Origin of the sequence: Mangrovimonas sp. YM274 (genome assembly GCF_030908385.1) — a bacterium.
In the GTDB taxonomy this organism is placed as follows: domain Bacteria; phylum Bacteroidota; class Bacteroidia; order Flavobacteriales; family Flavobacteriaceae; genus Mangrovimonas_A.
Window position 1 is genome coordinate 3,056,544 of record NZ_CP133091.1, and the last position, 461,373, is coordinate 3,517,916.

435 protein-coding genes, 4 tRNA genes and 1 pseudogene (2 of these 440 running past the window's edge) are annotated in these 461,373 nt (G+C 36.9%); 235 read left to right on the top strand and 205 right to left on the bottom strand.

All coding sequences use genetic code 11. From position 1 onward, the window contains the following. The 4 genes from RBH95_RS13270 to pflB all read right to left on the bottom strand — a co-directional run. Positions 1–432 carry the start of an alkaline phosphatase gene (locus RBH95_RS13270; protein WP_307900057.1) on the bottom strand. Its footprint begins 669 nt before the window's first position, so 432 of the gene's 1,101 nt are visible here — the first part of the coding sequence; the start codon lies at positions 430–432; its stop codon lies beyond the left edge, outside the window. Between the two features lie 274 nt (positions 433–706). Beyond that, the gene (locus RBH95_RS13275) at positions 707–1,489 is read right to left on the bottom strand and encodes a formate/nitrite transporter family protein (protein ID WP_307900058.1); all 783 of its coding nucleotides are present in this window, start codon (positions 1,487–1,489) and stop codon (positions 707–709) included. 43 nt (positions 1,490–1,532) lie between these two features. Continuing rightward, entirely contained in the window at positions 1,533–2,285 is a 753-nt protein-coding gene (pflA, locus tag RBH95_RS13280; protein WP_307900059.1) for a pyruvate formate-lyase-activating protein, read from the bottom strand. Between the two features lie 109 nt (positions 2,286–2,394). Next, on the bottom strand, positions 2,395–4,650 hold the full coding sequence (pflB, locus tag RBH95_RS13285) for a formate C-acetyltransferase (RefSeq protein WP_307900060.1): 2,256 nt from the start codon (positions 4,648–4,650) through the stop codon (positions 2,395–2,397). Between the two features lie 541 nt (positions 4,651–5,191). On the opposite strand from pflB, the gene RBH95_RS13290 reads away from it, so the two are divergent. The 3 genes from RBH95_RS13290 to RBH95_RS13300 all read left to right on the top strand — a co-directional run bounded on the left by RBH95_RS13290 (position 5,192) and on the right by RBH95_RS13300 (position 9,663). Beyond that, a complete protein-coding gene (locus RBH95_RS13290) occupies positions 5,192–6,706 on the top strand; it encodes a family 43 glycosylhydrolase (RefSeq protein ID WP_307900061.1) in 1,515 nt (504 codons plus the stop codon). Between the two features lie 131 nt (positions 6,707–6,837). Continuing rightward, positions 6,838–8,646: a glycoside hydrolase family 2 protein gene (locus tag RBH95_RS13295; protein WP_307900062.1), complete on the top strand. Its 1,809-nt coding sequence runs from the start codon at positions 6,838–6,840 to the stop codon at positions 8,644–8,646. 150 nt (positions 8,647–8,796) lie between these two features. Then, entirely contained in the window at positions 8,797–9,663 is an 867-nt protein-coding gene (locus RBH95_RS13300; protein ID WP_307900063.1) for a hypothetical protein, read from the top strand. 120 nt (positions 9,664–9,783) lie between these two features. On the opposite strand, the gene RBH95_RS13305 is transcribed toward RBH95_RS13300, so the two are convergent. From RBH95_RS13305 to RBH95_RS13380, 16 genes are all read right to left on the bottom strand, one after another. Next, positions 9,784–12,882, bottom strand: a complete 3,099-nt coding sequence (locus RBH95_RS13305; protein WP_307900064.1) for a glycoside hydrolase family 2 TIM barrel-domain containing protein — start codon at positions 12,880–12,882, stop codon at positions 9,784–9,786. A 68-nt stretch (positions 12,883–12,950) separates the two neighbouring features. After that, positions 12,951–13,940, bottom strand: coding sequence for a glycoside hydrolase family 43 protein (locus tag RBH95_RS13310; RefSeq protein WP_307900065.1), 990 nt, complete (start codon positions 13,938–13,940; stop codon positions 12,951–12,953). Between the two features lie 131 nt (positions 13,941–14,071). Then, a complete protein-coding gene (locus tag RBH95_RS13315; protein WP_307900066.1) occupies positions 14,072–14,989 on the bottom strand; it encodes a DMT family transporter in 918 nt (305 codons plus the stop codon). An 8-nt stretch (positions 14,990–14,997) separates the two neighbouring features. Further along, positions 14,998–15,375 carry a DUF2255 family protein gene (locus RBH95_RS13320; RefSeq protein ID WP_307900067.1) on the bottom strand — a complete coding sequence of 126 codons (378 nt, stop codon included), beginning with the start codon at positions 15,373–15,375 and terminating at the stop codon, positions 14,998–15,000. 11 nt (positions 15,376–15,386) lie between these two features. After that, positions 15,387–15,614, bottom strand: coding sequence for a tautomerase family protein (locus RBH95_RS13325; RefSeq protein WP_307900068.1), 228 nt, complete (start codon positions 15,612–15,614; stop codon positions 15,387–15,389). A gap of 4 nt (positions 15,615–15,618) precedes the next feature. Then, positions 15,619–16,017, bottom strand: a complete 399-nt coding sequence (locus RBH95_RS13330; protein WP_307900069.1) for a cupin domain-containing protein — start codon at positions 16,015–16,017, stop codon at positions 15,619–15,621. 22 nt (positions 16,018–16,039) lie between these two features. Next, entirely contained in the window at positions 16,040–17,254 is a 1,215-nt protein-coding gene (locus RBH95_RS13335) for an alcohol dehydrogenase catalytic domain-containing protein (protein ID WP_307900070.1), read from the bottom strand. Between the two features lie 11 nt (positions 17,255–17,265). Next, positions 17,266–17,784 carry a cupin domain-containing protein gene (locus RBH95_RS13340; protein WP_307900071.1) on the bottom strand — a complete coding sequence of 173 codons (519 nt, stop codon included), beginning with the start codon at positions 17,782–17,784 and terminating at the stop codon, positions 17,266–17,268. 171 nt (positions 17,785–17,955) lie between these two features. After that, entirely contained in the window at positions 17,956–18,417 is a 462-nt protein-coding gene (locus RBH95_RS13345; protein WP_307900072.1) for a cyclophilin-like fold protein, read from the bottom strand. 76 nt (positions 18,418–18,493) lie between these two features. Next, entirely contained in the window at positions 18,494–19,537 is a 1,044-nt protein-coding gene (locus tag RBH95_RS13350) for an alpha/beta hydrolase (RefSeq protein WP_307900073.1), read from the bottom strand. Positions 19,538–19,548: 11 nt separating this feature from the next. After that, positions 19,549–20,130 carry a sugar O-acetyltransferase gene (locus RBH95_RS13355; protein ID WP_307900074.1) on the bottom strand — a complete coding sequence of 194 codons (582 nt, stop codon included), beginning with the start codon at positions 20,128–20,130 and terminating at the stop codon, positions 19,549–19,551. An 84-nt stretch (positions 20,131–20,214) separates the two neighbouring features. Then, positions 20,215–21,093 carry an AraC family transcriptional regulator gene (locus RBH95_RS13360; protein WP_307900075.1) on the bottom strand — a complete coding sequence of 293 codons (879 nt, stop codon included), beginning with the start codon at positions 21,091–21,093 and terminating at the stop codon, positions 20,215–20,217. A gap of 41 nt (positions 21,094–21,134) precedes the next feature. Then, positions 21,135–22,238 (bottom strand): MBL fold metallo-hydrolase, encoded by a 1,104-nt coding sequence (locus RBH95_RS13365; protein ID WP_307900076.1) that lies wholly within the window; start codon positions 22,236–22,238, stop codon positions 21,135–21,137. A gap of 104 nt (positions 22,239–22,342) precedes the next feature. Further along, positions 22,343–22,891 carry an NADPH-dependent FMN reductase gene (locus RBH95_RS13370; RefSeq protein WP_307900077.1) on the bottom strand — a complete coding sequence of 183 codons (549 nt, stop codon included), beginning with the start codon at positions 22,889–22,891 and terminating at the stop codon, positions 22,343–22,345. An 8-nt stretch (positions 22,892–22,899) separates the two neighbouring features. Continuing rightward, positions 22,900–23,400, bottom strand: coding sequence for a DUF2480 family protein (locus RBH95_RS13375; protein ID WP_307900078.1), 501 nt, complete (start codon positions 23,398–23,400; stop codon positions 22,900–22,902). A gap of 58 nt (positions 23,401–23,458) precedes the next feature. Then, a complete protein-coding gene (locus RBH95_RS13380; RefSeq protein WP_307900079.1) occupies positions 23,459–24,082 on the bottom strand; it encodes a superoxide dismutase in 624 nt (207 codons plus the stop codon). A 160-nt stretch (positions 24,083–24,242) separates the two neighbouring features. On the opposite strand from RBH95_RS13380, the gene RBH95_RS13385 reads away from it, so the two are divergent. The 8 genes from RBH95_RS13385 to RBH95_RS13420 all read left to right on the top strand — a co-directional run bounded on the left by RBH95_RS13385 (position 24,243) and on the right by RBH95_RS13420 (position 32,727). Beyond that, entirely contained in the window at positions 24,243–24,869 is a 627-nt protein-coding gene (locus RBH95_RS13385; RefSeq protein ID WP_307900080.1) for a metalloregulator ArsR/SmtB family transcription factor, read from the top strand. 175 nt (positions 24,870–25,044) lie between these two features. Continuing rightward, entirely contained in the window at positions 25,045–26,649 is a 1,605-nt protein-coding gene (locus RBH95_RS13390) for a glycoside hydrolase family 43 protein (protein WP_307900081.1), read from the top strand. A gap of 108 nt (positions 26,650–26,757) precedes the next feature. Then, the gene (locus tag RBH95_RS13395; protein WP_307900082.1) at positions 26,758–27,384 is read left to right on the top strand and encodes a bifunctional 2-polyprenyl-6-hydroxyphenol methylase/3-demethylubiquinol 3-O-methyltransferase UbiG; all 627 of its coding nucleotides are present in this window, start codon (positions 26,758–26,760) and stop codon (positions 27,382–27,384) included. Between the two features lie 479 nt (positions 27,385–27,863). Continuing rightward, positions 27,864–29,027 carry a S9 family peptidase gene (locus RBH95_RS13400; protein ID WP_307900083.1) on the top strand — a complete coding sequence of 388 codons (1,164 nt, stop codon included), beginning with the start codon at positions 27,864–27,866 and terminating at the stop codon, positions 29,025–29,027. A 135-nt stretch (positions 29,028–29,162) separates the two neighbouring features. Beyond that, the gene (locus tag RBH95_RS13405) at positions 29,163–29,582 is read left to right on the top strand and encodes a hypothetical protein (RefSeq protein WP_307900084.1); all 420 of its coding nucleotides are present in this window, start codon (positions 29,163–29,165) and stop codon (positions 29,580–29,582) included. 254 nt (positions 29,583–29,836) lie between these two features. Beyond that, positions 29,837–30,607: an NAD(P)-binding domain-containing protein gene (locus tag RBH95_RS13410; protein WP_307900085.1), complete on the top strand. Its 771-nt coding sequence runs from the start codon at positions 29,837–29,839 to the stop codon at positions 30,605–30,607. Between the two features lie 194 nt (positions 30,608–30,801). Next, complete coding sequence (locus RBH95_RS13415; RefSeq protein ID WP_307900086.1) at positions 30,802–32,331, top strand: carbon-nitrogen hydrolase family protein; 1,530 nt, start codon at positions 30,802–30,804, stop codon at positions 32,329–32,331. Positions 32,332–32,355: 24 nt separating this feature from the next. Continuing rightward, positions 32,356–32,727, top strand: coding sequence for a DUF2200 domain-containing protein (locus RBH95_RS13420; protein ID WP_307900087.1), 372 nt, complete (start codon positions 32,356–32,358; stop codon positions 32,725–32,727). An 18-nt stretch (positions 32,728–32,745) separates the two neighbouring features. On the opposite strand, the gene RBH95_RS13425 is transcribed toward RBH95_RS13420, so the two are convergent. Further along, a complete protein-coding gene (locus RBH95_RS13425; protein ID WP_307900088.1) occupies positions 32,746–35,103 on the bottom strand; it encodes a TonB-dependent receptor domain-containing protein in 2,358 nt (785 codons plus the stop codon). Between the two features lie 254 nt (positions 35,104–35,357). Beyond that, complete coding sequence (locus tag RBH95_RS13430; RefSeq protein WP_307900089.1) at positions 35,358–35,801, bottom strand: hypothetical protein; 444 nt, start codon at positions 35,799–35,801, stop codon at positions 35,358–35,360. 251 nt (positions 35,802–36,052) lie between these two features. Between RBH95_RS13430 and RBH95_RS13435 the strand changes: the two genes are divergently transcribed. Next, a complete protein-coding gene (locus RBH95_RS13435) occupies positions 36,053–36,541 on the top strand; it encodes a thioredoxin fold domain-containing protein (protein ID WP_307900090.1) in 489 nt (162 codons plus the stop codon). Between the two features lie 446 nt (positions 36,542–36,987). On the opposite strand, the gene RBH95_RS13440 is transcribed toward RBH95_RS13435, so the two are convergent. Then, positions 36,988–37,164, bottom strand: a complete 177-nt coding sequence (locus tag RBH95_RS13440; protein ID WP_307900091.1) for a histone H1 — start codon at positions 37,162–37,164, stop codon at positions 36,988–36,990. A gap of 1,052 nt (positions 37,165–38,216) precedes the next feature. Beyond that, the gene (locus RBH95_RS13445) at positions 38,217–38,393 is read right to left on the bottom strand and encodes a histone H1 (protein ID WP_307902257.1); all 177 of its coding nucleotides are present in this window, start codon (positions 38,391–38,393) and stop codon (positions 38,217–38,219) included. Positions 38,394–38,525: 132 nt separating this feature from the next. Here RBH95_RS13445 and RBH95_RS13450 point away from each other — a divergent pair, with 132 nt between their 5' ends. Further along, a complete protein-coding gene (locus RBH95_RS13450) occupies positions 38,526–38,780 on the top strand; it encodes a hypothetical protein (RefSeq protein ID WP_307900092.1) in 255 nt (84 codons plus the stop codon). Positions 38,781–39,155: 375 nt separating this feature from the next. Here the strand turns inward: RBH95_RS13450 and RBH95_RS13455 are convergent, their stop codons facing one another. The 3 genes from RBH95_RS13455 to RBH95_RS13465 all read right to left on the bottom strand — a co-directional run bounded on the left by RBH95_RS13455 (position 39,156) and on the right by RBH95_RS13465 (position 44,164). Continuing rightward, complete coding sequence (locus RBH95_RS13455; RefSeq protein WP_307900093.1) at positions 39,156–40,247, bottom strand: tyrosine-protein phosphatase; 1,092 nt, start codon at positions 40,245–40,247, stop codon at positions 39,156–39,158. Between the two features lie 11 nt (positions 40,248–40,258). Next, on the bottom strand, positions 40,259–43,216 hold the full coding sequence (locus tag RBH95_RS13460) for a TonB-dependent receptor (RefSeq protein WP_307900094.1): 2,958 nt from the start codon (positions 43,214–43,216) through the stop codon (positions 40,259–40,261). 180 nt (positions 43,217–43,396) lie between these two features. Next, on the bottom strand, positions 43,397–44,164 hold the full coding sequence (locus tag RBH95_RS13465) for an AraC family transcriptional regulator (protein ID WP_307900095.1): 768 nt from the start codon (positions 44,162–44,164) through the stop codon (positions 43,397–43,399). Between RBH95_RS13465 and RBH95_RS13470 the strand changes: the two genes are divergently transcribed. Next, entirely contained in the window at positions 44,157–44,330 is a 174-nt protein-coding gene (locus tag RBH95_RS13470) for a hypothetical protein (RefSeq protein WP_307900096.1), read from the top strand. The genes RBH95_RS13465 and RBH95_RS13470 overlap by 8 nt on opposite strands. A 421-nt stretch (positions 44,331–44,751) precedes the next feature. On the opposite strand, the pseudogene RBH95_RS13475 reads toward RBH95_RS13470, so the two are convergent. The 16 genes and pseudogenes from RBH95_RS13475 to RBH95_RS13550 form a co-directional block, all read right to left on the bottom strand. Continuing rightward, a pseudogene (locus tag RBH95_RS13475) lies at positions 44,752–45,408 on the bottom strand (IS6 family transposase). A gap of 124 nt (positions 45,409–45,532) precedes the next feature. Continuing rightward, on the bottom strand, positions 45,533–47,128 hold the full coding sequence (locus tag RBH95_RS13480) for a calcineurin-like phosphoesterase C-terminal domain-containing protein (protein ID WP_307900097.1): 1,596 nt from the start codon (positions 47,126–47,128) through the stop codon (positions 45,533–45,535). Next, the gene (locus RBH95_RS13485; protein WP_307900098.1) at positions 47,125–48,315 is read right to left on the bottom strand and encodes a phosphatidylserine/phosphatidylglycerophosphate/cardiolipin synthase family protein; all 1,191 of its coding nucleotides are present in this window, start codon (positions 48,313–48,315) and stop codon (positions 47,125–47,127) included. The genes RBH95_RS13480 and RBH95_RS13485 overlap by 4 nt, the downstream gene beginning before the upstream one ends. Continuing rightward, positions 48,315–49,193, bottom strand: a complete 879-nt coding sequence (locus tag RBH95_RS13490; RefSeq protein ID WP_307900099.1) for an endonuclease/exonuclease/phosphatase family protein — start codon at positions 49,191–49,193, stop codon at positions 48,315–48,317. Before RBH95_RS13490 ends, RBH95_RS13485 begins: the two co-directional genes overlap by 1 nt. An 18-nt stretch (positions 49,194–49,211) precedes the next feature. Next, entirely contained in the window at positions 49,212–50,777 is a 1,566-nt protein-coding gene (locus RBH95_RS13495) for a RagB/SusD family nutrient uptake outer membrane protein (RefSeq protein WP_307900100.1), read from the bottom strand. An 11-nt stretch (positions 50,778–50,788) separates the two neighbouring features. Continuing rightward, on the bottom strand, positions 50,789–53,893 hold the full coding sequence (locus RBH95_RS13500; protein ID WP_307900101.1) for a TonB-dependent receptor: 3,105 nt from the start codon (positions 53,891–53,893) through the stop codon (positions 50,789–50,791). A 163-nt stretch (positions 53,894–54,056) separates the two neighbouring features. Next, positions 54,057–54,977 (bottom strand): FecR family protein, encoded by a 921-nt coding sequence (locus tag RBH95_RS13505; RefSeq protein WP_307900102.1) that lies wholly within the window; start codon positions 54,975–54,977, stop codon positions 54,057–54,059. Positions 54,978–55,180: 203 nt separating this feature from the next. After that, positions 55,181–55,759: a sigma-70 family RNA polymerase sigma factor gene (locus RBH95_RS13510; protein WP_307900103.1), complete on the bottom strand. Its 579-nt coding sequence runs from the start codon at positions 55,757–55,759 to the stop codon at positions 55,181–55,183. Between the two features lie 175 nt (positions 55,760–55,934). After that, positions 55,935–57,620 (bottom strand): right-handed parallel beta-helix repeat-containing protein, encoded by a 1,686-nt coding sequence (locus tag RBH95_RS13515; protein WP_307900104.1) that lies wholly within the window; start codon positions 57,618–57,620, stop codon positions 55,935–55,937. Between the two features lie 472 nt (positions 57,621–58,092). Then, positions 58,093–58,749 carry an IS6 family transposase gene (locus RBH95_RS13520; RefSeq protein WP_307900105.1) on the bottom strand — a complete coding sequence of 219 codons (657 nt, stop codon included), beginning with the start codon at positions 58,747–58,749 and terminating at the stop codon, positions 58,093–58,095. Positions 58,750–59,488: 739 nt separating this feature from the next. Next, on the bottom strand, positions 59,489–60,298 hold the full coding sequence (locus RBH95_RS13525; protein WP_307900106.1) for a hypothetical protein: 810 nt from the start codon (positions 60,296–60,298) through the stop codon (positions 59,489–59,491). Further along, positions 60,291–61,457 carry a hypothetical protein gene (locus RBH95_RS13530; protein ID WP_307900107.1) on the bottom strand — a complete coding sequence of 389 codons (1,167 nt, stop codon included), beginning with the start codon at positions 61,455–61,457 and terminating at the stop codon, positions 60,291–60,293. The genes RBH95_RS13525 and RBH95_RS13530 overlap by 8 nt, the downstream gene beginning before the upstream one ends. Before the next feature lie 247 nt (positions 61,458–61,704). After that, the gene (locus RBH95_RS13535; protein ID WP_307900108.1) at positions 61,705–62,379 is read right to left on the bottom strand and encodes a response regulator; all 675 of its coding nucleotides are present in this window, start codon (positions 62,377–62,379) and stop codon (positions 61,705–61,707) included. 10 nt (positions 62,380–62,389) lie between these two features. After that, the gene (locus RBH95_RS13540; protein ID WP_307900109.1) at positions 62,390–64,414 is read right to left on the bottom strand and encodes a tetratricopeptide repeat protein; all 2,025 of its coding nucleotides are present in this window, start codon (positions 64,412–64,414) and stop codon (positions 62,390–62,392) included. A gap of 90 nt (positions 64,415–64,504) precedes the next feature. Further along, complete coding sequence (locus RBH95_RS13545; protein ID WP_307900110.1) at positions 64,505–64,681, bottom strand: hypothetical protein; 177 nt, start codon at positions 64,679–64,681, stop codon at positions 64,505–64,507. Positions 64,682–64,910: 229 nt separating this feature from the next. After that, positions 64,911–65,624: a LytTR family DNA-binding domain-containing protein gene (locus RBH95_RS13550; protein ID WP_307900111.1), complete on the bottom strand. Its 714-nt coding sequence runs from the start codon at positions 65,622–65,624 to the stop codon at positions 64,911–64,913. Between the two features lie 310 nt (positions 65,625–65,934). Here RBH95_RS13550 and RBH95_RS13555 point away from each other — a divergent pair, with 310 nt between their 5' ends. From RBH95_RS13555 to RBH95_RS13570, 4 genes are read left to right on the top strand one after another with little or no spacing between them, the layout of a single operon-like run. After that, positions 65,935–66,489, top strand: a complete 555-nt coding sequence (locus RBH95_RS13555) for a hypothetical protein (protein WP_307900112.1) — start codon at positions 65,935–65,937, stop codon at positions 66,487–66,489. Between the two features lie 53 nt (positions 66,490–66,542). Next, positions 66,543–67,397: a hypothetical protein gene (locus RBH95_RS13560; RefSeq protein WP_307900113.1), complete on the top strand. Its 855-nt coding sequence runs from the start codon at positions 66,543–66,545 to the stop codon at positions 67,395–67,397. A gap of 15 nt (positions 67,398–67,412) precedes the next feature. Continuing rightward, the gene (locus RBH95_RS13565) at positions 67,413–67,931 is read left to right on the top strand and encodes a hypothetical protein (RefSeq protein ID WP_307900114.1); all 519 of its coding nucleotides are present in this window, start codon (positions 67,413–67,415) and stop codon (positions 67,929–67,931) included. Positions 67,932–67,953: 22 nt separating this feature from the next. Continuing rightward, positions 67,954–68,853, top strand: a complete 900-nt coding sequence (locus tag RBH95_RS13570; protein WP_307900115.1) for a hypothetical protein — start codon at positions 67,954–67,956, stop codon at positions 68,851–68,853. A 256-nt stretch (positions 68,854–69,109) separates the two neighbouring features. Here RBH95_RS13570 and RBH95_RS13575 read toward each other — a convergent pair whose 3' ends face one another. From RBH95_RS13575 to RBH95_RS13585, 3 genes are all read right to left on the bottom strand, one after another. Continuing rightward, on the bottom strand, positions 69,110–69,847 hold the full coding sequence (locus tag RBH95_RS13575) for a hypothetical protein (protein WP_307900116.1): 738 nt from the start codon (positions 69,845–69,847) through the stop codon (positions 69,110–69,112). Between the two features lie 3 nt (positions 69,848–69,850). After that, positions 69,851–71,185 carry a tyrosine-type recombinase/integrase gene (locus RBH95_RS13580; protein ID WP_307900117.1) on the bottom strand — a complete coding sequence of 445 codons (1,335 nt, stop codon included), beginning with the start codon at positions 71,183–71,185 and terminating at the stop codon, positions 69,851–69,853. A 259-nt stretch (positions 71,186–71,444) separates the two neighbouring features. Beyond that, positions 71,445–71,834, bottom strand: coding sequence for a hypothetical protein (locus RBH95_RS13585; RefSeq protein ID WP_307900118.1), 390 nt, complete (start codon positions 71,832–71,834; stop codon positions 71,445–71,447). 100 nt (positions 71,835–71,934) lie between these two features. Here RBH95_RS13585 and xerA point away from each other — a divergent pair, with 100 nt between their 5' ends. The 60 genes from xerA (at position 71,935) to RBH95_RS13880 (ending at position 115,527) form a co-directional block, all read left to right on the top strand. Beyond that, positions 71,935–73,065, top strand: a complete 1,131-nt coding sequence (xerA, locus tag RBH95_RS13590) for a site-specific tyrosine recombinase/integron integrase (RefSeq protein WP_307900119.1) — start codon at positions 71,935–71,937, stop codon at positions 73,063–73,065. Between the two features lie 59 nt (positions 73,066–73,124). Continuing rightward, on the top strand, positions 73,125–73,604 hold the full coding sequence (locus RBH95_RS13595) for a hypothetical protein (RefSeq protein ID WP_307900120.1): 480 nt from the start codon (positions 73,125–73,127) through the stop codon (positions 73,602–73,604). A gap of 145 nt (positions 73,605–73,749) precedes the next feature. Next, the gene (locus RBH95_RS13600) at positions 73,750–74,439 is read left to right on the top strand and encodes a hypothetical protein (protein WP_307900121.1); all 690 of its coding nucleotides are present in this window, start codon (positions 73,750–73,752) and stop codon (positions 74,437–74,439) included. Positions 74,440–74,586: 147 nt separating this feature from the next. Further along, positions 74,587–75,360 carry a hypothetical protein gene (locus RBH95_RS13605; protein ID WP_307900122.1) on the top strand — a complete coding sequence of 258 codons (774 nt, stop codon included), beginning with the start codon at positions 74,587–74,589 and terminating at the stop codon, positions 75,358–75,360. A gap of 307 nt (positions 75,361–75,667) precedes the next feature. Beyond that, entirely contained in the window at positions 75,668–76,096 is a 429-nt protein-coding gene (locus RBH95_RS13610) for a hypothetical protein (protein ID WP_307900123.1), read from the top strand. A gap of 387 nt (positions 76,097–76,483) precedes the next feature. Next, positions 76,484–76,765 (top strand): hypothetical protein, encoded by a 282-nt coding sequence (locus RBH95_RS13615; RefSeq protein ID WP_307900124.1) that lies wholly within the window; start codon positions 76,484–76,486, stop codon positions 76,763–76,765. Between the two features lie 152 nt (positions 76,766–76,917). After that, positions 76,918–77,469, top strand: a complete 552-nt coding sequence (locus RBH95_RS13620; protein WP_307900125.1) for a hypothetical protein — start codon at positions 76,918–76,920, stop codon at positions 77,467–77,469. A 145-nt stretch (positions 77,470–77,614) separates the two neighbouring features. Then, positions 77,615–77,971, top strand: a complete 357-nt coding sequence (locus tag RBH95_RS13625; protein WP_307900126.1) for a hypothetical protein — start codon at positions 77,615–77,617, stop codon at positions 77,969–77,971. Between the two features lie 165 nt (positions 77,972–78,136). Then, complete coding sequence (locus tag RBH95_RS13630) at positions 78,137–78,628, top strand: hypothetical protein (RefSeq protein ID WP_307900127.1); 492 nt, start codon at positions 78,137–78,139, stop codon at positions 78,626–78,628. 125 nt (positions 78,629–78,753) lie between these two features. Beyond that, positions 78,754–79,233, top strand: a complete 480-nt coding sequence (locus RBH95_RS13635) for a hypothetical protein (RefSeq protein ID WP_307900128.1) — start codon at positions 78,754–78,756, stop codon at positions 79,231–79,233. Positions 79,234–79,404: 171 nt separating this feature from the next. After that, the gene (locus RBH95_RS13640; protein ID WP_307900129.1) at positions 79,405–80,046 is read left to right on the top strand and encodes a DUF4253 domain-containing protein; all 642 of its coding nucleotides are present in this window, start codon (positions 79,405–79,407) and stop codon (positions 80,044–80,046) included. 238 nt (positions 80,047–80,284) lie between these two features. Next, entirely contained in the window at positions 80,285–80,785 is a 501-nt protein-coding gene (locus RBH95_RS13645; protein ID WP_307900130.1) for a hypothetical protein, read from the top strand. Between the two features lie 1,728 nt (positions 80,786–82,513). Further along, positions 82,514–82,918, top strand: a complete 405-nt coding sequence (locus RBH95_RS13650; protein WP_307900131.1) for a hypothetical protein — start codon at positions 82,514–82,516, stop codon at positions 82,916–82,918. 145 nt (positions 82,919–83,063) lie between these two features. Next, entirely contained in the window at positions 83,064–83,381 is a 318-nt protein-coding gene (locus tag RBH95_RS13655) for a hypothetical protein (protein WP_307900132.1), read from the top strand. Continuing rightward, complete coding sequence (locus RBH95_RS13660) at positions 83,378–83,656, top strand: hypothetical protein (protein WP_307900133.1); 279 nt, start codon at positions 83,378–83,380, stop codon at positions 83,654–83,656. The genes RBH95_RS13655 and RBH95_RS13660 overlap by 4 nt, the downstream gene beginning before the upstream one ends. 167 nt (positions 83,657–83,823) lie before the next feature. Further along, a complete protein-coding gene (locus RBH95_RS13665) occupies positions 83,824–84,381 on the top strand; it encodes a hypothetical protein (RefSeq protein ID WP_307900134.1) in 558 nt (185 codons plus the stop codon). A gap of 159 nt (positions 84,382–84,540) precedes the next feature. Then, a complete protein-coding gene (locus RBH95_RS13670) occupies positions 84,541–85,191 on the top strand; it encodes a hypothetical protein (RefSeq protein WP_307900135.1) in 651 nt (216 codons plus the stop codon). A gap of 176 nt (positions 85,192–85,367) precedes the next feature. Next, positions 85,368–85,838 carry an STM3941 family protein gene (locus tag RBH95_RS13675; RefSeq protein ID WP_307900136.1) on the top strand — a complete coding sequence of 157 codons (471 nt, stop codon included), beginning with the start codon at positions 85,368–85,370 and terminating at the stop codon, positions 85,836–85,838. Positions 85,839–85,987: 149 nt separating this feature from the next. Next, positions 85,988–86,692 carry a hypothetical protein gene (locus tag RBH95_RS13680; RefSeq protein ID WP_307900137.1) on the top strand — a complete coding sequence of 235 codons (705 nt, stop codon included), beginning with the start codon at positions 85,988–85,990 and terminating at the stop codon, positions 86,690–86,692. A 153-nt stretch (positions 86,693–86,845) separates the two neighbouring features. Then, positions 86,846–87,412: a hypothetical protein gene (locus RBH95_RS13685; RefSeq protein WP_307900138.1), complete on the top strand. Its 567-nt coding sequence runs from the start codon at positions 86,846–86,848 to the stop codon at positions 87,410–87,412. Between the two features lie 152 nt (positions 87,413–87,564). Continuing rightward, complete coding sequence (locus RBH95_RS13690; protein WP_307900139.1) at positions 87,565–87,939, top strand: hypothetical protein; 375 nt, start codon at positions 87,565–87,567, stop codon at positions 87,937–87,939. 124 nt (positions 87,940–88,063) lie between these two features. Then, the gene (locus RBH95_RS13695) at positions 88,064–88,474 is read left to right on the top strand and encodes a hypothetical protein (protein WP_307900140.1); all 411 of its coding nucleotides are present in this window, start codon (positions 88,064–88,066) and stop codon (positions 88,472–88,474) included. Between the two features lie 167 nt (positions 88,475–88,641). Next, on the top strand, positions 88,642–89,133 hold the full coding sequence (locus RBH95_RS13700) for a hypothetical protein (RefSeq protein ID WP_307900141.1): 492 nt from the start codon (positions 88,642–88,644) through the stop codon (positions 89,131–89,133). Between the two features lie 126 nt (positions 89,134–89,259). Next, positions 89,260–89,658 carry a hypothetical protein gene (locus tag RBH95_RS13705; protein WP_307900142.1) on the top strand — a complete coding sequence of 133 codons (399 nt, stop codon included), beginning with the start codon at positions 89,260–89,262 and terminating at the stop codon, positions 89,656–89,658. Positions 89,659–90,329: 671 nt separating this feature from the next. Continuing rightward, entirely contained in the window at positions 90,330–90,956 is a 627-nt protein-coding gene (locus tag RBH95_RS13710; RefSeq protein WP_307900143.1) for a hypothetical protein, read from the top strand. A gap of 131 nt (positions 90,957–91,087) precedes the next feature. Further along, positions 91,088–91,576, top strand: a complete 489-nt coding sequence (locus tag RBH95_RS13715) for an HAD domain-containing protein (protein WP_307900144.1) — start codon at positions 91,088–91,090, stop codon at positions 91,574–91,576. Between the two features lie 181 nt (positions 91,577–91,757). Further along, positions 91,758–92,216, top strand: coding sequence for a helix-turn-helix domain-containing protein (locus tag RBH95_RS13720; RefSeq protein ID WP_307900145.1), 459 nt, complete (start codon positions 91,758–91,760; stop codon positions 92,214–92,216). Further along, positions 92,162–93,010: an IS3 family transposase gene (locus tag RBH95_RS13725; protein WP_307902258.1), complete on the top strand. Its 849-nt coding sequence runs from the start codon at positions 92,162–92,164 to the stop codon at positions 93,008–93,010. The genes RBH95_RS13720 and RBH95_RS13725 overlap by 55 nt, the downstream gene beginning before the upstream one ends. Positions 93,011–93,159: 149 nt before the next feature. After that, complete coding sequence (locus RBH95_RS13730) at positions 93,160–93,672, top strand: hypothetical protein (RefSeq protein ID WP_307900146.1); 513 nt, start codon at positions 93,160–93,162, stop codon at positions 93,670–93,672. Between the two features lie 145 nt (positions 93,673–93,817). Next, positions 93,818–94,273, top strand: a complete 456-nt coding sequence (locus RBH95_RS13735) for a DUF4348 domain-containing protein (protein ID WP_307900147.1) — start codon at positions 93,818–93,820, stop codon at positions 94,271–94,273. Positions 94,274–94,451: 178 nt separating this feature from the next. Further along, positions 94,452–94,925, top strand: coding sequence for a hypothetical protein (locus tag RBH95_RS13740; protein WP_307900148.1), 474 nt, complete (start codon positions 94,452–94,454; stop codon positions 94,923–94,925). Positions 94,926–95,095: 170 nt separating this feature from the next. Next, positions 95,096–95,557, top strand: coding sequence for an RDD family protein (locus tag RBH95_RS16700; protein WP_374047790.1), 462 nt, complete (start codon positions 95,096–95,098; stop codon positions 95,555–95,557). A gap of 161 nt (positions 95,558–95,718) precedes the next feature. Further along, the gene (locus RBH95_RS13745) at positions 95,719–96,318 is read left to right on the top strand and encodes a hypothetical protein (protein WP_307900149.1); all 600 of its coding nucleotides are present in this window, start codon (positions 95,719–95,721) and stop codon (positions 96,316–96,318) included. Positions 96,319–96,456: 138 nt separating this feature from the next. Next, complete coding sequence (locus tag RBH95_RS13750; protein WP_307900150.1) at positions 96,457–96,810, top strand: hypothetical protein; 354 nt, start codon at positions 96,457–96,459, stop codon at positions 96,808–96,810. A gap of 415 nt (positions 96,811–97,225) precedes the next feature. Next, entirely contained in the window at positions 97,226–97,897 is a 672-nt protein-coding gene (locus tag RBH95_RS13755) for a hypothetical protein (protein WP_307900151.1), read from the top strand. Between the two features lie 157 nt (positions 97,898–98,054). Then, complete coding sequence (locus tag RBH95_RS13760) at positions 98,055–98,591, top strand: hypothetical protein (protein WP_307900152.1); 537 nt, start codon at positions 98,055–98,057, stop codon at positions 98,589–98,591. 120 nt (positions 98,592–98,711) lie between these two features. Then, positions 98,712–99,347, top strand: a complete 636-nt coding sequence (locus RBH95_RS13765) for a hypothetical protein (protein ID WP_307900153.1) — start codon at positions 98,712–98,714, stop codon at positions 99,345–99,347. 598 nt (positions 99,348–99,945) lie between these two features. After that, on the top strand, positions 99,946–100,404 hold the full coding sequence (locus RBH95_RS13770) for a helix-turn-helix domain-containing protein (RefSeq protein ID WP_307900154.1): 459 nt from the start codon (positions 99,946–99,948) through the stop codon (positions 100,402–100,404). Beyond that, on the top strand, positions 100,350–101,198 hold the full coding sequence (locus RBH95_RS13775; protein WP_307902259.1) for an IS3 family transposase: 849 nt from the start codon (positions 100,350–100,352) through the stop codon (positions 101,196–101,198). Before RBH95_RS13770 ends, RBH95_RS13775 begins: the two co-directional genes overlap by 55 nt. A gap of 65 nt (positions 101,199–101,263) precedes the next feature. Next, positions 101,264–101,686 (top strand): hypothetical protein, encoded by a 423-nt coding sequence (locus RBH95_RS13780; protein ID WP_307900155.1) that lies wholly within the window; start codon positions 101,264–101,266, stop codon positions 101,684–101,686. A gap of 153 nt (positions 101,687–101,839) precedes the next feature. Beyond that, on the top strand, positions 101,840–102,328 hold the full coding sequence (locus RBH95_RS13785) for a hypothetical protein (RefSeq protein WP_307900156.1): 489 nt from the start codon (positions 101,840–101,842) through the stop codon (positions 102,326–102,328). Between the two features lie 161 nt (positions 102,329–102,489). Next, positions 102,490–103,320, top strand: a complete 831-nt coding sequence (locus RBH95_RS13790; protein ID WP_307900157.1) for a DUF1963 domain-containing protein — start codon at positions 102,490–102,492, stop codon at positions 103,318–103,320. A gap of 195 nt (positions 103,321–103,515) precedes the next feature. Continuing rightward, the gene (locus RBH95_RS13795) at positions 103,516–103,887 is read left to right on the top strand and encodes a transposase (RefSeq protein WP_307900158.1); all 372 of its coding nucleotides are present in this window, start codon (positions 103,516–103,518) and stop codon (positions 103,885–103,887) included. After that, positions 103,887–104,738: an IS3 family transposase gene (locus tag RBH95_RS13800; protein WP_307902260.1), complete on the top strand. Its 852-nt coding sequence runs from the start codon at positions 103,887–103,889 to the stop codon at positions 104,736–104,738. Before RBH95_RS13795 ends, RBH95_RS13800 begins: the two co-directional genes overlap by 1 nt. A 56-nt stretch (positions 104,739–104,794) precedes the next feature. Beyond that, entirely contained in the window at positions 104,795–105,019 is a 225-nt protein-coding gene (locus tag RBH95_RS13805) for a hypothetical protein (RefSeq protein ID WP_307900159.1), read from the top strand. A 13-nt stretch (positions 105,020–105,032) separates the two neighbouring features. Then, positions 105,033–105,452 (top strand): hypothetical protein, encoded by a 420-nt coding sequence (locus tag RBH95_RS13810; protein ID WP_307900160.1) that lies wholly within the window; start codon positions 105,033–105,035, stop codon positions 105,450–105,452. A gap of 215 nt (positions 105,453–105,667) precedes the next feature. Beyond that, positions 105,668–106,090 (top strand): hypothetical protein, encoded by a 423-nt coding sequence (locus RBH95_RS13815; protein WP_307900161.1) that lies wholly within the window; start codon positions 105,668–105,670, stop codon positions 106,088–106,090. 155 nt (positions 106,091–106,245) lie between these two features. Continuing rightward, positions 106,246–106,773: a hypothetical protein gene (locus RBH95_RS13820; protein WP_307900162.1), complete on the top strand. Its 528-nt coding sequence runs from the start codon at positions 106,246–106,248 to the stop codon at positions 106,771–106,773. A 250-nt stretch (positions 106,774–107,023) separates the two neighbouring features. Beyond that, positions 107,024–107,527: a hypothetical protein gene (locus RBH95_RS13825; protein ID WP_307900163.1), complete on the top strand. Its 504-nt coding sequence runs from the start codon at positions 107,024–107,026 to the stop codon at positions 107,525–107,527. Between the two features lie 120 nt (positions 107,528–107,647). Then, on the top strand, positions 107,648–108,163 hold the full coding sequence (locus tag RBH95_RS13830) for a hypothetical protein (protein ID WP_307900164.1): 516 nt from the start codon (positions 107,648–107,650) through the stop codon (positions 108,161–108,163). 233 nt (positions 108,164–108,396) lie between these two features. Then, the gene (locus tag RBH95_RS13835; RefSeq protein WP_307900165.1) at positions 108,397–109,092 is read left to right on the top strand and encodes a hypothetical protein; all 696 of its coding nucleotides are present in this window, start codon (positions 108,397–108,399) and stop codon (positions 109,090–109,092) included. A 208-nt stretch (positions 109,093–109,300) separates the two neighbouring features. Next, positions 109,301–109,759, top strand: coding sequence for a helix-turn-helix domain-containing protein (locus RBH95_RS13840; RefSeq protein ID WP_307900145.1), 459 nt, complete (start codon positions 109,301–109,303; stop codon positions 109,757–109,759). Further along, positions 109,705–110,553 (top strand): IS3 family transposase, encoded by an 849-nt coding sequence (locus tag RBH95_RS13845; protein WP_307902258.1) that lies wholly within the window; start codon positions 109,705–109,707, stop codon positions 110,551–110,553. Before RBH95_RS13840 ends, RBH95_RS13845 begins: the two co-directional genes overlap by 55 nt. Positions 110,554–110,652: 99 nt before the next feature. Further along, positions 110,653–111,024, top strand: a complete 372-nt coding sequence (locus RBH95_RS13850; RefSeq protein WP_307900158.1) for a transposase — start codon at positions 110,653–110,655, stop codon at positions 111,022–111,024. Further along, entirely contained in the window at positions 111,024–111,875 is an 852-nt protein-coding gene (locus RBH95_RS13855; protein WP_307902260.1) for an IS3 family transposase, read from the top strand. Before RBH95_RS13850 ends, RBH95_RS13855 begins: the two co-directional genes overlap by 1 nt. A 51-nt stretch (positions 111,876–111,926) precedes the next feature. Then, positions 111,927–112,721, top strand: coding sequence for a hypothetical protein (locus RBH95_RS13860; RefSeq protein WP_307900166.1), 795 nt, complete (start codon positions 111,927–111,929; stop codon positions 112,719–112,721). A gap of 148 nt (positions 112,722–112,869) precedes the next feature. Then, a complete protein-coding gene (locus RBH95_RS13865; RefSeq protein WP_307900167.1) occupies positions 112,870–113,334 on the top strand; it encodes a hypothetical protein in 465 nt (154 codons plus the stop codon). Between the two features lie 170 nt (positions 113,335–113,504). Beyond that, on the top strand, positions 113,505–113,996 hold the full coding sequence (locus tag RBH95_RS13870; protein ID WP_307900127.1) for a hypothetical protein: 492 nt from the start codon (positions 113,505–113,507) through the stop codon (positions 113,994–113,996). 151 nt (positions 113,997–114,147) lie between these two features. After that, a complete protein-coding gene (locus RBH95_RS13875) occupies positions 114,148–114,978 on the top strand; it encodes a DUF1963 domain-containing protein (RefSeq protein ID WP_307900168.1) in 831 nt (276 codons plus the stop codon). Between the two features lie 171 nt (positions 114,979–115,149). Continuing rightward, a complete protein-coding gene (locus tag RBH95_RS13880) occupies positions 115,150–115,527 on the top strand; it encodes a hypothetical protein (RefSeq protein WP_307900169.1) in 378 nt (125 codons plus the stop codon). Between the two features lie 269 nt (positions 115,528–115,796). Here the strand turns inward: RBH95_RS13880 and RBH95_RS13885 are convergent, their stop codons facing one another. Continuing rightward, positions 115,797–116,606, bottom strand: a complete 810-nt coding sequence (locus tag RBH95_RS13885) for a hypothetical protein (protein WP_307900170.1) — start codon at positions 116,604–116,606, stop codon at positions 115,797–115,799. A gap of 283 nt (positions 116,607–116,889) precedes the next feature. On the opposite strand from RBH95_RS13885, the gene RBH95_RS13890 reads away from it, so the two are divergent. The 25 genes from RBH95_RS13890 to RBH95_RS14010 all read left to right on the top strand — a co-directional run bounded on the left by RBH95_RS13890 (position 116,890) and on the right by RBH95_RS14010 (position 134,990). Further along, positions 116,890–117,378: a hypothetical protein gene (locus tag RBH95_RS13890; protein WP_307900171.1), complete on the top strand. Its 489-nt coding sequence runs from the start codon at positions 116,890–116,892 to the stop codon at positions 117,376–117,378. Positions 117,379–117,519: 141 nt separating this feature from the next. Continuing rightward, entirely contained in the window at positions 117,520–117,942 is a 423-nt protein-coding gene (locus RBH95_RS13895; protein WP_307900172.1) for a toxin-antitoxin system YwqK family antitoxin, read from the top strand. A 26-nt stretch (positions 117,943–117,968) separates the two neighbouring features. Next, a complete protein-coding gene (locus RBH95_RS13900; RefSeq protein ID WP_307900173.1) occupies positions 117,969–118,481 on the top strand; it encodes a hypothetical protein in 513 nt (170 codons plus the stop codon). 191 nt (positions 118,482–118,672) lie between these two features. Next, positions 118,673–119,044: a transposase gene (locus RBH95_RS13905; protein ID WP_307900158.1), complete on the top strand. Its 372-nt coding sequence runs from the start codon at positions 118,673–118,675 to the stop codon at positions 119,042–119,044. Continuing rightward, positions 119,044–119,895, top strand: coding sequence for an IS3 family transposase (locus RBH95_RS13910; protein WP_307902260.1), 852 nt, complete (start codon positions 119,044–119,046; stop codon positions 119,893–119,895). Before RBH95_RS13905 ends, RBH95_RS13910 begins: the two co-directional genes overlap by 1 nt. A 69-nt stretch (positions 119,896–119,964) precedes the next feature. Further along, positions 119,965–120,795 (top strand): DUF1963 domain-containing protein, encoded by an 831-nt coding sequence (locus tag RBH95_RS13915; protein WP_307900174.1) that lies wholly within the window; start codon positions 119,965–119,967, stop codon positions 120,793–120,795. Between the two features lie 158 nt (positions 120,796–120,953). Next, positions 120,954–121,430, top strand: a complete 477-nt coding sequence (locus tag RBH95_RS13920; protein WP_307900175.1) for a hypothetical protein — start codon at positions 120,954–120,956, stop codon at positions 121,428–121,430. A 357-nt stretch (positions 121,431–121,787) separates the two neighbouring features. Next, the gene (locus tag RBH95_RS13925) at positions 121,788–122,198 is read left to right on the top strand and encodes a hypothetical protein (protein ID WP_307900176.1); all 411 of its coding nucleotides are present in this window, start codon (positions 121,788–121,790) and stop codon (positions 122,196–122,198) included. Positions 122,199–122,368: 170 nt separating this feature from the next. Further along, positions 122,369–122,980 (top strand): hypothetical protein, encoded by a 612-nt coding sequence (locus tag RBH95_RS13930; protein WP_307900177.1) that lies wholly within the window; start codon positions 122,369–122,371, stop codon positions 122,978–122,980. 155 nt (positions 122,981–123,135) lie between these two features. Beyond that, complete coding sequence (locus tag RBH95_RS13935; RefSeq protein WP_307900178.1) at positions 123,136–123,720, top strand: hypothetical protein; 585 nt, start codon at positions 123,136–123,138, stop codon at positions 123,718–123,720. Positions 123,721–123,883: 163 nt separating this feature from the next. Next, positions 123,884–124,459, top strand: coding sequence for a hypothetical protein (locus RBH95_RS13940; protein WP_307900179.1), 576 nt, complete (start codon positions 123,884–123,886; stop codon positions 124,457–124,459). Positions 124,460–124,596: 137 nt separating this feature from the next. Beyond that, positions 124,597–125,319 carry a DUF6348 family protein gene (locus tag RBH95_RS13945; RefSeq protein WP_307900180.1) on the top strand — a complete coding sequence of 241 codons (723 nt, stop codon included), beginning with the start codon at positions 124,597–124,599 and terminating at the stop codon, positions 125,317–125,319. A gap of 188 nt (positions 125,320–125,507) precedes the next feature. Then, a complete protein-coding gene (locus RBH95_RS13950) occupies positions 125,508–126,437 on the top strand; it encodes a hypothetical protein (protein WP_307900181.1) in 930 nt (309 codons plus the stop codon). A 218-nt stretch (positions 126,438–126,655) separates the two neighbouring features. Then, on the top strand, positions 126,656–127,027 hold the full coding sequence (locus RBH95_RS13955) for a hypothetical protein (protein ID WP_307900182.1): 372 nt from the start codon (positions 126,656–126,658) through the stop codon (positions 127,025–127,027). Positions 127,028–127,627: 600 nt separating this feature from the next. Continuing rightward, positions 127,628–128,200: a hypothetical protein gene (locus RBH95_RS13960; RefSeq protein ID WP_307900183.1), complete on the top strand. Its 573-nt coding sequence runs from the start codon at positions 127,628–127,630 to the stop codon at positions 128,198–128,200. Between the two features lie 135 nt (positions 128,201–128,335). Next, the gene (locus RBH95_RS13965; protein ID WP_307900184.1) at positions 128,336–128,953 is read left to right on the top strand and encodes a hypothetical protein; all 618 of its coding nucleotides are present in this window, start codon (positions 128,336–128,338) and stop codon (positions 128,951–128,953) included. 138 nt (positions 128,954–129,091) lie between these two features. Continuing rightward, on the top strand, positions 129,092–129,580 hold the full coding sequence (locus tag RBH95_RS13970; protein WP_307900185.1) for a hypothetical protein: 489 nt from the start codon (positions 129,092–129,094) through the stop codon (positions 129,578–129,580). A gap of 138 nt (positions 129,581–129,718) precedes the next feature. Then, the gene (locus tag RBH95_RS13975; protein ID WP_307900186.1) at positions 129,719–130,234 is read left to right on the top strand and encodes a hypothetical protein; all 516 of its coding nucleotides are present in this window, start codon (positions 129,719–129,721) and stop codon (positions 130,232–130,234) included. Between the two features lie 12 nt (positions 130,235–130,246). Further along, the gene (locus RBH95_RS13980) at positions 130,247–130,594 is read left to right on the top strand and encodes a hypothetical protein (protein ID WP_307900187.1); all 348 of its coding nucleotides are present in this window, start codon (positions 130,247–130,249) and stop codon (positions 130,592–130,594) included. Between the two features lie 143 nt (positions 130,595–130,737). Continuing rightward, entirely contained in the window at positions 130,738–131,445 is a 708-nt protein-coding gene (locus RBH95_RS13985; protein WP_307900188.1) for a hypothetical protein, read from the top strand. Between the two features lie 185 nt (positions 131,446–131,630). Beyond that, entirely contained in the window at positions 131,631–132,056 is a 426-nt protein-coding gene (locus RBH95_RS13990) for a hypothetical protein (protein WP_307900189.1), read from the top strand. Between the two features lie 248 nt (positions 132,057–132,304). Continuing rightward, positions 132,305–132,760 (top strand): hypothetical protein, encoded by a 456-nt coding sequence (locus RBH95_RS13995; RefSeq protein WP_307900190.1) that lies wholly within the window; start codon positions 132,305–132,307, stop codon positions 132,758–132,760. A 144-nt stretch (positions 132,761–132,904) separates the two neighbouring features. Then, entirely contained in the window at positions 132,905–133,369 is a 465-nt protein-coding gene (locus tag RBH95_RS14000) for a hypothetical protein (RefSeq protein WP_307900191.1), read from the top strand. 119 nt (positions 133,370–133,488) lie between these two features. Further along, the gene (locus RBH95_RS14005; protein WP_307900192.1) at positions 133,489–134,133 is read left to right on the top strand and encodes a hypothetical protein; all 645 of its coding nucleotides are present in this window, start codon (positions 133,489–133,491) and stop codon (positions 134,131–134,133) included. A gap of 143 nt (positions 134,134–134,276) precedes the next feature. Further along, positions 134,277–134,990 (top strand): hypothetical protein, encoded by a 714-nt coding sequence (locus tag RBH95_RS14010; RefSeq protein ID WP_307900193.1) that lies wholly within the window; start codon positions 134,277–134,279, stop codon positions 134,988–134,990. Between the two features lie 189 nt (positions 134,991–135,179). On the opposite strand, the gene RBH95_RS14015 is transcribed toward RBH95_RS14010, so the two are convergent. After that, positions 135,180–135,323: a hypothetical protein gene (locus RBH95_RS14015; protein ID WP_307900194.1), complete on the bottom strand. Its 144-nt coding sequence runs from the start codon at positions 135,321–135,323 to the stop codon at positions 135,180–135,182. A gap of 587 nt (positions 135,324–135,910) precedes the next feature. Between RBH95_RS14015 and RBH95_RS14020 the strand changes: the two genes are divergently transcribed. The 11 genes from RBH95_RS14020 to RBH95_RS14070 all read left to right on the top strand — a co-directional run bounded on the left by RBH95_RS14020 (position 135,911) and on the right by RBH95_RS14070 (position 142,596). Then, the gene (locus RBH95_RS14020; RefSeq protein ID WP_307900195.1) at positions 135,911–136,246 is read left to right on the top strand and encodes a hypothetical protein; all 336 of its coding nucleotides are present in this window, start codon (positions 135,911–135,913) and stop codon (positions 136,244–136,246) included. 159 nt (positions 136,247–136,405) lie between these two features. Next, the gene (locus RBH95_RS14025; protein WP_307900196.1) at positions 136,406–136,891 is read left to right on the top strand and encodes a CDP-archaeol synthase; all 486 of its coding nucleotides are present in this window, start codon (positions 136,406–136,408) and stop codon (positions 136,889–136,891) included. A 184-nt stretch (positions 136,892–137,075) separates the two neighbouring features. Beyond that, the gene (locus RBH95_RS14030; RefSeq protein WP_307900134.1) at positions 137,076–137,633 is read left to right on the top strand and encodes a hypothetical protein; all 558 of its coding nucleotides are present in this window, start codon (positions 137,076–137,078) and stop codon (positions 137,631–137,633) included. Positions 137,634–137,793: 160 nt separating this feature from the next. Further along, entirely contained in the window at positions 137,794–138,378 is a 585-nt protein-coding gene (locus tag RBH95_RS14035) for a hypothetical protein (protein ID WP_307900197.1), read from the top strand. Positions 138,379–138,504: 126 nt separating this feature from the next. Further along, a complete protein-coding gene (locus tag RBH95_RS14040) occupies positions 138,505–139,023 on the top strand; it encodes a hypothetical protein (RefSeq protein WP_307900198.1) in 519 nt (172 codons plus the stop codon). 160 nt (positions 139,024–139,183) lie between these two features. Then, entirely contained in the window at positions 139,184–139,897 is a 714-nt protein-coding gene (locus tag RBH95_RS14045; RefSeq protein WP_307900199.1) for a hypothetical protein, read from the top strand. A gap of 283 nt (positions 139,898–140,180) precedes the next feature. Then, entirely contained in the window at positions 140,181–140,756 is a 576-nt protein-coding gene (locus RBH95_RS14050; protein WP_307900200.1) for an RDD family protein, read from the top strand. 131 nt (positions 140,757–140,887) lie between these two features. Beyond that, positions 140,888–141,316 (top strand): hypothetical protein, encoded by a 429-nt coding sequence (locus tag RBH95_RS14055; protein WP_307900201.1) that lies wholly within the window; start codon positions 140,888–140,890, stop codon positions 141,314–141,316. Between the two features lie 154 nt (positions 141,317–141,470). Continuing rightward, positions 141,471–141,926: a hypothetical protein gene (locus RBH95_RS14060; RefSeq protein ID WP_307900202.1), complete on the top strand. Its 456-nt coding sequence runs from the start codon at positions 141,471–141,473 to the stop codon at positions 141,924–141,926. 136 nt (positions 141,927–142,062) lie between these two features. Then, the gene (locus RBH95_RS14065) at positions 142,063–142,245 is read left to right on the top strand and encodes a hypothetical protein (RefSeq protein WP_307900203.1); all 183 of its coding nucleotides are present in this window, start codon (positions 142,063–142,065) and stop codon (positions 142,243–142,245) included. 18 nt (positions 142,246–142,263) lie between these two features. Further along, entirely contained in the window at positions 142,264–142,596 is a 333-nt protein-coding gene (locus RBH95_RS14070) for a hypothetical protein (protein WP_307900204.1), read from the top strand. Between the two features lie 278 nt (positions 142,597–142,874). Here RBH95_RS14070 and RBH95_RS14075 read toward each other — a convergent pair whose 3' ends face one another. The 7 genes from RBH95_RS14075 to RBH95_RS14105 all read right to left on the bottom strand — a co-directional run bounded on the left by RBH95_RS14075 (position 142,875) and on the right by RBH95_RS14105 (position 148,957). Beyond that, on the bottom strand, positions 142,875–143,402 hold the full coding sequence (locus RBH95_RS14075) for a hypothetical protein (RefSeq protein WP_307900205.1): 528 nt from the start codon (positions 143,400–143,402) through the stop codon (positions 142,875–142,877). 31 nt (positions 143,403–143,433) lie between these two features. Then, positions 143,434–144,153 (bottom strand): hypothetical protein, encoded by a 720-nt coding sequence (locus tag RBH95_RS14080; protein WP_307900206.1) that lies wholly within the window; start codon positions 144,151–144,153, stop codon positions 143,434–143,436. An 18-nt stretch (positions 144,154–144,171) separates the two neighbouring features. Next, a complete protein-coding gene (locus RBH95_RS14085) occupies positions 144,172–145,521 on the bottom strand; it encodes a site-specific integrase (RefSeq protein ID WP_307900207.1) in 1,350 nt (449 codons plus the stop codon). Positions 145,522–145,575: 54 nt separating this feature from the next. Beyond that, a tRNA-Met gene (locus tag RBH95_RS14090) sits at positions 145,576–145,648 on the bottom strand. A gap of 106 nt (positions 145,649–145,754) precedes the next feature. Beyond that, positions 145,755–146,660: a Two component regulator three Y domain protein gene (locus RBH95_RS14095; protein WP_307900208.1), complete on the bottom strand. Its 906-nt coding sequence runs from the start codon at positions 146,658–146,660 to the stop codon at positions 145,755–145,757. Positions 146,661–146,812: 152 nt separating this feature from the next. Beyond that, the gene (locus RBH95_RS14100; protein ID WP_307900209.1) at positions 146,813–146,989 is read right to left on the bottom strand and encodes a CPXCG motif-containing cysteine-rich protein; all 177 of its coding nucleotides are present in this window, start codon (positions 146,987–146,989) and stop codon (positions 146,813–146,815) included. Between the two features lie 60 nt (positions 146,990–147,049). Continuing rightward, positions 147,050–148,957 carry an ABC-F family ATP-binding cassette domain-containing protein gene (locus tag RBH95_RS14105; RefSeq protein WP_307900210.1) on the bottom strand — a complete coding sequence of 636 codons (1,908 nt, stop codon included), beginning with the start codon at positions 148,955–148,957 and terminating at the stop codon, positions 147,050–147,052. 83 nt (positions 148,958–149,040) lie between these two features. Between RBH95_RS14105 and RBH95_RS14110 the strand changes: the two genes are divergently transcribed. Further along, a complete protein-coding gene (locus tag RBH95_RS14110) occupies positions 149,041–149,433 on the top strand; it encodes a DUF983 domain-containing protein (RefSeq protein WP_307900211.1) in 393 nt (130 codons plus the stop codon). Here RBH95_RS14110 and RBH95_RS14115 read toward each other — a convergent pair. The 9 genes from RBH95_RS14115 to RBH95_RS14155 all read right to left on the bottom strand — a co-directional run bounded on the left by RBH95_RS14115 (position 149,414) and on the right by RBH95_RS14155 (position 159,975). Next, positions 149,414–150,535, bottom strand: a complete 1,122-nt coding sequence (locus RBH95_RS14115) for an FAD-binding oxidoreductase (RefSeq protein WP_307900212.1) — start codon at positions 150,533–150,535, stop codon at positions 149,414–149,416. The two genes, RBH95_RS14110 and RBH95_RS14115, sit on opposite strands and share 20 nt — an antisense overlap. A 20-nt stretch (positions 150,536–150,555) precedes the next feature. Continuing rightward, entirely contained in the window at positions 150,556–151,446 is an 891-nt protein-coding gene (gldN, locus tag RBH95_RS14120; RefSeq protein ID WP_307900213.1) for a gliding motility protein GldN, read from the bottom strand. 69 nt (positions 151,447–151,515) lie between these two features. Continuing rightward, on the bottom strand, positions 151,516–153,066 hold the full coding sequence (gene gldM, locus RBH95_RS14125) for a gliding motility protein GldM (RefSeq protein WP_307900214.1): 1,551 nt from the start codon (positions 153,064–153,066) through the stop codon (positions 151,516–151,518). A gap of 55 nt (positions 153,067–153,121) precedes the next feature. Further along, entirely contained in the window at positions 153,122–153,769 is a 648-nt protein-coding gene (gene gldL / locus RBH95_RS14130) for a gliding motility protein GldL (protein WP_307900215.1), read from the bottom strand. Between the two features lie 74 nt (positions 153,770–153,843). Continuing rightward, positions 153,844–155,208, bottom strand: coding sequence for a gliding motility lipoprotein GldK (gene gldK / locus RBH95_RS14135; RefSeq protein ID WP_307900216.1), 1,365 nt, complete (start codon positions 155,206–155,208; stop codon positions 153,844–153,846). Between the two features lie 195 nt (positions 155,209–155,403). Further along, positions 155,404–156,570, bottom strand: a complete 1,167-nt coding sequence (locus RBH95_RS14140) for a formimidoylglutamase (RefSeq protein WP_307900217.1) — start codon at positions 156,568–156,570, stop codon at positions 155,404–155,406. A 14-nt stretch (positions 156,571–156,584) separates the two neighbouring features. Continuing rightward, positions 156,585–159,074, bottom strand: a complete 2,490-nt coding sequence (topA, locus tag RBH95_RS14145; RefSeq protein WP_307900218.1) for a type I DNA topoisomerase — start codon at positions 159,072–159,074, stop codon at positions 156,585–156,587. Positions 159,075–159,233: 159 nt separating this feature from the next. Then, a complete protein-coding gene (locus RBH95_RS14150; RefSeq protein WP_307900219.1) occupies positions 159,234–159,578 on the bottom strand; it encodes a hypothetical protein in 345 nt (114 codons plus the stop codon). Between the two features lie 40 nt (positions 159,579–159,618). After that, complete coding sequence (locus RBH95_RS14155; protein ID WP_307900220.1) at positions 159,619–159,975, bottom strand: hypothetical protein; 357 nt, start codon at positions 159,973–159,975, stop codon at positions 159,619–159,621. 142 nt (positions 159,976–160,117) lie between these two features. Between RBH95_RS14155 and miaB the strand changes: the two genes are divergently transcribed. From miaB to groL, 7 genes are all read left to right on the top strand, one after another. After that, positions 160,118–161,563: a tRNA (N6-isopentenyl adenosine(37)-C2)-methylthiotransferase MiaB gene (gene miaB, locus RBH95_RS14160; protein WP_307900221.1), complete on the top strand. Its 1,446-nt coding sequence runs from the start codon at positions 160,118–160,120 to the stop codon at positions 161,561–161,563. A 69-nt stretch (positions 161,564–161,632) separates the two neighbouring features. Then, the gene (locus RBH95_RS14165; protein WP_307900222.1) at positions 161,633–162,901 is read left to right on the top strand and encodes a sigma-54-dependent Fis family transcriptional regulator; all 1,269 of its coding nucleotides are present in this window, start codon (positions 161,633–161,635) and stop codon (positions 162,899–162,901) included. Further along, on the top strand, positions 162,901–163,410 hold the full coding sequence (locus tag RBH95_RS14170) for an LptE family protein (protein ID WP_307900223.1): 510 nt from the start codon (positions 162,901–162,903) through the stop codon (positions 163,408–163,410). Before RBH95_RS14165 ends, RBH95_RS14170 begins: the two co-directional genes overlap by 1 nt. Positions 163,411–163,423: 13 nt before the next feature. Then, positions 163,424–164,407, top strand: coding sequence for a hypothetical protein (locus RBH95_RS14175; protein ID WP_307900224.1), 984 nt, complete (start codon positions 163,424–163,426; stop codon positions 164,405–164,407). 5 nt (positions 164,408–164,412) lie between these two features. Continuing rightward, entirely contained in the window at positions 164,413–164,775 is a 363-nt protein-coding gene (gene secG / locus RBH95_RS14180; protein ID WP_307900225.1) for a preprotein translocase subunit SecG, read from the top strand. 145 nt (positions 164,776–164,920) lie between these two features. Beyond that, positions 164,921–165,196: a co-chaperone GroES gene (groES, locus tag RBH95_RS14185; RefSeq protein ID WP_053977040.1), complete on the top strand. Its 276-nt coding sequence runs from the start codon at positions 164,921–164,923 to the stop codon at positions 165,194–165,196. An 83-nt stretch (positions 165,197–165,279) separates the two neighbouring features. Further along, positions 165,280–166,911: a chaperonin GroEL gene (gene groL, locus RBH95_RS14190; RefSeq protein WP_307900226.1), complete on the top strand. Its 1,632-nt coding sequence runs from the start codon at positions 165,280–165,282 to the stop codon at positions 166,909–166,911. Between the two features lie 61 nt (positions 166,912–166,972). Here groL and RBH95_RS14195 read toward each other — a convergent pair whose 3' ends face one another. From RBH95_RS14195 to RBH95_RS14265, 15 genes are all read right to left on the bottom strand, one after another. Then, positions 166,973–168,004 (bottom strand): sugar-transfer associated ATP-grasp domain-containing protein, encoded by a 1,032-nt coding sequence (locus RBH95_RS14195; protein WP_307900227.1) that lies wholly within the window; start codon positions 168,002–168,004, stop codon positions 166,973–166,975. Positions 168,005–168,026: 22 nt separating this feature from the next. Continuing rightward, positions 168,027–169,364 (bottom strand): CoF synthetase, encoded by a 1,338-nt coding sequence (locus RBH95_RS14200; protein WP_307900228.1) that lies wholly within the window; start codon positions 169,362–169,364, stop codon positions 168,027–168,029. A 49-nt stretch (positions 169,365–169,413) separates the two neighbouring features. After that, on the bottom strand, positions 169,414–170,715 hold the full coding sequence (locus tag RBH95_RS14205; protein ID WP_307900229.1) for a tyrosinase family protein: 1,302 nt from the start codon (positions 170,713–170,715) through the stop codon (positions 169,414–169,416). Between the two features lie 98 nt (positions 170,716–170,813). Beyond that, positions 170,814–175,106 carry a fibronectin type III domain-containing protein gene (locus RBH95_RS14210; RefSeq protein WP_307900230.1) on the bottom strand — a complete coding sequence of 1,431 codons (4,293 nt, stop codon included), beginning with the start codon at positions 175,104–175,106 and terminating at the stop codon, positions 170,814–170,816. A gap of 429 nt (positions 175,107–175,535) precedes the next feature. Beyond that, the gene (locus RBH95_RS14215; RefSeq protein WP_307900231.1) at positions 175,536–177,488 is read right to left on the bottom strand and encodes a sialate O-acetylesterase; all 1,953 of its coding nucleotides are present in this window, start codon (positions 177,486–177,488) and stop codon (positions 175,536–175,538) included. Between the two features lie 9 nt (positions 177,489–177,497). Next, a complete protein-coding gene (locus RBH95_RS14220; RefSeq protein WP_307900232.1) occupies positions 177,498–179,027 on the bottom strand; it encodes an alpha-L-fucosidase in 1,530 nt (509 codons plus the stop codon). Between the two features lie 9 nt (positions 179,028–179,036). Beyond that, entirely contained in the window at positions 179,037–180,452 is a 1,416-nt protein-coding gene (locus RBH95_RS14225; RefSeq protein WP_307900233.1) for a cellulase family glycosylhydrolase, read from the bottom strand. A gap of 17 nt (positions 180,453–180,469) precedes the next feature. Next, a complete protein-coding gene (locus RBH95_RS14230) occupies positions 180,470–182,716 on the bottom strand; it encodes a glycoside hydrolase family 3 C-terminal domain-containing protein (protein WP_307900234.1) in 2,247 nt (748 codons plus the stop codon). A 54-nt stretch (positions 182,717–182,770) separates the two neighbouring features. After that, positions 182,771–185,644: a TIM-barrel domain-containing protein gene (locus RBH95_RS14235; protein WP_307900235.1), complete on the bottom strand. Its 2,874-nt coding sequence runs from the start codon at positions 185,642–185,644 to the stop codon at positions 182,771–182,773. Between the two features lie 50 nt (positions 185,645–185,694). After that, positions 185,695–188,169: a beta-galactosidase GalB gene (gene galB / locus RBH95_RS14240; protein WP_307900236.1), complete on the bottom strand. Its 2,475-nt coding sequence runs from the start codon at positions 188,167–188,169 to the stop codon at positions 185,695–185,697. A gap of 147 nt (positions 188,170–188,316) precedes the next feature. Then, on the bottom strand, positions 188,317–190,221 hold the full coding sequence (locus tag RBH95_RS14245) for a hypothetical protein (RefSeq protein ID WP_307900237.1): 1,905 nt from the start codon (positions 190,219–190,221) through the stop codon (positions 188,317–188,319). A gap of 21 nt (positions 190,222–190,242) precedes the next feature. After that, positions 190,243–191,850 (bottom strand): RagB/SusD family nutrient uptake outer membrane protein, encoded by a 1,608-nt coding sequence (locus tag RBH95_RS14250; RefSeq protein WP_307900238.1) that lies wholly within the window; start codon positions 191,848–191,850, stop codon positions 190,243–190,245. 10 nt (positions 191,851–191,860) lie between these two features. Next, a complete protein-coding gene (locus tag RBH95_RS14255; RefSeq protein ID WP_307900239.1) occupies positions 191,861–194,992 on the bottom strand; it encodes a TonB-dependent receptor in 3,132 nt (1,043 codons plus the stop codon). Between the two features lie 40 nt (positions 194,993–195,032). Next, positions 195,033–196,358, bottom strand: a complete 1,326-nt coding sequence (gene xylA, locus RBH95_RS14260; protein WP_307900240.1) for a xylose isomerase — start codon at positions 196,356–196,358, stop codon at positions 195,033–195,035. Between the two features lie 2 nt (positions 196,359–196,360). Beyond that, positions 196,361–197,857 (bottom strand): FGGY-family carbohydrate kinase, encoded by a 1,497-nt coding sequence (locus RBH95_RS14265; RefSeq protein ID WP_307900241.1) that lies wholly within the window; start codon positions 197,855–197,857, stop codon positions 196,361–196,363. Between the two features lie 373 nt (positions 197,858–198,230). On the opposite strand from RBH95_RS14265, the gene RBH95_RS14270 reads away from it, so the two are divergent. Further along, the gene (locus RBH95_RS14270; protein ID WP_307900242.1) at positions 198,231–198,950 is read left to right on the top strand and encodes an NUDIX domain-containing protein; all 720 of its coding nucleotides are present in this window, start codon (positions 198,231–198,233) and stop codon (positions 198,948–198,950) included. Between the two features lie 72 nt (positions 198,951–199,022). On the opposite strand, the gene RBH95_RS14275 is transcribed toward RBH95_RS14270, so the two are convergent. The 12 genes from RBH95_RS14275 to xrtF form a co-directional block, all read right to left on the bottom strand. Further along, positions 199,023–199,793: a 3-hydroxybutyrate dehydrogenase gene (locus tag RBH95_RS14275; protein WP_307900243.1), complete on the bottom strand. Its 771-nt coding sequence runs from the start codon at positions 199,791–199,793 to the stop codon at positions 199,023–199,025. After that, positions 199,786–200,568 (bottom strand): alpha/beta fold hydrolase, encoded by a 783-nt coding sequence (locus tag RBH95_RS14280; protein ID WP_307900244.1) that lies wholly within the window; start codon positions 200,566–200,568, stop codon positions 199,786–199,788. The genes RBH95_RS14275 and RBH95_RS14280 overlap by 8 nt, the downstream gene beginning before the upstream one ends. Positions 200,569–200,578: 10 nt before the next feature. Continuing rightward, entirely contained in the window at positions 200,579–203,065 is a 2,487-nt protein-coding gene (locus RBH95_RS14285) for a TonB-dependent receptor (protein WP_307900245.1), read from the bottom strand. A gap of 147 nt (positions 203,066–203,212) precedes the next feature. After that, on the bottom strand, positions 203,213–204,637 hold the full coding sequence (locus tag RBH95_RS14290) for a hypothetical protein (RefSeq protein WP_307900246.1): 1,425 nt from the start codon (positions 204,635–204,637) through the stop codon (positions 203,213–203,215). Positions 204,638–204,640: 3 nt separating this feature from the next. Further along, positions 204,641–205,585 carry an alpha/beta fold hydrolase gene (locus RBH95_RS14295; RefSeq protein WP_307900247.1) on the bottom strand — a complete coding sequence of 315 codons (945 nt, stop codon included), beginning with the start codon at positions 205,583–205,585 and terminating at the stop codon, positions 204,641–204,643. Positions 205,586–205,587: 2 nt separating this feature from the next. Continuing rightward, complete coding sequence (locus RBH95_RS14300; RefSeq protein WP_307900248.1) at positions 205,588–207,087, bottom strand: class I adenylate-forming enzyme family protein; 1,500 nt, start codon at positions 207,085–207,087, stop codon at positions 205,588–205,590. Next, the gene (locus RBH95_RS14305; RefSeq protein WP_307900249.1) at positions 207,084–208,574 is read right to left on the bottom strand and encodes a sodium:solute symporter; all 1,491 of its coding nucleotides are present in this window, start codon (positions 208,572–208,574) and stop codon (positions 207,084–207,086) included. The genes RBH95_RS14300 and RBH95_RS14305 overlap by 4 nt, the downstream gene beginning before the upstream one ends. 203 nt (positions 208,575–208,777) lie before the next feature. After that, entirely contained in the window at positions 208,778–209,131 is a 354-nt protein-coding gene (locus tag RBH95_RS14310) for a heavy-metal-associated domain-containing protein (protein WP_307900250.1), read from the bottom strand. 24 nt (positions 209,132–209,155) lie between these two features. Further along, the gene (locus tag RBH95_RS14315) at positions 209,156–211,390 is read right to left on the bottom strand and encodes a TonB-dependent receptor (protein WP_307900251.1); all 2,235 of its coding nucleotides are present in this window, start codon (positions 211,388–211,390) and stop codon (positions 209,156–209,158) included. A gap of 81 nt (positions 211,391–211,471) precedes the next feature. Further along, on the bottom strand, positions 211,472–211,852 hold the full coding sequence (locus RBH95_RS14320; RefSeq protein WP_307900252.1) for a hypothetical protein: 381 nt from the start codon (positions 211,850–211,852) through the stop codon (positions 211,472–211,474). 90 nt (positions 211,853–211,942) lie between these two features. Further along, positions 211,943–212,371, bottom strand: a complete 429-nt coding sequence (locus tag RBH95_RS14325) for an exosortase F system-associated protein (protein WP_307900253.1) — start codon at positions 212,369–212,371, stop codon at positions 211,943–211,945. Further along, a complete protein-coding gene (gene xrtF / locus RBH95_RS14330) occupies positions 212,368–212,916 on the bottom strand; it encodes an exosortase family protein XrtF (RefSeq protein ID WP_307900254.1) in 549 nt (182 codons plus the stop codon). Before xrtF ends, RBH95_RS14325 begins: the two co-directional genes overlap by 4 nt. Before the next feature lie 90 nt (positions 212,917–213,006). Here xrtF and RBH95_RS14335 point away from each other — a divergent pair, with 90 nt between their 5' ends. Then, on the top strand, positions 213,007–213,462 hold the full coding sequence (locus RBH95_RS14335; protein ID WP_307900255.1) for a GAF domain-containing protein: 456 nt from the start codon (positions 213,007–213,009) through the stop codon (positions 213,460–213,462). A gap of 8 nt (positions 213,463–213,470) precedes the next feature. On the opposite strand, the gene RBH95_RS14340 is transcribed toward RBH95_RS14335, so the two are convergent. Further along, positions 213,471–214,721 carry an ABC transporter permease gene (locus RBH95_RS14340; RefSeq protein WP_307900256.1) on the bottom strand — a complete coding sequence of 417 codons (1,251 nt, stop codon included), beginning with the start codon at positions 214,719–214,721 and terminating at the stop codon, positions 213,471–213,473. A gap of 212 nt (positions 214,722–214,933) precedes the next feature. On the opposite strand from RBH95_RS14340, the gene purH reads away from it, so the two are divergent. From purH to RBH95_RS14395, 11 genes are all read left to right on the top strand, one after another. Further along, positions 214,934–216,466: a bifunctional phosphoribosylaminoimidazolecarboxamide formyltransferase/IMP cyclohydrolase gene (purH, locus tag RBH95_RS14345; RefSeq protein WP_307900257.1), complete on the top strand. Its 1,533-nt coding sequence runs from the start codon at positions 214,934–214,936 to the stop codon at positions 216,464–216,466. Positions 216,467–216,658: 192 nt separating this feature from the next. Continuing rightward, positions 216,659–217,687 (top strand): rod shape-determining protein, encoded by a 1,029-nt coding sequence (locus RBH95_RS14350; RefSeq protein ID WP_053990142.1) that lies wholly within the window; start codon positions 216,659–216,661, stop codon positions 217,685–217,687. A 49-nt stretch (positions 217,688–217,736) separates the two neighbouring features. Further along, positions 217,737–218,525 (top strand): rod shape-determining protein MreC, encoded by a 789-nt coding sequence (gene mreC / locus RBH95_RS14355; protein WP_307902261.1) that lies wholly within the window; start codon positions 217,737–217,739, stop codon positions 218,523–218,525. Beyond that, positions 218,518–219,024: a rod shape-determining protein MreD gene (locus tag RBH95_RS14360; protein ID WP_307900258.1), complete on the top strand. Its 507-nt coding sequence runs from the start codon at positions 218,518–218,520 to the stop codon at positions 219,022–219,024. Before mreC ends, RBH95_RS14360 begins: the two co-directional genes overlap by 8 nt. Next, positions 219,021–220,961 (top strand): penicillin-binding protein 2, encoded by a 1,941-nt coding sequence (mrdA, locus tag RBH95_RS14365; RefSeq protein WP_307900259.1) that lies wholly within the window; start codon positions 219,021–219,023, stop codon positions 220,959–220,961. Before RBH95_RS14360 ends, mrdA begins: the two co-directional genes overlap by 4 nt. A 3-nt stretch (positions 220,962–220,964) precedes the next feature. Next, positions 220,965–222,242, top strand: a complete 1,278-nt coding sequence (gene rodA / locus RBH95_RS14370) for a rod shape-determining protein RodA (protein ID WP_307900260.1) — start codon at positions 220,965–220,967, stop codon at positions 222,240–222,242. 150 nt (positions 222,243–222,392) lie between these two features. Further along, positions 222,393–222,989, top strand: coding sequence for a hypothetical protein (locus RBH95_RS14375; RefSeq protein ID WP_307900261.1), 597 nt, complete (start codon positions 222,393–222,395; stop codon positions 222,987–222,989). A gap of 42 nt (positions 222,990–223,031) precedes the next feature. After that, positions 223,032–224,192 carry a hypothetical protein gene (locus tag RBH95_RS14380; RefSeq protein WP_307900262.1) on the top strand — a complete coding sequence of 387 codons (1,161 nt, stop codon included), beginning with the start codon at positions 223,032–223,034 and terminating at the stop codon, positions 224,190–224,192. 40 nt (positions 224,193–224,232) lie between these two features. Further along, the gene (locus RBH95_RS14385) at positions 224,233–225,384 is read left to right on the top strand and encodes a BamA/TamA family outer membrane protein (protein ID WP_307900263.1); all 1,152 of its coding nucleotides are present in this window, start codon (positions 224,233–224,235) and stop codon (positions 225,382–225,384) included. 198 nt (positions 225,385–225,582) lie between these two features. Beyond that, complete coding sequence (locus RBH95_RS14390; protein WP_307900264.1) at positions 225,583–226,314, top strand: DUF2092 domain-containing protein; 732 nt, start codon at positions 225,583–225,585, stop codon at positions 226,312–226,314. A gap of 18 nt (positions 226,315–226,332) precedes the next feature. Then, the gene (locus RBH95_RS14395; protein ID WP_307900265.1) at positions 226,333–227,415 is read left to right on the top strand and encodes a DUF6515 family protein; all 1,083 of its coding nucleotides are present in this window, start codon (positions 226,333–226,335) and stop codon (positions 227,413–227,415) included. An 84-nt stretch (positions 227,416–227,499) separates the two neighbouring features. Here the strand turns inward: RBH95_RS14395 and RBH95_RS14400 are convergent, their stop codons facing one another. Then, positions 227,500–228,516 (bottom strand): zinc-binding dehydrogenase, encoded by a 1,017-nt coding sequence (locus RBH95_RS14400; RefSeq protein WP_307900266.1) that lies wholly within the window; start codon positions 228,514–228,516, stop codon positions 227,500–227,502. Positions 228,517–228,920: 404 nt separating this feature from the next. Here RBH95_RS14400 and RBH95_RS14405 point away from each other — a divergent pair, with 404 nt between their 5' ends. The 14 genes from RBH95_RS14405 (at position 228,921) to RBH95_RS14470 (ending at position 244,419) form a co-directional block, all read left to right on the top strand. Continuing rightward, positions 228,921–229,436, top strand: a complete 516-nt coding sequence (locus tag RBH95_RS14405) for a DUF3124 domain-containing protein (protein ID WP_307900267.1) — start codon at positions 228,921–228,923, stop codon at positions 229,434–229,436. 103 nt (positions 229,437–229,539) lie between these two features. Further along, the gene (locus RBH95_RS14410; protein ID WP_307900268.1) at positions 229,540–230,631 is read left to right on the top strand and encodes an FUSC family protein; all 1,092 of its coding nucleotides are present in this window, start codon (positions 229,540–229,542) and stop codon (positions 230,629–230,631) included. A 224-nt stretch (positions 230,632–230,855) separates the two neighbouring features. Beyond that, complete coding sequence (locus RBH95_RS14415) at positions 230,856–231,251, top strand: DUF1801 domain-containing protein (RefSeq protein ID WP_307900269.1); 396 nt, start codon at positions 230,856–230,858, stop codon at positions 231,249–231,251. 193 nt (positions 231,252–231,444) lie between these two features. Further along, complete coding sequence (locus RBH95_RS14420) at positions 231,445–233,022, top strand: sulfatase-like hydrolase/transferase (protein WP_307900270.1); 1,578 nt, start codon at positions 231,445–231,447, stop codon at positions 233,020–233,022. Positions 233,023–233,267: 245 nt separating this feature from the next. Then, positions 233,268–233,498, top strand: a complete 231-nt coding sequence (locus RBH95_RS14425) for a hypothetical protein (protein ID WP_307900271.1) — start codon at positions 233,268–233,270, stop codon at positions 233,496–233,498. 4 nt (positions 233,499–233,502) lie between these two features. Beyond that, complete coding sequence (locus RBH95_RS14430; RefSeq protein ID WP_307900272.1) at positions 233,503–234,528, top strand: HAD family phosphatase; 1,026 nt, start codon at positions 233,503–233,505, stop codon at positions 234,526–234,528. A 60-nt stretch (positions 234,529–234,588) separates the two neighbouring features. Further along, positions 234,589–236,169 (top strand): arylsulfatase, encoded by a 1,581-nt coding sequence (locus RBH95_RS14435; RefSeq protein ID WP_307900273.1) that lies wholly within the window; start codon positions 234,589–234,591, stop codon positions 236,167–236,169. A 99-nt stretch (positions 236,170–236,268) separates the two neighbouring features. Next, positions 236,269–237,819, top strand: coding sequence for an arylsulfatase (locus tag RBH95_RS14440; RefSeq protein ID WP_307900274.1), 1,551 nt, complete (start codon positions 236,269–236,271; stop codon positions 237,817–237,819). 61 nt (positions 237,820–237,880) lie between these two features. After that, positions 237,881–238,699, top strand: a complete 819-nt coding sequence (locus tag RBH95_RS14445; RefSeq protein ID WP_307900275.1) for a hypothetical protein — start codon at positions 237,881–237,883, stop codon at positions 238,697–238,699. A 13-nt stretch (positions 238,700–238,712) separates the two neighbouring features. Next, complete coding sequence (locus RBH95_RS14450; RefSeq protein ID WP_307900276.1) at positions 238,713–238,904, top strand: hypothetical protein; 192 nt, start codon at positions 238,713–238,715, stop codon at positions 238,902–238,904. A 140-nt stretch (positions 238,905–239,044) separates the two neighbouring features. After that, positions 239,045–240,268 carry a BamA/TamA family outer membrane protein gene (locus RBH95_RS14455; protein ID WP_307900277.1) on the top strand — a complete coding sequence of 408 codons (1,224 nt, stop codon included), beginning with the start codon at positions 239,045–239,047 and terminating at the stop codon, positions 240,266–240,268. A 33-nt stretch (positions 240,269–240,301) separates the two neighbouring features. Beyond that, the gene (locus tag RBH95_RS14460) at positions 240,302–242,044 is read left to right on the top strand and encodes an amidohydrolase (protein ID WP_307900278.1); all 1,743 of its coding nucleotides are present in this window, start codon (positions 240,302–240,304) and stop codon (positions 242,042–242,044) included. 196 nt (positions 242,045–242,240) lie between these two features. Next, positions 242,241–243,128 carry a hypothetical protein gene (locus tag RBH95_RS14465; protein ID WP_307900279.1) on the top strand — a complete coding sequence of 296 codons (888 nt, stop codon included), beginning with the start codon at positions 242,241–242,243 and terminating at the stop codon, positions 243,126–243,128. Between the two features lie 37 nt (positions 243,129–243,165). Then, positions 243,166–244,419 (top strand): OprO/OprP family phosphate-selective porin, encoded by a 1,254-nt coding sequence (locus tag RBH95_RS14470; RefSeq protein ID WP_307900280.1) that lies wholly within the window; start codon positions 243,166–243,168, stop codon positions 244,417–244,419. A gap of 20 nt (positions 244,420–244,439) precedes the next feature. Here the strand turns inward: RBH95_RS14470 and RBH95_RS14475 are convergent, their stop codons facing one another. Both RBH95_RS14475 and RBH95_RS14480 read right to left on the bottom strand, forming a co-directional pair. Next, positions 244,440–245,030: a hypothetical protein gene (locus RBH95_RS14475; RefSeq protein WP_307900281.1), complete on the bottom strand. Its 591-nt coding sequence runs from the start codon at positions 245,028–245,030 to the stop codon at positions 244,440–244,442. A 172-nt stretch (positions 245,031–245,202) separates the two neighbouring features. Continuing rightward, positions 245,203–247,839 carry a valine--tRNA ligase gene (locus tag RBH95_RS14480; RefSeq protein ID WP_307900282.1) on the bottom strand — a complete coding sequence of 879 codons (2,637 nt, stop codon included), beginning with the start codon at positions 247,837–247,839 and terminating at the stop codon, positions 245,203–245,205. 274 nt (positions 247,840–248,113) lie between these two features. On the opposite strand from RBH95_RS14480, the gene RBH95_RS14485 reads away from it, so the two are divergent. Then, positions 248,114–248,539 (top strand): DUF1573 domain-containing protein, encoded by a 426-nt coding sequence (locus RBH95_RS14485; RefSeq protein WP_307900283.1) that lies wholly within the window; start codon positions 248,114–248,116, stop codon positions 248,537–248,539. Positions 248,540–248,586: 47 nt separating this feature from the next. On the opposite strand, the gene RBH95_RS14490 is transcribed toward RBH95_RS14485, so the two are convergent. Next, positions 248,587–249,882: an aspartyl protease family protein gene (locus RBH95_RS14490; protein ID WP_307900284.1), complete on the bottom strand. Its 1,296-nt coding sequence runs from the start codon at positions 249,880–249,882 to the stop codon at positions 248,587–248,589. Positions 249,883–250,038: 156 nt separating this feature from the next. Here RBH95_RS14490 and RBH95_RS14495 point away from each other — a divergent pair, with 156 nt between their 5' ends. From RBH95_RS14495 to RBH95_RS14510, 4 genes are all read left to right on the top strand, one after another. Further along, positions 250,039–251,229, top strand: coding sequence for a pyridoxal phosphate-dependent aminotransferase (locus RBH95_RS14495; RefSeq protein ID WP_307900285.1), 1,191 nt, complete (start codon positions 250,039–250,041; stop codon positions 251,227–251,229). Beyond that, positions 251,230–252,243, top strand: a complete 1,014-nt coding sequence (gene murB / locus RBH95_RS14500; RefSeq protein WP_307900286.1) for a UDP-N-acetylmuramate dehydrogenase — start codon at positions 251,230–251,232, stop codon at positions 252,241–252,243. 229 nt (positions 252,244–252,472) lie between these two features. Beyond that, the gene (locus RBH95_RS14505) at positions 252,473–253,003 is read left to right on the top strand and encodes an RNA polymerase sigma factor (RefSeq protein WP_307900287.1); all 531 of its coding nucleotides are present in this window, start codon (positions 252,473–252,475) and stop codon (positions 253,001–253,003) included. Positions 253,004–253,013: 10 nt separating this feature from the next. Beyond that, the gene (locus RBH95_RS14510) at positions 253,014–253,835 is read left to right on the top strand and encodes an anti-sigma factor (RefSeq protein WP_307900288.1); all 822 of its coding nucleotides are present in this window, start codon (positions 253,014–253,016) and stop codon (positions 253,833–253,835) included. Positions 253,836–253,883: 48 nt separating this feature from the next. Here the strand turns inward: RBH95_RS14510 and aqpZ are convergent, their stop codons facing one another. After that, positions 253,884–254,579 carry an aquaporin Z gene (aqpZ, locus tag RBH95_RS14515; protein ID WP_307900289.1) on the bottom strand — a complete coding sequence of 232 codons (696 nt, stop codon included), beginning with the start codon at positions 254,577–254,579 and terminating at the stop codon, positions 253,884–253,886. 165 nt (positions 254,580–254,744) lie between these two features. Here aqpZ and RBH95_RS14520 point away from each other — a divergent pair, with 165 nt between their 5' ends. Genes RBH95_RS14520 through RBH95_RS14550 form a run of 7 tightly spaced genes read left to right on the top strand, consistent with a single transcriptional unit; the run spans position 254,745 to position 262,028 of the window. After that, positions 254,745–254,948: a membrane or secreted protein gene (locus RBH95_RS14520; RefSeq protein WP_053975984.1), complete on the top strand. Its 204-nt coding sequence runs from the start codon at positions 254,745–254,747 to the stop codon at positions 254,946–254,948. Positions 254,949–254,954: 6 nt separating this feature from the next. After that, a complete protein-coding gene (locus RBH95_RS14525; RefSeq protein WP_307900290.1) occupies positions 254,955–256,067 on the top strand; it encodes a glycosyltransferase in 1,113 nt (370 codons plus the stop codon). Next, positions 256,058–256,606 carry an RNA polymerase sigma factor gene (locus tag RBH95_RS14530; RefSeq protein WP_307900291.1) on the top strand — a complete coding sequence of 183 codons (549 nt, stop codon included), beginning with the start codon at positions 256,058–256,060 and terminating at the stop codon, positions 256,604–256,606. The genes RBH95_RS14525 and RBH95_RS14530 overlap by 10 nt, the downstream gene beginning before the upstream one ends. Beyond that, positions 256,606–257,820: an Nramp family divalent metal transporter gene (locus tag RBH95_RS14535; RefSeq protein ID WP_307900292.1), complete on the top strand. Its 1,215-nt coding sequence runs from the start codon at positions 256,606–256,608 to the stop codon at positions 257,818–257,820. Before RBH95_RS14530 ends, RBH95_RS14535 begins: the two co-directional genes overlap by 1 nt. Before the next feature lie 53 nt (positions 257,821–257,873). Then, entirely contained in the window at positions 257,874–258,752 is an 879-nt protein-coding gene (gene lipA, locus RBH95_RS14540) for a lipoyl synthase (protein ID WP_307900293.1), read from the top strand. A gap of 2 nt (positions 258,753–258,754) precedes the next feature. After that, complete coding sequence (gene gap, locus RBH95_RS14545; protein ID WP_307900294.1) at positions 258,755–259,753, top strand: type I glyceraldehyde-3-phosphate dehydrogenase; 999 nt, start codon at positions 258,755–258,757, stop codon at positions 259,751–259,753. Positions 259,754–259,802: 49 nt separating this feature from the next. Then, complete coding sequence (locus RBH95_RS14550; protein ID WP_307900295.1) at positions 259,803–262,028, top strand: ATP-binding protein; 2,226 nt, start codon at positions 259,803–259,805, stop codon at positions 262,026–262,028. Positions 262,029–262,030: 2 nt separating this feature from the next. Here RBH95_RS14550 and lpxK read toward each other — a convergent pair whose 3' ends face one another. After that, positions 262,031–263,041 (bottom strand): tetraacyldisaccharide 4'-kinase, encoded by a 1,011-nt coding sequence (lpxK, locus tag RBH95_RS14555; RefSeq protein WP_307900296.1) that lies wholly within the window; start codon positions 263,039–263,041, stop codon positions 262,031–262,033. 138 nt (positions 263,042–263,179) lie between these two features. On the opposite strand from lpxK, the gene RBH95_RS14560 reads away from it, so the two are divergent. The 3 genes from RBH95_RS14560 to msrA all read left to right on the top strand — a co-directional run bounded on the left by RBH95_RS14560 (position 263,180) and on the right by msrA (position 265,836). Continuing rightward, positions 263,180–264,274 (top strand): Nif3-like dinuclear metal center hexameric protein, encoded by a 1,095-nt coding sequence (locus RBH95_RS14560; protein WP_307900297.1) that lies wholly within the window; start codon positions 263,180–263,182, stop codon positions 264,272–264,274. A gap of 2 nt (positions 264,275–264,276) precedes the next feature. Further along, positions 264,277–265,056, top strand: a complete 780-nt coding sequence (locus RBH95_RS14565; protein ID WP_307900298.1) for a zinc ribbon domain-containing protein — start codon at positions 264,277–264,279, stop codon at positions 265,054–265,056. A 120-nt stretch (positions 265,057–265,176) separates the two neighbouring features. Beyond that, positions 265,177–265,836: a peptide-methionine (S)-S-oxide reductase MsrA gene (gene msrA / locus RBH95_RS14570; protein ID WP_307900299.1), complete on the top strand. Its 660-nt coding sequence runs from the start codon at positions 265,177–265,179 to the stop codon at positions 265,834–265,836. A gap of 77 nt (positions 265,837–265,913) precedes the next feature. On the opposite strand, the gene RBH95_RS14575 is transcribed toward msrA, so the two are convergent. After that, on the bottom strand, positions 265,914–269,054 hold the full coding sequence (locus RBH95_RS14575; RefSeq protein WP_307900300.1) for a T9SS type A sorting domain-containing protein: 3,141 nt from the start codon (positions 269,052–269,054) through the stop codon (positions 265,914–265,916). Between the two features lie 620 nt (positions 269,055–269,674). Then, positions 269,675–270,094: a (4Fe-4S)-binding protein gene (locus RBH95_RS14580; protein ID WP_307900301.1), complete on the bottom strand. Its 420-nt coding sequence runs from the start codon at positions 270,092–270,094 to the stop codon at positions 269,675–269,677. A gap of 113 nt (positions 270,095–270,207) precedes the next feature. Here RBH95_RS14580 and kynU point away from each other — a divergent pair, with 113 nt between their 5' ends. The 8 genes from kynU (at position 270,208) to RBH95_RS14620 (ending at position 278,279) form a co-directional block, all read left to right on the top strand. Next, entirely contained in the window at positions 270,208–271,476 is a 1,269-nt protein-coding gene (gene kynU, locus RBH95_RS14585) for a kynureninase (RefSeq protein ID WP_307900302.1), read from the top strand. Positions 271,477–271,505: 29 nt separating this feature from the next. Then, positions 271,506–272,921 carry an NAD(P)/FAD-dependent oxidoreductase gene (locus RBH95_RS14590; RefSeq protein WP_307900303.1) on the top strand — a complete coding sequence of 472 codons (1,416 nt, stop codon included), beginning with the start codon at positions 271,506–271,508 and terminating at the stop codon, positions 272,919–272,921. Positions 272,922–272,923: 2 nt separating this feature from the next. After that, positions 272,924–273,331 (top strand): RidA family protein, encoded by a 408-nt coding sequence (locus RBH95_RS14595; protein ID WP_307900304.1) that lies wholly within the window; start codon positions 272,924–272,926, stop codon positions 273,329–273,331. Positions 273,332–273,397: 66 nt separating this feature from the next. After that, positions 273,398–274,837 carry an aldehyde dehydrogenase gene (locus RBH95_RS14600; RefSeq protein ID WP_307900305.1) on the top strand — a complete coding sequence of 480 codons (1,440 nt, stop codon included), beginning with the start codon at positions 273,398–273,400 and terminating at the stop codon, positions 274,835–274,837. Between the two features lie 272 nt (positions 274,838–275,109). Further along, positions 275,110–275,892, top strand: coding sequence for an SDR family oxidoreductase (locus tag RBH95_RS14605; RefSeq protein ID WP_307900306.1), 783 nt, complete (start codon positions 275,110–275,112; stop codon positions 275,890–275,892). Positions 275,893–275,982: 90 nt separating this feature from the next. Continuing rightward, positions 275,983–276,519 carry a 3-hydroxyanthranilate 3,4-dioxygenase gene (locus tag RBH95_RS14610; RefSeq protein ID WP_307900307.1) on the top strand — a complete coding sequence of 179 codons (537 nt, stop codon included), beginning with the start codon at positions 275,983–275,985 and terminating at the stop codon, positions 276,517–276,519. 33 nt (positions 276,520–276,552) lie between these two features. Beyond that, complete coding sequence (locus RBH95_RS14615; RefSeq protein ID WP_307900308.1) at positions 276,553–277,638, top strand: amidohydrolase family protein; 1,086 nt, start codon at positions 276,553–276,555, stop codon at positions 277,636–277,638. Further along, positions 277,638–278,279, top strand: coding sequence for an O-methyltransferase (locus tag RBH95_RS14620; RefSeq protein ID WP_307900309.1), 642 nt, complete (start codon positions 277,638–277,640; stop codon positions 278,277–278,279). The genes RBH95_RS14615 and RBH95_RS14620 overlap by 1 nt, the downstream gene beginning before the upstream one ends. A gap of 9 nt (positions 278,280–278,288) precedes the next feature. Here the strand turns inward: RBH95_RS14620 and RBH95_RS14625 are convergent, their stop codons facing one another. The 4 genes from RBH95_RS14625 to RBH95_RS14640 form a co-directional block, all read right to left on the bottom strand. After that, complete coding sequence (locus tag RBH95_RS14625; RefSeq protein WP_082331919.1) at positions 278,289–278,576, bottom strand: twin-arginine translocase TatA/TatE family subunit; 288 nt, start codon at positions 278,574–278,576, stop codon at positions 278,289–278,291. Positions 278,577–278,634: 58 nt separating this feature from the next. Further along, positions 278,635–279,438: a carboxypeptidase-like regulatory domain-containing protein gene (locus RBH95_RS14630; protein ID WP_307900310.1), complete on the bottom strand. Its 804-nt coding sequence runs from the start codon at positions 279,436–279,438 to the stop codon at positions 278,635–278,637. Then, positions 279,428–280,150: a hypothetical protein gene (locus RBH95_RS14635; protein WP_307900311.1), complete on the bottom strand. Its 723-nt coding sequence runs from the start codon at positions 280,148–280,150 to the stop codon at positions 279,428–279,430. The genes RBH95_RS14630 and RBH95_RS14635 overlap by 11 nt, the downstream gene beginning before the upstream one ends. A gap of 61 nt (positions 280,151–280,211) precedes the next feature. Beyond that, positions 280,212–281,027 carry a carboxypeptidase-like regulatory domain-containing protein gene (locus tag RBH95_RS14640; protein ID WP_307900312.1) on the bottom strand — a complete coding sequence of 272 codons (816 nt, stop codon included), beginning with the start codon at positions 281,025–281,027 and terminating at the stop codon, positions 280,212–280,214. 115 nt (positions 281,028–281,142) lie between these two features. Between RBH95_RS14640 and pepE the strand changes: the two genes are divergently transcribed. Beyond that, positions 281,143–281,850 (top strand): dipeptidase PepE, encoded by a 708-nt coding sequence (pepE, locus tag RBH95_RS14645; RefSeq protein ID WP_307902262.1) that lies wholly within the window; start codon positions 281,143–281,145, stop codon positions 281,848–281,850. A 104-nt stretch (positions 281,851–281,954) separates the two neighbouring features. Here the strand turns inward: pepE and RBH95_RS14650 are convergent. Beyond that, positions 281,955–282,027, bottom strand: a tRNA-Gly gene (locus RBH95_RS14650). A gap of 118 nt (positions 282,028–282,145) precedes the next feature. Here RBH95_RS14650 and RBH95_RS14655 point away from each other — a divergent pair. Genes RBH95_RS14655 through RBH95_RS14665 form a run of 3 tightly spaced genes read left to right on the top strand, consistent with a single transcriptional unit; the run spans position 282,146 to position 284,145 of the window. Then, the gene (locus RBH95_RS14655; RefSeq protein ID WP_307900313.1) at positions 282,146–282,604 is read left to right on the top strand and encodes a GNAT family N-acetyltransferase; all 459 of its coding nucleotides are present in this window, start codon (positions 282,146–282,148) and stop codon (positions 282,602–282,604) included. Beyond that, on the top strand, positions 282,601–283,335 hold the full coding sequence (locus RBH95_RS14660) for a M15 family metallopeptidase (protein WP_307900314.1): 735 nt from the start codon (positions 282,601–282,603) through the stop codon (positions 283,333–283,335). Before RBH95_RS14655 ends, RBH95_RS14660 begins: the two co-directional genes overlap by 4 nt. 36 nt (positions 283,336–283,371) lie before the next feature. After that, positions 283,372–284,145 carry a M48 family metalloprotease gene (locus RBH95_RS14665; protein WP_307900315.1) on the top strand — a complete coding sequence of 258 codons (774 nt, stop codon included), beginning with the start codon at positions 283,372–283,374 and terminating at the stop codon, positions 284,143–284,145. A gap of 77 nt (positions 284,146–284,222) precedes the next feature. Here the strand turns inward: RBH95_RS14665 and RBH95_RS14670 are convergent, their stop codons facing one another. Beyond that, entirely contained in the window at positions 284,223–284,612 is a 390-nt protein-coding gene (locus RBH95_RS14670; protein ID WP_307900316.1) for an ankyrin repeat domain-containing protein, read from the bottom strand. A gap of 253 nt (positions 284,613–284,865) precedes the next feature. Here RBH95_RS14670 and gpmI point away from each other — a divergent pair, with 253 nt between their 5' ends. Together gpmI and RBH95_RS14680 are read left to right on the top strand one after the other, a co-directional pair. Then, positions 284,866–286,386, top strand: a complete 1,521-nt coding sequence (gene gpmI / locus RBH95_RS14675; RefSeq protein WP_307900317.1) for a 2,3-bisphosphoglycerate-independent phosphoglycerate mutase — start codon at positions 284,866–284,868, stop codon at positions 286,384–286,386. A gap of 48 nt (positions 286,387–286,434) precedes the next feature. Next, positions 286,435–286,848, top strand: coding sequence for a BT0820 family HAD-type phosphatase (locus RBH95_RS14680; protein WP_307900318.1), 414 nt, complete (start codon positions 286,435–286,437; stop codon positions 286,846–286,848). On the opposite strand, the gene RBH95_RS14685 is transcribed toward RBH95_RS14680, so the two are convergent. Next, on the bottom strand, positions 286,845–288,119 hold the full coding sequence (locus RBH95_RS14685; RefSeq protein WP_307900319.1) for an acetyl-CoA hydrolase/transferase family protein: 1,275 nt from the start codon (positions 288,117–288,119) through the stop codon (positions 286,845–286,847). The two genes, RBH95_RS14680 and RBH95_RS14685, sit on opposite strands and share 4 nt — an antisense overlap. Before the next feature lie 131 nt (positions 288,120–288,250). Here RBH95_RS14685 and map point away from each other — a divergent pair, with 131 nt between their 5' ends. The 3 genes from map to RBH95_RS14700 are packed head-to-tail and all read left to right on the top strand — an operon-like array spanning position 288,251 to position 290,631. After that, positions 288,251–289,069: a type I methionyl aminopeptidase gene (gene map / locus RBH95_RS14690; protein WP_307900320.1), complete on the top strand. Its 819-nt coding sequence runs from the start codon at positions 288,251–288,253 to the stop codon at positions 289,067–289,069. An 8-nt stretch (positions 289,070–289,077) separates the two neighbouring features. After that, positions 289,078–289,860, top strand: coding sequence for a DUF3050 domain-containing protein (locus RBH95_RS14695; protein ID WP_307900321.1), 783 nt, complete (start codon positions 289,078–289,080; stop codon positions 289,858–289,860). Between the two features lie 6 nt (positions 289,861–289,866). Further along, complete coding sequence (locus RBH95_RS14700) at positions 289,867–290,631, top strand: class I SAM-dependent methyltransferase (protein WP_307900322.1); 765 nt, start codon at positions 289,867–289,869, stop codon at positions 290,629–290,631. Positions 290,632–290,643: 12 nt separating this feature from the next. Here the strand turns inward: RBH95_RS14700 and RBH95_RS14705 are convergent, their stop codons facing one another. The 3 genes from RBH95_RS14705 to RBH95_RS14715 all read right to left on the bottom strand — a co-directional run bounded on the left by RBH95_RS14705 (position 290,644) and on the right by RBH95_RS14715 (position 293,224). Then, entirely contained in the window at positions 290,644–291,624 is a 981-nt protein-coding gene (locus RBH95_RS14705; protein ID WP_307900323.1) for an FAD:protein FMN transferase, read from the bottom strand. A gap of 39 nt (positions 291,625–291,663) precedes the next feature. Continuing rightward, positions 291,664–292,041 (bottom strand): Na(+)-translocating NADH-quinone reductase subunit F, encoded by a 378-nt coding sequence (locus tag RBH95_RS14710; protein ID WP_307900324.1) that lies wholly within the window; start codon positions 292,039–292,041, stop codon positions 291,664–291,666. A gap of 79 nt (positions 292,042–292,120) precedes the next feature. Next, positions 292,121–293,224 carry a transporter substrate-binding domain-containing protein gene (locus RBH95_RS14715; protein WP_307900325.1) on the bottom strand — a complete coding sequence of 368 codons (1,104 nt, stop codon included), beginning with the start codon at positions 293,222–293,224 and terminating at the stop codon, positions 292,121–292,123. A gap of 152 nt (positions 293,225–293,376) precedes the next feature. Here RBH95_RS14715 and RBH95_RS14720 point away from each other — a divergent pair, with 152 nt between their 5' ends. Then, positions 293,377–293,823 carry a Na(+)-translocating NADH-quinone reductase subunit F gene (locus RBH95_RS14720; RefSeq protein ID WP_307900326.1) on the top strand — a complete coding sequence of 149 codons (447 nt, stop codon included), beginning with the start codon at positions 293,377–293,379 and terminating at the stop codon, positions 293,821–293,823. Between the two features lie 59 nt (positions 293,824–293,882). Here the strand turns inward: RBH95_RS14720 and nqrF are convergent, their stop codons facing one another. The 6 genes from nqrF to RBH95_RS14750 are packed head-to-tail and all read right to left on the bottom strand — an operon-like array spanning position 293,883 to position 299,907. Continuing rightward, positions 293,883–295,193, bottom strand: a complete 1,311-nt coding sequence (gene nqrF / locus RBH95_RS14725; protein ID WP_307900327.1) for an NADH:ubiquinone reductase (Na(+)-transporting) subunit F — start codon at positions 295,191–295,193, stop codon at positions 293,883–293,885. Position 295,194: 1 nt separating this feature from the next. After that, positions 295,195–295,914, bottom strand: coding sequence for an NADH:ubiquinone reductase (Na(+)-transporting) subunit E (gene nqrE / locus RBH95_RS14730; protein ID WP_307900328.1), 720 nt, complete (start codon positions 295,912–295,914; stop codon positions 295,195–295,197). A 30-nt stretch (positions 295,915–295,944) separates the two neighbouring features. Further along, positions 295,945–296,589 (bottom strand): NADH:ubiquinone reductase (Na(+)-transporting) subunit D, encoded by a 645-nt coding sequence (locus tag RBH95_RS14735; RefSeq protein ID WP_307900329.1) that lies wholly within the window; start codon positions 296,587–296,589, stop codon positions 295,945–295,947. Between the two features lie 6 nt (positions 296,590–296,595). Beyond that, positions 296,596–297,348, bottom strand: coding sequence for a Na(+)-translocating NADH-quinone reductase subunit C (locus RBH95_RS14740; RefSeq protein WP_307900330.1), 753 nt, complete (start codon positions 297,346–297,348; stop codon positions 296,596–296,598). A gap of 1 nt (position 297,349) precedes the next feature. After that, the gene (locus RBH95_RS14745; protein WP_307900331.1) at positions 297,350–298,549 is read right to left on the bottom strand and encodes an NADH:ubiquinone reductase (Na(+)-transporting) subunit B; all 1,200 of its coding nucleotides are present in this window, start codon (positions 298,547–298,549) and stop codon (positions 297,350–297,352) included. Between the two features lie 2 nt (positions 298,550–298,551). Next, a complete protein-coding gene (locus tag RBH95_RS14750) occupies positions 298,552–299,907 on the bottom strand; it encodes a Na(+)-translocating NADH-quinone reductase subunit A (RefSeq protein ID WP_307900332.1) in 1,356 nt (451 codons plus the stop codon). A gap of 163 nt (positions 299,908–300,070) precedes the next feature. On the opposite strand from RBH95_RS14750, the gene RBH95_RS14755 reads away from it, so the two are divergent. The 5 genes from RBH95_RS14755 (at position 300,071) to RBH95_RS14775 (ending at position 306,975) form a co-directional block, all read left to right on the top strand. Beyond that, positions 300,071–301,321 carry a type IX secretion system plug protein domain-containing protein gene (locus RBH95_RS14755; protein WP_307900333.1) on the top strand — a complete coding sequence of 417 codons (1,251 nt, stop codon included), beginning with the start codon at positions 300,071–300,073 and terminating at the stop codon, positions 301,319–301,321. Between the two features lie 132 nt (positions 301,322–301,453). Continuing rightward, the gene (locus RBH95_RS14760) at positions 301,454–302,824 is read left to right on the top strand and encodes a pyridoxal-dependent decarboxylase (RefSeq protein WP_307900334.1); all 1,371 of its coding nucleotides are present in this window, start codon (positions 301,454–301,456) and stop codon (positions 302,822–302,824) included. A 100-nt stretch (positions 302,825–302,924) separates the two neighbouring features. Beyond that, on the top strand, positions 302,925–303,311 hold the full coding sequence (gene apaG / locus RBH95_RS14765; RefSeq protein WP_307900335.1) for a Co2+/Mg2+ efflux protein ApaG: 387 nt from the start codon (positions 302,925–302,927) through the stop codon (positions 303,309–303,311). A 244-nt stretch (positions 303,312–303,555) separates the two neighbouring features. Then, positions 303,556–305,181: an L-glutamate gamma-semialdehyde dehydrogenase gene (gene pruA, locus RBH95_RS14770; RefSeq protein WP_307900336.1), complete on the top strand. Its 1,626-nt coding sequence runs from the start codon at positions 303,556–303,558 to the stop codon at positions 305,179–305,181. 144 nt (positions 305,182–305,325) lie between these two features. Next, positions 305,326–306,975, top strand: coding sequence for a T9SS type A sorting domain-containing protein (locus tag RBH95_RS14775; RefSeq protein WP_307900337.1), 1,650 nt, complete (start codon positions 305,326–305,328; stop codon positions 306,973–306,975). Between the two features lie 60 nt (positions 306,976–307,035). On the opposite strand, the gene tnpA is transcribed toward RBH95_RS14775, so the two are convergent. The 3 genes from tnpA to RBH95_RS14790 form a co-directional block, all read right to left on the bottom strand. After that, positions 307,036–307,470 (bottom strand): IS200/IS605 family transposase, encoded by a 435-nt coding sequence (gene tnpA, locus RBH95_RS14780; RefSeq protein WP_307900338.1) that lies wholly within the window; start codon positions 307,468–307,470, stop codon positions 307,036–307,038. 148 nt (positions 307,471–307,618) lie between these two features. Then, on the bottom strand, positions 307,619–309,289 hold the full coding sequence (locus RBH95_RS14785; RefSeq protein WP_307900339.1) for a DUF6029 family protein: 1,671 nt from the start codon (positions 309,287–309,289) through the stop codon (positions 307,619–307,621). A gap of 21 nt (positions 309,290–309,310) precedes the next feature. After that, positions 309,311–309,799 carry a TlpA disulfide reductase family protein gene (locus tag RBH95_RS14790; RefSeq protein ID WP_307900340.1) on the bottom strand — a complete coding sequence of 163 codons (489 nt, stop codon included), beginning with the start codon at positions 309,797–309,799 and terminating at the stop codon, positions 309,311–309,313. A 154-nt stretch (positions 309,800–309,953) separates the two neighbouring features. On the opposite strand from RBH95_RS14790, the gene RBH95_RS14795 reads away from it, so the two are divergent. Further along, complete coding sequence (locus RBH95_RS14795; RefSeq protein ID WP_307900341.1) at positions 309,954–311,204, top strand: Omp28-related outer membrane protein; 1,251 nt, start codon at positions 309,954–309,956, stop codon at positions 311,202–311,204. Between the two features lie 70 nt (positions 311,205–311,274). On the opposite strand, the gene rsmG is transcribed toward RBH95_RS14795, so the two are convergent. After that, positions 311,275–311,904 carry a 16S rRNA (guanine(527)-N(7))-methyltransferase RsmG gene (rsmG, locus tag RBH95_RS14800; RefSeq protein WP_307900342.1) on the bottom strand — a complete coding sequence of 210 codons (630 nt, stop codon included), beginning with the start codon at positions 311,902–311,904 and terminating at the stop codon, positions 311,275–311,277. Positions 311,905–312,047: 143 nt separating this feature from the next. On the opposite strand from rsmG, the gene RBH95_RS14805 reads away from it, so the two are divergent. Next, complete coding sequence (locus tag RBH95_RS14805) at positions 312,048–313,142, top strand: acyl-CoA desaturase (protein ID WP_307900343.1); 1,095 nt, start codon at positions 312,048–312,050, stop codon at positions 313,140–313,142. A gap of 18 nt (positions 313,143–313,160) precedes the next feature. Continuing rightward, a complete protein-coding gene (locus RBH95_RS14810) occupies positions 313,161–314,348 on the top strand; it encodes a pyridoxal phosphate-dependent aminotransferase (protein WP_307900344.1) in 1,188 nt (395 codons plus the stop codon). A gap of 61 nt (positions 314,349–314,409) precedes the next feature. Here RBH95_RS14810 and RBH95_RS14815 read toward each other — a convergent pair whose 3' ends face one another. The 3 genes from RBH95_RS14815 to trkA form a co-directional block, all read right to left on the bottom strand. Next, complete coding sequence (locus RBH95_RS14815; RefSeq protein ID WP_307900345.1) at positions 314,410–314,679, bottom strand: hypothetical protein; 270 nt, start codon at positions 314,677–314,679, stop codon at positions 314,410–314,412. A 473-nt stretch (positions 314,680–315,152) separates the two neighbouring features. Next, positions 315,153–316,649 carry a TrkH family potassium uptake protein gene (locus RBH95_RS14820; RefSeq protein WP_307900346.1) on the bottom strand — a complete coding sequence of 499 codons (1,497 nt, stop codon included), beginning with the start codon at positions 316,647–316,649 and terminating at the stop codon, positions 315,153–315,155. 15 nt (positions 316,650–316,664) lie between these two features. After that, positions 316,665–318,014: a Trk system potassium transporter TrkA gene (gene trkA / locus RBH95_RS14825; protein ID WP_307900347.1), complete on the bottom strand. Its 1,350-nt coding sequence runs from the start codon at positions 318,012–318,014 to the stop codon at positions 316,665–316,667. Positions 318,015–318,313: 299 nt separating this feature from the next. On the opposite strand from trkA, the gene ubiE reads away from it, so the two are divergent. Together ubiE and RBH95_RS14835 are read left to right on the top strand one after the other, a co-directional pair. Next, complete coding sequence (gene ubiE / locus RBH95_RS14830) at positions 318,314–319,045, top strand: bifunctional demethylmenaquinone methyltransferase/2-methoxy-6-polyprenyl-1,4-benzoquinol methylase UbiE (RefSeq protein WP_307900348.1); 732 nt, start codon at positions 318,314–318,316, stop codon at positions 319,043–319,045. A 41-nt stretch (positions 319,046–319,086) separates the two neighbouring features. After that, on the top strand, positions 319,087–319,800 hold the full coding sequence (locus RBH95_RS14835; protein WP_307900349.1) for a porin family protein: 714 nt from the start codon (positions 319,087–319,089) through the stop codon (positions 319,798–319,800). 16 nt (positions 319,801–319,816) lie between these two features. Here the strand turns inward: RBH95_RS14835 and RBH95_RS14840 are convergent, their stop codons facing one another. Beyond that, positions 319,817–320,542, bottom strand: coding sequence for an RNA methyltransferase (locus RBH95_RS14840; RefSeq protein ID WP_307900350.1), 726 nt, complete (start codon positions 320,540–320,542; stop codon positions 319,817–319,819). A gap of 118 nt (positions 320,543–320,660) precedes the next feature. Between RBH95_RS14840 and RBH95_RS14845 the strand changes: the two genes are divergently transcribed. The 10 genes from RBH95_RS14845 to RBH95_RS14890 all read left to right on the top strand — a co-directional run bounded on the left by RBH95_RS14845 (position 320,661) and on the right by RBH95_RS14890 (position 335,480). After that, entirely contained in the window at positions 320,661–323,186 is a 2,526-nt protein-coding gene (locus RBH95_RS14845) for a BamA/TamA family outer membrane protein (RefSeq protein ID WP_307900351.1), read from the top strand. Positions 323,187–323,316: 130 nt separating this feature from the next. After that, the gene (gene fbaA, locus RBH95_RS14850; protein ID WP_307900352.1) at positions 323,317–324,384 is read left to right on the top strand and encodes a class II fructose-bisphosphate aldolase; all 1,068 of its coding nucleotides are present in this window, start codon (positions 323,317–323,319) and stop codon (positions 324,382–324,384) included. A 36-nt stretch (positions 324,385–324,420) separates the two neighbouring features. After that, positions 324,421–325,278 carry an acetyl-CoA carboxylase, carboxyltransferase subunit beta gene (gene accD, locus RBH95_RS14855; protein ID WP_076662240.1) on the top strand — a complete coding sequence of 286 codons (858 nt, stop codon included), beginning with the start codon at positions 324,421–324,423 and terminating at the stop codon, positions 325,276–325,278. A gap of 165 nt (positions 325,279–325,443) precedes the next feature. After that, positions 325,444–327,960 (top strand): LamG-like jellyroll fold domain-containing protein, encoded by a 2,517-nt coding sequence (locus RBH95_RS14860; protein ID WP_307900353.1) that lies wholly within the window; start codon positions 325,444–325,446, stop codon positions 327,958–327,960. Between the two features lie 160 nt (positions 327,961–328,120). After that, positions 328,121–328,390 (top strand): 30S ribosomal protein S15, encoded by a 270-nt coding sequence (rpsO, locus tag RBH95_RS14865; RefSeq protein ID WP_053990235.1) that lies wholly within the window; start codon positions 328,121–328,123, stop codon positions 328,388–328,390. Positions 328,391–328,546: 156 nt separating this feature from the next. Beyond that, the gene (locus RBH95_RS14870) at positions 328,547–330,802 is read left to right on the top strand and encodes a polyribonucleotide nucleotidyltransferase (RefSeq protein ID WP_307900354.1); all 2,256 of its coding nucleotides are present in this window, start codon (positions 328,547–328,549) and stop codon (positions 330,800–330,802) included. Positions 330,803–330,994: 192 nt separating this feature from the next. Then, positions 330,995–332,368, top strand: a complete 1,374-nt coding sequence (locus RBH95_RS14875; RefSeq protein ID WP_307900355.1) for a glycosyltransferase family 2 protein — start codon at positions 330,995–330,997, stop codon at positions 332,366–332,368. A 319-nt stretch (positions 332,369–332,687) separates the two neighbouring features. After that, complete coding sequence (gene proC / locus RBH95_RS14880; protein ID WP_307900356.1) at positions 332,688–333,494, top strand: pyrroline-5-carboxylate reductase; 807 nt, start codon at positions 332,688–332,690, stop codon at positions 333,492–333,494. A 1-nt stretch (position 333,495) separates the two neighbouring features. Next, positions 333,496–334,269 (top strand): glutamate 5-kinase, encoded by a 774-nt coding sequence (gene proB, locus RBH95_RS14885; protein ID WP_307900357.1) that lies wholly within the window; start codon positions 333,496–333,498, stop codon positions 334,267–334,269. A gap of 11 nt (positions 334,270–334,280) precedes the next feature. After that, the gene (locus tag RBH95_RS14890; protein WP_307900358.1) at positions 334,281–335,480 is read left to right on the top strand and encodes a glutamate-5-semialdehyde dehydrogenase; all 1,200 of its coding nucleotides are present in this window, start codon (positions 334,281–334,283) and stop codon (positions 335,478–335,480) included. Positions 335,481–335,697: 217 nt separating this feature from the next. Here the strand turns inward: RBH95_RS14890 and RBH95_RS14895 are convergent, their stop codons facing one another. From RBH95_RS14895 to RBH95_RS14915, 5 genes are all read right to left on the bottom strand, one after another. Then, positions 335,698–336,501, bottom strand: coding sequence for an SDR family oxidoreductase (locus tag RBH95_RS14895; protein ID WP_307900359.1), 804 nt, complete (start codon positions 336,499–336,501; stop codon positions 335,698–335,700). 4 nt (positions 336,502–336,505) lie between these two features. Further along, the gene (locus RBH95_RS14900) at positions 336,506–337,486 is read right to left on the bottom strand and encodes an NAD-dependent epimerase/dehydratase family protein (RefSeq protein ID WP_307900360.1); all 981 of its coding nucleotides are present in this window, start codon (positions 337,484–337,486) and stop codon (positions 336,506–336,508) included. Beyond that, complete coding sequence (locus RBH95_RS14905; RefSeq protein ID WP_307900361.1) at positions 337,483–337,845, bottom strand: CPBP family intramembrane glutamic endopeptidase; 363 nt, start codon at positions 337,843–337,845, stop codon at positions 337,483–337,485. Before RBH95_RS14905 ends, RBH95_RS14900 begins: the two co-directional genes overlap by 4 nt. A gap of 305 nt (positions 337,846–338,150) precedes the next feature. Beyond that, positions 338,151–338,753 carry a DUF6134 family protein gene (locus tag RBH95_RS14910; protein WP_307900362.1) on the bottom strand — a complete coding sequence of 201 codons (603 nt, stop codon included), beginning with the start codon at positions 338,751–338,753 and terminating at the stop codon, positions 338,151–338,153. Positions 338,754–338,968: 215 nt separating this feature from the next. Next, positions 338,969–340,114, bottom strand: a complete 1,146-nt coding sequence (locus RBH95_RS14915; protein ID WP_307900363.1) for a helix-turn-helix domain-containing protein — start codon at positions 340,112–340,114, stop codon at positions 338,969–338,971. A gap of 143 nt (positions 340,115–340,257) precedes the next feature. Between RBH95_RS14915 and RBH95_RS14920 the strand changes: the two genes are divergently transcribed. The 4 genes from RBH95_RS14920 to RBH95_RS14935 all read left to right on the top strand — a co-directional run bounded on the left by RBH95_RS14920 (position 340,258) and on the right by RBH95_RS14935 (position 343,159). Further along, positions 340,258–340,632 (top strand): hypothetical protein, encoded by a 375-nt coding sequence (locus RBH95_RS14920; protein WP_307900364.1) that lies wholly within the window; start codon positions 340,258–340,260, stop codon positions 340,630–340,632. 79 nt (positions 340,633–340,711) lie between these two features. Next, positions 340,712–341,575, top strand: coding sequence for an RNA polymerase sigma factor RpoD/SigA (locus RBH95_RS14925; RefSeq protein ID WP_053976055.1), 864 nt, complete (start codon positions 340,712–340,714; stop codon positions 341,573–341,575). A 146-nt stretch (positions 341,576–341,721) separates the two neighbouring features. Beyond that, positions 341,722–342,384, top strand: a complete 663-nt coding sequence (gene rpe / locus RBH95_RS14930) for a ribulose-phosphate 3-epimerase (RefSeq protein ID WP_307900365.1) — start codon at positions 341,722–341,724, stop codon at positions 342,382–342,384. 193 nt (positions 342,385–342,577) lie between these two features. Further along, positions 342,578–343,159: a hypothetical protein gene (locus tag RBH95_RS14935; protein ID WP_307900366.1), complete on the top strand. Its 582-nt coding sequence runs from the start codon at positions 342,578–342,580 to the stop codon at positions 343,157–343,159. Positions 343,160–343,397: 238 nt separating this feature from the next. Here RBH95_RS14935 and RBH95_RS14940 read toward each other — a convergent pair whose 3' ends face one another. From RBH95_RS14940 to gmd, 33 genes are all read right to left on the bottom strand, one after another. Beyond that, positions 343,398–345,755: a GumC family protein gene (locus tag RBH95_RS14940; protein ID WP_307900367.1), complete on the bottom strand. Its 2,358-nt coding sequence runs from the start codon at positions 345,753–345,755 to the stop codon at positions 343,398–343,400. A 7-nt stretch (positions 345,756–345,762) separates the two neighbouring features. Continuing rightward, entirely contained in the window at positions 345,763–346,527 is a 765-nt protein-coding gene (locus RBH95_RS14945; protein WP_307900368.1) for a polysaccharide biosynthesis/export family protein, read from the bottom strand. Positions 346,528–346,660: 133 nt separating this feature from the next. Further along, complete coding sequence (locus tag RBH95_RS14950; RefSeq protein WP_307900369.1) at positions 346,661–347,836, bottom strand: glycosyltransferase family 4 protein; 1,176 nt, start codon at positions 347,834–347,836, stop codon at positions 346,661–346,663. 227 nt (positions 347,837–348,063) lie between these two features. After that, the gene (locus tag RBH95_RS14955) at positions 348,064–348,822 is read right to left on the bottom strand and encodes a glycosyltransferase family 2 protein (RefSeq protein ID WP_307900370.1); all 759 of its coding nucleotides are present in this window, start codon (positions 348,820–348,822) and stop codon (positions 348,064–348,066) included. After that, positions 348,823–349,371: a WcaF family extracellular polysaccharide biosynthesis acetyltransferase gene (locus tag RBH95_RS14960; RefSeq protein ID WP_307900371.1), complete on the bottom strand. Its 549-nt coding sequence runs from the start codon at positions 349,369–349,371 to the stop codon at positions 348,823–348,825. It abuts the gene before it with no gap. Beyond that, positions 349,372–350,316 carry a UDP-glucuronic acid decarboxylase family protein gene (locus RBH95_RS14965; protein ID WP_307900372.1) on the bottom strand — a complete coding sequence of 315 codons (945 nt, stop codon included), beginning with the start codon at positions 350,314–350,316 and terminating at the stop codon, positions 349,372–349,374. A gap of 8 nt (positions 350,317–350,324) precedes the next feature. Beyond that, the gene (locus RBH95_RS14970) at positions 350,325–351,473 is read right to left on the bottom strand and encodes a glycosyltransferase (RefSeq protein WP_307900373.1); all 1,149 of its coding nucleotides are present in this window, start codon (positions 351,471–351,473) and stop codon (positions 350,325–350,327) included. 10 nt (positions 351,474–351,483) lie between these two features. After that, entirely contained in the window at positions 351,484–352,461 is a 978-nt protein-coding gene (locus RBH95_RS14975) for a glycosyltransferase family 1 protein (protein WP_307900374.1), read from the bottom strand. A 77-nt stretch (positions 352,462–352,538) separates the two neighbouring features. After that, positions 352,539–353,933, bottom strand: coding sequence for a hypothetical protein (locus tag RBH95_RS14980; RefSeq protein WP_307900375.1), 1,395 nt, complete (start codon positions 353,931–353,933; stop codon positions 352,539–352,541). Between the two features lie 23 nt (positions 353,934–353,956). Further along, positions 353,957–354,676 (bottom strand): sulfotransferase family 2 domain-containing protein, encoded by a 720-nt coding sequence (locus RBH95_RS14985; protein WP_307900376.1) that lies wholly within the window; start codon positions 354,674–354,676, stop codon positions 353,957–353,959. Between the two features lie 65 nt (positions 354,677–354,741). Continuing rightward, on the bottom strand, positions 354,742–355,752 hold the full coding sequence (locus RBH95_RS14990) for an acyltransferase family protein (RefSeq protein WP_307900377.1): 1,011 nt from the start codon (positions 355,750–355,752) through the stop codon (positions 354,742–354,744). 54 nt (positions 355,753–355,806) lie between these two features. Continuing rightward, the gene (locus tag RBH95_RS14995) at positions 355,807–356,787 is read right to left on the bottom strand and encodes a glycosyltransferase (protein ID WP_307900378.1); all 981 of its coding nucleotides are present in this window, start codon (positions 356,785–356,787) and stop codon (positions 355,807–355,809) included. A gap of 10 nt (positions 356,788–356,797) precedes the next feature. Beyond that, positions 356,798–357,970: a glycosyltransferase family 4 protein gene (locus RBH95_RS15000; RefSeq protein WP_307900379.1), complete on the bottom strand. Its 1,173-nt coding sequence runs from the start codon at positions 357,968–357,970 to the stop codon at positions 356,798–356,800. 238 nt (positions 357,971–358,208) lie between these two features. Continuing rightward, positions 358,209–359,255, bottom strand: coding sequence for an acyltransferase (locus RBH95_RS15005; protein ID WP_307900380.1), 1,047 nt, complete (start codon positions 359,253–359,255; stop codon positions 358,209–358,211). 106 nt (positions 359,256–359,361) lie between these two features. After that, on the bottom strand, positions 359,362–360,633 hold the full coding sequence (locus RBH95_RS15010) for a hypothetical protein (protein WP_307900381.1): 1,272 nt from the start codon (positions 360,631–360,633) through the stop codon (positions 359,362–359,364). Beyond that, positions 360,615–361,862, bottom strand: a complete 1,248-nt coding sequence (locus tag RBH95_RS15015; RefSeq protein WP_307900382.1) for a glycosyltransferase — start codon at positions 361,860–361,862, stop codon at positions 360,615–360,617. The genes RBH95_RS15010 and RBH95_RS15015 overlap by 19 nt, the downstream gene beginning before the upstream one ends. Position 361,863: 1 nt before the next feature. Beyond that, positions 361,864–362,886: a glycosyltransferase gene (locus tag RBH95_RS15020; protein ID WP_307900383.1), complete on the bottom strand. Its 1,023-nt coding sequence runs from the start codon at positions 362,884–362,886 to the stop codon at positions 361,864–361,866. Between the two features lie 38 nt (positions 362,887–362,924). Then, positions 362,925–363,893: a glycosyltransferase gene (locus tag RBH95_RS15025; protein ID WP_307900384.1), complete on the bottom strand. Its 969-nt coding sequence runs from the start codon at positions 363,891–363,893 to the stop codon at positions 362,925–362,927. 18 nt (positions 363,894–363,911) lie between these two features. Next, a complete protein-coding gene (locus tag RBH95_RS15030) occupies positions 363,912–364,775 on the bottom strand; it encodes a hypothetical protein (protein ID WP_307900385.1) in 864 nt (287 codons plus the stop codon). 197 nt (positions 364,776–364,972) lie between these two features. Continuing rightward, positions 364,973–365,863 carry a polysaccharide pyruvyl transferase family protein gene (locus RBH95_RS15035; protein ID WP_307900386.1) on the bottom strand — a complete coding sequence of 297 codons (891 nt, stop codon included), beginning with the start codon at positions 365,861–365,863 and terminating at the stop codon, positions 364,973–364,975. A gap of 58 nt (positions 365,864–365,921) precedes the next feature. Continuing rightward, positions 365,922–366,764, bottom strand: coding sequence for a glycosyltransferase family 2 protein (locus RBH95_RS15040; protein ID WP_307900387.1), 843 nt, complete (start codon positions 366,762–366,764; stop codon positions 365,922–365,924). Continuing rightward, positions 366,761–367,546 (bottom strand): hypothetical protein, encoded by a 786-nt coding sequence (locus RBH95_RS15045; protein WP_307900388.1) that lies wholly within the window; start codon positions 367,544–367,546, stop codon positions 366,761–366,763. Before RBH95_RS15045 ends, RBH95_RS15040 begins: the two co-directional genes overlap by 4 nt. A 35-nt stretch (positions 367,547–367,581) precedes the next feature. Continuing rightward, complete coding sequence (locus tag RBH95_RS15050; protein ID WP_307900389.1) at positions 367,582–368,592, bottom strand: glycosyltransferase family A protein; 1,011 nt, start codon at positions 368,590–368,592, stop codon at positions 367,582–367,584. Then, positions 368,579–369,718 carry a glycosyltransferase family 4 protein gene (locus tag RBH95_RS15055; protein WP_307900390.1) on the bottom strand — a complete coding sequence of 380 codons (1,140 nt, stop codon included), beginning with the start codon at positions 369,716–369,718 and terminating at the stop codon, positions 368,579–368,581. Before RBH95_RS15055 ends, RBH95_RS15050 begins: the two co-directional genes overlap by 14 nt. 4 nt (positions 369,719–369,722) lie before the next feature. Next, the gene (locus tag RBH95_RS15060; protein ID WP_307900391.1) at positions 369,723–370,523 is read right to left on the bottom strand and encodes a glycosyltransferase family 2 protein; all 801 of its coding nucleotides are present in this window, start codon (positions 370,521–370,523) and stop codon (positions 369,723–369,725) included. A gap of 114 nt (positions 370,524–370,637) precedes the next feature. After that, a complete protein-coding gene (locus tag RBH95_RS15065; protein ID WP_307900392.1) occupies positions 370,638–371,693 on the bottom strand; it encodes a glycosyltransferase family 2 protein in 1,056 nt (351 codons plus the stop codon). Positions 371,694–371,854: 161 nt separating this feature from the next. Then, the gene (locus tag RBH95_RS15070) at positions 371,855–372,751 is read right to left on the bottom strand and encodes a glycosyltransferase family 2 protein (protein ID WP_307900393.1); all 897 of its coding nucleotides are present in this window, start codon (positions 372,749–372,751) and stop codon (positions 371,855–371,857) included. Beyond that, positions 372,748–373,440 (bottom strand): sulfotransferase family 2 domain-containing protein, encoded by a 693-nt coding sequence (locus tag RBH95_RS15075; protein ID WP_307900394.1) that lies wholly within the window; start codon positions 373,438–373,440, stop codon positions 372,748–372,750. Before RBH95_RS15075 ends, RBH95_RS15070 begins: the two co-directional genes overlap by 4 nt. Before the next feature lie 10 nt (positions 373,441–373,450). Beyond that, positions 373,451–374,713 carry an ABC transporter ATP-binding protein gene (locus RBH95_RS15080; RefSeq protein WP_307900395.1) on the bottom strand — a complete coding sequence of 421 codons (1,263 nt, stop codon included), beginning with the start codon at positions 374,711–374,713 and terminating at the stop codon, positions 373,451–373,453. Between the two features lie 20 nt (positions 374,714–374,733). After that, positions 374,734–375,585 carry an ABC transporter permease gene (locus RBH95_RS15085; protein ID WP_307900396.1) on the bottom strand — a complete coding sequence of 284 codons (852 nt, stop codon included), beginning with the start codon at positions 375,583–375,585 and terminating at the stop codon, positions 374,734–374,736. Between the two features lie 26 nt (positions 375,586–375,611). Further along, positions 375,612–377,003 carry a UDP-glucose 6-dehydrogenase gene (locus tag RBH95_RS15090; RefSeq protein WP_307900397.1) on the bottom strand — a complete coding sequence of 464 codons (1,392 nt, stop codon included), beginning with the start codon at positions 377,001–377,003 and terminating at the stop codon, positions 375,612–375,614. Positions 377,004–377,007: 4 nt separating this feature from the next. After that, positions 377,008–377,964 (bottom strand): GDP-L-fucose synthase, encoded by a 957-nt coding sequence (locus tag RBH95_RS15095; protein WP_307900398.1) that lies wholly within the window; start codon positions 377,962–377,964, stop codon positions 377,008–377,010. A gap of 9 nt (positions 377,965–377,973) precedes the next feature. Next, positions 377,974–379,092: a GDP-mannose 4,6-dehydratase gene (gene gmd / locus RBH95_RS15100; RefSeq protein WP_307900399.1), complete on the bottom strand. Its 1,119-nt coding sequence runs from the start codon at positions 379,090–379,092 to the stop codon at positions 377,974–377,976. Between the two features lie 813 nt (positions 379,093–379,905). Between gmd and RBH95_RS15105 the strand changes: the two genes are divergently transcribed. From RBH95_RS15105 to RBH95_RS15120, 4 genes are all read left to right on the top strand, one after another. Further along, positions 379,906–383,436, top strand: coding sequence for a T9SS type A sorting domain-containing protein (locus tag RBH95_RS15105; protein ID WP_307900400.1), 3,531 nt, complete (start codon positions 379,906–379,908; stop codon positions 383,434–383,436). Between the two features lie 67 nt (positions 383,437–383,503). Beyond that, positions 383,504–383,668, top strand: coding sequence for a hypothetical protein (locus RBH95_RS15110; protein WP_307900401.1), 165 nt, complete (start codon positions 383,504–383,506; stop codon positions 383,666–383,668). 20 nt (positions 383,669–383,688) lie between these two features. Continuing rightward, positions 383,689–384,585, top strand: a complete 897-nt coding sequence (locus RBH95_RS15115) for a hypothetical protein (protein ID WP_307900402.1) — start codon at positions 383,689–383,691, stop codon at positions 384,583–384,585. Positions 384,586–384,855: 270 nt separating this feature from the next. Then, positions 384,856–385,896 (top strand): nucleotidyltransferase family protein, encoded by a 1,041-nt coding sequence (locus RBH95_RS15120; RefSeq protein ID WP_307900403.1) that lies wholly within the window; start codon positions 384,856–384,858, stop codon positions 385,894–385,896. On the opposite strand, the gene RBH95_RS15125 is transcribed toward RBH95_RS15120, so the two are convergent. From RBH95_RS15125 to mraZ, 16 genes are all read right to left on the bottom strand, one after another. After that, entirely contained in the window at positions 385,893–386,747 is an 855-nt protein-coding gene (locus RBH95_RS15125; RefSeq protein ID WP_307900404.1) for a zinc-dependent peptidase, read from the bottom strand. The two genes, RBH95_RS15120 and RBH95_RS15125, sit on opposite strands and share 4 nt — an antisense overlap. A gap of 108 nt (positions 386,748–386,855) precedes the next feature. Then, positions 386,856–386,929 (bottom strand) — tRNA-Arg (locus tag RBH95_RS15130). A 17-nt stretch (positions 386,930–386,946) separates the two neighbouring features. Continuing rightward, on the bottom strand, positions 386,947–387,396 hold the full coding sequence (locus RBH95_RS15135) for a GatB/YqeY domain-containing protein (protein ID WP_307900405.1): 450 nt from the start codon (positions 387,394–387,396) through the stop codon (positions 386,947–386,949). A gap of 162 nt (positions 387,397–387,558) precedes the next feature. Beyond that, positions 387,559–389,523: a cell division protein FtsZ gene (gene ftsZ / locus RBH95_RS15140; RefSeq protein ID WP_307900406.1), complete on the bottom strand. Its 1,965-nt coding sequence runs from the start codon at positions 389,521–389,523 to the stop codon at positions 387,559–387,561. 30 nt (positions 389,524–389,553) lie between these two features. Further along, the gene (gene ftsA, locus RBH95_RS15145) at positions 389,554–390,900 is read right to left on the bottom strand and encodes a cell division protein FtsA (protein ID WP_307900407.1); all 1,347 of its coding nucleotides are present in this window, start codon (positions 390,898–390,900) and stop codon (positions 389,554–389,556) included. Between the two features lie 3 nt (positions 390,901–390,903). Next, positions 390,904–391,626 carry a cell division protein FtsQ/DivIB gene (locus RBH95_RS15150; RefSeq protein ID WP_307900408.1) on the bottom strand — a complete coding sequence of 241 codons (723 nt, stop codon included), beginning with the start codon at positions 391,624–391,626 and terminating at the stop codon, positions 390,904–390,906. Then, on the bottom strand, positions 391,613–392,968 hold the full coding sequence (gene murC / locus RBH95_RS15155) for a UDP-N-acetylmuramate--L-alanine ligase (protein WP_307900409.1): 1,356 nt from the start codon (positions 392,966–392,968) through the stop codon (positions 391,613–391,615). The genes RBH95_RS15150 and murC overlap by 14 nt, the downstream gene beginning before the upstream one ends. Continuing rightward, on the bottom strand, positions 392,969–394,063 hold the full coding sequence (gene murG / locus RBH95_RS15160; RefSeq protein WP_307900410.1) for an undecaprenyldiphospho-muramoylpentapeptide beta-N-acetylglucosaminyltransferase: 1,095 nt from the start codon (positions 394,061–394,063) through the stop codon (positions 392,969–392,971). After that, the gene (locus RBH95_RS15165; protein ID WP_307900411.1) at positions 394,063–395,262 is read right to left on the bottom strand and encodes an FtsW/RodA/SpoVE family cell cycle protein; all 1,200 of its coding nucleotides are present in this window, start codon (positions 395,260–395,262) and stop codon (positions 394,063–394,065) included. Before RBH95_RS15165 ends, murG begins: the two co-directional genes overlap by 1 nt. 20 nt (positions 395,263–395,282) lie before the next feature. Continuing rightward, a complete protein-coding gene (gene murD / locus RBH95_RS15170; protein ID WP_307900412.1) occupies positions 395,283–396,614 on the bottom strand; it encodes a UDP-N-acetylmuramoyl-L-alanine--D-glutamate ligase in 1,332 nt (443 codons plus the stop codon). Next, positions 396,615–397,856 carry a phospho-N-acetylmuramoyl-pentapeptide-transferase gene (gene mraY, locus RBH95_RS15175; protein WP_307900413.1) on the bottom strand — a complete coding sequence of 414 codons (1,242 nt, stop codon included), beginning with the start codon at positions 397,854–397,856 and terminating at the stop codon, positions 396,615–396,617. A gap of 10 nt (positions 397,857–397,866) precedes the next feature. Then, the gene (locus RBH95_RS15180; RefSeq protein ID WP_307900414.1) at positions 397,867–399,330 is read right to left on the bottom strand and encodes a UDP-N-acetylmuramoyl-L-alanyl-D-glutamate--2,6-diaminopimelate ligase; all 1,464 of its coding nucleotides are present in this window, start codon (positions 399,328–399,330) and stop codon (positions 397,867–397,869) included. Further along, entirely contained in the window at positions 399,330–401,273 is a 1,944-nt protein-coding gene (locus RBH95_RS15185; RefSeq protein ID WP_307902263.1) for a penicillin-binding protein, read from the bottom strand. Before RBH95_RS15185 ends, RBH95_RS15180 begins: the two co-directional genes overlap by 1 nt. Before the next feature lie 58 nt (positions 401,274–401,331). Then, positions 401,332–401,649: an FtsL-like putative cell division protein gene (locus RBH95_RS15190; protein WP_307900415.1), complete on the bottom strand. Its 318-nt coding sequence runs from the start codon at positions 401,647–401,649 to the stop codon at positions 401,332–401,334. Further along, entirely contained in the window at positions 401,646–402,542 is an 897-nt protein-coding gene (gene rsmH / locus RBH95_RS15195) for a 16S rRNA (cytosine(1402)-N(4))-methyltransferase RsmH (protein ID WP_307900416.1), read from the bottom strand. The genes RBH95_RS15190 and rsmH overlap by 4 nt, the downstream gene beginning before the upstream one ends. After that, positions 402,529–402,999, bottom strand: a complete 471-nt coding sequence (mraZ, locus tag RBH95_RS15200; RefSeq protein ID WP_307900417.1) for a division/cell wall cluster transcriptional repressor MraZ — start codon at positions 402,997–402,999, stop codon at positions 402,529–402,531. The genes rsmH and mraZ overlap by 14 nt, the downstream gene beginning before the upstream one ends. Positions 403,000–403,378: 379 nt before the next feature. On the opposite strand from mraZ, the gene RBH95_RS15205 reads away from it, so the two are divergent. Both RBH95_RS15205 and yihA read left to right on the top strand, forming a co-directional pair. Further along, entirely contained in the window at positions 403,379–404,143 is a 765-nt protein-coding gene (locus RBH95_RS15205; RefSeq protein WP_307900418.1) for an alpha/beta fold hydrolase, read from the top strand. A 9-nt stretch (positions 404,144–404,152) separates the two neighbouring features. Continuing rightward, positions 404,153–404,767, top strand: coding sequence for a ribosome biogenesis GTP-binding protein YihA/YsxC (yihA, locus tag RBH95_RS15210; protein ID WP_307900419.1), 615 nt, complete (start codon positions 404,153–404,155; stop codon positions 404,765–404,767). 3 nt (positions 404,768–404,770) lie between these two features. On the opposite strand, the gene RBH95_RS15215 is transcribed toward yihA, so the two are convergent. Both RBH95_RS15215 and RBH95_RS15220 read right to left on the bottom strand, forming a co-directional pair. Further along, on the bottom strand, positions 404,771–405,865 hold the full coding sequence (locus tag RBH95_RS15215; protein ID WP_307900420.1) for an ABC transporter permease: 1,095 nt from the start codon (positions 405,863–405,865) through the stop codon (positions 404,771–404,773). A gap of 5 nt (positions 405,866–405,870) precedes the next feature. Next, positions 405,871–408,027, bottom strand: a complete 2,157-nt coding sequence (locus tag RBH95_RS15220; RefSeq protein WP_307902264.1) for a carboxy terminal-processing peptidase — start codon at positions 408,025–408,027, stop codon at positions 405,871–405,873. Positions 408,028–408,181: 154 nt separating this feature from the next. On the opposite strand from RBH95_RS15220, the gene surE reads away from it, so the two are divergent. From surE to RBH95_RS15245, 5 genes are all read left to right on the top strand, one after another. Next, positions 408,182–408,958, top strand: a complete 777-nt coding sequence (surE, locus tag RBH95_RS15225; RefSeq protein WP_307900421.1) for a 5'/3'-nucleotidase SurE — start codon at positions 408,182–408,184, stop codon at positions 408,956–408,958. Further along, positions 408,951–409,235, top strand: coding sequence for a hypothetical protein (locus tag RBH95_RS15230; RefSeq protein WP_307900422.1), 285 nt, complete (start codon positions 408,951–408,953; stop codon positions 409,233–409,235). The genes surE and RBH95_RS15230 overlap by 8 nt, the downstream gene beginning before the upstream one ends. Positions 409,236–409,242: 7 nt before the next feature. Beyond that, the gene (gene lpxB, locus RBH95_RS15235) at positions 409,243–410,364 is read left to right on the top strand and encodes a lipid-A-disaccharide synthase (RefSeq protein WP_307900423.1); all 1,122 of its coding nucleotides are present in this window, start codon (positions 409,243–409,245) and stop codon (positions 410,362–410,364) included. A gap of 123 nt (positions 410,365–410,487) precedes the next feature. Continuing rightward, entirely contained in the window at positions 410,488–410,988 is a 501-nt protein-coding gene (locus RBH95_RS15240; protein ID WP_307900424.1) for a C40 family peptidase, read from the top strand. A gap of 26 nt (positions 410,989–411,014) precedes the next feature. After that, the gene (locus tag RBH95_RS15245) at positions 411,015–413,054 is read left to right on the top strand and encodes a ComEC/Rec2 family competence protein (RefSeq protein WP_307900425.1); all 2,040 of its coding nucleotides are present in this window, start codon (positions 411,015–411,017) and stop codon (positions 413,052–413,054) included. 5 nt (positions 413,055–413,059) lie between these two features. On the opposite strand, the gene RBH95_RS15250 is transcribed toward RBH95_RS15245, so the two are convergent. The 3 genes from RBH95_RS15250 to RBH95_RS15260 form a co-directional block, all read right to left on the bottom strand. Then, positions 413,060–413,608: a thioredoxin fold domain-containing protein gene (locus RBH95_RS15250; RefSeq protein ID WP_307900426.1), complete on the bottom strand. Its 549-nt coding sequence runs from the start codon at positions 413,606–413,608 to the stop codon at positions 413,060–413,062. An 87-nt stretch (positions 413,609–413,695) separates the two neighbouring features. Further along, the gene (locus RBH95_RS15255) at positions 413,696–415,804 is read right to left on the bottom strand and encodes a peptide MFS transporter (RefSeq protein WP_307900427.1); all 2,109 of its coding nucleotides are present in this window, start codon (positions 415,802–415,804) and stop codon (positions 413,696–413,698) included. Positions 415,805–415,845: 41 nt separating this feature from the next. Further along, the gene (locus tag RBH95_RS15260) at positions 415,846–417,378 is read right to left on the bottom strand and encodes a peptide MFS transporter (protein WP_307900428.1); all 1,533 of its coding nucleotides are present in this window, start codon (positions 417,376–417,378) and stop codon (positions 415,846–415,848) included. A gap of 228 nt (positions 417,379–417,606) precedes the next feature. Here RBH95_RS15260 and RBH95_RS15265 point away from each other — a divergent pair, with 228 nt between their 5' ends. Then, positions 417,607–418,923 (top strand): hydroxymethylglutaryl-CoA reductase, degradative, encoded by a 1,317-nt coding sequence (locus RBH95_RS15265; protein WP_307900429.1) that lies wholly within the window; start codon positions 417,607–417,609, stop codon positions 418,921–418,923. Between the two features lie 2 nt (positions 418,924–418,925). After that, positions 418,926–419,849 (top strand): GYDIA family GHMP kinase, encoded by a 924-nt coding sequence (locus tag RBH95_RS15270; RefSeq protein WP_307900430.1) that lies wholly within the window; start codon positions 418,926–418,928, stop codon positions 419,847–419,849. 72 nt (positions 419,850–419,921) lie between these two features. Here RBH95_RS15270 and RBH95_RS15275 read toward each other — a convergent pair whose 3' ends face one another. The 7 genes from RBH95_RS15275 to RBH95_RS15305 form a co-directional block, all read right to left on the bottom strand. Then, a complete protein-coding gene (locus RBH95_RS15275) occupies positions 419,922–422,075 on the bottom strand; it encodes a SurA N-terminal domain-containing protein (protein ID WP_307900431.1) in 2,154 nt (717 codons plus the stop codon). A gap of 193 nt (positions 422,076–422,268) precedes the next feature. Continuing rightward, a complete protein-coding gene (locus RBH95_RS15280; RefSeq protein WP_307900432.1) occupies positions 422,269–423,558 on the bottom strand; it encodes a hemolysin family protein in 1,290 nt (429 codons plus the stop codon). 6 nt (positions 423,559–423,564) lie between these two features. Continuing rightward, a complete protein-coding gene (locus tag RBH95_RS15285; RefSeq protein ID WP_053990992.1) occupies positions 423,565–423,753 on the bottom strand; it encodes a hypothetical protein in 189 nt (62 codons plus the stop codon). Positions 423,754–423,806: 53 nt separating this feature from the next. Next, positions 423,807–424,394 (bottom strand): LPS export ABC transporter periplasmic protein LptC, encoded by a 588-nt coding sequence (lptC, locus tag RBH95_RS15290; RefSeq protein ID WP_307900433.1) that lies wholly within the window; start codon positions 424,392–424,394, stop codon positions 423,807–423,809. Beyond that, entirely contained in the window at positions 424,395–425,777 is a 1,383-nt protein-coding gene (locus tag RBH95_RS15295) for a M48 family metallopeptidase (RefSeq protein WP_307900434.1), read from the bottom strand. A gap of 22 nt (positions 425,778–425,799) precedes the next feature. After that, a complete protein-coding gene (locus tag RBH95_RS15300) occupies positions 425,800–427,077 on the bottom strand; it encodes a hypothetical protein (protein WP_307900435.1) in 1,278 nt (425 codons plus the stop codon). Continuing rightward, positions 427,078–427,806, bottom strand: a complete 729-nt coding sequence (locus RBH95_RS15305) for a type III pantothenate kinase (protein WP_307900436.1) — start codon at positions 427,804–427,806, stop codon at positions 427,078–427,080. Positions 427,807–427,992: 186 nt separating this feature from the next. Between RBH95_RS15305 and RBH95_RS15310 the strand changes: the two genes are divergently transcribed. Then, positions 427,993–428,068 (top strand) — tRNA-Phe (locus RBH95_RS15310). A gap of 112 nt (positions 428,069–428,180) precedes the next feature. Here RBH95_RS15310 and RBH95_RS15315 read toward each other — a convergent pair. From RBH95_RS15315 to RBH95_RS15325, 3 genes are read right to left on the bottom strand one after another with little or no spacing between them, the layout of a single operon-like run. Next, on the bottom strand, positions 428,181–429,164 hold the full coding sequence (locus RBH95_RS15315; RefSeq protein WP_307900437.1) for an MlaD family protein: 984 nt from the start codon (positions 429,162–429,164) through the stop codon (positions 428,181–428,183). An 11-nt stretch (positions 429,165–429,175) separates the two neighbouring features. Then, entirely contained in the window at positions 429,176–429,937 is a 762-nt protein-coding gene (locus RBH95_RS15320) for an ABC transporter ATP-binding protein (RefSeq protein ID WP_307900438.1), read from the bottom strand. Then, complete coding sequence (locus RBH95_RS15325) at positions 429,934–430,686, bottom strand: MlaE family ABC transporter permease (protein WP_374047794.1); 753 nt, start codon at positions 430,684–430,686, stop codon at positions 429,934–429,936. Before RBH95_RS15325 ends, RBH95_RS15320 begins: the two co-directional genes overlap by 4 nt. Before the next feature lie 174 nt (positions 430,687–430,860). On the opposite strand from RBH95_RS15325, the gene RBH95_RS15330 reads away from it, so the two are divergent. Both RBH95_RS15330 and RBH95_RS15335 read left to right on the top strand, forming a co-directional pair. Beyond that, positions 430,861–431,661, top strand: a complete 801-nt coding sequence (locus tag RBH95_RS15330) for a patatin-like phospholipase family protein (protein WP_307900440.1) — start codon at positions 430,861–430,863, stop codon at positions 431,659–431,661. A 12-nt stretch (positions 431,662–431,673) separates the two neighbouring features. Beyond that, positions 431,674–432,597 (top strand): L,D-transpeptidase, encoded by a 924-nt coding sequence (locus RBH95_RS15335; protein ID WP_307900441.1) that lies wholly within the window; start codon positions 431,674–431,676, stop codon positions 432,595–432,597. A 71-nt stretch (positions 432,598–432,668) separates the two neighbouring features. On the opposite strand, the gene RBH95_RS15340 is transcribed toward RBH95_RS15335, so the two are convergent. From RBH95_RS15340 to RBH95_RS15350, 3 genes are all read right to left on the bottom strand, one after another. After that, a complete protein-coding gene (locus RBH95_RS15340) occupies positions 432,669–433,562 on the bottom strand; it encodes a hypothetical protein (RefSeq protein WP_307900442.1) in 894 nt (297 codons plus the stop codon). Positions 433,563–433,717: 155 nt separating this feature from the next. Further along, positions 433,718–435,151 carry a TlpA disulfide reductase family protein gene (locus tag RBH95_RS15345; RefSeq protein ID WP_307900443.1) on the bottom strand — a complete coding sequence of 478 codons (1,434 nt, stop codon included), beginning with the start codon at positions 435,149–435,151 and terminating at the stop codon, positions 433,718–433,720. 119 nt (positions 435,152–435,270) lie between these two features. Continuing rightward, entirely contained in the window at positions 435,271–435,882 is a 612-nt protein-coding gene (locus tag RBH95_RS15350) for a fumarylacetoacetate hydrolase family protein (RefSeq protein ID WP_307900444.1), read from the bottom strand. Between the two features lie 176 nt (positions 435,883–436,058). On the opposite strand from RBH95_RS15350, the gene RBH95_RS15355 reads away from it, so the two are divergent. Further along, positions 436,059–441,095: a translocation/assembly module TamB domain-containing protein gene (locus tag RBH95_RS15355; protein WP_307900445.1), complete on the top strand. Its 5,037-nt coding sequence runs from the start codon at positions 436,059–436,061 to the stop codon at positions 441,093–441,095. A gap of 75 nt (positions 441,096–441,170) precedes the next feature. Next, positions 441,171–443,396 carry a BamA/TamA family outer membrane protein gene (locus RBH95_RS15360; RefSeq protein ID WP_307902265.1) on the top strand — a complete coding sequence of 742 codons (2,226 nt, stop codon included), beginning with the start codon at positions 441,171–441,173 and terminating at the stop codon, positions 443,394–443,396. Positions 443,397–443,401: 5 nt separating this feature from the next. On the opposite strand, the gene RBH95_RS15365 is transcribed toward RBH95_RS15360, so the two are convergent. Continuing rightward, the gene (locus tag RBH95_RS15365) at positions 443,402–443,956 is read right to left on the bottom strand and encodes a YceI family protein (protein WP_307900446.1); all 555 of its coding nucleotides are present in this window, start codon (positions 443,954–443,956) and stop codon (positions 443,402–443,404) included. Positions 443,957–444,363: 407 nt separating this feature from the next. Between RBH95_RS15365 and RBH95_RS15370 the strand changes: the two genes are divergently transcribed. From RBH95_RS15370 to RBH95_RS15405, 8 genes are all read left to right on the top strand, one after another. Continuing rightward, on the top strand, positions 444,364–445,374 hold the full coding sequence (locus RBH95_RS15370) for a YncE family protein (protein WP_307900447.1): 1,011 nt from the start codon (positions 444,364–444,366) through the stop codon (positions 445,372–445,374). A 126-nt stretch (positions 445,375–445,500) separates the two neighbouring features. Next, positions 445,501–445,953, top strand: coding sequence for a hypothetical protein (locus RBH95_RS15375; RefSeq protein WP_307900448.1), 453 nt, complete (start codon positions 445,501–445,503; stop codon positions 445,951–445,953). Between the two features lie 118 nt (positions 445,954–446,071). Beyond that, the gene (locus RBH95_RS15380; RefSeq protein WP_307900449.1) at positions 446,072–446,719 is read left to right on the top strand and encodes a hypothetical protein; all 648 of its coding nucleotides are present in this window, start codon (positions 446,072–446,074) and stop codon (positions 446,717–446,719) included. Positions 446,720–446,816: 97 nt separating this feature from the next. Further along, positions 446,817–447,371 carry a hypothetical protein gene (locus RBH95_RS15385; protein ID WP_307900450.1) on the top strand — a complete coding sequence of 185 codons (555 nt, stop codon included), beginning with the start codon at positions 446,817–446,819 and terminating at the stop codon, positions 447,369–447,371. 124 nt (positions 447,372–447,495) lie between these two features. Further along, complete coding sequence (locus tag RBH95_RS15390; protein WP_307900451.1) at positions 447,496–447,876, top strand: hypothetical protein; 381 nt, start codon at positions 447,496–447,498, stop codon at positions 447,874–447,876. Between the two features lie 133 nt (positions 447,877–448,009). Then, positions 448,010–448,423, top strand: coding sequence for a hypothetical protein (locus RBH95_RS15395; protein ID WP_307900452.1), 414 nt, complete (start codon positions 448,010–448,012; stop codon positions 448,421–448,423). A 133-nt stretch (positions 448,424–448,556) separates the two neighbouring features. After that, the gene (locus tag RBH95_RS15400) at positions 448,557–449,348 is read left to right on the top strand and encodes a DUF2490 domain-containing protein (protein ID WP_307900453.1); all 792 of its coding nucleotides are present in this window, start codon (positions 448,557–448,559) and stop codon (positions 449,346–449,348) included. 47 nt (positions 449,349–449,395) lie between these two features. Beyond that, the gene (locus RBH95_RS15405) at positions 449,396–449,908 is read left to right on the top strand and encodes a TrmH family RNA methyltransferase (RefSeq protein WP_307900454.1); all 513 of its coding nucleotides are present in this window, start codon (positions 449,396–449,398) and stop codon (positions 449,906–449,908) included. Between the two features lie 271 nt (positions 449,909–450,179). On the opposite strand, the gene katG is transcribed toward RBH95_RS15405, so the two are convergent. Continuing rightward, the gene (gene katG / locus RBH95_RS15410) at positions 450,180–452,453 is read right to left on the bottom strand and encodes a catalase/peroxidase HPI (protein WP_307900455.1); all 2,274 of its coding nucleotides are present in this window, start codon (positions 452,451–452,453) and stop codon (positions 450,180–450,182) included. Positions 452,454–452,706: 253 nt separating this feature from the next. Between katG and RBH95_RS15415 the strand changes: the two genes are divergently transcribed. Next, positions 452,707–454,536 carry a DUF885 family protein gene (locus RBH95_RS15415; protein ID WP_307900456.1) on the top strand — a complete coding sequence of 610 codons (1,830 nt, stop codon included), beginning with the start codon at positions 452,707–452,709 and terminating at the stop codon, positions 454,534–454,536. 60 nt (positions 454,537–454,596) lie between these two features. On the opposite strand, the gene RBH95_RS15420 is transcribed toward RBH95_RS15415, so the two are convergent. Beyond that, positions 454,597–455,193 (bottom strand): peroxiredoxin-like family protein, encoded by a 597-nt coding sequence (locus RBH95_RS15420; RefSeq protein WP_307900457.1) that lies wholly within the window; start codon positions 455,191–455,193, stop codon positions 454,597–454,599. Between the two features lie 155 nt (positions 455,194–455,348). Here RBH95_RS15420 and RBH95_RS15425 point away from each other — a divergent pair, with 155 nt between their 5' ends. Together RBH95_RS15425 and RBH95_RS15430 are read left to right on the top strand one after the other, a co-directional pair. Beyond that, positions 455,349–456,161, top strand: a complete 813-nt coding sequence (locus tag RBH95_RS15425) for a purine-nucleoside phosphorylase (protein ID WP_307900458.1) — start codon at positions 455,349–455,351, stop codon at positions 456,159–456,161. A 10-nt stretch (positions 456,162–456,171) separates the two neighbouring features. Continuing rightward, positions 456,172–456,999: an alpha/beta hydrolase gene (locus RBH95_RS15430; RefSeq protein WP_307900459.1), complete on the top strand. Its 828-nt coding sequence runs from the start codon at positions 456,172–456,174 to the stop codon at positions 456,997–456,999. Here the strand turns inward: RBH95_RS15430 and RBH95_RS15435 are convergent. From RBH95_RS15435 to RBH95_RS15460, 6 genes are all read right to left on the bottom strand, one after another. Beyond that, positions 456,988–457,767: an RMD1 family protein gene (locus RBH95_RS15435; RefSeq protein WP_307900460.1), complete on the bottom strand. Its 780-nt coding sequence runs from the start codon at positions 457,765–457,767 to the stop codon at positions 456,988–456,990. The two genes, RBH95_RS15430 and RBH95_RS15435, sit on opposite strands and share 12 nt — an antisense overlap. A 2-nt stretch (positions 457,768–457,769) precedes the next feature. Beyond that, positions 457,770–458,180: a VOC family protein gene (locus tag RBH95_RS15440; RefSeq protein WP_307900461.1), complete on the bottom strand. Its 411-nt coding sequence runs from the start codon at positions 458,178–458,180 to the stop codon at positions 457,770–457,772. A gap of 171 nt (positions 458,181–458,351) precedes the next feature. Beyond that, on the bottom strand, positions 458,352–458,675 hold the full coding sequence (locus RBH95_RS15445) for a hypothetical protein (protein WP_307900462.1): 324 nt from the start codon (positions 458,673–458,675) through the stop codon (positions 458,352–458,354). 2 nt (positions 458,676–458,677) lie between these two features. Beyond that, positions 458,678–459,658, bottom strand: a complete 981-nt coding sequence (locus RBH95_RS15450; protein WP_307902266.1) for a deoxyhypusine synthase family protein — start codon at positions 459,656–459,658, stop codon at positions 458,678–458,680. Continuing rightward, positions 459,642–460,586 (bottom strand): agmatinase, encoded by a 945-nt coding sequence (gene speB / locus RBH95_RS15455; protein WP_307900463.1) that lies wholly within the window; start codon positions 460,584–460,586, stop codon positions 459,642–459,644. The genes RBH95_RS15450 and speB overlap by 17 nt, the downstream gene beginning before the upstream one ends. Beyond that, positions 460,576–461,373: the 3' portion of an arginine decarboxylase gene (locus RBH95_RS15460; RefSeq protein WP_307900464.1), read on the bottom strand. Its footprint extends 603 nt past the window's final position; only the last 798 of its 1,401 coding nucleotides appear in the window; the start codon falls outside the window, past its right edge — the gene reads right to left on this strand; the stop codon is at positions 460,576–460,578. Before RBH95_RS15460 ends, speB begins: the two co-directional genes overlap by 11 nt.

Below are 461,373 nucleotides of genomic sequence, written 5' to 3' on the forward strand. Positions count from 1 at the left end.
TGGCACGTGGGCAAAAAACGAAGCTGGCGTGGCATGGGTTATAGAAGACGTCGCTACCAAACCGTTTTTGTAGCCCATTTTAGAAAGCGCCTCGGTCATATTCTCTACTGCCGTAGTGTCCTGCAGCACCCCAATGGCGCCATTATAGGTTTTCACCCCACAGGCGTAAGCTGTCGCTCCTGCAGCGGAATCTGTTATTAAATGTGATCCAGAAGAGGTTTTAAGCAATCCAACATGCTCAAAATTTGGAAGGTTAATACTATCCTTTTTATAATAAAACACTGAAGACATTTGGGACAGCCCCATACCATCGCCTATCAGTAAGATGACATTTAAAGGCTTGTTGGTTTCCTTCACTGCTTTTTTCCCTGACTCTTGGCTATATCCAAAACCAATTGTCAAGAAAGCCATAACACTTAAAATTAATTTCATTCTATGTTTTTGTATTTAGGTTGAATTTTTATGATTTGTAATTCAATATCAAAAGAGCCTATTTAAGATTTTGTCTTTCTATGCCTTTTTACTTTTGCTTACTTACAAGATGCAAAAGTAGGAAAAAGCTAAAGCTTTCTATTTTAAGGAAATGTTAAGCATACTTAAAGAAATCCATAGTCAAACATCTTGACAAACAATTAAGCAAAAGCTCCTTAAATCTTAAGATTCAAGGAGCTTTTTATTGTCCTCGTTTATACTATTATTAAACCTTTTAATCTTCTGTTTTTCCAAAAAGGTAACCGTAAGGTGTGCCCACAAATAACGCACCGCCAACAATATTACCTAATGTGGCCGGAATTAAATTGGACGTAAAAAAAGTACTCCAAGTAATATCAGCGCCTTCAAAAATAGCCAATGGAATGAAATACATATTGGCAATACTGTGCTCAAACCCCATAGTGACAAAGGCCATGACAGGAATCCAAATAGCGACAATTTTTCCAATGGTATGTTTTGCCGCAATCCCTTGCCAAATGGCCAGACACACCAACCAATTGGCTCCAATACCTTTAATAAAGGTGACCAAAAATGAGTGACTGGTTTTACCCTCCGCAATTTTACGAACCATATCGATATACGGCGTATCACTTACCAAGTGCGTTAAATGCGTGATGACATACGCTAGAAAAAGAGCGCCTACAAAATTTCCAATGTAAACTAATCCCCAATTCTTCAACATGGCATACACCCGTTGGCGTTTGGTTAAAATATTCGGAATAAAATAGGCATTGTTACCCGTAAAAAGTTCGGCACCAACAATTACCACAAGGATGAGCCCTATTGGAAATGCTGCCCCAAACAGGAACCTCGCCAATCCAGGATTGCTAGCGGCTATTCCCGGAGAACCTCCAGATACAATAATTGACAATAGACCTCCAAAAGCCACATAGGCTCCCGCCAAAAATGCCAAAATCAATGTTTTGCTTACCGTATAACCCTCTTTGTTCAAGGCTATTTCATTTATGATTTTTATCCCTTCTTTAGGTGAATTCATAATAACATATTCAAAAATGGTTAGTTAATCAGTTAGTTTTGGTTTAATTCACTTTAACTTCTTTAAAGTAGTCCTTCAAAATAGCTACAGCTGCGTCAATCTCTTCTTGGGTATTCTCTCTGGCATCTTTAAGCTCATACACCCAACCTAAAGCTTCCCATTTGTGGATTCCCAATTTATGGTAAGGCTGCAGTTCTATTTTTTCAATGGTTTTATACGCTTTAAAATAGTCTCCCAAAGCGTGAAGTAATTCAGGAGTATTGGTAATTCCAGGAATCAATACATAGCGCAACCACATAGCTTTGCCTGATTGCTCCCGGTGTTTCGCAAAGTTAAAAGTGGTTTCCTTGTTTTTGGCACCCGCCAAGGTTCGAAAGCCTTCTTCGGTCATGTGCTTGATATCCAGCATCACCAAATCGGCATAATCATCTAGAAGTTCCATAGTAGGATGATTCAGTAATCTCCCATTGGTATCCACGTTGGTATGGATCCCCTCTTCTTTTAAGCGTTTAAAGAACGGAATTAAGGCTTTGGCCTGCAGAAGCGGTTCCCCTCCCGAAACGGTCACACCACCCAAATCCCCAAAATAGGGTTTCATACGAATGGCCCGTTGTACTAAATCTTCAATTGGATATTCTGTACCGCCTTGGGTATCTATGGTATCTGGATTGTGGCAGTATTGACATTTCAGTTTACAACCCTGCAGGAAGATTACCAATCGTATTCCCGGTCCATCATGAGTTCCAAAAGACTCTATAGAATGTACACTTAAGGTAGTATCTGGAGTTTTCATCATTGATAGGGTTTAAGAATTAAAAAAAGAGGCATCCAAAAAATGTATCACACCTTTTAGAATGTTCGTATCATTTTTTGAACACCTCAGAACTTAATCAGCAGAGTTATTGTTACATAGATTGGTGGAACGAACGGGAAATGACTTCCATCTGTTGTTCTCTTGTCAATCTAATAAAGTTTACCGCGTATCCAGAAACACGAATTGTTAATTGAGGATGATTTTCTGGATGTTCCATTGCGTCTAGCAATGTGTCTTTATCTAAAACATTCACATTTAAGTGCTGTGCACCGTTGGAGAAATATCCGGTTAAGGTTGCCACCAAGTTGTTGATGCGCTCTTCTTCAGTAGCCCCTAAAGATTTAGGTACAATGGAGAAGGTATTGGACACACCATCCTGTGAATCTTTATAATCTATTTTTGCTACGGAATTCAACGATGCAATCGCTCCATTGGTATCGCGACCGTGCATTGGGTTGGCTCCTGGTGCAAATGCTACACCTGCCGCTCTACCGTCTGGTGTTGCCCCAGTTTTCTTACCGTACACGACGTTAGAAGTAATGGTCAATACGGACATTGTAGATTCTGCATTTTTGTATACTTCCAATTGTTTCAACTCATCGTTAAAGTCTTGTACCGCATCGTGCGCAAACACATCAACTCTATCATCGTCGTTTCCATATTTAGGGAACTCTCCTTCAATTTCGAAATCAACGGTCAAGCCTTCTTCGTTTCTAATTGGTTTTACTTTGGCATATTTAATAGCCGACAATGAATCCGCTACAATTGATAGCCCTGCAATACCATAAGCGATATTGATATCTGGGTTGGTATCAATTAAGGCCATTTGCGCTTTTTCATAGTAGTATTTGTCGTGCATGTAATGGATAATGTTCATGGAATCATTGTACACACGTGCTACTTCTTTCATGGCTACTTTAAAGTTGGCCATTACTTTATCGATGTTCAAATACTCATCTGTATCTTGCTCGATGCCATCCACCATTAAGGTTCCGGTTTCCTCACAACGACCACCATTTAAGGCCAATAACAAGGTTTTTGCCAAGTTGGTACGTGCTCCAAAGAATTGGATTTGTTTTCCTAATTCTTGGTAAGACACACAACAAGCGATACCGTAATCGTCAGACCCGCGTAAATCACGCATTAAATCGTCATTTTCAAATTGAATTGAAGAAGTATCGATAGCCACCTTAGCACAGAATTTTCTAAAGTTCTCTGGCAATTCTGGCGACCATAACACAGTAATGTTCGGTTCAGGTGATGGGCCTAAGTTATATAAGGTATGTAAGAAACGGAAAGCTGTTTTAGTTACCTTAGTACGTCCGTCCTGTAACATTCCACCAATAGCTTCGGTTACCCAAGTAGGATCTCCTGCGAAAATTTCGTCATACGCCGACATTCTTAAGTGACGTACCATACGCAATTTCATCACGAATTGGTCGATATACTCCTGCGCTTCGGTTTCTGTAATAAGCCCTGCATTCAAATCTCTTTCAATATATATGTCCAAGAAGGTAGATACATTTCCCAAAGACATGGCAGCTCCATCCTGCTCTTTTACAGCAGCTAGGTAAGCCATATAGGTCCACTGCACAGCTTCACGGGCAGTTTCAGCAGGACGACTCAAATCCAAATCGTACGCCTGTCCCATGGCAATCATATCCTTTAAAGCTCTGATTTGCTCGGAAACTTCTTCTCTCAAACGAATTACCGCATCGGTCATTGGCCCTCCAATCTTGGCCAAATCCTCTTTTTTAGCCGCTATTAAGGCATCAATTCCATATAAAGCTACTCTACGGTAATCCCCAATAATTCTACCACGGGCATAATTATCTGGCAATCCAGTTAATAGCCCCAGAGATCTATATTTTCTTATTTCATCGTTATAAGCATCAAAAACACCATCGTTATGGGTTTTTACATACTTAGAGAACAATTCGTCAATTTGATTTGCTGGTTGTAAACCATGCTCTTCCAACGCTTTTTGCACCACTTTATAGCCACCAAAAGGCTTCATTGCGCGTTTCAATAGGGCGTCCGTTTGCAAACCAACGATTACCTCATTGTCCTTATCTATATATCCAGCTCCAAAGTTTGCAATACCCGAAATGGTATCTACATCTACAGAGTGCAATCCATTTTTTTCTCTTTCAATTTTAGTAGCGTCCTTACAAATTTCCCAAAGCTTCTGGGTACGCTCACTCGGGCCTACCAAAAATTCATTGGTTCCATAATAAGGAGTAAGATTTTTAATTACGAAATCACGTACGTTAATCGCCTTAGTCCAAGCTCCGTTTTGGAATTCTTTAATTCCTAGGTCTTCTTTTTTTAACTCTGCTACATTCATATGATATCTGTTTAAACTGTTTTTGTCTTAACTGATTTGTTATGAAGCAAATTTCGGGACAAATAAAAGCTCAAAACATGATAAAAAACAGTTTTTGACGAATTCACAAGAATGTAATTTTAAGATGCAAAATCTAACTTTTCTGCAGTAAAACCCTTCGGTTACCTCAGCTTCATCAACTCCAATACATTTGTTTTAATTTTTATCAATATGACCTAAATTTTATTTACTTTTTTTTAAGAAAAGTCAGGAAACATTCTCTTCAAAACAATACTCCAACACGCTCACAAGCACCTAACAACAAGACAATTGCCTCCCTAAAGCCCCTTTACTATAATGGTGCATAAAATAATCTTAGTACATAAAACATAAAATAAACAGCAACACACCAATTCTGGCTATAAACAAACTCCAATTACAACATCAATATCTTTCCTGCAGCCTCCAAAACTGAAATACAAATCGTATCTTTACAGTCAATATGACTATAAGCCATATGTAAAACGACACATCATACATTATCAATTTATTAGCTAATTTCATGAAACAATTATTTTTAGCATTTTTGCTTTGCACACTAGCTTTTACGGCACCTGCGCAAAACCAAAATTACAGACAGGCACCACAAGAGGGATATTACACCAATCCTATATTTCCTGGTGACTATCCAGACCCTAGTATTTTAAGGGATGGAGATGATTTTTACATGGTACATTCTTCTTTTGAATATTACCCTGGCCTTTTGATTTGGCACTCTACAGACCTCATCAATTGGGAGCCAGTTACCAATGCCTTGAACACTTATGTCGGTTCCGTTTGGGCTCCAGATTTGGTTAAATACGAAGACAAGTATTACATCTATTTCCCGGCAAGCGACACCAACTATGTAATTGTAGCGGACGATATTAAAGGGCCTTGGAGCGCACCAAAAGAATTAAAAATTACCATGATCGATCCGGGTCATATCACCGATGACCAAGGCAACCGCTACCTCTATTTCAGCAGCGGCAGCTATGTACCACTTTCCAAAGACGGTCTTACGGTGACAGGTGAACCTAAACATGTGTATGACGGTTGGGAAATCCCACGCGAATGGAGTATTGAATGTTTCTGTATGGAAGGCCCTAAACTCTTTAAACGTGGCGACTATTACTACCTTACCGTTGCCGAAGGTGGTACTGCCGGACCTGCCACTGGGCACATGGTGATTTCTGCGCGTTCCAAATCCCCTTTAGGACCATGGGAGAATGCTCCGCACAATCCTATCCTTAGAACGCAATCTGTAGACGAACAATGGTGGTCTATGGGGCACGCCACTATTTTTGAAGACGGGCATGACCAATGGTATATGCTATTCCACGGCTACGAAAAAGGCTTTTACAACATGGGGCGCCAAACCATGCTAGTCCCTATTGAATGGACCAAAGACGGCTGGTACAAAATCCCTGACCATATCGACATTAACAAGGCTATCAAACTACCGAACCTTAAAAACAAGCTAAAGAAAAGCTTCACACTAAGCGATACCTTCAAAGGTCCTGAACTAGCACCGCAATGGAGTTTCTTTAAAGGATCCGAAACCAACAGGTATCAGTTCATAGACAACAGTATAGAAGTTAAAGGTAAAGGCAATGGTGTTGCCAATTGCTCCCCATTACTCGCCATGCCTGCCAACCATTCATATACTGCAGATGTGGAATTGGAAATTGAAGGAGATGCTACCGGAGGCTTGGTATTGTTTTACAACGAAAGTGCGTTTTCCGGAATTCTTGCCGATAAAGAAAATGTCTTGGCCAATTTAAGAGGCTGGCAGTTTCCTACAGAACGTAACGTCATTAAAAGACATGTATATCTGCGCCTGAAAAACATCAACAACTTGGTAGACATGTACTACAGTTTGGATGGCAAGGAATGGCTTAAAATTGAAAACTCATTCGACGCCACTGCCTACCACCACAATGTCCTTAGTGGATTCATGGGACTTAGAATTGGCTTATGTTCCATGGGAGATGGTAATGTACGCTTCAAGAATTTTGTTTATACCCCTCTTCATTAACAACCAAAAAGCGCAGGGTACTATCCTGCGCTTTTTTTTAAGAAGCTTACGGTTTAAATTGTAAATACCCTGTATTTTTTCAATATTGTACCCCATCTTAAAGCAATTAGTACCAATTACAATAAATTTCAATGTCACAAAAAAAATTACAACTTGCCCTGACCTGTTTCCTTTGTTTATGGACACTTTCACAACAGGCTCAAAACACCTTTATTTCGAATACAGAAAACCGAACCTATACAGACCTCAACGGAAAATGGAACTACATCCTAGACCCCTACGAAACTGGCGGCATGGGAGGCCGAGCCATTTCCGACAACTACGAACCTACCGACAAAACAGGCCGTGTAGAGTATGGCTTTACTGAAGGTAGAACATTATATGTACCCGGAGGCTGGAACACCCAAAAACCCGAATTGGAGTATTTTGAAGCGGCCATTTGGTACAGAAAAACCTTTGACAAACCTGACCTTACTTCCAACAAACGCTATTTTGTATATATAGGAGCGGCCAACCAAACGGCCACCGTAACCTTCAATGGCAAAACATTAGGAAAACATGAAGGTGGTTACACCCCATTCAATTTTGAAGTTACCGATTTGATGAAAGAAAAGGACAACTTCCTAATCATTGGCGTGAACAACAAACGAGATGCTGACGACATTCCTGCCAAAGTACACGATTGGTTCAACCACGGAGGAATTACTAGAGGTGTTAAACTTATTGAAGTACCCAATACGTTTATCAACAACTATTTTCTATCGTTGGATCGAAGCTCCCTTAATCAAAAAACGAAGCACATCAATGGAAAACTGGAACTTGCCGGAACCGCTTTACCAAAAAAGGCCCGCATTCTTATTCCTGAATTAAAAATAGACCAAGAAATTGATGTGAACCCGGAAGGCGCAACCAACTTTCAAGTGAATGTTAAAAACTTGGAACTATGGTCGCCAGAGACTCCTAAATTATACAACATCACCATTAAAGCTGGTGAAGACAGCATCAATGACGAGATAGGTTTTAGAACCATTGAAACCAGAGGCAAAGAAATCCTGCTTAACGGAAAACCTGTGTTTTTAAAAGGCATTTGTTTACACGATGAAAACCCACTTAGAAAGGATCGTGCCAACTCCATTGAAGATGCCGAATTAGTTTTGGGATGGGCACAGGAACTTGGTTGTAATTTCATACGATTGGCACATTACCCACATCAAGAGAAATTAGTGAGACTGGCCGATAAATTAGGTATTTTACTTTGGGAAGAATTGCCTTTATACTGGGGTATTCAATGGGAAAACCCCGAAGTGCTCAAAAAAGCCAAGGCTCAATATACCGAAATGATTAACCGTGATTACAACCGCGCGAGTTCTATCATTTGGTCCATTGCCAACGAAACAGCTCCGATCCCTTCAAGAAATGAATTCCTATCTGAAATGGCCGATTACATTAGAGGCATTGACCAAACCAGATTGATTTCGGCAGCCATTAAAAAGGACCAAGAATTGGATGGTCACCCTGATAGCGTTTACACATACAACGATCCCCTTATTGAAAAGTTAGACATCCTAAGCATCAACGAATATTTGGGATGGTACGGGGGATTGCCAGAGGCTTGCAGAACCAAATCCTTTACCTCTGGATTTGAAAAACCCATCATTATTAGTGAATTTGGCGGCGGCGCACTACAGGGACTGCATGGTGATAAACGTACCCGCTGGAGTGAAGAATTCCAAGAAGACCTGTACAAAGAAAGCATTGCCATGTTTGACAAAATTGATGGTATGGTTGGAATGACGCCATGGATTTTAGTGGACTACATGTCGCCTTTACGTCAGTTACCGGGCATTCAGGATGGTTGGAACCGCAAAGGTTTAATTTCTGAAAAGGGGATCAAAAAGAAAGCATTTTTTGTCCTTAAGGACTATTATTCAAAAAAATAAAACATCTTGAAAAAGTCATTTCCAATAAGATTTATTGACCATTGGAAATGACTGAAATTAAATGAATTTTAACGACTATATGACTTGTCAATCCGATTAATTGTTTGAAGTTTGCAAAAATTAAAAACCTATAAAATAACGTATTAAGACATGCTTAGAACCATACTATTCATTTCCATATACAGTTTATCATTTGTTTCATTTGCAAACAACACTGACTCATTAAAAAGCACGATTGAGACTCCTTTATACAAGCCATTAATTGAGCGCTATATTCTCGATGAAATAAAAAGTTTAAGACAAGACAATCAGCGATTAAAAGGAGAGTTAGCAAAACAAATCTCTGAAGCGAAATTAGACTCTTCAGACAGAGCCATTCAGTACACAACAAGCACCGTTAACAACATTTTTTATATCATCACGGCAGCAGCTTCCCTGCTTGTTCTTTTAGGGTGGCGTTCCTTAAACGATATCAAAAAGAGTATCAAAATTGATACTGCCAAAAAGATACAAACGCTAACAGGCGATTACGAAAAGAGGCTTCAACAGATTGAAAACAAAATGGTAGAACGCTCTAAAATTATCATTAATACACAACAAGAAATCACGAATACAAACTCCATACATTCTTTATGGATGCGTGCAGGTCTTGAAAAAAGTGAAGAGGACAAGATTTCAATTTATGATGAAATTTTGGAAATCAAACCGAATGACATAGAAGCCATGACCTACAAAGCGGACGCCTTGTTGGAAATTGGCGAAGTACGCTGGGCCTTGAACCTTTCGAATATTGCGATTGAACATGACGATGAATATTCTCTTGCATATTGGCAGCGAGCTTGTGCATATGCTCAATTAGATAGACAGTCTGAAGCTATTAAAGACATACAAAAAGCGATTTCATTATCTGACACCCTCAACGAAGAAATTCTTAATGAAAAACATTTTGACCAACTTCGAAACAACAAGCAATTTCAGTCATTCATCAATACACAAGTAAAAGAAGCTGTCGCTTAAAAAATCTATTTAAAACAAAAAGAGCTCTTATTACAGAGCTCTTTTTGTTTATATGCAGCTAATTTCTACAAAGAAGTAAAACCCCCCCCCTATATTAATTACTACAAGACTAAACTACAACTAAAGTAGGGACATGATGTAGCTATAAGTATACGATTGATCCAGCAATCTATAGGCATCATGTGGCAAAGCTCCCCAACTATTATCCCCACCAACACCTCGTTGCTTATAGTCTACATGCAAATACACCTTATCCTCAAAATGCACATCGGTGGTATGGCGTTGGTCCTTTGTTTTCCCGGGATCTAAAGATTCCGTCGACACGGGAAGAGCACTAAACCCAAGTGTTTGCAAACCTGTAATTTTCAAGCCTTGCCCAGAGGCATTGGAAAGCTTTAACCAACGAACCTCTGTTTTATATCCATTTTCTTGTGGACGTATGTATTCCCAAACAAATTGATCCTGTACTTTACTCTGGTATTTTCCCAAAAAAGCTGCAGTATTTCTATCGGAATAATTTTCCCAAGGCCCTCGCCCATAATATTCCAAGTTTGAAAACTCCCCTGCCAATTGCAAACGCATTCCAAACCTAGGCAGTTCAGCCAATTCTTTTCCTTGCATATTCATAGCCGCCGTTACCTTAATGTCTCCATTGTTCAAAATAAGATAGGTAACCTCATATGGAATCTCCACTTCCTTCAACTTAAAGGCGACTACAATAGGTAACCCTTCATCTGTCAAATTGCCAACCTTTACAGCAGTTACTTGAGGGTCTTGCTGTGCGGTTTTCCAAACCTTGGAATGCTCGTGCATCCAGTTTCCAAAATCATTATCGGTTGGTGCTCTCCAAAAATAAGGCTCGGGGAATACCTCCATTACCTCTTCATTTCCGTTAATATGATAAGACAGCAATTGTCCCTTTTTAAGATCAAAACTTCCCTGCACCTGCCCAGATTCAAAGGTCAATACTTCGTCTGTCTTTTTAAAAGTTAGCAATTGCCCCTTTGGCTCTTCATCCAGAACATGGGTATAGAAGTCACTTGTTCCCACCTTAAACTGCTCTCTTGCCAATTCGTGATTTGCTGACACCAACGGAGAAGCTTTTGCCGTTAAAGCGAAAACATTCAAAAAATACTCAGCTCCCGCCTCCATAACAGGAAGTTTAAGAACCTTGGAGCTTGTACTTTGCGGTGCGCCATCAACCTGAAAAGTGTCACTAGCCACTTTTTCTCCATTCTTCAATAGTTCCCACTGAAAAGTAAACGCTTTTAAATTGGTATAGAAAAAATCGTTATGGATTTTCAAAGTCCCATCCTCAAACCTGAAGTTAATGGGCTGGTATATCTTTTTCACCTCATAAATGCCGGGATGCACTTTTCTATCGGCCGTAACCAAACCATTGGCACAAAAGTTTTCGTCATGCTGAAGGTTTTCTCCTCCCAAATCTCCTCCGTAAGCCCAATAAGATTCGCCATGTTCTTCTGCCAGCAAACCTTGATCTACCCAATCCCAAATAAAACCTCCCTGCATATGCGGACTGCTATTGATAACATCAAAATACTCTTTAAAATTACCATTGCTATTACCCATAGCATGACTGTACTCGCACATGATAAAAGGACGGGTCTTGGTTTTGGATTCCGCATAGGATTTCATATACTCCAAACTAGGGTACATTGGGCACACAATATCGGTATCCCCTTCTTCTCCAGCCTGCTCAAACTGCACCAATCGTGAAGTATCAAATCCCTTTAGCCACTCATATCCTTCAAAAAACACAGGACCGTTTCCGCATTCATTCCCCATGGACCAAACAATGATACTGGTGTAGTTTTTATCGCGTTCGGCCATACGTTTTATACGGTCCAAATGTGCTGGCGCCCATTCTTTTCTATAAGCAGGATGCGCAATGGTATCAAACCCTCCCTGCCAAGTTGCTCCCATTCCATGGGTTTCAATATTTGCTTCGTCCACCACATACATACCATACTCATCACACAATTCATAAATTTTGGTAGCGTGTGGATAATGACTCATTCTAATAGCGTTAATGTTATGCTGCTTCATCAATTCCAAATCCTTCCTCATAGTGGCTTCATCTGGAACGTGCCCCTTAGTACCGTGATGCTCATGAAGATTAACACCTCTTACCATAATGGCATTACCGTTAACCAATAACTGCGCATTTTTAAGTTCAACGCTTCGAAACCCTGTATTGCCAGAAATACTATACTCCTGATCCTTTCCGTAATTCCAAGTTATTTCATATTTATACAGGTTAGGAGTTTCATCACTCCAAACCAAGACGTCCTTTACAGAAGCACTAAAAACAGCCTTAGGATCCTTAGCCGACACCTTTTTACTATTTTGAAAAACAGTATGGCCTTCCGCATCAAAAAGTGAAAAAGCCACCTCAGCTTTTTTATGTTTTATCCCCTTAAAAGCTTTAAAATCGATTGAAGCCTCCAGTTGACCATTTGTATAAGTAGCATCCAAACCACCTTTTACCTCATAATCCCAAACACTCAATTTAGGCAGGGCCTGCAAATAAACATCCTGCTCTATACCACTTAAACGCCAAAAATCCTGATCTTCCAAGTAACTTCCATCATGCCAACGGAACACTTGAACCGCCAAAATATTCTCACCTTTTATCAAATAGTCGGTTACATTAAACTCGGCTGGTGTTTTAGAAGCTTTGGTCATCCCCACTTCCTGTCCGTTTACAAAAACTCTTGCATAACCGGAAATGGAAGCAAAATGCAAAATGACTTCTTTGTCCTGCCAGGCTTCTGGCACTTGAAATGTTCTGCGATAACTTCCAACGGGATTATAGCTGTCATCTATATAAGGTGGATTTTTAGGAAAGGGGTAGGTAACATTGGTATAAATAGGAATATCGAATCCTTGCAATTCCCAGTTTGATGGCACTTCAATATCATCCCAACTGGAATCATTGAGATTGACATCATAAAAATCCTGAGGCCTCTGATTAGGAGTTTTAACAATATGGAATTTCCAAGTACCATTTAAATCCTTAATCAAAGTATTGGATTCCTGCGAATCTGAAACTACAAAATACGCTCTTCCCTCCTCTTTGTTTCTATCTAAAACAGTGGGATTCTCCCATTCATTCACCCCTTTAGCAACCTGTGCTACAATGCTATTGCCCATTAAAACAACAGCCACTACCAAAGTGATTCGTTTAAAAATACTCATGCCTTTATTTTAGTTATATCAAAAAAATGCAACCTCTTCCTTTTTGTTGAGATTGCCCGATGTTTTCATTATTTTGTTGATCTCCCCCATTCATTGATCAAGCGATCGTATTCCTTTTTGGTAATGGGCATCACCGTACCATGCCTAGGGTGAAAATCCATTTCGATAGCCGCATCAATCACCTCAAAATGCTCCAAATCATTGCTCTTAGTAAATTGATAGCGTCCAGAATTATAGACATCATACATCAATATCCATTCTTCGGCATCATTCAATTTAAATACTCCCGAACCTTCTACTCGATCAGTTTCGCGATCTACGCGCTCCATATGTGGATAGGCATACCCTTCTGTCAACTTATTAGATACAGCCAATTTAATACCAGGCTCTCCACTTTCGGATTTATGGAACAAATAAAACTTACCATCCTTCTCTACAATATCCCCATCGATGCAGGCATTTCCATCTGGATTAAACAACAATTGTTTTGGAGCGGCTTCTAGAGCTGAGAAGTCATTGTTGGCATAGGCATAATAAATTATATCAGGATGGTCCCCTGCCGCTTTCATCGAAAAGTACACCATATATTTTCCTTTGGAAGCATCGTAGATTGTCTGCGGAGCCCATACACGATCCACAGTACCATATTCATGTGGATAGGCCTTAGGAATATTGACAACCGAAGATTCCCAATGAATCAAATCGGTGGACTTCATCAATATTAAAGCATAATTATTCCATCCCATTGCCGGCACATACAAATCGGTTAAAACCATGTAAAAAGTCTCTCCGTCCACTCCTCTTAATATGTGCGGATCCCTAACACCTCCCGAAGAACTGATTTTTTTTGAATCCAAAATAGGGAGATGGCCATTTAAAGCTTTGTATTTATACCCATCCAAACTTACCGCATAATGCACCGCTTCTTCTCCAGGGCCATTACCTGTAAAATAAGCAAACAAATAAGCTTCCATTGACTCTTGCTGTTTGGCACATGAAAACACACATAAAAGCAATAAGACAACCTTGAAAGATGATATCTTTACATACTTCAACATAGGATATTTTTAAGATCTTTAAGAACCGAATAGGTTGGTTGGATTATCCAATAAATGGAGACGTAAAGATACCACATTCATAACAAGACCCCGAACAAGTTCGAGGTCTTTTTTTTCAATCAACGCGCTTTTCAACACTCTTGAAAACGCTCTTTGGGTTTGTGTCTTTTTTGCACTACCATACTCACCCCTATAACAACCAAAATAACAGCTATAGGCTTATCCCAAGTAAAATGATCTTGCCCCACCAGCATAGCTACTATAGAAGCAATAATAGGCTGAAGATTCATAAAAATACTCACCGTACTTGCCTCAAGTCGCTTTAAAGCATAGGGCATTAAAAAGAAAGCTAAGGTCGTTGAAAACAAAAGCGCAAATACCAAAAAAGCATAAGCCGTAACGGTAGCGTTACCAGAATAGATATACTGGTTACCCAATTCTGAAAAGCTAAAAGGAAATGCCACTAAAGCAGATACCAAAAACATCCACTTGGCAATAGTTACTGGTCGATACTTCATGGACACCTTTCTCGTCAAGACCAAATAACCTGCATAACACAGCACACAGAGCAATGAGAAAAGAATGCCCAAAAACTGATTCCCGGACATCTCACTCCCCGAATCACTTAACACAATAATGAGAATAGCCCCAGAAATACTGACAAGGATGCCTACGATCTTTTTTAAGGACACCGCCTCCTTTAAAAATACAGTAGACAGTATTAAAACCACTACAGGTGTCAAGGCCATTAATAAGGAAAATATTACTGGCGAAGTATACTGCAATGCTTGAGAAAACAAAAACTGAGTCCCAATAAACCCCATAAGACCTCCTATAAAAATAACAGAAAAGTCTCTTTTTTCAACCTGCTCCTTTTTTAAGAACAACGAAATGAGCCAAAATATCAAGACCCCAAAAAACATTCTGGTAACCGTGTAGCCCATAGGTGTCATCCAAGTTTCCATTAAGGCTTTGGTTACGGGAATGTTTAGTCCAAAAATAGTATTGGCCGTTAAAACGGCCAATACTCCTTGTTGCTTATCTTTCATTTAAAATTTTAGTAGACTTTAACTGTGGCCTCCTTAGCGCGTTCACTAATCATAGCCCCCAAATACGGGCTCCCTGAGTATTTTAATTTATAAGCCTCATCAATTTGCGCATTTAATGCTCCGGAAACAGGTTCAAAATGCACTGCTCTTTCACGGCCTGCAGCTTCAATTTTTCCTGCTTTTTGTTTTAACGCGGCGCCATACCATTTAGATCGCTTACCATTATAGGCGCGCACATACAACTCCCCATTCACCTCAACTACCCAAATCCAGGTCAAGGTACCATAGGTTTTACCATCTTCTCGAAATGGCGCAATATAAAAATCATCTCGTCTGGCTATTTCTTTAATATCTTCTTTTGTTAATAGCTCTATAACTTCATTCATATGTCTTGCTTTTACATGCTATATCCAGGCGTTTTATAAAGAATGCTTTCATCTCCCATAATATCCTGCGGATACACTTTATCTTCCCACGATTGCAGTGAAAAATCCTCAATGCTAACAGAATATGATTCTTCACCAAAACCAATAACCTTCTGAGCGGCTTCTATAAGCGCTTTTGTCAATTCCTGTTTTTGCGCTTCGGTTTTTCCCTCCAACAACTTCACCTGAATATGTGGCATACTATTATTTTGAATATTGTTCGTCTGATACTTTTTCCATCCAGGTTACCACTTCTCCATTCACTTCTTCCTGAATCGCAATATGGCTCATGGCTTTGGTTGCCGATGCGCCATGCCAGTGCTTTTCATTAGGCTCAAAATACACGATGTCTCCTGGACGAATTTCTTCTATTGGTCCACCTTCTTTTTGAATCCAACCTAAACCTGATTGTACAATCAAGGTTTGCCCGGCAGGATGTGTATGCCAAGCCGTTCTTGCGCCAGGCGCAAAGGTTACAAGCGCTGCAGCACCTTTAGTGACGTTTTCAATATTTTGATATAATGGATCTACAATCACATCGCCCGTAAACCATTCTTCTGGTCCTTTCATTGAAGGAATTGTTCCGTTTTTATATATTTTCATTTGATTTTTATTTTATTTTCTATTAAAATGTAGCCGCATCAATCACATAACGGTAGCGTGCTTTTTTGTTATACACATCGTCCCATGCTTGATTGATTTGATTTGCCTTTATAATTTTTATTTCTGGTTTTATACCGTTATCGGCACAGAAATGAACGACTTCCTGAGTTTCTGGAATTCCTCCAATTAGTGAGCTATTGTAGTTCACTCTATTAAACATCATATTGAAGTTATTGACCGTGTATTGCCCTCCTATTGGAACCCCTACCTGAGTAAAAAATCCGTTAGGCTTCACACAATCCATATAAGACGACATTTCGTAAGCATAAGGAATGGTAGATATCATATAATCCATCTTTCCTCTCCAAGATTGTAACTTGTCTAAGGAGTCTACCACAATCGCTTCTTTGGCTCCCCAAGATTTTATATCCGAAACTTTATCTGCCGACGTGGTAAAAGCATACACTTCGGCACCTTTAGCCACAGCAAGTTTTACAGCCATGTGCCCTAAACCACCAATACCGGCAACGCCTACTTTATCTCCTATTTTGAAATTCGCTTTCATTAAAGGGGAATACGTTGTAATACCAGCACACAATAATGGGGCAGCTTCTTCAAAACTGATGTGTTCTGGAATATGAACTGCAAAATGGTCTCTTACCACGATTTTATCGGAGTAGCCTCCCTGGGAGATTCCCGTAGGTTCGGCATCCGTAGGATATCCGTAAGTGAATAAGGTTTGTCCGTTTTCGCAATAATGTTCTTCACCGTGCGTACAGTTGTCACATTCCATACAGCTGTCCACCATACAACCCACACCAGCACGATCTCCAACTTTAAACTTGGTAACATTTTTACCAACAGCAGCAACAATACCAACAATTTCGTGACCAGGCACCTGCGGATATTTTTGTGGCCCCCAATGCCCTTTCATCTGGTGAATATCAGAATGGCAAATACTCGCGAATTTAATATCAATTAAAACGTCATCGTCTCCAACCGGTCGACGCTCAAATTCCCATGGGCTTAGCTTTCCCGATTCATCCAAGGCCGCATAACTCTTTGTTTTCAAATTTTTACTCATGTCTATAGTATTATTAGTTTGTTCTTCTGTATCGGCATTAGCCAAGAAAGGCATAGATCCCATCAATACAGCACCAGCCCCCATAGCCGTAGACTGCTTAAGAAAGTTTCTTCTGGAATGTAATCCGCCTTGTGGTTTATTGTGTTTTTCCATAGTTCATGAATTTACAGGTTAGTGTATTGTTCATCTGTTACGGCTTCCATCCAATTTACAATACCTTTTTCGGTATTAGGTACGATATACATTTGCTGCAACCCTTGGTTAGGACTTGCTCCGTGCCAATGCCTTTTGTTTGGAGGACACTTAACCACATCTCCTTTTTTCATAATTTGAATAGGTTCTCCCTCCAGTTGATGATAGCCCTCACCATCCGTAATAATCAATATTTGTCCTCCTGGGTGGGTATGCCAATTACTACGGGCCCCGGGCTCGAAATAGACATTCCCAACCAAGGTTGTATAGGTGGAATCCATAGCCACCAAACCTGTGTTATAAGCATTTCCCGTAAAAAACTTGTCAGAGCCCTTTTCCCCTTTTGGGAAAATAAAATTGGTAGCGCTCTCTTGCTGAACAGCTTCTTTCTGTTCTTCAACTACAGCTGTCTCTGTTTTCTGCTTGCAACTTTGAAATAATCCTAATGTGGAAATTATTAATACTAAAATGGTACGACTTAAATATTTCATTTATACTAACTATTTAAATATTTCCTGTTTCGCCTTTCTTACACTTCATTTTAATAACTAAAAATCAACATGTTAACCCTAAAAAAAAGTCTCACTAATTTACAATTTTAATCCCTTATTTTTTTAAACTATTCAATCTAATCCTTATAAAATTCAAACAATTACTCTTCTCTAATCTTGAACTAATTCAAAAGTTACAGGGACTTCACCAACCTCTTTAAGTTTCTCGATACCATTGTTATCAATCTTCCCCAAACTTATTAATCCATTTGCATGGCCAAAATCCTTATAGAATATCGCCACATCTCCCCAAGGGGCATAATATGTAATATCTCCTTTTGATGGTTTGTAACCGCTATGAGCACCTTCTGACTTCAACTTTCTTTCCGGATAGAAGATCTTCTCATTACTTGCATAATCCTCTAATTCTGTCGTTATAGGCAACAAAGAAATAAAGTCTCTTGTTGTTGCATTATCATAAAGAACTGCTGAAAGCTCTGTATCTTCAAAAGTGATTTTTAGTTTCATATTTTCCATAATGTTTTGTTGTTTAACTTCCGTATTATTTACTTCCCAATTTACAGAGAAGAAACCTATAAATCCGCATAATGAAAGTAGTAACAAGGTTTTCATTTTTATCAGAAAATTAAATTAGAAAAACTTCTAAAGAAAAAATATGACCCTGTAAAAGGGCCATATTTTAAATTCATTATTTAAGATTCTCAGTAAAGAATGTTTCTAATTTATCGAATGGAATCACATCCAATTGATCGTATAAATCGGTATGCACTTTACCAGGAATAATTATTAATTCTTTAGGCTCGTTTGCTTCTTTGTAAGCGTCTTCACTAAAATAGCGTGAGTGTGCATTTTCGCCTGCTATAATTAAGATTGGTCTTGGAGAAATCTCTTTAATGTATGTTAAAATTGGCATATTCATTAGAGATAATGGCGTTGTTACTGTCCAAGAGCTGTTTGAATTGATTGATCTTGGGTGGAACCCTCGTTCTGTTTTATAGTAGTTAAAATATCCTTGCACGAACTCAGGTTCCCCTCCTTCTAATTTTTCTGGTAATCCTAATCCTGATAATGCCGATGTTCCGTTTTCAGCATCTACCCAACGCTGTGCACTTAGTTGCTCTAACATTTCTGTACGTTGTTCTGGTGTCATAGAATCGAAATACCCTTGTGCGGTTACTCTCGACATATCGTACATACTAGTTGTAGCTACGGCTTTTACACGTTTATCTACTGCTGTAGCATTAAGCGCAAATCCTCCGAATCCACAAATTCCAATAATCCCTACTTTTTCTCTATCTACGTTATCTTGCAATCCAAGAAAATCGATCGCTGCGCTAAAATCCTCTGTATTGATATCTGGTGAAGATACATGACGTGGCTCTCCTCCACTTTCTCCTGTGTAAGACGGATCAAAAGCTAACACCACAAATCCACGTTCTGCCATTTGATTCGCATATAAACCTGAAGCTTGTTCTTTTACTGCTCCATAAGGTCCGCTAATAGCTAGTGCCGCCAATTTTCCTTCTTTATTTTTAGGTGTATATAAATCACCTGCTAATGTAATTCCGTAACGATTTTTAAATGATACTTTTTCTCTATTTACGTTATCGCTTAGTTTAAACGTATAATGTTCTGCTGTTGTACTCATGTTTTTTAAATTTTTATTTGACTTTGCTTGACCAAATACCACTGTACCAAATAATAGTACAGCGAGTAATACTTTATGTTTCATTTAGTTTAGTATTAAATTGATTTCATAATTTTTGCTGGAACTCCAGCTACTACAGTACGATCGGGAACATCTTTAGAAACAACAGCTCCTGCTGCAACCACCGAATGCTTTCCTATAGTTACTCCTGGAAGAATAGTTGCGCCAGCTCCTATCCAAGCATGTTGTTTAATATGTATTGGTTTACCAATAAGCGCTTCTCTTAGCTCTGGTTCTATAGGATGGGTTTCTGATAATAAATTTACGCGAGGCCCAATCATCACATCATCTTCAATGGTTATACCACCCAAGTCTAACATTTGACAATTTTGATTTATAAAAACGTTCTTACCTAATTTTAGGTTTTTGCCATAATTAATACTGAATGGTGTGTAAATTGTAGTAGAAGCATCTACTTCTTGTTCTGTGATACGACTTAAATGTGTTCTGATATCCTCAAGTGATTTTGACGCATTCAAGTCTACCAACAAACCAATAGCACGTTCGGACTGCTCTGCAAGTTGATAAAAGTCGGGGGCGTTAAAAGGCACGACTTCTCCAGACAATATTCTATCAAAAATATTTGAGGTTTTTGTATGTTCCCTTTCTGCACTCATAATCTTTGCTTAAAAATTATAGTACAAAATTACACCCAAAGTCGGCCTAGGTGTTAACGAAAATCAAACCAAAAATTAAGAAATTCAAACAGCCTCCATTCTAAAGGTCTTTGGGTTGGTTCCTGTCTGCTTTTTAAAGAAGTTATTAAAGTATGTAGGATAATCGAATCCTAAGGCATAAGCAATCTCACTAATATTCCAATTGGTGTGATGCAATAAAGCTTTAGCCTCTTGGGCAATTCTTTCGGAAATATGTGCTGATGTAGGCTTACCCGTCACCTCTTTTACTGCTCTGTTTAAGGAATTAGAATGCACAGAAAGATTATCAGCAAAATGCTTGGCTGTTTTTAAACCTAAAGGTTTATCAGCACTTTCAACAGGAAACTGTCGTTCCAGCAATTCTAAAAACACGGTAGTTAAACGCTCGGAAGCATTCATGTGTTGTTCAAAATTCTCTGAAGGTTCCAACTTCAACGCTTCATGTATAATAAGGTGAATATAATTGCGAATTAAATCATCTTTGTGTGCATAGTCAGATGACTGTTCTTCAATCATTTTCTCGAAAATACGATTCAGAAATTCCCGTTGTTCTTTTGAAATCTTTAGGATGGGTGTTCCTCCAAATTTAAATAATGGGGATTGTAAAATACTTTCAGAACGATCGGATAATTTTAAAAATTCTTCTGAAAACAAACAGGTATACCCAACATAAGTTGTTGATAATGTTTCCCATGAATATGGCACATGTGGATTTCCGAAGAATAAAATGGTATCGTCGGCTTCGTAACTTTTATCGGAATAGTGAATAATGCTTTTCCCTGTTGTTAAACAGATTTTATAGAAATCTTTACGACTATACACCTTAGTAGCGTTGCCGTCTTTTTCAATTTGAAAAATGTTGAATCCTTTTAATTTAAGTTCATTATTGAACTCTGAAACCGATCTTTCTTTTAATTCTGCCATAATGCAAAGTTAAGAAATTCAAACTTCACTTTTACATTTCTCTATTTTAAGTTTTTCCACCAAGTTGAAAAGGTTTGTGTAGTATCCTTAAAATTTACAACTTCTCCTATTATTGGTGTAATCAAAGAAATTTCAGAAGCTCTATTATCTAAAGCTTCATCTAAAGGCTCATACCAAGGATGACTTGACAAAGCAAACTTGGAATTATGCACAGGAAAAACTTTTGAAGTGTTTAACTCTTCTGCAACTTGAAATAACTGTTTAGGTAATAAATGAATCTGGTTCCAATCTTCGCTATACTGCCCTTGTTCTATAATAGCTAAATCAAACGGACCATATACCTCTCCAATTTCTTTATAAAACGCATCGTAACCACTATCACCACCTATGTAGAAATTGTAATTTTCGGTTTTCAAAACATACGACGCCCACAGCGTTTTATTTCGACGTAGCCCTCGCCCTGAAAAGTGACGCGCAGGAGTTGCCGTAAGACTAGCATTGTTAAAAGTAGCTTCTTCAAACCAATCTAATTCTTTAATCTTAGCGATATCATACCCCCAATACTCCAAATGTTGTCCTACACCTAAAGCACAAACCACCTGATTAACTTTAGGCTTTAATTTAACCACAGTTTCATGATCTAGATGATCCCAATGGTCATGCGAAATAATTAAATAATCGATTTCAGGCAGGTCATCTACGTCATAACTATTTGCTCCTTGATAGGCTTTGTTCATAAAAGAGAATGGTCCTGCATAACCACAAAATACCGGATCGACTAAAAACGTTATGCCGTCCAATCTCATAAAATATGACGAATGACCAAACCATATCAATACATCTTCGTTTTCATTTAATGCCTTGATATTAGTTTCAACAGAAGGCAATATATCTTGAGGGTTTACATCTACTTTTTTAGAAAACATAAAATCCCACATCACCCGAAACGAACCTTTATCCGACGTCATCACATTGGTTTCACTTAAATTTTTAAAAGCTCCGTCTTGGTAGTTAGGTGATTTTTTAATGCGCTCTAAACGCTCTCCCTTTGGTGATTGACCAAATTTAGATTGATTAAGTATGATCATAGTTGCTAGAAAAAGTAATACAATTAAGCCCAATAAGACTTTAAAGATGCGCTTCATGCGGTATAAAATTAGAAATATATGCTCGAGTAAAAAACTTACTATTTCTATGACGATAGAGACAAGGAAAGATTACATAAATCTAAAATTAATTTATCTGCCACCTATATCTTATTAGACATTGGCTGCAACAACAAATTGATTAGCATATCCATACGCTTTTTGTATTGATCAGTTATGTTTCCTTCAACACCAAACAGCTCACTTCGCTGCATTGGAATACTCAATGGCGCAGTCCAAGCCCTTAAAGCTTTTGCCACCGAATCCATGGCATTTATTCCTTGCATGGCCTGTACCCCATCGGCCCAACACATTAGGCCAATCAGCTTCCCTGTAAGATAAGGCTTTGGCATATTGGCACTGTACTGCAACCAATCCAAGCAGTTCTTCATTACGCCTGTCATGCTGCCATGGTATAATGGTGTTAACCATATATGCACATCGGCGTCGCGAAAAATATGATTCATCAATTCTACCGACTTTGGGGGGTTTTGTAAGGAAACATCAAAAAGCGGAATCCCTGAATCCGCTATTTTAAACACGTTGGCCTCTACACCCTTTTCTTGAAGACACTCTTGTAAAAACCGTGTTAAGCGCTCGGATGTAGCATTCTCACTGCGTTCCAAAGCCCCATTAAATATCAATACTTTCATTTCAATTCTTATTTTTTAAAAATTACTTTAGGCAATCCAGCCTCACCATACATTAAGGTTTTTACCAGGGGCTTTAATTTACTGGTTATGGCAATGTACAGTTCCGATGGTACCTGCTGACTTTGCCTTACTACCACCTTTTGATTACTAAGATGTGTAAAATCTGTAGATAATATATTGCGCTTCCAAAGGTTAACATCCAATTGCTCTGAAGTCATAAAATCAATATCTGAAGCAACTTCATTCAACTTTTCAGCTACCATCATATAAGCCCACATGGGCACAATGGCCTCACTAGTGCAACCAATAGCTACCGGCTCACCTCTATAGATGTCCCAATTCACTTCAGATAAAAATGCTTTGAACTCCTTTTCTTTTAAAAGCAGTTCCATATACAAGCCCTCCTTAATATCGAAAAACAAACTGTTCTCTAGAGGTCTATAAGCCTCTAAGTCTACAGTAACAATACCATTGTCCTGGACTTTATTAATAAATACTTCTTCTAACATAATAAAAAAGGGCAAGGCAACTAATAAGCACCTTGCCCGCAGCAATAGATTTCAGACATTACAAAGTTGCTGTAAGTACTTCTTCATATTTTTTCTCAACAGCAGCCCAATCCAATACAGACCAAAATGCCTCTAAGTAATCAGCTCTCTTATTTTGGTATTTTAAATAGTAGGCATGCTCCCAAACATCAACTCCCAAAATTGGAAACCCTTGATCCGTTGCATTAGTATCCATTAATGGATTATCTTGATTAGCGGTACCCGAAACAGCAAGTTTACCATTATGCTTCACGTACAACCAAGCCCATCCTGAACCAAATTGTTTCAATCCAGCTTGACTTAATTGTGCTTTCAATCCGTCCAAACTTCCAAAAGTTGTAATGATTTCTTCAGCCAATTTACCCTCAGGCGCCGTTTTTGGAGATGGTGAAAGGATACTCCAAAATAATGAGTGGTTATAGTGCCCACCTCCATTATTTCTAACTGCCGTACTGTACTTGCTCACATTACGCAAAAGGCCCTCTAAAGTTTCACCTTCCAAACCACCATCGGCTACAGCCTGATTAAGATTGTTAACATAACCTTGGTGGTGACGTTGGTGGTGAATAGTCATTGTTTCTTTATCAAAATAGCTATCCAATGCATCATAAGCATAAGGTAACTCTGGCAATACAAAACTCATAGTTCTAATTTTTAAGATTAATAATGGTACAAAAGTAAATAAGACATAATAATAAAACAAGTTACCACTTGTTTTATTATTGTTAAATATATCTAAACGACCTATTTAATTATTATTTAATATCTTTGCAAGACAAATAAAACAATGATTTTATTGTAAAATGAAGAAAGCAGCAGACAAAATACTGATGATCCTAAAAATGCAAGGTGAAGTATCTTTACATTCCCTTGCCTCAGAATTAGGCATAACCAAGGAAGGTGCTCGTTTACATTTGTTAAAACTAATTGAAAAAAAATTGGTTATAACTACCTCTAAAAAAGAAGGGGTTGGTAGGCCTGTCACCTACTATTCATTAAGCAAACAAAGTGCTTCTGAATTTCCGGATTCCCACGCTCAGGTTACCGTAGAACTGTTACAGTCTGTAAAAAACTTACTTGGTGCTAACGCACTGGATTTACTTATCAACGATAGAGAATCCAAAATATACCAAATTTACAAGGATGCTTTGGCAAACAGCACAACCATAGAAAACCGTTTAGAGAAATTAAGTGCAATACGTTCCAAAGAAGGTTATTTAGCCGAATGGAAAAAAGAAGGCGGCGACTACTTTTTAATTGAGAACCATTGTCCTATTTGTGCCGCAGCAACCGAGTGCCAGGGGTTCTGCAGGAGTGAATTAAACAATTTTAGACAAATTTTAGGCGATGAATTTATTGTGGAACGCATGGAACATATTGTTTCCGGAGGACAACGATGCACCTACAGAATAAGCTCAAAAAATCAATAATTCAAACCCTTACAATAATAAAGGCAACAGCAAAATTCCCTCCTAAAAACCTCATAAAACCTTCTTATTCCTTTCTTAATTTCTTAAATTTATCTTTCAAATCCAGGTGCTGATACCATTGTGTTTCCAAGGTCATTATTGCATCAAAAAATATCAAGAAAACCAGATAATTTATATGTTTAAATTACACCAAATCAAACTAACCATTATTGGTATAATGATTAGTTGCTCCCTCTTCGGACAAACCGCTCCAAGTACATTTGAAAACCCTATTCTTCCCGGGTACCATCCGGATCCGTCCATTTGTCGAGTTGGCGATGATTATTACTTAGTAAACTCAACCTTTGTATGGTTTCCCGGCTTGCCTATTTATCACAGCAAGGACCTTGTTAACTGGGAACTTATTGGACATGCCATTGACCGCCCGGACCAAATGAAATTTGACGATTTACCGGATATGCTAGGACTATTTGCCCCAACTATTCGCTATCACGACGGGACATTTTACATCATTAACACTTGTGTTGGCTGCGGTATGAACTTCTATGTAACCGCCTCCAATCCTGCGGGTCCTTGGTCCGATCCTAATTGGCTTCCTGAAGCTGATGGCATTGACCCTTCAATAATGTGGGACGATGATGGCACGTGTTACTATACAGGCGTTGTTGGAACAGAACAACCCGAATGGAAGGACCAAGGCGTCATTTACAATCAGGTTTTGGATTTGGAACAAAAGAAGTTGGTAGGCGAACGCCATAACGCCACCTATGGACACGCTAACAACGCTTCCTATTCCGAAGGACCTCATCTTTACAAAATAAACGGCAAATACCTCCTAATGATCTCTGAAGGAGGTACAGGAATTTACCATGCGCTCACCGTCCACCACAGCGACTCTCCTTTTGGCCCTTATACCACAGATTATATCAACCCTGTGTTGAGCCATCGCCACTTGGGACAGGATTACCCTGTGCATGCTATTGGTCATGGCGATTTGGTGCAGACCCAAAACGGCGAATGGTGGTGTGTGATGCTAGGCAAACGCCGTCTTGAACGTTTAACCACACTGGCCAGAGAAACCTTTTTGGCCAAAGTGGAGTTTGATGAGCAAACTCCAGTATTTAATCCAGGTGAAGGCAAAGTACTCATGACACAAACCCGCCCTAATTTACCATGGACGCCTTTTGAAAAGAAACCAGCAAAGGACGAGTTCGAAGGCGATAAATTGGATTTAAAATGGTGCACTATCCGCACGCCCAAGAAGCCCTTTTACACTGTAGAGAAAGGCGCGGTCAACTTAAATTTACGCAAGGAAGTTATGGACAGCCTTGTAAATTCTTCCATTTTGGTACAGCGCATTGAACACTATAAGTTTGAAGCCTCAACCAAGATGACGTTTAAAACCTCCAAAGACAATGAGCAGGCCGGTCTAACAGTTTACAGAACAAACGAAAATCATTTCAACCTTCTAAAAGACAAAAATTCTTTGGTACTAATTAAGTCTTTTAAAGGAGAACAAACAGAAATAGCCCGCATCCCTTACAAAAATAAAGAGGTATACTTTCACGTAGAAGGCAACGATTTGAACATTCAATTTAGTTACGGAGAGAGTATGGAATCCCTCAAACCTATTGGAGAAACCCAAAACTTGATTGTAATTGCAGACCTTCAAGGGAACGCCATGTTCAATGGCCCAGGTATTGGTATGTATGCCACAAGCAATGGCAAAGCCTCCAAAAATAAAGCCATTTACGAGTGGTTTTATTATGAAGGACAATAAATCATACCCATCAACAAGCCAATAAATAAACATTTAAAAAAGAGGTTCCTTATAGTGAACCTCTTTTTTTATTACATTTAGCATCCATTAAAATTAGGCATATAAACTATGGAAGAGACCTGGCTCAAACAATGGAACGACAGATACAAAGCACCTGCATATGCCTATGGCACCTCACCGAATGAATTTTTAAAAGACCAGATAGAAAAATTACAAACAGGAAAGATTCTTTTTGGCGCGGAAGGCGAAGGCCGAAATGCCGTTTACGCCGCTACGCAAGGTTGGACCGTAGACGCCTTTGATATTAGCATTGAAGGCCAAAAGAAGGCCACACAGCTTGCCCTAAAAAACCATGTTTCCATACAATACCAAGTAGGCCTACTACCTCACTTGGAATATGAAGACGAGCATTTTGATGCCATCGCACTTATTTACGCTCATTTCCCTCCAAATATCCGATCGGAATACCATAAACTACTTGACAGAAAATTAAAAAAGGGCGGCCTCATAATTCTAGAAGCATTCAGCAAAAACCATCTTGCATACAGAACCAAAAACCCAAAAGTTGGCGGACCACCTAACCTAAATGCGCTATTCTCAATTGAAGAACTCCAGTCCGATTTTGACAACTATGAAATTTTGGAACTTACAGAAAAAGAAATTGAACTAAGTGAAGGCCTATACCACAACGGGACAGGTTCTGTAATAAGGTTTATTGGTAGAAAAACATCTTGAATACCTTAAATAATCTCACTTCACAAGTCCAAACTACCCTTATAACTTCTCTATCTAAAATAACCTTCTGTTGAGGCCCTAAAGAAATTATCGCCTGCTCCTTTCAATAAAAACAAGCAAACCCAGCTATACCCCCACAACAAACAGAAAATATCCATAAAAAATAATTGGATGTAGTGCCTCTAAAACTAAACCAATACCAATCACCTGTTGCCATACCATTAGAAACACCCCAAACAAAGCCTCCATTCCTCTCAAATTTAAAAAGTTAGCCTTTTAAGCTATTTAAATTGCATAATATTCACTAATTTAGAAGTAAACATCTACATATCAATAAGATACCGAAAATCAATCGGTGTTCTCTAACCAATATAGATGCGCCTCAAATCAAATGGGTTAAAGCTTTTTGAATCCTTTAATCAACACAACCTACCACCTTATTTCCAAGTCTTAAAGAAACACCTATTCAAAACAACATTATGAAACCACTTATATACCTGACTCTTGTTGTTTTAAGCAACATTTCAGTTTGGGGACAAGAAACCCTATTATGTACTGGCAACTATTGGTCAGAAGATGAAGCCGCAATAATTATGAAAAAATTTGCTTCGGAATGGCACGATTTACCTTCTTGGGAAGCCCGGGCAAACAGAATTAAAGAGGGTATTATTGAAGGGCTACAACTTGAAAAAATGCCAAAGATTACAGGAGATTTCAACCCGATTATAAATGACAGAAAAGAAATGGATGGCTATATTGTGGAAAACATTGCCATTGAAAGCTTTCCCGGATTTTATATCACAGGTAACCTTTACAGACCATTGGAAACTAAAGAAAAGTATGCTGCCATATTAAGTCCTCATGGTCATTTAAAAAACAAACGTTTTACAGTTTATGTTCAAAAACGATGTGCCGTTTTGGCGCGCATGGGAGCTATTGTATTTGCGTACGATATGGTTGGATACGGCGAATGTAAGCAAGTAAAACACAATATTCCTATTGCATTGCTATTGCAAACTTGGAACAGTAAAAGAGTCCTTGACTATTTATTGTCTAGGCCCGATGTAGACCCAGAACGCATTGGAATGACCGGCGGTTCTGGAGGAGGCACACAAACGTTTATTTTAACGGCTATCGATAACCGGATAAAGGTTTCTGCCCCCGTGGTTCAAGTATCAGCTCATTTTTTTGGAGGCTGTATATGCGAAAGCGGCTTGCCAATTCATAAAAGTAGCAACCACCAAACCAACAATGTTGAGATTACAGCACTTTGCGCCCCTAGGCCTCTCCTCTTGGTTTCAGACGGTGATGATTGGACGCGAAATACCCCTAGAGTGGAATATCCATACCTTCAAAAAGTCTACAGTTTATATGGGCAAGATTCTAAAGTGGAGAATACACATTTACCAATGGAAAAACACGATTTTGGCATTTCTAAGCGCGCCGCTGTCTACGATTTTTTCACCCGTCACCTTCAACTGAACAACAATATTGTACCTAATAAAGAAGGACATCAAGAAGATTTCGTCACTGTACTTTCGGAAGATGCCCTTAAAGTATTCGACAAACAACAACCCAAACCCAAAAATATGTTACATGGCAACAAAGCTGTCATAAAATACCTTGGCATCAACCTTAAATAGCAATACATTCTTAAGCATTGCAAACAATATATACCCACCAGATTACCAAACAATGACAACAACCACTCCCCAAAAAACCAAGACTCCTTATAATTTAGTACCTTTAATAGCTACAACCATAAAAGCAAACTTGATTTGGATAAACCACGAAAACCCTCAAAATTATTTTTACGTTTTATAAAGCATGTCAATATTATTAGAGATCATTCTAGACACGACAATGTTTTAATAAACACCTCCCTCTACAAACACTTTGCAGACCCGAATATTGATATTGATTTGGATGCTTTGACAGAGGAATTGGATTTTGCCATTGAATACGGCTATCTATTTCCTGATTTAAGACCGAATTTTGGAGACCATGAAGACAGCTTCCCAGAAGACCCCATTAATATGAAAATACTTGGCAAATCCCTCAAAAAGATTATGGATTTTATGGAGATAGGCGCTCCTGTAGGGTTTATGAAATACTATCAAGATTATTTTAAGGCACCATTCGAAAAAACGAATAAACAGTTTTGGGAGGAGGTTTTTAAAATGAGAATCCTGGATTAATTATTTCCAAGAGCAGTAAACACTAGTCTTCATTCCAACTGAATTCCTAAATCTTAGGCCACATTGCAGGGAATATTATCGGATTTGATCAACAATTAATAGTACCACATAGACCTCACCCCCTACTTTAACAGCAACACATCACGAATAAAACTTAGGAAACGACCAATGCTTTTCTAGACAAGCATACTGCAAAAAATCCCTGTACCTTTACTATCTTGGTTTCCTTATGTGCCAATAAAAAACATACTTAAATGAATCGAAAAATTAGCATATTAGGGTGCGGTTGGCTTGGATTAGCTTTGGCAATCGATCTAATTGACAAAGGATACGAAGTTTATGGTTCTACTACTTCAAATACTAAAATTAAAGAACTTGCAAAAAATGGCATTAAACCATTTCTAATTAACATTAGTGACTCCAACTTAAATATACAGGAGTTTCTAGCGTCCGATGTTTTAATCATCTCTATTACATCAAAGAGCATTGCGGATATTAAAACATTAATAATGAATATTGAAAAATCTAAGATTCAAAAAATCATATTCATCAGTTCAACTTCTGTTTATCCTTTCACAAATAGTATTGTCACAGAAGAGACCGATACATCCAACACCCCTCTTGCCGAAATTGAAAAATTATTTCTTGCCAACTCCTCATTTAAATCTACTATAATCAGGTTTGGTGGGCTCTTCGGCTACAATAGGAAGCCCGGAAACTTCATTAAACCCAACAAGCCGGTTGAAAATCCAGAAGGGTATGTAAACCTAATTCACAGAGATGATTGCATTCAAATAATTGAGCAAATCATTTTAAACGATGTTTGGAATGAAATTTTCAATGCCTGCGCTGATAGCCACCCCAAAAGGCGAGATTTCTACCTCAAAGAAACCAAAAAGGTTGGCAATACTTCAATTGTGTTCAATGAAAACTCAAAGAACGAATACAAAATCGTTAGTAGCCAAAAACTAAAAAACTTATTAAATCATAAATTCAAATATGCCGATTTAATGCATTATGAGTAAACCAGTATACTCCACAACTGAACGATGGACATTACAGACGTACTAAACAGCTCATACTAAATGAACCAAACAGAGGGCATGTAGTCCTTATCAAACATTCCCATCCAAGATGTTTTCAGTATTATTAAACTAACACCAAGAGTAATACGGCAATTTTACACTACATTTGAAGGAAGCCACAATTAATAATAGAAATGGAACTAAGCGACATAGAGAAAATTGAACTTTTATACCTCCAAATGGAGGATTATTTAGAGATCAAAGACGTCATGCAATCTGCATACACCTCCATGCCAGACATTTACTGGAGAGAAAATCATATTGACACATTACTTAAAAAGTTTCCCGAGGGACAGGTGGTCATTAAGGTAAATGGCCAAATTGCAGGATGTGCATTATCCATAATAGTAGATTATGACAGCCATGACGACAACCATTCTTACAAACAAATAACCGCAAATTACACCTTCGATTCTCACACTTATGATGGTGATATCTTATATGGTATAGACGTGTTTATAAAACCTGAATACAGAGGCTTAAGACTAGGAAGAAGACTCTACGATTACAGGAAGGAATTATGCGAAAAATTAAATCTTAAAGGAATTGCCTTTGGAGGAAGAATTCCAAACTACCACAAGTACTCCAACGAACTGACTCCAAAGGAATACATAGAAAAAGTAAGAAGAAAAGAAATTCACGACCCTGTACTGAATTTTCAAATTTCCAACGACTTCCACCCTGCCCGAATTCTAAAAGGGTATTTGGAAGGAGACCAAGCTTCTATGGAGTTTGCCGTGCTCCTTGAATGGGACAATATCTACTATGAAAAGCCTACAAAAAAAGCAGAAGTCAAGAAAACCGTTGTCCGGTTAGGATTAATACAATGGCAAATGAGACCATACAAGGATATTGATTCTTTGCTCCAACAAGTAGAATATTTCGTTGATGCTGTATCTGGCTACAGATCGGATTTTGCTTTATTCCCTGAATTTTTCAATGCCCCTTTAATGGCGCAATACAATCACTTAAGTGAGCCTGAGGCCATCCGGGAATTGGCGAAATACACCGATGAGATTGTGCAAAAATTCTCAAATTTATCCATAACCTATAATATCAATATCATTGCCGGAAGTATGCCAGAAATGAGAAACGGCAAACTCTTCAATGTTGGATATCTGTGCAAAAGAGATGGTACCATAGAACCCTACGAAAAAATCCATGTCACCCCAGACGAAGCTAAAGTATGGGGAATGCAAGGAGGGCATGAAGTAAAAGTTTTTGATACCGATTGTGGTAAAATTGGAATTTTGATATGTTATGATTCTGAGTTCCCCGAACTAAGCAGGCTTCTTGCCGATGATGGCATGGACATATTGTTTGTTCCATTTTTAACCGATACCCAAAACGGGTATTCCAGAGTAAGACACTGTGCACAAGCAAGGGCAATAGAAAATGAATGTTATGTGGCCATTGCGGGAAGCGTTGGCAATTTGCCAAATGTGCACAATATGGATATTCAGTTTGCCCAGTCAATGGTATTTACACCTTGTGATTTTTCATTTCCTACCAATGGCATAAAAGCCGAAGCAACCCCCAACACCGAAATGATTTTAATTGCTGACGTGGATATTGATTTGCTTAGGGAGTTAAATGAATTTGGAAGTGTACGAAACCTTAAGGACCGAAGAAGGGATGTGTTTGAATTAAAAAGAAAACGCTGAGAATCATTAAAAACTAAATATACAATGAAGGTTACAGCCGAAAAAAATGAAAAAGTTGCCAAAATGATTTTTGCCTCTGTCTACCCCCATTATGTAAACAAAGTGGAGAAAAAAGGCAGAACAAAAGAGGACCTTCACAAAGTAATCGAATGGCTAACCGGATTCAACGAAGACAAATTGCAAGAGCTTATCGATGAAAAGGTAACATTTGAAACGTTTTTTCAAAAAGCAAAATTACATCCAAATGCTCATCTCATTAAAGGCGTGATTTGTGGTTACCGTATAGAAGAAATCGACTTTGATCTGTATAGACAGGCACGGTACCTAGATAAATTAGTTGATGAATTGGCAAAAGGCCGTAAAATGGAAAAGATTTTACGAGAGGAAAAGCAATAGGCAAGTACCTTTATACCGTCACCTTCTTCTCCCCGAGTAGGTCATAGCTTCACCTTTACCAAAGCCATAGCTGACACCAAAAGTAACAAAACGACCACGCAAACTATAATTGTAAGATTCAAATGAAGTTTGATAGACATAACGCTCCTGTATTCTTGAAGCAAACACATCCCGAACCCCTAAATTTGCGACAATTTTTCCCTTGAATATTTTTTTCCGAAGCCCTAAATCCATAAAAGCAAAACCACTTTGTTCTCCTTGAACGGTTTGATACCCTGATTGATAGTTTCCAGTTAATTCCAAATCAAAATCAGCTGGCAAGCCAATTTTTGTCCCTAACCGAGAGGACCACTGATTCCCCGTAAAATCAAAAACTTGGTCTTCGAAAGCTCCTTTGCGTTCAAAATAGTTGAAATTAAAATCACCTGTTATGGTTAGCCATTTAGCAGGACTGTATTTGCCATTGGTTTCAAAACCAACAGTTGCGTTGGTGCCTATATTTTGAGGAGTAGTAAAGGTTACATTATCCTCAAAAGTAGAAACGCGCTCCACCACATCAGTTGTATAGCGGTAGTAAAGGCTAGAGCTTAACGAGGCTTTTCCTATTTTATAAATACTCGTCAGTTCATAAGAATCTGTGAATTCCGGCTGCAGGTCAGGATTTCCTGCGTAGATATTAAAATTGTTTCTGATGTTGAAAAAAGGATTTAAGTCCCATAAACGAGGTCTAAAAATTCGTTTTGAATACCCACCTTGCAGCGAAAAGTTTTCACTGAATTTGTATGAGCTATGGAATGTTGGAAACAAATTGGTGAAATTTTTCGAATTGCTTTCATTTGTGTTGGTCAATAAGGTATTAAGGTCTGTATTCTCAACCCTCAAACCAACCTTCACTCCCCATGTATCATTTTCATAGGCTCCAGTAGCATACACCCCCAACACATTTTGGTTCCATTCAAAATTATTGGTCAAGTCCTCGTTAGTTACATAGCCATCGTTTACAAAATCAAACACTTCAAAATCATTACCCACATCATTAATAACGTATTGAGCACCGGTTTCTATGGTTAACACTTTTGAAATAGGATTTACATAATCTGCCTTAAACGTATAATCTGCCTGTTGAAAATTGGTTGTAGTGCGTTGGTTACTATCTACATTATCGCCTTCAAGCGTTGTATCTGTAAATTTTGAGGATTGATCTTTTCCAAAGAAACTCCCCAAAGCACTCAACTGAAAGGTATGGTCTTCATTATTTTCGAAGGTTTTTTTCCAATTAAACTCGTACTGCCATTTTGGATTTGTTGCATCGGTAGTTTCATTTCTTACCCATCTTGAAATTAAATTATCTCCATTAAAATGTCTATAATTTGTTTTGGAGGGCTGGTCTTCAATTTCATAGGCAAAATTCCCTGAAAGAGTAAGCACATTGTATTCATTTATATGATAGTCTGTACCCAAAGTAATATTGAAAAACGTTTCATTTCTATAATCCTCTCCATAGCTGTAAATAGTTTCATTACTGGCTAAGTTTCTATTGTCAGCTTCGGTATCTCTTGGTAGCGACCGGTAACCTGCCCCAAACTGAGAGAACAAGTTAAATTTCTCTGTCCTACGATTTATACTTCCACCAACGCTATGGTTATCGGGCACTCCCGTATTGGCCGAAATAGACCCATTCCATCCCTTTTTCTCCTCCTTTTTCAGAATAATATTCAATATTCCTGTTGTTCCTGATGCTTCGTATTTTGCTGATGGATTGGTAATAACCTCTATGCTTTCTATCATGTCTGCAGTTATGGTCCCCAATGCATTTCCTGACTGGTCTGCAAGCACAGACGGTTTTCCATTGATTAATATTTGCACCCCACTGCTGCCACGCAGGGTTACTTCGCCTTCAATATTTACATTTACAGAAGGGACATTGTTCAATACTTCCAAAGCACTTACACCTGTACTACTTATATCCGAACCTACATTAAAAATTCGTTTGTCCAATTTAAAAACAGTCTTGGACACTTCGCCTTTCACCACTACTTCATCCAATTGTTCAGCGTCTTCCTGTAAGAAGATAATTCCTAAATCTATTTGATTGTTTAAAACCTTAAATTCAGAGATGGAAACGGGAAAGTACCCCATAAACGACACTTCAAATACTACGTTTGGCGAATCTATTACCATTTCAAACAGACCATTTTCATCACTTGTTGTTCCCGAGATTAAAGTTTGTGATTCCAGAGACTTTACGGCGACTGTTGCATAGGGAACAGGTTGTTGTGTGTTGGATTCAAGAATACTGCCCTTAACCTTTAATTGTTGGGCTTGAATTCCTGAAACAACAAATATGAACAAGCTTAAAAGCTGAATAAATTTCATGTTGTATTTAATCAAAATTACAATAACGCAAAATTCCAAAATATAAAATTAGTATTCCCTTTTTTCTTTAAACAATTGAACTATCCCTGGAAATAAATAAAATAGATAAAATTTGCCAATTGGATATTTTCATACTTTTGAGCATGTTTAATCACGCCGTAACAAACTATTTGGCATAGTTTAAGATGAAGTGAATGGATAAATAATCTTACACAAATAAAGGACAACAACTTTAAAAACAGGGCAATCTAAGACTAAAGTTCTTTTTTCAAAAAGGTAGACCTAATCAAACCTAATGCAGCACCACCAAAGCCGTAAGTAGTGATAACAAAACTCATTCTTATGCTATAGTGCGCAATTAAGTTCCCCGTGGATTCTGGCAAAAACACTTCAGAACGAGGATCCAAAGTCGGTATCATGGCAAAGGCTAAAAAAATACTTGAATTGGTAAAGGCACCTATTACCATGGCCCATTGTACATGCCAAGCAAGAGATAGTCTTGCTGCTGACACCCCTAATATCAAGGCTGTCATTAATAAAAAATCTATATGTCCCTGTAATACCCGCTGTGGATCGCCAGGAAATATGGATCGTACTAAAGGTACGTCTGTATAAACTCCTATCAGGGACCAAGCCAAAAGTAATCCAATAAGAAGGTAGATACCTGAGGCTCGTAATAATAACTTGTTATGTTTCATATTTCATTTGGTTGATTTCACTTGTCTTTTATATCATCGTTGAAAGAGACAATTAAAATATTTAATCACTCCATCTGAATCAACAAGTACATATCGATTAAAGTTAATCAAATTTAAACGGACACAAAAAAGACCTCCATGGTAGGAACTGTTTTTATTTTGTTTCCCCGCCTGTATTCCTACTCTCTCGGAAAATCATTCACAAGTAAAAGTCACTTTTAATAGCTATCTTTAAACAATTAATATGCACCATGTCTAAAACAAATGCGCAACTCGTAAATTCATTGACCAATTCCCCAAAGACTACAAAAACTAAGTCACATCCATTTTGGAGGTTGTTTTGGCTCACGTTCCTTGTAGTTTCACTTGCTTATGCATGGTATTCATTTTACGTCCCTTCCAATGACGTGGCCTGGGCGGACAATATGGTCTCGGCAAAGGAACTTGTCAACGATTCGGATAAAAACATGATGCTATTTTTTACTGGGGATTGGTGCGTGCCTTGCCGAATTATGAAGCGTGAAGTTTTTGCTGACAAGGAAGTCTCAAAGGCCATCAATTCGCAAGTTGTCCCAGTAATAATTAATGTGGATGATCCTAATGTGGAAGAGCTCATAAAGCACTATAAAGTTGGCACAACACCAATAACAATTTTTACCAATCCTCAAGGAGAAGTACTGGATTATGCGGTTGGAAAGATTGGAAAGACAGAATTTTTGGAAATGCTTAAAAATTTATAGAAAGTTACCTACTAATTATGTTTAGCTCTGTCTAAAGATAAATTACCTCATTTGAACGTATAGACCTTTGGGTTGGAAAAAGTCTTTTGGTGGTAATGCGGTTGTTTGAAATAGGGCCGCAAGTTCTCATCAGCTAATTTCACATTAAACTCCTTTTCCCAATATTCAGGCTCATGCCAAATGCTTGTATGGAAACACACGAACTAAATTTTGATACTGAATGTACCAATTAATTTTTACATATGAAGACGTTCGCTCTCCCTCTCCCCTTACTAGACTTTCACCCTAGCTAGGTTTGAGGGCATCTAGAAAATTGTTTTGTACTTTCAATTCTGATGAGCTTTACGAATAATCCAATAGGTGTATCTAAAAAAAAGGCGACTCCCATTGGTGTCGCCTTTTTTATTTTGGTTTACTTAAAGGAAACCTATAACTCAAAAGGATCCTTATTGCTTAGAAGCTTCTAAAGACACTTTACGGAATTCCTTCATTAGTTTGGTCATTTCCAAAGTTGCTTTACGCGCTCTTGTTCCTGCTGCTTTGTTTCCATTTTCCAATTGCGCTGTTGCATCAGATGAAAACGCTTCGAATTGTGCATTGATTTGTTCTAAAAGTTCTTTCATAGATTCAAGGTTTAAAATTAATTCTGGCGAAAATAGCATATTAAAGGCTATATACAAGAGATAAATTACCCAATTTCAACGTATAGACCTTTGGGTTGTAAAAAGCGTTTGGTTGGCAAATTATACGCATTGTTGACAAGGTCCGAAAAATTAGACATAAAAAAAACGGATTGGTTACGCCAATCCGTTTGTTTATCTAGCCTTAGGCTTAGTAGCGAGAACTGGACTCGAACCAGTGAGCTTCGGGTTATGAGTTCGAAACCAAAAATTCAAAACCCCATTTTACAAGGGATTCAAGCCTCCTAATTTATAAAATCGTATTCGTTTTCGTATTCGAAACGTATTCAGTTTGATGTCTGATTAGACTTAATTTTTCTTACTCAAATATAAAAGATTTTTTATACCTACTCCCCACTGAAACAAATAAAAATTTCAGCACAAAAATTCATGGTTTACAACTTCAAATCCACCTATGAAATACATCAATCAAATCTTGTTTGTTGCACTTTGCATTTTTAATTTTCATGCCACTACTCTCCAACTTTTTACAGTAATTGCAATAAAACGAATTAGCCTATCGATTCTAGCTTGTTTATGACCTTTTTTGTTGTCGTCATAACAACATTCTATTTAAAACAACTCAATTACACGTAAAACAAACGTTTATTTGATGCATAATTGCAAACCAAATGTTATTCCTAACATAAACCAGGAACCTCTAATCAATTTACCATCCTAGAAAGCCATTTACTCTAATATTAAATATATTCACTAATTCCAATATTTCTCATTAAAAGACCTTTATAACAAAATGAAGGAATGTTTTAAACACAACTCCAACTGCCCTTACGGTACATTCACCCTAGTCATGATTGGAAATGTTTAGCTGTATTATTGACGGGATTGTTTTGTACTTTTTATTGTGACGAAATCACAGGTAATTCAAAAGGTATATCGCACAAAAAATCGGCTCCTATTGAGCCGATTTTTAATATTTGTTCTTACTTAACTTTATTGTAATTACAGTAAAATTTTAAATTGAAAAGGATGTCTTATTGCTTAGAAGCTTCCAAAGACACTTTACGAAATTCCTTCATTAATTTGGTCATTTCCAAAGTCGCTTTACGGGCTCTTGTGCCAGCGGCTTTGTTTCCGTTTTCCAATTGTGCTGTGGCATCTGTTGAAAATGCTTCGAATTGTGCGCTGATTTGTTCTAAAAGTTCCTTTATGGATTCAAGACTTAAAATTAACTCTGGAAAAATAGGACATTAAACTCACTAAACAAGAGATAAATTTGTCCAGTATAAAAGGTTTCAATGTTAATTTAACGTATCTTACAAGTTAATTACAACTTAACAGACTTGAGCATTGTGGATATGGATGAGCACTACCTATTTGAAAAACTCATTCCGGAGCTCTCTTACTATAGGGAAACCGATAAACTGGAATACATAGCCGATAAAAGTTCGGAAGATTATAAATGCTATCGCTTTACCTATTGGACACAAGATAAAGAACTGGTCTCTTTATTGGTTGAATTCGACCTAAAACGTCAAAAGGTATCCTTTGGCCCGTGGGGAAGTAGTACTATGGAAACCCATAAACTGGATCTGTGAAGATATTCAATTATGACCCATCATCTATAGAATGAAAACCTTCCCAAGCAATAATAATCTCATCTCTAAGCTTACTCTATTTTTAGCCCGTTAATTACTCAACTAGATGTAGATTCTTATTAAAAAAAAGGGTTGGATGTAAATCCAATCCTTTTCAAACTGAAAAACATTCTACAAGTTAGCTTAGTGGCCGATTGTATTAACACTCAAAAAAGCGCTCTAAAACCAACGCAAACATAGCTCTAATTTAAATATACCAATGTTATTATATTGTTTTGCTTTGGTAAATTTCAGATTGAATATAACATTATTCATTGTAAAAAAAGAGTCATGGCACAATGCCATGACCCTTCAAAAACTAATTCAAATTACAAACTACTCCAAAAACTTGCCCCTTAATTGTGCCTGTACCGAAGAATCCACACCTATCTCCCTTAAATAGTTATCAAAAGAGCCATATTTCTTCTGGATCTCATCAAACCCCTTTTGCAGCCATTGGGCCTTTACCCCCATCATTGGTCGTAATACCCTTTGGTCTATACCATAGTATTTGGCGGCTTTTTCTACCATCTCCTCATTGTATTCATATCTAAAATAATTGGACAACACATACTCGTCAATTACGGTTTGCTCATCTACGCCCAAAGCCCTTAAAATAAAAGCCGAAGAAAACCCAGTTCTATCCTTTCCTGCTGTACAATGATATAACAAAGGGGTACGCTCTGCGTTTTCATCCAACAATTCTTCAAATAGAATTTTAAAATTATTGGTGCTATTTACAAATTGAACAGACGCTGCCTCCATTAATTCGTCGGCGTTAAAGGTTTCTGGATCTGCCTCTTGAATGATCTTCATCATTTCCTTCATTTTACCTTGCTTGCCCATATCGCCAATTGGCAAATGTTTCCACACTACATTGGCAGGGTACATATCTGGCTTTTCCGCTATTTCTTCATCCGATCGTAAGTCCAAAATAGTTTTCAATCCCAATTCCTGCAAATAGGCCAAATCTTCTTTCGATAATTCAGCAATTTCTCCAGATCTATAAATCAAGCCCCATTTGGTATGTTTGCCGTCTAAGGTTGGAATGCCTCCCAAATCCCTAAAGTTATAGGCCTTTTTCAGGTTGATTTCACGCTCCGAAAAGTATAAGGTATCCGCACCGGTAACTGCAGCAAAAAATAAGCGTTTGTTAGGGGTTTCATTTTTTACGACCACAGAGGGCTTGCCTTCAGACAGCGAGGCTATTTCATCCCAATTGATGGCATTGGCACTAGTTCCTTTATAAATCGTCCAATTGCCGGTACTGTTCAGTTTTAATTCATAATCATTGTTGTCTAAACGTTGTACATAAATCGTCTCGTTTAGCGTGTAAGGTGGCTGTTCAGATTTTTGGTAATCGGCACAAGAACTGGCCACTACCATGGCCGCTAGTGCCATTGTGTTTTTATATATTCTGAATGTCATTTTAATTTCTTTTAAAAGATGTTATAATTAATACCAAACATACCTCTTAATGAATAGTACTCTGTTTGTTCTGGTCTGTCTGCTGTTCCTTGGTAATATCTTAACGGCTCGTTGGTCAAGTTGTTCAGCTCTAAATAGAATCGAAGCTTTGAGTTCAACCTGTAAGAAGTAGACAAATCCACGGTAAAGTTTTTGTCGTACCATCTGTAATTCTCAGTATTCCCTTGAACAACGGCCAAAGATTCGCCCTTATAATTTCCAGCAAGCCTCACAGTCAACCCTCCTTTTTCATAAAATAAGGCTGTGTTGAAGATATGCTTGGACTGGTTTGGGATCTTTTCTGTTGTTGTAGACACCATAATCTCTCCCGTAGACTGATCTACATCATATTGAGGCACATCCATTTCAGAATCTGCAAAGGTATAATTGGCCTCTACACCAAACCCGCTCAAGAACCCTGGCAAGAAGGTTAAACGTTTTGAAATCCCCAGCTCAAAACCTGCCAACCAGCCCTGTTCTGAGTTATTGGGCTGTGTTACTTGATACAGTTCCCCATCGATAGTTTCATAACTTCTCGCGGAATAAATCAAGTTTTCCAAAGATTTGTAAAATACACCTCCAGATACCAAACCTACGTCCTTAAAGAAGTATTCTCCCATAAAATCAAAGTTGTTGGAATAGGTAGGTTCCAGCTTAATGTTTCCTCTACTAATTGTATTTGGTATAGATAACAAACTAACGGTTTCGGTTGGATTTAAATCTGAAAAGTTGGCTCTTGCAAAAGTTCTGGTATAGGCCAATTTTAAATTTAAATTATCTTTTGGCATATACTTTAAATGCACCATAGGCAACAAGGAACCAAAATCGTTAGAATTTTCAATTTCACTAATAATAGGACCATCCTCGGTGGTGGTTACCGCATGCCCTTTGTATTTTAAGTAGGTATGCTCATAACGCGCCCCTGCCATTAATTTCAGCTTATCGCTCAAACTAATGTCCCCCATAACATAAGCCGCTGCCACATCTTCATTACCTGTATAGAAGGCGCCTGCAGACGAAGGATTTTCTTTATTGAAGTTAATATGGTAATACATCGGGTTAGCCAAGGTTTCTGTGTTGAATAAGGTTGGTAATTCCTCTTTTTTGATTGGGTCCAACAACACATTGTCATAAGGATTTCCTATTTCTGACAAATAACCGCCATTGTATGGAAATCCAGTTGTAGCATAGTCCGTCATATAAATAGGTGCTCCATAATTACCTCCCAAATATAAATAGTAGCTATAAGGAGCCCCGCGCTCTAATTTCATGGTCTTGTATTTTCCTCCAGCTTTCAGCTTTACCTTTTCTGAAGGCTGGTAAGTAAAATCCAATTGCCCCGTATAATCGGTTTCCTTACTATAAGATTTATATGCCAATTGATTATCCAACTGAAGCTGTCCACCTTCTACGGTACTTGATAAATAAGGCTGGATATTATCATAATGGTCCCCATTGTATCCTGCTGGAGCATCGATATCTAAAAACTTATAGCCGTCACTAGTTAAATTGTTATACGTAACTGGTGTAGAAAACGTTGCCATTAAATAGGCTGGCTCTCCTGTGTTTCCGGAGTTAGGCAACTTTCTATTTCCCATTTCGGCATCATAGGTAGAGGCTTTCCAATCTATATTGAATTTCCCGTTGGCAAACTTATGGTTACCTCCCATTTCAGTCCCAAATAAGGTAATTCCTGTAATTCCATGTCTTACCCTTAAGGACATCTCTCCTTCGGTGTTTAGGGTCTCCCCATCCTGGGTTGGAAAAGCAAACGTGTGTTCTACGGCAGACTCTTCGTCTTTGAAATCGGTATACAAGCCTCTTACAAATATTTTGGTATTGTCGTTAGGTTTGTATTCCATACCGGCATTAAAGCCTGCAGTAGTTCTTTTTCCCAAATAATCGCGCAACTGTAAATTGTTGATGGAAAAGTTTTCATTGTACACCACCTCGTAGTTATCGGTCCCCCAATTACGGTTCCAATAAGTTCCAGAAACCATAAAGCCAATTTTCCCATCGGCTACACGGTCACCATATACGATAGAGGCATTTTGAACTGGCTTTTCTGCCTGAAAGTTTTGCCCATAACCTAAATTGACGCTCAAAGTCTTTTTATTAGGAGCGGTTCTGGTAATAAAGTTTACAGACCCACCAATGGCATCTCCTTCCATATCTGGGGTGATGGCCTTGGAAAGCTCCACAAATTCAATCATTTCAGATGGAAACACATCCAAAGGGGCTGTTCTTGTACCTCCCGTATTATCAGAAGTTCCTTCGGTGCTAGGCATTCTGCTGCCATTCATTAAAGTAGAGTTCCAAGCAATTGGTGTTCCCCTTACAATAACATAACGTCCTTCTCCGTGGTCTCTTTCAATGGAAACTCCTTGCATTCTTTGCACTGCTTCTGCTGCATTTCGATCTGGTAACTTTCCAATCACATCAGAGGCCATTACCTCCATAATAGCAATGGATTGCTTTTTGATGTTCAACGCCTTTTGTTGAGATGATTTATAACCACCCTTAATGACGACTTCCTCCAAAGCTTCAGACCCTGCAGATAAAGTAATGGTCCCTAAATTCAACTGTTCTCTTTTAGTAACTTCTACCGCTACTTCCTTGGTATCATAGCCTATATAGGAAATGACCAATACATGACTGCCCGGCTGTACATTTACCAGACTAAAATGTCCGTCGAAATTTGAAGTGGTTCCATTATTGGTTCCTTTAATAACAATATTTGCTCCTGGCAATGGTCCTAGTTCATCGGTTACCGTACCAATAATTTCTGCGGTTTCCCCAAGTTCATCGGGACTGGAGAAAGCACTTGAAATGCCTATGGTCATTTCTGAAGTTTGCGCTATGGTATCTGTACCCATAAATAATACCGATAGCAGCCATACATAGTTTAATAATCGTAAAGTTGTTTTCATTTTTTGTGATTAATTTTTGGCAAATATCACGAGCTAATGTTTCTGAAAGGATTGAACCGTGCGAGGCGGACGTTGTAAAGGTTCAACTCGTGTGACGCGGACAAAAAACACAACAAATACCACTAAAAAACAGATGATTACAAAAGTTTAACAAATAGCCACCTAATGATTAAGGAAATGTTAAGCTGTAAATTCATGCTGTTTTTTAAACTCACTAGGGGTTAAACCTGTGATTTTTTTAAAGTAACTATTAAAGGTTGATTTGGAATTAAAACCGCATTGATAAGCAATATCTACCAAAGCGTCATGACGTTTTAAAGGCATATTTTTAATGACCTCATTTACCCTAAATTCATTAACATATTGATAGAAGTTTTTGTGAAATCTGGTATTTAAAACTTGGGTTAAATGATGCTTTGGAATATCACTTTTTAAAGCTAGGTGCTGTAAGGTCAATTCGGGGTTTAAATAGGGTTTCTTTTGTTCAAAATAGGTTTCCAACTTCGATTGATAGGTATCCAAATCGACATCACTTAGAGTCGAGCTGTTATACTTTTGTGTTTTATCCTGCTGTTTCGTCTGGGTTACCAACTCTAGTTTTACCCCTTTAGCTTTCACCTTATATATGGCAATACCAACCACAATAGCCAATGTAAAAATATAGACCAACCTGTTATCTATATGCATACCAAACACCTCTAGCATCAAAAAAATTAAGGGCATAAAAATCATCCCTAAAAAGGTTAAGCTAATAAATTTCAGCAGATTAAATTTTAAGGAATCAATTTCAGTTTTGTTGTTGTACAATATATACAGGTTAATCAGGCTATAGGAGCTTATCGAAATAAAATCCAGAATCACCATTTTATTGTAAAAAGGTAAAAGAAGACCGCTTTTCAGTGGAAATGAATTCAATTGTAGGAGTGCAAAAACGTAGGCGATGCTCATACCTATAAATGGTAAAAAGTGTAGGATGATGGTACGTTTTTTAGGCCTTTTTATCAATGACATTATTAATAAATACACCACAGGGCCATACACCAAAGAAAAACTGGACGGTAAGGTGAAATACGACGGTTTCGTAAATAAGAAAATTAATTTTATTGAAAAATGAACCGACATTAGAAGCAAGAGCATGGTAAGCAGCTTTTCAAAGACCTCGTTATGCTTATCCTTTGTTACCAAAATAAGCATTAAGGTAAACAATGTTTGAAAAATTATGATGCTCAATAAATATCCCATAGACCTCTATTTTCTTCTTTTCACAAAAGTATTGGCGTGGATATAAGCGGACTTTAAATATGCGTTAAATAAAAATTAAGTAAAGGTAATATCAAAGTGCTCATTAGATAACATGACTTAACAATATTGAGTTACTAAGTACTGAAAAAAAGAGGCTCACCTTAAAGGCTGCCTCTTCAACAACAAAATTTCAAAAAAAAAAAAAAAACATGTTAACTATCCGTACTAGGTAAAAAAAGCGGTTCTGTCGCGTTTGTAGAATTATGATCTAAAACCTCATAGATCGACTAACCTTATGCTGCCAGACTACAAAACGACTTATAAACAGATGAACACTTACTGTCCATCTGTCCCTTCTTAATCATATGTACTACCTCTATTCCCGCTATGCTTCGCCTGGCACTCTCAAAGTCACGGTACCCTTGCCTTACCCGTTTCTTTACAAACCTATGATCCTGTTCAACTATGTTGTTCAGGTATTTGCATTGGCGTATTTGGATATTGGTATAGGCACGCTTTTTGTAAACCTTTATCGCTCCTTTGTTGGATCCACTTTTGTCTATGTTAATCAAGAAAGGCCTACCATTGTTCTCTATCGCTCTTATCAAAAATGATTGTGCTGACATCCTTTGACGTCTCCTGGTAAGCAGAAAATCTACGGTGTTTCCTTCTTTGTCTACTGCTCTGTATAAATACCGCTATTGCCCCTTCACTTTTATATATGTCTCATCCATCCTCCATCTTTTTCCAACAGAGCGCTTTCGCTTTCGGAAATTATCTTCTAACAAAGGACTAAACTTAAACACCCATCTCTGGATGGTTGCATGGTCAACACGAACACCTCTAATGGCCAATAATTCCTCAATCTCCCGATAGCTCAAACCAAATCTGAACTTAAAATAGATAGCTTGCATAATCACTGACTTGGGAAATGAATGGCCTTGGAACATGTCTTTTTTATTTTAAAAATACAACTTTGTTTATTTTTCTAACTTAGATGCGACAGAACCAATATTTGAGAAATTTAAATACCGCTGAAACTCCTGTAATGTTTAGTAATAAGAAACCTAGTAGTTACTTTACCGGTTCTTCCAAAAAGTAACTAGTTCGACCTGTATGCGTCTTCCCAAACATATCTGTCGCTTTTATTTCAATTATATGTTCACCTATCTCAAGCTTTCTTGTTGGAATTTTCCCTTTCCACAAATGTTCACATTTTATGGGGTTAGCACCTCTTCTTCCTGGCATTAATTCTTCTGTAGTATCCCATTCTAATATTGATTTCACATAAGACGGATCGAATTCTTCCACATACTCCATTGGCTTCCATTTTCCGCCATCGATTCGGTATAAAACAGTATCCCCTTCGGTTCCCATAAAAAAATTTACAAAAACTCCTGCTTGCGTATTACGATTATTAGCGACCACTTTGGGTGCAAAAATTTCCATTTGATACGCTAAAGGTTTTCCTGCCACTTTATAATCGATATTATAGGTGTTACCGTTAAAATTAATAAGAGCATACCCTTTTGGAGTTCCGTCTCGCATGGTTGAAACAGGTACATTATTTGCATCTAATTTACCAGAATACCAATCTCCGCAAGTTGTTCCTACATTATAATGGTGATGTGGTTTCTCTTGTTTCCAACCTTCAGCCTTGGTAAAAAAATCCTGGCGTTGAATATGGGTATGCGCTGATAATGATAGCGTATTTGGGAAATCTTTTAGCAATTCGAAAAGTCTTTCTCGATCTTCATCTCTAAAGGTATCTTTATCTTCAGGTTCACTTAATGGAATGTGCATAGACAGCACAATTAAATGATCTTTGGGTACCATTTTTAAATCGTTTGCTATAAACTGAAACTGATCTTCTCTAAATCCTCCCCAATAACTTTTAGCATCTCTTGGATCTGGATACAAGATATCATCTAATACTATAAAATGAACTTTCCCATAATTAAAAGCATAATTAGCGGGACCAAAATGAGCCTCATAGCTTTCATCTGAATATTCATCTTTTGTTGCATCAAAGTTCATATCGTGATTTCCCAAAAGGTTATACCAGGGGATACCTGTTTCTTTTACAGCTTGTATATAGGGGGCAAAAAGATCTGGATTATTCCCAACTAAATCACCTAGACTAAGGCCAAAAGGCACGTTTTTAATTTTAGACACCTCTTCTATAATTCCTTTTGAGAAATAACCAACTTCTTCTAATGTATACACTTGAGGATCTCCAAATATAAGTGCTGTAAACGTTTCTTCCTCTTCCGAAGGAATTAATGGAAAGTTTACCAATTTTGGCAATTTACCAGTAGCACTTACCCCTTTGAATTTTAATTCAGGTGAACCTTTTGGTTTGTAATTATAAAAAAACTGAGGTAACTTATTCTCGTCCGTTAGTATTTTATAATTGCTTGGCTTTATCACAGAAATAATTGCCTCTTCACCTAGAGGCATTTCATACCTACCTTTTTTATCTGTGAGCACTACATCAATGCCATTAGTTACTGCTACATTGGCTATTCCTTTTTCTCTAGACTCTTTTTTTCCGTTTTGGTTGTTATCTTGAAATACATAACCTGTTACTTTATCTTGTGCAATGGCACTAAAACTAACGGAACCAAATAGAGCTATACTCCATACATATTTTGCAATTCTTGTATTCATTCGTTTTCTAATTCTTTTAACTGATTAAAATTAGTATCGTATTCACTAAAAATAAGGTCGTCTTTAATTAACAATAGTGTTTCATTATTATACCTCAGTGCATTTTGAGAATAGTTATGTGACCCAGTTACTACAATCTTTCTATGGGTTCCTTGCCAATCAGCATCTATAATCATGTATTTTGAATGAATATTGGTGTTTGAAAATGCCTTTATAAAGGCCCCTTTTGCTTCTAACTCTAACAACGCATTAAATACATTATCTCCCACACTGGGTTTCACAATAACCTCAACGGTTGCACCTTCATCTATAAGTTCAGAAAGCTTAGCTACAATTGCTATTCGAGAATCGGTCCATATAGACATTCCTATCTTAATAGTAGCATTTTCAGGGTTTTGAATATCATCTAAAATTTCAATAATGGTATCTTCTCCATAAAATTCACCTTCACGGCGTTTTGGAAAAAAGTAAGCATTTATATCCTCACTAATAAATTCTCGATAGTAGTAGTTAACCATTCCTGAAACAGCTAACGATTTCATATCGTCCCAATAATTCAAAAAACTACTATACAAATCTTCATTACTAAAAATGACAGCATCCTGAGCTTTTTTAGTACTGGCTTCTGCAAAGTTATGTGATGTTTGAAAAACCACATTTTCTTTCTCTCCGTCAACAGTATTAACTTTTGAAAACAATGCAAACTTATTATGATTTATGGCAATAGCACCACTATCGTTTGTAAGTAGGGTTACTTTAGAATTACTTGAAAACCCATCTCTTAATAAGTTTATAGCGTTTAAGTTATTAGTTTGTCCTGTTTCTAAACTATAATCAATAATTATAGAAACCGCTACCCCTTTGTTATCTGCTCTAAGTAAAGCATTTATTAAAGGTGTATATTGAAAGGCCGATATACTAATATGAATAGTACTGTTTTGGGGTGCCGCATCGACCAATTGAATTAATCGGTTTAAAATAACTTTAGAAGAATTTCTTTGAGCAATTTGGGCTACATCTGTAAAAAGGACTTCAGGAAAAGTAATATCTAGATTTACTTCTGTTTCTACTTCAAAATGATTAACCTCTTGCTCATCTTTTGAGCAAGAAGTTAACACAAACACCACTAATGCAATACAACACTTTAAAAAGAGTACTGTATTGCGTTGTTTTAAAAAACTATTCATTATTCAACTATTGTTAATTTAATTTCGCTAATGACTGGCTTACGCTCATTTATAACTTCATTTCCAACCTCATAACTAAGGACCTCCATCTCATAACCCGGCATAGTTCTATATATAATGTGATCTGCCACATATTGTGGGCTACTTCCCGGATATGTTAACTCACAATTACTACATCCCGGAGTAAACTCTTGGTACAACATTTGTAAATGCGGATCGGTATCGGTTTGAGAATAAAAATTACCCCCGATAATTAAAGGGTATTCATATCCCGTAAAAAGATCTAATATTTTTTGCGCCTGCAATGGTTGATTCTCGGCATTACGATTGGCATTACTACCATCATCTAATGTTGCAGATGCAAATCCAATCGTCACGTTATCGGCTATCTCAATTTCGGCCCAAGCAAATGGTTTTTCTACACCTCCATAAATTGGCCCCACAGGCAAAACTGTAGATTGCGGGTTTACAATTGGGAATTTCGATAACATTGAAGGACCATATTCACCCTGTTGGTAGCTTCTCCCCGAAGCAAAATAATAATTCATCCCTAAAGCATTGGCAACTGTCAATCCTTGTTCAATTTCAATACCTGTACGTGCATTATAGTGATCTATTTCTCTTAGAACAACTAAATCCGGATCATAATTACTTATAAGTGCTGCAACCTGATTTAAATCTGCATGTTGATTATAAATACCGAAAGACATTACTTTTAGTGTCACCTCATCAATCTCTTCATCCTCTATATCTTCATCGTCTATTATAACTTCTGTTGGAGGTGTATAGTCTTTCCAATCACCTTCAGAGCAAGACATACCAAAAATTGAAATCAAGACTACAGTTATTATATATATATGCTTCATAGTTGTTTTCATGCTATTTATTTTTAATAATTAATAGTTTGGGTTTTGTTCCATATTTGGATTAGCAAGAATTTCAGCTTGCGGAATTGGCCATAAATAATCCCTATTATTTCTTGCTAAACGATCTTCCACATAAAAGGGTTCTCCCGTAGCTGGGTCTACAGCTCCATAAACTGGACCATTCATAACATCTTCAAGTATGTTCCATCTTCTAATATCCCAAAAACGTACCGCCTCAAATGCCAACTCTACACGTCTTTCACGTCTCACTAATTCTCGTAGTTTTTCTTGAGTATTATAAATCTGAGTATCTACATCCGGCATACCTGCTCTATTTCTAATAGCATTTATGTAGGTTATAACATCTGGGTTTTGCCAATCTCCAGTTTCTATTAAAGCTTCAACATAAGTAAGCAAAACTTCGGCATATCGTAATATCATATAATCTAGAGTTCTTGCCCCTGTTCTATCTTCTTCAGTCACATATTTATAACACCAATAACCAGTGGACGTGGAATTTTGAATTGAAATTCTATCATTATTATTTGGATTAGGATTAAAGGGTTCCAATACATTTGAAGAGAACTCTCTTCCGTTCCATAAAACTGAAGCCTGTAATCTTGGATCCCGATTATTGTTATAATTTGGTGAAGCCATATAGATTTGTAGTGAATCTTGGCCTAACTCCTGTATTGTTTTTCCTTGTTTAGTTTCAAAAGTATTTACTAAGGATGCTGTTGGAGACAAAACGGTTTTACCTCCCACACCTTGTGGTGCAAAAGCTACCCATGCATATGCTGATCCTCCTTCTTTAAAAAAAATACTTTCATTATTCATTTCACCTGTGTAAGTAAACAAATCTCTATAATTGGGGTATAAATTATAATTGCCACTGTTGATTAGCTCCAAGGAGGCTTGCTTAGCTAAGTCGTAATCCCCCTTATACAAAGACAATCGACTAATAAGTGCCCAACAAATTCCAGAAGTCATACGCCATCTTTCTGAATAGTTATATTCAGAAGGAAGATTTACGGCGCATTGCATCAATTCCTCTATTACAAAATCATAAACTTCCTGCTCTGTATTTCTCGCAACTTGGCTTTCATTTGGAGTGAGTGCAGTGGTTACTATTGGCACACCACCGTAAAGCATCATTAATTCCATGTGATAATAGGCGCGTAAAGCCTTTGCCTCCCACTTATATCTAGATTTTAATTCCTCGTCCATATATACGTTATCGACATTTTCCAAAAATCGAGCAGCTCGACGTATACATTTATAATCGGCAGTCCAAATTTGTAGAGCGACATCCCAACTTGCACTTTGCAATCCTTTGGTATAGGCTTCAAATTCCCCTCTAGAACTTTGTCTCGGTACCATATCATCTGATAAACCTGAAAGAAATTGTAACTGTCTACCATTAGCTCCATCCGGAATTCCTACATAAACACGATACAATGCTGCTGCGGCATCAGACTCTGTGTTCCACCATTCATCATCTGAAACAGCCGTAGGATGATCATGGGTTAAATAGTCTTCACAACTAACCAGCCCCAATGCACTCATTATTAATAAAAGGAAGATGTATTTTTTCATTACTATAATTTTTAAAATTTAACATTTAATCCTACCGTATAGGTTTCCACTACACCGTAAGTCCATTGATTTCCCCTAGTTTCTGGATCAACTAGTTTGGTTGATGTAAAGGTGAAAGGGTTCTGAGCATTCAGATAAACTCGAAACGACTTAAGTTTTAAAAAGTCTAATACATCTCCTTTTAAATTGTAACCTAACTGTACATACTTTAATCTTAAATAAGCTCCATTTTGGAACCAAAAATCTGAAGATTCTCTATTATTGGTTGGTGTGGTTGAAATTCTAGGGAAAATAGCATCGGTACGCTCAGGTGTCCAATAATTATTAGCATAATAAGTGGTTGGAACACCGCCATCCTTTCCTAAATCTAGAGGTAATGCAAACATTCCCGTGAGAGGTACATCACTTTTCCCTGTTCCTTGTAATAAAAATTCGAAATCGAAATTTTTATATTTCATTTGAAAGTTTGCGAAGTAATTTAAATTTGGAGTTGGATTCCCAATGCGTTCCTGATCATTTGCATCTATAATACCGTTTTCATCTAGATCTAAATATTTAATATCCCCAGGGGCTGCGTTTTCTCTTATAGGTATAAGTGCATTCCCATCCGAATCAAAATCTGATGCCTGGAGCAAGCCGTCAGTACGATAACCATAAATACTGTTTATGCTCCCTCCAACTTCATTTATAGTGGTCTCTGTAATGTAAGGCCCTCCTACTAAAGCTTCAATTTTATTTTTATTATAACTAACCCCTGGTCTTATACTAAATCTAAAATCTTCATTTATCCTATCATTGTAATTCACTGAAAATTCCACACCACGGTTTCTAACTTCACCTGCGTTAACCGGCACATCCCCTTGAAACCCTCCTACAAATGGCAATTGTGGTGTTAATATGATATCTTTAGTTAACTTGTCATACACATCAAAGGTTATTTCCAATTTGTTATTTGCAAAAAGACCAACATCCAAACCAAGGTTTAACATATTAACAGTTTCCCAAGTAATATCTGGATTACCGTTTGCTGTTTCTAGACCATGACTGGAACTTATTAAAGTTTGATATCTGTACAAACCAATGTTATCGTTACCTAACTGCCCGTAAGATGCTCTTAATTTTAAATTGTTTATAACATTAGATTCTCTTAAAAATGATTCGTTATGCAAATTCCAACCTGCAGCTATCGAAGGAAAAACCCCATATTTATTTCCTGGTCCAAATCGAGACGAGCCATCGGTCCGAATTGTAGCCTCGAGAAGATACTTATCTCTATATGAATAATTCAATTTTGCATAAGCCGACAATAGTGACGTTACATCCCATTCCCCACTATTCGTTTCTTCTTGTGAATATCCTGCCATAGCAAACAAATAGTGATCATCCATGTCTAATGTATAATCGGCATTTGCTGCAAGGTAATAATAGGTACCCCTGTCCATGGATGTGGTTCTTTGGGTATCCCAGGTCATATATAATTGGCCTGTGTAATAATCAAAAAAATTGGTATTATCCCTAACTGCCTTGTTGACATCACTATTTAGCCTAAAACTAAATTGACTGTTTACATTAAAATTATCGGCTACCTTCCATTTCGGATGTACATTTATACTTACACTACCATCCTCAAAACTTTTAATCCCCCCTCGCTCAGCATATGCCAAAGGATTCACAATCCCCGCATAATGCCCATAATGACTAACACCATTCTGTTCTGGGTATCTTGGCAGAATAATTGGAGGCACTCTATAAATGTCTTCCAAAATTCTATTTCCTCCAGAACCACTAGTTCTATTAGGTTGTGTTCTATCTAGTTTTATAGCTAATAAATCTAAGTTTAAGAGGAATTTATTATTTAACGAAATAGAGGTATTGGCCCTAATATTGAACCGCTCCATTTCATTATTAGGTATCATTCCCTGTTGGTTCATATAGTTTCCCGTAACAGCAAACCTAGCCAAATCGTTACCTCCACTGATAGAAACCGAATGACTATGAATTGGAGAAGCACGATTAATCATTAAGTCAACCCAATCTGTATCTGGATAAGCAACTGGATTTTCCCCACTAGCAGTGGCTAAAATATCACCTTCTGCAAAGTTAGGAGACAACCCCGCATTAATTTGGGCTTCGTTATACATACGCATATAAGTTGCTCCATCAACCGTTTGAGGCAAATTTGCCGGCGACTGGAATCCCGCATAACCATCATAGGTAACTAAAACCTCGCCTGCCACCCCACGCTTAGTCTCTACCAATATTACTCCATTGGCAGCCCTAGAACCATATATAGCAGCAGCGGCAGCATCCTTTAAAATGGTAACACTCTTTACTGTAACTGGATCGATATGGTTCATATCCATAGGAACACCATCCACCAATACCAATGGATTTGAATACCCTAAAGTACTCACCCCTCTAATTCTAAGTGTTGCCGAATCACCTCCTGGCATGCCTGACCCTTGAGAAGCCTGTATACCTGTTACTCCTCCCTGTAAGGACTGCGACAAACTTGTAATGGGCTTATTATCTATATTCGCCTCAACATCTAAAGCACCTACAGCACTGGCCATATGTCTTTTTTGCTGTTGAGTAAGCCCCATTACTACAACTTCTTCCAACGCAGATGTTTCTTCCTGCAAACTAATCGTTAATTTACTTTTACTCTCTTTGGCTAAGTATTCGAATGTTTTAAAACCCATCATGGAAAACACTATAGTATCTCCTATTTGGGCATTTAATTCAAAATCACCATCAAAATTTGAAACGGTTCCTTTTGCCTGGTTTTTAACAAAAATATTCACCCCCATTAGTGGCTGTGGCAACTCTTGGGTATCGTAAACAAATCCTTTTATATTAACTTGCTTTTGGGTACTACTCGTTTTTGGAGGTTGTAATTTTATATTAATATTGTTATTTTCAACCCAATATGAAAAACTTGCTTTTACTGATAAGTCTTTTAGCAGATCATTTAATGTAACCTTCTCATATTTTGCATTATAACGTTGTGTATTTTCAATTACAGATTTACCGTAGGTAAATGTAAACCCTGTTTCTTCTTGTAATTTAGAAAACACCTCTACTAGCAATGCGTTTTCTAGATTTATATCTACCAACACGTTTGTATTTGGCTGCGCATGTAAATAAATTATATTACAGAAAAATATTGCCGATATTAAAATTTTTCGGATATTCATGGTACTTTTAAGTATTATTATGGTACTAAATGCTTAATGAAATTTCAGGTCTGTTGCAGCAGACCTGTTTTTTTTTGAAGTTTTATGGAGCTACGGTCAATGCAATTTCATCTTGTTCGGTTTTAATAAGTTGTACATTACTAATAAAATTAAATCGCTTTAAAAGAACGTCTATAGGCTCCTTGTTATTTACGACGATAGAAATATGTTCTTCCCCAAATCGACTATCAAACTCTAGAATTTTGACCCCGTATTCTGAAGAAATGAAATTTAAAAATTGATGTATTGTTATCTGATCCAGATACACTTGATTTTGATACCAAGACGTGAACAACTTGGCATTAGTTTTTAGTTTTGTTAAATATCCAGAGGCATTTGAAATGGTTTGCTCGTTTGGATGTAAAACAACTGTTTCGTTTGTTTTGCCATTTAAAACTCCCACTTTACCACTAACAACTGTTACTACTGTATTGTTTCCGCTATAGTCTATATTAAAAGAGGTCCCTAGTACTTTTGTTGCAACATCTCCACTGTTAACAATAAATGGTTTGCTTTCATTTCTAGTCACATCAAAAAAAGCTTCGCCTTTTAGCTCGATTTCCCTTATTGTTTCATTGAATTCATCTTCATTATAACTAATCTCACTTCCTATATTCAACATTACTTTAGACCCATCAACTAGGACAACCTGTTCGACTTTATCTGAATAATTGGCTATCGTATGTACCTGATCATTGGACGGCCAAAACAAAAAGCCACTTAACCCTAACATAATTACCAAAGTTGCAGCAATCTTTAACCAAAGACGTTTTTCTCCAAACAAACTACCTTTGATATTAGCATAAATTCTACGCTCTACTTTGACACTATTTTCTAGCCGTGGTAAACGTCTTTCAGGTTTGTTCATTTCATCCTCAAAATGTTTAAGAATTTCAATCTCTTTTTGAGACGCTTTACCTTTGAGGTATTTAGTAACTATATGTTTGAATTCTTTCTCGTTCATTAACGTGTTGTTGTTATTTAATAATTCCTTTTATTCCCTTAAACACTCAATAATTTTTCACAAAAAACATTTTCTTAACATTAAAGCAGAATTGGATAACGTTTAGCTAACAACTCAACAGCCCTATGTAAGACGATTAAAAGATGAAACAGTACTATGTAACTAATAAAAGAGCCTACCTGCTCACTATTTAAATGGAAGTTTTATTTTAAAAAGAAAATAAGTACAAAGAAGTAAACCAAGTTCTCTTTTATAGCTTTTAGCGCCCGTGATATATAACTCTCCACGGAACGCTTGCTAATATCAAGCTCCTGAGAAATGTCGGCATTTTTCATGCCATGGTATCTGCTCAACACAAAAACTTCCTTGCATCGCTCGGGTAGGGCATCTAAAACAGTATCAATTCTATTTTTGGTAGCTTCTAGATAATGGATCTGGTTGTCCTCTATCTCTTGAGCAGGAATTTGCTCTAACACCTCTAATTGAGAGGTTGTGAATTTTGTATCTCTTAACTCTTTATACGATTTGTAAGTTACTGCTTGAAACAGATAGGCCTCTAAATTTTCATTTTTTATAGTCTTGCGCCGATTCCAAAAATCCACCCAAATTTCTTGAACTACATCTTCAGCTATACTCTCTGATTGCAATAAATTAAATGCCTTAACATAAAGAGGCTGCCAAAGCATTTTAAACAATTTCGAAAACGCCAACTCATCATCTTTGTCCACTACAAGGGATAATAACTCGCTTATAGTTGCGCTTCTTTTTAACTTACTAACCATGTCGCAAATAAATTAAAAAAATCAATTTTGAATATTACTGAAAAGTAAACAAAACTTAAAAATAGCCCCATAATATTGTAACACTTCAAACCTATAAACAAAAAAGTAAAGAGCGCAATACACTACTGCGCTCTTAAAAAACTAATTTGAAAAATCATTTTCAACAGTTATAATTTTACTTAACAATAAGCTTCTTCGTTTCGACAGAATTACCTTGGGAGATTTGCATTAAATACATCCCCGAACTTACCCTTGAAATGTCCAATACATTATCTGCTAATTTATTTTCTCTTAAAACAAGATTACCAATAACATCGTATAACGAAACAGCTATAGTTTCATTACTACTATTTCTTATTACAACATAACCTTGCGTTGCTGGATTAGGATACAATTCAAAATGATTTACTGAATAATTCCCCTCAATAGTTAGAGTAGCAGAATAATCTAACGCTCCCATATTATTAGAGACTCTGTCATTAGCCAACTGATCTTTAGCCAAAAGATCGTTTGATAGTACAGGTGAATAAGTTGCACCTAGAGTTTGCAGCTCTGCAACAGTCATACCGCTATCAATGGCAGGATTATTATCTTCCAAAAGAAGTTTGCAAGTTGCTGTATCACCTCCATTATCAGACAATTCATCCAACATGGTACTAGCATCAAAAGTTCCTGATGTTATTGTTCCTGAAGCATCGAAAACCTCTTCTCCTACAATACTACTTATGGTTGTTATGGTACCTCCAATTTCAAGAGAAGTCATCCCATCACCATTAAAATTACCGGATACAATTGAATTATAAAGATTTATAGAACAACCATTACTATCGGTATTGTGAACTCCCCCTCCATTTGGAGCATTGTTATTAGTAATTGTACTACTTATAACATCAATCACAGAACTTCCATAAGTATGAATCCCTCCCCCATAGTTTGTAGCAGAATTCCCTGAAATGGTACAATTTATTAACACCGCATCTGATGTTCCTCTAGCATAAATTGCTCCACCTCTTGCTCCTGCAATATTGTTAGCAATTGTACAGTTATTCATATTCAGTTTTGCTGTAGTGTAAATATATACTCCAGAACCTACTCCGGACGTTTCATTTCCTGCTACGGTACAGTTATTAAAAGTTCCCGTTGAATTTCTTAACCACATTCCAACACCATTGGAGCTTACTGCTACATCTCCATTATCGATTATTTTTGAATTATTAACCACTATCTCTGCTTCTTGATGAATAAGCATTGCCACACCATGAGCTACTGCTGTATTATTTGATATGATACATTCATCAATTTCAAGCCTTGATCCTGCTGCTATAATACCCGCCCCATAATTTCTAGGGTAAAACAAATCGTTTATAATGAGTTCTCCACTTGTGCCCGCACCACTTTCGTCACTAGCATGGCCTTCTTTTATGGTTAAACCGTACAACTTTACACTTTCTCCATCTATCTTTGGAGCCGTAACAGCAATTACATGGTTTACTTGGGAATCATTTTCTAAAAGCCCGCTAAGAATAGTTTCGTTAACACTAGGGTTGGGTGCCTCTCCTGTTGTTGGATTTTGGGAATACCCTCCAATAAGTTCAACGTTTTGCTTTATTTCAAAGGTCAAATCATTGTCCGCTCCAACGGCAGTATCTCCATTGGTAATGGTAACAGAAGGCCTATATGTTCCCGCGGCAATGTGTATTTTGTCTCCTGACGAAAGTGATGATGCTAAGGCCGACCCCAAAGACGTAGCATTTGCCCAGCTAGACCCATCACCTGTACCTAAAGGCTTTACATAAATGTGCTGAGCCTGTAGACCAAAACACATACAAATTGTAAATAAAGTAAGTAATTTCAATTTCATGTTTAAAATATTTAAAAGGATTAATATGGTATTCAATTGATACATCATTTACATATACCTACAAATGTTTGAAACACTCACAAAAAACAACTCCTTAACGGTTATATAACATAGCTTCATTTTGATTAACATTGTGTTAAAACAATGGTCTTTAAGTTATTTTTGTAGCGGTTGGTTAAAGTGACGAAATCCGTAGGAAACTCCAAGGATGTAACTCACTGAAAAGCGGCTCCAACTGGAGCCGCTTTTCATTTTCCTATTATCAGAAAACCCAAAAATGGAAGCCATATAAGAATTAGCAAAACCCGACATTTCAAAACCGTCCTGTATCACAAGAAATCGAACTATTGCAATAGTTCGATTTTGAACATTGATAGCCAATTATAGCTATATTACAACAGATTAGAGAGTAAATCAACGGTTCTGTCGCGTTTGTAGAATTATGATCTAAAACCTCATAGATCGACTAACCTTATGCTGCCAGACTACAAAACGACTTATAAACAGATGAACACTTACTGTCCATCTGTCCCTTCTTAATCATATGTACTACCTCTATTCCCGCTATGCTTCGCCTGGCACTCTCAAAGTCACGGTACCCTTGCCTTACCCGTTTCTTTACAAACCTATGATCCTGTTCAACTATGTTGTTCAGGTATTTGCATTGGCGTATTTGGATATTGGTATAGGCACGCTTTTTGTAAACCTTTATCGCTCCTTTGTTGGATCCACTTTTGTCTATGTTAATCAAGAAAGGCCTACCATTGTTCTCTATCGCTCTTATCAAAAATGATTGTGCTGACATCCTTTGACGTCTCCTGGTAAGCAGAAAATCTACGGTGTTTCCTTCTTTGTCTACTGCTCTGTATAAATACCGCCATTGCCCCTTCACTTTTATATATGTCTCATCCATCCTCCATCTTTTTCCAACAGAGCGCTTTCGCTTTCGGAAATTATCTTCTAACAAAGGACTAAACTTAAACACCCATCTCTGGATGGTTGCATGGTCAACACGAACACCTCTAATGGCCAATAATTCCTCAATCTCCCGATAGCTCAAACCAAATCTGAACTTAAAATAGATAGCTTGCATAATCACTGACTTGGGAAATGAATGGCCTTGGAACATGTCTTTTTTATTTTAAAAATACAACTTTGTTTATTTTTCTAACTTAGATGCGACAGAACCCATAGTAAAAACAGATACAAAAAACAATTGACTTCAGGGAGAATCAATAACAACAAACTAGCCATAAGTAATTCAATTATTATTGACATTTAGCAGAAGTGACTACATCTGGTGTCAACATTGAACTATTGATTTTCCATTTGGACTATTGATTGAACCATTGATTTTCGATTTGAACTATTGATCGAACTATTGATTTTGCGAGTTGGACTATTGATTTGACATCAAGTGAAGTCAATAATCATTGGAAAAATCTAAAATTGAGGTAATAATCTTGTTGCCTTCCCTAAAAATGTATTACAAAACAATTACCAAAGCCATCGCCTTGGGGGATACAGTCCAACAGGAATTACACTTTGGCAAAGTTTTGCTCTTTAAATTTAGAGAAAATCTAACCCAATAATATATAGTCAGGAACATGTTTATACTGCAACGATTGTTGTTCGACCGTTGCAACGACCCCAAATTTGGGTACGTTTGTAACCATTTTTAGCCAAAAAGCTATTTTTTGACCACAACTGTCATCTCCAATCGAACAGTTGATTTTCCATTTGAACAGTTGACTGAACTGTTGACTGAACTATTGATTTTCCAACCAAACCATTGATTGAACAGTTGATTTTGGGTTTGAACCATTGAATTGACTACAGATGTTGTCAAAGGCAAACTACAAAACAGCTTAATTATCGTTCTTTCTTTTAAACCAACTTTTTTTAGGAGTTAACAAAAAGGACACTCCATAATAATCCCCTTGAACATCAAAAAAACCTTCTTTATTTTCTATTCCTTGTAAATTCTCAATGACATACCATCCTTCCGCTGTCCTAAAAAGATTATCATTATAAAAAAGAGCGACTTGAACCAATGCAAAATCAAAGTCATAATTAATCCCAATGGACAATTCACCAGAAAGGGTTATACTTGTTGTTTCTATTACCGAATTAAAAATTCGATTAGACTCAGTTCCTCCTTCACTTGGCAAATTAAATGACATATAGATATCATCTTCTCCCAATGTTAGATTCAAATTAACTCCAAGGCCAAATACGGCATTCAACTTTTCATTGACCCTTAAAAAATACTCAGGCTTGAATGGAATAGAAAACATATAAGTATTTAATGGATCTAAGCCTTTAAGAACCGATGAATAATCCATTTGCTCAGACACACCTAGATCTTCATTTTTAATATTAATATCAAAATACGACTTAAAAGGCTTTGCAATTACTCCTGTTTTAAAATTGAAATTGCCTGCTTGTGCAAAATTAAAGTAAAACCCAAATTGAAACGAAAACGAATCCTTAAAACCCAATGAAGGATAAGTGCTATGATCATAGTTTTGAGACAAATTACCTGTTTGGAATGCTGGCTGAAATACTATACTTACTTTAGAAAAGTCCCTTTGGTAAAGAAGCTCCGCCTCCTGTGAATAACTAAAAACACAAAAAAAAGTTGCAAGCAATATGCTTGCAACTTTAGCCTTAATCAATTGGCATATCATAAAAATCCTTGTTTATTATTAAAATTTGCCCCTGTTTATGAAGGCTATACAACTTATTATCCTTAACACTCAGATACTGTAAGTCAGGAAGAGTTCCATCAAAGGGTTCAATAGTCATTTTCGCTTTCACTCTCCTCCTTCTCTTTTCCTTAATCTTTTTTATTGGGTCTATAATAGCCTGACAGGCATTATATCCAATACCATCTGATCCTACAGTCGCTCCATCAATTCCTGCCGTAATCCACGTTCTTCTATTTTTCCACTCTCCATTCTTCCTCTTATACCCTTTAGTTTTAACCTTTATTCTACTTTTGGAAATTACGGATGTTCCATATACATTGCCAAATTCTCTTCTAATTTTGCTAATTTGTTTAAGTCTTTTTCCATTTGCATCATCATAATGATAGTCAACTTCCTTCACTTTGTATTTACATCCACTTGGGGGATCTATTCTTTGCTCTTCAACAACTACTACATTTGGATTCCCTGAAGGAACGTTACCACTACTCACCTGGGCCATAGCCTGTTGATCATTATTATGAACTTCTATATAATTACCATTGTCATCCAAAAATTTGTAATAAACAAAATTAGACTTATCACCAATCAAAACTTCTGCATTAACACTCAATAAGGCTCTTTCAGTTTCATCATCAATAAAATGGTTATCTGGATCAGTAGTAGGATCCCACAAACCATCACCTTGTTGACTTAACCATATCTCCTCCAAGGCGGCAATATTAGCACGGAGCGAGCAAAATTCCAAATCTGATTCAAATTGTACAAGCTTATCGTCTTCATCAAAACCTGCTGCATCAGCCAATGCATCATACTGATCATCTGAGATACCGCTTGGAACAGTTGCATCAAATGCATCACAATACGTATCTATCATATCATCAAGCTGATCTACCGTTTGCCAATATACATCCCAACTAGGAAACATTAGAATATTATTGGTACAATTTGTACCATTATTAATTGACAATGACTCAATACTGCCAAAATAACTACTTACTTTCTGCATAGTTTCAGCAGAAGTATCTACTTTACCTTCCCCTTCTTTTGAAAAATTATCTTCCTCACAAGAAGTAAAAAACAAAGCTCCAAGAAAGAGCATTGTGAAAAAATTAAAATTTGCTTTCATTATAAAATTTTATTGGTTTACAACTCCAATTATAATCAAAAACAAAAGCTTCCCATTAAGCAACTTCCTTTAAAATTTAAAGCAAATCACCCAACGAAAAAATATTTAGTTGTAATACATTCGCAATGTTAGTTACAAAGCAATTATTATATTTTCCCACCCCCAAGTTTGCTTAGGGCGACATTATAAGTCAGTTAATTGCATTAAAAAAAAGCCATCGTGATAACATTCATCATGATGGCTTTCTTCAAATAAAGCCTTTATCCCTTGCTTCTTTAATCAATACCCTATCGTCCCTATCTTCTACATTAAATACTTCCTTAAGTCTACGCTTTCTATATTCAATAGCACTTGTACTCAAGGGAATTAGTTTTGGCAACTCTACCATTTTAGTACCTTTGGAAAGCTCATATAATATCTGCCTATCCAAAGAATCAACAAATACATCACTGGAAATTTGCGACCTAAAAAGCTTAAGAACTGTTTTGTCATAATAGGGAGAACCAGACAAAACTGTTTCAATAGCGACAACAAGTGTTTTGGGATCTACATCCGACTTTATCAAAAAACCTTCAGGATTAATACTTTTAATAATATTCTGAATCCTAAAATTATTATTATACATAGTGGATACAATAATCTTCGTAGTTGGGTCCAGGTCTTTAATTTCGATCCCCAAATCTTCCCCCGAAATCAATTTCCTATCCAAAGATGATGGCAAGTTAATATCCAAAAGCACCAAGTCAAACTTAATTGACTTCAGGCTATCGGAAATTTTTTGATAGGCTGTATCTATATCTTTAGCGTAATCTATATTAAATGTATAGTTCGAGGATCGTTTTTCCACTTTTTCAAAAGCCATTTTATAAGCATTTGCAATTAATGGATGATCATCTACAATTAGAATATTTAGTTGGTTCATGTTAAATCATCTATTTTGGCAGTTTAAATTCTATTTTAGTTCCTTGATTAAATTTTGATTCGATTTTAAATTCCCCTCTCTGTTGGCTTACCCTTTGCGAAATATTTTGCAGCCCAATTCCTTTAGAATTCATTCCAACATCAAAACCTACACCATCATCTTCAACCATAACACTTACAGCCTTGACAGAAGGAAAATTAAACAAAACATTAACATGATTTGCATTTGCATGCTTATTTATATTCAATAACATTTCCTGCAAAATTCTATAACAATTAAATTTTGTAGTATAACTCAATTCATCCAAGTTAATGTTTTCGCTGTATCGCAATTTATAACTGTATTTTCCAATCGTACTTTGCTTCTTTATAAGCGATTCTATTGACTCCATAAAACTGTTTTCTGATCTAAATAGATCATTTTTCAATTCATGAGAAACAACCCTTATCTCCTTCTCTATTTGATGTAATTCCCCAATCAAATTATTATATTTCTTAAGGGTATCTTCTTGTCCTCCTATCTCAAGAAATCCTAAGCCAAGACGAGTACCATACAGTTTTCCCAATATACCATCATGTAATTCCCTTGAAATTCTTTCACGTTCATTTAAACGCCCTTCTTCCAATTTGTTTTGTTGATCCATCACTAGCTTATATATTTCCTCTTCAGCCTCTAGGTTTTTGGATTTAAGTTGCAAGTTTTTATGCTTTGAATTTTGGAGTTGAATGTAATACAACGCCGAAAGCAACAACAATAAAAGTGTACTAACAACTATTATGAAAGTTCGTTGAGAAGATAAAGTGTTTGCTTCTGCAATATGTTCATCGGTTTCATATTGGATACGGCTAATTTTATTTTGCAACCTCCTACCATTAAGCTCAATTTCATTATCTAATTTCACATATTTCGACATATATACATTGGCACTTGCAGGGTTATATTGCGACAGCTGCTTAAGTGCGTCAAGTAAATCTCTGTTATTTTTAATTTCGTCTGCCAATAGATAAGCTTCTTCTGTCAATCGAAAAGCTGTTAAAGTATCTTTTTTTAATGCATAATACTCCCCTAAATGTAACTTGCTTAAAATAATGCCAGACCTAATTTTCAAACTATCTCTTATTGACAAAGCTCTTGTCAAATCATCAAAAACATTTACGGTATCTTTTGTCAAAAGTCTTGTATAGGCAACATTGTCAATCGATCTTGCATATGACCGTAGGTCATGATGATCTAAATATTCTAATGATTTATTAAAATACTGCAGAGCTTTTTGGTAATCTTTCGACTTTAAATAAGTACTTCCAAAATTATTGAATACTCCTTTTTTGAGATTTATTACTTCATCTGGTGAGAAACTATCTAATACTTTAAGAGCTTTGTTTAAATATTCTTCTGCCAGTTCATATTCACCAATATTCTCATAAATTATTCCCAGAAGGTTGTAGCATCTAAATTCTGGTAATGGATCAGAATTTTTTTTAACTAAATCTAAAGATTGAAACAAATTGTTTTCCGCTCCAGCATAATCCTTTAATCGTCCTTGGATATAGGCCATATTATACAACATAGATCCAGCGTTAAAATCATCCTTTAATTGCTTATACGTTTTTTTTGCCTGATAATAATGGTAGTAAGCAGAATCATAAATTTCCCGCTCATCAAAATACAAACCTTTTGATAGGTGAACCCAAGTAAGACTTCCCGTATCTTTCAACTTCTCTGCTAAATTTACAGCTTCCTTATTTACTGAGTAAAACAATAAAGAGTCATTTTCTTTACGTGAAAAGTATGAGAGTTTTCTAAAGTAATACTCCTTGGTAGGATCATCCTCCAATTGTTTAGTTTTTTCAAAGGCGGAAATAAGCAACTCAAGCTTTTGCTTCTTATCTTTCTTGGAAATTTTATAAGTACTAAAAAGACTCAAAATATCATTATGAATAATTTGATCTTCATTTCCTTCTATACCCTTTTCTTTAGTGCAAGCAAGTAAGACTATTGAACAAATTACTAAAATGACTCTAATGTTTGTTTTCAATTTAAAAGCAATTATCGCGTTGAAATTAAAAAAAGCCATTAATATATTCTACTAATGGCTTTTTTTTATTGTGAACAAAAATTCTATCTTTTACGGAATGGTAGGTACTGGTTCCGAATCTCCATTTTTACCAGTGCCATCCTCCTCCTCTCCAGTTGCATAGTGCTCAAGGGTGGTTTGATCATCATCATAAATCGATTGTTCAGTACAAGAAAAAGTTATAATCGCCAATAAAATGGCTATAAAAAAATATTTAGCATTCTTCATTTTTTGAAATTTTAAGGTTATTGTCAAATAATTGGGCTGTCCAATTTTGGCCTAAATTGGACGCTGAACAATGGGGTTTGCTGCCCATTAATCCTTATGAAGAAGCTTCTTTCGGAGACAAAAGTAATAGCACCTTTGTCTTTTAACTATTAATTTGAGACCAGCTTAGTGAACATAGTAATTCTGATAGTGAACTGGTAAGTTTTGATGGTGAAACACCTAGTTTCCATTATATAGTTCTTTGCTCAAATTGATGGTTGAGGAGTTTCAAGTCTTCAGCATAACTCTTTGAAAAAGGAATGCCTTCAATACAATGTTTTAAATAACATCTTTGCTTGCCAAAGTTGATTCGTGAAATAAAATCTTGATTTATAATATAACTTTTATGAATCCTTAAAAAGTTTTTGGGTAAGGATTTTTGAAATGTTTTTAACGTTTTAAAAGCAGTGATCTCTTCCCCATTCTTCATATAGAAATCTGTAGAATTGTTATCGGCCTTTAGAAAAAGAATATCCCTTGTATTTAAAAACTGATAGTCATTATATGATTTCAAACAAATTGTGTGACCTTTATCGATGGAAAACTGTTTAAGATATTTTAGTACAGCCTTCCTAACGTCCAACTCCTTCAAGGGCAAGGTCAAATAATCAACAAAACCATGCTTAATGGCCTCATAAGCCAAATCCTTTCCTTTTGAAAGCCCAATTACCTTTGGAATTTCGCTTAAATACTGGTGAAGTTCATTAACGAGTAGAAAGGGATTATCTGAGAAATTATCAAGATTTATAAAAACCAGATCTGGTTTTTTACTTAGTGTTAAATTAAAGCCACTATCTAGGTCAGACCTAGCCCCCAATGCACAAAGACCTGGAATCGTATTAATAATACCTTCCAAATCTTTTGCAACAACACCATCCTTCTCTAAAATACAATACAACTTCATAAAAAATATCCGTGCCGAAATATATTCTATGTCAACTTTAGAGGTTTAAGGATTCCTCTCGAAAATTTCAATGTAATCCCTTAATTTATAATTAGAGTTAAGTGATAGTTTAGCCATCCTTATTCAAATAACGGTCACCGAAGGGCTTACCACCCAAAGTCAAAACGTATGTGAAATTCCATTGAAAAGACATAAAAAATAAAATGGGCGAGGTAGACGAAAATCGAAAGAGTAGCACTAAACTTTTAATTAATTATATATGAAAACTATCAATAAATTATTCGCTACAATTTGCATATTAAGTATCTTCATGAGTTGCAGTAACGAATCTGAAAGCATAGATGTCCTTAACGCCCAAGAAACCAATTCAAGTCAACAAAGAAGTAGTCTGTCTACTGATATTGACAATTTTGTTTCATCCTTTTATAATAGTTCTTTTGAATATGGATCATCCATCGAAACAACTGATGATATTGGAACATACACGGTAACAGAAGTTCTTGTAAATTCGGAGTCAAGAGCAAGAGGCTATGTTGTAACTGAAAAATCTTCCGGTAAATTTCTATATTTTGTAGACGTAAATAGAATTGATTATGAGATGACCTCCATAGACATAACTATTAACGAGACAAAAATCACTAATAATATCGACTCACACAATGATTACTTTCTTACGAATGAATTCGATTTTATTGGAATAATACAAACGGAAAACTCAAGTTCTGGACGAAAAAGAAAATTTTGGGGTTGGAGTGATTGGGAACAAAATAGCCCTTGTGACGAAACTGGACATATGCTTATCATAAGAGAGCACTTTGTACTTTTCATGCATAATGTTTATGAATTTAATTTAGTACCTTGTTAAAATTAACATTACTCAATCGCCTGATTATTTAGGCGATTGATTAAAAGAATATTATGAAAAAATTAATCACAAATTTTTACTTTATATTATTCATTGGCTTTCCTTGCTTTTCTCAGGAATTTCATATAAAAACGAATCTCGAAGAAAATGTACCATATGCTAGTGTAATATTCTTTAGGAACGACACCATAGTTGGAGGAACATATTCAAATGAATTAGGCATTGTAAGAATAAATTCAAATGAAGATATTGACAAAATAACAATATCTCACTTAGGATTTAAATCAAAACAATTAAAAAGAGAAGAACTAAGGCCCGAAATTTTATTGGAAGAAAATTCTTTTGAACTTCCTGAAATTATAGTTTCGAAACGAAATATCGAACCAATTTTATTAGGTCATAAAGTCAAACGAAAAAAAACATTTATTTCCTCTCGTAAAGGATTAGAGCTGGCCACTTTGATTTACAAAAATGATATCCCTGATGGTTATTATCTTAAAAATTTTCAATTTAGAATAAAACGTAAAAGTGAAGATAGAACAGTAGTCCTAAAATTAAACTTATATGCAAATGTTAATAATTTCCCAGGAGAAATTATTAACGCAAATCAAGATATCACAATTGCAGTTAGACCACATGAGAAAGGAGATATTTTAGTTAATCTAGAAAAATATAATTTACTGTTTCCTTCAGAAGGTGCTTTTTTAAGTTTAGAGTGGCTGGGACTGATTGATGAAAAGGGTAATTTCGTAGAAACCAATTCATATTATGATAGTCCCATTGCATTTAACAGGGAAGAAAATAAATCCTACACTTTTATACGTAACAAGTTAAAAAAGACGAATTGGGGAAATTTTGATTTGAATGGACAATTAGTAGTCCCTGCTTTTTCCATAGAAATCAATTAACAAACTATACCCAAATTGAAAAACATTTTAAAAGCTTTAATAATTCTCCCATTGCTTCTAAGCGCTACTTGCGAAGACGATTGCACCACAAATAATCAATTTGTAGAAGACCTGATAGAAGTGTATCCTCAAGGAAACATTTATGAACAAGGTGACATCATAACATTACAATTGGTTATCCCTTCTCTTAACGACTATTTTGGAGAAGGGACAAACCTTCTTGAATCAACCAATGACATAGAAGCCGAGGTCATACTGCGGTTTGATGATCTATTTTCAGGAAATGAGTTGACATTTATTAGAGGCGAACAAGGAACGCATCAAAACAAATTTATAATACCATATTATGAAGATAGTGACAGCTATGAGTTGATTTTCCAGGTGACACTAAATAAACTTGGCTATTATTCCATCCATTCGTCAAGCAATGACATTTCTTTTTCTCATTTGAACAGTTGTAACGACTTCCACCTCGAAACTACAATATCAGGGCTTGTTCCACCATATGATCTAACCTTTTCTGTTATAGAATAATATTACCTCCCTAAATTTAAACATGAAAAAATTATTTTTCCTTCCGGTCCTACTTTGTACTCAGTTAATATTTTCTCAGAAGATAGTAATAGCTGACACCATAAATAAATCTCCAATTGCGTTTGCAACCATCAAGTATAACAAAACAAATGGCGATTACAGTAACCCTAAAGGGATCATAGATTTAAGCCAAGTATCATTTGATACTTTAGAAATTTCCCATATGGGTTATAATACGGTCAAAATACCAAAACTTCAAGTTACAGACACTATCTACTTGACTCCTCATGCAACACAATTGGAGAGTGTAACGGTAAAAGCAAAAACGGATGAACAAATTACATTTAAACCTTTAAAAAAGTCATCACTTTGGAAAAGCTGCATTTTAACCCCTAAATTAGAGCTGTGTGCTTTGGTATATCCTAAACCAGAATATCAGGATTATTATTTAGATATTGTCTCCTTTTCCTTTTACAATGACATCGGTAAAAACGACATTAAAAAAAATCATGGAGAAATTGACGCCTTAATAAGAATAAATATTTATCACAACAACAAGGGCAAACTTGGCGAACAAATATATAGCAGTACACCAATAAAGATTAATAGCATAGAAAAAGACGAAATTGAACATGATATTTCATCTTTAATGCTGAAAGCTACTCTTGACGGTTATTGGTTTACACTAGAAATGCTTGGATACTACAGCAACAATAACGAAGTAACTATTGATGGAATTCCTTCTGTAAGACCCCGCCTAACACAAAAAGAGTCTAAATTTTGTAAAGTTGAAACATATCATAAATATGTGTTCAACGAAAATGATAACTATAAACACATAGATGAAGTATTAAAAATAGGAGGGTTTTATGGAGAGAATGAACACAGGTATTTATCTATTGGTTTTACAATATCCAAGTAAGCACACCCTCCTTTTTGCCATGGACAATTACACCAAAACAAAATCCATTTATAAAGCCTAAACAATTCATTTTGTATCACAAAAAAATCGAACTGTTGCAACAGTTAGACATTGAACATTGACAGCCACTTTTACCAATTTTACAAGGGTTTAAACAGCAAATCAACAGTTCAAAAAACAAAAAATAAATTTGTGATATTTTTTTATCACAAATTTATCACAGGAATTATCACAATCATATTATATACAAAATTGCCTATCCAAGAGCTTCAATAGGTTTCAATTTAAGATTAAAAACCTGTGTCAGTAGAACATGTTCAGCTTCTTGTTTTGCTCTGTCCTTTAAATTCTGAAGATGTTGCTTCCTTTCATCCAATTTTGGTTCTGGAGGCTCTTGTTCACCCAGTTCCAAAACGGGCAATGAAATATCTACATTTGGGGCTATCATCTTCTTTAGTTGGGCTATTGTTTTGTTCAAGACCTCTTTTTGGTCCTGTTCCGTTTTATCCTTTTTCTCAATCTGCGCAGGTTTATCAAAGAAGCGTTGCTCCACCTCCACTTTATGTCTGGCCAAAGTATCCCGTTGGGATATGAAAGCACGCTTTTGGTCTTTTGAGATTCCCTGCACTTCTACTTCCATATTTTCCGCAAACCAATTGTAAAGCATCGAAACACCCTCTACATAGGTTTTATAGCGTTCCAACAAGAAATCTACGTCCCTTCTTTTCTGGTCATCGCAAAGCCCCAATAGTTTCAACAGATTTTTGTCAAGCAACCTTTGCTTATGCATCACCTTCAAATGGATCTCACCTGGCTCCACAAAATAATTGCTCCCATTTTCCTCAATGAGCAATACCCTATTGCCAAACATGGAGAAATCCTTTTGCGCCTCTGCTTCGCTCATTTCCAACAAAAGTCTTGGAAAGTAGTACACACCTGCTACAAACAGGTTGCCCATAATCTCCATCTGTAAATCGTCTAAATTCATTTCCATTCCCTAGGCTTTTAACAACTCTGAATAATCTTCTGGCAATTCTGCATCAATGTCCCTCAAGTATTTTTCCAAGGCTTCCATGGAAGTATGCCCCGTAATGAGCATCAATTTGCTTTTCACAGCGTGAGGGGACGAATCTTTAATCATTTCCCTGTAAAGCTTCGTTATAAAGGTATGCCTGAAGCTATAGAGACCGTAATCCTCATCAAGTCCGAATTCATCCTTCACAACCTTTTTAAAGCGCTTTGAAAAGTAGTTTCGCTTGTTGTCATCGCTCAGTTCCCACTTTCCGCCCAAGCCTTCAGGAGTAAACAAAAAATCCCCTTTTTCCATTTTGCTCATATCGGGAAGTTCCTCCAAAAGTATCTCTGGAATCAGTTTGGTTTTCAATGGGCTGTTCTTTGCCCTGAATGTTACGGTTTTGTGCTCCACATCTATATCCCCCACTTTTAGGCGACATACCTCAATGGGACGGATGAAATTATAGGATACAAACTTGATGAACAGCAACAGCATTGGATCGTTCTTTTCCAAATACTCAAAAATTTCCTGTTGCTCCCCTTTGGTATAGGTCTTGTTCCGCTTGGGACTGCTCTTTAAAACAACTATCTTCTTTATAAAGTTGGAGCTAACAATATCATTGTCCTCTAAAGTTTGGAACATACTGCTCAAACTTGCCCTGTAATTGTTTCTGTTCCTTGGGGAACTGCTATCCATAATATGGTTCAAAAACTCCATGACCACTGGCCTATCCACCTGTTGGATATGGGTAATTTCCTTATGAGATTTTTCAAGCCATTCCCTAAACACTTTTATATGGCTTTTATAGGAACGCATACTGCTCTCACGCAATGATCGTTGTTTGATGGACATATCAAACTCGAAAGCCTCTGCCAAAGTCTTCCCTTTATCCTCTTCCTTTATACCGGGATGCCCCAAATCCAATTTCAATGGTTGCTCTGATACTTCCCCTTCTTTAGAAGCTGTATTTTGTTTGGCTTTTTTGTTCTGCTCCTTTTTGAACAGATCCACATTATCTGCATACGGATCGTAGCCCCGTTTGAGAAGTTTGTGCAAGGTCTGGCTATAAACCGTGAGGATTGCCATTCGCTCTTCCTTGGTCTTGTAACGGTTGGCACTGGCGTAAATTGGAGACTGCCTAGTGAGTTTATTGTTCTTGGGATCTCTAAAGGAAAAGTAAACATACCAGCGCTTGCTCAGATCGCCATTTGCTGTGTATATTTTGGGCTTGGAAAATTGTTTTTGGTTTGACAAATCGTATGCGTTAGCGTATTCACTTTCGTATTCGCCTCGCAAGATATCTGAAATTTTGAACATAAAAAAACGGTTTGGGGACACCAAACCGTTGATTATACTTGACTTTTTATTAGTAGCGGGAACTGGACTCGAACCAGTGACCTTCGGGTTATGAGTCCGAAGTTTTTTTAATTTCCAACCCATTTACTGGGCTTTCCCGTTGATAATTTAGATAATCATGTTCCAAAACGTGTTCAGTTTTGTGTTCACTTGATTAATAAAAATTTCTACTGCAATATAGTCAAAAATCGGTACCATTTCCAACCTCGAAAAAAGGACTTCAACGCTCCATATATTCCTGCCATTTTACAAGCACATATTTATCATTTCCATGTTCGCTCCTTTTCAAAAAACCGAACTCGAAAACGAACAGGTACACATCCCCTTTGCCATTCTTCCAGTAATGGGTGAAAAAATTTGGATTGAAGCCTTCTTTCAACAAAACCTCACATCTTACAGTGGACTTCCCTGCCCTATTGTAGAGCTTCAATATTTTTCTGTTGTTGCGCAATACACGTAATACATCATTGTAAAACTTAAGTTCCCCCTCAATACTCCTTCGGTAATGATAGGAACTTTTACAATGGTCATTGCAGAATTTTTTATCGGAACGCCCCTTTAGCTTCTTCCTGCAATTCAAACATTTAACGGTTGGTTTCAATTTATCCATGTACAAACGTTTACAAACGAATACAAATGTATCATATACGTTTAAAATACGACTAAGTTATTCATTTACAACTATATTGCACTAACCAAACCATAAAAAGATGCTTTTTAAACAACATATCACATTAAAACATCTCCTGATTGACCAAGAAAAGCATATTGGTCTCCAATATTATTCCAATAGAGCCTTGGATGCGATAGTGAGAGAATTAAACGATGTACAATGGAGCGAGGAATTTTCTATGTACCACATCCCTAATACAAAAGGTAACCTTGACCAAATCTTCAGATTCTTCAAAGGAGTTGCCTGGATCAATTGCAAGTTTTTCTTTGATAAATCCAGAGCCAAGGAAGGAAACGAGCCCTTAAACCTTGATTGGCATGAAAAACGTACACAGAAAAGAATCCTCCGATCCTGTCCTGATGAATACCTTAAAAAATTGGAACTGAAGAAGTATTCCAACAATACATCAAAAACCTATATATGCTGTTTTGAGCATTTTATGAATTTCTACCCTAACAAGGAACTAAAGGAAATCAATGAAATGGACATTAGGGCCTATATTTCCAAATTGATACAGGAGGACAAATCGGATTCCTATATTAACCAATGTATAAACAGTATTAAATTTTATTACGAGGTTGTACTGGGAATGCCCAACAGGTTCTACGCTATTGAACGCCCAAGAAAGTCCCAAAAATTGCCCACGGTTCTTGCCAAGGAAGAAGTACTGAGGGTTATTGAGTGTACCAACAATATAAAGCACAAATGTATTGTAAGCCTTTTGTACTCTGGGGGATTGAGGAGAAACGAACTTTTGAATCTTGTCATAGGAGACATAGACAGCAAGCGAATGCTCGTTAAAATTGTCGGGGCAAAGGGCAACAAAGATAGATTTACCTTGCTCTCGCAAAAAGTTTTGGATGACCTACGCGCCTACTTTAAGGAATATAGGCCTAAAAAATATTTGTTCGAAGGTCAGGACGGAGGAAAATATAGTGGAAGTACCGTTGGCAAGGTTGTTTCAAGGGCATCCATAAAGGCAGGGATTAGAAAAAAAGTCACTCCCCATACCCTAAGGCACAGTTTTGCCACACACTTGTTGGAAAACGGCACCGACTTGAGGTATATACAATTACTTTTAGGCCACAACTCCACAAAAACTACTGAAATTTACACACATGTTGCTACAAGTAGTTTTGATATGATCAAAAATCCTTTAGATTTGTAAGTATAATCATAATGGAAATAAACGCACCGGTGCGTTTATCCATATGTTGTAAACAATTTATGAGAAACATAGTGCTTTTAACATTTCTCCTAATTCTAACCAATGTTTTTGGACAATCTAAAAATGATTATAAGTCTATAATTGAAATAACTATAACCGAATATAAAACGGATAATATTCTGATTTACGAACGATTTGACAATAAATCTTTATTGATAAAAATAAAAGAGTCGGATTCGAAAAATGTTGAACTCAGAAATATTCTATTTGATAAAAAGAAAACGGAAACAGCACTAAAGAAATTAAAAAATAACCAAATATCTGATTTTACAACTCTGGAACTGAACGAAACTGAAGAAAAACCAATTGCCTATATATCATCACCAATATTTTCAAAAAATAATACTAAAGCAATTATTTACGGAAAACAATTCATTGGAGGCTTTACTGGAAACTCATCTTATTTTATTTTTGAGAAACTAGATGAAAAATGGAAATTGATAAAAATTGAATTAGAAAGAAGTGTGCTTGGATTTTAAAAACTGTTTACAACACAGTGTATAATTCATTGCTTCTGATTTTCCTCACGGAAAATCCTCGCAACTTTATTATCTTAGTTTCTTAACCCGAAAATCCTGCGGATTTTCACGCAACGAAACTATACACAAACCGTTATAAACAAGTTTGAAAAAAACACTGCAAATATTATTATTAGTCTTTGGATTAACATATTGCCAAGCTCAAGAAGTTAAAGGAATATGGATGTCGTATCAGAATTATATAATTGATATTAATTCAATGGTCGCTTCTGGAAACGAAGGATTTTTAATTGACTTTGACAATCAAACTATCGGAACTATACATTCGGACAGTGTTATTCCTTTAAAAATTGATTTCAAAAAGTCAAAATTATTTATGACAAACGACACGCTAAATGTTGACTTTAAGATCTTCCAAAAAGACTCAATTGAAATTGACTTTGGACAAAATATGATGCACGTATTTCGTCCTTTGAACTTGAATCACAAATTAAATACTGACAAAAAAACAATTCAGGATTTTTTGACTAAAAATCGTTTTGAGAAAATCAATGGAGAATTAGAAATAGAATTCAGTGATAAATTTTTCTTTCGTGACCTTATGTTTGAGAAACCGAATAAGAAAAATGCTCTTATAAATAAAAGTTGGGATGACGAAGGATATTGGTTCATCAAGGAAATTAACCAGAATTTTTTCTTAATATTTACCTTAAGTCAGATTGACAAGCAAAATATTTATCAATTAATTTCAATTAATAAATGTAAAATAGAACTTAAACAACTTCAGAAAGCTGACTTCGGTAATGGGCTGACTGAATTAAAAACCTGTTTATAACACAGTGTATAATTCATTGCTTCTGATTTTCCTCACGGAAAATCCTCGCAACTTTGCTATCTTAGTTTCTTAACTCGAAAATCCTGCGGATTTTCACGCAACGAAACTATACACAAACCGTTGTAATGCATAAAATAAAAAAGACTTATGGGAGCTTGGGGTCCAGCCATATATTCAGATGATTTAGCTTGTGATATCAGAGATGACTTTAAAGAGCTGATTGGTGATGGTCTCGATTCAGAACAAGCTACATCTGAACTTATAAAGGAATATCAAGATTCAATAAATGATAGCGATGAAAACTCCGTGTTTTGGTTTGCACTTGCTGACACACAATGGAAAACTGGACGACTAATTAATCGAGTTCTTGATAAAACTCTTGAAATTATTGAAAGTGGATCTGATTTAGAAAGATGGAAAGAAGATCCTAAGGTTCTGAAAAAAAGAGAATATGTAATTACAAAACTCAAACAGCAACTTTTAACTGAACAACCTAAACAAAAAAGAATTCCAAAAGTTTATAAAGAGGAATCAACATTCAATATTGGCGATATATTTAGCTATCAAAATAAATTAGAGAACAAAGCCCTATTCAGAGTTATTGGTATACATCAAGACAGTGGTGGGAGATTTTCGGTTTGTGAGCTACTTGATTGGTTTGAGAAAGAATTACCTATTAAAAATGGACTTTTCTCAAAAGGTAAAATAGACTCCGCCAAACTGTCCAAACTAAGAATTAGGTCTATTGATAATGATAAAACGCAATTCATGCTGGGGGAAACAGTTGCTAAATATAAGCCAAAGGATGACTGGTTTGAGTTAATAAAAACTAAAAGTAAACCACATCAAAAATGTGCTGGTTACTCTATCATCTTTTGGAGGAACTTAGATGAGTTGTTGACCAATGAATTTGAAAAATAAACGCATTACAACACCGTGTATAATTCATTGCTTCTGATTTTCCTAACGGAAAATCCTCGCAACTTTACTATCTTAGTTTCTTAACCCGAAAATCCTAGCGGATTTTCACGCAACGAAACTATACACAAACCGTTGTACACCATTTGCCAAAAAATTGAAATTAGGAGATATATACAAAACAGAATTTAACGAAAGACCGTCTCGGATAATCGGATTTGACGATTATGAAGTGTTCTATGACTGCCTCTGGTCTGAAAACAATTGGACATTTTCAAACAATTTTGGTGTCAAAACAATATTCTACCGAATGTCAACCGAGATTTTCAAAACTAAATCGGAATTGATTGAAAATTTGCCGTTAACAGAAAAAGAATCTCAATATTTTCGTCCTGACTTGCCAATGCGTTTTGGAAGAACTAAAAATGTAAGTTGGAATTCTTTCAACTCTGATGGAATTAAAGACTTAAAATCTGACTTTGGGAACCGCAAATTCAATGCAACAAAAATTATTCTTGTTCCCTATTGCCCAAAAGGTGGATTTAAAAAAGGAGAAATTCTTGAATGCAAATCGGAGTTCACTGAATTTGAGATAATATTAAAGGCAAAAGAAATCCAAGAATCAAGTAATAACCAAAAAAGCAACGGAATTGGATTTTATCGATTGGGTTATCAGAAAGGACTTCCGACGTATGCCATTGGAGAATATTTTGACCGAGCAGGAATAATGAAAAATTAAAAAAACGGTGTACAACATCGTGTATAATTCATTGCTTCCGATTTTCCTCGCGGAAAATCCTCGCAACTTTGCTATCTTAGTTTCTTAACTCTGAAAATCCTGCGGATTTTCACGCAACGAAACTATACACAAACCGTTGCCATTCATTATAATGCTCCCTCAATGCTAAAAATTGATTAATGAGATATTTAAAAATTACATTTATTAGGATTATAATAAGTTTCTTTTTAGCCAACATGATGATTTCACTTGTAATTATTAACACTAGTCTTGAATCATCTCATGTTATCTTTAAAATAATCTTAATGGGACTTATTTACTACGGACTAACACTTTATGTAAATAATCGAAAATAAACCAAACTGATTTTCTCTGTAATTAAAAAAAATGAAAAAATTAGAACAATACTTTAATGATGAAGAATCTTGGAAAAGATATTCAAGTCATTTTTCGCTTTATTGGAACAATTCTGACTTTGAAACAAAATTATTGGGGTATTTGGAAAACCGACTTGACTTTGCTCAGGTAATCCATTATCATTTAGGACAAAATAGTATTGGTTGGATTTATTCAAAAGTTCCTGACCTTGATGAATTGACTCCAATAGAATGCTTGCAAGATGAAGTACTAATCAAAAGACTAAAAGTTTTATTAATGAGGTTTCCTTGATAAAAAAAACGAAATGGCAACACAGTGTATAATTCATTGCTTCCGATTTTCCTCACGGAAAATCCTCGCAATTTTGCTAACTTAGTTTCTTAACACGAAAATCCTGCGGATTTTCACGCAACGAAACTATACACAAACCGTTGTGGCTAATTATGACAAAAATACTTACCATATTAATCGTCCTATTTTTGTGCAGCCCATGTATTGCCCAAATAAACGATTCCATAGTCGCAGAAATTAAAAAAAGTTATTCAGAGATAAGAAATAATATTAATTCCTACGATTCAAAATTAATTAATGAATCGGAGGAGACAATAGAAAGTGGACAAGTAACTGGATACTACAAAAATGGTGAATTAAAATACATACAAGTAATTGGCCTTGGGGAAACTGGAAAAATTCAGACGGAGTACTATTTTAAAAATGAAAAATTGATATTTGTATTTGACCAAAACTTTAGTTACAACCGACCTATTTATTGGGATAAAAAAACAGCAGAGGAAAATGGAGATGATGAAGTTTTTGATTCCAAAAAAACTACTGTCATAAAAGACTGGTATTATTTCAATGATGAAAAATTATTTCTATGGATTGATAACGAGAAAAATAAAGTTGATTTAACGCTTGGGACTAATACAATTGTCGGACGAGGTTTAATTGCTCATTGTTACAAACTTATAAATGATTTAAAAAATAAAAACTAGCCACAACACCGTGTATAATTCATTGCTTCTGATTTTCCTCTCGGAAAATCCTCGCAAGTTTGCTACCTTAGTTTCTTAAACCCGAAAATCCTGCGGATTTTCACGCAACGAAACTATACACAAACCGTTGTAGCCAATTTAAGAAATGACAAAATTCCGACTGACTTTAGTAACTGAAAACCAAAAATCTCTTGAAAAAGGGAAAAAGTTTGCGGAACTGATTTGCGGAACTCTGCATTGTAAAAACGTATATGAAATTTCAAAATATGAGAAGTTTAAAAACTCATACCGAATAGAAATCATTGGACAAGTAGCGGACAAAAAAAACTTGGTTGCGGAATCAATCGAATTGACTGACCGAATTTGCTCGCCTTGGATTGTGACTTATGAGCGACAAAAAAATTGCGTGGAATTGATATTTAATAAATCGGACTTATGTAATTTTCGGAAAGCCGAATTTAATGTGCTGACCTGGGCAAATTTCCGACTAGAAAATGAATAAAAACTGGCTACAACACCGTGTATAATTCATTGCTTCTGATTTTCCTCGCGGAAAATCCTCGCAACTTTGCTATCTTAGTTTCTTAACTCGAAAATCCTGCGGATTTTCACGCAACGAAACTATACACAAACCGTTGTGCCCAATTAAATATTACGACTGATCTCAATGACAATCTTTCCGACTCAAAAATATCTCATTGAACTGCACGATGATTATTCGACATCACTAAATGAATTACAAAAGAAAACTTTACCGAAGGAACAATTTGTTTCAAATTGGGATAAACAAACATTTATTGGAGAAATTAATGAATCAGATTTTGAGCTAAAACTTTCGAAAAAACTATATGGTTCCTTTTGTGTTTTTAGGGGAAAACTAAAAAAAGAAAATGGAATTTTAGAAATCAAAATTAATAAAACAATAAAGATAGTTTTATTGGCTTTATTTCTTTTTCCAATTATTGGGCTGACAACTTCTTTAATAAAAAATGGATTAAAAGACTCATTGGACCTCATAATTCCAACACTATTGTTCATCCTCATTCTTCGTTTTGTATTTATTGAGTTGAGTTTTCGAATTATAGCTAAAAAAGGACTAAAAAAATTGACAGAAATAATCGGAATTGAAAAGATAAAAACTGGGCACAACACCATGTAACACGCATTGCTTCGGATTTTCCTTCGGAAAATACTCGCAAACGTGCAATGTCAGTTTCCTTTTCCTATCTTTAAACCATACTACGCCGCAACGACGGCGTTACACAAACCGTTAGCAATAATTAGATGAACGAAATTTTAAATTTTAAAACAAGTTATTTTTTTCCGCCAATGACTAGGTATCTGGGCTATGTCATTTCTATAATTGGAATAATTGGACTCTTTAACATAGGAATACAATCTCTTTTAATATGTATAGTCGGACTTGGATTAAGTTTTACCAGATATGGTGTTTTAATAGACACAAAGCAAAAAAAACTGAAAGAATACAATAGTATTTATTGGATAAAATTTGGGAAATGGGAATTATTGGAATACTACCCATATCTGACAGTACTTGAAATAACGGAAACAACAACAATGTTAAGTCGAGCAAACGTAGAACATTCGGACAAAAATTTAGTTTTTAGAGTTACGCTTCTGAATGAAAACCACCGAATAAAAATATTGTTAAAACAAATAAAAAGTAGAGATATAGCCCATAAAGAAGCTGAGGATATTGCTAACAAAATAGATGTCGAAAAAGTCATTTATAGCCCAAAATAATTAAAAAAACTATTGCTAACAGAGTGTAATAATAATTGCTTGGCCCTTGCCTACTCGGAAAATCCTGCGGATTTTCCTCTGGTTCGTTCCATTTTTGCTAAGTTAGTTACTTAACCACGCAACTATCCTTACACGAACCGTTGTAGCCAATACGAGAAAAAACCGAACTGAATGAAAAAAATATTAATATTTATGGGAATTTTATCCTTCTTTAGTTATGGAGCAAAAGACTTATCACCGAAAGAAACTGAATTAGTCAATAAGTTAGAATTTGATATCGAACTTATGAAAGAACTAAAAAAAGAAACCAAAAATGGATTAATTCAGCTACCTGCAATAGACCAAGAAACTGGTGACGTTTTAGATGAATTTCATAAGGGAATTCTTTCTAAAAGCTCCGAGGAAAAAGCTAATTCAATTGTCAAAAAATTAAAAGAAAAATTTAGAGAAAAAGGATATTTGATTTTCGTCTTTTCAACAGAAGAAGAATCAAATATTATTGGAATTCTTAAAGGAACTGATGACCTTGATATTTTACGTTATAGAAGAACAGACGGAATTAATTATGATTATGAAAATGACGATATAGTTGCTAAAGTATCTAAATGGAATAAAAAATTTGGATTGACAGTAATTGGTTGTGGACGAGATTGGCTTGAATTAGAATTCAAAAAATTGCCAACTGATTTGGACGCTTTTTCAGAAGAGGTTTATGAATTCTGTCCAGATTCAGTTGACCAAGGAGTTGGAGAAGTAGAAAATTTAAAAGAATTAATAAAAGAAATGAACGGAATATGGTTGTGGTGGGACTAAAAAAGTACTGGCTACAACAAAGGCTATAATCCATTACTTGCCCCCTACTCTATCCTAAAAACAGTATCTTTAACCAGCTACAATTCCTACTCTGAAAAATCTCCGATTTTTCCTCGCAACGGAATTATAGCCTAACCGTTGTGCGTAATTACCCCCTACTAATCTAGAATACAATATGAATAAAATCCTCACTATAATTCTTCTGATGTTATTAATGTCTTGTAAAAAAGATAAAAACATGTACGAAAAAAATGAAAGAAAAATTGTAGAAAACAAATATTCAGTATTAATACCAGAGTATCTTACTAAAACAACAGGACTTAATCAATATACAGATTTCGAATATGAGAATATCAAAAAGGATTTTTACATAATTATAATGGATGAATCAAAAGATGGATTTTATAAATCTGTTGAGAGAAAAAAATACGATGTAACTCCAAATATTAATGGATATTATGAGGTGATAAAAAATCATTTTAAAAATGAAACAAATCTTAAAGAATTTAAAGTTTCTGACGAAATATTTGAATTAGATAAAGCCGAAAAGAAAATTACGTTTACAATGACAGGAATAGACGTAACGGACAACTATCCCATATATTATAGATATTCCATAATCGAAAGCAAGACTCGTTATTATCAAATTATGTCTTGGACAAATCAAACAAATGCAAGCAAAATGATTGTAGATATGAACAAGATTATAAATTCATTCAGAATAGAAGAAAAAAAATAAAACTACGCACAACACCGTGTATAATTCATTGCTTCCGATTTTCCTCACGGAAAATCCTCGCAACTTTACTATCTTAGTTTCTTAACACGAAAATCCTAGCGGATTTTCACGCAACGAAACTATACACAAACCGTTGTGCTTAATGTAAAAACAACTCCCAACTATAGAAATATAAGTTGTCAATGGATGTAATTTAAGAAAATCAAAATGTTAAACTCAAATTGAATTAAATGATTTTACTCTTTATTTTAGGAATTTCAATTATTCAATTTGCATTGTATTTTATAAACAATAATAAAATTCCAAATTTTATAATCCTATTAATTTTACTAGTCTGCTATTTTTTTGTTTTCCCCAGATTATTTTATCCTGAACCGAGAACTAATGGAATCAATTGCGGAATGCCTATGCTCGCAATATCAATGCTTTTTTGGTTCTTTGGTACAATCGCCGGAATTACGACACATCTAATTTGGAAACTTATAATTTGGAAAGCTAAAACTAGAAAAACAAAAAACACATAAGCACAACACAGTGTATAATTCATTGCTTCCGATTTTCCTCACGGAAAATCCTCGCAACTTTATTATCTTAGTTTCTTAACCCGAAAATCCTAGCGGATTTTCACGCAACGAAACTATACACAAACCGTTGTAAAACATTTAAAATGACTCTTGTTTCTAAGATTTCAATATTGTTAAGTTCAGTAGGAATTATTATTGGAATTTCAATGCAATATCATTTGTTTATCGGATTTCAAAACGCTACCGGAAAGACGCAAACTCTTTATGGACTTCAGCAATTAGCATATATAAAATATGCGTTGATTGGACTAACCTCTATGATGTTGACAATAATTTCGATTTTTAAAAAGGAAAATAAAAAAAATATTTTCCTGACATTAAGCCTGTCTATTTTTACAATACTAATTTTTCTTTTGGATATATGGAGACTATTTATTTGAAAAAAAAACGTTTTACAACACCGTGTATAATTCATTGCTTCTGATTTTCCTCACGGAAAATCCTCGCAATTTTGCTACCTTAGTTTCTTAACCCGAAAATCCTAGCGGATTTTCACGCAACGAAACTATACACAAACCGTTGTGTGCAATAAGAGAATCTACAATTTTAAAATGATAAATTGGAAACCAGAAATATTATTTAAACTATTGTGGATTGGACTAACTCTGTTATCTATCTATATGTTTTGTTGGCTAACCTTTATCTATTTGACATTAGGCAACATTGTAACGGAAAAATACAATACTTGGAATCTACTCTTACCAAACATCCTCACAATTGGCCTAATGATAATCTACACAAAAGAAATTTTAATTGGATATAAACCAAAATCAATAAATCAGAATCTAAAATCATTACTGATATTCGTAACTATGATAATAATTCTGACCATAGTTCAAATCCCTCAGTTTGAATCATTATTTGACAATCCAAAAACTGAATCTTGGCAAATAATTTTACCTCTCATTATGGTTTTAACCTCTTATATCGGAATTATTTCCAATAGGATTTTGAGAATTAAAAATTATAAAAACTAAAAAAATAACTGCACACAACACAGTGTATAATTCATTGCTTCCGATTTTCCTCACGGAAAATCCTCGCAACTTTGCTATCTTAGTTTCTTAAACCTGAAAATCCTGCGGATTTTCACGCAACGAAACTATACACAAACCGTTGTGCATAAGTTTCCATAAAAATTACGATGCTTTTAAATATTGATGTCAAGACATATTTAAAATATCCACTTAAAAATGGATTTGAATTAAATAGCTATACTGACCATGGTATGGCAGAAAACTGTCGATTAACATATCCAATATTAAGCTTAGACATTTGGAGAGATCGAACTGACTATAGCGCGACTATCATTTATGACGAAAATTATTTCAACGTCATTCATCTTGCGAACTTCATTAATGGAAATTTAAAATATCTTTCAATGAAGCCAACAGGAACTGAACATGTGGATGCTAGACAATATTTAACTTTAATAAATGAAATATTTGAAAAAGAATTCGACAAAATATTGGACTTTCTATTCCAACTAACTGATAGCAAAAAAGAGGAATTCAACGCGTATTTTAATGGAAAAAATAAAAAATGGTAAAACCTATGCACAACACAGTGTATAATTCATTGTTTCTGATTTTCCTTGCGGAAAATCCTCGCAAGTTTGCTACCTTAGTTTCTTAACCCGAAAATCCTGCGGATTTTCACGCAACGAAACTATACACAAACCGTTACCTGTAATTATGACAAAAATTTCTCTGAAAATATTACTTCTGAGTTTAATATTAATTTCAACATCTTGTAAAAAAGAGATTGATTCGATTATAGAACTAGAAGCCGATTACAAAGTAATTGAATTAGATTACGGATTTGATAACTACATGAAAAATACTAGAGATAAATCCGAACAAATTATTATCAAGCAAAGAAATATAGTCTTAATTGATGTTGATAAAAATGGAGGAACAACAATTGAGGATAATTTTATTCCAGACAGTCTTATAATATCGGAATTCAAAAAATATATAATCCCTAATCAGCGGATGAAAAAATGCCAATGACAACTGAAAAGGATTTTCAATATTCTGGAAAAGTCTACACTCATAAAAATATTACAATAATTGCGAGATATGACAAGGAACTGAATTACGAAAAATATCGTGAAATTAGAAATAAATTTTATCTGGCATATAATGAAGTTCGGAATGAATTTGCAATCTCGAAATTCAATAAAAACCAAACAGAATTATTAAACTCGGACGAGCAGGAAGACATTATAAAATGGAGAGAAATAAGAGAAATATTTCCAATCCGATATACGGAAACAGTAGATTAAAAATAACTACAGGTAACACCGTGTATAATTCATTGCTTCCGATTTTCCTCACGGAAAATCCTCGCAACTTTACTATCTTAGTTTCTTAAACATGAAAATCCTGCGGATTTTCACGCAACGAAACTATACACAAACCGTTGTGTGTCATTAAAAAAAATAACTCTGAATTGAAAAAACTACTGATAATAATACTTTCTACAACTTTAGTTTCTTGCGGAGTTAAAAAAAACAAATCAGAATTTGACAAAATGACTTTTGACAAAGAATTGAATAGTAATCTATTCAATTCAACTGAATCCATACTTAATCCTTTGACTTTGAAAATAGAATCTGGATATGACAATCTACCTGACTCAACCCAATATTCAATAAAATCTAATGCAATTGTAAATAACGACAGTTTGCGATTAATGAGGTTTGCGGAATTAAAACGAATTGACTCTGACACTCTAGAATTACAAATATTTGAGACTAATCCAGCTTACAGCCAAAATTTAACAATAAAAATAATAGACAATCAATTCAAATCAGATTTTAAGTATTGGATGTCAGGACCACCAATCGACCCAAAAATCAAAAAGATTAAACAGGAACTAATCGTAAAATCAATTCCAAAACAAAAAGGAGAAATGATTTTTGGTAAGTTCTATTTCAAAGGAATTTGCGAATCAGATTGTAGCGGAGAAATTGAAATAAAAGGAGATTTTAAAGCAATGTTGGAATAAAAAAACGCCACACAACACAGTGTATAATTCATTGCTTCTGATTTTCCTCGCGGAAAATCCTCGCAACTTTACTATCTTAGTTTCTTAACACGAAAATCCTGCGGATTTTCACGCAACGAAACTATACACAAACCGTTGTGCAACATTTGAGAAAAAACTATGGGCTGGAACATAACAGCAACATTTATTAAAGATATCGGAGATTTAGAAATCAATCTTGAACTATTGAATTCTTTGGGTTTCAAAGATTTTGAATTAATAGGAGAATCTGACTTCAATATTGGACCTGAATTTGGAGAAACTCATATCACAAATTATAAGGGAAGTTTAATTATCGCTAATTCAAGTCTAGGCTGGCAGTTTGCAAAACCGACTCAAACTCAAGCTGAAAAAAAGTTTCTAGAAAAATTCCCAAACTCTGAAATTATTCAAGTTTCTATTGGACACGGACTTTCCTACTGTGTTTTCCAAAACGGACAAAAAATAAGATTAAGAGAAGCTGGAGACGAGATTTATCAAGATTTCGGAAATCCATTACCAGAAGAAATCGAATCCAGAAAGCTTGAACCAATTTCAAAAGAGGACTTGGAAGAAATGCGCGCGGAATTGACAGAAGAGGAAATTCAAAATGAAATGGAATTGGAAGTAACTTATGACACGGCATTTGAACTGACAAAAAGAATTTTTGGGAAAAGGTATGATGAATTGGAAATTTCAGAATATAATATGAAAGGATTTAAATTTGTAAATAAAGCTGTTGCAACTGAAAAAGATTATGGAAAGAAATCTGAAATGCAATTTGAACAATAAAAACGTTGCACAACAATGTATAACCGCAATTACGGCGGATTCGACTACGTTCGAATCCACTCGGAATTGCTGAAGTCAGTGCTAAACCGAAAATTAACGCCTATTAACCCGTAACTGACGGTTATACGAGACCGTTGTAGGCAATACTCCATAATCCCATACTTTTAGTAAAACCGATGGAATCTGTAAAATATTATCGAAATTCAAAAAGCAAAACAAAAGATATTTCACTATCAATCTTTCTTTTTTTAATTGGAGTAACTCTCACTTATTTAGACAATTTCGTAGTAGGAATTTTAATTTCTATCATAGCACTCATTATCATTGTCCGAGCTTTGTTAAAGCTGCCAAGTGTAACAGTAAATGAATTAGGTATTGTGACTAAAGTAAATGGTATTGGATTAACCAAATGGGATTATATTCAAGGATTTGAGATTAAAAAATTATTTAATACTACTTGTATTGCTTTAATTATAAAGGACCAAGACAAATACATTAATTCAAAGAATAAAATAATTCAAAAATTAATAAAAAGTAACCTATCTAAAGTTGGTAGTCCAGTCATTATTCCTTCACAAGAATTTAATAAGGATTTAAACATAGTAATAAAGGAATTTGAAAACTTTCTTAAAAATCATAAAAAATAAAAACTGCCTACAACACAGTGTATAATTCATTGCTTCTGATTTTCCTCACGGAAAATCCTCGCAATTTTGCTACCTTAGTTTCTTAAACCTGAAAATCCTGCGGATTTTCACGCAACGAAACTATACACAAACCGTTGGCTGTAATTGAAATGAAACAAACTCTATACTACATAATACTAATTGGATTTTTAAACTGTCAGAACTCTGTAAAGAAAGTAGAATTGAAAAGTAAAGACTGTAATAATACAAAACTTGTAAGCTACATTTATCCGATTAGCAATTTTACTAATGGAAAAACTTTTCTATACTCTTTAAAATCCAATAGAGAACCTAAACCTGAATTATTTAAAAAACGATATTCATTAAAAGTTGACAGAGATTCTTTACTTTTTAGTGTTACAGAAAACTCACAAGGAATAGTAACTGACTCAACTATATTTGGTCTGATTAATGGAATTCCGAAAGTTATAGAATCTTTCACAAGAGTAGATGCTTACCATGAACTGATACCAACCAAGGATTCTATTGTTGGAAATAGATACTGTGAATTCGGAACTTTTGGAAATTCATTTGAGTATGAAATACCTTTTAATGGTAAAATGGTTTCAAGAAAATTTCAAGGACACACAACTCATAAAGAATATGTAAAAAAAGTGTTCAATGGAATAGAATATAACTGTGCAATAATGGAATCACAGAAAACACTGACAGCAGAATTTAACGGACGAACGGAAAAAATAAATGGAACTTGGACAGGATGTACTTGCGAAAATTTGGGTGAACTTTATTCGACAACTAAAACCGAAAACGGAATGGTGATTGAACACAAACTTGAAGAAATAATTGAACAATAAAAACAACTACAGCCAACACAGTGTATAATTCATTGCTTCTGATTTTCCTCGCGGAAAATCCTCGCAAGTTTGCTATCTTAGTTTCTTAACCTGAAAATCCTGCGGATTTTCACGCAACGAAACTATACACAAACCGTTGTGTACAATGTAAAAATGAAAATTTTAGTAACCCTTTTAACCGTATTAATTCTAACAGGATTCAAACCTTCTATAATTGAACCTACATCAGATTTCATAAACATTGTCAAAGCAATGAAAAATGATAATTGGATTGATGACCACATTAGACTTACTAAGGTTTCTATATATCCAGAAATTGATCGAGATTCTAAAAGGGAATTTAACGGACTTACATTCTATCCGATTGATTATAAAAATTCAGCCATCTACAGTGCGGACTTAAACAGTACTCCAAATAAAACTAAAAAAACAAAAGCTCTTTCTAGTGTAAACTCTATTTGGGCATATTTCTACAGAAAAGAACCACAAAATAAAATAAATGTAGATGGTCTGATTGAACAGTGGGAATTTGAAAACGACACTGTCGCAAAAAAAGCTTTACTTGAGCTTAAAGAAATTGCTCCTTTAGCTTATTTCAACACTAAGCCCTATTATTTTACTAATGATAATTTCATATATATTTTTCATACCAGAGCCATGGCATTTAGTTACGAGCAAAAACCAATATATGAAATGTTTAAATTAAAAATGGAAAAATAAAACACTGTACACAACACAGTGTATAATTCATTGCTTCTGATTTTCCTCGCGGAAAATCCTCGCAACTTTATTATCTTAGTTTCTTAACATGAAAATCCTACGGATTTTCACGCAACGAAACTATACACAGACCGTTGTAAAACATTTATAATATGACGTTAAAAGACGAATTAAATGCTGAAGATGGTTCTTTTTTACTTGAATTGAGAACTGATCTGAACTGGAATCACGATTCGTTTATAAACCTGCTGACTGAATTAAATACTGAATGTAAACGGACAAAAGAAAATCTGAATTTATCGAGAGATATTGCTTCTGGAATTTGGCACATATCTGACTTTATTAAAAACTGGACTGAACATAATAATTTTCCTAAAAAATACTCTGACGAATATTATAATAAGGCTTACGAATTAATAAATGATTTAACTTATTCTTACTTTATGGCTGAATCACCTTATGATTCGGAATTAGAAATTGAAAATAAAATAGCAGAATTAAAAAACGTTTTACAACACCGTGTATAATTCATTGCTTCCGATTTTCCTCACGGAAAATCCTCGCAATTTTGCTACCTTAGTTTCTTAACTCTGAAAATCCTGCGGATTTTCACGCAACGAAACTATACACAAACCGTTGGCAAACATTAATATGAAATCTAAACTGAAATCCTTTTTGATTATTTCCTTATTTACCTCATGTTACGGAATTAATGAAAAGTCAAGTGAAATTGGCTCACTTAATTATGACTTTGGAACTTATGAATGGAACCAGATATTCTCAGACTTTTCAACTTCATATTTTTCAAGTAATGTCACAAAACAAGTTGTCGAAGACTTTAAAAAAAAGCCTTTCAAAGTAGACTTAATCTACCTAAAAGAACCTCGAGAAATCATTGGAATTTCAGAAGACCATTATTCTATTCGTTACATATTTAACCCTATTATAAGTGACCAGATTTTAGATGGTTTATCAAGTCAACTAACTGAATCAGAAAAACAACGCATAAAAAACCGAATAGCGAGAATAGTTGAAGTACACGGCTGCAAGACGAACAAATAAAAAACGTTTGCCAACACCGTGTATAATTCATTGCTTCTGATTTTCCTTGCGGAAAATCCTCGCAACTTTATTATCTTAGTTTCTTAACTCTGAAAATCCTGCGGATTTTCACGCAACGAAACTATACACAAACCGTTGTGCCCAATTAAATATTACGACTGATCTCAATGACAATCTTTCCGACTCAAAAATATCTCATTGAACTACACGATGATTATTCGACATCACTAAATGAATTACAAAAGAAAACTTTACCGAACGAACAATTTGTTTCAAATTGGGATAAACAAACATTCATTGGAGAAATTAATGAATCAGATTTTGAGCTAAAACTTTCGAAAAAACTATATGGTTCCTTTTGTGTTTTTAGGGGAAAACTAAAAAAAGAAAATGGAATTTTAGAAATCAAAATTAATAAAACAATAAAGATAGTTTTATTGGCTTTATTTCTTTTTCCAATTATTGGGCTGACAACTTCTTTAATAAAAAATGAATTAAAAGACTCATTGGACCTCATAATTCCAACACTATTGTTCATCCTGATTCTTCGTTTTGTATTTATTGAGTTGAGTTTTCGAATTATAGCTAAAAAAGGACTAAAAAAATTGACAGAAATAATCGGAATTGAAAAGATAAAAACTGGGCACAACACCGTGTAACACGCATTGCTTCGGATTTTCCTTCGGAAAATACTCGCAAACGTGTAATGTCAGTTTCCTTTTCCTATCTTTAAACCATACTACGCCGCAACGACGGCGTTACACAAACCGTTACCTGCAATTAGAATGAAAAAAATAATCGTAATACTGACCTTGGTATTTTTTTCAACATTAGCATTTGGTCAAACTGACTCAATTCGAGGTAATCAATATAATCTTAATGGGAAAATTATAAATCAAATTTCTTTGCCTCCTCATTGCGGATATTTTGCATTTGGAACAATCGTTGAATTTAAAATAATTGACTATTCGAATCCTAATTATAAACAAGATTCGATTGGTGTAATTTTTACCTGTCCTGAATTCTATGGGGATGGATTTTTTGAAGTTGGAAAGACCTATACCCTTACCGTTGCAGATGAAAATCAAGCAGATTTCGGTTGGACTATTCCAAATGATTTTTTATTATCTAAGTACACATTGGACAAAAACTTGTGGGTAATTAAAGCTGATAAAATAGAATAAAAACAGCAGGTAACACCGTGTATAATTCATTGCTTCTGATTTTCCTCTCGGAAAATCCTCGCAACTTTGCTATCTTAGTTTCTTAACTCGAAAATCCTGCGGATTTTCACGCAACGAAACTATACACAAACCGTTGTGCTTAATGTAAAAAACAACTCATAACTATGGGAATATAAGTTATCAATCGATATAATTTAAGAAAATCAAAATGTTAAACTCAAATTGAATTAAATGATTTTACTCTTTATTTTAGGAATTTCAATTATTCAAATTGTATTGTATTTTATAAACAATAAATACAAGAATAAACTTCCAAATTTTATAATACTATTAATTTTACTAGTCTGCTATTTTTTTATTTTCCCTAGATTATTTTATCCTGAACCGAGAACTGATGGAATCAATTGCGGAATGCCTATACTCGCAATATCAATGGTTTTTTGGTTCTTTGGTACAATCGCTGGAATTACGACACATCTAATTTGGAAACTTATAATTTGGAAACCTAAAACTAGAAAAACAAAAAACACATAAGCACAACACAGTGTATAATTCATTGCTTCTGATTTTCCTCGCGGAAAATCCTCGCAATTATACTATCTTAGTTTCTTAACTCGAAAATCCTGCGGATTTTCACGCAACGAAACTATACACAAACCGTTACCCACAATTTGAAAAAAAACATAGTTTACATATTATTCATCTTTCTATCATTTAGTTTCGATAGCGTTTTTGCCCAAAACATTACGGATTTTGAAACGGAACTGATAAAATATCATGGAACAAAGGACTCTTTAGTTGGTGATGATTTGTGGATTTATGACAAAAGTTTTAACCAAATAAAAAAAGTTGACCTAGCAATTTTTAAAGAGAAAAAATATGAGACTTATTTGGTTGATTTGACTTGGTATCTAGGCTATCATATAGACTTGGTGAATTGTCTATTCTTATACAATAAAGAATCTAAAGAAATAGTGTTTACAGGCGAATTATGGTGCAACGGATTTAAAAAAGATTTCTATAAAAGTTTAATTGGTAACACTATTTCGGACAAAAGTACGGCAAGAAAATTTGTAAGTGATTTCGAGAAACTAGTTCAAATTAATAATCCAAAAGTGAAATTTGAAAATGTATATTTTGAGAACGGAACAACATATTTTTTTCAAACAAATTATAGCATACCTAAAAAGACAAGATTACTCGAAAGAATCATAATTTTAAATCATCCTAAAGGTAAACTTACTGGCATAAATATTATAAATCCGAAAAGACAAACTGATTTAGAAATTATAAAATAAAAACTGTGGGTAACAATGGCTATAATTCATTGCTTCGGATTTTCTACCGAAAATCCTCGCACTTTTGCTATGTGTGTCCTACAGCGGAAAATCCTCGCGGATTTTCACGCAACGAAACCATAGCCAAACCGTTGGCTACAATTAAAAAAGACATGTATTTAGTTCTAGATTTAGATGGTGTTTTAATAACAACTCCACCTTGGAAACCAGACCAAATTGCTTCGGACGGATATTCTGAATTTAACAAATCTTGCACAGAAAACTTAAATCGCCTTCTAACTCTTGTAGAATTTAAGATTTGGCTAAGTTCTACTCGACGAACTACAAAAACTTTGACTGAATTTAATACGCTTTTTAAAAATCGAGGAATTAAAACCCAAATTACTGGATTTCTTCCTCAATACGCTGAATGCAAAAACCGTAAAGAAGAAATACTAAAATTTTTAACGGAATTTAAAATATCTGATTTTCTTATAATTGATGATGATAAAACTTTAAATGGATTAGAAAACACAATAAAAAACAAACTTATATTGACCGAACTAACAAAAGGATTTAATTCGGAAAAACTGAAAGAAGCTACTGAAAAAATAAAAAACTGTAGCCAACACCGTGTATAATTCATTGCTTCCGATTTTCCTCGCGGAAAATCCTCGCAACTTTACTATCTTAGTTTCTTAACTCGAAAATCCTGCGGATTTTCACGCAACGAAACTATACACAAACCGTTGTACCCAATTGGAGAAATGAATTTTCCTGAAATAGGTTGACTAAAAATCGAACAAACAATTGCAGTCACTTATGAAACACGAAAAACAACACTGGCGAAAAAAAAGCTACCAAAAAGTCAATCTAGAGACCAAACTTCTGGTCGTTGACCAAATCCTTAACGGACAATTGTCCAACAACCAAGCTTCCAAAAAATATGAGGTTCCCAGAACCACCATAACCTATTGGTTAAGAAAATATAGTACCTTAGTGCAACGAAACACTGGTATGAGCAAAAACGACGAAATTAAAAAGCTGAAAGAGCGTATTGAAGAACTGGAGTTCCAAAAGGACTTCCAACAGGACATTATCGCTGATATGGAACTTATTACAGGCGTCGATATGTCAAAAAAGTCATTGCCCAAAACATTAGCAAAAGAGATAGAGCAAAAGAAAAAAGACCGTTTAAAAGAAAATGGCTCTATGGATGTTTTGGGATATCTAAGCAAGCCTTCTACAAAAGACTCAAAACACAACAAAAACAAGAAATAGACCAACAAAAACTAATTTCTTTAGTTAAGGGTTACCGTAAAAAAGTAGGCTCTAAAACTGGTGGAATCAAGCTCTACAGTGAACTGAAACAAGATTTTATAAATGCCAATATTAAGATTGGCAGAGATAAATTCTATAGGTTTCTAAGGCTTAACAGACTACTAATACCTAAAGCCAAAAATTACACCACTACAACAAACTCCAACCACATGTTCAAAAAATATAAAAACCTTGTTAAGGACCACGTCCCCACCCGACCAGAACAGCTTTGGGTAAGCGACATAACATACATTAAAACCGAAAACGGACACAACTACCTAGCATTGGTAACCGATGCCTATTCCAAGCAAATTATGGGGTATAAACTAGACAGCCATATGAGAACATCTCTTTGCAAAGATGCACTCGCCATGGCCATTAAAAACAGAAAATATCGCAACCAAAAGCTCATCCATCATTCTGACAGAGGGTTCCAGTACTGCAATCCCAAATACTCGCAGTTTGCTGAACAAAACGGCATTACCATGAGTATGACAGAACAATACGATCCTTATGAAAACGCCGTTGCAGAACGTATTAACAGAACCCTAAAACATGAATATGGGCTGAAACAAACCATTAAAAACACGGAACTAGCCAAAAAAATGACACAGCAAGCGGTCTATATTTACAACAACCTAAGAGCTCATTTCAGCCTGGATCTGAGAAAACCTGCCGAAGTACATCTCAATCCAAACATCAACTACAAATCGTATCGAAAAAATAATGTAATTTTAAATCCACTAACGATTTGAAAACATCGTTTTGAACAACCGAAAATCAACCGAAAAAAGGTCAACCTATTTCAGTACAATACAAAAACATCCCGTCTGTCGATAAAAGTAAAATATGATTCGAGAACGGTTAAATAATTAACGGTTTAGATTAGAAAGGATAATAAACTATGAATAAAGTGAGACACTTTTTTAAATATATCTTTTTCACATTTAGTGTGTTATTGACAGGTTGCTATCATTGTACGGAGCAAAAAGCACTTGACTCGCTGATTATGAGTTATAATAATAATCGTTCCGCATTTGACTCAATCCCAAATTTTTTAGAGAACAATCAAGATTCGATTGACCATATTTCTTACTACAATTATGAGTATCAAATAGGTTTTCGAACTGACCATAAAAATATTGTTAACATAAAACATGATTCTGTAGAACAAGGTTTGATTAAAAATGAATTCATTGACATTGAATCAACTAAAAGAATTATTGATTTGATGAAAAATGAGAACTTGGAGTATTTGGGAATTAGTAATAAAAAGATAACTATCACAAACTTTTGTGGAGGACATTATTTTAAAGATGGTCAAATCTATTTAAGATATGGAATTGATTTTGAGGAAAGCGAAAAAAAGAATATCATAAAAAAGATAAATATTGATTGGACTATAATGAAAAGATAACAACTGTGTACAACACGCAATAAAAAACATAGGGCAGAAAGTGCTAAATTTAAACGACATTACGTTTAATAAACGGCTCGGTAGCTTGATAGGTAGGTGCTTCGAAATGCCCTACGTTTCTTATTGCCAAACGTTGCCTACAATTATGAAACATTACATTCTCGCCATATTCACATTTGTTATAATAAGCTGTAAACAATACAGTAATGAAAACAAAGTTGTGGGTTTAACTCAAGTAGAAACAAATATTCCAGCCAATGTTGATTCTGACTTTAGATTATTCCTCGATTTTTTTAATAAAGATTCTATTTTTCAATTAAACAGAATTGACTTTCCCATAAAAGTAAAGGATTTTCAAAAAGTAGAATTTGAACTAAATGAAAGAGTAATTAATAAAATAGACTATAGCTTAAAAACTTTTCAAATAAACAAGACTTCTGACTTAGAAGACTTTGGAGAATATGAGCAAATCATAAAAATTGAAAATGAAAAAGCAATAATTGAGATCAGCGGAATAGGAAACGGAATAGCAATCGACTATGAATTTGCAAAAGTTAATGGAAAATGGAAGTTAATTACTTGGACAGACCAATCAACGTAAAACAAAAAAAACTGTAGGCAACACAGTGTATAATTCATTGCTTCCGATTTTCCTCACGGAAAATCCTCGCAACTTTGCTATCTTAGTTTCTTAAACCTGAAAATCCTGCGGATTTTCACGCAACGAAACTATACACAAACCGTTGTAATGCATTAATTCCAAAAATAAAATAACTCAAATGAAAGATTTTGTGATATCGGGTTTTACTGATTCTATTAATTTAATTGAGAAATTAGAAAGAGATATTGCAACGCTCAATAATGCAATTATCAGTCAAGATAGTACCAAAATAAATGATGCATTCATTAATTTCTATATACTTGCGTATCACATTAAAGATTGGTTAAAAGATGAAGGTTTTAGTTCAGTGGAAAATTATATAAATGAAAATTTAGAACTAAGTGTTTGTGCTGACCTTTGTAATATAACTAAACATAGAAAATTAAATAAACCTTCAAGATCCAACGATCCTCTTTATCAAATTTATAAAGACGGTATTCTAATAGATAGTACTGCATATACATTTGACTCATCTGTTCCAATAAAGGCAACGACCTATTACATTAGGTTGAGTTCTGGAAAGAGTTTCGAAATTTTATTTTTCGTAAAAAGAGTTATGGAACTTTGGAAAAGTTTCATTAATAATAAATAACGCATTACAACACAGTGTATAATTCATTGCTTCTGATTTTCCTCTCGGAAAATCCTCGCAACTTTGCTATCTTAGTTTCTTAACACGAAAATCCTGCGGATTTTCACGCAACGAAACTATACACAAACCGTTGTGAGCAAGCTTGACCAAACCAACATCTGACTTCAAAATTGGAAAATAGAATTAAAGCATTTGCAATAGACTATTTGATTATGTGTATAATCGGATATTTAACATTTAAAATTACGGATAATATATTTTTAGGAATAATGATAATCTATCCAATAACAATGAACAAAGATTTTCTCAATGGAAAAAGCATTGGAAAAAGACTATTCAATATACAAGTTCAAAATCTGACGGACCAAAAAGCATCTGAATGGAAATGCTCATTACGGAATTTTCTTTTCATCATTCCATTCGACCTAATATTTACAATTTTCAGTCCAACTCGAAGAATTGGCGACCGAATTGCAGGAACCAAAATTGGAATTAATAAAGATTGTACTTTAAAAACTATAAGGAATGAATTAAAAAATTATCGTATTAATAAAAAACTGATTTTTGGTTTGTTATTCGCTTTAGCAAACACATACGCATTGATATGGCTCTATGAAATAATATTGAGCTAAATAATAAAAAGCCAGCTCACAACACCGTATAAAAATAATGCGTAAGTTTATTCCTTATTCAAAAGTTAGTGCGCCTTTGGTCACTCTGATTTTCCTACGGAAAATCCTCGGACACAAAACCGCACTATTCTTATACAAACCGTTACCACACATTTGCGAAAATGACCTCCATTCTTATATTTTTCGGAATTCTCATCGGACTGAATTTAATTCCAGAGCTGATTAAGAAAGAATATCCTAAAACCGAAAAAATGATTTCTCGAATAGTGTTGATTTCGTCCTTATCTTTCTTGATTTTAGTTTTACTGTCGTTTATCGAAATTAAATTAAAAGGACTTTACACAAACTCAATCATCGGTTTAACTTTCTTAATATCAAGTCTTATCTATATTGCGACTAAAAAGAATACAAAGAATAAAATGGTTTCAATTGTTTTTTTATTCCCCCTGATTTTAGTTAGCCTTTACTTTCAATTCTTCAATAAAAATTTGGGAACATATAAAATAAATGACGAACTGAATATTAAGATTAGTCAAGAAGGATTTTTGGCTTGTGGAGAAATAATCCGACTGACCAAATCAAGCCTATTAATTTTTGAGAAGGAATTAATTTATGACAGTAGTCAATGCTTGAGAGGAATCAACAGAATTGAAACAATTGAATTTAATGATAAACGTGCTGAATTTTTAATTTATCACAACGGAGAAATGGACTCTGAAAACCCTTATCATTATGAAATTGAAAATAAAAACGTGTGGTAACACCGTGTATAATTCATTGCTTCCGATTTTCCTCTCGGAAAATCCTCGCAATTTTGCTAACTTAGTTTCTTAACCCGAAAATCCTACGGATTTTCACGCAACGAAACTATACACAAACCGTTGTAGCCAATTTAAGAAATGACAAAATTCCGACTGACTTTAGTAACTGAAAACCAAAAATCTCTTGAAAAAGGAAAAAAGTTTGCGGAACTGATTTGCGGAACTCTGAATTGTAAAAACGGATTCGAAATTTCAAAATATGAGAAGTTTGAAAACTCATATCGAATAGAAATTATTGGACAAATAACGGACAAAAACTCGGTTGCCGAATCAATCGAATTGACTGACCGAATTTGCTCGCCTTGGATTGTGACTTATGACCGAGCCAAAAATAGCATGGAATTGATATTTAATAAATCGGACTTGACCAATTTTCGGAGAGCCGAATTTAATGTGCTGAATTGGGCAAATTTTGGAATAGAAAATGAATAAAAAGAATTTAAAAATCATAAGATTATATATAATTAGTTTATTCTGTATTGTCTGTTATTTCCTATTAGAGAATTCTAACATCATTTCCGAACTCGTTCAATTATCTGAAAAAGGTCGTTATGGCGGATTCCCAACATTTTTTCTAACAGGATTATTCAAATACGGATTATTACTAATCGGAATAAGTATTATTATAATTATGAGTTTTTTATTAATCAGAGAAAGAACAAAAAATCACTCGAATAAATAAAAACTGGCTACAACAACGTATATAAAAAATTGCTATTTTAGTGCTAAACCGATGGAGGTTGCTTGTTTTGCTACTTCTGATTTTCCTGCGGAAAATCCTCGCATACAAAACTGCAACTTTCCATATACAAACCGTTAGGCACAATTTGACTAAAAACGAAAATTCGTGATAAAAAAAATACTTGAAGAATTAAAAGCTGATAATACAAAATTTTTGATATCAGGCTCAACTTCATTAAAAACTGAATTTGACATATCTCCACAAGAGTTTATAAAGTTTGCGGAAATTGACTTGTCAAGTGAATATGAGCATAATATTGTAAATGCACTTTCAAATGCAAAAAGAGCATTAGACTGCCAACTTGATAGTTTATTATTATGCTTTGGTTATTATACTTTATCACAAAAAAAGTTTTGGAGTTTCCCTAAAAAAATAGACTTAATTAACGAACTTGGAATTATTGCACCGAGAGTTTTAAAAAAAATTAATAAACAACGAAATCTACTTGAACATCAATTCATAAAACCGAATCAAGAAAGCGTTGAAGATTTTTTGGATATAACTCTTCTTTTTATTGCGAGTACAGATAGATTTACCCTAAAATTTACACATTTAATTCATTTGAGAAATATTGGACTCGGAAAAGTATATGTTATTTTAAACAACTATTTTCAAGAAGAACTTAATATTTACGTTTATAAAACTGATGGTGACATGGACTTATTACCAACCGAAATAGATAAAATAGAAAATGAATTAATTGAAAAAATGTCATTTAAAAATAGTGATTCTGAATATAAAGATTTACTGAAATTTTATTTAGAATTTTCAAAATAAAAAACTGTGCCTAACACCGGCTATAGTTCATTGCTTCTGACTTTCCTTTCGGAAAGTCCTCGCAAATTTGCTATCTTCGGTTTTCGGCGGAAAATCCCTTCGGATTTTCACGCAACGAAACCATAGCCAAACCGTTGGGCACAAGCTAAAAATCAAAATGGCGAAAAAAATTGGAATTTTAATTTTAGTGATTTTTTTATCGATAATTCTTGCTTCGATTTACGGATTTTTACACAACCAAGTTTCTTACTCAATATCAACTGAATACTTTACTAAATTTAAATTTGACCAGTTTTGGTCGGTAAAATATACACTTGACTTTCCTCGAATGAGCGCAGGATTAATCGGAATTGCTTCAACTTGGTGGTTCGGACTTATACTCGGACTAATTATTGGAATCGTAGGAATGTTTCAGTGGAATCCAAAAGTTATGTGGAAAAGCTCAATAGGAGCTATAATTCGGACTTTAGTAATCGCTATCGGAATTGGAATCGTGGGAATTTTGATTGGCAAATTTATAATTTCAAACTTAAATACTAATTGGAATCTTCCAGTAGATTTAATGGACCAAAAGAGCTTTTTAATTGCTGGAACAATGCATAATTTCAGCTATCTAGGTGGTTTAGTCGGACTGATTTATGGAATTAAATATCAATTAAAAATAAAAAAAGCCTGTGCCCAACACCGTGTATAATTCATTGCTTCCGATTTTCCTCACGGAAAATCCTCGCAAGTTTGCTATCTTAGTTTCTTAACTCGAAAATCCTGCGGATTTTCACGCAACGAAACTATACACAAACCGTTGTAAAACATTATGAAAAAAATCTTGCTCACACTTATTCTAGGTATTTTAATTTACTCTTGCTCAGTTACCAAAACAGGGACTAATAAAACAAGATATTTCAATGAAAATAATTTAGAAATTAGTAAATCTAAATTCAACCGAATTCGTTCAACGAATAAAATGTTGGACATTCCTGGAGATTCAGTTAATCATAAAAAATTGACTGTAAGGGAAAAACGTGGAAAAATTAGCAATAGAAATAATTTGGAAGTATTACTCGAAAATCAAATTAATAAGGAGTTAGAATCTAATAAACCAATAGTAATAGTTTATTACCCAGGAGAAGATTCTTGTAATAAAGGTGGACCTGCTGATCCCGTAATGCATAAAAATTATCTCAAAGAAATTATTAAAGGAATATATAATATTACAAATACTAACCCTTTATTTATTTATAAGGATTATAAAGGACTCGAAAATAAATCATATAAGGAAATATTTACTTGGCATAAAGATCCTAATCAAATAGTAGAAAAATTGTTTTTTAAATATCATTATCCTTGCTATAGTTATGTTATTGTTGGTGCAAACGGAGAATATATTTCTTATTTTGGAGAATTTACAAAAGAAAGTATATGGAATTCTGCTTATGAAATAGTAAATTAAAAAAGCAAAATGGATATACAGAACAACTAAAATTTAGATTCGGATTTGAATATATTCAAGTCGTTGATGATTTTGAAATAGAGCTAATAAAATTTCAACGCAATACTGCCTTTTGCGGAAATGATGGACTTCCCTATGCTCTTCTCATTGGAAAAACTAAATCGGAATCGATACCCGAAAAAATTACTGTTCTTTCATATTGCGATAATAGAACTTTTAATATTGGAGATAAACTTAAAATTAAACCAACTAAAAATCCCACTGATAGTACTTCATTGAATCCAATATATTTTGTGAAGGACACTTTGATAAATGGAAATAAAACCAAATGGGTAATTGGTTCGGAAAACAAAGCCATCTGGGGTCGACCTGATAAATTAAATGAATAAAAAACGTTTTACAACACAGTGTATAATTCATTGCTTCTGATTTTCCTCGCGGAAAATCCTCGCAATTTTGCTACCTTAGTTTCTTAAACCTGAAAATCCTGCGGATTTTCACGCAACGAAACCATACACAAACCGTTGTGTGTCATTTTGAGAAATGTATTTTCCTGAAATAGGTTGACTAAAAATTGAACAAACAATTACAGTCACTTATGAAACACGAAAAACAACACTGGCGAAAAAAAAGCTACCAAAAAGTCAATCTAGAGACCAAACTTCTGGTCGTTGACCAAATCCTTAACGGACAATTGTCCAACAACCAAGCTTCCAAAAAATATGAGGTTCCCAGAACTACCATAGCCTATTGGTTAAGAAAATACAGTACCTTAGTGCAACGAAACACTGGTATGAGCAAAAACGACGAAATTAAAAAGCTGAAAGAGCGTATTGAAGAACTGGAGTTCCAAAAGGACTTTCAACAGGACATTATCGCTGATATGGAACTTATTACAGGCGTCGATATGTCAAAAAAGTCATTGCCCAAAACATTGGCAAAAGAGATAGAGCAAAAGAAAAAAGACCGTTTAAAAGAAAATGGCTCTATGGATGTTTTGGGATATCTAAGCAAGCCTTCTACAAAAGACTCAAAACACAACAAAAACAAGAAATAGACCAACTAAAACTAATTTCTTTAGTTAAGGGTTACCGTAAAAAAGTAGGCTCTAAAACTGGTGGAATCAAGCTCTACAGTGAGCTGAAACAAGATTTTATAGATGCCAATATTAAGATTGGAAGAGATAAATTCTACAGGTTTCTAAGGCTTAACAGATTACTAATACCTAAAGCCAAAAATTACATCACTACAACAAACTCCAACCACATGTTCAAAAAATATAAAAACCTTGTTAAGGACCACGTCCCCACCCGACCAGAACAGCTTTGGGTAAGCGACATAACATACATTAAAACCGAAAACGGACACAACTACCTAGCATTGGTAACCGATGCCTATTCCAAGCAAATTATGGGGTATAAACTAGACAGCCATATGAGAACATCTCTTTGCAAAGATGCACTCGCCATGGCCATTAAAAACAGAAAATATCGCAACCAAAAGCTCATCCATCATTCTGACAGAGGGTTCCAGTACTGCAATCCCAAATACTCGCAGTTTGCTGAACAAAACGGCATTACCATGAGTATGACAGAACAATACGATCCTTATGAAAACGCCGTTGCAGAACGTATTAACAGAACCCTAAAACATGAATATGGGCTGAAACAAACCATTAAAAACACGGAACTAGCCCAGAAAATGACACAGCAAGCGGTCTATATTTACAACAACCTAAGAGCTCATTTTAGCCTGGATCTAAGAAAACCTGCCGAAGTACATCTCAATCCAAACATCAACTACAAATCGTATCGAAAAAATAATGTAATTTTAAATCCAATAACGATTTGAAAACATCGTTTTGAACAACCGAAAATCAACCAAAAAAAGGTCAACCTATTTCAGTACAATACACAATGAAACATTTTTACTTCATATTTGGACTTTTAATTTTACTCCAAAGTTGCTATTTTGGAGCTGGCTTAGTTGAAAAACAATTATCGGACAACATTCATTTAATCGCAATAAATGATTTGGATGACGCAGAAATAATATATGCTTCTGATGGAAGCAGTGTTTATTACACCTTAATTCCCCAAACTGTATATTCAGTTGGATACAATAACGATTTTATAATCGCCAAAATTCACCCCAAAGACCCGGCCAAAGGTGTTTTAGATAATTTGACCTATTATCATATAATCGAAGTTGATAAAGTCGACGATTACAATCACGATCTAACACCTTCATTAACTTTTGAACAATACAATTCAGAACGTAGACGTCTCAAAATACCCAGTAAACTTGAATTTACAATCGATTTGAAAAGAGATAAATAACTACACACAACACCGTGTATAATTCATTGCTTCCGATTTTCCTCTCGGAAAATCCTCGCAACTTTGCTATCTTAGTTTCTTAACACGAAAATCCTGCGGATTTTCACGCAACGAAACTATACACAAACCGTTACCTGCAAGCAAAACAAAAATATGAAATCATGTATTTTAATCTTAGCTTTTGCAATTATCCTAGTTAGTTGTTCAGATAAGTCTCAGAAAGAAATTGTAAAGGAAGAAACAGAGATTGTTGACACCAAAACACACTTAAAAAACAAAAAGATTTCTGACCAAAATAATAAAGATGTTTACGAAGACAATCCTTTAATTGGTAAATGGGAATTAAAAAATATTACCAACTTAACTTCTAACGAAAAATTAGAAATAAATATTTTCGAAAAAATGGAGTTCACTAAAGAACTAAAATTCTATTTTTCATCGGACTCATCAAAAATGTCAGGAGATTATAAATATTTGGATTTACAAGCTGTACTTAACAATGTTTACGTAAATGAAAAAAAAGACAAAAATGACCAAATTATAAACTTTTCACATTTGGACAGTTTGACTCTCATAATTGAATGTAGACAAGAAAGCGGTGTGGAATATGCTGAGTACAAATCAAAAAAAGCCAGCAGGTAACACGGTGTATAATTCATTGCTTCCGATTTTCCTCACGGCAAATCCTCGCAACTTTACTATCTTAGTTTCTTAACACGAAAATCCTAGCGGATTTTCACGCAACGAAACTATACACAAACCGTTGTGTACCATATGAGATAACAATACCGCAAATAAAAAACATGTGGAATATATTTAAAAAGCTATTTAGCGGAGAAGAAACTAAAGAAGAGAAATCTCATTTTGATAAGTATCGTGATGATTTAAAGGCTGAAGGTTTATCAACATATGAAGATTTAATTGGACAAGTAAAACCACTGTTAAAGAAAGCCACAAAACTGATCGTTGAGAAACCATCTAGACCACCTGAAAATTCACAATTAAAATCTCATTTTGGTGGGCAACCTTACTTCGAGGAAAATGAAGAATGGCCTAAGACTAAATCAGGTAAAAACTTTGATTTTATTTTCCAAATCTTTAATAACACTGATAATGGATTACCAGATGATATTCAGTTATTTCAATTTTATTATGACTTTGATGAGTTTCCATGGGATTCTGACTCTGAAGGATGGTTAGTAAAAACCTATGACAAAATTAATGAAGATGAAATAAAAATGATTTCTCGCCCAACAGAACTCGAAAAATCCAAATATTGTGAATTGACTTTTGAACCAATTGTGTCTCTCCCAGATTGGCAAGGCCTTTATTCTATTTGCCCCAATGCAAATAAGCTATCTGGCATATTAAATGAGGATTCACCCTGGGAAAACTATGAGAAAGTTTGCAAAAACTTAATTGGAGAGCAAAACTATCAAAGTCAAATTGGAGGTTACCCCAAATGGATACAAGGAGAAAGTACACCAAGGAACCCTAACAATAGCTTAATGGATTTGTTGATTCAAATTGATTCTGAAGAAAATTCTGGGATAATGTGGGGTGACCAAGGAATGATTTATTTCTTTTATAATATTGAAACAAGAAGAATTGAATTCATGCTTCAATGTTATTAAAATGAAACAAATACGGCACACAACACAGTGTATAATTCATTGCTTCCGATTTTCCTCGCGGAAAATCCTCGCAACTTTACTATCTTAGTTTCTTAACACGAAAATCCTACGGATTTTCACGCAACGAAACTATACACAAACCGTTGTGCACTATTTTGACCCGTCCGGAAATAAGGCTACATAATTTTAATAATTATGTACAAAAATGACAAAGTAATTAGACGCTACAGCGAATCGTTTAAATTGAAAATTTTAGACGAACTTACCACCGGAAAACTCAACAAGAACCAATTAGGAAAACTTTACGGAATAAACCCTACAACCATTAACGAATGGATCAGGAAATATGAGCGTAAAGACCTAATGAACACACGTGTTAAAGTGGAAACAAAAGACGAAATAACTAGAATCAAAGAGCTACAAAAGGAAATTGAACAGCTAAAAAAACTACTGCTCAAAAAGGATCTTGATGCAATGGTATTGGACTCTTATCTAGAAGTGGCTGCTGAGAAACTGGGCTACAAAAACGTGATAGAACTCAAAAAAAAACTAAATACCAAGCCTTAATCAGAGCTAAAACAAAGAGTGAAGGATTTGCTTCGTTAACTACTGTTTGTGCCTGTTTCGGACTCAAAAGGGATGCGTATTATAAATACCATACCAGAGAAACAGAACGTCTGAAACTAGAAAAACGGATCATAGAAATTGTAAAAAAACGTCGCAAATCCTTACCTAGAGAAGGTGTTCGAAAAATGATTAAATCATTGGATGTAGAGTTTACCAAAGCCAATATCAAAGTGGGAAGAGATACGCTTTTAAATGTACTTAGAGCCAATAATATGCTCACCTTAAGGAAAAAATACAGTGCAAAAACCACCAATTCCTTGCACAGGTTCCGTAAGTACAAGAACATTGCTAAAGATGTAATTGTAACAAGATCTAACCAGGTTTGGGTAAGTGATATCACCTACATTAGAACCTTGAAAGGATTTTGTTATCTAGCTTTGATTACTGATGCCTATTCAAGGAAGATAGTCGGTTATGATCTTAGTGATAGCTTGGAACTAAGCGGTTGTGTTAGGGCATTAAATAAGGCGTTATATCAAGCTAAGGACATTGATGGACTCATACATCACTCTGATAGAGGGATACAATATTGCAGCAATGTATACACTCAGATACTTAAGAGAAAAAACATCGGTATAAGTATGACAGAAGAAAACCATTGCTACGAAAACGCTATGGCTGAGCGTGTAAACGGCATCCTAAAAGATGAGTTCTATCTCGATCAAACCTTTATGGATACAGCCCACGCAAAGAGAGCTACAAAAAATGCCATTAAATTATATAACGAAGTAAGATTACACTTATCTTTAGATTTTAAAACACCTAATATGGTATACAAATTAACCGCTTAAAACTATGTTTAACCTGTAGCCATATTTCAGGACGAGACATTTTGAGAAAAAAACAAATGAAGCTTAAAAAAGATAGAATAATAATTGCAAGTGACGTAAAACGTGATGGAATTGGAATTGAGGTTTATCGAGATGACGAATTGGTGATTGAAATATTTCGCAGTGATAGTGACAAAACGAGAACTATAAACATCTTTAAAAAAGATTTACCTCTAAAATTAATGGAAGAAAGCATTGCAACTTTCAAAAAAGAAATTCCTTGGGATTTTATCGATGATTAACCTTAACTAAGAAATGACCTTAACAAACGACCAATTCACAGAAGCTGCATTTATTTTCGAAAAAGCCAAAGGAAGTTCTCACTCGGAGTTTGAGAGAAAAATTATTGAGGAATCCGAATTGACAAAATTCCACCCAACCGAATTGGAACAAATCATTGTTGACGGACTGAATTCTGGAATTTATAAAACAGAGACTGAACGAACAAGTGGATATTGGAGTTTATCAAAAATTGGAAATCGGAAATTAATTGCGGAATATAAAAAATGGTTGCTAGAAGAATTAGAAAACGAAAATGGAATAGCAGTGTTTCAAATATTAGTTGGACTCGACCGACTTGATGAGCCCGCATTCAATGAAAATCGAAATGGACGAGGTGCGGACGAAACGGAATTGAATTTACGAGATGCAAAAGAATATCTAAAAGAAAAATAAAAACAGTGCACAACAAAGTGTATAATTCATTGCTTCTGATTTTCCTCACGGAAAATCCTCGCAACTTTACTATCTTAGTTTCTTAAACCCGAAAATCCTGCGGATTTTCACGCAACGAAACTATACACAAACCGTTGGCGTGCATTACCAAAATGAAGTATCAAAACCAAATACTATTTCTTGTAACCCTATTGGCTGGACTTGTCTCTATCAGCATGATAGATAAAGACAAAAGTTTAAATCCAACGGGAACCTACGAACTAAACATTAAACAAGATTTGGATGATCAAGAGATTTATGAAAATTTTGGTAGAATACAAATTGAAAAATTACCTCAAAATAAAATAGTCATGACTTTTATGGTTAATAAAGGTGCTCCAAGCTATAATTCAGGCTCTTTTATAGACACCCTGGATTATTCAAACAATAGAGCAATCTATAAAACTGACCTTGACCTAAGTTGCGAAATAACGTTTGACTTTTCCAATAAAGGTGTAAAAGTCTTTGAAAAAACTGATGACTACAATTATGGTTGTGGGTTTGGACATGGAGTTTTCGTCAATGATTTTTTTGAAAAAATCTCATCAGAAATACCCGAATTAAGAGATCCATTAACAAACGAAAAAATTAAAAAATAAAACGCACGCCAACACCGTGTATAATTTATTGCTTCCGATTTTCCTCACGGAAAATCCTCGCAACTTTACTATCTTAGTTTCTTAACTCGAAAATCCTGCGGATTTTCACGCAACGAAACTATACACAAACCGTTGTGTACAATTTGAAAATCTGAATGGGACAATATTTTAAAATAGTAAATGTATCTAAAAAGCAATTCATTGATATTGACAGTTTAGGAGAAAACAACAAACTTGGTTTCATAGGACAAGGACTGAATGGAATCGCACTCGGACGTTTACTGACTTCAAGCGGAAAAGATTGGGACGAGGACTTTTTCAAAGCTTTCGGAAACCCAAATTCTGACAAAATATATATGGGAATTTGGGCAGGAGATAAAATTGTCGTTGCAGGCGACTATGACGAACCTGATACAAATGGAATTAAAACATCTGATGCTGAAAATGGCAATCGGAATTTATATGACAAAACGGAATCGGATTACGAAAACATTACTGATGAAATAATTAAATGGTTGGCAAATGACGAGCAAACTGCTGAAATGTTAGTGAATAGAGCGGAAAAAGATTCTGAATTATTACAAAAACTTTCTGACCTTGTATTTATCGAACAGAATAAACAAATGAAAAAAAGTTTGGAAAAAATACTTGGCTCTGATTGGACTAAACGACTGAAAAAATAAAAACTGTACACAACAACGGCTATAGTTCATTGCTTCTGACTTTCCTCGCGGAAAGTCCTCGCAAATTTGCTATCTTCGGTTTACGGCGGAAAATCCTCGCGGATTTTCACGCAACGAAACCATAGCCAAACCGTTGTACAACATTAGATAAAAAAATTCACTTTTGACTGAAATCTTAAATTTCATTACTGACTTCATAAGAATTGACATTTTTGTTGGATTCGGATTTTACTCAATAATCTACTTCATTTTGAGAGCTTTATTAAAAGACAAAACAGTTCTTTCAGATTTTGACAAAAGTGCTGTTCAATTAATAATTTATCTAGGCTTTGTCTGGATTATTTTGTGGCTTTTCGGAATTATGGTTTTCTATTTAGGATTAGAAAATGAGAACGAAAAAGTGGAATATATCAATCGATTGACGGGAAAATATGCTTACGCAATATGGATTCAACCAATATTTTGGTTTTTGTTGACCCAGACATATCGAATACGATTCATAAAAAAATATTTAATTAATAGAATTATAATCAGTCTACTCTTTGTTATAACATTTGAACGATTTGTAATTCTAGTAGTAACATTACACCGCGATTATTTACCAAGTAGTTGGACCTTAAATAAGGAATACGGAATTGATACAGGAGTTATGGTTGCTGGACTATTGGGAAAAATTTTAGTTTCTTTAGTAGTTTTCTGTTTGTACCATTTCGGAATGAAAAAATTAAAAAACGTTGTACAACACCGTGTATAATTCATTGCTTCCGATTTTCCTCGCGGAAAATCCTCGCAACTTTATTATCTTAGTTTCTTATCACGAAAATCCTGCGGATTTTCACGCAACGAAACTATACACAAACCGTTGTACATAATTATGAAAAACCTAAAAAGAAAACATATTTATGGAATTATTCTTCTGATTTGGGGATTATATTGGACGTACGACTATTTTGAGAATAAAAAAAATATTAAGAATCTAAACTACGGAATTAAAGCTAACGATTTGAGAAAATCTTTAAATGTCCCCATTATTGATGGATACATGAGTGCTCAATATAAATACGACGATGGATTTATTGGAAATAGATGGGAATCTCGACGCGATAAGCCTAAAGAAAATGAAATACTTCATGTATGGAAAAATGCAAATCCGTCTGATAACAAAAGCTTTAATTTAGATGATGAAGATGACGGTTTTAGGAAACTGGACAACAACGGAAAAATTATGCAATTCAATATTTACAGTACTATAATTGGAGATTCGATTTCTGAAAGAAAAGGAAGATTCTTTTATTATGATTCTAAACCAAGAATGGAAAAAGAATTGAACGAAATGGAAATTGATAGTGTTGCGAAAAGTTGGAATTTAAATTACCTGATTAAAAAATAACTATGTACAACACCGTGTATAATTCATTGCTTCTGATTTTCCTCGCGGAAAATCCTCGCAAGTTTGCTATCTTAGTTTCTTAACTCGAAAATCCTGCGGATTTTCACGCAACGAAACTATACACAAACCGTTGTAGCACATTTCCAATACACAAAAACGAGATTAATTTCTTTGTCTAACGAATAAATTTTAAGGAATTTTACAAATTAAAAATTTGACCTTTGTCAAAATATATGAAACCTATGAATCAATTTTTGAGCCTACTTTTATTATTAGTATTGACTCTCTCTTGTAAAAAAGACAATGAAGCAACCGAAAAAGAAGTTAATGCAGTACAGCAAGTATTAAACTTTTACAGCGGAGAATGTTTAAGACATAAAGGGTTTAAATCTAAAAATGGAGAAACTAAAACTTATTTCATACTTGAAATGAGTAAAAGCCTTTTACTTGAAAGCAAAGCCAACAAATTAAAACCGCATGCGGGCAATATTGCTTATCTATTCTACTCGCACTTGGACAACGAAAAATCAAATTATAACGAGATTAGAGTAAAAATAAATCTTCAAAATGGAACAAGTTCGGAATTTTCATATTCAGACAAGGAAATAGAAGAAATTGAAAATTTAATACCAAAAATCAATAAAGTATCTGACCTAATAGAAAAGAAAGACTACCAAACTCTAACAAATCTATTTGACAAGTCTATTGGTGTGGAAACAAGCCAAATTGCCGAATTCTTTAATAACTTTGAAAAAGAATACGGAACTATAAAACAATCTCAATTTCAAGGATTTGAATTTAAGGAAACAAATAATTTCGGTAAAGTAATAAAAGTAAATATTGCTCAAGTAAGGGAAAATGTTGCCTTATCTATGGTATTGGTTTTAAAAAGAGAAAATCATGATTTAATCTCTATAGATTTTGAATAAAAAAACGTGCTACAACACAGTGTATAATTCATTGCTTCCGATTTTCCTCACGGAAAATCCTCGCAATTTTGCTACCTTAGTTTCTTAACACGAAAATCCTGCGGATTTTCACGCAACGAAACTATACACAAACCGTTGTATGCAATTTTGACCCTGAATTTTCCTGAAATAGGTTGACTAAAAATCGAACAAACAATTGCAGTCACTTATGAAACACGAAAAACAACACTGGCGAAAAAAAAGCTACCAAAAAGTCAATCTAGAGACCAAACTTCTGGTCGTTGACCAAATCCTTAACGGACAATTGTCCAACAACCAAGCTTCCAAAAAATATGAGGTTCCCAGAACCACCATAACCTATTGGTTAAGAAAATATAGTACCTTAGTGCAACGAAACACTGGTATGAGCAAAAACGACGAAATTAAAAAGCTGAAAGAGCGTATTGAAGAACTGGAGTTCCAAAAGGACTTCCAACAGGACATTATCGCTGATATGGAACTTATTACAGGCGTCGATATGTCAAAAAAGTCATTGCCCAAAACATTAGCAAAAGAGATAGAGCAAAAGAAAAAAGACCGTTTAAAAGAAAATGGCTCTATGGATGTTTTGGGATATCTAAGCAAGCCTTCTACAAAAGACTCAAAACACAACAAAAACAAGAAATAGACCAACAAAAACTAATTTCTTTAGTTAAGGGTTACCGTAAAAAAGTAGGCTCTAAAACTGGTGGAATCAAGCTCTACAGTGAACTGAAACAAGATTTTATAAATGCCAATATTAAGATTGGCAGAGATAAATTCTATAGGTTTCTAAGGCTTAACAGACTACTAATACCTAAAGCCAAAAATTACACCACTACAACAAACTCCAACCACATGTTCAAAAAATATAAAAACCTTGTTAAGGACCACGTCCCCACCCGACCAGAACAGCTTTGGGTAAGCGACATAACATACATTAAAACCGAAAACGGACACAACTACCTAGCATTGGTAACCGATGCCTATTCCAAGCAAATTATGGGGTATAAACTAGACAGCCATATGAGAACATCTCTTTGCAAAGATGCACTCGCCATGGCCATTAAAAACAGAAAATATCGCAACCAAAAGCTCATCCATCATTCTGACAGAGGGTTCCAGTACTGCAATCCCAAATACTCGCAGTTTGCTGAACAAAACGGCATTACCATGAGTATGACAGAACAATACGATCCTTATGAAAACGCCGTTGCAGAACGTATTAACAGAACCCTAAAACATGAATATGGGCTGAAACAAACCATTAAAAACACGGAACTAGCCAAAAAAATGACACAGCAAGCGGTCTATATTTACAACAACCTAAGAGCTCATTTCAGCCTGGATCTGAGAAAACCTGCCGAAGTACATCTCAATCCAAACATCAACTACAAATCGTATCGAAAAAATAATGTAATTTTAAATCCACTAACGATTTGAAAACATCGTTTTGAACAACCGAAAATCAACCGAAAAAAGGTCAACCTATTTCAGTACAATACACCCGTCCGGAAATAAGGCTACATAATTTTAATAATTATGTACAAAAATGACAAAGTAATTAGACGCTACAGCGAATCGTTTAAATTGAAAATTTTAGACGAACTTACCACCGGAAAACTCAACAAGAACCAATTAGGAAAACTTTACGGAATAAACCCTACAACCATTAACGAATGGATCAGGAAATATGAGCGTAAAGACCTAATGAACACACGTGTTAAAGTGGAAACAAAAGACGAAATAACTAGAATCAAAGAGCTACAAAAGGAAATTGAACAGCTAAAAAAACTACTGCTCAAAAAGGATCTTGATGCAATGGTATTGGACTCTTATCTAGAAGTGGCTGCTGAGAAACTGGGCTACAAAAACGTGATAGAACTCAAAAAAAAACTAAATACCAAGCCTTAATCAGAGCTAAAACAAAGAGTGAAGGATTTGCTTCGTTAACTACTGTTTGTGCCTGTTTCGGACTCAAAAGGGATGCGTATTATAAATACCATACCAGAGAAACAGAACGTCTGAAACTAGAAAAACGGATCATAGAAATTGTAAAAAAACGTCGCAAATCCTTACCTAGAGAAGGTGTTCGAAAAATGATTAAATCATTGGATGTAGAGTTTACCAAAGCCAATATCAAAGTGGGAAGAGATACGCTTTTAAATGTACTTAGAGCCAATAATATGCTCACCTTAAGGAAAAAATACAGTGCAAAAACCACCAATTCCTTGCACAGGTTCCGTAAGTACAAGAACATTGCTAAAGATGTAATTGTAACAAGATCTAACCAGGTTTGGGTAAGTGATATCACCTACATTAGAACCTTGAAAGGATTTTGTTATCTAGCTTTGATTACTGATGCCTATTCAAGGAAGATAGTCGGTTATGATCTTAGTGATAGCTTGGAACTAAGCGGTTGTGTTAGGGCATTAAATAAGGCGTTATATCAAGCTAAGGACATTGATGGACTCATACATCACTCTGATAGAGGGATACAATATTGCAGCAATGTATACACTCAGATACTTAAGAGAAAAAACATCGGTATAAGTATGACAGAAGAAAACCATTGCTACGAAAACGCTATGGCTGAGCGTGTAAACGGCATCCTAAAAGATGAGTTCTATCTCGATCAAACCTTTATGGATACAGCCCACGCAAAGAGAGCTACAAAAAATGCCATTAAATTATATAACGAAGTAAGATTACACTTATCTTTAGATTTTAAAACACCTAATATGGTATACAAATTAACCGCTTAAAACTATGTTTAACCTGTAGCCATATTTCAGGACGAGACATTTGAATAAGCAATGCCACAGCAAAAATCTTCAATAAGAACAAGCATTAAACTAGAAGCTGATTCTATAATCCTTGATTACATTAAGATAGCACAGAACTCATGCAATATGCTGGCTTTTATAACTTCTAATCTAAATGACATTCCTTTCGAAGAAGTGCCTTCTCCTCCAATTTTGAGTAATATTAATTTAGGAGAAATAGATTATGTTGGTGATAAGAAAATTTATCTAGATATGTGGTTGTTCAATCATGGACTAAATGATATAGTTAAAGCAATAAATATTAGTTTAGGACGTGCTAATTTTTTGTCAGAAATGACTTCTTTACATAAGACGACAATTAAATATGGAGAATTTCAAGAGTTTGAAAAACGTCTAAACAAGAAATACCTGAGAAAAGATTTACCGACTCTCATTAAATTAACTACCGAACTTGTTAATAAACCTTTAATTCTTGTCGAGGAAATATTGTCAATAAATGATGTTAGAAAATGTCAGGAACATAGAGCTGGTGTTGTTACGGAAATTGATACTAATTCAACTGATAGCGATGTTCCACAATTAAAATTAAAATGGATTGGAAATAAATTAAGTTATACTAGAAATGGCGAAGAGGTCATAACTGATAAGCCTGGAGTTTCTTTAGAAAAAAATGATTTGTTTAAACTAAGTAACATCAACAAATCAAAATCTTATGATATTGGAGAAAGAATAAGAATTGATATAAACACGTTTTACGAGCTGGCCTTTACGGGATATTTATTTATTAAACATATTGCTGATAATTTCAACTTTGGGAACAAATAAAACTGCATACAACACCGTGTATAATTCATTGCTTCCGATTTTCCTCTCGGAAAATCCTCGCAACTTTGCTATCTTAGTTTCTTAACCCGAAAATCCTGCGGATTTTCACGCAACGAAACTATACACAAACCGTTAGCACCAATGTAAAATGACAAACGCAGATTCATATTTTGAGATTAAAGGAATAAACGAAAATGACTTTATACGAATTGATGTTAACGGACTGAAATTTCCATTTGCCGAACTAGATTGGGACAAAAATGTGCTGAATTTAGTCGTTAAATTAAATGTCGGTGCTTTTTCTTCAAATTTATCAACTGATATAATGACGACGGATTTTGAAGTTTTTAAACGAGAGCTTAAATATTTGTATGATAATTTAAAAGCGACAGCAACTCTAGAGGGAATTGAGGCAGATTTGTCAATACACATTTATGGAGACGGAATTGGACATTTAAATGCAAAATGTTACTTGACGGATTTCTATCCAGATGGAAACGAATTGAAATGCGAAATCGGATTTGACCAAACTCAAATTCCTGAACTGATTAAACAACTGGAAAAAATAACAACAGAATTTCCAACGACTGGAAAATTAAAAATACCAAATTAAAAAAAACACTGGTGCTAACACAGTGTATAATTCATTGCTTCCGATTTTCCTCACGGAAAATCCTCGCAACTTTACTATCTTAGTTTCTTAACCCGAAAATCCTGCGGATTTTCACGCAACGAAACTATACACAAACCGTTGTGCCCAATTAAATATTACGACTGATCTCAATGACAATCTTTCCGACTCAAAAATATCTCATTGAACTGCACGATGATTATTCGACATCACTAAATGAATTACAAAAGAAAACTTTACCGAAGGAACAATTTGTTTCAAATTGGGATAAACAAACATTTATTGGAGAAATTAATGAATCAGATTTTGAGCTAAAACTTTCGAAAAAACTATATGGTTCCTTTTGTGTTTTTAGGGGAAAACTAAAAAAAGAAAATGGAATTTTAGAAATCAAAATTAATAAAACAATAAAGATAGTTTTATTGGCTTTATTTCTTTTTCCAATTATTGGGCTGACAACTTCTTTAATAAAAAATGGATTAAAAGACTCATTGGACCTCATAATTCCAACACTATTGTTCATCCTCATTCTTCGTTTTGTATTTATTGAGTTGAGTTTTCGAATTATAGCTAAAAAAGGACTAAAAAAATTGACAGAAATAATCGGAATTGAAAAGATAAAAACTGGGCACAACACCATGTAACACGCATTGCTTCGGATTTTCCTTCGGAAAATACTCGCAAACGTGCAATGTCAGTTTCCTTTTCCTATCTTTAAACCATACTACGCCGCAACGACGGCGTTACACAAACCGTTGTGTACCATATGAGATAACAATACCGCAAATAAAAAACATGTGGAATATATTTAAAAAGCTATTTAGCGGAGAAGAAACTAAAGAAGAGAAATCTCATTTTGATAAGTATCGTGATGATTTAAAGGCTGAAGGTTTATCAACATATGAAAATTTAATTGGACAAGTAAAACCACTGTTAAAGAAAGCCACAAAACTGATCGTTGAGAAACCATCTAGACCACCTGAAAATTCACAATTAAAATCTCATTTTGGTGGGCAACCTTACTTCGAGGAAAATGAAGAATGGCCTAAGACTAAATCAGGTAAAAACTTTGATTTTATTTTCCAAATCTTTAATAACACTAACAATGGATTACCAGATGATATTCAGTTATTTCAATTTTATTATGACTTTGATGAGTTTCCATGGGATTCTGATTCTGAAGGATGGTTAGTAAAAACCTATGACAAAATTAATGAAGATGAAATAAAAATGATTTCTCGCCCAACAGAACTCGAAAAATCCAAATATTGTGAATTGACTTTTGAACCAATTGTGTCTCTCCCAGATTGGCAAGGCCTTTATTCTATTTGCCCCAATGCAAGTAAGCTATCTGGCATATTAAATGAGGATTCACCCTGGGAAAACTATGAGAAAGTTTGCAAAAACTTAATTGGAGAGCAAGACTATCAAAGTCAAATTGGAGGTTACCCCAAATGGATACAAGGAGAAAGTACACCAAGGAACCCTAACAATAGCTTAATGGATTTGTTGATTCAAATTGATTCTGAAGAAAATTCTGGGATAATGTGGGGTGACCAAGGAATGATTTATTTCTTTTATAATATTGAAACAAGAAGAATTGAATTCATGCTTCAATGTTATTAAAATGAAACAAATACGGCACACAACACCGTGTATAATTCATTGCTTCCGATTTTCCTCACGGAAAATCCTCGCAACTTTATTATCTTAGTTTCTTAACCCGAAAATCCTGCGGATTTTCACGCAACGAAACTATACACAAACCGTTGTAGCTAATTAACAAACAAAATCTGTGTGACCGATTTAAACTTAAAAGGACAGATAATTATAGGACTTTTTAGAAGTTATTTAAATGATGATTGGAACTTACTTGAAACCAATAAATCGACCTTTGAAATTAGACTTGGTGGACTCAATTCAACAACAGAAAAAAGGTCAAAAGATTTATCCATTGATTTACCTGTGATTGGTAAAAAAATAAAAACTGTAAAAACTGACGACCACTCTATTTATTTTGAATTAGAAAACGGAGAATGCCTAATCCATTCAGACACGTTTATTGATGCCGATGGCAACATTGATTTTGAATTTAGATTAGTTGATAAAACCGACTTTGACATTGAAAGACAAGAATGGTACGACTCTAACAATGACTTAAAAGAAATAAAATAAAAACTAGCTACAACACCGTGTATAATTCATTGCTTCCGATTTTCCTCACGGAAAATCCTCGCAAGTTTGCTATCTTAGTTTCTTAAACACGAAAATCCTGCGGATTTTCACGCAACGAAACTATACACAAACCGTTAACGGTAAATTTAGAGACGCTTTGTACTTAAGTATTGAATAGCCTAGGAGGATGAACTGCATAGAAATAAATGAACGTAGTTCGAAATTACGAATTGAAATTGTACACTTTCGCCTGAATAATTGAATGAAATTTAATCTTTAGTATTCGAATAAGTAAGTATTGTAAAGATCAAAACTGTTCCAGTTAAGATGAATTGGGTATAATGCCATACTGGATTGATATCCTTACATTCTAATTCCTTTTCCTGTTTGATTTCTTTTTCTTCCACTTTTTGATTTTGTATAACCTTTTGAAAGTGATCATCAGGAAGGGTTAAAGGCCATTCCACAGTTACATGTATTCCATGAGATGCAATTTTTTCAATTTGGAATTTTTTCTGAGTGGCTGCTAAATCAGATTCCATATTTCTAATTCCACGAAGTAATCTCGTAGAATCAACACTTTCATAACTCTCAAGTAAAAATTTATCTCTTTTTATTATTGAGTCTAAACTTTGTATACGTGCTTCGGTTGTTCTAATAAATGATTGAGAAATGTTTTCATTGTGTTTTGTAAAATCCAGATTTAGTTTTTCTTCCATGCACCCCAAGAATGAATTTATTTGACTTTTGCTTATATATATGCCAATGATCTTTTTGGTAGCTTGTATCTCTCGCAAATAATCCTTAAAATTCATCTGTTCAGATTCATCATTTGATAAACATTGATTTATCTGACTCGCTACTTTTCTTTGCATGGAACGATAGGTTGAGTCATGTTTTTCTCGCTTTAATTTTTGCTTTTGAAATTTTGCATGATACGATGTTGTTAAGTTGTTGATTGTATCAATGGAAGTATAATTTTCGCGTAAATCCTTTGATAAAAAACTACGAAAATGAATAAAGTCTGATGAATGACCGGCTGCTGCAATAACCAGTATAAAAAGTATCACTTTTAACATACGAACCCTACCTTAAGCTCTTTCCTGATGATTTAAGTTGCATTGAAAGTTATCAATTGAAGTCAAATTAGTATAGCATTCTGTAAAAAAATGAAATTTTGCTCATTAAACTTACTTAGAGTTCAATTGAGTAGTAAGGATCATAGTTGCCAGATTTTTAGATATCGAGTGAAAACTATGAAAGTTTACTGTACCAAATCTACCGTTAACACCACCTAAAATTAAGCTCGCAGCCAAGGCTGCGGCCTAATTTTAGCCGACAACGTTGTGTACCATGCCAAAAATGAAAGAGAAATTTAAACCAAAGCTGATTTTATTAGAATGTTTTGCTCTATTTTTTGTTATAAATGGAATTAATCGATTCTATGTGGCCTATCACGGAGAAAAATTTGATGCTCTTATAGTTAATGACTCAAAGAAATTTGAATCATTAACCGACATGAGTGTAGGCGAACTTTACGCTTACTACATTTACTGGACTCTAGCTACCCTATTAATAGGCACTTTAACTATTGGACTAATAAATTGGAAAAACAAAATTGGTAAAACTAACTCTATACCTGTTATCATTATGACTTTTGGCCTTTCAGCAACTGGCATTTATACAACAAGTATAATAAATAGATATCTGAATTATTTTTGTGAAATATTTGGTAAAGGATACGGAAAGTCCTTTTTAATTGGCGGTTTCATTATATTATTAATTGGTATTTATATCCTGTGGAAAACCCTTGATAAATACAAAAAACACGGTACACAACACAGTGTATAATTCATTGCTTCCGATTTTCCTCTCGGAAAATCCTCGCAACTTTGCTATCTTAGTTTCTTAACACGAAAATCCTGCGGATTTTCACGCAACGAAACTATACACAAACCGTTGCCAACAATTGAAACCAACACAAATAACAACATGAAAAAACTGATTTTAGGATTAATAATCACATTTACGATTAACATTTCATTCGGACAAACTGAAAAATTTGATTATTGCAATTGCCAAGACCAAATCGACCAAATTACGCCTGTTTTAAATGGAAATTTTGAACGAAAGTGTAATGGTATACTGATTGAAAAAGGAAAATTTGTAAACGGATTAAAAAATGGAGAGTGGAAAACTTATAACAGAAAAGGAACACTGATTCGTAAACTAAATTATGAAAATGGAATTCTTAGTGGAAAAGTTGAGTTATTTTATGTTAATGGAAAACAAAAATTAGCTGGACAGTTTGAAAAAGGAAATAAAGAAGGAAAAGGAGCTATTACACCAAGAAAGGAAAGGTTCTTTCCGAAGGTACCTTTAATAATAATAAACCTATTGATATATGGACAATAAATGATAAAAAAGGTAAAAAGCCTGTTGTGCAATATGATTTTAATACTAAAAAATACCTAGTTGACAATCCTGCCCCATTTCATGAAGATGGTGATATCATTCAAAATGAAAACACAGAAGAATGGTACATTTTAAAATCACCTGATTTAAAATACTCATCAAAATCAGAACCATTAGGTGGATATGAATTTGCGAATTTTATGTTCATTGAACTTGTTGAAGTTCCAGAGAACTTTTGGGACACTTACCTATATCAAAATTACAAAGTGTCTTATAAAATCACTCCTGAAAGTGAATTAACATTTGACAGTCAATTATGCCAAGGTGGCTCTCCTAATGACAATTTAGAATTAACTTTTTTAATTATAACAAATCCAACACCAAAAATTAAAAAGATTAACCACTCTAATCTACAAATTAAACTTCTAGATTATAAAATCAAAGAAGCTTTGAGTTTAATGCCTCCTTGGGTTTACAATGGGCAATCTGATGTAAATCTATATATTCATTATGTAATTAATGAAAATATGCACAAGTAAAAGAAACAACTGTTGGCAACACCGTGTATAATTCATTGCTTCCGATTTTCCTCACGGAAAATCCTCGCAACTTTACTATCTTAGTTTCTTAACCCGAAAATCCTGCGGATTTTCACGCAACGAAACTATACACAAACCGTTGTGTACCATATTGACCCGTCCGGAAATAAGGCTACATAATTTTAATAATTATGTACAAAAATGACAAAGTAATTAGACGCTACAGCGAATCGTTTAAATTGAAAATTTTAGACGAACTTACCACCGGAAAACTCAACAAGAACCAATTAGGAAAACTTTACGGAATAAACCCTACAACCATTAACGAATGGATCAGGAAATATGAGCGTAAAGACCTAATGAACACACGTGTTAAAGTGGAAACAAAAGACGAAATAACTAGAATCAAAGAGCTACAAAAGGAAATTGAACAGCTAAAAAAACTACTGCTCAAAAAGGATCTTGATGCAATGGTATTGGACTCTTATCTAGAAGTGGCTGCTGAGAAACTGGGCTACAAAAACGTGATAGAACTCAAAAAAAAACTAAATACCAAGCCTTAATCAGAGCTAAAACAAAGAGTGAAGGATTTGCTTCGTTAACTACTGTTTGTGCCTGTTTCGGACTCAAAAGGGATGCGTATTATAAATACCATACCAGAGAAACAGAACGTCTGAAACTAGAAAAACGGATCATAGAAATTGTAAAAAAACGTCGCAAATCCTTACCTAGAGAAGGTGTTCGAAAAATGATTAAATCATTGGATGTAGAGTTTACCAAAGCCAATATCAAAGTGGGAAGAGATACGCTTTTAAATGTACTTAGAGCCAATAATATGCTCACCTTAAGGAAAAAATACAGTGCAAAAACCACCAATTCCTTGCACAGGTTCCGTAAGTACAAGAACATTGCTAAAGATGTAATTGTAACAAGATCTAACCAGGTTTGGGTAAGTGATATCACCTACATTAGAACCTTGAAAGGATTTTGTTATCTAGCTTTGATTACTGATGCCTATTCAAGGAAGATAGTCGGTTATGATCTTAGTGATAGCTTGGAACTAAGCGGTTGTGTTAGGGCATTAAATAAGGCGTTATATCAAGCTAAGGACATTGATGGACTCATACATCACTCTGATAGAGGGATACAATATTGCAGCAATGTATACACTCAGATACTTAAGAGAAAAAACATCGGTATAAGTATGACAGAAGAAAACCATTGCTACGAAAACGCTATGGCTGAGCGTGTAAACGGCATCCTAAAAGATGAGTTCTATCTCGATCAAACCTTTATGGATACAGCCCACGCAAAGAGAGCTACAAAAAATGCCATTAAATTATATAACGAAGTAAGATTACACTTATCTTTAGATTTTAAAACACCTAATATGGTATACAAATTAACCGCTTAAAACTATGTTTAACCTGTAGCCATATTTCAGGACGAGACATATGAGATAACAATACCGCAAATAAAAAACATGTGGAATATATTTAAAAAGCTATTTAGCGGAGAAGAAACTAAAGAAGAGAAATCTCATTTTGATAAGTATCGTGATGATTTAAAGGCTGAAGGTTTATCAACATATGAAGATTTAATTGGACAAGTAAAACCACTGTTAAAGAAAGCCACAAAACTGATCGTTGAGAAACCATCTAGACCACCTGAAAATTCACAATTAAAATCTCATTTTGGTGGGCAACCTTACTTCGAGGAAAATGAAGAATGGCCTAAGACTAAATCAGGTAAAAACTTTGATTTTATTTTCCAAATCTTTAATAACACTGATAATGGATTACCAGATGATATTCAGTTATTTCAATTTTATTATGACTTTGATGAGTTTCCATGGGATTCTGACTCTGAAGGATGGTTAGTAAAAACCTATGACAAAATTAATGAAGATGAAATAAAAATGATTTCTCGCCCAACAGAACTCGAAAAATCCAAATATTGTGAATTGACTTTTGAACCAATTGTGTCTCTCCCAGATTGGCAAGGCCTTTATTCTATTTGCCCCAATGCAAATAAGCTATCTGGCATATTAAATGAGGATTCACCCTGGGAAAACTATGAGAAAGTTTGCAAAAACTTAATTGGAGAGCAAGACTATCAAAGTCAAATTGGAGGTTACCCCAAATGGATACAAGGAGAAAGTACACCAAGGAACCCTAACAATAGCTTAATGGATTTGTTGATTCAAATTGATTCTGAAGAAAATTCTGGGATAATGTGGGGTGACCAAGGAATGATTTATTTCTTTTATAATATTGAAACAAGAAGAATTGAATTCATGCTTCAATGTTATTAAAATGAAACAAATACGGCACACAACACAGTGTATAATTCATTGCTTCCGATTTTCCTCGCGGAAAATCCTCGCAACTTTATTATCTTAGTTTCTTAACTCCGAAAATCCTGCGGATTTTCACGCAACGAAACTATACACAAACCGTTAGCAGCAATTTAATGAAAACGAAAAGCGACTATACAATTTCAATTTTTATTACTTGTCTTGGTACTATTGTAATTCTTCCACTTTTGGTTTCTGGACAAGGCTTGGATAGTCCTATTGGAGTTTTTGGGTGTATCTTGCTTTCATTAATGACATTGGTAGGAATTTGGAAAATTGAATCTTACGAAATTCGAAATAAAAAAATAATTAAAAGAAATTTCTTAGGCCTAATGAAAACGGAATATTCACTAAATGAAATTGTTTCTTTAAATACAAAATTTATTAAAAGTGACATGCCTCAAAACCCTCTGAATATTCTTAAACTATTTATAAACGCTGAAAGATACTTGAATTTTCATATCGCAAATTGTGAATTCAAAGGAAATTCTAAAATGAAAATAGATAGTAGAAGTATTTCGACTATAGAATATAATATAATCATAAGAAAGATTAAATCGAGTATAAAACTTAACAAAACAAACAGCTGCTAACAATATATAACCGCAATTACGGCGGATTCGACTACGTCCGAATCCACTCGGAATTGCTAACGCCAGTTCCAAACCGAAAAACAGTAACTTAAAACCCGTAACTGACGGTTATATGAACCGTTACCACACATTTGAGAAAAACATTAAATTTCATATTAAAAGTAATTGGACTTATAATTCTATTAGTATTTCTATACTTTATTGAATCATTAATTTTCTGGATGATTTTTGGAGAAGGTGCACAGGCAAGCACGGCTGCTGACAAATGGTCGACAAGATTTGTTATGTATATTTCACCACTAATTATTGTTATTGTGCTTGCTTACCGAATGTTTAAAAAGAAATAAACGGAATAAATTGAAAAAGGGAATTTTAAAAACATTGCTGTTTTACGGAATAGGATTTGGTATTGCAGGAATCTCTTATGCTATTATTGGAAACCCATATATTCACGCACCTGGAGTTCATCATCTGATTTTATTTTTGACTTCAATAATCGGATTAATTTGGACTTTAATAAGCATCGGAGTCTACTTTTTCAAAGCAAAAACGGACTCATTGAAAGGAATTATAATTACCAATAGCTTAATAATTATCAGCTGTTTTTTATATGTTTCAATTCCAATTTATTTAAACTCAAACCAAAAGACATTTATTGAATCTAACTTTGTTCGGACTGAAGTTAAAGGAGATACAACAGAATTATATCATAACGACAATCTGATTTATATAAAAGTTAAGGATTCTGTGATTTTAGATTTGAGATAAAAATAAAAGAAATAAAAACGTGTGGTAACACCGTGTATAATTCATTGCTTCCGATTTTCCTAACGGAAAATCCTCGCAACTTTATTATCTTAGTTTCTTAACACGAAAATCCTGCGGATTTTCACGCAACGAAACTATACACAAACCGTTGGCAAACATTAGTACCGATTATGCGTAAATACGAAAAAGTTAAATACACGAAACCGACAGAATTGTTGGTTTTGCTTTTTCCGACTGCCTTTGTTTTTTATTTTACTATCAAAATATTAAACGAATTCTTAAATGGTTCAACACTCAAATTAGTAATCGGACTTTTAGTTTCTATTATCTATTTTGTTGCAATTAAAAAGCTAATCATAAAATCAACTGACTTCAAATTAACTTCCAACAGATTGGAATGGAACAATGAAAAAATAGAATTTGAAAATGTTGAGAGTTATAAAATACATTGGTCAAAAGGTGCTGGACTTAAACTAACCCTAACTAACGGTACAACAAAAAGATTAAGTTCAAACAGTAATTTTTGTAATTCGGACAAGTTTGTTGAATTAATGAGAGATTTAGATAAAGCTTTGGTAAGCCATAACAAGGGAAAAATAAAACGACAAGATTCCATAATGGAAACTAAATTCGGACTTTATTTAGCTATTGTGTTAACTACTATTATAGTTGTCGTTACAGCCTACTCTTTGATTGAAAACAGAAAAATAAATCTATCTAATATAAGCTTGATTACAGTATGTTTAGTTACTATTTGGAGTGGTGTAGTAATAAAAAAATAACGTTTGCCAACACCGTGTATAATTCATTGCTTCTGATTTTCCTCACGGAAAATCCTCGCAACTTTATTATCTTAGTTTCTTAACACGAAAATCCTGCGGATTTTCACGCAACGAAACTATACACAAACCGTTACCAAACAGTTGAAAACCAAACAATGAAACAACTTCTAATTTTAGTTTTAATATTTTCGATTCTATCAAGTTGCGACCAAAAAAAGTCGGACAAAATCCAATCTAAACTTGAACAGAAAACTGAATTAGAAACGGTAAAAGCAAAAAAGCAAATCGATACAATTAATAATTATTGGGCTTTAATTCTCGACACTATTTCAAGCAAAAAAGAATTTAAAATTTTGGACTTAAAACATACTCTTGAAATAAAAACTTATAGTTTAAACGATAGTTCAATTGTTAGGAATTTATCTCAAAAAGGAGAACAAGTCTATTTAGACCATTCTCATAAAATGGTAACTGATTTAAAACTTTTGACCGACTCAATTGTTGACAAAAAACAAATCGACAAAACTAACTTTGAAAAAAAACTGATTCCTGAATTTTACGCCGAATGCAATCTTTTCTCAACAGAAATTGACAGTATTGTGGGAAACAATATTTATCTGACTTCGGACTTAGCTGTTCCTGATACTGACAATCAATGGAGAGTTTGGTATTCGATTAAAATAAATAATAACCGACTTCGTAAATTGGAAATAAAAGAAACTGATTATGTCGGATTATAAAAACCGTTTGGTAACAACGTATAACCGCAATTACGGCGGATTCGACTACGTCCGAATCCACTCGGAATTGCTAACGTAAGTGCTAGACCGAAAATTAAAGTATATTTAAACCGATAACTGACGGTTATACAAACCGTTGGCGTGCATTTGAAAACTGATAAATTTGAGATACGATAAAATTGACATACCAAAATCAAAACAAAAGGGAAGGGTAATAAGAAATACTGGGCTGATTGAGCCCATTTTTGATTATTTCACGTATACCATTTCAACTGGAATATTTCCTTTTATTTCTGGTATTTTCTTCTTCGACCAACTAGAAAAAGGAGAATCTTTGTTCGGGGCTTCAATTCTATTTGGCCTTTCTATAATTCTTTCTGGACTATTACTCTACTCAATAATTAATATCGACAGACTAAAACGTATAAACGGTATTTTAAAAAACAATAACCAACAAGCAATAAAAAACTTAACAGAAAAACTTGGTTGGACTTTACAAATTCACAATCAAAAAGTATCAATTTTATCACCTCCTGGAAATTGGTTCTCAATAAATTGGACAAAACAAATAGTAGTTATTTACGACCGACAAGACATTTTGATTAACTCAACAAGTTATGGCGGACTTAACGAAATGAAATCTCACATGGATTGGTTCGGAAATAGAAAACTAGAAAAGGTTTTAAAAAACTATTTTGAGTATGAAATAAAAAAAACGACACGCCAACACAGTGTATAATTCATTGCTTCCGATTTTCCTCACGGAAAATCCTCGCAACTTTATTATCTTAGTTTCTTAACTCGAAAATCCTGCGGATTTTCACGCAACGAAACTATACACAAACCGTTATGCACAATAAACTCACTCAACTCTGAATGAAATACTTAATGGGAATTTTATCATTTTTAAATTTAGCTTGTTCTAACAAACCGACTGAGAACGACTTATTAATTAAGGAACTTGACACATCAATAATTGAAATGTTCAACGCTCATAATATTGAAACTTCATTAGATAAAAATGGAATTATAAGCATAAACACAAAGGAGAAGATTACTATAGAAAACAATTTAATATTTCAAGATTATCCAGATAGTTATTCGTCTAGATTAGATATGAAAATACAATTAGACGATGACAGAGTAATTTATGAATCTTTCGGAGATATTGGAAAATCAAAATTAATAGCATCCCAACAAAATCTTTTAAATTTTACCAAAAATGATTTTCACGTAATTCTTAATGCTTTCAATAATTCGACGGATGAGCAGATAACAACAGAAGAATGGACTATTGGAAATTCAAAATATAAAGTGTTTATCGGGAACTACGGAATTAAATCTTCAGTTGAATTTAATATTCCTGACAAAACATTTGAAAAAATAGAAGAATTAGTTAAAAATCAAGACTTAAAAAAGAATACTCACTGGGTAAGATTCTTTTATTGTAATTTAAATGGAGAGCCATTTGAGACTGAATTTTTAATAGACAATGAATTGTATGCTAATGGAATTACTGAAATGGAAAAATTAGATTGGGAAAAATCAGACAAATATTATAGTTTAAGAAACTTTATGATATTAAGAAAAATTAATTAAAGTGCATAACACCGTGTATAATTCATTGCTTCCGATTTTCCTCACGGAAAATCCTCGCAATTTTGCTACCTTAGTTTCTTAACCCGAAAATCCTACGGATTTTCACGCAACGAAACTATACACAAACCGTTAGCAATAAGTGGCAGAAAAAAAATGAAATTAACTCAAACTAAAAGATAAAATAGAAAATGAAAAATATAATCCTTTGTATACTTCTATTTTATTCTTTAAATCTTTTTAGTCAAAAGTTTGCTGTTGTGGACATCGACACTTATGATTTGATAGAATCAGTCACCTTTAACCTTTATGAGGGCAATAAGATGGTTTACACAAATTTAACGGAAAATAATAAAGCGACGATCGTTCCCAGCGACATTAAATACGACAAGGCAGAGTTTATTAAAACAGACTATAAACTGCACTCAATAGAAACAACAAATTTAAACGGGGCCGTTTTTTTAACAAAGGAATACATACAGCTGGATGACGTTGTAGTTTATTCAAAAAAAAGCAACAATTTAATTTTAGGAGAATCAAATAGAATTGTTAATTCAGCTAGTAGATACTTATTACCAGAAATAAGTTTTGGAGTAATATTTAAAAACTATGATACAAATTTAAATATAGAAAATACTGTTTTTTATGTAGACAAAATAAAACATAAGACAGCCTACAAAATTCACTATTTTGAAGTAGAAGAAAGTTTTCCATTAGATAATCTACAAACACTCAAATTTAATAATGAGATTTATTCCTCCGACACTCTCTACTTAAACCCAATGCAAAAAAATAGAATTGAAGTTGAGCATAAAGAAAAAATTTTATTCAAAAAAAACACTACCCTATTTGTTAGCATTGAAGTCTTATACTACTTAAATGAAAATAACATTCAATTTCAACCTGACAACAAACTTAGATCTAAATTAAAACTTCAATTATCAAATAAAAATAACTACTATGCCAAGACTGTTGATTTTTATACATCAGAAAAATCCGTTGATTTTCGAAATATAAACCTGATGATAAAATATGATTTTGCTATAGACCTATTTAAAACCCCGCATAAAACCATTCTCTTAACTCCTGCTATATTGCTAAATACTACCGAAATAAAATAATAAATTAAAACCTATTGCTAACACCGTGTATAATTCATTGCTTCCGATTTTCCTCGCGGAAAATCCTCGCAATTTTGCTAACTTAGTTTCTTAAACCTGAAAATCCTGCGGATTTTAACGCAACGAAACTATACACAAACCGTTGTGGTGCATTAAAAATGAAGATTATAAAATTACTTATCTACATATTTGTAATCTTGACATTCTCAAGTTGCTCAATGACTGACCAAGAAAAATTGGATAAAATACTCAGTTCGGAAGAGTTAACAATCCAACGAAACATATATGGTGGAATAGCAGGATATTATGAACAAAAATTTAACCTGATAGAAGGCGATTATGAGAAATTAATCATAATTGAGAAGGGAACTGATTACCAAACATTTGTTAGAATGGAGAAAAAAATGGATTTGCTAAAATCATTTATAGCAAATGCATACAAAACAAATAATCCAGATAAAAAAATGTCAAATTCTTGTATAACTGGAATCGATTCAGAATATATTATTAAAAGTGGATTTACGACACTGAAATTAAGACCTGATCAAGATAGCGACTCAATATTTGAGTTAATAATTTATGCCAAATAATATTTTAACAAAAACGACTACACAACATCGTATATAATACATTTCGGAACGAAATCAAATTGATAAATAAATATGAATAAATTGAGTAAATGGATTCTAATAAATTGTTTGATTTCATTTTTAATGTTTTGCTATATTTTTTACAGTCATATGGGTGGATCAGGTGGAGATATGGCTATTTATGCTTTCAATATTATATTTGGAATTCTTCAAATAATATTAGTATTAATACTAATTCGGAAAAAAGAAAATGCATTTTATAGGGTTATCTTTTTCATTATACTACTTCAAATAATTGAAATTACTATTATGACGATTTGGGGATATAGAATAAGGGCATTTCTTATATCGTTTTGACAATATGACTTAAAAAACATCTGACCTTACTCAAACGAAAAAAAGGATTTGATGAGTGCCCAAATGATGTGTAAAAAAAAAAAAAAAAACGCACCACAACACCGTGTATAATTCATTGCTTCTGATTTTCCTCGCGGAAAATCCTCGCAACTTTGCTACCTTAGTTTCTTAAACCTGAAAATCCTGCGGATTTTCACGCAACGAAACTATACACAAACCGTTGGCAACAATATTAAAAAAACATTGAGCTTAAAAGAATTTATCACTTCAGAATATAAAGACAGATTAAAGAATAAACACTTTGCTGCTCGGACTTGGAATTTCGTTTTCTTTCCAATTACTGTTGGAATGAATTACAGAATACATAAAAAATGGATTGAAGTGCTAAACCAACTTGAACTGACTGAAAATGACTTGGGACAAAAAACTCGGATAAGTTTAAGCTTTGAAAAAATGGGATTCTTTGAAAAAGCTAACCTAATTGGGGAAACAAGTATAACCGAAAAAATTAATAGCGGATTTGTAGTTGTAAAAAATGAGATGTTAGTAATTTTTCCATTTCATTCACCAGAACCAGGAAACATACACCAGTTTTTCACTCAAATGGAAAAACCAATTATAATTTGTCCTAAAGAAAAAGTTCATCCTTTTAGAACAATTTTAAAGCTTCCGACTTTTGACAAAATCGAAAAATTGGAATCTAACGAAAAAACAACTCGGATTTTGCTGAAAGACCGAACTTATGACAAATCGATTGAATTAAAAATTAATAAAAAAATACAGTTGCCAACACCGTGTATAGCTCATTGCGGCTGAATTCCTATTCGGAATTCATTGCAATTTGCTACCTTTCGGTTACGGCGGGAAATCATAGCTGATTTCCCGCAACGAGCCATACACAAACCGTTACCTGCAAGCTGAAAAAGTATGAAAAAATTCGAACGAGACAACTTGAAGAATAAACAGAACTACTTTAAGGCTTTAATCATAGTAGAAATATTAGTCATTATCTCTTTATTCTATTTCAACGTAAATCTATTTCTATCAATTTTATTGACATCAATTTTACTCATTGACATATACTCAAATAAAAGATGCTTAAATAGACAAAAGAACTTTATAAAAAGTGTAGAATTTAAGGACGGTAAAATAATTTGTACTCACCTAAAAAACAACCAAACTATAATCCCCTTTGAAAAATTAAAATTCTCCATCAGAGAAAAGAAATTTGAAAAAGATAAAACCGAAATTGAAATTAAGTTAAAGAAATCATTGAAAAGCAAATTAATTGGAAGACTCCATATTAATAATTGGTCGAATGTATTTGATCTAAAAAATGAATTTCTTAAAAACTCAATAACACAAATAAAATATAGACCTGAGGGATTTTGGTCTAAATATGGTTTACTGACAGCTGATATTGTAATTACTGGAACTGCTTTGGCCGGTTCAACACTTTCCGAAATAAGCGGAGAGTTAAGCACCTCAAATAATCTTGACAGTCTTTTCATGCCCCTTTCTCAAATAAAAGAAGATATAAATACTAAAAATAAAAAAGCCAGCAGGTAACACCGTGTATAATTCATTGCTTCTGATTTTCCTCGCGGAAAATCCTCGCAACTTTATTACCTTAGTTTCTTAAACCCGAAAATCCTGCGGATTTTCACGCAACGAAACTATACACAAACCGTTGGCATTAATTAAAAAATGAACAAAACTCAGGTCAAATACCAAGACTGGAAATTCTTTTCGGACAAGGAAACAACCAAACGGACTTATAAAGAGTTTCAACTCTCTGGAGCTGAAAGTTGTGGCTGTGACTATTGTAAAAACTTCATTAAACAACGGGAAACAATATTCCCCGACGAAATAAAAACTTTGTTTAAAGAATTAGGAATTGACTACAATAAAGAAATTGAAGTAAGTCAATTAGCTCAACTTGATAATGGACTTCACTATTATAACGGTTGGTTTCAATTTAAGGGAGATTTTAAGGGGAAAGATTGTACAGTTCCATTACCAAATGGCGGACATACTTTTGACCTGACAAAAATTACGGATAAATTCAATATTGGATTTCGACACGATAACTTGCTGTCTCCTTTTAAAGACGATAATGGATTGGTCCAAATCGAGTTTGACTGCCAAATACCGTGGGTTTTGGAAAAGGAGCCAAAAGAAAAAGAAAAAAACTAATGCCAACACCATGTATAATTCATTGCTTCCGATTTTCCTCGCGGAAAATCCTCGCAACTTTACTATCTTAGTTTCTTAACCCGAAAATCCTAGCGGATTTTCACGCAACGAAACTATACACAAACCGTTACCCAACATTTGAAAACAAAAAATTTTAATTATATATCAATCATCGCCATTGGACTTGTAATAGCCCTAATTGGTTTTTTAGCATCACAATTTATCGATAATCCTGAGGCTGAATTCTGGACTCAAATCGGACTTAGGATTAGTGAATTTGTAGGTTTCTTAATGCTACTGTTCAATGGGACATTTATAAAAACAAGACTCTTCAAAATAGCCAAAGTTTTCATTGCTATAATTCTAATTGCAGCATTACTCAAAATATTACATTGGAATCACAACGGATTGATTATGTCATTGGGCTATATTGGAATTGTGGCAACTTACTCTTTTAGCTTTTTTAGAAAACCAATAAAAAAATATCTTGATTTTTTAAAACTATTTTGGGTATTTGCAGCTTATACCAATAGTCTTCTGACTTATTTGCACATTATTAGTAATGAATACCAAATAATATCAAGTGTCATCATGTGGTTAGCAATTATCGACTATATGAAAACAGAAAGAGAAAAAAGAAGATTATTTGACTAAAAAACTAACTGAATGAAAGAAAGACTTGTTTTGATTTCAGCAATAATTTTGACTTTGATTGTTGAACTGACTCTAATAATCTTAGTTTACAATAAAGTTGGAGCAGAAAGGCTCCTACCTCAAATAACTAGATTAATCGTTAAATTAATCTTAGTCTTTTGGGTTTTAACAGGTAAATCTAACACAGGTTTGTTTTTGTTAGCTGCTTACCACATTGTCTCTGGACTATTTGGAATTAACTCAAAAAGTTCTACTGAATTACTTGGGCAAATACTAATTGGTTTTCATTTCATAATTGGGGCAATAATATACTTTCACGATTGGATTGAAGATAAAATCGGAATAAAAAACGTTGGGTAACACAGTGTATAATTCATTGCTTCCGATTTTCCTCACGGAAAATCCTCGCAATTTTGCTAACTTAGTTTCTTAACACGAAAATCCTGCGGATTTTCACGCAACGAAACTATACACAAACCGTTGTGCAACATAAAGCAATACACTTGAAAAGAATTTTATTAATTATAATATTGACTTTTACAACTTTGAATATTTCTTCGCAAGAAAACAAAATTGTAGAAGGAAGATTCAATCCAGTTACTAGCTTTATTGACTATAGTGAATTTCTTGAAGACGTAGATGAGGCACCTGAAATTATAAAAATAAATTTAGAGCTTTACCTAAAAGTTATCTTAGGTGATTGGTTTGATAAAGTTACTTTTTATGAAGGACTGATAGTTGATTTAGATGGCTATTTTAAAGAAAATCCATTAGCATACAAAAGAGGTTGGCTAGCAACTAAATACCAGTTTGTTTATTTGTTATCAGATGAGAACATAGGGATTTCCAAATATTATATAAAAATTGATATGGATCAATATGGTCAAATCATCAATTGTAATTGGCCTTCCAAAGATTTTAACTATACGTATTCTTTTGATGAAAAAACAACCACTCCTTTTCAGAATGACTTTCAGAGTAATGAATTAATGTTTGAAAACGCTTTGAAATGGGCTGAGGATAATTTTATTACGACAGATAAATACTCTGTTGAATTGACTTTTAACAAAGAAGAGAACACCATGTGTTTTACTTTTAAATTTCTAATAGAAAAAAAGAGAAATAGAAAAACATTTAGAATTGCTGAATTTAATTGGCTAAATGGATTAAAAGTTGCTGATTATACCATTATGGAAACAACAGTTTATTAAAAAATTACGTTGCACAACACAGTGTATAATTCATTGCTTCCGATTTTCCTCACGGAAAATCCTCGCAACTTTATTATCTTAGTTTCTTAACACGAAAATCCTGCGGATTTTCACGCAACGAAACTATACACAAACCGTTGTGCGTCATTTAGAAGTTCGTGTAAAAATCAAAATTTTGAGCTTTAATGAGAAAATGGATTTTAATAATAGTTGGAATTATCCTGATTGGAATAATAGGAATTGGAATTAAAATCAACTCTGATTTCAACGACCTCGAAGAAGCTTTTAATTCAGAACACTCGCTAAATGAACCGAATTTGAATATACTTTCTGAATCTATTTCACCTGACAAAAAATATAAATATTACGAATATCAATTTGACAAAGGCGGACTTGGATATTCAAGAGTATTTTGGTCTGTAATTGAAAATAAAAAAAATAAAAACGACCTTAAAAGTGGCTTAATTCCAATTGGCTACAAAGTTATTAAGTGGAATAATGACAGTGAACTGATTTTACAAAAATGGGAGCCATACTACGAATCCAAAACAGTTTATGAATTGACAAACAAAACGGAATTTAACGGAATTAAAATTAAGATAACTGAATAAAAAAACGAACGCACAACACAGTGTATAATTCATTGCTTCCGATTTTCCTCACGGAAAATCCTCGCAACTTTGCTATCTTAGTTTCTTAAACCTGAAAATCCTGCGGATTTTCACGCAACGAAACTATACACAAACCGTTAGGCATAATTCCCAACATCACGAAAACGAGATTAATTTCTTCGGATAATGTGCAAATTTTGAGGGATTTTATAAATTAAAAAATTTGACGTTAGTCAGAATTTAAAAAAATGAGGAAATTAATAATATTTTTGATTTCGACTTCAATTTTAAGTTGTAACAATCAAACTACCGAAATAAAAAACCAGAACACACTTTTAAAGAAGGAAAACGATAGTCTTAAGGCATTGTTATCCAAATTAGAAGACAAATATGTTTTTGATGATATCAAGGTTAGGGTAATTCCGAATGAAGAAAATACGAATAGAATCGGCTCTGATTTTAATGGAGAGTTTGTAATCATTGCGTATAACAATGAAACTGAAGTAAACTTTTCAACCGAGAAAGAAAATGCATTAAATGGTTTTAAAGATTCAGAAAGTTTAAAAAAAGATTTTGGGGGCTTTCCATTTAAACTGCCCCTTGAAAAACCCGAAAATGACATCTATTTCACGTTCAAGACAAACGGAATTTATGGAAAAAATCATGATGGAATGATAATATCTGACAGGAAAAACGCGAAATAAAACTATGCCTAACACCGTGTATAATTCATTGCTTCTGATTTTCCTCACGGAAAATCCTCGCAACTTTGCTATCTTAGTTTCTTAACCCGAAAATCCTGCGGATTTTCACGCAACGAAACTATACACAAACCGTTGTAAGCTATTTTGGAGAAAATTAAAAAAATAGAATTAATTTTTGGTAAACCAGAAAATGGATGGCTTCCTACAATATTCAGACATGTCGATTTTGAATTAAGTTTTGACGCTTCTGATGTTCCAAAAAACCCAACAGACTTACTTTGCGAATCATTGATTAGCACACTAAAGGGAATCAACTCTGAAATGTATTGGTTTTTGGAACCTGAATATTACTTGTTTGAAATAATTCCAATAGAAAACAAATTCGACCTCCTAATTTCAAGGAGCAATATTGCAAATGAAAAACTAAAACAGATTTATAAAATATCTGGCGGTTTTGATACTATTATTCTACCCTTATATAGAAGCTTAAAAAAGTTTAGCTCATTAGAATTTGGATGCCAAGATTGGAAGAAAATAGACGAAACAGAATTAAATAAATTAACTGAATTGATAACGGAAAGAAAAAACAGCTTACAACACAGTGTATAATTCATTGCTTCTGATTTTCCTCTCGGAAAATCCTCGCAAGTTTGCTATCTTAGTTTCTTAACACGAAAATCCTGCGGATTTTCACGCAACGAAACTATACACAAACCGTTACCACACATTTGAAAAAAATTGCTTTCATATTGACAATTTTGGTTTTCCAGCAAAATCTTTATTCACAAAAAGAAATTCTTGGAAAGGTAGAATTTTATAAATCGGAAGCAACGGAATTTGTATTATTTAGGGACACGAAAGACCTGTACACCAAAAATCTCAATAAACGAAAAAGTAAAATTCAATTAGTTCAAGGAGATAAGGTAACGGAAGTCGAAACCGACTCATTTGGACTTTTTAAAATTAGAGTTTCCTTAAAAGATTCAGTCCGAATTATAGTAAACGACCATTCTCCTGTGTTTAACGGACAATTTGACTTTGATTATAACGACATTAAAGACACGCTAAAACTTCGAATTTCTGACAAAAAAGTGGCGATTCACAGAGATTCTATTCTTGAACCTGAATTTTACAATAAATACAGCGAGCAACAAGCGGAATTGGATTTCAGAAACGGAAAGCGAGAAATTCTTTTGGTGCTATATGATTGGCCGAAAGACGAAATAACCGAAAGACGGAAACGGATAGCCAAAACTTATAACGTAAATTATAATTATTTCCCTGTTGAAACAAGCCAAAGCAGAATGAGAATAATGTTTCGATATAACGCGGTAATGAGAAAATTAATCGGAATAAAAGAAAACGTGTGGTAACACAGTGTATAATTCATTGCTTCCGATTTTCCTCACGGAAAATCCTCGCAACTTTACTATCTTAGTTTCTTAACCTGAAAATCCTATCGGATTTTCACGCAACGAAACTATACACAAACCGTTACATGCAATTTCAGCGCATCATGAAAACAAAATTAATTCTACTAATAATAAATTTGATATCCTTTTCTATATATGCTGAAATAATAGATGGTCCAGCAAATATCAGAGACTCAATCAATGGCAAAGTATTATTTAGCCTTGAAAATGGGGTTGAAATTGAATGCTCAAAAGAAAATAATGGATGGCATGTGATTGGATTTAGAGCTGTAGTTCCTGAAGACTTGGAGAATTGGATATTACCAAAGGACTTTAATCTCTTTTCTTGCGATGGTAAATATTTAGGTAAAACATTAGCTCCAGTTGAATTTAGTGCGATGGACGAAAATTGTGCTATAATATCAGGTTACACTTATAAATCTAATATTGTAGAATCTTCAAAAATTGAATCAATGCTACAAACAATCATTGAGTCTAACAAAACTTTACATTTTAATGATTTTGAAAAGCATATAAAAAAATACAACTATCACGATGACAATCAATTTGACTGGGGTATGACTTATATTTATTATGAAACTTGGATTATAGATTTATCACCAGGTGCAAGAATTCGTTTGATTTTTGAGGATAACATTTTTGTAGGTCTAATACACACAAGACAAATTAATGCTCCTAATTACAATCAGTATAATATACTGTGGGATTGGAAATTATCAACTAATTTAAACACCAATAATCCTAAAATCAAATCAATAATAAATAGCTACAAACACTTTTTACAGTCCGTAGATTAAATTAAAAAAACAGCATGTAACACCGTGTATAATTCATTGCTTCCGATTTTCCTCACGGAAAATCCTCGCAATTTTGCTACCTTAGTTTCTTAACTCGAAAATCCTGCGGATTTTCACGCAACGAAACTATACACAAACCGTTGTGGCTTAATGGCGCATCGAGCGCCACAAATCAAAAAGTAAAATTATTTATATCACTTTTGCTAAAGTTTCTAATAGTAAAGCTCCCCATAAAAAGTAAGTTACTAATCTATAATCAGTTTCTTCTTTAATTAATTCTCTTCCAGCTATAACTAATACAACTATCTCAATTCCATTGACGATTAACTCCATAATTTTAATTTTTAAAAGATTTGTTCCATTAAGCCACAACGGGCAGCGCATGGTTACACCGCACAATGGCTATTGTTTATTTGTTATCAGTATTCTAAATCGCTACGCCACAAAGCACAACAATATGTAATATTCATGCGGTGCAACGCAAACGGTTCTCCTGTGTGGTGCGATGCACCCCACGAACCTTACACGCTGCCCGTTGGCAATAATTTCACACACCATCCAAATCTGATTAATTCCTAAAACTAACGGAAGGAATTTTAAAGATATTTTAAAAACAAAATTTGACCGTTAGTTGAAATAGACAATGTTAAAAAATATAACCAACCGATTATTTTTAATCAATCTGACATTAATTTTAGTGATGACTATAATTGATGAATATTTTACTAAAATTAAGTTTAATGATATGTTTTATTCATTAATTTCTATTGTTACTGTCATTTTAGGAGTAATCGGAGTTATTAAAGGAATAATTGAGTTTAGAAAAAAAATCAAATATGCGTTAATTGGATTGTTAGGTAATTCGTTATTATGTCTCGGATTTACATATTTTATTTACCAAGCAATAAAATTAGTTAAGAATGACTTTTGACAAACTATTTGACCTAATCGAAGAAAACCGATTTGAAACTGAAACTGATAAAAAAATTGCAGAAAAAATACTCGAAGCGGAAAGAGATTGGCGAATCTCATTCGAAACAGTAAATGATTTTATAGGTGTATTAGAAAAAGTAGTTGACGGAACAGTAACAAAATCAAGCCTGAACAAACTCCTAAAAAAATACAAACGGAATATTTATCAAAACGCTTGGGAAATAGAAAGTGTCAGTTATTTATTAGACATTTTCGAATTGACTCAAAAAACGGAATTGAGAAAAATAATTAATAATCTGACTGAAAAAGTAAAAACAGAATAAAAAAACTATTGCCAACACCGTGTATAATTCATTGCTTCTGATTTTCCTCGCGGAAAATCCTCGCAACTTTATTACCTTAGTTTCTTAAACCCGAAAATCCTGCGGATTTTCACGCAACGAAACTATACACAAACCGTTGGGCACAAGCTAAAAAACAAAATGGCGAAAAAAATTGGAATTTTAATTTTAGTGATTTTTTTATCGATAATTCTTGCTTCGATTTACGGATTTTTACACAACCAAGTTTCTTACTCAATATCAACTGAATACTTTACTAAATTTAAATTTGACCAGTTTTGGTCGGTAAAATATACACTTGACTTTCCTCGAATGAGCGCAGGATTAATCGGAATTGCTTCAACTTGGTGGTTCGGACTTATACTCGGACTAATTATTGGAATCGTAGGAATGTTTCAGTGGAATCCAAAAGTTATGTGGAAAAGCTCAATAGGAGCTATAATTCGGACTTTAGTAATCGCTATCGGAATTGGAATCGTGGGAATTTTGATTGGCAAATTTATAATTTCAAACTTAAATACTAATTGGAATCTTCCAGTAGATTTAATGGACCAAAAGAGCTTTTTAATTGCTGGAACAATGCATAATTTCAGCTATCGGTTTAGTCGGACTGATTTATGGAATTAAATATCAATTAAAAATAAAAAAAGCCTGTGCCCAACACCGTGTATAATTCATTGCTTCCGATTTTCCTCACGGAAAATCCTCGCAATTTTGCTACCTTAGTTTCTTAACTCGAAAATCCTGCGGATTTTCACGCAACGAAACTATACACAAACCGTTGTGTGTCATTTAAAAAAATAACTCTGAATTGAAAAAACTACTGATAATAATACTTTCTACAACTTTAGTTTCTTGCGGAGTTAAAAAAAACAAATCAGAATTTGACAAAATGACTTTTGACAAAGAATTGAATAGTAATCTATTCAATTCAACTGAATCCATACTTAATCCTTTGACTTTGAAAATAGAATCTGGATATGACAATCTACCTGACTCAACCCAATATTCAATAAAATCTAATGCAATTGTAAATAACGACAGTTTGCGATTAATGAGGTTTGCGGAATTAAAACGAATTGACTCTGACACTCTAGAATTACAAATATTTGAGACTAATCCAGCTTACAGCCAAAATTTAACAATAAAAATAATAGACAATCAATTCAAATCAGATTTTAAGTATTGGATGTCAGGACCACCAATCGACCCAAAAATCAAAAAGATTAAACAGGAACTAATCGTAAAATCAATTCCAAAACAAAAAGGAGAAATGATTTTTGGTAAGTTCTATTTCAAAGGAATTTGCGAATCAGATTGTAGCGGAGAAATTGAAATAAAAGGAGATTTTAAAGCAATGTTGGAATAAAAAAACGCCACACAACACAGTGTATAATTCATTGCTTCTGATTTTCCGCGCGGAAAATCCTCGCAACTTTACTATCTTAGTTTCTTAACACGAAAATCCTGCGGATTTTCACGCAACGAAACTATACACAAACCGTTGTGTGTCATTATAGAAAACAATAATGAAGATAAAAATCACAAGTCTTTTTTTAATCCTATTTGCATTTTATAACTGTCAAAATAATGATCGAAAAAAAAGCAAACTACCTATAGAAAAATTGACTTTAATTCCAATTAACTACAAATTTGACAAGCTAAAATTTCAACTTAACTCTTCTTTATCTGATTCCACTAATAAAGGTTTTTGGAAATGGAATCATTTAGCTTCTCCAAATGGAAAACCAGATACACTTGGAATTGAATACTACAAAAATTTGGAACAACCAATATTTGAATTTGAAGGGCAAGAAACTTTACCAGTACTCTATGCTTTGACCGAAAAAGGAAAACTTGTGCAATTTTCTGCTATATACATATTCAATCTACCAAATCAAGAAAAAGAAACAAAAGACAAACTATTTGACAAATTAAATGCAATAGACCTTTTAAAGGAAAATAAAATTAGGCTAGAATTAATAGAAAATGGAATATATAAACGAGAAACTGACCAAGTGATTGAAAGAATTGAACTAGAAATATCCAAAGAAAAAAATGGATATGATAGGATAACTTACGAAATTAAAAACGCCACACAACACAGTGTATAATTCATTGCTTCTGATTTTCCTCGCGGAAAATCCTCGCAACTTTACTATCTTAGTTTCTTAACACGAAAATCCTGCGGATTTTCACGCAACGAAACTATACACAAACCGTTGTAACCAATTTAAGCAATGAACTTAATAACCATAATAATCATCGGAATTATACTATTAGGGGGTATTGTTTTTTTTGCAACACAAGTGGAAAAGAAAACTTCTACTTTTCAATCGGTTAAAATCCCATTAGACATTTTTGAAAAGGAATTCGGAAAAATAGAAATTAATGGTGGAACTTTACGATTTTGGGGAAATTGGTTCGGAAAACCAATGGACAATTACCACGAAATCATAAATGTAGAATTAGATAAAACCAATAATATTTTGATTTTGAATTTAAATGATGGAGAAAAAGTAAAATTATGGAATCCATCCGACTTGGAAATCGGACAAAAAGAATTGCGAATTAAAAAAGCTGACAAAATTCTATTGGAATGGCATCTCTATGGAGAAAATAAAACAGAAGAAAATTTAAGATTTGAATCTTATAGAAATAATGGGATAAGTATAGAGTTTGAGACTAATTTTATGCCTGATAAAAGGAATGTGGAATGTCATAAATCGGAACCAGCTTTATCAATAATTGGATATTAAAAAAACTGGTTACAACACAGTGTATAATTCATTGCTTCCGATTTTCCTCGCGGAAAATCCTCGCAACTTTATTATCTTAGTTTCTTAACCCGAAAATCCTACGGATTTTCACGCAACGAAACTATACACAAACCGTTAGCAACAATGCCCAAAAACGACAATGAGAGAAATATTTAGTAACAGAGAAATATCTATTATAATCTGGCTTACTATTTTTTTATTGTTGGCTTTTACGAGAAAGGGTGTTCTAAAATCTTTCGGTCATTTAATTAAAACTTTTTTTCAACAGAAAATAATTGACATAGTTCTATTAATGATAATTTATGTCGAGTTAATTGTTCTCGGACTTACTTTAATCCGATTTTGGGAATTACCTCTTTTAAAAGACACAATTCTTTGGACTGTATTTGTTGGTTTCCTTTTGTTAATGAAAATGAGCAAAATTAATTCAGAAAATAGATATCTGAATTCCATTCTTAAAGACAGTTTGAAAGGAATTATAATAATTGAATTTATTGCAAATTTTTTCAGTTTCTCATTAGTCGCTGAATTAATTCTAATTCCTATTATGACATTTGTTGGAGTTTCCCAAGTTTTCACTCAAGACAAACCTGAATACAAACCTGTCGAAAAGTTATTTAACGGAATTACTTCTCTATTTGGAGTTGTCGTACTTACTTATACAATTTATAGAATATCACGAGAATTTGGAGAATTTGCGAACTTACTTACTTTGAAAAGTTTTTTAAATCCAATAATTCTGACTTTTCTATTTATTCCTTTTCTATATTTTGTTGCTCTTTGGTCTCTTTATGAAAATGTGATTTTAACATTAGTAGACGCCTCAAAAAGAAAAAAGACATACGATATCTGAAAAAGAAAATGTTTAGACAATTTTTGTTTAATAGAACAAAACTAAAGGAATTTCATATTGAAATGAGATTTGAACCAATAATGAATAAAGAAGATATTAATCGGATTTTAAAAACATATAATAAAAAAGAATAAAGCACAGTTGCTAACACAGTGTATAATTCATTGCTTCCGATTTTCCTCTCGGAAAATCCTCGCAACTTTACTATCTTAGTTTCTTAACTCTGAAAATCCTGCGGATTTTCACGCAACGAAACTATACACAAACCGTTAGCTGTAATTTAATGAAAATCACGAACGAAAAATATAAAAACCTAAATTTAGCCAATGAAGAAGAACGTGGTGAAAATCTAATAATTGATTTTATCATTTCTTCGTTTTTTGGAGTAGTTATTGCGTTTTTGACTTTTAAAAACTTTACGATTGCATTTCTGACTTATATACTTATAAGATTTATTTACTACTTCACTTTTGAATATTTATATGGGAGAACACCTGGGAAATATCAAACTCAAACAGAAGTTGTGAATGGAACTGGTGAAAAGCCGAACATCGGACAATTAATCAAGAGAAATATTAGCCGATTTATTAGCATATTATCTGGAATAAGTGACGATGAGCTAGCTGTTCATGATAATCTATCAAATACTTTTGTGATTAAGAATACCCTACTAAAGAAAATTGAAATAAAACAACCTTTGATTTTCATTTTCTATTTGTCATTAATTGCATATTACATTCATTTTTTTTCAACTCAATCGGAATTGGAATTATACGATATAATTTTTCTAACAGCCATGGTTATTTTGTTTATTTATGTTCTGATAATCGGAATTAAAAAAATAAAAAACTACAGCTAACATAGTGTATAATTCATTGCTTCTGATTTTCCTCACGGAAAATCCTCGCAATTTTGCTATCTTGGTTTCTTAACCCGAAAATCCTGCGGATTTTCACGCAACGAAACTATACACAAACCGTTGTGTGCCATATGAAGAAAAAACTAATTATTTTATTTACTGTTTTTTTAAGCCTCAATTTATTTTGCCAAAATATTGAACGCGTAAAAGATGAAAATACAGGAGCCGAACTCCAACTTTCCAGTGACAACTTTCCTGAACCATTCTTCTTTGACAAGGACTCATATACATATTTCAACAAAGAATATATTCAAAAGATAAGTTCTACTCTTTTAAAAACTGATAATAGAAAGATTATCCTCATCGGACATTGTACAATTTTGGAACTAAAGTTAAACCCGAATATCTCAACTAACAGAATAAAAGAAATCAAAAAACTATTGATTGAATCAGGTTTTAATGAAAATAGAATTGAAATAAAAGACGAAAAAACAAACCAACCAAGAGATAGCCATCCTGAATCTGATCTAAATAGACGAGTCGATTGGATATTAATTTAAAGATAAATACAGCACACAACACCGTGTATAATTCATTGCTTCCGATTTTCCTCACGGAAAATCCTCGCAACTTTATTATCTTAGTTTCTTAACCCGAAAATCCTGCGGATTTTCACGCAACGAAACTATACACAAACCGTTAGCCACAAGTTGAATGAACAAACTAATCGAAAAACCACATCTGATCTTTTTTCTTGCAATTCCAATAATAATGCTGATAGGAATGTTGAGCGGAGATGCAGTATTGGACATTAATGTTCACGACACTTATTATGTGATTGCTTATCTGTATTTATCAATACTGATTTCAATACTTTTTGGAATAATCGGAACTGGATATTGGATTATGCTAAAAGCTAACAGAAAGCTATCCAAATGGCTAAATTTGATTCACATTACTCTGTCAATTGGCGGACTTATACTCATTCGGATTTTAATGCAATTATTTAGAGAGCCTGAAACTGAAACTCTACTTTCAGATTTTGACTTCAATAAAAATCTAAATATTGTAATGTTTATTGTTGCTCTATTTGTTATTTTCGGACAAATAGTATATCCGATAAATATAATAATCGGACTAATTAAAAAACGAAATAAAACCAGTGGCTAACACCGTGTATAATTCATTGCTTCGATTTTCCTCACGGAAAATCCTCGCAACTTTACTATCTTAGTTTCTTAACACGAAAATCCTGCGGATTTTCACGCAACGAAACTATACACAAACCGTTGTGTGGCATTAAAAAATGAAGTACTTAAAATACATATTGACATTTTTACTGACGTATTCCATTTTGACAGCGTGTAACCAATTTACTGAAAAAAAATCTGGAAAAGTTGGAGAAAATGAGGAAGTAGTGAAATCTAATAACGTCACTGAAACTATTTCTACAGACATAGACAAACTTGGAAAATTACTTGACTTTTAGACCTGTAGACCTACTTCTGTGAAATTCAAATACACCTATATCGACAATTCAGGACAAAACGAACGAATTTCAGTACCTGGACCATCTGACTATTTTCTTGAAGCACTTTTGTACTTTGACACAGTTACAATGGAGAAATTCTATGAGTTTGACAGAAATGCAGAGTATGACGCACCAAATTTTAAGAAAGAGGAATTCAATTTTGATTGGCTTCCAAACGATATACGAGAAGAATTATTAAATAGTAATCTTAATTACCATGGACATCCTGACTTCTTTTTTGGAACAGGCGACAATGGTAGATCTTGGTATTTAGAGAACAAAATATTGATTAGAAAACATACTAATTAAAATAAAACGCCACACAACACAGTGTATAATTCATTGCTTCCGATTTTCTAAAAAATCTGTTTACAATTTTCATAAAAAACAAAAATTGTCTTACAAACAACAATACTCCAATAATAACATCAATAACCGTTATTGGAACTTTAGACACCCAAAAACCCCTTAAAATAGGCTGTTTTCGACCACAAATGTGGTCAAATCAACTGTTCAAAAAACAAAAAAGAAATTTGTAAGACAATTGTCTTACAATTGTCTTACAAATTGTATTACAAAATTCATTGTTATTTTTTCAATGGAAAAGGCGGAAAATTTGGAACTTTTACAGGCTTTGACAACAGAAATTTTTCAAGCTTTTCGAAATCGAATTTTTGCTTATCCCCAGAGCCTTTTATAAAATCATAGGACACAGAAAAAATACTTTCCCTGTCAATGGACAGAAGACTCTTCAATACCTTATCAAATTCTTTCGAAAGGGCCATTGGCACATGGTCCCCAACCTGTTTTAAGGTCTTTATATGGTCATCAAGGTAATCCGTTTCCTTATTGTATTTCTGTGCTACACGCTTACTGTACATCCATATTACCAACTGCATAAATTCCTTGGACCTTAAAAACTTCTGGTTCTCCAGTTCCTTGATCCTTTCCCTTTCTCCTTGGCACACCCTATCCTCCACAACTGAAGTCAATAATTCCCTCAGATATTCGGACAGTCTGACCCCCTTCATTTCTGCACGCTGATTGATTTTATTTTTAAGAGCTCTGGGTATCCTAAAGGTTACGGATTGATCGTCTGTATCGGATTTTGCCATATGACTGATAATTTTATTGATATTTATTTTATTACTGCTCTACTGTTGTTTTTCCTGTCGGGACTCCAAAGATATAATCCAAAAGATAGTCGTCCGCCTCCGCCTCTATCTTGGCCTTTAGCACCTTTATCCGTTCACTTCTGTCCTGCTTGGGGACAACGGTCTCCTGCATCGTGGCCATCCCTTTGTTCAGGTTCTCCATGCCCATCAGTTCCATAATCGCGGGTAGCTCCATTTTTTCGTTTGCCACAGGGTCACTGGATGGGTTTTGCTGTTCAAGGGCCCGAAGTCCAAATCGCCTGTCAACATCCAAACGGTGTTTTTCCAACTGGTCATATTGCATTACGAATGAACCGAGAACCTCCTCAGAAACATCGGGAACCACACTCTTTACATTGGCCTGGAGCCATTCGGCGGCAAAGGTATATCCCTTTAGCTGCTCCTGATACTTTTCAAGAATAAATTCAAACGTGGCTGTATCGAATTTCTCCTTCCACTGCAAAAGTTTCAGGATGTTCCCATCAAGGAGCACGCTTTTCTGAAGCACATGGTAAAGGGCTGGACTGTTGTCCTCCAAAAAATAGTTCTTGCCGTTGCCCTCGATAAGAAGAACCCTTCCCCCATATTGGTCAAAATCGATAGTATCGTTTTTCTTTTTGGCCTCTTCTATCATGATACTTGGAATGAACACTACCGAGGCCTTCATGATGTTTATTCCAAGTTCATAGTTGATCTCTTCAATGGATGTCATATCGCTTTCCTTATTTCTTTATAGCATTGCCGAATAGTCCTCTGGAAGCTCTGCATCGATATCCCTAAGGTATTTCTCAAGCGCTGTCATGGAACTGTGGCCTGTTATCTGCATCAGCTTGCTCTTGGCTGCATGCGGTGAGGAATCTGCCACCAAGGCCCTATAGAGCTTCGTAATGAAGGTATGCCTGAAGCTATAGAGGCCATGGTCCTCTCCAAGTCCAAAGGATTCCTTGACCACTTTCTTGAAGCGCTTGGTAAAGTAGTTGCGCTTGTTCTCCAAGCTCGTCTCCCATTCTCCCCCTATTCCCTCTGGAGTGAACAGGTAATGCCCCTTATCTTTATTCGATAGGTCGGGAAGGTCACGTAGCAAAAGATCGGGAATGATCTTGGTCTTCATCGGGCTGTTCTTTGCCTCAAAACTGAGGGTCCTGTGCTTTAGGTCGATATCCCCGACCTTTAGCCTGCACACTTCCAATGGTCTCAGGAAATTGTAGGATATGAACTTGATGAACAGGAGCAGTGTTGGGTCTTCCTTTTCCAAGAAGTCGAAGATTTCCTCCTGTTGTCCCTTGGAATAGGTCTTGTTGCGCTTTGGTGTGGATTTGAGAACCTTGATCTTGCCCACAAAGTTGAAGGGGACAATATCGTTGTCCTCCAAGGTCTGGAACAGGCTGCTCAGGCTTGCCCTGTAGTTGTTCCTGTTTCTTGGCGTAGAAGTCTCCAAAAGGCTCGTCAGAAACGTTAGCACCAGTTTCCTGTCCACCTGTTCGATGAATTCCACTTCTGGATGCTCTTTTTGGAACCATTCATAGAATACCTTGATATGGCTCTTGTATGACCTGAGGCTGCTTTCCCTTAGCTGTGCCGATTTCAGTGAAAAGTCAAAGTCGAGGGCTTCCTTAAAGCCCATGCCCTTTTCCTTGGGGTCTTCCTCTATTTCTACTTCTTTTTCTTTGGGGACAACCTCGGTATGTTCAATGGGCTTTTCTTTTGCCACAACTTCATGCTCTGCTTTCTCTTTTACTTCTCCCTGTTCTGTACCATTATACCTGTCGAGATTGTTCTCATACGGACTGTAGCCCTCTTTGAGAAGTTTTAACAAACGTTGTCTATAGACACTGAGTACCGTCATACGTTCCTCTTTTGTCTTGTAGCTGTTGGCGACTCCGTAAATGTTCTTTTTGTAACGCTCAAGCTTTCCCGTTTCTGGATTGCGATAGGAAAAATAGACGTACCATCTTTTCGAAAGGTCGCCCTTGGCGGTGTGGATTTTGGGGATGGAAAATAATTTTTTGGTAGGCAAATCGTGTTCTAAAACGTGTTCATTTTCGTGTTCAAATGTAACCAATTCATTCAAATTTGACATAAAAAAAGCAGTTTAGAGTGAACTAAACTGCTTATCTGGATGATTTCCAATTAGTAGCGGGAACTGGACTCGAACCAGTGACCTTCGGGTTATGAGCCCGACGAGCTACCTACTGCTCTATCCCGCGATATCGTGCTGCAAATATAAGACCTTTTTTGAGAATACAAAGCATTATTAAAAAATAACTCCCAACAATTTCTTGCCGGGAGCTACACAATTATTATGGGCTTATTTTAATCTTCTGAGTCCAAGGTTACTATCACTCCTCGACCCTCCGTATTTTGCACATCAAAATTTTTCATATTTGGAAAGTTTTTTTCCAAAGCTGCCAAATCTCCCTTAAAAGCGTTGTTTCCTAAAAGCAAAACTTTCAAGTTTACCAAGCTTGCCAACTCATTTGGTAAATCTCCATAGAAAGCATTATTGGCCAATACCAATTCTTCCAAACCTGTTAACTTACCAATAGATTTGGGTACAATTCCCAACATTTTATTATCAAATACACTCAATACCTTAAGAGATGTCATACCTGATATTTCAGAAGGCAACTTCCCTGTAATTTTATTACTGCTGATTAAAAGTTCTTTAAGCTTGGTCAACTTTCCAATTGATTTTGGAATAGTCCCTTCAATCTCGTTATTGTACAGTTCCAAATATTCCAAACTGGCCAAATTCCCAACTTGGCGCGGAATCTCACCTTCAATTCTATTCATAAACAACTGCAACGACACCAAAGCCTTTAAATTAACAAGAGAATTTGGTAATATACCGTTTAACTCATTAAAGGCCATATTAAGAGCCGTTAAGTTTGTTAAATTCCCTATTGACGACGGAATCTTTCCTGTAAGATGATTTCTAAAAAAGCTAATTTTTCTTAAGTGAACCAAATCTCCAATAGCTTCTGGCAATGATCCTGTAAGATTATTGGAATCCAAATTGAGTTCTACAACCTTATCATCTTCTATAATCACACCACACCAAGTATACACCGGTGCATTGAGATTCCATTTTTTAAACCAATTTTCTCCTTGAGTAGCTGAGTTTATGGCAATAAGTGCCGATTTTTCTTTCGATGAAATTGCCCCAAAAGACAAAACACTAATTAAACAAAACAAAAAGGATAGTCGAAGTGCTTTCATAATGGTAGATTTAATGCAAGAAATCGTTTACATTAACGAATATAACCTTAATTCGTTGAAATGCAAACTTTTTTCGATGAAATGCACGTTACGATTAAAAGAACTACACCTCAATTCACTACAAATCAAGGTAATTACCTTTTATTCTCGTTTCACAACTTACTTACTTGAAGGTAAATTACGTCATTTTTTGCAACCTTGACTTCCAAAGAGATAGGGTTACAACACACCTCGCAATCTTCAATGTAATTTTGATTTGCGACGGACTTGTCTACGACAACAGATATTTGCTGCCAGCAATATGGGCATTGAATGAAACATGTTTCCATACTGTAAGTTACAGATTTAGAAACTATTCTGTTATGTATTATGTTTTAAGGAGCTAAGGCCTAATTAAAACTATCTAGCTCCTCCTGAATTGTTTCCCAATCCAACATTAGATTGTCCAATTCATCTTTTTTGGATTGGTATTTATCAAAGAAGCCTGGATCAGCTACCAATGCATCATAATTTATGGCAAGTTCGGCATCAATTGCCTTAATTTCCTTTTCCAATTGACTAATCTTAGCTTCAGTATTACTCAACTTATTAGCTAAGGATTTCATCTTCTTTTGATCTTGATAAGACTGTTTATTGGTTTCCTTGGGCTGATTTTTTATTACATCACGCTTTTCAACCTCCCGCAAATTCTCAACGTTACGCTGTTCCAAATAAAAATCAATATCACCAAGATATTCCTTAATCCGTTGATCTTTGAACTCGTAAACTTTGTTGGTAAGCCCTTGAAGAAAATCACGGTCGTGAGATACTAAAATCAACGTCCCTTGGAAGTTTTTCAATGCTTCTTTTAAAACGTTCTTGGACTTAATATCCAAGTGATTGGTAGGCTCATCCATCACCAACACATTTAATGGCTGCAGTAACAATTTTGCCAAGGCCAATCGGTTTCGTTCTCCTCCGGACAGTACCCTAACATATTTATCCACCTCTTCTCCACGAAACAAGAAAGATCCTAAAATATCCCTTACCTTACTTCTATTGGTTTCGTTGGCCGCATCAATCATGGTATCCAAAACGGTTTTATTTCCGTCCAAATATTCGGCCTGATTTTGCGCGAAATACCCAATTTGTACATTATGCCCCAACTTTAAGTGGCCTTGATGTTTAATTTCTCCAACGATAATTTTAGCCAAAGTAGATTTACCTTGACCATTCTGGCCAACAAAGGCAATTTTAGAGTCTCTTTCTACACTTAAATCTATGCCATTTAAAACCTGTAAGTCTCCATAATTCTTAGTAATATTTTCGGCTTCAACCACCACTTTACCGGGTGTAATCGACACTGGAAAATTTAGGGTCATAACACTGTTATCGTCTTCATCGACTTCTATCCTTTCTATCTTATCCAATTTCTTGATTAAAGACTGCGCCATAGAAGCTTTGGATGCCTTTGCCCTAAACTTTTCAATAAGCTTTTCTGTTTGTTGAATTTGCTTCTCCTGATTTTTTTGAGATGCCAGCTGCTGTTCCTTGATATCCTTTCTAAGCACTAAAAACTTTGAATAGGGTTTGTTGTAATCGTAAATTCGACCTAAGGAGATTTCAATTGTACGATTGGTTACATTATCCAAGAACATTTTGTCGTGGGACACTATCACCACGGCCCCTGAATACCCTTTCAAAAATCCTTCCAGCCAAATAATGGATTCAATATCCAAGTGGTTGGTAGGCTCATCCAGCAATAAAATATCATTATTTTGAAGTAGCAACTTGGCCAATTCAATACGCATACGCCATCCTCCGGAGAACGTATCGGTAAGTTTATTGAAGTCCTCTCTTTTAAACCCAAGCCCCTGTAGAATTTTTTCAGTCTCTCCTTGGTAGTTGTAACCTCCTAAGATTTCATATTGATGCTGAATTTCATTTAGGTCGACCATTAACTGATGGTAGCTTTCACTTTCATAATCGGTCCTTTCGGCCATTTCCAGGTTGATTTCCTCCAGCTTGCGCTCCAAAGCCTTAATCTCCTGAAAGGCTTCATAGGATTCTTCCAAAACGGTTCTTCCCTGAATGAAATCAATGTCCTGTCTTAAAAAACCAATACTCAAATTTTTATCGGAAGCTATTTGCCCCGAATCAGGTTCCATATCTCCGGACAAAATCTTGAGCATTGTGGATTTACCTGCACCATTTTTACCAATTAAACCAACCCTATCTCCGGGGTTTAATTTAAAAGTAATTTCTTCAAACAAATATTCGCCTTGGAATGAAATAGAAAGGTTATGGATATTGAGCATTTAGTGACTTTTGTTACAATTAATGTTTCTATAAAACGTAACTTTACAGTTCAATAGAAAACGCAAAAATACACTATAAATCCATGATAAAAAAAGGGACCAAATTGTATAGTATATTTACTGGTTCTTGTCCGAAGTGCCAAGAAGAATCTATGTACGTGAACAAAAATCCGTACATTATCACTGATACCTTAAAAATTAATGATCATTGCTCCCATTGTGGTACTAAATACCGCTTGGAACCATCATTTTTCTATGGATCCATGTATGTAAGTTATGCCGTTGGAATTGCTTTTGCTGTTGCAGCCTTTGTAATAAGTTATCTTATTTTAGGAAGCTCCTTAAAAACATCGTTTATCGCAATTGTAGGTACTATGATAGCTTTTTACCCGGTCATTATGCGTTTATCCAGAAACATTTGGATTAATATTTTTATGCATTACGATAAAGAGTGGGCTAAAAAGAAAACCGCTTAATATCAATCTCAGGATTTAATGGAGTAGTGTGCTCAATACATTCAAACAACTGTTCTGCAACATAAGGAGCTATCATCACACCTCTCGTCCCCAAACCATTTAATATATACATATTTGCGTGTTCAGGATGTGTTCCTACCAAGGGACGTCTATCCTTTACTGTTGGCCGTATGCCCGCTTCTTGACCTATTACCGTAAAATCACAGTTGATAAGTTCCTTTACTTTTCCTACCAACTCTTCACGGCCCTCTAGGCTAGGCTTATTGCTTTTATCCTTCCAATTATAGGTCGCTCCAACTATGTACACATCATCTCCCAGTGGTAAAATAAAGACCGCGCCCTTCAATATAGTCTTTAGATTTAGTTTTGGAGCTTTAATAGTAATGGTTTCACCTTTGGTTCCATTCAAAGGCAAATAGTTAAAATAAGGATTGGATTTCACGCCAAATCCTTCGCAGAACACAACCCTTTTGGCTGTATATTCTAGGTATTGAATAGAATTTGCCTCTATTCTAATTGCATCATGATTAAAAGCTTCGGAAACAAGACGACCTTCCTTCGCCAAATAGGACCTGTAACCATCTATAAGCACAGTAGTATCTACTCTACCAGTATGCAATACCTCTCCAAACCCGAAGGGCGCTTTAATTTCTTCATTAGAATTTTTAACCAAAGTAGTGGATAAAAAAGGTTCCAATGTAAGCTTATCTGAAGCAGAAAACCATAGATTTTGTTCTTCTACAGAAGTAAACCGCCTGTAAACAGGAATAGGAAAATCAACTTGCTCCTGTAACAGCTTCCCAATAACTTCGTATTTTGGAATAGCTAAATCCAGTTGTTCTTTGGCCATCCAAACCTCTGTAAAGCGCTTTAAAATAACGGGATTATAAACTCCTGCCGCAACTTTAGAAGACTGTTGAGACTCATTATCAAACACTACAAAGGTTTTATTGTGAGCACGTAATTGTTCGCAAAAAGCAATACCGGCCAAACCACAGCCTACTATTAAATAATCTACATTCATACCTACAAAATTAATAAGCTTAAAGTTATAATGGCCCATAAAAAAGAAAAAGCCCACTTTAAAAAGTGGGCTTTTCATTTATTGGATAGTGATTTACCTTAGTAAGACCACATATCTTGTTCGAAATTACGAATCTTTTCTTTGATTCGATCAGACTCTAAAAGTTGCATTAATGCGTTGTCCGCGATATACTCTTTCACTTCTCTGTCTCCATAAACGTTTTCTTCTTTGTACATAAAGCCATTAAAACGTCTTGAATTCAACAAGTGATCGAAAGAGATTGGCACAGCACTGTTTTTGTTGTTAAACGATTTTGCCTCATGCAAAACTGTTCTTGCTTCTGGGAAGAATACCCAGAACAATTCAACCAAATCAGGAACTTCTGCGTCAATAAAGTTAACATCTGGACACACCGGAGCGATACCTAAAAGTCTGTAACGCAATTCACCTTGTCTTTTGTCAAAATACCACAATCCTTTGATACGGTATTCCTTGATATCATAAGAAGAGATTTCTCTTTTTCTAATGTATTGAGGATCTACGATACCTTCAGCATTGTATTGCTCAAAACCAAGATCGGTAGTATCTACTAATTTCAAGGCGCCTTCCAAATCTTTTAAAGTACGCTTTTCCGTGAAATAAGAGTCAGCATAAACATTTTCAATATTACCATTTGCTACATTCTTCATGATTACATCAAACAAAGAACGTCTGTTACTACCAATGTTGTTAGTATCCACAGGGTAGTAAAGCGGGAAGTTGGCACGCTCATCTAAAACGATTCTTTCCCAGGTCATCTTTGAAAACAAAATATCTCTGTCATCTACATAACCATACTCTAAAGGACGGTCATGATCCAATGCCAATTGAGCTTCTGTTTTAACTCCTATTTGGTCTGGTGTTTTAGCGTTAAGGATATTTGCCTGAGCAAATGCCCCAGTTGTTGCAACAACTCCTAAAACGGTTAATAAAATATTCTTAATCTTCATCTTAAATCATTTAATGTTTGGGACTTTGAGTCTCTACGTTTAAAACGTTTGTTGTCTAACTAAATTATATTAGTTTGTTAATTCAATAATAACTGGAGATACCTTTTTCAACTTGTATGAAGAGTTGTTGGTAATCTTAGCGTTAATATCAAATATTTGAACCGCATCACCACGCTTCGCCTTACGCAACGCAGCTTTAGCTCTATCATTCAACTTATTACCACTAACAGTAATCGTTGGCTGCCCTGGCACTTTAAATTTGAATCCAGAAACACTTAAAGGTAAATCGAAATCGAAATCATCCAATTTAGCGCCAACAGAAGAGATTTCTAAACCGTTACGTTGCATTTGAACAGCTCCATCTTCTCCACGAATAGTTCCAGTAGGTGCAGGGATATCCTTGATACGAAACGTAGCTTTATCACTTACTTTAGTACCATCAGGTAAGGTACCTGATACATTAATAGTTACTTCTCTACCTGAACCTGGCTTCATGTTGTATTTACCAACACCTGATCCTTTACTTAAACCTGGAGCAGAAGCTGATACGTTATTATCAGAAACTCCAGCAAAAGAAATTGTCATTGGGTTTACAACACCACGATATACCACGTTCATTTTATCAGCAGAAATAGTAGCTGAATTTGGTTTAGGTACAACCGCATAAGTACTCTTTACAGGAATTGAGATAATAGAATCTCCTTCTTTAAACTGGAACTCACCTTCGATAGTTTGCTCACCCACATTACCTGCAGGGAACTTCAACATTGTTTGACCAGCTTGCATTGACTCCTCAGATAACTCCTTACCATTAATTACTACTTTATCAGCTCTTAATGTTTTGTCATTTTTACCTAAGATGATTCTACCAGTAAACTCTTCTCCTGAAAAGAATGCAGTTTTGTCTGGTACAACGATAGCATCGAAGTTAGTTAAAGAAGCCTCAACTTTAAGTTGCTCACCTAACATAGACTGTAGTACTTCTGTTTCAGTAGTTTTTACGTCTGCTTGTAACTGAGTCATTTTAGTTAAAGACGCAACCAATGGGAACCCTTTATAATGGTAATCCAACCACTCGATAGATTTTCCATCTCTGTTCTTAACTGGTTCGGTAGCAAATTTCTCCTTAACATCTTCTGCCATAGCAGCAGTTGAAGGATTGCTTTCCAAAATTGCAGCTACACCATCTCTAAATTTAGCAACCTCAGCCAAAAATTCTTCTCCTTCTGGCTTCAATTTATCTCCTTTAAACCATAAGTTGTCTAAGAAGTCTCCCTTATCCATTACTTCGTAATCCGTAGGATCTTCCAACTTAGCAGTCATTTGAGTTTTAAGGTTTGCGATGTAAGAATCAAAACCTGTTGCTAATTGATCAATTTGATCAGCGGCATTTTTCAATGGCTTGTACTTAGCTGGTTGCTCATCAACCTTAGCTGCCAAACCATTCATGAACTGCTCGTTTCTTTCTGTAGAAGCCTCGTTGGAATCGGTCAATTTTTCATTCATCAAACCGAAAGCCGAAAGTACTTCTTTTGACATATTCAATGCTAACATCGCAATGAAGATCAAATACATCAAGTTAATCATTTTCTGCCTTGCAGATAATTTTCCTCCTGCCATTTCTAATTAGTTTTTTTTGTTGTTAATTGTTTAAAATTCAGACTAAAAAACCTAATTAGTTTTTGTTCATAGCAGATAGCATACCACCGTAAACACCGTTAAGTGTAGACAAGTTAGATGCCAAAGATTGCATTTGTTCTTTAAGTTTAGCTGCGTTTTCTGCTGCTTCTTCGTTAATTGAAGCCTGGCGTGTTGCACTTTCCAACTGTACTTTATAAAGACTGTTTAAAGACTCCATTTGAGCAGCTGCTTGAGACAATTCTTCACCATACTTTTTAGTTGCAGCGATAGAATCTACTGTTGGGCTGATTCCTTTAGCAGCTCCTTCGAAGTTTTTAATGCTGTTTCCTAAACTAGCCATCAATTCTCCATCAATTTTAGCTTCTTTCAATAAGTTGTCTAATTTTTTAGATAAAAGACCTTCAGCATCTTTAGGTTCTTCTTTCTTAGCTTTTGGAGCAGACTTACCACCAGCTAATTCTGGGTAAACCAAAGACCAATCTAAATCGTCGTCTACTGGTTCGAAAGCTGAAATTGCGAAAATAATTGCTTCAGATACAAGACCAATAGTTAACATCACGTTACCTGTAAGTGGTCCTAATTCGAAGTGAGTAATTTTAAATAGTGCTCCAATGATTACGATTGATGCTCCTAATCCGTAAGCCATGTTCATAAAACGCTTACCTGCTTTTGACTGTGCCATAATTTTTGTTTTTAGTTTAAGTTAATATGTATTATTACTTAAGTAGGTTAATAATAGATTTTATGTTTAATATTTTAATTTGAATTATTGGTTACTTCTGTCCCCATGTAATCCTGAACTGTTCTAAATCCGATGTAACTTCTAGCGGAATCAGCGTACTCATAATCTCTTGAGCTCACTTGTAAGAAGTAGGCAACATCTTTCCAAGACCCTCCACGCACTACTTTACGCTCGTTAGCTGCATCGTTCACATTAGGATTAATGGTTGAGAAATACTCGTATGACGCCGGATCGTATGATCCTTGTACCCATTCAGATACGTTACCTGCCATGTTGTATAGGTTATAATCGTTAGGCTCGTAAGCATCAGCTTCTACTGTGTACAAGGCCTGGTCTGCAGCATAATCCCCACGTAATGGTTTAAAGTTAGCCATAAAGCATCCTCTATCATTTTTAGTGTAAGGTCCTCCCCATGGGAAAGTTGCTCCTTGCAAACCACCTCTAGCAGCATACTCCCACTCTGCCTCAGATGGTAATCTGAAAGAGTTTACATGAGCTCTACCTCTAGATTTTTGGTAACCATTTTTATAAATAGTACGCCATTGACAGAATGCATTAGCTTGTTTCCAAGACACTCCTACTACAGGATATGCTCCATAGGCATCGTGCCAAAAATAATCGTTATGCATTGGTTCGTTGTAAGAGTAAGCAAAATCACGGATCCATGCGGTAGTATCTGGATATACGCCTACTTCTTCAGTAATCAACACATCACTTCTTCTAAGGTTTCTGTTTTTTGCAGCCTTTTGAATGTCCATATAAGTATATTGGAACTTGAACTTGGTAACATCCCAAGTACGTTGCCCATTATAGGACTCCTCAATAGGAAGATACATAGTATCCATTACCTCAGCGTAGTACTCATCAGGATAATCGTTGGTATCAAAAATAAGGTCTACATCCTTATTAAGCTTTCTACCTTCATATCCTGTAGGACCTAAACCACTATAGTTGTCCAACATGTACTTTTCGTACACACTCATATTAGCGGTATCTGCATCTTTAAATGCAAACTCACCAATACCACCGTCATCTGGTGTTTTTCCAATCTCATCGGCCAAAATAGCCAATTTAGTTCTTACGATTGAGTCACGTACCCAATTCACAAATTGACGATACTCACTATTAGTGATTTCAGTTTCGTCCATATAAAAGGCCCTTACGGTCACCGTTTTGGTTGGTGCATCTTGTACACCCGCCAGATCATCATCCGATTTACCCATGATAAATGCTCCACCTGGAACAAGGGTCATACCATAAGGTTTTTCAGGATGCCATTTCTTTCCTTTAACTCCTACCAGTTCTCCTCTGTCACCAGAGCTACAACTGTGTAAAAGAGCTAATACAGCGGTTAATAAAGCAAACTTCTTCATATTCATAGAAACTCGAGGTTAAATTATTTAGTTGTAATTATCTTTTTTTTAAAAAAACACTTAGGGTATTTTTTTAAAGGCTGTAAACATATCTATATATTTTTAAAAAACCAACTTTTTTTTGATTTTTTTTGCATTTCATCCTATAAAGTTTGCATTTCATCGATGATAAAGTGTTAAAAAAACCAAAAAGTAAATATACTAAAAACTATTCTTTTTATAAGCCTTATACCACCTTTCCGGTATTTTGCCTTGAGTAGCTTCAATATAATCTTCGTACATGCATGGTAATAACGTATGCTTTTTCAATTTATTATTAACATTTGGTAAAAAAGGGATTTCTATCCACCATCTACCCGTTTTGATGCTTTTATAAAAAATAAGCTCATCATCTTCAATTAACACATTGAATTTTTGATAATTAGCATCGCTCTTAAAATCATCATCCTTAATCCTACAGTTTACACCTTCGACGAAATACCATATCATTTGCGCCACCAGCATAGCGGTAACCCCATCTTCACTGGAAGGTTTGTATTCATAAATCCCAAAGGACGACACCTTATTACTTATACCTGCATACCTAGACACAGCACAAATCTCTTTACCATCCAAACCATTGGGAGAATACTTTTGATTTGAACTAAGTTCTGAGGCTTTCACCGATTTTAAATCGATACTCACAATATGAGCATCCCTCATTACTGGCTCCACTAAAGTTATACTATTGCATACCTCCCCTAATCGATAAGCTTCAAAATAAAGCTTCTCCATAAGGTCAATTTCTTCTTGAGAATTAAAATAGGTTTGGTAGCCTACCGCGGAATAGTTAAATAGATTAAAAGGCTCTTCCAATATAATCTTCCCTAAAAAACTATTGTTCTTAATAGGAAGGGAGGCATCACCCAAATCAAAGTTGCTATCAACATTAACAATATTGATCATTGGCGCAACATTATCATAGGCTCTATAATTGGCATAAGTCAAATCTTGACTTCCTCCCAAAACAATAGGAATGATTTGCTTTTCCAACAGCATCCCTATAGTAGTACGCAATGCAAAATAAGTATCTTCAACTGTTTCCCCTGGTAAAATATCCCCAAGGTCGGCAATTGTTGTATACCAATTACCCGGGAACAAACTATAAAGAGATGTTCTAACAGCATCAAAAGAAACAATCTCTCCCATATAATTGACATCATTTCTATTTTCCAAAACACCTATGATGGCCATGTTAACACCCTCCAAATCTGGAAATCCATGTTGTCTAGAGTGAACCCTTAATTTTCTTCCAAGTGCTTGTTGCGATAATAATTCGCCATGGGCTAGCACAGCATCGGATATAGGGGTTAGAAAATTAAAGTTCATTTACGGTACTACTATTACTTCTTTTTGGTTGCTGTTTTTTTCCTAGTTGTCTTTTTCTTAGGTGCATTTTTATCAATAATGTCCTTCGCCTCTTCCAAGGTCATTTCAGAAACATCTACTGTTTTGGGTAGTTCCACCTTTACTTTACCCTTTATTACATTATGCCTACCCCATCTAGCCTTCTCGACTCTAATGCCTTCTTCCTTCCAATCGTGGATAAGCTTATCTTTTTCCTTTTGGATTTTATCTTCAATAAGTTCAACAATGTCAGCATCGGAAAGATGATCCCAATCGTACTTTTTATTCACATTGATGAACATATTGTTCCATTTAATATATGGCCCAAATCTACCTTTTCCTTTTTGAACTGGTAAATCCTGATACATATATATAGGCGCATCCGCTTTTTGTTTTTCCTTAATTAATACAACCGCATCATCAAATTCAACACTTAGTGGATCCATTCCTTTCGGCAAGGATACGAAAGAATTTCCAAATTTCACATAGGGACCGAAACGTCCGTTGTTAACTTCTATCGTTTCACCCTCATATTCCCCCAAAGTTTTTGGCAATTGAAACAAATCCATAGCCTCTTCAAACGTAATGGAACTTAACTGCTGATCTGGCGCCAAACTAGCAAATTGTGGTTTCTCTTCATCGTCAACCGTCCCAATTTGCACCATAGGCCCAAATTTACCCAAGCGCACACTTACTTGCTTTCCTGTATTAGGGTCTACCCCCAAAATGCGTTCCCCAGATTCTCTTTCGGCGTTCTCCTCAACATCTTTTACCTGTGGATGAAAATCTTTATAGAAATCCTTCATCATTTTGGCCCAATCAACCTTACCCTCGGCAATTTCATCAAAATCTTCTTCGACTTTTGCCGTAAAGTTGTAATCCAAAATCGTCTCAAAATGATTCACTAAGAAATCCGTTACAATCATTCCGATATCTGTAGGAACTAATTTCCCCTTATCAGAACCTACTTTTTCAGTAAGCTCTTTTTCTTTTACCGAACCATTTTGAAGTTTCAATTGACTATAAGCTCGCTCTGCGCCATCAACATTCCCCTTTTCAACATAATTTCTATTTTGAATCGTAGAAATTGTTGGCGCATAGGTAGACGGTCTACCAATGCCCAATTCCTCCAATTGCTTTACCAAAGAAGCTTCGGTATAACGGGCAGGCGGTCTAGTATACCGTTCGGTTGCGGTGATATAATTATTAAGGAGTATTTCGTTAACCTTAAGCGCAGGCAACATTCCTTCTTGCTCTACATCTTCATCATCGGTTCCTTCCAAATATACTTTAAGGAAACCATCAAAAGTAATCACCTCTCCATTAGCCGTAAACACATGACTATCGGTCGATGAACTAATCTTTACATTAGTACGCTCCAACTTGGCTTCACTCATTTGCGAAGCAATGGCTCGTTTCCAAATTAAATCATATAAACGATCTTGATCTCTGTCAACATTTATGGAATGACGAGAAAAATCGGTAGGACGAATAGCCTCGTGAGCCTCTTGCGCCCCCTTAGCTTTTCCTTTATAATTTCGTGGCTGACTATAGTCTGATCCGTAAGCTGAATTAATTTCTGCTTGCGCACCAGCTCTTGCCTCATCAGATAAGTTAACACTATCCGTTCTCATATAAGTAATCAATCCCGACTCATACAAACGTTGCGCCAAGGTCATGGTTTTACTTACCGAAAAATACAATTTACGAGCAGCTTCCTGTTGTAAAGTAGACGTGGTAAACGGTGCCGCCGGAGATTTTTTGGCCGGCTTTTTCTCTAGATCGGCTACTTTAAACTCTGCTTTGGCATTGGCTTCCAAAAAGGCATAGGCCTCTTCTTTTGTGCTAAAGTTCTTTGGAAGTTTCGCCTTGAACACTTGCCCGTCTTCATTTGAAAACTCGGCATCAATTCTAAAAGAGGCTTCCGCTGTAAAGTTTTGGATGTCGCGTTCGCGCTCCACAATCAATCTAACAGACACCGATTGCACTCTTCCTGCCGAAAGACCTCCCTTCACCTTTCGCCATAATACTGGAGACAACTCATAGCCAACAATCCTATCCAAAACACGACGTGCTTGTTGCGCATCTACCAAATCGTAATCTATACCTCTAGGATTTTCAATTGCCTTTTGAATAGCCGTCTTGGTAATCTCATGAAATACGATACGTTTGGTCTTGGCTTTATCCAATTTTAAAGTCTCAGCTAAGTGCCATGCAATGGCCTCCCCCTCACGATCCTCATCACTCGCCAACCAGATAGTTTCTGCTTTTCCAGCTAAGGTCTTCAGTTTTTTAACAACATCTCTCTTGTCCTTGGACACTAGATATTTTGGCTTAAAATCGCCATCAACATCTACCCCCAATTCTTTTGAAGGCAAATCTGCAATATGTCCAAAACTAGACTCCACCTTAAAATCCTTTCCAAGGAATTTCTCGATGGTTTTTGCCTTCGCCGGGGACTCAACTATTACTAAATTCTTTGCCATTTTTCTTATTTTAAGGCTACAAATGTATACCAAAAAAAATATATCCTCCTAATTTAATATTTTTTAACCCCCAGATATTGTGCAATTTTTATCGATTAATAAAAAAAGCCTGAAAAAATTCAGACTTTTACAACTCTATTTAAAACGAATGAAAAAGAGCTATTTCAAAGGTAATTCGTGAGGTTCAAAACCAACACTGTCCTTATATATATAGTAAGCGGGCAAGTACGAAAATGAAGCGGTTATAAAAAGTCCAACCCCACAAAGTATCAACCCTATAACTTCGGCAAACAACCCAGATATAATAATCAAGCCAAAGGTGATAAGCCACTTTTTATTTCCCAAGTTAAAACTAGACTTCACGATATCTCCAACAGCCATCTCTGGATTAAACGCAAAAACAACATTCATTAAAGCTATTGGTACAATGACATAAAATATAGGTAATACGCATAGCATGGCAGCCAACAGGGAAATCCCATAACTAATTAGTGCTAGCTTCACTACTTTTACCAAATGTGGTTTTTTTAAATAATAGAAGTAATCATCCCTCAACTAGGTCAAGATCTTTCGCTTTACAAATACGGTAAAAGGACGCCTTAAGCCCAAAAGCAATGACCATGGCAAAAAAAGCAAACAGCAACATAAACACAACAAAAGGAATCATCAAAATTGGGTTTACATGATCATTTTGTAATGCTTCCGGATTCCATATACCCATAGCCACCATTGGCAAATACATTATAATGTAGAAGGGCGCCAACATGGCAATGGTTATCAAAATCATGATAAGACCTTGTACCCAAACTTTTTTAAAAAGTTCGATACAATTACTAAAGATAGTGCCAAAATCCAAAGGTTCGGCAGCATTAATTCTAGATTGAAGTTCTGAAAAAGTCATATTTAATTAATTGGTTACCTGTTAAAAGTAAGCCATATTATTAACATATTAAAATCAACAATAATACTGTCAACTTGTCATAGATCACAAATAAATCGTATCTTTGCACACTTATTGAACACGGAACGCTTCAGTATTATATATGGAAAAGATTATAGAAGAGAACAAGCAGGGCCAAAGCCTTGTTTTAGAACAAAAGGAAGGTAACCAACGAAAACTTTTCATTGAAAGTTATGGCTGCCAAATGAATTTTAGCGACAGTGAGATTGTAGCCTCGATTCTTTCTGAAAACGGATTTAACACTACCCAAAACCTTGAAGATGCCGATTTGGTTTTGGTGAATACCTGCTCCATTAGAGACAAAGCAGAACAAACGGTACGTAAACGTTTGGAAAAATATAATGCCGTAAAAAAAATCAACCCCAACATGAAAGTTGGTGTGTTGGGCTGCATGGCAGAACGCTTGAAAAGTAAATTCCTAGAGGAAGAAAAAATTGTAGACCTTGTTGTAGGTCCAGATGCCTACAAAGACCTGCCTAACCTTGTTGCCGAAGTGGACGAAGGAAGAAACGCCGTAAACGTGATTCTTTCCAAAGAAGAAACCTATGGCGATATTTCTCCTGTGCGTTTAAACTCCAACGGTGTTACTGCTTTTGTATCCATTACAAGAGGTTGCGACAATATGTGTACCTTCTGTGTCGTTCCTTTTACACGTGGTCGTGAACGTAGTCGTGACCCACAGAGTATTATGGAAGAAATCAATGATCTTTGGAGTAAAGGCTATAAAGAAGTGACCCTTTTGGGACAAAATGTAGACAGTTACCTTTGGTATGGAGGTGGACTTAAAAAAGATTTCGAAAAGGCTTCAGACATACAAAAAGCTACGGCAGTTAACTTTGCAAACCTTTTGGAAATGTGCGCCACGGCACAACCAAAAATGCGTTTCCGTTTTTCAACATCCAACCCTCAAGACATGACTTTGGATGTGATTGAAGCCATGGCCAAACACAATAACATCTGTAATTACATCCATTTACCGATACAGAGTGGAAGTAACCGTATATTGAAGGAAATGAACCGTCAGCATACGCGTGAAGAATATTTTGAATTGATTGACAACATCAAAAGACTCATTCCAGACTGTGCCATTTCTCAAGACATGATTTCTGGTTTCCCAACCGAAACTGAAGAAGATCACCAAGACACCTTGAGTTTGATGGAATATGTAAAATACGACTTCGGATTTATGTTTGCATATTCTGAAAGACCAGGAACTTTGGCAGAACGCAAAATGGAAGATGACGTTCCTGCCGAAACTAAAAAACGCCGTTTGGAAGAAATCATAGTACTTCAACAAAAACATGCCTTGTACCGCACCGAGCAACATCTTGGTAAAGTTGAGGAAGTGTTGATTGAGAAAGAATCCAAAAGATCCGACGCGCATTGGTCCGGAAGAAATAGTCAAAACACGGTGGTGGTTTTCCCTAAGGAAAACTACAAAGTGGGAGATTTTGTTAATGTAAAGATTACTGAATGTACTTCGGCTACTTTAATTGGTGAAGCTGTGGGCTATTCAGAAAATAATTAAAGACAATATAAAAAGGAAACTGCCAAATTTTAACCGGGGTTTCCCTTCTCTATAATAGTTAAGAATACTATGGAATCAGTACAAGCCATTAAACAACGATTCGGAATCATTGGTAACGACCCCAAACTTAATCGTGCCATTGAAAAAGCCATACAGGTTGCCCCTACGGACATTTCGGTATTGGTTACGGGGGAGAGTGGTGTTGGAAAAGAGAGTATTCCGAAAATCATCCATCAGCTTTCACACAGAAAGCATGGAAAGTACATAGCTGTTAACTGTGGTGCCATTCCAGAAGGGACTATTGACAGTGAATTATTTGGGCACGAAAAGGGTGCCTTCACCGGAGCCACCCAAACCCGTAGCGGCTATTTTGAAGTAGCCGATGGCGGAACCATATTTCTTGATGAAGTTGGAGAACTGCCTTTGACCACTCAAGTGCGTTTATTACGTGTTTTGGAAAATGGTGAGTTTATTAAGGTAGGATCCAGTAAGGTCCAAAAAACCAACGTACGCATTGTAGCCGCTACCAACGTAAATATGTTTGAGGCCATCAAAAAGGAAAAATTCCGTGAGGATCTTTACTACCGTTTAAGCACCATTGAAATTAATATTCCGCCACTTCGCGAACGCAAGGATGACATTCATTTGTTATTCAGAAAATTTGCCAGTGATTTTGCACTTAAATACAAAATGCCTACCGTAAAGCTTACGGATGATGCCGTTAATTTATTATTAAAATACAGGTGGAATGGCAATATTCGCCAATTACGCAACGTTGCAGAACAAGCTTCTGTGTTGGAACATAATAGAACCTTAAATGCCGAAGCCTTGCAACATTATTTACCCAGTGGTGGTAGCAATCTTCCTGCGGTAATCAATACAACAAAATCAGAGAGCGATTTTAGCAGTGAACGCGAAATCTTGTACAAAGTCCTGTTTGACATGAAAAGCGACTTGAACGATTTGAAAAAATTGACCATGGAGCTTATGAAAAATGGCAATGTCAAGGACATTCAAAAGGATCATGAAGGTTTGATTTCCAAAATTTATGGGAATGCTGAAACAGATGAAAATGATATTAGTGACATAGAAGATTTGGAAGTATTGTCTATTCCGGAGAAAACCCACGAACCTATTGATGTTCCTGAAACTCCAATGGACAAATACCATTTTGCGGAAGAAATTGATGAAGAAGAAACCTTATCATTACAGGACAAGGAATTGGAATTGATAAAAAAATCCCTTGAACGTCATCAAGGAAAACGTAAATTGGCCGCCGCGGAATTGGGTATTAGCGAACGCACCTTGTACCGCAAAATAAAACAATACGATCTATAATGAGATTTTTGACCTACTTTCTTTTATGTGCCCTTTCATTAGTAATGGTTTCTTGTAAAGTTAATTATAGCTTTACAGGTGTTCAAACTCTTGCCGGAATAGAAACTTTTCAAGTAAATTATTTCCAAAATAATGCCGCTTTGGTAGAACCAGGCTTAGATAGAGACTTTACCCTTGCCCTGCAGGACTTAATAATAAATCAGACTAGTTTGAACTTGGTCAACTCTGGTGGCGATTTGGTGTACGAGGGTGAAATAACCGAATATCGTATTTCTCCAACAACAGCCACATCAGATAACAGAGCTGCACAAAACAGATTAACCATAAGTGTTAATGTTCGTTTTTATGATAGAATTCACCCAGAAGAAGACCTTGAACAACGCTTTTCGTTTTTCTATGATTACCCTGCAGCAGCCCAATTGATCGGAAGTCAAAAAGACACAGCATTTGCAGAAATTTTTGAAAGGTTGACACAAGACATTTTTAATGCTACATTAGCAAAATGGTAATTTAAATCGGCCCATGCAACTGCAGGACATTACATATCTACTTCAACACCCTCAGGAATTCACTCCAGAACAACTGAATGACATCACTGCTGTAATTAAAGAATATCCTTATTTTCAAGCAGCCCGGGCATTGCATTTAAAAGGGCTTAAACACACGGAAAGCTTTAGATACAACCAAGAGCTAAAAACCACAGCGGCCTATACCACAGACCGCAGTATTCTTTTTGATTACATAACATCTGAAGCTTTTAATCAAAATGAGATTTCACTTCAAATCAAACATAATTCAGAGCACATCAAGCAATTGGATGTCCATGAAGAAAGTGATATTTCAATAAATAAAAGTGTACTAATTGACGATGCTCTTAAGCAGCACATCAAAGACACAGAGGGCGTACTTGACCCTTTCCTATTCGAAGAAAAAAGAAATGGAAAGGACTTTGAAGATAACCATAGTAATACTTCAGAAGAAAAAGGGTTACCAATTATAGCTATTGACACAGAGAATATTGAGCAAACTCCAGAAGAACAGCTACAAATTGGCAAACCTTTAGATTTCGAAAAAAATGAAACCCACTCCTTTTCGGAATGGCTTAAAATAACCAGCTTTAAGCCTATAGAAAGAAACGATTTCGAAGAAGAAAAAGAAACAACTCCTGAACTCCAAAGCACTCAAGAAGATCCAGAGCCAAAACCCAAATCAAGGCCTATGGATAGCAAATTGGATCTTATTGATAAATTTTTGAGCAGTAACCCTAAAATTGTCCCTTCAAAAGAGGCTCCCCCTAGTCCTAAGCTTAATACCAGTAAGGATGACAACCAAAATGATGGTTTAATGACCGAAACTTTGGCCCGAATTTATTTGGAACAAAAAAATTATGACAAGGCAATTCAATCTTATAAAATTTTAAGTTTGAAATATCCAGAAAAAAGTGGTTTCTTTGCAGACCAAATTAAAGCAGTTAAAAAATTACAAGAAAATAATACTAAAGAATAAGAAGCATGTTTACAATATTTTTAGTCCTTATAGTGCTTATCGCATTTTTGTTGGTAGTAGTGATTATGGTTCAAAATCCTAAAGGAGGCGGATTATCTTCTTCTTTTGGAGGTGGGGGTACCCAACAATTGGGAGGTGTTAAAAAAACTACCGACTTTTTAGACAAAAGTACTTGGGGCCTAGCAACCGTGCTATTGGCACTTATATTATTATCAAATATAGCCATTGGTGGTGGCAATGGAGTTACAGAATCCAAAGCTCTTGACAGTGACGCTTCTGTTGAGCAACCAGTTCAAAACACTCCAGCTACTACAACACCAGCAGACACTCAAGAAACTAATGCTGTAAGCAACGATTCAACAAACTAATTGAATCTATAAATTCATAAAAAAATGCCAACCGCTTCGGTTGGCATTTTTTGTTACTGAAAGTTTGTCAGTCACTTTCAATTGGCACATTTTTGGCTTCTTCCAATTCAAAACAAGTTTAATTAATCATAAAAATATATTACCAATGGGATTAAACATTAAACCATTAGCAGACAGAGTTCTTATTGAGCCTGTAGAAGCAGAAACTAAAACAGCTTCAGGAATCATTATCCCTGACACTGCCAAGGAAAAACCTCAAAAAGGAAAAGTTATTGCTGTAGGTAACGGAACCAAAGACGAACCTATGACTGTACAAGTTGGTGAGATGGTACTTTACGGAAAATACGCCGGTACTGAGCTAAAATTGGAAGGTAAAGATTATTTGATTATGAGAGAAAGTGACATTCTTGCAATTGTCTAACTCCCATACAAACCCTACCAATAAAGCTCTCAATGAGTTTAACGTTTAAAAATATTTCAATTTAAATTTTAAAAGAATTTATTATGGCAAAAGATATAAAATTCGATATAGAAGCACGTGACGGTTTAAAACGCGGTGTAGATGCATTGGCCAATGCAGTTAAAGTAACTTTAGGACCAAAAGGTCGTAATGTCATCATTAGTCGCTCTTTTGGAGCGCCTCAAGTAACTAAAGATGGAGTTAGTGTAGCTAAAGAAGTAGAGCTTGAAGACGAGCTTGAAAACATGGGGGCACAAATGGTAAAAGAGGTTGCGTCCAAAACTAATGATCTGGCAGGTGATGGTACGACTACTGCTACTGTGTTAGCACAAGCAATTGTTAAAGAAGGTTTGAAAAACGTTGCTGCCGGTGCCAACCCAATGGATTTAAAGCGCGGTATCGATAAAGCTGTTGAAGCCATCACTGCTGACTTAACTAAACAATCGCAAGAAGTAGGAAACTCTTCTGAAAAAATCAAGCAAGTTGCTGCCATTTCAGCAAACAACGATGACACCATTGGTGATTTAATTGCCCAAGCCTTTTCTAAAGTAGGAAAAGAAGGTGTTATTACTGTTGAAGAAGCTAAAGGAACCGATACTTATGTAGACGTTGTTGAAGGAATGCAATTTGACAGAGGTTACTTATCTCCTTACTTTGTAACCGATGCCGACAAAATGATTGCCGATTTAGAAAATCCATACATTTTATTATTCGACAAAAAGATTTCTAACTTACAGGAAATCCTTCCAATATTAGAGCCTGTAGCACAATCTGGACGCCCATTGTTAATCATTGCTGAAGATGTTGAAGGTCAAGCCTTGGCTACTTTGGTAGTAAACAAACTTCGTGGCGGTTTAAAGATTGCTGCTGTTAAAGCGCCTGGATTTGGTGACCGTCGTAAAGCAATGTTGGAAGACATCGCAATCCTTACTGGTGGTGTCGTAATTTCAGAAGAAAGAGGATTCTCTCTTGAAAATGCCGACCTAAGCATGTTAGGAACTGCTGAAACTGTAACTATCGACAAGGACAATACAACAATTGTAAACGGTTCTGGAAGTGCTGATGACATCAAAGCTAGAGTAAACCAAATTAAGGCTCAAATTGAAACAACAACTTCAGACTACGATAAAGAAAAACTACAAGAGCGCTTGGCTAAATTAGCTGGTGGTGTAGCTGTACTTTACGTTGGTGCTGCAAGTGAGGTTGAAATGAAAGAGAAAAAAGATAGAGTTGATGATGCATTGCACGCTACAAGAGCAGCTGTTGAAGAAGGTATCGTAGCTGGTGGTGGTGTAGCCTTGGTAAGAGCCAAAGCTGTACTTGAGAGCATTACTACTGAAAATTTAGATGAAGTTACCGGAATTCAAATTGTAGCACGCGCTATCGAAGCTCCTTTACGTACTATCGTTGAAAATGCAGGAGGAGAAGGAAGCGTTGTTGTTGCCAAAGTAAAAGAAGGCGAAAAAGACTTTGGTTACGACGCTAAATCTGAGACCTATGTAGACATGCTAAAGGCAGGTATTATCGATCCTAAGAAAGTAACCCGTATTGCTCTTGAAAATGCGGCTTCTGTATCTGGAATGATCTTGACTACCGAATGTGCGTTAATCGACATTAAAGAAGATGCTCCTGCAATGCCTCCAATGGGAGGTGGCGGAATGCCAGGCATGATGTAATATACACATCAAATAAAACAAAAAAGCCGAAGACGTTGTCTTCGGCTTTTTTGTTTTATCATTACCTTACTTCTTCTAAAATACCTCGATACAAGGGATGCTTTAAATAGCCACCATAGGCTATATCTGCCATAAAAATAGAAGGATACTCATTAGCTTCTATAATAACTGGGCCATTCTTGGAAATTGCAATATCCCAGCCAATATAGCGATCAGGCAAACACTTAACAGCCCGAATAACTAAATCTTTAACCTCCTCAAAAAAAGGAATTGTATACCCCTTAAATACAAAACCAGAATCAGGATGCTCCTTATATTCAGCTCCTCCATACTCCATATATTGATGTCCTACCTCCCTTAAGGTCCCTTTTTCCAGATCTATCCCAACATAAAAGCCACCGGCATGGGCATTATCCACAAAACCACTCCCCACTCCAAAGCGCATAAAAGCGGATAATATGTGAATTTGATTCTGTTTATCAATAAAGGTTTCCACCCTAATCGTATTCACACAATTGGGATGAATTTTATTTACTTCCTCATGCTGCACTACTACTTCTTCATGAATGCAACAATTCTTTAAAAGAAACTCCTTATTGTTACTCAAATCTTCTTCCAAGGTATCTTTTGAAATTCTATAACACCCTGTTCCTCCATAAAGAGAAATTGGCTTAAGGAAAAGTACTGATTGCCCAGAATCCTTAAAAACCATCTTAAAAAACTCCATTAACCCCTTCAAATTTTCTACACTATGAAGTTGTTTTTTATAAAAAAAATGGGATTCAAAATTATGACTAACCAGGCCTGGAACTGGCAAATCGTTTTGTTTACAAAACAGTGAAAAATTTAACTTATTAGATATTATCGTCAAATACTCCTCTTTGTGGAATGTGTCCCTATATTTTATTCTATTGGCCTCCTTAGTGCCAATATAGTCTTGATAATTGACTACATTTTTTCGATATAAGTATTTAAAATAGTAAAACGGAATTTCCCGTTTTTGGAAAAGTAGTACGGTACATTCTTTAATTATCTTTAAAGGGGGCTTTTTGTTTTTATCTTTTAAGAATACAGCCAATCGATTTTGCTTCATGCTAACAATTTTTCTTAGGTTGTTAAATAGTTGCCATTCCTTTATCCCTTCCTGATTTCTTACTTTTGTTTACTACAAATTTTCTTTTTCCAGAGGACAGTAATGGTATTTCATTAACATATTCAAACTCAATCTCTGAATCTGCTCCCAACAACTTTAAGAATTCCTCTTTAATATCTTCCTCAGAATTAAAGGCCTTATCCACATTTAATTTAAACAAATATTTTTTATCCCCCTCCTGAATAAATTGATACTGTTTTATATGAGGATACTTTAAGATATTATAAACAGCATAAGAAGAAATAAAATTACCGTTAGAGTCGTAAATCATATCCATTTTTCGCCCCTCGATCTTCATTAACACAGGATATTCATTATGAGTTTCGTCTTCATAATCCATCATCCCAATATCCCCAGTATCATAACGAATCATTGGCATACATTCATTAAATAAATCCGTCACTACGATTCTACCTAGCTCACCTCTTTCAACAGGTTCCGTACTGTTCAATTTTAAAATTTCCACATAATAACTGGCCCAATTAATGTAAAATCTGTTGCTATCGCCCAACAATTGTTGGGCGATAATTCCATTTTCTACATTGGAGTATCGAGAAACAACCTTTACCCCAAAATAGTTTTCGATAACTTCCTTCGTTTCTTGATTTAATTTTTCCCCTACAGCAATTATAGATTGTACTCCGCAGTCATTGGAAACTTCCTTACCCGATTTCAAAATGTAATCCCGTATCTCGTCCAATGCAGAGGCATAGGATACTATTCCTTTCCGTGAACTGTTACTTTCAATTTCATGCAACAGACCTTTAATGTCATTTTGAGTTAACTTAGAAACGGGATGCATATAAATATGTCGTTTCCAAGCTTCGAATGGGGATTTGCTGTTGTATTGGTCCCAGTGCCTTATGTAAAACAATTTATCACCAACATTAAACCCTGCTTGCTCTGCGAAGTAAATAACATCTGCTGTGTTCCTGTACTTTTTGTTTAGGTTTTGATACACTTTAAACGGGGTGCCGGTAGAACCACTTGTATAGGCCGAAAAATTTTCCTGATCCAGGTACTTTACTGATTTAAAATCATCGTAATAATTAACAATGATGTTTTTATCAATAATTGGAAAATCTGAGAGGTCTTTAAAACCTTTATACGAACTATAAAATTGTGTAGAAGATACAGCGTGCTTCAAAATAGCGTCTAAATTCTCCTTTTGCTTTTGCCTTGAGTTTATGGAATTGAGATTGCTCAAAATCTCTTTAACCTCTGTATATTGATTTTTTATATGCTTGCCTTTTAAAAAGTCAACACACCAAAACACTTTTCTCCTAAACAGTTCTAACATCCCCCTAAAATTTAATTTCCTGTAAAAACCTAGTCACTCCAAACTGAAATCACTCCTTGACAATTTTTTTCCTTAACACCAATCTGTTGCCATTTAAAATCTCTATTATATAAACACCTCCAAGCAAATAATTTAAATCCTCCAGTTGATATTGGTTAGTCTCGTCAAAATATTTTTGCAACACAATACGTCCAGAAATGTCATATATCACAACCTCATCCATACCTTGTCTATTCGATTCTTCAATTTTTAGATCTAAAAATGTATCGAAAGGATTCGGCGAAACTGAAATGGCAGCTTCAAAATTTGGATCGGTTGGGTTATAGGCATTCTTATCTAAAATAGCGGGGTCATATTCAAACGGATTTGGATTATTGATTCTGGAAGCTAACAAACTTGTATTGTCCAACCTTGACGCTTGATTTCCCGTATCAATCCTCGCTACAAAAGAACTCCCCGATTGCGCCGTAAAACCAGGCAATAGATTTATTTCATTTATGGAGGTTACCTGACAATTGGTATTGGAAGGCACTACAAAGTTATCTCCAACATCTATAATGAATTGATAGTAGAAATTTTCTATGCTATGATGAGAATTGGACACTGTATAATCTGAGAGACTGGCTAATTGGTTTTCTGCATAAAAAACGCCCAACACATTACTATCTGTAATATCATCTGGGTCTACCAAAGGCAATACTTCCCCATTAAAGACATAGGTGCCATCATAACGAATCATGGATGTAATGATATGCGAAGATCCTCCAGGATTAGCAGTTTCCCAATCATCCCATAATTTATCAATAAAAGTATGATGCAGGTAAAATATAGGATCTCTTGGCGATAAAGTTGTTGGCATAGCCCCTCCTACCCATCTATGGGCACCGGCATGCACACGCCCCCTTTCCATTGAGTTAGCATACTCCAAAAAATCCTGTACCGCTTGTACTGTAGAGACTTCTTGAGGGGTAGGCAATAAATTTATATCATTATCCTCATAAGTACGATTCAATAACCAAGCAGCATCAAATGACCCCATAAAATCTTCATCCCATACAGGAGAAAATATAGATTGATCTTCGGAGGAATCCCACCAAGGAATACTTATATCCGGGTTTAATTCCTGCATGGCCTGTTCCATTTCAAACATTTGATATCTATGCCAAGCAAAGAAAATTTGACGTTCCGGTTCATCAGGAAGATTAAAATGAATATCCAGTTGAGTAGGATCTGAAGCACTATCAAAATTGAAAAAATCCGAATGAAACTGAGCCAAATCTGCTACTAGATCAGGGCCATTACGAAGTTCGTAAAACGCATTTACTAATTCATCTCTTTCGTACTGCGTCATTTCTTGATAGTTTTTACGAATACTTTGGCTCCAAGAACTCTGGAACACTAAGCACCATAAAATTAATGATATTTTCAATCGAACACTCATGTAAAACGTTAATTTTCAAACCTTTTAACAGTTTTCTCCAATTCTTGAATTCTTTTCTCCTGTTGAATAATATAAAGTGTCAATTCTTCAATTTTCTGTAACAGAATAGCATTCATTTCTCCCAAACCAATTCCTTGTTGCTCAACTTCACTTGCACTTGGTACATTTATCAAATGGCCGTTCTCCTCTATATGTGTTTCAACCTCTAAAAGGGAAGGCAAACGGTACGAACTATCAAAAACATAATCTGGCCATGACGCTTGTAAGGCAACCCTAACTTCTTCTGCTATCATATTACCAGCCACAGCTAACCTATAACCTTGAGTATTGGTGGTTCCAATTCCAATATTTCTGGTAGCAAACAAATCTCTACCAGTCCAATCTACCGTATCCAGATTAGCATTTATGGATGTATAATCAACAATCCCTGAAGTAGTAGTAACATTCAATACCGTGCTTGGATTTGAACTATTATCTGCAGCATCAATAGCCGCTACTGAAAAACCATAGGAGGTTTCAGCTGTCAAACCCGTTACTACAAAGGTTATCACTCCAGCACTAAAACCTATACTTTGCCCGTCTTGAAAAATTTCATAATCCACAACACCAACATTATCTGTAGACGCTCCCCAATTCAATATTAACGCTGTATCCGTAACATTGGTAGCTAAAAGGCCTGTTGGCACACTTGGCGCCTCCGTATCTGGCGGAACCAAAGTGGTAACCTGTAACACTGCGCTTTGATTAGATACATTATCAGAAGCATCTATGGCCGTAAGGTTAAAATTATAAGTTGTGTTTCCACTAAGCCCTGAGACATTAAAAGTTAGAGCCCCAGCACTAAAGCCAATACTTTGTCCGTTTTGAAACACTTCATAATCCACAACGCCAACATTATCTGTTGAAGCCTCCCAATTCAAGGTTAATCCTGTATCGGAGACATTTGTTGCCGACAATCCGGTTGGAATACTTGGTGCCTCCGTATCTGGTGGACTTAAGGTGGTTACCTGTAAAATGGCACTTTGGTTGGAAGCATTATCAGAAGCATCAATGGCACTCACAGTAAAGTCATAGGTCGTTTCTGGTGTTAGCCCAATAATCCCAAAACTCAACGCTCCTTCACTCAGCCCGATACTTACCCCATTCTGGAATACTTCATAGTCTACAACACCAACATTATCTGTCGAAGCCAGCCAATTTAAGGTTAACCCTGTATCGGAGACATTGGTTGCCGACAATCCGGTTGGAATGGTTGGTGCCTCTGTATCCGGAGGACTTAAGGTATTCACCTGTAAAATGGGACTTTGGTTGGAAGCATTATCCGAAGCATCAATGGCACTCACAGTAAAGTCATAAGTCGTTTCTGGTGTTAGCCCAGTAATCCCAAAACTCAACGCTCCCTCACTCAGCCCGATACTTACCCCATCCTGGAATACTTCATAGTCTACAACTCCAACATTATCTGTCGAAGCCAGCCAATTTAAGGTTAACCCTGTATCGGAGACATTGGTTGCCGACAATCCGGTTGGAATACTTGGTGCCTCCGTATCTGGTGGACTTAAGGTGGTTACCTGTAAAATGGCACTTTGGTTGGAAGCATTATCCGAAGCATCAATGGCACTCATAGTAAAGTCATAGGTCGTTTCTGGTGTTAGACCAATAATCCCAAAACTCAACGCTCCTTCACTCAGCCCGATACTTACCCCATCCTGGAATACTTCATAATCTACAACACCAACATTATCCGTAGATGCTTCCCAATTCAAGGTTACCCCTGTATCGGAGACATTTGTTGCCGACAATCCGGTTGGAATACTTGGTGCCTCCGTATCTGGTGGACTTAAGGTGGTTACCTGTAAAATGGCACTTTGGTTGGAAGCATTATCCGAAGCATCAATGGCACTCACAGTAAAGTCATAGGTCGTTTCTGGTGTTAGCCCAATAATCCCAAAACTTAACGCTCCTTCACTCAGCCCGATACTTACCCCATCCTGGAATACTTCATAGTCTACAACACCAACATTATCTGTTGAAGCCTCCCAATTCAAGGTTACCCCTGTATCCGAAACATTGGTTGCCGACAGTCCGGTTGGAATGCTTGGTGCTTCTATATCTGGAGCATTTAAGGTGGTTACTGGTAAAGCTGTACTTTGAGCCGAAACATTACTTGCGGCATCCACAGCACTTACTGTAAAACTGTAAGTTGTATCCGAAGACAGTCCTGTGACCCCCAACGTGAGAGCTCCACCACTTGTTCCGATTAAATTCCCATCTTGAAATATCTGATAGTCTACAACTCCAACATTATCAGTGGAAGCCTGCCAATTAAGAGTAGCTCCCGTTTGAGTTATGTTTGTAGCGTTCAACCCCAAAGGTACACTTGGTGCTTCCTCATCTGGAGGCGGCGTCAGAGTAGTGACCTCCAAAGCTGTACTTGGCAATGAAACATTAGTGGCGGCATCCAAAGCTGTCACCGTAAAATTATAAGTGGTCGCTGCCGTCAGTCCCGTTATATCAAAAGTCAGAGTACCTCCACTGAAACCAAGGCTGTTGCCATCTTGAAACACTTCATAATCCACAACGCCCACATTGTCTGTAGAAGCCAACCAATTTAGGATAAAGCCTGTTTCGGTAAGGTTTGTAGCATTCAATCCCGTAGGTGCGGATGGCGCTTCGGTGTCGGGAGGTGTCAGAGTAGTGACCTCCAACGCTGTACTTGGCAATGAAACATTAGTCGCGGCATCCAAAGCCGTCACCGTAAAATTATAGGAAGTCGCTGCCGTCAGTCCCGTTATATCAAAAGTCAGAGCACCTCCACTGAAACCAAGGCTGTTGCCATCTTGGAACACTTCATAATCCACAACATCCACATTGTCTGTGGAAGCCAACCAATTTAGAGTTACTCCCGTTTCGGTAAGATTTATAGCATTCAATCCCGTAGGTACGGATGGCGCTTCGGTGTCGGGAGGTGTTAAAGTCGTGACTTCCAATGGCGCACTTGGCAATGAAGCATTAGTAGCTGCATCCAAAGCCGTTACCGTAAAATTATAGGAAGTCGCTGCCGTCAGCCCCGTTATATCAAAAGTCAGAGTACCTCCACTGAAACCAAGGCTGTTGCCATCTTGGAACACTTCATAATCCACAACACCCACATTGTCTGTGGAAGCCAACCAATTTAGAGTTACTCCCGTTTCGGTAAGATTTGTAGCATTCAATCCCGTAGGTACGGATGGCGCTTCGGTGTCGGGAGGCGCTAAAGTCGTGACTTCCAACGGTGCACTTAGCAATGAGGCATTAGTAGCTGCATCCAAAGCCGTTACCGTAAAATTATAGGAAGTCGCTGCCGTCAGTCCCGTTATATCAAAAGTCAGAGTACCTCCAGTGAATCCAAGACTGTTGCCATCTTGGAACACTTCATAATCCACAACACCCACATTGTCTGTGGAAGCCAACCAATTTAGGGTTACTCCTGTTTCAGTAAGGTTTGTAGTATTCAATCCCGTAGGTACGGATGGCGCTTCGGTGTCTGTTGGGCTTAATGTCGTAATTTGCAAAACAGCACTTTCCGCTGAAGAATTTCCAAATCCATCAACGGCCACAACCGTAAAATCATAAGATGTATCAGAGTTCAAACCGGTAACATCAAAACTAAGTCCGCCCCCGCTAAAACCAACACTTTGCCCATCTTGAAACACTTCATAATCAACAACACCAATATTATCTGTTGCGGCAGTCCAATTAATAGTAACACCAGTTTCACCAAGATTTGTAGCATTTAACCCCAAAGGAACCGAGGGATTTTCATTATCAACTAATAGTATACTAACATTATCTATCACTACAGAATTCCCAACTTCGGCTCCAGACCAAGGAGCTGCATATATTCTTATAATAGGGTTTGCATTGGTAGCTACTACAGTCCAAGTATATTCTGTCCAATTGGCCGTTGTCACAAGTGTTGTAGCAAACCCATTTAAACCAAACCAATTTGCAAATGCAGGTTGAAAACTCGTTGGTCCTAAACGCGCCCATATACTAATTTGATACGTTTCCCCTACAATAGCATTGAAGGCATAATTTCCTTCCTTCCCTGAACCGTTTGTAGTTGTAGCCGCAATACTTACAGCAAAGTTTCCTGAAAAGGGATTATCTGCAGTAGATGTAATATTTCCATTACCATTCCAGCCAGTAGTTGCATTTGCTTCGTTCAATATAGAAGCTGCATTGGCATCGTCGTGCAAGTTTTGACTTAATAAAGAACATACAGACAAAAACATTAATAAAAAGCAAAATTTTTTCATAGCCTATGAGTGATTAAAAGGAACCAATACTCAGTTCATGAAGATAAATACGCTATCAATCTTCGGTGCTATTAATCTGTGCTTAAGAAGTCTGTACTATATCTAAAGGAGGTACCTCTAAAGATACCGAAATTTGAGGTGTATTTAAAATTAATACCTCCTATTTGACAAAAAAAACGACAAAATACAAATTAACGATACTTATATTACAATTTACTGATTTACAGATACTTATTGCGCTTAAGCGTATACAGAAAAGCCTCTAATATAGAGGTAAATACCTTTCAACATTTACCAAGAGATATGTCGAAAGATCCTATTAAAATATTACATTAAAGCTTGAGTTCTACCTTTGGCAATAAAAAAACCCACTTAAAAATCTATTCAAGTGGGTTCTAAATTAATTTACTCTTAGGAATTGATAAAACCTTAATTCATTACTTCATAAGCACCTTCTGCGGTAATGGTTTTCCAAGTATCCGATCTAAAAGGAGAAGCCGGAAACCCTTCTTCGTTATATAAATTACAATCTCCCGCATCATCTGCCCAACCAAATCTTACGGCAATTGGACTAGATACCTTATCAGAATAAACAATTACCTTATTATCTTTTATAAAGGCTTTGGCATAGTGAAATTCCTGATCTTTCCCCGCGACTTCAAAACCTTTCACATATCCATACTTATCGGGCGTCATCAAACCACTTCCAATATTATCAAAGCTCACGACAACTTGATTTCCTTTAACTTCCATTGCATTGTAAATTGGACTTTGCCATACAACATCCTCTTTATATACATTGTGCATAGCAATTGCAGCCAAACGCTTACCTACATCCTGCTTATTTGTGGGGTGAATATCCGTGGCAATACCAATATCTGTCGTCACACACATGGCTGTATTGGGAACGGTTTGTGCTGTGTAAGCCTGAGCTTCCCGTAACTCTGCCCACGGACTTCCATTATTACTGTTTCCATTGAATTCGTTAAAGCTAGACAACTGTACAAAATAGAACGGAAACTCTCCTTGGCCCCATTGTTTTCTCCAATCATTAATCATTAAAGGAAAACTCGTTTTATACTGAACTGCACGGCTCACATTGGCTTCTCCCTGATACCAAATAACACCTTGAAAACTATATGGAATCAAAGGGTTTACCATAGCATTGTACAATAAGGACGGATGATTGTTTGGTGAAAATTCATAGCGCACATCCACAACATTGAATTTCCACGGCCCAGCCAAAGAAATATCGGTATCTCCAATCGTTAATTTCAAATCTGATGCGGCTCCATAAATACCGCCGCCTCCAACATAATCGGTTACCTTTACAGCGATCACATTAGGACCTGCCTTAAGTATCCCCTTGGCAACGGAATACTTTCTGCTTAAATCGTACTGACCTGTAGTACCTACTTCAACACCGTTAACATAAGTAACATCAACATCATCCACTTTTGCCAAATGCAAAATAAAAGGCTTGCCTGCCAAGTTTTCCGGCACAGTAAATGTTTTCCTGAACCAAACTACGCCATCCATATTTGGCAATTGTTGGTTTTCCCAAAGGCCGGGAATATTCATTACAGGCCAATTACTGTCATTAAAACCCTCTTCCATTACCGTTTGCAAAGCCTCTTCACTTAGCGTACCTCCTTGAATTGTTTCAATTTTCTTAGAAATAGCTGCCCTTTGTTCTTTAATAAGACCTTCTAAATCCAGATTTGGCAAACCAGCCATAAGTTTTCTAAATTCATCACTATTTGCCAGTCCCTCTTCACTAGTCCAAGTTTCTACACACGTACCACCCCATGTGGTATTGATTAAGCCAATAGGAACATTTAATTCCTGATACAGTTTTTTTGCAAAGAAGAAGCCTACTGCTGTAAAATTGGCGACATCTTCTTTGTTTGAAATGGTCCAGGCTCCCTGCTTTAAATGAGATTTTGGTTGCGCACTCATATCCTGAGCTACCAAAAACTGTCTGATTTTTGGATAGTCGGCGTCATTCATTTCCTGTTCGGCATTGGTAACACCACTCACAGCAAACTCCATATTGGACTGCCCGCTGCAAATCCATACTTCTCCAACTAAAATGTTTTTAATTTGAATGGTATTCTTACCCTTAATAGTCATTGTGAATGGCCCTCCAGCTTTTTCCGCTTTCAATTCCAAAGACCATTTTCCATCTTTGTCCGCTTTGGTTTTAACTTTTTGTCCGTTAAATGAGACCTCTATTTTTTCATTGGCATCAGCCCACCCCCAAACAGGAATAGGCTTGTTGCGTTGCAAGACCATATCATCTGCAAACAGTAAAGGCATTTCAACCTTGGCATAACCAAAAATGCCCAACAATAAAATAAAAGGCAATACAAACTTTTTCATGTTCCGTTATTATTTTTTAGTTTCAATTTTAATTACAAATGCTTTGTCATCGATGGTTTGACTTGGTGTGATCAATTTCAGGCCTTCGGTTTCAAGTGAAAAAGGAATATCTTGATGCCATCCTAAAATGCTCAATTTTTCAATAGAAAGTCCATCCTCTTCCAGCACGTTTGACGTTACAGATGTCAATGTAATCGGTGTATCATTACCGGGCCAGCCCAATACAATGGCATAGATGGTATTCCCTTTTTTGGTGTACCTCACATCTTGAGCTATGTAAGTTAATTTGTCCAAAAACATCCCTGATTTCTCCTGCTTGGTTGGTCCTTCCCCGAACACTTTCCACGTTGAAGATCCATAAATTGCTTCTCCGTTGGTGTTCAGCCAATCCCCAATAGTCAATAAAATTTGTTGTTGGTTTTCTGGAATAATTCCGTTTTCCATTGGAGAAACGTTCAACATCATCGCGCCATTTTTACTCACAATATCCGCTAACAAATCAATGATTTCATCGGCAGTTTTCAATCCCAAATCATGGGTATAACTCCAACTGCCTACAGACACGGTTTCATCGGTTAACCAATAATCTTCGGTAATCTTGTTCATACGCCCTTTTTCAAAGTCCTCCACACTCACCGATTTTGGTAATTCTCCTTCTTTATGCGTAATGACCACTTCTTGGTTACGCGCTAAGGATTGATTAATATAATAAGCCGCAAATTCTTCTTTGTAGGTATCAGGAATTTTATCCAATTTCCCATCAAAATAAATTAAATCCGGATGGTAGTTGTCAATCACTTCTTTTAATTCTGCCAACCAATTGCTGTAAAACACCTCTTTTTCAATGTTCCCATATAGAATACTCAACTCAGGATCTTTAGAGGCTGTTGGCATTTTTGGATTGTATGGAAAGTACGAAGTGTCATCCAACCATTTTGTAGAATCCTGTTGAAAAATCTGCAAGTTTCTAGCCTTATGGAACGAGGTGACAAACTTCATTCCCTTCCCGTGGATAGCTTCACCTAGTTCTCCAACAATATCGCGACGCGGCCCTTTGTCCATAGAATTCCACGGATTGGTTTCACTGTCCCAATTGGACCAACCATCATGGTGCTCGGCTACGATTCCAGCGAATTTAGCTCCTGACTTTTGGAACAAATCGGCCCAAGCTTCGGCATCAAATTGTTCAGCCTTAAACATGGGCACAAAATCATGGTATCCAAATTCTGAAGGCTCTCCATAAGTTTCCACATGGTGTTTGTTTTCAACACTACCTTCTACGTGCATCAATCTAGGATACCAATCGTTGGCAAATGCCGGTACAGACAACACGCCCCAATGGGCATAAATCCCAAACTTCGCCTCACGAAACCATTCTGGAGCTTCTTGGTAGGCTGCCAAGGAATCCCAATTAGCTGCGTAGCGAGGCGTGGAAGCTTCCTCATTTTGAGGTTCCTTTTTACTGTTGTTACATGCTGAAAACACAAAGATAAGCACCAAAAGGCTGATGCTTATCTTTGTTAATCTATTGCTATTCATTGTTATCGTTTAATTATTGATAGCAGCATCAATGATGTCTGGGAAGTACTCTTCGCCGGTATTCCTATTGAACAATCCCATTTGGTGATTATCGGGGTAACCATTATCCCAAATTACAGGTACCATGCCATGGTTTAAGGCCGATTCTGTAGTTTTTTGGTAATAGTAAGCTCTGTACACTTCAGCCCCTTCTACTTCGCCTCTATAGCTTGCACCATACTCACCTAAAATAACCCCAATGCCTTGGTTCACAAAATTTGTTTCCATTTTGGCAAATTGGGTTTCTAACCAATCTTCATCACCCCATCCAGATGTTGCTGAAGGATCTGTAGCAATTGCTCCCCACTGCCAAGCATTGTCATTACTTACTTCCAAAGTAAATTGATATGGGTCATAATAATGAACTTCCATCAACATTCTATTGGCCACTGTATCTTCTGGAACTACCGCAAAATTAACAGTGTGATCTATATTGGTATTGAAGCCTTGAACCGTTAGGTAACGGTAAGCATTTCTCCCTCCTGTAGCTCTTACCGCAGAAATAAAAGTTTGGTTAAAGCTATTTTGAACCGTATAATATTCTTCAGTCGGCGTTCCATAATCACCTTCTACCATTACCTCATTAGACCCAGCAAATATCAAATGGTAATCATAATCTCTAAAATGCATAGCGATTTGTCTCCAAATTTTAGACAATTTATCATTCACAAAAGCTTGTTGATCATAAGTTGGCTGCATCCAACCTCCATCCCAGTGGTTATTTACAATTGCAAACATATCATTAGACAGCACATAGTTCACCACTTCTTCAACTCTCGTGAGTCCTTCTTCACTAATAGTATAACAACCATTATCTTCTTCAATGTAATTAGTCCATGCTACAGGAATTCTAACGGTATTAAAACCCGCAGCCTTTACAGCATCTATTAAATCTTGGTTAATCTCCGGATTACCCCAAGCAGTCTCTCCTCCAATAGATTCCAAGGAATTTCCAACATTCCAACCTACTCCCATAATCTCTGTTAATTGTACAGAAGTATAATCACTCATTTCACTTGGGTCTGCTTCAATAGCTCCCTCCTGAAAAACTTGGATTTCATGAGTTGTTTCAGCTGTATAAACAGTAACCACTGCAGTACGCTCGGTTCCCATCTCTGGAGCTGTAATAATGATGCTTCCATTTCCAGCTCCTGATGTGCTCGAAAAAGTTAACCAATCTGCCTCTGAACTTACACCCCAAGTAATATAAGGAGAAGCCGTTACATTAAAAGTTGCTTGCCCACCACAATCAGAAAAATTTAAATCATTGATATCAACAGAAAATGTTCCATTTCCGTAATTGTCATCATCCTCATTGCATGACGCAAATCCGATCATTAATACGAACAAAGCCGTAATTTTTAGAATGCTATTAATTGCTTTCATAACCTATTTTTTGAATGTTAGTTAATTATTATTGTTTGTTCTGCAACTATATTTCTAGAGGAATTACCTACTCGAATTTGGTAATTTCCCTTTTCAACTTCCCATGATTTGGTATCTACATTGTAGAACGCCAATTCTTTTACAGGTATTTGAACGCTTATTGTTTGTGAAGCACCTACCTTAACATCTACTTTGGCAAAGCCTTTCAATTCTTGGGCTGCACGCTCTACTTTAGATTCCGGCTTAGACACATATACCTGTACTACTTCCTTACCATCAACTACACCGGTATTATTTACAGCTACTTCTACTGAAATGGTTTCATTTTCCGTGTAAGCCTCTGCATTGGTTTTAACTCCTGAAATTGAAAAATCTGTATAAGACAACCCATAGCCGAACGGGTATAGAGGCGCTACATTTTTAGTATCGAACCAACGGTAACCGACTAAAATACCTTCCTCATATTTTACCACATCATCACCAGGGAAGCTGTTAGTAGCATGTGCAGGAGAATCTTTTAAAGCTACTGGCATGGTCCAAGGTAATTTACCTGAAGGGTTAATATTCCCCACCAAAACATCTGCCAAAGCATTTCCTCCTTCTGAACCGTTGAACCAACTCCATACCAAAGCTTTGCTACTTTCGCTCACATTTTTAATGTCGAAAGGCGCTCCGGCAATCATCACCACAATAGTGTTAGGATTTACCTCCATTACTTTTTTGATCAACTCTTCCTGACCAAACGGCAAGTTCAAGTTTCTTCGATCTGAAGCTTCGGTTTCGTAATCTCTGTTAGACCCTGCAAAAATGATAGCCATATCAGAGTTTTTAGCAGCTGTTAAGGCTTCTTCCAACTTCGCTGGATCCAATTCATCCACCGTGATTGGGCCCTTTAAGGTTACTTCCTGTTTTTGATCATTCTCATTTTTAGAATAACGCTCCAAATACCCTTCGGCGTAGTTGATTTCAATACCTTCTGGCAATCTATTTTTTAATCCTTCCAACGGTGTTACCTCACGCTTGGTTTTCACACCGGCTCCAAATCCTCCCAAGGCATTTTTCTTGGTAGCGTTGTTTCCAATAACTGCAATGCTTTTCAAACCTTCGGTTTTTATTGGCAACATGTTGGCGTCATTTTTAAGAAGTACCACAGACTCCGATGCAATCTTGTAGGCATCTTCAAAATGTGCTTCGGTGCTGATGCTTCCGGTAGCACGTCCCTTATCGTCCATGCTCTTAAGCGTGTACATCACCTGCATGATTCTGCGTACGGATTTGTCCACCTGAGCTTCGGCAACTTTTCCTGATTTTACTGCTTCAATTAAGGCATCTGCAAAGTAAAACTCATTGAATGGTTTTGGTGTTCCCATTTCAATATCAGTTCCATTCTCCAAAGCCTTTTTGGTATCATGAACCGCAGCCCAATCGGAAATTACAATTCCTTCAAAGCCCCATTCATCACGCAGGACTTTGTTCAGCATATAGTCATTTTCACATAGGTAATCGCCTCTAAATTTATTGTAGGCTCCCATAAAACTATAAGCATGCGCCTCTTCTACCGCCGCTTTAAAAGCTGGCAAGTAAATTTCGCGAAGCGTACGCTCATCAATTTGAACGTCTACAAAATCACGATTGGTTTCTTGGTTATTAGCTGCATAGTGTTTTACACAAGCTGCCACATCATTTTCCTGAAGCCCAACGATAAAAGGTACCGTCATTTTTTTGTTCAAAAACGGATCCTCGGTGAAATATTCGTAGGTTCTTCCTCCAAGCGGTGTACGGATAATGTTAATGGCTGGCGACAATAACACATCCTTATCTCTTGCGATGGCCTCTTCCCCAACACTGTTTCCAAAAACATAGCTCAACTCAGGATTCCAGGTTGCTGCTACACCTCCACCCGCTGGGTAGTACGTTGCGAAGTCATTGTCCCATCCTGCAGCTGACCAGTTATCTTTTGAGATTTCTTCTCGAACTCCCAACGGCCCATCGGCCATGGTCAATTCTGGAACTCCCAAACGCTCCACAGCAGCAGTTGCAAACATGGTGCTTCCGTGCAACATGCCTACTTTTTCTTCCAAAGTCATTTGTGCCATCAACGAATCGATTTTAGCATCGAATTCGTGGGTTACCGGTTTCCCTTTATAGGTGGTCTCCACTTTGGCACTCTCGGCCACTACTGGCTCGGATGTCTTTTCTTCCTTACATGACATTGCCAGCAAAGACGCTGCAACTACAGAGGTATATATTAATTTGTGTTTCATGTGTAATATCTATTATTCTATTTGAACTGACGGTGTCTCTAAATTATCTGCAACTTATTTTAAGTTGATGGTCTGTGCTTGTCCGTTGTATTCGACAGTTTGTCCTTCGGCATCATAAGTAAATGCCTTTGGATTGTCTTTGCTAACAGGTACAATCACGAATGTTCTGTTTTCAAGCATCCCTTCAAACGCTCCTTGACGTTCACCAATGATCAAAGTTCCTTCGGCCTCGTTGTATTGGAATGGAATGTGGGCATACTTTCCTTTTTCGTAATTGTAGTTTACACCTTCGTCTTCATATAAATTGAAGCTTCCGTCCTTTCCTTGGTATACATACATTACGATAGTTTCTGCTGGTTTTTGATCTGTATACTGAATCTCTGGACCTACAGGAATAATAGAACCTTCAGGAATGAACAATGGAATACGACCATAAGGAGCCTCTACTGTTTTTGACTGTCCACCGTTAATGAATGCTCCGGTGTAGAAATCATACCAACCAGATGTGCTTGGGAAATATACCTCACGACTGCGTGCACCATATTCATATACAGGGTTCACCATTAAAGATGGCCCAAACATGAACTGATCGCTGATGTTTTCAACTTTCTTATCCGAAGCAAAATCCATTACCAATGGACGCATGATGGTATAATCATCGAAATAAGTTTTCCCTGCCAAGGTGTAGATGTAAGGCATCAAACGGTAACGCAAATTGGTGTAGTACAAAATTGACTCGTAAGCTGGGTGCCCTTCCGGAGCAATATGCCAAGCTTCACGGAATGGATACTGACCATGTGCTCTGTACAATGGTGCAAAAGCACCAAATTGATACCAACGCGCATTCAACTCTCTCCATTCTTTATAATCTTCAGTCTCTTGTCCAGATTTGTTATAATCCAATTGCGCCGCTACATAACGATCCTCAACACAGAACCCACCAATATCCATCGTCCAATAAGGAATTCCGCTTACTGCGAAATTAAGTCCTGCAGAAATCTGTGCTTTCATATCTTCCCAACGGGTAGCAATATCCCCACTCCAAGTAGCTGTGGAATAACGCTGTAAACCGGCAAAACCAGATCTTGTCAACAAGAACACACGCTTATTCGGTTCAACATCTCGTTGTCCATTGTAAATAGCTTCGGCATTCATCAAGGCATAAGTATTGAAGTATTCTGTTGAAGGTCCCAAAGCTGTTGGCCCTTGCAATGCCTTACGATACTCCATATCGGTGCAATCCAATACGTTTGGCTCACTGGCATCCATCCACCAGGCGTCGATGTTCAATGGATAGTAATGCTCATAAATTTGGTTCCAGAACAATTTTCTGGCATCTGCAGAATAGGCATCGTAGAACGATCCAATATATCCAGGACCTACCCAATCGCGAATGCTATCCTTGATAGCCTGTCTGTACATCCATCCTTTTTGATCAAATTCCTTAAAGTGTTCTGTATTTTGGTAGAACTTAGGCCATACAGAAATCATCATTTTCCCGTTCATGGCATGGATAGAATCCAACATTCCCTTTGGATCTGGAAAACGAGCTTTATCAAACTCATGACTTCCCCATTGGTCTTCTTCCCAGTGGTTCCAGTCCAATACAATATTATCGATAGGAATTTGACGTGCTCTAAACTCTCTCAAAGTACTCAAAATCTCATCCTGAGTTTTGTAGCGCTCACGGCTTTGCCAGTATCCCATGGCCCATTTTGGCATCACTTGGGATTTTCCTGTAAGGGTACGGTAACCTTTAATAATCTCGTCCATAGAGTTTCCGTGAACAAAGTAATAATCCATTTTTTTGTTCATTTCACTCCACCAAACTTGGTTGCCTTTTTCAACTTCCGGTTGCGGCGTTCTTACACGTAAACCACAGTAAGAACTTCCTCCGTTTGGTTGCCATTCTATACGCAATGGCACACGCTTACCAGCTTCCATGTTGAAGGTAAACTTATAGCTGTTAGGATTCCAAGCCGTTCTCCAACGCTCAGGTACCAAAAGCTCATCATTCAAGTATACTTTAATGTATCCTGCGTAGTACAAGATAAAGTTGAACTCACCACTTTCAGCAGCTTCAATATCCCCTTCATATAATACTTCGGCATTTTTTAATGGGAAATTGGCCGGTAAATTTTTAATGCTCTTAACATCTTCAAAGAAAATAGACGGCTCATCCCTTACAATCGTTTGCCCGCCATTATCGGCAGTTTTGTAAGTTCCGGTTAACGCATTTTCCTTGCCTTCTTTATTATACAGTTTAAACACTTCGTTCAATTGCAGGTACGGACGACTGTCACCAAAACGGCTTAACGCATAACTGTCCCAAAGCAATCCATAGTTTTTGTTCGATACAATAAATGGTACAGAAACCTTAGTGTTATATTGAAATAACTCTTCGCTTTTATCTTTGTAATTGTATTCATCGGATTGGTGCTGTCCTAAACCATAGAACGCCTCATCTGCTGGCGAATCGAAGATTTGACGAACGCTGTAACCTTTGGTTCCTTCAACTTCTATAGGCTCAAAAGTTTTTCCGCCTCCAGCTTGTTCAGACAGAACTACCTTTCCATTTTTATCTTTAAATGTAATTCCTCCATCAATGCTAGACACCAACACATTTAAAGCCTTTGTTGAAAGCGTGATGGAATCACCAGTTTGCGCAACGTCAAACGGAACCGTCTTAATATTTGGAAGAATAATTAAACTAGAATCTTTTGGAAATTCCTGATCGGGAGTTGCCGACACATGAATCAATTCATCCCCTAAAACTTGCAGTCGCAGTTTATGTACATCGGTGTTGTTGGCCTGCTTCACATTAACAACAATACCATCAGTAGTTTTCTGATAGTGTTGTTCCTCCTTAGCACAAGAGGCAAAAAGCAAACCCGTTAATAAACCCAGGTATATTTTGTTTCTTTTCATTGTGATTGTGTTTTCTTCCTTTAATTTATGATTTGAAATACATTTAAATTCTACTTAGTTGTCACCGTAATTGTCGCCTCTTTCAAGCCATCCGAAGACACTTTCAGTGTGGCAATTCCGGCCTTATCTGTAGATTTCACTACTACCAAGCATTTTCCGTTTAGAGCTTTGTGAGTCTTCCCTTTGAACGATTCATGATTAGTTGGGTCTCCATTGCCTACAGCAAAGATTTCCCCGTTTCCTTCTATTGAAAAATTCAATTGATTTTGCGCTGTTGCCACAAAATTTCCATCGGCATCCACCACATCTACAGTAATAAACGACAGGTCTTTGCCATCTGCGGTTATGGTTTGTCTATCGGCAGTCAATTTAACCGTTGCTGCTTCCCCTGCTGTTTTTAATTCTTTTTCCAAAACTACCTGACCATCTTTTCTGGAAACAGCTTTCACTGTTCCTGCTTCAAAAGGAATTCGCCACATCACGTGCAAATCGTCTCCCTCCTTTTTCTTAATGCCCTGTGATTTGCCATTGACGAACAATTCCACTTCATCGGCATTGTTGTAATAAGCCCAAACATCTACGGTTTCCCCTTCTGTCCAATTCCAATGAGGAAAAATGTGAAGTACATCCTTATCGGTCCATTCACTTTGGTACATGTAATAGACATCTTTTGGAAAGCCTGCCAAATCCACAATTCCGAAGTAAGAACTTCTGGACGGCCATACATACGGCGTAGGCTCACCTATATAATCGAAACCTGTCCAGATGTACATACCTGAAAGGAAATCGTATTTTTTAATGATCTTCCAAGTCTCCTCATGGGTAGAGCCCCAAGGGGTGCTCACCTGGTCATAAGCCGACACGGTGTTTCCAGGATTTCCGCCATCGAAAGGTAAATCCCAACGTACAGGCCAACGTTTTAAAGTATCCGATTTTTTATCGTAATACCCTCTGGTCTGTAATCCCGAAGTTGTCTCCGTTGCAATGAACGGTGTCTCTGGAAAATTTTGTTGGTGAAAAGGAAATGTATTGTGGGCATAGTTATAACCTATCAAATCCAATACACCTGAGGCAGCTACAGGATTTAAACTCGCTTTTTCCACATCAAATTGTGTCGTTACATCAGCATTTGGCATATTTACAGGTGGATTCATCGCCACGGTAATGGGTCTTGTAGTATCCAATTTTCTAACGATAGCTTTTAATTCCTTAGCCGTTATAACACCTTGCTCATTCCACTGCTCCTGAATTTCGTTCCCTACACTCCACATAAAAATACTCGGGTGGTTACGGTCACGAATAATAAAGTCTTCCAAATCCTTTTGATGCCATTCTTTCCAGTAATTGGCATAATCGTGAGGAGATTTTGTGTTGTTCCACATGTCGAACATTTCGTCCATCACAATGAACCCCATGGTATCACAAAGTTCTAACAGTTCTGGTGTTGGAGGGTTATGGGCAGTTCTAATGCCGTTTACCCCCATGTCCTTCATGATCTGCAATTGGCGCTCTAAAGCGCGTGTGTTTACGGCAGAACCTAAAGGACCTAAATCGTGGTGGTTACAAACCCCTTTAATTTTTACTTGTTCGCCATTCAGCAAAAACCCTTTGTCTAAATCAAACTCAAAAGTTCGGATACCAAAAGGTGTTGTATACTCATCTACGGTTTGCCCTGCAACCTGAACTTCGGTTTTAGCGGTGTACATTTCGGGATGTTCCACAGACCATAATTGCGGTTGTTCTACCGTGATATTTTGAGTAATCGTTTTGCTGTCATTTGCATTGATACTTGCTGAAGCAGTAGCAGTCCCCACTTGTACATTCCCTTTGTAAATACTAGTGATAACCGTGGCTTCTTGTGCTTCGGCATAGTCATTTTTAAGATTGATTTCCAAAACGGTTTCAGCCTCCTCTGTTGACACGTTTGGGGTTGTAATAAACGTTCCCCAAGTATCTACATGCAATTTATCTATGGTCTTCAACCAGACATTTCGGTAAATCCCAGATCCGGAATACCAGCGGGAATTAGGTTGTTTGGAATTATCAACTTTTACTAAAATTTCGTTCTCCTGACCATTGTATTTTAAGTAAGGTGTAAGGTCGTACTCGAACCCAATATACCCGTTGGGACGATTTCCTACATGATGACCATTAATCCATACGTCGCTGTCCATATACACACCGTCGAAATGGATAATCGTCATTTTGTTGGCATCTTCAACTGTAAATGTTTTCTTGTACCAACCTAAACCTCCTGGTAAATACCCGCCACCTAAATCGGCAGGATGGTCTTTTTTGAACTCGCCTTCAATGCTCCAATCGTGTGGTACATTTAGTGTACGCCAATTGGTGTGTTCCGAAATGGAATCAGATGCATTACCGGCTAAATAAAACTGCCAATTATTGCTAAAATTCACTTCTCTTTGAGTGGTATCTCCAGAAGTTTTTGGCGATTGGCAAGACGTAGCAATAAACAAAATTGTAATAAATACACTTATCGATTTAAGCGAAAAAAAATTGCGCATTACTGTTATTGGATTTTGTTTGTGTTACTATTAATAATAGGTAAGAAGCAGTAAAACCTACCGCTTCTTACCATAATTTTAATTTAATATGACAATTGTAATTGTCATGGTTTTCAAGTTTTTATCGGCACAAACCGATACTAAAGTTTAATAAACTACAATACTTTCAACGGTTGCAGTAACCGCACTTACATCCACAACTTCACCATTCGCAAAGATTGGATTATTATCGCCATCAACCTCGCCTGTATCGTAGGAATTCGCTGAGTCCCCTAACCCTGGAATATCAATGGTAAACACTCCACAGTCCCCTGCTGGCAACGAATTAATAGAAACCGTGTAGGTTCCATCGCCCGTTACAGTTACTGAAGGAGTATTTCCACTAGCCCAAGCAGTATCAAAATAAAGGATGGCTGCATTATAGCTTCCTGAAGCGCCTTCAACCAAGTTACCATCTACTCCACTTAAAGTAAATGTTACTTCCATGGTGTTGTTTCCAGGTATTAAAGTCTGATCGATTGGCGAATCAGCAGATGTACTACCATATTGATTATAGATTTCAATACGGAATTTTCCGCTGGTTTCTAAATCACCAAAAACTATTTTGGAGTTGTCCACAGGAATTTCGTCTCCTTCAACCTCTCCTCCGCCACCAGAGCCACCAACATTTGGCACTAAATGGAACGCCGTGTATTGGGTTGGGTTGTTCACATCATCCAGTGCACCTAACCACATATCGGATACATTACCACTAGGATCTGTATCAATACGTAAAATGCGGAGTTCATTATTGGCATCGGCACCAAAATAAGCCCAGTTAATCAATTGGAATGAAGGCACAGGAACAGAGAATGAGTAAATTCCGGAATTGTTGATTGCATACGTACCATCTGTTGTAGTTCCATCAGGAGACACAAATGCTACGGTATTATCTACAGAATTTAAAGTCATGGAGAAATCTCCATAAACAGCAGGATCCGGAGTACCTAACCAATCTGGATAATCTTCAGGAGCTTGCCATCCGTTCATCATGTTACCACCTAGAGTTGCCCAATCCAATGGATTACTTTCTGATAACTTCCACTCAATTGCAGTAGTAGTAATTTCAGAGATGATATCTTCCCATCCTCCTGGTAAGGTTGGCTCTTCTGGACCAGTTTCTTCTGGCACCCAGTTATCGCTATATTCCTGAGAAATAAAGTTAAAAGAAAGCATAGCAGGATCACAATCTCTAATAACCCCCAATTGCATAGCATCTTCCGTTAAGGAAAGAATCACCAATGAGTTCCAGTTACTAACACAATCTTCATAAGCTGAATCGTGTAGTATAGTAGCATTTGAAGTTGTTAATGTGTAGTTATCTTTATCCAAGAAATAGGTTCCCGATTGCTCACCGTACTGAGGTAATGTAAGGTGGTTAACAGTCATGTAAGGACCTCCTTCTAAACTGAATGTCATCTCACCAAAATCTGCAGGTCCTGAGAACCCCCAACCTAAAATACTGTTTAAATCTGGTGACCAATTCCAACAGTCATCTCCATAACAACCGTCTTCGCCGCCTTCTAACCAACCATTATCGGTTCCGTAGAAAAACATTGGGCCTCCAAAATATTTAGACACACCGTCAGCATCTACATCCAACAACCACGTTTTGGAGTTTCCAACACCTCCTGAAAGCAATGTCCATAGAGGGTCGTTCACATAGTTAAGGTTATCTTCTGTAACTGTAATAGGAATAGGTTCCGCATCTACAACGCCACCATCCGTTACGGCAGAAAACTTAATGGTATAGTCACCTGCAAAAGCATAACGAATAGTATCAATTGCTCTGTTGGAAACTCCTGTACCGTAATCCCAAACGGGAACAGTTTCCGGCGTATTGTTTATTAAAATAACCGTATTACCACCTTCATCTATAGAGTAGTCCTGGACTACCGTGAAGTCAAGTTCCGAAGGATCTAATATTCTTCCCAACTCATTGTCGTCATTACTACAAGTGAAGAAGGTCATTAAGATCCCAATTAACATAAAAATTTTAATAGTACTTTTCATAATTTTCTATTAATTAGTTAATTACCAACCAGTGTTTTGTTGTAACACACCACCCGATAATGTAATTTGTGTATTAGGAATTTGAGACAATCCCTGCGTAGCTTGGAAGTTAGCACCAGAAATAGTTTTAGTTTCCTCAATATTACCGGTTAAAACTGTAGTACTTTCTTCAAGCTCCGCAGCTGCAGCACCTACACCTTGACGCATAACATCCCAATATCTAATCCCTTCCAAAGCAAACTCCTTATGTCTTTCGTTCAAAAGGTTTTGTGGTGTAAGTGTTAACGGTGTAAAACTGTTTCCATAAGCACGCTGTCTAACTTGATCGAAATAACTTTGCGCACTACCACTACCAAGTTCAGCTGCCATTAACAACACATCTGAATATCTGATAGCAAAATAATCTTGATATTGCTCAATCTGAAAATCTCCAGTAGCTACTATTTGGGTAGTACTTACCAGGTTACCCGCCTCATCGTAGGCAGACATTGGCGTATACTTTTTGTTATAGTAACCAGTATATTCTCTTTGCCCTTCAAAGTTGTCGAATGGAATTTCTTCCTCATCGATGGCTATCACCGTTGCAAAACGTCTGCTATCGCCATCATTATAAAGGTCGTATAATTTTTCGGTAGCTGTAATTCCCCATCCGTTACCATAAGGGAAGCTCATAAATTCACGCATACCAAACAATACCATCCAATGGTTACCGTCTGTATTTCCGTTATAATCACTAGTGTACGTGTACTTAACAGAGAATACAACTTCTTCATTGGCTTCTCCAGCATAAGTTGTTTCATCTTCAGTCGTAGAAGCTGCTGGCCATAAGTTGGCAAAATCAGATACCAAACCATGTCCACTAAGCGCAATTACATCTTCCATATGAGCTAAAGCATCTGCTTGTGACACCAAACCAACTAAATCAGATTCGCCGTAATAACCAGTATAATATAAATATACACGACCTAACATAGCCTTAGCTGCCCAACGTGTTGCACGTCCATTTGGAACGGCATTGTATGCTTCATTAGGAATGTTTTCAGCTGCATACAATAAATCTTCTGCAATAACCGTGTAAACATCGGCAGGATTGGCCTGTGGAATGTTTTCGGTTGATGGCTCTGTCAACAACGGGATATTTCCCCAAAGACGCACCATATCAAAATACAGATAAGCTCTAATGAAACGGGTTTCACCCACGTAACGATTTCTTAGTTCCTCTTGTCCAGTCCAATCTATTTGATCGATTCTTTGCAACAAAACATTACAACGATATAGGGCCTGGTAATACTTAATCCAAGTGTCGTTGTACAAGTCCTGATAGGCAGGTGCCACACTCATATCAAATTCATCGATTGCTTGATAGTCTGGATTATCTGAATACCCCAAACCACTAAAGCAATCATCGGACATAACTTCAGATGCTGTATAGAATGTTCTTCCCGAAGCTCCAGTAACCACTTGTAAACCGTCATAACATCCTATCAAAGCTGAATAGGCATGCTCCGGAATTTGGTAAAAACTCTCGTCGGTAGTGTCTGTTATGGGTGCCGTGTCCAGAAAGTCATCGGAACAACCTACCATGGTCAGCATTCCTAAAGCAACAATATATTTATTAATTCTTTTCATGATTCAATTTTTAAAATTTAACGTTTAACCCTAGCATATAAGTTCTAGGTCTAGGATAATACCCTACGTCTACTCCTGATGAGAAGTTGTAATTGCTATCAGAAATTCCAAATCCTACCTCTGGATCCATACCATCATAGTTTGTAAACGTATAAAGGTTCAATACAGAGAAGTATAAACGGAATTGTTCTGCAAAGAAATTTTTCTTTTTGGCACCTCTTGCGATATCATACCCTAAAGTCATAGTGCTAATTCTTAAGAAATCGCCATCGTGAACAAAAATATCAGAGAACTGGTTGTAGTTTCTGTTATCTACGGTTAGTCTAGGCAAGGAATTTGAAGACCCTGGCCCATGCCAACGATCCAAGATAGCTCCTGTCCAGTTTTGGTTGGCTGCTGTATTTCTATAAGACTGTACAATTTGGTTCCCTGCAACTCCATTGGCCTGCATTGAGAAATCGAAGGCTTTATAGTTAAACCCTAAAGAGAATCCATAGGTAAAATCTGGATTTGGATCTCCTATTTCAGTTCTGTCATCACCATTAACCACTCCGTCTCCATTGGTATCTACATAAATTAAATCTCCTGGCTGTGCATCTGGCAACAATAGATTTCCATCAGCATTTACATAGTCATTGATCTCAGCTTCGGTTTGGAATACGCCAGCCGTTTCATACCCCCAAAAATATCCAAGAGGATGTCCATCTTCGGCTCTGTAAAATTCTTGAGAGTTGTCCCATAACTGATTGTTCAAACCGTGTATAATACCATCTTCCGTTGGAATTTCCCCAACTTCATTTTTATTATAAGCGCCATTGAAACTGATGTTATAGCTAAAATCTTCATTCACATGATTATTGTAACCTATCACAGCTTCAACCCCTGTGTTTACAACACTACCTCCGTTTATATAAGGTGCATCTGCCCCAGTAGTTGCTGGAATTGGCGCTAATACCAACCAATCCTTTTGTTCTTTGCGGTACCAATCAAAAGCAAGCGTTAACTTAGAATCAAAGAATCTGGCATCAAACCCAAAATCCAACTCTTCAGCGGTTTCCCACTGCAGATTTTCATTAGGCAACCTATATGGATATGCTCCTGGCGTTAACACACCTTCTTCGTCACCCAAACTATAGTTGGTGTTGTTTGTTCTAACCAATCCTAAGAACTGGAAATTCCCTACATTTTGATTACCAACTTGCCCCCAACTTCCTCTAAGCTTGAAATAATTCATGAAAGAATCGCCATCCGCCATAAAGTCTTCTTTGGAGATTACCCAACCTGCTGATACAGAAGGAAAATAACCCCAACGGTTTCCGTCTGCGAATTGTGAAGATCCATCGGCTCTAAAGGTAGCATTCAACAAATACTTCCCTTTATAGTTATAATTCAAACGTCCAAAATAAGACATTCTCTTCGCAATGGCTGCCGGCCCTCCAGATAGAGAAATCTGTGTTCCATCGGCATTGGTGGCATTGCTCAACCATGCATGATTTAAATCGTCATATAATAAATCCACATTCGACCCTGACATAAAATGACCATCATATTTGAAGGCTTCTGATCCCAACATGGTCTCGAAATGGTGGTTCTCTCCCAAATCAAAATCATAAGTCAACAAATTAGTCCATATCATGCTTTTACCTTTGCTCATGTTTTGGCTCACACTTCTTAAATTACTAAAGGCATATATAGACAATTCATAAATTGGAGAAAAGCTATGTCCTTGACTAGCGTAGTAATCGATACCCAAATTGGTTCTAAAATTTAAGTTTTTAGCTAATTCAAAATCAAAATACACATTACCCACTAACTTTTGAGTATCATTTTCATTTTGATTGGAATATACCATTTGTGCATATGGATTGGACACCCCTTGCAACCAAGGCTCACTATACCCAGTTGAATTAAAAAATTCTCCATTGGCATCATACATTGGGAACAATGGGTTGGTTTGGAAAGCACCTCTTAAAGCATTATTATATTGGTTTCCTACCCCAATACCATTGTTATTGATCCAAGCGTAGCTGAAGTTTTCTCCAAACTTCACCCTATCACCGTACAATTTGTGCTCAGAATTAAATCTAAAATTGTAACGCTCGTAGTACGAGTAATCTGCACCACCAACGATACCAGCTTGGTTCAAATAAGACAAAGACGATGAATAGGTAGACATTTCAGATCCTCCCGAAACACCTAAGGTATAGTTTTCGGTTGGCGCAGTCTCAAACATTTCGTCCATCCAATCAGTCCCGTTCCCCGCATTCGCAATATCAACGTCAGAAAACTGTCTTGCCATTCCAGAATTAATTCTAGCTTCATTAATCATAGTCATATACTCCGTAGCATTTAACATGTCTATCTTTTTGGCTAGGGTCTGTACACCATAAAATTGGTCGAAAGTAATTTGTGCTTTACCAACCTTACCTTTTTTAGTGGTTACCAATACTACCCCGTTTGCAGCTTGAGACCCATAGATAGCTGCTGAAGCCGCATCTTTCAAGATAGAAATGCTCTCAATATCAGCATTGTTAAGATACGAAATATCTCCGGTTTGCACACCATCTACAATATATAAAGGCGAATTGCTACCAGCAGATCCTAGACCACGGATAACCACATTCAAGGATTCCCCCGGCTGTCCAGATGTAGAGGTAATCTGCACCCCTGCCGCTTGTCCTTGCATAGCTTGAAGTGCGTTGGTCGTACTTTGCTTTTGAAGGGCTTCCCCATCAACTTGAAGGTTGGCACCTGTGGTCAATTCTTTCTTTTGAACACCGTACCCCACCACTACTACTTCACTCAATTCTTCAACATTAGTTTCCAATTGAATGTTAATTGCGGTTCTGTTTTGAACACTTACCTCCTGGGTTTTGTATCCAACATAACTCACTATCAATACCGCATTTGGCGACACCTTAAGCGAGTAATTTCCGTCGAAATCTGTGGAGGTTCCTTTTGTCTCGTTACCCTTTACAATAATAGAGGCTCCGGGAATTGGCATTCCATCGGCGACATCTGATACTGTTCCGGACACAGTGATTTCACTTTGCGCAAACATTGGTTGTGTACTGAATGCACAAAGTAAAATTGCCACCAAAATGGCCCACACTCCAGAAGAGTCATAAAATTTACTTCTCATAATGAAAAACATTAGTTTAATTGATTAATTTGAATGTTAATTAGTAAGCGTTTGCAATGATTTGTTCAAACAATTCTTGCTTTCCGCTTATTTGCTGTGGTTCCCCATTTGCTCTCCCAATTTTGCTTAGCTCTTCCAAGGTCAATTCACCATTTTCAAACTTAGCGCCATTACCTGAGTCAAATGATTGGTAACGTTCTGTTCTTAACTTTTTATAATTAGTATTCTTTAAAACATGCTCTGCACATATCAAACCTCTTGCAAATACATCCATACCCGAGATATGAGCTATAAATCTATCTTCAAGGTCTGTTGAATTTCTTCTTACTTTGGCATCAAAGTTTATACCCCCGCCTTGAATACCGCCTCCTTCAAGGATCACAAGCATGGCTTGGGTAGTCTCATATATATCAATTGGGAATTGATCTGTATCCCAACCGTTTTGATAATCTCCACGGTTAGCATCAACACTTCCAAGCAACCCGGCATCTACAGCTACCTGTAATTCGTGCTCGAAGGTGTGTCCCGCCAATGTTGCATGGTTCACCTCTATATTTAATTTAAAATCTTTATCAAGACCGTATTGTCTCATAAAGCCAACACAAGTAGCTGCATCATAATCATACTGATGTTTTGATGGCTCCATTGGTTTCGGTTCGATTAAGAAGTTACCTTTAAAACCTTGACTGCGCCCATAGTCTCTACACATGGTTAAAAAACGCGCCATATGCTCTTGCTCACGCTTCATATCGGTATTTAGCAAGCTCATATATCCTTCACGGCCTCCCCAGAACACATAGTTTTGTCCATCTAGAGCAATAGTAGCATCCATAGCTATTTTAACCTGAGCTCCCGCATAGGCTACTACATCAAAGTTAGGGTTCGTAGACGCTCCATTCATATACCTTGGATTTCCAAACAAGTTTGAGGTTCCCCAAAGCAATTCAATTCCGGTGTCTTTTTGTTTTTGCTTAGCATACTCCACCATAGCTTGAACTCTTTTTTCAAATTCAGCCAAGGTTGGTGCTTCATCTACCAAATCCACATCATGAAAACAGTAAAATGGAATTCCCATTTTTGACATAAACTCAAAACCGGCATCCATCTTATCTTTTGCTCGTTGTACAGCATCTTCGCTTTTATCCCAAGCAAAAACTGTTGTTTCCTTACCAAAAGGATCCCCTCCTTTATCACATAGTGTATGCCAATATGCCATAGCAAAACGCAAATGGTCCTTAAGTGGCTTCCCTGCTACAATTCTGTTTGCATCATACCATTTAAAAGCTAGCGGATTATCGCTCTCTCTTCCTTCATACTTAATAGTATCGATTCCTTTAAAGTAAGCCTGTTGGCTATTTGTACTCATAATTAAATTTCTTGAAGTTTAATTTGTTCTTTCCAGTTAAAATATACGTCTTGGTACTGCGCCGTAAGCTCCTTATTAGGTTCCAACCGCTCAATACACTCAAGATTACCAAACGCTTCTTCTAAAGAATTATAAAAACCAAAGCCATAGGCCGCACCTCTTGCAGCTCCTTCCGACCCTGAATTGTTATAAAGCTCTAATGAAGTTTTGGTGGTGTTCACAAAAATTTCTCTAAAAACAGGACTTAAGAATAAATTACCTTTGGAAGCCCTTACTATATTTCCAGAAACCCCTATGGATTTCATGACATCAAAACCATAATTCATAGCAAATACAATTCCCTCGCAGGCTGCTCTCACCAAATAATTTGAACTATGAATATTAAAGTTCAAGTTTTCAATTCCGGAGTTCACCTCCTTGTTGTCAAAAATGCGCTCAACCCCATTGCCAAAAGGATAAAACCTCAATCCCTTACTCCCCACTTCTGCTTTGGCCGCAGCACTATTCAAAAGTTCATAAGAAACTAATTCATCACTTCCCAAGGACATCATTTTCCTCAACCACTGATATAAAATCCCTGAACCATTAATACACAACAGGACGCCATTGCGTTTTTGACGCTCCGTATTATTGACATGAAGAAACGTATTGACTCTATTTTGTTGGTCAATATGATTTTTATCTGATACAGCATACACTACGGCAGAAGTCCCTGCAGTAGTCGCAATTTCACCAGGATTCAACACATTCAAGGACATGGCATTATTTGGCTGGTCTCCTGCGCGATAAGTAATTTTCACTTTAGGATTCAATCCCAAATCGGCAGCCACACCAGCATCAATCGTTGCATGATCGCCAAATGTTGGCACTATTTCCGGAATTTTACTTACAGGCAAGCCCATACCATCCAAAATCTCAGTCGCCAATCTATTTTCCTTAAAGTTCCACAGAGCCCCCTCAGACAGTCCTGAAGTACTTATTTGAGGCACGCCTGTAAATTTGGCGGCAATAAAATCTCCAGGAAGCATCATATAGGATGCCTTCGCAAACACTTCCGGCTCATGCTCCTGAACCCATTTAAGCTTGGAAGCCGTAAAATTGCCCGGAGAACCCAAAATCTGTTCCTGACAAACCTCCACACCAATAGACTCATAATATTGACGACCTATCTCAGCAGCTCTTCCATCACACCAAATAATGGACGGTCTTACCGGATTCAATTTCTCATCCGTAAGCACCAACCCGTGCATTTGATAGGCAATCCCCACCGCACCGATTTGCTTAACATCTATAGAATATTTGTTTTTAAATTGCGAAATGCCGCCTTTGATATACTCCCACCAAAGATTGGGATCTTGTTCTGCCCAACCTAATCGCGGCGCAACGATATCGGTTTCGAAGTCAGGCACAGAAATTGTCTTCAACACCGCTCCCTTATCCCCATCGAATACGGACATTTTAATTGAAGAACTACCTAAATCTATTCCTAAAAAGTACATGGATAGATATATTTTAGTTTCAAATAGTTGAAAAGACCATTAGTTTTCTCCCCAAGCGCATGCTAACCCCTTCATTTTAAAAACCATGCCTCTCAACTGATTCTTATGGTTAATATGACTACAAGTATACTGAAGATTGTTGGATTTAACAAAAATTTAATGCTTAATTTTCAATTTTCTTAAAAAAAATTTAAATAAATGAGCATTTCGTAATATCTTTGAATTCAAATCAATAAGGAATCCTACAGTTTTTCTTGACAGCCTTTCTTCTTGATTAATTCAAAATATCTTATTTTGCCATTTGATGGTCTCTTGGACTTTTAGCTATCCAAGCCATTTATATTACATTTAGAACGTTTACTCTATCGCACTGATGGTTAAAAAATTTATTGACGAAGAGTCTGGAAAAGTAATCGAAAGGTCTGTAATGAATGCCATTACAATCGATTGCGTTATTTTTGGTTTCGACAAAGGAAGCCTTAAAGTATTATTAGTAGAGCACGCTGAAGGTATTAGCAAAGGTAAATGGGCCCTTCCTGGAGGATGGATCAAAGAAGAAGAGAGCATCGATAATGCCGCCCATAGGCTACTTAGGGAACTTACCGCCCTTGACAATATCTTCCTGGAGCAATTAAAGGCCTTTGGTGACCCCGACCGTTTCCCACTGGGCAGAGTTATCACCATAGGCTATTACGCACTAATCAAGATTGAAGACTACAATATTACCGCTGGTTTTACAGCTTCAGACGCCAAATGGTATGATGTAGCCAATATCCCCGAACTCATTTACGATCATAACAAGATCATCAATTTCAGTTTAAAACAACTAAGAAACAGAGTGAAGCAAGCTCCTATAGGATTCAATCTTTTACCTGAAAAATTCACATTGTTGCAACTCATGCAATTGTACGAGCAGATTCTAGGGGTGGAGATGGACAAATCCAATTTCAGACGAAAAATTCTACGAATGAAATTACTGGAAGCTCTAGATGAAAAACAACAAGACGTATCGCATAGAGCCGCTAAACTATACCGTTTTGATTATGCCATCTACAAAAAACTCACTGAAAAAGGCTTCAATTTTGAATTTTAGAGCATTTAACAAAAAAAGAGCCTGAACTAACATTCAGGCCCTAATTCTCAAATTAAACTCAAACAAAATTATTTATTGTGCGGTCCAGCCTCCATCTAAAGTAAAGGCGGAGCCTGTTATTGTTTTTGAAGATTCTTTTGCCAAAAGCAAGGCCATATCAGCAATAGCCTCCACAGGAACAAATTCCTTTACCGCCTGCTTTTTCAGCATTACTTTGGCCACCACCTCTTCCGGTGTCATTTTATGAGCTTTGGCTTGATCTTGAATTTGCCCCTCCACCAAAGGTGTTTTTACGTAGCCAGGACAGATAGCATTTACCGTAATATTACATCCAGCACCTTCCAATGCCAGTACTTTGGTCATCCCAATCACGCCATGCTTTGAAGCCACATATGCCACTTTAAATTCAGATGCCCGAAGACCATGCACAGAAGACACATTAATGATTCTTCCAAATTTCTGCGCCTTCATATACCCCCAAGCTTCCTTGCTGGCAAAAAAAGCTGCATTAAGATTAATAGTTATAATATTCAAATATTTTTGATCAGGAAATTCTTCTATTGGTGACACAAATTGAATCCCAGCATTATTGACCAATACATGGATAGTCCCAAAATACGCCACAGCATCCCGAACCAGCTGTTTCACCTCCTCCGCATCCAATAGGTTAGCATTAGAAAAAGACGTTTTCACATTATAGTCCTCAGAAATCTCTTTAGCTATCTCCGCACCATTAGCCTCTAAACCATGAAACATGATATGATATCCATTGGCTGCAAATTGCCTTGCAATTCCAAGCCCAATACCACTTGTACTACCCGTTATTAAGGCTACCTTATCCATTTTTTAAAAATTTATAAAGTTCATAATTAAAAGCCTCCGCCTGATCCATCACAACCCCATGCCTTGAATTTTCAATTACAACCAATTTGGCATCCGGCAAGACATTGACATAAGCTTTTTTAAAATCAACCGAGGTATAATCCATATCTGAAGCTACCACCAAAGTTTTAGCTTTAATGTTTTGAATATCATCTCCCAACCCCCATTTCATCAAAGTAACAAACGATTGGTAATAAGCATTCAAATCATTTTGCTTGCAACGCTTTTCAAAAGCCTCTCGCATACCTTCCTGAGCTTCTTCAGGAAACATATTGAAAGCAATTTGTTCTGATAAAGGACCAATCCCAAATTCATTTAAGGATTGGGTTCGCTCAGCAACCATCTGGTCACCTATCTCACCCATAGCATTAAAATCTGGACCGCTATTTACAATCACCAATTTATCCACCATTTCAGGATATTGGCTCGCAAACTGAAACGCAACCGCACCACCCATGGAAAATCCAACGATAGTGACTTTCCCAATATTTAGCTGCACCAACAACTGCCTAATATCTTCTGTCATGAAATCAACCCCGTAGTCTTCTTTTGGTTTTGAAGACTCTCCATGTCCCCTCAAATCCACAGTAACGACTTTAAATTCCTTTGAAAAGACTGGGACTTGAGCATCCCAGTCTTGTTTTGTTGACCCTAGCCCATGAAGCAACAAAAGCACACTTCCTTCCCCTGCCACCTCATAGCTTAGGTCGATATTATTTACTCTCAAAAAAGGCATTTGCTGTAGATTAGTTGGTTGCCGACTTTTTCTTAAAGAAATTCACTTGATATTTCAATTCTACCGAGAATAGGGTCTCGATTACAGGTGAGGCCACAAATTCGCGAACCTCAGCATTGAACAAATTGGTAACACTTGCCCCAACAGAAAGCTCGTCTGTGATATAATACCCTACATTGGCATCAACTGTAAATCCTCCAAGAGGCCCATAATTCCAAGATCTTCCATTTCTAGCATTTTCAATAACATCATCAACACCATCACCATTCAAATCTTGAGTTTCAGCCGCCGTATAGATTCCAGAGAAGAAATCGTAATCCTGCACCCATCTTCCAAAAATGGATCCATAGAATTTGTTTTTAGAATAATGCAATCCTAGAGCCAATTTGTTTGCTGGCGTATTTACAGGCAATTCAGATTCCAACACTTGTCCGTCCAAGTTTCCATCGTTGGCAGGATCATTTTTATCTAAATCCCTTCCGAAGTAGGAATAATTAAGAGTTGCTCTAAAGGCATCGGAAAAATAGTAGTTCAAACCAACATCAAAACCATACGTATCCACCTTACCAAAGTTTTGATAGGTTAAGATTACAGCACCGTTAGATCCTGGCACCACCTCATCAATAGGCTTATCTCCAACATGAGTAACTGTTACACCATTGGCCGCATCCGTAATCGTTCTAAGCGGACTAATGAAGTTTTCTGATTGGTTGTAATAAGCGTTAGCATCAATAAATAATTTATTGGCAATTTTGCCTTTATATCCAATCTCATAGGTATTGATAGACTCCACCTCCAATGCAGATACTGTACTACCATCAGACAAGGTAAATCCTTCTCCATTACCCAACACCAAACCTCCAAAAAGATTTCCTTTCAAGTTTAAAATAGACGGCACAGCGATTCCCTTTCCATATGTCACCCTAAACTGCCCTTCTCCAAGCGCTTTGGTAATTGCAGCTTTAGGAATAAAATTAGAACCGTACAAGTCATGATTATCCAATCGAGCCCCCAATAAAAAGCCCCATCCAGAATCAGGCAAACTGTACTCCGTTTGTGCATAAAAACCTGTCTGCCCAATATCGATTCCACCTTCATCCAAAAGGTAGGTTCCTTTGGAATCGGCCATATCCAATTGATATTGTCCGCCAACTGTCAAATCAAAATTTCCCCAACTATTGTTGTACTGCAATTCAGAATTGAAACGCTGGGAAGCATCTTTAAACACAGCGCCTCTCGGCAATGCAATCCCTGTATCTGGTCCTGTGGGAAACCATTGTTCTGTAAACGACCTTTCCAGAGCTTCCTCTTCAGAAAACCCATTATTAATAAAAGACACATAGTTTTGCGTTCTTTGGTTAATAGCATAGGTATCGTCCGTATTACTCCAAGTATAGTTTACATTGGCGAAGAAATGTTTAGAAACATATTTCAACTGTGCCACATCTATACTCCAATCCTTAATTTGATTTCTACCCGCATTGGTAACCGCCAAATTATTATTGTTACTGTGACCATAATACCCTATAAGCTCTGAACTAGACGTAGGTCTAAAATACAAACCAGCTCCATATTTTTGAGTATCGAAATCCCTATCCAATTCCAACTCTTTATAAGCCGTCGTCCCCACATATACACTATCCACATATTCAAAATCCTCTCCTTGCGATCTTTCAAAATGGAGTTTGAAGGCAAACTTATCACTAACCACCTGTGCATGGCGCGCACGTGCCGTGAATACATTTTGATTCCCTCCTCCCAAAGCTACAGTTGTCCCTTCAGAAGTAAATGGATTTTTGGTTCTTGTACTTATCAAGCCATTGTGGGCATTAGGCCCATAAAGCGTTCCGTTTGGACCCAATAAAATTTCCACTTGCTCAATATCGTCTGTAGTTACCGTAGCAAAAGTCCCCAACGGCAAACCAGTCGCAATCAAAGTAGATAATCTATCATCGGTTACCTGAAGGTTTTTAGAATTAAAAGCAGAGTTAAACCCTCTAATGTTGATTCCTGTTCCCAAAACACCCGTTCTTACAAAATCAACACCCTTTTCGCGAGCTGCCAATTCCCCAACATTAAACCCTACATGCTCCTTAATATCTTTAGAAGTTATCACGTTAACCGTTGCCGGTACGTCTGTCATTTTTTGTGGTTTTTTATTAGCCGTCACCACCACTTGAGAAAGCATGCTGGTAGATTCCACCAAAACCACATCAACCTGAACGGTTTCCCCAGCACCTACTGAGACTGATTTAGTAATTGTTTCGTATCCCAAATAAGAGAACACGACATTGTAAGTGCCCGCTGGAACATTGTCTATAACATATGCTCCATCAAAACCAGAAACCACTCCTTTGTTTAAACTTTCAATATGAACCGTTGCCCCGGAAACCGGTACATTATTCTCATCGAGCGTCAATCCTTTTATGCTTCCAGAATCCTGAGCAGAGGCATAAAATGAAAGTAACAAAGTGATAAGCGCAAAAAATTTCTTCATTGTTTTCATAAATAGTTAATTAGATTACCGCAATCTATCATGAAAATAATTTAATGACCTATCTGGATTTTACCCATAGTAATGCGACTTTTAAAAAATAAAACACACGAAAACAAATCAAACACTTGTTTTACAGGTGTTTAAAAACTACAACTGCATATGCGACTTTAGATATAAAAAAGCTTCAGGGAGGTTATTTGACAGCTTATCGATGACTTGAGTCATCAACAATTTTTGGTTATCAGTAGCTTCAATTCCTTGAATTGGCTCCTTAATTTCTTCCAATAACTTACTAGAATTAATCTCCCCCTCCATATATCGAGACAAGGAAATACTCCAGGAAATATTAGGCACATAATTACTCTTGCGCTTACGTTCAATTTCCCGTTCTTTTAAATTGAATTTCTTGGTCAATTTTAACACCTCAGCATATTTTTCCTGAATGATCAACACATTGATATAGGACGTGAAGAAATGATGCCATCTATGGTTGAACACTTCCGCTTTATTATGTTTTAAAAATATCCGCGCCAACGATTCCGCCTCATGATATTTATGCAAATCAGTCAACACCCTCACCTTATATGACACATACGTATTCCTTTGATGGTTATTATGTGTTGAATCAAACAAGGGCTTGTACTCTTCCAACAGAGAAAACGCCAAGGCAACCTTCTTATTCTTCAAGGTTATAGCCACCAAGTTATTAAGATACATGAGCGTATCGTCATTATACTGCCGGATGGATAAAAACCCATAATATTCGGCTTTTTGGAGCTCATTTTCCTTGGAATGCATCAACACCCTATTGGCATAATAGTTAGAAAGCAAACGTCTGGAATACATTTCACCCTGACTAAAAAAGCCGTCAATCTCATCAAACAACTCCCGCAGTTTTAGCTTTTCGCTGTAATTGGTATACATAAACGTGAGCAATACAAAAGCCTGGTATCTATTTTTTCCGTCAACAGTATTGGATCGAAAGACTTCCAACAACCAATGCTCCCAATATTTGGTTTCTTTATTGTTTAAGGTGTATTGACTGGTGATTTCCTCGGTGGCATTATAGAGCTTCTCATGGATTTGAACAGCCTTTTCATAATGCTGTCGATAGACCTGCAGAAAATCGGCCACTATTTTATGGTCTCGGTATCGCATCCTTATCAGGAGGTAAGACTGATACTCCTTTACCAGCTCAAATAAATTCTGAAAATAATAATCGATATGCCTGTAATGATGTAGAAAATGCAAAAATTCTTTTTCATCCTCATAACTTATGGCATCGGTTAGAATCAATTGCCGCAACCGAAGCAACCATACGATGTTTTTATCAACATCTATAGCCTCCAGCTTTTTGTCCACCCAATTTTTTATATAGGTATACTTTCGCTTGTCAATAGCGACATCAAAATCTACAAAACCTGTTTCCAAAACAGCATTGTCGATAATTCGGGTAAGGATTTGCATTTTTTCGTCATCCTGAATTTGATGACTTAACGAAGCCAAATATTTAGCTTCGTTGGGCAAGATACTTTTACTAAATTCTGTAAACTTTTTAAGTTTAACTTTCATTCTTTAGGGCGTCTCTACAAACTGCGTGAGAAAAGCATTGACTTCCATTGGCTTTTCAAACTGCACGAAATGCCCACTCTCACCTATCATTTTCACCTCAACATGTTTGATTTCCTCTTTGGCTGATTGCGCCACAGCTTGCGTAGTTAATTGAGGATGAAGATAGCCATTTGGAATCAATTTATCATTATTGCCAAAAATAACCAACACGGGACATTGAATTCTTTGCAAATCTTCAAAAACAGGGTCATCCAACATTCCCCAAACACTACTTACAATAGCCTTACAGTGCTCATCAAAATCGACAGCTTCCCTTATGCGTTTTCTTTCGGCTATCATTTTACCCACCTCCTTAGGCTGCTGAAAAAAGTTGAGCGCATAGTTTCTTTCTATTTGGGCATCAGTGGTTCCTTTTACCACCGCTTCGGTCATGGCACCTTTCATAAGGTTGGCCTCCGCTTCAGAAAAACGTTCAATTCCCGCCGGTGCCACAAGTACTAATTTTGAAATAGCTTCAGGATGATTTACCGCTAATTTTACACTGGCCTGACCTCCCATGGAATGCCCCACCAAAATCACATTTTTAAGCTTTAACTCAAGGATAAATTGGTGCACCACATCCGCAAAAAACGTAGAGGTATATTGGGTTTCAACAATGGAAGATTTCCCAAATCCAGGCAAATCCAAAGCAATGCAAGTATATTTATCCTTAAGCTCTTGGATGTTTTTAGACCAAGCATCGGCATTACTGCTCAACCCATGCACAAACAACAACGTTTGTTCATGATTGCCCTCCTTTACATAAGCCACTTCCAAACTATCCAAAGTGACGTAATGTGTTTTATATTCATATTCTGAAAGCAGCTCCTTCATAGCAAGCGCTTTGTTTTGAGAAATTCCTACCATAGACAATAAACAAAAAACAGACAAAAAAAGGAACGATTTCATCACTATAATTTTAACGTATTAAAATACTTGTTAAGCTTTTTACGAGACACCTTGCTTAAACTGGTAAGCGGGATTTCGTCCAAAACAAAGATGTATTTAGGCTGCTTAAAATCGGCTATATTTCCTTTTAAGTACTCCCGAAGCACTTCACTGGTCACCGCCTTATCCTTACTTTCAACGAATGCTATCCCACAGGCTCCCCAACGCTCACACTTGACACTAAAAACTGAAGCTTTGGTAACTCCCGGATAATTTTCCAACAACAATTCTATTTCCTGGGGATAGATATTTTCCCCTCCCGAAATATACATATCGTCAATGCGCCCCTTTAGATACAGAAAGCCTTCTTCATCCTTTAAAGCCAAATCTCCCGTATGCAACCAACCATCAACAATCTTACTCTTGGTGACCACCGAATTATTCCAATAACCCGGGGTAACGATATCCCCCTTAATACACAATTCACCTATTTCACCAACACCCAAAGGCTCATCATTGTCATTCACTATTTTCAAATCCAAATAAAAGTTGGATTTCCCAATGGAGTTAGGCTTTAAAAGCGCCATGTCATGATGAAGCGAGGTAATGCTCGGCCCCGCTTCGGTCAAACCATATCCGGGACGGATATAGATATTCTTTTCACGTTTCCAAAAGGACACCAGTTCCGCATTCACCTTTTCGCCCCCAGAAATTATATACCGTAGCTTTTTTAAGTTCACCCGATTGAAAACCTCCGCTTTTTGCATCATCAACAGCATCGTGGGCAAAGCCATAAACAAGGTGGTTTTTTCCAACTCCAACAAACAAAGTGCTTTTTGGGCATCAAATTTTTCCATCATCCCAATATGACCTCCTTTATGGAGCAAAGGCGTTATAAACACATTCCAACCGGATGTATGATAAGGCGGTAGCATATTAATTGTAGAATCCCGATAAGTAATCCCCAATTGCATGGACGTATTCAAGCTGTTCCAGAACAACATTTTATTAGTATAAATCACCCCCTTAGGCAACCCTGTTGTTCCAGATGTATAAAAAATAAACAACGGATTATCCTCTTTAATATCATAATCGCGTTCATAAACAGCCGCCTCTTCTTTGTAGGTCTCAATAACACGATTCATACTAACCGCTTCTATCCCCTCCAAAGACAATTCATTAAATTGAGCTTGTAAGGTCTCGCTAAAAATCAAAACTTTAGGGTTACAGTCCTTAACAAGTTTATCCAATTCTTTTGGTGCCATCCTATAATTAAGGGGCACCAATATTAACCCCATTCGCTGGCAAGCAGAAAACAATACAATATACGCGATATTATGTTCGGCAAACACTGCAATACGATCTCCTTCTCGGTAACCAGCATCGTGTAGCTTTTGCGCCAACCTATTCGCATAAATATCCAACTCCCTATAAGTGTACTTTTCATTGGAAGAATACGAGGTCAGAGCCACTTTATATGGCGTATAATCGGCCCATTTTGCAATCCAATCCAACACATTCATACTACTACAGGTTTTCTGTTAAACATATATAAAATATACCCCACCGTTAAGGACACTACAATTGCAATTGCAGCGGAGACTCCAGGATTATTTACTGGCTCCTGCATGTAAGGTGTCAAGCGGCCGTAATAGATTCCAAAATGCACCACAATAGCCGTAATACTCGCCGTAAACACCGCACTCAATGGCACATCCTTAAGGAAAATCCCAAAAAGCACCGGAACAAAAGCTGCTGCAAAATAGGCGTACACTCCATTTTGAGCGAATATGGCAACACTTACATCAGGCGACTTGATCTGTTGCCAACTCAACACAAAACTCACACAGGCTAAAATCAATATTACAACTTTATTAATCAGAAATGAATTGTTAGTCACCCTACCCTTGAAAATAGGCTCCAATATATCAGAGGTCACCGTTATGGAAAGCGACTGAATCAAACTCTCTAAGGTTGACAACCCCGCCGAGATTAACCCCACCACGATTACCATACCAACTCCTACCGAAAACTTCGTCACTACATAAGTTGGAATAATCTCGTCCATTTTTAAAGTTTTTCCCATCACTGTCAACTCCGGAAAGGTTAAGCGCGCATACAAACCAACCACTACCACCATAAAAAAGACCACCATGACAGCAATCGCACTAAACAGATACGAATTCACTTTGGTTTGATCTTTCAACAGTAATGATTTTGTAATGATATGGGGCTGACACACAATAGCAATTCCAATCACAATTTGAACTACAACGATTTCGAAGTAATCGCGAAATAAAAAACTTTGGCTGTTAGTAGCCTTAGATAAATTAGGATCTATACTAGAAAGATCGTTTAATATTCCACTTACGCCCCCTTCAAAATATTCCCGACCAGAAGCTATTAATATAATAGCCACAATAAACATGATGACTGCTTGAATGGTATTGGTATACACCATAGAATTAGCGCCACCAAACATCATATACCCAAACACAAACACTGTAATCCCCAAAAGCACATAGAACGGCTCAACATTCAAAGATTTCGAAATTACTTGAGTCACCCCAACATTAATAAGAACAATAAATGTTATCAGTAACATGGCAGTAACAGCAAAAAAGAAGGCGTAGTTTTTACTTTCATAGCGCCGTCCAATCCATTGAGCCATCGTAGTTGCCTTTACCACATTACCATGTTTAGCAAACCCTTTGGTAAACATGATTAAAGAACCAAAAATGGCAATAGGCATGACAACCGCAAATGAAATCACACCCGAAACACCATATAATGCAATAAAACCTGGATTAATAATAAAAGTGGCAGCACTAGTCATGGACGCTGCCAAGGACAAACCTACTACCCAAGGCGAGAAACCTATATTTCCAACTGCATAATCAGCTATACTATTTGCTTTTTTAGCGCCACGGATTACAAAAAACAGGATTACAAATGCATATCCCGCCAACAAAATCCACATATAAGTCACCCAATCATCGGTTGCTACCATAAGTTACATTTAAGGTTTTCACAAATAAAAAAAATAATAATCGAAGCTCAACACAATATCCCCACTTAACCTATGCGACTTTTACATAAAAAGCAACCAAAAACAATTAAAACACAATAATAACAAGCACTTACATATATGCGACTATTAAAAAAGCGCAGCAATTAATTACTACGCTTTTCAATTCTTAATATTAACACTTTTTAATTTTGATGATCACTTTTCACTTCCTCGTCTCGGTACCTGCAACAAGCATGCACAGTATTATAAGCTTCCTCCGATGCCGTCATCTCTTGGGTGTCATGTCCTACGGCCACGATATTTTTTTGGATACTATCCAAATTGGTTTTTCGCTCGTCATAAATCAATTTCAACTCATGCGTATCTACATTCCAAATAGCCGATTTCACCCCTTTGGTTTTAATACACGCTTTTTCTATTCGGTCTTTACACATCATGCAAACACCATCTACTTCCAAGGAGGCTTTCGCATTTTTATTTTGCCCCATGGCAGCTACTCCTGCCAAAAACATAAGGGACATGATTATTTTTTTCATCTTTCTATAAATTATTGTTCTCAATTACTGAATTCTAAACCGCAACCCTGCATAATACATACTACCAAAAATTGGCCCATACACAAAGGTTGAATCAAAATAAGGCCCAAACGGATCATCTGCTGCTAAAATAGGATTGCCCTGCCTTACATTGGTGATATTTTCACCTCCTAAATATACTTCAAATTTTGTAGAAAACACTTTTGTCACCTGTGCATTCAAAGTCCCTACGGTAGGTGTGTAATCGGATAATTGATACACCAGCGGATTACTGCTAGTTGCGGCAAAACGTTGCTTCCCCAACCAATTATAGGTCACATCAAATTTCCATTGAGCGCCATGAGTCCTCCTATGAGTTTCAAATCCGGCATTGGCAAACAAGCGGTGTTTTGGCGTTAAAGGCCGTTCCTTTTTACCGGTTTGGTATTGGGTTTGTACATCATAATACTTATATGCAAAACGCAAATCCACGTGTTCATGGATGTTATAATTTACTTCGGCCTGAAAACTATTGGCATAACTATCGCCTTCCAAATTACTGAAGGTTGCCATCTGTGGGTTTTCAAAATCTACCACTACTTGATTTTCAAAATCGGTGCGGTAAAAATCCAAGGTCACATCTGCCTTTCTTCCAAACAAATTAAACCCTTGAAGATAGGACACCCCATAATTCCAAGCAATTTCAGGATCCAAACCATAAATACTCCCATCTGAATTAAGAATTTGAATTTGTCTTGAAGACGCAAAAAGATTTTGGTTCTCTGCAAAAATATTGGCCGAGCGTTTCCCTCTTCCAAAAGAAGCTCTAAAAGCCGATTTTTCCCAAGGCGTATAACGCACATGAACCCTAGGCGTCACAAAAAAACCTAAGCGATTGTGTTGGTCTACTCTCAAACCTGCTGTTAAGTTCAGTTTTTCCAGATTGTCAAAATTGTACTCAAAAAAGGCTCCAACCGAGTTATCCACTCTCGCATACTCCGTGCTTTCTACCAATTCATCATAATAATCATAGGTAAAACTCACGCCAGTTTTTATTTTATGGCGAGAATCTCCTATTATGGAATTATAAATTAGATTGGAATAGATACTGTTTTGTTCGATATCATAAATTCTCATCCCGAAATAGGAGTCCTGCTGATGATTGCTAACTGCAAATTGCAGCCCCATACTGCGCCAAGGTAACTCGGGATTTACGTAGCCCAACTTCCCAGAAAAATCAAAGCGTCTGGTATCGATTTCGCTACCCCAAGCATTTGTGGTTAACTTATCCCTTTCCGGATCAAACTCTAACTGACCAGTTTGCTTTTGATCATCCAAATACCGAAAATTAAAAAAGCTTACAATGCCCTTTTCTGCATCGGTATATTGCCAACGGTTCATGACATTTATCTGCTTATACAAGGGCATATCCAAAAAAACATCGTCATTGACATCGTGTTTTTTGTTATGACTGTTCCCGTGAAGATACAGTCCTGTGCTCAATTTATCGCTAAGCTTAACATTAAAATGCGTATTCAGCTCAATTCGCTCACTCGTTGCTCCATACAAATTCACAAACAGCTTGTCATCTTTTGTAGGTTTTTGCAATTCGGCATTAATTTGCCCTGCAATACTTTCATAGCCATTCACTACACTTCCTGCTCCTTTCGTAATCTGAATACTTTCCACCCAAGTCCCTGGTGTAAAACTCAAACCATAGGCTTGGGACGCACCTCTTACCGTAGGGATATTTTCCATTGCAATTAAAATGTAAGGACTGGTCAATCCCAACATTTTAATTTGTCGCGTCCCCGAAATGGCATCGGCGAAATTAACATCAATAGAAGGATTGGTTTCAAAACTTTCCGAAAGATTACAGCACGCAGCCTTTAGTAGTTCATCACTGCTTACCAGCATGGTATTTTCTGCCTGCAAATACAATTTTGAAGTCGCTTGTTTTCGAGACGTTACCGTTACTTGTTCCAATTCACTCGTAGGCTGCAACCAGTGACGAATTATTTTTGGTTCTGTAATGGTCAAGGTATCTGTTTTATACCCAACATAACTTATCACTAATTGGGTATAGCTCGTTTCGTAAGGCACCACAAAAGCACCATCAATATCCGTTACGGCTCCAATGGAAGTATTGAGCCAGTACACATTGGCACCAGCCAAAGGGATGTGCTTGTTTTCATTATTTGCTTCCAAGACCATTCCCTTTACCTCTTGCTGAGAAAAAGCGAATACCGGAAACATTAAAAAATATATAAGGTATTTCATTATGATATCAATTGATTATACGGCTTCAAAATGAAGCACTAAAAACTAAATTCCATGCGCTAAAGCGCCTGCAATCCATAATCAAATGACAAATACTTGATTGAGCACCTGTATGTCTACAATCAAGCTTGGGGAAATATAATATTTATGGTGAACAAGCCCCTTGGTTTCACCCTTAAAAAGGTCTATGTAACTATATACAAAACTGGACAAAAAGATCTTTTGTCCATAATCCAGATCATCAAGACTGGAGGTATTTAGTTCCTCTTGGCCCAACACCACTTCAACTTCATCTGTACAGCAAGACTTCTTCTGCACCGAAGTTTCCGTATGTGCCCTCATTTCACTATCACATTTTTCTACCTTAGAAAACACGGCCACATCAACCAGGTTACTGCCACAATAATGCTTTTCAACCGTAAGGGAAATGGTTGAAAACAGCACCAAGATAGCCAATGCCATAGAAAATATTTTGTATGCCCGCTTCTCTTTCACGACACAAATGTATTAAAAATATCACAGAGACAAATTAGCATGAAACAACCCAAATATTTATCGTTTTAATCGCTGATAGTAAAAGGCAGGCAACAGTAGCAACAAACCTATTGGCTGAATTAAAAATCGACGAATATTAAAAAAAAGATAATACTGTGATTGCTTTGGTGACAAAACAAAATAAAGAAACAAGGCTATCAAAACCACATAGGCCACGCCATACAGGAGTGTCGAAAACTTTACCACACTCCAATCTTTAAATGCCACAAAAAGAATCCCTAAAGATATGAGGGTATTCAACACATAACGCAAGGTTGTAGACAAGGTCAGTTTAAAAACTTCCTGCCTTGGGTTGTCCATATACAAATAATCATTTTTAAAGAACTCCAAATAAGGATCGTAGAACAGGTCGTTTTCAAAAAAACGAATCAAGACCAAAAGGCCTATCAAAACAGCCATCAAGATATATTTAGTTATTGTTTTCATTCCCCTTTTTTTGAAACCGACACACGATTTACCCAAATAATCCACAATAAAAACAGCATCCCGTAAATAATTAAAGGAAACACCACCGAATGCAATACTTCCTGGCTTTCGGGATAATGATATAAGCCCACCGCCAAAAGGGCAATTCTTACAACATTCACGGCATATATCAAGATACTCCCCACCAACAAATAAATAATGGTAGGTTTTAAACGTCCTGCAAACGCCACAATAAATGATACAAATAAAATAATAACACTTACAGCATTGCACCCCTCAACGATTCGTGCCAAGAACACATTATTGACAATCATTTTCATGGATGGTTCATCGGGATGGGGTTCAATTTTAGCATCGTAACCAAAATTTTCAACAACCTCCCTACTTTGCCTAGCCACCAAATTAGTGAGATAATCAGGATAATAGATATCACCAGTACTATATTGCAGATACAATTTATAGCCTATAACCAACACAGCATAGACTCCTAAAAAAGTGATAATAAATTTGATAACTTCCTTATATTTCTGCAATAACTCCTTCACTTCCCAATAAATATTGAATTGTTAAATTTATACAAATTGGCCTTTTGGAACAGCCCCTTTTAAATACTTTTACAAAAACTTTTAAACAATATGAATTTCGACCAGCTTACAACTCAAGTAGACAATATTATCCAAGGATCTTCAAGTGTAGATGAAAAACTTTTGGCTATCTGCTCCCTTTTAGAAGCCAATGTATCTTATTACAACTGGGTGGGATTTTATTTTAGAAACGGAGATAAGGAAGAGTTGAAATTAGGGCCATATGTGGGCGCCCCAACAGACCACACTATTATTCCCTTTGGAAAAGGAATCTGTGGGCAAGTCGCCGTAAGCAACCAAAATTTTGTAGTTCCCGACGTTTCTGCTCAAGATAACTATATTGCTTGCAGCATAACGGTCAAAGCCGAAATTGTCATTCCTATTTTTGTGAATGGTGAGAATATCGGGCAGATAGATATTGACTCCAACACCCCCAACCCATTTACAGAAGCAGACGAACGCTTTTTAGAATATGTTTGCGCTCAGGTTTCTTCGATTCTTTCCTAACTTAAAAATTACATTCCGGTTCTAATAGCCTCAACTGGATTTAACTTGGAAGCCGAAATAGCGGGTATCACTCCAGATATCAAGCCAATTGCCGTAGAAAGCGAGAAGCCTAACATCATATTCGAAATGGATAGGATAAACTTAAAATCCCCGGTAAACTGAGACGCTATTATTGAGGTTATCCAGACCAATATTAAACCTACCACACCACCAAATACGGCCAAAATAACGGCTTCAAACAAAAACTGCAACAGGATAAACCTGTTTTTAGCCCCCAGCGACTTTTGAATACCAATAAGATGGGTACGCTCCTTGACACTTACAAACATGATATTGGCTATTCCAAAACCACCTACCAAAAGCGAAAAACCACTAATAATCCACCCCATCACATTCATGGTTCCCAAAATACTGTCAATAGCATTGGTCATCCCTGATAACTTATTGATAAAAAAATCGTCAGGCTGGTCGGCCTTTAGCCCTCTGTAAGCTCTAAACTTTTGTTTTAGCACCTGCTCAAAAGCCCCGAGATCGATTCCCTTTTCAGGTTTTACAATAACAGCACCTGGAATCCCATCAACACCTCCCGTTTGGAACCGTCTAACAAAATTTACCGGCACCCAAGCCTTTTCATCGGGGGAATCTCCAAGATTCGCTCCAAACTTCTTGAGCACACCAATCACTGTCAACTTACGCCCATAAGCTCTCACTTGTTTCCCTACAGGATTTAAGTTTCCAAACAAATTCTCAGCCAAGGTATACCCCAATACAATCACAGGTGCTCCTGTAACAGATTCGGATTCCGTATAAAAACGGCCTTTCTCCAAGGTTAAATTTTCAATGTCATAAATTTCATTGGTCACGGGTGTAATATTCACTCCCGAAACCGTCTCTCCTTCATACCGAATGGTTTCATTCCCTCCAAAAATCACAAAAGCAGATGCCGCTATACCAGGCACACTCCTTCTTAAAAATTCATAATCATCATAACCTGTTTGTGGAAATCGCTCCCGTTGCCATCTAGGCACATCGGTTGGGCCAAAAGAAAATTTGGTAATATACATCGTATTTTTATCCAAACCGGAAAGATTTTCCTTTATTTTATGATCCAAGGAATCTACCGCAGCCAATATGGCTATAATTGAAAAAATACCAATGGTAACCCCCAACAAAGACAAGGCAGTACGGAGCTTATTGTTACGAAGGGCACTTAAGGCAAATCCAAAACTTTCTTTTAATAACCTTAGGTAAAGCAGCATTTATAGAGATGATTTTTTACTGATTTAAAGATAGGACGTTTTTAACGTTTTTGTGTTACAAAAAAACTAAAATAAACCCTTCATAAATAGGCGGCAATTTCTTTAAGAATGTGTATTTTTGCACTTTAAAAAAATTGAGGCTTTCAATTGGGATGGAAGCTAGCAAAAATAACTGTCATTTCCGTAAGAAAAGGAAACTAAACAACAATAAAATGAATACTGACAAAACTATTAAATCGGCTTTAATATCCGTTTTCAGCAAGGAAGGTTTAGAACCAATCGTGAGAGAACTGCACGCCCAAAACGTAACCATTTACTCTACTGGAGGTACCGAAACTTTCATTAAAGACCTTGGGATAGATGTAGTCCCTGTTGAAGATGTGACCTCTTACCCATCTATTTTGGGAGGACGTGTAAAAACCTTACACCCTAAAGTATTTGGTGGTATTTTGAACCGTCAAAACAATGAGAGCGATGTGACCGAACTTGAAGAGTTCAACATTCCTCAAATTGATTTAGTGATTGTTGATTTATATCCTTTTGAAAAAACTGTAGCCTCAGGAGCTTCCAACCAAGATATCATTGAAAAAATTGATATTGGAGGAATTTCCTTGATCCGTGCTGCAGCCAAAAATTACGCCGATGTAGTTTGCGTATCTTCTGTTGATGACTACGCTGAATTCTTGGAATTGTTACAAACCAAAAAGGGAGAAACTTCTGAAGCTGACCGCAAGCGTTTTGCTGCCAAAGCCTTCAACGTATCGTCTCACTACGATTCTGCCATTTTCAACTACTTTAATCAAGATCTAGACATCCCAGCTCTTAAAGTAAGTGAAACAAAAGGTAAAGTATTGCGCTACGGAGAAAACCCTCACCAAAAAGGATTCTTCTACGGTGATTTCGACGCCATGTTCACTCAACTTAACGGAAAAGAATTAAGCTACAACAACCTTTTGGATGTTGACGCTGCCGTAAACTTGATGGATGAATTTAAAAATGACGCGCCAACTTTCGCCATTTTAAAACATAACAACGCTTGTGGTTTGGCACAACGCGACACCCTTCACCAAGCTTATGTAGATGCCTTGGCTGGAGATCCAGTTTCTGCTTTTGGTGGTGTATTGATTGCCAATAAAGAAATTGACTTGGCTACAGCCGAAGAAATTCACCAATTGTTCTGTGAAGTAGTAATCGCTCCAGGTTTTACTGCGGAAGCAGAAGAACTTTTAAAAGGTAAAAAGAACCGAATCCTTTTGGTACAAAATGATGCCGAATTGGCCCAAACCCACGTTAGAACTTGTCTTAACGGTGTATTGGTACAGGACCGCAACAATGTATCAGACACAAAGGAAGGCACTGAAACCAAAACTGATAAAGCGCCAACCGATGCCGAACTAGACGATTTGATCTTTGCTTCCAAAATTTGCAAGCACACCAAATCCAACACAATCGTGTTGACCAAAAACAAGCAATTGTGTGCTAGCGGAACAGGACAAACAAGTCGTGTAGATGCGCTCAACCAAGCCATTCACAAAGCGCAATCTTTCAACTTCGATTTGAAAGGCGCTGTAATGGCTAGTGATGCCTTTTTCCCATTCCCGGATTGTGTAGAAATAGCAGACAACGCAGGAATTACAGCCGTAATTCAACCAGGAGGTTCCATCAAAGACCAATTGAGCATAGACTACTGCAACGAGCATGGTTTGGCTATGGTATTTACAGGAACACGTCATTTTAAACACTAATAAAACGTCCACTTGGTGGAAATTTATCATAAAGAATTGGCACTCCTGTAGGTCTCTATACCTCATGAGTGCCTTTTATTTTACATATAATTAGAATACCAATTAAAGGCTGTATATTTAGCAAGTTTTATTACATTTACAACAATGTGAAAAAGCAGATAGATATAAACCCAAATAATTACAAAATAGCACATGGGATTTTTTGATTTCTTAACAGAAGAAATAGCTATAGACCTAGGAACAGCAAACACACTCATCATACATAACGATAAAGTTGTTGTAGACAGCCCATCCATAGTTGCCAGAGACCGTGTATCTGGAAAAATCATTGCCGTTGGAAAAGAAGCCAACATGATGCAAGGTAAAACACACGAAAACATCAAAACCATTCGCCCTTTGAAAGATGGGGTAATTGCCGATTTTGATGCCTCTGAGCAGATGATCAGCATGTTTATTAAAAACATTCCTGCCCTTAAAAAGAAGCTATTTTCTCCTGCCTTACGCATGGTAGTTTGTATCCCTTCAGGGATTACCGAAGTAGAAATGCGTGCGGTAAAGGAATCCTGTGAACGTGTAAACGGAAAAGAAGTCTATTTGATCCATGAGCCTATGGCCGCCGCCATCGGTATTGGCATTGACATCATGCAACCAAAAGGAAACATGATTGTGGACATAGGTGGTGGAACCACTGAGATTGCCGTGATTGCCTTAGGCGGTATTGTTTGTGACAAATCTGTTAAAGTTGCTGGTGATGTATTTACCAATGACATCATATATTACATGCGTACCCAACACAACCTTTACGTTGGAGAGCGCACTGCCGAAAAAATAAAAATCCAAATTGGAGCTGCTACCGAAGACTTGGAATTACCGCCAGAAGACATGAGCGTTCAAGGTCGTGACCTTCTTACAGGAAAACCAAAGCAGGTACAAATTTCTTTCCGAGAAATCGCCAAAGCTTTGGATAAATCCATTTTAAGAATTGAAGATTCTGTTATGGAAACCCTATCGCAAACACCGCCAGAATTAGCCGCCGATATTTACAATACAGGGATCTATTTAGCCGGTGGAGGAAGTATGCTTCGTGGTTTGGACAAACGTTTATCACAAAAAACAGATTTACCAGTTTACATCGCCGAAGATCCTTTACGTGCTGTTGTAAGAGGAACTGGAATTACACTTAAAAACCTACCTAGATTCAAAAGTGTATTGATAAAATAAGTAATACCAAATGCAGCAAATCATCAACTTTGTTATACGCAACAAAATCGTGCTTTTGTTCTTGCTCTTATTTGGTATCTCGCTTGCTTTAACAATTCAGTCCCATTCCTACCATAGAAGCAAATTTATCAGCTCAGCCAATTTCTTTACAGGCGGTATTTACAAACAAGCCTATGGCATAGGGCAGTATTTTAATCTGAAGACTGAAAACGAACAGTTAGTGGAAGAAAATGTAAGGCTAAAAACCTTGCTGTACAATTCCAAAATTGCCGACACCGCACAACAATTTCAACAGGACACCTCATTTTATGGGGGCGTCTTTCGTTTTATACCTGCAAGAGTCTACAAAAACAGTTACTCGGCCACCAAGAACTATTTGATGCTCAACAAAGGAAAGCGTGATGGTGTTCAACAGGATTACGGTGTTGTTACCTCACAAGGTATCGTAGGGATTATTGAAAACACTTCCAATAAATACGCTACAGTATTATCAATTTTGAATACCAAGAGTAAGATTAACGCCCAACTTAAAAACTCCAATCATATCGGGTCGCTTGTTTGGAACACCAAATCGAATGCATTGGTGCAGCTTATCGATATTTCCCAATTTGCATCTATAGCTGTAGGAGACACCATAATTACAGGAGGACAGTCCACCATATTTCCCAAAGGAGTTCCTATTGGAACCATCGATGCCTTTACAACAGATATCAGTGGTGACACGTATACTATAGACGTGAAACTTTTTAACGACATGACCAATCTTGGCCATGTTTACATCATCGAGAATACCGATGCAGAAGAAATAAGAACCTTGGAACAATCGGTAGATGAATAATAGATCCATATATACCTTCTTGCAGTTTTTTACTTTGGTATTAGTACAGGTGTTGGTACTCAATAATGTTAACTTTTTAGAGTACATTAACCCTTACCCTTATATCCTGTTTATTCTTCTGTTTCCCGTAAGGGCCAACAGATCGCTTATCATATTTTTAAGTTTTCTGTTAGGATTAATCGTAGATATTTTTTCCGATTCTGGAGGCATTCATGCGGCTGCTTCTGTTACCTTAGCTTTTATTCGTCCTGCCATTTTAAAGTTTTCATTCGGGATGATTTATGAACACCAAAGTATCAAATTCAGTCAAACGGAATTTGGTAGACGTTTGGTCTATTTTTCGATAGCCACGGCTATTCACCATTTTATTATGTTTTCTTTAGAAGTTTTTAACATTTCAAAAATAATTTTAGTCCTGCAAAAGACGTTATTCTCAAGTATTTTTACTATAATACTAAGCCTATTGATTACAGTATTATTTAGCAGAAAACGTCGATGAGAAAACTATTACTTTTTTCAACGGTCCTACTTGTTGGAATTATCTTTATTGCCCGGTTATTTTACCTCCAAGTCTACAACCAGACGGCTTATAACCTTCTTGAAGACAATGCCATTAGAAAAGTGTACGACTACCCCAAAAGAGGTTACGTTTACGACAGAAACGGCATACTGTTGGTTGCCAATCAACCATCCTATGATGTCATGGTTATTCCGCGCGAAGTTGAACCTTTGGACACTTTGGAATTTTGCGATCTTTTAAAAATAACCAAAGAAGATTTCACTCGACTTTACGACAAAGCCTATCGTTATTCGCCACGGCTCCCTTCGGTTTTTGTTCCTCAGCTCTCCAAAAAGGACTATGCCATTTTACAAGAGAAGATGCGCAAGTTTGAAGGATTTTATATTCAGAAACGTTCATTAAGAGATTATCAAACCTCTATTGGAGCGAATGTTTTGGGTGATATTGGAGAAGTAAACAATGCCATAATCGCCAAACAGCCCTACTACAAAATGGGAGACCTTATAGGGAAACAAGGCGTTGAAATCTCCTACGAAGAAGTCTTGCGAGGTGTCAAAGGCATTAAATTTATTCAAAAGGACCGTTTCAACAGAAACATCGGCCCCTATAAAGATGGCATCTACGATACCTTACCCCAACCAGGAAAAGATATCACCATAACAATTGATGCGAAACTTCAAGAATATGGTGAACTCCTGATGAAGCATAAGCGAGGAGGTATAATTGCTATCGAACCTAGTAGTGGCGAAATCTTGACCATGGTATCGGCTCCTAGCTACAACCCTAACCTTTTGGTAGGTCGAGACCGATCTAAAAATTTCACCCAACTCTATCGCGATACTCTAGCTAAACCTTTATACGATCGCGGACTTCAAGCTATGTACCCACCAGGCTCTCCCTTTAAAGTTCTTAACGCTCTAATTGGGTTGCAGGAAGGCGTAGTTACCCCAAAAGACCGATTTGTATGTAATCATGGATATCGCTATGGTAATAGAAAAATGGGGTGCCACGGCCACTCGGGTATAGCCGATATGGATATTGGAATCTATAAATCCTGTAATTCCTATTTTGCCAACGTATACCGCCGCATTATGGACAAGTATGAAACCCCTGCCCAAGGCATGGATGTTTGGAGTGACCATATTAAAAGTTTTGGCTTAGGGGATTATTTAGGATACGACCTTCGTATTGGTCAGCCAGGTAAAATTCCTGATGCCTCCACCTATGACCGCGCTTATGGCAAAAATAGATGGTACACCACCTTCACCCTATCTAATGCTATTGGCCAAGGAGAAGTATTGACTACTCCAATTCAATTGGCAAATATGGCTGCTGCCATAGGGAATCGTGGGTATTTTTACACCCCGCATATCATTAAAAAGATTGAAAACGATACCATAGACAGTAAATATCTTACCCGTCATAATACCACAATCGACAAAGTACATTTTGAACCTGTCATTCAAGGAATGTTTGACGTTTACAATAAAGGAACAGCCCAGACTTTACAGGTTCCAGGAATAGAGATTTGTGGAAAAACGGGTACCGCTGAGAATTTCACCAAAATAGATGGGGTTAAAACCCAGTTGACAGACCATTCCATATTTGTGGCCTTTGCCCCGAAAGACGATCCAAAAATTGCCATCGCTGTATTTGTAGAAAATGGTTATTGGGGAAGTCGTTTTGCCGGACGTATTGCCAGCCTTATGATTGAAAAATATTTGAAAGGCACTATTTCCCGAACCGATATGGAAAATTGGATTTTAACACACAGTTTGGAAAACGAATATAGCAAACCTTATTCTGGAAAACCTTTCCAAATAAACGGGCATACCACCCTTCAGGTGATCGAGAATTATCGCGACAAGCCTGATTCAGACAACGACATCACCATACCCCCAACATGGAACCCATAAAACATGCATAGAGAGAATATAGGATTACGTTTTGACTGGATTACGATCATACTTTTTTTGATTTTGGTTGGTTTTGGGTGGCTCAATATCATGTCTGCTTCGCATATGGGAGACATTACCAATTACTTTGACATGGACCAGCCCTATGGTAAACAACTTATGTTTATCATGATGACCTTGGCCCTCATTATAATCATCCTTTCCATAGAAGCCAAGTTTTACGAACGTTTTGCCAGTGTCATTTATTTGGTTTCCCTCATTTCCTTAGCAGGTCTATTTGTCTTTGGAAAAAACGTTAATGGCGCCACCTCTTGGTATGGGATTGGCGGCATGACCTTACAGCCAAGTGAGTTCGCAAAATTTGCAACTTCGCTGGCTGTAGCGAAGCACATTAGTGACCTACAGACTAACTTGAAATTTCTTAAGGACCAATTAAAAACCATTGCCATTATTTTTATACCGGCATTGTTGATCCTTTTACAAAATGATGCGGGAAGCACCATTGTTTACGCCTCTTTCTTTTTTGTATTTTACAGGGAAGGGATTCAACAAATTTATTTGATTATTGGTGTCATCATCATGCTACTATCAGTGCTATCCTTAAAATTTGGAGTACTGCCCACTTCCCTATTCTCTGCTCTTATTATTTTGGGACTCTATTTTTATAAGCGAAAGAAACAAGCCTCCATATTAATGCCTTTGACCATTTTGGCGCTTTGCATTGGCTTCTCTTTTGCGGTACGGAATTTTTATGACCACGTTCTAAAACCCCATCAAAAGGACCGCATCAGTCTATGGTTACGTTTGGAAAAAGACCCAGACAAATTGGAACAAATGAAACGGACCATTCTCTACAACCTCAACGAATCTGAAAAAGCCATCAGTTCTGGAGGCTTAACAGGAAAGGGCTATTTACAAGGTACCCGTACTACTGGTAAATTTGTTCCAGAGCAACACACCGATTACATTTTTAGCACCGTTGGAGAAGAATGGGGATTCGCTGGCACCACTATGGTAGTCGTCCTTTTTGTTGCGCTTATCTTAAGAATACTCTACCTCGCCGAATCGCAAAAGAGTCAATTTAGTAGAGTTTACGGCTATTGTGTAGCTTCCATTTTATTTGTCCATTTTACCATTAATACCGGAATGGTTATGGGGCTCATCCCCACCGTGGGTATCCCGCTTCCCTTTTTCAGTTACGGAGGTTCTGGGCTTTGGGGCTTCACTATTTTGCTGTTCATTTTCATAAAATTGGACTCCAACAAAATCAATGAGTGGTAAATATTATAAGTGCTTCAATCCCAATAAATACAAGTAGTTTGTAAAATAAACTGACAAATTCCCTTTTTACGTCGTAATTACTGACATACAATTCTTTAGGGTTCTTAAATCTTTTTCGTACATTTATGTATCACCTTAAGAATCAACACTATGTCATTCATAAAAAAATCTTCACAAAGCATCTTTATTGGAGGTTTATTTTTTATGGTTCCTACGCTTATCCTGATCATGTTATTTGGAAAGGCCCTAAAACTAATTTTGCCCTTAGCAAAAGCCCTTTCCAATATTTTTGATCTTCATTCAGTGTTTGGCACCGCATCGGTAACCCTCATGAGCATTGTTTTACTATTTCTTATCTGTGCCGGTGTGGGAATGTTTCTTCAAAAAGGCTTTGTAACACAATGGAGCCCCAAAACAGAATTGCGACTTTTTTACCATTTCCCATCCTTCCAAATGATGAAATACCGCCTTTTGGATGACGCCGAACTGGAAAATTCTGCTTTGTGGCAAGCTATTTTATTAAAAGAAGATAAATACTTCACCATTGGTTTTATTACTGACGACACCCACCCAGATTACCTTACAATGTACGTTCCGGACGCCCCTAAAATGGACGCTGGACAAATTAGATATACCTTAAAGTCCGATTGCGAATATTACCCCATTACCATGAAACAGGCCATGAATGCCCTTCATGACTTTGGAAAGTCCTCTGACCTTAGTAAACTTTTATCAAAAAATGCCTAATCAAACGCTTCATAACCCATCAACTAGTAAAAAATTAGTCCAATGACCCACAAAATATTTTTCTGCTCTAAACACTTCTCTCTGCAAAACGCTCTCTTAGTTATAATGTTCTTATTGCTATCTGGAACATGGGACTGCCAATCTCAAGAACTAACCGCAGACCAAACGGCCAAAGACAGCATAATTGCCAACACTTACCCTTATGTACTGCCGGTTTGGGGACAAAAAGTACAAGAACGCGGTATGGCAGACCAAATGCAACTACCTTTTGGGCTGAACGTTAATTATGTGAATGCCTTTGTAGATTTAGAAATCACCGAGTTCCAACTCTTAGCTGGGAACACGGATTTCACTGGAATTATCAATGCCGAAACTTTAAACTTTAAACAGGTAAATGGTACTACCAATGGCGCCAATTTTAGAGCGGATGCTTGGGTGCTGCCCTTTTTGAACATTTACACCCTATTTTCAGTGGTTAAGGGAGGGACGAACGTAAGTTTGCAACCTACTTGGAAAGATGGCACCGGAGAAATCATGCTTCAACTTCCCGAATTCTCATCAGAAGTGGATTTTGACGCCTTGGCTTATGGGGTAGGAACCACTATGGTTTTTGGATGGAATCGGTATTTCTCTAGCGTCGATATAAATTATTCCCGCACCGATACCGATTTACTTAAAGACCAAATTGGATATCTTACCCTCTCGGCACGATTGGGACATTCCTTTAAATTAAGTAAAAGAAAAAAAGACATGTTCATAGCACCTTATTTAGGAATGATGTACCGCGACTTTGTAGGTGCCGATGGCAGTAGTGGACAAATTAACTTTAATGAAGTGTTTCCTGAATTAGATGCCACTTTTAATGAAAGGATCAATGCTAAAATTGAAGCCAATCAAGAATTGATAGACAACCCGACCACACCGCCTGGACAGAAAATTAAACTACAGGCCCAAAATCAAGCTCTAAACACTATCCAAGAAAGAGTAAATAACAGTGGTATCTTCAATTCAGAATTTAGCTACTTCATCAAAAAGGAACTTGTACAATCCATCACCTTTCAATTTGGGTTCAACTTCCAGCTTAACAAACACTGGATGCTACGTGGAGAATATGGTGTGGCAGACTCCCAACGTTTTTTAATGACAGGGCTCCAATACCGATTTGGGATTAAAAAAAGAGCCTACAAAAAACTTTTACAATAAACGATAACAAGAACCGCTTTGGATTAAAAAAATTAACGCTATGCACTCAAAATTTCTTTTCGCCCTTCTTGCCATCCTACTTGCAATAACTGCACAAAGCCAACCAAAAGGCATTAAACGCTACATGGAAAAAAGGGAACAGAAAAAAGATAGTGCCATAGCAGAAGGACGACCTTTTTTAAGTATTATTGCTGGTCCTGGTTACACCCCTGAAAATGGACTTCTGGTTGGTGCAGGTATGATCTACACATTCAAAACCAACCGAAAGGATAGTCTTATCCAGCGTTCCTCGGTCCCTTTTATGGGCTTTATAAGCACCAAAGGAAATTATGGCTTCAACTCCAATCTCAGAACCTTTTGGCTGGAGGACAAATTACGCGTGAATGTTTTGGCTAAATTTTCGGTAGCCAACGACAATTATTTTGGGGTTGGCTTTTCTTCCATCAACCAGTTGGAAGAAGGCGATAGCACGACTGCCTTTAAGCGGCAAAAATTTATTATCAAACCACTTATCATGTACCAACCTTTGAAACATTTTTATGTGGGAGGAGGTTTTGATTTCAATTCTACCAAGGTACTTGAAACCAACCCTGTTATGGAAGCTGACACCTATTATAATCAGTTTGGCCCTGATAACTTCAATTCCGGCTTAACGGTCACGTTAAATTATGACAGTAGGGATATTATCGTAAACCCCTACAAAGGTTATTTCTTCAATTTTGCAGCTGGCTTTTATGGTGATTATTTGGGCGGCGACAATAATTACAATATCTACGAATTGGATTTTAGAACCTATCAACAAATTCATCGACCTGGAAACATTATTGCCCTCAAACTTTATGGACGGTTTGGTAGCGGGGATGTTCCTTATGAAGAACTCACAAAACTAGGCGGCGGCGATGGCTTACGAGGGTATATTGAAGGGCAATACAGAGATAGAACAGGCCTCTACTTTCTTACAGAATGGCGCCATATGTTTTTAAAACACGATGGAAACATGAGCAAACACGGTATGGTGACATGGTTAGGATCTGGTACCATTGCCTATAACCCAGACAGTATTGAAGAGTGGATTCCCAACTTTGGAGTTGGTTATCGCTTTGAAGTACAACCTAGAATGAATGTAAGGATAGACTTTGGTATAGGACGACAATCCTCTGGATTATATTTCAACTTTACAGAAGCTTTCTAACTGACTAAGAATGATTTCATTTTAAGCGTGAAGAACATTAATCCAAAACGCTCAAAATATTATCTGCTTGATTATTAATAATTTACTCGCAAAGCATACGGTATTAATTCACAATTTTTAAGTAACTTTAAATCCTAATGTCCTTCAGGACAGCCCTTTTCAAAAGCCTACTTACGGTCATTCAAAAAGTATCTCATTATGAAAAAAACACTTCTCTTATTAGTGATTCTAGCTATGCTTCCCTTAAAAGGCACTGCTCAAAACACCAAAAACATTGATTCTACAGCTGTATTTATTCTTGACAAAATGGGTGATATGATTGGAGAATTAGTGTCCTGTAGCGTGCATGTAGAAAATTCCATAGATACTCTTAATGCCAATAAAGACCTTGTAAAATACTACCGTCATAGTGAGGTGAAATTTTCGGGTCCCAGCAAACTGGTAATTCAAATTTCAGGAGACGAAGGTCAGAAGGGATTCTGGTATGACGGCTCCTTTTTATCCTATTACAATTATGACGAAAACAACTACGTTACCCTAGAAGCCCCCGAAACCACCCTAGAAATGATCGATGCCATGCACAAACGTTTCGACTTCGAGTTTCCGGCAGCAGATTTCTTTTACCCCACATTTGTAGACGACCTTTTAGAAAATTTTGATACTATTCAATACTTAGGCACTACCATGATAGATCAACAGGAGTGCTTTCATATCATTGCCACAAACTCCACCTTGAATGTACAGTTTTGGATTATGAATGCACCTCAAAAATTACCAAAGCGATTTTTGATTATCCACAAAGATCTATCCAACAGACAATATGAAAGCACCTTTAGCAACTGGGACCTGAATCCTAGCATCCCCGAAAGCGTCTTTGAATTCCTTCCCCCTCCAGATGCCAAACTCATCAGTATCATGTCCAAGTTATAACCTTACAACCTTTTGATTATGAAACCATCTATAAGCATTTTTTCTTCCATAAAACTATATGCGAGCTCCTTTATATTACTTTTGGTATTTAGCCTTCCTAGCAATGTATTGGCCCAAAGATTGAACCACCGCCCTACAGGTGGAGGCCGGTCCATGCCAAGGACAGCTCCTAACAGAAGCGCAAAACCCAAGGTAGCGCGACCTACCACATCGCGCCCCACCATTAATGGAGGCCATACCAAAACCACAACCAGGAATTTCCCCAGCACTTCCAAACCTGTACAAAAGCCAACCACAAGGCCTGCTACTACAAAGCCTACTGTAAATAGGCCCACAACAACACGACCCAACGTGTCTACAAATAGACCAACATCCAACATAAAACACACAACTAACCGCCCTGGAAACAATACCAACCGCCCCAACCATAATGTTAACAGACCAGGCAACAATAATAACAGGCCTGGAGGCAATACCAATATCAACATTAATGTAGATAACAGTAAAAATTTCAACAATAGAAATCATAGAAACACCTATGTAAGGCGTAATTCTAGACCTTACCACAGACCACCACATCATTACGGAGGCCATTTTTATTACTCCTACCACCCTTATTACTACCACCCTTTCCGCCCTTATTATTGGGGTAGTTATTGGCATCCTTGGGGGTACTTTGTAACCTCTTTAGCTACTACTGCCATTGTTGTAAGTATTATTGATGCTGCAAGTGACGACAAAGAAGAATATCACTATGAAAACGGTACCTACTACTTAAAAACCGAAGAAGGTTTTGTAGCAGTACAGGCTCCTGTAGGCGCCCAAGTACCCTCCATCCCGCAAGAAGCACAAACCGTTACGGTAAATGAAACCACCAATAACTATTACTATGGCGGTGCCTTTTATGAAAAAAATGCAGATGGCTACGTTGTAGTTCCCGCTACAGCCGGTACCATTGTCCCTGGGCTTCCCGAAGGCGGTGAGGAAGTTAAAATTGGAGATATTACTTATGTGCAATATGGAGATACCTATTACCAACCAATACAAGTGGACGGTAAAAATATGTATGAAATTGTTGAAGTAACTACAGAAGAAAAATAGAACATAATGTCATAAAAAAAGGGAAAATCGGAGGTTTAATAAACCACGGATTTTCCTTTTTTCCAACACCTTATTAAATAAGGCTTAAATACTATCGACAATAACTTTAACCGACTGACTACTGTCTGCCTGTACCTCAAAGGCTTTGGGCAATTCAGCTAACGGAAAATGGTGACTTACTATTGGAGAAAGGTCTACTTTACCCTTGTCCATAAGATCGATAGCCTCTAAAAAGTCATCATTGGAATAAAAGAGCGATCCTCTAATTTGTAGACGTTTATACACCACAAAATTAGGACTCACCGTCATATCGTTTCGATAGATGGCCAAAATAGTCAATTTGCCATCTGGAGCCAGCAATTCCATACACTGCGCAAATAGAGCACTTACTCCCGTACATTCAAAAGCAGCCGTTAAATGCGGTAGCTTACCCGAATAATCCAAAGCATTAACAGTCCCGTAAGTTTTTACAATCATTTCTTTTAAATCGCCATCAGTTTTTGGGTTAAATGTATATTTGGCCCCCAGAGATTTGGCCAGCTCCAATCGCTTTTCACTGATGTCGGAGGCGATAATATTATCCACACCTTTACTTTTGAGTCCTGCAATGGTTACCAACCCGATAGTACCACAACCTGATACCAATACCTTATCCTCTGGTGTAACTCCTGTTTTATTTATTGCCGAAAGCCCGACACAGAATGGTTCTACCAAAGCACCTTTTTCGCTTGTCACACTATTAGGAATAACAAACAAATTATGGTTACGCTGTGCTTGGTCAATCTTCACCCATTTAGCAAAGCCTCCGGGGCTAATTCCTAAACCAATGCCATTATACATAGGATTTATCACCACCCTATCCCCCTCTTTAAGGTCTTTCACACTCTTCCCCACTTCAACCAATTCCCCACAAAATTCATGACCTATTACGGAACCTGAAGGCACTAGCCCCTCATGGTAAATATGTAAATCGGTACCACAAATACCGGTCATTTCTACTTTAACAATTACACTATCGTCCGTTACTGACGGAACTTCTTTATCTACTACTCTAATATCATGAATGTCATGAAATACACCTGAAGGGTTTACTGGTTTCATAATGGATTGTTGATTTTATGTTTTAACTATTCATTTCAAAATCAAAATAATATATACTTATTTGATTTTCATAAAGTTAATTATTTTAAAATAGATTTCAGAACAAATGGGTTTTTCTTATTTAACAGCTAACATTCCATTCACATTTCCCGATACCGCTTCCTTTTATATTCTGTTAGATTTTCCAATAGCTTTCCATAGGGTTACTATAGGGTTGATATGGGGATACTATAGGGCAGCTATGTAACCTATATAAGAATAAATGATGTAAGGAGCCTTGAATTTGAGCACCTCTATTTAAAATTATGACATCGAAACGCTATCTTTAAATTAACATTACTCTGAAAAAATCTAAGATTACACGGAAATTTAATATCTTCATCTTAAATAAATAAAGGACTTTTATGCCCAAGAAGCATGTTATTTTTGTACTGTTACTACCCTTCATACTTCAATGCTGCCAAGACAGGAATCAAGTAAGTTCTGTAAATGCTGTTAATTGGAACAATAGGACCGTAAGCCGCCCTTTAAATGACTCCCTGCCAAGGGGCACCACTTATCTCTCTGTGTATTCGGAAATATACAGTGAATCCGAACACCGTACACATGACCTTACCGTTACCGTGAGTATGCGGAACACCAACATTAATGACACTGTTTTCATCAATAAAGCCGAATACTTCAATACCAAAGGGCATGCCATACGAACATATTTTGACAGCCCTATTTATATAGCCCCCATGGAAACGGTGGAAATTGTCATTGACGAGAAGGATCAAGAAGGAGGTACCGGCGCCAATTTCCTTTTTAATTGGACCACGCACCCTAATGCCCATGAACCGCTTTTTGAGAGCGTGATGATCTCTACTTCTGGTCAGCAAGGTATTTCATTTACCACTCAAGGCAAACGTATAGAATAACTCTCTATTTTAAATCATCCTCAGGAACGCTGAAAGTGAATCGCTTCCACTTTTGCTATCTTTGCGCTTTACTTTCCACATCCTTTAGGAAACTCGAAATTTAATGGCATTAAAAAACACCATCCATAAGGAACTGGAACAATTGGTAACCCTAAAGGATTCCACAAGAACTTGGCACACCCCAATGCTAACCGCCATCTGTGTTGGATTTCCTTTACTGGTAGGATTGTATGTTGACAATCTTCGCTATGCCCTTATTTCTTGTTTAAGTGGTTTGGTCATTCTTTACCTTCCCAGTTCGGGGTCGTTTACCAATAGAATTACCACCTTATTAGTTAGCTCATTTGGGTTTATGGTATCCTTTGCTTTGGGGCAGTTTTTTAGTTTTTCCCCTACGATTGCGGTAATTGTATTTGGGCTGTACTCCCTCATCGTGCATTGGATCATTCTCTACTATAAAACGGCTCCCCCACGGAGTTTCTTTTTTATCATGATCCTTTCCATTTCCATTTGCCAGCCTTTCAACTTAAGTACCATTCCTACCAAAGTTGGTTTGGTTGGTTTGGGCACCATGTTTTCCTGCACCTTGGGACTGGCCTATATTTTATGGTTATCGGCCACCCAAAAAATAACACCACAGAATGCCCCTGTCCCCCTGCTTAAAAAAAATACCTATGCCGATTTTTGGGAAGCCATCATCACTGGAGTCATCATGGCCATTTCTTTGGCCTTAGGCTATTGGCTAAAACTTGAAAACCCCTACTGGATTCCTATTTCCTGTGGTGCCGTGATGCAAGGCGCCTCCCTTTATCATATTTGGCAGCGTACTTTCCAACGTATTTTGGGCACCTTTTTAGGACTTTGCCTGTGTTGGCTATTATTACACATAGCCAACACCCCTTTAATGCTTTGCCTGTTCATCATTGTTTTACAATTGATCGTAGAATTGCTCATCATTAGAAATTATGCCATGGCCGTGATTTTCATTACGCCTTTGGCCATCTTTCTTTCGGAAGCTGCCAATCCCATCATCAACGACCCCAATGCACTTATCACACTTCGCTTTTGGGAAATCCTTATTGGCAGTATTTTGGGCGCTATTGGTGGTTGGTTGTTGCACAAGGAAAAACTACGCTATGCCAGCATTCGAGGGCTTAAAAAACTTGGCGACCAAATAGAGCAGAATATCTCCTAAGAAAGAAAATTGGTATCTTTAAGATTGATTATTCACCAAATAAAAAATGACCAAAACCGTCAATTCGAGTGACATTTTGAAAAAATGTTGTATCGAGAATTAATTTGCCTCCAATAATACAATTGGTTTCGATACAATGGTTCTCAATAGCTTTCGAAAAATCAGGCAACCTGACGAGGTATTATCATGAACATGAATGTCATAGATAAAAAACTTGCGAAGCCATGCTACAGAAAGACATCCAAAACTACAATGCTCAGCAAAACGAAACAGACCAAGAAATCTGTCATGTACTGGCTACCATCATTGATGCGCAAATGCCTGAAGCCGAAAGCAAACTATGGCATGGACACCCTGTTTGGTTTTTGGAAGGCAACCCCATCGTGGGCTATAGTAAACAAAAGAAGGGATTGCGTCTGATGTTTTGGAGTGGTGCCGATTTTGAAGAACCTGATTTAAACATTCTAGGTGGAAAATTTAAAGACGCCTCCATTTTCTATAATTCCACAAATGACATCGATATGGAAACTTTAAAACGGTGGCTGGAAACCTCCAAACACATTCAATGGGACTATAAAAATATTCTAAAACGAAAGGGGCGTTTGGAACGATTAAAATAGTCTTCCCAAAAAACTTCTCAAACAAATGCAATCAATTCATTTTCAATTATTAATACTTTTTTTTTGTTCAAAAATAATCCTACATTTATATAGCCTCAATTTGTTTCTTTTGGCTACTAAATATATGGTCTTTTAATTAGTCTACGCCAAAAGACATTCACCTAAAAAGCTATTAACCGTAATATTATTTAAAATGAAAAAAAGTATTCTTACAGTATTTCTTTTGGCACTCTGCTGGAATATGAATGCGCAAAAAATCAGCATTTTTGATGAAACCGTTGTCGAAAAAGAAAACATGGAACCTGCAATTCCGAGACCGGAACAAGAAAATATTGCATCACAAAAGTTAAAAGACTTTTCCAATAGATCCAAGAAGAAGCCGAATGTGCTCATCTTTTTAGTGGACGACTTAGGCTGGGGAGATATTGGCTGCAATGGTGGAGGGGTAGCCGTGGGAGCCCCCACCCCAAATGTAGACAAATTGGCTAGAGAAGGGAAGCGCTTTACATCCTTCTACTCCACCCCAACCTGTACTTCATCGAGAGCCGCACTAATGACAGGAAGGCAACCCATTAGAAGCGGTCTCACAAGACCTCTGTTAAGCGGAGACAAAGTAACCACAAACCCTTGGGATGTAGAGGTAACACAGGCAAAACTATTATCTTCGGTAGGTTACAAATCGGCCTTGATTGGAAAATGGCATATTGGGGAAGCCGAGAATATGTTACCCCATGAGGTAGGCTTCGATTATTTTTATGGGCTTCCAGCCGTACAATCGGATTACACACAATTCTTGGTTGAGCGTCAATATTCTGACATGATCAACAACAAAGAACTCCATGACAAAGCGTTTCAGTTACAACCAGAAGGGCTTCTTATGGGACGTAAAGGAGGTGGGCGTTCTGTTGGTTTCGAAATCAAAACTATTGAGGAATTACGGCAGATAGACGAAAAACTCAAGGACGAGTCTATAAAATTCATCAAGGAAAACTCAGGCAAAAATCCTTTTTACCTAATCCACTCCTTTACTGCCATTCACAATGACACCTATTGTGGCGAGGATTATATTGGAAAAAGCCCTGCTGCCATGCCAGTAAAAGATGCTATTTTACAAATGGACCACATTGTTGGAGAAATTATGCAGGCCCTTAAAGACAGTGGAGAATTAGAAAACACCTTGGTGCTGTTCACTTCAGATAATGGTGCCAATGAAGATGTGTTTCCAGATAGCGGTTACCACCCTTGGAAGGGAGGAAAAGGCACCACTTGGGAAGGTGGGGTTAGGGTACCTCTCATTGCCTATTGGAAAGACATGATTGAACCAGGGCAAGAAACCAACGAATTGATTGATCTAACCGACCTGTATATGGTCTCCTTACGACTAGGTGGAGTGATGAACCAACTTCCGAACAATCTATATTTTGATGGCATAGACCAAACCTCTTACCTCTTGGCTAAAGACGGACGCTCTAAAAGACAGTGCGTATTTTTATGGAACGGCACCGATTTTTGTGCCATGCGATGGAAAGACTACAAAGTACATTTCCAAGTATTCGACATTAAGGAAACGAGAAGAAACATTGATGCCACTAACCTATCCAGAATTGGTACCGCACCATGGTGCTACAATCTAAATGTAGACCCCAAAGAAATGGGAAGCGAGGGACACCGCTATTTCGAATGGGGCATACCTGCAGTAAACGCGTTTAGGATGCGCCATTTGGCCACAATGAAAAAATACCCCAACACCGACATTGGTCTCGGGCTCTAAAACTTAAAAGGCTACCTTATTGGTAGCCTTTTTATATTTAGGAGCTTAAACCAAAGTTCCAAATTCCCTTTATTAAGAAAAACCAACAATTTCAAAAATAACTACGGAAGTATTCTTTTTTAAAGGAAGAATTCGTACATTAGTAACTGATTGATAGCGAATAAAATACCCCTATAACCTTAACACTTTACCTACAGATCTAGGCAAGGCCTTATCTGTAGTACCATTAACTAATAAGTGCATTAATGTTGAAAGAACTTTCTTATCAATCGTTCCCTAACAGTTTTTCAGCTTTGGGATCCCACCCCAACCACCTTTGGTTGGAAGCTCATAGTGCGATATTCCCGCACATTCATCTGTCCTCACAAACATCATATTCGAAAGGCATTAAAAGCTGTCAAAACGATATTAATTCACCTAAAAACACCAGTCTGTCTGCCACAATTTCGTCAATAGCCCAACCTAAAAACCATTAAAACTATGAGCCCTTTCAAAACCCTTCCATTAGCCCTATGTTTCTTTGTAATTACAGCATTTAAAGCAGATGTTACAACAGCTGTTTCCAATGCTGAAACCGCTGCCCAAAAAGACCCACTACCCTCTTGGAATGACGGAGCTGCAAAAAAGGCCATCATAGCATTTGTAAGCAATGCCACCAATAGCAAAAGCTCTCAGTTTATTCCTGTAGAAGACCGCATTGCCACTTTTGACAATGACGGGACCCTATGGAGTGAGCAACCTGCCTATTTTCAACTGTTTTTTGCCATAGATCGTGTAAAAGCCATGGCGAAGGACCATCCTGAATGGAAAAACCAACAACCCTACAAAGCCATTTTAGAAAATGATATGGAAGCCTTAAAACAAAGTGGCATGAAGGGCATTTTACAAATAGTGGCAACTACCCATACCGGCATGACCACTGATGAGTTTGAAGCCGTTGTGAAATCCTGGGCCAGTACAGCCAAACATCCTACCAAAAATGTGCCCTACACCGATATGGTATTTCAGCCCATGCTAGAATTATTACACTATTTAAGAGCCAACCAATTTAAAACCTATATCGTTTCTGGTGGAGGCGTCAACTTTATGAGGGCCTTCTTACCCAGCATTTATGGCATTCCAGAAGAACAAATTATAGGAACACGATTTAAAACCGAGTGGATTAATGACAGTGATAAGCCAATCATCAAGGTCTTGCCAGAATTGGAATTTAATGATGATAAAGAAGGAAAACCACTGAACATCCAGAAAATCATTGGTAAAAAACCAGTGTTTGCCGCAGGGAATTCCGATGGGGATTTGCAAATGCTGCAATGGACAGCCTCCAACAAACTTAACAGTTTTATGCTTTATGTACACCATACCGATGCCGACCGCGAATGGGCCTATGACAGAGGGTCGCATATTGGAGGATTGGACAAAGGACTGGATGAAGCTACCAAACATGGCTGGACCTTAGTGGATATGAAAAAGGACTGGAAAGTGATTTATCCAAGATATCAATAACCAAACATCATCAATCAAAAATGGCTATTAAATCAATTAGTAATATATAAACCAGAAATTATGAGCAATTTTTTTCGCAAGAAGACCATTCTCCCAATACTGCTCTTACTGCCGCTATTGGGATGGAGCCAGCAAAAGCCAAATATTTTAGTGATTTGGGGAGATGATGTAGGCTGGCAAAACGTAAGCGCCTATGGTATGGGCACTATGGGCTATACCACGCCCAACATTGACAAAATTGGAAATGAAGGCATCAAGTTTACCGACCATTATGCACAGCCTAGCTGTACGGCCGGTAGGGCTTCCTTTATCACAGGACAATACCCAATACGAAGTGGAATGACTACCGTTGGTCAACCTGGTGATGTGCTTGGACTTCAAGCAGCTTCTCCTTGTTTGGCAGAAGTATTGAAAGCCGAAGGTTACGCTACGGGACACTTTGGTAAAAACCACTTGGGGGACCGTAACGAACACTTGCCGACAGCCCATGGCTTTGATGAATTTTATGGCAACCTGTATCACTTAAATACTCAAGAAGAGGCTGAGCAACGCGATTACCAAAACTTCGCAGAAGCCTATTCAGGCAATTTGGAAGATTATGAAAAGAAATTTGGAACCCGAGGGGTAATCCATTCTTGGGCTACCGATAAAATGGACAATACCGAAGATCCTCGTTTTGGTAAAGTGGGCAAACAACGTATTACAGATACAGGACCATTAACCCAAGAGCGCATGAAGAATTTTGATGCAGGGGAAGTGATCCCTAAAGCAGAAGACTTTATGAAGCGTGCCAAAGCCGATGGCAAACCATTTTTTGTGTGGTTGAACACTTCCAGAATGCACCTATACACCCGTTTAAATGACGAATGGCGCTATGCTGCTGAAAAATACACTTCAGAGGCTGACCTTTACGGTAGTGGGATGTTACAACATGATCATGACGTAGGCTTGGTTCTAGATTTTTTAAAAGCCAACGGCATGGACCAAAACACCATTATTTGGTATTCTACCGATAATGGTCCAGAACACAATTCATGGCCACATGGAGGCACCACCCCTTTTCGAGGCGAAAAAATGGGAACCACCGAAGGAGGTGTAAGAGTACCAAGTATGGTTATGTGGCCTGGCGTACTAAAACCAGGTCAAGTTTTAAATGGTATCCAAGCCCATATGGACATGTTTACTTCTTTGGCTGCTGCTGCCGGAGTACCAAATGCTGCCGAACGCATGATGAAAGAGAAAAAACAATACATCGATGGGGTTAACAACCTGCCGTATTGGAAAGGACAAAGTGAAAAATCGGCGCGGGATATGTTCTACTATTACTACGAAAGTAATTTGAATGCCGTGAGGATGGGCCCTTGGAAATTCCACTTTATTTATAAGGAAACTTACTATGGTACAGCTGAAGCAAGAACAGCTCCATTAATTTTTAACTTGAGGATGGACCCTTTTGAAAGCTATGATACCGAGGATGCCTATGGGCACCTTATGCAAAAGGTTTCCTGGTTGATGGCCCCAATGGGAGAACAGATGAACGCTCATATTAAAACCTTGATGGACTATCCGCCTGTTCAAGGCGGTAAGAGTTTTGACATGTCTTCTGTAATGGATAATGTCGTCAAGAAAGGACGTGATTAGTTCTTCGTTTATAAAAAAACTATGCTAAAACAAATGGCCATAAGGCAACCTCCAAAATACACAGAGGTTGCCTTAAAGGCCTAAAAAAAACAAAACATCATGATCATTTTTTCAAAAAAGAGGACCATACTTTCAATACTGCTTGCACTGCCGTTATTGGGATGGTGTCAACAAAAACCAAACATTTTAATCATTTTTCCTGACGATGTTGGCTGGAGTAATGTTAGTGCATATGGCAACGGAGTAATGGGTTATAACACTCCTAATATTGACCGAATAGCACAAAACGGCATCATGTTTACTGAACACTATGCACAACCATCATGTACAGCAGGTCGCGCAGCTCTTATTACTGGCCAATATCCAATTCGCAGCGGTATGACCACCGTTGGGCGACCAGGTGCCGAATTAGGATTAAAAAAAGAATCTCCCACATTGGCCGAAGTTCTAAAAGGACAAGGATACGCTACAGGTCAATTTGGAAAAAATCATTTAGGGGACAGAAATGAGCACCTACCAACTGTGCATGGATTTGACGAATTCTTTGGGAACCTTTATCACCTCAATACACAGGAAGAATACCAACAAATGGATTATCCTCAGAATCCCGAATATTTCAAAAACCATGGTACGAGAGGTGTACTACACACATGGGCAACAAATGTGGATGACAATACCGTTGATCCGAGGTTTGGTAAAATAGGCAAACAAAAAATTGAGGATACGGGGCAGTTATCAAGGGAAAGGATGGAAACAGTTGACGAAGAATTCAAGGTAGCTATGATGGATTTTATTAAAAGATCCCAGAAAGACAACAAGCCTTTTTTTGCTTGGTTTAATCCCAGTAGAATGCACATGTTTACCCGATTAAAAAAGGAGAGTCGTTATTTAGCTTTACCATATACTACAGAACATGATTTTTATGGTAGTGGAATGATCGAACACGATATGATGGTTGGCGATATTTTGGACGAATTGGAAAAAATGGGACTGCTTGAAAACACAATTGTAATTTATTCTACGGATAATGGCCCAGAGCATAGCGCAAGAACACATGGAGGAACAACCCCTTTTAGAGGAGAAAAAATGACTACATATGAGGGAGGTGTAAGAGTTCCTACCTTGGTTATGTGGAAAAAACAAATTGAAGGAGGTAGAAGGTTACAAGGCATCCAGGCTCATATGGACCTATTCACCACATTAGCTGCAGCTGCTGGTGTTCCAGATGTCGCTCAAAAAATGAAAAACGAGCGAAATCAATATATAGATGGGGTAAACAACCTTGACTATTGGTTGGGAAAATCTGACAAAAGTAATCGTAATAATTTCATCTACTATCATGAATCAGACATTCGTGCGGTTCGAATAGATCAATGGAAAATGCATTTTCAAACTAGTGAGAACTATTACGCTCCTTATGTCAAGCAAAAATTCCCTACTATGTACAATATTCACTTTGACCCTTATGAAAGTTTTGACAATTTGACTGACCAATCAGACATGTTGCAGCGCAAGCAATTCATTAATGAGCCTATGCAGGAATTACTTGCTGAACACATTGAGTCATTAGTTAAATACCCACCAGTTCAAGAGGCTACAAGTTTTGACTTTTCGGAGATAATAAAACAATTACAGGCAGGAAAAGAATAGCGCTATTAATTTTAGACCTAAAAGTCAAGTTTGATACAAGTTTGTAAAAAACCAAAACCTTATGAAACAGTTTTATAGAATAGGATATCTTTTACTATTGTTATTGTCAATAAGTGTCACCGCCCAAGAAGCTAAAGCCCCAGCTTCAACAGGCGGTCCTTCTGCTGAAGATTTGGCCAAACAATTGGCCAATCCAGTAGCCAATCTTATTAGTGTGCCTTTTCAAAATAACTTCGAGTTCAATGTGGGCCCGAATGAGGGATTTCGATACAACCTTAACATTCAACCTGTATTGCCATTTACCCTCAATGAAGATTGGAACCTTATTAGTAGAACCATCGTCCCTTTTATCACCCAAAATGACGTGTTTTATGATGGTAGCTGTGCCAATGGTGTGGGAGACATTGCCCAAAGCTTTTTCTTTTCTCCCAAAGCTCCAACTAAAGGGGGGCTTATTTGGGGAGCAGGTCCTATATTCCTATTGAATACGGCTATGGAAGATGCCTTTGGCGCCAATACTTGGGCAGTAGGACCCAGTGCCGTAGCCCTAAAACTTAATGGCCAACTTACTTATGGAGCATTAGCAAACCACATGTGGTCCTATGCTGGTAAGGGTGAAGATATTAGCGCTACTTTTCTCCAACCATTTTTTACCTATGCCACGCCTAATGGAGCTTCATATACGATAGCCTCAGAAAACACCCAAAGTTGGCTCAATGATAAATTTGGAGGGTTTATAGGTGTGTATTATGCCAAAGTGGTACAGATATCCAAACAGACAGTACAACTGGGAGGCGGCCCAAAAGTTTATTATGGCAATAACCCTTTGAATCCAGAATTTGGGTTTCGGGCTAACGTCATTTTATTATTCCCTAAATAAACAACATACAACAATGAAACAGATCCTTACATACATTATCATTTTCTTTGTGTTTGGGTCTTTACATGCCCAAGAAGAACCTGATTTAATGGGCTTGGATAGTACAGTGGATTCTACAAGTCAAATTATGTACAATGACCATACAGTAAGCTACCCCAATTGTAGTTTGGACAAGATTGGCCCTTATAGCAAGTGGCATATTTAACATTTACTTATCTCTAAAAATGAAAGGCCTTCACAAAAACTTGGATAAAATTTCCAAAGAGGTAAAAGATAAATACGAAGAAGTAAATAAAATGGTACAATCGGAACTTAGAAAGTAAATTAACCCAAAAGCTTGAAACCATGAAACAAAAATTATTAATCATCCTATTATTTACATTCTTGGGAAATATTTATGGACAGAACAATAATGACACCCCAAATTCGAAGGATAATAAAAAAATAAAAATCATTTGGCTTCCTGTTTTGGCTTCCAATCCTGCCAACGGATTTATGTTTGGTGTCGCACCTTCATCCAACTGGCTTATAGGACCAGCAGAAACCACCAGCTATTCGTCCGCATTGGGGACTTTGATTTACACTACTAAAAAACAATTTTTATTTTTTCTAAAGGGCTCTGTGTATTTTAAAGACAACAAAAGCATTTTAATGCAGGACGTGCGATACTTTAAAACCTCACAACCAACCTATGGCCTGGGGACTGGAGATGGATCTAACACCTTAGCGAGTGACGGTTTTGAATATGAAGACGGTAATTACAGTGCAGGGATAGACGAAGCTCAAATGATGAAATTCAACTTTTTCAGGCTTTACGAGACTTATTTTAAACGTGTAAATGACAAAGGTTTTTATCTAGGATTGGGATATCATTTGGATATTCATTCAAATATAGAAGACGAATTGTTAGATCAAGAATCAGATCCGCAGGTAATCACTAGCCACTATGCCTATTCACTTAAATACGGTTTTAATCCTGAAAAATATACGCTCTCAGGGGTTTCTGCAAACGCCCTTTACGACACGCGCGACAATACTGTAAGTCCGTACAAAGGCATGTATGGTTTGGTTACTCTAAAAGTTAACCCAAAATGGTTAGGGAGCTCCAAAAGCTCAAGTACTCTTTGGACAGAATATCGCACTTATTTCAATTTAAAGAAAGAAAGGCCAAGAAATTTACTTGCCGTTTGGGCCTACGGAAATTTTCTGCTTGGAGGCGATTTACCTTATATGGATTTACCTGCTTTGGGATGGGACCAGTTTGGGCGTTCGGGTAGAGCTTATCCCCAAGGTAGATTTAGAGGGCAATCTATAGTATATACAGAGGCTGAATGGCGATTTCCTCTTCAAAGGGAAAAAGAAAGATGGGGAGGCGTTCTGTTCTTGAACGGCACTTCGGCCACAAATAAAGATGCAGATATCAATATGTTTGAAAACATAAATACTGGTTATGGACTGGGTGTTAGATTTATGTTAAACGAAAAATCTAGAACCAATATCTGTTTAGATTACGGCTTCGGAAACAATGGTGCACATGGATTTTATTTAAGTGTGAATGAAGTCTTTTAATTAAACACAAACTACAACCTAAATACTATAAGAATGAAAAGACTAGCACTAATTTCCCTTACGACGGTATTATTAATTACTTCCTGTCAAGATAAAAAACAAAAGGTGACGCCTGTTGCGGAACCCTATCTGCTAAAGCAAACCATATATTATGGTGGAGACATTTTAACCATGGAAGGCGATGAACCACAATATGCAGAAGCTGTAGTACAACGCGAAGGCAAAATTGTTTTTGTAGGCACCAAAGAGGAGGCCTTAAAACAATTTAAAGGAAAGGCAGAAGAAGTTGATCTTCAAGGCAAAACTTTACTTCCTGCATTTTTAGATGGCCATGGGCATTTTTACAATGTAGGTTTTACAGCCATGTGTGCCAATATATTGCCACCACCCGATGGTCCTGGTGCAGACTTTAATTCTGTAGTGGAAACATTAAATGAATACAAGGAAACAGAAACTGGCAAATATGTTTTGGACAAATTGGGGTGGATCCTTGGTAACGGTTACGATGATTCCCAATTAACAGAAAAAGACCATCCGAAAGCTTCCGATTTAGATAAAGTAAGTACAGATATTCCTGTTATAATTATTCATCAATCAGGGCATTTAGGAGCAGTTAATAGCAAAGCATTAGAGGTTATGGGCTTTACTTCTGCAACCAAAGACCCGGAGGGAGGTGTAATTAGAAGGGATAAAACTGGAAACCCCAATGGTGTATTGGAAGAAGGTGCGTTATTTAAGGTTGTGTTTCCCATTTTGGCCAAAGTAGATGATGATATGGCAGCCAAATGTATTAAGCAAGGTCAAGACGAATATGCAAAAAAAGGCTATTTAACAGCTCAAGATGGAAGAACAACCGTAGAACAGTTAGCGGCCTTAAGAAAAGCTGCAGATGCAAATGCCTATTATATTGATGTAGTTGCCTATCCCGATATAACTTTGGGGACCGAACAAGTTACCGAAGGAAATTATACCCCAACACACCAATATAAAAATAAGTTTAGATTAGGAGGCGTAAAGCTAACTTTAGATGGATCGCCACAGGGTAAAACCGCTTGGCTTACCAAGTGTTATCATGTAAATCCTGAAGGTAGAACAGGATGTTATGTTGGATATCCTATCATGGACGATGATAAAGCTACGGAGTATGTAAAAACAGCCTTTAAAAATAAATGGCAAATCTTGTGTCATACCAATGGGGATGCTGCTATTGACCAATATATAAAAGCGGTAACTGCCGCTGAAGAAGAATATGGTTATGATGATCATCGCACTGTTATGGTTCATGGTCAAACTTTACGTAAAGATCAAATTCCTAAGTTGGTGGAATTAAGTATACTTCCTTCTTTATTTCCTATGCATACATTTTATTGGGGAGATTGGCATGTAGAGTCTGTATTAGGAGAACCAAGAGCCGATTATATTTCTCCTTGTAGAGATGTTATTGATGCAGGATTAACCATTACTTCACACCATGATGCTCCGGTAACCTTCCCGAACTCGATGCGCGTACTCGATGCCACGGTCAATCGCGTTACACGAAGTGGAAAAATATTAGGGCCAGACCAGAGAATTACAACTTACGAAGGTTTAAAAACGTTAACCGATTGGGCCGCCTACCAGTATTTTGAAGAAAATAGAAAAGGAACCTTGTCTGAAGGAAAACTTGCCGATTTTGTTATTCTGGATAAAAATCCGCTAAAAATAGATCCGTTAAAAATTAACACTATTGAAATTCTAGAATCTATAAAAGAAGGAAAATCTGTTTATAAGAAATAATAAACCTCGATACTTGCTACCGTCTATTCAGTAGTAGGTGTTATTGAATAATAATGAAACGATATTCTCACATAGCCCATATTTATGTATATTTTTTTACCAATAGTAGTCATTTCAAGGGGGACGCCCTAACCTCAACATGGCATTTAGTTAAATATTTAACCAAGCAATTGCTTACCCCTTAACAAAAAAACTTATGAAACAGACCCTCATAAATGTTGTCATTATCTTAATGTTTGGGTCTTTACATGCCCAAGAAGAACCTGATTTAATGGGCTTGGATAGTACGGTTGATTCCACTGGTCAAACTATCTATACTGACAATACCGTAAGGTATCCAGATTGGAGATTGAAACGTTTTAAGATTTCTGCTGGCTTGTTTTTTCCTTTGAACGATACCGAAGTTAGAGTGGGCAGCACCAATTTTGATGACTTTGGAACCACCATTAATTTGGAAGACGATCTAGGCTTTGATAAAACTACCTTTTCCTTCTATGCCAATGCCGAATGGCGTATTTCCAGACGCTCTAGATTAGCTTTGGATTTCTTCTATTTAAACCGAAAATCGACCTATACTCTAGACAGAGAAATTGAATTTGGCGACAATGTATATCCCATAGATGCCAATTTGGAAGCCTATTTCAATATGAACATATATAGACTGTATTACAGTTATACTATCTTTGCCAAACCCAAATATGAAATTGGCGCCTTGATTGGTGCCCATGTGTTGTTTACCGATGTGGGCATTAGGGCCAATTCCGGAAATCTGGAAGCTGAGCTCAATGACAGTTTTGATTTTATAGCCCCCGTACCAGACATTGGAATTTGGTTTGACATCCTACTTTCACGTCGGTTTTCCGTATATGCCAATATCAATTATTTGGGCTTGACCATAGATAATATTAAGGGACGAATTTTCAGCTCAAATGTCACTCTAGCCTATAAATTATACAAAGGTTTGAGTTTAAAGGCAGGCTATACTGGCTTAGACATAAAAGTGGAAACTACCAGGAAACATTTAGACGGCTACTTTAAATGGGGATACAATGGCCCCACCCTTACGGCTAATTTTGCTTTTTAGTCCTCCTAATTTCCTAAAACAAACAGACCTGAAAAGAATGACGGCCAAACTAAGATTCATAACAACATTCAACTTACCAAGTCTTAAGTTTGGTTTTATTCATGCATTCATCATCACCTATTTTTTCTTTAACCACAATACATTCGCTCAAGAAGAAGCTCCCAAGGATTCCCTTCCTAAATGGCGCATTGGTTATAGCAGTAAAGGCTTTGAATTAAAATCTAGTGACGACCTTTATAAATTACAGATACAAAGTCGGCTTCAGTTTCGATTTGCCACTCCAGATGACCAAGACCCCATCACCTTTGATGACTACGATGAAGAAGGCACCCACCTTTTTAAAATTAACCGTGCCCGCCTAAAAGTTGGTGGAAATGCTTACAAAACTTGGTTGAAATATTATTGGGAATACGACATGGTAAATTCGAACCTGTTAGACTTTAGGGTGATGATTGAAAAGTGGAAATGGCTCAGTTTGAAATTTGGACAATGGAAACTGGAATATTCCAGAGAACGGCGCATTAGTAGTGGGGAACAGCAATTGGTTGATCGCTCCATCATTAACCGCCCCTTTACTGTAGACCGTCAGCAAGGCGTAGAGCTATACGGTCGATTGGATGGAAAAAAACTGTTGGACTTTAGTTATTGGGTGGCGGTTCTCACGGGTACCGGAAGAGGTAACAACAGTAATGACGATGAACATTTAATGTATTTTGGACGATTGCAATGGAACCCGCTTGGGGAAGATATGGGCTTTGAAAGTACCGATATGGAATATCATGACAAACCCGCAGCTATCATTGCCATTGCAGGAGTTACCAACAGAAGCCCATATACCAGATTTTCCTCTTCGGGAGGCGGTGAACTCCTTGGCTTTGAAGATGCCGAAAACGGACAGTACAGAGTAGAACAATACAACTTGGAGACCGCTTTTGTTTATAAGGGAATAACTTGGCAAAGTGAATGGCACCATAAAAGAATTAAGGATATGCAAAACGAAGTTCCAGATAGACTATTGAAAGGATACTATCTACAAGCAGGATACTTTCCGCAAGGCGCCATTTCATGGTGGCCAAAACCACTGGAAATTGCCACCCGTTATTCTTCCTATGTTCCAGATTCAGAGTTAGACCAAGACCATCAAGATGAATTCTCTTGGGCCATAAATTGGTTTTTTAAAGGCCATAAAAACAAACTGACTGCGGAATTGAGTCACTTTGATTATGAACGATTTGACCGGCAAGTTGATGAAAAATGGCGTTTCAGAGTACAGTGGGAAGTATCCTTTTAAGCAAGCCTTAAAAACTACTTCTAGAATTTCAAACCATATACAAAGCCTAGACCAAAAATGTCATACACATCCTTGTAAATATAGTTGAACCCCACAGATAGCTCCCAATTATGTTTTTCCAAAAGTATAAACTCCGACCCCAAACGGACAATCCACAAGGTTTCATGGGCATCGGTTTCAATACCGCCACCCAAGGATACAGTCCATCTAGGCAAGGCCTCCCAAGTAGCTGCTACAGACAATACCGTAGCATTTTCACGTTCCAGGAAATCGCCTTTTTCATTTTCAACATGTAAATTCACAATTTCCACATCGTTATAGGTCCCTATGGCCCAGCGTTCAGATAGCCAATATTCATACGAAAACCCAAAGGTTGGCGCTATGATGACTTCCTTTTCACCGGTATCAATGTCCCGCCCTTCAGGAACCCAAGAATACCCTGCATAGAATGCCAATTTATTACGACGGAAAGGTTCTTCTTCCTCAAACTCCCTTTCCACCTCAGCTTCAAAAGTTTCTTCTGCTTCCTGGGCAAATACGGGAACCGACAAAAGCAACATACCTAGTCCCCATATAGTTCTCATCATTCCTAATCGTAATATTGTATCCATAAACGCCTTTATTTTAAAGTTAAAACACTGAATATTAACACTTAAAGTTACGCAATTTAATTTATTCGAGAACTTTTTTATTTACCGAAGAGATAAGTCCATAAAAAAACCTGTCCGATGGCATCGGACAGGTTTTAATTTGTTTTATAATATTAAGGAATATCCTTTTCTACTATTGCAAACTCGCCAAACTAGCTTTTAACGTTTCAATTTTAGCTAAAGCATCTGCTTCTTTTTTCTTTTCTGAAGCGACTACCTGTTCCGGGGCATTACTTACGAAACGCTCGTTAGATAGTTTTTTCTGAACCGACTTTAAGAAACCTTCCGTATAGTTTAACTCTTCTGTTAATTTTTTAATCTCTGCTTCTACATCGATACTTCCGGCCATTGGCACAAAATACTCATTCGATTTTACGCGGAATGTCAAAGCTCCCTCAACGGCTTCATTTACATATTCAATCGCTTCCAAGTTTCCTAACTTTTGAATGATCGCATCGAAGGTTGTACTGGTATTTCCGTTGTTAATTACGGAGAAACCAATGGCATCTTTAAAGGCTATGTTCTTTTCCTTTCTAATATTTCTAATTCCTGAAACCACTTCTGAAGCAAAATCGAACTCAGAAATTAACGTGTCGTTTATTGGTTTCGCCTCTGGCCATTTTGCCACAATTAAAGCATCCTCCGGTGTACGTTCTGCAATATAATGCCAGATATCTTCTGTTAAGAATGGCATAAACGGATGCAGAATTTTCAAGTTATCTTCAAACGCAGCGATTAATGCCTTATAAGTTGCGACATCTACCGGTTTTTGGTACGCTGGTTTTACGATTTCTAATAACCATCCAGAGAAATCATCCATAATCAATTTGTAAATCGCCATTAACGCATCGCTTAAACGGTATTTACTAAAATGATCTTCGATTTCAACTAATGCTTTTTGGAATTTAGACGCATACCAGTCTAGAGCTATTTTACTAGATTCTGGCTGCGGAATGGTTTCATCTATTTCCCAACCATCAATCAATCGGTAGGCATTCCAGATTTTGTTTCCAAAACCTTTTCCTTGCTGACATAAGGCTTCGTCGAACAATAAATCGTTACCGGCAGCACTACTTAACAGTAATCCTACACGAACTCCATCAGCACTATATTCTTCAATCAGCTTTAAAGCGTCTGGCGAATTCCCTAAGGACTTACTCATTTTACGACGTTGTTTATCGCGGACAAGCCCTGTTAGGTATACATTATTGAATGGTTTTTCGCCTTTATACTCGTACCCAGCAACAATCATTCGGGCCACCCAGAAGAATAAAATATCTGGCCCTGTCACCAAATCATTAGTTGGATAGTAGTATTTAATATCGTCATTTTCAGGATGGCGAATACCGTCGAATACGCTCATTGGCCACAACCAAGAAGAGAACCAAGTATCTAAAGCATCGGTTTCCTGACGTAAATCTTCAGCTTTTAAATTTGTATTTCCTGTTTTCTTCTGAGCTAAAGTTAAAGCCTCTTCTGCCGTTTCAGACACTACAAAATCCTCTTTACCATCGCCGTAATAATACGCAGGGATTTGTTGCCCCCACAATAACTGACGAGAAATATTCCAATCGCGGATGTTCTCCATCCAATGGCGATAGGTGTTTTCAAATTTCTTTGGGAATAATTGAATATCGTTATCTTCGCCTAAAACCGCTTCAATAGCTGGTTTTACCAATTCTTCCATTTTCAAAAACCACTGATCGCTTAAGCGTGGTTCGATAACGGCCTTTGTACGCTCTGAGGTTCCTACTTTATTTACGTGCACTTCAGTTTTCACCAAAGCTCCTATTTCCTCTAATTCTTTAGTAATTGCTTTACGTACCGCAAAACGGTCTTGACCTTCATAATGCAAACCGTAACTATTAAGCGTGGCATCATCATTGAAAATATCAACTACTTCTAAACTGTGCTTATCACCTAAAACTTTATCATTTTCATCGTGAGCCGGCGTTACTTTTAAGCATCCTGTACCAAATTCAACATCAACATACTCATCCTCAATAATCGGAATCACACGACCACAAATTGGTACAATGGCCTTTTTACCTTTTAAATTTGTAAAACGCTCATCGGTCGGGTTGATACAGATAGCGGTATCTCCAAAAATAGTTTCAGGACGCGTGGTTGCAATGGTTAACACATCGTCGCTACCTTCAATTTTATAGTTTAAGTAATAAAGGTTCCCTTGCTTTTCTTCGTAGATTACCTCTTCATCAGACAGGGTAGTTTTTGCTTCCGGATCCCAGTTTACCATACGGTAACCACGGTAGATATAACCTTTGTTGAATAAGTCGACAAATACCTTAATTACGGCTTCAGACATATCATCATCCATCGTAAACTTGGTTCTATCCCAATCGCAAGAACAGCCTAATTTTTTAAGTTGTTCTAAAATCACACCTCCATATTCATGCGTCCAATCCCAGGCATGCTTTAAAAATTCATCGCGAGATAAATCGTTTTTATCAATACCTTGTTCCTTCAACTTTGCCACAACTTTAGCTTCGGTAGCAATTGAAGCATGATCCGTACCAGGCACCCAACATGCATTTTTACCCTGTAAACGTGCACGACGAATCAATACATCCTGAATCGTATTGTTTAACATGTGCCCCATATGCAACACACCTGTAACGTTTGGTGGCGGAATTACAATGGTATAAGGTTCTCTTTCATCAGGTTCTGAATGAAAATAATTGTGTTTCATCCAGTAATCGTACCACTTACTCTCTACCTCTGTGGCTACATATTTTGTTGGAATTGCCATATCCTAAGTATCTTATTTCTGTATTTTTTAACTTTCAAAGGCAATCATTAGAGGAATTTTAAATTAAAAATCCCGTCTAAAAACATAGCCTTTGGTACTGTTTTTGTGTATGAACTGACAAAAGTACTTATATTTCTTTTTTCGTGAAATTATTAGACCAAATAATCCCCTTGTTTTAAGCTTGCTGAGCGTTAACAATACTGTAATACGTCTAATTAATTTTGCTGAATGGTAAAAAGTGAGTAGTTTTGACTATCAATTTAAATTTTAAGTGATGAAAAATTTAGTACTGATTTTATTTGTAGGCCTAGTGAGCCTTGGTGCCATGGCACAAGAAAAAGTAGCTAAGATTGAATTTAAGACCACAACCATAGACTACGGAACTATTGAAAAGGGATCGGATGGTGTGCGTGTATTTGAATTTACCAATACAGGTAATGCGCCTTTGATTATTTCTAATGTAAAATCTACTTGTGGTTGTACTGTTCCTAAAAAACCAGACGGACCAATTATGCCAGGTGAAACTGGAGAAATCTCTGTTAAATACGACACTAAAAGAGTAAACCCAATTAGAAAAACCATTACCGTAACATCTAATGCAGATACCCCTACGGTAGCCTTAAAGATAAAAGGTTTAGTAGTTGACTCTAGTAAAAATAGTGTTCTTGAGAAAAAGGACAAAAGTGTTATGGAACAATAAAACACGCTACTTACACAAACTAAAAAACTCCCTACATAGGGAGTTTTTTAGTTTAATAGGCTTTCTAACTTAAACTTAAACACCATAGACTGGCCTTCTCGATCCACAACCAACTTAATTGTGGTTTCCTCCTCATCGCAAAATCGTTGGCTCAACTCCTGTAAGCTCATAGTATGCGTCCCTTTGTTGTTAATAGATAGGATAACATCTCCAACCAACAACCCCGCTTTGTAGGCTGGCGAATCCTCTCGCAACTCTACTATAGTATAAGCGGGCTTCAAAGCAAACTTATAAACTGTATTGAACATAACTCTATTAGAGACCTCTTTCTCGTTTCTTTCATTCACATAATCAAATCGAGGTTCTTCCTCCTTAATTACCCTTACCCCATTTTGCTCTAAAACAATCCCACTTTTATTATACTGAAACGGCTTTTTGAAATTTCCATTCTTCTTTATGGTCATTTTAAAATTGTGGTAGTCCAAAACGATATTGAAGCGTTTGAGCAGTTCTCCAGAAATACTACCATTACGTTCCTTAAAATTTCGCGCCTCAGAAATAGCTACGGAATCAGGAAAAGCCACATTAACCCGTTTTAGGTCGAAACCGCTAAGGGTAAATCTTTTTACCTTGGAACGTTTGCCATGGATATTTCCACTGAGTCCTTTCCCCAAAAAATCTTCAAAAAAATTATCATCCCTAGGCAGTAACTGTTGCGAAGTATCCTCAAAAAGCCAAAGTGCATCACTACTTCCTGTATCTACCAATAATTTCACTGGAATTTCCGAAGAATCTATGCACACCATGGCATCTATATAGGGCTTGTTTTTATATAAAATTAAATCTAAGGTCTCACAGTTTCTACATTTTTTATACGTGTAGGTTTCGGGTCTGTGTAGCTTTAAATACTTAGCATTGTAATTGATTTCTACAATAAAATCCTTAAAAATATCATACCCAATAATACCATGAACACTTACCCCTAGCCTTGGTGTAAAATTTATGGAGTCGTCAAATACCACATAAATATCTTGATTAACATTAACGGCATCTCCTATTTTAAGTCTATTATGGTTAGACTTTAAGGCCTCGACATCGCCATCGCCACCAAGCCCCCTAAGGTAAATGCGCTCTCCGTTTTTGATGTGTAAGGAATCTGAAATATTGAAAATATTGAATAGAATAGGCTTGCTAACCCCAGAGTCTAACAAAAAAGACAATTCTACCCCATTCACCTCCACAGGAACGATAATTAAGTTATTTATTAGCTGAAATTTAACCTTACAATTATCTCGGGAAGGCATGTTGAAATTACCCTGGGCATAAAGGTTTATACCCAGCATTAAAAAACACCATATAAAAACCCTTTTAATTCGCATATTAACTAATTGACTATATACAATTTACAACCTTTTGAGATATTATCATTTTTTAGGGTTTGTTTTTAAAAAAACTTTAAGATAATTTTCAGACCTTTGCGCTTTAAAATCAAGAATAAAATGCCATCTATTTCGAAAAAAGGGCATGCAATGCCTGAATCCCCAATACGAAAACTTGTTCCTTATGCAGAACAAGCCTATAAAGACGGAAAAACTGTATACCACCTAAATATTGGACAACCCGATATCAAAACCCCTGAAATTGCACTAGATGCAGTGAAGGTTCACTCTTTGGATATCTTGGCCTATACCCGTTCTGAAGGATCGGAAGGATACCGTAAAAAAATTGCAGCCTATTACGAGAAGAACGATATTCACGTTAAACACGACGATATCATTGTAACTACCGGAGGAAGTGAGGCCCTAATGTTTGCCTTTGGAAGCATTATGGATCCAGACGATGAAATTATTATCCCTGAGCCTTTTTACGCCAATTATAACGGGTTTTCAAATGCGTCAGATATTAAAGTAGTTCCTGTTATTTCTAAAATAGAGGACAATTTTGCGCTACCAGCCATCGAGGAGTTTGAAAAACTGATTACTCCAAAAACCAAGGCCATTTTGATTTGTAACCCAGGAAATCCAACAGGTTACTTATATTCTAAAGAAGAAATACAAAAGCTAGCCCAGATAGTTATCAAGCATGATTTATTTTTAATTGCAGACGAAGTTTACCGTGAGTTTGTTTACGACGGCAATGCATTTTACTCTATCATGCAAGAAGACAGCATCAAGGACCACGCCATTATGATTGATTCGGTTTCTAAGCGCTATAGTATGTGCGGTGCCAGAATTGGTTATTTGGTTTCAAGAAACAAAACGTTTATTCAAACTGCTTTAAAGTTTGCACAAGCACGTTTAAGCCCTCCTACTTTGGCTCAAATTGCCAGTGAAGCCGCTTTAAACACTCCTCAGAGCTACTTTGACGATGTTAATGAAGAATATGTGCACCGCCGCAATACCCTTATCCGAGAATTGGAGCAAATAGAAGGCGTAAAAGTAGCCAAGCCAAATGGGGCATTCTATTGTATAGCTGAATTACCAATAGAAAATGCTGATGATTTTGCACAATGGCTTCTGGAAAAGTTCGACATTGATGGAGAAACTGTAATGGTAGCCCCTGCAGCAGGGTTCTACTCTACTCCAGGGGTTGGCCGCAATCAAATACGTATTGCTTACGTACTTAATGAAAACAGTCTTGTAAAAGCTGTTCATATCTTGAAAGAAGCTCTAAAAGTTTACAAAGGCTAAATGCTTGTACAACACCATATATCTCTAAAACCCTACAACACTTTTGGAATCGATGTGTCTGCTCACAACTTCGTTTCTGTGTCCTCACTTCAAGATCTCAAAAGTGTTTTGGCTAATACCCAAACTAAGCAACCTTTTATTTTAGGAGGAGGAAGCAATATGCTACTCACCAAGGATATAGAGGAATTGGTAATCCATGTTAACCTAAAGGGAATAGAAATAATTGAAGAACAGAACGATTATGTTTTGGTTAAGGGCAATGCTGGCGAAAATTGGCACGAGTTTGTTTTGTGGTGCCTAGACCATAATTTTGGAGGGATTGAAAATCTTTCCTTAATTCCTGGTAATATCGGCACCGCTCCCATTCAAAATATTGGAGCCTATGGTGTTGAGCTGAAAGATGTCTTTGAAAACTGTGAGGCTATGGACATTGCTACCCAAGAACTTGTCACTTTTTCAAAAGAACAATGTCAATTTGGGTATCGGGAGTCCTATTTTAAAAATGAAGCCAAAGGTCACTACATCATTACAAGCGTCACACTAAAATTAACAAAAGGCAACCACAAACTACACACCGATTACGGTGCTATTATGGCCCAATTGGCAGCAGATAACATATCAAAACCAAGTGTTAAGGACATTTCCAACGCTGTAATTGCCATTAGGGAAAGTAAACTCCCTAATCCTAAGAAAATTGGCAATAGCGGTAGTTTTTTCAAAAACCCTGTAATTTCAAAACAACAATTTGAGCAATTAAAAGAACAGTTTCCCAACATACCAAGTTATGTCGTTTCTCAAGATGCCATAAAAGTGCCGGCAGGTTGGCTTATCGAAACTGCTGGCTTTAAGGGTAAAGCATTTGGATCTTACGGTGTTCACAAACAACAGGCTTTGGTGTTGGTAAATTATGGAGGCGCTAAAGGCGAAGATATCTTTGAGCTTGCAAAGCTGATACAAGACACTGTCAAACGTCTTTTTGGAATTTCTATTGAAATGGAAGTCAACATTATATAAAAGAAGCCCCGATCTCTCGGGGCTTCTCTTCTATAGTAAATGTAATTGTGCTATTAACCTTTATCTGTTTAGGAAAGAAAACATTTTAACTATAGTATCTTTTAAAAGCGTTTCGACAATGTTTGTAATAGTAATATTTTGCTATTTTTACTACCTTTATTTATATACGTTTTAAAGAATACTTTTAGATGTAATTAAAGTACCCTTAAAACCTTAATACAGAAACCTTTTGAGCACATCTATTGAGCAGAATATTGTCGAACTTTTAAAAAAAGAAGACAAAGCCGCCATAAATTTACTCTATAAATATTATAGCGATAGTCTTTATGGTGTCATATTGAAGGTTACCAACGACGAAGAACTTGCACAGGACGCTTTACAGGAAACCTTTGTGAAAGTTTGGAAAAACGCTAAGAAATACGACCCCAAAAAAGCCAAATTGTTTACTTGGCTCTACCGAATTGCCAGAAACACAGCGATAGACAAATTGCGAAGTTTCAATAATCGGTTTGAAAAGGAAGTCCAAATCGATCAATCCAACGTATATATATTACCAACAGCAAGTTTAAACCAAGATGTCCTTGATTTGAAAGAGCACGTTGGCAGATTGGACGAAAAGTACCAAATCGTACTGAAAGCCTTATTTTTTGAAGGCATGACGCAACAAGAAGCCAGTGAAGAACTGGATATTCCGTTAGGTACCATAAAGTCTAGATTAAAAATTGGACTTAGAGAATTGAAAAAACTTTATGTTCATTAACGCAAAAGCAATGGAAACAACATTACAATCTTTCTTGAAGTCTGACCTATTGGATAAATATATCCTAGGGACAGCAGATGCTTCGGAGATTTTAGAAGTAGAACACTTTATTTCCAAATACCCAGAAGCCCATGACGAGTACATTAGATTGCAGGACAATTTAGAAATCCTAGCCAAATCCAATGCTGTAGAAGCTCCCAAGTTCATTTTGGATTCCATTCACAATACCATTGAAAAGGAAAACACCAAAAAAGAAACCCCAGTTATCAGTTTAACACACACTGAAGTGAGACGCAAAAAAAGTTGGTACCGCTACAGTATTGCGGCCAGTATTGCGGCCTTCATTTTTGCCAGTGCCGCCTTTTTACTGTACCAACAAAACATCCTTTTAAAACAGGAAAACCAAGTAGTTGTTGATGAAGTTTTTGATTTAAGAAACGACATTGAAAACAACAACCAAAAATTGGACAACCTTATGAGGCAGTTTATGAAGTTGAACAATCCAGAAACTGAAAAATATGTATTACGCGGTAACGACAGAGCAAAAGATCTTAAAACAGTAGCCTATATCAATGCCGAGGATAAAACCTCTATGATTGATGTGGTATCCTTACCACAACTGCCTGAAGATCAAACCTATCAAATTTGGGCAGAATTACAAGGAAAAATGGTTAACTTAGGTATTTTGGATGCATCAGACCGTAAGCTGAAACCTATCCCTTATATGGAAGACGCCCTAGGACTAAGTATCACTATAGAACCTAAAGAAGGGCATGGAAATGCCGCTTCTGCCGAAAATGAGGTTGCAGAAATTTCTTTGAAAAACAAATAAGTTACGAACAACTAAAAAAAAACGCCTTGGACCATCCAAGGCGTTTTTTTATGCTATTTCCGACTTATCAAATAGTGTTTTATGAATAAACCCAGCCACTATTGCTCCTAAAATAGGTGCCACCCAAAACAGCCACAATTGTGAAATATAAGGGCCTGTGGCAAATAATGCCTGACTGGTAGAGCGGGCAGGATTAACCGAGGTATTGGTAATGGGGATACTTATCAAATGAATTAAGGTTAAGCCCAACCCTATCGCAATTGGAGCAAATCCTTTTGGAGCTCTCTCATTGGTACTTCCCAAAATAATCAACAGGAAAAATAAGGTTAGTGTAAATTCAGCCACAAATCCAGATATCATGGAATACCCCCCTGGGGACAACTCCCCATAACCATTGGCTGCAAAACTGCCTACATCCGTAAAGTTTGGTTGTCCGGACACAATAACATACAAGACACCTGCTGCCGCAATACCCCCAACAATTTGAGCCCCTACATACCCTACCAATTCCTGAGCAGAAAATTTACCTCCGGCCCACAGCCCAATAGTTACAGCGGGATTGAAATGCCCTCCGGATATATGCCCTACTGCAAAGGCCATTGTTAATACCGTAAGCCCAAAGGCCAATGCAACACCAGCAAAACCAATTCCTAATTCAGGAAAAGCAGCTGCAAAAATAGCACTCCCACACCCTCCAAAAACCAACCAAAAGGTTCCAAAAAATTCAGCGAATATTTTTTTCATAAGTTATCTTATTAACAGTTAGCGTTTTAAATTTAACATTATTTTTCGTTCCCCGTAACCCCAAAGCTTAAAATAACATCCTTACCCCTCAACAATTGTTAACATCTACCCTAAGAATTAGTCAATTTAAGCCAAAATCTTTACCTTTGCAGAAACCTTTTACGCATGAAATTGTTACTAATTACACTAATCCTTTTAGGGTTGGGAATTGCAGGAATTGCTATAAAAATATGGGCTAAAAAAGATGGTAAATTTGCCGGAACTTGTGCTAGCCAAAACCCAATGCTCAACAAAAGCGGTGAAGCTTGTGGTTTTTGCGGAAAGACCCCAGACCAATTTGATAACTGCAACGAACCTCAACACTCCTAATTTTTAATGCTTATACTTGATGTCCTGCTCTACACTTTTATTGTAGTTATCATTGTTCAAGCGTTTTACTATTTAGGAATTTTTCAAAAGTTTTCATTTTCCAAAACGTCCCCAGCTTCCAACAAAAATTTCCCGGTATCGGTTATCATTTGTGCTAAAAACGAAGCGCAAAATCTGCGGACGTTTCTACCATCCATACTACAACAGGATTATCCCAATTTTGAGGTCATCCTTATCAATGACAGCTCCAGTGATGACACCCTGGAGGTAATGGAAGCGTTTAAAGCTGGTAATGACTTCATTAAAATTGTAGATGTAAAAAACGTTGAAGCCTTTTGGGGCAACAAAAAATATGCCCTTACTTTAGGAATCAAAGCGGCAAAAAATAAACATCTGTTATTCACTGATGCCGATTGCACACCTGTATCGAAGCAATGGATTACAGAAATGTGCAGTCAATTTTCAGACACTAAAAGCATTGTGATTGGTTACGGAGGCTATCAAAAAATTAAAGGCTCATTCCTGAACAAAGTAATTCGCTACGAAACACTTTTAACTGCAACGCAATACCTCTCCTATGCTAAAATAGGGGTTCCATACATGGCCGTTGGCCGTAATTTAGCATATCATAGCGACACTTTTTATGAGGCAAGAGGTTTTATGAGCCATATAGACCTTAACTCTGGTGATGACGATTTGTTTGTTAATGAAAGTGCAACCTCCAAAAATACGGCTGTCTGTACAAGTGCCAACAGCTTTACGTTATCAAAACCAAAAACCACATTTAGCAGCTGGATTTTGCAAAAACGCAGACATGTAAGTACGGCATATCGCTATAAAACGAAACACAAAATAGCTTTAGGCCTATTTTATATCTCACAAATCCTTTTTTGGATATTAGCCACTCTTTTACTGGCTTTACAATACCAATGGATGTTGGTTGCTGGCTTGGTTACCCTTAGATTTATAATTATCTACACAATTTTGGGGCTATCTGCCAAAAAGTTAAATGAAACCGATCTTTTAATTCTACTCCCCTTTTTGGAGTTATTTTTAATTGTGTCGCAATTCTTTATATTTATAAAAAATCTAATCGCAAAACCTCATCATTGGAAATAAAAGAAGCCATTGAGAAAGCCAAACAAAATGACCAAATGGCATTCAATTTCTTGTTGGACACTTTTTGGAATGATGTTTACGGCTTTCAATTAAAACGTACCGAGAATGAAAACGATGCTGAGGATATCAGTATTCAGACATTTTCAAAAGCTTTCGACAAAATAGATACGTATAATGATAACTATGTATTCAAAACATGGTTAATCGCCATTTCCAAGAACATTCATATCGATTTGTTGCGCAAGCGAAAATCATCCATTACAAGCACCACTCCCCACGATGATGATCATGAGTTTTATAATATTGTGGACGAATCCCCTTCTCCAGAAGACAAACTCATCACCGAACAGAATTTAGCCAAACTTTTAAGGGATATAAAAAAGCTAAAGCCCCATTATCAAGAGATTATCAACCTTAGATATTTTCAAGAGCTGAGCTACAAAGAAATTTCAGAGCAACTCCAAGAGCCCATCAATAATGTTAAAGTAAAACTTCTAAGGGCTAAAAAACTATTGGCAGAAATCATCACCAAAAAATAATGTCCTTTGATTTTAAAAAGCTAGGTCCCGGATTACTGTTTGCTGGTGCAGCAATAGGCGTATCCCATCTCGTACAGTCTACTAGAGCGGGTGCCGATTATGGTTTTGGACTTGTTTGGGCCCTACTTTTGGTAAATGTATTCAAATACCCCTTTTTCCAATTTGGCCCTCGATATGCCATGGCTACCGGAGAAAGTCTTTTGGATGGCTATAAAAAGCTGGGAAAAGGTGTACTCGTAGCATATATCCTAGTAACATTGGCTTCTATGTTTACTATCCAAACAGCTGTTACTATAGTAAGCGCCGGATTGGCTCGCAACCTCTTTGGCGACACTATTTCATTAGAAATGTGGACGGTAATCATACTAATGGTTTGTGTTATCATTTTATTAAAAGGGAAATATAGCTTTCTAGACAAAATCATGAAAGTTATTGTCATTACCCTAACTGTTAGCACCCTCATTGCCGTTGGCGTTGCACTTACAAATTACTCAGAACCAATTTCCTTTTTGCAGATCCTTCCAAAAAACCATTTAGAGATTAGCTTTTTAATAGCCTTTATGGGCTGGATGCCCGCACCGCTCGATATTTCTATTTGGCATTCCTTATGGACCATTGAAAAAAACAAACAAGTTGAGGGACTTAACGTAAAATCTTCACTATTCGATTTCAACATTGGTTTTACAGGAGCAATTATCATTGGGTTGGGATTTTTAACTTTGGGAGCATTAGTAATGCACCAAAGCGATATATCCTTTAGCTCTAAGGCCGGAGAGTTTTCAAACCAATTGATTTCTATGTACGCTAAAAATTTAGGTGCATGGACCTATCCCATCATAGGCATTGCTGCTTTCACCACTATGTTCAGCACCACCCTCACGACCATGGATGCCTCACCGCGATCCATGGCGCACAGCTTACAATTGCTTTTCACAAAAAAGCATTCAAAAGGATATCTTTTGTGGATATTAATTCTTCTATCTGGAACCATCATAATATTCCTTTTTTTAGCGTCAGAAATGGGACTACTTGTTCAAATTGCCACCATACTGTCCTTTTTAACAGCGCCTTTTTTTGCTATTGCCAATTACATCCTTATTTGTAGCAAACACACGCCTAAAGAATGGCGCCCTTCAATCGCAATTCATATTTGGAGCGTATTGGGAATTGTTTTTCTCATTGGTTTTAGCGCGTGGTATCTTAGTAGCATATAGCAAGGTATTACAATTATACTTTGTATCTTTGCATCTGCAAAATTATAGAATACATGAACACAGAAACTGCTTCAAACACGGTAACAGAAAGACAGGCTAAACCAAAATGGTTACGAGTTAAATTGCCTACCGGGAAAAAGTATACGGAACTTAGGGGCTTGGTAGACAAGTACAAGTTGAATACCATTTGTACTTCGGGAAGCTGTCCAAACATGGGTGAATGTTGGGGAGAAGGTACCGCTACCTTTATGATTTTAGGAAATATCTGTACCCGTTCCTGTGGATTTTGTGGTGTAAAAACGGGCCGTCCAGAAACTTTGGATTGGGACGAACCAGAAAAAGTGGCACGTTCTATAAAATTGATGAACATCAAGCACGCTGTATTAACCAGTGTAGATCGTGACGATATCAAGGACATGGGAAGCATCATGTGGGCAGAAACAGTAAAAGCAGTTCGCCGTATGAACCCAGAAACGACCTTGGAAACCTTGATTCCAGACTTTCAAGGCATCGAACAACACATTGACCGAATCATTGAAGTAGCTCCGGAAGTTGTATCCCATAATATTGAAACGGTAAGACGCCTTACCCGAGAAGTGCGTATCCAAGCGAAATACGACCGCAGCCTAGGTGTGTTGAAATATTTGAAAGCACAAGGACAACGTCGTACCAAATCCGGAATCATGTTAGGTCTTGGAGAAACTAGAGAAGAAGTCATCGAAACCCTTCATGATCTAAAGGCCAATGATGTAGATGTTGTTACAATTGGTCAATATTTGCAACCAAGTAAAAAACACCTTCCTGTTCAAGAATTTATCACTCCTGAACAGTTTAAAGAATATGAAACTATAGGCTTAGAATTAGGCTTTAGACATGTTGAAAGTAGTGCTTTGGTAAGATCTTCTTACCATGCGCAAAAACACATTCACTAGTCATGATTAGGATTGCCATTAATGGGTTTGGCCGAATTGGCCGACGTGTTTTCAGACTCATACAATCCCATCCCAATCTTACTGTTGTTGCTATAAATGATTTGGCCAATGCGCACACCTTAAGCCACTTGTTGAAATACGACAGTATTCATGGTGTTTTACCACATAAGGTCACTTGGGATGACAAGCATATTATTGTAGATGATCAAACAATTCCTTTACTTAATTGCCCTCACCCTAAAGAAATTGATTGGAGTCCTTACAAAGTAGATTTTACCATTGAAGCTAGCGGAAAATTTAAAACAACTGAAGATTTAGAATGGCATTTAAATAATGGAGCAGATCGCGTGATTTTATCAGTGCCGCCTTTAGATGACAGCATCAAAACTATCGTTATGGGCGTCAATGACCATTTATTAGAAGGTACCGAGAAAATAATTTCCAACGCCTCCTGCACCACAAACAATGCAGCTCCAATGATATCTGTAATAAAAAAACTCTGCGGTGTGGAACAAGCATACATTACTACGGTTCACTCTTACACCACAGATCAAAGCCTGCATGATCAACCCCATAAAGATTTAAGAAGAGCTAGGGCTGCAGGGCAATCTATTGTACCCACTACCACTGGTGCTGCCAAGGCCTTAACTAAAATATTCCCTGATTTATCAAATGTAATTGGAGGGTGCGGTATTAGGGTTCCAGTTGCCAATGGTTCCTTGACCGATATCACCTTTAATGTAAAAAATACCGTATCTATTGAAGATATTAATCAGGCTTTCAAGAAAGCTTCCGAGACGGACTTAAAAGGCATTTTAGAATACACAGAAGACCCTATTGTTTCTATTGATATTGTAGGAAATACCCACAGTTGCATCTTTGATTCCCAAATGACTTCAGTGATAGGAAACATGGTTAAAATTGTTGGTTGGTACGACAATGAAACCGGATATTCTTCAAGAATTTTAGATTTAATTTGCAATTTATCGGACAAATCATGACTTTTATCGAATAAATATTTATATTTGTTACAATAAAAGCGGTCTGAATATGTCCCAAATTAAGTACTTCTTCTTCATTTTTGGCTTCAGTTTTTGGCTTCAGTTAGGAGCTCAAAACAACGCCGATGATCTTGATTTATTACAAATGCGCATTGAAAATCATATCACCCACGCATCTTTAAACAGTAGCCGTGGAGATTACTATAGCGCAAGGGAAAACCTTACAAAAGCTTTGGAGATTGCCAAAACCGTTGGCAATAAAAAAAGTCAAGGTATTATCCATACCAAGATTGCCAAACTGCAATATACTATTGAAGAACCTCAAGAAGCCATGGTATCTCTTACCAAAGCAGCCAAAATACAACGCGAAATTGAGGACTACGCTAATTTGGCCATTACATACAATGTTTGGGGAATTATCTCCTACAGTTCAAAAGAGTATCAAACTGCCCTTGACTATTTCAACTCCGCAAAAACAAAGTTTGAAGAAGAAGATTTAGAAGAGTACATACCAGAAGTTTGCCTTAACGAGGCAAAGGTCTACATTAAATTGGAAGACTACAAGCAGGCTAAAGCCCAATTGGAAAAGGCCATTGTTCTCGCCAAAAAATATAACCAAAGTAATATTTTAAGTAGCGCCCTTATCAATAGTGGAAAAGTACTTCAAAAACTTGGAAACACCGATTCAGCACTTTCTGCTACCAACGACGGATTGAAGATTGCCCAACAAAACAAGCTAATTGAAAGTTTAAACGAAAGTTACCTTACCCTAAGCGACATTTACCAATCTGAAGAGAATTATAAACTTGCCAATGAATTTCTTGTAAAGCACATAAAACTATCTGATTCTATTTTAGATATCAAACGAGAAAACTTATCGCCCGAAAGACGGACACAATTTATTAGTGAATATAAGGATGCAGAAAACCAGCAACTGAAAGCTGAAATGGAGCAAAAGAATGCCGACAGCAATCTCACCAAAATAACTACCATCTTGAGTATTGCCCTTATCACCATTCTTTCGTTACTAACCCTTTCACTGTACAAAAACAACAATATTAGGCTTAAGACCAACAACATGCTTCACAAAAAGAATGACGAGTTGGTTTTAGCCAAAGAGAAGGCCGAACTAGCTTCCAAAACAAAAGCCAATTTCCTTTCCACGGTAACCCATGAGCTAAGAACCCCTTTGTATGCCGTTACCGGATTGACCAATATGCTCTTGGAAGAACACCCTAAACCAGAACAAATACCTCATCTAAAATCGTTGAAATTTTCTGGAGACTATCTTTTAACCTTCATCAACGACATTCTACAGATCAATAAAATTGAAGCCAACAAAGTAGATCTAGATCCCGAAATTTTTGATCTGAAAAAGAAAGTTGGCAATGTTATTTCCGCCCTTAACAATTCCGCGATGGACAATAACATAACCATGCATTTTGAATACGACAAAGCCCTTCCCCGAACCTTTGAGGCCGACCAATTGAAAATTTCCCAAATTTTAATCAACCTCATCGGAAACGCCATTAAGTTTACAAAGGATGGAGACATTTGGGTTCGTGTTACAAAAATCAATGAAAAGGACGGCACCTTTAATGTTCGATTTGAGGTTGAGGATAACGGAATAGGAATCACCAAAGAAAAACAGGAGCACATGTTTGAGAGTTTCTCCCAAGGCTCCATTCAAATTAACCGTAAGTACGGAGGAACTGGACTTGGACTCTCGATTGTTAAAGGACTTATCGAAATTCTTAAAGGAAAAATATACCTAAAGAGTGAATTAGGAAAAGGATCGACCTTCATTTTTGAAGTACCAATGGCTTATGCTGAAAAGCTGGAGACCATCGCAAAACCAAACTATTCAAATAACATCAACCAATTGGATTTAAGCAACGTCAAAATTTTGGTAGTTGAAGACAACAAAATCAACCAAATGATTACCAAAAAAATCTTAAACAAGATGAACCTTCATTGTGATGTGGTTGACAACGGTGAAGACGCTGTTGAAAGAGTAAAAGAAGTACGCTACAGTGTGGTATTAATGGACATTCACATGCCAGGAATCAGCGGATTGGAAGCTACCAAAATCATTAGAACTTTTGACAAAGAGCTGACCATATTTGCCCTTACTGCGGTAACCTTGGAAGACAAAATGCATGAGTTTGACGAAGCAGGCTTCAACGATATTATCTCAAAACCGTTTAAGCAGGAAGATTTTGAAAAGAAACTATTCAATGCCCTAAGCAACCAGAATCAGGCTTCTACCATTTAATTTTAAAATTGGTTGACGAAGGTTTTCACTTTTGAATTGAACAATTCTGCTCGATCCAACTTTACTTCTATGGGTAAATAGAACAGGTTATCTTGATGTTTGAAATGTGGAGATAGCCGCATATAATCCTTTTCGGTAGTGATGATCAATTCTTCGTTTTTCAACATAGCAATCTCACTTTCTGAAAAATCGTGATGATCTTTAAAATTTAAATGCTTAAAATCCAATTTAAAGGATTCTAAATACTGCAAGAAAGGCTTAGGATTGGCAATCCCAGTTACCAAGGTAAACTTTCTCCCCTTCAACAAATCAAGAGACATGTCTCCTTTTTGACCTTTAAGTACACTAGAATAATCAATGGAACTAAAAAACACCTCTTGACCTTCCCTTGGATTCAATTGCTTGATAATTTCTGTTTTTTCAACTTCATCCAAATTGTTTGGGCATTTGGTAACAACAATCACATCCGCACGTTTGGCACCAGATCGTGGCTCTCTTAAATCGCCTGTAGGCAACAATATATCATTCGCGTATAATTTGGAATACGAAGTCAACAACACATAAAATCCTGCCTTAACTTTTCGATGCTGAAAAGCATCGTCCAAAAGGATAATTTCAGGAGCACTTTTCAATTTGCGTAATTCGGCAATACCATGACGCCTGTCCTCATCGACACACACCAAAAGATCTTCAAACTTAGAATGAAACTGAAAAGGTTCATCGCCAATATCCTCCACTGTTGTTTCGTCATTGGCCAAAAGAAACCCTTTGGTTTGCCTCCTATAGCCCCTACTCAAAGTTGCTAGAGTTCGATCTTCCTTCAATAACCTCACTAAATATTCAATCATTGGCGTTTTACCGGTTCCCCCTACACTCAAATTACCAACTGCGATTACAGGAAAATTGTATTCCGTTGACTTAAAAACACCAACATCATATAATTTATTTCGCATCCAAGTGACCACATAATAAACAGGAACAATCGGCAATAAAAGCTTCCGAAGTAAGTACATAAATAACTATTTAAAACAGCATTGAATTGGTTTGGCAATATAGTCAATATTTAAATGATGCTTCTTTACAATTTCTAACCTCAGGAAAACTGTCGAGGGTATCACTTTATTTTTATCTTTGAAACAAACAATACTTTTATGCTTATAAAAGATGTCATTGCGCATTTAGAAGATTTGGCCCCAACGGCCTATGCAGAAGATTTTGACAATGTAGGCCTTTTGGTAGGAGATAAAAACACTCCGCTAAAAGGTGTTTTGGTAACTTTGGACACCTTGGAAGCCGTGGTTGATGAAGCCATAGAGCACAACTGCAATCTTATTGTGAGCTTCCACCCCATCATTTTTAAAGGCTTAAAAAAATTAAACGGTAACAGTTACGTAGAGCGAGTGGTGATTAAAGCCATTCAACATAACATTGCCATTTATGCCATCCATACGGCATTAGACAATGCTCTACAGGGCGTTAACGATATTATCTGTAATCAATTAGAACTGAATTCCAAAGAAATATTGATTCCGCAAAAAAGCACCATAAAAAAACTGACCACCTATGTTCCTACGGAATCTGCTGTTCAGTTACGCGAAGCTCTATTTGCTGCAGGAGCTGGCAGTATAGGTAATTACGATCAATGTAGTTTTAATACGGAAGGAACCGGAACCTTTAAAGGAAATGCCTCCTCCAATCCTACCAAAGGTAAAAAGGAAACATTGCATTATGAACCAGAAACCCAAGTTTCAGTAACCTTTCAAAAACATCACGAATCTGGCATTCTAGAGGCTCTTTTTTCTGCTCATCCGTATGAGGAAGTCGCCTATGAAGTGCAAACTTTGGACAACACCAACCAAACCATAGGCATTGGAATGGTTGGGGAATTGGACAAAGAAATGAAACCTGAGACCTTTTTAAATTACGTAAAGGGAAAAATGAACGTTTCGGTAATTAGGCATACCGAACTACCAAATAACCCCATCAAAAAGGTCGCTGTTTTGGGTGGTTCTGGCAGCTTTGCCATTGGTGCGGCAAAAGCAGCAAAAGCCGACATCCTAATTACTTCAGATTTAAAATATCATGACTTCTTTTCCGCCGAAAACCAAATTATTTTAGCAGATATAGGACATTACGAAAGCGAACAGCACACAAAAACATTTTTAGCAGACTATCTATCAAAAAAAATTACTAATTTTGCAGTCGTTTTATCGATGACAAATACCAATCCAGTAAAGTATTTATAATTATGGCAAAAAAAGTTGAAGCTTCTGTTGAAGAACGATTAAGAGCGTTATACGATTTACAATTAATCGATTCCAGAGTAGACGAGATCAGAAACTTAAGAGGCGAGCTTCCTTTGGAGGTAAGAGACCTTGAAGATGAAGTAGAAGGATTAAATACAAGACTTGAAAAATTAGGTTCAAATCTTGAAATGATTGATGAGGAAATCAAAGGGAAGAAAAATTTAATTGAAGAAGCCAAAGCTTTGATTAAAAAATACAGTGAGCAACAAAAAAATGTTAGAAATAACAGAGAGTATAACTCATTGACTAAAGAAATAGAGTTTCAGGAATTAGAAATTCAATTGGCCGAAAAACATATTAAAGAGTTCAAGGCACAAATTGAGCAGAAAAAAGAAATCATTGCTGAAACCAAAGATCGTCTTAAAGACCGTCAAACCCACCTTAAGCACAAACGCAGTGAGTTGGACGCTATTTTAGCCGAGACTGAAAAAGAGGAACAAGCTTTGCTTCAGAAATCAGAAGAATACCAAGAGCAGATTGATGCTAGATTGGTAAAAGCTTACCTTAGAATCCGTAGCAATGTGAAGAATGGATTAGCAGTTGTGCCAATTGAAAGAGGTGCTTCAGGAGGTTCTTTCTTTACTATTCCACCACAAATTCAAGTAGAAATTGCTTCTCGTAAAAAAGTAATTACAGATGAACACAGTGGACGTATTTTGGTAGATGCGCAGTTAGCCGATGAACAAAGAGAGAAAATGGAAAAATTGTTCTCTAAGCTTTAAACCATCATAAAACTTCATATAAAAATCCCTAGTCCTTCGGCTAGGGATTTTTTTGTGACTACTTTCTTATAGTTTCCCATAAGGTTTTCCAAAGTCCCACGACTATTAAAAGAAAACGCTATGAAATCTATCAGCTCCTTTATCATTGCCCTTCTATTTTTCAGTTGCAACAACCACGCACAGGTAACCCCGAAACAACAAGCCTTAATGAATGTCGAACCAATTGAAGTTCCTTTGGAAAATGGTTTGGCCCGCGCCTATTTTGCCAGTGGATGCTTTTGGTGTGCCGAAGCCATTTACGAAAGTGTAAAAGGTGTGGAAGAAGCCATTTCTGGGTATTCCGGAGGCCACTCAGAAAACCCTACGTATGAAGACAGCAACACAGGACGCACAGGTCATGCTGAAGCCATTGAAGTGATTTACGATCCAAAAGTGGTGGATTTTGCCACCTTGGTGGATGTCTATTTCAACTCCCAAGACCCCACTCAATTCAACGGACAAGGTCCTGACAAGGGCAGCCAATACCGCTCCATTATTTTTTACCAAAATGAAGAACAGAAGCAAATAGCTATTGTCAAAAAAGCAACTTGGGCTAAAAAACTAAATACTGAAATCGCTGCTGAAATCATGCCGTTCCAAAAATTTTGGGAAGCCGAAGCCTATCATCAGGATTTTGAAAAGCGTAACCCCAATCACCCTTACATCAAAAATGTCTCCCAACGACGTTTGGAAAATTTCAAGCGCAGCTGCCCTATGCTCATCAAAAATGAGGATGAATAAACATCAAATTCAAACATAGAAAAGCCCACAATAAAAGTGGGCTTTTCAGCTGCAATAACATTTATACTATTAAACAATTATCGCCTAGATTGAATCAACTTACCTGTTACACGCTCTCCATTCACCGTCAATACATAAATGAGCGTATTGTTTTGCAGGGCGGGTAAATTAACGTTATACGAGTTTTCACCTTGCTTTAAATCTCCCTCAAAAACCATTTTAACACGTTGCCCCAATAGGTTCATCAACTCAAGACTTCCCTTAGAGTCTTCGGGCGCCAATACCTTAAAGTTCACTTGATCGTTAAATGGATTTGGATAGGCTTTAATAGTTGTTTTGGAAGGAAGTTGCTTTATGGACGTGTCTTCTGTTGCCGACATTCTAGCTACAGGAGCCACCTCTTCTCCCTCACAATTTTCAGGTTCTGACACACACATCAAACCTCCTTTTATTCTAGCTTTGATACTAAACCCATCCCCTGCATTAATTGTAAACTGAACCTCATCTTGCCAATCGCCATCATTATTATTATACTCATAATCTACAACTCCCTCTACATCCAAAGGACTTGTAACTTGTAAAGTAATCTCTGCAGAAGAGCAACTCGCGGGCACTGCCACTATAACAGTTGGTTTTCCTGGATTGTTTACTGAAGCAACATTTACAGTCAAACTCTGAGATTCACATAATGTTGGAGATGCTCCTGTTCCTTTAACATAATAACCATCTCCCGCTGTCAAGCCTGTCCACGTTAAAACACCTTCAACAGCATCATCACTATCCAAAGGACCGCCTACTGCTACATCGCCAGAATCATAAAGCTGATAACTTACACCAGTCTCATAATTTATCGAGCTTATTGTCCCTGTATTTGGATTTGAACTACAAATGGAGCTTCCCGTCAACATCAATGCCACTGGATTTGTAATCTCTGTAACATTTGCAGGCAAACTCGCAGATTCACAAAATGCTGATGAGGCCACACTACCCTTTACGTAATAACCATTTCCTGCTGCCAAGCCTGTCCACGTTAAAACACCTTCAACAGCATCATCGCTGTCCAAAGGACTACCTACAGCCACATCGCCAGAATCATAAAGCTGGTAACTTACACCAGTCTCATAATTCGTGGAACTTATTGTTCCTGTATTTATATCTTCACTACAGATTGAGCTTCCCGTCAACACCAATACCACAGGATTAGTAACCTCAATAACATTTGCAGGCAAACTCTCAGAATCGCATATTGTTGGTGACGCTCCAGTTCCCTTTACATAATAACCATTTCCTGTCGCTAAGCCCGTCCACGTCAAAACACCTTCAACAGCATCATCGCTGTCCAAAGGACTACCTAAAGCCACATCGCCAGAATCATAAAGCTGATAACTTACTCCAGTTTCATAATTCGTGGAACTTATTGTCCCCGTATTTGGATTTGCACTACAGATTGAGCTTCCCGTCAACACCAATACCACAGGATTAGTAACCTCAATAACATTTACAGGCAAACTCTCAGATTCGCATAATGTTGGTGACGCTCCAGTTCCCTTTACATAATAACCATTTCCTGCCGCTAAGCCCGTCCATGTTAAAACACCTTCAACAGCATCATCGCTGTCCAAAGGACTACCTACAGCCACATCGCCAGAATCATAAAGCTGATAACTTACTCCAGTTTCATAATTCGTGGAACTTATTGTTCCTGTATTTATGTCTTCACTACAAATGGAGCTTCCCGTCAACACCAATGCCACTGGATTAGTAACCTCAATAACATTTGCAGGCAAACTCTCAGATTCGCATAATGTTGGTGATGCCCCAGTTCCCTTAACATAATAACCATTTCCTGCCGCTAAGCCCGTCCATGTTAAAACGCCTTCAACAGCATCATCGCTGTCCAAAGGACTACCTACAGCCACATCGCCAGAATCATAAAGTTGATAACTCACTCCAGTTTCATAATTTGTAGAACTTATTGTCCCAGTATTCATGTCTTCACTACAAATAGAGCTCCCCATTAATTCAAGAATTGAAGGCAATGCATTTATAGTTACAGGAACTTCTATAGGATTTAAGCAAACTCCACCTGTAGGGGTAAAAGTAATTGTATAATCTCCAGGAGTACTGGCCGCTAAATCTATCTCTCCTGGAATTAGAGGATTTGAAACCGCCCATACCAATCCATCTGGTGTAGCACTAAACATTCCACTAGAAGATGGCGAAACAGTTGGTGGGGCCGTACCTAAATTACAGTACTCATCTAAATAGTCCAATTGAGCTTCCCCAAATTGAAAGTTTACCGGAATAGGGTCCACAAAATCTTTAAGAGCCGCATTGTAGGAATCCGACGCCTTTGTTTTCACAAATACTGTTTTAATATTAATCGCAGTACAGTTGTTACCCGTACTTTCTATTATACCATCAATATTTACGGCTGCTTCCACAAAAGCAAAAGGGATATAAGTTGAAGAGTCAAAGGCTTCAAATGGAACAGAAACCCCACTATCTCCATTGGTTGCTCCATACGCAGAACCTGCTATATCAGTAATAGGATATTCAACAAATTTATAAGAATTAGGATTACCTTCCTCTCCTTCCCAAACATAGTAATGGACATTAGCATTGGTCCCCCCATTACTATATTCCATAGACAACACAAAATCTCCTGGAGTTCTTCCGTTTGAACTCGATAGATCTATTTCTGTTTCCCCATCATCCTCTAAACCTACCGAAGTAAACGTTCCGTCAGAATTACGAGCAAACTTTCCCTGTGAAAATTCAAAGTCAATATAACTAGTCCCATTGGTTGTCAACCTATCACCTGCTAGGATAAGCCACTTTTGAGTATCTTCAACGTTTGTAGTTTGATGCAAGAGCACTGTATTAATATCACATTTACTGGTTGGTTTTCCTGATGACCAACTCCAATCATTTGGATTATCTCCAAATGAACTTCCCCCTGTAAAACTTAAATCGGCCTGGGAATTAAAATCATCCCGAACAAAACCGGTCGAAGTCTCATCCACCGCCTTCCATACGTTCACTCCATCTACCTCCACTTCCTCAATAACAAAACCTCCTGCACCACCGCCATTAATCCAGTCTCCATTAGCACTAGAGAGCAAATTTCCGTCTATCTCAAAACCACCTGTTGGAGGATTTACTGGAGCTACTTGAGAAAAAGTAATGAACGTAAAAAAAAGAACGATGATCAACATTGTCCTTTGTAAGATAAAATGTAATAATTGAGGAAAAGAAATGTTTTCGAGTAAAGGTATTACACAGTACTCTTTACCAAAAATTGTTGTTTGTGTTTTCATTGGTCTTAGAATTAAATTGGTTAATAAATAATGCTTAGGTAAATCCTTGATAGATCAAGAGGTTCTAAAACCAAACACAAGAAAATATAAGTCAACAGCCATTGGGAGCTTTGCCCATAACATAAATACCTCGAAATAGTGTGTAATTGATAGCAAAAATTCTACACAATCACAGAAGATGTTGGTGCCAGTTTGCTATTAATAAATTTAATCTTGGAGAGAATTGCGAATTACATTCAATTCGACTTTGATGTACATCTAAACTAATTTTAAAAAATACGTTGGCAAAATAAAACCGTTGGACGACTAAAATTAACTTTAATTTACTGATTTAAAGAAGAATATAACTACAATCAATAAGTTTCAAAGACTTTTTATGAACCAATTTTCAACAAAATCATCCAAACCCAAAGCTTCACCCGTATATATTATAAATATCCCGCAGTTTGCGTCTATATATATTGAAAGCGCTTCGACCAATGGTCGAAGCGCTTTTTCTTTAAATATTTCTTTAAGAACTATCCCTCAAAATCAATCTTCCTGTGGGTGCCATCACAATAGGGCTTGTTAGCAGAACCTCCACAACGGCAAAAAGCAGTCGTTTTATCTTTGGTCTCAGTTCGGCCATCCGTATGGTTCACACTTAAGGTACCGTGTACCAATAACGGTCCATTTTCCATAATCTCCACTTTAGTTTCCATCGCTTTAGTATTATCTTGTTTTGCACCGTTCATATAAAAACTCAATGCGCCAGAAGGGCATTGCTTCACTTGATTAACAAGGTCCAATGTGGATGCTGCCTGAATTTTAATCCATGGTTTATCCTGAGGCTGAAAAACATTAGGCAAGCCCTTAACACACACTCCCGAATGAATACATTTTCGAGGCTCCCAAACTATGGTCATCTCTCCATTGGTATATTCTTTTGTAGCACTCATAACTATGGTTTTAATTAAAGATACAAATTTCATGTTGAAATCTCAGCTCTTTTAGACTTCATTCATAGATTTATAATTCCTATTTTTGTGAACAACCCAAAATATTTTTACAATTGTCTACATATAAATCAGGTTTGAATTTTGCCATAGAACTAGATCAAAATGACAACCTTTCTCAATACAGGGACAAATTTCACATCCCTAAAGACGCACAAGGCAACGAGCTAATATACCTTTGCGGAAATTCACTCGGCTTACAGCCCAAAACGACAAAATCATATATTGACCAAGAATTAGAGGATTGGGCTAATTTAGGAGTTGAGGGCCATACCGATGCCAAAAACCCATGGATGCCATACCATGAATTCTTAACAGAAAACATGGCTAAAGTTGTTGGTGCCAAACCCATCGAGGTAGTGACCATGAACACCCTCACGGCCAACTTACATTTCATGATGGTGTCCTTTTATAAGCCAACCCCAAAACGTTATAAAATTGTCATCGAATCTGATGCGTTTCCTAGTGACAAGTATGCTGTAGAATCACAATTGCGCCACCATGGTTATGACGATAAGGAAGGTTTGATTTTATGGACTCCAAGAGAAGGAGAAGAATTGCTTCGATATGAAGATTTACAGGCTATTTTGGACGCCCATGGCGATGAGATTGCCTTGATCATGGTTGGAGGTGTCAACTACTATACAGGACAATATTTCGATTTAAAGCGTATTACGCAAATGGGGCATGAACATGGCTGTATGGTTGGTTTCGACTGTGCCCATGGAGCCGGAAATGTGGAACTCAACCTTCACGATTCGGGAGCCGATTTTGCCGTTTGGTGTACCTATAAGTACCTCAACTCAGGACCAGGAAGTTTGGCAGGTGCCTTTGTGCATGAGCGCCATGCCCATGACAAAACCCTTAACCGTTTTACTGGTTGGTGGAGCCACAACAAGCAAACCCGTTTTAACATGCGTCATGAGTTTGATGTCTTACCGGGAGCAGAAGGTTGGCAATTGTCCAACCCTCCTATTCTTTCCTTGGCGGCTATCAAGGCTTCCTTGGATATCTTTGGAGAAGTAGGCATCGAAAAACTCTCTAAAAAATCGAAAGAACTAACTGGCTATTTTGAATTCTTACTGAAAGAACTTGGCGAAGACACCATTAGAATCATCACTCCTGAAAATCCAGACGAGCGTGGTTGCCAATTGTCCATTCAAGTAAAAAATGCCGATAAAAATCTACATAAAAAATTAACCGAAGCAGGTGTGATTAGTGACTGGAGAGAGCCTGATGTGATTCGTTGCGCTCCCGTGCCGCTTTATAATTCTTTTCAAGATGTGTACCACATGGTAGACAAGTTAAAAGCTATTTTAAATTAAACACACCGTCTGACGTTTGACAACTAAAAATGAATAACACACAACAAAATGTATTGATTATTGGCGCTGGACTTTGCGGCAGCCTTTTAGCCCTTCGTCTTGGACAAAGGGGTTATAAAGTGACCGTTTATGAAATGCGCCCAGATTTGCGAAAAGTAGACATTAGTGCTGGACGCTCCATTAACCTAGCATTTTCAGATCGTGGCATCAAAGCCATGAAAATGGTAGGCATTCAAGACCAAATTGAGCCATTGTGCATTCCTATGAACGGAAGAATGCTCCACGACTTGGAAGGCAACACGAATTTTTCTCCCTATAGCGGAAGAAATGAGTACATTAATTCCATTTCAAGAGGAGGCCTCAATGCTTTGTTATTGGACGAAGCCGAAAAGCATGAAAACGTCACCATTCATTTCAACAAAAAATGCAAGTCGGTTGACTTTGAAAATACCACTGCGCTTTTTAAAGACTACGATACCAATACCGAATTTGAAGCAAATGCCGATGTCATCTTCGCTACGGATGGCGCAGGTTCTGCCATGAGAAAAAGCTATTATTTGGGCAAAAAGTTCCTATTTAGCTTTTCACAGAATTATCTAACACATGGCTACAAGGAATTAAGTATTCCTCCAACCGAAGACGGTGGTTTTAGAACCTACAAAAACGCCCTCCATATTTGGGGTCGCGATGCCTTTATGCTCATCGCCCTTCCAAATTTGGACGGCAGCTTTACGGTAACACTGTTTTTAAGTTTTGATGAAGGCGAATACAATTTCAATAATTTAACCACTAAAGAGCGTGTTGAAGAATTCTTCTCCACTTACTTTAAGGATGCTTTGGAATTGATGCCAAATCTGGCCGAAGAGTTTTTTGAAAACCCAACAGCACCACTTGGAACCGTAAAATGTTCACCTTGGCACTATAAGGGCAACACCTTATTGATGGGAGATGCCGCCCATGCCATTGTACCATTTTATGGACAGGGCATGAATGCTTCTTTTGAAGATGTCACCGAATTGGATAAGGTTTTGGAAGAAGGCCACACCGATTGGGAAACCATTTTTAAAATCTACGAAGCCAACAGAAAAAAGGACACCGATGCCATAGCCGATTTGGCCATCGACAATTTCTTTGAAATGAAAGGGCACGTGAACAAGGCCAATTTCAGGGATAAGCGCCAATTGGAAATGGCCCTTGAAAAAACCTTCCCAACTGAATATTCCTCTAAATATTCCCTTGTAACCTTCCATGAAGAACTTGGCTATCAAGAAGCCATGTTACGTGGAAGAGCCCAAGACAAAGCCATCTTAAACATGTTGGCTGACGGCATTATTTCCAATGTTGAAGACTTGACCGAAACAGAACTTAAAGAAACCTTAGAACACATAAAAACCGCTACCGAGAACATTTTGGAAGATGACAGAATAGCGGGAATGAAACAATAAGCATGAGCGAAGAAAAGAAAGTAACCCCTAGAGGTGCCTACCCACACGTAAAGGTAGTTGGCGATTTTATTTTTGTTTCCGGAACCAGTTCCAGAAGACCAGACAACTCCATTGCTGGTGTAGAATTGGTAGATGAAATGAACACCAAAATTTTCAATATTGAAGTACAGACCCAAGAGGTTTTAAAGAACATCGACAAGACCTTACAAACCGTTGGTGCCAGTTTAAAAGATGTTGTAGACGTTACCACGTTTTTGGTAAACATGAATGACTTTGCAGGCTACAACAAAGCCTATGGCGAGTTTTTCGACAAGGGCACTGGCCCTACAAGAACCACTGTGGCCGTACACCAATTGCCACATCCGGATTTGTTGATTGAAATAAAAGTAACGGCTTATAAAAAGGCCTAGAATAAAGACATCAAACCAAGAATAATTTAGAGCCTTTTCAGCTTGGTTCTTCTATCTGTTAATGAAATGAACATTCAAAATTATATCAACGGTGAATTCCTCTCACCTTCCTCAGAAAGTTGGTTGGACAATTATTGCCCAGCCAATGGTGAAGTCTATGGCCAAATTCCGAACTCTTCCAAAGAAGATGTAGAAAACGCTTATATCGCAGCCAAATCGGCGTTCCCTACTTGGTCGCAAACCACTTTGGAAGAACGCAGCAGAATTCTCCTAAAAATTTCAGAACTGATAGAAGCCAATTTGGAGGACCTTGCCAAGGCTGAAAGTATCGACAATGGAAAACCTCTAAGCCTGGCCAGATCCATTGATATCCCAAGAGCGGCCAGCAATTTCCGTTTCTTCGGAAATGCCATTACGCAATTCGCTAGTGAAAGTCACGAAAGCGTAGGCCAACAAGCAGTGAACTATACATTGCGTCAACCTATTGGTGTAGTAGGCTGTATTTCACCTTGGAATTTGCCTTTATATTTATTCACATGGAAAATCGCCCCTGCGATTGCAGCAGGAAACTGCGTGGTGGCCAAACCTAGTGAGATCACACCTATGACTGCTTACCTTTTGGGAGCTATTTGTACACAGGCTGGCTTACCTAAAGGTGTTTTGAATATTGTCCATGGATTGGGAACCTCAACTGGACAGGCCATTATTGAGCATCCAGACATCAAAGCTATTTCCTTTACCGGAGGCACTGCTACTGGAGCACATATCGCCAAAATTGCAGCACCAATGTTCAAAAAACTATCGCTGGAATTAGGCGGTAAAAATCCAAACATCATTTTTGCTGATTGCGATTATGAGGATATGCTGAAAACAACCGTTCGATCCTCATTCGCCAACCAAGGACAAATCTGTTTATGCGGTAGCCGAATTTTTGTGGAACGTCCTATTTACGAAAAGTTCAAAGCCGATTTTGTTGCAAAAGTAAAGGCCCTTAAAATTGGTCATCCATCTGAAGCCTCTACTGATATTGGGGCTTTGGTATCCAAGCCTCATATGAAAAAAGTTAAAAGCTATATTGACATTGCCAAGGAAGAAGGTGGCACGATTCTTTGCGGAGGCAAGCAAGTAACTGTTGAAGGTTTCGAAAATGGTTATTATTTGGAGCCAACTGTTATAGAAGTGCCTACGGACGAATGTCGCGTGAACCAAGAAGAAATTTTTGGTCCAGTGGTGACCATTATGCCTTTTGACACGGAAGATGAAGTTCTACAAATGGCCAACAAAGTCACCTACGGCCTATCCTCTACCCTTTGGACCAACGATTTGAAACGTACCATGCGTATGAGCCAACAACTACAAGCAGGAATTGTTTGGGTGAACACGTGGTTGATGAGAGATTTGCGCACGCCTTTTGGTGGTGTAAAAGCTTCTGGAGTTGGTAGAGAAGGTGGTTTTGAAGCTTTGCGTTTCTTTACCGAAGCCAAGAATGTATGTATTAAATATTAGAAAGAAACTCTGTCTCCTCGAGCGCAGCCTAGAGGTTAAATTATGAAAGTATATTTTGTTTATGTATTACTAGGTTCAAATTGTCTTAACTACACAGGAATCAACAAGAATTTAATGATATCGAAAAAGCTATCTATTTTGAAAAGAAATTAGCTTTGGCCAACGAAGCCATTAAATTGTTTCAAATATTATCGGAATATCATACATTCAAAATATAAGTCTATAGGCCGCGACTGTGCCCGACCTGACATCAATTAGAAATAAATTAAAACATGATTTTAAACTTAAACAATAAATATGCTTTGGTTTGCGGGAGTACCGCAGGCATAGGAAAAGCAACAGCCATTGAATTAGCAAAGGAAGGTGCCAAAGTTACTTTGGTAGCCAGAAATGAAGATAAATTAAAAGCGGTACTTGACGAATTACCAAACCGCAAAGAGCACTCTTATATCGTGGCCGATTTTTCCAATCCAGAAGCACTGCAACAAAAGGTGACTGATTTTATTTCAGCTCATCACGGATTCCATATTTTGGTGAACAATACAGGTGGCCCTGCTGGAGGCCCTGTTTTTGCTGCCAAATTGGAAGAATTTGAAAGCGCCTTTACCAATCACTTAAAATGTAACCATGTGTTGGCACAAGCCGTGGTGCCGTTTATGAAAGAAGAAGGTTTCGGGCGTATCATCAATGTGATTTCCACCTCGGTAAAACAACCTCTGGACGGACTTGGCGTGAGCAATACCATTCGTGGGGCTGTTGCTAATTGGAGTAAAACTTTGGCCAATGAATTGGGACAATTTGGTATTACGGTAAATAACGTTTTGCCAGGCGCTACGGGAACTGAGCGTTTGACAGAAATCATCAAAAACAAATCGGCTAAAACTGGCACTAGTGAAGAAGCCGCTGCCGATGCCATGAAACAAGCCGTTCCTGCAAAGCGTTTTGCACAGCCAGAAGAGTTGGCCTATGCCGTAACGTTTTTGGCCAGTGAATGTGCCAGCTATATCAACGGAATTAACCTTCCGGTTGATGGTGGACGCACAAAAAGTTTGTAATTTTATAGAAACCCGCGTGAGGGGTTGAAGCAAGCTACCGTGTAGCGCGAAAAACCCGACCCGTTAGGGGCACGCCCAAAATATATTGTAATGAGTAAATTGGTAAGCCCATTAAATTTTAAAAAGTGGATTGACGAAAACCGTCATTTATTAAAACCGCCCGTTGGCAACAAATGTGTATGGCCCAACGGCGACTATATTGTGATGGTTGTTGGTGGTCCCAACAGTAGAAAAGATTATCACTACAACGAAACACCTGAGTTTTTCTACCAATTGGAAGGCGATATGGTATTGCGCATCATGAACGATGGCCAACCCGAAGATATTGAAATCAAGGAAGGAGATATTTATTTGCTGCCTCCGGGTGTGCCACATTCGCCACAACGCAAAGCCAATACGGTTGGTTTGGTGATTGAATACCCAAGAGCCGAAGGTGTTAATGATGCCTTGGAATGGTATTGCGAAAATTGCAACGAGCAGTTGTATCGCGAAAAGTTTCCGTTGGACAACATTGAAACCGATATGCCTGTAATTTTTGATAAATATTATGGTGATTTGGACAAACGCACTTGCACCAATTGCGGACATGTTATGCAGCCACCAGCACCAGTAACAACCGAAGAATAACCCCAAACCAAAACACTAGCTCATCACCCACCCATGGAAAAACGCAAACTTCGTATAAACGGCCATTCTCATTTACTTCCCTATCCAGAAGAAATTCCCCAGTTCATGAAAGACAAAGGCATTTTTTGGGTAGACAAGGACCGAAAATATATGCTTCAGAAAGATTGGAGCCGTCCGGTTACGGACTCTAGTTTCTTTTTAAACGAGAAATTGGAGTGGATGGATCGTTTTAATATTGATCATGCCGTAGTCCTAAATTTATCGCAACTGTACGGTAATGGTTTGCGTCTTGAAGAAATGAAGCAGGCCTTACGATTCCAGAATGATTTCAATGGAAGAATCCAAGCCGAAAACCCCAGTAAATTTACTTGTGGGTTTGTGGTACACCCGGGATTTGTACGAGGTGCTTGCTGGGAAATTGAACGTTGTGTTGAAGAATTAGGCATGAACCTATTGTGCTTGCCAACACACTATATGGATACCATTGGTACCTGGCGTTGTATTTTTGATGAGGAAAACGAGCCTATCTTTGAATTGGCCAATAAATACAATTTGGCGGTAGAAATCCATCCCTATGATGGTGAAAAATTCATTAAACTACAAAACACGTCTTGGCGATTCCACTTAATTTGGATGTTGGCCCAATGTGCCGATGCCTACCATTTCTTGACCTTAAATGGGTATTATGAAAAGTATCCGAACATGCGGGTTTGTTTTGCGCACGGAGGACAATTGGCACAAATTAACCTAGGAAGACGCATCCAAGGATTTGATGGTAGACACGATTTGTTTGAAGGCAAAGTGCATCCAAGAAAAGCCGTTGGCCATAAGAACATTTTCTTTGATACCTTGGTTCACGACACAGGTTCTTTGGAACTCTTGATCAAAAACCAAACGTCCAAGCAGGTCTTAATAGGTTTGGACGATCCTTACCCTTTGGGAGAAATGGAAAGTGCCACACAATCTTCCTATCCTGGAAAAATCTTGGACTTAGCCATAGAAAGAAATATTATTAATGAACAAGAAAAAGATGCCATGTGGGAAAACAATGTCTTGCAATGGCTATATGGGGATGACGAAATCAAAAAGCAAAATTTAATCAATAAGATTTTATCCTAATGCATTTTATACCTGAAGCCTTAGACGACTATGTAGTTGCTCATACAGAGGACGAACCGGAATTACTGCAGCAACTGACAAGGGAAACCTTTCAAAAGATTTTGCAGCCTAGAATGTTGAGTGGGCATTACCAAGGCCGTTTATTAAGTATGATTTCAAAAATTATCAACCCCAAGAGCATTTTGGAAATTGGTACTTATACAGGCTATTCGGCCCTATGTTTAGCAGAAGGGCTTCAGGAACATGGGGTTTTGCACACGATTGACATCAATGAAGAATTGGTGGATTTTCAACGCAAATATTTTGACATCTCTCCTTATGGATCCCAAATCCACCAACATTTAGGAGATGCCACGGAAATTATTCCGGAACTGGACCTCACTTACGATTTGGTGTTTATTGACGCAGACAAACCCAACTATGTCAACTACTTCCATTTAATTGTGGAGCGACTCAACAAAGGCGGTATTTTATTATCCGATAATGTATTGTGGAGCGGTAAAGTGATCCAACAGGTAAAAGAGGATGATCTTTCAACTTTGGCACTGTTGGAATACAATAAACTATTGAAAGAAGACAAACGTATTGAAACCGTATTGCTACCTATTAGAGACGGCCTTACCATCAGCCGAAAATTGTAAAAAGAAACTTTACATTTTACGTCTTACAGACCCAGTAAATTGCTCCAAATCATCCTTAACTTTGGTAAGTTCGTCTTGAACATCTTGGGTAATACTGGTATCAATGCCATTTTTCTCGGCGCTTTTGGTAATTTCCGATTTGATATCTGTAGAGGCATCACGAAGCATGCGCATACCTTTCCCCAATCCTCTAGCTATTTCAGGAATTTTATCGGCACCAAACACCATGACTACTATAAATAGTATGAACATGACTTCGGTAGTGCCTATAAATAAAAATGTTCTTGATAGTATCACGTTGCAAATATACTAAGTAGTTTATTTAGATACTCAGTGTTTCAAAAATATTTAACGGTCAATTCTTATTCTCGTTAAGACGTTTTCTGTAGATCTCCAATTTTTCATTGAGATATTCAAACATCAACATATCGTTATTCAATTTATAGAGTTCCATGAAACGCTCATCTTCGGAAGCAAAATAGAAAAATTCCATTTTCTGGGATTCCTCCAACTCCTCAATTTCCAAAAGCATCTCAGAAAACTCAAACATGGTTTGATTCATATATTGATCCTGACGTTCCAACTTAACTAAATGCTTGAGCCGTTTGGTACGACCAGAAATCCAATTCATGATTGGGTTGAGCGGCACAATCCCGCCACCTGTGGTCGCTTCATAAAGCCTCCGTTCACGTTGAGTTTTACGCCTCCCGGTATAACCTGGGATGCCAACATCGTAAAAATTGATATCTCGTTTGGCTTCGGAATTCTGTACATCCAGCAGTAAATTTCCCGTTAAGACCTTGCCGACAATCACCTCATCCAATTCATTAATTTGATCCTCTAATTTAACTTTTACAGTTTTGCAATTGAAAATATCCGTAGTTATAATTATTTCCTTGGTTTTATACTTAACACCTGTGATTTGCAAGGTATCTTGAAGGCTTGCTGGAATTACAAAACTCCCGTTTTCATCTGTTTTGGAAAATTTACTTGCTGTTTTATTGATAATATGAATTCCCTCAACATCGCCATTGGCACTTACTGCTCCATGTATAGTTTCAGTTTGTGCATATCCTTTACAAACAAACAGAAAAAGCAGACTAAAAGTGATCCGCATTAGCGCCCTAAAACCATAATGAGAACAGAACCTAATTCTCATCAGACTCAATATTATCATTATACGATTCCAGCTTCAACACCAAAAAATCATACATGCTTTTGGCATTATTTAAGTTACAAATCTCCAGAAATTGAGGATCTTCAGACACATAATAAAAGTACTCGGCAATTAACCCTTCTTCCAGGTCCACCCCTCCAAAAAGTATTTCGGAAAATTCAGATTTTGCCTTGTTCATACAGGCATCCTGCTGCTCTAATTTCACATGGTATTTTAACTTTTTTGTACGGCCACTAATCTTGTTTAAGATTTTATGCACATTTATGGACAAGGCTATAACAGCAAAATACACATATTGGCCACTATCAGCTTCTGATAACTTCCTCTCATTTTGAGTCAAGGGTTTTCCTGTATATCCAGGGATTCCCACATCGTAAAAATTGATATCGCGTTTGGCTTCGGAATTTTGAATATCGGACATTAAATCACCGGTCAATACTTTACCTACAATCACTTCATCCAGTTCTGTAATTTGATCTTCCAACCTTACCTTAAATTGCTCAGAATTTAAGATTTTGGAAGTTACCACTACTTCTTTTGATTGATATTTTATACCCGTTATTTTTAGTGTATCATGAAGACTAGCAGGAATTGAAAAACTCCCAGAAACCTCTGTTTTAGTGAATTTACTCGCAGTTTTGTTGATTACATGAATACCTTCCACATCACCACTAGCCGAAATAATGCCGCTCAATACTTTTTGTTGCGCACAGACTACTCCAATACCAACAATGTAGCACAGTAAAAAAAGCCACCTAATTTTTACCACTCTGTGTACTTAAAAACAGTTTGCTCTTGTCATTGATATATTCAAGGAATTGCAACTCTTTACCTTCGTCAAGCAAGCTATAATCCAAACCACTATCCTCCACATAAATGATAAAATTGTCAATTTGGTTTTTAGGAATTCCAAAATTTTGCTCTAGAAATTCTTCGCTATACTGACTTTTAAATGTACTCATGGGAACATCAACAGTAGTATCTTTATCATTTTTTGAATTATTTGGCGAGTCAAATAACGGAATCAATAGTAGACTTACAATGTTCTTAATGTTAAGTCCATTTTTCATGGTTTGAGCTTGGGAATGCTTAACAAGGTTTTCGGTCCCAACATCAGCATTGTCACGAAACTCAAATTCATCCATGTTTCCGAGCCCCAAGTCAAGACTTTTTAGATCGGCATTATAGATTTTAACACTTTCCACATCCACCATTAAATTTCCAGAAAGATCATACGGTAATACCACCACCTCATCCAACATATTCACTTTTTCCACCAAAAACACGGTAAGTTGTTTAGACATAATGATCTCTTGGTCTATTACCACCTCAAATTCCTCAAACTGCAAAGCATGAAATTCCAACACATCTTCAACGGCCACTTTAATTGAAAACTCTCCTTTTTCATTAGTAATGGTTCCCTTATTGGATGCCCTATTAAAAACAGTCACACCTTCAATATCATCACTATCCACCACTATTCTACCGTTTACGGTAATCCTATTGAGTTGTTGCGAGTGCACCTGAAAACTTAACAGCAAAACGCTGAGTAGCAAAATAGATTTAGCCATAAAATTTGGTTTTATGTAATAAAGTAACGACATCTTGTCTTAAATAAACTTCAATGCATTGATAAACTTTTGTTAAAGGGGATGTTTACTTAAATTTACAACAAATTAATGAATGATGAAAACTATTATTATTGCCAGTACCTCCACCTTGCATGGAAGTGGGCCTTTGGAATATCTTTTGGAAGAATTGAGTACTTTTTTTGAGGCTACGGAAGAGATTTTGTTTGTACCCTATGCCAGACCTGGAGGGATCACACATGACGAATATACCGCTAAAGTAAGCGAACCCTTTGCCAAAATAAACAAAACCGTAAAAGGCCTTCACGAATTCGATTCCCCTTCCGAAGCCATAAAACAAGCCAAAGCTATCTTTGTTGGAGGCGGCAACACGTTTGTATTGGTCAACCAACTTTATAAAAACGGCCTTGTTGAAGTTATCAAGGAAGCCGTATCAAACGGAACTCCTTACCTCGGTACCAGTGCCGGCAGTAATATTTGTGGTTTAACTATGAATACCACTAATGACATGCCAATTGTGTACCCGCCAAGTTTTAAAACCTTTGGCTTTGTACCTTTCAACCTAAACCCGCATTATTTGGATCCAGACCCTAGTAGCACCCACATGGGAGAAACTAGAGAGACCCGAATACAAGAATTCCATAAATTTAACACCCAACCTGTAGTTGGACTTAGAGAAGGAAGCTGGCTGCATGTTACAGGAAATACCATTAAATTAAAAGGCAGTTTGGATGCCAGAATTTTTGAACACGGCAAAACTCCCTATGAAGTTGCAACCGGAACAGAGTTATCTCATTTAAAATAGATGTCAAATAAAAAACGGAGACAATTTCTATAAAAGAAACTGGCTCCGTTTTTACCCTAACTACTATTTAATAAAAAAGCCCCACTTTTCAGTGAAGCTTTTTGAGCGGGAGACCGGGTTCGAACCGGCGACATTCAGCTTGGAAGGCTGACGCTCTACCAACTGAGCTACTCCCGCAATTCTGGCGCAAATATATACAAACTATTCAATGTACAAAAGAGAAAAATTCATTTTTATTCATCTTTTTATTTAAGTTTGCTTTCCGTTTCAGCTAACCTATTATTTATCAAACATTTTGACACCCACCTCTAAAGAAGATTTTTTTGTAAAAAATATCACCGCACAGGAAACTTATGTGGTTAGGCATCCTGTTTTAAGACCCGGACGTCCTATTGAAGACTGCATTTTTGATAATGACGACCTAGATTCCACCTTCCATTTAGGGCTTTTTTATCAAAATCAATTATCTGGAGTGGTCACCTACCTAAAAAATGGCACACCACTTTTACGGCATGTTATGCAATATCAATTGCGAGGCATGGCAGTTCTTGAAAATTTACAGGGACTTAGTTTGGGCACCGCCTTAATACAGCATGGAGAAAACATATTGCACAAACTAAATGCTCAAGTTGTTTGGTGCAATGCAAGAGCTATTGCTGTCCCTTTTTATGAGAAAAATGGCTTTAAAATAATTGGGGAACCTTTTGATATTCCCAAAATAGGATTACATTTCACCATGTATAAATTGCTTTGAAAAGACGACATTTCATAAAATCTGCATCCTTGTTGGGACTGGCGTTTTCTGCCTTCCCCAACAATTTATTGGCCTCCAATTCCATTTCTTGTGAATTATTGATGGGCAAGGGCACTCCTACCCTTTTCGGAAATGGACACAAATTACTTTTACAAGCTCATGAAGCTTTTTTAAAAATGAAAGCTGAAGCTTTACAGGAAGGCATCAATATTAAGGTAGTCTCCAGCTATCGCAACTTTAATCACCAAAAACGGATTTGGAACCGAAAGTACAATTTGTTCACTTCTCAGGGCATGTATGGGTTTGATGCCATCAATGCCATTATTGAATACTCTACCATTCCTGGTACTTCCAGACACCATTGGGGAACAGACTTAGATATTATTGATGCTAATGTGGTTCAGCCAAAGGGAGATGTTTTATTGGAAGAACATTTTCAAGCCGACGGCTCTTTTCATAAGCTAAAACAATGGATGGACCATAATGCCAATCGCTTTGGTTTTTTCTTGGTCTACACCAACGATCCTTCCCGAAAAGGATTCCAATATGAGCCTTGGCATTACAGCTACAAACCACTCTCCAAAGTGTATTTAGAATCTTATAGCAATTTGGATTTAGTTGAAATTTTAAAAAACGAACATTTGCTAGGAAATGACTTCCTTACGCCAGAGGTCATTTCAACCTACAAACAAGAGCATCTTTTAGATATAAATCCTGAATTATTACGCTAAAAATTTCGTAATTTTAGTTTTCACAACTATTTGAACATGAGAACCAATAGATTAAAAATCAGACTCTTGCTAGGACTCTGTATTGTTGCCTTTGCATTTATAAAGCGTTGCAGCAGCATGGAAACCAATCCGTATACAGGCAAAGACCAAGTCATCAATATGACGGCGGACCAAGAAATTGCCATTGGGCTACAAAGCGCACCTCAAATGGAACAAGAATTTGGAGGTCTACATCCTAACAATCAATATCAAGCTTTCGTAACCCAAGTAGGCAATAAATTGGTTCAAAGCAGTATTGCCAGCCAAACACCTTACGATTATCATTTTCATCTATTGGGAGATTCCAACACCATTAATGCCTTTGCCTTACCCGGAGGGCAAGTGTTTATTACCTACGCCCTATTTTCCAGACTTGAAAACGAAGCTCAATTAGCCGGTGTTCTTGGCCATGAAATAGGCCACGTTTTAGGCAGGCATTCTGCAGAACGTATTGCGGAAACCGAGTTTTGGAAAACCGTTACCACAGGTGCCTCTGTGGGAGCCGATATGGGGCAATTAATTGGTGGTATAGGACAACAAAAGTTACTTACCAACAGTAGAGGAGATGAACTGGAATCGGACGACCTTGGCATTATGTTGATGATAGACGCAGGTTACGACCCAGAAGAAATGATTGGGGTTATGGAAATTTTAAAAGCGGCAGCAGGCCCCAATCGAGTTCCAGAATACCAAAGTACACATCCCGACCCCGATAACCGCATTGAAAAAATAAAAGCAGCCATTGCCAAATACAAAAAAACTCCCATGTAGGGAGTTTTTTTCTCTAACTAAACTAACTAACCAACTAACTAATAATAAATGCTGAAAAGCACTTACTAGTGTTACTTTTATGCTTTATCTAAGTCTTCTATGACAGACAGGGCATCCTGAGCGTTAGAGCGTTCTGCATAATGTGCCGCTGTTAAACCGTCTTCACTTTTTCTGTCTAAATCTGCGCCATTAGCTACCAAAAGTTTGATAATGGCTACTCTGTTGTACTTTGCTGCATACATTAATGGCGTCATTCCGTTGGATCTTTCGTTTACATCTGCTCCCAACTCAATAAGCTTTTGAACTGTTTGGAGGTCGCCTTTAGCTATGGCAACACAAAATGGATTAACCGAAGTGTTAACCTTTACAGTTTTAAAGTTGTCAATTGTTTTAAACGAAGTTGTAGCATGTGCGGAACTTACCATAAATCCCAATGCAACTGCAATAATAATTACCGATTTTTTCATGATGAAAGATTTTTGATTTGATTAATGATTGTTTTTTGATTACAGTAAAGAGACGTATAATTTCTGGATTTGTTACACAAATAAATCATATATAACACATTTTTAACTATTTAAACACAATTCTGTTAAGATTATATTAATTTTCCCACGCAACCACACCTTAACTTAACATAGATATTCAAGCAATTTGTGCTCCTTAAATTTCGACGTCCTGTTATAAACATTTATCTTTGATAATAAATTGAAAAGCACCATGAACAAAAAAGTAATCCTTATGATTCTTGACGGTTGGGGCAAATCTCCGGACCCCAAAGTATCCGCCATAGACAACGCAAACACGCCATTTATAGACTCGCTTTACAACACCTATTCCAATGCCAGTTTAAGGACGGACGGACTCCATGTTGGCCTCCCTGAAGGACAAATGGGAAACAGTGAAGTTGGACATATGAATTTAGGTGCCGGTAGAATAGTATACCAAGATTTAGTAAAGATAAATTTAGCCATTCAAAACAAAACCCTTCGTAACGAACCCGCACTTGTTGAAGCTTTTGAATATGCCAAATCCAACAACAAACCCATTCATTTTCTTGGTTTGTTAAGTGATGGTGGGGTTCATTCACATATCAACCACTTGTTAGGGCTTGTAGATGCCGCCAACGATTATGGTGTAGAGCATTCCTATGTACATGCCTTCACCGATGGCAGGGACGTAGATCCTAAATCTGGTTTTGGATTTGTTACTGAGCTTGAAGAGCATATTGAAAACACCAACACTAAACTTGCTACGGTTATAGGACGTTACTATTCCATGGATAGAGACAAGCGTTGGGAACGTGTAAAATTGGCCTATGATGCCTTGGTGCACGGAACTGGAGAACACTCCAAAAATGTATTAAAATCTATAGACCATAGTTACGAAAATGATGTCACCGATGAATTTATCAAACCTATCATTGCCGTGGACGATGCCGGGGAGCCTATAACTAAAATTCAAGATGGTGATGTAGTAATTTTCTTCAATTTTAGAACAGACCGTGGAAGACAGCTTACCGAAGCGTTAACGCAAACCGACTTCCACGAACAAAATATGCACAAACTGAAGTTGCATTATGTAACCATGACCAACTATGATGATTCCTTCGAAGGCATTAACGTTGTGTTCGACAAGGACAATCTAAGCGATACTTTAGGTGAGGTTTTGGAAAAACACCACAAAACACAAATAAGAATTGCCGAAACCGAAAAGTACCCACACGTCACCTTTTTCTTTTCAGGAGGAAGGGAAACACCGTTTGAAGGCGAAAAGAGAATTCTTAAAAATTCACCGAAAGTTGCCACTTACGACCTTCAGCCAGAAATGAGTGCCTACGAGCTAACAGATGCATTGGTTCCTGAACTACAGCAAAAATCAGCCGATTTTGTTTGCCTTAACTTTGCCAACGGGGATATGGTTGGGCACACAGGAGTAATGGAAGCTGCCATTAAGGCTTGCGAAGCTGTGGACAAATGTGTTAAACAAGTTGTAGAAACCGCTTTGGAAAACAATTATTCAACCATATTGATTGCCGATCACGGAAACTGTGAAACCATGATTAATCCAGATGGTTCTCCAAACACCTCACACACCACAAATCCGGTGCCTATTATTTTAATAGATAATGACAAAACAAAAATTACCGATGGTATTTTAGGTGATATTGCACCTACCATTTTAAAACTTATGGGCGTGCCGCAACCTGAAGCGATGACCCGCCATTCTCTTGTTGAATAAAGCTGATAAAATATATTTTGTATATTTTAGCAAGCTAAATGTTAACGGATGAATTTTCAGGAAAAGCTAATTATAGCAGTTGATTTTGATGGTACCATCGTTGAAGACGCCTACCCAAAAATTGGGAAACCAAGGATTTTCGCTTTTGAAACCCTAAAGCGTCTACAAAACGATGGTCACCGCTTAATCTTATGGACCTACCGAAGCGGGATCAGGCTAGAAGAAGCCGTTCAGTTCTGTGAAGAAAATGGCATTCATTTTTATGCCGTAAACAAGAGTTTTCCTGAAGAGCAATTTGACTACAGCAAGAGTAGAAAAATATATGCAGACATCTTTATTGACGACCGCAATATAGGAGGTGTTTTGGGATGGGGAGAAGTCTATCAACTCATCACGAACGAAATGCCACAGCAGCTAAAAGAGAAACAAAAAAAGGGTATTTTTTCTTTCTTAAGACGCTAACAGCCTCTTGAAAGTTCAAAATATTGACTATCTATGGATTCTCTATGGTCTGGATGCGCAATATTTACCAAAGCTTTCACCCTTTCGGCAATAGTTTTACCATATAAATTCGCGATCCCATATTCTGTTACCACGTAATGGATATGGGATCGTGTTGTTACAACCCCTGCCCCAGGCCTTAATGTTGGTACAATTCTACTGATACCACTTTTGGTAACCGAAGGCAAGGCAATGATGGCTTTCCCACCTTCACTTAGGGAAGCGCCTCGTATAAAATCCATTTGTCCACCTACCCCGGAATACATTTTTGTTCCGAAGGAATCTGCACATACCTGTCCTGTTAAATCCACTTCAATGGCAGAATTAATCGCCACCATTTTGGGGTTTTGCTTAATCACCGAGACGTCGTTTACATAATCTGAAGAACGCAATTCCACATACGGATTGTCATGCACGTAATCATATAAACGTTGTGAGCCCATTAAAAAGGTAGCCAAGGCTCTTCCTGGATCGATGCCTTTATAATTACCGGTGATGACATTACTTAAAATTAAATCAATAACCCCATCTGAAAACATTTCGGTATGCAGCCCTAAATCTTTATGTGAGGTCAAACGTGTCAGCACGGCATTGGGAATATTCCCAATCCCCATTTGCAAAGTGCTACGGTCTTCAATTAAACTCGCCACATAATCACCAATGGTGGTTTCCAAATCAGAAGGTGTCCCCACATGATGTATTGGCAGAGGCTCATCGCAATCCACAAAAGCATCAATTTCGGATACGTGAATAATACCATCCCCAAAAGTTCTTGGCATTTGTTTGTTTACTTGAGCAATTACATAATCGGCATTGTCAATGGCCGCCAAAGTAGCTTCCACCGAAACACCCAAAGAACAATACCCATGTCTATCGGGTACGGATACATGAATAAGCGCTACTTGCAGGTCCACGATATTTCGCTTGAACAACAACGGCAATTCGCTTAAAAATACTGGAGTATAAGAACCGTTCCCAGCCTGCAGTGTGTGGCGCACGTTTTTCCCAAGGAAAAAGGAATTCACATGAAAACTGTCTCTCAACTCCGGATTGGCATAAGGAGCCTCTCCCTCAGTATGCAATTGGCAAATCTCAACATTTCTAAGTTCCTCATGTCTTTCCGTCAAGGCCTTAATCAACACTTGAGGTGCTGCTGCCGCTGCCTGTAAATATACTTTATCGTTGGACTTTACTATTTTAACCGCTTCTTCTGCTGTAACTGACTTATACATAACACTTCTCATTAATTCTCTTTGCAAAGTAATTAAATAAATCTGTAACCCACACTGACCAAAGTCAGTACAAAAACCAATGTAAGATAGCTAGTTTATTTTAAGTATCTTTGCACATATTTTTTTGAATCATGATTATAGCAAAAACAAGAGAGGAAATAGAAATGATGCGCGAAAGCGCCTTAATTGTATCCAAAACTTTAGGAATGTTGGCCAAGGAAGTAAAGCCTGGCGTAACCACTTTGCAATTGGATAAAATGGCGGAGGAATTTATTAGGGAACAAGGTGCCATTCCAGGTTTTTTGGGATTATACGACTTCCCAAATACACTTTGTATGAGTCCTAACTCTCAAGTAGTCCATGGATTCCCAACCGATGAGCCATTGATGGAAGGAGACATTATTTCCATTGACTGCGGTGCTATCAAAAATGATTTTTATGGAGACCATGCCTACACGTTCCCCGTGGGTGAAATTGATCCAGAAACCCAAAAGTTATTGGATGTAACCAAGGAATCTCTTTACATAGGAATCAGGGAATTTAAAGTTGGTAACCGTGTGGGAGATGTTGGATTCGCCATTCAGCAGTTTTGTGAATCTCATGGTTACGGGGTAGTTCGTGAGCTTGTAGGACATGGTATTGGACGCAAAATGCACGAAGATCCAGAAATGCCAAATTATGGAAAACGCGGCCGCGGGAAAAAATTCATCGAAGGTCAAGTGGTGGCTATCGAGCCTATGATCAATATGGGAACTCACCGCATCAAGCAACATAGAGATGGTTGGACCATCACTACTTTAGACAATAAACCATCTGCGCATTTTGAACATGACGTAGCCATTATTGATGGAAAACCTGAAATCCTTTCTACGTTTGCCTATATCTACGAAGCATTGGGCATCGAGAGCGACGAAGAAAACGAATTCAGACAAAAAGCATTGGTCCTTTAATCAGATTTATGAATAGAATTGATTTAATCGAGCAGCAACTTACCCCGCTTCGAGACACCCTCAATAACCACCATTTATACAGCAACCTATCCTCTATTGAAGACATCAAAATCTTTATGGAGCAGCATGTTTTTGCTGTTTGGGACTTTATGTCTTTATTAAAGGCATTGCAAAACCAGTTAACCACGGTAACATTACCTTGGGTACCTGCCAAAAATCCAGCTACAGCACGATTCATTAATGAAATTGTATTGGGTGAGGAAAGCGATGTCAATGAACTTGGTGAGCCTAAAAGCCATTACGAAATGTACTTGGATGCCATGAGGCAAATTGGTGCCAATACAACGCCAATAGAAGCTTTTGTTAACGATATATGTGAAGGAGCTACTATTAACGATGCCGCAACAAAAACGTCTCTACAAGAAGAAACCTTAAAGTTTATCAATTTCACCTTTGAGGTGATCGCCAGCAATGAAGCTCACAAAATTGCATCGGCTTTTACCTTTGGTCGTGAAGATGTGATTCCTGATATGTTTTTCCAAATCATCAATCAGTCGGAGGCAGAAAAAACCGATTGTAGTAAATTGACTTACTATTTAAACCGTCACATTGAATTGGATGGTGACGAGCATGGACCTTTATCCCTAAAGATGATTGCCGAACTTTGTGGTGATGATTCGCAAAAATGGGAAGAGACTTTGGAAGTGGCCAAATTGGCCCTCCAACACCGCATACAACTTTGGGACAGCATTGCAGAATTGATTACATTGTCCCAACCAATAGAAATGTAATTGCCCTTGAAGAAGCTTTTCAAAATAGTTTTAAATACCGTACCCAGACCAGTACTTATTCGTTTAAGTTATGCGGTTAGACCAATTTTAGCTGCTTACCTCAAAGGCGATCAATTTACAGACCCTATTGACGGGAAAAGCTTTAAAACGTTCCTACCTTACGGATATGGCAACCAAAGAAGCAATGTATTATCACCTTCCACTTTGTCTTTAGAACGTCACAGACTGTTATGGCTGTATTTAAAAAATGAAACCGACTTTTTTACGGGACAGCATAAAGTACTTCATTTTGCACCAGAGCAGGCCTTTTACAAGCGTTTTAGAGCCATGGACAACTTGAACTATACTACTACTGACCTCAATTCGCCTTTGGCCGATGTAAAAGCAGATATCTGCAATCTCCCTTTTGAAGACGATTCCTTTGATATCATCCTATGCAACCATGTTTTGGAACACATTCCAGACGATACCAAAGCCATGCAAGAACTATATCGGATTTTAAAACCAGGCGGTTTTGGAGTGTTTCAAATCCCGCAAGACCTTAATCGAGAAGTTACGTTTGAAGACGACTCCATTACGGACAAGAAGGAACGTGCCAAAATCTTTGGGCAGTATGACCACGTAAGGGTATACGGCAGGGATTATTTTGACAAACTCCGAAGTATTGGATTTACCGTAGAAGAAGTTGACTATACAGCAAGCCTTTCAGAAAATGACATTGAGACCTATTGCCTTGCCAAGGGAGAAATTATTCCAGTGGTAAGAAAATAGATGCACTCCAATTTATTCTGCAGGGAAACCGTTTATTGCCTTGGTTTCAAACTCGCCTTTGTCATTTTCAAAGATCAAGAACACTTTTAATTCTGGGTGTTTTCCCAAAAACGCTTCCACTTTTTCAATCCCCATCGCTTTAAAGGCTGTAGCATAAGCATCTGCTGTCATGCAATCTTCTGCAATTACGGAAATGCTTAACAGGTTGGTTTTGCTAGGGTATCCTGTTTTAGTGTCTATAATATGAGAATAGCGATTGCCATTGTCATCGATTTTGAACTTTCTATAGGTTCCTGAAGTCGCCATAGCTTGGTCGTGTAATTCTATGGCCTGTAAAATGGATTGAGCCCCATCAAAATGAGGTTTTTCAACACCGACTTTCCATGCTTGCTCCTTATCTATATTAATCCCTTTACCTCGGATTTCGCCACCAATTTCAACCAAATAATTACCAACATTTTGACTCTCCAAATACTCACTAATAACATCCACTCCGTAACCTTTGGCAATGGCATTGAAATCTAAAAAGGCATTAGGACGTTTTTGAACTTTACCATCAACAAGGCCCAGTTTGTTGAAACCAACATCTCGCATGAGACTATCGATTTGCATACTGTCTACATGGTTAATTTTTCCTTGCGGACCAAAATCCCAAGCATTTACAACTCCACCAATAGTAGGATCAAAAGCCCCTTCTGTGTGCCTATAAATTACTTTTGCAGCATTAAATACTTTGGAAAAATGTTCATCCACCTGCATGTCTTCATTTCTGTTGATTTTTGAAATATCAGAATCTGAAATATAAGTAGACATGGATTTGTTAATCACGGTAAACAGACTATCAAACTGTGCTTGGTAATTTTCATCGGAATCATAAATCACCGAATAGGTTGTTCCAAATACAGAACCTGTAAGTTTGGTATTCTTGATCTGTTTACTGCAGGAAAAACATAGGGCAATTAACAATGTTAATGCCAAAGCTTTTTTAATCATAATTAGGCTAAATAAATGTTATTTCTATACTAAGGGTGTTCAATTTAAATGCGTATCGATTACCTGAATGCCATTGTACTCGATTAAATATTCTTCATTTAAATACAAAGGAAGTTCTTCGCCATTGGGATTCCCCAAACCTACACCTGCATATAATACCTTGGCATCTTTATCCCGGGCGTGTTTTTTAAAGGTTTCCATCCAAACTACATCATAATTGTTGGGATTATCCGGTAACAACACGGCTCTCACAATCACAAAATAATATTGACTGTTTTTATCGATACACACAAATTGGGGATGGCGTTTGAGTTTGCTATTAACAGCTACAAATTCAAATCCACGTTGCTCCAAATCCCGACCTACATGGTTCATGGCTAAGTTGTGAAGTTCCTGTTTTGTCAATGGTTTACTCATGCGGCAAAGGTATCACAAAATAGTTTTTTAAGTGAATCCCCAAGCATCAATTTTGAAACGTCCAAAATTGAAATCCCTATCAGTACTCTTTTAACTGATACTCTTCCAAAAGAAATTCCCAATCCCGGCTTTCTGTTAATTGCAGCAGCCCTATAGACAGTTGATTTTGTAATTCTGTAGGGAGTGCTTTTGCCATAGGCATTCCATACAACTGTACATTAAACCTAATAGGAAGTAGATGGAGTGCTGCATAATCCAAGTTATTACTAAGCTGAAAATCCAACCAAGGTTCGTCATAAATAAAATAATCAAGATGCCCTTCATTAAGTTCTTCTAATCCTTTTAACAATTCAGGATAGGCAACTGTATTCCGAAAGAAATTTCTACTTAAATACTCACTGGTCGCAGAGGCCTCAACCGTTCCTACCTTAGCCAACTTGAAATCATCCAAATTATGGGTGTGTTGGGTTAGCTCATGAACCGTAAGACTAGAAGTAATACTGGCCGAAAATATGGCGATAATAATCAATGAGCACAGCATCCATACAAAGGCTATAAAACGCCCCAAATTAGAAAGCGGTACTTTATCTCCATACCCCACCGTAGTCATTGTTACAGCAGACCACCAAAAACTACTTACCAAGCCCTTGGCCCCTCTTTCAAAATGATTGTTCTGTTTTTCTACCATCCAAATCAAAAAACCAAACACCAACACCAAGGACCCCAATATTATGACAAGATACAACAAGCGATAACTAAAAATAGCCTTGAGAACGCTAAGTACGGAATGCCACTTAGTACCCTTCTTTTGGGCAATTGCCAAATTCCCAACATAAAATGGATAAGTAAAATTAATGTTTCTGTTCCTGTGGCTAGTTATGGTTATTGGATTAATTGCTAAGTCAATTTGATTTATCTCCAAATCTTCCAAAAGCCTCTTTAAAGGCATTTCTGAAGTATAGCGTACCAACTTATAGGGTTGATCAAGATCTTGCGCCATTTGCTCCCATAACCATATGCTAACCCCATGCATACTCCCATCAGCCTTAAAAATGACAAAAGGTGCCGATTCGTAAACACCAACTCGTAAAGTATCTTGAGAAATTTGAGCAGTCGCATTGCCCCCAAATAATGGAGTTGATAGCAAAAGAATGATAATCCAATATTGAATATAATTCTTCATCAATGTGATTAGGATGTTCTAATTTAAGAAATAAAACTTTACGGAATTTCATTGCCCTATAAAATCCAAATAAAACATAACAATAAGCCAATTAACACCAAAAACAGTTCGATTAATCTAATTTTTAGTAACTTAAAGCAAATATCAATCTTATGATAACTTCTAATAGATTCGATCAAGCCATTCAAAAGCTATATAATGCCTTTCATAACGACACCTTAAACCCTGAATGTTGCAAGCAGTGTGCGGTGGGAAACATTTTGGACCATAAAGATTCATGGAAACATTTATCAAATGGTCATGGTTCTTTAGAATTAAATTACCTGGGAATGGTACACCAAAACCTAGGACGAAGATTTAATGGGTACACACCGTTGGAGTTATTACAAATTGAAGCCACTTTTTTAAAGGCTTGCGGTTTTAAACTACCCTTGCATTACAGAAACAAAAAACCAACTAATCCCACGGATAAAAATACTCTTTTTAAGGGTTTAAGTGCTGTTGTAGGATTGCTATGCAAATTGGATAATATCAACAATGTTATGGATTGCGCTGTCCTATTTAACTATGAGAAGAAGCCTAAAGAAGTTTTATTCTAAAATTCTCCATAAAAAAAGCCGATTCAATTGAATCGGCTTTTTCGTATCTATTATTTGGATTATCCTCCAAAATCATCAAAACGGATGTTTTCATCTGGAAGACCAAAATCTTGTCCCATTTTTTCTACAGCCTTGTTCATTAACGGCGGTCCACAGAAATATAATTCGATATCTTCAGGAGCATCGTGATGATCCAAGTAGTTTTCGATTACACAGTTGTGAATGAATCCTACGAATCCATCTCCAGCCTCATCATGAATATCTTTCTTCACTTTCCAGTTATCTTCCGGAAGTGGCTCAGACAACGCCAAGAAGAACTTAAAGTTAGGGAAATCTCTTTCTAAAGCTCTAAAGTGCTCAATATAGAACAACTCGCGCTTAGAACGTCCTCCGTACCAGTAAGTAACTTTTCTACCCGTTTTAAGAGTCTTGAATAAGTGGTACAAGTGCGAACGCATTGGTGCCATACCTGCTCCACCACCTACATATAACATTTCAGCGTCTGACTCGTTGATGAAGAATTCACCATAAGGTCCTGAAATAACCACTTTATCACCTGGTTTTCTTGAGAAAATATAAGATGACGCAATACCTGGATTTACGTCCATCCATCCATTCTTAGCTCTATCCCATGGTGGCGTAGCAATACGTACATTAAGCATAATGTCACGTCCCTCTGCTGGGTAAGAAGCCATAGAGTAAGCTCTCTCAACAGTTTCATCATTCTTCATTACCAATGGCCAAAGCCCAAATTTATCCCATTCAGCTTGAAACTTATCCGGAGTTTCGTGCTCTTCTGGGTGTGCGGTAATGTCGATATCAGAATATTTAATTTCACACTTAGGAATTTCAATTTGGATATACCCTCCAGCTTTATAGTTCATATCCTCTGGGATGCGTACTACAAATTCCTTAATGAAAGATGCCACGTTGTAGTTACGTACAACTTCAGCTTCCCACTTCTTAATTCCAAATACTTCTTCAGGAATGGTGATTTCCATGTCTTGTTTTACCTTAACCTGACATGCCAAACGTGCACCATGCTGTAACTCTTTACGAGTAAAGTGAGGTGTTTCTGTTGGCAAGGCTTCTCCTCCACCAGACAATACATGACACTCACATTGGATACAAGTTCCACCTCCACCACATGCGGAAGGCAAGAAGATTTTTGAATTTCCTAAAGTAGATAATAAGGTTCCACCTGATCCTACTTCAATTTCCTTTTCCCCGTTAATTTTAATTTTAACCGGTCCTGAAGGAGATAATTTTTGTTTTACAAATAATAACAAGGACACCAATAAAAGTGTTACTACCAAAAAGGCAGCGACCGTTGCTACTATGGTTCCTACTGTACCTGCTGCTAATATCATGTTACTCGTTTACTTTTGTATTGTTAGCTAACTTATTCTCTGTGTCCTTCTTTACAGTTTCTACCTGTGCAGTTTCAGCCTCTTCTTTAGCACCTTCATCACCTCCTGTTAACATACCACCAAAACTCATAAAACCAATGGCCATAAGCCCTGTAATGATAAACGTGATACCTAAACCTCTCAACGGCGCTGGAACATTGGAATATCTAATTTTCTCGCGGATAGCAGCAATTGCCAAAATAGCCAAGAACCATCCTATACCAGAGGACAGCCCATAGTTAAGTGCTAATCCTATTGAAGGAATCTCACGAGATTGCATGAATAACGATCCTCCCAAAATTGCACAGTTTACAGCAATAAGTGGCAAGAAAATACCTAAAGAGTTATACAATGCAGGAGAGAACTTTTCTACTACAATTTCTACCAATTGCACCATGGTTGCGATGGTTGCAATAAACATGATGAAGGAAAGGAAACTCAAGTCATAATCTGCGTACTCAGCCCCTAACCATTTTAAAGCTCCAGGTTGCAAAATATATTGATCCAACAGCCAGTTAACTGGTACAGTAACCGCTAATACAAATATTACCGCAGCTCCTAGACCTACAGCTGTAGATACTTTTTTAGACACAGCCAAGTAAGAACACATTCCTAAGAACGTGGCAAATACCATGTTGTCTATAAATATCGATTTGAAAAATAATTCTATGTGCTCTAACATAATCTATCTTTTTAAGTAACCCCCGAGGGATTAATCTTCAATTAAATCTTTGTTTCTGCTACGTTGTACCCAAATAATGATACCTACCACAATCAATGCCATTGGAGATAACAACATAAATCCGTTGTTTTCGTATCCTAAAGCGTATAATCCTGTTTTTTCAATTGGATCTCCCAAAACCTTAAACCCTAATAGGGTTCCAGATCCTAAAAGTTCTCTAAAGAATCCAACAATAACCAGGATAACCCCGTATCCTAATGCATTACCAATACCATCTAAAAAGGATTTCCAAGGTCCGTTACCAAGCGCAAACGCTTCAAAACGTCCCATAATGATACAGTTGGTAATAATCAAACCAACGAATACAGATAATGTTTTACTAAGTTCGTATGCAAAAGCTTTCAGCACCTGGTCTACGATAATTACCAACGCAGCCACTACTGTTAGCTGAACAATAATTCTAATTTTAGAAGGGATAATGTTTCTGATTAATGAAATAACTACGTTACCAATTCCCAATACAAACATTACCGAAACAGCCATTACTATAGACGCTTTTAATTGAGCAGTAATAGCCAAGGCTGAACAAATACCCAATACCTGAATGGTAATAGGGTTATTGTCCGCTAATGGGTCTGTAATTAACTTGGCGTCTTTTTTAGATAAAAGTCCCATATCTTATTAATTGTTTTTTAAGTTATCGAAAAAAGGCTTGTACAACTGTAAGTCGCTCTTCAACATTGCTGCAACACCATTACCAGTAATAGTTGCCCCCGCAATGGCGTCTACCTCATTATCGGTTTTGTTTTCGTTTTTAGGGTCAGCATTCCCTTTAGCCACATCAATCCCTTTGAAATTTCCGCTGCTATCCAATAGATGCTCTCCAATAAAGTCGTCCATAAAGAAACGCTCTTTAATATTGGCCCCAAGACCAGGAGTTTCCCCTTTATGATCAAAATAAGCGCCTTGAACCACCATGTTTTCGTCCATAGAAACATAGCCCCAAATAGCATCCCAAAGTCCTTTACCATATACTGGAGCAATATAAAATGTTTTACCATCCTTCTCTCCTACAAATATTGGCAATTGTCTTTTGGAAGCATCACCTTCAGCAGCTTCCTTTGCCTTTTTAATATCTATTAAATAAGCGTTGTCATCTTCAGAAACTTCTCCACCTTGCATTACCAACTGCTTAGTGATATATTTTGAAAACAATTCTGGAGCTTCAGACTTATCTACAAAAACAGCGCTACTTTCATCATTTTCATTAACACCCATAGCGTACAAAATGTTTTGTTTTTTCTCCAACTCCACATTTTTTCCAATTGTACCCTTAAGTGACGCCGCAGTAAAGGCCAACAAAGCTCCTACTACCACTACCATACCAATGGCAAACAATACGGTATATACGTTACTATCTGTTTTATTACTCATCTTAAGCTGTTTTTGCTTTTAAACGTTTCATTCTTTTCTTAACATTTCCTTGTACCACATAGTGGTCAATGGTCGGTGCAAATACGTTCATCAATAAAATGGCCAACATCACACCTTCTGGGTAAGCTGGGTTGAACACACGGATCAAGATTGAAATAAATCCAACCAAGAAACCATATATCCATTTTCCTTTGTTGGTTTGCGAAGCCGTTACAGGATCTGTGGCCATAAACACAGTACCAAAGGCAAAACCTCCAATTAATAAATGGTGCCAGAATTCAGTACTCATTAGTCCATAGAATTTACTGCTTTCAGTTATCCAACCAGCATCTACAACACTGTTAAAGATCAATCCCATAACCAAGGCTCCCAAAACAGAAGACAACATAATTCTCCAACTTCCAATTTTAGTAAAGATCAAGAACAATCCTCCCAAAAGGATTAAGAATGTAGACGTCTCACCAACAGAACCTGGAATAAACCCATAAAACATATCGACCACAGAGTAACCGGCATCATGACCTTGAGCTAAACTTCCCAAAATTGTTTCCCCAGAAATGGCATCAACATTTGCTCCACCAGCAATTTCATTGGCACGCTCAACAGCACCGTGCACCCATACCTTATCTCCAGACATCCAAGTTGGATATGCGAAGAATAAAAACGCACGAATAGTCAAGGCAGGGTTAAGGATGTTCATCCCTGTACCACCAAAAACTTCTTTACCAATTACCACACCAAATGCTACGGCAACAGCCAACATCCATAATGGCAAATCAATAGGTACAATAAGTGGTACCAACATTCCAGTTACCAAGTAACCTTCCTCTACCTCATGTCCTTTTATGATGGCAAACAAGAATTCAATTCCAAGTCCAACACCATAAGACACGATTACTAGCGGTAATATTTTAATCAATCCAATATAAAACGCATCCCAAGACATAAAGTCAACAGGAGTACCCAAGGCATTAAAGTGTTGGTATCCTGCATTGAACATACCAAAAATCAAACACGGGATCAACGCCATGATTACCGTATTCATGGTACGCTTTAAATCGTCGGCAGCCTTTATGTGAGTTCCACCATGAGTGGTTTCGTTAGGCAAGTATAAAAAAGTATGCAATGCGTTAAACGCAGGGGCCATTTTGGTGCCTTTATACTTTTCTTTTAAGTTATGTAATGTACTTTTCAAACTCATGGCTATCCTATTTCTTTAATCATTAAGTCCAAACCTTCTCTAATAATCTTTTGGTGAGGTTGTTTAGACACACAAATAAATTCGGTCAAAGCAAAATCTTCTGGAGCAACTTCATACATACCCAAAGCTTCCATCTCATCAAGGTCCTTGTACATACAGGCCTTAAGAAGTTGCATTGGATACATATCTAAAGGAAATACTTCCTCATAATTTCCAGTCACCACAAATGCTCTGTGCTCTCCGTTGGTATTGGTATCTAGATCAAACTTCTTCTTAGGGTTCAACCATGAAAAAGTCATCGCTCTAGAGGTTGATATTTTATTGAAAACAGGTTTGTTCCACCCAAAAAACTCATAATCGTCCCCTTCAGGAATTACTGTAACTGTGTTACTGTAGTAATCCAAACATCCATCTGGCTTTACGTGTTTTCCTGTGAGTACATTTCCAGAGATTATTCTGCAATTGCTATCCTTATCAATTCCATTATCATAAACCATAGTAGCCACTTCACTTCCAATTTTGGTTCTGAAGTATCTAGGTTTTTTCACTGAAGATCCTGCTAAAGCAACTATACGCTCGGCGTTGAACTTCCCGGTAAGCAACATTTCTCCAATAATTACAAGATCTTGAGGAGTTACGGTCCAAACCACCTCTCCTTTATTAATTGGATCTATTTTATTGATTTGCGTCCCAACATTCCCTACAGGGTGTGGTCCAGACACTTTATGTAAAGTTACCCCTGAAAGACCTACCAATGGCGAATTGGAACCCGCTCCAACAGACACATGCACAGCACCGTCCGTAAGTTTTCCTAGCGCCGTAATGGCAACTTGAAGCTCAGCCTCTTTTCCTTGCAACACATAATCATAATCTGCTGCCAAAGGCGCCGATGCATATGCCGACACAAAAATAGCCTTCGGGCTCTTGTCTGGATTGGCAATAACATCATAAGGGCGTTGCTTGATAAATGGCCAACAACCCGATGCCAACAAATAAGATTTGATAGCATCTGCATTTGCAGAAGCTACATCTAATTTGCCGCTATCCAGGTAAGATTGCTCTTTATCCGCTTGGATCTTAATTGCTAAAATTCTTCGTTTTGCACCACGTTGTACCTCGATAACCTCTCCTGAAACTGGAGAGACAAATTTCACAAGTTCATTCGCTTTATCATAAAAAACAGTTTCACCTGCCTTTACTTTTGCGCCTTCTTTTGCTACTAATTTTGGGGTAACGCCGTGAAAGTCTTCTGGCCTGATGGTGCAGAAATTACTGACGATCGCATTTTCCGTTGATCTATCAGCTTCACCTTTTAGGTTTATATTCAGACCTTTTTTAATCTTAATGTCGTTTGACATATGTTTGATATTGAAATTAATTGTCTAAAAATCGACGCAAATTTACGAATTAATACCTAAATTATATTTGAAATAATAGCATGTTATTTATTTATACCAATTCTAAATAAACAAAATTTACGTCCTATAAAATTAACTATATTTACATCAAAATAAGATTTTAATGACATCAAAATTCAACCTATTAGCCTTTACTTTCCTTTTTCCAATCATTATTTTCTCACAAGTTAGCGAAGTTCCCCCACCATATTTCATTAAAACCATCACCTTCAAAGGTGATACCCAAGAGAGCCAACTCCCTATTTTAACCTTGGGGCAACCTCTCGTTTTAGAATTTGATGCCCTAACTGGAGACGAGGAAGACTTCTACTATGTCATTGAGCATTTTAATTTTGATTGGACTCCATCCCAACTTGTAAAATCGGAATACTTAAAGGGCTTTGACAACCAACGTATTAGGGATTATGAAAACTCATTTAACACCTACCAAATCTATTCGCACTATACACTCCAAATCCCCAACAACCAAACCGGAGGCATTTTAAAAAGTGGGAATTATTTAATTTCCGTTTACGACCAATATGAAGAACTGATGTTTTCCAGAAAATTTATGGTTTACGAAGACTTAGTAAGCGTTGGCGTCACCTTAAAGCGCTCAAGAGACGTTAGTGTTATCAACGAAAAACAATCCGTTGACTTCATCATTAACTCAAGAAGTTTAAACCTTAACAATCCAAGCGAAACCATAAAAACCCTAGTCATTCAAAACAACAATCTTAACACTGCTATTTCCAACCTAAAACCACAGTATACGATGGGCAATGAACTCATTTATAAGTATACCACTGAATCCAGTTTTTGGGGTGGCAATGAGTATTTATTTTTTGAGAACAAGGATGTTCGAGCAGCCAATGTAGGAGTTCAGTTTATTGATTTAAGAGATATTTACCACGGATTTCTATTTACCAATACAGCTCGAGCTGGGCAACCTTACACCTACAACCCAGATATCAACGGAAATTTTGTAATCACAGCCTTAGATACCGACAATGTATCCATAGAAGCCGATTACACCAATATTCACTTTTCTTTACTATACCCAGAATTACCCCAAGGTCAATCTATCTATGTATATGGCAATTACAACAACTATTCTACAGATGAAAGTAACAAAATGGCCTACAACCCCACCAAAGGTATTTATGAAGCTGTCATAAAACTAAAACAAGGTTTTTACAACTATAAATATGTAATTCGTGATGCAAATGGAACTTTAGACGAAGGAGCGATTTGCGGTAATTATTATCAAACCGAAAATAATTACAAGGTGTTGGTTTATTATCGCGATCTCGGCGCACGTTATGATAGACTAATAGGAATAGGAGAAGGCTCTTCTGTAAACATTACAAACTAAATAAAATAATTCAATGATTGTGAGAGCAATCAACCTAGCCCAAACTTAAAATCCCCTAGCTTTCAGCTAGTTTGATATTAATTTTCATTAAATTTAGGCTTATCTGAAGTTTCAGAACATAAAGCTTAATTCATGGATGAAGATTTAAAGTTGTTTAACGAATTAGTCCAAGTACTTCTAGAAGAAGAACAAAGCCAGCCAGTTGCCAAGCCAATTGAAACGGAGCTTCTTTACGATAAACTGGATTTATCGCTGCCGGACACACCAACTTCTGCCGACGACTTCAAAGCCGAATTAATTGAAATCATCAAATACACTCCTAAAACTGCTTCCTCCTCCTTTTTCAACCAATTGTATGGAGGCCGATTGGACAAGGCTACTTTAGGAGACCTTTTAGCCGTAATGCTAAATACCAGCATGTACACCTACAAGATTGGTGGCCCCCAAATAGGAATCGAAAAAATTATCCTTAAAAAAATATGCGAAATAGTAGGGTACGGACCAAACAGCGATGGCACCTTTGCTCCAGGAGGCTCTATGAGCAATTTTATGGCTATGGTAATGGCTCGAGATAAATACGACAAATATGCCCCAAGAAAAGGAGTGACCTCTAAAATGATTATTTATACTTCGGAGGTATCCCATTATTCCATCAACAAAAATGCAGCATTAATGGGCATTGGAAGAGATCAGGTGCGCGAAGTAAAAACCAACAACCATGGAGAAATGCTAGCAGAAGACCTTGAGCTAAAAATCCAAAAAGATCTTGAAGAAGGTTATCATCCTTTTTTTGTTAACTGCACTGCAGGCACAACCGTTATGGGAGCTTTTGATGATGTTAGTCTTATCCATAAAGTAAGTAGTAAATACAATCTTTGGCTACACTTGGATGGCGCCTATTGTGGCTCAGTTATTTTTAGCGAGACATACAAACATTTGGTCAATGGTGTGGAATTAACAGATTCGTTTAGTGTTAACGCCCATAAAATGCTGGGGACACCGTTAAGCTGCTCCATTATCGTTACCCAAAACTCAGAAGACCTTCATATATCCTTTTCCAATGAAGCTGAGTACTTATACCAAACTGATGGCGACGAATACAACCTGGGCAAAACTTCCTTGCAATGCGGAAGACGTAATGATGCTTTGAAATTTTGGACTTTATGGAAAAGTATCGGTTCACAAGGCTTAGAGCGTATAGTAAACAAACAATTTCTATTGGCAGATGTAGCAAGAAGTTACATTAACAACCACCCAGATTACACTCTCTTTAGTTTTGACAATTCAATTTCGGTGTGCTTCAACTACAAAAGCACCCCCGCAAAAGAATTGTGCACAGCACTCTATAAAGAAGCCCAACTTATGGTAAGTTATGGCGTTTTTAAGGAACACGAATTCATCCGTCTGGTTACCATTAATTCGGTTCTGGATGAAACCGATATTATAAATTTCTTTAAGGTGTTGGAAACATTTGTGAAAAATCATAAATTCAACTTAAAATGACCCTTAAAAACCTTAAAGTTGTTAAAAATATGGCGCCAAAAAGCCAAAAATGAACAAACAAAAGAAAAATACATTAATTTAGCTGCTTAAGGTTATTTGTATGGTACAACAAGTTACAAGCGGTATCAAGATTTCCGTAGACACCACATTTGAAGGTACATTTTATAAAAACTATAAAGTGCACTTTGCCTTTGGCTATAAAGTAACCATTGAAAACCAAGGAAAGGACGCTGTACAACTCAATTCAAGACACTGGAAAATTTATGACGCCCTCAACAATGTTGAAATTGTAGAAGGCGAAGGTGTTATTGGTAAAAAACCTGTACTGCAGCCAGGCGAGTCGCACACCTACAATTCTGGCTGCCTGCTAACCTCTCCCTTTGGAGCCATGAAAGGCTACTACAATATGGTTAACTTTACCACGACAAACAATTTCAAAGTTTACATTCCTGCTTTTAAGCTAAGTGCACCTTTTGCCCTTAATTAAAGGTATCTTGAATATTTTTTTTAAATCATTAGGTTTCATTTTAGACTTCCATGGGAATAGATGCACTTCAAAAGATCCGGTCATATTCGATTTCCAGTAATTTTCAACAAAAAGAACTCGCACATAACTCTCAAAATGTCACGGCTTTTTAATATGGTTTTATGAAAGTATCGTTCCCGTACATTTCCAAAAAATTGTACCTTTGATTTTCGATATTTTCAATAACCCTATAAATAGAATACCCATGGGAAAAGGATTTTTTAACGTACCCGTTGCTATCAACGAACCGGTAAAATCTTACGCTCCCGGATCTCCGGAACGCGAAGCTGTTTTGAAAGCTTACAAAGAAATGTTCAATAGCAAAGTGGACGTACCACTATATATCAATGGTCAAGATGTAGAAACAGGGAATACCCGCACTATGTCTCCGCCTCACGACCACCAACATATCGTTGGAACCTACCATCTTGCAGAAAAATCGCATGTAGAAGAAGCCATAGCTACGGCTTTAGAAGCTAGAAAAACTTGGTCGCAACTTCCATGGGAACAACGCGCAGGCATCTTTTTAAAAGCTGCAGAATTGGTTGCAGGACCTTACCGAGACAAAATAAATGCGGCCACCATGATTGCACAGTCTAAAACCATCCACCAGGCAGAAATTGATTCAGCGTGTGAATTGGTAGACTTCTTACGTTTTAACGTGCAGTTTATGGCAGACATATACCATGAGCAGCCAGAAAGCACAAGCGATGCTTGGAACAGAGTTGAATACCGTCCTCTAGAGGGATTCACCTACGCCGTAACTCCCTTCAACTTTACAGCAATCGCAGGAAACTTACCTGCATGTATGGCCCTAATGGGAAATGTTGTGGTTTGGAAACCTAGTGACAGCCAAGTATATTCTGCAAAAGTAATTATGGATGTATTCAAGGAAGCTGGAGTTCCTGCAGGTGTTATTAACGTGGTATTCGGAGATCCAGCAATGATTACAGATACCGTAATGGCGAGTCCAGATTTTTCAGGTTTGCACTTTACAGGATCAACATTTGTTTTCAAAGAACTTTGGAAAAAAATAGGAGAAAACATCCACAACTATAAAACATATCCTAGAATTGTAGGTGAAACTGGAGGAAAAGACTTTATTGTAGCCCACAAAACTGCCAACCCTAAACAAGTAGCGACAGCTATTGTAAGAGGCGCTTTTGAATTCCAAGGACAAAAATGTAGCGCAGCTTCAAGAGCGTATATTCCTAATACTATTTGGGACCAAGTTAAGGACTATGTCATAGAAGATTTGAAATCTTTTAAAATGGGATCTCCTGAAGACATGAATAACTTTATCACCGCCGTAATTCACGAAGGATCTTTTGACAAACTTGCTAAATATATCGACGGCGCTAAAGCAGACAGCGATGCTGAAATTATTGCCGGAGGAAACTACGACAAATCTAAAGGCTACTTTATTGAGCCAACTGTGATTGTGACTACCAATCCAAAGTATACTACCATGTGTACGGAACTATTCGGTCCAGTAATTACTATTTATGTATACGATGCCGAGGCTTATTCTGAAACTTTGAAATTGGTAGACGAAACAAGTGAATATGCTCTTACAGGCGCCATTCTTTCTACGGACAGATACGCCGTTGAGGAAGCCACTAAAGCTTTACAAAATAGTGCTGGAAACTTCTACATTAACGATAAGCCTACCGGGGCAGTTGTAGGACAACAACCTTTTGGAGGAGCTCGAGCTTCAGGAACTAATGACAAGGCAGGTAGCGCGCAAAACTTACTGCGTTGGGTTTCCCCAAGATTAATCAAAGAAACCTTTGTAACACCTACAGACTATCGTTACCCGTTCTTAGGCTAAGACATATTATTTCTAAATACAAGAAACCTCAAAAGTTAACTTTTGAGGTTTTTTTTGGCGCCGCAACTCCCTTTATGCTTCTGAATTCTAACGCACTGAAATTATTCGTATCTTTAATTTCCATTAATCATAAATCGACCTCATATGAAATTAAATTACTTTTCTCTTTTCTCTTTCTTAACCATCCCTTTCCTATTTTACGGACAAACCCCGGGAGGCGAAAGTGACATCACATCCATAAACTCCTCCATAACCTACCAAGGTTTTGATGAAACCTCTGCACATGCAGGAACAGGAGAATACAAAATTTACTACGATAACATTGACGGCGTCTTTGACAAGCCCATAATAATAACAGATGGATTTGACCCCAATGACTCCAGAACCATCGACCTAATGTACAGTTTATTGGACTATGGAGAACCTGTCCAAAACCTTGCTGATGCTTTACGTGATGAAGGCTTTGATATCGTTGTTTTAAATTTTCCAACCTATACCAGCAGTACGGATAATTCTACAGAAATAAATGGAGGGGCAGACTTTATTCAAAGAAACGCCTTTACACTTACCGAACTAATAGAAACCTTAAATGCACTTAAAGAAGGGAACGAACAAAATGTAGTAATCGGCCCTAGTATGGGAGGATTGGTTGCTCAGTACGCGTTGCGCTATATGGAGCAAAACAGTATGGAACATGACACCCGGCTGTTCATCTCGTTTGACACACCACACTTAGGAGCCAATGTGCCAATGGGAATTCAATATATGTTCAATTACATGTATAACGGGGATCCTGCAATTGCAGAAGCCGAGAACTTAGTAAACGGATTCCTGAACAGTGCTGCCGCAAAACAAATGTTGATTGACCATTATTTGGGACATCTGCAATCAGGATCCGATGTAGACCAAGACCCAACCATAACATTGCCAGTAGGAGCTCCAAATTTCAGAGATGTCTTCCAAACTGAAATAAACACTATGGGAATGCCGCAAGATTCTAGAAACGTCGCCATTGTTAACGGTAGTGGCACAGGCGAAATGACAGGGACCCCTGGAATGGAATTAATCAATCATGCTTTTGATACCGGTGTTGTGGGAACATCCCAAACGCAAGCTACCATTGCCATTAATTTTGCTCCTTTAGCGTCACAAACAATTACAGTAGCCGATTTGGTTGGACAGATTAATATTTTCAACAATTGGATAGACGTTTATAATTTTGAGGCAACCGCAGAATCACCAGCCACGTCAGACGGCTTGGACAGTGCTCCAGGAGGACAATTCGACCTGTATTCCTTCGGGGATGAGTCTGTAGATTTAATTTCGGAATTTGTGGACAACTTAAATTCACAATACTTCTGTTTTATACCAACTTTAAGCGCGCTTTCTATAAGTGACAGCAACTGGTACATAGCTCCAACGACCTCTTCCTCGCCTTTTGACAACACCTACATCCCTGCCGGTAACGAGCCTCATGTCACCCTAACTTCTGGCAATGTTGCTTTTGCCCTGGCCGAAATTTTGGAAAACTCATTAAGTCTTTCATCTTTAGAAATGGATGTCGTAAAACTTTCTCAAAACCCAATAAAGGATCAAATGAGTATACTAAGTTCTTCGGAAATAGCCACTGCTGAAATAGCCATTTATGATCTTACTGGAAAACAAGTCTATCAAACCAAAACCTCACTTACAGAACACAATACTTTCAATTTAAAGTTGGATTCTGGATTATACCTGTTACAAGTTAAAGACAATTCAAAAATACTTTTGAACACTAAATTGGTTGTAAACTAAACCACTATGGACTGGAAGTCCATAGGTTTGTTATACAAGGGACTAAAGTCCCTCTTTTTTTTACTCTAATATGAAATTAGAATTATCTGAATTGGGTTTTCTATGATGCTCCAAATATTCATTTACCATCTCATCTGTTATATTTCCTGTACTCCAAACGCCATATCCTGTTGCCCAAAAATGTTTGCCCCAATACATTTTTCGTAGTTGCGGAAACTCCTGCTGTAATTTCCTTGAACTCCTACCCTTTAGCTGTTTTACTAAAAAACTAATACTTTGCTTTGGCGAATATTCTACATGAAGATGAACATGGTCTGAACTTACAACTCCTTTTAATATCTCTAATTCTTCTGCTTCACATATTTGAATCAGTAAATCTCGACAACGCAATTGAATATCTCCAGTTAACACTTTATATCGATACTTCGTTGACCATACTATATAACAACTCAACCGACTTACTGTATGAGATCCTTTGCACTGAAATTCCGACATCCCATAAAGATAAAATTTTCCATATAACTAAAGTGCTGCAATAAAATTGCAGGGTTTTAGACCCTAATTTGAAACCAATAAAGAATGAACTATTTAAAAAAAGGAGCGCAAATTATGCGCTCCTTTTTTAATTATGTAAACCTTCAATTTAGAAAGCTGTAGCAATGTTTAAAGTAAACCCTGTGTTTTCTGGCACAAATCTACAAATACCACCTACGCAAATTAATCCCCCTCGCTGTCTTCCGTAACTCGCTCCAATTCTAGTAGCTCCCTTTGTAAAACTTCCTCCGAAACTGTAATAATGAATTTGCTTATCTTCATCTGGATTTCCATAATTCCAAATATCTGTCGCAAATACAGCAAAATTTGAATTGAAATTATACTCCAAAGTACCTCCTGCCCAGTTTTTAGCCCTATCATGATCCTTATCATTAGACCACAAATGCTGCCCCTCAAACCTAATTGACTTACTTGATCCAAACTTATAGGTAGCCTCAGCAATTGCAATAAAGGCATCTACTTCCCCCGTCCTGTCTTCAACATATTTTGTATTATAGTAGGTTTCTACAACCGTCACAATTGTGGACCATTTTGACGATATTTTTTTTCTAAGCTCAAAACTAAACTCTTGAAAATACTTTTTACCAAAACCTAAAAATGGACCAGATTCATAGGTCTTATCTGTAACATTAAATTCACTATCTAAACCATACCAAGTCGAAAAGTTAAATGCTATTTTAGTACCGTACTTACCACCTAGAACAGTACCGCGTTTAAACCTTTGATAAAAATCTATCTGCCCCCCTATCTCTCCAGCTTTAGGAAGAGGATTAAACACCAGTCTTGGTTGTGATTGGTAAACATAAATATTGGTCAAACTATAATCATGTTGCTTTGTTAATGCTGGCAAATAATTGACTACGTCTTGGTTAAACGGGTTATTTCCATACTGCCCTTGATCTCGCTGAGAGTAAAAGGCCATATTTTCCATCCTCCTGAATGTAGCATCAAGCCCCAAACCAGACTTAGCAAAACCAAGATTCAACAAAAATGCATTACCATTAAAATAACTATCCTCATATAAATTACCCAACTCTTGATACATGTCATCATCTTTCAAAACATACTCCCCAGAGGCATAAAAATTACCTTCCGAAAAATCCAATCTAGCGGAAAAAGCATTAGTCATAGGATCAAAATTTGGATTCTCGACCTCCAAATCTTCATATCTCCCCACATAACTAAATCCAAAATCCAGACCTGTAGTTTCGAAATTTAAAAAACCTCCTAAATCCAGTTCTGTATTGAACCCATAGATATCACCTCTTGAAACCTCAAAGCCATCGCGTTGCCTTCCATACAAAGCCGTAAGTTGAACTGTACTAAAAGGCCTGTAAGTTACATGGCCTCCTCGTATTGAATTATTAATTCCCAACTGACGATCTTCCCATGTTCTAAGCACCAATCCGCTTCCAAACTGCTCGTAAAAATGCCCAACTGTAACCTCTAATTTTTGGGATTTATAACCAAAGGCAAATGTACCCAAATCCGTCCCCTCATACTTTGGATAATAGTTCAATAAAGCTCGAGGCTCATAAGACTCTAACTGAGCATTGGCAAACCAATTTTTAAAAGTATAATTTAAACGTAAATAGTTATTTGTTCTAAAGTGATCATCCTCTAAAAAATCACCTGTTTTGGGGTCATCGACATAATATTGAGAGTTAGACTCTAGACCTCCACTCAATTGGCCGTAATCCTGAGCTTGGGCAAAAGCAGTCCATAGCAGTACAAATACCGCAAATTTCGAATAGTTCATTTAGTTATTGGGATTTAAATATTACTTGGAGAATTCCTTAATTTTCTCGTAAAGTTCCTCCTCACTACCAGGAGCGTAACCGGAATGTCTAAAAAGAATTTTATTGTCCTTAACTATTAAAGTTACTGGAATAGTAGGCGCATTTAACTGTCTTTTTAAATCACCATTAGTATCCAACAATACCTCAAACTCCCAACCTTTACCATTTACCAATGGTTTAACACGTTTCACTGTTCTTGAATCATCAACCGAAATAGCATACAATTTAACATTAGTTTCATCCATCCAATCGACATATACATCTCCAATCGCATCTAATTCATTTTTACAAGGCACACACCAAGTTGCCCAAAGCGAAACAACTACCAATTGACCATCCTTAGATATATCTTGCAAGGCAACGGTTTCTCCATCCAGATTTTCCAAATGTAAATTAGGCAACACATCTTGGGCTTTAACAAAAAGACCAAACGTTAGCACAAAAAACAAGGTTATAAAGCTTTTCATCATGTAGGGGTTTTGAAAATTCACGCGCAAAGTTATTTTTTTTTATGAAAATTCAATCCATTAATGTTTTTTTTTATGAATTTCAGTCGTATTAACAATATTTTAATACAAAATATTTATATTCGGCTCTTGAAAATTATAACCCTAACATAACTTTATGAAAACAACTCGTTTACTTCAGCTATTTTTTTTAGTTGTATCTTCAGCCCTAGTTTCCTGTAGTTCCTCTGATGACGGAAATGGAGGACAAGCCTCATCTATTACTTTGTCCGTGGACAACAATGACATAAACCTTGGTCAATCCATAACCTTTACGGTTTTAGACGAAGGCAATGCCAATATTACTTCTCAGGCTACTATTTATTTTTCAGGAATGCAAATCTCAGAAAATCCATACACTCCTACTCAGCCAGGTACATTCGTAGTAAATGCTAAAGTTGGTAACACTACGAGTAACAATATCTCTGTAAACATTTCTTCCCTAGTAGTTAGCTCTAACAAATCCAGTGTATTCCCTGGAGAAGTCATTACTTTAAATGCCCTAGGAAACCAAGGAAACAATTTAACTTCTGAAGCCACATTTTATGTTAATGGAGAAGAAATTACTGGAAACACATATACGGCAGAAACTAGAGGTGTAGACATTATAACTGCAACACACGAAACATTGCAAAGCAACGAGAAATCAATTCTAGTTGGATATCCATCAAAGGCCTTAATTGAAGATTTTACAGGGACTTGGTGTGGATGGTGCCCTAGAGTTTCCTACGGCATTGAACTTGTAGAAGAAGCCACAGAAGAAGTTGTAGTTGCAGCTATTCATAGATACAGCAGCGCTATTGATCCTTTCAATTTCCCTGCAGGAAGTTTAGAATCCTTTATTGGTTTAGGTGGCTACCCTACAGCTATGTTAAACCGTACTACGGAGTGGGCAACTCCTGAACCTAGTTATGTAGGTCAAGTTGTGAATCTAACTCAAAACATTTCACCTGCCGCTTTAGGAGTAACTTCTGAATTAAATGGCAATACACTAAGCATTGATGTTTCTACTGATATTCTTGACAACTCTCTTTCCGAAGTTAAACTAGTTGTTTACGTGCTTGAAGACGGTTTAATTTATGAACAAACAAACTATACAGAATATTATGGAGGAGCAGACTACATCACAGATTTTGTTCACGAGAACGTATTAAGACAAGTCCCAACTGGATTATTTGGAGAAGAACTAACTTCGTCGGATCTAGATGCTGAAACAAACCTTTACAATAAAAGCTATAGCTTTGAATTAGACTCTAATATCGCTGACAGTTCAAATATTCATCTTGCAGTATTTGTAACCGATGCCGATGGCAATGTATTAAATGTAATTGGATCTCAAATTGGAGAAAGCATTGCAATAGAAGAATAATTTTTTCATAAAAGCATAAAAAAACCAGAGCAATGCTCTGGTTTTTTTATGCTTTTAAAATTCTAATAAATCAGCCTTTATATTTTAGGGGCAAGTGAACCACTTTCTTGGTATCAAAGAAATCTTCCTTGTAGTAATCGGTTAAATTGTAAATAGTAGCCGTTTTATAACTTTCCAATTCCTCGCTCAAATCGCCTCCTTTTAAATACAAAATACCATTTTTAAGTTCATGATTTTGTGGTTTGGCAATTTTCCCTTTTACCCAATGCACAAAAGTTGGCATAATGGCTACGGCCCGGCTTACAATAAAATCAAACTGCTCATCAATCTCTTCTACCCTACTGTGTGTTGTTCTTACATTGGTTATTCCCAAGCCTTCAACTACCTCGTTGACCACCTTTAACTTTTTAGCGATACTATCCACCAAATGAAAGTTTGTTTCTGGGAACATGATGGCCAATGGAATACCAGGAAATCCCCCACCTGTACCTACATCCAAAACATTTGCTCCTGGATTGAACTGCATTACCTTGGCAATCCCCAAGGAGTGCAGCACATGTCGCAAATACAATTCATCTATATCTTTTCGGGAAACCACGTTAATTTTCAGGTTCCAATCTTGATATAAGGATTCCAATTTTTCAAACTGCTCCAATTGTTGCTTGGTCAAATCTGGAAAATAATTCTTAATAAGCTCCATTCATCAAATTTTTCTACAAAAGTAGACATTTTTGTGTGGATAATTTTTAGGATTTTCATAACCTCTTACACTCGTTTATTAGTTATATTTGCATTTTGATACACTATGCATTTTTATTAGTGTATAATAGAATTTTATGCCTTATGACAAAGCAAACTTTATCATTTTCAAGAACAGATTCGGCCAAATTTTTCAGGACGCTAAACAAACGTGTTAACGACTATTTTAAAGAAAACAACATAAAACGCACCGGTAATTGGAAAATATGGGTAAAGACCATAGTCATGTTCGCCATTTTCTTGACACCTTACTTTTTATTATTGACATTGGATATCCCTGGCTGGTTACAGCTGTTATTTACAGTAATTATGGGAATTGGTATGGCAGGCGTTGGCATGAATGTGATGCACGATGGTAACCACGGAGCATTTTCAAATAAAGAATGGATCAACCGCTTAATGGGAAGCAGTATCTATATTTTAGCCGGAAACGTATACAACTGGCAAGTGCAACACAATGTATTGCACCACACCTACACCAATATTCATGGCCATGATGAAGATTTGGATGCAGGGCGTATTTTGCGTTTTTCAAAACACACCAAATGGAAGCGCTACCATAAATTTCAACACTACTACTCCATTTTCCTATATGGTTTGCTAACCCTTAATTGGGCAATCACTACAGATTGGATGCAAATGAAACGTTATATGAAACGTAAATTATCCTATGGTAAATTCCCTAATCCTGTTTGGAACTGGAGTAAATTGGTGATTTCAAAAATCATTTACATGTGCATTTGGATTATTATTCCAATGCTAATATTAGATATTGCATGGTGGAAGATCCTTTTAGGTTTTTTTGTAATGCACTATGTGGCGGGACTTATCCTTAGTGTCGTTTTCCAATTGGCCCACGTTATGGACGAAGCCGAGATGCCTCTTCCAGAAGAAGGCGGTACTATGAAAAACACTTGGGCTATCCACCAGTTGAAAACTACTGTAAACTTTGGACGTACCAACAAAATAGTGAATTGGTTCACCGGAGGTCTTAACCATCAGGTCGAACACCACATTTTTCCTCACATTAGCCACGTACACTATTTCAACATTTCAAAAATTGTAAAGGAAACCGCTAAAGAATTTAATTTACCTTACAACGAATATAAATCTACAAGAAAAGCAATAATCGCCCACTTCAGGTTTTTAAAGGAGATGGGAATGAAGCCTGCATTATAAGCATAATCAGATTTTTACATGAAAAACCATCTTTCAGACAGAATCAACAGTCTGCCAACTTCAGCCACCTTGGCCATGGCAGCCAAGGCTAGAGAATTAAAAACCCAAGGAATCGACATTATTGGTTTAAGCTTGGGAGAGCCCGATTTTAACACGCCAGACTTTATTAAGGAGGCCGCTATCCAAGCCATTAATGACAACTACAATTCGTATTCACCGGTAGACGGTTACGCCGAATTAAAAGATGCCATTATCCTAAAGTTTAAAAGAGACAACAATCTAGATTACAAACCTAGCCAAATTGTTGTTTCCACAGGAGCCAAACAATCCATTGCCAATGTAGCGCAAGTATTGCTTAACCCTGGAGACGAAGTGCTTTTGCCAGCGCCTTATTGGGTAAGTTATTCTGCCATTGCCACCTTATGCGAGGCTACTTTCAAGGAAATACCTTCTACTATTGATAATGATTTTAAAATCACACCTCAACAGTTAGAAGAAGCCATTACTCCTAAAACTAAAATGATATTCTTTAACTCTCCAAACAATCCTAGTGGGACTATTTATAGCGAGAGTGAATACCGTGCCTTGGCCGAAGTTTTAGAGAAACATCCAGATATTTTCATCCTTTCCGATGAGATTTACGAACACATTAACTATGGTGCTAAAAACTTTAGTTTTGCTTCTATTCCAAGCATGTACGACCGTACCATTACGGTTAATGGTGTTGCCAAAGCTTTCGCCATGACTGGATGGAGAATTGGTTATATTGGTGCTCCAGAATGGATTGCCAAAGCTTGTACTAAAATGCAAGGACAAATCACTTCCGGAGCCAATTGTATTGCACAAAGAGCAACCATTACTGCTTTAAACGAATCGCCAGAGCGTATTCAATATATGGTTGATGAATTTAAAGTAAGAAGAGACTTGATCTTAAATCTTCTTAATGACATAGAAGGTTTTAAAACCAATGTTCCTGAAGGTGCCTTTTACGTGTTCCCTAACGTATCTTATTACTTTGGAAAAACCTTAAGAGGAAAAACCATAAACAATGCTACAGATTTCTCATTATACTTACTTGAAGAAGCACACGTAGCAACGGTTACCGGAGAAGCCTTCGGAAATGCCGATTGTATTAGAATCTCCTACGCTGCCTCTCAAGAACAAATTGTTGAAGCCCTTAAGCGTATTAAAGCTGCTTTAAGCTAGAACCAGAATTATTTATTAAACATACAAGCATCCGTACCTTTAAAGTTACGGATGCTTTTTTTTAAAACATAACGTACACGAACAACGCACACATTAAGGTAAAGCCAACTATAAAAACCACTCCTATTTTAAATTCCCTTAGCTCCTGCTCTCTCTTCAGTTTTCTTTTTAATCGTTTTAAATACCCAGTAGATGGTTTTTCATAAGCAACCTTTTCAGTGTCCCTTTTCAAATTATACCCCCCAAGAGTTCTTTTGAAATGTTTAGACTTATCCAATCGTAAACTTTGATTGTATTTAATCACGTTATGCATATATCCACCTAGTGCCATATCTGAAAATTTTAAATGTTGAAAAAAGAAATCTAAGGCCAATACCTAGAAAACTAAGTTGACTCTAAAAAGGAATCCGGTTATAAGGAAATACCAGGGATCCTACCAAAAAAGTAAAACAAATACGAGAAAAAAGAGAATTACTCTTAGTATCGTTGCAGTATCCGAAGTCTTGAAAAACAATCTCTTCTCTATACGACTTCTACAACTGAATAGCTTATTGTAAGAATATTGACTGAAATTGGTTTTAGCGCTTTGCTTGTACTCCGAATTCAATAAACCTAAATTGTTTTCTTTTACCCAAAAGGGAAAAGGTTCCAAATCTTGTGTAGCTTTTAACGTTTTCATGATGCTTGATTAATTGGTTATATATCATATGACGCTAAAAAACATATTTTGTTACATAGACCATTAATTCACAAGCATCTAACAAAAGAACCAGAATTTAAAAAAGGCTTAGACTGCTTAACCCTCTACCTATTCCTCCAAAAGAAAGGTGTTAAAAGAATGAGGACTGTAAAGAGTTCCAATCTCCCTAAAAGCATTAAAAAGGAGGCCCACCATTGCCCTAACAATGGCAACGCTGCATAATTGTTCACCGGACCAAATTTTCCTAGAGCCGGGCCAATATTTCCTAAACTAGACGCCGCTAAACCAATAGAGGATTCAAAGTCTAATTTAAACATAGAAAAGCCTAGTCCCCCAACTATAAAAGCCAGCATATAAAGAATAAAGAACCCCAAAATATTAAATACAATATCACCTTGGATGGATTTGCTATTGTACCTTACCGGAAGTACAGCGTTTGGATGCAATGCTCTTTTAAATTCCAAAAAGCCGTTTTTAATTAAAATAAGGTGTCTTACTACTTTAACACCTCCAGAAGTACTCCCTGCGGAGCCACCCAAAAACATCAATCCAAAGAAAAACACCACCAAAAATGGTGTCCAAAGCGTGTAGTCTGCTGTTATAAAACCAGTAGTGGTAATAACTGTCAGCACCTGAAATAAAGCATGCCTAAAAGAACTCTCTGCACGTCCCCAAACCATTGGGTGTTCAATGGAAGAAATCCCTAAATCTGCTCTAAAATAGATAATCAAAGCCGCTATAATTGTGAATACTGAAATAAACTTAAAATACAGTCGCAGCTCTTCATCGCGTATGGCTTTTTGCACCGTTCCCTTGAACACAAAATAACTCAAGACAAAATTGGTTCCCGCCAAAAACATAAAAAGAATGATAATATATTGTATCAAAGGTTGGGCATTCCAATAGGCAACACTCGTATTTTTAGTAGAAAACCCTCCCGTGGAAAGTGTACTCATAGAATGGTTGATAGCATCAAAAAAAGACATCCCGGCAACTTTAAGAAGAATAGTTTCAGCAGCAGTATACCCAAAATAGATCAACCATAGACGTTTTGCGGTATCCGTTATCCGAGGGTGTAATTTATCGGCGCTGGGACCCGGAGCTTCGGCAGCAAACAACTGCATGCCTCCAATTCCTAATAGCGGTAAAATGGCAACTGCAAGAACAATAATTCCCATACCTCCAATCCAATGCGTGGTACTTCGCCAAAACAACACACCCTTTGAAACAACTTCAATATCATTTAATATTGTAGCTCCCGTAGTTGTATATCCAGACATGGTTTCAAAAAAAGCACTCGTAAATGTAGAAATGGTATTGGTCAGCAAATATGGTAAAGCTCCCGAAGCGGCCATAACAATCCATCCAAAGGTAACTACAATATACCCTTCACGCTTTTTCATTTCCTTACTATGGTTTTTGGTACTCACCATTAAAAATGTCCCCACCAAAAGCACCAAAATTCCGGACATGAATATCTGCAATGCCTCAGGCTCACCATACAAAGAACTCACGAGAGCAGAAATAAGCATGAAGCCCCCATTAAACAAAAGCAATAGCCCAAAGAAGTGAAAAATAATTTTAAAGTTAAGTTTCTTCATTGTTACAGCTACTCTTTAAAAGAAAAATTTCTCTACCTCTACAATAGATCTAGGCAAACAACATACCACCACTCTATCTCCTGCAGAAATTTTAAAGTTTCCTAATGGAATCAAACCTTCACCATCACGAATTACTCCACCAATAATGGCCGAGCGCGGAAAGTCCAAATCCTTAATTAATTTATCACTTATCTTTGAGCTTTGATTCACTACAAACTCCAACAACTCAGCATTCATATTGTTAAGTTTGGTCATTGCCACCACTTCCCCTTTTCTTATATATCTAAAAATATTGTTGGCAGCCAAAAGCTTTTTATTGATCAATGTATCAATTCCGATAGATTGGGACAGCTGAAAGTAATCCATGTTTTCCACAAGGGCAATGGTCTTCTTTACACCTTTCGATTTAGCCACCAAACAGGACATGATATTAGTTTCTGAATTTCCCGTTACCGAAATAAAAGCATCCTGACTATCAATATTCTCTTCTTCCAAAAGTTCCACATTTCTTCCGTCTCCATTAATAATCAACGCATTTGGCAATTCATCGGCCAACTCAAAAGCTATATTTTTATCCTTTTCAATAAGTTTTACATTGAATTTACTCGCACATAAATCCTTGGCTGTTTTATAACCAATCTTACTTCCTCCCAATATCATAACATCCCTTACATCTATCTTTACCTTTCCTGAAAGTTCAAACAGCTCTTCATCACCACCCGCAGAGGTTATAAAAACCACTTTATCACCTTCCTTAAACAAGGTATCCCCCCTAGGAATTATGGTATATTGGGTTCCATAACGCTGAATGGCAATGGGTACAAAATGGATTTCTGATAGCACCTCTGCAGCTTCCTTTACCGTTTTGTCCACAAAGGCCGCATTTCTGGACAATCGTAAACTCAACATAGTTAAAGCCCCGTCCTCAAACTCATAGCTATCATTAAAAGCGTATTGATTTAATAACAACTCAATCTCAGACGCCGCAAGGTCTTCTGGCGAAATCAACTCGTCTATACCAAACTTGGTAAATCCAACCTCATCTTTTTGCTCTAGGAATTCAGAATTTGCAATTCTAGCTATAGTGCGCTCAGCTCCTAATTGCTTTGCCAAAACAGCCGCCGTAATATTTGTAGTTTCCGAAGATGTTACCGCAATAAACAATTCCGCTGTTTTAATCCTAGCATCCTTCAAAATAGCAATAGATGTAGCATCTCCTCTAATCACCCTAATGTCCAAATGATTGTTGGCATATGCCAAACTTTCTTTATCTGTATCTATAAGGGTAATTTCTTGTGCTTCGTAGGATAATAATTTTGCCAAATGAAATCCAACTTCACCCGCTCCAGCAATAATTATTTTCATCTGTTTTGTTTTAGTAGTTCAATATAGCTTGAGATGCAAAAAGAATGCAACTATTGGTTTAATATTGCCTCCTATTGGAAACAAGAAAAGCATTCAAAAAAGCAAAACAAATATAGCATAATTTTATATTCATAAGTTTTTAATCCCTGTATTGACCCGTAACCTAATGTTACAGAAGCAATTCAACACTATAACTAATTCACATCAAAATATTTAAAACCAATAATTGCACATATTTTTAGTTCCTCTTAGACCTAATAGACATGAAAATTTATGTAGTTTTGCCAAAAAAAGATTAAATGTCCACAAAAGTGAAGCCATATAAAGACAGTGACCTGAACAAAAAGCAACAGGTCACAAAAATGTTTGACACCATATCTAAAGAGTATGACGGACTTAACCGTGTAATTTCATTTGGAATTGACATAAAATGGCGTAATAAAGTAGTGGATATTGTAACCAAGCAACAGCCTGTTAAAGTTTTGGACATTGCTACCGGCACAGGTGATTTGGCCATTACTCTTACCAAATCTGGAGCTAAGGAAATTATAGGCCTCGATATTAGCGATGGTATGCTAGAAGTTGGACGGAAAAAAGTAGCTGCCAAAAACTTGGACAATGTCATTTCCATGGTTCTGGGAGATTCTGAAAGCCTTCCTTTCCAGGATAACACATTCGACGCGATAACAGTAGCTTTTGGAGTCCGTAACTTTGAAAATTTGGAACAAGGTCTCTCCGAAATTTTAAGAGTTCTAAAACCAAATGGTGTTTTTGTCATTTTGGAAACCTCTGTCCCTACACAAACACCCTTTAAACAAGGCTATAAATTTTACACCAAATATATCTTACCAACCATTGGCAGGGTCTTTTCTAAAGACCAATCGGCGTATGCTTATTTAAGTGAATCGGCCTCAGTTTTCCCTTATGGAGAAGCGTTGAACAATATTTTGCGTAAAATTGGGTTTATAGATGTCAGTAACAAACCCCAAACTTTTGGAGCAGCCACCATTTATACTGCTTCCAAAAAATAAAGTGACGGTATAGCATCCTTTGATTGTAAATTAAATCTTCAATGAAAAAAGTAGTTTTTATTTTCTCTTTGTTTCTGTTAAGCCAGGCAGCGTCTGCGCAATTGTTCACGAAGGAAAAAATCAAGAACAATGAAAATTTTGACAAACAACGTCTAAGCTGGGGCTTCTTTTTAGGATTCAACAGTTATGATTTTCAATTTAATTATGAAGAAGATTTAAAGGATATTTTGGTTGACAACACAGTGGGGTTTAATGTGGGGTTGATTTCAGATTTGCGTATCAATGAATATTTAAACCTACGTTTTGAACCGGGACTGTACATTACGCAACGTAATCTACAATACGATCCTAGTTATTTCCAAGGCATGGATTATAACGCATCAGACTTGCTTCGCGAAGTCAAGTCTACTTATGTGCACTTCCCTTTGCTACTGAAATTCTCCACCAAACGTATTAACAATTTCAAGCCGTTCATTGTTGGCGGTTTCTCTACAGCCATTAACCTTTCCAGTAACCAAGAAAACCCAGACGACAACTCGGTGGGAGAATTTAGATCGGAAAGGAATATGGTATTCTACGAATTAGGGTTTGGTATCGACTTTTACTTGTACTGGTTCAAGTTTACGCCATCTATTAGAGGCGTGTTTGCTCTAAATAACGAAATTATTCAGGATAGAGATCCTGATAGCCCATGGACAGGCAATGTACACACCATGAAGACTAGAGGAGTATTCGTTAACTTTACATTTCAATAGAAAAGCAACCCTTTTATTATTTTCCTCTTCTAAATTCACTCAAGAAGATAGCTGTTGCGGTAGCTACATTTAAACTTTCGGTTGCTTGTAAATTACCATAACGTGGAATACTGAGTTTGGATTTTACCAGTTGTTCAATTTCAGAAGAAATACCATTGGCTTCATTTCCCATTACCAAAACTCCCTTAGTAGGTAAGGTTTGACTGTAGACATTAGCGCCTTCCATAAAAGTTCCAAAAACCTCTGATTGTACGTTTTTCAAAAAAGAAGGTAAATCCAAGTACGTTATATTCACTCTGGTCAAAGATCCCATAGTCGCTTGCACAACTTTGGAATTAAAGCAGTCTACCGTTGCTGAACTACAGACCAAGTCTTTCACCCCAAACCAATCGCATAAACGGATAATTGTACCAAGGTTACCTGGGTCTCTTAAATCATCCAATGCCACTATTAAACCACCATTTTCTATGGGCTGCGGATTAGGAATCCTAAACAAAGCCAGAGCAGTATTGGGAGTTTTTAGAGTACTGATTTTTTTCAATTCTTGCTCGGAGATAGCTACAACTTGCTCTGAAGCAACTCCAAAATCAGCCCCAGTAGTATACAACTTATAGAGGTCCAAAGAGGAATTTAAAAACTCTCCAATCCCTTTAATCCCCTCTACTACAAACAAACCTTCCTTAGTGCGGTTCTTTTTTTGTGCTAAACTTGTAATTAATTTTATTTGGCTCTTTGTTAACATCAAAATGTCTTTACTTTTGTTATCGTTGTAACTACCGTACAAAGTAATGCTTTTTTGGAGTAATTTTTGATATGCTATAGCAACAATGCCATAAATTTGACCTTATAACGATTTCTGTTTGAAGCAAACTTTTAAATATATATTGGTTTTCCTTTCCTTCGCTTACCTACTAGCATCCTGTAATGTGATGAAGCGTGTTGGTGAAGATCAATTTCTGCTTTCAGGAAATACTACTATGGTCAACGGAAAAAAGGTAAACACCGAGGCCATCAACAATTCCTATTATCAAAAACCAAACGGAAAACTTTTAGGCTACCCTTTGCGCTTACACATTTACAATTTGGCAAGACCCAATTTGGATTCTATCCTTAAAGACAAAATTTACAACAACCCTAAAAAATTAGCTTGGAAAACGCAATTGCTTTCCAGAAAGCAGTTGGATAAAGATATACAATCTCGATTAGCATTTAACAATTGGCTGAAGAAAACAGGAGAAGCTCCAGTAATTGTCGATTTACCCAAAACCGAAAAAACCACCACCAACCTCAGTCGCTATTTTATTAGTAACGGCTGGTTTGATGTACAAACCTCATATAGTATTGCCAAAACGGATAACAGACGGGCCAGCATTACTTATTTTGTTGAAACCGGCCAGCCTTATATTCTAGACAGCATTTCTGAGAAAATTGCCTCACCGGTAGTTGATTCCTTATACCAAAACTTAAAAAAGGAATCCTTGATAAAATCAGGCGACCAATACAAAGAAACCAATTTCACCAACGAGCGAGAACGCCTAACAACAGCCTTCAGAAATTCGGGGCTCTTTCATTTTGGACAAGATTATATCTCCTATGATATTGATACCATAGGCTCCAGCAAAAAGGTATATACCGACCTTATCATCAAGAATAGAAGTATTCGATACGAAGATTCCATAGCCAGGGTTCCTTTTAAAATCTACAAAATTAAAGAGGTTAATATTTATACGGACTACACCTATGAAAACAAGGAATCCGCGACACTGGATTCGGTAGAATACAAAGGGTATAAATTGTTCAGTTACGATAAATTACGGTATCGCCCAAGAGCCCTTACCGATGCGATCTTTATCTCAAAAGGAGAACTTTTTAGGGATTTAGACCGAACAAGAACCTATCGCTACTTAACCGATTTACAAGTATTTCGATACCCCAATATTGAGTATATCGAGAATCCGAAAGACACAACCCTTACAGCTAACATCTATTTATCTCCCAAGAAGAAATATGACCTAGGGTATGACTTTAATATCAGTCAAAGTAACATACAAACCATTGGCCTTTCATTTACAGGAGGTTTGGTTATTAGAAATGTATTTCGAGGTGCCGAAAGGTTGGAAGTTTCGGCCTTAGGATCTATTGGCTCCTCCAAAGACGCCTCTGTTGCTCAAGATCAATTTTTTGACATTAATGAAGCCGGAGGAAATATCAAACTCACCATTCCTCGCATTTTCTTCCCAATCAGAACCAATAAAATCATTCCTAAATACATGTCGCCCAGCACTCGTATTTCAATTGGCGCCACCACACAAAGAAATATTGGATTGGACAAACAAACCTTAAATGGAACTTTAAATTATAAATGGAATCCTTCCAAAAGAACAACCAATAGCCTGGATTTTTTCAATCTTCAATTTGTAAAAAATCTTAACCCAAACAATTACTTTGGAGTTTACCAAAACTCTTACAACACCCTAAACGACATTGCCGGAAGCATTGATTACAATAACGGAAACGACTTGGATTATCCTGGCCAGACAGATCAATTTATAAATGACGTTTTAACGGGGAATACTTCCCTGACGCCTAGCGACGATGACTTCGAAACTGTTTCTGCCATAAATGAACGTAAAGACCGTTTGACCGAAAACAACCTTATTTTGGCATCCAATTTCAATTATGTATTGAACAAAAGAGAAAATATCTTTGATAATGATTTTTCTATTTTCCGTTTTAAATTTGAACTTGCGGGTCCCTTACTCAATACATTTTCAAGATGGAGCGGCTCTCAAAAAAATGCAAATGACCAATACGAAATATTTGGCGTAGCCTTTTCGCAATATGTAAAGGGCGAACTTGATTACGTAAAATATTGGGATATCGGTAAAAAAAATATAGTTGCTGTACGCAGCTATTTAGGTATGGCCATCCCCTATGGCAATTCCAATAGCATACCTTTCTCCAAAAGTTTCTTTGCCGGTGGACCTAACGACATTAGAGCATGGACCGCCTATAACCTTGGACCGGGTAGTTCGCAATCCATCAACGAATTCAACGAAGCCAATATGAAAATAACCCTAAGTCTTGAAGAACGCTTTAATATCTTGGGCAACCTCAACGGAGCAGTGTTTGTTGATGCCGGAAATATTTGGAATATTGCCGATAATGTTAATGATGACAAAGCAACTTTTAGTGATATTGATTCTCTAAAAGATATTGCTATTGGGTCTGGAATTGGTTTACGTTACGACTTCCGTTTTTTCGTGTTAAGAAGTGATATTGGTTTTAAAACCTATGACCCTTCATACGATTTGGGCGAACGTTGGTTTAAAGATTATAATTTCGCAAATGCCGTTTATAACATAGGAATTAACTACCCTTTCTAACCTCTTTTTTTCTATTTAGTGCGATAACGTTTTAGTGCAATTTTAATGCAACAATGCTCAATTTCAGTCCTAGATGTGCAAAAAATTGATTACTTTTGAACTTACTATTTCAACATAAAATACACTAAAAATGAGTCACAATATCAAAGCAGGAGTTGCTACAGGAAAAGAAGTTCAGGAAATTTTCAAACTTGCCAAAGAAAAAGGGTTTGCCCTTCCAGCAGTCAACGTTATTGGTTCTAACACCATCAATGGTGTGTTGGAAACAGCGGCAGCACTTAATGCCCCTGTCATTATCCAGTTTTCTAACGGAGGTGCACAATTTAATGCCGGTAAAGGATTGAGCAATGAGGGGCAAAAAGCAGCTATTGCCGGATCTATTGCAGGTGCTAAACACATCCATGAAATGGCCTTGGCCTATGGGGTACCAGTAATCCTTCATACAGACCACTGTGCAAAAAAATTATTGCCTTGGATTGACGGCTTGTTAGATGCTAGTGAAAAGCACTTTGCTGAAACAGGAAAACCTCTATACAGCTCTCATATGATCGATTTAAGTGAAGAGCCTCTAGAAGAAAACATTGAAATTTGTAAGACCTACCTTGAGCGCATGAGCAAGATGGGAATGACCTTGGAAATCGAGTTGGGTATTACAGGTGGTGAAGAAGATGGGGTTGACAACACCGATGTTGATGATTCAAAATTATACACACAACCAGAAGAGGTAGCTTATGCTTATGAAGAATTGAGCAAAGTAAGTGATCAATTTACTATTGCCGCTGCGTTTGGAAATGTACACGGGGTTTACAAACCAGGTAACGTAAAATTGACTCCAAAAATCCTTAAAAACTCTCAAGAGTATATTTCTGAAAAATATAATGTACCTCACAACCATATCGATTTTGTATTCCACGGCGGTTCAGGTTCTACTGTTGAAGAAATTAGAGAGGCTATTGGATACGGTGTTATCAAAATGAATATTGATACTGATATGCAATATGCATTCATGAGCGGAATTCGCGATTATATGGCGGATAACAAAGACTATTTACAAGCTCAAATTGGTAATCCAGAAGGTGACGACGTACCAAACAAAAAATACTACGACCCTAGAGTATGGTTGCGTTCAGGAGAAAATACGTTTGTAGAACGATTAAAAAAGGCATTTGAAGACCTTAATAATGTAAATACTTTATAAATTTGCACCCGAAATAATTAACTAAAATTAGTTTTAATGTCTTGGTTTAAAAGAAAAACAAAAGGGATTACTACCACTACCGAAGAAAAAAAGGACACCCCCAAAGGCCTTTGGTACAAATCCCCTACGGGTAAAATTGTAGACACAGAAGAGTTGGAAAAGAATTTTTATGTGAGTCCAGAAGACGATTATCACGTAAGAATTGGGAGCAAGGAGTATTTCGAAATTTTATTCGATGACAATAAGTTTGAAGAACTGGATGCAAACCTAACTTCTAAAGATCCTTTAAAATTTGAAGATACCAAAAAATACCCAGACCGTTTAAAGTCAGCTCAAGAGAAGACCAAATTAAAAGATGCTGTAAGAACAGCTGTTGGTAAATCGAAAGGGAAAGACTTGGTGGTTGCCTGTATGGATTTTGCGTTTATTGGAGGTTCTATGGGAAGCGTTGTTGGTGAAAAAATTGCCCGCGCTGCAGATTATTCCCTAAAAAACAATGTGCCATTAATGATCATTTCCAAATCTGGAGGTGCCCGTATGATGGAAGCCGCTTTGTCCTTAATGCAATTAGCTAAAACTTCTGTGAAGTTAGCACAATTGGCAGAGGCCAAAATCCCTTACATTTCTCTTTGTACCGATCCAACTACTGGAGGTACTACGGCGTCATTCGCCATGTTGGGAGACATCAACATTGCAGAGCCGGGAGCCTTGATAGGTTTTGCTGGTCCTAGGATTGTAAGAGACACCACAGGTCAGGAATTGCCTGAAGGATTCCAAACTTCAGAGTTCTTGTTGGAACACGGTTTCTTGGATTTTATTTCGCATAGAAAGAATCTTAAAAACAAAGTCAACCAATACATTGACTTAATCACAAATCAGCCCTTAAGGGCATAATAAAAAAAGCGACCTTTTCAGGTCGCTTTTTTTATTTCCATTTACTTCCAATCCCTTTTCCTAATTCATCCAATGTTAAAAAGATTTAACTGAACAGCTTACCAATATTTCTTGTAAAAAATATCCTAATTGGTAACTTGCCGTACAATTAACCAAATTTTTAGCATGAAATATACCTATTCCCTAAAAAGCCAACTACTTTTTAGTCTACTGTTTTTGACATTCTTTATGGGAATGTCCCAATCCAATCAATACCTTCACTTCGACGGTGTTGATGATTATGCTTCTTTACCTAATGGCGCACAGTTTATCAATGGCAGTAACACCATTACCATGGCAGGCTGGTTCTATACAGATGAACTAGGCTATGCCCAAGGCATGATGGGCATTAGAGGAGGTGGAACCGGTGATGGCGAAATGTATGTGAACCAAAAATCTAATGGAGGTCTTGAATGCCGATTGGTGACAACAGCAGGGTTTCATAATATAACGCTTCCTGACGGCACCATTGTAGCAGGGCAATGGCAACATGTCACATGGGTATATAACCAAACTTCCCTTGAACTATTTATTGACGGTGTTTCTATAGCTACAACCCCTGCATCTGGTGTATTTTCATCTACCGACAGACCCTTTACAATAGGAAAATCCATTCTAGCAAGTTACAACTTTGTATTTCCAGGAAGAGCCGATGAAGTATCCCTCTGGAACAAGGCCTTGACACAAGCCGAAATTCAGGACATGATTGCCAATGAATTGACTGGCGATGAAGCCAACCTTCAAGTTTATTACAAATTCAACCAAGGAACCCCAGGGGGAAACAACACTAGCATCACACAATTGATGGACATTAGCGGAGAGGAAAATAAAAATGCTACTTTAAACAATTTTGCCCTCGATGGAGACACCTCCAATTTCAATGGCGAATTAGAAGCTACTTTTCAGGCAATCAATTTCCCTCAAATTCCTTCAAAGTTAATTACAGACACTCCTTTTCAACTTCAAGCAACAGTTAATTCCAATCTTCCTATCACTTATGAAATCATTTCAGGTCCAGCCACAATTAATGGAGATATCCTTACTCTAGACGGTGTTGCCGGAGAGGTTACCGTTAAGGCGAGTCAACCAGGAAATGACATCTATGAGCCAGCAGAAGACATCGTGATTACCTTTGCTGTTTTAGATCCAGATGCTGTTTTAGCTGAAGCTGAAATATTACATCCCTTAGCTGGAAACGCGTACACTTCAAGCTTAATGCCCATTCAAATTGCCTTTAGAGCAGACATACCATATACTGAACTATTTTCAATTGCATCAATTACCGCAACCGTTGACGGTGAAGAAATATCCTTAACGAGTTACGGAAACGGTTATTATACAGGATGGTGGACACCTAGCTCTTTTGGAAACCATAATCTAGAAGTTACCTCTACCAACAATTTTGGAGCCGAAGGGAGCCATACAAGTACTTTCAACTTGACCTCAACAACATCTGCCCAAACAATTAATGCTACTGAAGATGTATGGGTTTATGGTGACGTCCCTTCTGTTACTGTAGAAACGGACCTCCCAAGTTTTGTTGGTGCTTTTAATGACATTTCGGGAACTCTTTTTATAGACTGCCCTGCAGGTGGCTGCGATCCTTGGGATAGAATCTCTTCTATTGAGGTATTAGGCAAAGATGGTCAATGGTATGAAATCATTCGTTATTTAACTCCTTACGGCGTAAGCTGTCAACACGAAATTGACCTTACCGATTTCATGTCCTTACTACGTGGAAAAACAAAATTCAGAGTGAATCTTGGAACCACAGGAAATGGTTTTCTTTACACACTACAATTGAGTTATACGCCAGGAACTCCAGAAAATGCATACAGTCAAGTTCAAAAACTATGGCATGGCACCTATCAATTTGGAGATATGGCCAACTTACAACCTACTGAAGATTTGACCAAAACTTTTCCCGAAAACACACAATCTGCCAAAATCAAGCTGGTATCTACTGGACATGGTTGGGGTGGCAGTAATACGGGAAATGCTGCAGAATTCAAACAAAATACCCATCATATTTGGGTAGACGACGAGCAAACTTTTACCCAACTCAATTGGATGGACTGCGATCCTAACCCTGACAATTGTAGCCCACAATACGGAACTTGGTACTACAATAGAGCTGGATGGTGCCCAGGAAGCATTGCTCAATTTTTTGAATACGACATGACCCCATATATCAACAATTCTTCAGTTGATCTTGATTATGTTTTCGACGAGAGTTATATAGACTATTGCCACCCTAGCAATCCAGATTGCATTAGCGGTGTTACAGGGTGCGAAGATTGTAATGACGGCTACAACCCACACCTAAAAGTAAATTCCTTCTTGATTTCTTTCGGGTCATCTCCTATGGACCTATCTTTAGGTATTGACGACCTTACTGTGACAAATAATATGCATATGTATCCTAATCCTTCGGCGGGGACTTTCTTTGTAGAGTTTAACAATGACCTTCAAGCTGACACTATTGAAGTTTCCGATATTACAGGAAGATCTATCCTTCAAACATCTCTTAGCAACGGTACAACCCTAAAGCAAATCAACCTTGATGGAAAAGCAGGCATTTATTTGGTGAGCCTAAAAAGGGGAGCCACAGTTTTAGGTACAAAACGTTTAGTTATAGAATAATCCAAAAAGACAATTAATGATAGACACCTTTCAAGCAGCACAAAAATTATTAAAAAATCATTTTTTGGATCATTATCTTATAAATGATTTAAAATTACTATATTTGCCGCTTGAAAGAAACCCTTTCATAGTACATAAAAATCATTAAAACAATATTGGAATGTATTTAAGTAAAGAAAAGAAAGAAGAAATCTTCGAAAAGTACGGAACTGGGAAAAATGACACAGGAAGTGCTGAGGGGCAAATTGCATTGTTCACTTACAGAATTAACCACCTAACAGAACACTTAAAAAAGAATCGTAAAGATTTTAACACTGAGCGTTCTTTGGTAAAACTAGTAGGTAAGCGTCGTTCTTTGCTGGATTATTTGACTAAGAAAGATATCTTAAGATACCGTGCTATCGTTAAAGAATTAGGATTAAGAAAATAATTGTAAAAAGAGGCTTTATGCCTCTTTTTTTTATTTATATATTAGCTCAAGCGAAAGAGTTTAAAATTCGCATAAGAAGCTCATAATAGTTTTTCATTGGTCATCACAACAACTACAACAACACAACGACCATTGTTTAATTAGAATAAAATATTTATGATTCCACAAGTTTTTAGAGAGGTCATCGACCTTGGAGATGGAAGAGAAATCTCTATCGAAACCGGAAAATTGGCAAAACAAGCCCATGGTTCGGTCGTTGTTCAATCAGGAAAATGCATGTTATTATGTACTGTTGTTTCCAATTACCAACAAAGTGATGTAGACTTTTTACCTTTAACGGTAGATTACCGCGAAAAATTCGCAGCCGCAGGACGTTACCCAGGTGGTTTTTTCAAAAGAGAAGCAAGACCAAGTGACGGTGAAGTTTTGACTATGCGTTTGGTGGACCGTGTATTGCGTCCACTATTCCCAAAAGATTACCACGCTGAAACTCAAGTAATGATTCAGTTAATGTCTCATGACGAAGAGGTAATGCCTGATGCTATGGCCGGATTGGCCGCTTCTGCTGCCATTCAATTGTCTGACATTCCTTTTGAAACTGCAATTTCAGAAGTACGCGTAGGACGTGTTGACGGACAATTGATCATCAACCCTAGCTTATCGCAATTGGAAGCTTCAGATATCGATATGGTGATTGGTGCTTCTGCGGATTCCGTAATGATGGTTGAAGGTGAAATGAGTGAAATTTCTGAAGAAGAAATGGTGGAGGCTATCGAGTTTGCACATGCTGCTATCAAAGTTCAGTGTGAGGCTCAATTAAAATTAGCTGAAGCTTTTGGTAAAAAAGAAACTCGTGAATATGATCCGGAAAGAGAAGATGAAGAGTTAGCTAAGAAAATTCACGACATGGCTTATGACAAGGTATATGCCGTAGCCAAAGCAGGTTCTTCAAAACACGAAAGAGGCGCTGCCTTTGCCGAAATCAAAGAAGAAATTTTAGCAACGTTCACAGAAGAAGAATTAGAAGATATAGGTGGATTGGTTTCCAAATATTATAGCAAAGCTGAAAAAGCTGCCGTTAGAGACTTGACTTTAAACGAAGGGTTACGTTTGGATGGCCGTAAAACTACAGACATTCGTCCAATTTGGTGTGAAGTAGATTATTTACCATCTACTCACGGATCCTCAATCTTTACTCGTGGGGAAACTCAAGCCTTGGCGACTGTAACCTTAGGAACTTCAAGAGAAGCGAACATGATTGACATGCCATCGTTTGAAGGTGAGGAGCGTTTCTATTTACACTACAACTTCCCTCCTTTCTCAACTGGGGAGGCTCGTCCAATTAGAGGAACATCTCGTCGTGAAGTAGGGCACGGAAACTTGGCTCAACGTGCACTTAAGCGTATGGTACCAGCAGACTGTCCTTATACGGTTCGTGTTGTTTCTGAAGTATTGGAAAGTAACGGATCGTCTTCTATGGCAACTGTATGTGCAGGAACTATGGCATTAATGGATGCCGGTGTGCAATTAATCAAACCTGTTTCTGGTATTGCAATGGGATTGATTTCTGATGCTGAATCTGGAAACTACGCTGTATTATCAGATATTTTAGGTGACGAAGATCACTTAGGAGATATGGACTTTAAGGTAACTGGTACTGAAGACGGTATCACTGCTTGCCAAATGGATATTAAAGTAAAAGGACTGTCTTATGAGATTTTGGTTAAAGCCTTAAAGCAAGCTCGCGAAGGACGTTTACATATCCTTGGAAAACTTACAGATACTATTGCTGCTCCAAATGCAGATGTGAAAGCTCACGCTCCAAAAATGGTAACAAGAGTGATTCCAAACGAATTTATTGGAGCCTTGATTGGACCTGGAGGAAAAGTGATTCAAGAACTTCAAAAAGAAACCAAGACAACAATCGTTATCAACGAAGATCCTGTGACAGAAGAAGGTATCGTAGAAATTCTTGGTACAGATCAAGAAGGTATCGACAAAGTATTAGCTAAAATCGACGCCTTGATGTTTAAACCTCAAGTAGGAAGTGTTTACGAAGTAAAAGTAATCAAGATGTTGGATTTTGGTGCCGTAGTAGAATATACCGAGGCCCCTGGAAACGAAGTCTTGTTACACGTAAGCGAATTGGCTTGGGAACGCACCGAAAATGTTAGCGACGTTGTTAAAATGGGAGACGTTTTTGATGTAAAATACTTCGGAATCGATCCTAGAACCAAAAAAGAAAAAGTATCTCGCAAAGCAATCTTACCAAAACCAGAAGGTTTTAAAGAAAGACCTCCAAGAGATAACAATAGAGACAATAAAGGATCTCGTGACAATCGTGGACGTGACAACCGCAACCGCGACAACCGTCGTGACGACAGAAGACCTAGAGAAGACAAGAAAGACTAACTAAGGTCTTTTCTTAAAACCTAAAAAACCTCAAACAATTAATTGTTTGAGGTTTTTTCTTTATTAACATTTGCTTTCTTACGCTTTTAAAACTTTTATCTTAAAATAAACTAAAAAAACATCTAAACCACCTCCATTGCCGTACATCTAATATCTAAAAACCTATGTATTAATTAAATGATAGAACGACAGATGGAGACAATCAAACTCACCCTTCACAAATTAAAGACCAACAACGAAAATTCAAATAATAGCCTAACCTTAATAAGTACCTTTATACTCATCCTTATCGGCCTGTACTTTTTCTCGGTATTCCATAGCGATTTTGAACAATTTAACGCAGCGGGTAGACGCAACATTGTAGGAGCTACATTTCTAACAATTGCCTCTGTACTATTTGCTTTTAAAATTTTTTATTTCCTTTTTATTGCCTACAAATATTTTAAATACAAACCTGTAGCTTCTGTAAGTGACAAAGAATTACCTTCCTGTACTGTAATAGTGCCTGCTTACAACGAAAGCAAACATGTATGGGACACTCTTATAAGTTTAGCCGACAGCGACTACCCAAAAGAAAAACTTCAAATTTTAGCTGTGGATGATGGAAGTTTGGATGACACTTGGGATTGGATGATTAAGGCAAAAAAGAGACTAGGAGATCGTTTAGATATCTATAAACAACCACAAAACCAAGGGAAACGTCATGCGCTGTATCGTGGTTTTAATATAGGCTCCGGAGACATTTTTGTAACCGTAGACAGTGATTCTGTAGTAGAACCTGATACCCTTAGAAATTTGGTAAGCCCCTTTGTAAATAACGAAGATTGTGGAGCGGTGGCAGGAAACATCCGTGTGCTGAACAATAAAAAGGAAATGCTTCCAAAAATGTTGGACGTTAGTTTTGTAATGAGTTTTGAATTTGTTCGCTCAGCCGAAAGTACCTTAAACTCGGTTTTATGTACACCTGGAGCATTAGCCGCCTACAGAAAAACAGCCGTTCACCAATGTTTACCTGAATGGATCAATCAAACCTTTATGGGACAACCTTCTGATATAGGTGAAGACCGCGCCATGACCAACATGATTTTAAAACAAGGTAAACATGTATTGTTCCAAAGAAATGCCGTAGCCTATACTAACGTGCCTGAGCAATATAGAGGCCTTTATAAAATGTTCATACGTTGGGGACGTAGCAACGTTCGAGAAAACATTGCAATGGCTAAGTATGTATTCACCAACTTTAAGGAAGGCAATAAATTTGGAAGCCGTTTATTATTTCTAAGTCAATCAACTAGAATCTTAATGAGCGTCCCTTTTATGCTATTCATGTTGTTATTTGTACTAACGCATCCCTTGTTATTTTTAGGATCCACACTATTAAGCATTTTGATAACTTCAACATTTTCAGTAATCTTTTACTCGTCAAAATATGAAATCAAAGAAGCTGTTTGGGCCTATACCTATAGCATCTTTTACACCTTTGGGTTATTTTGGATTACCCCCTATGCATTGGCAACTGCAAGTAGAAGAGGGTGGTTAACAAGAGGTTTAGAAGAGAAACGCTAAAACCATAAAGTACTGATAAACGAACATTTACCAAATCATCAAAAACACATACAGCCTCGTATTTTCTACGAGGCTTTTCTTTTTTCCCATCCTTTGTAACTGCCAAAATCGGTCATAATGTCATAAAAATGCAATTCTTACAGTCTTAGCAAATTATAAAATCCACAACAATTCATTTAAATACCTAACAATCCTTCAAGTATATACCCCATAGTTGTCAAATTCATGATTTTTTAAATCCCTTTATTTTTTTGGCACTTCCGCACGGTCCTTGTGGCTATTTAGCCAAACAATATTGATAATCAATACAAAAAATCAAATGAAAGTATTAGTAATTGGAGCAGGAAACATGGGTTTAACCTATTCTGAAGGAATGGCAACTTCGCCATTATTGGGAAAACACAAGCTTAACATCTATGACACTGACCCAAAAAAAATTACAACATTACAGAAAGATCCAAAATTTAAGGTGTATGACAATCTGGAAGATTGTTTACCCCATGCAGACCTGGTTTTTATAGCCGTAAAGCCATATCACAGTGAAGCGCTTTTTGAGCAAATGAAACCTATGATCAATGACAGCCAAATATTTGTATCCCTAATGGCTGGGGTTACCATTGACTTCATCAAAGAACATCTTGGGATATCAAAAGTGGTGAGAACTATGCCCAATCTTCCTGCAAAAGTTGGGAAAGGGGTTACCTCCTATACGGAGTCGGAACCAGTATCAAAAGTAGAATTGATACTTGTAAGAAACCTATTAGACACCACTGGAACCTCCATTCATGTAGATTCCGAAAAATATATAGATGCTTCCACAGGTATTTCGGGCAGTGGTCCGGCTTACGTATTTTACTTTATGCAGTCCATGCTTGAAGCCGCTCAAAAAATGGGCTTTTCAGACTACGACTCGAAAGTACTGGTAAGCAACACCTTTGAAGGCGCCATTGAACTTTTCAATCAGTCCAATCTTTCTCCTGAAGGGTGGATAGACCGAGTAGCTTCTAAGGGAGGTACTACTCAAGCAGCTATTGACTCTATGGAGGACAACAATGTAAAACAGTTAATACAAGATGCGGCATATGCTGCCTTTAACCGTGCAATAGAATTAGGAAAAGATCACTAAAATGGACGATATAAAACGAATAGTTGTAAAAGTAGGAACCAATGTTCTTACCAACAAAGACAATAGAATTTTAGGACCAATTTTAAGAGAATTGGTAAGACAAATTTCTGTATTATACGAACGTGATATCATGGTAGTTTTGGTATCCTCCGGTTCTGCTATTGCAGGAAAAGAGGTATTGGGAGACACTAAAATCACAGACCCTTCCATAAGACGACAGGTGTATTCCTCGGTAGGCCAACCTAGAATGATGCGCCACTATTATAGTTTATTTAATGATTATGGTATGCGGTGCGCCCAGGTTTTGGCCACTAAACGAGATTTTGACCCTGGAAAACACAGAGAAAACATGATTAACTGTTATGAGGGACTGCTCTCTGAGGGGGTTATTCCAATTGCCAATGAAGATGACGCTGTATCCTTAACAATGTCCATGTTTTCAGATAATGATGAGTTGGCAAGTTTGGTTGCTGAACTTTTGGATGCTGACAGATTGATTATTCTATCTGATACGGACGGGCTCTACACTGGCCATCCAGACGATGAAAATTCAAAAAAACTGAAGGAGGTTACCGTAGACCAAGATGTCGAAAAATATGTAAAAGCCTCTAATAAAAAAGAAGGAGAAGGTCGTGGAGGTATGGCCTCCAAACTAAGAATTGCCAAAGGCACTGCCAAGAAAGATATTCCCACATACATTGCCAATGGTAAACGTGAAAATGTTATTGTAGACATTATTGATGACAAAGAAGTGGGAACTAAATTTATACATTAAAAACAAAAAACATGAAACTTTTAAGTTCTGAAATAAAAAATAAGGTTCTCGATTCCATGATTTCAATTATCAATAAGAAACGAGAACAGATTTTGGAAGCGAACCAAAAAGACCTTGACGCTTTCAACAAAGATGACCAAGCACTTTATGACCGTCTAGTGGTTGACAACCATAAAATAGACGGCATGATACAGGCTATAAAAGAAGTAAGAAACCAAGAAGATCCCGTTGGAAAAACCATCTCTGACCTTACTTTGGATAGCGGTCTAAAAATAACCAACAAAACAGCTCCCTTTGGAACTATTTTAATCATTTATGAATCAAGACCAGATGTGACTATTGAAGCTGCTGTTTTAGCCTTTAAAGCCAACAACAAAATTCTACTTAAAGGAGGTAAGGAAGCCTTAAATAGTAATATTGCGCTAGAACAATGTTGGCATGAAGCCTTGGAGGAACATGGTTTAAGCAAAGACTGGATTAGGTTACTGCACTTACAACGAGAAGAAACCAGAGAATTCCTGAAAAATCCAACAGAGAAATTAGACTTGATTGTTCCCCGGGGAGGTGAACGCCTTATTAAGTTTGTAAAGGATAATGCTACCTGTGCTGTCTTGGTAAGCGGCCGCGGAAACAACTTTTTGTATGTTGCGAAAGATGCCGATTGGGACAAAACCGTCAAGGTAATAGTTAATGCCAAAACCGATAAAATTTCAGGTTGTAATGCCTTGGATAAAGTGCTTATCGACAAACACATTCCTGACTATGAAAATAAATTGACAGAATTACAAAAAGTACTGTCTAATTTGAATGTAGACATCGTTGTTGACAAAAACATTGCAAAAGTAATTGACAGTGCCCCTACAGTGCCGAATGAAGAAACTTGGTATGAGGAGTTCTTGGCTTTAAAGATTCTATTGGCAGAAGTTGACAATGAGGAGGAAGCTATTGCAATGATCAACAAATACTCCGGAGGGCATTCCGCAGCAATCTTGACTGAAAACAATTCAAATGCCGCCAAGTTCATGGAACAAGTGGACAGTGCTGCCGTATATCACAATGCATCCACCCGATTTACGGACGGCGGGCAAATGGGTGTTGGGGCCGAATTGGCCATTAGTACAGACAAACTGCATCACCGAGGCCCATTAGGTCTGAAACAGTTGGTCACCAATAAATACTATGTCTTTGGAGATGGTCATATTAGAAAGTAATTTGGCTCACACCTATCAATAATCTTAAGCCTCAATTTTTCATTGGGGCTTTTTTACTGCCCAACCGTTGGTATTTTAAACGATCTTCTCATTCCGAACTACATATCATTTTGAATATTCCATTTTATTTATTGGATATAAGGCTACGACAGTTTTGTTTACTTTCTTCCTAAAAATTCAAACCATAAAATTGAAATTATACCTTTTCTAAAAAGAGTTAAGCAAAAATATTGGGGGTGGCCATCAAGTTTTCCATTGCCCTATTTATAAGTTTATTTTTAAACCATAAGGGCAAGATGCTATCCAAGAACCTCAAAGCTTTATTCAATTTCCCTGGTACAATTATAGTATGTCTCTTAAAAAATCTATCTAAAGTTATGCCGGCCGCGACCTCTGGGTTTAGAATAGTACTTCTTGAAATCCATCCTAGTTTTAAATTCTGAACACATAATCTTGTTGTTGTGTTAAGCCCTCCTGGACAGACTACAGATACCAAAATATTATAGGGTTTCAATTCTTTTGAAAGACTTCTTGAAAATGACATCAAATAAGATTTTGTTCCACCGTACACTTGCTTCTTAGGTAAGCAAAAAAAGCTAGCCATGCTGCAAACATTCAAAATTGATGCATTGGGAGTCATTTTCAAGTCCTCCAAGAACAGCCTACACAACAACGTTGGTGCGGTAACATTTACGTTTATTTGATTCACAAGATAATTATGATTTAAAGTCTCAAATAATCCCTCACTCAAAACGCCAGCATTATTGATTAAACAATCGACCAAGACACCCTTCTTTTTAACTGATTCATACAATGCTTCACAATTACCCGTCAAACTTAAATCATATTCCAATCCTTCCACTTGCACTCCGTAATGAAGCCGTATGAACTGCGCTAATTCCATCACACCGGAAGATGGCAAAGCGACTAGAACCAAATTCCTCTTTCTTTCTGCGAGCTCCAAGGCTAGAGCTTTTCCAAATCCGCTGCTTGCGCCTGTAATTAAAGTATGTGAGTCCATAGTTTCATTTATTAAATTGCCTCAATGTTAATTGTAACCCTCTATTAAAAGGCGTTATACGGTAATGAAGTCTTGAAATTGCCTTTTGAGAACTTGAAATTCTATTTACAAATAACGAATCCAAAACAGTAGTCGTAACTCCTGAGGCTCCTCCTACTATTCTTTTAATAATGTTGACCGCGCTTAGTCCTGTTCTTATAAGTCGATAATTTATTTTTATCAGTTTTACCTTAGAATTGGTCGCTTTAATAATATTGACAAACAAATTTTCATAACTCAAATTTTCACCCCCTACGATATATTTCTCACCAGATTCCCCATATCTCAATGCAAGCATATGTGCCTTTACAACATCGGAAATAAAGACATAATTGGAAACCACATCAAGTTTTGATGGCACCACCAGTATATCACTTTTCATAATTTTTTTGATGAACCTATTTACTCCTCCTGAAAAAGTCTCTACTCCTGGGCCAAACACTTTAGTCACATTAAGTATTGAACAGTGCAGTCCTTTTTTAACAAATTCAAAAACGACTTCTTCAGACATGCTTTTGGTCAACTCATAATGGTTAGAGTATGAAGCCAACCTTGGTTGATTTTCTGTTATTGCAATATCCTTTAGTGAAGGCCCAAAAACAGCAAGGGTGCTCGTACACACCACTCTTTTCACCCTGTTTTTATAAGATGCTTTCAGTACATTATGAGTACCTATCACATTAATTTGATAAAATTCCTCAATATTTGAATCTCTTAAATTAGTGTAAGCTGCCGCATGAAACACATATTTACATCCTCTAACTGCTGTTTCAATTGCATCATAATCTCTGATATCACCGAGTAACAAGCTAATATTTTTATGCTTTGGGATTTTGGATGATTTTAAATCCCGCACCAGAGCATGCACTTTAATATCATTCTGAGCCAATGCCAGCGCTAACTCATGACCTACATAACCCGTCGCTCCTGTTAAAAATACCTTCATGACTTCTGTGTTTTAAAATTGATAATATTGAACAAAGAAATTTCGTAGGTTAAACACAGGGCCAAATGAATAATAAATGCGGGCCAAATACTGTTTGTATAATAAGTGAACAGGCACAAAACTATCCCAAATGGAATGGCTCCAAAGATTTCCTTCTGACTATCAAAAGCATGTATGAGTACATACAGAGATGTATTAATAATAATGGATAGTGTAAGGTTATAGGTTTCTAAAGACTCATAAAACAAAATTCCCCTGAAAAAGAACTCATACGCCAACAAAAAAGCACCTCTAAACATAAAATAGAAAATAGCCTCTAAATAGCTGTATTCTTTGGGTACCGCGAACTGACCCTTCATCCGTGATACTGAAAGGCCAGACAAATAAGCACTAAGCACTACCACCAATATCATAGGTAGCAAGACTTGAAACCTTGGAACTTGGATAACATGAATTAATACTCTGAAATCGGGATAAAGAATGTAATATATAGCACCAAATAGTATTATCCCCAATACATGTTTAGCATTCAACAAACACAAACCATTGCATTTCATTAGCCCGTTTTGAATATTACCTACTTTAAATTTCTTATAGACAAAACCTAGGATAAAATAGATTATAAAACTCAAAAACATCAGAATCCATATGTTAAGGCTAGCCTTCATGACTTTGCTGGTATAATAGTAACACTAAACATTGGGCCTACTGCTTCTACCATAGAGCAAGCTCCATTATCGTAATGAAAAGTATTGTACTTTGTGGCTGAAAATCGGACTTTATATACCCCTTTAGAAACAGCTTCAACAGGTACCATTTCATTTTGATTATCGCAGTAAACCTCATTGGCTCCCTTTGGCTCCTTAAAATATAGTCCAACCAAATTCTCTTTAATATCATCCAATGATGACCGGATATTTTCTCGGTTTTCAATTGCTAAATATGAGTCATTTCCAAAGGTAATTTCCTTATCAACCTGAACCTTGTTGTTCAAACTTCTATAAATGGACGAATAAACTAGTACACCATTCCTAAATACTGCTTTTTCCCTACCCACAATTTCAACCCCCATAAAGAATTTTGCTTGTAGTTTACTGTCAAGGTTATAAACAACCGTTGTCCCGTTATTTTGCTTGGTAATGCTAATTTCTCCAATAAGCCTATTGTTTTTAAAAACATTGAACTCTAAGGTTTGTTTGTGATTTGAGTCATCAGATTCAGGAGACATAACCATAGCCACAAAAAACAACATTGAAAATACTGCCATTGCCACCTTGGGTACAGACTTTAAAAAATTCTGAATTATGCCAATTATTATCATTTTAATCTTTAGTTTTCTTATGATGAACAAAATTGTTAGCGGTATCATGACATATGCTTTTGATTGTTGATATTTCAAATGTATATCACAATAATTTTATACGTATCCAAGATACTCTAACTTGTAAAAAATTGGATGTCCAACGATAATTTCGGACAATGTCAAGTGAATTTTTCGCGGTATTGCGTTGGAGTTAGTGAAGTAAACTTTTTAAAAGCCGAGTAAAAAGTTGATCTAGAATTAAAGCCACATTCAAGCCCTATGGCGACGATAGTATACTGGTTAAAACTTTCATCTGCTAATAATTTCTTGGATTGCTCTATCCTTAAAGTATTAATATAATCAGGAAAACTATACCCGCTAAAGGTGTTTATCAATTTCGAAAAATGGCTAGTACTAATGTTCATCTCTTGAGCTAAAATATTCATATTTAACTGAGGATCTAGATACCGCTGGTTATCCACAATATATTCGTTGATGGTTTGAAATTCGGCCAAATACTTTTCCATCAATTCCGGATTGGGCTCCAACAAGCTGTAGAGTTGCAACTCATCATTTCTTTTGGCAATAGAACGCCTTAAAAAAATTCGATCCTGCACTACATTGTACCTGTAAAAACCTTGATACCCTATCCAATATAAAAGTATCGAAGTACCTAACCTTAACGGATAGTAGGCCTCTTCATTACCATTAATTTTGTAAACCAGCACATAAATTCCAATAGAAATAATCCAAAGCACCATGATGAATACACCAAGTTTTAAAAAAATTTTAACCCAAGCTATATCATCATAAGTTAGGAAATCTTTATACTTATCTTGTTTACTAAAAACTAATGTCCATGATTTATAGAAAATAAAAGAAGTGAAAAGTAGATTTAAAATTTCTTCACAAGAGGTATACACTAAAATAAGATGATTGTCCCTTCCTTCAACATGATAATAGACATAGCTAATCAAGCAAAGCCGTACTATAACCTCAACAGAAAATAGAATAACCGTAAATTTAATATAGCTTCTAAACTGATTTCTTACTTGTAAAAAATGTAATAAAAAAGCATAAAATACGGGTAAAATAAACACATACCACGGCACCAACAGTTCTTTGATAAGAAAATTATTTGAAGAAAATCCATTTTCTCCAAGCCACGCCTGAAGGTTATTTAAGGAAATAAAAAAAACGGTTAAATTGAGGTACACAACAACCTTATTGAATTTTTTCTTAAAAAAAAGCGTGACTAGATTGAAAACAAACCCCTGAATAACACCAGCGATTAACAAAAAATTGATGACAGCTATTAGATCCATTTCAAATTACATGGTATTGAAACATTGACAATAGCCATTATTAAGTTCGTAAAGAGAGTAATTAAGATATCAATTTTTTAACAAAAAAAGTTAAACATTCTCAAATATTTGTCATTTTCACTTTTTTTACTATATTGTTAGTTATGATTTACACAGACAAAGATAAATATTCAGAATTTCTAAATGACTCGGTAGATTACCTAAAACAGCATGGTTTCGAGAACATTAAAGCCGACCTTGTGGGATATGAATCCCCTAAATCTTACTCTAAAGTAGGAAGTGATATTGTAATTACCCCAGACATTGTTGCCGAAAAAGAAGGCAGAAAACATATTTTTGATATTGGTCTTAAATCTTCAAAACCCAACCTATTAAAATCGAAGTGGTTATTTTTAAACACACTGAGCAACCTTAAATCTCACAGATTCAGACTTATTACCACCAGAGGCCATTATAAATTTACCAACGAAATGCTAGATGCCATTAATCTTAATGACAAAAAGCTGATAAAAATTTAATTCCTTGTAACATTTTATCGGGAACTTACGTATAACCACTTAGCAACTTTAAATTCACGCTTTAATTAGAGGATCTTAAATGAGACAACTTAAAATTACCAAGCAGGTTACCAATAGAGAAACTGCTTCATTAGACAAGTATTTGCAGGAGATAGGAAAGGTAGATTTGATTACCGCCGATGAAGAAGTAGAATTGGCTCAACGCATCAAAGCAGGTGACCAAGTAGCTTTGGAAAAATTAACAAAAGCCAATTTGCGTTTTGTGGTTTCTGTGGCAAAGCAATATCAAAACCAGGGGTTAACCCTACCCGATTTGATCAACGAAGGTAATTTAGGATTAATAAAAGCAGCCCAAAGATTTGACGAAACAAGAGGTTTCAAATTTATCTCTTATGCTGTGTGGTGGATTCGTCAATCCATTCTTCAAGCTTTGGCTGAGCAATCTAGAATTGTTCGTTTACCATTGAATAAAATTGGTTCTATCAATAAAATCAACAAAACTTTTGCTTTTTTGGAGCAAAGTCATGAACGCCCTCCAAGTGCAGAAGAAATAGCCAAGGAATTGGACATGACCATTAATGACGTTAAAGAATCCATGAAAAATTCTGGCCGTCATGTAAGTATGGACGCGCCATTGGTTGAGGGAGAAGACTCTAATTTGTATGACGTATTGCGAAGTGGAGAATCTCCAAACCCAGATAAAGATTTATTGCACGAATCTTTACGTACTGAAATTGAGCGTGCTTTGGAAACGCTTACACCCCGTGAAGCAGATGTCATCCGTTTATATTTTGGTTTGGGAGATCAACACCCAATGACACTTGAAGAAATAGGCGAAACTTTCGATTTAACTAGAGAAAGAGTCCGTCAAATTAAAGAAAAAGCCATTCGTAGGTTGAAACATACTTCACGAAGCAAAATATTGAAAACATATTTAGGTTAGTAATTAATGATAATTACGACTAAATTACGGTAACTAACAGTTACACATAACTGTTCGTTTTTTGATTGATGAAAGAACCCCCGGCTGATTACCGGGGGTTTATTTTTTTGACTACTTTTGCAAAAACTTTTATACACGTTAAAATCATGAGTTCTAAATTAATAGCACCGTCCGTTTTGGCTGCCGATTTTGCCAATCTGCAAAGAGATATCGAAATGGTAAATAGTAGTGATGCCGATTGGTTTCATATTGATATTATGGATGGTGTATTTGTTCCAAACATTTCCTACGGAATGCCGGTTTTGGAAGCCATTACCAAACACGCTAAGAAAACCATAGATGTCCACTTAATGATTATCGACCCAGATAGATACATCAAAACTTTCGCTGAACTAGGGGCTAATAACCTTACCGTGCACTATGAAGCTTGTACACATTTACACAGAACGCTTCAAGCCATTAAAACCGAAGGAATGAAAGCAGGTGTAGCATTGAACCCTCATACAAACGTTAATGTTTTAGAAGATACAATCAATGATATCGATTTAGTATGCATCATGAGTGTGAACCCTGGTTTTGGGGGTCAGAGCTTTATAGAAAACACTTATACAAAAGTTAAGCAGTTAAAAGACTTAATTATTCGCAAAGGTGCAGATACAAAAATTGAAATTGACGGAGGTGTCACAAGCAAAAACGCTAAAGCATTAGTTGACGCAGGAGCTGATGTATTGGTTGCCGGCAGTTTTGTTTTTAAAAGTACGACTCCCTTAGCCACAATTAAAGATCTTAAAGACTTAGCAAACGGTTAATTACATTTAAAATAATTGAGAATTTAAAAATTAAAAAGCTAATTTCATGAGACTTATTCAATTCTTCATTCTTACAGAAGTTGATTTGGGTATTTTTACAAAGTGAAGCTATTTGTTGCTATTTTTAAAAATAAATACCTAACTTTATTCCTGCTTTTTACAGATTTTTAATACACTAGCAAACCAGACCAGAATGAAACAGTTTACCGTTATTTTATTTCTATTCATCGGAATTTTCTCTGCAAAATCCCAAATAATGAGGGGTACATCTTACGACCATTGGGCTGTAAGTTTGGGAATCAACTTTGTTGACAACGATGGACGACGCTTTAAAAGTCCTTTTAAAACAAAAGACTGGAATACAGACTTACCCATCATGTTTGGTGTTGAGCGCAAATGGAGTGAATTGTTTGGCACAGAATTAGCTATTTCCTTAAATAAAATTAGCGCCAGCAATCAGCAAGATTATCTTACAATAGACCAAGACTATGTTTATTTTGCCCTAGATATTAACGGAAAATTTTTCTTTGATCATTTAATCTATGAATCCCCTTTTAATAATTGGTTTGAATCCTATGTCATTTTAGGAGTTGGCGCTCCTTTTTTCGAAAATGATAGTAATGTCACCTTAAACACTGGTTTAGGTTTCAATTTTTGGTTTGATAAACAATTTGGAGTTCGTATTCAAACGGTTGGAAAATTTGCTGCCGATACACAGCCTATTAATAGTAATCATATTCAACACTCCCTTACATTCCTATACCTTTGGTATTAGTAAGCTCTCATAAACAAAGTAAATAAAAATGCCTTCATTAAAATGAAGGCATTTTTATTTAACTCTCTAGGTAAATTCATTAAGTAGTTCTCAAACATATCCAAGTAATCAATTGAAATTCAAATAAAATGATACAATAGGCAATCGCTAAGGCAGCCTTTAAATATTATTTACGAATCCTAATTTATTCAGCATACATCTTAAAACAAGTCTTTTAAAAAAAAGAATCCAAAGAAAATTATACTCGCGAGAAAATACGTTTGTACCAAAGTAATTTTTCATTATAGGCTTCATAACCGTAACCATACCCATAGTTATACCCGTAGCCCTTTGACTTCAATCCCCCTACACCATTAAGAACATAATTCAAGTTTTTAAGTTTTTGGTCCCGATTGAGTTCCTTTGAAAAATCTAAAATATTCTTATCGGTATAGTTAGATCTTGTTACGTATAACGTGACATCCGAGTATTGAGAAATTAATAACGTATCTGTTACCAATAAGGTTGGAGCGGTATCAATAACAATATAATCATACCCCTTTTTCAATTCTTCCAACATAGTTTCAAATCGACCATTAACAAATAACTCTGACGGGTTTGGAGGTATAGTCCCTGCCAGCAAAACACTGAAATTTTGTCTATTTACAATCTTAGGATGAATAATCAAATCCTTATAATCCATAGTAGTATCAAACAAATAATCGGAAAGGCCCTTATCTGTTTTCTTCAATTTTAAATTATTATGTAATTGAGGGTTCCTTAAATCTGCACCAATAAGCAGTACTTTATGATTTACACTAGCAAAAGCCAAGGCTAAATTAGTAGCCACAAAGGTTTTCCCTTCTCCTTTAATTGTCGAAGTCACATATACTATTTTAGCTGAGCCACCCTTTTTTCCTAATGCGTAATTAACATTCGTAGTTAAGATTCTAAAGGATTCAGCCAACATACTTTTGTCATGCGCATTTAAAAATAACTTTTGATCCTCTACCAAAGGAATCTCCCCTATCACCGGAATTTCAGGCACTTGCCTTTCTAACTGATTCTTCCCATGTATTTTGGTATCCAAATAATTCACTCCATAGATAATTCCTAGAGGAATTAACAAACCAGCCAAAATTGCCATAATGTAAATCTTATTTCTATCAGGAGAAATAGGCCCCGAAGTAGTCGCATTATCCAAAACCTTAATAGAGTCTGCTGTAATCGCGAAATTAATTGCAGCCTCCTCTCGTTTTTGAAGTAAAAACAGATATAAGGTCTCTTTTATTTTTTGCTGGCGCTCGATAGCCCTTAGCAGCGTTTCCTTCTCAGGGACACTAGCAACTAAACCCTGAGATTCAATTTTCCTACGTTTAATTTGTGATTCGGCAACCTTAAGTTGATCCAAATAATTATTTATAGACTCATTTAAGTTGTCTTGTATTTTCTCCAGGTTTTCTTCAAGACTAATAACCCTTGGATTCCCGCTTCCTGCACTGACTATCAAATCATCCCTTTCTTGCACCAAGACATTGTAATGAACAATTAAATTATTAGCATTGGTATCCTCCAAGCCGATACTCTCTGGCAACAAATTAAATCCGTCTCCAGTATTGAGAGATTCCTTTAAAAATTCCGCTAAAGCCTTTTGGGTTTCCAAATCAAATACTGCTTGATCAGACTCTACCTTCCTCCCCATACTAAAGCCTACATCCGCTTCAATAGAAATCAAATTGTGATTCACCTTAAAATCTTCCTTTTCTTTTTCAATAGAGTCCAATTCTGTAGCTAAAAAAACAAAACGGTCATCCACAAAATCCATGGTTCTTTTATGCACTAATTGACGATCTTGAATTCCGTCCAGATTGAATTGCTCCACCACTTTATTAATAATATCTTCCGATTTCTTTTTATTGGTTCCATTTAAACTAATCGTTAAAATATCTCCACTACTATTATGTCGCCCAATTTGTAATTGCCAAGCTAAACTCCTGGCAACACCTCCAATCGAACCAAACCTTACTAAATAAAGGTTCCCAATATTCCTGGCCATTTCTGACTCAGACCTAGGTATAATAGAAAAAGGCAATCCATACTCCCCTGCATTAACAACATATCCTTTTACACTAAAATCAGAATACTTTTCTTGTTCATTGCTAATCACATACCCACCTGATACAACTTCAATTGTAAAGGTCAATCCGGCCAGAGATGTCTTCGATCTTTCCACCACTCTAAATGGAGCAGGCCATAATTCGGTATCGCGAAATTTTCCAATTTGAGTATACGTAATTGTTAAATTTAAATCTTCCACAACCTTCGTTAATAAACGCTTAGATTTAATGAGTTCCATATCATTATCTAAGTTAATAGAAGAGCGTTTAAACACGAAAGCCGATGTAGGCAATTCAAGTCCTTTTCCTTCATCCAAAACGCGTATCTTGGCGGTTGTCCTAAAAGTATCTGGCGTATATCTGGAATAAAAATAAGCCACCAAGACAGCCACAGCAATTGAAAGTAAAAACCAAGGCCAATGGCTTAGGTATTTACTTAATTCTTCTTTTAAATCAATCTTAGAATCGTTATTTGGTATTTTTGAGGTAGAATTTGTCATTTAATGCTTATCTAGATAGTAACAATGCAAGACTTATAGAAAAGGAAACAATTCCCAACAGCGCCCCAAGATCACCAATAATTCCAGCCTTCTTGACGGCCGAATAATTTTGATCGACCACAATTACATCATTTTGTTTAATATAATAAAAAGGACTATTAAACCAATCTGTAGATGTCATGTCAATGTGGGCCACCTCGCGGATTCCAGATTCCTCCCTTATAACTACAATATCCTTCCGTTTTCCTTTGATCGTTAAATCACCTGCCATCCCCAAGGCCTGAGTAAGTGTTATGCTCTGCTCATCAAACGTATACATCCCAGGAGATTTGACTTCTCCCAACACCGTAAACTTTCCGTTTACAATACGAACGCTTACTGTAGGAGCTTTTAAATGCCCCCCTTCAACCAATAAATTAGTAATATGTTTTTCCAATTCAGTTGTCGTTTTATCACGGACATCTATATATCCTAATATAGGAAACAAAATTGTATACTCTGTTGACACGAGATAAGCATCCATATTGGCTTGATTAGAATTACCACCACTAGATTGCACTCCAACATTAGATCTTTTGTTATAAGGTTCAGCCGCAGTTGGCTCTAGAGCACTGACATTAATTTTCAATAAATCATTTACCTGAATAGTACTATTAGGGTATTCTACAGTTTTTACAACCTCATCAATATCTTGAAAATATAATACCTGCTTTTTTGTGGAACAGGAAGTAGCAAGCAAACAAAGGATAATCCCCTTGAGGAGTAGTTTCATTTAGTACTGTTTAGAATTATTAGGAAAGGTAAACATTATAGTTTATCCTTTATTCGTTTCACAAACAAATATACCTACAATTTGAATACGTACCAAACGATTGTAGAAGTCTAGATAAGGATTTAAATGTTTTTTAGGTAAGCTTAAATTTCAGCTTTATCTGCCCTTTAACTTTAATTAACCTTAATCGCATGATACTCATAAATGCAATAGTCCCAATACTAGTTAACAATACCAACTGCCAACCAATAGGTAAGAATAATACATTCACAGAAATTAATACAATCATTAGAGAAGTTATTGAAATGATAAAGGTAGTTTGCCAATGCTTAAAACCATTCCCTATGATACGATGATGGATATGATTTGTATCCGGATGAAATGGACTTTTCTTCAATATAAACATACGGATACAAAATACCCTAAATGTATCAAATAATGGAAAAAACAATATGGCCAAAGCGATGACCGGAGCCGAATTACTGAATGAATTAGCTTCTTGTATTTGACTATACCAAATAAAATTTACGGCTTGAAAGGCTAGTAAAAATCCAATAATCATAGACCCGGTATCACCCATGAAAATTTTTTGTCTACTCGAGAAATTATGTCTTAAAAATGGCAACAAGGCTCCAACTGTAATAAAAGAAATTGCAGCTAGAACAAACTGCTCGGTCATGCAAAAAAACATCCCAAAACAAGTACTTGCAAGCAGCCCTATACAACCTGCTAACCCATCGACACCATCAATCAAATTATAGGCATTTATAATCAACACATAAACAAACAATGTAAACAACACAGATATTGCATAAGGTAATTCTCCAACATCAAAAATACCAGAAAAATTCATAATTCGAATATCCGTAATCATAATAACCACTAGGGAACTAAATACTTGGCCTATAAACTTTTTCCTAGGTGACAGAACCAACAAATCATCTTTAATTCCAAGAAAAAATAAGACTATGAGCCCTGCTAAAAGCGTCAAAATTTTGTTGTCATACAACATACTTCCCAATAAGGAAAGTACCACCGATATCCCTAGAAAAATTCCAACTCCACCCAAGGTTGGAATCCCTTTTTTATGAACGCTCCTTATCCCAGGCTCATCCACAAGATGTTTTGTTTTTGCCACGTGAATAACTACTGGCAATGCAGAAAAAGAAATGATAAACGCCAAGAAACTTGGCACAAGCAACCACAGGTAAACATAATCGCCCCTAAAAAAATTATAAATAATCGGATTCATGGTTGTTAAGATAATTGTTAATAGCTGTAATAAGGATAACAAAAATACAACTTTCAAATTATTAATCTTTGCATTTCATCTATAATAACTTTTTTTTTATAATTATTTAATATTCAGGCATGTATTGATTTTTTTTCACAATTATAAGCCTAAAAAAAAATGAAAAATTTATTTTGGATTATCTCTAAAAAACAATTAGCACAATGTTGAAAAGTCTATCTATCAAAATGTTAACAAACTATACCTTCTTAACTAAGTATCCGCCAAATAAGAAGTTTTAGAACTTAAGGTTTTTTAAAAAATTGAGGGATTTTAGAACAATTTTTAAGCACTAAAGACCAAATAGGAAAAGAGAGTTTATTAAATTTAAGGGCTCGATAATCCTCCATAGATTTTGTGATTATATTCTTTAAACTTCTATTGCTAGCTCCTCCAACCCTCATTTTTGTTATAACTTCAGGCAAATATTTAAATTGCAATGTTTTATCACAAAAAATGCGAAGCATCATATCGTAATCTGCGGCAATTTTAAACTCCGTATTGAACAAACCGTGTTTTGTATAAACCTCCTTTTTTAGAAATACCGTAGGATGCGCTGGCATCCATCCGCGATTCAAAAGGCTTTTAGAAAATGGTTGACTTTGCCAATGTCTAACTATCTTGTTTGTGTCCTTGGAGCTAACATAATCTAAGTTACCATAAACCCCATCAGTAGCCCCTTCAGAAAAGGTAGCGACTATATTCCCTATAGTACAGGTGGAATTAAAAAAATCATCTGAATGCAAAAAGCCAACAACATCTCCTGTTGCGGCTTTAATTCCTTTATTCAAGGCATCATATATCCCTTTATCAGATTCTGAAACCAGTACAATGTTAGTATACTGTTGCTTATAAGAATTTATTATAGACAAGGTGTGATCTGAAGAAGCACCATCAATAATAATATACTCAATATTAGGGTAATCTTGAGATAAGACCGATTTTATACATCCCTCAATAGTTGCTTCGCTATTATAGGTAGCGGTTATAATGGATACTTTCATTTACTCTATTATTCTTTTTCTAAGCAATACAGCGGGATTACCTTGATAAATCCCAAAAGACTCCAAATCTTTTGTGGCCACTGAATTTACAGCGAGCACACTATGCTCTTTCAAAACTATTCCAGGACACACAACAGATTTAGCACCTACCCAAGCACCGTTTTCAACCGTTATACTTCCTATAATCAAATCGAAAGAAGGCTTTTTGTAATTATGATTCCCGCATAACAACATGGCTCCTTGCGATACACACACATTACTTCCAATAGTCACCTCTGCTAAATTATCGATCCAAACCTTTTCTCCAATCCAGGAAAAATCACCAATCGTCAATTTCCGTGGATATTTAATATTAACCCCCGGTTTGATTACCACTCCTTTTCCCACTTGAGCTCCAAACATCCTTAAAAGGAAAACCTTCAAACCCGAAGACGGATTCAAAGGATTCACAAAAAACAATGCATTAACAATATACCAACTTAAACGCTTCAATGGGTTTCCAGGCTGGTACCAATCGTTATTGTATGTTGACAAGTCTGTTTTCAACAACTAGGCCTCTTTTAAAAGTTGATCAAAATAGGCGATGGTTTTCACCAGCCCCTCTTCCAAATGCACCTTTGGCTCCCACCCATTCAATTCCTTTTGAGCTAAAGAAATGTTCGGTTTACGTTGCATAGGATCGTCTTTAGGCAATGGCAAATGAATTAACTTGGATTTTGAATTGGTTAATTTCAGTACCTTTTCGGCTAATTCCAACATGGTAAACTCTCCTGGGTTCCCAATATTAACAGGCCCCATAAAACCATCCCTACTACTCATCATCCTAATAGTTCCTTCAACCAAATCATCTACATACTGAAAGGAACGTGTTTGAGTACCATCTCCAAAAATGGTGATATCATCTCCCTTTAAAGCCTGAACAATAAAATTGGACACCACTCTACCATCATTTGGATTCATGTTAGGTCCGTATGTATTGAAAATACGAATGATTTTAACATCTACATCATTCTGAATATGATAGTCCATAAACAAAGTTTCCGCACAACGCTTTCCTTCATCATAACAAGAACGCAAACCAATTGGATTCACATTTCCCCAATAGGATTCCGGTTGTGGATGCACCGAAGGATCGCCATACACCTCACTAGTGGATGCCTGCAAAATTCTGGCCTTAACACGTTTTGCCAAGCCCAGCATATTGATGGCGCCCATCACTGACGTTTTGATAGTCTTGATAGGGTTGTACTGATAATGTACAGGAGAAGCCGGACATGCCAAATTGTAAATTTCGTCCACCTCGATCATATAAGGTTGAGTCACATCATGACGTACTAATTCAAAGTAATGATGATCCATTAAATGCTCGATATTTTTTTTACTACCTGTAAAATAATTATCCAAACATATCACTTCATTGCCTTCATTCAGCAAACGTTCACATAAATGAGAACCAACGAATCCTGCTCCTCCTGTTATTAAAATACGCTTCATGTATATTTTTATTTGTTAAATAATTCTCTATTTGCATTTAATATTTTTGGATTGTCAAAATAGTCCTTTGCAAACATAAAGGCTTTTTTTGACTTCTTATCAAAATCCTCTTGGGACATTTGAGCACAATATTCAATAACTCTTTTAAATTCACCTATAGAATCCAAAGGAATATCCCAACCAATCTCTGTTGTATTCAAATCCCTCCAAGGGGTTTGGTCTGAAATAATGGTTAAACAACCATTTTGCCAGGATTCTACAATAACATGACCGTAGTTCTCATTAAAAGTAGGCAACAACAAGGCATGCTGATTATTTAATACGTTTTGCAAATTGGCATGTGGTACTGCTCCGACATATTCTACTTTTATATTCGATGGCATCTTTTTTATTTCCTCTTGACATTCCTTCCAATATGCAGGATCATCAACTGGACCAATAATAGTATATTCCACAAATGTCCTAGAATCTATCCCTTTTAATAATCGTAATGCCCCCAACAAGTTTTTCTTAGGATGTATTCTAGATAGATAGAATAACTTTAAATCCCCTTTTTCCTTGGCTCTTGGAGCATAATCTAATGATCTTTGTGGTAGATTTGAAGCTATTTTACAACGGATTCCATTTCCAAAATTTCGAAAAATCTCCTGTTGTTCGCTAACGGCAGTTGCATGCCATACTATTTTTTTATGCCAGCCTAACATTTTAAAACCTTTCAGAAAAACTTGTTTCTTTAAGGGCTTAATTTTTAAAGCGCCCTTACCCAACATTCCTCGAGGAGCCAAAATTACTTTAACATTAGCCCTTAAGGCAGCCCTTAACGGCAAAATTGAGAACTTGAATGAAAACAAAGAATTTAGATACACCAAATCGAAACTCTCGTTATTCAAAATTGACCTATAAAAACTATAGTTTTGATGCGCTTCATCCAAGTACATAATCCTATAACGACCCTTATCCAAAATTCTATTATATTCAATATTCGGATATGGAAGTGTGTCACCCAAATCCTTATTTGAGGTTAGAATGGTAAACTGATATTCCTTGCCCAATTTTGCCAATAAGTTGTTGATGGACTGTATCGGCCCGCCAGCTTTATACCCTGGCAAAAACCAATCTGTAACTATTAAAACTTTCTTTTGTAGTTTGTCTTCCATTCCAACAAGCTTATAAACTTTGATACAAAGCTAGGTATTGCTCCGCAATTACATCCAACTGAAACCTCTTAACATTTTCTAATCCTGAAACAATTAAATTTTGTCTATAGGCCTCGTCATCAAGGACCCTTTTCACTCCTTCACGAATAGAGTTCACACTATTAGGATTCACTAAACAAGCTCCTGCTCCAGCAACTTCCTTCATCGCCCCCATGTTTGAAGTGATCACTGGACGACCAATTGCCTGGGCTTCAATTATTGGCATCCCAAACCCCTCATATGTGGAAGCAAATAACACCAGATCACATTTTGTATAAGCATCCACAATCTCCTGGTATGACACATTAAACTTATTATTATATTCAAATTCAAAAGCTTTCAAAAGACTCAATTGTGACTCTGAGAGCAACCCTATGATCAATAAAGTACAATTAAGTTCTTTTAAAGCTTTTAGGGTACGTTCCAAATTTTTATTGGGTTTAGTTCCTAACAATAAAATTTGAGGTTTCCGAACATTTAATTCCTTCGGAGTATAGCATAACTGAGAATTTACCGGGTTATAAATCACTTGGATTTTGGAAGCTGCAAAAGGGATGACTTTTTTTAATTCCTTTTTGGAAAATTCTGATATCACGGTGATTTTTTTCACACACAATGCTGGGAGCCAAAACCAAAGCAATTTTATAATTTGTTGCTTTAACCAAGGCCCTTTTATAATTGACTGAACATCATGAATTGTCAGCACTGTTCTGTTTCCCGTTACCAAAGCCATATAATGCACATCGCCTGTAATATGAGTGATACTTCTCTCTGGAGCCCTATGAGATTTTAAATTTTTAACAATCGTCTGTAAATTTGCTCCAGAATGAGACACTTCTGCCAACGACACTTTACATATTTTGGAAATATGGCATACAACAACTGCAAACAACTCTTCTATACTGTTGTATTGTGGTAACTTTTTTCTAAAAACAAAATGAATACTCATTATCTAAACAATCTCAACTAACTTTTAATTAAAATTATAATCCAAAAAAATTAAAAGAATAACTCTCTACAATTTAATTAGGTTCTTAAAAGTCGTTTATCGACTATTGGCAAGGCAAATTTGATAATTAAACTGAATACTATTAAAAACATAAAGGTATTCCCTGAAATTTTCACAATATTCTTACTAAATATATTAAACAGAAAGTACATTGGAATCAAAAATCCATAAGCCCAAAGTGGATTTTTTATTTTTTCTAAAAAATATTTATAAATAAAACCTAATAAATACCCTAACAAATAAATTGGCACATACATAAAAATAGGACCATAATCCGCATAGGCTGAAGCCATATACCCTGTAGTAATTGACACGCCGGATTCAGTCCCAGACACTTCATTAATTCCTGTTAAGGCTCTTGTTTGTTCAGAATCGTCAATTGACTCCTTGTTAGGGAAAAGTATCCTTGGCATAAAAACATGCTCAAGAGCTCCGATCCAATATTTTCCATCCGTAAAGCCAGTATTTTGAGAAATATTTCCAATCGTCGCTGAGAAATATTCTAAAAAGAAAAAACGCTTAATCATGCCTTCAATACCCTCAGAGTAATCTTCTGATTTAACATTCGAAACTAAATCTGTAAATTTTTGAAATGCTTCCTGTTTAGATACCCTTACCACTTGGCTATCCAAACCACCTGACAGATATTCCCTATATTCTTCTTTTACAGCAGTCCAAATAACTCCTAAATTAAATAACAAAATGGCAATAAATACTATTTTCAAAATATTTTTCGGTTTATCTATGCGCTGATTGGTGATAAAAATAATTGGAAATAAAATAAGAATATCTTTAAAGGCCGAGAAAAAACCAGTAAAACCTAAGAGCACTTCAAATAGGATAATGGATAATACTGCTCTTTTATACTCATCCTTAACAAATGCCAAGGTAACAACTAAAAATAACAACACCCATTTAAAGTATAATAATGTTGTAAGAGGGGCTGCCAAACCAGGAATTATGGATGTCAATATTTTTAAGATGATTCCTGAACCAAATGAAAAAGAGACATAAAATATGATAGCCTTTTTAGTGTCATATTTTTCAAGTAAATCTCTTGGTATAGGGTTATAATTTATCTTTTTAGTAGCATGCCATGTCCCAAATGAAAAAATAATTAATCCAAGAATACTATAATAATAGGTGACATTTATAAAGTTAAGAGAATATCCAGGTCGCCATAACAAATCTACCATTTCTGCTCTGGACAGAGATAAATATATATATCCTGATGTAACGGCAAACCATTGAAAGAACATCCCTCCCAATATAACGGGAGGCACCCCTTTTTTCCAAAACAACTTAAAAATAAAAATAAGAGTTAAAAAGGCAGAGGAAATCTCAACTAAATAATCACCGAATGCCGATACTATAATAAAAATTGCGGAAATAAAATAAACCTGCTTTGGCATAAAATCCTCTTTTACCTATTGCTTTATCTTTGACTAAAGAAATTTTCAGAAGCAAATTTATACAATTCCATATCTAAAGAATTTAACTCTTTTAATTTATTGAGTTCCTTTGAAGATAAATCTTTTATAGCTATTCTTTTATGTGTTTTAGTTACATTATTGTGAGTTATATCTAATTTTAAATTATAAGTTTTAGCCATTAGCTCTAAATCATTAGTATAATTTTCAAATTGGCCTACGAAATCAAATCTTTTTATTAAGTTTTGTTTAGCTTTATTTAATTGAATCTTCGCCCCAGCCTTAGACGTCCTCCTGAATAATTGATCGTAGAAAACACCTGCGCAAAATTTAGTTTGTAGATTTAATGCTCTTGGAACACTCTCATAAAACTCAACTATTGATTTATCACCAATTTCATGTTTGTAAGCGGAATATCCAATTTGTTGTTTTTGAAAATAAAAGAAACTAATTAAATGATCTATTGGTTCCCTAAGAAATGTTATATGTAACTTTTGCCTATTTCTAACTGGGTTATTAATATGACAGTAATTTTCTATACCATATGGCCAATGTCCTATGATATACCTGAAATCATTTTTATAATATAAAATTTCTTTAAAACTTCCTGATCGATAAATTAAAGAAGATTCTATATTATTTACAATAATACTCTCTCTTAGAGATGTTCCTGCACATTTTGGAATATGCGTAAATATTATAGCGATATTATCATCTAAATGCATGTGGGTCTAAGCTTTATTAAAAAAAGTTTAAAAGGTCTATTTGCTACCTTATTCAACATTCATAATTAATCCCTAATAATTTTAATAAAAAAAATAGAATTAGTGATTTTTTTATTATTCAATCCCAAATATTTTTCTGGAATAAATTTAGCAGCTAATACAGATAAAATGGCCACAACTGAGATTAACACAAATACATATAAGTAATTATTTGAAACCTTTAATAATTTGATTAACTGAAAAACTGGCCAATGTAACACTAGAAATACCTTGGATTTTTCCCCTATCCAAGCCAAAGAATTAGACTTTATATATCTAAAAATATTTATACTCAAAATTATTCCAATTAATGAATTAATAACATATAAACAATAATTACCAAAGAAGACCTGATTTACATGAAAATCGACATAACTGGGATAAAAAAAGAATAAAGCCAAAAAAGTAATTGATAAAATAACCAAACTACGTTTATTTAATTTACGCATTAATTCCAATCTATTATACAAATAACCAGCACAGACAAAAAAAATAGCCAAAGGCAAATTATGAATTCCTAAAGGTAAAACCAGATTGAAATTTTTAAAAACAGCACCTAAAACCAATAATCCTACAGATAAGATCGCTATGTTTTTAATGCTTAATTTTAGTACTAAAAACATAACCATTTTTGCAATAAACAAAGAGAGTAAAAACCACAAAGAGCTATTTCCAACAGTCTCTCCACTCTTTATTAGATGAAATATTGGAGATAGCAGTATTTTTAAAATTGAATAATTACCATTAAAAAGTTCAGGCAACCTTACAATTATATACCCTACTGACATCCAGACAACCATCGGTACAAGAAGGTTTTCAACCTCTTTTTGTAAGGTTTTACTAAACTTTTGGTTTGTTTTTATAAACATCCCTCTTTTAAAGTAAAACCACGGTATAAAAAAGAATAATAATTTTAATAAAACATTATAAATAATGGATGCCTTTAATTCTCCCCAACCAAAGGCATGATAAATTATCATCCACAAAATCAATACTCCTGAAATTTTATCAAAGGTATCATTTCTTAATTTACTCATCTATCTTTCTGCCTTTATTTACTACTTTAACAGCCGTTTTGCTCCTAAACACCCTTAATCAAACGCCTTTCTATAATACAACCAATATTGAAATTTTTTATCCTTCTTAAAAACATTCAGAAACTTTAAAAAACCATATCTGAGATAAAACCCCGGCACACTACTATATTTTTTAATCACTTTTAAAAACGCTTTGGCTTCTTTGATATCCCCTGAACGTAATAAATTTAAATATAGTCCAAAATATTGGTTATACACGCGCCATAACAAACCGCGTTCTAAATACTTTTTTTTATCCTCCGGAACTCGAGCCATCAATGTCTTAAGTATCTCATCGTTTTCATGAATGCGGTAAATCCACATATTCGGATTTCGACTCAGTTGTCCCATATGTCGTCTTAACTGTATTAAATGTTTTTGAATAATGCCTACGGGTAATTGATCTGTTATACGACACCAGAATTCAAAATCACCTGAATATTTTAAATCTTCCCTAAAATAACCATAACGTTCGAAAACAGTTTTTCTAATGGACACATTGGCAATATTGCCAGGCACACTTCCTGTAAGGATCGATGTTAAGTCATGAGTCAAAGTGCTCATCGTATCATTGGTGTTTATAGGCATCCTATCAATTATCTCCCCGTTTTCATCAATCACTTCAACTCTGCAAAAGGCATAGGCTATATTGGGATGTTCTTCATGAAATTTAACCGTTTCCGCCAAACAATTAACATTCATAATATCGTCTTGTGACCACAGATGAATAAGCTCTCCCCGTACATTTCGTATTAAATTGTTAAGATTAGCAAATAAGCCTAAATTCTCTGGATTATGAAAGACTCTTAAACTAGAATGTTCAATACTATCCAAATATGCCTTCGTTTCAACATCTAATGGGTTATCGTTCCCTACCAAAAGTTCAAAGCTAACATCTTTCTGATTTAGCACTGATTCCAATGCTTTTTTAAACAAGGGCATACCGCTATAGGAAGGTAGCACAACTGAAATAGAAATTTGATTTTCCCTTTGCATAAAACTTAATTTAAATGTTATTCTGAATCTCCCTTTCTATTGCTCCTACAATAGTCTCAAAATTCCAGGCTTTAATGTCTTGTTTTGCTTTATTTCCCAGGATTTGTAACTCGTGTTTATTTAAACCTGTTAATATCTTTTCTAATGCTAAATGATTATTATAATCAAAAACAAAACCATTAACATTCTCCCTAACAAGATCTGATGCACATCCTACCTTTGAACTCACAATCACAGGCCTTCTAGATGCCATTGCTTCATTCACCGCCAATCCCCAAGTCTCACCTGGCCCCTTCGAAGGTAAGCAAATAACATCTCCTAATCTGTATAATATTGGCATTTTACTTTGATTTTGAAACGGTAAAACTGTAATATTCCTATCATTCTCAGCTAAGTCTTTTAATTTGTTTTCCAATGGACCATGTCCAACTAAAACAAATTTCAATGGGATTTCTCGGTCTTTATTAGCCTTTTGAAATGCCTTCAGTAAGAAATCAGGCTGCTTTTTTGCTTCAAATTTACCAGCAAATAAAATCACGATGTCATCTTCTGAAAAACCAAGTTCCTTTCTCCATTCCAAAGCTTGGATTTCATATTGAATAATTTCAGAATCTGCAAATCGTGAATTATCAATAGCATGAGGGGCAAAAACCAATTGATACTCCTTTACCCCATGCGCCTTAAAATATCGCTTGTTTTCTGCTCCGACATAAAACGCCTTGTCAATATGTTTATACACCCAGGTTAAATAGAAGCGCCTTAAAATTGTTTTAACTCCTGAAATTTCATCCAACAATGTTGAGTCTCCCCTAAACCAAACTGGAATTTTGCCTTTAAAGTGCTTCATTACCTTAAAATGACTTTTTAAATACCAGCCAAAAACTAGAATGGCATCTGGGTGCCATGCACTAACCTTAGCTATAAGCTCAGGACAAATAATCCCATTTTTATGATGTGTTCCTGGATCTTTAGAACTATTTTCAACAAATTCGTAATCATAGCCTTCTAAAAGCGGTATATCCCATTTAATCGTTTTTCCAAAAGTTTTATCTTCTACATCTTCTGCTGCCTGCGACCAAGTATAAAACACCTTTAGTTTAATATTTTGACGCTCTGCCAGCAACTTAAACCAAGGCGCATAATACTGAATAGGATGTGATACGACTATTGCTAATTTTTTCATTTTATATACGGAACTATGGTATTCCTTTATTTTAATATTCTATAGATCAAAGATCCATTGTAGAAAATATTTCGACATCCTTCCCAAAAGGCTCTATCAAAATGCCGCTTAATGTGGTTTCAATTTCTCTCTTCTATTGAATTACTTTGGTTTTTAAAAATTGACAAAAAATAGTTTAAAATTTCGAAGCAACATTTGAGATAATTTTGCATACGGTATAGAAACTGTAAACTTAAAATTATTCAACAATTTTCCTTAATCCCCTATTAAAAGACATTAAATAAACAGTTAAAATGGATAACCCAAAAACAAGCAAAGTAAAAACAATTTCTACAAATGTCCCACAATATTGCATTTTATAGGGCTTCAAAATATCAATAAAAATATAATGTATACCATATACCCCAAGCGTTTTTCTCCCAATACTACTTAAATTAGGTATTCTAAAAACTTTATTATTGGATAATGCTATTAAAGAAACTCCTATTCCAGTAAAATACGTTCCAAAAAAATAGTCAGAGATTGCAGATGTATCAAAATACTTTTTTAACACAATAGTTTCAAGACACTGTATAAAAACTCCTAGCAAAGAAAGCATTATTCCTGATTTAAGGTAATTGATCTTATAATCCTTTTGAAAAAATTTAAATCCAGAAACAAAAAACAGTAATCCCAAAAAAGGTCCATTACGTGTATAAAAACCAAAATCCACTCCTATTGGAGTCTTTGAATAGGATAATGCCATATTACCTATTATAAACAGCATTAAAGCAACATAAAAAATACTAAGTCTTAATTTATACTTTTCCCATAAAAACGTTATGAAAATTACTTGAATTAAAGAAGACAAAAACCACAAATGCCCTTTAGTCCCATTAAATAAAAAATTGATTGGATTTTTTAAATTACCTATAATTCTATTTTTAATAAATTCTAATGCTTCAACAATATTAAACTCACCAAGTGGGAATAATTTATGCCACGGAAATAGATAAATACCGCTCCATGCTATAAAAATCAGAAAAACTCTACTTAAAGTCGTTTTCGCAGCCTTATCGATCGATTCTGATTTACTTATTTTTAAGGCAAAAAAATAACCGGAAATGGTAAAGAAAAAAGGCACTGCGAAACGTGATATTTGATTGATAAATACACCTAAATAATTATTAACTCCACAACCAAATAGTGTGCTTCCTAAAAAAGGCCTCGTATGAATCATTATCACACAAAAAATAGCCAACAATCTAAATATGTCAACACTTTCAATTCGTGATTTAATATTCATAAATTTTCAACTTTATTTTTCTTATATTTTATCTATTTAATGACCTGGAGCAAATCAACTATTCAACATACACTCCGTATCTGGGCATCATTAACCCTACAAAAAATTAAACTACAGCATTCATAACTTCAACCAATGCTCTTGCCGATTCTTTGGAAGAGTATTGATCTAATTCGCTTATATCAGGTTGCCAGTTTAAATCTTCTTTTTGAAAAGCCTGTAAGATATCAATCATGACTTCTGAAACGTTTTCATTAGTATCACCTTCATGAAAAGGCACTAAAAATGCGTCGGCTTTCACATCCTTTAAAACCTGTACCGCTTGACTCTCCCCATGCAATACAGTGAATAAAGGACGCTCGCTTAGTAAACATTGATAAGTTTTTGAGGCCGTATAATGTTTTTCTGTACTTCCAAAGAGCATCACACGGTATGCTGCACTTAAATAGTTTAATATGTATAAAAATGGCTGACGTTCACGTTGCTCGACAACGATATCTTCCAGACCATAATCAGCCGCATAAGCAGTAATACGCTTTGCAGGATATGGCCCTGTACCGATAAAAAATAGTCGAATGTCAGCATCCCAGTTCCCATCTTCTTTTAATCTGGCTATGGCTTTAAAAAAAGCCTCCATAAACACATGCGAATTGGGTAAAAATGCCCCCGCATAAATCCAGGGTTTACAATTTGGCATGCCTTCCCAAGGCATTTTTAAGCCTTTCAACTGAATTTTATGATCATTGGGGTCAAAGCCATAGGGCATCCCCACATGGGCCGGAGGGGTTTTAAAGTTACGTTCAATAACAGGCCAGTAATACGGCGTAGAGACCCCTGTAATAAAAGCCGCTTTATTAACCGCGTAAGGTTCTAAATTTCGTGCCACTAACTGACTTAACTTGGCGCGTGTATCATTTTGGTTGGTAATATCGCGCACCCAGGGATCGATATAATCTATCCCATACGGAATACCGGTTTTATCATGAATCATACGTCCCAAAAGTGCTGTATAAAATGACGGAATCGGAATCCAGATGCAATCTATTTTTCTAGTTTTACACAACTCCAAGGCCTTAGCCTTCAAAAACGGAAAAGCTCGCAAGCCAATATCGCCTATAACGCGTGGTTTAGTTACTTTATAGGCCTTAGTGAATACGACTTCTATATCTTTAGAAGCGGTTTTTGCAATAACAGGATCCGGTATTTCTTCGTAATATTTCGAATCAACGGTTAATAACAACGGATGCCATCCTAATTCCTTTAAATAATTTCCAATTAACCTAGGACGTTGCACCCCTGCTAAATTAGCTGGTACCCAATGGGGATATATAATGAGTACTGTTTTCAACTTTTTCTTTATTATAGAATTTGTTGCCAAATGCTTTTTAATTTTTCTTGTTCCTGATCCCAACTGAGTTTCTTTCCTAAATTAAAACGTTTCTGTTTTTGCGCTTTAATTTGAGAGGCATTCTGACACAAACTCAATAAGGTATCCGCTAAATTTTGTGATGATTGTTGACTTAAAACTCCTAATTCTGGATTCTCGCCAATAAATTGATCTTGAGCTTTAGTATCTGTTGCTAAAATATACAAGCCTGCTTGGGCGTAAGTGATAATTTTATTCGTCAAACAAATTTGTCTGTTAAGATCTCGTGAATCAAATTCAAGGGCCAATCCAACATCATAACGGCAAACTTCGGCATGGAGCTCTTTCTGTTGTAATGCTTTTTTAATAAAGAATTGAATTTTGGAATCTTTCAATTGTAAAACTAAAGGATTTATAACTTTATTCTGAAATTCTAAATCCATTTCACCTATCAAAGTCAACTCTAAGTCGATTTCAGGCTGTGATTCATTTAAAATAATGAATGCCTCAAACAGTTGCTCCAATCCCCTTCCGAAACTAACTTTCTGACTAAACCAAACTAATTTTAAACCTACATTAGTTTTTTTTGGTTCAAAGAAAACAAATTCATCCGAGTTAAACCCATTAAGGACAGTGTCTGAATTATTTAAATTACCGACTAAAGTTTTTGTGTACTTTTCTATTAAAGGGCTTGCAAACGTAACTGCACTAACCTTAGGCAACAAGGCCTGCATTAAAAATTCACGTCGCTGCTTTTCATTTTCTGCATCAAAGGCAATACTCTCTCCAGGGTGATAATCCTCTACATCGAAAACAAAAGGTTTGTTTATTACTGAACTTAATCGAAATCCGGGATACAAACTTCCCGAACTATGTCCTATTATCAAATCGATATAGGAATAATCTTGTTTTTTTAAATACTCCCATAATACAATACTGGACTTATTACTTAGGTATGCATTGATCAGCTCGCTCTTGGGTTTTATTCTATAGACAAAAGTTGCTAACTTTTGATATAAAGATGCTTTAAACCAGGGTAAAAAAGGATCTCTCCCTAATTCTACATAATTCGTTTTAATACCCAGAAAGTTTATTATTTCTTTATCTTTTTTCTTCCATTCATCGTCCCGATTAACCAATATAAGCTCGCAGGTAGTACCTAAGGGCATTGATTGTATCGCTTTGACTGCCCTAGGCGTAGTCGACAAATTTCCAGATAAAACAAAAAGGGCTTTTTTCATTTTAGTTCTCTAACATCCTTTTAAAAAGCTTCAAATATTCTCCAGAAATAAATTCTAGAGAAAATCTGTCCTCACAATCTTTCCGAACGATATCTCGGTTTATTGCATTAATATTTTCTACAGCCTTAATCATTTGTTCTACATTATCAACTACATATCCAGTTACACCGTCTTTTACAACTTCAGGTACAGATCCACGTCTGAACCCTATTACAGGAACACCGCAAGCCATAGCCTCTGCCAATACAATTCCAAAAGGTTCTTCCCACTTTATAGGAAATAAAAACGCTTTTGCTCTTTGTAAATAATGTAATTTTTGCTCGTCGTTTACTGGGCCTACATACTCTATCAATGGATTGTCCAAGTATGGTTTTATATAATTTTCAAAATAATCATCATGCCCTTCTTGAATATTACCTGCTATCAGCAGCTTTTGGTTTGTTGCTATGGCTACATCTATTGCTTCTTTAGTCCCTTTTATATCTTCAATACGTCCTAAAAACATTAAAAAATCTTTAGAAACATTTTTATTTGGAACAAAATAATCTGTTAAGGTAAAATTATGGATTGGTGTAAATTTCTTGACATCCGGAAGCTGTTTCAACATGTGCTCTCCACAACAAGTAAATTGTAATTTATCTCCTGCTATTTTAGAGGACATACCAGTGGTTTTTATACTGATTGCCCGACCATAGGTCATAACTAGAGGAATTTTCTTAAAAATCATTTCTGGAAGCATATATACTAACCTCCCAAAACTGTGAATGACATCCGGTTTTTCCTGATTTACAACCGAATACAATTTTCTTGTGTTCTGTATTGAATTTAATAAGCCCCTAGAATGCTTTGCAGGCCAAGCATATAACTTAGCTAGCTTATTAGTACTATCCTCATGAGCTACTAAAACTACCTCATGTCCCTCTTTTGCATAGGCCATAATTAAACCATCCACTAAGCGTTCAACGCCACCATAAAGTCTAGGTGGAACAGGAATTTCAGGATCGACTGGGATTAATATTTTCATTTTTAATATTTAGGTATTGAATCTATTCTCTTAAGAATTTAACGTTTCATAAGTTTATGACCATAAAAAGATACGCTCTTAGCTATTCTCCAACCAAAAACCGATTTTATAAGTTCTATAACCGATCCACCTAACTTAGGTTTATAAAAACTCCCCCCTAAGTCTTGGCAAGCTTCCATAGCTTTTTTGGTAATATCTTTAAATTCAGGCCAAGCATCCATAGCCACATGCTTATATTGCGTCGCTATAGCTAACTTGGCTTCTTGAGATTGCGATATGTTAAACAAATATTGGGACTTTAAATCGGTGGCTAATAAATTACTTTTGATATGTTTTCGTTGTTTCTGCGAAGCTATATTACTGCCTTTTATATGCTTACGGTAATAATTCTTAGCTTCAGGAACATATATAATGCCTTTGCTTTGTAAGCCCACCCGCGCAAAAAACTCGCCATCCTGGTCCTTTGCCAATTGCTCGTTCCAAGAACCTGCTTCCTCAATTAATGCTCTAGGTGTTAACCAAGCACTGGTCTGAATCATATTCATTTTACTATCCAAACCGCCCCAAAGTTTTATAAATAAATCCTCGGGAGCATCGGTTGAAAACACATAATCGGTATCGGTACAAATTCCTGTGTCTGGGGTTTCGTAAAAGTGTATGGTATTACAAACTGCCAATTGATCCCGAACACCATTTAAAACCTTGACTTGGCTTTCAATTTTATTGGAACTTAACAGATCGTCGGCATCCAAATATTGAATATAATCGCCAGAGCTTAATTCAAATCCATAATTGCGAGCAGCACAAGCCCCTTTGTCTTTGTTTTTGACAACTTTAACCGTATCGGATTGATATTTTTTAGCTAATTCGAAACTACCATCAGTAGAGTCATCGTCTACAATAATTACTTCAATATTTTCAAATGTTTGATTAAAAACAGATTGAAGTGTTTCCTCAATAAAAGTAACAGCATTGAATAAAGGAATTACGACGGATACTTTACACATTAACATTAAGTTTCTATACTATTTATTTGAATCATTGTTTAAAATTAGATCTTTGTACAAATCTAGATGCATTTGAGCGACAAGATTCACATTCCAATGCTGCTTTCCAAACCTATAATTTTCCTGCCCTTTATCAGCCAATACTAAGGTTTTTGCTTGATTCAATGCTTGTTCTACACTACTTAGTTCTCCTGGAATAAACGAGGGATTTCCTGTCCTTTGTAGCAGACTCCCTATATTACCTATTTCAGGCCCTACTACAACTTTTCCAAAAGTAAAAGCCAAAGGAATATTCCCTGTATTTAAGGTATCGATTCTCGGAATAAATACGATATCACAGGCATTTAAATAGAGTTGAATATCGGATTCGGACACATATTCAATATTGTTTAAACAATATCTTTTATCAAAGTGTTTTCTTTTTAAATAAATTTCGTGCTTTAGCCGTTTAGTTGGTTCTTTTTTCCAACCGAAAAGTTTAGGCCATTTGGCCGTTAACAATGTCTTCTTTGAATCCTTAAATTTTTTAAAAGCATTAATTGTTAAATTTAATTCATCTTGATTTCGATAATTCCCGAAACAGCAAATTACAAATCTATCTGTTGCTATGCCTAAGCGTTCTCTGCTTTCTAATTGCGTTAACGTGTTAGGCAAATTTTCATATAAAGGATGCGGGATTATACTATTTCTGATAGAATTAAAAGTTGAATTGTCTACCGATTTTTCCCCTAGATGAATAATTACATCTGCATATTTATAAATGTTTTGGTAGGCTATTAATATCTTAGATTTTTTAGAATGCGGTAATTCATTATGTTTGGTAATAATAATTTTGGTGTTTTTATTTTTCCAAAATTCCAAATAATGAAAGAGTTTATCCAAATCCTTGTTTGAAGGTTCATTCCAATTAAAAAAGGCTTCTGGCCACTGTATATGTATAATATCATACTGCTTAGAGGTATCAAAAAAATTAGTTATTGAAAAATCATAATCTAAGCTTTCAATATTACTAACTATTATATCTAAATAACTATTCTCTTGATTGGGGGAATTGGAAATAAAATTTTCATCTACTAACCCTAATTTTCTTTTAACCTTTCAATTTCAACCATCATTTCGTCTGTTTTTTTCTGAACTAAATTAGAATCACTCAATTGAAAATTAATAGAACCAAGATCACTACTTTTTAACTGTTTAATTAATTGATTTTCTTTTACTTTTTTAAAGTTAAGCCTTTTTAAATTATTTTCTACAACTCTAATATATCTATTGTAATCTAATTTAATATGATTATGTTTTAACCCCATAGAAAACAACCAGTCCGACCATTTAAATTCTGATACATAATTCTGTTCATGAAAATGGGAAAAGTATTTAAAACGCAACCAAGGCACTTGGAAGGCATCTGCTAAAATGGCTCCATGCATGGCTTCAGTAAGTAAAAACTCAGACTCTAATATTTGATCCATTATAACCTCTACATCATCATAAGAAGGATCGATGAAATGATATCCCAAGGTATCACAAACATGTTTCCAATCTACGCGGTTTAACGATCTAAAATGGGGCATTACGGATATCTTATGTTTTTTTATAGGCTTCTTGTTTTTAAAATAAGAAGTTTCTCGTATTAAATAAGCTGGGTCTGTAATATACTTTATATCCTGATTTATTTGATTCTTAATACATACAGCAGAAAAAGGACCTCGAACGAATCTAAATTTCCAATTATCATCAAATTTTGGAACTTTATCCATAAATCTAATACCGGATCCGAAAACAATCTTATCCTCTTGGTTAGTATTTAAGCCTTTACTATTAAAAAAATCATCTGACAATATTGTACCGATAACCAATAAATCCGTATCTAATTGAATTGATTTCGCATGCGGAATTAATTCATAGATGATATAAGGGTTTAGATCATCTCCAAAATTTGGGATATCTCCTTTAAAATAACATAAATTCATTCAAAGATTTTTTAAGTAAGTGATAATTTATCAAAATGATTTGTCTTTATGTAAGATCTTAAGCCTTTTTTAAAGCATTATACATTTGTAATGATTTTTTTAATGAGTGATGCTTTAAAGCACTTAAAATAGATCGCTTTATTTTCTTTTTCACTAAAGCAATGGCTTGTTGTTTCTCGTCATCTTTCAGTGGACTATCATGAGCATTCAAATGCTCTAAACTATTTAACAAGTACTTAAATGGCACATAAGGATCTGTACGATTATCATTCATTTGCTGATCCTCATGCTCTCTATGCCAAACGATACCAGGTGGCATTAATACAACATTAAATTGTTTTGATAAAATATGCCATAATTCAAAATCCCCCAAATGCTGTTTGCCACTAAAACATCCAGATTCTAAAAATTTCTCTCGATTTATAATGGAGGAAAGAGGTGCGCGTTCGAAAATCGGAAGTTCAAAATAATGTTTAAAATATGCTTCCTCTGGAGACAACTGATATGGGTATATATTTAATTTATCCTGCTTTATAGAACAAAGTCCAAATCCAGCTTCCGGAAATTGCTCCATATAAAACACCAATTGTTCCAATCCATAAGGATAAATCATGTCATCCGCATCGACATATTTTAAATATTTACCATTCGCATAAGAAGCGGCCTGATTACGATTTGGATAATCACCTAAATTTTTTTCATTAATATAAACTTTTATACGCTCATCATTTCTTTCAAAAGATCTAGCAATTGAAACAGAATCATCCTTAGAACGATCGTCAACTATAATCAATTCCCAATTTTTATAGGTAGAGTCTACAACAGATTGTATCGCTTCTGCTATATATTTTTCTCGATTATAAACCGTCATTAAAACGGATACTAATGGATTGGTATTCATAACTTATTTAATATCGCTTCAATTTCAGCGTAATTTTTAATGGAAGACTTTAAATTAGTTTCATTCATTTTTTTTACACTAGCTTGAACAGGATAAGATTTTACACCAATATATTCGAAAATACGATTACATACCTCCTGATGATTTTCCAATTGCAATAAATCCTTTTCATACGATACGGGTATATGTGGGATATTTTGTAAACACGCCTTTTCCATTGCAGAAAATTTACGTCTCCAAAGTACGGATTTTTCAAACTGCACGGGATCTACATACAGTTTTTCAGAAGTCTCCTTTTTTACTATTTCTTCTTTTTCCACAAACCATGTCCCCATACTAAAGGCTTTAAATGAAGACACATTATGAGCCATTTCGTCCTCTCTATAAAGAAATATAAACTTCCAGCCTTTTTTATGAAGACGATCTAACAGCTTTTTAATGTTTTTAATTTTTTGATCAGAAAACAATTGATATACTTTTACCTTAAATCCATATATAGGCTTTCCTGATGTACTCGGCTTTCTAGCATTGCTCTCTATATATTTTTCAGGAAATAAAAATATTGGAGATTGTTTACTTCCAAAAATTTCCTGATCGCAAAAAATATCTGGGTGCTGATCTAAAAGTTTTGTTAACAATGTACTTCCTGATCGTCCTTGACCAAAAACGATAAATTTAACCTGTTTGGAATTCTGGCTTTTAAGTAAGTGTCTGTAATGATACCAATGTGTCAATACTGCTTTCAGTCCATTTTTTTTTATTAATTCTAGTAATCTATTCATAATTACTTTTAGTAGTTAAAAACAATCTATATATATTAATACTTTGCTCTGTAATGCATCTTAAACCCTCTAAAATAACCTGGGTGCCTTAAATCTATTAAGCGAGCTATAATCCTAAAAGCTAAAGCACTATTTAACTTTAAACTTCTATATACAAGACTAATCCAAGTATTCCAATTCTCGGCAATAGACTTTGAAAATTTATTATTGGTGCTTTTAAATGTATCTAGGATTGGCTTTAAGGCTTCATTTCTTAAACACGACACGGTATCCCGAACCAAGTATTTATGTAAGGCACGCAGTTGTTTTGGATCTATAACGACTTTTAACAATTTATTAATCAGTTCAATTCTATTTTGAAACTTAGCTACAGAACTATGTCCTCCGCTAATCCTACCCGACTCATTATCATCTCTCCTCACAAAATAATCTGGCTGTACATCAATCTTCGAATACTTTGGATGCTTTAATAAGCTATGAATGTGAAATTCCCAATCTTGAGAACTAGCAGCGGTTTCATCAAACTTTAAACCTTGCTCCAATAAGTAACTACGTTTCCAGATAGGTCCCGTTGTTTGCCAAACCACATCGCCTCTTAAAAAACGAAGTAAATCATTTTCTTCTGTAAACTTATTCCATAAGCGATCGGAATCCTCTATTTCCCTATTAAAAAATGCGCCCGGAAATACCAAAAAGTCACAATCATTTTTAGTCCAAAAAAAGGTAAGTCTATTTTCTAATGCATCTGGCCTTAAAATATCATCGGAATCTAAAAACATAACATAAGTACCGATGGCCTGATTTAAACCTATATTTCTACAAACCGGCGCCCCCTTAACGTTAGAATATGCTTCTCTATAATATATCTTAATTCTACAATCTTGACTTGATAAAGTACTTAATACATCACGTGTGTTATCTTTAGAACCGTCATCCACTAAAAGAAGTTCCCAGTTAGAATAAGTTTGCTTAAAAACGGATTGTATCGTTTCTCCTACAACGTCTGCTCTATTATACACAGGTACAACTATACTAACAGTTATCATCTCCTTCAAAAATTTCATTATACCAACACTGTTCGTTTTCTAAACTAAAATGTTCTCTAACATGTTTTTGTGCATTCCGACTATGTAAAGACATTAAATTAGTATCATTGTAATAATTTAAAAAATAATTCGCCTGCGCCTCAACATCAAAGGGTTGGAATAAGAATCCTGTTTCATTATGAACAACCGTTTCTTTGGTGCCTCCGGAAGCTCCCGTAATTACCGGAATGCCAAAACTCATAGCTTCTATAATAGACACCCCAAACGCTTCTTCCTGTCCTGTTAGTTGACCTATACAGTTATGCGCTACAAAAACGGAAGCGTGTTTGAACAATTCCTGAGCCTTATTATAATCTACAGCCCCCAAAATTTCAATATCTTCCTTGTAATCAGAAACCAAACGCATAAGTTCAAGAGTTTCTCTTAAAGCTCCGTCTCCAGCAAATATCAATTTTGCCTTCATCCCCTTTGCGCAAGCCATTTCAAAAGCCTTCAATACCAAATGGGGTCCTTTAAAATCCACTAATCTACCCAGATATAGTAAGGTGTAATACTCCGGTAATTTACGAAAATCATTATGCTCTATGCCAAAATGCTTCATTCGTATTTTAGCTTCTGAAACACCAATATCTCTTAGCTTCTGAACCGTATTTGCTGAATTAGCTATAAAACAAACATCCTTAGAAAGGTCTAAAACATCTGTTTTATATGTTTCTGAAAAAGATGCTTCTCTTGGGTTACTCGATTTTCTCAAATCCCAGGTCACATCGTAGCCATGACAATACACAAAACAATCTTTATTAGACCGTTTAATAACATCCTTAAAATTTAGTGTGAAATCTATATAATGAAACAATATGGTGTCGCATTGTGATTTAGAAAGCAAGTGCTCCAATTTAGATCGTTTATACTCCAGAATATCTTTTCTAAATACTTTCGATAATACCTTATATTTTATTTGATATTCCAAAGCCAAAGACCGCACTGGCACACCGTACAATTCAGTTAAATCGCAGTCGCCCATAACCAAAACTTGTTCCACATCTGCTTTCAGCAATTCAATCTGGCGTTTCAACCAATGCTCAGAATATATACCTAGTTGCCTGGCTACAATTATTACTTTCAAACTGTTAACTTAAATTAGGATAGATTAATCTAAAGTATTGTTTAAATCCCTTTTTTATGACATTGCCAAAAGGAGCTTGCGTAATTTTAGGATTAAATACAAATCGCCTTAACGCCTTCTGTTCTTTTTCTGAAAAATAGGTGTTACGTATCAGAGGAATTTCTTTACGACTATAAGTATCATATTGTACTTCACTCAGTCCGCCCAATAAATAATTTGCAATGATAAAATCTGTATTTAAAACTTTAGGGGTATATCTTGAGAATGCATGTAACAACCATTCAAAATCCGCCTTTATTTTATATTTTATTTTAAATAAATTATCTTGAAACAGACGTCTATGACAAAATAAGGCTTGATGACACACCATTTTATGAAATAGCTCAATTTTATCCAAATTAGTTTTTGGGCGGATCGCAGATGCTCCCGTTTCCTCATTTACATCATTTACATTACCGTAAATAATGTCGGTTTTTTTACTATCTAATAGTTTTGTAATATGGTCTAAAACCTCCGCATTATAAAACGTATCACCAGAATTTAAAAAATATAAATAGTCTCCAGACCCTTTGGCAATGCCTTTATTCATAGCATCATAAATGCCCATGTCGGGTTCACTCACCCAGTAATCTATTTGATCTGAATATTGCTCAATTAAAGCCTTACTTCCATCTGTTGACCCCCCATCAATCACAATATACTCAAAATCCTGATAGTTTTGAGAAAAAACACTTTCAAAGGTATTTTTTAACTCTAAGACATTATTGTAGTTAATGGTAATTATGGATACATATGTCTTACTCATTTTTCATAATATTATAACTAATAACATATTCACTTTTTTCGCAAATATCCCTCTAGTAAATTCTTATATTTTTTTCAAATTGACTGATAATAGTTTCTTACAATCGCTATTATATTAATTGTTCAGTACGTACCTGTATGTCTTATAATGATTATTTTTACTGGATAACAGAATATAATTATCCTTAGATTTTGCTATCATAAATCTAAATAGGGAAGGAAAATATCTAATATTTTTTTGATAGAAATACCTATACAAAGTACAGTAATACATAGTCAAAGGCATAAGACCTAAATCAAGTTTATAAATACATTCTTGTATCGATCTAATGACATTGTTGTCTTTTAATTTTTTATTAAAAATATAGTTCTTAATAATTGAGGCTATAAGAGGTTTTAAAGTCTCTTTAGGACACTCAGGATTCCCACCGTATTTCTCTAATATGTAAAGCCATAATCTGACCTTTCTAACATCCCCCTTAATATCATTACCTATATTTCCCAGAGAATGGAATCGCCACAAACAATCTGGTTCTAATCGATTGTTAGAGTATTCAAAACTTAAGTTACTTATAAGACAATTAACATGAAAATCAATATCCTGAAACCCCTCCAAATTTTCATCCCAAACCAGGCCATGCTCCAGTATGCTCTGCTTTTTATAGGTTGGATTTAATGTATTCCAAGGTATCCTTGCTCTAAAAAACTCTTCTATTGTGTTTTCTTTATCATTTTTAGAAGAGATTAAATAATAATCCTTTTGATTGCTAATTGGATATTCTCCTCTTAAACCCGGTGTCACACAAAAATCTAGTTTCGGTTTAGATTCCATAAAATCAACCCTAGATTCTAAGGCATGAGAAAATAAGATATCATCTGAATCTAGAAATATAATATATTTCCCCTTAGCATTTTCTAGACCGATATTCCTACAGGTTGGTGCGCCCTTTGGTAAACGGTCCCGTTCTAGAAGTCTAAAACGTCCATCTTTCTCAATATAACTTTTAACAATTGAATTTGTAAAATCTGTAGAACCATCGTCTACAACAAGACATTCCCAATTTTGAAAAGATTGTTCTAAAATTGAATCTAACGTCTGACTAATTAATTTCTCTCTGTTATATGCGGGTATAACAATAGAAATCAAACCCACTTCACTATTTCTTTTCATACTTATAAAGATGATTTATTAATTCAATATTATATTGAGAAAAGATTTCTTGTTTAAAAATGTCATTTGATAGAACTAAATATAACTGATAAAAAACTTATAGAGTTATTATTAATGAAATACATAATAAAAAAGTAATATTTATAAAACGCTCCTCCACCTTAAACTTTCAACTTACCACCATCTCCATCCACTTTATCAAACAATTTTAAAGATAACTTATCTATTTTAACTTGTTTGTCCAGTTCCTTATGATTGTTAGCATATACAAACTTGAGCATAATTGTATTAACCAAAATTCTTCGATATAAAAACGATTTTTTGAACTTGTTCTTTTTTAGTTGCAAAACCGCACCTTTTAGAATTTCGTTTTTGAGGTAGTTCCTATTTTTATCTTTTCTTACCTGTGGCCTGTCGTGATATATTCTAGATTGCGACACTACAAAAACCTCCATTCCCGCTCGTTTTACCCTTGCATAAAAATCATCATCCTCCCCATACATTTCAAATATTGGATCGAAACCACCAATTTGCTCTATACAGATTCTAGGTAATAACCACGCAGCAGCATTAACAAATCCAGACTTATAATAGGGTTTCAAATTGTTCAAATATAAATCAGACAGAAAGTGCGGCGTATTATTACCACTTAAATAATTTTGAAACCCACGATCTATACTAGTCCCCGAACCACTTAAATGCAACGGGCTTAAAATACCCACATCCTCAGTCTTTACACTGTTATATACATCAATAAGTTTGCATAATGTATCCCGTTCTATCCAAGCATCCTGATTCAACAAAAAAGCAAAATCGTAGTTCTTCTCCAAAACTCGCTTTAAACCAATATTATTAGCTTTTCCAAACCCCAAATTTTCACTTGGCTCTATAACCTTTACTTTAGGAAATTTTCCTTTAATTAAGCTTACCGTATTATCTGTAGACCCATTATCAATAACCAAAACATCTACGGCAATACTTGAATCTTGAAGACTCGAAAAACACCTGTCCACCCATTTCGCACCATTATAGGTCACTATAATTGTTAAGATTTTCATTTAAATTTCTTAACTAATTTATTCTTTATAATTTCTATTTGACAAGGGTACTTATAATTTAATAATTCAATATCTTTACCATAGATACTTCTTACTAGTTTAATTTGACTTCTACTATAAAAATCATAGTAAGAAAGCTTTTTGTTATTTCGTTTTTCAAAATACTCCTTATTTGAATTAATCTTTAAAATGGATTTAATTTTGTCAAAATCCATTTTAAAATTTTCAAATCTTCCCACCATATCAAGAGTGTAACTTTCATTTTCTTTGAAATCAAAAAAATCCGTTTGAGGCATTAAATGATCCCCTCTATAAATTTTATCCGAGTTATCTCTCAATACGCCTTCAAAATTATTTTGTTTCAAAAGGAAATCTTCAAAACTCCCTTTAATCTTTACATCTTGTTTTACCCATAAATAATCAGAATAAGCTCTATCCCATGGATTTCTAACAAATGTAAACTTAAAATAATCCTTCCATTGATCTTCTGTAACCAAACCAAACTCTAACATTTGTTTTGCTGTTGCATGTTGCAAATGAATTCTTCTTTTTGGACACCATCCATAAAGAAATTCATAATTTGGAATTTTCCAATCCAATTTTAAACCTCCATTTAAATGGTAATTTACACTAGACCCAGCTGTTTTGGGAATATGAATAAAGATACATTTATGTTTATGTGAAATCATAATTCTATAATTAATATTTCCAACTATGATTTACATATACTCCGCCTTTTAAACCAGGTATTTTACCCGTTTTAAAATAATCCCCAGCTTCAACATCAAATTCTCCTGCAAATTCAATTTCATCCGCAACTCTTCTATTAATTAGAGCTTGCAGATGATAGTAATAAGTTCCCTCTGGTAAAGGCAAATTATCTATTAGTAAATTTACACAACCACTTTGTTCAATTCGACTTATCGGCTCAGATGAATGAAAATTATTACATACAAATCTTAAATTATCTTCGTTATCTATAACCATTAATCTAAAGATAACATTCTCAATTGGTCCCTGAATTTTGAAATAAATATCAAACTGTGCACAACACCCTGCTTGCAAATTAAGATCACTTAACCCATTATTTTTAATTTTAACATCCGAGAACTTAAGAAATCCACTACCTATCCTATCTGTTCTATCTAAAATTTTAACATTAGAATTAGAAATTCTCTGTTGCAGATATTTCTGTATCCCCTTCTCCGTATCCCCTTCAAAAACAGTCATTCCATTTTCCAAAATAACAACTTTAGAACATAAATTTTGAATACTCGCCATATTATGACTCACAAATAAAACGGTGCGTCCACCTTGTTTGGACACATCTTGCATCTTTCCTATAGCCTTTTTTTGAAACTCAGCATCGCCCACTGCCAACACTTCATCTACTATCAAAATTTCGGGTTCCAAATGCGCAGCCACAGCAAAGGCCAAACGTACATACATCCCTGAAGAATACCGTTTCACAGGCGTATCAATATAACGTTCACAACCAGCAAAATCAACAATTTCATCAAACTTTGAGGCTATTTCCTGTTTGGTCATCCCCATAATAGCCCCATTCAAAAATACATTTTCCCGGCCCGTCAATTCAGGGTGGAACCCCGTACCAACTTCCAATAGCGAAGCAATACGTCCACGAGCTTTTATACTTCCTGTGGTTGGTGCCGTCACCCGACTTAAGAGTTTTAACAAGGTGGATTTCCCGGCACCATTTTTACCGATAATGCCAAGAACTTCCCCTTGTTGTACTTCAAAATTAATATCCCTTAAAGCCCAAACATAATCAGAACTTCCCTTACTGGTCCTGTCATTGGTTTCTCCAATTTTCAGATACGGATCTTCCTTGCCTCGTACCGTATGCCACCAACGGTTCATATCGTGAGCAAACGATCCCGTTCCAACCGTTCCTAATCGGTACTGTTTACTTAAATTCTCTATTTTTATTGCAGGCTTCATTCTATTCTCTTCTTTTATACCTATACAGTATCCATAAAACTTTTCTGTACCTTATTAAAGGTAATGGTTCCTAAGGCTAATAATAATACCATTATCCCAAAGCTATAGCCTAAGCTCGCCCAACTAAAATTACCTACCCCCAAAAAAGCATAGCGAAAGGTTTCTATAATGGCACTCATAGGGTTGGCCATAATGACAGTTCTCTTGATTCCTTCAATAGCACTAGCAGGATAAATAATTGGCGTAGCATACATGCCCAATTGGATAGCAAATCCCAACAAAAAGGTAAAATCTCGATACTTCGTTGTTAAAGAAGTTATCAACAGCCCCAAACCTAAAGCCAATCCTGCCGTCATAATTATTAGTACAGGAACAAATAAAATCATCGCATTAGGCTGTAAAGGAGCATCGGTAAAGATTAGAAAATAAGAAAATACCCCCAAAAACAAAACAAATTGAACTCCAAAAGTCAATAGTTTAGAAACTATTAAACTTAAAGGTGTGATGATGCGAGGAAAGTATACTTTTCCAAACACTCCTTTGTTAGTTACAAAGGTATTTGACGTGCCCGATAACGCTGTTGCAAAATAGTTCCATAACACAATCCCTGACAGGTAGAATGCGGCTTGAGGCATCCCATCTGTACTCATTTTAGCAATACCTCCAAATACCACCATAAACATAATGGTTGTTAATATTGGCTGAATAAAAAACCATAAAGGTCCAAAAATGGTCTGTTTGTAGACTGCTACAAAATCACGTCGTACAAATAGGGTCAACAAATCTCGGTACCTCCAAACCTCCCTTAAATTTAAATCCAATAATTTGGATTTTGGGTAAATTTCAATCGTCCAGTCTTCCGACTTCTCCATACTTATTATTCTAAAGTTCGTAATCCTTATTTACCAATAGTGTATACCTTGAAACCTACGCCAGATAATTCCTCAACATCCAACAATCGGCGTCCATCAAACACAAATGCGGGCTTCATCATGTTCTCATATACCTTGTCCCATTCGTAAGTTTTAAACTCATCCCACTCTGTCAATACAGCCAAGGCATGAGCTTGGTTCATAGCGTCGTATGGATTATCAACTACTGTTACTCTATTTTTTATTTCTTCGGAAGACAACGTTCCTAAATATTCCAAATCGGAATAGATTTGTTCTTCTGTAACCTTAGGATCATACACCACAATATTGGCTTGCTCTTGAAGTAAATGTTCTGCGACATAAATTGCGGCACTTTCTCGAGTATCATTGGTATCCTTTTTAAAGGCCCACCCCAAAAATGCAATCTTTTTGTCTGCAATTGTGTTATATAAAGTTGTGATGATCTTTTTCGCAAAACGGTACTTTTGGTAGTCATTCATGATGATGACCTGTTCCCAATAATTAGCCACCTCATTTAGACCAAGAGATTTTGAGATGTACACCAAATTTAAAATATCCTTTTGAAAACAAGAGCCACCAAAACCAACAGAAGCTTTCAAAAACTTAGGTCCAATTCTAGAGTCTTTCCCAATAGCTCTAGATACTTCTTCTACGTCTGCTTCGGTAGCTTCGCATAATTCCGAAATGGCGTTAATAGAAGACACACGCTGAGCTAAGAAAGCATTAGCTACCAATTTAGACAATTCAGAAGACCATACATTAGTTGTTAAAATCTGTTCTCTTGGCACCCAACTAGCATAGATATCAACCAAAGCTTGCATTGCTTCCTTACCTTCAGGAGTATCTTCTCCTCCAATCAGGACTCTGTCTGGAGATTGCAAATCTTCAACGGCTGTTCCTTCTGCTAAAAATTCAGGATTGGATAAAATCGAAAATTTATGTCCATTTCCAGTATTTGCCAAAATACTTTTTACTGCTTGAGCTGTTCTTACCGGAAGTGTTGACTTCTCAACAACAATCTTATCGCCTTTGGCTACTCTAGCAATTTGACGTGCACACAATTCCACGTATTTTAAATCGGCGGCCATTCCTTTTCCTTCACCATAAGTCTTGGTTGGGGTGTTTACAGAAATGAACACCATTTCAGCTTCTTCAATAGCCTTATCTACTTCAGTAGAAAAAAAGAGATTTCTTCCTCTTGCCTCTTCTACTACTTTATCCAAACCAGGTTCATACACTGGTAATTTTGACAAATCCTCGTCATTCCAAGCTGCAATCCTAGCGTTATTAAGATCTACAACCGTTACTTTTACATTAGGATTTTTTTGGGCAATTACAGCCATGGTAGGACCACCAACATAACCAGCCCCAATACAGCATATATTTTTTATTGTCATTACTTTAATTTGAAAGTTTTACTTGCTTTATATCTTCTATATGTTCTAAAAACCATTGATAGGTCTCTGCTATCCCCTCTTTCAAAGGAATAGAGGCTTGCCAACCTTGTTGGTTCAATTTAGACACATCCAATAATTTTCTAGGTGTTCCATTAGGTTTGGTCGTATCCCAAATAATTTCCCCTTGATGCCCCACTATTCCCTGAATAGTCAGCGCCAATTCTTTAATTGTGATATCCGTCCCTGTACCAACATTATATAAATGTTCTGAAAGTTCATTCTCTATGGCAAACACTACAGACTTCGCCATATCGTCCACATGCAAAAATTCACGCATTGGCTCTCCACTCCCCCACAAAGTAACATCTGCATTATCATTTAATTTGGCCTCATGAAACTTTCTAATCATGGCTGGTAGCACATGGGAGGTTTTTAAATCGAAATTATCATTTGAGCCATACAAATTTGTAGGCATCAAGCTAACAAAATCCTTATTGTATTGTTTTCTGATCGCCTCACATGCCTTTACACCTGCTATTTTAGCGATAGCATACCACTCGTTTGTCGGCTCCAAACTATCCGTTAAAAGATATTCCTCCTTTAAAGGTAGAGGCGCCAGCTTTGGATAAATACAAGAACTTCCTAAAAACACAAATTTAGCGACATTATGTTTATGCGCTGCATCGATAAGATTGTTCTGAATCTGCAAGTTCTCCATTAAAAATTGGTAAGGGTAGTCATTATTTGCCAAAATCCCCCCCACTCGTGCAGCGGCATCCACTATAACATTTGGTCGCTCTTCAGTAATGAACCTCATAACTTCATCTTGATTACGCAAATCTAGTTCTTTACTAGATTTACCTAACAAATTCGTATACCCTTTGTTTTCTAAGGCCCGCCAAACTGCAGAGCCCACCATGCCTTTATGGCCAGCAATATATATTTTCGAAGATGTATCCATTTTTAAAAACTATTCAAAATAATTTAAAATCTGATAATTCCCTTCTTTAAGGTACTGCTCCTTTTTCATCAATTTAAGGTCACTTTGCATCATATCATTCACCAAATCCTTCAAATCATATTTTGGAGTCCAACCTAATTTATTATTTGCTTTAGATGCATCTCCAATTAACAAATCCACTTCAGTTGGTCTAAAATATTTAGGATCCACAGCAAGAACTTCTTTTCCTATTTCAATTTGATAATCCAGATTATCACAGGACACTACATAAGCTTTTTCTTCAACACCTTCACCTTTAAATTCCAAGGTGACACCAACTTCAGCAAATGCCATACGTACAAAATCACGTACTTTGGTTGTCTTTCCGGTAGCAATCACCCAATCTTCCGCCTCCTCTGCTTGTAAAATCATCCACATCATACGTACATAATCCTTTGCATGTCCCCAATCGCGCTGTGCATCAAGATTTCCTAAATAGAATTTATCCTGTAAACCTAAGGCTATCCTTGAAACAGCTCTGGTAATCTTTCTAGTCACAAAGGTTTCCCCCCTAATTGGAGATTCATGATTAAATAAAATACCATTACAAGCATACATTCCGTAAGCCTCACGATAGTTTACAGTTATCCAATAGGCATACATTTTAGCCACTGCATAAGGACTACGCGGATAAAAAGGTGTAGTTTCAGACTGAGGAACCTCTTGCACTTTCCCATACAACTCCGATGTAGAAGCCTGATAAATCCTTGTTTTCTTTTCCAATCCCAATAGGCGCACCGCATCCAAAATCCTTAATGTCCCAAGACCATCTGCATTCCCAGTATATTCAGGCACTTCAAAGGACACATGAACATGACTCATGGCCGCCAAATTGTAAATTTCGTCTGGCTGAATTTCTTGAATCAAACGAATTAAGTTTGTACTATCCGTCATATCTCCATAGTGAAGAATGAAATTTCTATGGGATTCATGTGGATCCTGATACAAATGATCGATCCTATCGGTATTGAACAACGACGAGCGACGTTTTAACCCGTGTACCACATACCCTTTTTTCAACAAGAATTCGCTTAAATAAGCACCATCTTGACCTGTTACACCTGTTATAAAAGCTACTTTTTGACTCATATATTATATTTTTAAAGACACATCACTTTTTATGAATGCCCTATAAATTAATAAGGTTTTATGACTCCTAGTTTACTCCCTTCTCCGCTATTTCATCAAAATACTAAAAAAACAAAGCTGACCAGAATCTTTACTCCACTCATAATATCCCTTTTAAATGTGAGGGATATACAAAAAGAATAGCATCCCGAAACATCTAGAATGTTATTCTTCCTGACTAAACGGCAATATTACTGCCTTATTTCATTTTATACTATTTCCAATCTAAAGGTTATACACTTTAGCATCTGTCCTAATATTTCTTGCACTGCTTCAAATAACATAAAAAATTCAATTTTATAGCTCTGTCTTCATTTAAATAAACACTCATCAAACCAACCTAAGCCCATAAAGCCATCTAGATTGAATACCTCACAAAACACTGACATCTCCACATCTAGACCAGAATTCAAAAATATTTCAAGTACCTCTCAAGGCAAAGCCTAAAATAACAATCCCCTATTTTGAGGTTTGCACATTTCATTTGTAAAAATAACCCGATTCAAGCAACGAAAAAAATTACACGTCGAAATCATTAAAATTTTAACAATCAATTAGAAACATTAGAAATAACTCATTTTTACACTTAAAAAATATCATTATAATAAAATCAAGTCGCAATAAACTACACTTTCGTCAAAAACCACTTTTATCGTTAAAATCCACATAAAACCGACACAATGCCCAATAGCTGAAATAGTGGAATTTGTCGTTTATAATTCGTATTTTTATATGCATATTTGCTTTTGAATCAACTTTTACAACCAAAATATTATGTCGAAAATTACTTTTTCATTCTTATTCTTGTTGTTTTCAATAAACATAGGCATCGCCCAAGACATTACCTTGGCAGCCATTGATAATGACAATTCTAATGACCCCACCTTAACAGGTAGTGCCCTCTCTTTGTCCTCTGAGGGCTTCACAATAGGCCCTGGCATTTCTCCACAAATAGCAACTGCCGCTTTTACCGCCAACAATTGGGTTGTAAACGGGACAGAAGTAGACGCTACTGAATATTTTCAATGGTCCATAACCGCAGATACAGGTTATGACGTTGTTGTAAATGGTATCCAAATCGAGTTGAGACGAAATATTTCAGGACCCAATAATTATGTAATCCAGTATAGTACTGACAACTTTGCTACTCCAGGTACAATTGCCGGAAGCGGAACGCTTCCTGTAGATTTAACTAATTACAACCCAAACTTCACATCCTTAAACATACCTTCCGGTACAGGTGGCACCATTACCTTTCGCTTATATGCATGGGGAGCAACCTCTAATGCTGGTTGGCTACGTGTAATGAGTGTAAATGCTTGGGACGAACTTGGAATCGAAAATGCTGGGGCCCTAATTACAGGAACCGTAACAGCCAATACCCCCAACAGTACTGAATCGGATATTATAAGTACAGCCTTTGACCCAGAGGACAATTTCGATTACAGAGATTATATTGTTACTACGGGATTAACTACAGAAAACGCCTTACAGATTGGGGAATTTGAAATACGTGACGGGGGAGCTTCTGCACCAGATGCAGATAATCAACCTACTATTCTAACCGATCTTGGATTCACTATTTCCAATTACGAGAATATTGCAACCTTGGCACTTATGGACGCTCTTGGAACTAACGTCGCGGAAATAACCTCTGTTGGTGAAAATACACAGTTTTTGGATATCTCAGGCTTACAAACAGAAGATGACGAATCCAACACCTTTAGCTTGTATGCCACATTCAAGACAGAGGTAACAGATAATGATCAAATTCATGTCACGATTACAGACGCTGCAGCCGATGCTATTAACGGCTCAATTTTTGCGAGTATAGATGCAGGAGGCGCTGCAACCCCGATTACAGGAGATGATAACCGTATAGAGGTTACTGCAGGTCAAATTGTGTTTGACCAACAGCCTACAGACACCAATATTTATGAACTAATGGTACCATATCCAACCTTATTGGCTGTAGATGATAATTTAAATGTAGACTTGGACTACGACTTATCCCTAATTGTTTTCTCTACGGGTGACATGGAACCACCTTCAGGCAGCTACAATTTTGTGGATGGTATTGCAGTATTGGATGCAATTATGTTTACAAGTGAAGATACAGGGGTTATATTATTCGTAAACTCCAACGGCTTCAATGTTACAAGTAGTACCTTTAATGTTAACGGCCCTTTGTTTACTATAGCCCAACAAGATTTTGACGGAAGTACTCCCGAATGGTCTTATACGACAGATTTAGCTTTCTTTGGTTCTTCTTGGGGAGAAGCTTATTACGGAATTGTCGATGCAGCATCGGCTACACCACTAAGCAAACCTGAATTTTCAGGAAATATTTTAGGGATAAACGATTTAAGCAATGGGACTACACCAACAACCTACACTACCATAACCTTTGAAGATGTAGATGTTACTATTTTCAACAATATAATATTGACCTTCGATTGGGAAGTGATTGGCTTTAACAATGATAATGATGATGTACAATATCAATTAGTAATAGATGGTATAGGACAAGGTTATCAATTCCTATTTGAAGGGGACAACAATAGTCTCATTCAAGATGGTTCTGGATCCGAAACCATTGCTATTCCAGACACTGCAAGCACCGTGGGCTTACAAATTCAAATAAGTAACAACAACCTTAATGATTTTGCCGGTTTTGACAACTTTAGACTAAAAACCGCCTTTGACGGTTTGGTATATAGTAACAATAACTGGTTGAACTCTGAAGCTCCAGATGGCACAACAAACTCTGAAAGCGCCTACATTTTAAGCGGGACTTATAATATTGGTACCAATGTTGGTTTAAACCACCTTTTAATCAATGAAGATGCAGCTGTCACCATTTCCCTAGGTCAGTCACTGACTTTAGATGGCAGTATTATCAACAACGGAACTTTGGAACTTAACTCTGTTTCTACTTCTTACTCAAGTTTAATAGTAAATGGCAATGTTGAAGGAAATGTAATTTACAACAGACATGTAAATGAAAACCAAAGTGTAGGCGGTAACGACTTGGTTGCCCCTCCTGTAACAGGCCAATCCTTTGGGGACTTTGCAGAAAATAATGCCAACATTTTATCAAATCCTTCTACTCCTACTCAGAAACTTTTTGGACCATTTGACAAACCGACAGGAAGCTACCTTCTTTACGATTCCCTTACCGATGCCAGTATTATTTTATCGGCAGGTACTGGATACCGAGCAGCTTCCTCTGATTTAGGTGGGTCAACATTCGCATTCGAAGGTTCAGTAATCACTGAGAGTGTGATTTTACCAATAACCAATGTTGGACCATCATTTGCTATGTGGAACTTAATTGGTAATCCTTATCCGTCTTATTTGAATTTATCCGCCTTCTTAAGCGCTAATAATTCCCAGTTCAACACCAACTATTCTGGTATCTATGGCTACGATGGGAACGCACAGGATGGATGGAGCATCTGGAACCAAGCCTATTCTGATGCCCACCCTAATGCTAAATTGACACCTGGTCAAGGTTTCTTCGTGTCTTCTGCCACAAACTCTGGCTCCATAAGCTTCACAACAGCTATGCGTACCACTGGAACAACAGACGATTTTATAGCTGGACGAATGGACAACACAAGTCCTCATAAAGGCTTTTTTAGCTTGGAATTATTCAATGAAAATGATTTTTTCCAAACCGAATTTTATTTGAATGACAATGCAACTCTTGGTTTTGACCAAAATTACGATTCCGCTATTTTTGGAAGCACACCTACATTTTCAATATATTCAAATTTAGTAGAGGACAATGCAAATTTCCCATTGGGAATACAATCATTGCCGGGAACTGTCACGGAAACCACTGTTATTCCTTTAGGCATTCATGCAAATCAAGGAGAACAAATAAGCATTGCTCTTTCCAACTCAACATTGAACCCTGATGTAGAGGTATACCTAGAAGATAACGTAAAGAATGTTTGGACCTTACTAAACAATTCAAACTATACCTTAACACCTAGCGTTAACCTTAGTGGGACAGGAAGATTCTATTTACACCTTTCCGCAAATACTTTAGGTTTGGAACAAAGTGATTTAGACTCTCTTAAAATTATCGCTAGTAACAAAACCATTAAAATAATTGGTAATATACTTAAAGGTACTTCCCTTAAAATTTATGACATCCAAGGACGATTAGTTTTAAGTGAGCATACTTCCAGACATACCACTTCGCATACAATTGATGCAGTATCTTTAAAAAATGGCACTTATATCATAGAAGTTGAAAATGAAAATGGAATAAAAACAAAAAAACTTATTTTATAGTTTATTAAGTTATAACTATTTTGATAATGTAAATATTTTGTTACTTTTGACACAACACGATTGTCTTATGAAAAAAGGGAAACTAAAAGATAATATTACTCGAAAAGAAGCCATATCCAAAATGGGCAAGTATGCAGCTCTTACAGCTATGGGTACCTTTTTAATTTTAACCCCAGCAAGGGCCCAACAGGAATCTTTACCCCCTGATCCCGGAGGCCTACCTTGGGATTAATCAATTAACATTTTCGTTTTTTGAACTCACATTTACAACCTAAATATAAAAGCACGATAGGATCAACTATCGTGCTTTGGTTTTTCAATAGCAACCGTTATGTAGTTGTAGATAATATCACAGGTAAATTTATTGAGGTATTTTTAGCCTCAAATTCTATTGAAGATTTCAAAAATAGGTTATCTATTGAAAGCAAAACAAACTCAAAAGAACTCTATCTTGATATTAAGAATTTTCTAACAGATTGCAATCAAACTAATTTTGAAGAAATTCAAACTGAATACACAAATCATGATCATATAGCCCCACCAAGTAATACCTTTGAATATTCTATTTTCGATCAGAAAATACAAATTAATTATGAATCAACATTTATACAATCTTATTTACATCCTAAGCTAAAACAATTATCGAAAACCCACCTAACCGGAAACACCTGCTCCTTCACTATCACAACAAACAAAAACCATTTATTACTTTTCAAGAACAAAGAGTTCCAGTATGCTTTCCTAAAAAAAGACTATCATAAGCTTCAAGGAAAATTTAATTTTTTGTTGTTATGTGAGCTTTACAATAAACAAGAATCAGATTGGTTGGGAACCTTTCATGCCTCCACCTTAGGCAATGAAAAAGAGGCTATCATGTTAATAGGCGACTCGGGGAATGGAAAAAGTACTTTAAGTGCTCTTCTTATGGCTCATGGTTTGGATTTAATATCCGATGACATAACAGCTATGCTAGCTGACAATTTACATGTCTACAGAAACCCAAATGCTATTTCTATCAAACAGGGAGCTTTTGAGGTGCTCAAACCATATTTCCAAAAACTGGATTCCTACGATGATGTTTTCATCAATAAAACCAAAGGGTACGTGAAATATATCCCGCCTTCTAACACCAACCCTAAAAAAATTTGATTTCCCTTGCAATAAGATAGTCCTAGTAAAATATGACCAAAATACACCTAGCACTTCGCTATCAGAATTAAATCCAGCTAAAGCCCTCGAAACGCTCATACCTGAATCTTGGATTTCACCAAATCCTGAGCATGCTAGATTGTTTTTGAATTGGCTGGAGTCTGTAGAATTTTATTCATTAACCTATAACAACAACGACCAAGCTATCACTACCTTTAACTCGTTATTTTCGAATTAATCGTATATTACCTTTCAATAACCGAAGCATCTATGCCCTCTTTAAAACCGACATTTTTTAGGATTGCGCATATCTTAAGTTTTGAATCTGATAATTCTAAATTACAACAGGAGTTATCCTCTCCTGACATGGATTGGGACAACTTAGTGAGAGTTGCAAGCAGCCACCTAATTCTTCCGGCTATTTATAATAGATTAAGAACAAAAAATTTACTCGGCACACTTCCTGAAGACCTTGTTTTATACCTAGAAGAAATCAACAAATTAAACCTAGAGCGAAACAAACAAATCTTTTCTGAAATAGAATTTATAAGTCAGTTATTCTCCAAATACCAAATCAACCATGTATTTTTAAAAGGTGCTGCGATGTTAGCCAGCGGATTATACAAAAGTTTATCAGAACGAATGGTTGGAGATATTGATATATTGATACAAGAAAACCAAATTGAACAAGCTTTTGAGCTCCTCAAAAACCAAGGCTACAACAAGCTATTTAAATTTAATTACGAGGTTAAAAATTACCGGCACTACCCTAGACAAGTTTCAGAAAATAGATTAGCTGCAGTCGAATTACACACAGGTTTGTTAAAATTTGCACATAATCAATTAATAGATCTGGATAAAATGCTACAAACCAAGCAAAGTGTAAATGGCATTTCAATACCCAGCAACTTTTATCTCAACTTACATAACATATTAAGCTGGCAAATTAACGACCATGGCTTCTTTTATAACCGCCTTTCACTTAAGAATAGCTATGACAGCCTTGTTCTTGGTCTATATCAGAATAAAGATTTGTTATCATCCCTTCTTCCCATTAAACATTGTACTGCCTACATTTGTTTAAACGCCGTCATATTTGAAGAATACAGCCATATAAAATTCAATAGCAACCTCAAATTAAAACAGTATAACTACCTTAACTCTTTAAAGCATCAAGGTTATGCAATGGTCAATTACAACCTAAAATACGCCTACATTAACGCAAAGAAAAGAGTGGTTACCTTTACAACTAACAAGAGTTACAGAAGTCATATTCTCAAAAATAAGTTTTTCAATAGAAACAAACACTAGTACCCCGCAAAGTGGAAATTTAGCATCTGCTTGGTCTTATCATAAATTTCAGGAAACAAGGATTGAAACTCTTTAGGCGTCTCTATAAAGGTTTCAATAATAACCGCTATAAACTCAAATTGGTTGGTATAGGCATAATTCCTAAAATATTCCGACTCAATGAGCGCTTTACGTAACCCTTCATCCTTTGCCAACAAATCAATCAATTCCTTGAATGAATCCGCAAAAATTGTTGCACTCACATCCTTTTCCTTGTAACTATTTAAATGAATGGCATGAGCAAATTCGTGTATACCCAAGTTTAAATTGTCATTTTCAATTTCATAGCCTGCTTCAAAATCTTTCCAAGACAATACCAAAGCCTGCAATTTGGGGTTAAATTCTCCCTTATGATAAGATTCGTTCATATTAGAATAGAAGGCTTCTGGATAAATAAAAATTTTATCAATAAGACCTATATAAAAATCTCTAAACCCAAAAGTTAACATAACAGCAGTGGCGGAAATAAGCACCTTCATCTCCTCTGACACCTTAACACCCCCTCTTCCAATAAAATCCTTGTCTGCAATAAAGGAAGCTACCCTATGCTCAAAAAAACGTTGTTGTTTTGGGTACAACTTTTTGTAAAATGTAAATTTATTTCGAAGAATGGCTCGCTGGCTCTTATTTAAGGATTTCAGCAAAAAGGGAACATGTACATATAACGGCCTTTTATAGGCTATTACATACCTGAATTCCACCATGCGCCACACAAAATAAATAAGCATGAATAGAAGCCCTACTAAAAACACACCCAATATATTAGAATCTACCCCCTCCAAAATAGTAATCAATTTGTAATTCAATTTCACAAATAACGTGAATTACCTTGATAGATTATATAAAAAATAGCAATCGTCATTTTTTTTTGTTAAATCTCAAAAAAAAGCCCAACACCAATGATGTTGAGCTTTAACTAGTGACCGCGGAGGGATTCGAACCCCCAACCCTCAGAGCCGAAATCTGATATTCTATCCAGTTGAACTACGCAGCCATTTCCAAGTTATTGTCTTAGGACAATTTTGATTTTACTATAGTAGCAATGGTTTTTCCATCAGCTTTTCCAGCCAATTCTTGATTAACCACTCCCATTACTTTTCCCATATCCTTCATTCCTTCAGCTCCAACCTTGGCGATAGCAGCTATAACAACAGCCTCTACTTCTTCCTCGCTCAATTGCTCAGGTAAAAATTGACTGATCACTTCAGCCTGCGCCAATTCCGGTTCTGCCAAATCCTCTCTATTTTGCTCCTTAAAAATAGCCGCACTATCCTTACGTTGCTTTACAAGTTTAGAAACAATTTTCAACTCTTGCTCCTCTGTAAGACCTTCTGCCGACCCAGACTCTGTCTGTGCCAATAAAATCTCAGATTTAATAGCTCTTAACGCTGCCAAAGCTGTTTGATCCTTGGCTTTCATTGCTGTTTTCATAGCAACCATTACATCTCCTTGTAAACTCATAATTGGGTATTTTATTGAATTGCGAAGATAATAAAAAATAAAGATTGAATCCGATAGAATCCACATGGAAAACTAAGTGTTTTACCAAATAAAAAACCCGGAAAGCCACCATAATACCTCCCGGGTTTGACACAAGTGTGAAACACTAAACTAAATTTGCTATTAATCTACGTTGTCGTGTAAAAATGAATTGTTACTTCTTAACTGAATGTCATCGTTGTCGTCAGTTCCAACGGACATCCTGGAAGCATTGGTTTCAGAAGAGTGTTGAGACTCTTCCAAATTCACACCCTGTCGTTTGTAAGCAGGTTCTTTTTCTATTTCGTCAATCTTTGCTGTATTGAATTTATAGTTGAAATCCTTCATTTTACGACGTCTCTCATCAGCACGCTCCTTTAGCAAGTCTGAGATAGGACTGTTCATAGGGTCCAATTCTTCAACTTCTCTTTTTTGAGGTTGTTCCGGCTGTACCACCTTACGCTCAAAAACAATATCTTCTTCTACCTTTTGCTCCTTTTTAACTTTTGTTTGACCATTTGAAGCCTCATCATCCATAAAATCGTCCAAAGCATAACGTTTTTCTCCATTTTCATTGGCTTCAGTTACAGGAACCACCTCAATATGGTCGTTTACTTTTATGTTTTTGATCTCTCTAATGCTTCTTATTTCATCATCAAGATTGAATAACATTTTAGGTTCATTGCCCATTGGATGCTTAGGTTTTTCCTCCTTTTTAGAAGGAGAAAGCGGCAAATCGAATGTTAAGGATATTTGCTCTTCCTGCTCATATTCTTTTGGAGCTTTCTTTTCTTCCTGCACCTCTTGAACTGGCGTAATGATAAAATCTTCTTCACTCATGGTTTTGTGATCCAACACTTCCTCATAAGACACATTGATGTTTCTTATAAATTCTGTAGTTGGAATCAATTCAGAATGCGTCTCGGGTTGTGACACCTCTTCCTCTTCTTCCTCATCCATTAAAGTATGCACCACCATTTTAGGAGCTTTAGGCTCTTCTTTTTCCAAAACAATATCTGGAGTAATGATCGCCGGATCTTGTTCCTTCACCTTTACTTCATCTTTATCATCTTCAAGGGCGTGCACTACCTTTTTTATTTCGGTATTTGAAATTTCGTGTTGTTGATCAATATTAAACCCAGTAGCAATAATGGTTACAGAAATAGATTCTTGAAGCGACTCATCTTCACCAACCCCCATAATGATATTAGCACCATGTCCAGCTTCGTTTTGAATATGATCATTGATTTCTCCAATTTCATCTATAGTAATTTCCTGAGATCCAGAAACGATAAGCAACAATACGTTTTTGGCTCCAGTAATTTTATTATCGTTCAACAATGGCGAATCCAAAGCTTTCATAATAGCTTCCTGTGCACGCGTTTTCCCTGACGCACTAGCCGATCCCATTATAGCAGTTCCACTATTGCTCAATACGGTTTTGGCGTCACGTAAATCGATGTTTTGGGTATAGTGATGCGTAATTACCTCTGCAATACCTCTTGACGCAGTCGACAAGACTTCATCTGCTTTGGAAAATCCTGCCTTAAACCCTAGGTTACCATAAACTTCACGCAGTTTGTTGTTATTGATAACTATTAAAGAATCTACATGACTTCTCAGTTTTTCAATTCCTTTTTGGGCTTGTTCGTTTCTTGTCTTTCCCTCAAATTGAAAAGGCATGGTCACAATTCCCACAGTTAAAACATCCAGTTCTTTCGATAATTTGGCGATTACAGGAGCTGCTCCAGTACCAGTTCCTCCGCCCATTCCCGCAGTAATAAATACCATTTTTGTATTGGTATCCAACATGCGTTTGATATCTTCTAAACTTTCCAAAGCAGCTTGCTCCCCTACTTCTGGGTTGGCACCTGCTCCTAATCCTTCGGTTAAATTAACTCCTAATTGGATCTTGTTTGGGACACCGCTATTTTGCAGTGCTTGAGAGTCGGTATTACAAATCACAAAGTCAACACCCTTGATTCCTTGCTGGAACATGTGGTTAATGGCGTTGCTTCCTCCACCTCCAACACCAATCACCTTGATAACGTTGGATTGGTTTTTTGGTAAATCGAATGCAATATTCCCAAATTCGTTGTTGTTGCTCATATAATTAGTTCTTTACTGGATTTATATTAATTATTCTGCGTTATCTAAAAAATCTTTAACTCGTTCCGTTAGTTTGTCCAAAAAGGATTTTCGCTCCTTTCTAGGCGGTTCAACAGGTTGCTCTTGTTCTTCTTCTGTCGCTTCCGAAGCAGGTTCAACTTTGGTTTCTTCAACCATTTCTTGTTCCTCAGCCTCCTTTTCTACCCTTCTACGTTCTTGACGCTTTAAGCCGTCCATAACCAAACCAACCGCTGTAGCATATAGAGGGCTTGCCACATCTTCGTCACTATCTCCTGCCAAATGTTCATTAGGATATCCTATTCTGGTATCCATCCCTGTAATATATTCCACCAATTGCTTTAAGTGCTTTAATTGGGCGCCACCACCTGTTAACACAATTCCGGCAATTAGTTTCTTTTTTTGTTCTTCGTGTCCGTAGTTTTTGATTTCTACATAGACTTGCTCTATGATCTCAACTACTCGCGCATGGATGATCTTAGACAGGTTTTTCAAGGTAATTTCCTTAGGTTCCCTTCCTCTCAGACCTGGAATAGAGACAATCTCATTATCCTTATTCTCTCCTGGCCATGCCGATCCAAATTTTATTTTTAACAATTCGGCCTGCTTTTCGATAATTGAACAGCCCTCCTTGATATCTTCAGTAATCACATTTCCTCCAAAAGGAATTACCGCCGTATGACGAATAATCCCATCTTTGAAAACGGCCAAATCCGTAGTACCTCCTCCTATATCGATAAGTGCTACACCGGCTTCCTTTTCTTCTTGACTCAAAACAGCATTGGCAGATGCCAATGGCTCCAAAGTAATCCCTTCGAGCTCCAATCCAGAACTCTTGACACATCGACCAATATTTCTAATAGACGATACTTGTCCTACCACCACATGAAAATTAGCTTCCAAGCGGCCTCCGTACATCCCAATAGGCTCCTTGATCTCCGCTTGACCATCAACCTTATATTCCTGTGGTAATACATGGATAATCTCTTCTCCCGGCAACATCACCAATTTATGAACCTGATTAATTAACATATCAATATCTTCGTCATCTATAACCTTATCGGAATTTGGACGAGTAATATAATCACTGTGCTGCAAGCTTCTGATATGCTGTCCTGCAATACCTACAGTTACCCCTTCAATTTTATAGCCTGATTCAGTCTCGGCTTCTTGAACCGCCTGTTGAATGGATTGAATGGTTTGGGTAATGTTATTAACCACACCTCTGTGCACACCTAAGCTTTTGGATTTTCCAATTCCAAGAATCTCAACCTTCCCGTAATCATTTTTACGGCCAATCATAGCCACAATTTTTGTGGTCCCTATGTCTAATCCTACTGAAATTTTATTGTTTTCCATTCTTTACTTTTTGGTGCAGATGACCTGATTATCAAATTTTAAGTTCACCGTGCTGTAACTGTCAAGGGTTTTATCTTTATAGGCCTTCTGGTAAAATGCCTTGAGATTGTTTATTTTCTTATCCAATTTTTTCAAACTACCAAACTTTATTACAAAGTCGTTCAACCTAAACTTCACATCTATGGATTTGTCTCCGTTTTGATGAATTTCAACAACATGCTGCCTTAGAAATTGATCTGTATAAACTTTGTTAGCAATCTTGTATACGTTCTGCAAGTCATTCTTGAGCACATTTCCAGTAACTATTGGTACTCTTGCCGAATAATTTGCAGACAAAGGCATGTAGGAACCTTCGGTATCTATGTAATAGGATGCGTTTGTATTTACTCGAGCAATAGGTTGTTTTTGCTCAATTTCTGTGGTGATCACTCCATCAACACTCATAAATACTTGAGCCTCCTTTATTAACGGGTTGGAATTCAGGGCAGTCTCCAAGTATTTCAAATCTATAATTTCTTTAGGCTTGTTTGCAATAGGTTGTTCATTTTGTATTAACAACTTACTAACAGTCTGAGGTGTAATGAATAAGTTATCGTCACCTAAAAAATTAATTTCAGGTGTACCAACCTTCCGCTTCGCATTTCTTACAGAGGAAAATGCAAACAGCCCACTCACCATAATGAGCACGATCATCAACTTTATATTTCCTTTGTTAATTCGCAACACTTAACGCCTGTTTTATAGATTGCACTTCTTCTCCTATATCGCCTGCCCCCAATGTTAAAATCACGGTGGCTTCGGATTCCTTTATAGCCGAAATCAATTCCGGTTTTTCAACCAAAGACTTATGGCTGTTTGATACTTTATCCAACAACCATTGCGACGTCACCCCTTCAATTGGCAACTCCCTAGCCGGATAAATGTCCAATAATAGCAATTCATCAAATTTTGACAACTGTTCGGCAAATTCATCTGCAAAATCTCGCGTTCTACTGAATAAATGGGGTTGAAACACCGCCAAGACCATTTGCCCTGGATACATTTCCCTTACAGCTTCATATACCGCTCTAATTTCTTCTGGATGATGCGCATAGTCATCAATGAATACCCTATCATTTGTTTTAATATGATAGGTAAATCTACGTTTAACCCCCTTATAAGACGCTAATGCTTTGGCGAGCTGCTGGCGAGGGACTCCATATTCTGCAGACATCGCCAAGGCAATTAACGCATTCGACAGATTGTGTCTACCAGGTAGGTTAAATTTGAAATCTTCAAGAATGGTTCCATTAGGTGTTTTTACATCAAACACATAAGCCCCATCTTCTATTCTAATATTTTGTGCAGCATAGTCGGAATCATCCTCTATGCCGTATGTTATTCCTTTTAAAGGCAAACCATTTCTAACAAACAGTTTCCCCTCTGGTTTCAACTGCTTTGTAAACTGTACAAAAGATTCATGAATTGCCTCCTTTTCTCCATAAATATCCAAATGATCTGCATCCATGGAGGTGATACAGGCCATATCTGGAAATAAGGTCAAAAAGGACCTATCAAATTCATCGGCTTCCACAACGGTCACCTTAGTTCCCTCCAAAATCAAGTTGGAATTGTAATTTTGACTGATACCTCCTAAAAAAGCGGTTACTTCAACCCCACATTCCTTCAACAAATGCCCTAGTATACTGGTGGTGGTGGTTTTTCCATGCGTTCCCGCTACAGCTAGACAGAAGGTTTGCTTAGTAATTTCTCCCAACACCGCCGAACGCTTCATTACCATAAAACCATTGGACTTGAAATATTCCAATTCTTTGTGATCTTTTGGCACCGCAGGAGTATACACTACTAAAGTATTTTCAGAATTTAGAAAACGCTCATCAATTTGATCTACAGCATCTTCAAAATGTACTTTAATATCGAGTTCTTCCAAAGCAACTGTCACTTCGGTTTTGGTTTTATCATACCCAGCCACATACTTATTGTTGGCCGCAAAATATCGCGCCAAAGCACTCATGCCAATGCCCCCAATTCCTATAAAATAGACGTTATGTATGTGTTTAAATTCCATTTATTTCTTTAAAAGCTTTTCAACTTCATCCACAATGTCCTTGGTAGCATTTACCAAAGCCAATGTCTTAATATGTTTACTTAACGATTCTCTTTCCTCTTTTGAACCCAATAATTTTGAGAACTCAGGTTGAAAATCGGTATCTAGGTCTTGTTCTTTTATCATTACCGCAGCCTGTTTTTCAACAATGGCCATGGCATTTTTAGTTTGATGGTCTTCGGCTACATTTGGTGACGGAATAAAAATCACTGGTTTTCCAACCACACATAATTCTGACACCGAACTTGCACCTGCTCTGGAAATGATGACATCCGCCGCAGCATAAGCCATATCCATATTGTTCAAAAATGGATGCACCTGTACACCTTCCATTTCATTGTAGCGTTTGTATTGCTGATAATACAACTTGCCACATTGCCAAATTATCTGGACATTTTGCTCATGCAAATACTCCAGTTGGCTTTCCACCAATTCATTTATTCTTCTAGCCCCAAGACTCCCTCCCAAAACTAACAAAGTATGTTTACCATGTTTTAATTTGAAGATGTCTTTGGCTTCAATCGTTTTATTGTCAATTTCCAATAAATCCTGACGGATTGGATTTCCCGTTTTTACCAATTTTTCCTTTGGAAAAAAACGCTCCAAACCATCATAGGCCACACATATTTTATCCACCTTCTTAGCCAAAAGCTTATTGGTGATTCCTGGAAAGGAATTCTGCTCTTGGATCAAACTTGGAATATGCTTGGAAGACGCTACATACAGTAACGCCCCACTGGCAAATCCACCAGTACCAATAACGATATCAGGCTTAAAACTTTTTATAATTTTTCGGGAACGCAATAAGCTAAGTCCCAATTTAAAAGGAAACATGGCATTTTTGAAAGTCAACTTGCGTTGAATTCCAGAAATCCACAACCCTTCAATAGAATATCCTGCCTGAGGCACCTTTTCCATCTCCATTCTATCACTAGCACCCACAAACAAGAATTTAGCCTTGGGGTAACGGGACTTCAATTCATTTGCAATGGCAATGGCAGGATAGATATGACCTCCTGTGCCGCCTCCAGACAATATGATTTTATAGTTCCCCATTATATCGCTTCACTTAAAATTTCAAGTGGATTTTCCTCTATATTTATTTCTTCTTGCTCCTTTACCCCTTCTCGCTGAGCACTCACGCTCAAAATGATACCAACCGCCAAACAAGTCATCCAAATTGAGGTCCCCCCGCTACTTATAAGCGGAAGGGTTTGCCCCGTAACAGGAAACAGTTCGACAGCAACTGCCATATTGATTAGTGCCTGAAATACAATTGGCAAACCAACACCAAGCACCAATAATTTCCCAAAGACAGTATCAGACTTTTGGGATACAATCACGATTCTAAACAAAAACCACGAGTACATTAACAACAAAAACAACCCACCTAAAAGGCCGTACTCTTCAATGATGATTGCAAAGATGAAATCGGATGATGACTGTGGCAAAAAGTTCTTTTGAACGCTTTTACCTGGTCCAACTCCCTGGATGCCTCCAGACGCAATGGCTATTTTGGCTTTTTCTATTTGATAATCTTCTTCGGTGTCTTCACCATTGGAGAAATTTTCTATACGGCTGATCCACGTGTCAACCCTATTGGGCATTAAATCGGGGAATGCCTTTGCTACCAAAACAAAGAATGCCAAAGCTAAAATTCCAGAACCTACTATAACTGCCAAATACCGTATGGGGTACCCACCAACAAAGGTCAGTACCAATACCATAGCAAACATTATGGCTGTTGTTGAAAAATTCGCCGGCAAAATTAATATTAATACTAAGAAAACAGGCATCCAAAGCGGCAAAATACTTTCCTTAAAGGACACTTTTTTATCCTGAATTTTGGAAAGGTATCTAGCAACGTAAACCATTAACACTACAAAAGCCAATGTGGAAGTTTGAAATGACATCCCGACGATTGGAATTTGTATCCATCTACTGGCATTAGCTCCCTCAATAGTAGTTCCCTGAAGCATTGTAACAACCAACAATACCAAAACAACAGGCAACATTACCATAGATAATCCCCGAAAATAGCGATAAGGGATTTTATGGGTACCATACATGATTACAAAGCCCAAAAGCAAATGCACAAAATGCTTCACAAAAAATGTAAATGTGCTTCCCCCACCCACAGTATATGCCAAATTACTGGAAGCACTGTAAACAGGAAGGAATGAGAAAATTGCCAACAAAGCCACTATAGCCCATATTAAACGATCTCCTTTTATATTTTTATACAATTTTTGCACGCTACTGCTTACTTTATAATTTATAGATTTCTAACCGCTTCTTTAAATTGACGACCGCGATCTTCATAGTTTTCAAACAAATCGAAACTCGCACAAGCAGGTGATAGTAATACATTGTCTCCAGCCTCTGCCAGCTTGTATGCCATTTTAACGGCCTCTGTCATACTCTGGGTTTCCACAACAACATCTACCATACCAGAGAAACTATCCATTAATTTTTGATTGTCTACACCTAAACAAATGATGGCTTTTACCCTTTCGTTTACAAATCGGAACAATTCTTCATAATTGTTTCCTTTATCCTCTCCCCCAACAATCCATACCGTAGGTGCATCCATACTTTCCAAAGCAAAATAGGTTGCATTTACATTGGTAGCTTTGGAGTCATTTATATACTGTACTTTATTTATTTTAAGCACATTTTCCAATCGGTGCTCCACACCTTGAAAGTTCTCCAAACTTTCACGTACCGTTTGTTTTCTAATTCTTAGTAAATGCGCCACTGTGGAGGCCGCCATGGCGTTCTTCACATTGTGTTTACCTTCTAGTGCTATACTTTTTGTAGGCATAATTATATGGTTGTTATCAATTGTTATTTTAATATTTTCATTGTCTAAATAGGCGCCATTCTCCAGAGTTTTCGTCAAAGAAAACGGCAATAATCTTGATTGTACAGGATGCCTCTCTAACCATTCATTGATTACCTCGTCATCGGCATCGTAGATCAGGTAATCATCCTTAGTCTGGTTCATGACGATTCTAAATTTGGATTCGATATAATTTTCAAACTTATAATCGTACCTATCCAAATGATCAGGGGTAATGTTGGTGATCACGGCAATATGCGGTTTGAAATCCACGATATCATCCAGTTGAAAACTACTAATCTCCAAAACATAGTTGGGATAGTCCTTTTCCAGAATCTGTTTTGCAAAACTATCGCCAATGTTTCCCGCCAATCCAACTTCCAGTTCCTGTTTGAGAATGTGATGGGTCAACGACGCAGTGGTTGTTTTACCATTACTCCCTGTGATTCCGACAATAGTAGCATCGGTATATCTTGATGCAAATTCTATTTCCGAAATCACGGGAACGCTGGCTGCTATTAACCGTCCTATCAAATTCACTTTATTAGGAATACCTGGACTTTTCATTACTAGGTCTGCATTGAGAATCTTAGCTTCTGTGTGCTGCTCTTCCTCCCAATCAATCTCATGATGTATAAGAACCTGTTTATATTTTTCTTTTATCGTTCCCTTATCGGAAACAAATACTTCAAAACCTTTTGCTTTACCTAAAAGCGCCGTTCCTACGCCACTTTCGCCGCCTCCAAGAATGACCAATCGTTTCATCTATCTAATTTTCAAGGTCACTATGGACAGTATGGCCAACAATATTCCCACAATCCAAAATCGCGTTACAATCTTACTTTCGTGATAGCCCGATTTTTGATAGTGGTGATGCAAAGGCGACATCTTAAAAATGCGTCGGCCTTCACCAAATTTCTTCTTCGTATACTTGAAATAACTTACCTGCAATACCACCGATAAATTTTCAGCAAGGAAGATTCCACACAACACTGGGATTAACCATTCTTTTCTAACTGCTATGGCTATTACAGCGATAATTCCCCCTATAGTCAAACTACCGGTATCCCCCATAAACACCTGAGCAGGATACGTGTTGTACCACAAGAATCCTATTAACGCCCCAACAAATGCCGTAATGTAAATGGTAATCTCCTCCACCCTTGGTATGTACATAATGTTGAGATAATCAGAAAAAATAATGTTACCCGATACCCAGGCAAAAATTCCCAAAGTGAGCACTATGATTGCCGAGGTTCCCGCTGCCAAACCATCAATTCCATCGGTTAGGTTCGCCCCGTTAGACACTGCAGTAATAATAAAAATGGCCACGACCACAAATACAATCCAAGCATATTGTTTCAAATCTGGATGAATCCATGTAATTAAATCGGCATAATCAAACTCATTTCCTTTCACAAAAGGAATGGTTGTTTTTGTAGACTTTTCCTCTTCCTGAAACAACTTTGAAGGCGACACGTTAGGATCTTGTTTCAAAATTTCTTGTTGCTGAGCTAATGGCAGCTTTTCCTTAATCGTTACATTATCATTGAAATACAGCGCAGTACCAACGATAACACCCAAACCAATCTGTCCCATCACTTTAAAACGCCCCTTTAGCCCTTCTTTATCATTTTTGAATTTCTTGATATAATCATCAATAAACCCAATGGCTCCCATCCAAACCGTGGTAACAATCAACAACAAAATGTATACGTTATCCAATTTTGCCAATAAAAGCACCGGAATCAAAGTCGCCATAATGATAATGATTCCTCCCATAGTTGGCGTTCCTGCCTTTTCAACTTGGCCTTCAAGACCTAAATCCCTAATGGTTTCACCCACCTGTTGTTTACGCAGAAAATTGATAATACGCTTTCCATAAATGGTAGAAATCAACAGAGACAAAATAATGGCAATTGCCGCCCTGAATGTTAGATACCCAAAGAGTGATGCCCCAGGAAACTGGAATTCTTTTTCTAAATATTCAAATAGGTAATACAACATTGGCTACTTCTTATTTCTTCAACTGTTTTAAAAAATCTTTCACTATTTTGTAATCATCAAAATCAAAGCGCTCGCCTTTAATTTCCTGATAGGTTTCATGCCCCTTTCCTGCCACCAAAATGATATCGTTGGGCTGTGCCATTTGACATGCTGCTTTTATAGCCTGTTTTCTATCAACAATAGACAGTGTTTTTTTGAAATTTTGAGGCTCAACCCCTTTTTCTATATCTTCTATAATGGTTTCCGCCACTTCAGTTCTAGGGTTATCGCTGGTAAAAATCACCTTAGTACTTAATGCCGAAGCAATGTGCCCCATTTTAGGTCGCTTGGTTTTATCCCTATCGCCACCACAGCCTACAACGGTTATCAATTCTTCATTCTTGGTTCGGATACTATTGATCGTCTCCAACACATTTTTCAAGGCATCCGGCGTGTGTGCATAATCTACAATGGCCGTAATTTTATCTTCAGACACAAAATATTGGAAACGTCCACTTACGCTTTCCAACTGGCTTACCAATTGAAGCACTTCAACCGTCTCCAATCCCAATAATTTGGCGGTAGCATATATTGCCAAAATGTTGTAGGCATTGAAGTTTCCAATCAAACGTGTCCACACTTCATTATCATCCAATTTCAACAACAGGCCTCCAAATTGGTTTTCCAATATTTTCGCCTTAAAATCGGCATACGATTTCAAAGCATAGGTTTGCTTTTTAGCCTTGGTATTTTGCATCATTACCAAGCCATTTTTATCATCGATATTCACTAATGCAAAAGCCGTCTTTGGCAATTGATCAAAAAACATCTTTTTAACATCACGGTACTCCGCAAAAGTTTTGTGATAATCTAAATGATCGTGGGTTAAGTTTGTAAAAATCCCCCCTTCAAAATGAAGTCCCTCCGTTCTACTTTGATGAATTCCATGGGAACTTACCTCCATAAAGCAAAACTCCACCCCCTCTTCATTCATCTCATTCAAATATTTATTGATAGTCAAAGAATCTGGAGTGGTATGTGTGGCCTTATACTCCTTATCATCAACCATTATTTTCACGGTTGACAACAAACCAACCTTGAAGCCCGCTTTTTTAAACAACTGATACAATAACGTGGACACCGTAGTCTTACCGTTAGTACCCGTTACCCCCACCAGTTTTAAATTTTCCGATGGATTTCCATAAAAATTGGCCGCCATAAACGCCAAGGCCTTATTAGCATCCTCCACTTGGATATAGGTAAGCTTTTCCTTCAACTCATTTGGCAAAGTTTCACAAACAATTGCCGCTGCACCATCCTCTATAGCTTTTTCAATAAACTCATGTCCATCAACAACAGTGCCTTTGATAGCTACAAACACATCACCCTTTTTGATCTTTCGCGAATCAAAATGGACATCAGCCACTTTAACAGTAGTACTTCCCACTACTGCGTTTATAGTCACCTTGTACAATATGTCTTTTAACTCTATCATTAAATATTTAACACGACTGTTTGATTAGGAGCAATTTTAACTCCTTTATTAATAGATTGCTTTCTAACCTCACCAACACCATTTACTTTCACCTTTAGGCCCATATTTTCCAAAAGTGCCATAGCATCCATAACCGGCATTCCAACTACATTTGGCATGATGGTTTTATAGGTTTTAGCAACTTCGTAATAGGTCTCAAAGTCCTTTTCAATTTTGGCATCAGCAAATTCCAATTGCTCCACCTCATCTATCAAAGGGGTATCAGTAAAGATCTTCTGCGCAATTCGTTTAAATACTGGTCCGGTAACATCTGCCCCATAATACCCTTTTTTAACACTTGGCTTATGGATTACCACAATACACGAATATTTAGGATTGTCCGCAGGAAAGTAGCCGGCAAAAGACGAAATGTACCGTCTGTTTTCTTTCCAATCCTTCATCCAATACTCGGTTTGAGCTGTACCCGTTTTCCCTGCCATTGAAAAATGCGGTGAATACAAAGAATGCCCTGTACCTCGCTCCACCACATTTTTTAATATGTCCTGAATCTCCTTTAAAGTTTTCTCAGAACAGATCCTGTCCTTAAGCTCCACCTGCTCGAAAGACTCTACTACTCTATCCAATTCTTTAACCGAACGCACAAACCTAGGCTTCACCATAACCCCATTATTCGCAATTGCATTATAAAAGGTCAAGGTCTGCAAAGGCGTCAACTTCAAATTATAGCCATAAGCCATAGAAGGCAAGGCATTTTTACTCCATATTTTATCCCCTGGACTTGGAATAACAGGCTGACCTTCCCCTAGAATTGGCAGACCCAACGGCTTATCCAAGCGCCAATCCTTAAGATGATCAACAAATTTCTGTGGCTGTTTTGAATACCCTTGATCAATAATTGTTGCCAAACCAATATTAGACGAGACCTCTAATGTTCTAGCCACGGAAATCTTTCCATGTCCATGAGTATCATAAATCCCACGTCCATAAAACTGCTTATAGCCCATTTTGGTATCAATTATTGCCGAGGTATCCACTACCTTATCCTCCAAAGCAGCCATTAAAGCCATTACTTTAAACGTAGAACCAGGCTCATGCGCCTCGCCAACAGCATAATTTAAACGTTCATAATAGTGTCCGTTTTCATTTCTACCCAAATTGGAAATCGCCTTAATCTCTCCCGTTTTTGCTTCCATCACAACCACACATCCATGATCCGCCTCATACTCTTCCAACTGCTTCAACAAAGCATGATGAGCTACGTCTTGAATATTCACGTCAATAGTGGTATATAAATCATACCCATCTTGAGGCTCCACTTCATTATAATCTGCAATTGGTTTCCACTGTCCGTTTCCAATCTTCTGCTTCAACCTGTGCCCATTTACACCACTCAAATACTCCTGTCCATAAGCACCTTCAATTCCTGCTCTAGTAACATTCCCTTCCCCATCCACTCTTTCATACCCAATGGAACGATGAGCAATAGCACCCATAGGATGTTCGCGACGTGTGGTTTGCTCAACAATCAACCCACCTTTATAAGCACCAAGACTAAACATTGGAAAATTTCTAATTCTTATGTAATTAGAATAGCTAATATTCCTTGCTATTAAATAGTAGCGATTTTTATTGGCACGAGCTTTTCTTAAAGCATTTTGATATATCGCCGAAGGTTTCCCCGAATATTTAGAAAGGGAATCACAAAGCGGAATCAAGTACTTTTCAAAAGTTCTTGCTGAAGGCGTTAAAGCATCAAACCTGATATCGTACTTAGGAATAGAAGTCGCCAACAAACTACCATCGGCTGAATACACATTCCCTCTATTAGCAGGTATCTCGACATTTTTAACCGTACGTTTCTCTGCCAAATCACGGTATTTATCTCCTTGCACAAACTGAATAACAAAGAGCTTAAACACCACAGCCAGCACAAAGACAAACATGGTCCCTGCCACAAAGTACAACCTGTTTAATATGTTCTTTTCCGTTACTGCCACGCTTCTACTGCTGCGATTTTATTCTTATTTTTCTAGGAGGAATTTCCGAAGGAAACACTCCTTTCTCCGACATTTTTTTTACTAAAGACGATTCCATCTTAAGCCTCATCAATTGCGAACGCCCATCTACAAAAGCCGAACGCAACTCCTTCACCTCATTATTTAAGCGTGCAATCTCATGCACTTTTTTATCGGCACTATGAGAACTTGCAATCATAACTAGGGCCAAGACAGAAATAAAAATGATAACCCTCCAATTTTTAAAAGAATCATCACTAACTAAAAACTTCCCTTTCAGAATACTATAAACATTGTTTTTCATAGTTTCTCAGCGATTCTTAATTTAGCACTCCGCGCCCTACTATTTTGAGCGATCTCTTCTTTAGTTGGCACTATCAATCCGCCCACCTTTTTCAACGGCACTTCAAAATTCCCAAACATATCACGCTCGGGCTCCCCTTCAAACAAACCATTTCTTATGAAACGTTTCACCAACCGATCCTCCAAAGAGTGGTAGGAAATAAAACTTAAACGCCCACCTTGCTTTAACAGCTCCGGCATTTGCAGCAACAATTCCTTAAGCACCTCAATCTCCTGATTCACCTCTATACGAATGGCCTGATAAATCTGAGCCAACACTTTATTCTCCTTTTTATGCCCCAAAAAGCGCTTCAACACTTCCTTAAGCTGCTCGCTTGTTTTTATGGACGCATCTTTTCTTGCCTCCACTATTATCCTAGCCATTGCAGGAGCCTGCCTTAATTCGCCATACTGCAAAAGCACTTGCCTCAACTGCTCCTCCTCATAATCATTTACAACATTATATGCAGACAACCCCTCCTTCTGATTCATGCGCATATCCAAATTAGCTTCAAACCTTGTGGAAAACCCTCGCTCCGCCACATCAAACTGATGAGAGGACACCCCAAAATCTGCCAAAACACCATCCACTTCTTTAACGCCATAAAACCTCAAGAAACGCTTGATGTATCTAAAATTCTCATTTATTAACGTAAAGCGAGAATCATCAATAGCATTCGCCAAAGCATCTTGGTCCTGATCAAAAGCAAACAACTTCCCTTCCGGCCCCAAGCGACTTAAAATCTCTCTACTATGCCCACCTCCTCCAAAGGTCACATCTACATACACTCCATCAGGCTTAATATTTAAACCATCAACTGTTTCCTTTAACAATACCGGATTATGATATTCCATACTCATCGTCATCTTGTCCCATTACTTCTTCAGCCAAATCAGCAAAATCTTCAGCTGCATCGTCTATAGACTGTTCATACTTATCTTTATCCCAAATTTCAACGATATTAATGGCCGACGACAACACTATCTCTTTGGAAATTCCCGAAAAGGCAATTAAATCTTTTGGAATAAGCAAACGGCCCGCAGTATCCACTTCCACCATTTTCACACCTGCCGTAAAACGTCTAATAAAATCGTTGTTCTTTTTCTTAAACCGATTAAGTTTGTTCATCTTTTGCATGAGCTTCTCCCACTCTGCCATCGGATACAATTCCAGGCAAGGTTGAAACACTGCTCGCTTAAGCACAAAACCATCCTGAAATACAGGAGAAAGTTGTTTTTTAAGCGCAGAAGGCAACATTAACCTACCTTTGGCATCAACTTTACATTCGTATGTCCCTATTAATGAATTCAAAACGACCGGCTTATACTACAAACGATAACAATTCAAATATATTGAAAAATTTACCACATTTTACCACTTTCTACCACTTTTGTTAATAATTTCTATATAATGAAGCATTTAACCGCCCAATTACAACTCCCAAAAAACCTTAAATATTTTAAGTTCAACCCCTTGAATTGTTCATAACATTTAGAAATTCCATCATCTATAATGTTAACAATTAGCGTGGATTTTTCAGGTCAAAAGGACTTCATCACACTATATTCCGACCGAAAAAAACTATCAAAAACAACATTTGGCACCTACCTGATTTCATAATCAAAAAACAGTACGAATAATCAGATAAATACCTATATTTGCTTTTGATGAAGATGACTAACATATATACATGAAGCACCTTTTAAAAACAGAGAAAAACTATAATTATATTGAAGTTGGAGAAGGAAAGCCTATAGTTGTTTTACACGGTTTAATGGGTGGACTAAGCAATTTTGACGCTGTTACACGCCACTTTAGCAACAAAGGCTACAAGGTCATCATCCCCGAGCTACCAATTTACACCATGTCCTTACTCAAAACCAACGTTAAGAGTTTTGCCAAGTATTTACATGATTTTATAGAACACAAACAGCTTAACGATGTTATTTTGTTAGGCAATTCCCTGGGCGGGCATATTGGTCTTTACCACACCAAACTGTTTCCTGAAAAAGTGAAAGCGCTTATCATTACCGGAAGTTCTGGACTTTACGAAAGTGCCATGGGCAGTGGGTATACTAAACGCAGCGACTATGAGGTCATCAAAAAAAAGGCTCAGGATGTATTTTACAATCCTGAAGTGGCTACAAAAGAAATTGTAGACGAAGTATACCAAACGGTAAACGACAGAAACAAGCTTGTAAAAACATTGGCCATTGCAAAGAGCGCCATTAGACACAATATGGCCAAGGACCTTCCATACATGGAAACCCCCACCTGCATTATTTGGGGAAAAAATGATACCGTTACGCCTCCAGAAGTAGCAGAGGAATTCCACTCCCTCCTACCAGACTCTACCCTTTTTTGGATAGACAAATGTGGCCATGCCGCCATGATGGAGCACCCAGACGAATTCAATACCATTTTAGACAAATGGCTCACTGAACGCAATTTTTAAACAGAAGTAATGTTAATCAAAACCGCTGAATTTATTATCAGTAATTCCGACGTTTCCAAATGTCCGAAGGACCCTATTCCAGAATACGCTTTTATTGGAAGAAGTAATGTTGGAAAATCTTCTTTGATCAACATGCTTACAAACCACAAAAGTCTAGCAAAAACTTCTGGAAGGCCAGGGAAAACCCAATTGATCAATCACTTTTTGATCAACAAGAATTGGTTTTTGGTCGATTTACCTGGTTACGGTTACGCTAGAGTTTCAAAAACAGCTAAGAAAAAGTTCCAAAAATTCATTACCAACTATTTCGAGCAACGCCAACAATTGGTATCGGCATTTGTATTGGTAGACATTCGTCATGAACCTCAAAAAATCGACATGGAGTTCATGGAATATTTAGGAGAAAATGGCATTCCTTTTTCTATCATTTTCACAAAGGCCGATAAATTGAAACCAATGGCCATTGAAAGAAACGTTGAAAACTACACCAAAGAAATGCTCAAAGTCTGGGAAGAAATGCCCCCTTATTTCATCACCTCTTCCAGCAAAACTATTGGCCGTGAGGAACTCTTAAATTTCATTCAAGAGACCAATACGGAGATCAACAATTTAAAAAACCAATAGAGTTTAACTTTTTACATCTAAGGCATCTCTAAGTGCATTCCCTATCAGCATAAATGCCATTACCAAAACCATGATACACACACCGGGTATCAAAGCTAGGTACGGTTTCCCTAGGATAATATAGTTGTAATGATCCTTGATCATGCCTCCCCAACTTGGCATGGGCGGCTGTGCTCCAATCCCTAAAAAACTTAAACCACTTTCTATTAATATTGCTGCCGCAAAATTAGCTGCCGATATTACGATAATAGGCGCCATAATATTAGGCAAGATATGTCTAGAAATAATTCTAAAATCGGTATAGCCCAAAGCTCTTGCCGCTGTTACATATTGCATCTCCTTAACACCAATTACCTGTCCCCTCACCACACGAGCCACTTCCACCCACATTGTCAACCCCACAGCGATAAACACCTGCCAAAAGCCCTTCCCTAAAGTTAAAGTAATAGCAATCACCAAAAGTAAGGTTGGTATTGACCAAGTGACATTTATGAGCCACATGATTACAGCGTCTATTTTCCCTCCAAAATAACCAGCAATGCTTCCCATGAAAATTCCAATTATTAAAGAAATAAACACTGCTACAAAACCAATAAAAAATGAAATACGGGAACCAATCAAGATTCTACTCAACAAATCCCTACCATATTTATCGGTTCCGAAAAGAAAACGTCGCTCCTTTATATAAGGGAAATATTCATTGTTAGGAAATTTATTCAACGCAACTTCTTTAACGATGCCTTCAAGACCATCGGATGCGAATTCGGTATACACCAAATGGTCACCTACCACTTCATAGGCTGAAATAGGAATTTCGGAATCGGCATTTTTATCTCCAAAAAACGCCTTGGAAAACCACGATTGTTGCGATTGAACTTCAGAAGGAACTGTAAGCACGGTCACCTTAAACCCCGGCTTTTTGGAATGAATGGCTAAATGCATCTGATTGGCGCTTTGACTATCATCAGGTGCCAACACATAAGCAAACATAGCAATAAGACCAATTGTTATGACTATACCCAAACTTAAAACGCCCCAAAAGTTACTTTTAAACTTTTGGAGCGCTAATTGAGATAATGAGTTATTATGTATACTCACTTATATTAATCTTTTACGGTCGCTACTTTTGTTTTAACGTCGTAAGTCATCTTTAAGTCATTCAATACATGTAAAGCCTCCTCAATGTAAACATCCTGACTTAAGTTTTCATGCCAACGCTCTCTTTTTTCTTTTAAAACACTATCCTTGGCCATCAACTCCTGCTCATAGGGCAATGAATTAAAGGTTAGATCTGTTTGGTAATCTGAAATTTTTTCAAAACGCTTGGCTTCTTCTTCATTCAGCTTTAATTCAGCTTTGTACTTATCGTAGTTCAGCGAATATACTTCCTGATCTCTAATTTTCTTCACCCACTGTGCATTGGCATCGATTAACTTTAATTGTTCGTTATTAGCCATACGCTCCTTACTTTGCTTGATAGTCACATCATAATCATAATAGTTCTTCCAAACATCGTAATCTACAGCATCTATTTTATCCCAAGCTAAAGGATTTTCTTGATCTTTCTCTCCAATGTTAATGTAGCTATACCTGTCCGGCACTACCACATCACTCTTAACGCCTTCTAATTGGGTAGACCCTCCATTGATACGGTAGAATTTCTGAGTCGTAAACTTCAAGGCTCCCATATCCCCACTTGAACTGTTTCTTACCATACGATTAAGGTCCAAAACATTTTGAACAGTCCCTTTACCATAAGTTTGCTTACTCCCTATAATAATTGCTCTTTTGTAATCCTGCATTGCGGCCGCCAAAATCTCGGAAGCAGAAGCCGAAAGCTCATTTACCAATACTACCAAAGGCCCATCCCATACAATAGATTTATCTCTATCGTTTAGCACTTCCTTTTCTTCACCTGCTGTCTTTACCTGTACAACCGGACCATCTTTAATAAACAATCCAACCATATCTACAACGGTCTGTAAAGATCCACCTCCATTATTTCTTAAGTCAAGAACCAGACCTTGCGCTCCAGCGTCCTTCATTCTTATAATTTCCTTTTTAATGTCAGATGCCGCATTTCTTTTGTTGTAATCTTCAAAATCCACATAAAACTTCGGTAAGTTAATCACACCAAAGGTTTTACCATCTTTAATAACCGTAGACGATTTGGCATATGTTTCTTCAATTTCAACAATATCACGGGTAATAGTAATATCCTCAATGGTACCATCCACTTTCTTTAGCGTCAGGGTAACTTTGGTTCCCTTTGGTCCTTTTATAAATTTTATGGCATCATCCAAACGCATGCCTACAATACTAATAGGATCTTTTTCATCTTCTTGCTTCACTTTCATGATTTGGTCACCTACTTCCAACTCGTTTTGTCTCCATGCAGGTCCACCGCTAATGATTTCATTGACGATGATAGCATCCATTTTCTTTTGTAATCTAGCGCCAATACCTTCGAAATTTCCAGACATGGCCACATCAAAGCGGTCTTTGTCTTCTGGCGCAAAGTAGAACGTATGCGGATCAAATTCTTCAACTATAGCATTTACATATACCGAGAACCAATCTTGGCGCTGTCTGTCGTTAATAAATTCATGAAGTTCATCCAAAGAGGTCAAGGTCACTTCTCTAGCTTCCTCTTCCAACTGAGCTTTCGTTTTAATCTCTCTTTTCTCATTTGAAACATCACCTTCATCTTGACTTGTTGCATCCTCAGACTCCTGCTCCGAAATCAAATTATCATAATTTGCAATTGTAGAAAATTTCAACAATTTCCTCCAACGCTCTTTCATTTCCTTTTTAGACCCTACATATGGCAAGGCATCATAATCTGTAGATATTTCCTCTTCAACAGAAAAATCAAAAGGTTGCGACAACACTTCTTTGTAAATCTCTTCAGACTCCTTGATACGCTGAATCAAACGTTCGTGTGTCAAGTTGAAAAATGACACGTCATATACCTTTATTTGATCATCCAACTTATCCTTATACAGCATGAACTCCTTGATATCGGACTCATAGAAATAACGTTTAAATGGATCCAGCTGTTTTAAGTAATCCTCAAAGACCTGTTCTGAAAATTCATCGTTTATATCCTTCGGCTGAAAATGCCCATTCTCTAACACATAACTTATTAATTGTACTAGCAATCTATCTTTATTCGGGTCGTCAAAAGTCTTGGTTGTAAAGCTACAAGACGCAAAAGCCAAGAGCAAAACCAACAGTAATAGCTTATAATTCCTTCTCATGATTCTATAAAATTGCATACTTTATTTTTCACTAAAGTAACAGAAAAAACTGTGCCATAGAAACCTAATGCTACTAATTTTTTGTTAAACCAGGTTTTATGGGAGTTTCCAGATGATTTTATGTAATTTAGTATTTTGAAAAAGAAACCCTAGTATGACAAACAAACCGCTCATCTTAGTCACCAACGACGATGGCATTACAGCCCCTGGAATTAGGACCCTCATTAGCATCATGAACGAGATTGGCGAAGTGGTTGTGGTAGCTCCAGACAGCCCGCAAAGTGGCATGGGACATGCCATTACTGTTAACTCTACCATTTTTGTTGAAAAAGTAGTTGTAGATGACGGCCCCCAAGCTGAATATAGCTGTTCAGGAACCCCTGCCGATTGTGTAAAACTGGCTAATAGAGAGATTTTGAAGCGTAAACCAGACCTATGCGTCTCGGGTATTAACCACGGCTCCAATTCCTCGATTAATGTAATATATTCGGGAACCATGAGCGCAGCCATTGAGGCCGGTGTTGAAGGAATTCCCGCTATTGGTTTTTCCCTTCTTGACTATAATTGGAATGCCAATTTTGAAGGCACCAGACGCTATATTAAAACCATTGTAGAAAACGTCCTAAAGGAAAAATTACCTAAAGATGTTGTTCTCAATGTCAACCTGCCCAATTTACCTGAAGGCGAAATAAAAGGCATTAAGGTTTGTAGGCAGGCTAGAGCCAACTGGGTTGAAGAATTTGACAAACGCCATAGTCCACAAGGACGCGAGTATTATTGGTTAACGGGCAAATTTGTAAATTTGGACCATGGTGAAGACACAGACGAGTGGGCTTTGGAACACGGTTATGTTTCGGTGGTTCCTGTTCAGTTTGATTTAACGGCACACCATTGTATTCAAAATTTAAACACTTGGAATTTTAATGATTAAAAAAGAAGTTATCATTGGTCTCATTACTGGGTTTGGGGCCAACTTTTTAGGACTGTTATTGGCAGTCTACATTTTCGGAAATGGCGAAGGTTTTTCAACCACTATCAACCAAGCTATAGCCGAAGGATTTTTTAGTAAATTAGTAAGCATTGGAGCTATATTAAATCTCGTTGCTTTTTTTGTTTTCATTAAAAAGAAACAAGATTACAGAGCAAGAGGTGTATTGTTGGCCACCATTCTAGTTGCCGTATTTACGTTTCTATTAAAATTTTGGTAATTCACGTATGAAATACTACATCATTGCAGGAGAAGCCTCGGGAGATCTTCATGGGTCCAACCTGATGAAAGCATTGTCCCAATTGGATGTCAATGCCGAATTTAGGTTTTGGGGTGGCGATTTAATGCAGCAAGTAAGTGATAATTTGGTAAAACACTACAAAGACTTGGCCTTTATGGGCTTTGCCGAAGTAATCATGAATTTACGCACAATTGCCAACAATCTTTCTTTTTGCAAAAAGGATATTGCAGCCTTCCAACCGGATACCATCATTTTTATTGATTACCCCGGATTTAACATGCGTATAGCCAAGTGGGCAAAAAAAGAGGGCATCAGAACGCAGTATTACATATCTCCTCAAATTTGGGCCTGGAAAGAAAACCGCATTCATGCCATTAAGCGTGATGTGGATAATATGTATGTTATCCTTCCTTTTGAAAAGGATTTTTACAAAAAACATCAGTACCATGTTGAATTCGTAGGACACCCGCTTATCGATGCCATCGGGGACAGAACCCAAGTAGATGAATACGTTTTTAGAGCCGAGCACGGCCTTACTGACAAACCTATTATAGCCCTACTACCTGGAAGCAGAAAACAGGAAATTAAAAAGATGCTTTCGGTAATGCTAAGCATTGTTGACGATTTTCCTAAATATCAATTTGTAATTGCCGGAGCGCCAAGTCAAGAACGCAGCTTTTACCAAGGCTTTATCAAAAAGGCCAATGTTGCATTTGTTAGCAATGAAACCTATGATTTACTGAGCGTATCCTATGCTGCTTTGGTAACTTCGGGCACCGCTACTCTGGAAACAGCCTTATTTAAAATCCCAGAGGTAGTGTGTTACAAAGGCAGTTGGCTTTCCTACCAAATAGGGAAGCGCCTGGTAAAACACATCAAATACATTTCACTGGTTAACTTAATCATGGACAAGGAAGTTGTTACCGAGCTTATCCAGGATGATTTCACCACTGCGCGCTTAAAGGAAGAATTAAACAAAATCCTTGACGACTATGAACGAGTTAAATTTTTCTTGGACTATTACGACTTAGAAAAACAATTGGGAGGAAAAGGAGCAAGTCAAAATGCAGCAAAGCTGATTTTTAAAGATATTACCAAGAATCACTAGTAATATATTTAAGAATTAAATAGTATAATTTTTAGTTCACAGAACTTAAAGCACATAATTTCATGCCAGAGGACTTTTAGTTTACAAGAAATTAATATTTTTAAAAAAATTAAAAGTCCCTGAATGAAAAAAGTTGCCCTTATATTACTTCTTCTTGTCAGTTTCAGTAGCTGTAAATCTTCCAAACGCGCTAGAAACAGTGCTCCCAAAACAACCAAAACCACAAAAGCTACCGACTCAAAAACCGCAGACAAACTTGTGAAATACGCCATGCAGTTTGATGGTGTAAAGTATAAATATGGAGGAACTACCAAAAAGGGCATGGACTGCTCTGGATTGGTGACTACAGTTTTTCAAAGTGAAAATATTCAATTACCAAGAACTACTGGCTCTATGGCCACAACTGGAGACTGGATAGACTTAAAAGAAGTTCAAAAAGGGGATTTGTTATTTTTTGCCACCAAGAAAAACAGCCGAAAAGTTAACCATGTTGCTCTAGTAACGCAGGCAAGAGGCGATTACGTGGAGTTTATCCATGCCAGCACCAGCAAAGGTGTTATCGTCTCCAATTTAGCTGAGCGATATTGGTATTATGCTTTTGTTCAAGCCCGTAGAGTCTTATAGTTTATTAAAATTTGGTAACTTTAAGTATGAAGTTACTAAATTTTCCCATTATTAAACTTACAGTTTGCCTTAGTTTAGGCATTATAGCTTCCTACTTTTATAACATTCCTTTTCAGCTTGCTGCATCTGCCACCTTTGGCGGCATAATACTGCTCATTACCCTTCACCAGATTACAAAACATCAACTAGAACCTCCTGTAAGTTTTGGAATAGCCACCCTTTGCACAACCTTCTTTTTAGGAGTTCTCACCTATCATTTACACAATCAAAAGAACTTTAAAGACCATTACTCAAACTTTACAAAATATGAACAAACAGCGTCCTCGCTTTTAACACTTAGAATTAGAGAATCTTTAAAACCCAACAAGTATAATGAAAAATATGTCGTAGATATTTTAACACTTGATTCTGCTCCAGTTTCTGGAACAGCTTTATTAAACGTGGCCGCAGACTCCCTTAGTCCACCATTAAATATTGACGAGATTATCCTTGTCAATGCTTCACTTAACGAAATCCCCCCACCACTTAATCCCAATCAATTTAATTATAAAGCCTACTTAGAAAAACAATATATCTACCACCAAATACATACAACTACAAAAGAAATACTATCCCTCAGCTCTCAACCTCATTCTATGGTTGGATACGCTGCTCTCATAAGAGGATACATTTCAAACCAATTGGAAAACACAAAACTCCCAAAGGAGGACCTAACAATTTTAAGCGCCCTACTGCTTGGCCAACGACAACATATTAGCCAAGAAACCTACGAACAGTTTACCAAGGCAGGGGCCGTTCACATATTAGCGATATCAGGCTTACATGTAGGCATCATCTTAATCCTTCTAAATTTTCTTTTCAGACCTTTGAATCATTTTTCAAAGGGGCGGCTCTTTAAAACAATCCTAACAATCCTAATACTTTGGTCCTTTGCCATCATTGCAGGCTTATCTCCTTCGGTTACAAGAGCCGTCACCATGTTTTCAGTAATAAGCATTGCTATGAACTTAAAACGCACATCAAACATATACAACACACTGGCCATTTCTGTTTTTATTATACTACTTTTCAAACCATTATTATTGTTTGATGTGGGTTTTCAATTAAGTTACGTAGCCGTTATATCCATTGTTGCCATACAACCGCTTCTTTACAAACGTTACTCGCCAAAAACCAAACTTGACAAATTAATTTGGAACACATTTACGGTAACTATAGCAGCACAATTTGGAGTGCTTCCTTTGAGCATCTATTATTTCCATCAATTTCCAATCCTATTTATAATTAGCAATTTGTTAGTCATACCTATTTTAGGGCTTATCCTGGGTTTAGGAATTATAACAATTATTCTAACTCTTCTTAAAACACCAATAAACGTAGTTACTGACGTATTCCACCTAATGGTTCACTACATGCAATCAGTTATACATTGGACCGCAGAAAAAGAAGCCTTCATCATAGAGGATATACCTATTTCAAGTTTAATGGTCATTGCCTTCTATCTCTTTACAATTTCCTCCTTTAGGCTCGGTACCAAAATTAATTTCAGTCGTTTATCGTGGACTTTAGCTTCGGTAATTCTAATTCAAACATCATTTATCCTAAACAACCAAAACACTGGTCAAGATGCATTTGTTATCTTTCACAAAAGCAGACATAGCCTTTTGGGGTTTCATAAAAACAAGCAACTTGTAATACATCACGATTTAGACTCAACCACTATCTATCAAGAAAAACTATTAAAAAATTACACTGTAAAGAATTTCATTTCCAGCACAGATGAAGACCGCATTAAGAATTTATATACGATTAACAACAAGACTTTATTGGTGGTTGACAGTTTAGGAATTTTCAAAATACCTAAGTTACAGCCACAGTATGTGCTTTTAAGGAATTCACCAAAGATCAACCTAAAAAGACTCATTGATTCCATCCATCCCAAACACATCATTGCCGATGGCAGCAATTACAAATCCTACATTAAAATTTGGGAAAGCACCTGTAAAAAAGAAAAGCTCCCTTTTCACCCTACAGGCGAAAAAGGAGCTTTCATAATCACAAACTAAATATTTTATCCTTTAAACTCTGGCGTAAACGCATTGTAATAAGCATTGAAATCTTCCTGAGATTTCATATTGACATGCTCATCGGAGTTGAAAAGTTTCAAATACAATTCCAATTGCTGTGGCTTTTGATACCCTCTAATTGGGGCTAACACCTTCCCTTCTTCATCAAAAAATACAATGGTTGGATAGGCGCTCACTTTCAGATACATGGTTAAATCGTGCACACTGTTGCGTCTATTGGTTAATGCCGGGTCGTAATTATTATTAAAAAAGGTTTTACCGTCATAGTTTACGGTTTCGTTGCCTTCCGCATTAAATTTTACCGCATAATAATTTTCATTTACAAAGTTTACCACATCAGGATTATGAAAGGTGTTTTTATCCAACATTTTACAAGGACCACACCAGTTGGTGTACACATCCATCATAATCTTTTTCGGGTTCTTTTTTTGTAACTGAAGTGCCTCTTCCATAGACACCCATTGAATTTCCTGAGCAATACCACTAACAGAAGTTAACACTGCCAATAGCACAATATATCCTAGTTTTTTCATAAATCCTTTGTTGTATTAATTCCTTCTAACTTACAAAAAATGCTCCTCGTAAGGAGCATTTTACAGTTAATTTAACTTTTTTATCGATTATCGCACCCCGTGCATTAGTTTTTTAAGAAGTGGGTTTAAGGCAAATACCAATACTCCAGCAACCATAGGCACAATGGTAAATATCAAAAAGAATGTTGACAAGCTATAGGCTTCTGTAATATTCTCAATCTGACCACCCAATACAGCTGCTAATTTGTTACCAATAGCAATTGCCAAATACCACATTCCGAACATTAAAGCAATCATTCTTGCCGGCACCAATTTACTCACATAGGACAATCCTACTGGAGACAAACAGAGTTCTCCCAAGGTATGAAACAGATAGGCCAAGATCAACCAAATCATGCTCACCTTCATGGTACCTTCAACCCCACTGGCTCCCCATGCTAGAAGTCCAAATCCTACCCCCATAATGATTAAACCAAGAGCGTACTTTGCAGCTGCCGATGGATTGTATTTACTCTCCCACCATTTTGAAAAGAACGATGCAAATACAATTATAAAAAATGAATTAAGAATACTAAACCAAGAAACAGTAATCTCAACCTCACTGTCCTTAATTTGAGCTACTTTAGCCTTTACCACAGAGGAGTCTCTATTTAAAGATTTAGCCTGCAACCTTACCGTTTCCAAACGCTCTGCATCTAAGTACCCAAAAGCAGTTCCTTCATTGTTTTTACTTATCATGTGGATTTCATCTCCCAAAGCAAACTCAATTGGTTCAGCAATAGAAACGGTGCGTTCTACTACCTTATCCGTATCTGCTACTTTGGTTTCCTCACCTATGGCGATATATTTAAATTGCAATTCTCCCTTTTCATCTTTCATTTGCACGCCATTGTCATCTAATACAGGGCGCTCTATAGCCATATAGTTTACATCATATGCAGTTGTGTTAAAATCTCTGTTCAACATCCAACCAACGATACCCCACATAAAGACAAAACATATAACCAATACAATGTTGGATCCCGGTATTTTCTTGAACGTTTTTTTCCAAAGTAAAATCAGCACCCAAGAAATGATCATTAATGGCACTACAGTCAGTAAAGTATTGACAATATTAAATGTTGTGGCAGCCCCACCACTTAGCATTCTATCCACATTATCTCTAGCAAAAATAACCAAGGAAGAGGCCCCTTGCTCAAAAGACAACCAGAAAAACACAGTAAAAAAGGCAAAAATGATAAAGGCAAACATACGGTCTCTCACGACAGGTGTATAACGCATGATACGACCAATAACCAATATTAAGAACAATACCAATGCAAATAAAATTGCAGTATACTGCCCTTCTAAATCCCCCATCTTAAACGCCGAGAACATATCTATTCCCGCAATTTTAGACATAGGGTCATTGATGGCATATCCAAGCCCGATTACCGAACAAACCACTATCAATATTTTATCTAAAACAGTAAATGGATTCTCTTTACCAACATTAGCTTCTTCCCCAAGGTCTTCTGATTTTTGCTCTGTAGCTTCAAGAGCCTTTTGTTCTTTGGAAGGTTTTGCTCCAATAGCTCCAAACAACTTTCCGGAAAAACCAAACTGAAGTGTCCCCAACAACATGAATACACCTGCCAACCCAAATCCATAAGACCATCCAATTTTTTCTGCCAGATACCCACAAAGCATCATTCCAAAAAAGGCCCCGGCGTTAACCCCCATGTAGAAAATTGTATAAGCCCCATCCTTTTTCTCAGGATTATCTTTATACATCCCAGAAATAATTGAAGTAATATTAGGTTTGAAAAATCCAGTTCCTATCACCAAAAGGGCAAGCCCCAAATACAGAGAAAATTCAGTTTCCAAAGCCATGGAAGCATGACCCAGCGTCATAATTAATGCCCCAATAATAACCGCCCAACGATAACCGGTGATTTTGTCGGCAACAATTCCCCCAACAATTGGAGTGATATAAAGTAACATGGCATAAGTTCCAAAAAGCGCCCCTGCATTTTCAACAGACCACTCCCAACCTGGATTGTACCCAATCAATGCCATGGTCAAGAAATTTACCAAAAGTACACGCATCCCGTAGAAAGAAAAACGCTCCCACATTTCGGTAAAAAAAAGTACAAACAATCCTGCTGGGTGCCCTAGCACCTTATCCTTAAAAAGATTTTCAATATCCGTATTCATATGTAATTTTAGCTTAGTATAGTTTGGTCTAACGAGAAGGCTTAAGCCTCATCGCTATGCATCATTCTTTCATTATCCTCAGCACCGTGCGTCAAGCGTTTCAACGGCTTTAAAACAAGTATAAACAACGTTCCAACAATGATTGTGAAAATTAAAATCCCCAAGAACACGGTGTATTCACCAAAATCACTTGCGGACTCTCCAACAATCCCTGCTACTTTACTTCCCAATCCTGTGGCAGCAAAGTAAACCCCCATCATTAATGAGGCATATTTTACCGGCGTTAATTTTGTAATAAAAGACAAGGCCACAGGTGATAGACATAACTCCCCTATTGTATGAAACAAATAAGCCATTACCAACCAAAGCATGCTCGAAGTTCCTGATTTTTCAAATTGCATCGCAGCAAACACCATGAACAGGAATCCGAAGCCCATAATGATGATACCCAAAGCCATTTTAAACAATGACGAGGCTTCTTTTCCTTTCAATTTACGTTTGGCCCAAACAGACGCTACAATAGTTGCAAAAATGATGATAAAACCAGCATTCAAACTTTGGAACATGATTGTTGGAATTTCCATTCCCAACAACATACGATCTGTTTTCGTATCAGTATATAAATTCATCAAACCACCTGCCTGCTCGAAGGCTCCCCAAAACACGATTACCATGATAAATGACAACAACAGTACCAGGAAACGGTCTTTAAAAACCTGCGAATCCAATTCTTTATAAATCATCATTAATAAAGCTGTAATGGCAGTAAGGAAGATAAATAGCAAACCATAGGCCCACCCCAAGGCATACCATCCGTAAAAAGAAACCAATAATAGAACCAAGGTGATTACCAATTGTTTTGGAGAACTTCCCAATTTACCATACAATTCACCATATGAAATCTCATCAGCTGAACCAGTACTAGGTTCATGATTTCCAACCTGCGACAAGTATTTTTGTCCGTATAAATAATTCAATAATCCCAATAGCATCACAATTCCAGCCAATCCAAAACCTGCATGCCAGCCATAGAACTTAACGACAATTCCAACAATAAGTGTTGCCAATAAAGACCCTAAATTAATCCCAATATAGAAAATACTGAATCCTTTATCTCGACGGATATCCCCTTCTTTATAAAGTCCTCCAACCATTGTGGATATATTTGGTTTCAATAAGCCCACCCCAAGAATCACGAGGCCAAGACCTGTATAAAAAGCCCAGGTATCTGTAAGCACCAGAACGCCATGCCCGAGACAGAGTATTATTGCGCCCCACAATACGGCTTTCTTTTGCCCGATTAACTTATCGGCAATCATTCCACCCGGAATGGACATTACATACACCAACATGGTGTACCATCCATAAAGCGCCAAAGCTTCTTGACTTGTCCAACCTAAACCAGCACCTCTTGGATCGTCTCCCAAAGCGGAAGCTGTCATATATAGTACCAATATGGCTCTCATACCGTAATATGAAAAACGTTCCCACATTTCTGTAAGGAACAATATGTAAAGACCTATCGGTTGTCCAAAAAGTTCTTTTTGGTGCGGTTTTAAAGTTGTACTCGACATAATTTTAGTATTAATTACAAACTATTAGTTAATTCATTGATTTTAAGCAAGAAACAACATCCCCGTTAGGGAGCAGGATGTGTAACTCTAAATTTTTGACAAAATATTGCCAAGTTTACTAAAAATAAAGCAAAAAGCCATCAGTATTAACAGATAAATCAGTATTGCCAGTCATCGCCTGAATATTATCGCTTATAATAGTATCTTTGCGTGTTAAAACATGACCTGATGAGTAAAACGATTTCCGGTTTTTCCAAACTGTCCAAGTCCAAAAAAATTGATTGGATTGTAGAGACCTACTTTTCAAATAAGGAAGCTGCCAAAACAGTTCTAAAACAATATTGGAACTCCAATGACAAGCTACAGCAGCTGCATGATGAGTTTATAGAAAATACTATTTCCAACTATTATCTGCCTTTAGGAGTAGCCCCTAACTTTATCATCAATGGCAAAACCTATACCATCCCGATGGCCATTGAAGAAAGTTCGGTAGTAGCAGCAGCAAGTAAAGCGGCTAAGTTTTGGGCAAGCCGAGGTGGTTTTAAAACCAAAGTTATTTCGACTACAAAAATAGGTCAGGTCCACTTCCATTTTAATGGGGAATTGGAAACCCTTCAAAATTATTTTGAATGGGTAAAACCAAAACTTTTAGAAGCCACAAAGCCTATTACCAAAAACATGGAAAACCGTGGTGGAGGTATCCTTGACATTGAGTTACGAGACAAAAGCGACACTTTGGAAGGCTATTTTCAATTGCATGCTACTTTTGAAACCTTGGATGCAATGGGCGCCAATTTTATCAATTCCTGTTTGGAGCAATTTGCCAAGACTTTTGTTGCGGAGATTGCCAATTTCGAAGTCTTAGCCAATACAGATTTTGACATTCAAATTGTGATGAGCATCCTCTCTAATTATGTTCCCGATTGTTTGGTAAAAGCCGAAGTAAGTTGCAACATAGAGGACTTACAAGAAGACCCCTCCATACCCGCTGACGAATTTGCTCAAAAATTCATCCAAGCTGTGAAGATAGCCGAAATAGAACCCTTTAGAGCTGTAACCCATAACAAAGGTATCATGAACGGTATCGACGCTGTGGTATTGGCTACCGGGAATGATTTTAGAGCGGTTGAAGCCTGTGTTCATGCTTACGCTGCAAGAAATGGACAATACAGCAGCCTTACCCACGCCAGCATTGAAAATGGCATTTTTAAATTTTGGATAGAAATCCCCCTTGCCCTAGGAACTGTTGGCGGGCTAACAAGCCTACACCCTTTGGTAAAATTAGCCTTGGAGATGTTACACAAACCATCGGCTAAAGAGTTGATGCAAATTGTGGCTGTGGCTGGTTTAGCTCAAAACTTTGCAGCATTACGATCGCTGACAACAACAGGAATTCAAGAGGGCCACATGAAAATGCATTTAATGAATATTTTAAATCAATTTGAAGCAACCAATGAAGAAAAAGCTAAGTTGGTAGAACACTTTAAAACCAATGTAGTGACACATAGCGCCGTAGTTGAAGCTTTGAATAACCTAAGACAATAAACGTGGATTCCTTTAAGCATTATAGTCACGGCAAACTATTACTAACCGGGGAATATGTAGTTTTAGATGGTGCTTTATCCTTAGCTATACCAACTAAATTTGGACAAGCTCTGAAGGTAAAACCTATTGAGAAACCAGTCGTTTATTGGAAAAGTATCGATTACCAAGGCAAGCTATGGTTTGAGGCCACTTTCAAAGTTGAAAACAATCAAATAAAATCTATTCAGCATACTAATCAAAATATCAATGAGCGTCTGATACAGATTTTAAACACTGCTAAAAAATTAAACCCTGAATTTCTAGACACTACTAATGGATTTGAAATAACAACTTCACTAGAATTCCCAAACGATTGGGGGCTTGGCACCTCTTCTACATTACTTAACAGCATTTCAAAATGGGCAAATGTAGATGCTTACAAACTATTGGAAGCGACTTTTGGTGGTAGTGGTTACGATATAGCCTGTGCCAGTCATGAGACACCCATTCTGTACCAGTTAAAAACCCATTTAAAAGAAAGGACAGTAGCACCTGTAAGCTTTCATCCTAATTTCACCTCCCATTTGTACTTTGTACACCTTAACCAAAAGCAAAACAGTAGACAAGGCATAGCCCATTACAAAGCAAACAGAGGTGAAAATTCTCATGCTATTTCGGAGATTAGTGCCCTAACCAAACAGTTTTTAGAATGCAACAGCCTATCTGAATTTGAATCCCTTATCGAAGCTCATGAAAGCATTATCTCCAAACTCACCAAACAGACAACAGTAAAAGAGCGTTTATTTTGTGATTTTAAAGGTACTGTTAAGAGTTTAGGCGCATGGGGGGGTGATTTCGTAATGCTTACCTCTGAAATTGATCCTAGACCTTATTTAACCTCTAAAGGTTTTAAGACGATCTTATCTTTTTCAGAAATGATTCTTTAATCCACCATAACATTTATAAATAAAAAAGCTCCACTAATTAGTGGAGCTTTTTTTTGCTTAAGGGCTAAATCATTAGTAGAAATTAGCTCTGTTATCTTCGATATCTGCGGCATCTTTAAGTGCGTTGTAAGCCTTAGTCTGCACAGTGTTTACTCTAGATGTTGTCAATCTATTGGCAATTGGCTGGTAATTATCCAAACCAGAAGCTGGAGTCACTTTAGTTACTTCAACCATATACACTCCTTTATTACCATTGATCAATTTAGAAGTTTCACCTTCTTTCAATCCAAAGGCTACACCTATTACCTTAGGTTCCAAACCAGCTCCAGATAAGGTTGGGTTTTTCATATTTACGGCAGAAGCAGAACGCGTTGGCACTCCTTGGTTTTTAGCTACATCGGCAACTGTTGACGCTGAAATTTTCTCACGAATCAACTTCGCTTTCTTTTCGTTTCTGATTTCTGTAATAGCAGTAGCAGAAGCATTCTCTGGAGACATTAATCCTTCTGGAGTTACTTTTACCAATTCCACTACAGCGTAACCACCACCTGGCACAGAGAAACGCTTATAATCGCCTACTTTGGTTTCTGCATCAAATGCCCAACGAACCATAGCTCTTTGGCTTCCCAATCCTGGTATGTTTTCATCCAATACTTTTACGCTTACAGGTTTTACGGTATAGTTGTTTTCTTTAGCCACTTCTTGGAAATCTCCTTTTTGAATAGCTACTTCAAATCGTGAAGCTGAATTGAACACCTCGTCAATAGTCGCTTCTGAAGGCTCAATTTTCTGAGCAATGGTTGCCACCTTTACTGCTCTAGACTTGTTCTTTTGATCCAAGATCTCAATGATATGGTATCCAAAAGAAGTTTTCACAACATCAATATCACCAATATTGTTCTCAAAAGAGAAGGCCTTAAATTCTGGAGCAAAAGATTGGTTATAACCAAACTCAATAACTCCTTCTTTTTCATTACTTACTTTATCTGATGACAGTTCCAACAAATCAACAAACTTGCTTTGCTTTGTCTTAATCAAATTCAAGATGCTATCGGCAGTAACTTCAGCTTCCTCTTCAGTATCAGTTACAGAAGGATCTACTCTAGTAGCCCCAATAAAAGGCACCAAGATGTGTCTTACTTTTACAGAGTCTGGCAATTGTGTTTCTGCCACAACTTTAGTTAACTTAAAGTATCCGTTATCTTTGTAAGGACCATAAAACTCTCCAACTGGCAAGTTATAAATACTATCTGCCGCTACAGTAGGCAAAGCAGACTTAAACACAAAACTATCGTTGTATTTAATATCAGAATTTGCATTTACAAAATCCTCAATGTTTTTGGTATTTCTAAATCCGTATACAGTTTCGTTGGCTTTAGTTACTTTATTGAACTCCTCACGATCATCCAACAATTTAACCAAGTTAGCTTTGATAGCTTCCTCATCTTCTACAGAGGCCACTTCTTCAAACTGAACAAAAGCAATATCCCTGCTCTCTTCAACTTCGTACTTACCTTTATTCTCACCGATGTATTTTGAAATATCCGCTTTGGTTACTTCTACCAAGCTATCAGCAATAGAGGTATAAGGAACACTTACGTATTTTAAATCAACCGTCTCATTTTCCAACATATAATCAGTTTCAGCTTCAGCTAAAGTACTTGCTACACCAGCTTTGATCATGTTGAAGTAAACTTGCTCCTTCGCACGCTCTGCAATAGACGCCTCATTGTTTACCCACTCGTTGTAGTTAATTTGGAAATTACCAAGTGGCGCACGGTTTGGAGTATTATTTTGGATAGCCTTTAAGTTTGCAATAAATTCGTTCAGCTTGTTTTCATCAAACATTCCCGCCTCATTGCTAAATTCTGGGTAAGACGAAAAGTTTTGCTTCAACAACTCTCTCATTTGGTCTTTCTCTACAGACAATCCCAACTCATCAAACTGCGCTTGTAATACAGCTTTTCTTACTTCTTGCTCATACACTCTATTCATAGTTTGGGTAGATGAAGCACCTGGCCCCTGCATTCTTTGAGCATTCTCAACCTTTTGCATGAAGTCCTCTCTATTGATATCGGTACCGTTTACGGTTGCTACCACATCTTGAGAACCATTTAAGGCGCCGCTATTTCTGAAAAGATCAGATAATACGAAAGAAAATAATGCTAATGCAATGATTAGAATTAAAAAGAGTGAACGTTGTCTAATTTTACTTAAAACTGCCATTTTATTGTATACGTTAAAAAATATAAGTCCGCGAAAATAACGTTTTATATGAAATAATAAAAGATATATTAGGTTTTATTGTATATTTTAAATATAGAAGAAACCCCTTATAAAACCTAGCAAAAGCATCTCTCAAAGCCTTTTCAGAAAACTTAAAATCAAGTCTTTACAAATACAAAGAAAAAACAGTAAACTATTCTTCCTCAAGAACCTTCAGTGAAACTACATCAATTTTTGTGGAAGACACTTCTAAAATGGTAAACAAGTAATTTTCTATCATTACCTGATCGTTTGGCTGTGGAATCTCTTCTGTTTCATCTACAATCAAACCTCCCAAGGTTTCGTAATTCTCCCCTTCTGGTAGATCAAGCTTATAGGCTTCATTGATGTAGTCTACCTCCAAGCGCGCCGAGAATTTATAATTTTTGTCATCTATCTTCTCCTCAATCAACGCCACAGTATCATGCTCATCTTCGATTTCCCCAAACAGTTCCTCCACAATATCTTCAACAGTCATAATGCCGGCAGTCCCCCCATATTCATCAATTACCACGGCAATACTCTTTCGTTTTTTGGTAAGAATATTTAAGACGTCCTTTACCAACATGGTTTCGGGAACAAATTCCACAGGAAGAATTATGGATTTTATAGAACTTGGCTTTTTAAACAATTCAAACGAATGGACATAGCCCAGAATATCGTCGACAGAGTCCTTATAGACCAGAATTTTAGACAGCCCAGAAGCCGTAAACAAAGCATTAATATTCTTAATCGTGTCATTAACTTCAACCGCAATCATTTCGGTTCTGGGCACCATGGCCTCGCGAGCCTTAACTTCAGAAAATTCCAAAGCTTTCTGAAAAATTTGAATCTCACTATCCACCTCATCATGCTCTTCTACAGATTCCATTTGCTCACTAATATAATTCCCCAATTCCACCTTGGTCATAGCCAATTGCACTTCGTCTCCATCGGTTTTGAAGAACCGACGTAATACGCTGTCCGAAATCCAAATTACAAAAGAAGAAATGAACCAAAATAACAAATAAAACAAGTATGCCGGGAAGGCAAAAATTTTTAAAAAGGAATTGGCATAAATCTGGAAAAATACCTTTGGCAAGAATTCGGCTGTAATCAAAATTACAATGGTAGAAATAACCGTTTGAGACAGCAGGCTCAAATCGGTAAGCAAATAATTCAGAAAGCCATAATTAGTGGGCAACATGGACTGAAACCAATCTACCAGAACATCTCCCATAACAAAACCATAAATAACCAAAGCTATATTGTTACCTATAAGCATGGTCGCAATATATTTGGAAGGTTTCTCGGTAAGTCGTTTCAATATTTTTGCCAAGAAATCATCCTGCTTCTTTTCAATCTCGATATGGATTTTATTGGCAGAAACGTAGGCAATTTCCATCCCGGAAAAAAACGCCGAAAGCAATAGGGAAACTATAATTATAACAACGCTAATGTCCATAGGGCATTACTTGTTTCTATCTTCAAACTTTTTCCTAAAACGACTTCTAAAGAAAAACATAAAAACTGCCAGACCTGCCAACAGCAAAGAGGTATAGGCTCCATTTCGGTTGGTTTCCCATTTTGAAATGCCATCGTAGGCAAACAATACAGCAAACACAATATATGCGTATTGAAAAATCTTCATTAATTTCATGGATCTTGGTATTAATTACCTCACAAAGATAGCTAATTATTTAAGTGTAGAATTTAGTTTGACGGGGATTCTTCCGTCTCATCAAGATATAACACACCGCTCATTTCGGTGATTTCAAAGTTTTCGAAATTGGAATCGGAATCCAGCCCACTTCCTTTGGTGACCTCTGATCCTGAACGCAAGGTAAACTTACCATTAGTGAACAACCATTCGTTTTTTTGATCGTAATACAACTGGTCAGCATACAGGGTATCCTTGGAATAGGTAGACAATACCACATTACCTTGAAGATCGATCAGGTCTGTTTCGTTATAAACAATGGCATAATCTGAGACAATGACATTCTTGTTATAATCATCATCGTATACGGTAAGATAAATGCCTTCAGGGAATTCTGTAAAAGAAAACTTTCGGTTGGAATAGTCCCACATTTTAGGACTAATTAAATTAGCTTTCATTTTGGCAGTATCACTCAATTTTTCGGTATACTTCAAATTGATGTGCTCTGCCTCTCCAATTGGTTTATTTTGGGAAATCCCAATTTTTTGAACTTCCTTTAAATTGTTTTGACACGAAAAAAACAAGGTCACAGCAAATGCTGTGACCAGTTTTATAGTATTATATAAATGTTTCTGTTTCATTTACAAACTTGGCACCACTACGCTACCATTGATCCAACAACCAATTTTAATAGTTTGCCCAGAGTTACCTTCGGTAAAAATATCTCCTTTACTTGGAGCATTCCCTTCATAACTAGCAGCTGTTTGATTAGCAACCTTTGTTAAAGTAGCATCAACTTTACCGGCTTTTCTAGCCTCCTGAGCCGCATACCAGAATACTGCACGCTTATTGAATTGATTATCTCCACAATCGTTAGCGCTAGCAGCATACATAGCAGCAATGTTCAAGTGAGGTCTTCCGTTTGACGGGTTCAACTTTAAAGACTCTCTAAAGTAGCTTCTAGCTTCGCTATAACGACCTTTTTTCTTCAAGATACCACCAATTCTTTCAGCCAATCTTCCTTTTTTGTACTTATCGGTTTCCAAATCGAAAGCTTGCTTTAAGTAGTTTACAGCCTCACTATCTTTATTTTGTTTAAACAAAATAGTTGCTACGAAATACTTTGTATCTGCCGATGGTGCTGTAGCATCATACGCTTTTACCAAATCAATATAAAGTGGATCGTCTGTACACTCCTTGTTATACATTCTACTTACCGCTCTCTTCAACCAAACCGCATCGTTCTTATAGGTATCGAAATCTTTCTTGTACAATGGGATCAAGTTCTCACAATTTGCCAACTGTCCTAATTTACTATCGATACTTCCCCCAATTTTCTCGTAGTTTTCAAGGTAGCTCGTGAAGGATTTTTTATACCGTTGCTCTTTAGAAGTCAATGCTTGCCCTGCTTCTTCTTTTTCTACTAAAACATTTAGTTTCTCGGTATAGTTTTCTACTTCAGAACCAATCTTATCGGACACATCATCATACTTATCGAAAACAGATTGCAATGGCAATTTGCCTTCATTATGCAAATCTACAGCGGTAGAAAAATACACGTACAATCCTTTTGGATGTTTAAAATTCTCTAAATCTTCCTTATATGCTCTGTCAAACATATCGTAGATTTCCTGATTAGTTGTACCCAAGTCTTTTTTATGATCATACATCATTAACCCCTTGTCATTAAGTACTTCTCCTTTTTTGTACTTATTTGGGTAATTAGCCAACCCTTCATCTAACAACTTCATATAGTCCTTGATATAACCAACTTGCTCAGCTCCAGTAGAGTTGTCTATTTTATGCTTCAATATTTTCTCGCCATAAGCATAAATAGCATAATTAAACTTAGGGCATTTAGTACGCACCTTCATCCACGGCTCATATGCCTCATCATATTTTTTGCTCTTTACATAGTCTGAAAAGATCGTTAGGTTAGTCATGCACTCCTCATCTTGTTGAGCGAAACCAATGTTAACACTCAAAAACAGGGCAACTAATACTAAAGTTATTCTCGTTTTCATTGTTTAATTATTTACTGTAAATTTAGTTATATTTTCTTTTTATGAACCATCTGTCGTTTAAAGACAAACTTATTAGGATATTGGCGAAATTTTCTTGAATCAAATTTTGGTTTGTTGTCCCTCTTTTTCCGAACTCCAATCCTAGGTTTGCATTAGAAAAAACACCTCCCACAGGAAACCCTGCTCCAAAAGATATGCCAAACTCCGTTATATCCTCATTGCTAATCTCTAAACCCGTATGCTCAAAATGCATTCCTGCCCTGTAGGTGATTCGTTTCCAGTATTTTGAAAAAGAATCATATTCAGGAATAAAAAATCCACCAAATGAGAAATTAGATGCATTTACAAAGTTAGTATTATTACTGTCTAAAAACGGATTTGAGAAGGTACTTGTGTTTTGAGTTGTATACTCAGCACCTACAAACCACCTTCTAGGTTGCCCAATTCCTGCTCCAAAAGAAAGCCTTGAAGGCATGCTTAACTTGGTTTCATCCAAACCTTGAGATTCCAAATCGGCTTCTAGGCTAGTACCGTCTCCCGTTAGAAAAGTCCTGGTATTCTTAGAGGTTAATTTACTTTCTGGAGCATATGTAAGAGTGGTTACCAACTCATACTTTTCTTTGATCATTGTTTTATAGGTCACCCCAAAATTAACAGAAGCACCACTAAGGTTGGAACGATTTCTTTCTACCGTTGGGTATTGAATAAAATCTCCATTATCATAGAAATACTCCTCCACATTATTTTTAACATTCCCAAAATTATAGCTAAAATCAACACCTACACTCAATTTAGGTGTAATGGCATAGCCTACTCCAAGATATGTCTTGTTCAAGCCTCCCTCTCCAGTATATTTGTTGGTTAGATCTCCATCTTCATTTTCAGACTGTATTTTGTAACCTACCGAAGTGTATGGCAACAATCCAAAACCAAAACCAAATTTCCCCATAGGAAAAGATAAGGCTAAGTAATCAAATGTGGTTGCGGTAGATCTGTCACTCCCACTATCACTTTTCAATTTCAGGCTCTGTTGGCTACCGGCAATAGCAAACTTTACCGGACGGCTTTCACCATTACTAAATGACCTTAGATTTGGAGTGGCGTAACTTGCAGGGTTTCTTAAATTAACGTGGATACTATCTGTATAAATACTCAAGCCTCCCATACTTCTGTTTTCCACAGTTCCCTTGAACTTTAAACTTCCAATTCCAAAAAAAGAATACGGAGAAACTGTACCTTGTTGTGCGTGTAACTGCAATGCAAAAGAAGCTATAAAAACTACTACAAGTTTTTTTATCATTTAGTTCAAATTATATTCTAATATAAAGTTTAAACCTTCTAAAAGAAAATTAGAGTTGGCAAATATGCCATTTTTTAATTGTTTTGACAAGAAATCTGAGTCGCCACCTGTTAAAATAACTGTTAAATCTCTATATTCCTGACGATAATCCTCCACCACCCCATCGATTTCTTTCAGTACACCACCAACCACACCAGAGTGTATGGAGCTAATGGTAGAATCGCCGGTAAGCTGCCTTGGCATCTCTGTTTCAAGTAACGGCAAGTTGGCCGTTAAATTGTTCAGGGCCTTATAACGCATTCTTATTCCCGGCGAAATGGCCCCTCCTTTATAAACGTGCTCTGCATCGGTAAAATCATAAGTTATGCAAGTCCCCGCATCAATAACCAATACATTTTGTTGGGGATAATTTTTAACCGCTGCACTTACCAAAGCTACCCGATCTACACCTAAAGTATGAGGCGTACTGTAAGCATTCACAAAAGGAAGTTTGGTATCAGTATCTAAAACCAAGACTGGCAATTTGGACTGAATCAATTTCAGCATGCCATTGTCCAAATCGCCCACTGAAGAAAGAATGCATTTCTGGATACTTTCATAATTTTCAAAAAGCCCATGAAACTCGGCTTTAAAATGAGCAAGGTCAAAACTGCACTTAAAAATGATCTCCTCCTGCTGAAAAATAGCAAACTTCACGAAGGTGTTGCCAACGTCGACAATTAAATTCATAGCCTTAAAATTGGTAAAATTACAAAAGAAGCCTTTAACAGTTTAAAAAGTCAAAAAAAATTTCATTTATAAAGTCCTAGAATTTAAGCCCTAAAAGCGCCCAACTTAAAAGAATTAAAATTTTTCTAAAATTATCTTTGTGAATATCAAAATTGCCCCTATATTTGCATCCGCAATTAAGCAACTGGTGCCTTAGCTCAGTTGGTAGAGCAAAGGACTGAAAATCCTTGTGTCCCTGGTTCGATTCCTGGAGGCACCACCAGCAAAAACCCGAACAACTTTGTTCGGGTTTTTTGGTTTTTAACGATTCCCTATTTCAACAAATGACCAAAGTAAGCACTCTCTTTTAAAAAATTCAATTTAAAACATTTTACTTACTCCGTTTTTTTACCCTCCAATTTCTCCTGCTCCTTTTCAAGTTTCTTAAAATACCCCCTAAACAATACATTGTGCTTTAAAGCTTCCATATTTTCATTAAATTTCTCAGTGCCTTGTTTGATATTGTCCGCCGAAGCCTTTAAATCTTCAACCAATGTTGTATCATTTAAAATATAATTGAGCGTTCCTTGACTTGAACGAATATCATGAACAACGGCATCAATATTATTCACAACATTTTCCATATCACCACTTAAGTCTTCCATATTTTGAACCACAGTTTTCAGTTTTGCGCCAGAGATGGTATCATTGAGCAATACCCCCAATACCGATTCATCATTTGTTTTGAGGCTTTCCACCAAACCATTCAATTTATCCATAGTAACCGAAACCCCTTGACTGGCCACTTTAAGATTTCCAATGGTTTGCTTTAATTCCTTGGCCATAATCGTATCGTTGAGCAACACCCCGATTGTTCCCTTTCCATCCACAATTCTATTAGTTATCTTTAATAAATCCGAGGTCAGTATTGCTGCATTTTCATTGGTTGTACTGAGTGTACTCAAAATATCATCAGCACTAATTTTACTGTAAGACTCTATAATATCCCCGTTCTCAATTACGGGCGCCATTCCTTGTCCGGGCACTATATTTACAACCATATTCCCTACTAGACCATCAGCTCCAATGGTTGCTATAGAATTCTTTCTGATGTGCTCTATTATTTTTTCATCAATAGCCATATCAACTCTTATCATGGAATCATTGACCATATACACCCTTTTCACCGTACCAATATCCAAACCCGAATAGCGTACATTATTTCCGTTTTTCAAACCGTTTACATTTCTAAAATGGGCACTTATGGAAAACGTATTTTTAAACAACTCCTGTCTTTGCCCAATTAGATATACGGCCGCGACAAACAAAACAGACCCTACAATAACTAAAAGCCCTAACTGTATTTTTTTTGAATCCATTGCCTTCATGCTTATTCTTTAAAAAATGCCTTAACTTTTGGATCATTGGAACGTGACAACTCCTCGAAAGTCCCTAACGCATAATCAACACCATCTATCAATAACACCATTCTATCTGCAATTACACGTGCACAATCCACATCATGGGTAATAATTAAAGACGATGTATTATATTGACTCTGTACCTTTTGCATCAAAATCACAATTTCCTTAGCAGTAATAGGATCCAAACCACTCGTTGGCTCATCATAAATGATGATTTTTGGCTGCATAATCAGTGTTCTAGCCAAAGCAATACGCCGTTTCATTCCTCCCGATAATTCCGAAGGCATCAAATCGATAGCCTTTGCCAAACCAACATTTTCCAAGGCTTCTATCACCAACTTCTCTTGATTCTCCTCCCCTCCAAACTTCTTGGTATGCCAACGCATAGGAAACTTAAGATTCTCCCGCACTGTCATGGAATCGTAAAGAGCACTGCCCTGAAACAAGAAGCCAATTTCCCGTCTTAAAATATCTAATGATTCATGGTCCAACTTTGTAATATCATTGTGCATCACCGAAATAAAACCACTATCCGCTTCCATCAAACCCACCAAACACTTTATCATCACAGATTTCCCAGAACCCGACTTCCCCATAATAACCAGATTTTCCCCTTGAAAGAGCTGCATGTTAAACCCATTCAACACATGGTTATCACCAAAGCTCTTGTGAAGACCTCTCACTTCTAGGACCACATTAGGCACTTCTATGTGATTCTGTTCCATCATAAATCATAGAAAATATCAGTCACTAAAACAGCTACAAAGTCAATAATAAACAACATTAAAGAGGTTACTACCACCGCCGAATTGGCTGCCATCCCAACACCCTCAGTTCCTTTATTACAGAAATACCCTTTATAACACCCAACAAGCCCAATGGCCAAACCAAAAAAAAAGGTTTTAATGGTTGCTGGAAAAATATCACTGAACTCCAGAGCATCAAACACCTGATTGAAATACAACATAAATGATACATTCCCTTTAACGTTCTCCACCAAATAAGAACCAAATAGCGCAACAGCATCTCCAACAATCACCAAAATAGGCAGCATTAAGGTGGCAGCCAGTACACGGGTAACCACTAAATATTTAAAAGGATTAGCTCCCGAAACTTCCATGGCATCAATCTGTTCTGTAACCCGCATAGAGCCCAACTCCGCTCCAATTCCAGAGCCAATTCTCCCTGCACATACCAAAGCCGTAATTATGGGACCAATTTCCCTTACGATGGAAATTCCTACCATAGAAGGCATCCAGGACACTGCGCCAAATTCCATTAAGGTGGGACGTGTTTGCAATGTCAAAACCAAACCAATAATAAAGCCTGTAATCACCACCAACAACAAGGAGCGATTCCCAATATTGTAACATTGCCGCAAGAGCTCTTTAAACTCAAAAGGCGTCTTAAACAACTCCTTAAAAAACCTAGAAGTAAAATAAGTCATATCCCCTACCTCCATCAGAAAGTCTTTCACATGCAAACTTATATTACTGGATTTAACCATATTACCCCACAAATATCTATTAAAGATATGAAATTGAAAGCATCCGCAATATGATGTAAGTCAATTATCAACATTGACAATTCTCATTTCAAAAAACCAAATATCATTGTATATTTAAGCAATACTTTCCATTACATCTATTTTATGAACATAGGTTTAGTACTTTCTGGCGGGGGTGTTAGAGGCGCAGCCCATATAGGCGCCATAAAAGCCCTTGAAGAACACGGTATTTTCCCAACACAAATTTCAGGCACCAGTATTGGCGCTATCGTAGGCGCATTGTATGCCTACGGACATCATTGGAGTGATATCCTGCATTTTTTTAAAAAGTTTCAAATTTTCGACGTTACCAAGTACGCTAAAGGAAAACCAGGCCTTATTGATACCGAAAAGTTTTATGCTGAATTCAAAAACTACCTAAAGGAAGACAGTTTTGAAGCGCTACAAATACCACTTAGCATAACGGCCACAAATATTTTGGATGGCAACCTTGAAATATTCAACCAAGGAAAGTTAATCATGCCCATACTGGCCTCTGCAGCCTTTCCAGGGATTTTTGCCCCAGTGAAAATAAAAAACGATTTTTATATTGATGGAGGGACACTCAATAATTTTCCTGCGGAATTATTAAAACCCCATTGCGACTGTATCATTGGAAGCTACGTGAATGGCATAGACTCCATAAATATCACCGATGTCAAGCACATGTTCCACATCATGGAACGCGCCATTAAACTAAAATCCTTTCAGGAAGATTACAGTAAATTCAATTTGTGTGATGTGGTCGTGTATCCAAAAGAGCTCAGCAAATATGGCACTTTCGACAAGAGACATGTTGATGAGATTTTTAATATAGGTTATCACAGAACAAAAGAAATTCTAAACAACAATGAGGCGCTCCTTCAGCAAACAGCTGCCTTAGTTCTAAACAACAAACAATTGTAGCACGCACCTAAAATGAGCTATAAAGTATTGGCAATTTTTATTCTCGGAATCCTATTAAAGAGCTCTCTTTTTCAGGAGAAAAATTTCCTTTTATCACAGCTCAATACCCAACAAGACACGATTTCCACCGAAAAAGGATGGCGGACTATCAAGATTGATCGCAATATTACCATTGAAAACTATTTTCAATATGTAGATTCCCTAGTAAAGCAATACGACTCTTTAACAAAATACCCCCTTACTGAACATCTGTTGATACGGGCCAATTCCTGGGTGATTGACACCTTACACAACACCGATTACTACCTAATGAAAGCACGCGATTCTTTTATCTACGACCAAAAGAAAATGATTGCCTTGCCCAAGGGAAATACGCTTATAGTTCCAGATTCCCTAACCGCCAAGAGCCTTCTTACTGCGTTCCAAAACACCCGCATAAATGTGAACATCCCCGAATTCAAACTCCGAATTTACGAAGGAAAAACAGAGCTTTATGAATTCCCGGTAAGAGTAGGAAGACACGAAACAAAGTACCTAAAGATGTCCGACAAAATTGAAGACTTACGCACCAAAACCGGAGAAGGCCATATTGTAGCCCATAACAAACATCCTCGCTATGTGAACCCCGCCACCAACCATGAATATTTTGTAACCCGAAGAGATGACAACCAAGTCACCAAATTGCCTTTGATTCCATTTATAGAAACTGAATTGAATGGCCAGAAATACGGCCAAATGATTCATCCCACCACCAATCCGGTTACTTTAGGCAAAGCTTATTCCAACGGCTGCATTGGCACCCAAGAATCAGACGCTTGGATTATTTATTACTATGCTCCTATAGGTACACCCATCCAGGTGAGATACGATTTAGAAACAGTCAACAAGGAAGGGGACACCGTGATCTTGAAGGATATTTATAAGAAGAGAGATTAAGTAAAAAGAAATTCCACTAATTAATCCCTAAAATATTCCATTATTAATATTAGACTAATTGCATCACAGAACTAATCAATACGAACAACTTCTACCCCAAAGTTAAAACACTGCTCTCTAGATTTACTATACCCTGCCTCTCTCCAACTTTTTTTATCTGCTGACACATGCTTCCGATATTCTCTAAATTGAGATTTATTATTTATTTGCACCACACCAAAAGCAGGTCTTTCTGTAAAACCATTTTTTAAATAATATTCTTCGCTATACAAGGACACCACAACACAAATACCGTTCTTGGGCATAAAAACCTCCTCATAACCTTTCAAATCAATCAGAAGCAAATGTTGATTCTCCAATTTCCCAACAGTCAGATCCTCTTCAAAAATCTTCACATCCGGCAAATTAGTTACACTATCAATTGTCATTAAGTTAACCCTAAAAGGAATATACTTATCATCTCCGTTTGACTCCCTTCTTTTTGACTTAAGTATTATTTTATTTATTAATAATTTTTCTTTTTCATAATTAGGTACGAATACAGCGAATTCATAGGAGTAAGGAAAACTAATATCGTCTCGATTAAACAAAACATCAATACTTGATCGTTCCGGAAGAATTTCTTTTGGCTTTTCTTCTTGTTTGACATTCACTATAACCTCATCCAAAGACCATAACCTTTCCGATAGGTAGAAAATCCCTTTTTCCTGAAGCTCAGTATGCATTATAATTCTTGAAAAATAAGAGAGATGAGATATTTTTAAACTATCGACTACAATACTACTATCCAATTGAAACTCTCCATTTTGATCCGTATAAGTTAGAATTTCATCATTTAAAACTATATGTGCAAACTCAACTCCTAACGAATCAACACTACTCAAAATCTTATAGGTTTCCTTTGTTTGCGAATAACCAATTAAACTAAATACGAAAAATAGACATAAATGAATTTTATATAACATATATTAAATTTTTAACCACCTAGATATCAAAGAAATCAAATTAACTTAAGCCTTCCCCCATAGGAACCTCAAACCTTCTTGCACCTAAAACCAAACATACTCGTACCACTCTTTCATTTACACTTCTCTACAAATCGAACCTTTTAAACCTTTGCTTATTTCACCTCCTCAAACACCTCCATAAACTCTGAAGTATCTGCTGGAGTTGGAGCATTAAACAACAACACCTCATTGTTTTCATCCAAAACTACATAATGAGGGACAGCAACAACATTAAAAAAAGACCTTAAGATATCATGTTCGTCATCAACAATAACATACTGGTTTTCAAGCATGCCATAAGCTTTCAACTCTTCTCCTCTTGCCATCCATTTATCACGATCTTTATCTATGGAAACATATAGAAATTCAACGTTTTTATTCTTTGTGATTTTTTCTCTAAACAAATGACCTTCCTTGATTTCCTTTATACAAGGCACACACCAACTGGCCCAAAAATCAATCACCTTATATTTTCCTTTCTGCGATTCCAAAACCTCATTAAATGTCACCTGCCTTCCTTCTCGGCCCAACAACACTGCTTTATTTACCGCTTCCGTCAATTGTTTGTCAAAACTGCCTAAACGCTCTTCTATTTTCTCTAAAACACCTTTGTAGGTTTCGTCATTTATTTTTGGCAAATAGGCGGCAACCACTTCTAGCAAATCATTTATATCTTCCGGCCTTATATGAGCATCATAATCAGAGATTATTTTAGTCAGCGCATACTCCTTGGTTAATCCTTGTAAGTTTTCATCAATTAGCTGCAGCTGATATTGCAAAGCTTCACTGGCATTAGCCTCACCAAATTTCTCCTCAGAAACCAAATACACATACTTGATGAGAGCCAAATAAAAATAAGGATTATCTGCTTGGTCATTTCTATTAAACGTTTCCATAGTAACGCCTTCCAAAAAGGTAGAATAATCGGTTATAGCTCCTGTGGGAATCATGTTCCTATTGAACAACCAATTAATATATTCAAATCGCAACACTTCCTTTATACTACTATAAAAGGACTGAGACGTATTTTCTTTTTTCACATACGCCTCCAAAACCTGCAACCGCTCTTGATAGATGTCCTTGGTTTTTTGTTTAAAAGCATTCAAACCAAGCTCTCCATCAAAACCTGCATAAGAAAGTTTGGACTCAAAAAGTGTCTTGAAGAAATTGTAGTGTGCCGCATTCCTTCCTTCAAAAACAATCATTTGGTTTTCCAATCGATAACTTAAGGAATCCCCTGGAGTTACATAAATATAAAAAGGATAGGATTGCGGGTCATAACCGTAAAACCGAAACAACTTTGGGCCTTCCAAATCAAAAGAAAAATTGAGGTTTTCTTGATTGGCAATTGATTTCAGAAGATATGGTGGCTTGTCTAATTCAGTAAAAGCATAATCTAGCAACACAGTTTTAAATAGCGTATCTCCTGAATATAGGTTCACCTCGTTAGATGCCCCCGTATACTTAGGCGCTTTTTTAATAGGATTACACCTAAAAAACAACAAGGCAATCAATAAAAGTACAAGAATATTAAAAGTTCTGTTCATCAAATTTTGGTTAGTTAGATAAAAAGCAAAGCCACCTCAAGCAAAGGCGGCTTTACATAAATTTTCACTTTGTATTGGAAAGGCCTAGAGCAACTATATTGCAACTACCCTCCCTGAATTTACGCCACAACCGTTTCCAAGGTTTTCACACCTTCTAAATAGGCTAACATACGGTCTCCTGATTTTACCAGTCCAACACCTTTGGCTGGCGTTCCGGTTAAAATAACATCTCCAGGTTCAAGGGTCATAAATGAAGACACTACTTCAACAACCTCTCCCAATGAATAAATCATCAACGACGAATGTCCTGTTTGCACTACCTCACCATTGATTTCCAAAGTAAAATTGATATTGGCCAAGTCCTGAAAGCCTTCCATAGACACAAATTCCCCTAGTGGCGTTGCGCCATCAAAGCCTTTCGCTAAAGCCCAAGGCCCCTTGCCTTCTCTACTGGCAGCCAATACATCCTTCGCAGTTAAATCATTGGCAAGGGTAATGCCATCAATATAATCGATAGCCTCTTCTCGAGATACATTTTTGCACGTCTTCCCAATTCTAAAGGCCAATTCAATTTCGTACCAAACCTCGTTGGATACTTTTGGCAACTGCAGAGTCTCCCCCGATTTTAAAATACTACTTTCTGGTTTTGTAAAGATCACGGGCATGCCTTTTTCCGAAGGCATTTCTGAAAGATCACTTACGTAATTCTTCCCTATTCCTATTATTTTCATATATGGTTTACTGATTAATTTTTATTGCAATATACAGAATTTACTCACGCAAAACACTTCACAGAAACAGCCTTAAAAAACAACTTAACAACACTATTTTTCATACTATAATTCAATTAATTACAAAGGAAATAGTATCTTAACGCTTAGATTCATTTGCAAGAAAAATCTATCAATTGAAGGAAGCACAAACAGCACACAAACCTACACCATCTCCCAAAAAGAAATACCGAGTATTGCGCATTCTCGGTAAATTTCTTTTGGGCATTCTGCTGTTATTTTTACTGCTCGTCCTTTTTGTAAGAAGCCCTTGGGGCCAAGACATCATTGTTGGCAAGGCCGTGGACTTTGTTTCCAAAAAGACCCACACCAAAATTGACATTGAAAAACTATTCGTCACATTTGATGGCGACATCCAATTGGAACAATTCTATTTGGAAACTCCTAAAGGCGACACCTTGATCTATTCCAAATCACTGGAAGTCAACATGCCGCTTTGGGCCTTGATTACAGGAAAAGGGGTTGGAGTTGATGACCTACAATGGGACGGATTGCGAGCTAACATTAAAAGAACCGACAGCATTGAAGGCTTTAATTTTCAATTTTTAATAGATGCTTTTGCCTCGGAAGAAGACAACGAAACCTCAAAAGATACCATTTCCAAGCCACTCAACTTAGTTCTTGGCAAACTCAATCTTAATGATTTTGATATTGTTTATAACGATGCTGTAACAGGTATTGAGAGCCATTTTGTGTTTAAGGAATTTCAACTAGACATGGATGACACCAATTTGGAAGACATGGTATTTAAAGCTTCGGAATTAACACTCAGCGATGCCAAGATCGACTTTATTCAAACAGACTCAGCACCATCCAGCGAATCGGATAGTACCACACTCCCCTTTCTAGCTGCCGATGAAATTACCCTAAAAAACGTCATTGCCAATTTCGAATCTTCCAACAGTCATATTAAGGCCCAAGCCAACATTGATGAGTTTTACACAGAACTAGAAGCCATCGACCTTGCTAACAATTCGTATCAAATAGGCAACCTCAGCTTACAGCAATCCAGCATTTCGGTGCTTACCAACACCAACAACAGTGAACTTCCACAATCCAGTTCAGACATCACAAGTTCTAACGAGTTTAAATGGCCCGACCTAAATATTGCCATTGGCGATATTGACTTTGAAGACAACAGTTTCTCCTATTTTTCAGGTGACAACACACCTCAAAAGGACAACTTTAATCCCAATGCCTTGGCTTTAAAACATGTCAACCTCAAAGCCAACGACATCTTTCTTAAAGACAAAACCGCGGGTCTTGAACTGGAAACCATCCAATTTCAGGAGGCCTCAGGCATCACCCTAAATGAATTTGGCCTAAAGTTAAGTGCCAATGACCAAAGTCTAAACGTTGAACAACTTCATGCCAGCATCAACCAAAACAAATTAAAAGGATCGCTTGCGATTAGTTATTCTGAATTGTCACAGCTCCTGAGCTCTCTAGAACTTTCCACCATTGACATAAACCTATCCCAAATACAACTAGACCCAAACGATATTTTTAAATTCCAACCTACTTTAAAAGACAACCCCTATTTACAAACTGTAAGCCAAAATACAATAAAAGGGCATTTGAACGTGAATGGTACCTTAGCGTCACTGAACATTTCGGACCTTGGCATCAATTGGGGAAAAGACACACAATTATCTGCCAATGGCAACATTCAAAATGTCACTAAAACAGATAGCATCCAGTTTGACATTCCTTCTTTTTCGGCTAGAACTACCCGTTCAGACCTTATCAAATTTGTTGTTGAAGACTCTCTTGGCATTCAATTTCCAGACAGCATACAACTTACAGGAACCATCAAAGGAAATTTAAAGGACATTACAGCCAAAGCAGAACTGAACTCCTCTCAAGGGATGGCGAACATAGATGGACATTATAACGATGAAAGCGGTTTATCTTTTGAAGTTGAAGCCCATATTGACCAATACAGATTGGATGAACTTCTAAAAAATGAGGAATTAGGGCCGCTTAGCTTAACCATTACAGCCGATGGCTCGGGCGACAACATCAACCAGCTAAATGCGAATTTCGACGCCGTTATTTCGCAATTTGCCCTAAAACAATACAACATTACCGATTTAAAACTCACTGGTACTATCGTAGACGGGAGCGGCACAGTGAGTTCGGCATATAAAGACGACAGCCTCGACCTCGACCTTAATGCATTGGTCACTTTAGATTCCATTGCTCCCCAAGCCTCAATTGACCTAAATCTAAAAGGTGCCAACCTCAATGCCTTAGGACTTATGGAGCGGAACATCCGCACGGGTTTTCAGTTAAAAGCTGATTTCAAAGGGAATTCCGAAACATTCGATCTATCCTCCAACCTTACGGAAGGCGTTGTGGTTTATGACAATAAATCCTATTTAATTGGTGACATCAATGCCATTGCACATGTAAACATCGACACCACTTCGGTTGAAATCCATAACAAACTTCTGGACGCCCAATTAGCTTCCAATACCAATCCACAAATATTTAGCAAGGCTCTAAAACATCATATTCAAAGTTACTTTTTTGATGACGTACGACTGGTAGACACTTTGGAGCGCCCTGTAAACTTAACATTCAAAGGAACCATCAATCCATCCTCATTGATGAACGACGTCTTATTGGTCAACCTCAAAGACCTTGACACCATTAAAATGGCTATGGATTTCAACGAAAGTGCTAAAGTTTTAAATGCCAATATTTCGGCGCCACGAATCAACTATAGCAGCTTTGAGTTGGATAGCTTGGCCTTTTCCCTAAACACCGATGTGGATAATTTTGAGTTCGACCTCAACTTTAAAGAATTTACAACCGGCCCTTTGGCAATTCCCAAAACCAGTTTTAATGGCAAGCAGCAAAATGGAGAATTGCTCCTAGAGTTCTTGGCTCAAGACAATGATGAGACCCTCATAAATATCGATTCCAAAATCACTTCAAAAGACAATATTTTAGAATTGTATACAATTCCCTCAAACCTTACCATCAACAAAGAAGCTTGGAACATCCCAGAATCAAACCTCATCCGTTATAGCGACAAAAAGTTGGAATTTCAAGACTTTCAACTCAGCAAAAGCGATCAACTTGTCGAGCTTACCCACCAACAACCTGATATCACTAAAGATCATGTGGCCATTAATTTTTCCAATTTCAACCTAAACGAATTGCTCAGCTACCTCAACCCAAACAAAAGCATTGCTTCTGGATATTTGAATGGCAATCTTGTTATAGTTTCTCCTTTTGAGGACATGGGATTGATTGCCAATCTGGACATCACAAAACTGAACGCCCTAGACGTAGATATGGGCAAGTTAACCCTGGAGGCTACCCCACAAGGCAACAACACTTACAATTTCACCACTTCATTAAAGGAAGGAGATGTTGATTTGGATATGACGGGAGATTATTTGGCCAGTGAAGCGAATCCAAGCATAGATTTAGACTTAACTATCAATTCACTCCAAATGAAGGCTTTGGAAGGTTTTAGTTTGGGCGAGATTTCTGAAACCAAAGGCGAGCTCTCGGGAAGCTTTACTGTAAATGGCCCAACCGCAAGCCCTAATTATCAAGGGCAACTTAATTTTAAAGATGCTGGTTTTGAAATTACCAAGTTCAATGCTAGTTTTTCTATGGACAATGAAACGGTCTCACTTCAAAACGATTTGATTTCCATGGACAATTTCACGATCAAGGATGCCAACAACAATACCCTTGTGGTCTCTGGTGATATTGGCACCAACGATTTAGCCAATCCTACTTTCAATTTAGATATAAAAGCAGACAATTTCCAAGTATTGAATGCCTCACGCGAAGACAACGACCTCATATACGGAACAGCCGTTTTTGATGCTGAGGCCAAGTTAACAGGCGATCTTCAAATCCCTAAATTGAATGTAAACGCTACTTTAGGCAAAGAAACCGATATCAAGTATATCATGCCTTCAGCTTCCGTAAATATGGAGCAGCGTGATGGCGTGGTCATTTTTGTAAACCGCGACAATCCCGATGCCATCCTAACCCAAAAAGAAGAAAAAACCGCTACTGTTAAAGGCTTTGATGTCAAAGCCCTTATCAAGGTGGACAAAGAGGCCGCCGTCACCATTATTATCAATGAAAGCACCAACGACAACTTTATGGTTTCGGGTGAAGGTGACTTTAATTTTTCCATGAAACCCAACGGACAAATGAATCTTTCGGGAGTCTATGACGTCACAGATGGCCATTACGAAATGAGCCTGTATAATTTGGTCAACCGCAAGTTTGAACTCACTCCAGGAAGCCGCGTGACTTGGTCTGGGGATCCTTTTGATGCCCAATTGGACATTCGTGCCATGTACCAATTGAAAACTTCGGCTGGACCTTTAATGGCTTCCCAAACTTCCAATGCAGACCCTTCGGTGAAAAGCAAATATCGAGAAGTATTGCCTTTTGAAGTATTTCTGAATATTGATGGCGAACTGATGAAACCTGTCATTTCCTTTGATATTGACATGCCCGAAGATGAACAGGGAGCCATTGATGGACAGGTGTACGGACGTATCCAACAAGTAAACCGACAGGAAGAGGAACTCAACAAGCAGGTGTTTGCTCTTTTGGTTTTAAACCGTTTTTATCCAGAACCCGGCAGTGACGGAAGCTCCGGTGGAATGGCCACAATTGCACGGGACAACCTTAACGATGCGGTATCTGATCAATTAAATATGTTTTCGGATAAGCTTTTGGGAAATACCGGTTTCGAACTCAATTTTGGCTTGGACAGTTTTACCGATTACCAAGGCAATACACCCCAAGACCGCACCCAATTGGACATCGCTGCACAGAAGAAACTTTTCAACGACCGGCTTACCGTACAGGTGGGAAGCGAAGTTGACATACAGGGCAGCAACCCTGAAGATGAAGAAGCCCCCATCATTGGGAATGTGACACTGGAATATATGCTCACCAAAAATGGCCGCTATAGAATAAAAGGATTCAGACGCAATGAGTTTGAAAATGTCATAGATGGCCAAACCATGGTAAGTGGTATCGCCCTAATATTCACTTTGGAATTTAATAAATTCAGTGAGTTTTGGCACGCCCTTGTGCATCCACAAACAAAAGAGGATGAAAATGAAAAGAATGAGAACACAAAAACAGAAACCGACAACTAAAACATAAAGTATAGTATCCACTTGAACAAGATTTCAAAATATCGCCACTACTATATCCTTCTTTTGTCCATTTGGATGGTTCAATCCTGCAGTATTACCAAGCACATTCCTGAAGGCGAACATCTTTACACCGGCGCCACGCTTTCAATAGAATCAGATTCTACAATTACCAACGAATCCCTACTGAAGGATGAATTGGAAAAAGTCCTAATGCCCGAACCTAATTCCTCCTTTTTAGGGATGCATTTGGGGCTGCACTACTATTACAAAATGCAAAAAGAACACCCTGGCTTTATCAACCGATGGTTGTACAAAAAATACGGAGAGGAACCCATCTACCAATCAGATGTTGAACCTTCCGAAGTACGGGATCTTATCTTAAACCGATTGGAAAACCGCGGTTTCTTTTACAGTAGTGCCGATTCGGAAATAACTGAAGAAGACTACAAAAGTTCTGTTCATTATACCGCCAGAATTGCACCACCTTATACCATGGAACGCTATGAATTAGATTCCTTTTCAGACCCCATTCATGCCGAAATCGCCAAAAGCCTCAATAGCACCCCATTTAAAAAAGGTATGCGCTTTGACCTTTCAAATTTTGAATTGGAGCGCAGTAGAATTGATGCTGAATTGAAACAAAAGGGCTATTACAACTTTAACTCGCAGTTCCTAATTTTTGAAGCAGATACCAATCGCTACAAAAACAAACGCTTCGATCTTTATCTGCGCCTGAAAAAGGAAGTGCCTCAAAAGGCTCAAGTTCCTTACAAAATCACCAAGGTGAACATCTACTCCAATTATGATTTGGCGAAAGACTCTTTGGCTTCAAACCCTACAAGATTCAACAACAAAAATTTTATAGAAACGGAACCGTTTTTCAAGCCCAAATATCTTGATCCATTTGTCACACTGGAAGAAGGACAACTTTACAACCCCCAAAACTCCAGAAATACTGCCAGACGCCTCTCTACCATAGGTTCCTATAAATATGTGAACATTCAGTATAAGGAAGTGGACACTCTTGCCAATGATTCCATAGGGCATTTACAGGCCGACATTTATTTGTCGCCGTTGAACAAACGAAGTTTAAGAACCGAACTTCAGGCCGTGTCCAAATCCAACAACTTTGCAGGACCTGCACTGGCCATTACCTATACCAACCGCAACATTTTTAGCGGCGGCGAAACCTTTAGTATTAGTGGAAAATTAGGATTTGAAAAGCAAATTGCCAGTGGCAACAGCAATAGCCTTAACAGTACCGAGTTGGGTATTAAAAGTGAACTTGTGGTACCACGCATGCTCTTCCCCATAAAATTTGACAACAATTATTTTAAATACTCCATCCCAAAAACCAAAACCTCATTGAGCATAGATTATTTAAGCCGAAGTAATTTGTACGCCCTGCTATCGGGCAATGTAAAATTTGGATATACTTGGGATGCCAATAAGTTTGTGACACACGAAATCAACCCTGTCACGGTCAACTATACACAACTTTTGAACACCACTCCTGAATTTGAACAGATACTGGATGAAAACCCCTATTTACAAGAAAGTTTTGATCAAGAGTTTATTTCGGGGCTTATGTATTCCTTTACCTATAACGGCATGGTGAATGCCAAGGACAAGCACCAATTTTATTTTAACGCCACTTTTGACATTGCAGGAAACTCCATTAGTTTATTTGGAAAAGATCAAGGCACCAATCAACCTAAAACCTTTTTAGGACTTGCCTATGCACAATACGCCAAACTGGACCTAGATTTTCATTACCATTTAGATTTGGGAAAACAACAGGTGATTGCCACTAGATTGTTTGGTGGCTATGGATTGGCTTACGGCAACTCCAACGTTCTTCCCTTTGTCAAACAATATTATGCAGGAGGCCCCTATAGTGTAAGAGCCTTTAGAATACGCTCTTTGGGCCCGGGAACTTTTAGTGAAGAAACCGATAATGATGATACTTATATAGATCAAGCTGGAAATATCAGATTGGAAGCCAATATTGAATATCGCTTTCCCATTATTTCCTTCTTAAAAGGAGCCGTTTTTGTGGATGCCGGAAATATTTGGAACTCCAAAGAAAATGAAACCCTTCCCGGAGGAAAGTTCAGCAGTTCCTTTATCAATGAATTGGGAATGGGAGCCGGCATTGGCGCTCGAATTGATATCCAAGGCTTTGTGGTTAGATTTGATTTGGCCGCCCCATTTCACGACCCATCCCTTCCCGAAGGAAAACGTTATGACTTTAGAATTGACGAGCCTATTTTCAACTTCGCCATTGGCTACCCTTTCTAACAAACCTAATCCTCCCTTAACAAAGCTTCCACCTCCATTTCGTGCTCATCCTTTACCCTAAACAATGCTTTTGTAGGTGGCTCAAGATTATAATCGGTAATCAACAGCTTCCATGAAGCTTTTAAACGCAGCCCATCCATTTCCTTGCTAAATTCCAAAGGAATAGCCACTTCCTTGGAAGAGCCCGCCAATGTAAACGTGCCTCGGGCAGTAATGGTTTGCGCACCTAGAGACTCCACATCCAAAGGTTGCTCCAAGACTCCCTCAAACCTCACATAGGTATATTCCTTGCTTTTTAACAACTCAAACATGTGTTCATTTCGTTTATTGATTCCTGTATCAATGGAACTTACAGGTACATGAAACTCAAATTCCCCAGTATCCACATCCAAATGGCCTTTTAATTCTTTAGACTCACCACTATAGGAATTTATAGAAATTTTCGCCTTAAAAAAAGCTGTTCCATTGGTTACAGCATAAGTCTGGGATTTCATAACATAGCTGCCGAAGATCAAGAATCCAATAAACACTACACGGAGGGTTTTCACACATAGTCTCATAATACGATTTTGAAAAATTGCCTTATTAAAGTTACGCATAATTAGCTAAAAAACAGATTTACAACCACTTCCTATTACAACCTGTTCACTCCAAAAAGGTATAGGCAGAGACTTCTACAATTTATGCCTTAACAAAAGAAAAACCAATAAGCTTGTAATCATCGTTAACAAAGAACTCTATCAACAGACCTCCTCCCCCCTTTTCATCCTTAAACACCAATAAATCATAAATTTAAGTTTGTTCTCATTGCTAAAACAAAAAATAATTCCAATACATTTTTAACACTTTATTTATCTGATTATCAATTATTTAAACTAAATTTATAAGAATACTTTTCCTCAATTTAATTTCCAACCAAAGTACCTACAAATCAAACATTTCGTAACGAACTATTAAATTTTAAGCAATGAAACAACTTATCACTTTCGCATTGTTTTTATTAATTGGTGGTACGCAACTTGTTTTGGGGCAACTTACAAATGTTGTAACAAATTTAAGTACCCCATACCGTATGGCTATTCATGGTAACAACTTATACTTTTCGGAACTTACAGGAAATAAAATCTCCATGATAGACCTAAGTACTTCTGCCCCCATAGCCATCACACTAATATCAGGACTAAATAAGCCCAAAGATTTATTGGTAATTGGTAACGAACTATATTTTACAACAGCAAACAAAATCTCAAAAATAGACCTCAACACTTCTACACCTGAAGCAGTAGATATTGTAACCGGAGTAAACGGTCCTGATGGCCTGACACCCTTTGGTAATAACCTTTATTTCTCAACAGGAAACAAGATTTCTAAAATAGATATGAACATCTCGAATCCTACAGTTACAGACATAGTAACCGGATTTTCATTGCCTTCAGACCTTGTACTAAATGGTAATATTTTATATGTTGCGGAGGAGAGTGGTGATAAAATTTCTAAAATAGACCTAAACAATAACCCACCTCTTGTTACTGAATTTGTAACAGATATAGGCACCCCAACCGGTCTATTTTTAAATGGCAACAATTTATATGTAGCCAATTTTTGGAGTTCCAACATCCTAAAAATATCGTTAGATATATCCTCTCCATTTGCTATTGAATTTTTAACCTCAGTTAGTGGCCCCACATCAATGCTCCTCTTTGAAAACGATCTTTATATAACTGAAGCTTGGGGAGGCACAATTTCAAAAATTAATTTTAGCACGCTTTCGAACCCAGAAATCAATAAAACCGAAGCCATTGGCCTATATCCTAATCCCGCTTCTAACATTATACACATTTCTGGGCTAACAAATAAAACTGAATACACAATCCATAGTGTTCTGGGAACTCAAATAAATTCAGGCTCCGTTTCCAACAAAGAAGGGCTAGATATACATCAGCTACAAAAAGGCCTTTATCTTTTAAATAAATTTTAATGGCAACACCTTTAGATTTATCAAAGAATAAACAAGCATCATTTTCCTTTTAAAAACAACTTATATACTGAAAAATTCATTTATAAAAATCACTATATTTCAGCCATCAATTTCAAATCAACCAACATGGAATTAACAGATCCTAACTTTTTGTGGACTCTGCTTATAGGCGGCATCATTTTTATCTTTTTGTACAAAAAATTCACCAACAATCCAGCTGCTATCACCTGTAAATATAGAGGGTACACATCAATAGAAGGCAAAGCTTTGGACAACTTGGAAATAGTAAAACAAGCCTTAAAGCACTCCAATTTTAAAAGTGTTGGAGTAGACAACGGCACACTTAAATGCTATGCTCAAACCTCCTTTTCCATGTCTTCCTTTTCGGAATATATTGAAGTAAGCCTAGAGGAAGTAGACCAACATACCCAACTTCACTTCACCTCTATTTGCGCTCTTCCCACTCAAATATATGACTGGGGTAAAAACAAACGTAACTACAAAAAATTCATAAAGGCCTTACAGCCTTTACTGCCTCCAACAACACAAGATTCTACCTCAGAGCGTCTTTCTGCCTAAGAGAAAATTTAAACAAGCTTTCATTGTATATTTTGTAAGAAATTCAATAATTACTTACAATAATATTTACATATTACAGTTTATAACAGCATTGTAAAATCTTTTAACCAACCAATTCATGAAAACGCTAAAACTTCTTTTTGTATTACTTTGTATTGTATCTAGCCAAGTTACCCAAGCCCAAGAGGACCAATCAGAAAACAAACAAGAGGACAAATCTTTTAGGTTTAACCTTATTGCCTACGGAGGTATCGGCTATGGCATTATAGAAAACGATAACGAACCCAACTACAATCTTAACACCAATACTGGAGACCTCCTATTAAATTATCGCTTTTCCAAAGCCTTTGGAGTAGCCACAGGCATTGGATACAGCCAGTTAACAGGCAATGGTTTTAATAGTTTGGGCAATTTTTACCATAACAGAACCCTTCTTAAGATTCCATTATCCCTCACTATGAATTTACCCGTTACAGAGAAATTTGCAATGGTGATGCAATTAGGTTTATATGCACAAACCGTAACCAAAGACGAATACCGTTATCTGAACTTTCATCAAAAAGACCTTTATGATGGGTGGAATTTTGGATCGCAAATAACAATTGGCTTCCTTTATGAAATTTTTGATCAATATTATGTAGGCCTCAACTATCTAGGGCAGGGCGATTTTTCCAAGTTAAGTTCCAACAACCACCCCACCATCCACGACAAGCAAAAACAAGAAAGTTTCAATTCTATTGGCATTACATTTATGTTTGATATTTAATCATGCACCCTGTAAAGCTGTTAGTTGCAAAATCAATTCCACTTGCCATAACCGCTTTGTTTTTATAAATTCTGACCATATTCAATCCAATGAAACCATGAAAACTACCAACCAAATTGTAAAGCTCACAGTAAAGCAACGCATCTTAATGGGTATTATAGCTGGCACAACGTTTGCCGGAGTGCTATGGCTTTCCAATTACTTTTTTGAAGTCCCAAATTTTGATTCTACAATGCTGATCATGCAAGGTATTTTCTTTGGGTTATTTATGGGCATTGGCATGCCCTACATTACTCAAAAAACGGCCAACAGAATGATTTCTTGGAGTGATAAACACATTCAACTCCCCCTTTCAGCAAACGAAGAATTACTTTTGGAAGGCCCAGCCAACCTTTACCGCGGTATCGAAGCTGTTGGAGGCAAACTGTTTGCTACCAACCAACAATTGGTATTCATTTCGCACAAATACAACATCCAACGTGGGCAAACCAACATTGCCTATAAAGATATCGCCAGCATTACCCCTCGTAAAACGGGTAATATAGTTGATAACGGCCTGCGCATTACCACGCACAAAGACAAAAAATATGACCTTGTGGTAAACGAGCGCAACAAGTGGGAAGAGGTAATCACTCCCTTTTTGGAAGCGTAAACCTACACAATTTTCTTACAAAACAATACAATGGCATAGTGTTTGAGTAGCATCTATCTATTGAAAAGCATGATGCCTTTCAACCATAACACACAATCATTTATTAATTCAAAAAAACATGTTTATGAAACACATCACCATGGTACTATTGGTATTTATGAGTATGCTTGGCACAAGCTGCTCGAGCGACGACGACAACAGCAGCGACACCCTAGCCTATGAAGGCGAATGGAGCGGCACCTATACTGGCGTACAGGACAACGGCAGTTGGACCATGCAAATAAATGCCGACGGTACCGTAAGCGGTACCGCCTCATCACAAGTGTTTAACGGCACCTATACCGTGAGCGGCTTTGTTCAAGAAAATGGCGACCTTACCGCAACGGTGGGCAATGCTAGTAGTGGCGCCCTATTTACAGGGCAGTTGGATGGCAGCAACGCCTCTGGCACCTGGAACAATGCTACCGCCAATATGAGCGGTGAGTGGAGTGGCAGCCAACAATAAATTTTCCCCAATACCCAAAGTGGAAAGCACGTATATGGTCTGGATTGTATACGTGCTTTTCTAATTTTTGTAGGATTTATAGTAACATGTTTCTATTTTGTGACACCAATACATTAACCATTCCACACCAACCATGATACAGATACGCTATAGCAAAAAGCTTCTTAACCACTATTTAAATATGGGGCTATTCTTTATTGGTTTAGGCACCATCCTTTTAATTATAAATTATGTTTGGCTCCCTGTGGCAACCTATTTATCCACTCTTGCCGTGCCAAATATCCTTAACGGTATCGGACTCTTATTATTCCATAATTTTGCACGAAAAAAGCAATACATAAGCATTGCCAATGGGCAGCTTACCAAACATAGCCTGTTCCCAAAAACTATTGCTTTGGCCAACATAAGAGCTATTAGCGAGACGGCAGGTATCTATACCATTGTCTGCACCCAAGGCAAAATGAGTATCAATAGTAAGCTTATGGATCCAGACTCCCGCCTTACTTTGTGTAAGGAATTAGAGAAGCTTAAAGCTGTTACTTTATAAAAAATATCTCACCCCACATACGCATCCTTACTAATTTCTTGATATTTTTATAGAGCATATTAGTATAACAAAGCATTTTAAGCGTTTTCAACAATGCTCAACGGCATTGGCACAAGTCTCAAAACAGCAACATATGGCAGTAAACGAACGTTTCCCTCCTCGGGCTAAATATTGCTTATGCCCACCTTGGCTATGGTTGGCAGTACTGTTTTGTTGCTTGTTCGTAACGCCAACACTGCTGGCTCAAACTGAGGAACCTCCAGAGGAGGACACCTCTGACTTCACCCGACAGCTGTGGGTAGATTTCAGGCCCTATTGGAATATTGGCAACAACCAACGCTTTACTTTGGAAGTTGGCTACCGTACTATTTGGCCCAATCATTGGCACCGATTTGTTACCCGACTACATTACCAATACACAGCAGACACCTTGCTATTTAAAGCCTTTAAACACAAAGAAACCCTATACGCAGGAGCTGGCCTATTTTTTCTAAGCTCCAAAAACGACATCAACTCTTTCGAAATACGCCCACACCAAGGCTACACCTTTGCCTTTAATTGGGCTCCTCGCTTTGAATTTGCCCAGTCCCTTCAGCTCGAAGAACGCTTTATGTTTACAGAATTAGATGACGACGATGTGTTTGGGATGCGTTTACGCTACAAGGTAAAGGGCACCATCGGCTTGGAAGGCGTGGGCTTTGGAGAGGAACAGGGTTTTTATGTTCCCTTGGAAATAGAATTTTTCTTCAATTTGATAAAGTCTACCCAATTCAACGATGTCATTCGTTTTACCCCAGGCCTAGGATACAAAATCAATAAAGGGTTTAAAATTGAAGCCAATGTCGCCTACCATTACACCAAATACGAAGTCTATGAGCGCACCAACGATATCGTTTTTAGACTGAAGGTGTTTAAGAAGTTTTAATTTGTAATACCTTGGCATAAATTGTACACCATAACCTAGAACAACCTGTGAGCACACCACAACTTATTGCCGTTTTGGAAAACCCCAACTATATCATGAACATTGGCACCGTGATAAGAAACGTCAATGCCCTTGGGGTAGACAAGCTTTACGTTATTGACGGCCTTAACCGTCTTGAAAGCGATTTGGAACAACTGCGCCAACGCAAATCTATTTTAAAGCATTCCAAAGGCGCCGTAAAATATACCCATGTACAACGCTTTGACACTTCTATAGAATGTTTGGACCTTTTAGAACAACAGGGATTTTGTAATGTGGCTACCTCGCCACATAGTCACGGAGTGCAACACTACCATCTTCCAGAAAGCCCTTTAACCCAACCCCTATTGGCTATTTGGTTTGGCGATGAGGCCAATGGCCTAAGTGATACCATCCTGCAACGCTGCCAATTTTGTATTAGCATTGATATGATGGGCAATGTAGAAAGTTTGAACTTGGCTACTGCTACTGGCATTGTGCTTTACGAAGCCCTTAGGCAACGCCACCAACTGAAATCTTAAATTGTTTAGGAAACACCAAAATAATATAATTTTGGATTGGTTGGATAATAGCCTCTACTTTGGTATTACATCTGCAAATCTCGCAACACTTAAAATTCTAGGCCATGGCAACATCTATAAAAAAGCGACTAAGTTCAAAAGCATTTTTTGGGAACACGTTTTCAAACTTTACAATATTTACTAACAAGGCAAGCCTCGTGCTATTTACCCCCTAGAATAAAAAAAGGCCAACCCTAAGGTCAACCTCTTTCATTCTAATTAAAGGAACTATTTATTTATAGATCAAATCAAAGCGATCCAACTTCATTACCTTATCCCAAGCTGCCACGAAGTCTTTTACAAACTTAGCTTCAGCATCGGCACTACCGTACACTTCTGCCAAGGCTCTCAACTCAGAGTTAGAACCAAAGATAAGGTCGGCACGAGTAGCAGTATACTTCAACTCACCAGTAGCTCTGTCTCTTCCTTCGAAGGTTTCTTTGGTGTCGTCGATAGCTTTCCACTCAGTGCTCATATCCAATAGATTTACAAAGAATCCATTGTTTAATTGTTCATTGCTATCTGTGAAAATTCCATGCTTAGAACCGTCATAGTTAGCCCCCATAGCTCTCATTCCACCTACTAATACAGTCATTTCAGGAGCTGTAAGGGTTAACAATTGTGCTTTGTCCACCAACAATTCTTCTGTTGAAATGGTGTATTGTGTTTTCAAGTAGTTACGGAATCCATCAGCCATTGGCTCCAACAATCCGAAAGATTCTACATCTGTTTGGTCTTGAACGGCATCCATACGCCCAGGTACAAATGGTACGTTTACGCTATGTCCAGCGTTGGCCGCTGCCTTCTCCACTCCTGCTGCTCCAGCCAATACAATTAAATCGGCCATAGATACTTTCTTAGCTCCAGACTTAGCATTGAATTCCGCTTGAATGTTTTCAAGAACTCCCAATACCTTAGCCAATTGCTTAGGATTGTTTACTTCCCAATCTTTTTGAGGCGCCAATCTAATTCTTGCACCGTTGGCACCACCTCTTCTGTCTGACCCTCTATAAGTAGAAGCAGAAGCCCAAGCAGTCGTTACCATTTCATTGATAGTCAATCCTGAGTTAAGGATGCTAGCTTTCAAGCTTTCAATATCCTTTTTGTTGATCAATTCGTGGTTAACCGCAGGAATTGGATCTTGCCAAATCAAATCTTCAGTTGGCGCTTCAGGACCTAAATACGTCGTTTTTGGCCCCATATCTCTGTGGGTCAACTTAAACCATGCACGAGCAAAGGCTTCGTTGAATGATTCTGGATTCTCATAGAATTTTCTAGAAATCTTTTCAAAACTAGGATCCATTCTTAAAGACAAATCGGTAGTGAACATAGTAGGCTTGTGCTTCTTCTCAGAATCGTAAGCATCTGGCACCATCATTTTAGGCTCACCTTTGGCTACCCATTGGTGACCTCCAGCTGGACTTTTAGTCAATTCCCACTCATTTTCAAACAAGCTGAAGAAGAACATATGGCTCCATCTTGTAGGCGTAGCAGTCCACGTTACTTCCAAACCAGAAGTAATGGCATCGGCACCTTTTCCAGACTTATAAGAACTCTTCCATCCAAAACCTTGCTCCTCGATTCCAGCACCTTCTGGATCTGCTCCTACATGAGATGCAGGTCCTGCTCCGTGGGCTTTACCTAAAGTGTGTCCACCAGCGATAAGCGCAACTGTTTCCTCTTCATTCATTCCCATTCTACCAAACGTAGCGCGAATGTCGTCTGCTGCCAATAATGGATCTGGCACACCGTTAGGTCCTTCTGGGTTTACGTAGATCAATCCCATTTGCACTGCTGCCAAAGGATTTTCTAATTCACGTTCTCCTGAATAACGCTTTTCGTCACTTAACCATTCTTTCTCAGCTCCCCAGTATACATCAATTTCTGGTTCCCACATGTCTTCTCTACCTCCAGCAAAACCAAAAGTTTCAAAGCCCATATCTTCCAAGGCAACGTTTCCGGTCAATACCATTAAATCGGCCCAAGAAATCTTCTTACCATACTTTTGTTTGATTGGCCAAATTAAACGTCTCGCCTTATCCAAGTTGGCGTTGTCTGGCCAGCTGTTAAGCGGTGCAAAACGTTGTTGTCCCGCACGTGATCCTCCACGACCATCGGCAGAACGATAGGTACCGGCACTATGCCAAGCCATACGGATGAACAATCCTCCGTAGTGGCCAAAATCTGCTGGCCACCAATCTTGAGACTCTGTCAAAACGTTTCTAATATCTCCTTTAAGAGCGTTATAGTCTAGGCTGTTGAATTCTTCAATGTAATCAAAGTCTTCCGCCATAGGGTTAGACAAGTCAGAATTTTGTCTAAGAATTCCCAAGTTCAATTGATTTGGCCACCAATCGCTGTTGCTGGTCGCCTTCATATTGGAACTACTTTTCTTAGTGGCACCAGAACTGGCATCCACTTGAGCTGTGTGCTCTGAGTTTCCTTGACAGGCTACCATGGTTACACCTATGGCCACCAATAAGGCACGTGTTAGTGTTTTTTTCATAATTTTTATGTTTAGTTAATGAGATTTATGTTGCAAGAATACTTCATATAACGATGGGTAAAACTATAAATGATATCAATAGTTTTTATTTTATCATCATTAAAATCAATACATGTTTATCATATTAAATAAGAACCTTAGCCCTCTACACTTAGAAAGTCCCTAAAAAAACCGCCTCAATACGAAATGCCTTCTTATTGCAAAAAAAGATTAGTTTTACAACCATCATGATTTTAAAACACATAAGTTATTTATGAAAACGTTACGATTAACCCTTGCTTCCCTGGCCATGATAAGCCTTACAGGCTGTGGAGAAGACAAAGCGCAAAAAGATAAAACGGAGTTCACAGTAGACCTCATTAAAGAGAATTCAGATAAAGCCAATGCCTTTTTTGATAAAAGTTTCGATCTTGGCCTTGATCGCTCCCCAATGGAACAAAGTTATTTGGGCATAAAAAAAGACTACGACAAATGGGATGATATTTCTCCAGAACATTTGGATGAATCTCTGGAAATTGCCAAAACAGAATTGCAATACTCCAAAGATTCCATTGATCCCAAAACTTTGGATGCCCAAACAAAACTGAGCTATAAACTATTTGTTGAAGGCTTAGAGCATAACATTGCAGATTACAAATGGCGTTTTTACAACTATCCTGTCAACCAAATGCATGGGATGCACTCAGAAATACCCTCATTCTTAATCAACATTCACACAGTAGCGGATTCCAGTGATGCGGTTGCCTACATTTCTAGACTGAAAGGGGTTGAACCGCTATTTGACCAATTGATTAAGAATTTGGAAATTCGCGAAACCGAGGGCATTGTAACTCCAAAATTTGTATTCCCAAGAGTCATTGAAGACTGCAAAAACATTATTAAAGGAGCGCCTTTTGATGCTGGTTCGCCCTCTACCCTTCTTAATGATTTTGAAACCAAAGTAAATGCCTTGACCATTGCCGACACCAGTAAAGCAGCCTTGATCAAAGATGCAGAAGAGGCTTTAAAAACAAACGTAAAACCTGGCTATGACAAACTCATCGCATTTTTGGAATCCCAAGCTACCAGAGCCACTACAGATGACGGTTGTTGGAAATTCCCTAATGGTGCTGAATTTTACCAAAACCGTTTACAGCGCATCACTACAACCAACCTAACTGCAGAGCAAATCCATGAAATAGGCTTGAAAGAGGTGGCTCGCATTCATGAGGAGATGAAAGAAATCATGAAAGAAGTAAACTTTGAAGGCATCCTTCAGGACTTCTTCAAATTTTTGAAAGAAGACGAGCAGTTTTACTATCCAAATAACGAAGAAGGTAAAGCGGAATATATAGCTAAAGCAACCGAAATCATCAACACCATGCGCGGACGTTTGGATGATATCTTTATTACCAAACCTAAAGCTGAAATCCAAGTAAAACGTGTAGAAGCCTTCCGTGAAAACTCCGCCGGAAAAGCTTTTTACAATTCTGGAACCCCAGACGGGTCACGTCCTGGAACTTACTATGCCAATCTGGCCAACACCAAAAACATGCCTAAATTTGAAATGGAGGCCTTGGCGTATCACGAAGGTATTCCTGGTCACCATATGGACAGAAGCATTGCTCAAGAGCTAACCGGGATTCCTAAATTCAGAAAATTTGGAAGCTACACCGCTTATGTTGAAGGTTGGGGACTTTACAGTGAATTCATCCCGAAGGAAATGGGCTTCTATGAAGATCCTTACTCTAACTATGGGCGTTTGGCCATGGAACTTTGGAGAGCCTGCCGCCTAGTTGTCGATACGGGAATCCATGCAAAAAAATGGACTAGACAAGAAGGTATCGATTATTATATGACCAATACTTCTGGTAGTGACCGCGAATGTGTGCGCATGGTAGAGCGCCATATTGTGATGCCAGGACAGGCTACAGCCTACAAAATAGGCATGCTCAAGATTTTGGAATTGCGCAAGATGGCCAAGGAAAAATTAGGAGATAAGTTCGACCTTAGGGAATTCCATGAAGTGGTATTGACCAATGGGGCCGTTCCTTTAAGCGTGTTGGAAGATTTGGTTAACGAATGGATTGCCTCCAAAGAATAATCAAAAAATAATAATCCTAGATAAAAAAGCCGAGATGTAATTGTCTCGGCTTTTGTATTTTTATTCCTCTTTTAAGGCTTTCAAAACGGCTAGCAATAAGGGTGTACTTAACCGCACTTTATAATTAGGATTGATATATTCAAACAGAATATCGCCGGAAGTATTCAACACGAAAACTGAAGGCACAGGCAAAATATTTGTAGCTTCCAATTTGGTTTTATTGGCGATGTACATTTTTGTCATGTCAGGAGTTTCAAAACCAATACCAAGCTCCTGTATTAATTTGGCCTCAGGATCGGCATACACTTGGTAATTCATGGCATGCGTAAAAACTGTCGGCTTCAAATATTTGAAATGATCTGGGCTTATTGCAATTATTTGGTAACCCAAATCCAAAATTTCTTGTTCTGCCTCAGCCAAAGCCCCCAGCTGAGTATTACAATAAGGACACCAGCCCCCTCTATAAAACACCAAAACCGTTGGCTTTTCCTTTATCAAATTTTGCAAAGACACTTCATCTCCATTAAGATCCAAAACCTTGGCTTTTGGAATGGTTTCTCCAACAAGTAAAGGACTAACATCTTCGGCTTTTTTCGGAATTTGTGACTGAACCATTAAGGTAAAACAGCAAAATAGAACGAGTAATTTGGAAGTCATGTGTTATTTCAATTTGGTTTATAGGTGTATTATTACAATTTCTTTCTTTGGTCTTGGCAATGACCTACGCCTTACATTTAGCAACAATTTAGCTATTTAATTGTTTGAAATTCGTGGTATAATGGATATTTTTGAAAGTAATAAACGTACTGCACATGATTAACTACATCACGGAAACCGTTGAGTATTTAAAGGAAAAAGGATTTGACGCTCCTGAAGTGGGCATCATCTTAGGGACTGGCTTGGGCGCCTTAGTTGACGATGTCACTATTTTAAAGGAAGTGAGCTATAACCACATCCCAAATTTCCCCACAGCTACGGTTGAATTCCATAAAGGAAAATTGATTTATGGAGAATTGGAAGGCAAAAAGGTAGTGATCATGCAGGGGCGTTTTCACTTTTACGAAGGCTATTCGCTACAGGACGTTACATACCCTGTACGCATCATGGAAAAATTGGGCATCCACACCCTTTTAGTTTCTAATGCTTCTGGTGCCATTAACCTTGAATTTAAGAAAGGGGAATTGATGCTTATCACTGACCACATTAACTTGTTGGGCAATTCTCCATTGGCTTTTAAAGGAGTGTCTCAATTAGGAGAACGTTTCGCCGATATGAGCCAACCCTATGATGACCAATTGAACAATACGCTTAGAGCGTTGGCACAACAACATCACATTAAATTGAATGAAGGTGTTTATGCCAGTGTATTGGGGCCACAGTTAGAGACCAAAGCCGAATACCGCATGTTAAAGATTTTAGGGGCCGATGCGGTTGGAATGAGTACCGTACCAGAAATTATCGTGGCCAACCATTTAAAATTACGTGCCGTGGCCATTTCTGTCTTGACCGACGAGGGGGATCCGGACAATCTACAGCCTGTGAATATTGATGATATTATTGCCACAGCGGCATTGGCCGAACCCAATTTAATTGTACTCACAAAAGCTTTTATTGCTTCACTTTAGTTGACTTAAGTTGAAAATAAATCCGAAAAAAATACTTCGACGCACTGTTCGCGTCCTCTTAGGCTTGGGACTTCTGTACCTAGGCAGTTTGGCGTTCTTATATTTTAAGCAAGAACGTTTTTTCTTTAATCCGAAGCATTTAGACAAAACCTATGCCTTTACATTTAAACAGCCTTTTGAAGAACTGAATATTGAAGTAGAGGACAGCGTTCTTTTAAATGCCTTATTATTCAAAACCCCCAATCCCAAAGGAGTAATCCTATACTTGCATGGTAATGCGGGAGCCATCCATGATTGGGGCAAAAGGGCCCCTCTCTATTTAGGAAACGGTTACGATATCCTGTTTGTTGATTACAGAGGTTATGGAAAAAGTGACGGAGAATATTCCAACAGCAACCAACTGTTTAACGACGTTCAAAAAGTATACAACTTTACCAAAACACGCTATGCAGAAAACCAAATTGTGGTACTAGGGTTTTCTTTAGGTTCTGGTCTTGCGGCATACCTCGCCGCTAACAACCATCCCAAAATGTTAATTCTTAATGCCCCCTATTACTCTTGGCAAACTTTAATAACAGAAGAAATTGCTCCTCCAGTACCAAAATTTTTATTGAAATATGATATCCCTACCTATGAGTTCATCAAGGACATCAAATGCCCTATTAAGATTTTCCATGGCACCAAAGATTTCTTGATTAGAACAGAGACAAATTCAAAAAAGCTGAAAAACCTCAATCCTAACAATATAGAACTTACACTCATTGAAGACGCCTCACATAACAGCATCCATATTTCTAAACAGTATTACGACGCTTTGAAAAAAACTCTAGAGAATTAGTTTTGCAATAAACAAATCGACAACTTCAATAACAATCAAGATAATAATAATCCACTCCAACCGACTACTTTCATTATGATCCATGATATCTTTGAAAAGTTCGAGGTTTTCCTTAATGATTTCTATTCTATCATGAATTAGGTTATAACGATCCTTCAAATCAAATGATTGTTTCAGGTCGTAATTAAGCTTGTTGAGTTGTTGATTTTCCCATGTAATTTCTGGTGAATCGAAAATATAGAAGTTTTCAGAAATCTTGTTTTTAATGTTCAAGACCTTACCTATAAACCGTTTCAATTTATTACCCGAAATATCCAATTTTCCATTGGTCTCCAAATATTGAGTATGCTGATTGGTTTCCACCAGCAATTCTTCGGTGATTTCTGAATACCGGTTTAAAGCTACGGACTGGGAGGCATTGAGCATGACCAAACGTACCATTTCCTCATTGATTTCAGGTAATATCACTTGCTCAAATTCTACTTTCAATGCTCCTGCTTGAATAACCACTGGCACCTCTTCGGAGATCTTTTCCTCCATAAAATCCCTGCAAAAGGGTTTAATGTAGCCAATAGTCATTTCAATCTCCTCAGTGCTCATATTAAAAAAGCTCACCATACCATATTGAAAAATATAGAAAAACTTCGCTTCAGCAACACGATAGAACAATTCATCGCTGTCTGAAAACAACAGTTGCCAATCAAGCCTATTTCGACACTCCCTGGTTTGAATGGCAGCAGCTATTTGGTAGGCTATTACGGTATACATTGCTATTTAAAAATCTCCTCAGGATTTGTAAAACATTTAAACTCAACCGTATAGCCGTTAGGGTCCTTAATAAAAAACGATTGGTGCTCGCCAGTTTTTCCTAAAAGGAAATCGAGTTCTGATTGCAATAACCCATTCTTTTGATTCAATTTCTCAAATAAAACTTTCCACAACCTACGATCCAATATTACCCCAAAATGAAACGAAGGGAGTACCTGCCCGCCAAAAGTGTAGTTTTTGAACTCAAAATTAAAAGGCCCACATTTAGTAAAGGTAATTTGATGTCCAAACAAATCAATATCCACCCAATTTTGGGCAGAACGCCCTACTTTGGCATCCAGCATATTTGTATAAAATGCAGTAGTCTTAGCGATACTCAAACAGGGCAATGAAAGGTGAAATTGTGTTTCCATATACGTTGCTTTATATAAATTTAGCTTATTTACCAATACATATTACCGCGATAACAAAAAAATAAACTCAATTTCACCCACAAAAAAAGCCGCCCTTTTAGGCAGCTTTTCCATTTGCTTTTACTGATATGGTTTAGAAAGACCTAGCCATCAATAAAGATATTATAATTCTTAATCCTCATCGTTATCGCCATCTTCTACAGGAAGTTCAGGTTCTTGAACTGCCTCTGGATCATTGCTATCGTAATCTTCATAATCGTCCTCATCGTAGTTTTCCATAGTCACGGCAAGCTTGGTACTTACTTTAACCAAATACTTTGTATCCTCCGTTGACACTTCTACGCACTCCACCCATTCATTTTTGGCATTCTTAAAAGATATGATTTGATCATCATCGTATCCATCAGGAAACTTTTCAACCAAAAGGGCCAAAATTTCAGGGGTTAGCTTTTTAAAATCTACTATTACACGTTTTCTGTTGTCTTTCTTATTCATAATTACATGTCTAATAAATAGGCAAAAATTAGTGGTGCCACAATGGTTGCATCACTTTCTATTATATATTTTGGTGTATCGATATCTAGTTTACCCCAAGTAATCTTTTCATTAGGCACTGCTCCTGAATAGGAACCGTAACTAGTTGTAGAGTCACTAATTTGACAAAAATAACTCCAGAATGGGGTGTCTGTACGTTCCATATCCTGATACAACATTGGCACAACACAAATAGGGAAATCGCCAGCGATTCCTCCTCCTATTTGAAAGAAACCAATTCCGTTTTCAGAATTGTCTGTATACCAATCGGCCAAAAAGGTCATATACTCAATTCCCGACTTCATGGTACTGGCTTTCAACTCGCCTTTCAGAACGTAGCTGGCAAAGATATTACCCATGGTACTGTCTTCCCAGCCTGGTACAATAATAGGCAAATTCTTTTCGGCAGCCGCATACATCCATGAATCTTTTAGGTCGATTTCGTAGTATTCTTCCAAGACTCCTGACAACAGCATTTTATACATAAATTCGTGTGGAAAATAACGTTCTCCCTTGTCTTCAGCATCTTTCCATATTTTATGGATATGCTTTTGAAGTCGTCTGAACGCTTCTTCTTCTGGGATACAAGTATCGGTTACTCTATTCAATCCTTGCTCCAATAAATCCCATTCTTCCTGCGGGGTTAAATCTCTGTAATTTGGAACTCTTTTATAGTGAGAATGAGCGACCAAATTCATGATATCCTCTTCTAAGTTGGCTCCTGTACAAGAAATTATCTGCACTTTATCTTGACGAATCATTTCGGCAAATATCTTACCCAATTCGGCCGTACTCATGGCGCCTGCCAACGACACCAACATTTTGGCCCCTTTGTTCAATTGTTCCTCATAACCTTTTGCAGCATCTACAAGAGCCGCAGCATTGAAATGTAAATAGTACTTTTCAATGAATTGTGAAATATGTCCTTTAGTTGTCTTCGTCATCATCACTAAATTTAGAAAATTTATTTATACCTAAACTGTTCTCATTAAAATTATTATCAAAATCTTCATCAGCACCACTACCTAAAAACTTATAAGACAGCATTTTATAATACAATTTTGCAGCTAAAAAGTCTGAAGATTTATCATTTTCATTAGGGCAAAGCTCAACAATGTCAAAACCAACAACATTGCGTTCTTCAAACACCTGCTTCAAAAAATCCAAGGTTTCGTACCAAAATAATCCACCTGGTTCCGGAGTTCCAGTACTAGGCATAATAGAAGGATCCAATGCATCCAAATCGAAGGTGATAAAGACATTATCTGTCAGTTGATCGATTACATTGTCCACCCAAGAATCATCTGCCGCCATTTCATGCGCAAAGTAGATTTTCTCTTCATCCATTACGGAAGTCTCTTTGATATCCATGGAACGAATGCCAACCTGAATCAAATTGATAGTTTGACTAGCTTCGTACATGGCACAAGCGTGGTTGAATTTGGAGCCATCGTAAGATTTTCTCAAATCGGCATGCGCATCGATATGCAACACCGTAAGGTTATCAAACAACTCATTGAAAGCTCTAATACTTCCTATGGAAATAGAATGCTCCCCTCCAAACAAAGTTACAAACTTGTTGCGTTTAATATACTTTTTGGTAGCCTGGTGAACTGCCTCTACCATCGCTTCAGGCGAGACGTCTTCGGTTACTGGGTCTGCAAGGTAAATACCTTGTTTGTAAACTTCAGTATTGGTTTCAATATCGTAAAGCTCCATATTTTCAGAAGCATGTAAAAAAGCCTCAGGGCCTTTATCTGCCCCTTTTTGCCATGTACTTGTACCATCATAAGGTACAGGGATCAACACAATTTTTGAACTGTCCAATTTGGAATATTCCTCAGAAATCCCAGCATAAGATTTATTGCTCATGGTAACCTAAAATTTTAAGTAAGTCTTCACTTTTTTGTTGTTCGCTAAATAATTTTGTTGTGATGTTGCCATCTTCATCTTTGTCTATTAGAATATGTTTTGGAGAAGGAATCAAGCAGTGTTGCAAACCTCCAAAGCCTCCAATAGTCTCTTGGTATGCTCCTGTATTAAAGAATCCTATATATAACGGTTTATCCTTATTGTATTTCGGTAGATAAATCGCATTCATGTGCTGTTCGCTATTGTAATAATCGTCACTATCGCATGTCAAACCGCCTAGAAGTACACGCTCGTAGCTATCGTTCCATCTATTTATTGGAAGCATGACAAAACGCTTGTTAATAGCCCAGGTATCCGGCAAGGTTGTGATGAAGGAAGAATTGATCATATTCCATTTTTCGCGATCGTTCTGCTGCTTTTGATACAGCACCTCATAAATGGCTCCACCACTCTCACCAACGGTAAAACTTCCAAATTCGGTAAAAATGTTTGGCACATCTACCTCTTCCTCTTTACATATCAAGTTGATCTGGTTTACAATTTCATCAACCATATACTCGTAATCAAACTCAAACCCTAACGAATTTTTGATAGGAAAACCTCCACCAATATTCAGGCTGTCCAAGGTTGGACAAACCCTTTTAAGATTGACATACACCTTCAAACATTTGGTAAGCTCATTCCAATAGTAAGCATTGTCGCGAATCCCCGTATTGATAAAGAAATGCAACATTTTAAGCTCTACCTTATTGTTCTCTTTAATCTGCTTATTATAGAAGGGCACAAT

Excerpts from the sequence above, each read along its gene's own strand:
- RBH95_RS14600 (WP_307900305.1), top strand. The coding sequence starts at position 273,398 with ATGAACATTCAAAATTATATCAACGGTGAATTCCTCTCACCTTCCTCA.
- RBH95_RS14205 (WP_307900229.1), bottom strand. The coding sequence starts at position 170,715 with ATGACGCAGTACGAAAGAGATGAATTAGTAAATGCGTTTTACGAACTT.
- RBH95_RS13705 (WP_307900142.1), top strand. The coding sequence starts at position 89,260 with ATGAAAAAAATAATCGTAATACTGACCTTGGTATTTTTTTCAACATTA.
- RBH95_RS15315 (WP_307900437.1), bottom strand. The coding sequence starts at position 429,164 with ATGGATTCAAAAAAAATACAGTTAGGGCTTTTAGTTATTGTAGGGTCT.
- RBH95_RS13950 (WP_307900181.1), top strand. The coding sequence starts at position 125,508 with ATGAAAAATATAATCCTTTGTATACTTCTATTTTATTCTTTAAATCTT.
- RBH95_RS13315 (WP_307900066.1), bottom strand. The coding sequence starts at position 14,989 with ATGAAAGATAAGCAACAAGGAGTATTGGCCGTTTTAACGGCCAATACT.
- RBH95_RS14620 (WP_307900309.1), top strand. The coding sequence starts at position 277,638 with ATGCATTTTATACCTGAAGCCTTAGACGACTATGTAGTTGCTCATACA.
- RBH95_RS15080 (WP_307900395.1), bottom strand. The coding sequence starts at position 374,713 with ATGAAGCCTGCAATAAAAATAGAGAATTTAAGTAAACAGTACCGATTA.
- RBH95_RS14610 (WP_307900307.1), top strand. The coding sequence starts at position 275,983 with ATGAGTAAATTGGTAAGCCCATTAAATTTTAAAAAGTGGATTGACGAA.
- RBH95_RS14010 (WP_307900193.1), top strand. The coding sequence starts at position 134,277 with ATGAAAACAAAATTAATTCTACTAATAATAAATTTGATATCCTTTTCT.
- RBH95_RS14075 (WP_307900205.1), bottom strand. The coding sequence starts at position 143,402 with ATGGCAAAATCCGATACAGACGATCAATCCGTAACCTTTAGGATACCC.
- RBH95_RS14195 (WP_307900227.1), bottom strand. The coding sequence starts at position 168,004 with ATGAAGCAAAATCGATTGGCTGTATTCTTAAAAGATAAAAACAAAAAG.
- galB (WP_307900236.1), bottom strand. The coding sequence starts at position 188,169 with ATGCGCAATTTTTTTTCGCTTAAATCGATAAGTGTATTTATTACAATT.
- RBH95_RS13365 (WP_307900076.1), bottom strand. The coding sequence starts at position 22,238 with ATGAAGCGCATCTTTAAAGTCTTATTGGGCTTAATTGTATTACTTTTT.
- RBH95_RS14235 (WP_307900235.1), bottom strand. The coding sequence starts at position 185,644 with ATGAAAAGAAACAAAATATACCTGGGTTTATTAACGGGTTTGCTTTTT.
- RBH95_RS14110 (WP_307900211.1), top strand. The coding sequence starts at position 149,041 with ATGATAAAAAAAGGGACCAAATTGTATAGTATATTTACTGGTTCTTGT.
- RBH95_RS14795 (WP_307900341.1), top strand. The coding sequence starts at position 309,954 with ATGAAAACAACTCGTTTACTTCAGCTATTTTTTTTAGTTGTATCTTCA.
- RBH95_RS13805 (WP_307900159.1), top strand. The coding sequence starts at position 104,795 with ATGAAGCTTAAAAAAGATAGAATAATAATTGCAAGTGACGTAAAACGT.
- RBH95_RS14665 (WP_307900315.1), top strand. The coding sequence starts at position 283,372 with ATGAGAACCAATAGATTAAAAATCAGACTCTTGCTAGGACTCTGTATT.
- surE (WP_307900421.1), top strand. The coding sequence starts at position 408,182 with ATGACAAACAAACCGCTCATCTTAGTCACCAACGACGATGGCATTACA.
- RBH95_RS13415 (WP_307900086.1), top strand. The coding sequence starts at position 30,802 with ATGGAACTAAGCGACATAGAGAAAATTGAACTTTTATACCTCCAAATG.
- RBH95_RS13560 (WP_307900113.1), top strand. The coding sequence starts at position 66,543 with ATGAAAAAATTAATCACAAATTTTTACTTTATATTATTCATTGGCTTT.
- xerA (WP_307900119.1), top strand. The coding sequence starts at position 71,935 with ATGCTTTTTAAACAACATATCACATTAAAACATCTCCTGATTGACCAA.
- rodA (WP_307900260.1), top strand. The coding sequence starts at position 220,965 with ATGCATAGAGAGAATATAGGATTACGTTTTGACTGGATTACGATCATA.
- RBH95_RS13520 (WP_307900105.1), bottom strand. The coding sequence starts at position 58,749 with ATGTTCCAAGGCCATTCATTTCCCAAGTCAGTGATTATGCAAGCTATC.
- gldK (WP_307900216.1), bottom strand. The coding sequence starts at position 155,208 with ATGAATATGAAGAAGTTTGCTTTATTAACCGCTGTATTAGCTCTTTTA.
- RBH95_RS13510 (WP_307900103.1), bottom strand. The coding sequence starts at position 55,759 with ATGGTTAGTAAGTTAAAAAGAAGCGCAACTATAAGCGAGTTATTATCC.
- RBH95_RS13770 (WP_307900154.1), top strand. The coding sequence starts at position 99,946 with ATGAAACACGAAAAACAACACTGGCGAAAAAAAAGCTACCAAAAAGTC.
- mrdA (WP_307900259.1), top strand. The coding sequence starts at position 219,021 with ATGAGAAAACTATTACTTTTTTCAACGGTCCTACTTGTTGGAATTATC.
- RBH95_RS15370 (WP_307900447.1), top strand. The coding sequence starts at position 444,364 with ATGAAACAACTTATCACTTTCGCATTGTTTTTATTAATTGGTGGTACG.
- RBH95_RS14910 (WP_307900362.1), bottom strand. The coding sequence starts at position 338,753 with ATGGCAGTATTTTCAATGTTGTTTTTTGTGGCTATGGTTATGTCTCCT.
- RBH95_RS14385 (WP_307900263.1), top strand. The coding sequence starts at position 224,233 with ATGCACTCAAAATTTCTTTTCGCCCTTCTTGCCATCCTACTTGCAATA.
- RBH95_RS14420 (WP_307900270.1), top strand. The coding sequence starts at position 231,445 with ATGAAAAAAAGTATTCTTACAGTATTTCTTTTGGCACTCTGCTGGAAT.
- RBH95_RS13430 (WP_307900089.1), bottom strand. The coding sequence starts at position 35,801 with ATGAAACATAACAAGTTATTATTACGAGCCTCAGGTATCTACCTTCTT.
- RBH95_RS15105 (WP_307900400.1), top strand. The coding sequence starts at position 379,906 with ATGTCGAAAATTACTTTTTCATTCTTATTCTTGTTGTTTTCAATAAAC.
- RBH95_RS13555 (WP_307900112.1), top strand. The coding sequence starts at position 65,935 with ATGAGTTGCAGTAACGAATCTGAAAGCATAGATGTCCTTAACGCCCAA.
- RBH95_RS15050 (WP_307900389.1), bottom strand. The coding sequence starts at position 368,592 with ATGATAACTGTTAGTATAGTTGTACCTGTGTATAATAGAGCAGACGTT.
- RBH95_RS13635 (WP_307900128.1), top strand. The coding sequence starts at position 78,754 with ATGAACGAAATTTTAAATTTTAAAACAAGTTATTTTTTTCCGCCAATG.
- RBH95_RS14295 (WP_307900247.1), bottom strand. The coding sequence starts at position 205,585 with ATGAAATCGTTCCTTTTTTTGTCTGTTTTTTGTTTATTGTCTATGGTA.
- RBH95_RS13700 (WP_307900141.1), top strand. The coding sequence starts at position 88,642 with ATGACAATCTTTCCGACTCAAAAATATCTCATTGAACTACACGATGAT.
- RBH95_RS15360 (WP_307902265.1), top strand. The coding sequence starts at position 441,171 with ATGGTTCAATCCTGCAGTATTACCAAGCACATTCCTGAAGGCGAACAT.
- RBH95_RS14580 (WP_307900301.1), bottom strand. The coding sequence starts at position 270,094 with ATGAGTGCTACAAAAGAATATACCAATGGAGAGATGACCATAGTTTGG.
- RBH95_RS13895 (WP_307900172.1), top strand. The coding sequence starts at position 117,520 with ATGAAAAAACTGATTTTAGGATTAATAATCACATTTACGATTAACATT.
- RBH95_RS14050 (WP_307900200.1), top strand. The coding sequence starts at position 140,181 with ATGAAAATCACGAACGAAAAATATAAAAACCTAAATTTAGCCAATGAA.
- RBH95_RS13585 (WP_307900118.1), bottom strand. The coding sequence starts at position 71,834 with ATGGATAAATTGAAACCAACCGTTAAATGTTTGAATTGCAGGAAGAAG.
- tnpA (WP_307900338.1), bottom strand. The coding sequence starts at position 307,470 with ATGTCGGAATTTCAGTGCAAAGGATCTCATACAGTAAGTCGGTTGAGT.
- RBH95_RS14920 (WP_307900364.1), top strand. The coding sequence starts at position 340,258 with ATGATTTACACAGACAAAGATAAATATTCAGAATTTCTAAATGACTCG.
- RBH95_RS15385 (WP_307900450.1), top strand. The coding sequence starts at position 446,817 with ATGAAAACTACCAACCAAATTGTAAAGCTCACAGTAAAGCAACGCATC.
- map (WP_307900320.1), top strand. The coding sequence starts at position 288,251 with ATGATTATAGCAAAAACAAGAGAGGAAATAGAAATGATGCGCGAAAGC.
- RBH95_RS14740 (WP_307900330.1), bottom strand. The coding sequence starts at position 297,348 with ATGAGTAATAAAACAGATAGTAACGTATATACCGTATTGTTTGCCATT.
- RBH95_RS14115 (WP_307900212.1), bottom strand. The coding sequence starts at position 150,535 with ATGAAAAGCCCACTTTTTAAAGTGGGCTTTTTCTTTTTTATGGGCCAT.
- RBH95_RS15255 (WP_307900427.1), bottom strand. The coding sequence starts at position 415,804 with ATGAATACGGATATTGAAAATCTTTTTAAGGATAAGGTGCTAGGGCAC.
- gldN (WP_307900213.1), bottom strand. The coding sequence starts at position 151,446 with ATGAAGATTAAGAATATTTTATTAACCGTTTTAGGAGTTGTTGCAACA.
- RBH95_RS14380 (WP_307900262.1), top strand. The coding sequence starts at position 223,032 with ATGACCCACAAAATATTTTTCTGCTCTAAACACTTCTCTCTGCAAAAC.
- pflA (WP_307900059.1), bottom strand. The coding sequence starts at position 2,285 with ATGATGAAAACTCCAGATACTACCTTAAGTGTACATTCTATAGAGTCT.
- RBH95_RS14565 (WP_307900298.1), top strand. The coding sequence starts at position 264,277 with ATGGCAAAAAAAGTTGAAGCTTCTGTTGAAGAACGATTAAGAGCGTTA.
- RBH95_RS14425 (WP_307900271.1), top strand. The coding sequence starts at position 233,268 with ATGTTGAAAGAACTTTCTTATCAATCGTTCCCTAACAGTTTTTCAGCT.
- RBH95_RS14060 (WP_307900202.1), top strand. The coding sequence starts at position 141,471 with ATGAACAAACTAATCGAAAAACCACATCTGATCTTTTTTCTTGCAATT.
- RBH95_RS13390 (WP_307900081.1), top strand. The coding sequence starts at position 25,045 with ATGTTTAAATTACACCAAATCAAACTAACCATTATTGGTATAATGATT.
- RBH95_RS13915 (WP_307900174.1), top strand. The coding sequence starts at position 119,965 with ATGTGGAATATATTTAAAAAGCTATTTAGCGGAGAAGAAACTAAAGAA.
- RBH95_RS14835 (WP_307900349.1), top strand. The coding sequence starts at position 319,087 with ATGAAAAAAGTAGTTTTTATTTTCTCTTTGTTTCTGTTAAGCCAGGCA.
- RBH95_RS15040 (WP_307900387.1), bottom strand. The coding sequence starts at position 366,764 with ATGAATACCAATCCATTAGTATCCGTTTTAATGACGGTTTATAATCGA.
- RBH95_RS15240 (WP_307900424.1), top strand. The coding sequence starts at position 410,488 with ATGAAAAAAGTTGCCCTTATATTACTTCTTCTTGTCAGTTTCAGTAGC.
- RBH95_RS13650 (WP_307900131.1), top strand. The coding sequence starts at position 82,514 with ATGCTTTTAAATATTGATGTCAAGACATATTTAAAATATCCACTTAAA.
- ubiE (WP_307900348.1), top strand. The coding sequence starts at position 318,314 with ATGTCCACAAAAGTGAAGCCATATAAAGACAGTGACCTGAACAAAAAG.
- RBH95_RS13455 (WP_307900093.1), bottom strand. The coding sequence starts at position 40,247 with ATGACATTCAGAATATATAAAAACACAATGGCACTAGCGGCCATGGTA.
- RBH95_RS15005 (WP_307900380.1), bottom strand. The coding sequence starts at position 359,255 with ATGAATATTAAATCACGAATTGAAAGTGTTGACATATTTAGATTGTTG.
- RBH95_RS14475 (WP_307900281.1), bottom strand. The coding sequence starts at position 245,030 with ATGGATACAATATTACGATTAGGAATGATGAGAACTATATGGGGACTA.
- RBH95_RS13610 (WP_307900123.1), top strand. The coding sequence starts at position 75,668 with ATGTCAACCGAGATTTTCAAAACTAAATCGGAATTGATTGAAAATTTG.
- RBH95_RS15305 (WP_307900436.1), bottom strand. The coding sequence starts at position 427,806 with ATGAATTTAATTGTCGACGTTGGCAACACCTTCGTGAAGTTTGCTATT.
- RBH95_RS13905 (WP_307900158.1), top strand. The coding sequence starts at position 118,673 with ATGTACAAAAATGACAAAGTAATTAGACGCTACAGCGAATCGTTTAAA.
- RBH95_RS15025 (WP_307900384.1), bottom strand. The coding sequence starts at position 363,893 with ATGTGTAAAGTATCCGTCGTAATTCCTTTATTCAATGCTGTTACTTTT.
- RBH95_RS13970 (WP_307900185.1), top strand. The coding sequence starts at position 129,092 with ATGAACAAAACTCAGGTCAAATACCAAGACTGGAAATTCTTTTCGGAC.
- RBH95_RS15090 (WP_307900397.1), bottom strand. The coding sequence starts at position 377,003 with ATGACAATAAAAAATATATGCTGTATTGGGGCTGGTTATGTTGGTGGT.
- RBH95_RS14300 (WP_307900248.1), bottom strand. The coding sequence starts at position 207,087 with ATGAATGTGTTGGATTGGATTGCAAAATGGGCCGATTATACGCCATAT.
- RBH95_RS13575 (WP_307900116.1), bottom strand. The coding sequence starts at position 69,847 with ATGGAAATGAATTTAGACGATTTACAGATGGAGATTATGGGCAACCTG.
- RBH95_RS14775 (WP_307900337.1), top strand. The coding sequence starts at position 305,326 with ATGAAATTAAATTACTTTTCTCTTTTCTCTTTCTTAACCATCCCTTTC.
- RBH95_RS13580 (WP_307900117.1), bottom strand. The coding sequence starts at position 71,185 with ATGTTCAAAATTTCAGATATCTTGCGAGGCGAATACGAAAGTGAATAC.
- RBH95_RS14640 (WP_307900312.1), bottom strand. The coding sequence starts at position 281,027 with ATGGCTAAATCTATTTTGCTACTCAGCGTTTTGCTGTTAAGTTTTCAG.
- RBH95_RS13460 (WP_307900094.1), bottom strand. The coding sequence starts at position 43,216 with ATGAAAACAACTTTACGATTATTAAACTATGTATGGCTGCTATCGGTA.
- RBH95_RS14245 (WP_307900237.1), bottom strand. The coding sequence starts at position 190,221 with ATGAAAAGTACTATTAAAATTTTTATGTTAATTGGGATCTTAATGACC.
- rsmH (WP_307900416.1), bottom strand. The coding sequence starts at position 402,542 with ATGGAATATCATAATCCGGTATTGTTAAAGGAAACAGTTGATGGTTTA.
- RBH95_RS15060 (WP_307900391.1), bottom strand. The coding sequence starts at position 370,523 with ATGAGTAAGACATATGTATCCATAATTACCATTAACTACAATAATGTC.
- RBH95_RS14810 (WP_307900344.1), top strand. The coding sequence starts at position 313,161 with ATGAAAAACCATCTTTCAGACAGAATCAACAGTCTGCCAACTTCAGCC.
- RBH95_RS14325 (WP_307900253.1), bottom strand. The coding sequence starts at position 212,371 with ATGAAAACAATAACTAAATATATCTTGATGGCTGTTTTGATAGGCCTT.
- aqpZ (WP_307900289.1), bottom strand. The coding sequence starts at position 254,579 with ATGAAAAAAATATTCGCTGAATTTTTTGGAACCTTTTGGTTGGTTTTT.
- RBH95_RS14020 (WP_307900195.1), top strand. The coding sequence starts at position 135,911 with ATGACTTTTGACAAACTATTTGACCTAATCGAAGAAAACCGATTTGAA.
- RBH95_RS15445 (WP_307900462.1), bottom strand. The coding sequence starts at position 458,675 with ATGAATAAGAAAGACAACAGAAAACGTGTAATAGTAGATTTTAAAAAG.
- trkA (WP_307900347.1), bottom strand. The coding sequence starts at position 318,014 with ATGAAAATAATTATTGCTGGAGCGGGTGAAGTTGGATTTCATTTGGCA.
- RBH95_RS13685 (WP_307900138.1), top strand. The coding sequence starts at position 86,846 with ATGAAAATTTTAGTAACCCTTTTAACCGTATTAATTCTAACAGGATTC.
- RBH95_RS13730 (WP_307900146.1), top strand. The coding sequence starts at position 93,160 with ATGAATAAAGTGAGACACTTTTTTAAATATATCTTTTTCACATTTAGT.
- RBH95_RS14535 (WP_307900292.1), top strand. The coding sequence starts at position 256,606 with ATGTCCTTTGATTTTAAAAAGCTAGGTCCCGGATTACTGTTTGCTGGT.
- RBH95_RS13820 (WP_307900162.1), top strand. The coding sequence starts at position 106,246 with ATGGGACAATATTTTAAAATAGTAAATGTATCTAAAAAGCAATTCATT.
- RBH95_RS15185 (WP_307902263.1), bottom strand. The coding sequence starts at position 401,273 with ATGTTTGTCTTTGTGCTGGCTGTGGTGTTTAAGCTCTTTGTTATTCAG.
- rpe (WP_307900365.1), top strand. The coding sequence starts at position 341,722 with ATGAGTTCTAAATTAATAGCACCGTCCGTTTTGGCTGCCGATTTTGCC.
- RBH95_RS14595 (WP_307900304.1), top strand. The coding sequence starts at position 272,924 with ATGAGCGAAGAAAAGAAAGTAACCCCTAGAGGTGCCTACCCACACGTA.
- RBH95_RS14915 (WP_307900363.1), bottom strand. The coding sequence starts at position 340,114 with ATGGATCTAATAGCTGTCATCAATTTTTTGTTAATCGCTGGTGTTATT.
- miaB (WP_307900221.1), top strand. The coding sequence starts at position 160,118 with ATGGAAAAGATTATAGAAGAGAACAAGCAGGGCCAAAGCCTTGTTTTA.
- RBH95_RS13795 (WP_307900158.1), top strand. The coding sequence starts at position 103,516 with ATGTACAAAAATGACAAAGTAATTAGACGCTACAGCGAATCGTTTAAA.
- RBH95_RS15335 (WP_307900441.1), top strand. The coding sequence starts at position 431,674 with ATGAGCTATAAAGTATTGGCAATTTTTATTCTCGGAATCCTATTAAAG.
- RBH95_RS15330 (WP_307900440.1), top strand. The coding sequence starts at position 430,861 with ATGAACATAGGTTTAGTACTTTCTGGCGGGGGTGTTAGAGGCGCAGCC.
- RBH95_RS14490 (WP_307900284.1), bottom strand. The coding sequence starts at position 249,882 with ATGCTGGGTATAAACCTTTATGCCCAGGGTAATTTCAACATGCCTTCC.
- RBH95_RS13780 (WP_307900155.1), top strand. The coding sequence starts at position 101,264 with ATGAAACATTTTTACTTCATATTTGGACTTTTAATTTTACTCCAAAGT.
- RBH95_RS14990 (WP_307900377.1), bottom strand. The coding sequence starts at position 355,752 with ATGAGTAAATTAAGAAATGATACCTTTGATAAAATTTCAGGAGTATTG.
- RBH95_RS14360 (WP_307900258.1), top strand. The coding sequence starts at position 218,518 with ATGAATAATAGATCCATATATACCTTCTTGCAGTTTTTTACTTTGGTA.
- RBH95_RS14460 (WP_307900278.1), top strand. The coding sequence starts at position 240,302 with ATGAAAAGACTAGCACTAATTTCCCTTACGACGGTATTATTAATTACT.
- RBH95_RS14975 (WP_307900374.1), bottom strand. The coding sequence starts at position 352,461 with ATGAGTATTCATTTTGTTTTTAGAAAAAAGTTACCACAATACAACAGT.
- RBH95_RS14040 (WP_307900198.1), top strand. The coding sequence starts at position 138,505 with ATGAACTTAATAACCATAATAATCATCGGAATTATACTATTAGGGGGT.
- RBH95_RS14215 (WP_307900231.1), bottom strand. The coding sequence starts at position 177,488 with ATGAAAAAGTTTGTATTGCCTTTTATTTTATTGTTGGGCATTTTTGGT.
- RBH95_RS13890 (WP_307900171.1), top strand. The coding sequence starts at position 116,890 with ATGAAAGAGAAATTTAAACCAAAGCTGATTTTATTAGAATGTTTTGCT.
- RBH95_RS13680 (WP_307900137.1), top strand. The coding sequence starts at position 85,988 with ATGAAACAAACTCTATACTACATAATACTAATTGGATTTTTAAACTGT.
- RBH95_RS14080 (WP_307900206.1), bottom strand. The coding sequence starts at position 144,153 with ATGACATCCATTGAAGAGATCAACTATGAACTTGGAATAAACATCATG.
- RBH95_RS15265 (WP_307900429.1), top strand. The coding sequence starts at position 417,607 with ATGAGTAAAACGATTTCCGGTTTTTCCAAACTGTCCAAGTCCAAAAAA.
- RBH95_RS13505 (WP_307900102.1), bottom strand. The coding sequence starts at position 54,977 with ATGAACGAGAAAGAATTCAAACATATAGTTACTAAATACCTCAAAGGT.
- RBH95_RS13765 (WP_307900153.1), top strand. The coding sequence starts at position 98,712 with ATGAAAAAAATCTTGCTCACACTTATTCTAGGTATTTTAATTTACTCT.
- RBH95_RS14265 (WP_307900241.1), bottom strand. The coding sequence starts at position 197,857 with ATGTACTTTTTAGGAATAGATTTAGGTAGTTCTTCAATTAAAATGTCC.
- RBH95_RS13955 (WP_307900182.1), top strand. The coding sequence starts at position 126,656 with ATGACTGACCAAGAAAAATTGGATAAAATACTCAGTTCGGAAGAGTTA.
- RBH95_RS14510 (WP_307900288.1), top strand. The coding sequence starts at position 253,014 with ATGGAAACAACATTACAATCTTTCTTGAAGTCTGACCTATTGGATAAA.
- RBH95_RS14760 (WP_307900334.1), top strand. The coding sequence starts at position 301,454 with ATGGATGAAGATTTAAAGTTGTTTAACGAATTAGTCCAAGTACTTCTA.
- RBH95_RS13345 (WP_307900072.1), bottom strand. The coding sequence starts at position 18,417 with ATGAAAACCTTGTTACTACTTTCATTATGCGGATTTATAGGTTTCTTC.
- RBH95_RS14170 (WP_307900223.1), top strand. The coding sequence starts at position 162,901 with ATGAGATTTTTGACCTACTTTCTTTTATGTGCCCTTTCATTAGTAATG.
- RBH95_RS15390 (WP_307900451.1), top strand. The coding sequence starts at position 447,496 with ATGAAACACATCACCATGGTACTATTGGTATTTATGAGTATGCTTGGC.
- gpmI (WP_307900317.1), top strand. The coding sequence starts at position 284,866 with ATGAACAAAAAAGTAATCCTTATGATTCTTGACGGTTGGGGCAAATCT.
- RBH95_RS13625 (WP_307900126.1), top strand. The coding sequence starts at position 77,615 with ATGACAAAATTCCGACTGACTTTAGTAACTGAAAACCAAAAATCTCTT.
- RBH95_RS13440 (WP_307900091.1), bottom strand. The coding sequence starts at position 37,164 with ATGAAAGAACTTTTAGAACAAATCAATGCACAATTCGAAGCGTTTTCA.
- RBH95_RS13980 (WP_307900187.1), top strand. The coding sequence starts at position 130,247 with ATGAAAGAAAGACTTGTTTTGATTTCAGCAATAATTTTGACTTTGATT.
- RBH95_RS14450 (WP_307900276.1), top strand. The coding sequence starts at position 238,713 with ATGAAACAGATCCTTACATACATTATCATTTTCTTTGTGTTTGGGTCT.
- rsmG (WP_307900342.1), bottom strand. The coding sequence starts at position 311,904 with ATGGAGCTTATTAAGAATTATTTTCCAGATTTGACCAAGCAACAATTG.
- groL (WP_307900226.1), top strand. The coding sequence starts at position 165,280 with ATGGCAAAAGATATAAAATTCGATATAGAAGCACGTGACGGTTTAAAA.
- RBH95_RS13400 (WP_307900083.1), top strand. The coding sequence starts at position 27,864 with ATGAAACCACTTATATACCTGACTCTTGTTGTTTTAAGCAACATTTCA.
- RBH95_RS14695 (WP_307900321.1), top strand. The coding sequence starts at position 289,078 with ATGAATAGAATTGATTTAATCGAGCAGCAACTTACCCCGCTTCGAGAC.
- apaG (WP_307900335.1), top strand. The coding sequence starts at position 302,925 with ATGGTACAACAAGTTACAAGCGGTATCAAGATTTCCGTAGACACCACA.
- RBH95_RS14395 (WP_307900265.1), top strand. The coding sequence starts at position 226,333 with ATGAAACCATCTATAAGCATTTTTTCTTCCATAAAACTATATGCGAGC.
- RBH95_RS14375 (WP_307900261.1), top strand. The coding sequence starts at position 222,393 with ATGTCATTCATAAAAAAATCTTCACAAAGCATCTTTATTGGAGGTTTA.
- RBH95_RS13875 (WP_307900168.1), top strand. The coding sequence starts at position 114,148 with ATGTGGAATATATTTAAAAAGCTATTTAGCGGAGAAGAAACTAAAGAA.
- RBH95_RS14165 (WP_307900222.1), top strand. The coding sequence starts at position 161,633 with ATGGAATCAGTACAAGCCATTAAACAACGATTCGGAATCATTGGTAAC.
- RBH95_RS15365 (WP_307900446.1), bottom strand. The coding sequence starts at position 443,956 with ATGAGACTATGTGTGAAAACCCTCCGTGTAGTGTTTATTGGATTCTTG.
- RBH95_RS14350 (WP_053990142.1), top strand. The coding sequence starts at position 216,659 with ATGGGATTTTTTGATTTCTTAACAGAAGAAATAGCTATAGACCTAGGA.
- RBH95_RS14305 (WP_307900249.1), bottom strand. The coding sequence starts at position 208,574 with ATGGTAGCAACCGATGATTGGGTGACTTATATGTGGATTTTGTTGGCG.
- RBH95_RS15065 (WP_307900392.1), bottom strand. The coding sequence starts at position 371,693 with ATGAAAAGAAATAGTGAAGTGGGTTTGATTTCTATTGTTATACCCGCA.
- RBH95_RS13790 (WP_307900157.1), top strand. The coding sequence starts at position 102,490 with ATGTGGAATATATTTAAAAAGCTATTTAGCGGAGAAGAAACTAAAGAA.
- RBH95_RS14670 (WP_307900316.1), bottom strand. The coding sequence starts at position 284,612 with ATGAAAAAATCGGTAATTATTATTGCAGTTGCATTGGGATTTATGGTA.
- RBH95_RS13750 (WP_307900150.1), top strand. The coding sequence starts at position 96,457 with ATGACAAAATTCCGACTGACTTTAGTAACTGAAAACCAAAAATCTCTT.
- RBH95_RS14065 (WP_307900203.1), top strand. The coding sequence starts at position 142,063 with ATGAAGTACTTAAAATACATATTGACATTTTTACTGACGTATTCCATT.
- RBH95_RS14970 (WP_307900373.1), bottom strand. The coding sequence starts at position 351,473 with ATGGAAGACAAACTACAAAAGAAAGTTTTAATAGTTACAGATTGGTTT.
- RBH95_RS13995 (WP_307900190.1), top strand. The coding sequence starts at position 132,305 with ATGAGGAAATTAATAATATTTTTGATTTCGACTTCAATTTTAAGTTGT.
- RBH95_RS13465 (WP_307900095.1), bottom strand. The coding sequence starts at position 44,164 with ATGAGCATCGCCTACGTTTTTGCACTCCTACAATTGAATTCATTTCCA.
- RBH95_RS13615 (WP_307900124.1), top strand. The coding sequence starts at position 76,484 with ATGAAAAAATTAGAACAATACTTTAATGATGAAGAATCTTGGAAAAGA.
- RBH95_RS13420 (WP_307900087.1), top strand. The coding sequence starts at position 32,356 with ATGAAGGTTACAGCCGAAAAAAATGAAAAAGTTGCCAAAATGATTTTT.
- yihA (WP_307900419.1), top strand. The coding sequence starts at position 404,153 with ATGTTAATCAAAACCGCTGAATTTATTATCAGTAATTCCGACGTTTCC.
- RBH95_RS15220 (WP_307902264.1), bottom strand. The coding sequence starts at position 408,027 with ATGAGAAGGAATTATAAGCTATTACTGTTGGTTTTGCTCTTGGCTTTT.
- RBH95_RS14315 (WP_307900251.1), bottom strand. The coding sequence starts at position 211,390 with ATGAAATACCTTATATATTTTTTAATGTTTCCGGTATTCGCTTTTTCT.
- murD (WP_307900412.1), bottom strand. The coding sequence starts at position 396,614 with ATGAAACGATTGGTCATTCTTGGAGGCGGCGAAAGTGGCGTAGGAACG.
- RBH95_RS15285 (WP_053990992.1), bottom strand. The coding sequence starts at position 423,753 with ATGAAATTAATGAAGATTTTTCAATACGCATATATTGTGTTTGCTGTA.
- RBH95_RS15350 (WP_307900444.1), bottom strand. The coding sequence starts at position 435,882 with ATGAAAATAATAGGAATAGGGAAGAATTACGTAAGTGATCTTTCAGAA.
- RBH95_RS15045 (WP_307900388.1), bottom strand. The coding sequence starts at position 367,546 with ATGAATAGATTACTAGAATTAATAAAAAAAAATGGACTGAAAGCAGTA.
- RBH95_RS14750 (WP_307900332.1), bottom strand. The coding sequence starts at position 299,907 with ATGTCAAACGACATTAAGATTAAAAAAGGTCTGAATATAAACCTAAAA.
- RBH95_RS13355 (WP_307900074.1), bottom strand. The coding sequence starts at position 20,130 with ATGAGTGCAGAAAGGGAACATACAAAAACCTCAAATATTTTTGATAGA.
- RBH95_RS14900 (WP_307900360.1), bottom strand. The coding sequence starts at position 337,486 with ATGAAGGTATTTTTAACAGGAGCGACGGGTTATGTAGGTCATGAGTTA.
- RBH95_RS14095 (WP_307900208.1), bottom strand. The coding sequence starts at position 146,660 with ATGAAAGCACTTCGACTATCCTTTTTGTTTTGTTTAATTAGTGTTTTG.
- RBH95_RS15395 (WP_307900452.1), top strand. The coding sequence starts at position 448,010 with ATGATACAGATACGCTATAGCAAAAAGCTTCTTAACCACTATTTAAAT.
- RBH95_RS15280 (WP_307900432.1), bottom strand. The coding sequence starts at position 423,558 with ATGGACATTAGCGTTGTTATAATTATAGTTTCCCTATTGCTTTCGGCG.
- RBH95_RS13660 (WP_307900133.1), top strand. The coding sequence starts at position 83,378 with ATGACAACTGAAAAGGATTTTCAATATTCTGGAAAAGTCTACACTCAT.
- RBH95_RS13785 (WP_307900156.1), top strand. The coding sequence starts at position 101,840 with ATGAAATCATGTATTTTAATCTTAGCTTTTGCAATTATCCTAGTTAGT.
- RBH95_RS15085 (WP_307900396.1), bottom strand. The coding sequence starts at position 375,585 with ATGGAGAAGTCGGAAGACTGGACGATTGAAATTTACCCAAAATCCAAA.
- RBH95_RS14685 (WP_307900319.1), bottom strand. The coding sequence starts at position 288,119 with ATGTATAAGTCAGTTACAGCAGAAGAAGCGGTTAAAATAGTAAAGTCC.
- RBH95_RS14735 (WP_307900329.1), bottom strand. The coding sequence starts at position 296,589 with ATGGGACTTTTATCTAAAAAAGACGCCAAGTTAATTACAGACCCATTA.
- RBH95_RS14815 (WP_307900345.1), bottom strand. The coding sequence starts at position 314,679 with ATGGCACTAGGTGGATATATGCATAACGTGATTAAATACAATCAAAGT.
- RBH95_RS13550 (WP_307900111.1), bottom strand. The coding sequence starts at position 65,624 with ATGAAGTTGTATTGTATTTTAGAGAAGGATGGTGTTGTTGCAAAAGAT.
- RBH95_RS15230 (WP_307900422.1), top strand. The coding sequence starts at position 408,951 with ATGATTAAAAAAGAAGTTATCATTGGTCTCATTACTGGGTTTGGGGCC.
- groES (WP_053977040.1), top strand. The coding sequence starts at position 164,921 with ATGGGATTAAACATTAAACCATTAGCAGACAGAGTTCTTATTGAGCCT.
- secG (WP_307900225.1), top strand. The coding sequence starts at position 164,413 with ATGTTTACAATATTTTTAGTCCTTATAGTGCTTATCGCATTTTTGTTG.
- RBH95_RS15015 (WP_307900382.1), bottom strand. The coding sequence starts at position 361,862 with ATGAAAAAAGCCCTTTTTGTTTTATCTGGAAATTTGTCGACTACGCCT.
- RBH95_RS14945 (WP_307900368.1), bottom strand. The coding sequence starts at position 346,527 with ATGAAACTACTCCTCAAGGGGATTATCCTTTGTTTGCTTGCTACTTCC.
- RBH95_RS14680 (WP_307900318.1), top strand. The coding sequence starts at position 286,435 with ATGAATTTTCAGGAAAAGCTAATTATAGCAGTTGATTTTGATGGTACC.
- RBH95_RS13340 (WP_307900071.1), bottom strand. The coding sequence starts at position 17,784 with ATGAAATATTTAAGTCGTACCATTTTAGTATTAATAATTTCCACATTA.
- RBH95_RS14275 (WP_307900243.1), bottom strand. The coding sequence starts at position 199,793 with ATGGATAAGGTAGCCTTAATAACGGGTAGTACAAGTGGTATTGGGCTT.
- RBH95_RS14035 (WP_307900197.1), top strand. The coding sequence starts at position 137,794 with ATGAAGATAAAAATCACAAGTCTTTTTTTAATCCTATTTGCATTTTAT.
- murG (WP_307900410.1), bottom strand. The coding sequence starts at position 394,063 with ATGGGGAACTATAAAATCATATTGTCTGGAGGCGGCACAGGAGGTCAT.
- RBH95_RS13835 (WP_307900165.1), top strand. The coding sequence starts at position 108,397 with ATGAAACCTATGAATCAATTTTTGAGCCTACTTTTATTATTAGTATTG.
- RBH95_RS14335 (WP_307900255.1), top strand. The coding sequence starts at position 213,007 with ATGAATTTCGACCAGCTTACAACTCAAGTAGACAATATTATCCAAGGA.
- pruA (WP_307900336.1), top strand. The coding sequence starts at position 303,556 with ATGGGAAAAGGATTTTTTAACGTACCCGTTGCTATCAACGAACCGGTA.
- RBH95_RS15250 (WP_307900426.1), bottom strand. The coding sequence starts at position 413,608 with ATGAAAAAACTAGGATATATTGTGCTATTGGCAGTGTTAACTTCTGTT.
- RBH95_RS13300 (WP_307900063.1), top strand. The coding sequence starts at position 8,797 with ATGCTTAGAACCATACTATTCATTTCCATATACAGTTTATCATTTGTT.
- RBH95_RS15340 (WP_307900442.1), bottom strand. The coding sequence starts at position 433,562 with ATGTTATATAAAATTCATTTATGTCTATTTTTCGTATTTAGTTTAATT.
- RBH95_RS14285 (WP_307900245.1), bottom strand. The coding sequence starts at position 203,065 with ATGAAGAAATTTTTTGCGCTTATCACTTTGTTACTTTCATTTTATGCC.
- RBH95_RS14875 (WP_307900355.1), top strand. The coding sequence starts at position 330,995 with ATGGAGACAATCAAACTCACCCTTCACAAATTAAAGACCAACAACGAA.
- pflB (WP_307900060.1), bottom strand. The coding sequence starts at position 4,650 with ATGAATGTAGCAGAGTTAAAAAAAGAAGACCTAGGAATTAAAGAATTC.
- RBH95_RS13655 (WP_307900132.1), top strand. The coding sequence starts at position 83,064 with ATGACAAAAATTTCTCTGAAAATATTACTTCTGAGTTTAATATTAATT.
- RBH95_RS13410 (WP_307900085.1), top strand. The coding sequence starts at position 29,837 with ATGAATCGAAAAATTAGCATATTAGGGTGCGGTTGGCTTGGATTAGCT.
- RBH95_RS15000 (WP_307900379.1), bottom strand. The coding sequence starts at position 357,970 with ATGAAAAAATTAGCAATAGTCGTATCACATCCTATTCAGTATTATGCG.
- mraY (WP_307900413.1), bottom strand. The coding sequence starts at position 397,856 with ATGTTGTATTACCTATTTGAATATTTAGAAAAAGAATTCCAGTTTCCT.
- RBH95_RS13690 (WP_307900139.1), top strand. The coding sequence starts at position 87,565 with ATGACGTTAAAAGACGAATTAAATGCTGAAGATGGTTCTTTTTTACTT.
- RBH95_RS13935 (WP_307900178.1), top strand. The coding sequence starts at position 123,136 with ATGAAACAACTTCTAATTTTAGTTTTAATATTTTCGATTCTATCAAGT.
- nqrF (WP_307900327.1), bottom strand. The coding sequence starts at position 295,193 with ATGATATTAGCAGCAGGTACAGTAGGAACCATAGTAGCAACGGTCGCT.
- RBH95_RS15295 (WP_307900434.1), bottom strand. The coding sequence starts at position 425,777 with ATGAAAACGAGAATAACTTTAGTATTAGTTGCCCTGTTTTTGAGTGTT.
- RBH95_RS14480 (WP_307900282.1), bottom strand. The coding sequence starts at position 247,839 with ATGGCAATTCCAACAAAATATGTAGCCACAGAGGTAGAGAGTAAGTGG.
- RBH95_RS13840 (WP_307900145.1), top strand. The coding sequence starts at position 109,301 with ATGAAACACGAAAAACAACACTGGCGAAAAAAAAGCTACCAAAAAGTC.
- murB (WP_307900286.1), top strand. The coding sequence starts at position 251,230 with ATGCTTGTACAACACCATATATCTCTAAAACCCTACAACACTTTTGGA.
- RBH95_RS14755 (WP_307900333.1), top strand. The coding sequence starts at position 300,071 with ATGACATCAAAATTCAACCTATTAGCCTTTACTTTCCTTTTTCCAATC.
- RBH95_RS15075 (WP_307900394.1), bottom strand. The coding sequence starts at position 373,440 with ATGATTTCACATAAACATAAATGTATCTTTATTCATATTCCCAAAACA.
- RBH95_RS13920 (WP_307900175.1), top strand. The coding sequence starts at position 120,954 with ATGAAAACGAAAAGCGACTATACAATTTCAATTTTTATTACTTGTCTT.
- RBH95_RS14465 (WP_307900279.1), top strand. The coding sequence starts at position 242,241 with ATGAAACAGACCCTCATAAATGTTGTCATTATCTTAATGTTTGGGTCT.
- RBH95_RS14085 (WP_307900207.1), bottom strand. The coding sequence starts at position 145,521 with ATGTCAAATTTGAATGAATTGGTTACATTTGAACACGAAAATGAACAC.
- lpxB (WP_307900423.1), top strand. The coding sequence starts at position 409,243 with ATGAAATACTACATCATTGCAGGAGAAGCCTCGGGAGATCTTCATGGG.
- RBH95_RS15435 (WP_307900460.1), bottom strand. The coding sequence starts at position 457,767 with ATGTATACCGTAATAGCCTACCAAATAGCTGCTGCCATTCAAACCAGG.
- RBH95_RS14485 (WP_307900283.1), top strand. The coding sequence starts at position 248,114 with ATGAAAAATTTAGTACTGATTTTATTTGTAGGCCTAGTGAGCCTTGGT.
- RBH95_RS15415 (WP_307900456.1), top strand. The coding sequence starts at position 452,707 with ATGAAAACGTTACGATTAACCCTTGCTTCCCTGGCCATGATAAGCCTT.
- RBH95_RS14785 (WP_307900339.1), bottom strand. The coding sequence starts at position 309,289 with ATGAACTATTCGAAATTTGCGGTATTTGTACTGCTATGGACTGCTTTT.
- RBH95_RS13815 (WP_307900161.1), top strand. The coding sequence starts at position 105,668 with ATGATAGATAAAGACAAAAGTTTAAATCCAACGGGAACCTACGAACTA.
- RBH95_RS14430 (WP_307900272.1), top strand. The coding sequence starts at position 233,503 with ATGAGCCCTTTCAAAACCCTTCCATTAGCCCTATGTTTCTTTGTAATT.
- RBH95_RS14250 (WP_307900238.1), bottom strand. The coding sequence starts at position 191,850 with ATGAAAAGAATTAATAAATATATTGTTGCTTTAGGAATGCTGACCATG.
- rpsO (WP_053990235.1), top strand. The coding sequence starts at position 328,121 with ATGTATTTAAGTAAAGAAAAGAAAGAAGAAATCTTCGAAAAGTACGGA.
- RBH95_RS13350 (WP_307900073.1), bottom strand. The coding sequence starts at position 19,537 with ATGAAACATAAAGTATTACTCGCTGTACTATTATTTGGTACAGTGGTA.
- RBH95_RS14495 (WP_307900285.1), top strand. The coding sequence starts at position 250,039 with ATGCCATCTATTTCGAAAAAAGGGCATGCAATGCCTGAATCCCCAATA.
- RBH95_RS14100 (WP_307900209.1), bottom strand. The coding sequence starts at position 146,989 with ATGGAAACATGTTTCATTCAATGCCCATATTGCTGGCAGCAAATATCT.
- RBH95_RS13630 (WP_307900127.1), top strand. The coding sequence starts at position 78,137 with ATGACAATCTTTCCGACTCAAAAATATCTCATTGAACTGCACGATGAT.
- RBH95_RS14015 (WP_307900194.1), bottom strand. The coding sequence starts at position 135,323 with ATGGAGTTAATCGTCAATGGAATTGAGATAGTTGTATTAGTTATAGCT.
- RBH95_RS13640 (WP_307900129.1), top strand. The coding sequence starts at position 79,405 with ATGAAAAAAATATTAATATTTATGGGAATTTTATCCTTCTTTAGTTAT.
- gldL (WP_307900215.1), bottom strand. The coding sequence starts at position 153,769 with ATGGCACAGTCAAAAGCAGGTAAGCGTTTTATGAACATGGCTTACGGA.
- RBH95_RS14210 (WP_307900230.1), bottom strand. The coding sequence starts at position 175,106 with ATGAAAAAATTTTGCTTTTTATTAATGTTTTTGTCTGTATGTTCTTTA.
- RBH95_RS13735 (WP_307900147.1), top strand. The coding sequence starts at position 93,818 with ATGAAACATTACATTCTCGCCATATTCACATTTGTTATAATAAGCTGT.
- RBH95_RS15425 (WP_307900458.1), top strand. The coding sequence starts at position 455,349 with ATGATTAACTACATCACGGAAACCGTTGAGTATTTAAAGGAAAAAGGA.
- RBH95_RS14525 (WP_307900290.1), top strand. The coding sequence starts at position 254,955 with ATGCTTATACTTGATGTCCTGCTCTACACTTTTATTGTAGTTATCATT.
- RBH95_RS14630 (WP_307900310.1), bottom strand. The coding sequence starts at position 279,438 with ATGAGAATTAGGTTCTGTTCTCATTATGGTTTTAGGGCGCTAATGCGG.
- RBH95_RS14720 (WP_307900326.1), top strand. The coding sequence starts at position 293,377 with ATGATAACTTCTAATAGATTCGATCAAGCCATTCAAAAGCTATATAAT.
- RBH95_RS13370 (WP_307900077.1), bottom strand. The coding sequence starts at position 22,891 with ATGAAAGTATTGATATTTAATGGGGCTTTGGAACGCAGTGAGAATGCT.
- RBH95_RS14175 (WP_307900224.1), top strand. The coding sequence starts at position 163,424 with ATGCAACTGCAGGACATTACATATCTACTTCAACACCCTCAGGAATTC.
- RBH95_RS13570 (WP_307900115.1), top strand. The coding sequence starts at position 67,954 with ATGAAAAAATTATTTTTCCTTCCGGTCCTACTTTGTACTCAGTTAATA.
- RBH95_RS14140 (WP_307900217.1), bottom strand. The coding sequence starts at position 156,570 with ATGAACTTTAATTTTCTAACCCCTATATCCGATGCTGTGCTAGCCCAT.
- RBH95_RS13745 (WP_307900149.1), top strand. The coding sequence starts at position 95,719 with ATGACCTCCATTCTTATATTTTTCGGAATTCTCATCGGACTGAATTTA.
- RBH95_RS13810 (WP_307900160.1), top strand. The coding sequence starts at position 105,033 with ATGACCTTAACAAACGACCAATTCACAGAAGCTGCATTTATTTTCGAA.
- RBH95_RS13850 (WP_307900158.1), top strand. The coding sequence starts at position 110,653 with ATGTACAAAAATGACAAAGTAATTAGACGCTACAGCGAATCGTTTAAA.
- RBH95_RS14155 (WP_307900220.1), bottom strand. The coding sequence starts at position 159,975 with ATGACTTTTTCAGAACTTCAATCTAGAATTAATGCTGCCGAACCTTTG.
- RBH95_RS14390 (WP_307900264.1), top strand. The coding sequence starts at position 225,583 with ATGAAAAAAACACTTCTCTTATTAGTGATTCTAGCTATGCTTCCCTTA.
- RBH95_RS14550 (WP_307900295.1), top strand. The coding sequence starts at position 259,803 with ATGTCCCAAATTAAGTACTTCTTCTTCATTTTTGGCTTCAGTTTTTGG.
- RBH95_RS14280 (WP_307900244.1), bottom strand. The coding sequence starts at position 200,568 with ATGCCTTTTTTGAGAGTAAATAATATCGACCTAAGCTATGAGGTGGCA.
- RBH95_RS13535 (WP_307900108.1), bottom strand. The coding sequence starts at position 62,379 with ATGAACCAACTAAATATTCTAATTGTAGATGATCATCCATTAATTGCA.
- RBH95_RS13310 (WP_307900065.1), bottom strand. The coding sequence starts at position 13,940 with ATGTTGAAGTATGTAAAGATATCATCTTTCAAGGTTGTCTTATTGCTT.
- xylA (WP_307900240.1), bottom strand. The coding sequence starts at position 196,358 with ATGAGTACAAATAGCCAACAGGCTTACTTTAAAGGAATCGATACTATT.
- RBH95_RS15020 (WP_307900383.1), bottom strand. The coding sequence starts at position 362,886 with ATGAAAATATTAATCCCAGTCGATCCTGAAATTCCTGTTCCACCTAGA.
- RBH95_RS14560 (WP_307900297.1), top strand. The coding sequence starts at position 263,180 with ATGCTTATAAAAGATGTCATTGCGCATTTAGAAGATTTGGCCCCAACG.
- RBH95_RS13695 (WP_307900140.1), top strand. The coding sequence starts at position 88,064 with ATGAAATCTAAACTGAAATCCTTTTTGATTATTTCCTTATTTACCTCA.
- murC (WP_307900409.1), bottom strand. The coding sequence starts at position 392,968 with ATGGAATTTAAACACATACATAACGTCTATTTTATAGGAATTGGGGGC.
- RBH95_RS14995 (WP_307900378.1), bottom strand. The coding sequence starts at position 356,787 with ATGCAAAGGGAAAATCAAATTTCTATTTCAGTTGTGCTACCTTCCTAT.
- RBH95_RS13945 (WP_307900180.1), top strand. The coding sequence starts at position 124,597 with ATGAAATACTTAATGGGAATTTTATCATTTTTAAATTTAGCTTGTTCT.
- RBH95_RS15260 (WP_307900428.1), bottom strand. The coding sequence starts at position 417,378 with ATGTCGAGTACAACTTTAAAACCGCACCAAAAAGAACTTTTTGGACAA.
- RBH95_RS14405 (WP_307900267.1), top strand. The coding sequence starts at position 228,921 with ATGCCCAAGAAGCATGTTATTTTTGTACTGTTACTACCCTTCATACTT.
- RBH95_RS14890 (WP_307900358.1), top strand. The coding sequence starts at position 334,281 with ATGAAACTTTTAAGTTCTGAAATAAAAAATAAGGTTCTCGATTCCATG.
- RBH95_RS14455 (WP_307900277.1), top strand. The coding sequence starts at position 239,045 with ATGAAACAAAAATTATTAATCATCCTATTATTTACATTCTTGGGAAAT.
- RBH95_RS15180 (WP_307900414.1), bottom strand. The coding sequence starts at position 399,330 with ATGATAGAGTTAAAAGACATATTGTACAAGGTGACTATAAACGCAGTA.
- RBH95_RS13545 (WP_307900110.1), bottom strand. The coding sequence starts at position 64,681 with ATGAAGAATGCTAAATATTTTTTTATAGCCATTTTATTGGCGATTATA.
- RBH95_RS13865 (WP_307900167.1), top strand. The coding sequence starts at position 112,870 with ATGACAAACGCAGATTCATATTTTGAGATTAAAGGAATAAACGAAAAT.
- RBH95_RS13620 (WP_307900125.1), top strand. The coding sequence starts at position 76,918 with ATGACAAAAATACTTACCATATTAATCGTCCTATTTTTGTGCAGCCCA.
- RBH95_RS14605 (WP_307900306.1), top strand. The coding sequence starts at position 275,110 with ATGATTTTAAACTTAAACAATAAATATGCTTTGGTTTGCGGGAGTACC.
- RBH95_RS14445 (WP_307900275.1), top strand. The coding sequence starts at position 237,881 with ATGAAACAGTTTTATAGAATAGGATATCTTTTACTATTGTTATTGTCA.
- lpxK (WP_307900296.1), bottom strand. The coding sequence starts at position 263,041 with ATGTACTTACTTCGGAAGCTTTTATTGCCGATTGTTCCTGTTTATTAT.
- RBH95_RS14270 (WP_307900242.1), top strand. The coding sequence starts at position 198,231 with ATGGTTAAAAAATTTATTGACGAAGAGTCTGGAAAAGTAATCGAAAGG.
- RBH95_RS14840 (WP_307900350.1), bottom strand. The coding sequence starts at position 320,542 with ATGTTAACAAAGAGCCAAATAAAATTAATTACAAGTTTAGCACAAAAA.
- RBH95_RS14310 (WP_307900250.1), bottom strand. The coding sequence starts at position 209,131 with ATGAAAAAAATAATCATGTCCCTTATGTTTTTGGCAGGAGTAGCTGCC.
- RBH95_RS13360 (WP_307900075.1), bottom strand. The coding sequence starts at position 21,093 with ATGGCAGAATTAAAAGAAAGATCGGTTTCAGAGTTCAATAATGAACTT.
- RBH95_RS14200 (WP_307900228.1), bottom strand. The coding sequence starts at position 169,364 with ATGTTAGAACTGTTTAGGAGAAAAGTGTTTTGGTGTGTTGACTTTTTA.
- RBH95_RS15095 (WP_307900398.1), bottom strand. The coding sequence starts at position 377,964 with ATGGATACATCTTCGAAAATATATATTGCTGGCCATAAAGGCATGGTG.
- RBH95_RS14520 (WP_053975984.1), top strand. The coding sequence starts at position 254,745 with ATGAAATTGTTACTAATTACACTAATCCTTTTAGGGTTGGGAATTGCA.
- RBH95_RS13380 (WP_307900079.1), bottom strand. The coding sequence starts at position 24,082 with ATGAGTTTTGTATTGCCAGAGTTACCTTATGCTTATGATGCATTGGAT.
- RBH95_RS13335 (WP_307900070.1), bottom strand. The coding sequence starts at position 17,254 with ATGGAAAAACACAATAAACCACAAGGCGGATTACATTCCAGAAGAAAC.
- RBH95_RS13295 (WP_307900062.1), top strand. The coding sequence starts at position 6,838 with ATGTCACAAAAAAAATTACAACTTGCCCTGACCTGTTTCCTTTGTTTA.
- RBH95_RS13595 (WP_307900120.1), top strand. The coding sequence starts at position 73,125 with ATGAGAAACATAGTGCTTTTAACATTTCTCCTAATTCTAACCAATGTT.
- RBH95_RS15035 (WP_307900386.1), bottom strand. The coding sequence starts at position 365,863 with ATGAATTTATGTTATTTTAAAGGAGATATCCCAAATTTTGGAGATGAT.
- RBH95_RS13320 (WP_307900067.1), bottom strand. The coding sequence starts at position 15,375 with ATGAATGAAGTTATAGAGCTATTAACAAAAGAAGATATTAAAGAAATA.
- RBH95_RS14045 (WP_307900199.1), top strand. The coding sequence starts at position 139,184 with ATGAGAGAAATATTTAGTAACAGAGAAATATCTATTATAATCTGGCTT.
- RBH95_RS13645 (WP_307900130.1), top strand. The coding sequence starts at position 80,285 with ATGTACGAAAAAAATGAAAGAAAAATTGTAGAAAACAAATATTCAGTA.
- RBH95_RS13670 (WP_307900135.1), top strand. The coding sequence starts at position 84,541 with ATGGGCTGGAACATAACAGCAACATTTATTAAAGATATCGGAGATTTA.
- RBH95_RS14805 (WP_307900343.1), top strand. The coding sequence starts at position 312,048 with ATGACAAAGCAAACTTTATCATTTTCAAGAACAGATTCGGCCAAATTT.
- RBH95_RS13395 (WP_307900082.1), top strand. The coding sequence starts at position 26,758 with ATGGAAGAGACCTGGCTCAAACAATGGAACGACAGATACAAAGCACCT.
- RBH95_RS15380 (WP_307900449.1), top strand. The coding sequence starts at position 446,072 with ATGAAAACGCTAAAACTTCTTTTTGTATTACTTTGTATTGTATCTAGC.
- RBH95_RS15300 (WP_307900435.1), bottom strand. The coding sequence starts at position 427,077 with ATGATAAAAAAACTTGTAGTAGTTTTTATAGCTTCTTTTGCATTGCAG.
- pepE (WP_307902262.1), top strand. The coding sequence starts at position 281,143 with ATGAAAACTATTATTATTGCCAGTACCTCCACCTTGCATGGAAGTGGG.
- RBH95_RS13530 (WP_307900107.1), bottom strand. The coding sequence starts at position 61,457 with ATGAAAGCAAATTTTAATTTTTTCACAATGCTCTTTCTTGGAGCTTTG.
- katG (WP_307900455.1), bottom strand. The coding sequence starts at position 452,453 with ATGAAAAAAACACTAACACGTGCCTTATTGGTGGCCATAGGTGTAACC.
- RBH95_RS13605 (WP_307900122.1), top strand. The coding sequence starts at position 74,587 with ATGGGAGCTTGGGGTCCAGCCATATATTCAGATGATTTAGCTTGTGAT.
- gmd (WP_307900399.1), bottom strand. The coding sequence starts at position 379,092 with ATGAGTCAAAAAGTAGCTTTTATAACAGGTGTAACAGGTCAAGATGGT.
- RBH95_RS13470 (WP_307900096.1), top strand. The coding sequence starts at position 44,157 with ATGCTCATACCTATAAATGGTAAAAAGTGTAGGATGATGGTACGTTTT.
- RBH95_RS14895 (WP_307900359.1), bottom strand. The coding sequence starts at position 336,501 with ATGGACTCACATACTTTAATTACAGGCGCAAGCAGCGGATTTGGAAAA.
- RBH95_RS13325 (WP_307900068.1), bottom strand. The coding sequence starts at position 15,614 with ATGCCACATATTCAGGTGAAGTTGTTGGAGGGAAAAACCGAAGCGCAA.
- RBH95_RS15110 (WP_307900401.1), top strand. The coding sequence starts at position 383,504 with ATGAAAAAAGGGAAACTAAAAGATAATATTACTCGAAAAGAAGCCATA.
- RBH95_RS14340 (WP_307900256.1), bottom strand. The coding sequence starts at position 214,721 with ATGCTGCTTTACCTAAGGTTATTAAAAGAAAGTTTTGGATTTGCCTTA.
- RBH95_RS13435 (WP_307900090.1), top strand. The coding sequence starts at position 36,053 with ATGTCTAAAACAAATGCGCAACTCGTAAATTCATTGACCAATTCCCCA.
- lptC (WP_307900433.1), bottom strand. The coding sequence starts at position 424,394 with ATGAAACAGAAACATTTATATAATACTATAAAACTGGTCACAGCATTT.
- ftsA (WP_307900407.1), bottom strand. The coding sequence starts at position 390,900 with ATGGAAAACAATAAAATTTCAGTAGGATTAGACATAGGGACCACAAAA.
- RBH95_RS13990 (WP_307900189.1), top strand. The coding sequence starts at position 131,631 with ATGAGAAAATGGATTTTAATAATAGTTGGAATTATCCTGATTGGAATA.
- RBH95_RS14870 (WP_307900354.1), top strand. The coding sequence starts at position 328,547 with ATGATTCCACAAGTTTTTAGAGAGGTCATCGACCTTGGAGATGGAAGA.
- RBH95_RS14055 (WP_307900201.1), top strand. The coding sequence starts at position 140,888 with ATGAAGAAAAAACTAATTATTTTATTTACTGTTTTTTTAAGCCTCAAT.
- RBH95_RS14105 (WP_307900210.1), bottom strand. The coding sequence starts at position 148,957 with ATGCTCAATATCCATAACCTTTCTATTTCATTCCAAGGCGAATATTTG.
- RBH95_RS14025 (WP_307900196.1), top strand. The coding sequence starts at position 136,406 with ATGGCGAAAAAAATTGGAATTTTAATTTTAGTGATTTTTTTATCGATA.
- accD (WP_076662240.1), top strand. The coding sequence starts at position 324,421 with ATGTCTTGGTTTAAAAGAAAAACAAAAGGGATTACTACCACTACCGAA.
- RBH95_RS14940 (WP_307900367.1), bottom strand. The coding sequence starts at position 345,755 with ATGACAAATTCTACCTCAAAAATACCAAATAACGATTCTAAGATTGAT.
- RBH95_RS15400 (WP_307900453.1), top strand. The coding sequence starts at position 448,557 with ATGGCAGTAAACGAACGTTTCCCTCCTCGGGCTAAATATTGCTTATGC.
- RBH95_RS13495 (WP_307900100.1), bottom strand. The coding sequence starts at position 50,777 with ATGAAAAAATACATCTTCCTTTTATTAATAATGAGTGCATTGGGGCTG.
- RBH95_RS13330 (WP_307900069.1), bottom strand. The coding sequence starts at position 16,017 with ATGAAAATATATAAAAACGGAACAATTCCTTCAATGAAAGGACCAGAA.
- RBH95_RS14470 (WP_307900280.1), top strand. The coding sequence starts at position 243,166 with ATGACGGCCAAACTAAGATTCATAACAACATTCAACTTACCAAGTCTT.
- RBH95_RS14710 (WP_307900324.1), bottom strand. The coding sequence starts at position 292,041 with ATGAGTAAACCATTGACAAAACAGGAACTTCACAACTTAGCCATGAAC.
- RBH95_RS14435 (WP_307900273.1), top strand. The coding sequence starts at position 234,589 with ATGAGCAATTTTTTTCGCAAGAAGACCATTCTCCCAATACTGCTCTTA.
- RBH95_RS14925 (WP_053976055.1), top strand. The coding sequence starts at position 340,712 with ATGAGACAACTTAAAATTACCAAGCAGGTTACCAATAGAGAAACTGCT.
- RBH95_RS14715 (WP_307900325.1), bottom strand. The coding sequence starts at position 293,224 with ATGAAGAATTATATTCAATATTGGATTATCATTCTTTTGCTATCAACT.
- RBH95_RS14955 (WP_307900370.1), bottom strand. The coding sequence starts at position 348,822 with ATGAAAGTATCCATTATAACCGCTACCTATAATAGCGAAGCAACTATT.
- RBH95_RS13720 (WP_307900145.1), top strand. The coding sequence starts at position 91,758 with ATGAAACACGAAAAACAACACTGGCGAAAAAAAAGCTACCAAAAAGTC.
- RBH95_RS14980 (WP_307900375.1), bottom strand. The coding sequence starts at position 353,933 with ATGCCAAAGCAGGTTTATTTTATTTCCGCAATTTTTATTATAGTATCG.
- RBH95_RS15275 (WP_307900431.1), bottom strand. The coding sequence starts at position 422,075 with ATGGCAGTTTTAAGTAAAATTAGACAACGTTCACTCTTTTTAATTCTA.
- RBH95_RS13480 (WP_307900097.1), bottom strand. The coding sequence starts at position 47,128 with ATGAATACAAGAATTGCAAAATATGTATGGAGTATAGCTCTATTTGGT.
- RBH95_RS14440 (WP_307900274.1), top strand. The coding sequence starts at position 236,269 with ATGATCATTTTTTCAAAAAAGAGGACCATACTTTCAATACTGCTTGCA.
- RBH95_RS13485 (WP_307900098.1), bottom strand. The coding sequence starts at position 48,315 with ATGAATAGTTTTTTAAAACAACGCAATACAGTACTCTTTTTAAAGTGT.
- lipA (WP_307900293.1), top strand. The coding sequence starts at position 257,874 with ATGAACACAGAAACTGCTTCAAACACGGTAACAGAAAGACAGGCTAAA.
- RBH95_RS14935 (WP_307900366.1), top strand. The coding sequence starts at position 342,578 with ATGAAACAGTTTACCGTTATTTTATTTCTATTCATCGGAATTTTCTCT.
- RBH95_RS15245 (WP_307900425.1), top strand. The coding sequence starts at position 411,015 with ATGAAGTTACTAAATTTTCCCATTATTAAACTTACAGTTTGCCTTAGT.
- RBH95_RS15345 (WP_307900443.1), bottom strand. The coding sequence starts at position 435,151 with ATGAACAGAACTTTTAATATTCTTGTACTTTTATTGATTGCCTTGTTG.
- nqrE (WP_307900328.1), bottom strand. The coding sequence starts at position 295,914 with ATGTTAGAGCACATAGAATTATTTTTCAAATCGATATTTATAGACAAC.
- RBH95_RS15320 (WP_307900438.1), bottom strand. The coding sequence starts at position 429,937 with ATGATGGAACAGAATCACATAGAAGTGCCTAATGTGGTCCTAGAAGTG.
- RBH95_RS13860 (WP_307900166.1), top strand. The coding sequence starts at position 111,927 with ATGCCACAGCAAAAATCTTCAATAAGAACAAGCATTAAACTAGAAGCT.
- RBH95_RS13740 (WP_307900148.1), top strand. The coding sequence starts at position 94,452 with ATGAAAGATTTTGTGATATCGGGTTTTACTGATTCTATTAATTTAATT.
- RBH95_RS14965 (WP_307900372.1), bottom strand. The coding sequence starts at position 350,316 with ATGAAGCGTATTTTAATAACAGGAGGAGCAGGATTCGTTGGTTCTCAT.
- RBH95_RS13870 (WP_307900127.1), top strand. The coding sequence starts at position 113,505 with ATGACAATCTTTCCGACTCAAAAATATCTCATTGAACTGCACGATGAT.
- RBH95_RS14230 (WP_307900234.1), bottom strand. The coding sequence starts at position 182,716 with ATGAAACACAAATTAATATATACCTCTGTAGTTGCAGCGTCTTTGCTG.
- RBH95_RS14615 (WP_307900308.1), top strand. The coding sequence starts at position 276,553 with ATGGAAAAACGCAAACTTCGTATAAACGGCCATTCTCATTTACTTCCC.
- RBH95_RS14255 (WP_307900239.1), bottom strand. The coding sequence starts at position 194,992 with ATGAGAAGTAAATTTTATGACTCTTCTGGAGTGTGGGCCATTTTGGTG.
- topA (WP_307900218.1), bottom strand. The coding sequence starts at position 159,074 with ATGGCAAAGAATTTAGTAATAGTTGAGTCCCCGGCGAAGGCAAAAACC.
- RBH95_RS15135 (WP_307900405.1), bottom strand. The coding sequence starts at position 387,396 with ATGAGTTTACAAGGAGATGTAATGGTTGCTATGAAAACAGCAATGAAA.
- RBH95_RS14220 (WP_307900232.1), bottom strand. The coding sequence starts at position 179,027 with ATGAATAGCAATAGATTAACAAAGATAAGCATCAGCCTTTTGGTGCTT.
- RBH95_RS15375 (WP_307900448.1), top strand. The coding sequence starts at position 445,501 with ATGGAATTAACAGATCCTAACTTTTTGTGGACTCTGCTTATAGGCGGC.
- RBH95_RS15120 (WP_307900403.1), top strand. The coding sequence starts at position 384,856 with ATGCCCTCTTTAAAACCGACATTTTTTAGGATTGCGCATATCTTAAGT.
- RBH95_RS15440 (WP_307900461.1), bottom strand. The coding sequence starts at position 458,180 with ATGGAAACACAATTTCACCTTTCATTGCCCTGTTTGAGTATCGCTAAG.
- RBH95_RS14745 (WP_307900331.1), bottom strand. The coding sequence starts at position 298,549 with ATGAGTTTGAAAAGTACATTACATAACTTAAAAGAAAAGTATAAAGGC.
- RBH95_RS14905 (WP_307900361.1), bottom strand. The coding sequence starts at position 337,845 with ATGAAGGGTCAGTTCGCGGTACCCAAAGAATACAGCTATTTAGAGGCT.
- RBH95_RS15205 (WP_307900418.1), top strand. The coding sequence starts at position 403,379 with ATGAAGCACCTTTTAAAAACAGAGAAAAACTATAATTATATTGAAGTT.
- RBH95_RS15070 (WP_307900393.1), bottom strand. The coding sequence starts at position 372,751 with ATGAAAATCTTAACAATTATAGTGACCTATAATGGTGCGAAATGGGTG.
- RBH95_RS14415 (WP_307900269.1), top strand. The coding sequence starts at position 230,856 with ATGCTACAGAAAGACATCCAAAACTACAATGCTCAGCAAAACGAAACA.
- purH (WP_307900257.1), top strand. The coding sequence starts at position 214,934 with ATGAATACTGACAAAACTATTAAATCGGCTTTAATATCCGTTTTCAGC.
- gap (WP_307900294.1), top strand. The coding sequence starts at position 258,755 with ATGATTAGGATTGCCATTAATGGGTTTGGCCGAATTGGCCGACGTGTT.
- RBH95_RS13490 (WP_307900099.1), bottom strand. The coding sequence starts at position 49,193 with ATGAAAACAACTATGAAGCATATATATATAATAACTGTAGTCTTGATT.
- gldM (WP_307900214.1), bottom strand. The coding sequence starts at position 153,066 with ATGGCAGGAGGAAAATTATCTGCAAGGCAGAAAATGATTAACTTGATG.
- RBH95_RS15190 (WP_307900415.1), bottom strand. The coding sequence starts at position 401,649 with ATGAAAAACAATGTTTATAGTATTCTGAAAGGGAAGTTTTTAGTTAGT.
- ftsZ (WP_307900406.1), bottom strand. The coding sequence starts at position 389,523 with ATGAGCAACAACAACGAATTTGGGAATATTGCATTCGATTTACCAAAA.
- msrA (WP_307900299.1), top strand. The coding sequence starts at position 265,177 with ATGAAATCTATCAGCTCCTTTATCATTGCCCTTCTATTTTTCAGTTGC.
- RBH95_RS13305 (WP_307900064.1), bottom strand. The coding sequence starts at position 12,882 with ATGAGTATTTTTAAACGAATCACTTTGGTAGTGGCTGTTGTTTTAATG.
- RBH95_RS14860 (WP_307900353.1), top strand. The coding sequence starts at position 325,444 with ATGAAATATACCTATTCCCTAAAAAGCCAACTACTTTTTAGTCTACTG.
- RBH95_RS15450 (WP_307902266.1), bottom strand. The coding sequence starts at position 459,658 with ATGACGAAGACAACTAAAGGACATATTTCACAATTCATTGAAAAGTAC.
- RBH95_RS13385 (WP_307900080.1), top strand. The coding sequence starts at position 24,243 with ATGAAGAAAGCAGCAGACAAAATACTGATGATCCTAAAAATGCAAGGT.
- RBH95_RS14820 (WP_307900346.1), bottom strand. The coding sequence starts at position 316,649 with ATGAAGAAACTTAACTTTAAAATTATTTTTCACTTCTTTGGGCTATTG.
- RBH95_RS13760 (WP_307900152.1), top strand. The coding sequence starts at position 98,055 with ATGGCGAAAAAAATTGGAATTTTAATTTTAGTGATTTTTTTATCGATA.
- RBH95_RS13375 (WP_307900078.1), bottom strand. The coding sequence starts at position 23,400 with ATGTTAGAAGAAGTATTTATTAATAAAGTCCAGGACAATGGTATTGTT.
- RBH95_RS14590 (WP_307900303.1), top strand. The coding sequence starts at position 271,506 with ATGAATAACACACAACAAAATGTATTGATTATTGGCGCTGGACTTTGC.
- RBH95_RS14290 (WP_307900246.1), bottom strand. The coding sequence starts at position 204,637 with ATGAAAGTTAAACTTAAAAAGTTTACAGAATTTAGTAAAAGTATCTTG.
- fbaA (WP_307900352.1), top strand. The coding sequence starts at position 323,317 with ATGAGTCACAATATCAAAGCAGGAGTTGCTACAGGAAAAGAAGTTCAG.
- RBH95_RS14225 (WP_307900233.1), bottom strand. The coding sequence starts at position 180,452 with ATGAAAGCAATTAATAGCATTCTAAAAATTACGGCTTTGTTCGTATTA.
- RBH95_RS14575 (WP_307900300.1), bottom strand. The coding sequence starts at position 269,054 with ATGTTGATCATCGTTCTTTTTTTTACGTTCATTACTTTTTCTCAAGTA.
- RBH95_RS14410 (WP_307900268.1), top strand. The coding sequence starts at position 229,540 with ATGGCATTAAAAAACACCATCCATAAGGAACTGGAACAATTGGTAACC.
- RBH95_RS13885 (WP_307900170.1), bottom strand. The coding sequence starts at position 116,606 with ATGTTAAAAGTGATACTTTTTATACTGGTTATTGCAGCAGCCGGTCAT.
- proC (WP_307900356.1), top strand. The coding sequence starts at position 332,688 with ATGAAAGTATTAGTAATTGGAGCAGGAAACATGGGTTTAACCTATTCT.
- RBH95_RS13830 (WP_307900164.1), top strand. The coding sequence starts at position 107,648 with ATGAAAAACCTAAAAAGAAAACATATTTATGGAATTATTCTTCTGATT.
- RBH95_RS14790 (WP_307900340.1), bottom strand. The coding sequence starts at position 309,799 with ATGATGAAAAGCTTTATAACCTTGTTTTTTGTGCTAACGTTTGGTCTT.
- RBH95_RS13515 (WP_307900104.1), bottom strand. The coding sequence starts at position 57,620 with ATGAAATTGAAATTACTTACTTTATTTACAATTTGTATGTGTTTTGGT.
- RBH95_RS15420 (WP_307900457.1), bottom strand. The coding sequence starts at position 455,193 with ATGACTTCCAAATTACTCGTTCTATTTTGCTGTTTTACCTTAATGGTT.
- proB (WP_307900357.1), top strand. The coding sequence starts at position 333,496 with ATGGACGATATAAAACGAATAGTTGTAAAAGTAGGAACCAATGTTCTT.
- RBH95_RS14705 (WP_307900323.1), bottom strand. The coding sequence starts at position 291,624 with ATGATTAAAAAAGCTTTGGCATTAACATTGTTAATTGCCCTATGTTTT.
- RBH95_RS14320 (WP_307900252.1), bottom strand. The coding sequence starts at position 211,852 with ATGGCATTGGCTATCTTGGTGCTGTTTTCAACCATTTCCCTTACGGTT.
- RBH95_RS13275 (WP_307900058.1), bottom strand. The coding sequence starts at position 1,489 with ATGAATTCACCTAAAGAAGGGATAAAAATCATAAATGAAATAGCCTTG.
- RBH95_RS13290 (WP_307900061.1), top strand. The coding sequence starts at position 5,192 with ATGAAACAATTATTTTTAGCATTTTTGCTTTGCACACTAGCTTTTACG.
- RBH95_RS14985 (WP_307900376.1), bottom strand. The coding sequence starts at position 354,676 with ATGCATTTAGATGATAATATCGCTATAATATTTACGCATATTCCAAAA.
- speB (WP_307900463.1), bottom strand. The coding sequence starts at position 460,586 with ATGAGCAATAAATCTTATGCTGGGATTTCTGAGGAATATTCCAAATTG.
- RBH95_RS13425 (WP_307900088.1), bottom strand. The coding sequence starts at position 35,103 with ATGAAATTTATTCAGCTTTTAAGCTTGTTCATATTTGTTGTTTCAGGA.
- RBH95_RS13675 (WP_307900136.1), top strand. The coding sequence starts at position 85,368 with ATGGAATCTGTAAAATATTATCGAAATTCAAAAAGCAAAACAAAAGAT.
- RBH95_RS13930 (WP_307900177.1), top strand. The coding sequence starts at position 122,369 with ATGCGTAAATACGAAAAAGTTAAATACACGAAACCGACAGAATTGTTG.
- RBH95_RS14400 (WP_307900266.1), bottom strand. The coding sequence starts at position 228,516 with ATGAAACCAGTAAACCCTTCAGGTGTATTTCATGACATTCATGATATT.